Origin of the sequence: Nonomuraea sp. KM88, assembly GCF_052245635.1 — a bacterium.
Taxonomy (GTDB): Bacteria; Actinomycetota; Actinomycetes; order Streptosporangiales; family Streptosporangiaceae; genus Nonomuraea.
In genome coordinates, this window is sequence record NZ_JBQQCC010000008.1 from 1 (window position 1) to 429390 (window position 429390).

General features: G+C 70.6%; 390 protein-coding genes, 2 tRNA genes, 1 pseudogene and 2 riboswitches. Of the genes and pseudogenes, 196 read left to right on the top strand and 197 right to left on the bottom strand.

What is annotated here, in order from left to right; genetic code table 11:
• A partial coding sequence (locus tag ACTWPV_RS23640) for an RNA-guided endonuclease InsQ/TnpB family protein (protein ID WP_443153444.1) occupies positions 1-1157 on the top strand: 1157 nt, incomplete at its 5' end.
• Between the two features lie 152 nt (positions 1158-1309).
• Positions 1310-2272 (top strand): helix-turn-helix transcriptional regulator, encoded by a 963-nt coding sequence (locus ACTWPV_RS23645; RefSeq protein WP_347649404.1) that lies wholly within the window; start codon positions 1310-1312, stop codon positions 2270-2272.
• Positions 2273-2344: 72 nt separating this feature from the next.
• On the opposite strand, the gene ACTWPV_RS23650 is transcribed toward ACTWPV_RS23645, so the two are convergent.
• A complete protein-coding gene (locus ACTWPV_RS23650) occupies positions 2345-5251 on the bottom strand; it encodes a BTAD domain-containing putative transcriptional regulator (RefSeq protein WP_443153445.1) in 2907 nt (968 codons plus the stop codon).
• Positions 5252-5350: 99 nt separating this feature from the next.
• Here ACTWPV_RS23650 and ACTWPV_RS23655 point away from each other — a divergent pair, with 99 nt between their 5' ends.
• The 5 genes from ACTWPV_RS23655 (at position 5351) to ACTWPV_RS23675 (ending at position 9374) form a co-directional block, all read left to right on the top strand.
• Complete coding sequence (locus ACTWPV_RS23655) at positions 5351-5932, top strand: dihydrofolate reductase family protein (protein WP_443153446.1); 582 nt, start codon at positions 5351-5353, stop codon at positions 5930-5932.
• A 72-nt stretch (positions 5933-6004) separates the two neighbouring features.
• Positions 6005-6301: a DUF3817 domain-containing protein gene (locus ACTWPV_RS23660; protein ID WP_347649407.1), complete on the top strand. Its 297-nt coding sequence runs from the start codon at positions 6005-6007 to the stop codon at positions 6299-6301.
• 188 nt (positions 6302-6489) lie between these two features.
• Positions 6490-6828: a histone-like nucleoid-structuring protein Lsr2 gene (locus ACTWPV_RS23665; RefSeq protein ID WP_347619729.1), complete on the top strand. Its 339-nt coding sequence runs from the start codon at positions 6490-6492 to the stop codon at positions 6826-6828.
• A gap of 405 nt (positions 6829-7233) precedes the next feature.
• Positions 7234-8181, top strand: a complete 948-nt coding sequence (locus tag ACTWPV_RS23670) for a sulfotransferase (protein ID WP_347649408.1) — start codon at positions 7234-7236, stop codon at positions 8179-8181.
• A 134-nt stretch (positions 8182-8315) separates the two neighbouring features.
• The gene (locus ACTWPV_RS23675) at positions 8316-9374 is read left to right on the top strand and encodes an LLM class flavin-dependent oxidoreductase (protein WP_443153447.1); all 1059 of its coding nucleotides are present in this window, start codon (positions 8316-8318) and stop codon (positions 9372-9374) included.
• Positions 9375-9389: 15 nt separating this feature from the next.
• Here the strand turns inward: ACTWPV_RS23675 and ACTWPV_RS23680 are convergent, their stop codons facing one another.
• The 9 genes from ACTWPV_RS23680 to ACTWPV_RS23720 form a co-directional block, all read right to left on the bottom strand.
• Positions 9390-10196, bottom strand: coding sequence for a carbon-nitrogen hydrolase family protein (locus ACTWPV_RS23680; protein WP_443153448.1), 807 nt, complete (start codon positions 10194-10196; stop codon positions 9390-9392).
• Positions 10197-10219: 23 nt separating this feature from the next.
• Positions 10220-10867 carry an RraA family protein gene (locus ACTWPV_RS23685; RefSeq protein WP_347649411.1) on the bottom strand — a complete coding sequence of 216 codons (648 nt, stop codon included), beginning with the start codon at positions 10865-10867 and terminating at the stop codon, positions 10220-10222.
• A gap of 34 nt (positions 10868-10901) precedes the next feature.
• Positions 10902-11693, bottom strand: coding sequence for an ABC transporter permease (locus ACTWPV_RS23690; protein WP_443153449.1), 792 nt, complete (start codon positions 11691-11693; stop codon positions 10902-10904).
• 9 nt (positions 11694-11702) lie between these two features.
• Entirely contained in the window at positions 11703-12563 is an 861-nt protein-coding gene (locus ACTWPV_RS23695) for an ABC transporter permease (RefSeq protein WP_347649413.1), read from the bottom strand.
• On the bottom strand, positions 12560-13615 hold the full coding sequence (locus ACTWPV_RS23700) for an ABC transporter ATP-binding protein (RefSeq protein WP_347649414.1): 1056 nt from the start codon (positions 13613-13615) through the stop codon (positions 12560-12562). The genes ACTWPV_RS23695 and ACTWPV_RS23700 overlap by 4 nt, the downstream gene beginning before the upstream one ends.
• A 9-nt stretch (positions 13616-13624) precedes the next feature.
• A complete protein-coding gene (locus ACTWPV_RS23705; RefSeq protein WP_443153450.1) occupies positions 13625-14695 on the bottom strand; it encodes an ABC transporter substrate-binding protein in 1071 nt (356 codons plus the stop codon).
• Positions 14692-15381, bottom strand: a complete 690-nt coding sequence (locus tag ACTWPV_RS23710) for a GntR family transcriptional regulator (protein ID WP_443153451.1) — start codon at positions 15379-15381, stop codon at positions 14692-14694. Before ACTWPV_RS23710 ends, ACTWPV_RS23705 begins: the two co-directional genes overlap by 4 nt.
• A 109-nt stretch (positions 15382-15490) precedes the next feature.
• Positions 15491-16135 carry a response regulator gene (locus ACTWPV_RS23715; RefSeq protein ID WP_443153452.1) on the bottom strand — a complete coding sequence of 215 codons (645 nt, stop codon included), beginning with the start codon at positions 16133-16135 and terminating at the stop codon, positions 15491-15493.
• On the bottom strand, positions 16132-17235 hold the full coding sequence (locus ACTWPV_RS23720) for a sensor histidine kinase (RefSeq protein ID WP_443153453.1): 1104 nt from the start codon (positions 17233-17235) through the stop codon (positions 16132-16134). Before ACTWPV_RS23720 ends, ACTWPV_RS23715 begins: the two co-directional genes overlap by 4 nt.
• Before the next feature lie 111 nt (positions 17236-17346).
• Between ACTWPV_RS23720 and ACTWPV_RS23725 the strand changes: the two genes are divergently transcribed.
• The 3 genes from ACTWPV_RS23725 (at position 17347) to ACTWPV_RS23735 (ending at position 20560) form a co-directional block, all read left to right on the top strand.
• The gene (locus tag ACTWPV_RS23725; protein ID WP_443153454.1) at positions 17347-18084 is read left to right on the top strand and encodes an ABC transporter ATP-binding protein; all 738 of its coding nucleotides are present in this window, start codon (positions 17347-17349) and stop codon (positions 18082-18084) included.
• Positions 18081-18842, top strand: coding sequence for an ABC transporter permease (locus ACTWPV_RS23730; RefSeq protein ID WP_347647718.1), 762 nt, complete (start codon positions 18081-18083; stop codon positions 18840-18842). The genes ACTWPV_RS23725 and ACTWPV_RS23730 overlap by 4 nt, the downstream gene beginning before the upstream one ends.
• Before the next feature lie 71 nt (positions 18843-18913).
• Positions 18914-20560, top strand: coding sequence for a PucR family transcriptional regulator (locus tag ACTWPV_RS23735; RefSeq protein WP_443153455.1), 1647 nt, complete (start codon positions 18914-18916; stop codon positions 20558-20560).
• A 7-nt stretch (positions 20561-20567) separates the two neighbouring features.
• Here the strand turns inward: ACTWPV_RS23735 and ACTWPV_RS23740 are convergent, their stop codons facing one another.
• The 3 genes from ACTWPV_RS23740 to ACTWPV_RS23750 are packed head-to-tail and all read right to left on the bottom strand — an operon-like array spanning position 20568 to position 25712.
• Positions 20568-22298, bottom strand: coding sequence for an ABC transporter family substrate-binding protein (locus ACTWPV_RS23740; protein ID WP_443153456.1), 1731 nt, complete (start codon positions 22296-22298; stop codon positions 20568-20570).
• Between the two features lie 25 nt (positions 22299-22323).
• Positions 22324-24093, bottom strand: coding sequence for a serine hydrolase (locus tag ACTWPV_RS23745; protein WP_443153457.1), 1770 nt, complete (start codon positions 24091-24093; stop codon positions 22324-22326).
• Positions 24094-24110: 17 nt separating this feature from the next.
• Positions 24111-25712 (bottom strand): N-acyl-D-amino-acid deacylase family protein, encoded by a 1602-nt coding sequence (locus ACTWPV_RS23750; protein ID WP_347647722.1) that lies wholly within the window; start codon positions 25710-25712, stop codon positions 24111-24113.
• A 153-nt stretch (positions 25713-25865) separates the two neighbouring features.
• Here ACTWPV_RS23750 and ACTWPV_RS23755 point away from each other — a divergent pair, with 153 nt between their 5' ends.
• The 4 genes and pseudogenes from ACTWPV_RS23755 (at position 25866) to ACTWPV_RS23770 (ending at position 31012) form a co-directional block, all read left to right on the top strand.
• On the top strand, positions 25866-27059 hold the full coding sequence (locus tag ACTWPV_RS23755; RefSeq protein WP_443153458.1) for a serine hydrolase domain-containing protein: 1194 nt from the start codon (positions 25866-25868) through the stop codon (positions 27057-27059).
• A gap of 6 nt (positions 27060-27065) precedes the next feature.
• Entirely contained in the window at positions 27066-28046 is a 981-nt protein-coding gene (locus ACTWPV_RS23760; RefSeq protein WP_347647724.1) for an ABC transporter permease, read from the top strand.
• Positions 28039-28953 (top strand): ABC transporter permease, encoded by a 915-nt coding sequence (locus ACTWPV_RS23765; protein WP_443153459.1) that lies wholly within the window; start codon positions 28039-28041, stop codon positions 28951-28953. Before ACTWPV_RS23760 ends, ACTWPV_RS23765 begins: the two co-directional genes overlap by 8 nt.
• Positions 28950-31012 (top strand): annotated as a pseudogene (locus ACTWPV_RS23770) (ABC transporter ATP-binding protein). The gene ACTWPV_RS23765 and the pseudogene ACTWPV_RS23770 overlap by 4 nt, the downstream one beginning before the upstream one ends.
• Positions 31013-31024: 12 nt before the next feature.
• On the opposite strand, the gene ACTWPV_RS23775 reads toward ACTWPV_RS23770, so the two are convergent.
• A complete protein-coding gene (locus tag ACTWPV_RS23775) occupies positions 31025-32065 on the bottom strand; it encodes an NAD(P)-dependent alcohol dehydrogenase (RefSeq protein WP_347647726.1) in 1041 nt (346 codons plus the stop codon).
• A 95-nt stretch (positions 32066-32160) separates the two neighbouring features.
• Here ACTWPV_RS23775 and ACTWPV_RS23780 point away from each other — a divergent pair, with 95 nt between their 5' ends.
• The 3 genes from ACTWPV_RS23780 (at position 32161) to ACTWPV_RS23790 (ending at position 34501) form a co-directional block, all read left to right on the top strand.
• A complete protein-coding gene (locus tag ACTWPV_RS23780) occupies positions 32161-32745 on the top strand; it encodes a TetR family transcriptional regulator (RefSeq protein ID WP_347647727.1) in 585 nt (194 codons plus the stop codon).
• On the top strand, positions 32742-33395 hold the full coding sequence (locus ACTWPV_RS23785; protein WP_347647728.1) for a TetR/AcrR family transcriptional regulator: 654 nt from the start codon (positions 32742-32744) through the stop codon (positions 33393-33395). Before ACTWPV_RS23780 ends, ACTWPV_RS23785 begins: the two co-directional genes overlap by 4 nt.
• A gap of 200 nt (positions 33396-33595) precedes the next feature.
• Entirely contained in the window at positions 33596-34501 is a 906-nt protein-coding gene (locus ACTWPV_RS23790) for a class I SAM-dependent methyltransferase (protein WP_443153460.1), read from the top strand.
• A gap of 183 nt (positions 34502-34684) precedes the next feature.
• Here the strand turns inward: ACTWPV_RS23790 and ACTWPV_RS23795 are convergent, their stop codons facing one another.
• Both ACTWPV_RS23795 and ACTWPV_RS23800 read right to left on the bottom strand, forming a co-directional pair.
• Positions 34685-36175: a serine/threonine-protein kinase gene (locus ACTWPV_RS23795; RefSeq protein WP_347647730.1), complete on the bottom strand. Its 1491-nt coding sequence runs from the start codon at positions 36173-36175 to the stop codon at positions 34685-34687.
• On the bottom strand, positions 36165-37514 hold the full coding sequence (locus ACTWPV_RS23800) for a DUF4407 domain-containing protein (protein ID WP_443153461.1): 1350 nt from the start codon (positions 37512-37514) through the stop codon (positions 36165-36167). The genes ACTWPV_RS23795 and ACTWPV_RS23800 overlap by 11 nt, the downstream gene beginning before the upstream one ends.
• 248 nt (positions 37515-37762) lie before the next feature.
• Here ACTWPV_RS23800 and ACTWPV_RS23805 point away from each other — a divergent pair, with 248 nt between their 5' ends.
• From ACTWPV_RS23805 to ACTWPV_RS23815, 3 genes are read left to right on the top strand one after another with little or no spacing between them, the layout of a single operon-like run.
• Positions 37763-39196: a hypothetical protein gene (locus ACTWPV_RS23805; RefSeq protein WP_347647732.1), complete on the top strand. Its 1434-nt coding sequence runs from the start codon at positions 37763-37765 to the stop codon at positions 39194-39196.
• On the top strand, positions 39183-40181 hold the full coding sequence (locus ACTWPV_RS23810; RefSeq protein ID WP_347647733.1) for a hypothetical protein: 999 nt from the start codon (positions 39183-39185) through the stop codon (positions 40179-40181). The genes ACTWPV_RS23805 and ACTWPV_RS23810 overlap by 14 nt, the downstream gene beginning before the upstream one ends.
• Positions 40169-42094 carry a hypothetical protein gene (locus tag ACTWPV_RS23815; RefSeq protein ID WP_443153462.1) on the top strand — a complete coding sequence of 642 codons (1926 nt, stop codon included), beginning with the start codon at positions 40169-40171 and terminating at the stop codon, positions 42092-42094. The genes ACTWPV_RS23810 and ACTWPV_RS23815 overlap by 13 nt, the downstream gene beginning before the upstream one ends.
• A 15-nt stretch (positions 42095-42109) precedes the next feature.
• On the opposite strand, the gene ACTWPV_RS23820 is transcribed toward ACTWPV_RS23815, so the two are convergent.
• From ACTWPV_RS23820 to ACTWPV_RS23855, 8 genes are all read right to left on the bottom strand, one after another.
• On the bottom strand, positions 42110-43720 hold the full coding sequence (locus ACTWPV_RS23820; protein WP_347647903.1) for an ABC-F family ATP-binding cassette domain-containing protein: 1611 nt from the start codon (positions 43718-43720) through the stop codon (positions 42110-42112).
• A gap of 253 nt (positions 43721-43973) precedes the next feature.
• Entirely contained in the window at positions 43974-44573 is a 600-nt protein-coding gene (locus ACTWPV_RS23825) for a DinB family protein (protein ID WP_443153463.1), read from the bottom strand.
• Between the two features lie 42 nt (positions 44574-44615).
• Positions 44616-46022, bottom strand: coding sequence for an alanine/glycine:cation symporter family protein (locus ACTWPV_RS23830; RefSeq protein ID WP_443153464.1), 1407 nt, complete (start codon positions 46020-46022; stop codon positions 44616-44618).
• 144 nt (positions 46023-46166) lie between these two features.
• On the bottom strand, positions 46167-46856 hold the full coding sequence (locus tag ACTWPV_RS23835) for a response regulator (protein WP_443153465.1): 690 nt from the start codon (positions 46854-46856) through the stop codon (positions 46167-46169).
• Entirely contained in the window at positions 46814-47944 is a 1131-nt protein-coding gene (locus tag ACTWPV_RS23840; protein WP_443153466.1) for a hypothetical protein, read from the bottom strand. The genes ACTWPV_RS23835 and ACTWPV_RS23840 overlap by 43 nt, the downstream gene beginning before the upstream one ends.
• Positions 47937-49061, bottom strand: coding sequence for a sensor histidine kinase (locus ACTWPV_RS23845; protein WP_443153467.1), 1125 nt, complete (start codon positions 49059-49061; stop codon positions 47937-47939). Before ACTWPV_RS23845 ends, ACTWPV_RS23840 begins: the two co-directional genes overlap by 8 nt.
• Before the next feature lie 131 nt (positions 49062-49192).
• The gene (locus ACTWPV_RS23850) at positions 49193-49975 is read right to left on the bottom strand and encodes an SDR family oxidoreductase (protein WP_443153468.1); all 783 of its coding nucleotides are present in this window, start codon (positions 49973-49975) and stop codon (positions 49193-49195) included.
• On the bottom strand, positions 49972-50424 hold the full coding sequence (locus ACTWPV_RS23855) for a MarR family winged helix-turn-helix transcriptional regulator (RefSeq protein ID WP_347647741.1): 453 nt from the start codon (positions 50422-50424) through the stop codon (positions 49972-49974). The genes ACTWPV_RS23850 and ACTWPV_RS23855 overlap by 4 nt, the downstream gene beginning before the upstream one ends.
• A 20-nt stretch (positions 50425-50444) precedes the next feature.
• Between ACTWPV_RS23855 and ACTWPV_RS23860 the strand changes: the two genes are divergently transcribed.
• Positions 50445-51482 (top strand): hypothetical protein, encoded by a 1038-nt coding sequence (locus ACTWPV_RS23860; RefSeq protein ID WP_443153469.1) that lies wholly within the window; start codon positions 50445-50447, stop codon positions 51480-51482.
• A 4-nt stretch (positions 51483-51486) separates the two neighbouring features.
• On the opposite strand, the gene ACTWPV_RS23865 is transcribed toward ACTWPV_RS23860, so the two are convergent.
• On the bottom strand, positions 51487-52521 hold the full coding sequence (locus ACTWPV_RS23865; protein ID WP_443153470.1) for a Glu/Leu/Phe/Val family dehydrogenase: 1035 nt from the start codon (positions 52519-52521) through the stop codon (positions 51487-51489).
• A 277-nt stretch (positions 52522-52798) separates the two neighbouring features.
• Between ACTWPV_RS23865 and ACTWPV_RS23870 the strand changes: the two genes are divergently transcribed.
• The 24 genes from ACTWPV_RS23870 to ACTWPV_RS23985 all read left to right on the top strand — a co-directional run bounded on the left by ACTWPV_RS23870 (position 52799) and on the right by ACTWPV_RS23985 (position 88263).
• Positions 52799-53290, top strand: coding sequence for a hypothetical protein (locus ACTWPV_RS23870; protein WP_443153471.1), 492 nt, complete (start codon positions 52799-52801; stop codon positions 53288-53290).
• 145 nt (positions 53291-53435) lie between these two features.
• Complete coding sequence (locus ACTWPV_RS23875) at positions 53436-53960, top strand: hypothetical protein (protein WP_347647745.1); 525 nt, start codon at positions 53436-53438, stop codon at positions 53958-53960.
• Positions 53957-54406, top strand: coding sequence for a hypothetical protein (locus ACTWPV_RS23880; protein WP_443153472.1), 450 nt, complete (start codon positions 53957-53959; stop codon positions 54404-54406). The genes ACTWPV_RS23875 and ACTWPV_RS23880 overlap by 4 nt, the downstream gene beginning before the upstream one ends.
• 10 nt (positions 54407-54416) lie before the next feature.
• Positions 54417-55610 (top strand): sensor histidine kinase, encoded by a 1194-nt coding sequence (locus tag ACTWPV_RS23885; protein ID WP_443153473.1) that lies wholly within the window; start codon positions 54417-54419, stop codon positions 55608-55610.
• Complete coding sequence (locus ACTWPV_RS23890; RefSeq protein WP_443153474.1) at positions 55607-56296, top strand: response regulator; 690 nt, start codon at positions 55607-55609, stop codon at positions 56294-56296. Before ACTWPV_RS23885 ends, ACTWPV_RS23890 begins: the two co-directional genes overlap by 4 nt.
• 39 nt (positions 56297-56335) lie before the next feature.
• Entirely contained in the window at positions 56336-57100 is a 765-nt protein-coding gene (locus ACTWPV_RS23895; RefSeq protein WP_443153475.1) for a GntR family transcriptional regulator, read from the top strand.
• Positions 57101-57174: 74 nt separating this feature from the next.
• Positions 57175-58638 (top strand): aldehyde dehydrogenase family protein, encoded by a 1464-nt coding sequence (locus tag ACTWPV_RS23900; protein ID WP_443153476.1) that lies wholly within the window; start codon positions 57175-57177, stop codon positions 58636-58638.
• Between the two features lie 127 nt (positions 58639-58765).
• The gene (locus ACTWPV_RS23905) at positions 58766-62413 is read left to right on the top strand and encodes a nitrate reductase subunit alpha (protein ID WP_443153477.1); all 3648 of its coding nucleotides are present in this window, start codon (positions 58766-58768) and stop codon (positions 62411-62413) included.
• Positions 62413-64059, top strand: coding sequence for a nitrate reductase subunit beta (gene narH, locus ACTWPV_RS23910; protein ID WP_347647752.1), 1647 nt, complete (start codon positions 62413-62415; stop codon positions 64057-64059). Before ACTWPV_RS23905 ends, narH begins: the two co-directional genes overlap by 1 nt.
• Positions 64056-64673 carry a nitrate reductase molybdenum cofactor assembly chaperone gene (gene narJ / locus ACTWPV_RS23915; protein WP_443153478.1) on the top strand — a complete coding sequence of 206 codons (618 nt, stop codon included), beginning with the start codon at positions 64056-64058 and terminating at the stop codon, positions 64671-64673. The genes narH and narJ overlap by 4 nt, the downstream gene beginning before the upstream one ends.
• Positions 64670-65383, top strand: a complete 714-nt coding sequence (narI, locus tag ACTWPV_RS23920) for a respiratory nitrate reductase subunit gamma (RefSeq protein WP_443153479.1) — start codon at positions 64670-64672, stop codon at positions 65381-65383. The genes narJ and narI overlap by 4 nt, the downstream gene beginning before the upstream one ends.
• A 319-nt stretch (positions 65384-65702) precedes the next feature.
• On the top strand, positions 65703-66887 hold the full coding sequence (locus ACTWPV_RS23925; protein WP_443153480.1) for an RNA-guided endonuclease InsQ/TnpB family protein: 1185 nt from the start codon (positions 65703-65705) through the stop codon (positions 66885-66887).
• A complete protein-coding gene (locus ACTWPV_RS23930; RefSeq protein ID WP_443153481.1) occupies positions 66797-67114 on the top strand; it encodes an FCD domain-containing protein in 318 nt (105 codons plus the stop codon). The genes ACTWPV_RS23925 and ACTWPV_RS23930 overlap by 91 nt, the downstream gene beginning before the upstream one ends.
• An 87-nt stretch (positions 67115-67201) precedes the next feature.
• Entirely contained in the window at positions 67202-68647 is a 1446-nt protein-coding gene (argG, locus tag ACTWPV_RS23935) for an argininosuccinate synthase (protein WP_443153482.1), read from the top strand.
• A gap of 63 nt (positions 68648-68710) precedes the next feature.
• Entirely contained in the window at positions 68711-69892 is a 1182-nt protein-coding gene (locus tag ACTWPV_RS23940; RefSeq protein WP_443153483.1) for a hypothetical protein, read from the top strand.
• A gap of 716 nt (positions 69893-70608) precedes the next feature.
• Positions 70609-71322: a thioesterase II family protein gene (locus ACTWPV_RS23945; protein WP_347647765.1), complete on the top strand. Its 714-nt coding sequence runs from the start codon at positions 70609-70611 to the stop codon at positions 71320-71322.
• Positions 71319-72149 carry an SDR family oxidoreductase gene (locus ACTWPV_RS23950; protein ID WP_443153484.1) on the top strand — a complete coding sequence of 277 codons (831 nt, stop codon included), beginning with the start codon at positions 71319-71321 and terminating at the stop codon, positions 72147-72149. The genes ACTWPV_RS23945 and ACTWPV_RS23950 overlap by 4 nt, the downstream gene beginning before the upstream one ends.
• Before the next feature lie 52 nt (positions 72150-72201).
• Positions 72202-75156 carry an amino acid adenylation domain-containing protein gene (locus tag ACTWPV_RS23955; protein ID WP_443153485.1) on the top strand — a complete coding sequence of 985 codons (2955 nt, stop codon included), beginning with the start codon at positions 72202-72204 and terminating at the stop codon, positions 75154-75156.
• Positions 75149-78919, top strand: a complete 3771-nt coding sequence (locus ACTWPV_RS23960; RefSeq protein WP_443153486.1) for an amino acid adenylation domain-containing protein — start codon at positions 75149-75151, stop codon at positions 78917-78919. The genes ACTWPV_RS23955 and ACTWPV_RS23960 overlap by 8 nt, the downstream gene beginning before the upstream one ends.
• Positions 78920-78936: 17 nt before the next feature.
• Positions 78937-84282 (top strand): amino acid adenylation domain-containing protein, encoded by a 5346-nt coding sequence (locus ACTWPV_RS23965; protein WP_443153487.1) that lies wholly within the window; start codon positions 78937-78939, stop codon positions 84280-84282.
• 2 nt (positions 84283-84284) lie between these two features.
• Positions 84285-85046 (top strand): AzlC family ABC transporter permease, encoded by a 762-nt coding sequence (locus tag ACTWPV_RS23970; protein ID WP_347647770.1) that lies wholly within the window; start codon positions 84285-84287, stop codon positions 85044-85046.
• Positions 85043-85363, top strand: coding sequence for an AzlD domain-containing protein (locus tag ACTWPV_RS23975; protein ID WP_443153488.1), 321 nt, complete (start codon positions 85043-85045; stop codon positions 85361-85363). The genes ACTWPV_RS23970 and ACTWPV_RS23975 overlap by 4 nt, the downstream gene beginning before the upstream one ends.
• Before the next feature lie 187 nt (positions 85364-85550).
• The gene (locus ACTWPV_RS23980) at positions 85551-87098 is read left to right on the top strand and encodes an AbgT family transporter (RefSeq protein WP_347647772.1); all 1548 of its coding nucleotides are present in this window, start codon (positions 85551-85553) and stop codon (positions 87096-87098) included.
• Between the two features lie 25 nt (positions 87099-87123).
• A complete protein-coding gene (locus tag ACTWPV_RS23985) occupies positions 87124-88263 on the top strand; it encodes a M20 family metallopeptidase (protein ID WP_443153489.1) in 1140 nt (379 codons plus the stop codon).
• Positions 88264-88311: 48 nt separating this feature from the next.
• Here the strand turns inward: ACTWPV_RS23985 and ACTWPV_RS23990 are convergent, their stop codons facing one another.
• The 17 genes from ACTWPV_RS23990 to ACTWPV_RS24070 all read right to left on the bottom strand — a co-directional run bounded on the left by ACTWPV_RS23990 (position 88312) and on the right by ACTWPV_RS24070 (position 106676).
• Positions 88312-89130 (bottom strand): hypothetical protein, encoded by an 819-nt coding sequence (locus ACTWPV_RS23990; RefSeq protein ID WP_443153490.1) that lies wholly within the window; start codon positions 89128-89130, stop codon positions 88312-88314.
• 33 nt (positions 89131-89163) lie between these two features.
• The gene (locus tag ACTWPV_RS23995; RefSeq protein WP_443153491.1) at positions 89164-91152 is read right to left on the bottom strand and encodes a protein kinase domain-containing protein; all 1989 of its coding nucleotides are present in this window, start codon (positions 91150-91152) and stop codon (positions 89164-89166) included.
• 45 nt (positions 91153-91197) lie between these two features.
• Positions 91198-93231: a serine/threonine protein kinase gene (locus ACTWPV_RS24000; RefSeq protein ID WP_443153492.1), complete on the bottom strand. Its 2034-nt coding sequence runs from the start codon at positions 93229-93231 to the stop codon at positions 91198-91200.
• Positions 93232-93307: 76 nt separating this feature from the next.
• Positions 93308-94471 (bottom strand): MFS transporter, encoded by a 1164-nt coding sequence (locus ACTWPV_RS24005; RefSeq protein ID WP_347647777.1) that lies wholly within the window; start codon positions 94469-94471, stop codon positions 93308-93310.
• A complete protein-coding gene (locus ACTWPV_RS24010; RefSeq protein WP_443153493.1) occupies positions 94468-95520 on the bottom strand; it encodes a 4-oxalomesaconate tautomerase in 1053 nt (350 codons plus the stop codon). The genes ACTWPV_RS24005 and ACTWPV_RS24010 overlap by 4 nt, the downstream gene beginning before the upstream one ends.
• Positions 95514-96155, bottom strand: a complete 642-nt coding sequence (locus tag ACTWPV_RS24015) for a GntR family transcriptional regulator (RefSeq protein ID WP_443153494.1) — start codon at positions 96153-96155, stop codon at positions 95514-95516. Before ACTWPV_RS24015 ends, ACTWPV_RS24010 begins: the two co-directional genes overlap by 7 nt.
• Positions 96156-96243: 88 nt before the next feature.
• Entirely contained in the window at positions 96244-97341 is a 1098-nt protein-coding gene (locus tag ACTWPV_RS24020) for an ABC transporter substrate-binding protein (RefSeq protein ID WP_443153495.1), read from the bottom strand.
• A gap of 23 nt (positions 97342-97364) precedes the next feature.
• Complete coding sequence (locus ACTWPV_RS24025) at positions 97365-99119, bottom strand: ABC transporter permease (protein WP_443153496.1); 1755 nt, start codon at positions 99117-99119, stop codon at positions 97365-97367.
• Positions 99119-100198, bottom strand: coding sequence for an ABC transporter ATP-binding protein (locus ACTWPV_RS24030; RefSeq protein ID WP_443153497.1), 1080 nt, complete (start codon positions 100196-100198; stop codon positions 99119-99121). The genes ACTWPV_RS24025 and ACTWPV_RS24030 overlap by 1 nt, the downstream gene beginning before the upstream one ends.
• A complete protein-coding gene (locus ACTWPV_RS24035) occupies positions 100195-100833 on the bottom strand; it encodes a 4-carboxy-4-hydroxy-2-oxoadipate aldolase/oxaloacetate decarboxylase (protein ID WP_347647783.1) in 639 nt (212 codons plus the stop codon). The genes ACTWPV_RS24030 and ACTWPV_RS24035 overlap by 4 nt, the downstream gene beginning before the upstream one ends.
• A complete protein-coding gene (locus ACTWPV_RS24040; protein WP_443153498.1) occupies positions 100830-101531 on the bottom strand; it encodes a PIG-L deacetylase family protein in 702 nt (233 codons plus the stop codon). Before ACTWPV_RS24040 ends, ACTWPV_RS24035 begins: the two co-directional genes overlap by 4 nt.
• Positions 101532-101581: 50 nt before the next feature.
• Positions 101582-102343 carry an NAD(P)-dependent oxidoreductase gene (locus tag ACTWPV_RS24045; protein WP_347647785.1) on the bottom strand — a complete coding sequence of 254 codons (762 nt, stop codon included), beginning with the start codon at positions 102341-102343 and terminating at the stop codon, positions 101582-101584.
• Between the two features lie 211 nt (positions 102344-102554).
• On the bottom strand, positions 102555-103340 hold the full coding sequence (locus ACTWPV_RS24050) for an ABC transporter substrate-binding protein (RefSeq protein WP_443153499.1): 786 nt from the start codon (positions 103338-103340) through the stop codon (positions 102555-102557).
• Between the two features lie 8 nt (positions 103341-103348).
• The gene (locus ACTWPV_RS24055; protein ID WP_443153500.1) at positions 103349-104182 is read right to left on the bottom strand and encodes an ABC transporter permease; all 834 of its coding nucleotides are present in this window, start codon (positions 104180-104182) and stop codon (positions 103349-103351) included.
• Complete coding sequence (locus tag ACTWPV_RS24060; protein WP_443153501.1) at positions 104179-104946, bottom strand: ABC transporter ATP-binding protein; 768 nt, start codon at positions 104944-104946, stop codon at positions 104179-104181. Before ACTWPV_RS24060 ends, ACTWPV_RS24055 begins: the two co-directional genes overlap by 4 nt.
• Complete coding sequence (locus ACTWPV_RS24065; protein ID WP_443153502.1) at positions 104943-105866, bottom strand: DUF6282 family protein; 924 nt, start codon at positions 105864-105866, stop codon at positions 104943-104945. The genes ACTWPV_RS24060 and ACTWPV_RS24065 overlap by 4 nt, the downstream gene beginning before the upstream one ends.
• Positions 105867-105950: 84 nt before the next feature.
• Complete coding sequence (locus ACTWPV_RS24070) at positions 105951-106676, bottom strand: GntR family transcriptional regulator (protein WP_443153503.1); 726 nt, start codon at positions 106674-106676, stop codon at positions 105951-105953.
• Positions 106677-107323: 647 nt separating this feature from the next.
• Between ACTWPV_RS24070 and ACTWPV_RS24075 the strand changes: the two genes are divergently transcribed.
• The 3 genes from ACTWPV_RS24075 to ACTWPV_RS24085 all read left to right on the top strand — a co-directional run bounded on the left by ACTWPV_RS24075 (position 107324) and on the right by ACTWPV_RS24085 (position 110773).
• Positions 107324-109459, top strand: coding sequence for a PQQ-dependent sugar dehydrogenase (locus tag ACTWPV_RS24075; protein ID WP_443153504.1), 2136 nt, complete (start codon positions 107324-107326; stop codon positions 109457-109459).
• 9 nt (positions 109460-109468) lie between these two features.
• Positions 109469-110365, top strand: a complete 897-nt coding sequence (locus ACTWPV_RS24080; RefSeq protein ID WP_443153505.1) for a sugar phosphate isomerase/epimerase family protein — start codon at positions 109469-109471, stop codon at positions 110363-110365.
• A gap of 177 nt (positions 110366-110542) precedes the next feature.
• On the top strand, positions 110543-110773 hold the full coding sequence (locus ACTWPV_RS24085; RefSeq protein WP_347647793.1) for a hypothetical protein: 231 nt from the start codon (positions 110543-110545) through the stop codon (positions 110771-110773).
• 50 nt (positions 110774-110823) lie between these two features.
• On the opposite strand, the gene ACTWPV_RS24090 is transcribed toward ACTWPV_RS24085, so the two are convergent.
• The 7 genes from ACTWPV_RS24090 to ACTWPV_RS24120 form a co-directional block, all read right to left on the bottom strand.
• Positions 110824-111681: an SPFH domain-containing protein gene (locus ACTWPV_RS24090; protein ID WP_443153506.1), complete on the bottom strand. Its 858-nt coding sequence runs from the start codon at positions 111679-111681 to the stop codon at positions 110824-110826.
• A 90-nt stretch (positions 111682-111771) separates the two neighbouring features.
• Positions 111772-112704: a succinylglutamate desuccinylase/aspartoacylase family protein gene (locus ACTWPV_RS24095; RefSeq protein WP_443153507.1), complete on the bottom strand. Its 933-nt coding sequence runs from the start codon at positions 112702-112704 to the stop codon at positions 111772-111774.
• Entirely contained in the window at positions 112701-114407 is a 1707-nt protein-coding gene (locus ACTWPV_RS24100; RefSeq protein ID WP_443153508.1) for an ABC transporter permease subunit, read from the bottom strand. The genes ACTWPV_RS24095 and ACTWPV_RS24100 overlap by 4 nt, the downstream gene beginning before the upstream one ends.
• 13 nt (positions 114408-114420) lie before the next feature.
• Positions 114421-115518 carry an ABC transporter substrate-binding protein gene (locus ACTWPV_RS24105; RefSeq protein WP_347647799.1) on the bottom strand — a complete coding sequence of 366 codons (1098 nt, stop codon included), beginning with the start codon at positions 115516-115518 and terminating at the stop codon, positions 114421-114423.
• Between the two features lie 15 nt (positions 115519-115533).
• Positions 115534-116589: an ABC transporter ATP-binding protein gene (locus tag ACTWPV_RS24110; RefSeq protein ID WP_443153509.1), complete on the bottom strand. Its 1056-nt coding sequence runs from the start codon at positions 116587-116589 to the stop codon at positions 115534-115536.
• On the bottom strand, positions 116586-117893 hold the full coding sequence (locus tag ACTWPV_RS24115; RefSeq protein WP_443153510.1) for an aspartate aminotransferase family protein: 1308 nt from the start codon (positions 117891-117893) through the stop codon (positions 116586-116588). Before ACTWPV_RS24115 ends, ACTWPV_RS24110 begins: the two co-directional genes overlap by 4 nt.
• Complete coding sequence (locus ACTWPV_RS24120) at positions 117890-118669, bottom strand: IclR family transcriptional regulator (RefSeq protein WP_443153511.1); 780 nt, start codon at positions 118667-118669, stop codon at positions 117890-117892. The genes ACTWPV_RS24115 and ACTWPV_RS24120 overlap by 4 nt, the downstream gene beginning before the upstream one ends.
• 476 nt (positions 118670-119145) lie before the next feature.
• Here ACTWPV_RS24120 and ACTWPV_RS24125 point away from each other — a divergent pair, with 476 nt between their 5' ends.
• Genes ACTWPV_RS24125 through ACTWPV_RS24140 form a run of 4 tightly spaced genes read left to right on the top strand, consistent with a single transcriptional unit; the run spans position 119146 to position 123010 of the window.
• Positions 119146-121680, top strand: coding sequence for a sensor histidine kinase (locus ACTWPV_RS24125; RefSeq protein ID WP_443153512.1), 2535 nt, complete (start codon positions 119146-119148; stop codon positions 121678-121680).
• Positions 121661-122086 (top strand): roadblock/LC7 domain-containing protein, encoded by a 426-nt coding sequence (locus tag ACTWPV_RS24130; protein ID WP_347647804.1) that lies wholly within the window; start codon positions 121661-121663, stop codon positions 122084-122086. Before ACTWPV_RS24125 ends, ACTWPV_RS24130 begins: the two co-directional genes overlap by 20 nt.
• Positions 122083-122433, top strand: coding sequence for a DUF742 domain-containing protein (locus ACTWPV_RS24135; protein ID WP_201760457.1), 351 nt, complete (start codon positions 122083-122085; stop codon positions 122431-122433). Before ACTWPV_RS24130 ends, ACTWPV_RS24135 begins: the two co-directional genes overlap by 4 nt.
• Positions 122414-123010, top strand: coding sequence for a GTP-binding protein (locus ACTWPV_RS24140; protein WP_443153513.1), 597 nt, complete (start codon positions 122414-122416; stop codon positions 123008-123010). Before ACTWPV_RS24135 ends, ACTWPV_RS24140 begins: the two co-directional genes overlap by 20 nt.
• Positions 123011-123029: 19 nt before the next feature.
• Here ACTWPV_RS24140 and ACTWPV_RS24145 read toward each other — a convergent pair whose 3' ends face one another.
• Positions 123030-123788 (bottom strand): DeoR/GlpR family DNA-binding transcription regulator, encoded by a 759-nt coding sequence (locus ACTWPV_RS24145; RefSeq protein WP_347647806.1) that lies wholly within the window; start codon positions 123786-123788, stop codon positions 123030-123032.
• A 412-nt stretch (positions 123789-124200) separates the two neighbouring features.
• On the opposite strand from ACTWPV_RS24145, the gene ACTWPV_RS24150 reads away from it, so the two are divergent.
• The 8 genes from ACTWPV_RS24150 (at position 124201) to ACTWPV_RS24185 (ending at position 132500) form a co-directional block, all read left to right on the top strand.
• On the top strand, positions 124201-125748 hold the full coding sequence (locus tag ACTWPV_RS24150; protein ID WP_443153514.1) for a sugar ABC transporter ATP-binding protein: 1548 nt from the start codon (positions 124201-124203) through the stop codon (positions 125746-125748).
• The gene (locus ACTWPV_RS24155; RefSeq protein ID WP_443153515.1) at positions 125745-126764 is read left to right on the top strand and encodes an ABC transporter permease; all 1020 of its coding nucleotides are present in this window, start codon (positions 125745-125747) and stop codon (positions 126762-126764) included. Before ACTWPV_RS24150 ends, ACTWPV_RS24155 begins: the two co-directional genes overlap by 4 nt.
• 55 nt (positions 126765-126819) lie before the next feature.
• A complete protein-coding gene (locus ACTWPV_RS24160) occupies positions 126820-127860 on the top strand; it encodes a substrate-binding domain-containing protein (protein ID WP_443153721.1) in 1041 nt (346 codons plus the stop codon).
• Positions 127861-127897: 37 nt separating this feature from the next.
• A complete protein-coding gene (locus ACTWPV_RS24165) occupies positions 127898-128920 on the top strand; it encodes an NAD(P)-dependent alcohol dehydrogenase (RefSeq protein ID WP_443153516.1) in 1023 nt (340 codons plus the stop codon).
• A 43-nt stretch (positions 128921-128963) separates the two neighbouring features.
• Entirely contained in the window at positions 128964-130733 is a 1770-nt protein-coding gene (locus tag ACTWPV_RS24170; protein ID WP_443153517.1) for a dihydroxyacetone kinase family protein, read from the top strand.
• Between the two features lie 29 nt (positions 130734-130762).
• Positions 130763-131347: a ribose-5-phosphate isomerase gene (locus ACTWPV_RS24175; RefSeq protein WP_443153518.1), complete on the top strand. Its 585-nt coding sequence runs from the start codon at positions 130763-130765 to the stop codon at positions 131345-131347.
• Positions 131344-132114: a GolD/DthD family dehydrogenase gene (locus ACTWPV_RS24180; RefSeq protein ID WP_347647813.1), complete on the top strand. Its 771-nt coding sequence runs from the start codon at positions 131344-131346 to the stop codon at positions 132112-132114. The genes ACTWPV_RS24175 and ACTWPV_RS24180 overlap by 4 nt, the downstream gene beginning before the upstream one ends.
• Positions 132115-132230: 116 nt before the next feature.
• Positions 132231-132500, top strand: coding sequence for a GlsB/YeaQ/YmgE family stress response membrane protein (locus ACTWPV_RS24185; protein ID WP_443153519.1), 270 nt, complete (start codon positions 132231-132233; stop codon positions 132498-132500).
• A 56-nt stretch (positions 132501-132556) separates the two neighbouring features.
• Here ACTWPV_RS24185 and ACTWPV_RS24190 read toward each other — a convergent pair whose 3' ends face one another.
• From ACTWPV_RS24190 to ACTWPV_RS24205, 4 genes are all read right to left on the bottom strand, one after another.
• On the bottom strand, positions 132557-133228 hold the full coding sequence (locus tag ACTWPV_RS24190; protein WP_443153520.1) for a DUF4386 family protein: 672 nt from the start codon (positions 133226-133228) through the stop codon (positions 132557-132559).
• Positions 133225-133833, bottom strand: a complete 609-nt coding sequence (wrbA, locus tag ACTWPV_RS24195) for an NAD(P)H:quinone oxidoreductase (protein WP_443153521.1) — start codon at positions 133831-133833, stop codon at positions 133225-133227. Before wrbA ends, ACTWPV_RS24190 begins: the two co-directional genes overlap by 4 nt.
• Positions 133834-133842: 9 nt before the next feature.
• On the bottom strand, positions 133843-135195 hold the full coding sequence (locus ACTWPV_RS24200) for an MFS transporter (RefSeq protein ID WP_443153522.1): 1353 nt from the start codon (positions 135193-135195) through the stop codon (positions 133843-133845).
• 127 nt (positions 135196-135322) lie between these two features.
• Entirely contained in the window at positions 135323-135931 is a 609-nt protein-coding gene (locus ACTWPV_RS24205) for a TetR/AcrR family transcriptional regulator (RefSeq protein WP_347647818.1), read from the bottom strand.
• A gap of 111 nt (positions 135932-136042) precedes the next feature.
• Between ACTWPV_RS24205 and ACTWPV_RS24210 the strand changes: the two genes are divergently transcribed.
• Positions 136043-136882, top strand: coding sequence for an alpha/beta fold hydrolase (locus ACTWPV_RS24210; RefSeq protein WP_443153523.1), 840 nt, complete (start codon positions 136043-136045; stop codon positions 136880-136882).
• 121 nt (positions 136883-137003) lie between these two features.
• Positions 137004-138275 (top strand): sensor histidine kinase, encoded by a 1272-nt coding sequence (locus tag ACTWPV_RS24215; protein WP_443153524.1) that lies wholly within the window; start codon positions 137004-137006, stop codon positions 138273-138275.
• A 23-nt stretch (positions 138276-138298) separates the two neighbouring features.
• Here ACTWPV_RS24215 and ACTWPV_RS24220 read toward each other — a convergent pair whose 3' ends face one another.
• The 4 genes from ACTWPV_RS24220 to ACTWPV_RS24235 all read right to left on the bottom strand — a co-directional run bounded on the left by ACTWPV_RS24220 (position 138299) and on the right by ACTWPV_RS24235 (position 141741).
• Positions 138299-139975 carry a glycosyltransferase gene (locus ACTWPV_RS24220; protein ID WP_443153525.1) on the bottom strand — a complete coding sequence of 559 codons (1677 nt, stop codon included), beginning with the start codon at positions 139973-139975 and terminating at the stop codon, positions 138299-138301.
• A 162-nt stretch (positions 139976-140137) separates the two neighbouring features.
• Positions 140138-140509, bottom strand: a complete 372-nt coding sequence (locus tag ACTWPV_RS24225) for an arsenate reductase family protein (RefSeq protein WP_347647822.1) — start codon at positions 140507-140509, stop codon at positions 140138-140140.
• 33 nt (positions 140510-140542) lie between these two features.
• On the bottom strand, positions 140543-141271 hold the full coding sequence (locus ACTWPV_RS24230) for an FHA domain-containing protein (protein ID WP_347619813.1): 729 nt from the start codon (positions 141269-141271) through the stop codon (positions 140543-140545).
• A 44-nt stretch (positions 141272-141315) separates the two neighbouring features.
• Positions 141316-141741, bottom strand: coding sequence for a hypothetical protein (locus ACTWPV_RS24235; RefSeq protein WP_443153526.1), 426 nt, complete (start codon positions 141739-141741; stop codon positions 141316-141318).
• A gap of 121 nt (positions 141742-141862) precedes the next feature.
• Here ACTWPV_RS24235 and ACTWPV_RS24240 point away from each other — a divergent pair, with 121 nt between their 5' ends.
• Positions 141863-143359, top strand: coding sequence for a serine/threonine-protein kinase (locus ACTWPV_RS24240; RefSeq protein ID WP_443153527.1), 1497 nt, complete (start codon positions 141863-141865; stop codon positions 143357-143359).
• A gap of 96 nt (positions 143360-143455) precedes the next feature.
• Here the strand turns inward: ACTWPV_RS24240 and ACTWPV_RS24245 are convergent, their stop codons facing one another.
• A complete protein-coding gene (locus ACTWPV_RS24245) occupies positions 143456-143794 on the bottom strand; it encodes a DUF3040 domain-containing protein (RefSeq protein WP_443153528.1) in 339 nt (112 codons plus the stop codon).
• 272 nt (positions 143795-144066) lie between these two features.
• On the opposite strand from ACTWPV_RS24245, the gene ACTWPV_RS24250 reads away from it, so the two are divergent.
• The 5 genes from ACTWPV_RS24250 (at position 144067) to ACTWPV_RS24270 (ending at position 148862) form a co-directional block, all read left to right on the top strand.
• Positions 144067-144357 (top strand): hypothetical protein, encoded by a 291-nt coding sequence (locus ACTWPV_RS24250; protein WP_443153529.1) that lies wholly within the window; start codon positions 144067-144069, stop codon positions 144355-144357.
• Positions 144358-144480: 123 nt separating this feature from the next.
• Positions 144481-145554 carry a trypsin-like serine peptidase gene (locus ACTWPV_RS24255; protein WP_443153530.1) on the top strand — a complete coding sequence of 358 codons (1074 nt, stop codon included), beginning with the start codon at positions 144481-144483 and terminating at the stop codon, positions 145552-145554.
• A gap of 127 nt (positions 145555-145681) precedes the next feature.
• The gene (locus ACTWPV_RS24260) at positions 145682-146437 is read left to right on the top strand and encodes a S1 family peptidase (protein ID WP_443153531.1); all 756 of its coding nucleotides are present in this window, start codon (positions 145682-145684) and stop codon (positions 146435-146437) included.
• Positions 146438-146646: 209 nt separating this feature from the next.
• Positions 146647-147450: an SAM-dependent methyltransferase gene (locus ACTWPV_RS24265; RefSeq protein ID WP_443153532.1), complete on the top strand. Its 804-nt coding sequence runs from the start codon at positions 146647-146649 to the stop codon at positions 147448-147450.
• A gap of 212 nt (positions 147451-147662) precedes the next feature.
• Positions 147663-148862 carry a DUF1266 domain-containing protein gene (locus tag ACTWPV_RS24270; RefSeq protein ID WP_443153533.1) on the top strand — a complete coding sequence of 400 codons (1200 nt, stop codon included), beginning with the start codon at positions 147663-147665 and terminating at the stop codon, positions 148860-148862.
• 86 nt (positions 148863-148948) lie between these two features.
• Here the strand turns inward: ACTWPV_RS24270 and ACTWPV_RS24275 are convergent, their stop codons facing one another.
• Positions 148949-149320 (bottom strand): cupin domain-containing protein, encoded by a 372-nt coding sequence (locus ACTWPV_RS24275; protein WP_347647832.1) that lies wholly within the window; start codon positions 149318-149320, stop codon positions 148949-148951.
• 303 nt (positions 149321-149623) lie between these two features.
• Between ACTWPV_RS24275 and ACTWPV_RS24280 the strand changes: the two genes are divergently transcribed.
• Complete coding sequence (locus tag ACTWPV_RS24280; RefSeq protein WP_443153534.1) at positions 149624-152731, top strand: AfsR/SARP family transcriptional regulator; 3108 nt, start codon at positions 149624-149626, stop codon at positions 152729-152731.
• A gap of 88 nt (positions 152732-152819) precedes the next feature.
• Here the strand turns inward: ACTWPV_RS24280 and ACTWPV_RS24285 are convergent, their stop codons facing one another.
• Positions 152820-153830, bottom strand: coding sequence for a helix-turn-helix transcriptional regulator (locus ACTWPV_RS24285; RefSeq protein WP_347647834.1), 1011 nt, complete (start codon positions 153828-153830; stop codon positions 152820-152822).
• Between the two features lie 134 nt (positions 153831-153964).
• Here ACTWPV_RS24285 and ACTWPV_RS24290 point away from each other — a divergent pair, with 134 nt between their 5' ends.
• Positions 153965-155071: a WD40/YVTN/BNR-like repeat-containing protein gene (locus tag ACTWPV_RS24290; RefSeq protein WP_443153535.1), complete on the top strand. Its 1107-nt coding sequence runs from the start codon at positions 153965-153967 to the stop codon at positions 155069-155071.
• A 47-nt stretch (positions 155072-155118) separates the two neighbouring features.
• On the opposite strand, the gene aztA is transcribed toward ACTWPV_RS24290, so the two are convergent.
• Entirely contained in the window at positions 155119-155871 is a 753-nt protein-coding gene (gene aztA, locus ACTWPV_RS24295; RefSeq protein WP_443153536.1) for a zinc ABC transporter ATP-binding protein AztA, read from the bottom strand.
• 51 nt (positions 155872-155922) lie between these two features.
• Here aztA and aztB point away from each other — a divergent pair, with 51 nt between their 5' ends.
• The 5 genes from aztB (at position 155923) to ACTWPV_RS24320 (ending at position 160284) form a co-directional block, all read left to right on the top strand.
• On the top strand, positions 155923-156765 hold the full coding sequence (aztB, locus tag ACTWPV_RS24300; RefSeq protein ID WP_443153537.1) for a zinc ABC transporter permease AztB: 843 nt from the start codon (positions 155923-155925) through the stop codon (positions 156763-156765).
• On the top strand, positions 156762-157919 hold the full coding sequence (locus ACTWPV_RS24305) for an ABC transporter (RefSeq protein ID WP_443153538.1): 1158 nt from the start codon (positions 156762-156764) through the stop codon (positions 157917-157919). The genes aztB and ACTWPV_RS24305 overlap by 4 nt, the downstream gene beginning before the upstream one ends.
• Positions 157916-158830 (top strand): zinc ABC transporter substrate-binding protein AztC, encoded by a 915-nt coding sequence (gene aztC / locus ACTWPV_RS24310; protein ID WP_443153539.1) that lies wholly within the window; start codon positions 157916-157918, stop codon positions 158828-158830. Before ACTWPV_RS24305 ends, aztC begins: the two co-directional genes overlap by 4 nt.
• Before the next feature lie 22 nt (positions 158831-158852).
• Complete coding sequence (gene aztD / locus ACTWPV_RS24315) at positions 158853-160022, top strand: zinc metallochaperone AztD (RefSeq protein WP_443153540.1); 1170 nt, start codon at positions 158853-158855, stop codon at positions 160020-160022.
• A gap of 112 nt (positions 160023-160134) precedes the next feature.
• The gene (locus tag ACTWPV_RS24320) at positions 160135-160284 is read left to right on the top strand and encodes a hypothetical protein (protein WP_443153541.1); all 150 of its coding nucleotides are present in this window, start codon (positions 160135-160137) and stop codon (positions 160282-160284) included.
• 70 nt (positions 160285-160354) lie between these two features.
• On the opposite strand, the gene ACTWPV_RS24325 is transcribed toward ACTWPV_RS24320, so the two are convergent.
• Entirely contained in the window at positions 160355-161692 is a 1338-nt protein-coding gene (locus ACTWPV_RS24325; protein WP_443153542.1) for an acyltransferase family protein, read from the bottom strand.
• Between the two features lie 250 nt (positions 161693-161942).
• Between ACTWPV_RS24325 and ACTWPV_RS24330 the strand changes: the two genes are divergently transcribed.
• From ACTWPV_RS24330 to ACTWPV_RS24340, 3 genes are all read left to right on the top strand, one after another.
• Positions 161943-162815: a sulfotransferase family protein gene (locus ACTWPV_RS24330; RefSeq protein WP_347647843.1), complete on the top strand. Its 873-nt coding sequence runs from the start codon at positions 161943-161945 to the stop codon at positions 162813-162815.
• Positions 162812-163975 (top strand): glycosyltransferase family 4 protein, encoded by a 1164-nt coding sequence (locus tag ACTWPV_RS24335; protein WP_443153543.1) that lies wholly within the window; start codon positions 162812-162814, stop codon positions 163973-163975. The genes ACTWPV_RS24330 and ACTWPV_RS24335 overlap by 4 nt, the downstream gene beginning before the upstream one ends.
• Positions 163976-164105: 130 nt before the next feature.
• Positions 164106-164927: an SAM-dependent methyltransferase gene (locus tag ACTWPV_RS24340; protein WP_347647845.1), complete on the top strand. Its 822-nt coding sequence runs from the start codon at positions 164106-164108 to the stop codon at positions 164925-164927.
• 1 nt (position 164928) lies between these two features.
• Here ACTWPV_RS24340 and ACTWPV_RS24345 read toward each other — a convergent pair whose 3' ends face one another.
• Positions 164929-165834 carry a helix-turn-helix domain-containing protein gene (locus ACTWPV_RS24345; RefSeq protein WP_347647846.1) on the bottom strand — a complete coding sequence of 302 codons (906 nt, stop codon included), beginning with the start codon at positions 165832-165834 and terminating at the stop codon, positions 164929-164931.
• Between the two features lie 644 nt (positions 165835-166478).
• The gene (locus ACTWPV_RS24350) at positions 166479-167621 is read right to left on the bottom strand and encodes an RNA-guided endonuclease InsQ/TnpB family protein (protein ID WP_443153544.1); all 1143 of its coding nucleotides are present in this window, start codon (positions 167619-167621) and stop codon (positions 166479-166481) included.
• A 207-nt stretch (positions 167622-167828) separates the two neighbouring features.
• Here ACTWPV_RS24350 and ACTWPV_RS24355 point away from each other — a divergent pair, with 207 nt between their 5' ends.
• The 3 genes from ACTWPV_RS24355 (at position 167829) to pdxR (ending at position 171018) form a co-directional block, all read left to right on the top strand.
• Positions 167829-168299: a hypothetical protein gene (locus ACTWPV_RS24355; RefSeq protein ID WP_443153545.1), complete on the top strand. Its 471-nt coding sequence runs from the start codon at positions 167829-167831 to the stop codon at positions 168297-168299.
• A complete protein-coding gene (locus tag ACTWPV_RS24360; RefSeq protein WP_443153546.1) occupies positions 168296-169462 on the top strand; it encodes a zinc-dependent alcohol dehydrogenase in 1167 nt (388 codons plus the stop codon). Before ACTWPV_RS24355 ends, ACTWPV_RS24360 begins: the two co-directional genes overlap by 4 nt.
• Positions 169463-169590: 128 nt before the next feature.
• Positions 169591-171018, top strand: coding sequence for a MocR-like pyridoxine biosynthesis transcription factor PdxR (gene pdxR, locus ACTWPV_RS24365; RefSeq protein WP_443153547.1), 1428 nt, complete (start codon positions 169591-169593; stop codon positions 171016-171018).
• A gap of 26 nt (positions 171019-171044) precedes the next feature.
• Here pdxR and ACTWPV_RS24370 read toward each other — a convergent pair whose 3' ends face one another.
• The 4 genes from ACTWPV_RS24370 to ACTWPV_RS24385 form a co-directional block, all read right to left on the bottom strand.
• Positions 171045-171905: an NAD-dependent epimerase/dehydratase family protein gene (locus ACTWPV_RS24370; RefSeq protein ID WP_443153548.1), complete on the bottom strand. Its 861-nt coding sequence runs from the start codon at positions 171903-171905 to the stop codon at positions 171045-171047.
• Positions 171902-172312: a cupin domain-containing protein gene (locus tag ACTWPV_RS24375; protein ID WP_443153549.1), complete on the bottom strand. Its 411-nt coding sequence runs from the start codon at positions 172310-172312 to the stop codon at positions 171902-171904. Before ACTWPV_RS24375 ends, ACTWPV_RS24370 begins: the two co-directional genes overlap by 4 nt.
• 67 nt (positions 172313-172379) lie before the next feature.
• A complete protein-coding gene (locus ACTWPV_RS24380; protein WP_443153550.1) occupies positions 172380-172898 on the bottom strand; it encodes a hypothetical protein in 519 nt (172 codons plus the stop codon).
• 100 nt (positions 172899-172998) lie between these two features.
• Entirely contained in the window at positions 172999-173229 is a 231-nt protein-coding gene (locus ACTWPV_RS24385; protein ID WP_443153551.1) for a hypothetical protein, read from the bottom strand.
• A gap of 139 nt (positions 173230-173368) precedes the next feature.
• Between ACTWPV_RS24385 and ACTWPV_RS24390 the strand changes: the two genes are divergently transcribed.
• The 3 genes from ACTWPV_RS24390 (at position 173369) to ACTWPV_RS24400 (ending at position 176533) form a co-directional block, all read left to right on the top strand.
• A complete protein-coding gene (locus ACTWPV_RS24390; RefSeq protein ID WP_443153552.1) occupies positions 173369-174640 on the top strand; it encodes a sensor histidine kinase in 1272 nt (423 codons plus the stop codon).
• On the top strand, positions 174628-175290 hold the full coding sequence (locus ACTWPV_RS24395) for a response regulator (RefSeq protein ID WP_443153553.1): 663 nt from the start codon (positions 174628-174630) through the stop codon (positions 175288-175290). Before ACTWPV_RS24390 ends, ACTWPV_RS24395 begins: the two co-directional genes overlap by 13 nt.
• Before the next feature lie 106 nt (positions 175291-175396).
• Positions 175397-176533: a serine hydrolase domain-containing protein gene (locus ACTWPV_RS24400; RefSeq protein WP_443153554.1), complete on the top strand. Its 1137-nt coding sequence runs from the start codon at positions 175397-175399 to the stop codon at positions 176531-176533.
• A gap of 71 nt (positions 176534-176604) precedes the next feature.
• Here ACTWPV_RS24400 and ACTWPV_RS24405 read toward each other — a convergent pair whose 3' ends face one another.
• Entirely contained in the window at positions 176605-176853 is a 249-nt protein-coding gene (locus tag ACTWPV_RS24405) for a hypothetical protein (protein WP_443153555.1), read from the bottom strand.
• Positions 176854-177091: 238 nt separating this feature from the next.
• On the opposite strand from ACTWPV_RS24405, the gene ACTWPV_RS24410 reads away from it, so the two are divergent.
• The gene (locus ACTWPV_RS24410; RefSeq protein ID WP_443153556.1) at positions 177092-178426 is read left to right on the top strand and encodes a hypothetical protein; all 1335 of its coding nucleotides are present in this window, start codon (positions 177092-177094) and stop codon (positions 178424-178426) included.
• Between the two features lie 53 nt (positions 178427-178479).
• Here ACTWPV_RS24410 and ACTWPV_RS24415 read toward each other — a convergent pair whose 3' ends face one another.
• From ACTWPV_RS24415 to ACTWPV_RS24425, 3 genes are all read right to left on the bottom strand, one after another.
• Entirely contained in the window at positions 178480-179874 is a 1395-nt protein-coding gene (locus tag ACTWPV_RS24415; protein WP_443153557.1) for a hypothetical protein, read from the bottom strand.
• A 136-nt stretch (positions 179875-180010) separates the two neighbouring features.
• Entirely contained in the window at positions 180011-180544 is a 534-nt protein-coding gene (cpt, locus tag ACTWPV_RS24420; protein WP_443153558.1) for a chloramphenicol phosphotransferase CPT, read from the bottom strand.
• 75 nt (positions 180545-180619) lie between these two features.
• Positions 180620-181540, bottom strand: a complete 921-nt coding sequence (locus tag ACTWPV_RS24425) for an extracellular solute-binding protein (RefSeq protein ID WP_443153559.1) — start codon at positions 181538-181540, stop codon at positions 180620-180622.
• A gap of 52 nt (positions 181541-181592) precedes the next feature.
• Here ACTWPV_RS24425 and ACTWPV_RS24430 point away from each other — a divergent pair, with 52 nt between their 5' ends.
• Positions 181593-181937 (top strand): winged helix-turn-helix domain-containing protein, encoded by a 345-nt coding sequence (locus tag ACTWPV_RS24430; RefSeq protein ID WP_443153560.1) that lies wholly within the window; start codon positions 181593-181595, stop codon positions 181935-181937.
• 36 nt (positions 181938-181973) lie between these two features.
• Entirely contained in the window at positions 181974-182285 is a 312-nt protein-coding gene (locus ACTWPV_RS24435) for an NAD(P)H-dependent oxidoreductase (protein ID WP_443153722.1), read from the top strand.
• Between the two features lie 41 nt (positions 182286-182326).
• Here the strand turns inward: ACTWPV_RS24435 and ACTWPV_RS24440 are convergent, their stop codons facing one another.
• Positions 182327-183523 (bottom strand): cytochrome P450, encoded by a 1197-nt coding sequence (locus ACTWPV_RS24440; protein ID WP_443153561.1) that lies wholly within the window; start codon positions 183521-183523, stop codon positions 182327-182329.
• 247 nt (positions 183524-183770) lie between these two features.
• Between ACTWPV_RS24440 and ACTWPV_RS24445 the strand changes: the two genes are divergently transcribed.
• On the top strand, positions 183771-184412 hold the full coding sequence (locus ACTWPV_RS24445) for a maleylpyruvate isomerase family mycothiol-dependent enzyme (RefSeq protein ID WP_443153562.1): 642 nt from the start codon (positions 183771-183773) through the stop codon (positions 184410-184412).
• Positions 184413-184429: 17 nt separating this feature from the next.
• Here ACTWPV_RS24445 and ACTWPV_RS24450 read toward each other — a convergent pair whose 3' ends face one another.
• Positions 184430-185353, bottom strand: a complete 924-nt coding sequence (locus ACTWPV_RS24450; RefSeq protein WP_443153563.1) for an AEC family transporter — start codon at positions 185351-185353, stop codon at positions 184430-184432.
• Positions 185354-185443: 90 nt separating this feature from the next.
• On the opposite strand from ACTWPV_RS24450, the gene ACTWPV_RS24455 reads away from it, so the two are divergent.
• Positions 185444-186403 carry an NAD-dependent epimerase/dehydratase family protein gene (locus ACTWPV_RS24455; RefSeq protein WP_443153564.1) on the top strand — a complete coding sequence of 320 codons (960 nt, stop codon included), beginning with the start codon at positions 185444-185446 and terminating at the stop codon, positions 186401-186403.
• A 4-nt stretch (positions 186404-186407) separates the two neighbouring features.
• Here ACTWPV_RS24455 and ACTWPV_RS24460 read toward each other — a convergent pair whose 3' ends face one another.
• From ACTWPV_RS24460 to ACTWPV_RS24480, 5 genes are read right to left on the bottom strand one after another with little or no spacing between them, the layout of a single operon-like run.
• On the bottom strand, positions 186408-187679 hold the full coding sequence (locus tag ACTWPV_RS24460) for an ABC transporter substrate-binding protein (RefSeq protein WP_443153565.1): 1272 nt from the start codon (positions 187677-187679) through the stop codon (positions 186408-186410).
• Positions 187680-187684: 5 nt separating this feature from the next.
• Positions 187685-188704, bottom strand: coding sequence for a branched-chain amino acid ABC transporter permease (locus ACTWPV_RS24465; RefSeq protein WP_443153566.1), 1020 nt, complete (start codon positions 188702-188704; stop codon positions 187685-187687).
• Positions 188701-189582: a branched-chain amino acid ABC transporter permease gene (locus ACTWPV_RS24470; protein WP_443153567.1), complete on the bottom strand. Its 882-nt coding sequence runs from the start codon at positions 189580-189582 to the stop codon at positions 188701-188703. The genes ACTWPV_RS24465 and ACTWPV_RS24470 overlap by 4 nt, the downstream gene beginning before the upstream one ends.
• Positions 189583-189585: 3 nt before the next feature.
• On the bottom strand, positions 189586-190302 hold the full coding sequence (locus ACTWPV_RS24475; protein WP_443153568.1) for an ABC transporter ATP-binding protein: 717 nt from the start codon (positions 190300-190302) through the stop codon (positions 189586-189588).
• On the bottom strand, positions 190299-191057 hold the full coding sequence (locus tag ACTWPV_RS24480; RefSeq protein WP_347647876.1) for an ABC transporter ATP-binding protein: 759 nt from the start codon (positions 191055-191057) through the stop codon (positions 190299-190301). The genes ACTWPV_RS24475 and ACTWPV_RS24480 overlap by 4 nt, the downstream gene beginning before the upstream one ends.
• A gap of 178 nt (positions 191058-191235) precedes the next feature.
• Here ACTWPV_RS24480 and ACTWPV_RS24485 point away from each other — a divergent pair, with 178 nt between their 5' ends.
• On the top strand, positions 191236-192606 hold the full coding sequence (locus ACTWPV_RS24485; protein WP_443153569.1) for a PucR family transcriptional regulator: 1371 nt from the start codon (positions 191236-191238) through the stop codon (positions 192604-192606).
• On the top strand, positions 192593-194074 hold the full coding sequence (locus ACTWPV_RS24490; protein WP_443153570.1) for a long-chain-fatty-acid--CoA ligase: 1482 nt from the start codon (positions 192593-192595) through the stop codon (positions 194072-194074). The genes ACTWPV_RS24485 and ACTWPV_RS24490 overlap by 14 nt, the downstream gene beginning before the upstream one ends.
• On the opposite strand, the gene ACTWPV_RS24495 is transcribed toward ACTWPV_RS24490, so the two are convergent.
• Complete coding sequence (locus tag ACTWPV_RS24495) at positions 194063-196423, bottom strand: glycoside hydrolase family 2 protein (protein WP_443153571.1); 2361 nt, start codon at positions 196421-196423, stop codon at positions 194063-194065. The genes ACTWPV_RS24490 and ACTWPV_RS24495 overlap by 12 nt on opposite strands.
• Positions 196424-196599: 176 nt before the next feature.
• Between ACTWPV_RS24495 and ACTWPV_RS24500 the strand changes: the two genes are divergently transcribed.
• Entirely contained in the window at positions 196600-197634 is a 1035-nt protein-coding gene (locus tag ACTWPV_RS24500; RefSeq protein ID WP_443153572.1) for a LacI family DNA-binding transcriptional regulator, read from the top strand.
• Positions 197635-197724: 90 nt separating this feature from the next.
• Positions 197725-198741, top strand: a complete 1017-nt coding sequence (locus ACTWPV_RS24505; protein ID WP_443153573.1) for a LacI family DNA-binding transcriptional regulator — start codon at positions 197725-197727, stop codon at positions 198739-198741.
• A gap of 13 nt (positions 198742-198754) precedes the next feature.
• On the opposite strand, the gene ACTWPV_RS24510 is transcribed toward ACTWPV_RS24505, so the two are convergent.
• Together ACTWPV_RS24510 and ACTWPV_RS24515 are read right to left on the bottom strand one after the other, a co-directional pair.
• A complete protein-coding gene (locus ACTWPV_RS24510) occupies positions 198755-199471 on the bottom strand; it encodes a hypothetical protein (protein ID WP_443153574.1) in 717 nt (238 codons plus the stop codon).
• A gap of 122 nt (positions 199472-199593) precedes the next feature.
• Positions 199594-200172 carry a TetR/AcrR family transcriptional regulator gene (locus ACTWPV_RS24515; RefSeq protein ID WP_347647883.1) on the bottom strand — a complete coding sequence of 193 codons (579 nt, stop codon included), beginning with the start codon at positions 200170-200172 and terminating at the stop codon, positions 199594-199596.
• Positions 200173-200352: 180 nt separating this feature from the next.
• On the opposite strand from ACTWPV_RS24515, the gene ACTWPV_RS24520 reads away from it, so the two are divergent.
• Entirely contained in the window at positions 200353-201537 is a 1185-nt protein-coding gene (locus ACTWPV_RS24520; RefSeq protein WP_443153575.1) for an RNA-guided endonuclease InsQ/TnpB family protein, read from the top strand.
• Between the two features lie 129 nt (positions 201538-201666).
• Positions 201667-203235, top strand: a complete 1569-nt coding sequence (locus ACTWPV_RS24525) for an MDR family MFS transporter (protein ID WP_443153576.1) — start codon at positions 201667-201669, stop codon at positions 203233-203235.
• Between the two features lie 18 nt (positions 203236-203253).
• On the opposite strand, the gene ACTWPV_RS24530 is transcribed toward ACTWPV_RS24525, so the two are convergent.
• Positions 203254-204093, bottom strand: a complete 840-nt coding sequence (locus ACTWPV_RS24530) for an SAM-dependent methyltransferase (RefSeq protein ID WP_443153577.1) — start codon at positions 204091-204093, stop codon at positions 203254-203256.
• 328 nt (positions 204094-204421) lie between these two features.
• On the opposite strand from ACTWPV_RS24530, the gene ACTWPV_RS24535 reads away from it, so the two are divergent.
• Positions 204422-204607, top strand: coding sequence for a hypothetical protein (locus ACTWPV_RS24535; RefSeq protein ID WP_347647886.1), 186 nt, complete (start codon positions 204422-204424; stop codon positions 204605-204607).
• A gap of 238 nt (positions 204608-204845) precedes the next feature.
• Here ACTWPV_RS24535 and ACTWPV_RS24540 read toward each other — a convergent pair whose 3' ends face one another.
• Complete coding sequence (locus ACTWPV_RS24540) at positions 204846-205649, bottom strand: N-acetylmuramoyl-L-alanine amidase (RefSeq protein ID WP_443153578.1); 804 nt, start codon at positions 205647-205649, stop codon at positions 204846-204848.
• Positions 205650-205802: 153 nt separating this feature from the next.
• Between ACTWPV_RS24540 and ACTWPV_RS24545 the strand changes: the two genes are divergently transcribed.
• Positions 205803-206399 (top strand): GNAT family N-acetyltransferase, encoded by a 597-nt coding sequence (locus ACTWPV_RS24545; protein ID WP_443153579.1) that lies wholly within the window; start codon positions 205803-205805, stop codon positions 206397-206399.
• Between the two features lie 55 nt (positions 206400-206454).
• On the opposite strand, the gene ACTWPV_RS24550 is transcribed toward ACTWPV_RS24545, so the two are convergent.
• Positions 206455-206931: a hypothetical protein gene (locus ACTWPV_RS24550; RefSeq protein ID WP_347647889.1), complete on the bottom strand. Its 477-nt coding sequence runs from the start codon at positions 206929-206931 to the stop codon at positions 206455-206457.
• Positions 206932-207497: 566 nt separating this feature from the next.
• Here ACTWPV_RS24550 and ACTWPV_RS24555 point away from each other — a divergent pair.
• On the top strand, positions 207498-207722 hold the full coding sequence (locus ACTWPV_RS24555; RefSeq protein WP_443153580.1) for a hypothetical protein: 225 nt from the start codon (positions 207498-207500) through the stop codon (positions 207720-207722).
• A 44-nt stretch (positions 207723-207766) separates the two neighbouring features.
• Here the strand turns inward: ACTWPV_RS24555 and ACTWPV_RS24560 are convergent, their stop codons facing one another.
• A complete protein-coding gene (locus tag ACTWPV_RS24560; RefSeq protein WP_347647891.1) occupies positions 207767-208189 on the bottom strand; it encodes a Dabb family protein in 423 nt (140 codons plus the stop codon).
• 131 nt (positions 208190-208320) lie between these two features.
• Between ACTWPV_RS24560 and ACTWPV_RS24565 the strand changes: the two genes are divergently transcribed.
• From ACTWPV_RS24565 to ACTWPV_RS24610, 10 genes are all read left to right on the top strand, one after another.
• Positions 208321-208965, top strand: coding sequence for a TetR/AcrR family transcriptional regulator (locus ACTWPV_RS24565; RefSeq protein WP_443153581.1), 645 nt, complete (start codon positions 208321-208323; stop codon positions 208963-208965).
• Between the two features lie 128 nt (positions 208966-209093).
• On the top strand, positions 209094-211631 hold the full coding sequence (locus ACTWPV_RS24570; protein ID WP_443153582.1) for a glycoside hydrolase family 9 protein: 2538 nt from the start codon (positions 209094-209096) through the stop codon (positions 211629-211631).
• A gap of 48 nt (positions 211632-211679) precedes the next feature.
• On the top strand, positions 211680-212003 hold the full coding sequence (locus ACTWPV_RS24575; RefSeq protein WP_132511346.1) for a PadR family transcriptional regulator: 324 nt from the start codon (positions 211680-211682) through the stop codon (positions 212001-212003).
• Complete coding sequence (locus ACTWPV_RS24580) at positions 212000-212911, top strand: hypothetical protein (RefSeq protein ID WP_443153583.1); 912 nt, start codon at positions 212000-212002, stop codon at positions 212909-212911. Before ACTWPV_RS24575 ends, ACTWPV_RS24580 begins: the two co-directional genes overlap by 4 nt.
• Before the next feature lie 33 nt (positions 212912-212944).
• Complete coding sequence (locus ACTWPV_RS24585) at positions 212945-213814, top strand: hypothetical protein (RefSeq protein ID WP_443153584.1); 870 nt, start codon at positions 212945-212947, stop codon at positions 213812-213814.
• A gap of 12 nt (positions 213815-213826) precedes the next feature.
• Positions 213827-215602, top strand: a complete 1776-nt coding sequence (locus ACTWPV_RS24590; protein ID WP_443153585.1) for a peptidoglycan-binding protein — start codon at positions 213827-213829, stop codon at positions 215600-215602.
• The gene (locus ACTWPV_RS24595; RefSeq protein ID WP_443153586.1) at positions 215595-216296 is read left to right on the top strand and encodes an ABC transporter ATP-binding protein; all 702 of its coding nucleotides are present in this window, start codon (positions 215595-215597) and stop codon (positions 216294-216296) included. The genes ACTWPV_RS24590 and ACTWPV_RS24595 overlap by 8 nt, the downstream gene beginning before the upstream one ends.
• Positions 216296-217474 carry an ABC transporter permease gene (locus ACTWPV_RS24600; RefSeq protein WP_443153587.1) on the top strand — a complete coding sequence of 393 codons (1179 nt, stop codon included), beginning with the start codon at positions 216296-216298 and terminating at the stop codon, positions 217472-217474. Before ACTWPV_RS24595 ends, ACTWPV_RS24600 begins: the two co-directional genes overlap by 1 nt.
• A gap of 77 nt (positions 217475-217551) precedes the next feature.
• On the top strand, positions 217552-218181 hold the full coding sequence (locus ACTWPV_RS24605; RefSeq protein WP_443153588.1) for a TetR/AcrR family transcriptional regulator: 630 nt from the start codon (positions 217552-217554) through the stop codon (positions 218179-218181).
• Between the two features lie 23 nt (positions 218182-218204).
• Positions 218205-219626 (top strand): pyridoxal phosphate-dependent decarboxylase family protein, encoded by a 1422-nt coding sequence (locus ACTWPV_RS24610; RefSeq protein WP_443153589.1) that lies wholly within the window; start codon positions 218205-218207, stop codon positions 219624-219626.
• A gap of 210 nt (positions 219627-219836) precedes the next feature.
• Here ACTWPV_RS24610 and ACTWPV_RS24615 read toward each other — a convergent pair whose 3' ends face one another.
• Positions 219837-220232, bottom strand: a complete 396-nt coding sequence (locus tag ACTWPV_RS24615) for an ATP-binding protein (protein WP_443153590.1) — start codon at positions 220230-220232, stop codon at positions 219837-219839.
• Between the two features lie 276 nt (positions 220233-220508).
• Here ACTWPV_RS24615 and ACTWPV_RS24620 point away from each other — a divergent pair, with 276 nt between their 5' ends.
• From ACTWPV_RS24620 to ACTWPV_RS24630, 3 genes are read left to right on the top strand one after another with little or no spacing between them, the layout of a single operon-like run.
• Entirely contained in the window at positions 220509-220745 is a 237-nt protein-coding gene (locus ACTWPV_RS24620) for a helix-turn-helix domain-containing protein (protein ID WP_443153591.1), read from the top strand.
• Between the two features lie 33 nt (positions 220746-220778).
• Positions 220779-221279: a DUF5753 domain-containing protein gene (locus ACTWPV_RS24625; RefSeq protein ID WP_443153592.1), complete on the top strand. Its 501-nt coding sequence runs from the start codon at positions 220779-220781 to the stop codon at positions 221277-221279.
• On the top strand, positions 221266-221490 hold the full coding sequence (locus tag ACTWPV_RS24630) for a DUF397 domain-containing protein (RefSeq protein ID WP_443153593.1): 225 nt from the start codon (positions 221266-221268) through the stop codon (positions 221488-221490). Before ACTWPV_RS24625 ends, ACTWPV_RS24630 begins: the two co-directional genes overlap by 14 nt.
• A 138-nt stretch (positions 221491-221628) precedes the next feature.
• Here the strand turns inward: ACTWPV_RS24630 and ACTWPV_RS24635 are convergent, their stop codons facing one another.
• A complete protein-coding gene (locus tag ACTWPV_RS24635; protein WP_443153594.1) occupies positions 221629-221952 on the bottom strand; it encodes a helix-turn-helix domain-containing protein in 324 nt (107 codons plus the stop codon).
• On the opposite strand from ACTWPV_RS24635, the gene ACTWPV_RS24640 reads away from it, so the two are divergent.
• The gene (locus tag ACTWPV_RS24640; protein WP_443153595.1) at positions 221951-222310 is read left to right on the top strand and encodes a helix-turn-helix domain-containing protein; all 360 of its coding nucleotides are present in this window, start codon (positions 221951-221953) and stop codon (positions 222308-222310) included. The genes ACTWPV_RS24635 and ACTWPV_RS24640 overlap by 2 nt on opposite strands.
• Before the next feature lie 47 nt (positions 222311-222357).
• Here ACTWPV_RS24640 and ACTWPV_RS24645 read toward each other — a convergent pair whose 3' ends face one another.
• Both ACTWPV_RS24645 and ACTWPV_RS24650 read right to left on the bottom strand, forming a co-directional pair.
• Positions 222358-223521 (bottom strand): methyltransferase domain-containing protein, encoded by a 1164-nt coding sequence (locus ACTWPV_RS24645; RefSeq protein ID WP_443153596.1) that lies wholly within the window; start codon positions 223519-223521, stop codon positions 222358-222360.
• The gene (locus tag ACTWPV_RS24650; protein ID WP_443153597.1) at positions 223521-223655 is read right to left on the bottom strand and encodes a hypothetical protein; all 135 of its coding nucleotides are present in this window, start codon (positions 223653-223655) and stop codon (positions 223521-223523) included. The genes ACTWPV_RS24645 and ACTWPV_RS24650 overlap by 1 nt, the downstream gene beginning before the upstream one ends.
• A gap of 126 nt (positions 223656-223781) precedes the next feature.
• Between ACTWPV_RS24650 and ACTWPV_RS24655 the strand changes: the two genes are divergently transcribed.
• Positions 223782-224744, top strand: coding sequence for an ABC transporter substrate-binding protein (locus ACTWPV_RS24655; RefSeq protein ID WP_443153598.1), 963 nt, complete (start codon positions 223782-223784; stop codon positions 224742-224744).
• A gap of 144 nt (positions 224745-224888) precedes the next feature.
• Here the strand turns inward: ACTWPV_RS24655 and ACTWPV_RS24660 are convergent, their stop codons facing one another.
• Entirely contained in the window at positions 224889-226400 is a 1512-nt protein-coding gene (locus ACTWPV_RS24660) for a golvesin C-terminal-like domain-containing protein (RefSeq protein ID WP_443153599.1), read from the bottom strand.
• A 184-nt stretch (positions 226401-226584) separates the two neighbouring features.
• Here ACTWPV_RS24660 and ACTWPV_RS24665 point away from each other — a divergent pair, with 184 nt between their 5' ends.
• A complete protein-coding gene (locus ACTWPV_RS24665; RefSeq protein ID WP_443153600.1) occupies positions 226585-228552 on the top strand; it encodes a family 10 glycosylhydrolase in 1968 nt (655 codons plus the stop codon).
• 54 nt (positions 228553-228606) lie between these two features.
• Positions 228607-229731: a sensor histidine kinase gene (locus tag ACTWPV_RS24670; protein ID WP_443153601.1), complete on the top strand. Its 1125-nt coding sequence runs from the start codon at positions 228607-228609 to the stop codon at positions 229729-229731.
• A gap of 42 nt (positions 229732-229773) precedes the next feature.
• Here the strand turns inward: ACTWPV_RS24670 and ACTWPV_RS24675 are convergent, their stop codons facing one another.
• Both ACTWPV_RS24675 and ACTWPV_RS24680 read right to left on the bottom strand, forming a co-directional pair.
• A complete protein-coding gene (locus tag ACTWPV_RS24675) occupies positions 229774-230163 on the bottom strand; it encodes a YbaB/EbfC family nucleoid-associated protein (protein ID WP_347647917.1) in 390 nt (129 codons plus the stop codon).
• Positions 230160-230552, bottom strand: coding sequence for a YbaB/EbfC family nucleoid-associated protein (locus ACTWPV_RS24680; protein WP_347647918.1), 393 nt, complete (start codon positions 230550-230552; stop codon positions 230160-230162). The genes ACTWPV_RS24675 and ACTWPV_RS24680 overlap by 4 nt, the downstream gene beginning before the upstream one ends.
• A gap of 129 nt (positions 230553-230681) precedes the next feature.
• Here ACTWPV_RS24680 and ACTWPV_RS24685 point away from each other — a divergent pair, with 129 nt between their 5' ends.
• The 6 genes from ACTWPV_RS24685 (at position 230682) to ACTWPV_RS24710 (ending at position 235647) form a co-directional block, all read left to right on the top strand.
• Positions 230682-231002: a hypothetical protein gene (locus ACTWPV_RS24685; RefSeq protein WP_347647919.1), complete on the top strand. Its 321-nt coding sequence runs from the start codon at positions 230682-230684 to the stop codon at positions 231000-231002.
• Positions 230993-231919: a DUF4258 domain-containing protein gene (locus ACTWPV_RS24690; protein WP_443153602.1), complete on the top strand. Its 927-nt coding sequence runs from the start codon at positions 230993-230995 to the stop codon at positions 231917-231919. Before ACTWPV_RS24685 ends, ACTWPV_RS24690 begins: the two co-directional genes overlap by 10 nt.
• Before the next feature lie 5 nt (positions 231920-231924).
• A complete protein-coding gene (locus ACTWPV_RS24695; RefSeq protein WP_443153603.1) occupies positions 231925-232167 on the top strand; it encodes a DUF2283 domain-containing protein in 243 nt (80 codons plus the stop codon).
• Positions 232168-232234: 67 nt separating this feature from the next.
• Positions 232235-233743: a sugar ABC transporter ATP-binding protein gene (locus tag ACTWPV_RS24700; RefSeq protein WP_443153604.1), complete on the top strand. Its 1509-nt coding sequence runs from the start codon at positions 232235-232237 to the stop codon at positions 233741-233743.
• Positions 233733-234695: an ABC transporter permease gene (locus ACTWPV_RS24705; protein WP_347647926.1), complete on the top strand. Its 963-nt coding sequence runs from the start codon at positions 233733-233735 to the stop codon at positions 234693-234695. The genes ACTWPV_RS24700 and ACTWPV_RS24705 overlap by 11 nt, the downstream gene beginning before the upstream one ends.
• Before the next feature lie 13 nt (positions 234696-234708).
• On the top strand, positions 234709-235647 hold the full coding sequence (locus ACTWPV_RS24710) for a D-ribose ABC transporter substrate-binding protein (RefSeq protein WP_443153605.1): 939 nt from the start codon (positions 234709-234711) through the stop codon (positions 235645-235647).
• Between the two features lie 5 nt (positions 235648-235652).
• Here ACTWPV_RS24710 and ACTWPV_RS24715 read toward each other — a convergent pair whose 3' ends face one another.
• A complete protein-coding gene (locus tag ACTWPV_RS24715; protein WP_443153606.1) occupies positions 235653-236414 on the bottom strand; it encodes an SDR family NAD(P)-dependent oxidoreductase in 762 nt (253 codons plus the stop codon).
• Between the two features lie 19 nt (positions 236415-236433).
• The gene (locus tag ACTWPV_RS24720; protein ID WP_443153607.1) at positions 236434-237015 is read right to left on the bottom strand and encodes a TetR/AcrR family transcriptional regulator; all 582 of its coding nucleotides are present in this window, start codon (positions 237013-237015) and stop codon (positions 236434-236436) included.
• Between the two features lie 178 nt (positions 237016-237193).
• On the opposite strand from ACTWPV_RS24720, the gene ACTWPV_RS24725 reads away from it, so the two are divergent.
• Both ACTWPV_RS24725 and ACTWPV_RS24730 read left to right on the top strand, forming a co-directional pair.
• Positions 237194-238855, top strand: coding sequence for an IucA/IucC family protein (locus ACTWPV_RS24725; protein WP_443153608.1), 1662 nt, complete (start codon positions 237194-237196; stop codon positions 238853-238855).
• Between the two features lie 55 nt (positions 238856-238910).
• A complete protein-coding gene (locus ACTWPV_RS24730) occupies positions 238911-239765 on the top strand; it encodes an alpha/beta fold hydrolase (protein WP_443153609.1) in 855 nt (284 codons plus the stop codon).
• On the opposite strand, the gene ACTWPV_RS24735 is transcribed toward ACTWPV_RS24730, so the two are convergent.
• Both ACTWPV_RS24735 and rfaE2 read right to left on the bottom strand, forming a co-directional pair.
• Entirely contained in the window at positions 239756-240271 is a 516-nt protein-coding gene (locus tag ACTWPV_RS24735; protein WP_443153610.1) for a hypothetical protein, read from the bottom strand. The two genes, ACTWPV_RS24730 and ACTWPV_RS24735, sit on opposite strands and share 10 nt — an antisense overlap.
• Before the next feature lie 36 nt (positions 240272-240307).
• On the bottom strand, positions 240308-241723 hold the full coding sequence (gene rfaE2, locus ACTWPV_RS24740) for a D-glycero-beta-D-manno-heptose 1-phosphate adenylyltransferase (protein WP_443153611.1): 1416 nt from the start codon (positions 241721-241723) through the stop codon (positions 240308-240310).
• Positions 241724-241868: 145 nt separating this feature from the next.
• On the opposite strand from rfaE2, the gene ACTWPV_RS24745 reads away from it, so the two are divergent.
• From ACTWPV_RS24745 to ACTWPV_RS24755, 3 genes are read left to right on the top strand one after another with little or no spacing between them, the layout of a single operon-like run.
• A complete protein-coding gene (locus tag ACTWPV_RS24745) occupies positions 241869-242939 on the top strand; it encodes a glycosyltransferase family 9 protein (protein WP_443153612.1) in 1071 nt (356 codons plus the stop codon).
• The gene (locus ACTWPV_RS24750; RefSeq protein WP_443153613.1) at positions 242932-243204 is read left to right on the top strand and encodes a hypothetical protein; all 273 of its coding nucleotides are present in this window, start codon (positions 242932-242934) and stop codon (positions 243202-243204) included. The genes ACTWPV_RS24745 and ACTWPV_RS24750 overlap by 8 nt, the downstream gene beginning before the upstream one ends.
• Positions 243205-243232: 28 nt before the next feature.
• A complete protein-coding gene (locus tag ACTWPV_RS24755; protein ID WP_443153614.1) occupies positions 243233-244831 on the top strand; it encodes an IucA/IucC family protein in 1599 nt (532 codons plus the stop codon).
• A 146-nt stretch (positions 244832-244977) separates the two neighbouring features.
• On the opposite strand, the gene ACTWPV_RS24760 is transcribed toward ACTWPV_RS24755, so the two are convergent.
• A complete protein-coding gene (locus tag ACTWPV_RS24760; RefSeq protein WP_443153615.1) occupies positions 244978-245676 on the bottom strand; it encodes a class F sortase in 699 nt (232 codons plus the stop codon).
• A 189-nt stretch (positions 245677-245865) separates the two neighbouring features.
• Here ACTWPV_RS24760 and ACTWPV_RS24765 point away from each other — a divergent pair, with 189 nt between their 5' ends.
• Positions 245866-247272, top strand: a complete 1407-nt coding sequence (locus ACTWPV_RS24765) for a dihydrolipoyl dehydrogenase family protein (protein WP_347647938.1) — start codon at positions 245866-245868, stop codon at positions 247270-247272.
• Positions 247273-247314: 42 nt separating this feature from the next.
• On the opposite strand, the gene ACTWPV_RS24770 is transcribed toward ACTWPV_RS24765, so the two are convergent.
• The 3 genes from ACTWPV_RS24770 to ACTWPV_RS24780 form a co-directional block, all read right to left on the bottom strand.
• Positions 247315-247752, bottom strand: a complete 438-nt coding sequence (locus ACTWPV_RS24770) for an STAS domain-containing protein (protein WP_443153616.1) — start codon at positions 247750-247752, stop codon at positions 247315-247317.
• Positions 247753-247814: 62 nt separating this feature from the next.
• Positions 247815-248822, bottom strand: coding sequence for a hypothetical protein (locus ACTWPV_RS24775; RefSeq protein WP_443153617.1), 1008 nt, complete (start codon positions 248820-248822; stop codon positions 247815-247817).
• Entirely contained in the window at positions 248819-250030 is a 1212-nt protein-coding gene (locus tag ACTWPV_RS24780) for a hypothetical protein (protein ID WP_443153618.1), read from the bottom strand. The genes ACTWPV_RS24775 and ACTWPV_RS24780 overlap by 4 nt, the downstream gene beginning before the upstream one ends.
• 319 nt (positions 250031-250349) lie before the next feature.
• Between ACTWPV_RS24780 and ACTWPV_RS24785 the strand changes: the two genes are divergently transcribed.
• From ACTWPV_RS24785 to ACTWPV_RS24805, 5 genes are all read left to right on the top strand, one after another.
• Positions 250350-252497 (top strand): transglycosylase domain-containing protein, encoded by a 2148-nt coding sequence (locus tag ACTWPV_RS24785; protein WP_443153619.1) that lies wholly within the window; start codon positions 250350-250352, stop codon positions 252495-252497.
• A gap of 203 nt (positions 252498-252700) precedes the next feature.
• On the top strand, positions 252701-253672 hold the full coding sequence (locus ACTWPV_RS24790) for a LacI family DNA-binding transcriptional regulator (protein WP_347647943.1): 972 nt from the start codon (positions 252701-252703) through the stop codon (positions 253670-253672).
• 10 nt (positions 253673-253682) lie between these two features.
• Complete coding sequence (locus ACTWPV_RS24795) at positions 253683-254903, top strand: serine/threonine-protein kinase (RefSeq protein ID WP_443153620.1); 1221 nt, start codon at positions 253683-253685, stop codon at positions 254901-254903.
• Between the two features lie 332 nt (positions 254904-255235).
• Positions 255236-256303, top strand: a complete 1068-nt coding sequence (locus ACTWPV_RS24800; RefSeq protein WP_443153621.1) for a lytic polysaccharide monooxygenase auxiliary activity family 9 protein — start codon at positions 255236-255238, stop codon at positions 256301-256303.
• Positions 256300-256821, top strand: coding sequence for a hypothetical protein (locus ACTWPV_RS24805; protein ID WP_443153622.1), 522 nt, complete (start codon positions 256300-256302; stop codon positions 256819-256821). Before ACTWPV_RS24800 ends, ACTWPV_RS24805 begins: the two co-directional genes overlap by 4 nt.
• Positions 256822-256968: 147 nt before the next feature.
• Here the strand turns inward: ACTWPV_RS24805 and ACTWPV_RS24810 are convergent, their stop codons facing one another.
• On the bottom strand, positions 256969-259527 hold the full coding sequence (locus ACTWPV_RS24810; protein WP_443153723.1) for a glycoside hydrolase family 9 protein: 2559 nt from the start codon (positions 259525-259527) through the stop codon (positions 256969-256971).
• Entirely contained in the window at positions 259470-262367 is a 2898-nt protein-coding gene (locus ACTWPV_RS24815; RefSeq protein ID WP_443153623.1) for a glycoside hydrolase family 48 protein, read from the bottom strand. The genes ACTWPV_RS24810 and ACTWPV_RS24815 overlap by 58 nt, the downstream gene beginning before the upstream one ends.
• Before the next feature lie 318 nt (positions 262368-262685).
• Here ACTWPV_RS24815 and ACTWPV_RS24820 point away from each other — a divergent pair, with 318 nt between their 5' ends.
• The gene (locus tag ACTWPV_RS24820) at positions 262686-265040 is read left to right on the top strand and encodes a glycoside hydrolase family 6 protein (RefSeq protein WP_443153624.1); all 2355 of its coding nucleotides are present in this window, start codon (positions 262686-262688) and stop codon (positions 265038-265040) included.
• Positions 265041-265141: 101 nt separating this feature from the next.
• Here ACTWPV_RS24820 and ACTWPV_RS24825 read toward each other — a convergent pair whose 3' ends face one another.
• From ACTWPV_RS24825 to ACTWPV_RS24840, 4 genes are all read right to left on the bottom strand, one after another.
• The gene (locus ACTWPV_RS24825) at positions 265142-265549 is read right to left on the bottom strand and encodes a DnaJ family domain-containing protein (protein ID WP_347647948.1); all 408 of its coding nucleotides are present in this window, start codon (positions 265547-265549) and stop codon (positions 265142-265144) included.
• A 12-nt stretch (positions 265550-265561) separates the two neighbouring features.
• A complete protein-coding gene (gene folP, locus ACTWPV_RS24830; protein ID WP_443153625.1) occupies positions 265562-266461 on the bottom strand; it encodes a dihydropteroate synthase in 900 nt (299 codons plus the stop codon).
• Between the two features lie 74 nt (positions 266462-266535).
• The gene (locus ACTWPV_RS24835) at positions 266536-266997 is read right to left on the bottom strand and encodes an ATP-binding protein (RefSeq protein ID WP_443153626.1); all 462 of its coding nucleotides are present in this window, start codon (positions 266995-266997) and stop codon (positions 266536-266538) included.
• 101 nt (positions 266998-267098) lie between these two features.
• A complete protein-coding gene (locus ACTWPV_RS24840; RefSeq protein WP_443153627.1) occupies positions 267099-268148 on the bottom strand; it encodes an NAD-dependent epimerase/dehydratase family protein in 1050 nt (349 codons plus the stop codon).
• A 235-nt stretch (positions 268149-268383) separates the two neighbouring features.
• Here ACTWPV_RS24840 and ACTWPV_RS24845 point away from each other — a divergent pair, with 235 nt between their 5' ends.
• The 5 genes from ACTWPV_RS24845 to ACTWPV_RS24865 are packed head-to-tail and all read left to right on the top strand — an operon-like array spanning position 268384 to position 275408.
• Positions 268384-269433: a polyprenyl synthetase family protein gene (locus ACTWPV_RS24845; RefSeq protein ID WP_347647952.1), complete on the top strand. Its 1050-nt coding sequence runs from the start codon at positions 268384-268386 to the stop codon at positions 269431-269433.
• A 20-nt stretch (positions 269434-269453) separates the two neighbouring features.
• Positions 269454-270392 (top strand): 4-hydroxy-3-methylbut-2-enyl diphosphate reductase, encoded by a 939-nt coding sequence (locus tag ACTWPV_RS24850; protein WP_443153628.1) that lies wholly within the window; start codon positions 269454-269456, stop codon positions 270390-270392.
• An 18-nt stretch (positions 270393-270410) separates the two neighbouring features.
• Positions 270411-271820 carry a family 2B encapsulin nanocompartment shell protein gene (locus tag ACTWPV_RS24855; protein WP_347647954.1) on the top strand — a complete coding sequence of 470 codons (1410 nt, stop codon included), beginning with the start codon at positions 270411-270413 and terminating at the stop codon, positions 271818-271820.
• A gap of 35 nt (positions 271821-271855) precedes the next feature.
• Positions 271856-273217, top strand: coding sequence for a family 2B encapsulin nanocompartment shell protein (locus ACTWPV_RS24860; RefSeq protein ID WP_443153724.1), 1362 nt, complete (start codon positions 271856-271858; stop codon positions 273215-273217).
• Between the two features lie 13 nt (positions 273218-273230).
• Positions 273231-275408, top strand: a complete 2178-nt coding sequence (locus tag ACTWPV_RS24865; RefSeq protein ID WP_443153629.1) for a terpene synthase family protein — start codon at positions 273231-273233, stop codon at positions 275406-275408.
• On the opposite strand, the gene ACTWPV_RS24870 is transcribed toward ACTWPV_RS24865, so the two are convergent.
• Positions 275405-275746, bottom strand: coding sequence for an STAS domain-containing protein (locus tag ACTWPV_RS24870; RefSeq protein WP_347647956.1), 342 nt, complete (start codon positions 275744-275746; stop codon positions 275405-275407). The genes ACTWPV_RS24865 and ACTWPV_RS24870 overlap by 4 nt on opposite strands.
• Positions 275747-276121: 375 nt before the next feature.
• Positions 276122-276385, bottom strand: a complete 264-nt coding sequence (locus ACTWPV_RS24875; protein WP_443153630.1) for a hypothetical protein — start codon at positions 276383-276385, stop codon at positions 276122-276124.
• Positions 276386-276862: 477 nt separating this feature from the next.
• Here ACTWPV_RS24875 and ACTWPV_RS24880 point away from each other — a divergent pair, with 477 nt between their 5' ends.
• On the top strand, positions 276863-277336 hold the full coding sequence (locus tag ACTWPV_RS24880; protein ID WP_443153631.1) for a C40 family peptidase: 474 nt from the start codon (positions 276863-276865) through the stop codon (positions 277334-277336).
• Between the two features lie 221 nt (positions 277337-277557).
• Here ACTWPV_RS24880 and ACTWPV_RS24885 read toward each other — a convergent pair whose 3' ends face one another.
• Entirely contained in the window at positions 277558-277821 is a 264-nt protein-coding gene (locus ACTWPV_RS24885; protein WP_347647959.1) for a hypothetical protein, read from the bottom strand.
• Positions 277822-278232: 411 nt separating this feature from the next.
• Here ACTWPV_RS24885 and ACTWPV_RS24890 point away from each other — a divergent pair, with 411 nt between their 5' ends.
• Positions 278233-278718, top strand: a complete 486-nt coding sequence (locus ACTWPV_RS24890; RefSeq protein ID WP_443153632.1) for a hypothetical protein — start codon at positions 278233-278235, stop codon at positions 278716-278718.
• Positions 278719-278801: 83 nt separating this feature from the next.
• Here the strand turns inward: ACTWPV_RS24890 and ACTWPV_RS24895 are convergent, their stop codons facing one another.
• A complete protein-coding gene (locus ACTWPV_RS24895) occupies positions 278802-279248 on the bottom strand; it encodes a MarR family winged helix-turn-helix transcriptional regulator (RefSeq protein WP_443153633.1) in 447 nt (148 codons plus the stop codon).
• On the bottom strand, positions 279245-279859 hold the full coding sequence (locus ACTWPV_RS24900; RefSeq protein WP_443153634.1) for a type 1 glutamine amidotransferase family protein: 615 nt from the start codon (positions 279857-279859) through the stop codon (positions 279245-279247). The genes ACTWPV_RS24895 and ACTWPV_RS24900 overlap by 4 nt, the downstream gene beginning before the upstream one ends.
• Positions 279860-279920: 61 nt before the next feature.
• On the opposite strand from ACTWPV_RS24900, the gene mads6 reads away from it, so the two are divergent.
• Complete coding sequence (gene mads6, locus ACTWPV_RS24905) at positions 279921-281267, top strand: methylation-associated defense system protein kinase MAD6 (RefSeq protein WP_443153635.1); 1347 nt, start codon at positions 279921-279923, stop codon at positions 281265-281267.
• A complete protein-coding gene (locus tag ACTWPV_RS24910; protein WP_443153636.1) occupies positions 281264-281776 on the top strand; it encodes a GNAT family N-acetyltransferase in 513 nt (170 codons plus the stop codon). Before mads6 ends, ACTWPV_RS24910 begins: the two co-directional genes overlap by 4 nt.
• A 115-nt stretch (positions 281777-281891) precedes the next feature.
• Here ACTWPV_RS24910 and ACTWPV_RS24915 read toward each other — a convergent pair whose 3' ends face one another.
• Positions 281892-284591, bottom strand: a complete 2700-nt coding sequence (locus ACTWPV_RS24915) for a BTAD domain-containing putative transcriptional regulator (protein ID WP_443153637.1) — start codon at positions 284589-284591, stop codon at positions 281892-281894.
• A 111-nt stretch (positions 284592-284702) separates the two neighbouring features.
• On the opposite strand from ACTWPV_RS24915, the gene ACTWPV_RS24920 reads away from it, so the two are divergent.
• On the top strand, positions 284703-285611 hold the full coding sequence (locus tag ACTWPV_RS24920; RefSeq protein WP_347647966.1) for a M23 family metallopeptidase: 909 nt from the start codon (positions 284703-284705) through the stop codon (positions 285609-285611).
• A gap of 43 nt (positions 285612-285654) precedes the next feature.
• On the opposite strand, the gene ACTWPV_RS24925 is transcribed toward ACTWPV_RS24920, so the two are convergent.
• Entirely contained in the window at positions 285655-286458 is an 804-nt protein-coding gene (locus tag ACTWPV_RS24925; RefSeq protein WP_443153638.1) for an FKBP-type peptidyl-prolyl cis-trans isomerase, read from the bottom strand.
• Positions 286459-286564: 106 nt separating this feature from the next.
• Between ACTWPV_RS24925 and ACTWPV_RS24930 the strand changes: the two genes are divergently transcribed.
• Entirely contained in the window at positions 286565-287632 is a 1068-nt protein-coding gene (locus tag ACTWPV_RS24930; protein ID WP_443153639.1) for a DUF2293 domain-containing protein, read from the top strand.
• Entirely contained in the window at positions 287629-288003 is a 375-nt protein-coding gene (locus tag ACTWPV_RS24935; RefSeq protein ID WP_347647969.1) for an MmcQ/YjbR family DNA-binding protein, read from the top strand. Before ACTWPV_RS24930 ends, ACTWPV_RS24935 begins: the two co-directional genes overlap by 4 nt.
• Here the strand turns inward: ACTWPV_RS24935 and kynU are convergent.
• The 3 genes from kynU to ACTWPV_RS24950 all read right to left on the bottom strand — a co-directional run bounded on the left by kynU (position 287996) and on the right by ACTWPV_RS24950 (position 291478).
• A complete protein-coding gene (gene kynU / locus ACTWPV_RS24940; protein WP_443153725.1) occupies positions 287996-289207 on the bottom strand; it encodes a kynureninase in 1212 nt (403 codons plus the stop codon). The genes ACTWPV_RS24935 and kynU overlap by 8 nt on opposite strands.
• Positions 289208-289278: 71 nt before the next feature.
• The gene (locus tag ACTWPV_RS24945; protein WP_443153640.1) at positions 289279-290076 is read right to left on the bottom strand and encodes a 2-keto-4-pentenoate hydratase; all 798 of its coding nucleotides are present in this window, start codon (positions 290074-290076) and stop codon (positions 289279-289281) included.
• Positions 290069-291478 (bottom strand): aldehyde dehydrogenase family protein, encoded by a 1410-nt coding sequence (locus ACTWPV_RS24950; protein ID WP_443153641.1) that lies wholly within the window; start codon positions 291476-291478, stop codon positions 290069-290071. The genes ACTWPV_RS24945 and ACTWPV_RS24950 overlap by 8 nt, the downstream gene beginning before the upstream one ends.
• A 179-nt stretch (positions 291479-291657) precedes the next feature.
• Here ACTWPV_RS24950 and ACTWPV_RS24955 point away from each other — a divergent pair, with 179 nt between their 5' ends.
• From ACTWPV_RS24955 to ACTWPV_RS24965, 3 genes are all read left to right on the top strand, one after another.
• Positions 291658-292122 carry a VanZ family protein gene (locus ACTWPV_RS24955; protein ID WP_443153642.1) on the top strand — a complete coding sequence of 155 codons (465 nt, stop codon included), beginning with the start codon at positions 291658-291660 and terminating at the stop codon, positions 292120-292122.
• Positions 292123-292274: 152 nt separating this feature from the next.
• A complete protein-coding gene (locus ACTWPV_RS24960) occupies positions 292275-293027 on the top strand; it encodes a GntR family transcriptional regulator (RefSeq protein WP_443153643.1) in 753 nt (250 codons plus the stop codon).
• Positions 293028-293150: 123 nt separating this feature from the next.
• Positions 293151-293393: a hypothetical protein gene (locus ACTWPV_RS24965; RefSeq protein ID WP_347647975.1), complete on the top strand. Its 243-nt coding sequence runs from the start codon at positions 293151-293153 to the stop codon at positions 293391-293393.
• A 178-nt stretch (positions 293394-293571) separates the two neighbouring features.
• On the opposite strand, the gene ACTWPV_RS24970 is transcribed toward ACTWPV_RS24965, so the two are convergent.
• Entirely contained in the window at positions 293572-294615 is a 1044-nt protein-coding gene (locus ACTWPV_RS24970; protein WP_443153644.1) for a hypothetical protein, read from the bottom strand.
• Between the two features lie 147 nt (positions 294616-294762).
• On the opposite strand from ACTWPV_RS24970, the gene ACTWPV_RS24975 reads away from it, so the two are divergent.
• On the top strand, positions 294763-295284 hold the full coding sequence (locus ACTWPV_RS24975) for a gamma carbonic anhydrase family protein (RefSeq protein ID WP_347619937.1): 522 nt from the start codon (positions 294763-294765) through the stop codon (positions 295282-295284).
• Here ACTWPV_RS24975 and ACTWPV_RS24980 read toward each other — a convergent pair.
• Positions 295256-296137, bottom strand: coding sequence for a hypothetical protein (locus ACTWPV_RS24980; protein WP_347647978.1), 882 nt, complete (start codon positions 296135-296137; stop codon positions 295256-295258). The two genes, ACTWPV_RS24975 and ACTWPV_RS24980, sit on opposite strands and share 29 nt — an antisense overlap.
• Before the next feature lie 75 nt (positions 296138-296212).
• On the opposite strand from ACTWPV_RS24980, the gene ACTWPV_RS24985 reads away from it, so the two are divergent.
• Both ACTWPV_RS24985 and ACTWPV_RS24990 read left to right on the top strand, forming a co-directional pair.
• Entirely contained in the window at positions 296213-297574 is a 1362-nt protein-coding gene (locus tag ACTWPV_RS24985) for a hypothetical protein (RefSeq protein ID WP_443153645.1), read from the top strand.
• A 112-nt stretch (positions 297575-297686) separates the two neighbouring features.
• Positions 297687-297923 carry a hypothetical protein gene (locus ACTWPV_RS24990; RefSeq protein ID WP_347647980.1) on the top strand — a complete coding sequence of 79 codons (237 nt, stop codon included), beginning with the start codon at positions 297687-297689 and terminating at the stop codon, positions 297921-297923.
• A gap of 159 nt (positions 297924-298082) precedes the next feature.
• Here the strand turns inward: ACTWPV_RS24990 and ACTWPV_RS24995 are convergent, their stop codons facing one another.
• The 7 genes from ACTWPV_RS24995 to ACTWPV_RS25025 all read right to left on the bottom strand — a co-directional run bounded on the left by ACTWPV_RS24995 (position 298083) and on the right by ACTWPV_RS25025 (position 304860).
• Entirely contained in the window at positions 298083-298364 is a 282-nt protein-coding gene (locus tag ACTWPV_RS24995) for a metal-sensitive transcriptional regulator (RefSeq protein ID WP_132334374.1), read from the bottom strand.
• Between the two features lie 48 nt (positions 298365-298412).
• Positions 298413-299480, bottom strand: a complete 1068-nt coding sequence (locus ACTWPV_RS25000) for a glycosyltransferase (RefSeq protein WP_347647981.1) — start codon at positions 299478-299480, stop codon at positions 298413-298415.
• Positions 299477-300286 (bottom strand): hypothetical protein, encoded by an 810-nt coding sequence (locus tag ACTWPV_RS25005; protein WP_443153646.1) that lies wholly within the window; start codon positions 300284-300286, stop codon positions 299477-299479. Before ACTWPV_RS25005 ends, ACTWPV_RS25000 begins: the two co-directional genes overlap by 4 nt.
• A 148-nt stretch (positions 300287-300434) precedes the next feature.
• Positions 300435-302537 carry a (Fe-S)-binding protein gene (locus tag ACTWPV_RS25010; protein ID WP_443153647.1) on the bottom strand — a complete coding sequence of 701 codons (2103 nt, stop codon included), beginning with the start codon at positions 302535-302537 and terminating at the stop codon, positions 300435-300437.
• A gap of 138 nt (positions 302538-302675) precedes the next feature.
• Complete coding sequence (locus tag ACTWPV_RS25015; RefSeq protein ID WP_347647984.1) at positions 302676-303284, bottom strand: TetR/AcrR family transcriptional regulator; 609 nt, start codon at positions 303282-303284, stop codon at positions 302676-302678.
• Positions 303281-304054 carry a class I SAM-dependent methyltransferase gene (locus ACTWPV_RS25020; protein WP_347647985.1) on the bottom strand — a complete coding sequence of 258 codons (774 nt, stop codon included), beginning with the start codon at positions 304052-304054 and terminating at the stop codon, positions 303281-303283. The genes ACTWPV_RS25015 and ACTWPV_RS25020 overlap by 4 nt, the downstream gene beginning before the upstream one ends.
• Positions 304051-304860, bottom strand: a complete 810-nt coding sequence (locus ACTWPV_RS25025; protein ID WP_347647986.1) for a sugar phosphate isomerase/epimerase family protein — start codon at positions 304858-304860, stop codon at positions 304051-304053. Before ACTWPV_RS25025 ends, ACTWPV_RS25020 begins: the two co-directional genes overlap by 4 nt.
• A 205-nt stretch (positions 304861-305065) precedes the next feature.
• On the opposite strand from ACTWPV_RS25025, the gene ACTWPV_RS25030 reads away from it, so the two are divergent.
• The 6 genes from ACTWPV_RS25030 (at position 305066) to disA (ending at position 310417) form a co-directional block, all read left to right on the top strand.
• Entirely contained in the window at positions 305066-305764 is a 699-nt protein-coding gene (locus ACTWPV_RS25030; protein WP_347619945.1) for a class I SAM-dependent methyltransferase, read from the top strand.
• 154 nt (positions 305765-305918) lie between these two features.
• Positions 305919-307055: a serine hydrolase domain-containing protein gene (locus ACTWPV_RS25035; protein WP_443153648.1), complete on the top strand. Its 1137-nt coding sequence runs from the start codon at positions 305919-305921 to the stop codon at positions 307053-307055.
• 71 nt (positions 307056-307126) lie between these two features.
• Positions 307127-307495, top strand: coding sequence for a MerR family transcriptional regulator (locus ACTWPV_RS25040; protein ID WP_347647988.1), 369 nt, complete (start codon positions 307127-307129; stop codon positions 307493-307495).
• A gap of 2 nt (positions 307496-307497) precedes the next feature.
• Entirely contained in the window at positions 307498-307803 is a 306-nt protein-coding gene (gene trxA / locus ACTWPV_RS25045) for a thioredoxin (protein ID WP_347619948.1), read from the top strand.
• Positions 307804-307899: 96 nt separating this feature from the next.
• The gene (radA, locus tag ACTWPV_RS25050; RefSeq protein ID WP_347647989.1) at positions 307900-309303 is read left to right on the top strand and encodes a DNA repair protein RadA; all 1404 of its coding nucleotides are present in this window, start codon (positions 307900-307902) and stop codon (positions 309301-309303) included.
• Positions 309304-309343: 40 nt separating this feature from the next.
• Entirely contained in the window at positions 309344-310417 is a 1074-nt protein-coding gene (gene disA / locus ACTWPV_RS25055; protein WP_347647990.1) for a DNA integrity scanning diadenylate cyclase DisA, read from the top strand.
• A 48-nt stretch (positions 310418-310465) separates the two neighbouring features.
• On the opposite strand, the gene ACTWPV_RS25060 is transcribed toward disA, so the two are convergent.
• Positions 310466-311128: a hypothetical protein gene (locus ACTWPV_RS25060; RefSeq protein WP_347647991.1), complete on the bottom strand. Its 663-nt coding sequence runs from the start codon at positions 311126-311128 to the stop codon at positions 310466-310468.
• Positions 311129-311475: 347 nt separating this feature from the next.
• Between ACTWPV_RS25060 and ACTWPV_RS25065 the strand changes: the two genes are divergently transcribed.
• On the top strand, positions 311476-312351 hold the full coding sequence (locus tag ACTWPV_RS25065; protein WP_443153649.1) for an A/G-specific adenine glycosylase: 876 nt from the start codon (positions 311476-311478) through the stop codon (positions 312349-312351).
• Positions 312352-312495: 144 nt separating this feature from the next.
• Here ACTWPV_RS25065 and ACTWPV_RS25070 read toward each other — a convergent pair whose 3' ends face one another.
• Positions 312496-312912, bottom strand: a complete 417-nt coding sequence (locus tag ACTWPV_RS25070) for a cupin domain-containing protein (protein ID WP_443153650.1) — start codon at positions 312910-312912, stop codon at positions 312496-312498.
• Between the two features lie 14 nt (positions 312913-312926).
• On the bottom strand, positions 312927-313304 hold the full coding sequence (locus ACTWPV_RS25075; RefSeq protein WP_443153651.1) for a cupin domain-containing protein: 378 nt from the start codon (positions 313302-313304) through the stop codon (positions 312927-312929).
• A 60-nt stretch (positions 313305-313364) separates the two neighbouring features.
• On the opposite strand from ACTWPV_RS25075, the gene ACTWPV_RS25080 reads away from it, so the two are divergent.
• Complete coding sequence (locus tag ACTWPV_RS25080) at positions 313365-313835, top strand: MarR family winged helix-turn-helix transcriptional regulator (RefSeq protein ID WP_443153652.1); 471 nt, start codon at positions 313365-313367, stop codon at positions 313833-313835.
• A gap of 64 nt (positions 313836-313899) precedes the next feature.
• Here the strand turns inward: ACTWPV_RS25080 and ACTWPV_RS25085 are convergent, their stop codons facing one another.
• From ACTWPV_RS25085 to ACTWPV_RS25110, 6 genes are all read right to left on the bottom strand, one after another.
• Complete coding sequence (locus ACTWPV_RS25085; RefSeq protein WP_347647996.1) at positions 313900-314841, bottom strand: TIM barrel protein; 942 nt, start codon at positions 314839-314841, stop codon at positions 313900-313902.
• Positions 314842-315338: 497 nt separating this feature from the next.
• On the bottom strand, positions 315339-317840 hold the full coding sequence (locus ACTWPV_RS25090; RefSeq protein WP_443153653.1) for an ATP-dependent Clp protease ATP-binding subunit: 2502 nt from the start codon (positions 317838-317840) through the stop codon (positions 315339-315341).
• A 1191-nt stretch (positions 317841-319031) separates the two neighbouring features.
• On the bottom strand, positions 319032-319364 hold the full coding sequence (locus ACTWPV_RS25095) for a histone-like nucleoid-structuring protein Lsr2 (protein ID WP_132332025.1): 333 nt from the start codon (positions 319362-319364) through the stop codon (positions 319032-319034).
• Positions 319365-319880: 516 nt separating this feature from the next.
• Entirely contained in the window at positions 319881-320369 is a 489-nt protein-coding gene (locus tag ACTWPV_RS25100; protein WP_443153654.1) for an RDD family protein, read from the bottom strand.
• Between the two features lie 109 nt (positions 320370-320478).
• On the bottom strand, positions 320479-321945 hold the full coding sequence (locus tag ACTWPV_RS25105) for an RDD family protein (RefSeq protein WP_443153655.1): 1467 nt from the start codon (positions 321943-321945) through the stop codon (positions 320479-320481).
• Between the two features lie 85 nt (positions 321946-322030).
• Positions 322031-322600 (bottom strand): amino-acid N-acetyltransferase, encoded by a 570-nt coding sequence (locus ACTWPV_RS25110; RefSeq protein ID WP_347648000.1) that lies wholly within the window; start codon positions 322598-322600, stop codon positions 322031-322033.
• Positions 322601-322870: 270 nt separating this feature from the next.
• Positions 322871-323012, top strand: a riboswitch (cyclic di-AMP (ydaO/yuaA leader).
• A 93-nt stretch (positions 323013-323105) separates the two neighbouring features.
• Here ACTWPV_RS25110 and ACTWPV_RS25115 point away from each other — a divergent pair.
• The gene (locus ACTWPV_RS25115) at positions 323106-324062 is read left to right on the top strand and encodes a C40 family peptidase (RefSeq protein WP_443153656.1); all 957 of its coding nucleotides are present in this window, start codon (positions 323106-323108) and stop codon (positions 324060-324062) included.
• A 48-nt stretch (positions 324063-324110) separates the two neighbouring features.
• On the opposite strand, the gene ACTWPV_RS25120 is transcribed toward ACTWPV_RS25115, so the two are convergent.
• The 7 genes from ACTWPV_RS25120 to ACTWPV_RS25150 form a co-directional block, all read right to left on the bottom strand.
• A complete protein-coding gene (locus ACTWPV_RS25120) occupies positions 324111-324323 on the bottom strand; it encodes a LuxR C-terminal-related transcriptional regulator (protein ID WP_347619962.1) in 213 nt (70 codons plus the stop codon).
• 604 nt (positions 324324-324927) lie between these two features.
• Positions 324928-326409, bottom strand: a complete 1482-nt coding sequence (gene lysX, locus ACTWPV_RS25125; protein ID WP_443153657.1) for a bifunctional lysylphosphatidylglycerol synthetase/lysine--tRNA ligase LysX — start codon at positions 326407-326409, stop codon at positions 324928-324930.
• 49 nt (positions 326410-326458) lie between these two features.
• Positions 326459-327241: a type III pantothenate kinase gene (locus tag ACTWPV_RS25130; protein WP_347648003.1), complete on the bottom strand. Its 783-nt coding sequence runs from the start codon at positions 327239-327241 to the stop codon at positions 326459-326461.
• A gap of 3 nt (positions 327242-327244) precedes the next feature.
• A complete protein-coding gene (locus ACTWPV_RS25135; protein WP_443153658.1) occupies positions 327245-329788 on the bottom strand; it encodes an L-aspartate oxidase in 2544 nt (847 codons plus the stop codon).
• An 83-nt stretch (positions 329789-329871) separates the two neighbouring features.
• Positions 329872-330708 (bottom strand): pantoate--beta-alanine ligase, encoded by an 837-nt coding sequence (gene panC / locus ACTWPV_RS25140; RefSeq protein ID WP_443153726.1) that lies wholly within the window; start codon positions 330706-330708, stop codon positions 329872-329874.
• 50 nt (positions 330709-330758) lie between these two features.
• Positions 330759-331649: a Rossmann-like and DUF2520 domain-containing protein gene (locus ACTWPV_RS25145; RefSeq protein WP_347648005.1), complete on the bottom strand. Its 891-nt coding sequence runs from the start codon at positions 331647-331649 to the stop codon at positions 330759-330761.
• A 387-nt stretch (positions 331650-332036) separates the two neighbouring features.
• A complete protein-coding gene (locus ACTWPV_RS25150) occupies positions 332037-332264 on the bottom strand; it encodes a chaplin family protein (protein WP_132510477.1) in 228 nt (75 codons plus the stop codon).
• A gap of 171 nt (positions 332265-332435) precedes the next feature.
• Between ACTWPV_RS25150 and ACTWPV_RS25155 the strand changes: the two genes are divergently transcribed.
• Positions 332436-333398, top strand: a complete 963-nt coding sequence (locus ACTWPV_RS25155) for an SAM-dependent methyltransferase (RefSeq protein WP_443153659.1) — start codon at positions 332436-332438, stop codon at positions 333396-333398.
• Here ACTWPV_RS25155 and ACTWPV_RS25160 read toward each other — a convergent pair.
• On the bottom strand, positions 333382-334575 hold the full coding sequence (locus tag ACTWPV_RS25160; protein ID WP_443153660.1) for a cytochrome P450: 1194 nt from the start codon (positions 334573-334575) through the stop codon (positions 333382-333384). The genes ACTWPV_RS25155 and ACTWPV_RS25160 overlap by 17 nt on opposite strands.
• Positions 334576-334579: 4 nt before the next feature.
• A complete protein-coding gene (locus tag ACTWPV_RS25165; RefSeq protein WP_443153661.1) occupies positions 334580-335347 on the bottom strand; it encodes a TerC family protein in 768 nt (255 codons plus the stop codon).
• A 126-nt stretch (positions 335348-335473) separates the two neighbouring features.
• A riboswitch (SAM riboswitch) is annotated at positions 335474-335589 on the top strand.
• A 44-nt stretch (positions 335590-335633) separates the two neighbouring features.
• Here ACTWPV_RS25165 and ACTWPV_RS25170 point away from each other — a divergent pair.
• Positions 335634-336923, top strand: coding sequence for an aminotransferase class V-fold PLP-dependent enzyme (locus ACTWPV_RS25170; protein WP_443153662.1), 1290 nt, complete (start codon positions 335634-335636; stop codon positions 336921-336923).
• 1 nt (position 336924) lies between these two features.
• On the opposite strand, the gene ACTWPV_RS25175 is transcribed toward ACTWPV_RS25170, so the two are convergent.
• The gene (locus ACTWPV_RS25175; protein WP_347648009.1) at positions 336925-337593 is read right to left on the bottom strand and encodes a DoxX family protein; all 669 of its coding nucleotides are present in this window, start codon (positions 337591-337593) and stop codon (positions 336925-336927) included.
• Positions 337594-337717: 124 nt separating this feature from the next.
• Between ACTWPV_RS25175 and ACTWPV_RS25180 the strand changes: the two genes are divergently transcribed.
• From ACTWPV_RS25180 to ACTWPV_RS25190, 3 genes are read left to right on the top strand one after another with little or no spacing between them, the layout of a single operon-like run.
• On the top strand, positions 337718-338863 hold the full coding sequence (locus ACTWPV_RS25180) for an NADH-quinone oxidoreductase subunit D (protein WP_347648010.1): 1146 nt from the start codon (positions 337718-337720) through the stop codon (positions 338861-338863).
• On the top strand, positions 338860-339990 hold the full coding sequence (locus ACTWPV_RS25185; RefSeq protein WP_443153663.1) for an acyltransferase family protein: 1131 nt from the start codon (positions 338860-338862) through the stop codon (positions 339988-339990). Before ACTWPV_RS25180 ends, ACTWPV_RS25185 begins: the two co-directional genes overlap by 4 nt.
• On the top strand, positions 339983-340168 hold the full coding sequence (locus ACTWPV_RS25190; protein WP_443153664.1) for a hypothetical protein: 186 nt from the start codon (positions 339983-339985) through the stop codon (positions 340166-340168). Before ACTWPV_RS25185 ends, ACTWPV_RS25190 begins: the two co-directional genes overlap by 8 nt.
• Here the strand turns inward: ACTWPV_RS25190 and ACTWPV_RS25195 are convergent.
• The 11 genes from ACTWPV_RS25195 to dacB all read right to left on the bottom strand — a co-directional run bounded on the left by ACTWPV_RS25195 (position 340165) and on the right by dacB (position 349890).
• Positions 340165-340620, bottom strand: coding sequence for a DUF3180 domain-containing protein (locus ACTWPV_RS25195; protein WP_347773786.1), 456 nt, complete (start codon positions 340618-340620; stop codon positions 340165-340167). The two genes, ACTWPV_RS25190 and ACTWPV_RS25195, sit on opposite strands and share 4 nt — an antisense overlap.
• Positions 340617-341120 (bottom strand): 2-amino-4-hydroxy-6-hydroxymethyldihydropteridine diphosphokinase, encoded by a 504-nt coding sequence (folK, locus tag ACTWPV_RS25200; RefSeq protein ID WP_347648014.1) that lies wholly within the window; start codon positions 341118-341120, stop codon positions 340617-340619. The genes ACTWPV_RS25195 and folK overlap by 4 nt, the downstream gene beginning before the upstream one ends.
• Positions 341120-341482: a dihydroneopterin aldolase gene (gene folB / locus ACTWPV_RS25205; RefSeq protein ID WP_347648015.1), complete on the bottom strand. Its 363-nt coding sequence runs from the start codon at positions 341480-341482 to the stop codon at positions 341120-341122. The genes folK and folB overlap by 1 nt, the downstream gene beginning before the upstream one ends.
• A complete protein-coding gene (locus ACTWPV_RS25210; protein ID WP_132332063.1) occupies positions 341472-341918 on the bottom strand; it encodes a nuclear transport factor 2 family protein in 447 nt (148 codons plus the stop codon). Before ACTWPV_RS25210 ends, folB begins: the two co-directional genes overlap by 11 nt.
• On the bottom strand, positions 341915-342772 hold the full coding sequence (gene folP / locus ACTWPV_RS25215; protein ID WP_443153665.1) for a dihydropteroate synthase: 858 nt from the start codon (positions 342770-342772) through the stop codon (positions 341915-341917). The genes ACTWPV_RS25210 and folP (ACTWPV_RS25215) overlap by 4 nt, the downstream gene beginning before the upstream one ends.
• Positions 342773-342830: 58 nt before the next feature.
• A complete protein-coding gene (folE, locus tag ACTWPV_RS25220; RefSeq protein WP_132597767.1) occupies positions 342831-343409 on the bottom strand; it encodes a GTP cyclohydrolase I FolE in 579 nt (192 codons plus the stop codon).
• Positions 343406-345400, bottom strand: coding sequence for an ATP-dependent zinc metalloprotease FtsH (gene ftsH / locus ACTWPV_RS25225; RefSeq protein WP_347623964.1), 1995 nt, complete (start codon positions 345398-345400; stop codon positions 343406-343408). Before ftsH ends, folE begins: the two co-directional genes overlap by 4 nt.
• Before the next feature lie 246 nt (positions 345401-345646).
• Positions 345647-346198, bottom strand: a complete 552-nt coding sequence (gene hpt / locus ACTWPV_RS25230; RefSeq protein ID WP_347623965.1) for a hypoxanthine phosphoribosyltransferase — start codon at positions 346196-346198, stop codon at positions 345647-345649.
• A gap of 10 nt (positions 346199-346208) precedes the next feature.
• On the bottom strand, positions 346209-347201 hold the full coding sequence (gene tilS / locus ACTWPV_RS25235; protein ID WP_443153666.1) for a tRNA lysidine(34) synthetase TilS: 993 nt from the start codon (positions 347199-347201) through the stop codon (positions 346209-346211).
• A 240-nt stretch (positions 347202-347441) separates the two neighbouring features.
• On the bottom strand, positions 347442-348518 hold the full coding sequence (locus ACTWPV_RS25240; protein WP_347648018.1) for a zinc-dependent metalloprotease: 1077 nt from the start codon (positions 348516-348518) through the stop codon (positions 347442-347444).
• A 196-nt stretch (positions 348519-348714) separates the two neighbouring features.
• A complete protein-coding gene (dacB, locus tag ACTWPV_RS25245) occupies positions 348715-349890 on the bottom strand; it encodes a D-alanyl-D-alanine carboxypeptidase/D-alanyl-D-alanine endopeptidase (protein ID WP_443153667.1) in 1176 nt (391 codons plus the stop codon).
• Between the two features lie 414 nt (positions 349891-350304).
• Here dacB and ACTWPV_RS25250 point away from each other — a divergent pair, with 414 nt between their 5' ends.
• Complete coding sequence (locus ACTWPV_RS25250; protein WP_347648020.1) at positions 350305-350802, top strand: inorganic diphosphatase; 498 nt, start codon at positions 350305-350307, stop codon at positions 350800-350802.
• Positions 350803-350805: 3 nt separating this feature from the next.
• Here the strand turns inward: ACTWPV_RS25250 and ACTWPV_RS25255 are convergent, their stop codons facing one another.
• From ACTWPV_RS25255 to ACTWPV_RS25275, 5 genes are all read right to left on the bottom strand, one after another.
• Positions 350806-351915, bottom strand: a complete 1110-nt coding sequence (locus ACTWPV_RS25255; RefSeq protein ID WP_443153668.1) for an NlpC/P60 family protein — start codon at positions 351913-351915, stop codon at positions 350806-350808.
• A 78-nt stretch (positions 351916-351993) separates the two neighbouring features.
• The gene (locus tag ACTWPV_RS25260; protein ID WP_443153669.1) at positions 351994-353478 is read right to left on the bottom strand and encodes an RNA polymerase sigma factor; all 1485 of its coding nucleotides are present in this window, start codon (positions 353476-353478) and stop codon (positions 351994-351996) included.
• A 204-nt stretch (positions 353479-353682) separates the two neighbouring features.
• Complete coding sequence (locus ACTWPV_RS25265; RefSeq protein WP_443153670.1) at positions 353683-354543, bottom strand: hypothetical protein; 861 nt, start codon at positions 354541-354543, stop codon at positions 353683-353685.
• A 4-nt stretch (positions 354544-354547) separates the two neighbouring features.
• Positions 354548-356158 carry an ABC-F family ATP-binding cassette domain-containing protein gene (locus ACTWPV_RS25270; protein ID WP_443153671.1) on the bottom strand — a complete coding sequence of 537 codons (1611 nt, stop codon included), beginning with the start codon at positions 356156-356158 and terminating at the stop codon, positions 354548-354550.
• A gap of 52 nt (positions 356159-356210) precedes the next feature.
• Positions 356211-357170 carry a phage baseplate protein gene (locus ACTWPV_RS25275; protein ID WP_443153672.1) on the bottom strand — a complete coding sequence of 320 codons (960 nt, stop codon included), beginning with the start codon at positions 357168-357170 and terminating at the stop codon, positions 356211-356213.
• A gap of 144 nt (positions 357171-357314) precedes the next feature.
• Between ACTWPV_RS25275 and ACTWPV_RS25280 the strand changes: the two genes are divergently transcribed.
• The 5 genes from ACTWPV_RS25280 to ACTWPV_RS25300 all read left to right on the top strand — a co-directional run bounded on the left by ACTWPV_RS25280 (position 357315) and on the right by ACTWPV_RS25300 (position 361821).
• Complete coding sequence (locus ACTWPV_RS25280; RefSeq protein WP_443153673.1) at positions 357315-358481, top strand: DUF4185 domain-containing protein; 1167 nt, start codon at positions 357315-357317, stop codon at positions 358479-358481.
• Complete coding sequence (locus tag ACTWPV_RS25285; RefSeq protein WP_443153674.1) at positions 358478-359488, top strand: DUF4432 family protein; 1011 nt, start codon at positions 358478-358480, stop codon at positions 359486-359488. The genes ACTWPV_RS25280 and ACTWPV_RS25285 overlap by 4 nt, the downstream gene beginning before the upstream one ends.
• The gene (locus tag ACTWPV_RS25290) at positions 359485-360255 is read left to right on the top strand and encodes an SDR family NAD(P)-dependent oxidoreductase (RefSeq protein ID WP_443153675.1); all 771 of its coding nucleotides are present in this window, start codon (positions 359485-359487) and stop codon (positions 360253-360255) included. The genes ACTWPV_RS25285 and ACTWPV_RS25290 overlap by 4 nt, the downstream gene beginning before the upstream one ends.
• A 232-nt stretch (positions 360256-360487) precedes the next feature.
• Complete coding sequence (locus ACTWPV_RS25295) at positions 360488-360907, top strand: peptidase inhibitor family I36 protein (protein WP_443153676.1); 420 nt, start codon at positions 360488-360490, stop codon at positions 360905-360907.
• Entirely contained in the window at positions 360898-361821 is a 924-nt protein-coding gene (locus ACTWPV_RS25300; RefSeq protein ID WP_443153677.1) for a hypothetical protein, read from the top strand. The genes ACTWPV_RS25295 and ACTWPV_RS25300 overlap by 10 nt, the downstream gene beginning before the upstream one ends.
• Here the strand turns inward: ACTWPV_RS25300 and ACTWPV_RS25305 are convergent.
• The 10 genes from ACTWPV_RS25305 to ACTWPV_RS25350 all read right to left on the bottom strand — a co-directional run bounded on the left by ACTWPV_RS25305 (position 361780) and on the right by ACTWPV_RS25350 (position 373496).
• The gene (locus ACTWPV_RS25305) at positions 361780-363216 is read right to left on the bottom strand and encodes a S10 family peptidase (protein WP_443153678.1); all 1437 of its coding nucleotides are present in this window, start codon (positions 363214-363216) and stop codon (positions 361780-361782) included. The two genes, ACTWPV_RS25300 and ACTWPV_RS25305, sit on opposite strands and share 42 nt — an antisense overlap.
• A 17-nt stretch (positions 363217-363233) precedes the next feature.
• Positions 363234-364460, bottom strand: a complete 1227-nt coding sequence (locus ACTWPV_RS25310) for an enolase C-terminal domain-like protein (protein WP_347648032.1) — start codon at positions 364458-364460, stop codon at positions 363234-363236.
• On the bottom strand, positions 364457-367441 hold the full coding sequence (locus ACTWPV_RS25315; RefSeq protein WP_443153679.1) for a glycoside hydrolase family 38 N-terminal domain-containing protein: 2985 nt from the start codon (positions 367439-367441) through the stop codon (positions 364457-364459). The genes ACTWPV_RS25310 and ACTWPV_RS25315 overlap by 4 nt, the downstream gene beginning before the upstream one ends.
• A complete protein-coding gene (locus ACTWPV_RS25320; RefSeq protein ID WP_443153680.1) occupies positions 367441-368250 on the bottom strand; it encodes a carbohydrate ABC transporter permease in 810 nt (269 codons plus the stop codon). The genes ACTWPV_RS25315 and ACTWPV_RS25320 overlap by 1 nt, the downstream gene beginning before the upstream one ends.
• A complete protein-coding gene (locus tag ACTWPV_RS25325; RefSeq protein ID WP_347648035.1) occupies positions 368247-369098 on the bottom strand; it encodes a carbohydrate ABC transporter permease in 852 nt (283 codons plus the stop codon). Before ACTWPV_RS25325 ends, ACTWPV_RS25320 begins: the two co-directional genes overlap by 4 nt.
• Positions 369099-369144: 46 nt before the next feature.
• Entirely contained in the window at positions 369145-370398 is a 1254-nt protein-coding gene (locus ACTWPV_RS25330; RefSeq protein WP_443153681.1) for an ABC transporter substrate-binding protein, read from the bottom strand.
• 42 nt (positions 370399-370440) lie between these two features.
• Positions 370441-371139 (bottom strand): FadR/GntR family transcriptional regulator, encoded by a 699-nt coding sequence (locus tag ACTWPV_RS25335; RefSeq protein ID WP_347648037.1) that lies wholly within the window; start codon positions 371137-371139, stop codon positions 370441-370443.
• Between the two features lie 73 nt (positions 371140-371212).
• Entirely contained in the window at positions 371213-371467 is a 255-nt protein-coding gene (locus ACTWPV_RS25340; RefSeq protein ID WP_443153682.1) for a DUF305 domain-containing protein, read from the bottom strand.
• A 281-nt stretch (positions 371468-371748) separates the two neighbouring features.
• The gene (locus ACTWPV_RS25345; RefSeq protein WP_443153683.1) at positions 371749-372309 is read right to left on the bottom strand and encodes a dihydrofolate reductase family protein; all 561 of its coding nucleotides are present in this window, start codon (positions 372307-372309) and stop codon (positions 371749-371751) included.
• 35 nt (positions 372310-372344) lie between these two features.
• Positions 372345-373496, bottom strand: a complete 1152-nt coding sequence (locus tag ACTWPV_RS25350; protein ID WP_443153684.1) for a LacI family DNA-binding transcriptional regulator — start codon at positions 373494-373496, stop codon at positions 372345-372347.
• Positions 373497-373705: 209 nt separating this feature from the next.
• Here ACTWPV_RS25350 and ACTWPV_RS25355 point away from each other — a divergent pair, with 209 nt between their 5' ends.
• The 12 genes from ACTWPV_RS25355 to ACTWPV_RS25410 all read left to right on the top strand — a co-directional run bounded on the left by ACTWPV_RS25355 (position 373706) and on the right by ACTWPV_RS25410 (position 387155).
• A complete protein-coding gene (locus ACTWPV_RS25355; protein ID WP_443153685.1) occupies positions 373706-374866 on the top strand; it encodes an ABC transporter substrate-binding protein in 1161 nt (386 codons plus the stop codon).
• A gap of 39 nt (positions 374867-374905) precedes the next feature.
• A complete protein-coding gene (locus ACTWPV_RS25360; protein WP_347648043.1) occupies positions 374906-375781 on the top strand; it encodes a branched-chain amino acid ABC transporter permease in 876 nt (291 codons plus the stop codon).
• Between the two features lie 44 nt (positions 375782-375825).
• On the top strand, positions 375826-376836 hold the full coding sequence (locus ACTWPV_RS25365; protein ID WP_347648044.1) for a branched-chain amino acid ABC transporter permease: 1011 nt from the start codon (positions 375826-375828) through the stop codon (positions 376834-376836).
• Positions 376836-377615 (top strand): ABC transporter ATP-binding protein, encoded by a 780-nt coding sequence (locus ACTWPV_RS25370; protein ID WP_443153727.1) that lies wholly within the window; start codon positions 376836-376838, stop codon positions 377613-377615. The genes ACTWPV_RS25365 and ACTWPV_RS25370 overlap by 1 nt, the downstream gene beginning before the upstream one ends.
• Entirely contained in the window at positions 377605-378387 is a 783-nt protein-coding gene (locus ACTWPV_RS25375) for a branched-chain amino acid ABC transporter ATP-binding protein (protein WP_443153686.1), read from the top strand. The genes ACTWPV_RS25370 and ACTWPV_RS25375 overlap by 11 nt, the downstream gene beginning before the upstream one ends.
• Positions 378368-379402, top strand: coding sequence for a M14 family metallopeptidase (locus tag ACTWPV_RS25380; protein WP_347648046.1), 1035 nt, complete (start codon positions 378368-378370; stop codon positions 379400-379402). Before ACTWPV_RS25375 ends, ACTWPV_RS25380 begins: the two co-directional genes overlap by 20 nt.
• Complete coding sequence (locus tag ACTWPV_RS25385; RefSeq protein ID WP_347648047.1) at positions 379399-380004, top strand: urea carboxylase-associated family protein; 606 nt, start codon at positions 379399-379401, stop codon at positions 380002-380004. Before ACTWPV_RS25380 ends, ACTWPV_RS25385 begins: the two co-directional genes overlap by 4 nt.
• A gap of 78 nt (positions 380005-380082) precedes the next feature.
• Complete coding sequence (locus ACTWPV_RS25390) at positions 380083-381381, top strand: amidase (RefSeq protein ID WP_443153687.1); 1299 nt, start codon at positions 380083-380085, stop codon at positions 381379-381381.
• Entirely contained in the window at positions 381378-383711 is a 2334-nt protein-coding gene (locus ACTWPV_RS25395) for a molybdopterin-dependent oxidoreductase (RefSeq protein WP_443153688.1), read from the top strand. The genes ACTWPV_RS25390 and ACTWPV_RS25395 overlap by 4 nt, the downstream gene beginning before the upstream one ends.
• Positions 383701-385344 (top strand): rhodanese-like domain-containing protein, encoded by a 1644-nt coding sequence (locus ACTWPV_RS25400; protein WP_443153689.1) that lies wholly within the window; start codon positions 383701-383703, stop codon positions 385342-385344. The genes ACTWPV_RS25395 and ACTWPV_RS25400 overlap by 11 nt, the downstream gene beginning before the upstream one ends.
• Positions 385345-385380: 36 nt before the next feature.
• Positions 385381-386607 carry a MalY/PatB family protein gene (locus ACTWPV_RS25405; protein WP_443153690.1) on the top strand — a complete coding sequence of 409 codons (1227 nt, stop codon included), beginning with the start codon at positions 385381-385383 and terminating at the stop codon, positions 386605-386607.
• Positions 386604-387155 (top strand): hypothetical protein, encoded by a 552-nt coding sequence (locus tag ACTWPV_RS25410; protein ID WP_443153691.1) that lies wholly within the window; start codon positions 386604-386606, stop codon positions 387153-387155. The genes ACTWPV_RS25405 and ACTWPV_RS25410 overlap by 4 nt, the downstream gene beginning before the upstream one ends.
• Positions 387156-387225: 70 nt before the next feature.
• Here ACTWPV_RS25410 and ACTWPV_RS25415 read toward each other — a convergent pair whose 3' ends face one another.
• Positions 387226-388815 (bottom strand): sulfatase family protein, encoded by a 1590-nt coding sequence (locus ACTWPV_RS25415; RefSeq protein WP_443153692.1) that lies wholly within the window; start codon positions 388813-388815, stop codon positions 387226-387228.
• Positions 388816-389191: 376 nt separating this feature from the next.
• On the opposite strand from ACTWPV_RS25415, the gene ACTWPV_RS25420 reads away from it, so the two are divergent.
• The 3 genes from ACTWPV_RS25420 to ACTWPV_RS25430 all read left to right on the top strand — a co-directional run bounded on the left by ACTWPV_RS25420 (position 389192) and on the right by ACTWPV_RS25430 (position 393754).
• On the top strand, positions 389192-391465 hold the full coding sequence (locus ACTWPV_RS25420) for an ATP-binding protein (RefSeq protein WP_443153693.1): 2274 nt from the start codon (positions 389192-389194) through the stop codon (positions 391463-391465).
• A gap of 84 nt (positions 391466-391549) precedes the next feature.
• The gene (locus tag ACTWPV_RS25425) at positions 391550-392821 is read left to right on the top strand and encodes an MATE family efflux transporter (RefSeq protein WP_443153694.1); all 1272 of its coding nucleotides are present in this window, start codon (positions 391550-391552) and stop codon (positions 392819-392821) included.
• A 33-nt stretch (positions 392822-392854) separates the two neighbouring features.
• Positions 392855-393754, top strand: a complete 900-nt coding sequence (locus tag ACTWPV_RS25430; protein WP_443153695.1) for an LLM class flavin-dependent oxidoreductase — start codon at positions 392855-392857, stop codon at positions 393752-393754.
• Here ACTWPV_RS25430 and ACTWPV_RS25435 read toward each other — a convergent pair.
• Complete coding sequence (locus tag ACTWPV_RS25435; RefSeq protein ID WP_347648057.1) at positions 393744-394559, bottom strand: helix-turn-helix domain-containing protein; 816 nt, start codon at positions 394557-394559, stop codon at positions 393744-393746. The genes ACTWPV_RS25430 and ACTWPV_RS25435 overlap by 11 nt on opposite strands.
• Positions 394560-394672: 113 nt before the next feature.
• Between ACTWPV_RS25435 and ACTWPV_RS25440 the strand changes: the two genes are divergently transcribed.
• Entirely contained in the window at positions 394673-395074 is a 402-nt protein-coding gene (locus ACTWPV_RS25440; protein WP_443153696.1) for a hypothetical protein, read from the top strand.
• Between the two features lie 13 nt (positions 395075-395087).
• Here the strand turns inward: ACTWPV_RS25440 and ACTWPV_RS25445 are convergent, their stop codons facing one another.
• The 3 genes from ACTWPV_RS25445 to ACTWPV_RS25455 form a co-directional block, all read right to left on the bottom strand.
• Positions 395088-395729: an HAD family hydrolase gene (locus ACTWPV_RS25445; protein WP_443153697.1), complete on the bottom strand. Its 642-nt coding sequence runs from the start codon at positions 395727-395729 to the stop codon at positions 395088-395090.
• Positions 395730-395868: 139 nt separating this feature from the next.
• A complete protein-coding gene (locus ACTWPV_RS25450; protein WP_443153698.1) occupies positions 395869-396378 on the bottom strand; it encodes an SMI1/KNR4 family protein in 510 nt (169 codons plus the stop codon).
• Positions 396379-396450: 72 nt separating this feature from the next.
• Positions 396451-397044, bottom strand: coding sequence for a hypothetical protein (locus tag ACTWPV_RS25455; protein WP_443153699.1), 594 nt, complete (start codon positions 397042-397044; stop codon positions 396451-396453).
• A gap of 167 nt (positions 397045-397211) precedes the next feature.
• Between ACTWPV_RS25455 and ACTWPV_RS25460 the strand changes: the two genes are divergently transcribed.
• Both ACTWPV_RS25460 and ACTWPV_RS25465 read left to right on the top strand, forming a co-directional pair.
• Complete coding sequence (locus ACTWPV_RS25460) at positions 397212-398051, top strand: helix-turn-helix domain-containing protein (protein ID WP_443153700.1); 840 nt, start codon at positions 397212-397214, stop codon at positions 398049-398051.
• A 66-nt stretch (positions 398052-398117) separates the two neighbouring features.
• Positions 398118-398699, top strand: coding sequence for a dihydrofolate reductase family protein (locus ACTWPV_RS25465; RefSeq protein ID WP_443153701.1), 582 nt, complete (start codon positions 398118-398120; stop codon positions 398697-398699).
• 36 nt (positions 398700-398735) lie between these two features.
• Here ACTWPV_RS25465 and ACTWPV_RS25470 read toward each other — a convergent pair whose 3' ends face one another.
• Positions 398736-398972, bottom strand: a complete 237-nt coding sequence (locus ACTWPV_RS25470; protein WP_443153702.1) for a hypothetical protein — start codon at positions 398970-398972, stop codon at positions 398736-398738.
• 514 nt (positions 398973-399486) lie between these two features.
• The gene (locus tag ACTWPV_RS25475; RefSeq protein WP_443153703.1) at positions 399487-401562 is read right to left on the bottom strand and encodes an alpha/beta fold hydrolase; all 2076 of its coding nucleotides are present in this window, start codon (positions 401560-401562) and stop codon (positions 399487-399489) included.
• A 162-nt stretch (positions 401563-401724) separates the two neighbouring features.
• On the opposite strand from ACTWPV_RS25475, the gene ACTWPV_RS25480 reads away from it, so the two are divergent.
• Positions 401725-402168, top strand: coding sequence for a hypothetical protein (locus ACTWPV_RS25480; protein ID WP_443153704.1), 444 nt, complete (start codon positions 401725-401727; stop codon positions 402166-402168).
• A gap of 18 nt (positions 402169-402186) precedes the next feature.
• The gene (locus ACTWPV_RS25485) at positions 402187-402609 is read left to right on the top strand and encodes a hypothetical protein (RefSeq protein WP_443153705.1); all 423 of its coding nucleotides are present in this window, start codon (positions 402187-402189) and stop codon (positions 402607-402609) included.
• 584 nt (positions 402610-403193) lie between these two features.
• Here ACTWPV_RS25485 and ACTWPV_RS25490 read toward each other — a convergent pair.
• Together ACTWPV_RS25490 and ACTWPV_RS25495 are read right to left on the bottom strand one after the other, a co-directional pair.
• Entirely contained in the window at positions 403194-403601 is a 408-nt protein-coding gene (locus ACTWPV_RS25490) for an NUDIX domain-containing protein (protein WP_443153706.1), read from the bottom strand.
• Positions 403602-403901: 300 nt separating this feature from the next.
• A complete protein-coding gene (locus ACTWPV_RS25495) occupies positions 403902-404735 on the bottom strand; it encodes an SDR family NAD(P)-dependent oxidoreductase (RefSeq protein ID WP_347648066.1) in 834 nt (277 codons plus the stop codon).
• A gap of 1059 nt (positions 404736-405794) precedes the next feature.
• Here ACTWPV_RS25495 and ACTWPV_RS25500 point away from each other — a divergent pair.
• Positions 405795-406394 (top strand): hypothetical protein, encoded by a 600-nt coding sequence (locus ACTWPV_RS25500; RefSeq protein WP_443153707.1) that lies wholly within the window; start codon positions 405795-405797, stop codon positions 406392-406394.
• Between the two features lie 244 nt (positions 406395-406638).
• On the opposite strand, the gene ACTWPV_RS25505 is transcribed toward ACTWPV_RS25500, so the two are convergent.
• Together ACTWPV_RS25505 and ACTWPV_RS25510 are read right to left on the bottom strand one after the other, a co-directional pair.
• Positions 406639-406875 (bottom strand): GntR family transcriptional regulator, encoded by a 237-nt coding sequence (locus ACTWPV_RS25505; RefSeq protein WP_443153708.1) that lies wholly within the window; start codon positions 406873-406875, stop codon positions 406639-406641.
• 2270 nt (positions 406876-409145) lie between these two features.
• Positions 409146-409376 (bottom strand): SUMF1/EgtB/PvdO family nonheme iron enzyme, encoded by a 231-nt coding sequence (locus tag ACTWPV_RS25510; RefSeq protein ID WP_443153709.1) that lies wholly within the window; start codon positions 409374-409376, stop codon positions 409146-409148.
• A gap of 59 nt (positions 409377-409435) precedes the next feature.
• On the opposite strand from ACTWPV_RS25510, the gene ACTWPV_RS25515 reads away from it, so the two are divergent.
• On the top strand, positions 409436-410425 hold the full coding sequence (locus tag ACTWPV_RS25515) for a site-specific integrase (protein WP_443153710.1): 990 nt from the start codon (positions 409436-409438) through the stop codon (positions 410423-410425).
• A 29-nt stretch (positions 410426-410454) separates the two neighbouring features.
• Here ACTWPV_RS25515 and ACTWPV_RS25520 read toward each other — a convergent pair whose 3' ends face one another.
• The 10 genes from ACTWPV_RS25520 to topA form a co-directional block, all read right to left on the bottom strand.
• Complete coding sequence (locus ACTWPV_RS25520) at positions 410455-411441, bottom strand: hypothetical protein (protein WP_443153711.1); 987 nt, start codon at positions 411439-411441, stop codon at positions 410455-410457.
• 176 nt (positions 411442-411617) lie between these two features.
• Positions 411618-411694, bottom strand: a tRNA-Thr gene (locus ACTWPV_RS25525).
• A gap of 53 nt (positions 411695-411747) precedes the next feature.
• Positions 411748-412575, bottom strand: a complete 828-nt coding sequence (locus tag ACTWPV_RS25530) for a PSP1 domain-containing protein (RefSeq protein ID WP_347648093.1) — start codon at positions 412573-412575, stop codon at positions 411748-411750.
• 88 nt (positions 412576-412663) lie between these two features.
• The gene (locus ACTWPV_RS25535; RefSeq protein ID WP_443153712.1) at positions 412664-413701 is read right to left on the bottom strand and encodes a permease-like cell division protein FtsX; all 1038 of its coding nucleotides are present in this window, start codon (positions 413699-413701) and stop codon (positions 412664-412666) included.
• Entirely contained in the window at positions 413698-414267 is a 570-nt protein-coding gene (locus tag ACTWPV_RS25540; protein WP_443153713.1) for a SigE family RNA polymerase sigma factor, read from the bottom strand. Before ACTWPV_RS25540 ends, ACTWPV_RS25535 begins: the two co-directional genes overlap by 4 nt.
• 9 nt (positions 414268-414276) lie before the next feature.
• A complete protein-coding gene (locus tag ACTWPV_RS25545; RefSeq protein WP_443153714.1) occupies positions 414277-415449 on the bottom strand; it encodes a DNA polymerase III subunit delta' in 1173 nt (390 codons plus the stop codon).
• Between the two features lie 9 nt (positions 415450-415458).
• Positions 415459-417501, bottom strand: coding sequence for a dTMP kinase (gene tmk, locus ACTWPV_RS25550; RefSeq protein WP_443153715.1), 2043 nt, complete (start codon positions 417499-417501; stop codon positions 415459-415461).
• A 141-nt stretch (positions 417502-417642) separates the two neighbouring features.
• Positions 417643-418200, bottom strand: a complete 558-nt coding sequence (locus ACTWPV_RS25555; RefSeq protein WP_347648076.1) for a helix-turn-helix transcriptional regulator — start codon at positions 418198-418200, stop codon at positions 417643-417645.
• A gap of 75 nt (positions 418201-418275) precedes the next feature.
• Positions 418276-419508: a metallophosphoesterase gene (locus ACTWPV_RS25560; RefSeq protein ID WP_443153716.1), complete on the bottom strand. Its 1233-nt coding sequence runs from the start codon at positions 419506-419508 to the stop codon at positions 418276-418278.
• Between the two features lie 13 nt (positions 419509-419521).
• A complete protein-coding gene (gene topA, locus ACTWPV_RS25565) occupies positions 419522-422200 on the bottom strand; it encodes a type I DNA topoisomerase (RefSeq protein WP_443153717.1) in 2679 nt (892 codons plus the stop codon).
• 189 nt (positions 422201-422389) lie between these two features.
• Here topA and ACTWPV_RS25570 point away from each other — a divergent pair, with 189 nt between their 5' ends.
• Positions 422390-422575, top strand: coding sequence for a DUF5703 family protein (locus tag ACTWPV_RS25570; protein WP_132517675.1), 186 nt, complete (start codon positions 422390-422392; stop codon positions 422573-422575).
• 180 nt (positions 422576-422755) lie between these two features.
• Here ACTWPV_RS25570 and ACTWPV_RS25575 read toward each other — a convergent pair whose 3' ends face one another.
• Both ACTWPV_RS25575 and ACTWPV_RS25580 read right to left on the bottom strand, forming a co-directional pair.
• Positions 422756-424606, bottom strand: a complete 1851-nt coding sequence (locus ACTWPV_RS25575; protein WP_347648079.1) for a chaplin family protein — start codon at positions 424604-424606, stop codon at positions 422756-422758.
• 240 nt (positions 424607-424846) lie between these two features.
• A complete protein-coding gene (locus tag ACTWPV_RS25580; protein ID WP_347648080.1) occupies positions 424847-425548 on the bottom strand; it encodes a hypothetical protein in 702 nt (233 codons plus the stop codon).
• 354 nt (positions 425549-425902) lie between these two features.
• Between ACTWPV_RS25580 and ACTWPV_RS25585 the strand changes: the two genes are divergently transcribed.
• Positions 425903-425991, top strand: a tRNA-Leu gene (locus tag ACTWPV_RS25585).
• A 1037-nt stretch (positions 425992-427028) separates the two neighbouring features.
• Here ACTWPV_RS25585 and ACTWPV_RS25590 read toward each other — a convergent pair.
• Together ACTWPV_RS25590 and ACTWPV_RS25595 are read right to left on the bottom strand one after the other, a co-directional pair.
• Complete coding sequence (locus tag ACTWPV_RS25590; RefSeq protein WP_443153718.1) at positions 427029-427373, bottom strand: hypothetical protein; 345 nt, start codon at positions 427371-427373, stop codon at positions 427029-427031.
• A 171-nt stretch (positions 427374-427544) separates the two neighbouring features.
• Positions 427545-428600, bottom strand: a complete 1056-nt coding sequence (locus ACTWPV_RS25595) for a cupin domain-containing protein (protein WP_443153719.1) — start codon at positions 428598-428600, stop codon at positions 427545-427547.
• A 356-nt stretch (positions 428601-428956) separates the two neighbouring features.
• On the opposite strand from ACTWPV_RS25595, the gene ACTWPV_RS25600 reads away from it, so the two are divergent.
• Entirely contained in the window at positions 428957-429115 is a 159-nt protein-coding gene (locus ACTWPV_RS25600) for a hypothetical protein (RefSeq protein ID WP_443153720.1), read from the top strand.
• The last annotated feature ends 275 nt before the right edge of the window (positions 429116-429390 follow it).

Genomic DNA, 429390 nt, shown 5'->3' on the forward strand with positions numbered 1-429390 from the left:
GCCCCACCGCCCGGCAGGCGGCGGCGCTCGCGGCGTGCCTGGAAGACCACCGCACGCTGTACAACGCCGCCTTGGAGCACCGCCGCACCGCCTACGCCAAGGCGGGCGTGAGCGTCCGGTACGGCGATCAGTCGGCCGAGCTGAAACACATCCGCGCCGATGACCCGGACGGGCAGGGGCGTTGGTCGTTCTCGTCCCAGCAGGCCACCCTGCGACGGCTCGACAAGGCGTTTCGCGCGTTCTTCGACCGCGTCAGGGCCGGACGCGCGCCGGGGTTCCCGCGTTTCAAGGGGCGCGGCCGGTTCGGCACGGTCGAGTGGCCGAAGGACGGCGACGGCTGCCGGTGGGACTCCCAGCCCGGCCACCCCACCGTCACCTACGTGCGCCTGCAGGGCGTCGGGCACGTCCGCGTCCACCGGCACCGCGCGGTCAAGGGCCGGGTGAAGACGATCGCGGTGAAGCGGGAAGGCAGCCGGTGGTTCGTGGTGCTGTCGTGCGACGACGTGCCCGCCGAACCGCTGCCCGCCACCAGCGCGGTCGCGGGGATCGACATGGGGGTGGCCTCGCTCGTCACCACCTCCGACGGCGGCCGGGCGGCCAACCCCCGCCACCAGGCCGCCACCGCCGGCCGTCTGGCCGACGCCCAGCGAGACCTCGCCCGCAGGAAACGGGGCTCCAAGCGGCGGCGCAAGGCGGTGACCCGCGTGGCCGCGCTGCACGCCAAGGTCCGCCGCCAGCGGCTCGACCACGCCCACAAGGCCGCGCTCGCCCTGGTGACCGCCTATGACGTGATCGTGCACGAGGACCTGCGGATCGCGAACATGACCCGCTCGGCGTCCGGCACGACCGAAGCCCCCGGCCGCAACGTCGCCGCCAAGTCCGGCCTCAACCGGTCGATCCTGGACGCGGGCTGGGGGGTGTTCCTGACGATCCTCGCGCACAAGGCTGAAAGCGCCGGTCGAGAGCTGATCGCGGTGAACCCTGCCGGCACCTCCCGCACGTGCGCCCGCTGCGGGCACTGCGCACGGGAGAATCGCGTCACCCAGGCCGCGTTCGCCTGCACGGCGTGCGGACATGCCGCGCACGCCGACGTGAACGCGGCGGTCAACATCTTGAGGGCAGGGCTTGCCCTTCGCCAGGCTGCGCAAGCGGCTTAGCGAGAAGCCGCTTCCTTCAGGGAGCGGAGGAGTCACGTCAGTCCTCTTTCTCCAGTAGACGGACAGATAACGTTCGCTGCAGCGACCTCACGATAGGACCGATTCCGGACGATGTACTTCCGGTTCTTGCCGTGGCCGCCTAGTCTGCTCGTGTGCCGGCCGACCTCAGCCCAACCGCGCGCGCCCTGCGCACGCTCGAAACCCTCCAGGCCCGGCCCGGCGTGACGGCCGGCGAGCTCGCCGCCACCCTGGGAGTCACGGAACGGGCCGCGCGCCGGTACGTCGGGATCCTCAGGGAGGCGGGCATCCCCGTCGATTCGGCCAGAGGCCCCTACGGCGGTTACCGGCTCGGGCGCGGGACGCGACTGCCTCCGGTCGCCTTCACCGAAGCCGAGGCCCTGGGCCTCGTCATGGCGGTGCTCGACGGCCAGCCCTCCGCCTCCGGCACCGACGACCTCGTCGGCGCCGCCCTGAGCAAGGTCATCCGCGCGCTGCCCGAGAGCGTCGGCCGGCAGGCGGCGGCGCTGCGCGCGCACGCCTCGGCCGCGCCCGACCCGCGCTCCGCCCGCCCTGACCCGGCTACCACCGGCACGCTCGTCGCCGCCGCCGCGGGCCGGCGCGGCCTCGTGATCACCTACCGGAGCGAGTCCGGCAACGAATGGGAGGCCGACGTCGATCCCTGGGCGGTCGTCGTCCGCCACGGGCGCTGGTATCTCCTGTGCCACTCCCACCGCGCGGACGCGATCCGCACCTACCGGGTCGACCGCATCCACGCCGTCCGGCAGACGGCCCGCACGTTCGAACCGCCCGGCGACCTCGACCCGGTCGCGGCGCTGGAGGAGAACCTGGGCACGGGATGGAAGTTCCCCACCCGCGTGGTGTTCGACGCCCCGCCCGCTGAGGTCGCGCCCTGGATCCGGCCGCCCATGGGACGCCTCGAACCGTCGGGCGACGGGTGCGTGCTCACCGGGAGCACCAGCAATCCGGCGATGTACGCGCAGGAGTGGCTGGCCTGCGTGCCGCTCGCCTTCCGGGTGGAGGGCGGGCCGGAGCTCCGGGCCGCGGTCGCGGCACTCGCCTCGCGTTTCGCCGCCGCCGTGGCGGACCGCCCCTGACCCCGGCCCTCGCGCTCCGTCCCGCCGAGGCGGCGACCTCGGGGAGGGCACCGTCGGGAAGGTGTCATCAGCTCAGGCGCCGCCGGGGAAGGCGCCATCAGGACACGCGTCCACAGGGAAGGCGCCATCGGGACGGGTGCCATCGAGACGGGTGCCATCGGGACGGGTGCCATCGGGACGGGTGGCGGAGAAGGTGGCGGCGGCAAGTCCGTCAAGGGCAGCCAGTTGGGCGCGGATCTGGTCGGTGGTCGAGGGGTCGAGGTCGCCGAGGAGAAGGTGGGCGTGACGCCAGTGCTCGCGGGCTGCCGCGTGGTCGCCCGCGAGACGGTGGCAGGCGCCCAGGTGGGCGAGGGTGCTGGCCTCGGCGTACGGGTCGCCGAGCGCCCGGAACAGGGCGAGTGCCCGGTGGTGGCAGTCGACCGCGGCGGCGGTGTCGCCCAGCCGGAGGTGGGCGTCGGCGAGACACGACCACGCGTGAGCCTGGTAGGGCCGGTTGCCGAGCTCCTGGTGCAGGGCCAGGGCCTGCTCGCACAGGTCGCGCGCCTGCCCGTGGTCCCCCAGGCGGCCGTGGTGGAGACCGAGGTCGGTGAGCGCGATGGCCTGGCCTGAGCGGTCGCCCAGCCGGGCGAAGAGGTCGTGGGCGCGGCGGGCGGCGTCGAGGGCTTCGGCGTCGCGGCCCTGGAGAGCGTGGACGTGGCCGCGATAGTGGTGCGTCCACGCCTGGTGGGCCGGGTCGTCACCTGATCGTTCCAGCGCGGCGTCGAGGTGGTGGTGGGCGTCGTCGAAGCGCCCCAGGTCGGCCAGCGCGGCGGCCAGGTTGCGGCGTACGCGGATCTCTTCCGCCCGGTCGCCCAGCCGCCGGGCGGCGGCCACGGCGACCCGCTGGGTCTCGGCCCGGTCGTGCCAGCGCCCGCGCCGGTGCAGGTGGACGAACAACGCCCGGGCCAGATCGCAGACGTGCCGGTCGAGCCCCAGATCGGCGGCGAGCTTCAGGACGGCGAGCAGGGCGGGGCGCTCGGCCGTGAGCCAGTCCATCGCCTCGTCAGATCCTTCGAAGCCGGTGACGGAGACACCGGGCAGGGGCGCCGCGGGAGCCTCGATCTCCACGGGCCCGTGGAGGTGCAGCGCGGCGGCGTACGCGGTGTGCGCGTAGTGGTCGGCGAGGCGCCGCAGCGCGGCGTCCCTGTCGTCGTCGCGGGCCAGGCAGAGTTCGGAGGCGTAGGCGCGCAGCAGGTCGTGGCAGGAGTAGCGGCCAGGGGCGTGCTCGGCGAGCAGGCTGGCACGGGCCAGCTCGGCCAGCGGCGCCCGTACGCGCGAGACCGGGACGCCCGCCAGGCTGGCGGCGGCGTCGACCGTGCAGCCAGGGCCGGGATGCAGCCCGGCGACCAGCCGGAACAACCGCGCCGCCGCCTCGCCGCCGAGCGTCTCGTACGACCATGAGAAGATCGCTCGTACGCCGGCGGCACGGTCGAGCGCGCCGAGGGTGTCCCGGAGCTCGCCGGCCAGCTCGCCGAGCGGGTGCGCGGGCTGGATCGCGGCACGGGCGGCGACGATGGCCAGCGCCAGCGGCAGCCCGGCGCAGCGGCGGACGATGGTGCCGGTGGCGTCGGGGTCGGCGGCGATGCGGTCATGGCCGAGCCGGCGGGCCAGCAACCGGCGGGCCTCGTCCGGAGGCAGCAGGTCGAGGGTGAGCGGGCGCGCGCCGTACGTCATGACCAGCCCGGCGAGGTGGTCACGGCTCGTGACCAGCACCAGGCATCCCGGCGCGCCGGGCAGCAGCGGAGCCACCTGGCCGGCGTCGCGGGCGTTGTCCAGCACCACGAGCATGCGCCGCCCGGCCAGCAGGCTGCGGTAGAGCCCGGCCTGCGCGGCCGGTCCGTCCGGTATCCGGTGCGGCGGCACCTCCAGCGCGCCGAGGAACTCGCGGACGGCCGTCTCCGGTCGTACGGCCTCGCATGACGGGTCGTATCCGCGCAGGTCGGCGTAGAGCTGGCCGTCCGGGAACGAGCCGGCGACCCGGTGCGCCCAGTGCACGGCGAGCGTGGTCTTCCCGACGCCGGCCGTGCCGGCGATCACGGCGATCCGCGCCGACCCGGGCCTCGGCTCGTCGGGCGGGCCGAGCAGCGCGTCGAGCGCCACCAGCTCGGGCTCCCGCGCGGCGAACCCGTCGAGGGCGGCGGGCAGCTGCCTGGGCACCACGCGTCCGCGGGGAGCGGCTCCGCCCGCGAGCAGGTCGGCGTGGACCTGCCGCAGCTCGGGGCTGGGATCGGCGCCGAGCTCCGCGGCGAGCCGGCGCCGGATCGTCTCGTAGCGCTCCAGCGCCTCCGCGGGGCGGCCGGCCGCCTCCAGGGCGCGGAGCAGCCGCGCCCAGAGGGATTCGCGCAGCGGGTGCCGCTCGGCCAGGTCTGCGGGCTCGGTCAGGTCGGGGCACGATCCGCCGGCGAGGTCCAGGTCGATCCGCCGCTCCCACGCCGTCAGGTACCGCTCCTGCAGCGCCGGCGCCACGGACTGCTCCAGCCAGTCCGAGCGGATCCCGTCGAAGGGGGTGCCGCGCCACAGGTCGAGCGCGGCGGCCACCCGGGACCGCTCGGTCACCCGGTCGCGCGCCGCCGCGGCCTCGTCGAGCAGGCGGCCGAAGCGGAGCGCGTCGACACGGTCAGGCTCGGTGGACAGCAGGTAGCCGCCCGGTCTGGCCACGATCAGCTGGTCCGCTGGAGCGCCCAGGACGCGGCGCAACCGCTTGACGTTCGTGCGGACGTTGGCCCGCGGGTCGCCGCGCCGGTCGGCGCCCCACACCGCGCTCGCCAGCCGGTCCACCGGGACGACCCGGCCCGCTGACAGCGCCAGCACGGCCAGCAGCGCCCGCAGCCGCCCGGCGGGCAGCTCGACCGGCCGTCCGGCCACCGAGACGCGCAGCTGTCCGAGCAGCTCGACGGTCAACACGCGGATCGTTCCCTTCCTGGTGGCGGCGAGTTTCACGCGACTGACACAACACTGCCACCGCGCTCCGCCAGGCTGGCGAGCGTCCCGTCCGAGGTGCGTACCGAGGGCCGAACTCCACCAGGGAAGGAACTGTCAATGAGCAAGGTCATTTCAGGAATCTCGATGTCGTTGGACGGGTTCGTCACCGGGCCGGACGTCACCCGCGAGCAGCAGCTGGGAGACGGCGGCGACGTCCTGCACAGGTGGCTGCACGAGCCGGACCCGCGCGACACCGAGCTGTTGGACGGGATGCGCGAAGGTGCCGGCGCGCTGCTGATGGGCCGGCTCTCCTACGACCTGGCCGAGGGCGACGGAGGGTGGGGGGACGGCGGCCCGGCCGGCCCGGTGCCGTGTTTCGTGCTCACCCACAACCCGCCGGCCCCGGAGACGGTCCGGGCACCGTCGGTCTTCACCTTCGTCACCGACGGCGTCCGCAGCGCCGTGGAGCGGGCGAAGGCGGTGGCCGGGGGCAAGGTGGTCGCCGTGCACGGCGCGAGTGTCGCCCAGCAGTGCCTGGCCGCGGGCCTCATGGACGAGATCCAGATCCATCTGGCTCCGGTGCTGCTCGGCGGCGGCACGCGGCTGTTCGAACATCTGGGCGGCCGGTTCCTGCTGGAGCGCGTCGCGGTGATCGACAGTCCGAACGCCACCCACCTGCGCTACAGGGTGGTCCGCTAGCGCTCCGGAGGGGACGGGTTCGTGCTCTACAGCCTGTAGAGTACGAATTCCGTTCGGGCGAAAGGTGAAAGCATGCTGCGTTGGTTCCGGGTCGTGGCGGTGGCCGAGGCGTGCTCGTGGGCGGGCCTGCTGGTCGGGATGTTCTTCAAGCACGTGACCGCCACCGGCGAGCTCGGCGTGAAGGTGTTCGGGCCGATCCACGGGGCGATGTTCGTGTTGTACGCGCTCGGCGTGGTGCTTTCCGCGCGGGAGGCGGGCTGGAGCCGGGGCGCCGTGGTGCTGGGCCTGGCGTGCGCGGTGCCGCCGTTCACCTCGTTGTGGTTCGAACGCCGGATGGCGGCGCGCGCGGCGGTCGGCCAGGCGACCTGACCGGGCCGGTCGCCGGCGGCGCCGGTTCCCCCACGAATAGGGCTGTCTTGAATATTTTTTCAACTTCGCCGATCTCGGCACCCCCGCGACAGGTCATGTGAAACGCGGCTCACACGACCCCGGACGATGCATATGGTGCTGAAGGCGGCTACAGTACGCTGCAACCATAGCGTCCTTGGAGCACCATCATGGCGAAGCGCATCGTTGAATCTTTTATCGACGACATCGACGGAAGTGAAGCCGAGGGAACCACCGCGTTCGCCCTCGACGGCACTAACTACGAGATCGACCTGTCCGGCGACAACAGGGAGAAGTTGGAGAAGGCTCTCGCGCCCTTCATCACCAAGGCGCGCGCGGTCCGCGCCGAGCGGACCCGCGGGCGGCGCGGAGCCGGCGGCGCGTCCCGGTCCATCAGCCGTGAGAAGTCCACCGAGATCAGGCGGTGGGCCAAGGCCCAGGGCCTTCCGGTGAGCGAGCGCGGCCGCATCGCCGCCACCATCGTCCAGCAGTACGAAGCGGCCCACTGACCGGGCGCGCCCGGACCCGGCTCCGCCCTATTGGAAACGGGGCCGCCGGCACGATCGAGCCGCGCGGGCGAGCACATCTCCATAAGTCGCGGGAATTGCGGCCGGAGCCGAGTTCATGGAGACCGGCCCGCGGCCGCCGGTGCAGAACAAAGGGAACTAGCGGTAACTGGCGCCGCTTTGAATAAAGGTTAATCTCGACCGTGCCGGCGGCTCTTCGCGTGGGCGAGGGCCGGGCTCCTCGCCGACCCATGATGTCGGCGACGCCGAGCCTCGACCTCACTGTGATGGGCCCCCAGTTCGCCGAAGCGGTTTCGGCCGGAGGGGGTTGGACCCTACGTTGGGGTGGATGAACCCGAGCACGATCGCTTCCCCATTCGTAGCCCGCCTCTTCCCACGCTCTCAGGTATGACCATGGCACCGACTCCCCCGCATCAGCCGATCCGCATCCTGTTCGTCGGTGGCCACGGCAGGTCGGGCAGCACCCTGGTCTCCCGCGCGCTGGGCGCGGCCGAGGGCGCGGCCTGCGTCGGCGAACTGCGCTACCTCTGGACGCAGGGCGTGACCAAGAACCAGCTCTGCGGCTGCAGCAGGAGATTTCGCCGGTGCACGTTCTGGCAGGAGGTCGGCCAGGCCGCCTTCGGCGGCTGGCGGAACGTCGACGCCGCCGAGATGGCCAGGCTGCACCGCTCCGTCATGCGCATCAGGCACGTGCCGCGCTACGTCCTGCCCGGCGCCACGGGCGCCTTCGCCCGGCGCGTCCACCGGTACGCCGAGACCATGGCCGCCGTCTACCGGGGGATCGCCGAGGTCAGCGGGAGCTCGGTGATCGTCGACTCCTCCAAGTTCCCCACCTCGGCGCTGCTGCTGCGCCGCGTCTCCGGCATCGACCTGCGCATCGTCCAGCTCGTACGAGGCCCGCACGGCGTCGTCCACTCCTGGTCCCGCAAGGTCCAGCGCGCCGACAAGAACGGGCGGCTGATGGCCACCCACTCCCCGGCGCAGACCGCCGCCGAATGGCTGGCCTTCAACGCCGCCATCGAGTCGTTCCGCCTGACCAGCACCCCGTGGACGCTCCTGCGCTACGAGGACTTCGTGGCCCGGCCGCACCGTGAGCTGTCCAGGGTGCTGGAGTTCGCCGGGCTGCCGTCGGCCGGCACGCCGTTCCTCGGGGACGGCACGATCGACCTGCCCGCCGATCACAGTGTGGCGGGCAACCCGATGCGCATCCGTACGGGCGTGGTGCCGCTCCAGGCGGACGAGGAGTGGAGGTCGGCGATGCGCCCGGCCCGCCGCCGCCTGATCACGGCCTTCACCGCCCCGGGGATGTTGCGTTACGGTTACCCGCTGCGCTGACCCCGCGTAACGGACCCGGTCCGGCGACGCCCTCCTTCCTGCACGCGCGCCCCTGGGCCGAGCACCGGCTCCGGCCGCTCATTATTTAGGCTATACCTACATGGAAGGTAGGTTTTGCGACAGGAAGGCCGCTGATGAACCTCCAGTTCCTCTGGTACATCCCGAATCAGGTAGAGCCCGGGCACCGCGGCGACGACACCGTGGAGAACCACAACAGCCTGGAGACCCTGACCGAGCACGCCAGGACCCTTGAGGCGCACGGGTGGGGCGGGGCGCTCATCGGCACGGGCTGGGGACGGCCCGACACGTTCACGGCCGCCACCGCGCTGGCCGCGCGGACGTCCACGTTCCAGCCGCTCATCGCGATCCGGCCCGGCTACTGGCACCCGGCCAACTTCGCCTCCGCGGCCGCGACCCTCGACCACCTCAGCGGAGGGCGCGTGCTGGTCAACATCGTGTCGGGCAAGGACAACCTGGCGGCGTACGGCGACAGCGAAGGCGACCAGGCCGACCGCTACGCCCGGACGAAGGAGTTCATGCGGATCGTGCGGAAGTTGTGGACCGAGGAGGACGTCACCTACAAGGGCGAGCACTTCAGCGTCACCGGCTCCACCGTGACGCCGCGGATCGTCGTCAGGGGCGAGCGCACGCACCCCCGGCTCTACTTCGGCGGCGCTTCCGAGGCCGCCGAGCGGGTGGCGGCCACCGAGGCGGACGTCCAGCTCTTCTGGGGGGAGCCGCTCGACGGCGTGCGCGCGCGGATCGAGCGGCTCAGGAGCCTCGGCGAGGAGCTCGGACGGGAGCACCCTCCGCTGGAGTTCGGGCTGCGGATCACCACGCTGGTGCGTGACACCACCGAACAGGCCTGGGCCGACGCCGAGGCCAAGGTCGCGGAGATGGCGAAGGGCAACGGCTGGCGCGGCCCCAACTGGAGCGCCGCCGTGGGCCAGCGGCGGCTGCTCGACCTGGCCGCGCGGGGAGAGGTGCTCGACGACAACCTCTACACCGCGCCCGGCAGGTACGGCGCCGGCGGCGCGGGCACCACCTGGCTGGTGGGCTCGGCCGAGGACGTGGCCAGGTCGCTGCGCAAGTACCAGGCCCTCGGCGTCACCCACTTCGTCCTGTCCGACACCCCCTACCTGCCGGAGATCAAGCGCCAGGGGGACCGGTTGTTGCCGCTGCTCCGCGGGTGAGCGCCAGGTCGCACGTCACGCGGAGGGGAGGGCGGCGATCGTGAAGCGGCGGTTGGCCAGGCTGGGGTTCTTGGCCCGCACCTGGTCGATCCGCTCGGCCGACAGGGCGCCCGACGCGAGGCCCTCCGACTCGCCGGCCGACGCGACGATCGTGCCCATCGGGTCGATGATCATGCTCTGCCCGGTGCAGTTGGGGCCGGACTGACCCGACATGACCAGGTAGGAGGTGTTCTCGATCGCGCGGGCGCGGGCCAGCGTGGTCCAGTGGTCCTCCTTGGCGGGGCCGACCACCCAGGCGGCGGGCACGATGACCGCGTTCGCGCCGGCGTCCACGAGCAGCCGGGCGATCTCGGGGAAGCGCAGGTCGTAGCAGGTCATCACCCCGAACGTGAGCCCGCCCATGCGGAAGGTCAGCGGCGTGAACTCCGCGGGCTGGATGCGGTCGGACTCCTTGTAGCCGAAGGCGTCGTAGAGGTGCACCTTGCGGTAGACGCCGATGCGAGCGCCGTCGGCGTCGAAGGCGACCACGGTGTTGGAGGAGCGGGGGTTGTCCGGCAGCTTCTCCGTCATGCCCGCGACGACCGCGATGCCGTGGCGCTTGGCGGCCTCGCCGACGGCCGCAACGAACGTGCCGTCCAGCGACTCCACGGCACCGCTGATGTCGGCGGTGACGTCGGGATTGGAGTACATCGCGTTCTCGGGAAGCACGACCAGGCCGGCCCCGTCGCCGGCGGCGCGCTCGATCAGCCCGCGCACCTTCTCGAGGTTCGACTCCTTGTCGGTGGTGGCGCCGAACTGCGCCACCGCGATCTTGATGCTCATCTGATCTCCTTGGATAACGGCGGTCATGCGAAGTACTTGGCCGCGCCTGAGTAGTCGGAAATGCGGCCGCCCGCCGCGATCGCCTCACGGGCGGGGATCTCGGCGTCCTCCTTCTTCTTCAGCACCGCCGCGATCTCCAGCGCCTCGGCCGGGTCGAGGATCGCCACCCCGTCGGAGTCGGCGAACACCACGTCACCCGGCGTGACCACGACGCCGCCGATCGACACCGGCACGTTGATGGACCCTTCGATGCCGGAGATCCGCGTGGTGTGGGCGGCGACGCCCCGCGAGTACGCGGGGAAACCGTATCCGGCCATCTCCTCGATGTCGTTGATCTGCCCGTCGATGACGGCGCCCACGGCTCCCCTGGTCTTGGCCGTGAACGACACCAGCCCGCCGAAGCACGACCGCTGCTCGTCGCCGCTCTGCTCGACGACGAGGACGTCGCCGGGCCGCAGGTCGTCGACCGCGACGTGCACGGCGGTCGAGTCGAGATGCGGCAGGCGCACGGTGACCGCGGTGCCGACGAACTTCAGCGGCCGCGCGTTGGGCGTCAGCCCTCGGGGGAAACCGTGATCACGCAGGTGGCCGAGGGTCGAGGTGCAGACCTGGCTCAGGGCCTCGGCGATGCGGGGATCGATCGAGGGGGCGGACGGATGGCGGACGAACATGAAACAACTCCCGTAACTGATATCTGCTGAGGTCCTAGCGGAGGACCTTCTTCAGGCCGGCCGCCCGTTCGATGACCACCATGAACAGCACGCTGATGGCGATCAGCACGACCGACAGCGCCGCGATCTGCGGATCGGTCCTGCTCTCCACGTAGTGGAAGATCTCGACGGGCAGGGTGGTGGCCTGCGGGCCGACGACGAAGAGGGAGATGACCGCCTCGTCGAAGGAGATGAGGAAGGCGATCACGCCGCCGGCCAGCACCCCGGGGGCGATGAGCGGCAGGGTCACGCGGGTGAACGTGCGCCAGGGGGACGCTCCGAGGGTGCGGGAGGCCTCCTCGCAGGACCGGTTCATAGTCATCAGGCTCATGGAGGTGGTCCTGACGACGTAGGGCACCGTGATGGCCAGGTGGGCCACGATGAGCCCGCCGTACGTTCCGGTGATCTTGAGGGGGGCGAGGACCAGCAGGAGCGCGAGCCCGAGGACGATCGCCGGCACCATCAGCGGTGACAGGAAAAATCCGGACAGGGCCTCGCGGAACCGGAACTCGTGCCTGGTCAGGGCCACCGCGACGGGCACCCCGATCAGCAGCGCCAGCAGCGCCACCCCCACGCCCACCACGGCGCTCACCTGGAACCCGTGGATGAACTCCGCGTTCTGGGCCAGGCGCTCGTACCACTGGAAGGTGAAGCCCTGCGGCGGGAACGACATCGTCGACTGCGTGTCGAACGAGATGACCACCACCATGAGGATGGGCGCCAGGAGGAACAGGTACAGCAGGGTCACGACCACCCTGGTCGGCCAGCCCTTGAGCTTGGATGTCACGCCGCCCCCCTACTGGGCCTCGATGCGCCGCAGCGCCCGCTGGTAGATGACGATGACGACGGCGAAGAGCGCGAGCAGGATGAACGCGATGGCCGCGGCGAACGGCCAGTTGAGCGTCGCCGTCGCCTGGTCGTAGATCTCGGTCGCCAGATAGAAGACCTTCCCGCCGCCCACCAGCCGCGGCGTGACGAACGAGCTGATCGTCAGCACGAACACCAGCAGCGCCCCGGTCAGCACGCCCGGCATGCTGAGCGGCCACACGATCCGCCAGAAGGTGCGCCAGCGGTTGGCTCCGAGGCTCTGCGCCGCGTGCTCGAGCTCGGGGTTGAACCGGCCGAACCCCGCGAGCAGGCAGAGGATCATGTACGGCATCATGATCTCGACGAGCGCGATGTAGACGCCGAGCCGGTTGTTGATCAGCGCGAGCGGCTGGTCCACCAGGCCCGCGCCCAGCAGCGCCTGGTTCACCACACCCTGGTTGCCGAGCAGCACGAGCCAGCCGTACGTACGGACGACCGAGCTCGTCAGCAACGGCGCCACGGCCAGCGCCACCAGGATGCCCTTGAACTTCGACTCGGTCCGCACCAGGAACAACGCGATCGGGTACGACACCAGGATCGTCAGCACCGTGACGCCGAGGCCCAGCAGCGTGGTCTCCCACGCCATGTCCCAGTAGTAGGAGTCCCCGACGAACTGCGCGTACGAGTCGAGGGTGAACGTCTCCTCGATGAACCCGGTGGAGTCCCCCCGGTTGAAGCTCATCCGCAGGAGCCAGGCCAGCGGCAGGACGAAGGAGACGGCCAGGCCGATCAGCCCCGGCACCGTCAGGCCCAGCACGGTCAGCCGGGCGGAGCGGGTCTTCGCAGTCATGTCAGTACCAGGGCGTCCTCGGCCTGCCAGGACAGCCGGACGGTCGCGCCGCGCTCCAGGCGCTCCGCCGCGCCGGCCACGGACTGGACGGACACGGTGTCGTCCCCGACCCGCACGCCGTACTCGATGGAGTCGCCCACGTAGACGACCGTCTCGACCGTGCCGTGGGCGTCGTCGGCGGCGGCCTTGCTCAGTTGCAGGCGGTGCGGGCGGACCAGCACCGTCGCGGGCCCCTTCGCGCCGTGGTCGTCGACGGCCCGCAGCTGCCCCAGCCCGGCCACGTCGAGCTCCGCGACGCCGTTCGCGGTGTGCGTGATCTCGGCGTCGAAGAGGTTGGCGCGGCCGATGAAGTTGGCGACGAACCGGTTGGCGGGGTGCTCGTAGATCTGCTCGGGCGTGCCGACCTGCTCGATGACGCCCTCCGACATGACGACGATGCGGTCGGACACGGCCAGCGCCTCGTCCTGGTCGTGGGTGACGAAGACGGTGGTGATGCCCAGCTTGCGCTGGATCGACCGGATCTCCTCGCGCATGGTGTCGCGCAGCTTGGCGTCCAGGTTGGACAGGGGCTCGTCGAGCAGCAGCACCGACGGCTCGATGACCAGGGCGCGGGCGAGCGCGACCCGCTGCTGCTGGCCGCCGGAGAGCTGCTTGATGCGGCGGCCGCTCAGGTGACCCAGTCTGACCAGGTCGAGCGCCTCCTCGACCCGCCGTCTGGCCTCCGCCTTGGAGGTGCGGCGCATCTCCAGGCCGAAGGCGACGTTGCGGGCGACGTTCAGATGGGGGAAGAGCGCGTAGTTCTGGAAGACCAGGCCCATGCCGCGCTGGTGGACGGGGGTCCTGGTCAGCTCCTTGCCGTCCAGGTGGATGCGGCCCGAGGTCGCCTCGATGAGACCGGCGATCATGCGCAGGGTCGTCGTCTTACCGCACCCGGAAGGGCCCAGCAGGGAGACGAACTCGCCCTGGTCGATGCCGAGGGTGAAGTCCGCGACGCTGGGGCGCTCCGTCCCCGGATATTTCTTGACGATCCCGTCGAGCTGGAGGAAGGACATCGTGCCGCCTCAGCTCGCCAGGATCTCTCGGCGCCACAACTGCGTCCACTTCTCGCGGTTGGCGGCCACCTGTGTCCAGTCGACCTGCAGGATCTCGGCGGACTTCGCCGGGTCGAGCGAGGTGCGCTTCAGCGCCTTCTCGCTCGGCTTCGCCTTGGTGTTGGTGGGCGCGTAGAACATGGCCTCGGTGAAGGCCTCCTGCGACTCGGGGCTCAGCGTGTAGTTGATGAACGTCTGCGCGGCGGCCGGGGACGGCGAGTCCTTCACCAGGTTGATGGTGTTGATCTGGAAGATGGTCTGCTCGTCCACGATGGCCACTTTGAGCTTGCCCTTGCTCTCGTCGGCGTAGTACTGGCCGCGCGCGTTCCAGCCGACGGCCAGCGCCGCGGTCCCCGACTGCACGAGCGTGTACGAGTCGGGCTGCGGCGCCCAGGTCTGCACGTTCGGCGCCAGCTGCTTGAGCCGGGCGATGCCCTGGTCGACGGACTTGGTGTAGTCGCCGCCCGCCTTGGCGTTCTCGATGAGCATGAGGCCGGCGCCCTGGATGTCGGGCTGGGCCGGCACCACGACCTTGCCCTTGTACTTGGGGTCCCACAGGGCGTCCCACGACGTGGGGGCCGGGGTGACGGAGTCGTTGTAGAGCAGGACGAGGCTGTCGAACGTCAGCGCCGGGCCGAAGTTGCCCTCGACCTTGCCCCGGGGGTCGATGTCCTTCATGTTCGGCACCTTGGCCGGGTCGAGCGGCTGGAACACCTCGGACTTGTTGCCGGTGCCGGAGGTGGAGATGTCCATGATGGAGATGTCGGTGTCCGGACTGTTCTTCGCGGCGCGCAGTGACGCCAGGTTCTCGGCGGAGTTGGCCGAGCCTACGAAGTTGACCTTGATTTTCGGGTATTTCTTCTGGAACGGCTCGATGACGGACTTCTTGAAGACGTCCTCGAAGATTCCCGAATATCCCTTGACGGTGATGGTTCCTGCGTCGGGCGCGTCGTTGGTGGGGGTGCTGGAACTACCGGAACAGCCCGCCACCGTGGCCAGCGCAATGGCGAGCAGCCCGCCGGCCAACGGCTTCAACTTCATGGTGGTTCTCCTTGTGACGACCGGGCCGGCGGCGGGGGGATCATGGGGTCGAGCTGCTGCAGCGCCATCTGCCGTGCGTACGACTTGTCGATGTGCTGCCGCACCAGCGTCTCTGACCTGTCCGGATCCTTGTCCTTGAGCGCGGCGGCGATCGCCCGGTGGTCCTCGTTGGTGTTCTCCATGCCGAGCGTGCTGTGGGCCAGGTACCAGATCCGCAGAGATCCGCAGTTGAGCCGGTTCACCGCTTCGGCCAGGAACGGATTGTCGGTCGACTTGGCGATCTCGAGGTGGAACTGGTGGTCGTACTCGATGGCCCCGTACGGCTGGCCGGCCGCGATCTCGTCGTCGATGCGATCGCAGATCCGTTCCAGCTCGTCGAGATGCGCTGGGGTGGCGCGTCTGGCCGCCAGCCGCGCCACCGGCTCCTCCAGGAGGTGGCGCGACTCGTACAGCCTGGACAGATCCCTGACCCGGATCCCGCGCACGTAAGGGGTGCGGTGCGGCGGGTAGTTGATGAACTGCTCGTCGGCCAGCTTCTTGAGCGCCTCCCTGATGGGGGTGCGCCCGAACCCGTAGCGGGTCGAGAGCATCGCGTCGTCCAGGGGCAGGTCCTCGACGAGGTCGCCCGTGACGATCGCCCTTCGCAGAACGTGGTACGCCTGCTCAGTCTTTGTCCGTCCGGTCAAGGTCATCCGTATACCCTCGATATATTTGAAGTACAAGGAAAGTACGAGACGGTGCATGCCGAGGTCAAGACCCTGAGCTCATTCACCGTGATCGGTCAACGACCGACCGTCAGCGCAGGATGCCTTCGTGCAGGGCGCGCAGCACGGCGTTGGTGCGATCGCGAGCGTCGAGCTTGAGCAGGATCGTGGACACGTAGTTCTTCACCGTGCCCTCGGCCAGGAACAACGCCCTGGCGATCTCCCGGTTGGCGTAGCCCTCGGCCACGAGCCGCAACACCTCGAGTTCGCGCTCGGTGAGCTCCTGCACCGGTGCCGCGTCGCCGCCGGCCGGTGGAGGGCCGGAGCGGATCGCGCGCAGCAGCCGGTCGGTGATCGACGGCGCGACGAGCGTGCCGCCGTCGGCCAGGGTGCGCACCGCCCTGGTCAGCTGCTCCAAGGTCACGTCCTTGAGCAGGTAGCCGCGCGCGCCCGCCCGGAGCGCCTGCAGCACGAGCGTGTCGTCGTTGAAGGTCGTCAGCACGAGGACCGGCGTCTCGATGCCGCGCTCGCGCAGGCGTTCGAGCGTCCAGATCCCATCGTAACGCGGCATTCTCAGATCCAGCAGCACCACGTCCGGCCCGGTCGCCGCGATGACCTCGATCGCCGCCCGCCCGTCGTCGGCCTCACCGGCCACCTCGACGTCGGCGACCTCCAGCAGGCTGCGGATCCCCTGACGGACGAGCGTCTGGTCGTCGACCACCACGACCCGGGTCACGACGCCGGCACCTGAGCCGTGACCCGGAACCCGCTCCTGCCGTCGACACTGACCTCGCCGCCGAGCGCCTCGAACCGCTCGGCCAGCCCGCGCAACCCGTTGCCGAGCACCGGATCGGCCGCGCCACGGCCGTCGTCCACCGCGGTCAGCCGCACCGCGTCGCCGTCGGACGCGACCTCGATCCACAGCTCGCGGGCGCCGGCATGCCTGATCGTGTTGGTGACGATCTCCTGCACGGCTCGTACGAGCGCCGCGACCTGCTCCTCGCCTGCCCGCACCTCGGGTGCGACCTCGATCGACACCTCGAGGCCGGGCAGATCGCGCACGACCTGCCGCAGGGCCTCCGTGAGGTCGGACGACTCGGTGCGCAGCCGGCCGACGGTGGCGCGCACGTCACCCAGCAGGTCGCGCGCCACCCGGTTGGCCCGCTCGACGTGCTCCCTGGCCCGCTCCCCGTCGCGGTGACGCGCCGCCTCCAGCTCCAGGGTGAGCACGGTGAGCTGGTGGCCGATGAGGTCGTGCAGATCGCGGGAGATCCGGAGCCGCTCGGCGGTGCGCGCCGACTCCGACAACAACACGCTCGCCGCCTGGAGCCCGACGTGCGCCTCGGTCAGCTCGCGCCGCATGCGCTGCTCCCGCATGGTCACCAGCGAGCTCAGCAGCGTCGCCGCCTGGATGAGCACGTAGAAGCCGATGCCGAGGGCCGTGTCGGCGGCGTCCATGCCGCGCGATGCCGCGGACAGGGCGAGCACCACGGTGTTGAGGCCCACCACGACGAAGCCCGCCCACGGGGGCACGACGTGGACGCTGATCGCGGCGACGATCACCAGCAGGATCGGCAGGAGGCTCCACTGCTCCGCGGACACCACCACGGCCCACGACGCCACGACCGCCGCCGCGAACGCCGCGTGGCGGACCCACCGCGGACGGCCCGGGCCGCCGGCGACGAGAACGGCCGCGATGAACACCACGAACAACGTGATCCACAGGGCCCGGGGAATGACCGCGCCGGCCGCGCCGGCCAGGACCGGACCGCCGGCCACGACCGACACGACGAACATCGCCAGCCCTGACCACTCCTCCGGCCCGAGTCGACGCATGGCCTCACCCTAACGCCGGCCCGTCGCCGTCCTCGGGTGCCGAAAGTCATGCGCGCATGCCCTGACCTTCGGCACGGGCGCGCGCCCGCCTGGCCCGCCTACCGTCGCCGCATGGAAGAGACGGAAACGGCGGTGGAGGCCGCGAACCTCCGCAAACGCTACGGCGACACGGTGGCGGTCGACGATGTGAGCCTGCGCGTCGGGACGGGCGAGATCCTCGGCATCCTCGGCGGCAACGGGGCCGGCAAGACCACCACGGTGGAGATGATCGCCGGGCTGCGGAAGCCCGACAGCGGGCGTGTCCGCGTGCTCGGCCTCGATCCGGGGCGCGACCGCGCGAGGCTCCGCCAGGTGCTGGGGGTCCAGCTCCAGGAGGCCCAGCTCCACCACGCGCTGACGGTCGCCGAGCTCATCGGCATGTTCCACAGTTTCTACCCGCATCCGAGACCCGTCGAGGAGGTCCTGGAGCTCGTCGAGCTGACCGACCGGCGTACGACCCGCTTCGAGAAGCTCTCCGGCGGCCAGCAGCAGCGGCTCTCCATCGCCGTGGCCCTCGTCGGGCGGCCCCGCGTCGTGATCCTCGACGAGCTCACGACCGGGCTGGACCCGCGTACGCGCCGGCGGATGTGGGCCGCGGTCGAGCGGCTGCGCGACGAGCGGGTCACGGTGCTGCTCGTGAGCCACGCGATGGAGGAGGTGGAGCGGCTCTGCGATCGGGTGGCCCTCCTCGACGCCGGCCGCCTCGTGGCGCTCGACACGCCCGCCGGGCTGGTCGCCAGGACGGGAGCCGCGAACCTCGACGACGCGTTCGTCGCCCTTTCCGGATCGCGGCCGGAGGAGATCTCATGAACGCCGACGCCCGCCGTCCCGGCCTCGGGTCGTGGCTGACGCTCATCCGGTGCGAGGCCAGGATGGTCGTCCGCGACACGGCCGGGCTCGTCGTGCCCATCGGGCTGCCCCTGCTGGTCCTCGTGATGAACGCCTCGTCGGCCGGCGGCGAGGTGGTGGTCAACGGCCGCACGGTGCTGGACCTCTACGTGCTGCCCCTGGTGCTGGCCATCATCATCGCCACCATCGGCGTCGTCAACATGCCGAGCTTCCTGGCGTACTACCGGCGTGCCGGGATCCTGCGCCGCCTGTCGGTCACGCCGGCCTCGCCGGCCATGGTGCTGATCGCCCAGGCGGCGGTGAGCGCGCTGCAGACGATCATCGGCATCGGGGCGGCGCTCGCCGTGGCCGTGCTCGTCTTCGACGCCAACCTCCCCTTGCGTCCCGTCACGGCGCTCGGCCTCCTGCTGCTCGCGACCGCGGCGATGTACGCGGTCGGCATGATCGTGGCCGCCGTCGCCCCGACGCCGAACTCGGCCGTGGCGATCGGGCTCGTCGCCTTCTTCGCCCTCGGCGCCCTCGGCGGGCTGTTCGGCAGCCGGGAGAGCCTTCCCGAGACGCTGGCCATGGTGGGCGAGTGGCTGCCGTTCGGCGCCACCGTCGAGGTCCTGTCGAACGCCTGGGCGGGCACCCCGATCGAGCCCCTCCATCTGGTGAGCCTGTCCGTGACGGTCCTCGTCGGCGGCGCCGTCTCGGCCGCGTTCTTCCGATGGGACTGACGGCGTCGCGTAGAGGACAGAAGCCCGAGAGCTGGCCTTATGTCCGATGTGGGGCTTAGGATCTGTCACCGATGGTTGCACCAAGAGCGCGGCTCTCGCGGTTGCTCGACGACCTCGGACGCATGTTGCTCGACCTCATCGCGTCTCCCGGGGATCTGGACGGCGAACTGACGGGTGTGGCGATCCACGGCCCGGGCGACGAACTCACCGTCGAACCGGGCGAGCTCGTGCTCGGCGTGGGCCTGCACGACAACGACGCGATCGCCGGGCTCCTGCTTCGCCTCGGCGAACGCCGTGCGGTGGGGCTCGTCGTCAAGCACCCGGTGACCGCGGACGCCTCCGTCGTCGCGGCGGTGCGGGACAGCGGCGTGGCACTGTTCGGGCTCAACCGCGCCGCCTCGTGGTCGCACGTGGCCGCCATGCTCAGGGCGCTGCCGCTGGCCACGACCGACCTCACCGGCGGGGCGGACCTGCTCGCCGGCGCGCCTGCCGGTGACCTGTTCGCCCTCGCGAACGCGGTGGGGGCGCTGCTCGACGCGCCGGTGACGATCGAGGACCGCGCGTCACGCGTGCTGGCCTTCTCCGGGCACCAACACTGCGCCGACCAGGGCCGGGTCGAGACCATCCTCGGCCGGCAGGTCCCCGACCGCTACACGCAGCTGCTCGAACAGCGGGGTGCGTTCCGCGAGCTCTCCAAGGGCACGCCGGTCTACGTCGAGCCCCTCGCCGAGGACATGCTGCCGCGGGTCGCCATCGTCGTCAGGGCCGGGGACGAGGTGCTCGGCTCGATGTGGGCCGTGGTCAGGGAGCCGCTGTCCGAGGCACGTGCGGCGGCCTTCGCCGACTCGGCCAAGATCGTGGCGCTGCACATGTTGCGGGCCAGGGCGGGCGCCGACGTCGGGCGCCGGCTCAGCGCCGACCTGGTGGCCATGGTGCTGGAGGGCGGCCCCGGAGCTCCCGAGGCGGCCAACCGCCTCGGGCTCACCGACGGCCGGCTCTGCGTGATGGCCGCGCAGGTCGTCACGGGCGACGCCGCGGACACCGAGGCGGCCATGCAACGGCTGCGCGACGCCCTCGCCCTGCACTTCTCGGCGGTGCACCCGCGCTCGGCCGCGGCGCTGCTCGGCGGGACCACCTACGTCGTGCTGCCCGTCGGCGCGAGCGGCGACCGCGACGGCACGGCGTCCGTGGTCCGGCTGGCGGTGGACTTCCTCGCCCGGGTGGGGGCGCGTACGGACGCCGTCATCGGGGTCGGGCGGGCCACCATGTCACTCGCCGAGGTGACCCACTCCCGCCGCGAGGCCGACCGGGCGCTGCGGGTGTTGCAGACCGACCGCCGCTGCAGGCGGATCGCCCGCTACAGCGACGTCCAGGTGGAGTCGCTGCTGCTGCGCCTGGCCGATCTCGTCGCCGAGGACGGCGAGCTGCACCTCGGCTCGCTCGGAGCGCTGGTGGACTACGACGCCGAGCACGAGAGCGGCTTCGTCGACACCCTGTCGGCCTACCTCGACGCCTTCGGCAACGTCGCGGAGGCGGCCGCCGCGATGCACCTGCACCCCAACTCGTTCCGGTACAGGCTGCGCCGCGTCTGCGAGATCACCGGCCTCGACCTCGCCGACGCCGACGCGCGGCTCGCCGCGACGTTGCAGCTGCGGCTCTACCGCGTCGCCAGGGACCGGGGCGTGGTCAAGGAGACGGGATCCGCCCGGTCCCGGTGATGACCCGTCATGACTCGCCCAGCAGGCCCCACTGCTCGGTGTTGTAGGTGGGGAATCCCAGGCTGTTGTCGCGGACGTTGCCGAGCTTGGCGCTGTAGGCGAGGAACGACCTGTTCTGGTAGAGCGGCAGGATCGCGTAGTCCGACGAGACGATCCTGTCGGCCTCCTGCAGCTTCTCCGTCGCCGCCTGCGCGCTCGATGCCGAGAGTGCCTCGTTCAGCAGCCGGTCGACCTTGGGGTTGCCGTAGTTGTTGAGGTTGAACCGGCAGAAGGTCTGGTCCTCGGGGCAGCTCAGGTAGTAGGGGATGTTGCTGGTCGTCGCGAACGGCGACTGCGACACGGTGGCGACCGTCATCGCCCAGTTCCCTTCCTGCACGGCCTCGATCGTGTTGGCGACGGTGGCGACCTGCACGTCCACGCCGAGCGGCGCGAGGGCCGCCTTGACCAGCTGGGCCTCGCTGGCGCGCAGCTGGTCGCCCGCCTGGACCACGATGCGCAGCGGGGGCACGGCCTTGCCGTCCGGGTCGGCGAGCTTCGCCCCGACGCCGGTGTACCCCGCGTCGGTCAGGGTCTTCTTCGCCTTCTCGACGTCGCCGATGCCGTACCCGAGCTCGCTGACCACGTCGGAGTAGCCGGGCGCGCCGCCGATGAACAGGTGGCTCAGCAGGGGTTCCGCGGTGTCGTCGAACTGCCCGATCGTCTTGTCGATCACGTCCTGGACGCGGATCGCCTGGAAGATCGACTTGCGCAGGGCGACGTCCTGCAGCGCGCGGGCGTTGAGGTTCAGCCACAGCTTGTGGACCGATGCGCCCGGCGTCACCTGGTAGCGGACCCCGGGCAGCTCCTCGACCTGCTGGACGATGTCGACCTGCGGGTTCGGGTAGATGACGTCGACCTCCCCGTTCGCCAGCGAGGTCGGCTGCTGCGCGACGTCCGTGATGAGCCTGAAGACCAGCTTGTCCAGGTTCGGCGGCGGGCCGAACCACTTCTCGTTGCGGACCATCACCACGGAACCGTCGGAGGTGTACTCCTGGATCCGGAACGGGCCCGCCGAGAACTTCGGGACGGACTTGGCGAAGCCCTCGTTGAAGCTTTTCGCCAGGCCCGCGGCGGTGTCGGTCGGCCCGTACGTCTCGGCGACGTGGGCCGGCAGGAACGGCGAGAACAGCGCCTGCCAGTCGACGTACGGCTTGTCGAACACGACGGTGACGGTCCGCCCCTCGTCGGAGCCCTTCACCGACTTGATCCGGTCGTACCCGGCCGTGTTGGACGCCTGGCACTTGGGGCACTCACGCGGGTCGAGAACGCGCCAGGTGTAGACGAAGTCGTCCGCCGAGATCGGCCGGCCGTCGGACCAGACCGCCTCGGGGTCGATCGTGTACTTGATCGTCTGCGGTGAGTCGCCGACCTTCTCCGCGCTCGTCACGAGGGTCTCGTTGCGGACCGGCGTACCGTCCGGCTTGATCATGAAGGCGCCGGGCATCAGCACGCTCGAGATGTCGAGCACCGAGTAGGTCGCGCCGGCGGAGTTCAGCACGTTCCAGTTCGAGATCGGATAGGTGATGGTGTAGGTCGCCGTCCCGCCCTTGGCGACCTTCGCGGTGTTCATGGTGTTCACGTCACCCGTGACGCGCCCGTCGCCGGACGCCGTGCCGCCGCCTCCGCCCGCGCAGGCAGCGAGCAGCAGTGCCACGGCGCTCGTCGTCAGGGCCAGGGAGTGCTTCCCGCGGTAAGCCATGGTCTGCTCCAGATGCAGAGAAGGGTCAGGGACGCTCGTCGCGCAGCTGCGCGACGGCGTTGGCCGCCGCCCAGCCGATCAGCGCGTCGAGATGGGGAGCGTTGGGTGAGGGGTCGTCGGCACGGGTGAAGACGCCCACGGCGTACCTGCCGCCGTCGGCGAACTCGACCACGCCGACCTCGTTGCGGACCAGCGGGAGGGTGCCCGTCTTGCCGCTCACCACGATGTCGTCTCCGGGGAACCCGCTGGTCAGCCGGTGCGGCCAGATCTGGTCGCCCATCCAGCCGCGGACCAGCGCGCAGGCCTCGGGCGCGGCCGCCTCGTCGCGCCAGATCCCGGCCAGCAGCCGGGTGATCTCCTCTGGCGTCGTCCGGCAGGTCTCATCGGGCACCAGAGCCCGCAGCGCCTGGAGGCGTTCCAGCGGCACCTCGGCCAGGTCCCGCTCGTCGTCGCGGTAGCTGATGCCGAGGTCCTCCTCCAGCGAGGCCAGGATCTCCGCGCAGTTCTGCGGCACGGCCGTCGCGGTGAGCCCGAGCTCGGCGAGCAGCGCCGCCACCCGGTCCTTGCCGACCCGGTCGATGACGAGGTCGGTGGCCACGTTGTCGCTGATCACGATCATCAGCTGGGCGAGGTCCCGGTACGAGATGACGGTGTCGTCGCGCTGCACCGACAGGCCGTACGGCGACGGCACCCCGCCCGGCGGCACGGTGACCCGCTCGGAGAGGTCGATCTCGCCGGCCACCGACTGGCGGGCCAGTTCGAGGGCGACCGGCACCTTGAGCACCGAGGCGGTGACGACCGGGGTGCTCTCCCCGACGCCCACCGACCTCCCGCCGGCCAGGTCGCGCGCGTGCAGCCAGATGTCGGCGCCGAGCTCGCGCGCGTGGTCGCGGATCTGGCCGGGGGTCGCCGCCCTGGCGGTGCCGCGCGGCCTCCGGCGGGTCTCGACGCCGCGCAGGTGGTCGACGGCCAGCCTGGCCACCGTGCCGACGCAGGCGTCCGCGGCGGGGATGCGGTACTCGTAGGAGTCGGACCGTACGAAGACGGCGACGGCGTACCTGCGGCCGCCGGTCTCGACGACGCCGACCTCGTTGCGCCAGAAGCGCAGGGTGCCCGTCTTGGCGCTCACCCGCGCGTCCGGCTCGGTGAACCCGGAGCGCAGTCGGTGCGGCCAGGCCTGCAGGCTGAGGATGCGGCGCATCTCGGCGCACTGCTCGGGAGGCGCCGCCTCGTCGTTCCAGATGGCGGCGAGCAGCCGGGTGATCTCGCGGGGGGTGCCCGCCTGCAGGGACCGCTCAGGGTCCACCGCGCGGGCGGCGCGCCAGACCTCGGGGCCGGCCTTCTCGTCCGGCACGTCCTCGTAGATGCTCTGGTAGATGTCGTCGCAGGTGCCGTCGACCCGGGTCGCGGTCAGGCCGAGCTCGCGCAGGGTGGCGTTGATCGCCTCGGTGCCGAGCAGGTCGACGAGCAGGTCCGTGGCGGCGTTGTCGCTGACGCTCATCATCCAGTACGCGAGGTCGCGCAGCGAGAGCTCGATCGGGTCGGCCATCACGGACAGCCCGGTCGGTCCCGCCGAGCGCCCCTCGACGGGGACGTCGATCCGTTCCGCGGGGTCGAGCCGCCGGTCGCCGAACCGCCGGAACAACTCCACCAGCACCGGGATCTTGAAGACGCTCGCGAGCACCACGAGCCCGTCCTCGCCGTACCCGATCTCCTCGCCGCTGTCGAGATCGACGGCGTGCGCCCAGGCCCGCGCGCCGACCGCGCCAAGGACCTGCTCCACCTGCTCTTTCACGCGTTTCTCCTGTCGTCTCAGCGCCGGCGGCGCAGGGCCCGGCCGGACAGGCGCCCGGTGGGTACGCCGTCGGCCAGCGCGGTCTCTCCGTTGACCACCACGTGCCGGACACCGGTCGCGTACTGGTGGGGGTCCTCATATGTCGCGCGGTCGCCGACCGTGTCCGGGTCGAACACGACGATGTCGGCGAAGTTGCCCGGGGCGAGCACGCCGCGGTCGCGCAGGCCGAGGTTGCCCGCGGGCAGGCTCGACATCCGGCGCACGGCCTCGCCGAGGGTGAGCAGCGACTGCTCGCGGACGTACGTGCCGAGAATCCGGGCGAAGCTGCCGTAGGCGCGCGGATGGGTGGGCACGCCGGAGTCGGGCGGTTCGGCGGCGAACGTGGGGGCGTCGGAGCAGACCGAGACCCACGGCTTGCGCAGGGCGGTGCGCAGCGCCTCCTCGTCCATCATGAAGTACATGGCGTGCAGCGCGGGCTCCTGCTCGACCAGTTGGAGCAGCATCTCCACGGGGTCGGTGCCGGCCGCGTCCGCCGCCTGCGCGAGGCTGAGGCCGCGGTGTTTCGCCACCGGCCCGTTCGGGTCTGGGAGCAGCATGACGCCACTCGCGCCGCTCGCGGCGAGGTAGAGGTTCTCCCAGCGCTCCGACGGGGTGACGACGGCCGCACGGATGCGGGCCCGCTCGCCCGGGTCGGCGAGCCTGGCCGCGAGCGCCTCGTGGCCGCCGTCGTGGAACTCCGGCGGGATCGAGGCGGCGAGCTGGGTCTGCCCGGCGAGGTAGGGGTAGACGTCGGCGGTCACCGGCCGGCCCGCGGCCCTGGCGGCCTCGATGCGCTCGATGGCCCGCGCCATCTTCGGCCAGTTCCGCCGTCCCGCGGTCTTGAGGTGGTAGATCTCCGCGTGCAGCTCGGCCCGGCGGCCGATCTCGATCAGCTCGTCGACGGCGTCGAGGAAGTGGTCGCCCTCGCTGCGCATGTGCGAGATGTACATGCCGCCGTGCCGCGCGACCACCTCGCACAGCGCCACCAGCTCGTCGGTCGAGGCGAAGCACCCCGGCGGGTAGATGAGCGCCGATCCCAGCCCCAGGGCGCCGTCGGCCATCTCCTCGTCGAGGATGCCGCGGACGCGGTCGAGCTCGGCCGCGGTCATCGGCCGGTCGTCCGCACCCGCGCCGATCATCCGCATGTTGTGCGCGCCGACGAAGCTCGCCACGTTCTGTGCCACCCCCTTGGTCTCGAGGTGGGAGAGGAACTCCGACAGGCGGTCCCAGGTCAGCGGCGGGTCGTCGGGCCCCATGCCGGGTTCGAGCTCGGCCCTGATCTCGGCGGTGAGCGGGCCGATCGAGATCCCCTCGCCGAAGACCTGGGTGGTGACGCCCTGGTAGAGGTCGGACAGGCCGCGGCCGTCCCGTTCCAGCGTGAAGTACGCGTGGCTGAGCACGTTCACGAAGCCGGGCGCGACCACCAGGCCCGTGGCGTCGAGCACGGGCGCGTCGGGATCGCCCCCGCCCGGGCCGACGGCGAGGATCCGGTCTCCCTCGACGAGGACGTCGGCCACGCGGCCGGGCCCGCCGCTGCCGTCATGGACTGTGCCACCGCGAATCACCAGGGTCGTCGACATGCGAGCATCCTGCGACGCCGGGACCACGCAGGAGTTCATCCGATCGCACGAAGTCGGCGGCCACTTTACGTCCCTCTCCACGAAGAGCCTGCCCGGCCGGTGGACTGCACTGGGCTCCTAGGCGTGTGCGGTACGACGACACGGAGGTCGAGCATGGAGAGCACAGCCACGAGGCGGACGCTGTTGAAGGCGTCTCTCGCCGGTGCGGGCGGGGCGGTGATGAGCGCCGGCGCCGTCCCGGGTGCGCGGGCCGCCTCGTCCGGCCGGCATCGCCCGGACTGGCACCGTCGCATCGACGAGATCGTCGCCGCCATCGAGCCGGAGGGCGCCGGCATCACCGTGGCCGTGAGCAAGAAGGGCCGTACGGTGTTCGCGAAGGGTTACGGCCTGCGCGACCGCGGCCTGCCCGACCGCTTCACCGGCGAGGACTTCTTCCGGGTCGAGCAGCTCGACGAGGTGCTCGACCTGCGGCGGGGCCGGCGCCGGGCCACCTTCGACACCGTCTACAACCTCGGCTCCATCAGCAAGGGTTTCACGGCGGCCGCGGTCCTGCTGCTCCACGAGCGGCGCAGGTTGTCGGTCCACGACCGGCTCGGCACGTTTCTCCCCGGTTACCGGCGGGCCGCCGACGTCACCTTGCTCCAGCTGATGCACCAGGTGACCGGCATTCCCGACTACAACCAATTTCCGCTGTTCCAGTCGGCGTACGACGCCTTCGTCGCCTCCGGGGAGACCGACCACTCGGCCGTCGTCACGAAACTGGAGTCGCTGCCGCTCCAGTTCGAGCCCGGATCGAAGTACGCCTACAGCAACAGCAACTTCCTGCTCCTCGCGCTGGTGGTGCAGAAGGTGGCCGGGATGCCCCTCGGCCGTTTCCTGCACCGCCACTTCTTCGGCCCTCTGCGGATGCGCGACACGACCCAGGGATATCCGGCGCGCGGCAGCCGGGACGTCGCCCTCGGCTACTACGCCGAGACCGACGGGGTGCACCGCGCGTACCAGTGGAGCCTGCCGTGGATGGCGGGCGCCGGCGGGCTGACCGGCAGCGCGCGCGACCTCGCCGTGTGGAACGCGGCGCTGTCGCGGCCCGGCCTGTTCCGCCGGGAGACGCTGCGGATGATGTTCACCCCGGAGCTCGACAACTACGCGTGCGGCTGGGTCGTCCAGAAACACGACGGCAAGCCGTACGTCTGGCACAACGGCGGCATGGGCGGGTTCCGTACCATGAACGCCCTGTTCCCGGACCAGGACATCTCCGTCATCCTGCTGAGCAACGACCAGACCACCTATCCCGCGATCGACCGCAGCGCGCCCAAGGTCTTCGACGCCGTGCGAGAGATCTGGTAGCGACCCGTGCTCACGTACACACTCCGCCGGCTCCTCATCGCCGTCCCGGTGATCGTGGCGTCGACCTTCACCGTCTTCCTGCTCGTGACCATGGCGGGCGACCCGCTCGCGGGCCTCAAGGGCCGCAACCCGCCGCCGTCGCCGCAGGTGATCGCGGTCGAGGAGCAGCGCCTGCACCTGGACGAGCCGCCGCTGCAGCGGTACTGGACCTGGATCACCGGCGTCGTGCAGGGCGACTTCGGCCCCTCCGTGCGCACCAACGTGGACATCGGCCACGAGATCGCCGCCAGGTTCGGGGTCACCCTGCGGCTGATAGCCGTCGCGGTGCTCCTCGCCCTCGTGCTCGCCGTCGTGGTGGGCGTGATCAGCGCGGTCAAGCAGTATTCGGGCATCGACTACGGGTTCACGTTCGCCGCGTTCCTGTTCCTGTCGATGCCGTCGTTCTGGTTCGCCGTGCTGCTCAAGCAGGGCGGCATCTCCCTCAACAACCTCATCGGCGACCAGGTCGTGTACACGATCGGGGAGAGATCCGTCATCGTCGAGGGCGGCGCCTGGGCCCAGCTGGCCGACGCCGCCGGCCACATGGTGCTGCCGACGATCTCGCTGGCGCTGCTGTCCTTCGGCGCGTGGAGCCGGTTCCAGCGGGCGTCCATGCTCGACGTGCTCAACAGCGACTACGTCCTGTTCGCCCGCGCCAAAGGGCTGTCCAGGCGGCGCGTCGTCGTACGCCACGCCCTGCGCACGGCGCTCATCCCCATGACCACCGTCACCGCGCTCGACTTCGCGACGCTGATCTCCGGGGCCGTGATCACCGAGACGGTCTTCCAGTGGCGCGGGCTCGGCGAGTTCCTCGTCACCTCCGTCAACCAGCGCGACGCCTACGCGGTGCTCGCCTGGCTGCTGGTGGTGGCGGTCGCGGTCATCGTCTTCAACCTGATCGCCGACCTGCTGTACGCCCTCCTCGACCCCCGGATTCGCCATGAGTGACCACATCGAGGCGGCACCCCGCCCCCCATCGAGCGCGCAGGCGGCCGGCGCGGTGCGCCAGCGCAGCCAGGGCGAGCTGGTGCTCCGCCGCTTCCTGCGGCACAAGGCCGCCGTGATCAGCCTGGCGCTGTTCACCGCCGTCGTCCTGCTGGCCTTCGTCGGCGGCGCGCTCTGGCGCTACGACTACGCCGACATCACCTCGGCGGTGTCCGTACCGCCCTCGCTCGACCACCCGTTCGGCACCGACAACCTCGGCCACGACACGTTCGCCCAGGTGCTGCGCGGCACCCAACGCTCGATCGAGATCGCCCTGCTCATCGCGTTCCTGGCCGGGCTGGTGGGCACCCTGTGGGGGGCGTTCTCCGGCTACTACCGCGGCATCACCGACAGCGTGATGATGCGGATCGCCGACCTCGTCCTCACGCTGCCGCTGCTGGCGGTCGCCGCCGTGCTGACCCGCGCCACCTCCGGCTCCTGGTGGTTCGTCGCGCTCGTCATCGCCGCCCTCCAGTGGGCGTACGTCTCCCGCGTGGTGCGCGGCGTGGTGCTGTCGCTGCGGGAGAAGGAGTACGTCGAGGCGAGCCGCGCGCTCGGCGCCACCGACCGCTGGATCATCTTCCGGCACCTGATCCCCAACGCGCTCGGGCCCATCATCGTCAACGTCACCATCCTCGTGGCCGCCGCCATCCTCGTGGAGACGGCGCTGTCGTTCCTCGGCCTGGGCGTGCAGCCTCCCGACACCTCCCTCGGCCTCCTCGTCAGCGAGGCCGACACCGCGGTCAGCACCCGGCCCTGGCTGTTCTACTTCCCCGGCGCGTTCATCGTGGTGATCGCCCTGTCCATCAACTTCATCGGCGACGGGCTGCGCGACGCCTTCGACCCGACCCAGCGGAAGGTGCGCGCATGAGCGAACGTGAGGCGGTGCTCGAGGTCGAGGGCCTCACCGTGTCGTTCCCCACCGAGGACGGCCTGGTCCGCGCCGTCCGCGGGGTCAGCTACGAGCTGCGGCGCGGCGAGGTGCTCGGCATCGTCGGCGAGTCCGGCTCGGGCAAGTCGGTCACCTCGATGGCGGTGATGGGCCTGCTGCCGGCCTCGGCGCGGATCGGCGGCTCGGTCCGGTTCCGCGGCCAGGAACTGATCGGCGCGCCGGACAGGCGCATGCGGGCCCTGCGCGGCGGCCGGATCGCGATGGTCTTCCAGGATCCGATGACCTCGCTCAACCCGGTCTACGCGGTGGGCGACCAGATCGCCGAGGCGGTCAGGGCGCACAACGACGTCACCGCCGCGCAGGCCCGCGAACGCGCCGTCGAACTCCTTGCGATGATGCAGATCCCGCGGCCCCGCGAACGCGCCCGCGACTATCCGCACCAGTTCTCCGGCGGCATGCGCCAGCGCGTCGTCATCGCCACCGCCATGGCCAACTCCCCCGACGTCATCATCGCCGACGAGCCGACCACCGCGCTCGACGTCACCGTGCAGGCCCAGGTGCTCAGGGCTCTGGAGACCGCGCGGGCCGCGACCGACGCCGCCATGGTGCTGATCACCCACGACCTCGGCGTCGTCGCCGGGGCCGCCGACCGGGTGCTCGTCATGTACGCCGGCCGCCCGGTCGAGCTGGGCGGCGTCGACGACATCTACTACACGCCGCGGATGCCGTACACGCTCGGTCTGATCGGCAGCCTTCCCCGGCTCGACGGCGCCCGCGGGGGCGAGCGGTTGACGCCGATCGCGGGATCGCCTCCGTCGCTGCTCGACCTGCCGCCGGGATGCCCGTTCGCGCCGCGCTGCCCGATGCGCCAGGACACCTGCGAGACCGCCGAGCCGGAGCTGGCCGCCTCCTCCGGCCCTGACCACCTGGCCGCCTGCCACTTCTCCGCCGACCTGGAAGGGCGGCGGCCCGAGGACGTCTTCACCGTGACGTCAGCCGACGATGCCGCTGGAGGTGCGTCATGACCGGGCAGCCGCTGTTGTCCGTGCGCGACCTGGTCAAACACTATCCGGTGCGCGGCAAGGGCCTCCTGCGGCGGACGACCGGCAACGTGCACGCCGTGTGCGGGGTGTCGTTCGACCTGCACCGCGGCGAAACCCTCGGCCTGGTCGGGGAGTCGGGCTGCGGCAAGTCCACCACCGGGCGGGCCGTGCTCAACCTGCAGCCGCCGACCTCCGGCCAGGTGCTGCTCGACGGCCAGGACCTCGGCGCCGTCACGGCCGCCGGCATGCGCCGCCTGCGCCGGCGCATGCAGATCGTGTTCCAGGACCCGTACGCGTCCCTCGACCCCCGCATGACGGTCAACGACGCGATCGCGGAGCCGCTGCGCATCCACGGCACCTACCGTCAGGACGGGCCCGACCGGGTGCGGGAGCTGCTCGGCAACGTCGGGCTCAACCCCGAACACGGCAACCGGTACCCGCACGAGTTCTCCGGCGGCCAGCGGCAGCGCGTCGGCATCGCCCGCGCGCTGGCGATGCGGCCCGAGCTGATCGTCCTCGACGAACCCGTGTCGGCGCTCGACGTGTCGATCCAGGCGGGCGTGGTCAACCTGCTGGAGGACCTCCAGCAGCAGCTGGGCCTCGCCTTCCTCTTCGTCGCCCACGACCTGTCCGTGGTGCGGCACATCGCCCACCGGGTCGCGGTGATGTACCTGGGCCGCATCGTCGAGATCGGCGACAGGGACGAGCTGTTCGACCGGCCCGCCCACCCGTACACCCGGGCGCTGATCTCGGCCATCCCGGTGCCCGACCCGCGGCGTGAACGGATCAGGGCGCGCGAGCGGATCGTCCTCGAAGGGGACATGCCGAACCCGGTCAGCCCGCCGAGCGGGTGCCGGTTCCGTACGCGCTGCCCGAAGTTCGCGCAGCTCACGACGGACGAGCAGAGGGCCTGCGTCGAGCAGGCGCCCGAGCTGGTCGACCGCGGCCACGGCCACCCGGCCGCCTGCCACTACGCGGAGGTTCCCGCCGTGTGATCGCCCCGGCGTTCAGGACAGGTCGGACAGGTCGAGGACGAAGCGGTAGCGCACGTCGTTGCGTTCGAGACGGTCGAGTGCCTCGTTCACGCGCGCCGACGGGAGCACCTCCACGTCGGCGGCGACGCCGTGCTGGGCGCAGAAGTCCAGCAGGGCGGCGGTCCCGAGCCGGCCGCCGCTGCCCGCGGAGCTGAGCTTCTTACGCCCGACGAGCAGGTCCATGGCCTGCAGGGTGACCTCCCCGAGGTGCCCGACGAGGCTGAGGGTCCCGTCCATGGCCACGAGCCGCAGGTAGGGGCCGAGGTCGTGCGGGGCGGGGACGGTGTCGATGACGACGTCGAACCGGTCCCGCGCCGCGGCCATCCGGTCCTGGTCCGTGAGGACGACGACGTCGTGGGCGCCGAGCCGGCGGGCGTCGCCGGCCTTGCCCGCCGACCGGCTGACGACCGTGGTCTCGGCGCCGAGCGCCACGGCGAGCTTGACCGCGAGGTGGCCGAGGCCGCCCAGCCCCACCACGGCGACGCGGGTGCCCGGCCCCACGCCGAGCGCGCTCAGCGGCTCCCAGACGGTGACCCCGGCGCAGAGCAGCGGAGCCGCGGCGGCGGGGTCGAGGCCGGCGGGGAGCCGGTAGGCGAAGCGGTCGCGGACGACGTACTCGCGGGAGTAGGCCCCCAGGGTGGTCGATCCGTCGTGGCGGTCGGTGCCGCCGTAGGTCAGGGTCGGGAACGCGTGGCAGAAGTTCTCCTGGCCGGCGCGGCACATGGCGCACTCCCCGCACGCGTCGACGATGTTGCCGACCGCGACGGGGTCGCCGGGCGCGAACCGGGTGGCCTCGGGCCCGGTCTCGGTCACGACTCCCGTGAACTCGTGGCCGGGCACGACGGACGCGCCCGGCTCGCGGGGGGCGCGGACGGCGTGCAGGTCGGTGTGGCAGACGCCGCAGTGGTCCACGCGTACCGCGATGTCGTCGGGGCGCAGGTCGCGCCGTTCCAGGGACGCCCGCCGCAGCGTCGTCACGGGGCCGTCCGCGCGCCATCCCAGTGTGGTTCTCATCTGGACTCCTATAAACAGACTGTTCGGTTTATTTCACGATGGCACAGGGTATGCCCGCAGAGCAAACCGACTGTTCTGTTTGGTAAGCTCGCGCCATGGCCGACCCGCCCCTGACCTCGCGCGGCGCCGCGACCCGCGGCCGCATCCTCGACGCGGCGACCAGGGAGTTCGCCGAGCACGGCATCGCCGGGGCGCGCATCGAGCGGATCGTCGCGGCAGCTCGCACCAACAAGGCGCAGCTCTACGCCTATTTCGGCAGCAAGGAAGGATTGTTCGACGCCATCTTCTACGGTTCCCTCGAGCGGATCACCAACGTCGTCCCGATCGACGCCACCGACCTCGCCGACTGGGCCGTGCGCCTCTACGACGAATATCTCCGCCGCCCCGACCTCATCCGGCTGGCCACCTGGGCGCGCCTGGAGCGGCGCCCCGCCGGCCACCTCGTCGACGACACCGACCGCCTCGACGAGCGCAAGCTGAGCGCCATCGCCGAGGCTCAGGCCGCGGGGGCCGTGCGACCCGGCGACCCGTTCGACGTGATGGCCCTGGTCATCGCGATGTCCATGGCCTGGTCGCCGGTCAGCAACGTCTACGCCGCGACCGCCGACGAACCCCCCGACGCGCACGAGCAGCGTCGCGCCCTGTTGCGCGAGAGCGTCAAGCGCGCCGTGATGACGTGAGCGCGCGCACCGGCGCGGCGCCGGCCCCCGGCCGCCGCGAACGCAAGAAGCAGGCCACCAGGACCGCGCTCCGCGACGCCGCCCTGCGCCTGGCCCTGCGCCACGGCGTCGACAACGTCACGGTCGAGCAGATCGCCGACGAGGCCGACATCGCGCTGCGGACCTTCTTCAACTACTTCTCCAGCAAGGAAGAGGCCATGGTGGCGCCCGTGTCGGCCGCCGCGGAGCAGCTCATCACCCAGTTCAGGGCCCGGCCGCGCACGGAGTCGGTGTTGCGGGCGTTCCGCGAGGCGGTGCTCATCGTCCTCAACGAGAGCGACGCCGTCAGCCACGACCACATCGAAGCGCTGCGGCTCATCCGGCGCGAACCGTCACTGATGCCGCAGCAACTGGCCGTGCTCGCCGCCCAAGAGGAGACCTTCGCCGAGGCCATCGCCGAACGCGTCGAACCCCCGGGCCGCGACGGCTACTATCCGGCCGTGTGCGCGGCCGCCGTGCTTGCGGCGCTCCACGTCGTCCTGGACCGGTGGCTCGACCAGGCCGCGGGCCTGGACCACGCGTCCGCCACGGCCCTGCTGGGTCAGCAGTGCGACGCCGCCATCGCCGAACTCGCCGCCGGCCTGGACCGCCCCGGCTCCACCACCACGTAGGCCTCGCGACCACGCCGGCCACCACCACCCACGTCCCGGCTCCGCGACCACGTCGGGCTTCCCGCCGCCTGGACGGGGGAGCGTGCACCCCTCCCGACTTCCGCTCTACGGAAATCCCACTAAATCATGATTTATCACACGTGATACGTTAAACGGGTCGTTTGTCCCTGTAGTGACACAGCCACCCAGAGAGGCAGAGTGTGCGAGCCGACGATCAGATCACTGACCGGAAGCTAGAAAAGGCCGACTTCAACGACATCTACGATCGTCCAGACCCCCGGGCGTACTACGACCGCCTCGGCAGCCTGGACTACGCCGTCCCCCACCACGGGCAGCGCGTCTTCCGCAAGGTGCTCGACGCGCTCGACGTGGACTCCCCGACCGTCGTGGACCTGTGCTGCTCGTACGGCGTGAACGCGGCGCTGATGAAATGCGACCTCACGCTCGACCACCTCTACGACCACTACGCCGCCGACCAGGTGGCCCACCTCGCCCCAGAAGCGCTCGCCGACGAAGACCGCAGCTTCTACCGGAGCCGCCGACGGGAGGCGGCTCCACGGGTGATCGGGCTGGACACCGCCTCCTCAGCCGTCGACTACGCCGTACACGTGGGCCTGCTGGACGCGGGGGCGTCCGACAACCTGGAGCAGAACGACCCATCGCCCGAGCTGGCGCAAATCGTCGGCGAGGCGGACCTCATCACGGTCACCGGCGGCATCGGCTACATCACCGACCGGTCGATCGACCGCCTGCTCGACTGCACGTCCCCCGACCGCCGCCCCTGGTTCGCCGCTCTCTGCCTGCGGACGGTCGACTTCACCCCCGTGGCCGACACGCTCGCCCGTCACGGGCTGATCACGGAGCAACTGGACAACGCCACCTTCCCGCAGCGGCGCTTCGCCGACGACCTGGAGCGGGAGTTCGCCCTGCGGTCGCTGGCCGAGCAGGGCCTCGACCCCACGGGCAAGGAAGCGGACGGCGAGTATCACGTCAACGTCTTCCTCTCCCGCCCCAGCGAGGACGTCGCCGTCGCGCCCATCGACGCGATCCTGGAGGACCTGGCCCCGCCTGACACCGCCTCCGCGACGAACCACCTGCTCGGCTGAGCCCGCCGGCCGGAGGCCGCTGCCCACCATGGCCTCGGCCTCCGGTCACACCCTCACCCCAGCCGAAGCACCGTCATCCCCGGCCGGGCAGCCCCCACCCCGGCCGGGCCGGCTCTCGCGTCCGGCCCAACCTCGCCTCGCCGAACAGCCCCCCGCCTCCGGCCGGGCGGCTCCTCGACCGCCTCAACCAGCGAGCCGGCGCGCCACGTCCTCGCGGATCCCCGACGGCAACAAGGGCACCAGGCCGGCGCGGCAGGACGGCGGGGTCTGCGCCAGCAACCCGGCGATCGTGGCGGGCGGAAGGCGGCTCAGCGCCTGAGCCGCCGGGTCCTTCTGCATCGCGGCGACGGCGAGGCCGCTCTGCCGGGTGTCGATGTCGGCCATCGCCTCGATGGCCGCCGCCGAATGCCGGTCGTGCATCTGGCCCAGCACGAGCCCGCGGTGGTGGGCGTTCATCGCGAGGACCACCCTGGCCACCAGGCGCGGGTCGCGCACCTGGTCGAGCAGCCAGCCCGCGCGGGACGGAAGCAGCATCTGGAGGATCGTCGCGCTCTTCGCCGCCTGGCGGCACATCTCCTCGACCGCGGCGGTCGTGAACAACGTGTACCGCTCGGCGAGCAGCACCGCCGCCTCGTCGGGGGGCAGGGCGAGGACCATCGAACCCCGCTCCGCTTCGCCGGCGTCCGCCAGCGTCCGGCGTACGCGTCGCGCCGCCGCCCCGGCGCCTGCTCCCCCGCCTGCGGAGACGCCCCTGCCGCCGGGAACGCCGCCGTTCGCCCGTACGGCCCCGTCCTCCCCGGGCGGCCGGGAAGATCGGGCAGGATGGGGCGGCGTTGCCGTGGAAGCGCGCGACGGCCGCCGCGGCCCGGAGCCGGGATCGCCCCTGGCGGCCCCTTCCAGGTGCCGCGCCAGCTCACCGGCGGTCATCCGGTTGGCCGGGCTCTTGGCGAGCAACCGGTCGAGGGCCGGCTTGAGCCGGACCGCCCTGGTCATCGGGTCCGGGGGCGAGGTGAGGATCGCGAACCTGGTGGCCTCCTCGGTGCGCTTGTGGAACGGCGGGCGTCCTTCCAGGGCCGTGTAGAGGGTGGCCCCGAGCGACCACAGGTCGGCCGCCGGGCCCACCGGCGTGCCGCGTATGCGCTCGGGGGCGATGAAGTCGGGGGTGCCGACCACGTGGCCGAGCATGGTGATGCGCTCGTGGCCCTCGATGGTGGCGATCCCGAAGTCGACCAGGACGACCGAGCTGGAGGCGGTGATCAGGATGTTGTCCGGCTTAACGTCGCGGTGGAGCACCCCTACCGCGTGCGCGGCGGCGAGCGCGTGGAGCGCCTGGGCGCCGATGCGCACCACGGCGGGCTCGGACAGCGGCGCTCGTTTGATGAGCTCGCCGAGCACGGTGCCCTGGACGTAGTCCATCACGATCCACGGGCCGTCGGGGGCGTCGAGCACGTCGTGAACGCGGACGATGCCGGGGTGGTCGATCCTGGCCAGCGCCTGCGCCTCGCGTTCGGCCCGCGCCCTCAGCTCCGGCAGGCGCCCGACGTCGGCGCGCACCTGCTTGAGCGCCACCACCCGGTCGAGCTTGCTGTCACGCCCACGCCAGACCCATCCCATGCCGCCGCTGCCCAGGGGCGCCTCGATGACGAACCGGCCGGCGACGCGCCTACCAATCATCGTTCAGCCCGGCGTACCCGGCCCGCCCGCCGGTCGCGGCCGTCCGTGCGGCGCGGTCGTCGCGGAGCTCGCGCAGGGCCTCGTCCTCGAAACTCCTGGTCACGTTGTCCTCCTGCCGCGGCGGCGGGTAGGAGGTGCCGGCGTCGCGGAAGGTGTCGTGGGAGGTGCCCGTATGCGGATCCTCCGCGGTGTACGGCCGGGTCGGGCCGTCCCGCCCGGCGCCGCGCGCGAGCCGCCTGTCGGCCTCGTTGATCTGGTCGATGGCGTCGTTGACCTCCTGCTTCTCCAGCGCCGCCACGATCGTGTCGTAGCTGCCAGGCCGCTGCATGAGCTTGACGAGGATCGGCAGGCACTCGATGAGCAGGATGAACAGGAACAGCAGGAGCCTCGCCGTGCTGAGGGTGGCGTTGTCCCGCGAGACCCTGCTGAGCGCCTCCAGCCGCAACATCAGGCCGTCGGACCCCGTGATCTCCTGGGCGAAGCCGTTCCGGAGCCCGGCCTGCTGCTCGGTCAGTTTGTCCAGCTCGGCCTGCACGGCGCGCAGGTCCTGCTCCGCCTGGGTCAGCCTGCTCGCCTTTCCCGCTTTCTGGGTGTCGCTGAGCTGCTGCCTGCGCTGCTCGATCTGCCCGTCGAGGTCCTTCGCCCGGTCGCGGGCCGTGATGTACGCCTCCTCCGCCGCCTTCGCGAGCGGACCTCGGCCCTTCTTCGCGCACTTGGGCGGTCCGATGTACAGCTGGCACTGCCATTCCTGGTAGGCCTTGTCACGCTGCTTGACGGCCTGGGCCCGCGACTTGGTCAGCTCCTGGACGCGGGGGTCGGCGGCGGGGTCGAGCGGGCTCTCACCGCGTGAGACGATCACGGCTTCCAGTGCCGTGGCCGACTTCTCCAGCTCGGCGATGCGCCGGCCGGTCTCCCCCGCCTGCTGCGCGCGGGTGAACGCGTCTGTCCGTTCCTGCTGGATGTCGACGATCTCGGCGTCGATCTCAGGCTTGAAGATCTGCAGGACCAGCGGCGTGGAGATGACGGCCCCGAGCAGCAGCGCGAGGAGCACCCGGGGCAGGGCGAGCCAGAAGCGACGTCCGCCCTGGGCCGGGAGGGACGTGACGAGCCACCGGTCGAGGCTCAGGATCGCCACGCCCCAGACGAGGCCGATGAGGACGGCGAGCGGCGTGAACACCTTGAGCGCCGAGGCGAGGGCGAACGTCATGGAGATGGCGGCGACGCAGGCCGTGGTCAGGATGGCGCCACCCATGCCGTGGAATCTGGCGCGCTCTCCCCTGCACCTGTCCAGCACTTCGGGACGCGCACCCGACAGGACGATCAACCATCTACCGACCACACGCCACCCCGGGGGAAAGGGACAGGATGCCGCACAACCTATCCCGTGAGTAATCCCATGACTACCATAAACAACCGGCAATCATGACTTATAACAAGAGGATAAATGTCGGCTCACTCAGGAGCCTGATCCACCAGCTCGTCTCAAACTATCAGAAAACGGACAAACGATGATCAACTACATATTTCACCCTTGGTGCTGAACAGGGTTAGTCGCCGAACAGGGTCTTGAAACGGGCGGGGAGATTCTTGCACCATTTCGCAGAGGGCGGGTTGCGTGGCGAGCTCGCCGATCTGATCGTCTCATTCAGGGAACGGCTGGCCGTCGTGGAGATCGACGCCGCCGGCATACGTGTCTTCGAGGTCCGCGCCGACGAGGTCGGCACGGCCCACCACACGCGCAGAGCCTCCGCCAAGTGGTCCACCCTGACCGCCTCGGGCGACGAGGTCTTCGACGCGGTGCTCCGGGTCGCCCGCGATCTCGTCTCCGCCGACGAGGCCGATCCCGTGGTGATCGCGCGCTCCGCCGGCGGGCACGAGCAGGAGGCCGCGGTGCGCGCGCTGCTGCGGTGGCGCCCCTCGGCCCGGCTCATCGAGGCGCCGGGGGTGAAGGTCGGCGAACTGCTCGGCGAGCTGACCGCCGGGGCACCCCTGCGCCAGACGTACGACCTGATCGTGGCCAGGGAACGCGCTGAGGACGGCAGGCTCGAACTCGTGGGCCGGCGGCTCTTCGGCGCCGGCGCGCAGCCCGGCGACGAGGCCCACGTGACCGTCACGTGCACCGACGCGGGCGGCATGGTGCTCGCCGTCTCCGCCTGGTCGGGCCCGCTCCGGCCGTCGGGGCTGGTGTCGGCCGACCACGCGCCGCTCCCGCCGGGGCGGCACCCGCTGCGGGCGGTGCTGGAACGCCCCGGCCTGGTCCGCTTCCCCGAGGTCCCCGGGCTCCGGCCGGACACGCGCCCGTGGGAGGAGATCGTGGCCACGCTGCCGGAGCGGCTCCAGCGCCCGCCCCGGCCCGCGCACCTGGTGTGCGCCATCGAGACGGCGGGCACGAGGGAGGAGTTCGAGGCCCGCTGCCACTGGGCCGGCTACGTCATCGACCTCCTCGCCGACCGCTGCCCCGACCTGCGGCAGCTCAAGGTGTCCGTCATGGGGTACGGCACCCACGTGTACGACACGAGGCGCGCAGACCGCAGCAGGCCGGCCGTCGCCGCCTGGTCGGCGTCCACGGCGCAGGCCCGCGCCGCCCTCGAGTTCCTGCGGCCCACCGCGCCGACCTACCCGAACGCCGCCCAGGTCGAGGACGTGCTCGCGGAGGTGCGCACCCGGCTGATCCAGCAGACGGAGGGCACGCGCACGGCGCTGCTCACCATCGGGGCGCGGCCCCCGCACCCTCCTCGGTCCGGCCTCGACCGGGTGCCCGCCTGTCCCGCGCGGCACGACTGGCTGGCGCTGCTGCGCGAGATGGAGCAGCGCCACGGCCTCCGGAGCGCGGTCATCTGCGACAGCCCGCCGGCCACCTCCACGTCGCCCTGGCACCGGCTCGGCGCGACCGCGTTGTTCCAGGTGGACGCGGTCAACGCGGAAGAGCTCGCGGTCCGGCTCGGCCTGGTGACCGAGCCGGCGAGGGTGCTCTCCCTTCCCTTCGTCTCCCAGAGTGAGGACAGCGGTGGCCGACACTGACTCCGTCCCTGACGACCCCGAGCGCGGCCGGGAGCCCGACATCGCGATGTGGGGAGCCTCGGGCAGCGGCAAGACCGCCTTCCTGGCGGCGCTGAGCATCGCGCTGAACAAGTCCCGTGACGCCGGCTGGAGGCTCATCGGCGAGAACGCGGTGTCGCGGACAGAGCTGGCGAAACTGCGCAACACGCTGCTGCAGGCGCGCACGTTCCCCGCCCCCACCGAGGCCCTCACCCACTACAGCTGGATGATCATCGGCCCGGCGGAGACACGCCGGCGATGGTGGTGGCCGTGGACGGCGCGCGCGGCGAGGGCGCCGAAGATCAAGCTCGACTTCCTCGACCTCCGAGGCGACCTGTTCGCCGAGTCGGAGTCGAACATCGACAAGAAGGCCCTGGTCGACAGCCTCGTCAAGAGCCGCGGGCTGATCTACATGTTCGACCCCGACCGTGAGGCCCGGGTGGGCGACGCGTTCAAGCACCTGGACGCCGCGCTGCACGAGGTCGCCGGCCGGATGCTCGTCGGCGACGAGTACGAGGACGGCAAGCTGCCCCACCACATCGCGGTCTGCATCACCAAGTACGACGACCCCCGGGTGCTGCGGATCGCGATGGAGGGAGGGTTCACGGAGCGGGACCCCACCGACGAACTGCGCATCCCCCACGTGCCCCCTGACCGCGTCCGCGACTTCTTCCGGCTGCTGTGCCACGAGGCCCACGACCACAACACGGAGATGATCCTCGACCTGATCGAGGCGTTCTTCCACAAGGACCGCATCAGATACTTCGTGACGTCGTCGGTAGGGCTGTTCATCGACGAGGATCTCGGCCGCTTCGACCCGGACGACTACCTGAACGTCATCGACAACGCCGGCGGCGGGCTGACGATCAGGGGCGCCATCCGCCCCATGAACGTCATGGAGCCCGTGCTCTGGCTCGGCCGGATGCTCCGGCCCGGCGCGATCGGGAGCAGGCGATGGGACGGCTGACCGCCCACTGGGCGATCCTCGGCAAGACGCCGGAGAGCCTCGACGACTACGGCGTGATCCGCTGCAGCGCGGGGGCGATCTCCAACGCGGAGTTCGGCATGTGGCTCAAGGCGTTCACCTCCGGCACCATGGAGCCCAAGGCCCTGCCCCGCGTGGCGACCAGCTACTTCGCCGCGGGCGGCGAGCCGTGGCTGGGGTTGTCCCTGCAGAGGGAGCCCGACTCCCAGGACGGCTTCCACCGCCCGTACGCGATGACGTACTACGTCTGCGTGCGCTGGGCGGACGTGATCGCGGGCCCGAGCGCGGCGTCGTACCGCGCCCTGTACGAAGCGCTGGCCGGGGAGGACTTCTCCGGCGACGCGCCCTTCCGGCTCTCCCTCGCCGCCTACGACGAGCGGCACCTCGCCGCCCAGGTGAACGGCACGGCGCGGCGGGCGGCTGCGCTCCTGCTCACCGGACGGCCCGTCTGCGTGGTGCGGGCCGGCCACCTCCCGCCGGAAGGGCGGCTGGACTTCCTCGACGCCGTGGCCGCGCTCCTCCCGTACGGGTTCCGCCACACGCTGGCGGTCTCGACCTGGACCAACAGCGCCTCCCGGCACCGGATCCGGCTCTCCTTCGCCGAGGTGCCGCCCACCCACGGCGCGTGGGAGCTGCCCTGGGAGGCGGATGACCGCTCGGCGTCGTTCCCGCCCCAGGCGCTGCTCTACGAGAAGGAGCTCGAGCGGTATCAGGGTGACGACCTCCGCGACCTGGTGGGGTGGCTCGGAACCCTGGTGGAGCCGCGCGACTTCGACGACGTGTCCGACCGCGCGGCGGCGTCCAGGCTGCTCCGCGGCCATGCCTCTGAGGGGGTCGCGGCGTACGGAGGGCAGTCCGTCGTACGCCCGCCGAGGCCCTCGGTGGAGCAGCTGCTGCACCAGTGCCGCGAGAGCATCGCGCACGCCGAGGAGCAACGGCTCGGCGCGCTCAACGTGCAGCTGGCGGAGCGGGCGCGCGACCGGGTGACGGACCAGGACCGCAAGACGTACCGGGTGTTCATCAGGGCGAACCCGATCCGCCCGCCGGAGAGGCTGAGCGGTTCGGCCGCCGTCCGCGACTTCTTCGAGATCCTGCTGCGGCTGCTGTACGCGGCGCCGATGCACGCGGCGGACGTGGAGGAGATGCTGGTCGATCTGGGCGGCCAGCACCGACTGGAGCACGGACTCTCCCCGGCGCTGCTCGCCGCGATGAGCAAGCTCCTGCCCGCGAGCGCTCCGTCGGGCAGGTTGCTCATCGCCTGCCTCCAGGGCTCCGAGCACCTGCACAAGGTGCTCGCCGTCATGTCGGAGGACGAGCTGTGCCACGTCGCCGTCCGGTCCCGCAACCGCAAGGTGCTGGAGATAGTGATCACCGAGGCGGACCGCCGCGCGCTGCCCACCGATCCGCGGGGCATGGAGGCCGTCAGGTACGCGCTGGCGCGCCACCGCTACCTCATCGAGGCGATCAGCTCCATCTGCGCGGCCGAGGAGAGCGTGCTCCGCTACCAGGACGTGCTCTGGGTGGGCCATCGCCGCTATCTGACATCGGCCGACATCAAGGAGATCCTGGCGGACCTGGACAGCCCGCCCCGGACGTTCCTGCTCGCGATCATGACGCTCGGTGCGCCGGGAACGGCCCCGGCCCTGCTCCACACCATGGCCGGCGGCACGATGCGCGAGCTGAGCATGACCGGGACCCCCGTCGCCGACACCGTCAAGGCCGGCCTCGACCGGATGCTCTCGCGGGACGGCGGCGGCGACGGCCGGACGGCGCGCCACGGCCGGCGCACCGGCCTGGGCCGGCTGGCGCCGGTCTCCACGCTCGGCAAGGCCCTCGCCGGGACCTCGATCGTCCTCGTCGCCGCCGCCGCGCTCGCCCTGTGGTTGTGGCTCTGAACCGCCCGCGGGCTCTCAGATCCGCAGCCGCGGCCAGGTGTCGGTGTCGCGCAGCAGCCTGCGGTCGTGGGTGGCCAGGACCACCGCGGCGGCCGTCACGGACAGCGCCTCGGTCAGCTCTTCGACCAGCGCCATGGACAGGTGGTTGGTCGGCTCGTCGAGCAGGACGACCTGGGGCCGCGCGGCCAGCAGGACGGCCAGGTCGAGCCGGCGTTGCTGGCCGACCGACAGCTCGTGCACCGGCCGGTGCGCGGCTTCGGAGGGCAGCAGCCCCAGCTGCGTGAGCCCGACCTGGTCACCCTCGCGCAGCACGCCGGAGCTGACGAGCCGGCCGACCGCGGCCTCGTACACCTCGAAGGCCCGCCTCCGCGACGGCGGCGGTGACTCCTGGGCGAGCAGGCCGACGCGGGCGCCCCGCTTGCGCTGCACGGTCCCGGAGCCGGGCGCCAGCGTCTGGGCGAGCACGGCGAGCAGCGTCGACTTTCCCGCGCCGTTGGGCCCGGTCACCACGAGACGGTCACCGGCGCGCAGATGCACCGACAGGGGCGCCCGCAGCCTTCCGGCCACCGTGACGTCGTCGGCCCGCAGCAGCGTGGCTCCCGGCGTCGCCTCCAGGCGCGGCATCTGGAAGCGCAGCGGCGGCTTCGGCACGTCAAGCACGTGCGACTCCAGCGCCTCCCGCCGCCGGTGTACGGCCCGCACCAGTGCGGGCGCCCGGGTGGCGCGCGTGTGCTTGCCGGTCCCCTTGTCGGGCCGCCATCCGGTGGACAGGCGGTTCTGGGCGGCGGACAGATCCTGCGCGAGCCTCTGGCGCTCGTTCTCCTGGTCGCGGTAGGCGAGCTCCCAGCGTTCGCGTTCCGCGCGGTGGCCCTCGCGGTAGCCGTCGTAGCCGCCACCGTACGTACGGGGCAGCCCGTCGCTGGTCGGGTCGAGGTCGAGCACCGCGGTGACGACGTCGGCCAGCAGCGCGCGGTCGTGGCTGACCAGCACGACCCCGCCCGGATGGGCGCGCAGCCGGGCGGTCAGGTGGTCGAGGCCGCTCGCGTCGAGATGGTTGGTCGGCTCGTCCAGGAGCAGCAGGTCGTGCCCGGCGCCCAGCAGGCCGGAGAGCCTGATCCGGTAACGCTGCCCGACGGACAGGCCCGCCAGCGGCCGGTCCCGGTCGCTGACGGCGCCGAGAGCGGCGAGCGAGACGTCGACGCGGCGGTCGGCGTCCCACGCGCCGAGGGACTCCGCGGCGGCGAGCGCGTCGGCGTAGTCCTGCTCGGCGCCAGGACGTTCCTCCTCCAGGGCGCGCGTCGCCGCGTCGAACGCGCGGAGCACGGCCCGCACCTGCGCGAGCTCGACGTCGATCAGGTCGCCGACCGTGCGGTCGTCGCCGATGGGCAGTTCCTGGTCGGCGACGCCGACGGTGCCGACCCGGCTGACCGAGCCGGAGTCGGGGGTCAGGGCGCCGGCGAGGACGTGCAGCAGGGTGGTCTTGCCGCGGCCGTTCTCGCCGACCACGCCCAGGCGGTCACCGGGAGAGACGGTGAGGTTGACGCCGGTCAGGACCGGCCTGCCACCGCGCGCGAGACGCACGTCGGTGGCGCTGAGATGGGCCCGCGCACGAGCCGGTAGGGACATGGCGGTGGACACGCTTCCTCCAAGGACCGGGCTCGCGCGCAGGCGGGCGCCCGGTGAGAGACGAGAGCTGACGACGGAGGGATCCGGCCGCGCCCGGGCCCGTCGATCAGGGCAGAACCGGGTCGGCAACGGCGGCCGGCGTCGTCGTCCTCAGAGGAAGAACAGATATTGCACGTGTCCACTATAACGGCCGTCGGCCCGGCGGGCGCAGCGGTGTGTGAGCCGCCGGTTCAGCGGGCGCCGCCGCCTCACCTCACCCGGCGGACCGCTGGCCCGCCTCCCGCGCGACCTGCTCCAGCCGGCCGCGGTAGGCCTCCCACCACGCCCGGTCGCCCTGCGGCAGGTTGTCGTTGCCCTGCTGCATCCCGGCGGCACCGTCGATCAGCTCGCGGACGATGTCGGCGTGGCCGGCGTGCCGGTTGGTCTCGACGATCATGTGCGTGATGATCCGGTGCAGCGTCACCTGGCGACGCCCCTCCGCCCACCACGGCACCTCTCCGGCCGCGTCGAGCGCCAGCGCGTCGATCGTCGCGTCGGAGTGGGCCCACACCCGGTGATAGAGGCCCACGATGTCCTCGCGCGGCTCGTCAGCGCTCGCCCACATGTCGGCGTTGGGCTCGGCGTCCTCCGCCATCCACGGCAGCGGCTCGGGGAACGGCCGGCCGAAGACGTCGCCGAGATAGCCCGCCTCCGTGCCGGCGACGTGCTTGACCAGCCCCAGCAGGTTGGTGCCGGTGGGCGTCAGCGGGCGGCGGACGTCGTAGTCGGACAGGCCGTCGAGCTTCCACAGCAGGGCCTCGCGGGCGCGCTGCAGGTAGAAGCTCAGGTCCGACTTCAGTTCGAGATCAGTCATGCGTGCATCCTGGCAGCCGGCACCGGCAGCGCGCACACGTGTTCACCGCGGCTCGACGGCTGGCACCTTGTCCCAGTCGGGACGGTTGAAGTACGCGCGGGTCTCCCGGACGACGAGCCCGGAGAGCAGGAGCAGGCCGATGAGGTTGGGCAGCGCCATGAGACCGTTCATGATGTCGGAGAACGTCCACACGGTCTGCAGTTCCAGCACCGTGCCGACGAAGATCAGCATGATGAACACCAACCGGTACGGCACCACCGCTCCCCTGCCGAAGAGCCGGTCCATGCAGCGCTCGCCGTAATAGGCCCAGCCGAGCAGCGTGGAGAACGCGAAGAAGATCAGGCCGATCGTCACGACGATGCCTCCCCACTGGCCGGGCAACCCGTGGCTGAAGGCCGAGGTGGTGAGCGGCGCGCCGGTCTCGCCGCTGCGCCAGACGCCGGTGACGACGATGGCCAGGCCGGTCATGCTGACCACGATCAGCGTGTCGATGAACGTCTGGGTCATCGACACGAGCGCCTGCCGCACGGGCTCGTTCGTCTTGGCCGCCGCCGCGGCGATGCCGCCGGTGCCGAGGCCCGACTCGTTCGAGAAGATGCCGCGGGCGACGCCGTACCGGATGGCCAGCAGGACGCCCGCGCCGGCGAACCCGCCGCCGGCCGCGGTGCCGGTGAACGCGTCGGCGAAGACGAGGGCCAGCGCCTCGGGCAGGTTGCCGAGGTTGGCGATGATGATCCACAGGGCGCCGAGGATGTAGAATACGATCATCACGGGGACGAAGGCGCTGGTCACCGCGCCGATGCTCTTGATCCCGCCCAGGATGACGACCGCGGCGAGCACCGTGATGATCGCGCCGGTCAGCCACATGGGAACACCCCACTGCGAGTTGATCGCGTCGGCCACGCTGTTGGACTGCACCATGTTGCCGATGCCGAACGCCGCGAGCGCGCCGAAGACGGCGAACAGCACGCCCAGGATCGCGCCGAACTTCCCGCCCACCCCGTAGGTCAGGTAGAACATCGGGCCGCCGCTCTGCTCTCCCTTCGCGTCGGCACGGCGGAAGCGCACGCCGAGGAACGCCTCGGAGTATTTCGTCGCCATGCCGACCAGCCCTGTCACCCACATCCAGAACAGGGCGCCGGGGCCGCCGAGGTGGATGGCCGTGGCGACGCCCGCGATGTTGCCGACGCCCACGGTGGCCGCCAGGGCCGTCGACAGGGCCTGGTAATGGGAGATGTCGCCCACGCCCTCGGCTTCCTTGCGCCGGATGAGAGCGAGCCACAGGGCGTAGAAGAGCTTGTGGAACTGCAGGCCGCGCAGCACGATCGTGAGGTAGAGGCCCGTCAGCAGGAGCAGGGGGATCAGCAGGAACGGCCCCCAGACGAAGTCCGAGATCGCGGACAGTAGGTCTTGCACCCCAAGCTCCTCACGCTCGCATGTGAAGGGCATCCCATTCCCTGTCACGGGAACAGCAACCTTCCCACCATGTTCACGCAGGTCAAGGGCTCGCAACTCGCTGGACACGCCGGGCGGAGAGCCTGCGTGCCCTGGCGGTGGCCAGTGGCCGGCGAGGCGCCGGCGTCCGTGGAGGCCCTACAGGGAGGTCGCCGTCTCGTTGAGCTCGGCGAGCGTGATGAGCCCGTCGTCGAGGGCGCGGCCGACGAGCTCGCTCTTGGTGCGGGCGGCCCGCCCCACGTTGGCGTACTTCACCCGTACGCGTGCGATGTAGGTGTCGACGGTCTTGACGGTGATGTTGAGCTTCGCGGCGACGAGTTCCTTGGACGAGGCCACGAACCACGCCCGCAGCACCTCGGTCTCGCGCTGGGACAGGCGCGGCCGGCCGGGAGCGTCGTCGGCGATGAGCGCCCCGGACAGCGACGGCGCGGTGTAGGGCTCGCCCTTCGCGGCCGCCCGGATGGCGGGCAACAGGTGGTCGGGGCCCTCGCGCTTGGTCAGGTAGGCGAGCGCGCCGAGGTCGACGCACTTGATCGCGATCGCGTCGTCGACGTGCTGGGAGTACACGATCACGCGGCGGCCGTTGTCGACGAGCCTGCGCAGCTCGCCGAAGTCCGGCCTGCGCGGCACCAGCTCCAGATCGAAGATCACGACGTCGGCGTCGGCTCCGGGGCCGGTCCACACGTCGGCGAGCCGGTCGCCGGCGTCGACGAGCTCGATCGGCGGCACGGCCTGGGAACACCAGAAGCGCACGCCCGCGGCGATGGCCACGTGATCGTCGACGATCACCACGGTGATCGGCTCGCCGGCTGCGGGCTCGGCTGCCATCGGACCTCCATCCATACCGTGTTGTCGGCGTTCAACGTCTCTACGTGCACTCCCGGCGTCACCGGGTCCGGCAGATCCACCTCGCCGCTGTCCGCGACGACGCTCACCGACACCAGGTCCGCGCCGCCGACGACCGCGATCCTGGCCCGGGAGGAGGCGGTGGCGAGCACGCTCAGCACCGGCTCGGTGAGGTCACGCCGGACGGCCACGGGCGGCGTCGGCCACTGCCCCCGCGCGTCCAGCTCCACCACGACGCCCTTGCGGTCCGCGACGTCAGCGCAGTGCCGCAGCTCGTGCAGCAGGGGGTTGGCCACGGTGTCGGTCTCGGCGAACAGCCTGCGCATCCGGCCGGCCTCGATCGCGCAGCGCCGCTGGATCGCCGGGGCCTCGGGGCTGAGCGAGCCGTCGGCGAGCCCTTCCAGCAGCGGGACCGTGGTCGCCGACAGCTCGGCGAGCCGCTGCTGCCTGCGGCGGTGGGATTCCGCCGCGACCGCCTCGGCGACGCGTACCCGCTCGATCTCCCGCTGGGAGGCCGCCGAGGCCGCGCTCAGCGAGGCGAATACGGCCGCCACCACGGCCACGCACAGGGGGAGGCCGACCACGGTCACCGAGCCGGTGGCGAAGCGGGCCAGGTCTCCCCGGTTGGGGTCGACCGCGAGCAGGTGCACCAGGGCGGTCAGGTCGTGGGCGAGCAGGAACGCGACGGCGACCCGCAGCGGACGGTCGAGCAGCACGACGAGGCCCACCCAGGCGGCGGCGCCGAACATCCAGTCGGTGCCGGTGGAGGTTCGCCCTTCCGGGAGGGTCACGTACGACAGGACGGACGCGGCGAGCACGGCGGCGATGGCGGCCCGGCGCAGCCGTCCCCACGGTCGCCTCCGGACGAGCAGGACGCCCTCGCCGGCGAGCACGGCGGCGAGCACCGCGAAAGCGGCCAGCTGCGCGAGCGGCGAGGTGTAGTCGTCCAGGTGGCGCAGGAGGTTGGCCAGCCCCTGCCCGCACACCGTCACCAGGACGACGAGCAACGTCGCGACCCGCAGGCCGCGCCGTAGCTGCGTCCGCGTCATCTCCTCGGCGGCGTCACCCATCGGCACGCCATTCCAGCCGGACGAGGGTGCCCTCCCCCTCGGCGGAGGTGATCGTGGCCGTGCCGCCGATGCGGCTCATCCTGCCTCGTACGGACTCGCGCAGGCCGCGCCGGGTGGCGGGCACCTCCGAGGGCGAGAATCCCGTGCCCTGGTCGGCGATGTCGAGCCGCAGCGACCGCGCGTCCCCGCTCAGCCGGACGGCCGCCCTGGTCGTGCCCGCGTGGCGGCGTACGTTGGTGAGTGACTCCCTGGCCGCGTCGGCGATCGCCCTGGCCACCTCGAACGGCAGCCGTAGCTCCGCCGGGGTGTCGAGGTCCACGGTCAGCTGCACGGAATCGAGGTCGGCGCTCAGCAGCTCGACGAGGTCGGCGTGCAGGGGGGCGCGCCCGTTGTCGGAGCGGAGCCTGTCGAGGTCGCGGCTCGCCTGCGGGGCCAGCCACTCCGCGTCCGAGCGCACCTGCCCGATGCCGACCATCAGCAGGGTCGTGGCCGCCGTGTCGTGCAGCGAGTTGCCGAGCTCGCGTTCCTCGGCCCTGACCGCCTCGGCCACCTGAGACTCGGCGCGTGCCCGTTCGGCCTCTGCGGCCATCCGGTCCGCGCGTTCCGCGGCGCGGTGGACGAGCACCCAGGCCGCTCTGGACAGCCCGGCGGCCGGTAGCGCCCACACCGTCCCCGTGACCAGCGTGTTGTCCACCTGGGCCGCTCCCGCCACCGTGAGGAAGGCCACCGCCCCGCCCGCTGTCGCCACCGCCGCGAGGCCTCCCACGAGCGGCGGGGGGTGCCACTGGCACGTCACGCAGGCGAACGTGATCAGCAGCCGCAGCCACCCGGTGTTACGGTCCTCGACGGCGTCGGTCAGGAAGATGCTCGTGTACAGGCCCAGCAGGACGACCACGTCGAGGGCGACCGCCGCGTGCCCGCGTCCCGCGCGTAACCACCATGCGTAGCCGCAGGTCCACGCCGCCGCGGCGGCGGCCGCCACCGCGGTGGCCGCGACGTTCTCGGGCGGGGCGCGGAACAGGGCGATGGCGACGATCGGCGCGATCGTGGCCAGGCGCACCGCGGCCGCGTAGCGGCGGCCGAAGTGCTCCAGCAGCCGCGCCGCCTCGCCAGCCAACCGTCACCTCGCATCGATCCTTCGCCGCCTGCCGGTGCCCGCCGGTGATCCGATGGGCGACGTGCGACCCACGCAGCCTAACGAGTCAGGCCCTCCGCCGTTACTTGATCAACGCTGGTGTCCGGAACCCGTCACTTCCGGGGATACCGCCTGGCGAAGGGCGCCCTGGCGAACCGGTAGGCGATCTTGGCGGTCGTCAGCCGGCGGACGTGGGCGCCGTTCTTCGCCCGGCTGACGACGCGCCGTGCCAGCCACGGCGCCACGGTGTCGACCGGATCGGCCAGGATCGCGAAGATCTCAGAGGCGCGCCCCCGCGCCGCCTCCGAGTCGCCGCCAGAATCGCCGCCCGAGTAGCCGTACGTCAGCAGGTCGGTGACCACCATGCCCGGGCTGAGCAGGCCCGCCGTCACCCCGTCGGGAGCCTCCTTGGCCAGGGCCCTGGTCAGGTAGGTGACTGCGCGCTTGGAGGCGCCGTAGACGCCGAGGCCGGGCACGATGCGGCCGTCGCTGCCCAGGCCCTCCATGTTCCAGATGTGGCCGCCGCCCCGCGCCGCCATCCCCGCCGCCGCGACGGCGCACCCGTTCAGCACGCCGAGCAGGTTGACCTCCACCACCGTGCGCGCCTCGGGCTCGGGCAGCCGCCACAGCGGGAGGCGATGGTGGGGCACCCCGGCGTTGTTGACCCAGATGTCGACGCGGCCGAAGCGGCGTACGGCCTCGTCCCAGAGCGCCTGGACCTGGGGGCGGTCGGTGACGTCCGCCACGAGGGCGGGCACGCCGAGCTCGGCGGTGACCGCGGCGACGCCGGCCTGGGTGGTGCCGCACACCACCACCTGGTGGCCCTGCTCCAGCAGCGCGCGGGCCAGGCCGCGCCCGAGGCCGCGGGTGCCCCCGGTGATCACGATCTTCTTCATGCCCCGTGGTCCCCCCGGGCCGCCACGGTGGCCTCGATGCCGCGGGTGAGGAACCTGCCGATGGTCTCCCGCTCCTCCGGGCCGAACTCCTCGACCACGGCGGTGAGGTGGCGCCCCAGCGGGGCGAAGAACGTGCGCGCCAGCTCGACCGCGCGCTCGGTGATGACGACCTCGACCTTGCGGCCGTCGGTGGCGCTGCGCCGGCGTCCGGCATGGCCGGCCTGCTCCAGCCGGTCGATGAGGGCCGTGGTGGCGGGCGCGCTGAGGTTGAGCTTCGCGCCCAGCTCGCCGGGCGAGAGCGCATGACCGGCGTGGTGCGCGTCATGGATCTCCACCAGGGCGTTCAGGTCGGTGCGGTGCAGCCGGTGGGCCACGGCGAAGCCCTCGACGAATCGGTCGCTCTCCACGTTGAGCCGGCGAATCAGCACCATCACCTCGTAAGGGCTCACAACCCTCCCTATATATTTCGATGGTGGAAATACCTTACGGCACGAAGCACGCGCTGAGCACGGTGCGGCCGGGCACGGCGCTGGCGGCCGGGGTGGCGGCCAGCGCCGTGCTGACCGGCCTGATCTGGCTGTTCGGCCAGCGACTGCACGGCATCACGCTCCTGCCCGACCAGGGCGCCTCCTGGTACTACTGGAAACTGCCCGAGCCCACCGTGTGGACCAGGCTGTCGGCCTGGACGGGATACGCCGCCCACCAGATCGCGTTCTGGTGGATGATCTTCTACGCGCAGACCAGGGTGCGCCGCCACGCAGCCGGGCTGCACCCGGTCAACGTCGTCGCCCTGGCCGTCAACACCGGCTTCGTCGCCCTGCACACGCTGCAGACCCACCTCTTCTACGACGGCCTGGCCCAGGACGTGTCGATCTACAGCTCCCAGGGCTCCGTGGTGCTCCTCCTGGTCGTCGTCCTGCTCATGGAGAACCGCCGCCGCGGCCTGTTCCTCGGCAGGCCCGCGCCCCTCGGCCGGGAGGTCGTCGACTTCGCCCGCCGCTATCACGGCTACCTGTTCAGCTGGGCGGCGGTGTACACCTTCTGGTACCACCCGGCGGAGGCCACCAGCGGCCACCTGATCGGCTTCTTCTACATGTTCCTCCTGCTGCTGCAGGGCAGCCTGTTCCTCACCCGCGCCCACACCAACCGCTGGTGGACGCTGACGCTGGAGCTGACGGTCGTGGTGCACGGCACCCTCGTGGCCGTCATGACCTCAGGCCCCGACGGGATGTGGCCGATGTTCCTGTTCGGCTTCCTCGGCGTCTTCCTGATCACCCAGATGCACGGGCTGGGGCTCTCGCGCGCCGCGCGCCTGCTGCTGGCCGCCTGCTACGCGGTCTCCCTCATGGTCGTGTACGCCCTGCGCGGCGACCTCCTCGGCGGCGCCGGCGAGGCGATCAGGATCCCGGCCATCGAGTACGTGCTGGTCGGCGTGCTGGCCCTGCTGCTCTGGGCGGGACTGCGCGTCGCCCGGCTCATCCGCGGCCCGGCGTCCCCGCGTCCGTAACACCTCAGGCGGAGGCCAGGCGGAGGCGGGCCAGCTCAGTCGCGGCCTGGGCGGGGGTCACCCGCTGGAGTGCGGCCGTGTGCAGGAGGTCGGCGACGGTGTGCTCGATCGCCTCGACCCGCTTATGAGCCTCGTCGGCGCTCTCGTGGTGCAGCTCCACGGCGAGCGTGTTGATCACGCCGCCCGCGCTGACGACGTGGTCGGGCACCCACGCGATGCCGCGCCGGTGCAGCAGATCCGCCACGTGCTCCGTGGCGAGCTGGTTGTTGGCCGGTCCCGCGACGGCGGCGCAGCGCAGATCGGGTACGACGTCCGCGGTGAGCACGCCGCCGAGCGCCGCGGGGACGACGATGTCGACCTCCGCGGTGAGCGCCTCCTCGGGCGAGACCCAGGTGGCGCCGAGCGCGTCGCTCTCCTGCCGCCTGGCCGGGTCGATGTCGGCGACCACGAGCTCGGCCCCCTCGGCGGCGAGCAGGCGGGCCAGCCGCATGCCGACGCTGCCCAGTCCCACGACCGCCAGCCGCGCGCCCGTGAACGCCGCCGTGCCGTGCAGCCGCCGGCGCACGGCGCGCAGGGCCGCCAGCGTGCCGAGCGCGGTGGCCTCCGAGGAGCCGCCGCTGCCGCCGTGCCGTTCGGGTTTGCAGAACACGTACGGGGTCCGTTCCCCGATGACGGCCATGTCCTCGGGGGTCGTCCCGACGTCGGGGCCGGTCGCGTACGTGCCGGACAGGGACGTGATCGCGTCCGCGACGTCGTGCAGCACCATCCGGCGCGTCGCCGCGTCCAGGTCGGCGTCCGCGGGCAGGGCGACGACGGTCTTGCCGCCGCCGTTCGCCAGCCCGGCCACGGCGCACTTGGCGGTCATCGCGGCCGACAGGCGCAGCGCGTCGGCGAGCCCGTCACGCCAGTCGGCGTAGCGCCAGACGCGGCATCCGCCGACCGCTTGGCCGAGTTTCGTCGAGTGCACCGCGATGATCACCGGCAGGCCGGACCGGCTGCCGGAGCGGACCACGACGTGTTCGTGCTGGAAATCCGGCATGTGCTGCCCCTTCCGAATGGTTGGTCACAGTGATCAAGAATCGACCCTTTGTCACAGGACCGCCATATAGACCGAACGATCGGCTGGAGATCTGCCGATTCTCCGGCCAAGCGCGAGATTCCCGGCCGCGTGGGCCGCCGGCGCCGACCGAATGGTCGTACGCGCCGACGTGCCACGCCGATCCATCACCGTCCGGATTCGGATCGTCTCGGAGGGTTATCTTCTCCATGGGGAAAGACCGCCTGCCCGATGAGCCCACGACCTGACTAGGAGCGTCATGCCGATCCTCGCCCGGCCCGCCGCCACCGCCTTCCTGCTGATCGTGGTCAGCGGCTGCGCCGCCACGCCCACCACGCCGGCGGCGCGCCTCCCCGCCTCACCCAGCGCACCCGCCGCGAGCCCGGAGGAGACGCCCGCCGGACTCCAGGCCGCCGACGGGCGCGAGCTGTCGTCGTGCGAGGACGCCGACTGCGAGGTCGAGATCCGGGCCGGCGACGAGCTCACCATCGACGGGCGGTTCGGGGTGCGGCAGCTGACCATCGGCGCCCTGCAGCCGGACGGAGCGCGGATCACGCTCAGGGGCTCGACGGGGAAGCTGAGCGTCCAGGGCATGCAGGCCAGCATCAGCAGCAACTGCGTCAACGGCCGCTGCCGCGACGAGGGCGACCTGGTGCTCTCCCCCGGCGAGACGGGCCGCGTCAACGACCTGCGGCTCGACCTCGCCCACCTTTCCGGCGACCGCGCCGTCCTGCGCCTCACCCCCGGGTGACGGGGCCCCGCCGCCTGGGCTGATACGTCGAAACGCGTACGTCGGGAGGGCTTGGAGGCGGACGACGGGCGGGAGGCCCGGTTCGTAACCTGACCGGGTCCTGGACCTGACCAGGTCCGCGCCTCCGACCACCGAAGTGAGCCCGATGCGACAACGCCTCACCCCCGCCGTCCTCACCGTGTACGTCTGGATCGCCATGGTGGCGTTCGGCGGCATCGCCGTGGAGACGGTCGTCATCTATCCGAACGTCTTCCACGACGTGCCCGCCTCGCTCGCGGAGTCGATGGAGTTCTTCGTGGTGACCGGCCCCGCGGACTTCTTCCCGCCGATGGGCGCGGTGACCGTGGTCGCCTCGGTGGCCGCCCTGGCGCTGGCCTGGCCGGTGCGCGACACCCGGCTGTGGGCCGGCGGGAGCCTGCTGTCACTGCTGCTGGGCGAGTTCCTGTTCTCGGCGCTCTACTTCTGGCCGCGTAACGACATCATGTTCGAGGAGGGCGCCGCGGTCCATTCCGCGGAGGTGTTGCGGCAGACGGCGCTGGAGTTCGAGACCGGCCACTGGGGGCGGCTGGCGATGAGCGCGGTGACCGCCACCCTGGCCTTCACCGGCCTGTGGCGTCTGCACCGCGGCCGTGCCCTGGCCGCCGCCGCGCCCGCGGGAGGCTCGTCGTGACGGCCCGGCTCGGCATCACGGTCTGGGCCGTGTGGGGGCTCGCGCTGCTCGGCGTGCCACGCGTGGTCGCCCACGACCTGAAGCTCGTCGGCCCGGTGGGCAACGCGCTGCTGGTGTTCGTCCCGATCGCCGTCTGGGCGGCGGTGGTGCTCTGGAAGCGGGTGCCCAACCCATTCGTGACGCTGCTCGCCGTGGGGGCCGCCTACGGTGTCCTGCTAGGTCTGGCCCATCAGCTATTTTGGGCACGAGCCTTCGGCGGCGAGCCTCCCCACCTGGGCGGCAACCTCGCCGGCGCGCTCTCCCCCGCCGCGGAAGGGCTGGTGCTCCGGGCCTTCTCGCTGGGCAGCAGCCTGGTGACCGGGCTCGCGGTCGGCGCGGCCGTCGGCGCGGCGGCCTGGCTGATCAGCAGGATCGTGCCGGGCTTCCGGCCCCGCCCACGACGATGACGGAGGAAGCGTGCGGGTCGAATCACCAGCCCGCCACGAGCCGGGCGTGCGGGTCGAATCACCGGCCCGCCGCGAGCCGGCGGTCGACCTCGGCCTGGCCATGCTGGTGCTCGTCGTGGTCGGCACCGCCATCACGGCCGACGTCGGCAGCGCGTCGGCCGGCCCTGGCCCGGCCGCGTACGCGTTCGGCGCGTCGTTCGCCGTCCTCATGTTCGCCCGCCGGCGCTGGCCGGTGGCGACGCTCCTGCTCACGGCCGCGGCGCTGATCGTCTACTACATGCTGTCCTACCCGCCGATCGGGCTGGCCGCGCCGCTCGCCGCGGCGCTGTACTCCGCGGCGGAGCAGGGCAGGCCGCGCTGGTCCATCGGTACGGCCGTCGCCCTGCTCGTCGTCTCGACCGCACAGCGCATCCTGGAGGGCGACGACCTGGCCTACCTCCTCGGCTTCGAGACCACCACCTCCGCGGGCCTCATGGCCGCCGCGATCGCGCTGGGCGACGGCGTGCGGGCCCGGCGTGCCTGGCGCGCGGAACTGGCCCGGCAGGAGCACGCCGCCCGCCTGGAACGCGAGCGGGAGGCGGCACGGCGGGTGGAGCAGGAGCGTCTGCGCATCGCCAGGGATCTGCACGACCTGATGGCGCACACGGTGTCGGTGATCTCGCTGCACACGGACGTGGCGCGCGAGTCGCTGCGCGACGACCCCGACGTGGCCGAGCGCTCGCTGGCCGCGGCCAGGTCGGCGTGCAGCGACGTGGGCCGCGAGCTGCGGCTGACCCTGGGAGCGTTGCGCGCGGGCGATCCCGACGACGGCCCGGCACCGGGGCTGGACGCGCTCGACGCACTCGTGGCGACGGCCACCACGGCGGGGCTCGACGTCGGCGTGCGGACCTCGGGCCGGCCCGAGCGGCTACCCGCGATCTCGGACGCGACGGCCTACCGGGTGGTGCAGGAGTCGTTGAGCAACGTCCTGCGGCACGCCGGCGCCCGTACGGTCCGCATCGACCTGGACTACGGGACGGACGCCCTGCTGCTGCGCGTGAGCGACGACGGCCGCGGAGCCGCGGGCGCCGCGGGGCCGCCGGGGTGGGGGCTGACCGGGATGCGCGAGCGGCTGGCGCTGCTCGGCGGCGGCCTTCGGACGTCGTCGCCCGCCGAGGGAGGATTCGTGGTGGAGGCGAGTGTCCCGCTGGAGGACCGCACATGATCCGGGTCGTGATCGTCGATGACCAGCACCTCGTCAGGGAAGGGCTGCGGCTGCTGCTCGAACGCGCCGACGACATCGTCGTGGCCGGCGACGCGAGCGGCGCCGACGCGGGTGTCGAGCTGGTGGCCAGGCTCCGCCCTGACGTGGTGCTCATGGACATCCGCATGCCCGGCCCCGACGGGCTGGACGCCACCCGGCGGATCATGGCCGACCCGGCGCTCCGCGACGTCCACGTGATCGTGCTCACCACTTTCGACACCGACGAGAACATCCAGGAGGCGATCCGGGCCGGGGCCGCGGGCTTCCTGCTCAAGGACACCAGCCCCGAGCGGATGCGGGAGGCGGTGCGGATCGTGGCCAGTGGCGACGCGCTGCTGTCGCCCGCCGTCACCCGGCGCGTCATGCGGGCCGCCGCGACCAGTCCTCGCCCGTCGTCGCCTGAGCGGCTCGACCGCCTGACGGAACGCGAACGGGAGGTGCTGGCGGAGGTCGGCACGGGCCGGAGCAATGCCGAGATCGGCGAGCGGCTGTTCATCAGCCCGGCGACCGCCCGCACTCACGTGGGCCGGCTGCTGACCAAGCTGGGCGCCCGTGACCGTTCCCAGCTCGTCGTCCTCGCGTACGAGACGGGTCTGCTCACTCCCGGCTCCGGGACGCCGCCTCCCGCCGATCCGCACGTCCGGTGAGGCCCGCGGGCCGTGCATGGGTAATAACCTAGGACGACGATGACCGGACCAGCGGCCGAATCCCACCCCGCCCCCCACCTCACCAAGGCGGACCACGCCTACCTGCGGGTCAAGGAGCTCATTCTCTCCGGCGAGCTGCCGCCCGCCTCCGTCATCGCGCAGGCACGGCTGGCCGGCGACATCGGCATCAGCACCACTCCCCTGCGCGAGGCCCTGCGCCGCCTCAAGAGTGAAGGGCTGGTCGAGCTGGACGCCCACCGCGACGCCCGCGTCGCCCCGCTCGCCGCGGAAGAGGCACGCGACCTGCTGGAGCTGCGGCGTTCCCTCGACCCTCTCGCGGTCGCGCTGGCCGCGGAGCGCCGTACCAGGGCCGACATCGCCGCGATGCGCGCCGCCGGGCAAGGGCTCGAGCCGCTGCCCGGCAATCCCGCCTACGAGCACCTCGCCGCCCACCGCGCGTTCCACCGGGCCCTCTACTCGGCCTCGCACAACGACCTGCTCATCCAGACGCTCGACGGCCTGTGGGACAAATCAGACCGCTACCGCCGGCTGGCGCTGGAGGCCGGGCGCGACCAGGAGGCCCGCGACCGCTCGGCCGCCGAGCACGAGGCGCTGGTCGAGCTGGTGATCGCGGGTGACGGGGAGGGCGCCGCCGCCGTCATGCGCCGGCACGTCGACACCAGCCTCGGCGCCCAGGCCGCCTGGCGGTTGCTCGGCGGCGATCGCCTACGTCGTCTGTCGCGGTCGACCTTGCCGGATCGCACCGGACGGAACGGGTCGGATGACCACGAGGACCCCCGGTGAAGCCGCTGTAGCATGACGCCAAACCCGACGGGTCCGGTGATACGGGGCCTGGGACGACGCTGAGGTGACAGTCGATGACGCCGCTGGACCAGCTACCCGAGATCCGCACCGAGCTCTACATCGACGGCGAGAGCCACGGCGCGGGCGACTCGCTGCAGGTGATCGACCCGGCCGACGGCACGTCGGTCGTCGGCTACGCGGCCGCCGCCGACGCCAAGCAGGCCACGTCGGCGGTCGCCGCCGCCCACCGGGCGTTTGCCGCCTGGTCGGCCCGCACTCCGGAGGAGCGCGCGGCGGCGCTGATCGCCGCGCTGGCTCCGCTGGAGGCGGAACGCGCGGCGACGGCCGAGATCCTCACCCGCGAGAACGGCAAGATCCGGCTGGAGTCCCACATCGACTCCGTCGTCTTCGAGCACCGTTTCCGGCTGGCCGCGGGGCTGGCCGGCGAGGTCGGGCAGGTGACCACGCTTCCGGCGCCGCCGTACCGCACGGAGGTCTCCTACGTGCCGCTGGGCGTGGTGACGATCATCGTGCCGTTCAACTGGCCGCTGGCGATCCTGGCCGCCTCGCTGCCGCAGGCGCTGATCGCCGGCAACACCGTCGTGGTGAAGCCGCCGCCCACGACCCCGCTGGCGACCGTGCGCACGGTGGAGGTGGTGGCGCGCGCGCTGCCGCCCGGCGTGCTCAACGTCGTCACCGGCGCGGACGCGCAGATCGGCGCGGCGCTGATCCAGGACGACCGGGTCAGGAAGGTCTGCTTCACCGGCAGCCCGGCCGGCGGCAAGCGCATCATGTCCATGGCCGCCGACTCGCTGACCCGGGTGGCGCTGGAGCTGGGCGGCAACGACCCGGCGATCGTGCTGGACGACGCCGATCTCGGCCCTGACGCGATGCACCGCCTGTTCGCGGGCACGTTCGACTCGACCGGGCAGATCTGCATGGCGATCAAGCGCCTTTACGTGCACCGGTCGCGCTACGACGAGGTCGTGGAGGGCCTGTCCGGGCTGCTCGCCGCGACCCGGCTGGGCCACGGCCTGGACGAGCGGGTGACCATGGGGCCCCTGCACAGCGGGCGGCAGCTGGCGTACGTGCGGGAGCTCCTCGGCCAGGCCCGCTCGTCGGGGGCCGAGGTGCGCGAGTTCGGCGCGCCCGCCGAGGGCGCCGACCTGTCCAGGGGCAACTTCCTGCGCCCGTCGCTGGTGCTCGACCCCGCCGACGACACGCGGGTGGTGACCGAGGAGCAGTTCGGCCCGACCTTGCCGATCCTGCCGTTCGACGACGAGGACGACGCCGTGGCCCGCGCGAACGACACCTGGTCGGGGTTGTGCTCCTCGGTGTGGACGGACGATCCCGGCCGTGCCGCCGCCCTGGCCGCGCGGCTGCGGACCGGTTACACGTTCGTCAACGCGCACGGGGCCGGGAGCCTGGACGAGCGGGCGCCGTTCGGCGGCTTCAACCACAGCGGCATGGGCCGGGAGATGGGCATCGAGGGGATCCGCGAATTCATGGACACCCATTCCATCGGTTTCCCCACCTGACCTAACTTCACCGAAGTTTTAATCAGGAAAGCCGCCTTGTCGGCCGTTCCACGTTTTCCTACTCCCTCCTGGGCTACGACAGCAGTGCCTGGCATGTCGGCTTCGTGACGGCAGGAAGACGAGTGATATGACGGCGATGGACGGGCCTGTCAGCGACGCGTTGCTGAAGATGGGGCGGCATCTCCGGTCCGGGACGGTCTCGCCGGATCTGCGCACCCTGCACCAGGTGGGCGGGCGCCAGGGTGACGCGTTCTACCGCGACCGCTGGAGCCACGACAAGGTGGTGCGCTCGACCCACGGCGTGAACTGCACGGGTTCGTGCTCGTGGAAGGTCTACGTCAAGGACGGGATCATCACCTGGGAGGCGCAGGAGACCGACTACCCGAGCGTCGGCGGCGACCGGCCCGAGTACGAGCCGCGCGGTTGCCCGCGCGGCGCCGCCTTCTCCTGGTACACCTACTCGCCCACCCGGGTGCGATACCCCTACGCGCGCGGCGTCCTGGTGGAGATGTACCGCGAGGCGCGGGCCAGGCTCGGCGACCCGGTCGAGGCGTGGGCGGAGATCACCACGGATCCCGCCAGGCGGGAGCGCTACCAGTCGGCGCGCGGCAAGGGCGGGCTGGTCAGGATCGGCTGGGACGAGGCCGTCGAGATCGTCGCCGCGGCCCACGTGCACACGATCAGGGAGTACGGCCCCGACCGCGTCGCGGGTTTCTCCCCGATCCCCGCCATGTCGATGGCCTCGCACGCGGCCGGCGCCCGGTTCGTCTCGCTGATCGGCGGCGCGATGTTGTCGTTCTACGACTGGTACGCCGACCTGCCGGTGGCCTCGCCCCAGGTGTTCGGCGACCAGACCGACGTGCCCGAGTCGGCCGACTGGTGGGACGCCTCCTACCTGCTGGTGTGGGGCTCCAACGTGCCCGTCACCCGCACCCCCGACGCGCACTACATGACCGAGGCACGTTACCGGGGCCAGAAGGTCGTCATCGTCAGTCCCGACTTCAGCGACGCCGCCAAGTTCGGCGACGAGTGGCTGGCCCCTCACCCCGGCACCGACGGGGCGCTGGCCATGGCGATGGGCCACGTGATCCTCAAGGAGTTCTTCGCCGACCGCGAGACCCCTGCCTTCACCGGCTACGCCAAACGCTTCACCGACCTGCCGTTCCTGGTGCGGCTGCGCGAGCACGACAGCGGCGGGTACGTGCCCGACAAGTTCCTCACCGACGCCGACCTGCGCGAGGGCGAGGGCGACGCGTTCAAGACGGTGCTCATCGACGCGCGCACGAGCGAGCCGGTGGTGCCCAACGGCTCGCTCGGCTTCCGCTACCGCCCCGACGGCGAGGGCCGGTGGAACCTGGACCTCGGCGCGGTCGACCCGGCGCTCACGCTGCTCGGCGGGCAGGCGGTGAAGGTCGCCCTGCCCCGCTTCGACCTGCCGGGCGGCGTGCTGCACCGGGGCGTGCCGGTCATGGAGGTGGGCGGGCACCTGGTCACGACCGTGTTCGACCTGCTCATGGCGCAGTACGGGGTGCCGCGCGACCTTCCGGGCGAGTGGCCGCGAGGCTACGACGACGCGGCGCAGCCGTACACGCCGGCCTGGCAGGAGGGCATCACCGGCGTGCCCGCGGCGAGGGCGGCCCGGATCGCCCGCGAGTTCGCCACGAACGCGGAGGAGTCCGGCGGCCGGTCGATGATCATCATGGGGGCGGGGGCGAACCACTGGTTCCATGCCGACCAGATCTACCGCTCCTTCCTCACGCTGACCACTCTGACCGGCTGCCAGGGCGTCAACGGCGGCGGCTGGGCCCACTACGTCGGCCAGGAGAAGGCCCGTCCGATCACCGGGTGGGCGCATCTCGCGTCGGCCCTGGACTGGTCGCGCCCGCCCCGGCACATGATCAGTACGGCGTACTGGTATCTGCACACCGACCAGTGGCGCTACGACACCTACAGCGCCGACACCGTCGCGTCGCCGCTGGGCCGGGGCGCGTTCGCCGGGAGGTCCACCGCCGACCTGATGTCGGCCTCGGCCCGCATGGGGTGGATGCCGTCGTATCCGACGTTCGACCGCAACCCGCTCGACCTGGCCGACGAGGTGGCGGCGTCGGGGCAGGAGCCGGGCGCGTACGTCGCGGGCCGGGCCGCCTCCGGCGAGCTGGGCTTCGCCTGCGAGGACCCGGACGCGCCCGCCAACTGGCCGCGCGTGCTGACCGTGTGGCGGGCCAACCTGCTGGGCTCGTCGGCCAAGGGCGACGAGTATTTCCTGCGGCACCTGCTGGGCGCCGACGCGTCGCTGCGGGCCGTCGAGGCCGCGCCCGAGCAGCGACCCGACGAGGTGACCTGGCGGCCGGAGGCGCCGCGCGGCAAGCTCGACCTGCTGCTGTCGCTGGACTTCCGGATGACGTCCACGACGTTGTTCTCCGACATCGTGCTCCCCGCCGCCACCTGGTACGAGAAGCACGACCTGTCCTCGACCGACATGCACCCGTTCGTGCACGCCTTCAGCCCGGCCATCGACCCGCCCTGGCAGACGCGTACCGACTTCGCCGCCTTCCACGCCATCGCCAAGGCGTTCAGCACCCTGGCCGCCACCCACCTCGGGGTGCGCCGCGACCTGGTGGCGGCGCCGCTGCTGCACGACACCCCCGACGAGTACGCCACCCCGCACGGCCGCGTGGACGACTGGCGGCGCGCCGGGACCACCCCTGAACCGGGCAGGAACTTCCCGAAGATCACGATCGTGGAGCGCGACTACGCGGCCGTCGCCGACAAGATGGCCGCGCTCGGCCCGCTGCTGGACACCCTCGGCGCCACCACCAAAGGGCTGACGTTCCAGGTGGGCGAGGAGGTGGAGCGGCTGCGCCGCAGGAACGGCGCCGTACGCGACGGCGTGGCGGCCGGGCGGCCGTCGCTGGCCCGCGACATCGACCTGTGCGAGGCGATCCTGGGGTTGTCGGGCACCACGAACGGGCGCCTGGCCGCGCAGGGCTTCGCCACGCTGGCCCGCCGCACGGGCACGTCCTTCGACGGGCTGGCCGACGAGCACAAGCAGATCACGTTCGCCGACACGCAGGCCAGGCCGGTGGCGGTGACGACGTCGCCGGAGTGGTCGGGCATCGAGACCGGCGGCCGCCGCTACTCGGCCTTCACCATCAACGTCGAGCACCGCAAACCCTGGCACACACTCACCGGCCGCCAGCACTTCTACCTCGACCACGACTGGATCCACGAGGCCGGCGAAGCCCTGCCGGCCTACCGGCCGCCGCTCGACATGACCGCGATGTTCGGCGAGCCCGGCGTGGGGGAGAGCGGCGAGAACGGCATCGCCGTGCGCTATCTCACGCCGCACTCCAAGTGGTCGATCCACTCCGAATACCAGGACAACCTGCTCATGCTGACGCTGTCGCGGGGCGGGCCGAACATCTGGATGAGCCCGGCCGACGCGGCGAAGGCGGGCATCGCCGACAACGACTGGGTGGAGGCGGTCAACCGCAACGGCGTCGTCGTGGCCCGCGCGGTCGTCTCGCACCGGATGCCCGAAGGGACGGTGTACATGTACCACGCCCAGGAGCGCGTGGTGGACGTGCCCAAGAGCCAGACGTCCGGCCGGCGCGGCGGCATCCACAACTCCCTGACCCGGCTCCTCATCAAACCCACCCACCTGATCGGCGGCTACGCGCAGCTGAGCTTCGCCTTCAACTACCTGGGGCCGACCGGCAACCAGCGCGACGAGGTCACCGTGATCCGCCGCCGCAGCCAGGAGGTCGATTACTGATGCGCGTCATGGCGCAGCTGGCCATGGTGATGAACCTGGACAAGTGCATCGGCTGCCACACCTGCTCGGTCACCTGCAAGCAGGCCTGGACCAACCGCTCGGGCACCGAGTACGTCTGGTTCAACAACGTCGAGACCCGCCCCGGCCAGGGCTACCCCCGCACCTACCAGGACCAGGACCGGTGGAAGGGCGGCTGGGAACTCAACCGGCGCGGCCGGCTGAAACTCAAGGCGGGCGGCCGGCTCAGGAAGCTCCTCTCCATCTTCGCCAACCCGCTGATGCCCTCCATCCAGGACTACTACGAGCCCTGGACCTACGACTACGACCAGCTGTTCTCCGCGCCCATGCAGGACGACACCCCGGTGGCGCGGCCCCGCTCGCTCATCACCGGCCGGCCCACCAAGATCAGCTGGAGCGCGAACTGGGACGACGACCTGGCCGGCGGCCCCGAGCTGGCGCCCGCCGACCCGGTGCTGCGCAAGGTGTCGGACCAGGTGAAGCTGGACTTCGAGCGGGCGTTCATGTTCTACCTGCCGCGCATCTGCGAGCACTGCCTCAACCCCTCCTGCGTGGCGTCCTGCCCGTCGGGGGCGATGTACAAGCGCTCAGAAGACGGCATCGTGCTGGTCGACCAGGACCGCTGCCGGGGGTGGCGGATGTGCGTGACCGGCTGCCCGTACAAGAAGGTGTACTTCAACCACCGCACCGGCAAGGCCGAGAAGTGCACGTTCTGCTTCCCGCGCGTCGAAGTGGGCATCCCCACGGTCTGCTCGGAGACGTGCGTCGGGCGGCTGCGCTACATCGGGCTCGTCCTGTACGACGTCGACCGGGTGGCCGCGGCGGCCTCCGTTCCGGACGAGAAGGACCTGTACCAGGCGCAGAAAGGTGTCCTGCTCGACCCCCACGACCCCGAGGTGATCGAGGCGGCCCGCAGGTCGGGCATCCCCGATGACTGGCTGGACGCCGCCCGCACGTCCCCGATCCACAAGCTGATCTTCGACTACGGGGTGGCGCTGCCGCTGCATCCCGAATACCGCACAATGCCGATGGTCTGGTACATCCCGCCGCTGTCGCCCGTCGTGGACGTGCTCTCCGAGTCCGGGCACGACGGCGAGGACGCCGGCAACCTGTTCGGCGCCATCGAGGCGCTGCGCATCCCGATCGGCTACCTGGCCGAGCTGTTCACCGCCGGCGACCCAGAACCGGTGCGCGCGGTGCTGCGCCGCCTGGCCGCGATGCGCTCGTACATGCGCCGGCTCAACCTGGGCCAGGACCCCGACGAGTCGATCGCCGCGGCCGTCGGCATGGACGGCCCGCGCATCGAGGACATGCACCGGCTGCTGGCCCTGGCCCCCTACGACGAGCGGTACGTCATCCCGAAGGCGCACGCCGAGCAGGGCGCCCGGCTGGAGGAGACGGCCACCGGCTGCAGCCTCGACTACGAGGGCGGCCCCGGCATGGCCGGCCCGTTCGGCGAGGCGTCGGGGCGGCCGTCGCCGATCGCGGTGGAGAGCTTCCACGCCCTGCGCGAGCGGCAGGCAGGCGACGAACTCGACGAGGCCGACGAGCTGCGCGGCCGGGTCAACCTGCTCAACTGGGACGGCAAAGGCACGCCCGACGGGCTGTTCCCCAGGAGGAAGAAGTGAACGACGGCGACCTGCGCAGTGCCCACATGGTGGCCTCGGTGCTGCTGGGCTACCCCGACGAGCGGCTCTACGGTTCCCGGCAGGTGCTGGTCGAGGCGGTGGCCGCGCTGCCCTCGGGGGAGGTCCGCGACCGCCTGTCGGCCTTCCTCGGACACGCCGCCGGCACTTCTGAGGCGGACCTGGCCGCCCACTACGTGGCGACCTTCGACCTGAAACGGCGCTGCTGCCCGTACCTCACCTACTACGCCTACGGCGACACCCGCAAACGCGGCGCCGCACTGCTGCGCTTCAAGCACGCGCTGCACACCGCGGGCTTCGAGCTCGCCGACGGCGAGCTGCCCGACCACCTGGCCGTGGTGTGCGAGCTGTCGGCACGCGGCGCCGTCCGCCCAGCCCGGCGGCTGATGACCGAGCACCGCGCCGGCATGGAAGTGCTGCGCGCGGCGCTGGAGGACGAGCGCTCACCGTACGCCGGCGTCGTCGCCGCCGTCCTGGCCACCCTGCCCCCGGCCCGCGCCCGCGAACGGGAAGCCGCGCTGCGGCTGGCGGAAGAGGGGCCACCCGCCGAGGCCGTCGGCCTGGAACCCTACGCGACCATGGAGGCCGGCCGATGAGCATCCTGCTCTGGGTGGTCCTGCCGTACGTGGCGCTCACCGTGTTCGTGCTCGGCCACGTGTGGCGCTACCGCTACGACAAGTTCGGCTGGACCACCCGCTCCTCCCAGATGTACGAGTCACGGCTGCTGCGCGTCGGCAGCCCGCTGTTCCACTTCGGCATCCTCGTCGTCGCGCTGGGCCACATCGGCGGCCTCGTCATCCCCAAGAGCTGGACCGAAGCGGTGGGCATCAGCGAAGGGCTCTACCACCTGCTCGCCGTCGTCCTCGGCACGATCGCGGGCGTGGCGACGGTGGGCGGCATGGCGATCCTGATCTACCGGCGCCGTACCGTGGGCCCGGTCTTCATGGCCACCACCCGCAACGACAAGCTGATGTACGCCGTCCTCGCCCTCACGATCGCCCTCGGCCTGGCCGCGACGGTCGTGGCCAACGTCGTCGGCGGCGGCTACGACTACCGCACCACCGTCTCTCCCTGGTTCCGGTCGATCTTTTACTTCCGTCCGGAACCGGCGCTGATGGCGAGCGCGCCCCCGCTGTTCCAGCTGCACGCGCTCAGCGCGCTCGTGTTGTTCGCCATCTGGCCCTTCACCCGGCTGGTGCACATGCTGACCGCTCCCGTCGGCTACCTCACCAGGCCCTACATCGTCTACCGCAGCAGGGACGAGGCGCGGCCGGCCACCCGGCGCGGCTGGGAACCCTCCCGCTAGGTCACGGGATCAGGTCACCGGCAGGGCGGTGGCCAGCAGGATGAGTCGAGGATCTGCTCGCCGGTCATGAACGCGACGTCCTTGTGGGCCCTGATGTGCTGCAGCGCCTGCTCGAAATACCGCAGCCGGTGCGGGACGCCATCAGAGTCTCCCGAGGGGATCGCCTTGAGGCGACGGGGGAATCGGGAGCGAGAGGGCTGTCAAGGCCCGAGCGTGCCCTGACCTGTCAGGTCCGCGCATCACGAATGTCCTTCCTGATTTTGTCGGCCCCAGCCGATATTGTGGTGGTGTCATTACCGAGCGTGATGGGAGGTGGGGTGTGCGCAGGTCGTTCCGATTCCTGCTGCGCCCCACCGCCCGGCAGGCGGCGGCGCTCGCGGCGTGCCTGGAAGACCACCGCCAGCTCTACAACGCCGCTTTGGAGCACCGCCGCACCGCCTACGCCAGGGCGGGCGTGAGCGTCCGGTACGGTGATCAGTCGGCCGAGCTGAAACACATCCGCGCCGACGACCCGGACGGGCAGGCGCGTTGGTCGTTCTCCTCCCAGCAGGCCACCCTGCGACGGCTCGACAAGGCGTTCCGCGCGTTCTTCGACCGGGTCAAGGCCGGACGCACGCCGGGCTTCCCGCGTTTCAAGGGGCGCGGCCGGTTCGACACCGTCGAATGGCCCAAGGACGGCGACGGCTGCCGGTGGGACTCCCAACCCGGCCACCCGACCGCCACCTACGTGCGGCTGCAGGGTGTCGGGCATGTGCGCGTCCACCGGCACCGGCCCGTGCGCGGCCAGGTGAAGACGGTCAGCGTCAAGCGCGAGGGCTCGCGCTGGTTCGTGGTGCTGTCGTGCGACGACGTGCCCGCCGAACCGCTGCCCGCCACCGGCGTGGCGACCGGGATCGACATGGGGGTGGCCTCGCTCGTCACCACCTCCGACGGTGGCCGGGTGGCCAATGCGCGCCACCTGGCCGCCACCGCCGGCCGTCTGGCGGACGCCCAGCGAGACCTCGCCCGCAAGAAACGGGGTTCCAAGCGGCGGCGCAAGGCGGTGGCCCGCGTGGCCGCGCTGCACGCCAGGGTGCGCAGGCAACGTCTGGACGGCGCGCACAAAGCCGCGCTCGCCCTGGTCCGTGCCTATGACGTGATCGTGCACGAGGACCTGCGGATCGCGAACATGACCCGCTCGGCGGCGGGCACGAGCGAAGCTCCCGGCCGGAATGTCGCCGCCAAGTCCGGCTTGAACCGGTCGATCCTGGACGCGGGCTGGGGGGTGTTCCTGACGATCCTCGCGCACAAGGCTGAAAGCGCCGGTCGCAAGCTGATCGCGGTGAACCCTGCCGGCACCTCCCGCACCTGCGCCCGCTGCGGGCACTGTGCGAAGGAGAACCGCGTCACCCAGGCCGGGTTCGCCTGCACGGCGTGCGGGCATGCCGCGCACGCCGACGTGAACGCGGCGGTCAACATCTTGAGGGCAGGGCTTGCCCTTCGCCAGGCTGCGCAAGCGGCTTAGCGAGAAGCCGCTCCCTTCAGGAAGCGGAGGAGTCACGATGTACGGGTGCACGAGACCAGGGGGAAGTCACCGAGCAGCACCGGGCCATCGTCGCCGGGATCCGCGCCGGGGATCCGGAGGCGGCGGAGAGGGCGGCCAAGGCGCACATCGAGGCCGCGGGGCGGGCGTACAAACCGGCTTCGGAGAACGAACCCCGAGCGGCCGCGGCCACGCAGCCCACCCGCTGAGCCGTTCTCCGGGAGATCGCGACACGGCGGAGGGCCTTCGCATGATGATGTTGCATGATCATGCATGACTATGTATATACTTCACGCGTGTCCAAGGTTCTCACTTCTCTGCCTGTCGGCGAACGTGTCGGCATCGCCTTCTCCGGCGGCCTCGACACCTCGGTAGCGGTCGCGTGGATGCGCGAGAAGGGCGCGGTGCCGTGCGCGTACACCGCAGACATCGGCCAGTACGACGAGCCCGACATCGCCTCGGTGCCCGGGCGCGCGACGGCCTACGGCGCTGAGGTCGCCCGGCTGGTCGACTGCCGGGCCGCCCTCGTGGAGGAGGGCCTCGCCGCTCTGGCCTGCGGGGCGTTCCACATCCGCTCCGGCGGCCGGGGCTACTTCAACACGACCCCGCTGGGGCGGGCGGTCACGGGCACCCTGCTGGTGCGCGCGATGCTCGAGGACGGCGTGCAGATCTGGGGCGACGGCTCCACCTTCAAGGGCAACGACATCGAGCGGTTCTACCGCTACGGCCTGCTGGCCAACCCGTCGCTGCGCATCTACAAGCCGTGGCTCGACGCCGGTTTCGTCAGCGAGCTCGGCGGCCGCACCGAGATGTCCGAGTGGCTGCTGGAGCACGGCCTGCCCTACCGCGACAGCACGGAGAAGGCCTACTCCACCGACGCCAACATCTGGGGAGCGACCCACGAGGCCAAGGCGCTGGAGCACCTCGACGCCGGCATCGAGACCGTCGAGCCGATCATGGGCGTGCGGTTCTGGGACCAGAACGTCGAGATCGCACCTGAAGACGTCACCATCGGCTTCGAGCGCGGCCGCCCCGTGACGATCAACGGCAAGGAGTTCGCCTCCGCCGTCGACCTGGTGCTGGAGGCCAACGCCATCGGCGGGCGGCACGGCCTGGGCATGTCCGACCAGATCGAGAACCGCGTCATCGAGGCCAAGAGCCGGGGCATCTACGAGGCGCCGGGCATGGCGCTGCTGCACGCGGCCTACGAGCGGCTGGTCAACGCGGTCCACAACGAGGACACCCTCGCCGTCTACCACAGCGAGGGGCGCCGGCTCGGCCGCCTGCTGTACGAAGGCCGCTGGCTCGACCCGCAGGCGCTGATGTTGCGCGAGTCGCTGCAGCGCTGGGTCGGCATGGCGATCACCGGCGAGGTGACGCTGCGGCTGCGGCGCGGCGAGGACTATTCGATCCTCGACACGTCGGGGCCGGCGTTCAGCTACCACCCGGACAAGCTCTCCATGGAGCGCACGGAAGACTCCGCCTTCGGGCCGGTCGACCGCATCGGCCAGCTGACCATGCGCAACCTCGACATCGCCGACACCCGCGCCAAGCTGGAGCAGTACGCCGGGCTCGGCATGGTCGGCGCCGACCACTCGGCGTTGATCGCCGCCGCGCAGGCGCCCTCGACCAGGCTGATCGGCGCGATGCCGGAGGGCGGGGCCGAGGCGATCGCCTCCCGTGGCGAGGCCCCCGAGGACGAACTCCTCGACCACGCCGCGATGGAGTCCGGCACCGACTGACTCCGCTCCAGCAGACCTGGGCCCCGTACGCCGCAATCGTCGGAGAACGCGGCGAGGAGGCGTATGGACGAGGGCATGTCGCTGACGCAGCTTGCCCATCGGCTGGAAGAGGTGGTGGGCGAGCTCCGCGGCATCCCCGTCGACGTCGAGCGGCTCGAAGACAGCGAGCTGGTACGGCAGCAGATCGCGCAGTTCGCCGGTTCCGCCCGCGAGCTGCGCGCCATGCATCCGGTGGGCATGCCCGCGCGGGGCCGCGAGGAGCAGAAGAGCCGGCGCAGCGTGCTCGACGCCCTGCGGCGCGGCATGACGATGCGCACGATCATCCACTCCGGTGTGCTGGACGACCCGTACAAAGCGGCCCGCATCAGGGAGCTGCACGCAGCCGGCGACCTGCACCGGGTCGTCAACGAGCAGATCCAGCAGCTGCTCGTCTTCGACCGCGCGGTGGCGTTCCTGCGCATCACCCCCGTCGCCTACGCGCCCGGAGCCCTGGTGATCAGGCAGCAGAGCCTGATCACCACCCTCATCGACCTGTTCGAGCAGACGTGGGCGAGGGCCAGAGAGGTCACCGAGCCGGCGCACCGGCTGACCCCGCGCGAGCGCGAGGTGCTGGCGCTGATCGCCGAGGGCCGCTCCAACAGCCAGGCCCACCGCGTTCTCGGCCCAGCCCCCACGTGGGCGCGAGCCGGCATGCGCTTTACTAACGGCGTGCAACGTATGACTGGATTATTGGTCGGTGCGGTCTTCGGCGCGGTCTTCGTCGTCGTCAACGCGCAGAGCCCGCTGAACACCGTGACCGTGAATGTGCTGCGGGTGGCCGCCTGTCTGGCCGCCGCGGGGGTGCTCGCCATGTGGTTCGCCACCGCCAGGAGAGAACGGCAAGGGGCGGAGGCGCGGCGCGGCATGTTCGGCCGTGGCTATCTGCTCATCGTCGCCGCCGAGGTGATCCTGCTGTTCGGCGGGCTCAGGGTGCTGTCCGCCTGGGGGCTCCCCGAGCAGGCCAACGTGGCCTGGGTGGCGCTGGTGGTCGGCGTGCACTTCGTCGCGTTGGCGCCCGTCTGGAAGGACTGGAGCATCGCCGTGCCCGGCGTGGTGCTCACCCTGCTCGGCGTCGCCGGGCTCGTCACGACGCCGACGGCGGCCGTGGCGTGGGTGCCGGTCGTCAGCGGCGTGCTGTCGGGCGTCGTGCTCCTGGCCGGCGCCGTCACCCTGGGCTGGCGCGCCGTCCTGCGCCCGGCGGCCTGACGGTCTGCGCCGACGAGCTCCGTCGACTCGTTGGACAACCCTTCCTCCTCAGAGAACGCGCTCGTCAGCCCCGCGCGTCCAGCGGGGGCCGAAGCCGGGCGAACAGGCCGCGCTCGCCCCGGTTCGCAAGCCTCGAACCCGCATGCACCCGAGAGATGCGATCAACCCGCCGTCTCACATTCTGACACAGGTGATTTACATACGGCTACCCCAAACTTTAGATTCAGGTCATACGCTCTCGGGCGCATGTTTCCTGGCAAAGAATCAGGGAGACATGCGGGCGCCCGATGGAACGATGCAAGATCCGCCGGACCCACACCGGAGACGGCTGTATAGCAGCAGGTCGGAACAGCAATGGCAGGCCCTCGAAGCAGGGTCCGGCCTGTGACGCCGGAGGGCACCGACCCGCCACCGTCTGTCACAGGATCTTCATGTTCGGCTTGACCTAAAGGACCGAAACTCCGTAGTTTTGGCCGTCGTTCGGCATGCTTGGGGCCGCAACGAGCGATGCGCGACGCCCGCCCCGGGCCCGGCCCGGCTTGAGGTCGCGAATGGACGGGGGAGGCGATAGAGGCCAGCGGTCCGACCAGGAGCATCACCCAAAGTCACCGGGTTGGACCACTACGTAATCGGCTGAGGAGATACTCACCCGAACGGTGACGTCCCCGCAGGCCAGGATTCCGCCTCTGGACGATCGATCGGAGAAAGTCCGCTTCATGGAACCCACGTACCTTGTCTGCCTGCCCTTCGCCGGCGCTGGAGCGTCGTTCTTCCGTGGATGGCAGCGGCAGGCCCCCGACGAACTGAACATCCTGCCGGTGCAGCTGCCCGGCCGCGAAGAACGCTTCAACGAAGCCCCCTACACCGACGTCACCCGCGCTGCCGAGGCGGCCTGCACCCAGGTCCTGGCCAGGATCGACGGCGCGACCCCGCCCGTGGCGCTCTTCGGCCACAGTCTCGGCGCCGTGCTCGCGTACGAGCTGGCGAACCACCTCGCGAACGTCAGAGGCGTGCGGCCGGAACGGCTGTTCGTGAGCGGGTCGCCCAGCCCGCACGACGGGCGCGAGACCAAGGCCAGCGGCCTCAGCGACGACGAGTTCCTGGCCAGGGTCAGGGAGTTCTCCGGTTACACGCACCCGGCCCTCGAAGACCCGGAGATGCGTTCGCTGCTGCTGCCCGTGATCCGGGCCGACGTCGAGATGCACGAGACGTACGAGCCCGCCACGGACAAGCCGCTGCCGATCCCGGTCACCGCGCTGCGCGGCCGCGACGACGAGCTGGTCGACACAGCGCAGCTCGCGCAGTGGGGGCGAGTCACCAGCACGGAGTTCAGCACCGCCGAGCTCGACGGCGGCCACATGTACCTGGCCGACGACCCCACCCCCCTGCTCCAGCTGATCACGGACGAGCTCTCCAGGGCAGGCACGTGACGCTGCGCCTGGCCGGGAAGACGGCCGTCATCACCGGCGCGGCCCGCGGTCTCGGACGCGCCACCGCCCAGGCATTCGCCCACGAGGGAGCCGACCTGGTGCTGATCGACATCGCGCGCGACCTGCCGGGCGTCCCCTACCCGCTGGGCTCCGCCGGCCAGCTCCGGCACACCGAGGAGCTCTGCCGCCAGGCCGGCGTCGCCGTGCTGGTCAAGGAGGCCGACGTACGCGACCTGAGCGAGGTCGAGGACGCGGTGAGCATCGCGGTCGACCGGTTCGGAGGCGTCGACGTGCTCGTCAACAACGCGGGCATCGCCGCCCCGTCAGGCAAGGTGACGCACGAGATCGACGAGCACGAGTGGCAGCTGATGCTCGACGTCGACCTCTCGGGCGCCTGGCGGGCCATCCGCGCGGTCGGCAAGCTCATGTCCGAGCGCGGCTCGGGCAGCATCGTCAACGTCGCGTCCACCGCCGGGCTGGTGGGCTACCGGAATTTCGCCGGCTACGTCGCCGCCAAACACGGTCTCATCGGCCTGACCAAGGCGGCGGCGCTCGACTACGCCCCGCGCCAGGTGCGGGTCAACGCGGTGTGCCCCGGCTCGGTCAGGGACGACCCGCAGGTCGAGGGCCGGATGCTGGCGGAGATCGCCCGCTCGCTCGACGTGCCCGTCGGCACGCACGAGGAGACGTTCCTGCAGGCCCAGCCGGCCAACGCGCTCATCGAGCCCGACGCCGTGGCCTCCGCCGCCGTGTGGCTGGCCTCCGATGAGTCCCGCCAGGTCACCGGCAGCGTGCTCACCGTCGACGGAGGCTTCACCACGCGCTGACGCCCCGCCGACCCGGCCGTGCCGCCCTCCCGAACCCACAGGAGATCACTCTGTGTACCGCACCGTTGACGCCTGGCCGCTGATCCCCGCGGCCGGCCCGCCGTCCGGGCACTGCCATGCCCGGCGGACCCGGCTGCCCGCAGGCGCCGACGCCGCCCGGATGGCGCGGATCCTCGACCAGGCCGCCCGCCTCTGGTGGGGCGGGCCCGCCCGCCTGTGGACGGAACGGGTGCCCGCCGCCGCCGGCTCGGCGGAGGCCGGGAGGAGGCTCGACGCCGAGCTGTTCAGGCCGGTGCACCCGGAAGGAACCGGGCTGCGGGCCGTCCTGCTGGAGTACGCCGACGGGCCCGCCGACCTGGTGCTCGTCGCGCACCGGGCGCGGTTCGACGCGACGTCGCTGCGGATGGTGGCCGAGGTGCTCACCGAGCGGGTTCCCCGCGAGCGCTTCCACGCCGGTCATACGCCGGCGCCCGCCCCCGACGCCGAGCTGGTCAAGCGGTGGCAGGAGGCCGACTACTCGGGAGCCACCGTCGAGTGGGCGGCCGGGGACGCCGCGGCGGGCGACCGTACCGGGGTCGTGAGCGTGCCGGTCCGCGAGTCGGCGCACCTGGCCGCCCGGATCGCGGTGGCGGCCGCGCTGGTCCTCGGACGGTACGAGGGCCGGCGCTGTCCCGTGATCGGCGCGCTGGCCGGGCTGCCCTCGCGCCCGGAGGGAGCGCTGGGAGCGTACGACGCAGGGACGCTGCTGGCGGTGGATCTGTCCGGCGCCGCCACGACGGGTGAGCTGGTGGCCGGGAGCGCCCGGATCCTCGACGGCGAGGGCGGATGGTGCGACTCCCGCCAGTACGCGCGGCTGTGCGCGGAGACGGGCGGCCGGGTCCTGGCCGGGCTCCTGGCCACTCCCTCCGGCGAGGACCTGCCCCGCCGGACAGCCGGCGAGAGCGTCGTCCCCGGCCGGACGTCCGACGAGGACGTCGTCCCCTGCCAGACCGCTCCCTTCCCGCTCACCCTCGTACCCGGCCGGGACCCTGACGGCTCCCCCCGGCTCGACGTACGCCACCGGCTGGAGGACGTGGACGAGGAGTCCGCACGGCGGTTCGCCCGCCACGTCGCCCGCGTCCACGAACTGCTGGCCGACGACGACCTGGCCCCCGCCGACGTCGACCTGCTGGACGAACCCGAGCGCCGCCACGTGATCCGCCTCGGCCGCCCGGCCAGACCCCTGGAACGGCGGCCGGAGCGGATCGACGAGATCTTCGCCGCCCGGGTCGCGGAACGGCCGCAAGCCGTCGCCCTCACCGGCGAGGACCGCACGCTCACCTACGCCGAACTGGACGAGCGCGCCGGCCGCTGCGCCGCCTCCCTGCACGGCATGGGCGTACGGCCGGGCGACCGGGTGGGCCTCTGCCTGGAACGCACGCCCGACCTGGTGATCACCATGCTCGCCGTGCTGAAGGCCGGAGCCGTCTACGTGCCGATGGACCCCGCCTATCCGGCGGACCGGCTGGCGTACACGGCCGGCGACGCGGCGCTGCGCGTGATCGTCACCCATCGCGACTTCCCGCCCGGGAAGCACCTGACCGTCGTATCCCCCGAACAGCTGGCGGCCGGCGGCGACAGCTCCCTTGACGGCGGGGGCGCGCCGGAGCGGGGCGGCCCCGACGACGCCGCGTACGTCATCTACACCTCCGGTTCGACCGGCCGCCCCAAGGGCGTCGTGGTGCCGCACAGGAACGTCGTCGCCCTCCTGGCGGCCACCGAGGACGACTTCGGGCTCGGCCCGGGCGACACCTGGTCGAACTTCCACTCCAGCGCCTTCGACTTCTCCGTCTGGGAGATCTGGGGCGCGCTGCTCACCGGGGGGCGGCTGGTCCTGGTCCCGTACTGGCTCTCCAGGTCGCCTGAGGAGTTCCACGAGCTGCTGGTGCGCGAGCGGGTCACCGTACTCAGCCAGACCCCGTCCGCCTTCGCCCAGCTCATGGAGGCCGACCGGCTCCGGGACGAGCGGCTCGCCGTCCGGCTGGCGGTCTTCGGCGGCGAACCGCTCGACGCGCGCCCGCTGCTGGGCTGGCTCGACCGGTATCCGGACTGCCGCCTGGTCAACATGTACGGCATCACCGAGACCACGGTCCACGTGACCGCGCAGACCCTCACCCGTGGCGACGCCATCGCCGGGTCCAAGTCGGTGGGGCACCCGCTGCCCGGCTGGCACGTGTACGTCCTGGACGAGCGGGGCCGGCCCGTCCCCACCGGCGCGCCCGGCGAGATCCACGTCGGCGGGGCGGGAGTCGCCGCCGAATACCTGGGCCGCCCGGAACTGACCGCTGAGCGCTTCGTCCCCGACCCGTTCGCCGGCGGCCGCATGTACCGCAGCGGCGACCGCGGCCGCCTGCGCCCCGACGGGCGGCTCGAGCACCTGGGCCGGCTGGACACCCAGGTCAAGATACGTGGCTTCCGCATCGAGCTGGACGAGATCCGCAGCGTCCTGCTCGACGACCCCTCGGTGACCTCGGCCGCCGTGGTCCTCCGTGACGGCCGCCCGGGCGACCCGCCGGGCGACCCGCGCGGGGCGGCGGCCGATCACGCCCTGGCGCGGCTCGACGCGTACGTGACGCCGGCGGACGCCGATCCGGCCGCGCTGCGGCGTCGGGCGGCGAAGGTGCTGCCCGAGCACATGATGCCCGCCACCATCACGGCGCTGCCCGCGCTCCCGCTGACCCCGAACGGCAAGCTGGACGTCCGCGCCCTGCCGGAACCGGCCTCGACCCCGACTCCCCCGCCCGCCCCTGCGGAGGATTTCACCCGGACGCTCGCCGCGGTCTGGGAGTCGGTGCTCGACGCGCCGGTGGGGCCCGACGACAACTTCTTCGAGCTCGGCGGCAACTCGCTCCTGGCGATCCGGCTGGGGGCGGCCATGCGGGAACGGGGCCTGCCCGCGCTGCCGCTGCGCGAGCTGTATCTCCATCCGACGGTACGCGGTCTCGCGCGGGTGCTCGGCCATGAGTGAGGACGCGGGACTGCTGGACTGGCTCACCAGCGCACAACCCGCCGGCACCGATCCCCCGAGCCCGGAACGCAGGGACGCGGCGCTCGCAGGCGCGCAGGTCGCGGGCGCGGGGCTCTCGGGCGCGGAGCCGGTCGGCGCGGAGTGCGTGGGCGGCGGGGGCGGCGAAGGCGCGTCAGGGTTCCCCGTCGCGTGCCCGCCCGGTGCCGGGGCGCCGGAGGTGCTGGCGGCCTGGGGCGCGCTTCTCCACCACCACACGGGCCGCCACGACGTGGCCTTCCGCGTCGCCGGCGACGGGGCGGACGGCGTGGTCCGTTTCACGATCGACCCCGCCGGTACGCTCGCCGGCCTGGCGGCGTCGGTGACGCGCGCGCTGCCCGCCGCCGAACCGCACACGCCGGGTACCGGGCCGATGCCCGTACTGGTACGCGGGAACGGGCGGGAGCCGGGCGCGCTCGGGCGGGAGCCGGGCGCGCTGGTGCTCGGGCTGGACGGTGACGGGGCATGGCTGCGGTACGGCCCTGCCGGCGACGCCCTGAGCGCGGACATGGTCGCCCGCCACGCGGCCCACCTGGCCACCGTGCTGGCCATGCCGGCGGACCGCACGATCCGCGAGCTCGACCCGCTGTCCCCCGCCGAACACGCGAGCCTCGAGCGCTGGAACGACACCGCCACCGGCCACCAGCGGGATGCACGCATCGAGCAGCTGTTCGCCGAGCAGGCCGAGCGGGCCCCCGCCCATCCGGCCGTGGTGCACGGGAGCACCACCCTCACCTATGCCGAGCTGCACCGCCGCAGCTCGTCGCTGGCGGGCTCGCTGCTCCGGGAGGGGCTGCGTCCAGGCGAGCCGGTCGCGCTGCTGTTGCCGCGCACCGTCGAGCTGGTCGTCTCGGCGCTGGCCGTGGTGAAGGCGGGCGGGTGTTACCTGCCCATCGACCCCACGACCGTCCGGGACCGCGTCGCGTTCACGCTGGAGGACAGCGGCGCGAGATTGCTGATCACATCGGGACGGCCCCCCGCGACGCCCGCCGGGTCGCGGGTCGTCGACCTCGATGACCACGACTGGACGGCCGAGCCAGAGCTGGAGGGGCCGGCGGTGGGCGATGCGGGCGCGCCCGCGTACCTGATGTACACCTCGGGCACGACGGGACGTCCCAAGGGCGTCATGATTCCCCACCGCGGCGTCGTGCGGCTGGTGCGCGGCGTCGGATACGTGCGCCTGGACGCCACCACCAGGATGGCGCAGGTGGGGGCGACCGGGTTCGACGCCTCGGTCTGGGAGATCTGGGGCGCGCTGCTCAACGGCGGCACGCTGCACCTCCTCGACAGGGAGACGTTCCTCGACGCCGAGGAGCTGCGGCGGTCGCTGGCCGATGCCGGCGTCACCACGGCGCTGTTCACGTCCGCGCTGTTCGCCAGGCTGGCGGACGAGGACCCGGCGGTGTTCCGGCCGCTGCGGGACCTGCTCGTCGGAGGCGACGTGCTCTCCCCCGGGCACGCGCGGGCCGTGCTGCGCGCCAACCCCGGTCTGCGGCTGGTGAACGCGTACGGGCCGACGGAGAACGCGGTCATCTCCACCGTCCACACCGTCGCCGGGCCGATCGGCGCGCGGGTGCCCATCGGCCGTCCCGTCCCCGACACGGCCGCGTACGTGCTCAACCACGACCGCCTCCCGCTGCCCGTCGGCGTCCCAGGAGACCTGTACGTGAGCGGCGACGGCATGGCGACCGGCTACCACGAGCGGCCAGAACTCACCGGGCGGGCCTTCGTCCGCCATGAAGGGCGGCTGCTCTACCGGACGGGCGACCGGGCCCGCCGGCTGCCCGACGGCTCGATCGACTTCCTCGGCCGGGAGGACCGCCAGGTCAAGGTGCGCGGTTTCCGCGTCGAGCCGGGCGAGGTCGAAACGGCCCTGCTGGGCGTGGCGGGGGTGAGCGGCGCGGTGGTGGTGCTGCGCCGCACGCCCGAGCCGCACCTGTGCGCGTACGTCGAGGGCCGCGTCGACGCGGAGCACGTGCGCGCGGAGATCGGGCGGCGGCTGCCCGCCCCCATGGTGCCCGCGCATGTGGTGGTGCTTCCCGAGCTGCCGCTGACCCCCAACGGCAAGGTCGACCTGGGCGGGCTGCCCGCCCCCGAGGTCGCGAGCGGCGGCAGGGCGGCCGTCGACGAGGTGGAGCGCACCCTGGCCGGGCTCTGGGAGGACGTGCTCGGCGTGCGCGGGATCGGCGCCGACGACCCGCTCGACCGGCTCGGCGGCAGTTCGCTGACCGCGACCCGCGTGTCCGCGCTCGTACGCCGCCGCTTCGGGGTGTCCTGCCCGGTGTCGGCCGTGTTGTCCGCCCGCACGGTCGCCGAACTGGCCGAGTTCGTACGGGCGGCGGACCGTACGCAGGTCACCGGGCCGCGTCCCGGCCTGGCCACCGAACGGACCCCGCTGTCGCCCCAGCAGCACGGCGTCCACGTCGAACAGGTCAAGGACCCCGCCGACACCCAGTACAACCTGCCGATCTTCGTGGACCTGCCCGGCCCGGTGGATCACGAGCGCCTGACGGCCGCGCTCGCCACGCTCGTGGAGCGACACGAGATCCTGCGCACCGAGTTCCCCGTGGACGGCGACGGCCACCCCTACCAGCGGGTCCGCGAACCGCTGGACGTCACGATCGGCGTGGTGGACCTGGCGCCGGGCGAGGACCCCGACGCGTGGGCGGAGCGCTGGATCCGCCCGTTCGACCTCGCCAGGGCACCTCTGTGGCGGGCGGCGCTGGTCCGGCACGGCGACGGCGCCCGGCTGGTGCTCGACATCCACCACCTGCTCACCGACGGCCACGCCCTGACCCTGCTCATGGGCGAATGGGCGGCGTTGGTCAGGGGCGAGCGGCCGCCCGGGGCCGAGCTGAGCTACCGGGACTACGCCCAGTGGGCGGCCGGGTCCGAGCGCCGGGCGCTGTCGGAGAGCCAGCGGCCCTTCTGGGAGGAGACGTTCGACCGGCCGGTCCCGCCGCCCGACCTGCCCACCGACCGGCCCACCGACCGGCCCACCGGCGGGCCGGGCTCTTCGGTGCGTACCACGGAGGGCGGCCATCTCGCGTTCCGGTTCGGCCCGCAGCGGGCCCTGGCGGTCAGGGAGCTGGCCCGCGCCGAATCCGTGACCCCCTTCCACGTGCTGCTGGCCGCGTACACGGCCTTCCTCGGGCAGGTGAGCGGCAGCGCGGACGTGACGGTCGGTACGGCGGCGTCGGGGCGGCACCTGCCGGGCGTGGACCGGGTGCAGGGCATGTTCGTCAACACGCTCTGCCTGCGGGCGCGCCCCTCGGCCGAGCTGCCGTTCCTCCAGCACCTGCGGACCGTGGCCGCGCACGCCGTGGCCGCCGTCGACCACCAGGACCACACCCTCGACACCGCCCGGTACGCGCGTCCGTCCGGCCACGGCAGGCACCCCCTTTTCGACACGTTCTTCGCGGTCCAGGACACCGGGCTGCGGAGGGTGGACTTCCTCGGTGGCCGCCCGTGCTGGCGGCCCGACGTCACCGGGCGCACGATCTTCGACCTCGACCTGCAGATCGAGGTCGAGCCCGACGACTACGCCGCCAGCTGGGCGTACGCCACCACGCTGTTCCTGCGACCGACCGTGGAACTGTTCCGCGACGAGCTGCTGGCGCTGCTCGACGCCGCGATCGCCGACCCGGGCACGCCGCTCGGCGAGCTCCGGCGCGTCGCCGTGACCCCCCATGACCTGTCCGAGCTCGCGTTCGACTTCGACTTCTGATCTGGGTGAGGGAGCACATGCAATCCATCGAGAGCCTGGGCAGGCTCAAGGTCGCCGCCGCGCAACGTCCCCGCGAGGGCGCGTTCTGGCGTGCGGAGCTGGCGGCCCTGCCCGAACGCGCCGGCTTCCCCGCCGACCGCGGCTCGCCTGACGCCGGGTCCTCCGGCGGTCAGGACTCGTCCGACGCCGGTTCCGCCGGCGGTCGGGGCTCGGCCGGTGTCGCCGTCGCCGCCCGCGAGCTCGACCCGTCCCTGGCGGGCCGGCTGCTCAAGCTGGCCAGGGGCCGGGACGCCGCCCTGCACGCCCTGCTGGTCGCCGCGGCCGGCGCGCTGCTCCAGCGGCACACGGGTGAGGACGAGGTCGTCCTCGCCGTGCCCGCCCTCCCGGTCGCGGGCGGCCCCCCGCCGCTGGCCGCCACGCTGCCGCTGCGCCTGCCGATCGGGCGCGACCGTACGCTGCGCAGCCTGCTCGGCGAGGTGGCGAGCCGGTTGCGGGCGGCGGCCGAGCACCAGGACTACCCGATCGAGCTGCTCGCCCGCTCGTCCGGCGCCGTGCCGCACGGCGGCGACGACCCCTTCGCCGAGGTGCTCGTCGACGCGGTGCACGACTCGACGAACGGCACGACAACCGCGACAGGCGATCCGGCGAACGCCCCCATGAACGGCTCGGCGGACGGCCCCGCGGACGGACCGGCGGACGGCGGGGGGTTCTCCGGGTTTCCTGTGGTGTTCTCCTTCGCTCGCCGGGCCGAGGGCCTGACCTTGCGGTTGCGGTACCGGCCCGCCACCCACGCCCCCGGCACCGCGCGGCGCCTGCTCACCCACTGCATGCTCCTGCTCGATCAGGCCAGCGCCCACCCGGACGCCGAGCTGGGCGCCCTGGACCTGCGTTCCGTCGCCGACCGCGCGCTGAGCGCCGGTGCGAACGCCACGCGAACGTCCTTCGACGGCCCGGCCCGGCTGGACGAGTTGTTCGACCGGCGGGTGGCGGCGACCCCGGACGCCGTCGCCCTGGTGGGGGACGGTTTCCGCCTCACCTACGCCGAGCTGGGCTCCCGGGTCAACCGCCTGGCGCACACGCTGCGCGCCCGCGGCGTCGGCCGGGACGACCTGGTGGCGGTGCTGGCCGACCGGTCGCCGGAGATGTTCACGGCCATCCATGCCGTGGTGCGGGCGGGCGGCGCCTACCTTCCGATCGACCCGGGCAACCCGCAGGAACGCATCGCGTACCTGCTGCGGGACAGCGGCGCGCGCCTGGTGCTGACCCAGCCCCACCTCGCCGGGACAGTGGCGGGCGCGGGGGCGGTGACCCTGGACATCACGGACGAGGCCGCGTACGCGCCGGACACGAGCCCGCCGCCCGTTCTCGGGGACGCCGGCGACCTGGCGTACGTCATCTACACGTCGGGGTCGACCGGCGAGCCGAAGGGCGTGCAGATCGAGCACCGCGCGGCCGTCAACCGGATCGCCTGGATGCAGCGGGCGTACCCGGTCGACGCCGCCGACGTGATCATGCAGAAGACGCCCACGTCGTTCGACGTCTCGGTGTGGGAGCTGTTCTGGGGCGTGCTCGCGGGCGCCGCCGTGTGCCTGCCGGCGCCCGGCGCGGAACGCGACCCCGAGGCGCTGGTCGCGGCCGTCCGGCGGCACCGCGTCACCACGATGCACTTCGTGCCGCCGATGCTCGGCGCGTTCCTCGACTTCGTGTCCGGCGCGCAGGAGGGCCCCGACCCGCTGCGCCAGGTGTTCGCCAGCGGCGAGGCGCTGGCGCCGCACCACGTGCGGCGCTTCCGCGAGGTGATCCCGTCGGCCCGGCTGGTGAACCTTTACGGCCCCACCGAGGCCACCGTGGACGTCACCCACTACGCGTGCCGGGGCGACGAGACCCGGGTGCCGATCGGCTGGCCGGTCGCCAACACCCGCGTCCACGTGCTGGACGCCGGGCTGCGCCCGCAGCCGGTCGGCGTGCCGGGCGAGCTGTGCGTCGCCGGGGTGCAGCTGGCCCGGGGTTATCTCGGCAGGCCCGAGCTGACCGCCGAGCGGTTCACCGCCGCGCCGCACGCGGGCGAGGAGCGCGTCTACCGTACGGGGGACCGGGCGGTGCGGCTGCCCGACGGCTCCATCGAGTTCCTGGGCCGGATGGACCACCAGCTCAAGGTGCGCGGGCACCGCGTCGAGCCGGGCGAGATCGAGGAGCGGCTGCGGCGGCACCCGTCGGTGCGGGACGCCGTCGTCGTGGCGCGCGAGCCCGACGGCCTGCGCGGTTACGTGCTGTCGGCCGAGCCGATCCCGGAGGACGAGCTCAAGGAGCATCTGCGGCGGGCGCTGCCCGCGTACATGGTGCCCGCCCGGCTGGTCACGCTGGAGCGCTGGCCGCTCACGCCGAACGGCAAGCTGGACCGCCGCGCGCTGCCCGAGCCCGCGGAGAGCGCCGCGTACGAGGCGCCGCGCACGCCGAGGGAGGCCGGTCTGGCCCGCGTCTGGGCGGAGGTGCTGGGCATCGAGCGGGTCGGCGTGCACGACAACTTCTTCGCGCTCGGCGGCGACTCGATCCGCTTCGTCACCGTGCTGGCCAGGGCCCGCGCCATCGGCCTTGACTTCACGTTCCGGCAGCTCTTCGAGAACCCGACGGTGGCCCGCCTCGCCGAGGTCGCCGGTGAGGACGGCACGGGCGACGACGGCGGGGCGCCGCAGCCGTTCGAGCTGCTCAAGCCGGAGGACCGGGCCAAGATCCCGGGCGGGGTCGTGGACGCGTACCCGATGACGCAGCTCCAGGCCGGGCTCGTCTTCCAGAGCGAGCTGTCGCACGGCACCGTCGAATATCACGACATCATCAGCTACACGATCCAGAGCGCGTTCGACGCCGAGCGGTTCGAGCAGGCGGTGCGCGTCCTCGCCGCCCGCCATCCGATCTTCCGCACCAGCTACCAGCTCACCGGGTACACCGAGTACCTGCAGCTCGTGCACGAGGACGCGCCGAGCCCGCTGTCGATCGCCGACCTGCGCGGCATGACCGAGCGGGAGCAGGAGGCGTGGTACCGCGACTGGGTGGAGCGGGAGAAGGCGCACCGCTTCGTGTGGGCCGAGCCCGGCCTTGTGCGGCTGCACGTGCACGTGCTGGCCGACGACCTGTTCAGGTACACGCTCAGCCAGCACAACTCGGCGCTCGACGGCTGGAGCATCACGCTGGTGCACACCACGCTGTTCGAGGTGTACCACCGGCTCGCGGAGGGCCTGCCCCTGCCCGGCGCCCCGGCCGGCAACCACGTGCGCGACTACGTGGCGCTGGAACGGCGCTCGCTCGCGGACCCGGAGCACCGCGCGCACTGGGCGGAGGTGCTGGCCGGCGGCGCTTTCACCGAACTGCCGAGGACGAGGGAGCCGGCCGCGCCCGACGTGTTCCCCGTGGTGTTCCACGAGGTGGAACTGCCGGCCGGGTTGTCGGACCGGATCGTGGCGCTGGCCGCGAAGTTGTCGGTGCCGGTCAAGAACGTCGCGCTGGCCGCGCACGTGAAGGTGCTCTCGCTGATCAGCGGCGAGCGCGACGTCATCACGGGGTACGAGCACAGCGGCCGCCCGGAGACGGAGGGCGCCACCGAGGCGATCGGGTTGTTCCTCAACACCGTGCCGTTCCGCGCCCGCATGGAGACCGGCTCCTGGGCCGACCTGGTCCGCCAGGTCTACCGGTCGGAGGTGGAGCTGCTGCCGGCCCGGCGCTATCCGATGGCGCAGATGAAGCACGACCTGGAGACCCAGGACCCGCTGTTCGAGACGGCCTTCAACTTCACCCACTTCTACCTGCTCAGGCAGCTGGCGGAGCGCGACGGGTTCGCGCTGCTCGACGTGCGGGCCAACTCGGAGACCGAGTTCGTGCTGCGGGCCGAGTTCTCCCGGCACTTCGTCACCGACGAGGTACGCCTGAGCCTGCACTACCACGCCCACCTCTTCGAGCCCTGGCAGGTGGCCAGGATGGGCGCGTACTACCGGGCGGCCTTCGAGGCGATGACGGCCGATCCCGACGCCCCGCATCACCTCGCCGACCTGCTGCCCGCCGAGGAGAGCGCGGCCCTGGCCAGGGCCGAGGAGTCGGAGGACCTGCCCCCGGAGGTGGCAGGGCTCCTCCCCCGCCCGGCCCGCCTGCGGATCGCCGACGCGCACGGCCTGCGGGTGCCGTTCGCCACCCCGGGCAGGGCCGTGCTCGTCGCGGCCGGCGACGAGGGAGTCATGGTGGACACCGGGCTGCACGGCCGCCGCCTGCACGGCCGCGTGGAGCTCGTGCCCGAGCCGGAGCGCAGGACCTTCCGCCGCTCCGCCGGCCGCGGCTCCGCGCGCCCGGGCGTCCGCCCCGAAGGCGCCGTGCAGCAGCGCATCGCGAAGGCGTGGGCCACGGTGCTCGACGTGCCGGCGGAGTCCATCACGCTCGACAGCAACTTCTTCGAGCTGGGCGGCGGCTCGCTGTCGGCGATGCGGGTGGTCATGGAGATGGGCGGCCTGGTGACGCTCACCGACCTGATGCGCAACTCCACGCTCGGGCCGCTGTGCGCGGTGGCCCAGGCCAACCTCGACGCGGAGGCCGGGCTCGACGCGGAGCCCCGCCCCCGGCGCCTGCTCAGGCCCCTGACGGACGACCCGGACCGGGCCGCGTGCGCGCTGGTCTGCTTCCCGTACGCAGGTGGCGACGCCGCCAACTTCGAGCCGCTGGCCGCCGCGCTCGCGGAGAAGGACGGCCGCATCGCCGTCTACGGCGTCGACCTGCCGGGCCACGACGCGGGACGGCCCGGCGAGCCGTTCGTGCCCGTACGGGAGGCGGCCCGGCTGGTGGCGGACGAGATCCGCGCCGCCGTCGGCGTTCCCGTGCTGCTGTGGGGCCACTGCGTCGGCTCGGCGATCGCGGTCGAGACGGCACGCCTGATGGAGGCGGCCGGCGTCCCGCCGCGGCACGTCGTCGTGGCCGGCAAGCTGCTGCACGACGCCGGCACCACCCGCGAGTCCATCCGGCAGGCGGAGGCGATGGGCGACGACGAGGTCGTGGCCTGGCTGGCCGGCGTCACGGGGCTCACCGGGCTCGACGCGCTCGACCCCGGCCAGGCTGCCTTCGTGGCGGGCGTGTTCCGGCACGACTCCAGCGCCGCCAACACGTACCTGCTCGAACAGGAGGGGCCCCCGCTCGGCGTGCCGCTGACCGCGGTGTACGCCGCCGACGACCCGCTCACCCCCGGGTACGCCCGTCGCCACACGGAGTGGTCGCGCTTCGCGACCACGACCCGGCTGGCCGAGATCGGCCCGGCCGGCCACTACTTCTGCCGCACCGCCCCCGACGCCGTGGCCGCCCTCGTGCGCACGCTATGGAAGGAAGAGCGCTGAGCATGTCCGCCACCGACCCACCCGAGGCGCCGCCCACCCCGCGCCAGGTGTTCCTGGCCGGGGCCAGGAGCACGATGCCCTTCCTCGCCTCCGCCATCCCGATGGGGATCGCGGGAGGTGTGCTGGGGTTGTCGAGCGGGCTGTCGGAGTTCGCCACCCTGGGGCTGGCCATGGCGGTGAACTCCGGCACCGCGCAGTTCGTCGGGTTCGCCCTGATCGCCGACGGCGCGAGCTGGCCGGCGATCATCCTGACCACGCTCATCCTGGGCCTGCGGATGTTGTTGTACAGCACCATCCTCATCCCGTACGTCAAGGAGGTCCCCCAGCGCTGGCGGATCGTGCTCGGCTTCGGGCTGATCGACGAGGTGTTCTTCGTGGCCATCGACCGCCTGCGCAACGGGCGGCTCACCCACCACAAGCACCTGTTCTTCCTCGGGGCGTCGGGGCTGCTGTACGTCACCTGGATGACGTGCACGGTGATCGGCATGTCGCTCGGGTCGGCCGTGCCCGACGTGGAGAAGCTCGGCCTCGACTTCCCGGTGACCGCCATGTTCATCGCCATGCTCGCGATCGGGCTGACGAACTGGCGGGTCGCGGCGGCCATCGGCTCGGCCGGCGTGACGGTGATGCTGGCGCAGGGCCTGCCGTACAACCTCGGGGTGGTGCTGGCCGCGATCGTCGGCGCCGGGGTCGGCGCGGGGTGCGAGCTGGCGACGCGGAAGAACCAGCCGAAGGCGAGCGAGCAGAAGGAGAACGTGGCATGAGCATGCTGCTACTGATCATCGGCATGGGGTTGTGCAGCTTCCTGCCCCGCTATCTGCCGCTGGCGATCCTGGCCGGCCGGGAGCTGCCCGCGGTGGTGGAGACCCTCCTGAAGTACACGCCGCCGGCGGTGCTTGCCGCGCTGGTGTTCCCGGCCGTTCTGACGCCGTCAGGAAAGGGCTTCGAGCTGACCCTGGCCAATCCCTATCTGGTCGGCGGCGCGGTCACCTTCGTGGCGGGCATGGTCTCGAAAAGATTCCTGCTCTCGACGTCGATCGGGATTGCTGCTTTCTATTTGAGTAGGTGGCTGATCGGTTGAAAGATGAACTGCCTTTACTGGATAATCTTGCATTCCATTTTTTGGAACGTTACATAACGCCTTCGACATGGCACGATGCCGTTGACGTTCACTGCGACTAATTGTCTCTGATAGAGTCAAGAAGGCACTTCGGTACGGACGCTTACCGCTTGCGCATCCGTTACCTGTGCGGTTAATATCTGACTTCATGTCCACCCCCCTGACCGTGGAAAAAGAGTCGCGCATGATGAGCGCGACCCTGCGCGTTCTGAATGGAATTGAGCGCGCCGGAAACAAGCTCCCCCATCCGTTCTGGCTGTTCATCTTCCTGAGTGCCTTCCTCATGGCGCTCAGCTGGTTGCTGGCGACCTTGAACGTCTCGGCGGTCAACCCCGCCGACAACAAGACGGTCGTCGCCCAGAACCTGCTGTCCGCCGAGGGCGTCGCGGTGATGCTCGGCGACGCCATCGACAACTTCGCCACCTTCCCCGCGCTGGGCACGGTGCTCGCCGTCATGCTCGGCGTCGCCGTGGCCGACAAGTCGGGGCTGCTGGCGGCGGTGCTCAGGCGAGGCATCTCCCGCGTGCCCGCGCGGTGGGTCACTTTCGCCCTCGCCTTCACCGGCATGATCTCGCACGCGGCCGCCGACTCGGCGTACATCGTGCTGATCCCGCTGGGCGGCCTGGCCTTCTACGCGGTTGGCCGCAACCCGATCATCGGCGTGATCGTGGCGTACGTCTCGGTCGCGGCCGGCTTCGACGCCAGCCCTGTGGTCACCCCGACCGACGTCATCCTGGGCGGCATCACCACCGAGGCCGCGCACACCATCGACCCGAGCGTCACCGTCACGCCTCTCGCCAACTACTTCTTCTCGCTCGCCTCGTCGTTCGTGCTCGCCGCCATCATCACGCTGGTGACGGAGACCCTGCTCACCAAGCGGGCCAAGAGCATGCCGATCGACGACGACGCCGACGTCGGCGACCTGGGCGACCTCAAGCTGTCCGACGTGGAGCGGCGCGGCCTGCGCTGGTCCGGCATCTCGCTGCTGGTGATCGTCGCGCTGGTCGCGCTGGCCATCATCCCGTCCGGCTCGCCGCTGCGCGACGAGAACGGCGACCTCGACTTCGGCCCGCTGCTCGGTGCGATCGCCCTGCTGATCGGCGTCGCCTTCTGCGTCGTCGGCATCGTCTACGGGCGCATCGTCGGCACCATCAAGACGAGCAGCGACGTGCCCGAGTTCATGGCGCACGGCATGAAGGAGATGGCCCCGGTCATCGTGCTGTTCTTCGCCATCTCGCAGTTCCTGGCCTACTTCAAGTGGACCAACATCGGCACGATCGTGGCGATCAAGGGCGCCGACCTGCTCAAGGCAGCCGGCATCACCGGGCCCGTGGTGTTCATCGGCATCCTGCTCATCGTCACGATCATCAACCTGCTGATCACCAGCGGCTCCGCCCAGTGGGCGCTGGTCGGCCCGGTGTTCGTGCCGATGTTGATGCTCCTCGACATCCCGGCGGAGACCACCCAGGCGCTCTACCGGATCGCCGACTCCTGCACCAACGCGCTGTCGCCGATGAGCCCCTACTTCGTGCTGGTGCTCGGGTTCGTCCAGCGCTACCGCAAGTCGGCCGGCATCGGCACCCTGATGGCCCTCGTGCTGCCCCTGTGCCTGGTCATGCTCGTCACCTGGACGCTGCTGTTCCTGGCGTGGTGGGCCCTCGGCATCCCCCTCGGACCGGGCGTTCCCGTCCGGTAACTCCCTCTAGATTAAGGATCCTTCAGTGACACCGGCTCCCATGTGGACCCACCAGGCCCTTCCCGACATGCTCGGCGACCTGCGCAGGCTCGTCGAGCTGGAGAGCCCGAGCGACGACAAGGCACTGCTCGACCGGGCTCTCGACGAGATCGGCGACTGGGCCGCCGACCGCATCGGGAAGCCGGACCTGCTCCAGCGTCACAACGGCGGGCGCCACGGTGACGTGCTGGAGCTGACCTACCACGGCACGGCCCCCGGCTTCGTCCTGCTGGTCGGCCACTACGACACCGTCTGGCCGGCCGGCACCCTCGCCGGCTGGCCCTGGCGGGTCAGCGACGGCGTCATCAGCGCGCCCGGCGTCTTCGACATGAAAACCGGCCTGGTCCAGGCGGTGTGGGCGGTGCGAGGGCTGCGCGAGCTCGGCCTCCCCCACCCCTCGGTCCGGCTGCTGTTCAACGGCGACGAGGAGATCGGCAGCCCGGCCTCCCGCGAGCGGATCGAGGGGGCCAGCGAGGGCGCGCTGGCCACCCTGGTCTTCGAGGGCGCGATCGACGGGGCGGTGAAGACCTCCCGCAAGGGGGTGGGCATCTTCCAGGTGACCGCCACCGGCATCGAGGCGCACGCCGGGCTCGACCCCACGGCCGGCGCCAGCGCCGTGCACGCGCTGGCCGCGCTGATCCTCGAAATCGCCGCACTGGGCGCGCCCGAGCGCGGCACCACGGTCAACGTCGGCGTCGTCAACGGCGGCACCGGCACCAATGTCACCGCCGGGCGCGCCACGTGCGGGATCGACGTGCGCGTCTCCCGTACCGACGAGATGGACCGCGTGGACGCCGCGCTCGCCGCGCTGCGCTCGCCCGACCCGCGCGTGTCCATCGCGTTGACCGGCGGCTGGAACCGCCCCCCGATGACCCCCAACCCGGCCTCGGAAGACCTGTTCGCCAGGGCCTGCAAAGCCGCCATCGAGCAGGGCCTCGACCTGCGCGAGGCGGGGGTCGGCGGCGCCAGCGACGCCAACTTCGTCTCCGCGCTCGGCCGTCCCGTGCTCGACGGGCTCGGCCCTGTGGGAGCGGGCTCCCACTCCCGCGGCGAGCACGCCATCGTCGAGCACATCCCGGAGCGCACCGCCCTCACCATGGGCATCATCACCGGCTACGCCGGCTAGGCGGGCGCAGCCGGACCGGCCGGGCGGGCGCGGTGAGCGCCCGCCCGGCTACGCGGGCGGAGCTCCCGTCGTGTCCGGCCCGTCGAGCAGGACGAGGTCGGACGGGCCGATCGTGGACGTGGCCAGCAGCTCCGTGATCAGGTTGTGGTTGAGCGTGTTGCCCAGCGGCGGCGGGATCTCCTCCTCCATGAGCCCCGGAACCTTGGTGCTGAGCCGCCTGCGCGTCTGGGTGACGATGTGGGCGGCGCGCTTGGCCGTCCAGCCCTGACCGGGGCGGATGCGGTTGAGCTCGTCGGCGACCTGAGCCCAGGTCAGCGGCTGCGGCCAGGGCTCGGGCCGCAGATAGCGCTGGCCGAGGCAGACCAGCACCAGGCGCTCGACCGAGCTCAGCTTCCACCCCGGCGGGTTGCGGGTCTCGGCGTCATGGCGGTTGTCCCGGCCCGAGCCCTCCCTGCCCATCACGATCCGGACCTCGAGCAGGTGTTCCTGCTCGGGGGCGACGATGAACAGCGGCGTGTGCGCCACCGGCAACCTCGTCCGGTGGCCGGTGAGCACCAGCCGCGCGCCCGGCAGGCGGATGGGCAGCCTGCCGAGGTTGTACAACATCCAGGCGGAGTCCTCGCGCGTGATGTATCCGTGCCGCCGGCTGACGTGCGGATCGTTCGGGCCGACGCAGACGTGGACGTCCGGCTCGCAACGCCCGAACACCACGTCGAACTCGGCATCCGGCGCGACGCGCATCCCTCCGTTGCTGCCCCGGACGAACAACGTGCCCGGCTGCGCCGGGGGAAGCCCTTCGGCGAAATTCCCGAGCTCCTTCGGCAGGATGTCCACCTTGCTCTGCGGCCTGCGCACTGTCCACGCCATGCCGTCGATCCTCTCTCCATGCACCTGATGACGCTAGCCGCCGCCCTCCGGGAGGGGTCCCCGGGTCCTGGACGGGTTGACCGTGTAGTGGACGATCACGCCGGCCCCGTCGGGCACCTCCATGAGCCTGTCCACGAGCTTGCCGCCGAAGTCCACCACCCTGAGCTCGATCATGCTCGCGTTGTCCCGCTCCCAGCAGTAGAGATGCCTCTCGTCGTACCAGCCGATCACCGTGTCGCAGTCGGAGGAGAACGCGCGGACCTGCTTGCCGGTGGCGGACTCCCAGAGGCAGTGGTCGCCGTCGTGGCCGCTCGGGCAGTCGGTCACGAACGTCGCGCCCGAGGGGGAGAAGATCTGCGCGTCGTCGAACGGCGGCTCACCGACGTCCCGCACGTCGCGCGTGAGCTTGCCGGAAGGGTCGTAGACGCGTAACCCCTCGCCGTCGCCGTAGGCGCTGACCACGCTCTGCTCGCCGGGGCCCCAGACGAACTCGTGGTCTGCGATCGCCTTGTCGGCCACCTCTACCACGCTGACCGCGCTCCTCGCGAGGTCGGTGTGGTCCACCGTGAGAATGGCGAAGCCCACGGTGAGCCACTCCTCCCCGGCCTTCCTGGTGACGTTGAGCAGGATCTTCGTGCCGTCCTTCGACCAGGCCTGGATGGAGCCGCTCATCGGCTTGCGCACGGTCTTGACCCGGAAACTGGCCCCCGTGTCCCTGTTGGTGAGCAGGACCGAGCTGTAGTCGTCGTCGGTGTAGAGCTTGGGCCTCTCCGCGAGATACCGGCCGTTGGGGGAGACCAGCGACTTGTCGTTGTCGGGATATTTCTCGAACGTGCCCTCCAGCGACTGCCTGGCGTAGTCGACGTAGGTGTCGGACTTCTTGTCCTTGAGCTCGTACGCCGTCAGCCTGATCGGGTCGGCCGGGCTCTCGTAGAGGGTGATCCGGCCGCCTGGCGGCTTGGTCTCGACGGGTTCCGGCGTGCTCGCGTCCTGTGGCGTCGGCGATGTGACGGCCGCGGTCCGGGTGGTGAGCGGGTCGGGCTCGTAGACGGCCTTGCCCACGGCCACCCCGGCCGCCCCCGACACCAGGACGAGCGCGGTGACGGCGGCGGCCACGCCGGCGACGGGGCGGCGCGTGCGTTCCTGGCTCGCGGGCGGGCCGGCCTCCCCCGGCGGTTCCCAGGTCACCTCCCTGAGCGGGTCGCCGACGGCCGGCGGTTTCCGCAGCAGCTGCATGATCACCTGCTGGGCCGTCGGGCGCTCCGCCGGATCCTTGGCCAGGCAGCGCTCGACCACCTCGCGCAGCGGCCCGTCCAGCACGCCGAGGTCGGGCGGGGCCTTGAGCACCCGGTCCGTCACCGCGTGCGGCCCGTCATGGCCGAACGGCGCCCGCCCGCAGGACGCGAAGACCATCGTGGCGCCCCAGGAGAACATGTCGGCCGCCGGCCCCACCGGCCGGCCCAGGATCTGCTCGGGACTCATGTACGCGGGAGTGCCGATCTGGGTGCTGCTGGTCATCTGCACCGGGTCCAGCGTGCGCGCGATGCCGAAGTCGATCACGCGCGGCCCGTCGCCGGCCATGATGACGTTGCCCGGCTTGAAGTCGCGGTGCACCACCTTGCCCTCGTGGATGGCGACCAGCGCGGCGGCGGTGCCGATGGCCAGCCGGTCCAGCGCGGCGCCGGCGCGGGGGCCCTCGTCCAGCACGATCCGCTCCAGGGAGGGACCCTCGACGTACTGGCTGACGATGTAGGGCCGGCCGTGCTCGACGCCCGTGCTGAGCACGACGGCGGTGCAGAAGGGCGCCACCTGCTGGGCGACCTGCGCCTCGCGCAGGAACCGCTGGACGCTCTCCTCGTCGTCCGCCTGGTCGCCGCGCAGCCATTTGACGGCCACGTGCGCACCCATGGGTGTTCTGGCGAGGTAGACGACGCCCTGCCCGCCCTCACCCAGCCTGCCGAGGAGCTCCAGGCCACCCAGGTCGGGGGGATCGCCGGGCACGAGCGATGTGAAGGATGGCATGGCGTCATTGTGTCGTGACGCTGGGGATCGCGGGCAAGCTCGCTGTCATGAGGAGGTGTTCGCCGCGTACCGGGGGGAGAGATCCACGTCCTTGGGGACGTCCAGCAGCCTGCGCACCAGCTTGCCGTCCAGGGTCACGACCTGGATCTCGTCGTTGGCGCCGTTGTCCTGCTCCCAGCAGAAGAGATGGTTCTCGTCGAACCAGCCGAGCACCTTGTCGCAGTCGGAGGAGAACGTACGGGCCTGCCTGCCGGTCGCGGTGTCCCAGAGGCAGTGATCGCCGTCGGCCTCTCCGTCGCGGCAGTCGGTCACGAAGGTCTTGCCCGACGGCGAGAACTGGAGCTCGGCTCCGGCCTCGAGCGCGCCCACGCCGGGCAGGTCGCGCGCGGGCCGGCCGGAGGCGTCGTAGAAGCGCAGCCCCTTGATCTTCTCGTGGAAGTAGATCACGCCCTCTCCCCGGGCGTCCCAGCCGAACTCGTCGTCGCCGAGCGTGGCGTCGTGCACGTCGACCACGTTCGCCTTGCTCCGGGCCAGGTCGGCCCGGTCCACGTCGATGATGGCGAAGCCGGTGGTGGCCCGGCCTTCCTTGCCCTGCGCGTCCTTGGTCGGCTTGCTCACGTTGAGCAGGATCTTCGAGCTGTCCGTCGACCAGGCCGTGATGGTGCTCTCCAGCGGATCGTGCACGGTCTTGACCCGGAAGCTGGCCCCTGCCTCGCCGTTGGTGATGAGCACGGAGTCGTAGCCGTCGGAGGTGTAGTCGGTCTGCCTGATCGCGTGGTAGCGGCCGTCAGGTGAGACCAGCGAGTCGAGGATGCCGGTGTACTTCTCGAACGTGCCCTGCCGCACCTTCCTGGCGTAATAGACGTCCTCGTCGGTCTTCTCGTTCTCGATGCTGTACGACATCAGCCTGATCGGGTCGCCGGGCCGCTCGAAGAGCTCGGCCCCGCCGGGCAGATCGGTGTCGACGGGCGCGGCCGTGGGGCTCGGCGCCGGGGTCGCCGCCTTCGACGGCGCGGGCGACGACGGCGAGGACGCGGTGGGCTGGGCCACGCTGCCGTTCGGCGTCATCAGCCCGGTCGCCGCGACCCCCGCCACCGTGAGGAGCAGAGCCGTCGCCACGGCCGCGCCGACGACGACGGTCTTGCGCCGCAGCGCCCGCGCGGGCCGCTGGGGGACGGACGGCGGGGCGGCCGCCAGCGGGGTGGGCGGGGTGGCGGGCGCCGGCCCGCCGCTCTCGTCGACGTGCCCGGCGCTCGGCTGGGCCCCGGGCTCCGACCTGCGCAGCAGCCGCATCATGACGTGCTTGGCCGTCGGCCGCCGCGCCGGGTCCTTGGCCAGGCACTGCTCGGCCACCTCGCGCAGCGGCCCCTCCAGCGCGCCCAGGTCGGGCTGCTCGTAGAGCACCCGCTGCATCACCGTGTGCGTGCCGTCGGCGCCGAACGGCGCCCGCCCGCAGGACGCGAAGACCATCGTGGCGGCCCAGGAGAACATGTCGGCCGCCGGTCCGACCGCGCTGCCCCTGATCTGCTCGGGGCTCATGTACGCGGGAGTGCCGATCTGGGTGCTGCTGGTCATCTGCACCGGGTCCAGCGTGCGCGCGATGCCGAAGTCGATCACGCGCGGCCCGTCGCCGGCCATGATGACGTTGCCCGGCTTGAAGTCGCGGTGCACGACCTGGCCCTCGTGGATGGCGGCCAGCGCCGTGGCGGTGCCGATGGCCAGCCGGTCGAGAGCGGGGCCCACGCGGGGGCCATCCTGGCGGACGACCCGGTCCAGCGAGGGCCCCTCGACGTATTCGCTCATGATGTACGGCCGGCCGTGCTCGACGCCCGTGCTGAGCACGTCGGCGGTGCAGAACGACGCCACCCGCTGGGCGACCTGCGCCTCGCGCAGGAACCGTTCGACGCTCTCCTCGTCGCCCGACTGGTCCGGGCGCAGCCATTTGACGGCCACGTACGCATCCATCGGCGTCCTGGCCAGGTAGACGACACCTTGTCCGCCCTCGCCCAGCCTGCCGAGAAGGTCGAGGCCTCCCAGACGCTCCGGGTCGCCGGGAATCAGCGGCATGAAGGATGGCATGCAGTGATTGTGACCCTACGCAGGGGATCAGCAGAACCGTACTCGGGAGGACGTTATTGAATCGCCTTCCCCGATCTCAGTCGTCGGGGACCGCCGTGGCCGACCACGCCGCGACCCCCAGGGCCGCCCCGGTCAGCACCAGCACACCCGCGACGCCGCTCACCGCGGCGGCCGCCCCGGACACCGCCGGGATCAGGGTCTGGGCCAGCCGGTTGCCCGCGATCCGCAGGGACAGCACCGTCCCCTGGGTGCCGGACGGCGTCAGCCGGGTCACCCAGACCATCGTCATCGGCTGGCCGAGACCCGAGGCGAAGCCGTACACGGCGGTGAGGCCGATGAGGACGCCGACGGGCACGGGAAGGGGCAGGCCGCACAGCGCGAGGGCCGACACCGCGCAGGCCGCCACGGTGAGCTTCCTGCGCCCGAGCATCCGCACGAGGGAACCCAGGTTGATGCGCGAGGCCATCGTCATGAGGGAGCGGGCGGCGAGCATCGCGGTCACCCAGCCGGGGGCGATGCCCCTGCTGTGCGCGAGGGCGGGCAGGTACGCCAGCGTCACGTCGATCGACGCCAGGATCAGCCCGCTGACCAGCAACGCCCGGTACATGCCCGGGATGGCGAGCAGCCGCCGCGCCGGCCAGCGGCCCCCGGAGGCGGGCTTCGGCGCGGCGCGGTGATGGCTGCCGAACCCGAACGAGGCCGCCAGGGTCACCAGGCTCGCCACCCCGCACGCGGCGGCGATCGGCTCCAGCGGCGGCGAGAGGCTGCCCGGCGCCGGCGGCATCAGCAGGAGCAGCGGCCCCACGCCCTGCCCCAGGGACGTGATGAACGTGTAGACCCCGAAGACGGTGTCCATGCCGCGCCGCCGCGCCTGGCCGGTCACCGCCGACTGCTCGGCGACCATCGAGAAGATGATGCCGATGCCGAGCAGGGCGGTGGCGGCGATCAGCAGCGCGAGGTGCTCGGAAGCGACGAGGGCGATCGCCGACGCGCCGGTCAGCGCGGCCCCGCCGATCACCATGCTCGGCCGCTCCCCCACCCGGTCGACGAGGCGGCCCGTGGCCACCGCCAGGATCAGCGGCGGGAGCGCGAACATCATCGCGAGCACGGCCAGCCAGACCGACCCGTACCCGAGCTCGATCACCGCGTACGACAACGACGGCCGCAGCCCGTAGCTGACGACCTGGACCAGGATCGCGTGGACCACGAGCAGCGGCCAGAAGGCCCGGCCCGCGGTCACCGCGGGTAGGCGATGCCGTCGATGAGCTTTCGCGCGGTGCGCACCACTCCGGTCCTGGTCACGTCGTGCCCGTCCAACTCGACCTCGACGTCGAGGTAGCCCGTCGGGTGTTCCACCCGCACCCGCGGGCCGCCGGATAGCTCGGCGATGCCGTCGACCGCGCTGCCCGGCAGCCGCAGCGCCGCCGCCACGCTCGCCGCGCCCAGCACGCCGATCGAGGTGTGGCACCGGTGCGGGATGAAGGTCCTGGTGCCGCACGCGCCGCCGGCCCGCGGCGGGGAGACCATGGTCAGTTTGGGCACCGTGGTGTCGCTGACGTCGCCGAGCCCCATCCGGCGGCCCGCCTCCAGGCGGAGCGCCTCCAGGCGGCGGCGCAGCGACGCGTCGTTCTCCAGTTCCTCGGGGCTCTCCACGCCGGTGACGCCCAGCTGGGCCGCGGGCATCACCACGACCGGCATGCCGTTGTCCACGCAGGTGACGCCGACGCCGTCGATGACCTCGCTGACCTGTCCTGTGGGCAGCAGCGAGCCGCACGTCGAGCCGGCCGTGCCCTGGAAGTCGAGGACGACGGGCGCGGCCGTGCCGGGCACCCCGGCGATCTCGACGTCGCCGTCGTAGGTGACCTCGCCGCCGGGCGTGCGCACCGTCGCGGTCACGGCGCCGCCGGTGTTCGCCATCGCGATGCGTACGGACGTGGTGTCCTGCCCCGCCGCGACGAGGCCGCGCTCGATGGCGAACGGCCCCACGCCCGCGAGGATGTTGCCGCAGTTCTGCTGGTCCGACACCAGCGCCTGGTCGACGAAGACCTGGAGGAACAGGTAGTCGACCGACCCGTCGTCCCCGGGGGACACCACGGCCACCTTGCTGGTGAGCGGGTGGGCGCCGCCGAGGCCGTCGATCTGCCGGTCGTCCGGCGAGCCCATGATCCGCAGCAGCAGCTCGTCGCGCTCCCCTGGGTCGCCCGGCAGGTCGTCCGCGAGGAAGTACAGCCCTTTCGACGTGCCCCCGCGCATGATCATGCAGGGGATGCCGGAATGTCCGGTCACCATGGGTCTCCGTTCTCCGTGGCGGGCCGGGTCTTCTCCAGGGCCTCGATGACGCTGCGCAGGTGAGCGCGCATGGCGGCCTCCGCCCGGCCTTCGTCGCGGGCGCAGATGGCCTCGATGATCTCCAGGTGCTGCGGCAGCGACACGGCCGCGCGGCCCGACTGGAGCGCGAGCCGCACCTGGTAGCGGGTCAGGTTGCCGCGGATGCGCTCGATGATGTCGCCGGCCGCCGACTGGTCGCTGATCGTCCTGATGAACGCGTGCAGTTCCTTGTTGCAGTTGGAGTATTCGATGAGGTCGCCGGACGCCTCGTACTGCCGCATCCGCTCCCCGATGGAGCGCAGCTGGGCGGCCTGGCCGTCGCTGACCCTGGCGGCCGCCTTGGCCGCGCAGAGCCCCTCGACGACCATGCGGATCTCGGTGAACTCGATGGCCTCCGCGAGGGTGATCGCCCGGACCCGCGCGCCCCGGTTCGGGATCCGCTCCACCAGGCCCTCGCTCACCAGGTCGGCCAGCGCGTTGCGCACGTGCGACCTGGATGCGCCGAGCTGGGCGCAGAGATCCACCTCGATGAGCCGCTGATTCGGCGCCAGGTCCCCCGCGAAGATGGCTTCACGAATCCGGTCCACTACTTTCATTGGTCGGACGTCCCCGATCCTGACTCACTTGATCATTTCGCCCGGCGGGACCGCCCGCCGGGACTGCCAGAGGATGGCCACCGGTTCGTCAGCCGGTGTAGCCGAAGATCTGCCGCCACCGCTTCGCGTCCTCCTCGACGTGCTTCAGCGAGGTCTCGGCGTCCGTCCGGTAGAGCCAGCCGGAGTCGGCGGCGGGGAAGGTCTGGTCGCCGACCTTCGGGGTGCCGACGTCCGCGCGCACCGGATAGTCGCCCTGCTGCACAGCGATCTTCTGGGCGTCCTTGGACAGCAGCCAGGCGGAGAAGACCTTGGCGGCGTTCGGCGACGGCGCCTGCGCGCCCACGCCCGCGTAGAACGGATAGCCGGCCGCGCCCTCCTCCGGGACGGCGATCGTGAGCGGCGCCCCGTCGGCGATTGCCCCGACCCCCGTCGCCACCGGCATCGTCGACACGGACACCTCGCCGCGCGTCAGCGCGTCGGTCTGCCCCGCGGACGAGTCGAAGATCCGCGGCTTGTTGGCGGCGTACTTCTTCAGGAAGTCGTCGCCGATCTCGTCGATCTGGAACCGGGTGAGCGCGGCGGTGCTGCCGCCGGCTCCGACCTGGACGATCCCGAGCTTGCCCCGCCACTTCGGGTCCAGCAGGTCCGCCCAGTTCTTCGGCTCCTGGCCCTTGGGGACGACGGCGTTGTTGAACGCGAACGAGTAGACCCGGTCGAAGCTGGAGAAGTAGAGCCCGTCGTCCTTGATCGCGTCACCCGCCGCAGTCTTCACCGCGGCCTGCAGCGGGGTCTTCTGGAACGTTCCGGCCTTGGCGAGGGAGACGATGATGTCCTCCCCCGAGATGCGGATCACGTCGGCGCCGAGTTTCTTGGCTCCGACCTCCGAGAGCACGCGCTCGGCGAGCTTGTTCGGGGCCAGCCGGATGGTCTCGACCTCGATCCCGGTCGCCTCCGTGAAGGCGTCGGTGACGGCCTTCTCCGAGTGCTCGCTGCCGCCGGTGTAGAAGACCAGGGAGCCTTCCTCCTTGGCGGCCGAGAACAGCTGCTCGTCGGCGATCAGCTCGCCGCCGACCTCCAGCTTCGAGGCCTCGCCGGCGCTGCCGGCGGACCCGCCGCATCCGGCCAGCGCCAGGACCGCGGCGACGGCTGTCGCAAGGGCTCTGCGACCCGTACGGCCAGCTTTCATGACGTCTCCCTACGAAAGTTGAGCTATCTCTGCTCGCTGGCGCCGAAACGCCTGGACAAGATGGACAGGACGAGGATCACCAGGCAGTAGAGCAGGCTGGTGGCGGCCGCCCGCTGCAGGATCCCGTTGTCGAAGTCGTCGAAGATCACGATCGACAACAACCGCGTGTCCGACGTGAAGAGGAACAACGGCACCGTCAGCTCGCGCATCGACAACATGAGCAACAGCAGGAAGGTCGAGGTGAGACCGACCCGCAGCAGCGGCGCCGTGATGGTGGCGATCGCCCGGGTGCGGGAGGCGCCGTGCATCACGGCCGAGTCCTCCAGGTCGCGGTCGACCTGGCCGATCGACGAGGCGACCCCGCGGAACCCCTGCGGCATCTGCGCCGCGACGAACGCGATCACCATGACGGCGAGCGTCCCGTACACCGGGATCGGCATGATCAGCCACGTCCACAGCAGGCCCAGGCCGAGCACGATCGCCGGGATCGCCAGGGGCAACATGGACACGTACTCCAGCGGCTGGCGGCCCGGCAGCTTGGTGCGCTGCACCACGTACGCCACCGCGAACGCCAGGAGGGTGCCGAGCAGCGCCGCCGCGACCGACACCACGACGCTGTTGACCGTGGCCCGCTGGGCGATGCTGGAGTCGAGCACGTCGGTGAAGGCCTCGACGGTGAACGCGTCCGGCTTGCCGAACGCCCCGAGCACCGTGCCGATGTACGGCGAGTCGTGCAGCGCCACGAACAGCAGCGCGAGCACGGGAAGCACGGTCGACAGGACGAAGTAGCCGAGACCGGCCAGCAGCGCGGGCAGCCGCCAGCCGCCGAGGTCGATCCGGCGCGGCTTCATGCCCTTGCCCGAGACGGTGGTGAAGGTGCGCCTGGCCAGCATCCGCCGCTGCAGCGCGGTGACGACCAGCACGACGACGACCAGGGCGATCGCCACCGCGGCCGCCTCGTTGCCGCGCGACGGCGTCGAGTTCATCAGCCGGTAGATGTACGTGGGCAGCGTCTCCACGCCGGCGGCCCCGCCGATGATCTGCGACACCGGGAAGTTCTCGATGGTGAGCACGAAGATCAGCACGGCCGCGCCGAGGAACGCCGGGGTGACCAGCGGCAGGGTGACCCGGCGCAACACCTGGCCGAACGGCGCGCCGTGCACGTTGGCGGCCTCCTCCAGGTCGGGGTTCATCAGGCTCAGCGCCCCGTGGATCAGCAGGAACGCGTACGGCGCGTAGTAGAGCGCGAGCACCACCATCAGGCCGGCGATGTTGTTGATGTCGACGAACCCGGGCAGCCCGAGATCCCGCAGCGTGATGTTGGCCAGCCCGGCGTTCTCGCTGCCCAGCACCGACCACGCCAGCGCGCCCACGTAGGACGGCAGCAACATCGGCAGCAGGCCCACCAGGTAGAGGAATCCGCGCGCGTACACGTTGGTGCGGGCGGTGACGAAGGCCAGGAAGCCGCCGATGAGCAGGGCCAGCGCGGAGGCTCCGAGGCCCACGGCGAGCGAGTTGAGCGCCGCCTTGAAGGAGCCCGCGCTCGCCACGTTGACGAAGTTGTCGAGGGTCAGCCCGCTCAGGTCGAAGTTGCCGGGCCGTGGGGTGTCCGACGCGAACGCCGACAACACGATCAGCCCCACGGGCGCGAGGATCAGCAGGGCGAGCAGCGCGAACAGCACCGTGGGCAGCGACAGCTCCCGCAGCAGGCGGCGGGCGCGTCCCGGCAGCCCCGCCGGCAGGTTCCGTACGGGCCTCTCGGCGGTCTGTGACGTCATCACGCGGCCACTTCCGCGGGCAGCACCCGCATCGCGCGGGCCGGCAGCGACACGGTGACGGCGTCGTTCATGCCGAACGGCGGCCCGGCGGACTTCATCTGGACGGCGTCCAGCTCCAGCCCGTCGCCGACCCGGACGCGGTAGGCGACGGTGGAGCCCTGGAACGCGAAGCTGACGATCGTGCCCGGCAGCGCGTTGACGTCACCGGCGCCGCCCGCGGCGAGCAGGACGTCCTCGGCCCGGACGCAGAGCCGCAGGGTTCCGGCCGCCTCGTACGGCTCGACCTTCAGCTTCTGCCCGGTCGCCGTCAGCTGGACGCAGGTGGCGTCCTGCGGGGTGACGGGGATGACGTTGTCGACCCCGAGGAACTCCGCGATGGAGGCGCTCTTCGGGTTGGCGTAGATCTCGTGCGGCTCGCCGATCTGCACGATCTTGCCCGACTGCATGAGGGCGATCCGGTCGGCCAGGGCCAGCGCCTCGTCCTGGTCGTGCGTGACGTACAACGAGGTCAGTCTGAGCCGCAACTGCAGCTCGCGCAGCTCCATCCGGAGCCGGTGGCGCAGCCGGGCGTCCAGGTTGGACAGCGGCTCGTCGAGCAGCAGCACCGACGGCTGCATGGCGAGGCTGCGGGCCAGGGCGACCCGCTGCATCTGGCCGCCGGACAGCAGGCTGGCCCCGCGCTCGGCGAGGTGGTCGAGGCCGACGAGTTCGAGCGTCTCGTGGACGGCCTGGTCGATCTCCGCCTTCTTCCTGCCCTTCATCTTGAGCGGGAAGGCCACGTTCTCGAAGACGGTCATGTGCGGCCAGATGGCGTACGACTGGAACACCATGCCGACGTTGCGCTTGTTCGGCGCGCGGTTGATGCCCCTGCCGCTGTCGAAGACCGTCTGGTCGCCGATGGTGATGACGGCCGACGCCGGCGTCTCCAGGCCCGCGATGCAGCGCATGGTGCTGGTCTTCCCGCAGCCCGACTGGCCGAGGAGGACAAGGGACTCCCCCTCTTTCACCGTCAGGTCGAGGTCGGACACCGCGACCGCGTCGCCGTACTTCAGGGTGAGCCCGTGGACGTCGACCTTCATGGGGAGCCCTTCTCGTCGGCCGCGCGGAAGCCGTGCAGGTCGTAGGAGAGCCCGCCCGCGAGGTACTGCTCGCGCGCCTTGGCCTCCTTCGCCTCGCGGGCCTGGCCGGCCGCCACCACGTCGTCGATCCGCTCGGCGGCGACGACGGCCACGCCGTCGCCGTCCATGAGCACGGCGTCTCCCGGGCGGATCAGCGTGCCGCCGACGACGGCGGGCCGGTCGATCGCGCCGCGGTGCGCCTTGGCCGCGCCGCGCACCCGGATCCACCGGGCCCAGATCGGCAGGCCGAGCTCGCGCAGCGTGTCCGCGTCGCGCACCGAGGCGTTGATCAGCAGGCCCGCCGCACCCTGGGCCTTGAACTGGGTCGCGAGCAGGTCGCCGACCACCGCCACGGGCACCGGGTTGTCCATCGTGAGCACGACGACGTCGCCGGGACGGGTGCGGGCGGCGGCCTCGTGCACGGCGCGGTTGTCGGCCGGGCCGCACACCGCGATCCGCGCGGGGCCCGCGACGGCGGTGCCGGGAATCAGCTGGACGAAGTCCTCGTCGACCAGGCCCTGGCGGCCGGACGCCTCGTACACGGTCGCCACGCCGAGGCGGGCCAGCTCGTCGAACCTGTCGTCGCGCCCGCTCACAGCGCCCCCACCACGTTCGGGACGATCCGCTGGAACGCCTCCGCGTGCCGGATCGCCTTGTCGCCGGTGACCTTGCGGGCGTGGTTGGCCCGGTGCCCGGCGCGTTCGGTGTAGTACTGCTTCAGGTACGCCTGCGCGCTCATCGCGTCCATGGCCTTGGCCTTCGCCTCGAACACCTCGGTGATGTCCACGAACACCGTGGGGACGAACCCGCACAGGTCCGGCTGGTGCGGCTCGAACACCAGGAACTCCGACGGCGGCGCGGTGCGGAACCCCGCCTCGACGACCGCGCCGGAGGTGAGCAGCCGGGCCTGCGAGACCACCTGGTAGGCCACGGGGTGGTCGGGGTTGAACGGGTCCTTCTCCGGGTGGGTGAGGACGACGTGGGGGGCGTAGTCGCGCATCAGCTCGGCGAGCCTGTCGATGGCCTCGCCGCCCGCGCGCAGCGGGTAGTCGCCCAGGTCGAAGCACTCGTAGCTCGCATCGACGGCCTGCGCCGCCTCGGTGGCCTCGGCGTGCCGGATCCGCTTGACGTTCTCGACGGTCTGGCCGGGCTCCTTCCACAACTCGCCGGACTCGCCGCGCTCCCCGTACGAGAGCGTCACCACGCGGGCTTCGCCGCCGGCCAGGGTGTGCTTGGCGATGGCGCCCGCGGCGCGCCAGACGAAGTCCGCGCTGTGCGCTCCGACGACCAGCATTCTTCGTACGGTCATGTCTTGGACAGCCCTTTCGTGGTGGAGGGGGACGGTCAGTCCAGCAGTGAGGCGAGCCAGCTGCGGGAGGCTTCCATGACCCAGGAGGGCCGGCCGAGCTCCGCGAGGTAGCCTGCGGCGTCCTCGACCTCGTGCACCCGCCGGGCGGCGTGCACCTTGCTGCCCTCGACCAGCCGGTCGATCAGCTGGTCGACGTCGCCGGAGAGCTCGGCCACGATCTGTGCCCGCAGCCACTCCTGCTCGCCCGCGGCGACGGCGGCCGTCTCGCACTCCAGCATCAGCGCGGCCATGCCCTTCATGAAGACGCTGCGCAGCAGCTTCCTGGCGGCGGCCGCGCCCGCTCCGCCGGGGATGTTCTCCACGGGCACGGCGGCGGGCCGCACGAGGTCGGCGAACGTCCCGGCGCCGGTCCCGCTGGCCATCAGCGGGGTGCGCGCGCCCTGCCGGGGCACGGGCGCCAGCACCGCGACGTCGGCGAACCGGACGTCCTCGGCCGCGGCGAGCTCCGCCAGCGTGCGCTTCAGTGCCGGAGAACCGGTGTTGAGGTCGGCGTAGATAGCATGTTTCGGACAACCAGGAAGAGCCTGCCGGGCGACCGATTCCGCGGCGCGGGCGCCCACGAGGCTGAGGACTAGGTCGGCGCCGGCCACGGCCTCCTCCACGGAGGACACCTGCTCCACGTCGTCGCCGGCCTGCGCGTACGGATCGAAGCCCCGCACGTCGAAACCGGCCGCACGCAGGTCACGTGCGTAAATCCGACCGGCCTCGCCCAGTCCCAACATCGCGATCTTTGTCACGCCGGCTCCCGACCATCCTGTCGATGAAACAGTAGCCAGAATTGTTGACAATCTGATGGCCAATGTCAACCCTATTTCGGTCGAATGACCGGCGGATTTCCGGACCTGGTCGCGGGCATTCCCCCGAGCCGGGCCCCGGCTCATGGGCCCCGGCGTCTGCCGGCCGCCCCACCGGCCGCGACCCGCGATCTTGAAGTCCTGACGGCGGGCGTCAGGACCCGGCGATCCTCAGGCTCTCCGGGACGTTCTCCTCGTACGACGGGAACCGGTCGATCAGGCCGGTCTCGCGGTGGAACTCGACGGCGGTGTCGTAGGAGGCCCGGGCGAAACCGATCTCCTTCGGGATCTCCTCCTTGATGATCGCGGAGAGCGCCGCGAGCGCATCGGGATCGATGCCCTTGAGATATCCGGCCAGCAGCGGCTCGACCTGCGCGGGCTGCTCATGGATCAGGCGCTGCGCCCGGCCGACGGCCCGCTGGAAGGCCGCGACCTCCTCCGTCTTCTCCTCCAGGGCCGCCTGCGTGGTGAACACGACGCCATGGGCCACGTTCGACAACCGCGGCACGTCACCGCGGGCCGGCGAGATGTAGTTCCTGCCGATCCCCGCCGCCTGCGCCTGCTGGGCGATGGGCTGGAAGAAGGCAAGCGCGTCCACCCGGCCCGACTTGAGCGCGCCGAGCGCGGCCGAGGTGACGCCGCCCAGGTTGACGAGCTCCGCGTCGGTGTCCGTCCGCAGGCCGACGCGGGCGAACAGGTACGTGACCAGCGCCTCGGTGCCCAGCCGCGGGCGCTCGCCGAGGGTGACGCCCTCCTCTTCGAAGTAGCCCTTCCTCTCCGCGACGAAGAGCGGGAAGAACGCGACGGAGTTGCTGATCTGGCCGACGTTCAGCACGTTCGCCGGGGCGGTGGAGCCGCGCTCGGCGCAGCCGGTCACCGCCATCACGACGGCGACCAGCGCCGCCGTCAGCGGACGGCGCGAGCGAGTACGTCCTGCCATGAACGGGGTCATGTGCGGGCCTCCAACGGCTTCCATCTGCCGACCCACCGGTCGAACAGCCCCACGACGAGGTTGAGCAGCGCGGCGATCACGCTCAGCACGACGAGGGTGGCGAACACCCCGGCCGTGTCGAAGTTCGCCGCCGCGTCATTGATCAGGTAGCCGAGCCCTCGGTTGGAGGCCACCAGTTCCCCGATCACGGCGCCGATCAGCGCGTACGGCACCGCGACTTTCAGCCCGGTGAGCATGCCGGTCATGGACGACGGCAGGATCACCTTCGTCGCGATGTCGCGCTTGGTGCCGCCCATCAGGCGCACGGCGTCGATCAGCCCTCGGTCGACCTCGCGGACGCCCGCCGCCGTGTTCAGAAACACCAGGAAGAACACCGTGGCCGCGGCCAGCAGCACCTTCATGTTCGTGCCGATGCCGAACCAGACGATGAACAGCGGGGCGAGCGCGACCTTCGGGATCGAGTACAGCGCCATGACGAAGGGGTCGAGCACGCGGTACACCCGGGGCGCGGAGGCGAGCAGGAACCCCGCGAGCGCGCCCGCGGCCGAGCCCAGCACGAAGCCGAGCACGATCTCCTCCAGCGTCACCCAGGTGTTCGCCCACAGGACGCCGTCCTGGTGCCATTCGAGCAGCCGGGCCCCGATCGCGCTCGGCTTGCTGGTGAAGGTGATGTCGAACCACCGCTCGGCCGACCACTCCCAGACCGCCAGCAGCACCACGACCAGCGCCAGGCGGGTGAGCGCCACGGTGACTGTGCCGCCGCGCCGCTCCCACCAGCCGCGCTCGATCGGCACGGTCTCGGCCGCGGTGTTCGACAATGCGCTGCTCATGACCGGGCCCCCTCTGCCAGTGCGGCCGTCATCTCCTTGTGCAGGGCGACGAACGCGGGATCGACGCGCATCTCGTCGGCGGCGCGCGGCCGGGGAATGCCGATCTTCCGGTCGAGGACCACGCGGCCGAGCCGTCCCAGCACCACGACCCGGTCGCCCAGCAGCAGGGCCTCCTCGATGTCGTGCGTCACGAAGACCACCGTCTGCCCGCTGCCCTCCCACAACCGCAGCAGCTCCGCCTGCAGATCGGTGCGCAGCTGCGCGTCGAGCGCGCCGAACGGCTCGTCGAGCAGCAGCGTCTCCGGATCTCCCACCAGCATTCTGGCCAGGCTGACCCGGCGCCGCATGCCGCCGGACAACTCGCGCGGGTAGTGCCGCTCGAACCCCTGGAGCCCGACCCGTTTGATGAGCTCGGCGGCACGTTCGCGGCGGCGCGGCGCGGGCACCCCCTTGATCTCCATGACCATCTCGATGTTGCGCCGCACGTCCCGCCACGGCATGAGCGTGTCGCTCTGGGTGAGGTAGCCGATCTCGGGACGCGGCCGCAGGATCGGCTCGCCCCGGTAGGTGACCGTCCCCGAGGAGGGCGGGATGAGACCGGCGAGGAGGTTGAGCATCGTCGACTTGCCGCATCCGCTGCGGCCCAGGACGGTGACGAAGCCCGCCTCCTCGATCTCCAGCGTGAGGTCGCGCAGCGCCACGATGCCCAGGTCGTCCTTGACGAACTGCTTGGACAGCGACTCCAGCCGCAGGATCGCGCTCATGTGCCGCTCCCGGCCAGCCATCGGGAGTTGTCCACCGCCATGACGCGCACGTCCTCTTCGGTGAAGCCGTCCGCGAGCAGCCGGTCGGCGAGCAGCGCCAGGCCGTCCTCCACCGGGGGGTTGAACGGCTGGCCGAGGTCGCTGGAGAGCACCGAACGGCGAGGGCCGGCCGCGGCGATGGCGGCCAGCCACGCCTCCCAGGTGACCTTGCCGGTGTAGGGGGTGGTGAAGCAGCGTTCGAGCAGCGCGCCCTTGCCGGCCAGCCGCCGCTGCGCGTCGAGGGCCACCCGCTGCGAGGTGAACTCCGGGTGCGTGATGACGATGCGGCGTACGCCCTCCGCGACGGCCGCGTCCACCACCGTCTCGATCTCCGCCGCGTTGAGATGGCCGGTGGCCAGGGTCATGTCGTGCTTGGCGATCACCCGTAACACCTGGCGGGCCCGGTCGAGCACGGCGCCGTCCGCCGCCACGACGTCGACCGGGTCGGCCGCCATGCCCTCGGCTCTCAGCTCTTCCTGCAGCCGCGCCCACATCGGGGGCCTGGCGCCCTCGGGGTCGGCGGCGGTGCATGCGCGCTGGTTGGCGCTGTCCACGGTGGGCAACCAGACGACCTGGGCGCCGCCGCGCGCGGCCACCTCGACCGCGATCGGGTTCAGGCCGCCGACCGATCCGTTCATGGTGATCGCCCCGACCGCGCCGAACCCGGGGAAGGCGGCACGCACCACCGCGGCGCGCTCGGTCGTGGGGACGTAGTGGGATTTCAGGACATAACCGGCAAGGCCCACCTCGGCGAACCGTGGAGCGAGGGCCAGGTCGTCGATGCGCCGCGGCATCACGTCGGGCGCCACGTGGATGTGGATGTCGTACGCGCCGGCGACGATCTCGCGGGCGCGGCGGGAAGGTGTCGGGTGCTCGGCCACAACCGCCTCTTACTGTCGACCCGATGCTGCCGTGATTGTTAACAATCTGTGCGACAACCGTCAAGAGGCGGGCGGGCCGGGCGATTACCGCAACGATGTTCCCGCCGGTCGGGGATTCGTCGCCTTCAGGGCCTCGATCACGCTGGTGAGGTGGCGGCGGACCGCCCGCTCGGCCGCCCGGGCGTCACCGGCGCAGATCGCCTCGATGATCGCCAGATGCTCCGGCAGCGAGACGGCGGGGCGGCCGGGCTGGAGCGCCAGGCGGAACTGGTGGCGCACGCCCTGCGCGCGCAGCCGCTCCAGGACCCGCTCCGCGGCGCCCTGGCCGCTGAGGTCGCGGATCCGCCGGTGCAGCAGCTGGTTGGCCTCGGAGTAGCCGAGCACGTCGCCCATGGCCACGGCCGCCTCCATCCGGGCGCCGATCCCGCGCAGCTCCGCCGCGTCGGCGGCGGTCGCCCGCCCGGCCGCCTTGGCCGCGCACAGGCCCTCGACCACCATCCGCACCTCGGAGATCTCGATCGCCTCCTCCAGGGAGACGGTCCGCACCCGCGCGCCACGGTTCTGCACGCGCTCCACCAGCCCTTCGTTGGCCAGCTGGAGCAGCGCCGCGCGGACGGCGCTGCGGCCGGCGCCGAAGCGCGCGCTCAGGTCGGCCTCCACCAGGCGCTGGTCGGGCACGTATTCGCCCCTGACGATGGCATCGCGGATCTCGCCGAGCACGGCGTCCGCGTCGCTCTCCCCCCGCCGGGCGGGCACGGGCCCAGCCGGAGCCGCGGCACCGGCCCCGGACGCACCCAGGTCAGCCGACAAGTCCAGCTCCCCCCGTACCATCGCTCATCCGCTGAGATGTCAGCGATATTGTCACCAATCGTGCCCAGCAGCGTAACGGCTGACCGGGCAAGGGAAGCATCACCTTTCCGGTGGACGGGAGGGCGCGGCCGGCGCCCGCGCGTGCTCAGGCCGAGCGCCGGCGCCGTGCTCGGAGGTGCCCGCAGGCCGCGGCAAGCACTTAGTCCGATCGGAGGCGAAAGTGCTCCAGCCAACGAAATTGGGGCCTCCTTGGTCGGCGGAAGCCGGGTTACATTCACGGTGCTTCGCTCTCTCTTGACCCCCCGAGCAGACCGAAGGGAGAGGCGTGACTCCTCCGCTTCCTGAAGGGAGCGGCTTCTTGCTGAGCCGCTTCCGCAGCCTGGCGAAGGGCGAGCCCTGCCCTCGAGATGTTGACCGCCGCGTTCGCGTCGGCGTGCGCGGCCTGCCCGCACGCCGTACAGGCGAACCCGGCCCACCTCTCATCACGCTCGGTAACGACAACGTCACGATATCGGCTGGCGCCGACAAACAGGAAGGGCATCCGTGATGCGCGGACCCGACAGGTCAGGGCATGCTCGGGCCTTGGCGGCCCTCCCGCTCCCCATTCCCCCGTCGCCTCAGGGCGACGGCCCCCTCAGGAGGATCTGATGGGAACGAGAACCGTGATCGCGGCCATCGCTGCTGCGGCGATCCTCCTGCCGGCCGCCACCACCAACGCCGCCGCGACCGCCACCGTGCCGGCCGCTGCGCCGGCCTCCGGGACGTCCGGAGGCGCGGCCCCACCGCCCGACGACCAGTTCCAGAAGGTGACGCTGAACGACCATCCGGGCGAGCCCATGGACCTGGCGGTGTTACCGGACTCGCGGGTGCTGCACACCACCAGGAAGGGCGAGGTCTGGCTGCACGACCCCGAGACCGGCCTCAACACCCTGGCCGCGCGGCTCGACGTCTACCAGCACGACGAGGAGGGGCTGCAGAGCATCGCCCTCAGCCCTGGCTTCGGCCAGGGATCGAAGAAGGACGACTGGGTCTACCTCTACTACTCCCCGCCGCTCGACACCCCCGTCGACGACCCGGCCACCCCCGACGTCAACGAGGGCGACGCCCCGCTCACCGGCACGCCGGACGACTTCGCGCCCTTCAAGGGGCTGATCCGGCTGTCCCGATTCCGCCTCACCGGCGACACGATCGACCTGCGCACCGAGCAGCGCGTGCTGGACGTGCCGGTGGACCGCGGCATCTGCTGCCATGTCGGCGGCGACATCGTGTTCGACGCCCAGGGCAACCTCTACCTGTCGACCGGCGACGACACCAACCCGTTCTCCTCCGCCGGCTTCACCCCGATCGACGAGCGGCCCGACCGCAACCCCGCCTTCGACGCCCAGCGCAGCTCCGGCAACACCGACGACCTGCGGGGCAAGATCCTGCGCGTCAAGGTCCGCGCGGACGGCTCGTACACGATCCCGCGCGGCAACCTCTTCAAGCCCGGCACGCCGCGCACCCGGCCGGAGATCTACGCGATGGGCCTGCGCAACCCCTTCAGGATCGAGCTCAACCGCTCCACCGGGGACCTGTACGTGGGCGACTACTCCCCCGACGAGCAGGAGGCCGACCCCCAGCGCGGCCCGGCGGGCACGGGCAAGTGGACGACGATCCGCAAGGCCGGCAACTACGGCTGGCCGTACTGCGCGACGGCGCGGCTCCCGTACGTCGACTACGACTTCGCGACCGGCGCGTCCGGCGCGGCGTTCGACTGCGCCGCGCCCGTCAACGAGTCGCCGCACAACACCGGCAGGCGCGAGCTGCCGCCGGTCGTGCAGCCGCAGGTGTGGTACTCGTACGGCCCCTCGGCGGAGTTCCCGCAGCTGGGCACCGGCGGCATCGGCCCGATGGCGGGCCCGGCCTACGACTACGACCGGCGTGACACGCACGGACGCACGGCGGTGGGCTGGCCGAAGCACTACGACGGCGTCCCGCTGTTCTACGAGTGGACCCGCGACTACGTGAAGGCGTTCCACCGTGACGGGCGCATCGAGGACGTGCTGCCGTCGCTCGTCTTCGACAACCCGATGGACATGGAGTTCGGCCCCGACGGCGCCCTCTACGTGCTGGAGTACGGCGACGGCTACTTCCAGGAGAACGAGGACGCCCAGCTGGCGCGCTACGACTACATCGGCAACACCGGCAACCACACTCCCGTCCCCGCGGCCACGGCGTCGGTGACGGCCGGCCACGCGCCGCTCGCCGTCGCCTTCACCGCCGACGGCACCACCGACGCCGACGGCGACCGGCTCAGCTACGCGTGGGACTTCGACGCCGACGGGCGGGTCGACTCCCGCCGCGCAGAGGGGTCGTTCACGTACGAGGAGAACGGCCTGTACGAGGCCACGCTGAAGGTCACCGACCGGCACGGCAGGTCGGCGGCGACGTCGGTGCGGATCGTGGTGGGCAACGCCACGCCGGTCGTGGAGCTGGTCAGGCCCGTGGACGGCGACCCGTTCACGTTCGGCGACGTGGTCGAGTTCGAGGTGCGGGTCACCGATGACCAGGAGGTCGACTGCGCCGACGTGACCGTGGACTACATCCTCGGCCACGACGACCACGGCCATCCGCAGACGACGGCCCGCGGCTGCACCGGCTCCATCCAGACCACCGAGCCGAGCGGGCACGACCCGGAGACCGACGAACTGACCGGCGTCTTCGTCGCCACCTACACCGACCCCGGCGGCGATCTGCCGCCGCTGACCGGCACCGACAGGGTCGTGCTCCAGCCCACGCGATAGGAGATCCCCATGTGTTACGGCTACGGCCCCAGCAGGCGCTCGCTGCTGGCGGCGGGACTCGGGCTCGGGACGGCGGCCATCGCCGGCGCCGCCTCGCCCGCCGCCGCCACGCCGCCCCACCACCACCGCAAGCACCGCATCCCGCCGGGCCAGATCAGCATGCAGCTCTGGACGGTGCGCGACGACCTCGCCCAGGACTACGACGCCACGCTCACCTACCTGGCTGAGATCGGCTACCCCAAGGTCGAGCTGGCGCTGGGCTATTTCGGCCGTACGGCCAAGCAGCTGCGTGAGTTCCTCGACGGGATCGGCATCCGCTCCACCTCCAGCCACGACGACATCAGCGCCGACGACGCCGGGCTGGAAACCAAGATCGAGAACGCGCTGACGCTCGGCCAGTCGTTCATGGTCGTGCCCTACCTGAACTCCGACAGCGAGGACCAGTGGAAGGCCTGGGCCGAGCGCATGAACGTGGAGGCGGCCGCCGCGCGCAAGGCCGGGCTGCGCTACGGCTACCACAACCACGCCCACGAGTTCACCATCGACCTCGGGGGCGGCAGGACGCCCTGGGACGTGCTCACCTCAGAGCTCGATCCGCGCCTGGTCCACCTGGAGATCGACCTCTACTGGGCGGTCACCGGCGGCGTCGGGCGCGGCGAGCGCGATCCGGTGCGTTTCACGCTCGACGTGATCCGCCGGGCGCCGCAGCGGGTCCTGCAGTTCCACGTCAAGGACCGGCATCTCGACGGCGACATGGCCGACCTCGGCACCGGGACGATCGACTTCCGGCGGATCTTCGACAAGCACCGGGTGATCGAGTACATCGTCGAGAACGACACCCCCGACGTGACGCCCCGGCGTACGGCGGAGGTCGGGTACCGCTACCTGCGGAAGGTGCGGTTCTAGGGCGTCCGGGCCTTTCACCGGGCCGGCTGGGGGGCCGCCCGGCGGCGGCCCGGCGTCGGTCCTGCGTCGGCCCGGTGACGGCCACCGCGTGGCCGAGCCGCCGCTCGCCACCGCCTGCACGAGGGCCTTTCCGGCCAAGACCGAGATATATCCGCCTGAACAGCGCATACTGTATTAATGACGTCAAACCGATCCGCACCTCGGCGACGCCTTCCCGGGAGCCCGTTCAACGTCCCCGAAGTCGCCCCGCCCCCGCTCGAGAGCTTCGTCCTGCAGGACATGGTGAGCCATGACACCTACGGCCTCGGTTCGGTCGTCGGGGTCGAGGAAGGCGTCGCCGTCCTCGTCGACTTCGGCGCCCAGACCCGCCGCATCGCCGCGCCGTACCCCAAGCTCTTCAAGCTCTGAGGCACAGGCTCGCCTGACCTGGCGGGCGGGCGCGGACCGGGGGTGGCCGCTCAGTTCGCCTTCCGCCCCTGGTTCGGCGTGACGTTGATCTGGCCGCTGTCGGAGACGATGATCTGGATGCGCCCGTCCTTGACGGCCTGCCACATGACCGCGCCCTGCGCGCCGAGCACGTCCTTCAGCGCCTTGATGGCCTCCAGTTCGGTGCGCGCCTTCTCGTTCTTCGCCTTCTGCGCCGTGTTCTCCTCCTGAGCCTGCTGGACGGCGGCCATCGCCTCGCGCACCTTCAGCGGCGGCTGCGGCTGCTGCAGCGTGACCGAGAACTTGTCGAAGAAGGCGGTGCCGCCCTGCTCGCGCAGGAACTGCCCCATGTACTCGGCGACCTTCGCCTCCCACTGCTGCTTGGCCTGCGGGTCGCGGTAGGTCAGCTCGCGCCAGGCGAACTCCTTGCTGGCCGCGTCGAGGGCCCGGTCGAGCGGCTGCCCGATGTAGACGCTGAGCAGTTTGTCCCAGCCCTCGTCGGTGTCGGCGTCGTACTTCAGCCCGATCTGCTCGTGAAACTGCCGCAACGTCTTGCAGTCGCTGGTGAGCGAGAACGTGACGACGCCGGACACCCGCATCTCCAGCGGGTCCTTGGTCCACATCGTCAGCGGCCCGGACTCGGCCCCCGGCTTCGTCTTCTCCCCTTCCGGATCATTGGGGTCGGCGGCGAACTCGAACGTGCGCTGGCCGGCCGGATAGACGTAACCCTGGTCTCCCGGGCCGGACACGTCGCGCACGCCCGGCTCGACGCAGTTCTGGAACGTGGTGTCGGAGAAGATGCCCGCGTCGTAGACGATGCCTTTCTGGTCGGGCTCGGGGGTGGTGATCGAGCAACCGGCGACCAGAAAGGCGGCGGCTAACGATGTCATGACGATGGTGTGCCTCATACCCGATGACGGTAGTACGCATCACGGCGACGCTGCGTGACGCTTCGGCATCCCTCCACGCGTCCCGGTCGCTCAGCCCGGGTCGGCCGGCTTGGCGGTGGCCCCGTCGGCGACCATGAAGCCGTAGTCGCCGGGCGCGACGTTGGTCAGGTGCTCGCGGCCGAGGACCAGGATGCTCGGCTCGTACGGCGCGGTGATCACTTCGAGCTCCTCGGACGTGTACGGGCTGACGACCTTGGCCAGCACCGTGCCCTTGGGGACGCGCTCGCCCAGGCGTGCGGCGCCGAAGTCCGACAGCACGGTGCCGCCGACGGTGGGCCTGAGCGTGGTCAGCGTGTCCACGACCACCTGGTCCTCCGGCGGCGCCACCGGGTCGCCCGGCAGCATGCCGATGGCGCGCAGGACGTTCAGCGTGCCGTCGACGCCCCGCCTCAGGTAGTGCTCGATGCGCTGGCCGCCGCCGCCGAGCTCGCTGACCATGCAGCGCACGCCCTTCTCCAGCGCCCAGCCGGTGGCCGACCCGCCGTAGGGGTGGCCGCGGTAGAGCACGGACGTGCCGTACGCGCGCGACATCTCGGCGCCGGCGTCGTGCAGGTAGGCGTACTCGACGGTGGCGAAGTTGCCGCCCGAGTGGAAGTCGATGAAGTAGTCGGCGCCCTCCAGGATCCCGGAGAGCACGGCGGCCAGCTGCTCGGTGACGCTGCCGCCCCTGTCGCCGGGGAAGATGCGGTTGAGGTTGACGCCGTCGAGCGGCGTGTTGCGGGTCAGCGCCTGGTGGGCGTACGGGTTGGCCACGGGGACCGCGACGACGGTGCCGCTGAGATGGGCGGGGTCGATGGCATCCAGGAGGCGGCGGACCGTCTCCGATCCCATCGGCTCGTCGCCGTGGATGCCGCCGAACATCACCATGCGCGGGCCGTCGGAGGCGCCTCGCAGGGTGTGCACGGTCAGCTCCAGGCGGTGGCCACTGGCCAGGGTGGTCACCGGGATCTGTTCGACGGTCATGCGGAGGTTCCTTCCTTCACTTTCTCTACGGGTTCTTCTGGGGAGGTGGTCAGCGAGGAGAACACGCCGGAGCGGGCCAGCAGCACCGCGACGGTCGCGGCGACGGCCAGGGCGGCGACGATGAGCAGGGTGGAGAGCGCGGCCAGCGTCGGGTCCTGAAATTTCTGCATGTAGACGAACATCCAGACCGGCAGCGTGTTCTGGTCGGGCGAGAGCAGGAAGACCGTCATGTCGACCTCGTCGAAGCTCACCACGAACGCGAACAGCGCGGCCGCGATCAGCGCGGGCCTGACCTGCGGCAGCGTGGCCAGCCGGAAGGCCCGCAGCGGCGCGGCCCCCAGGTCCTTGGCGGCCGCGTCGAGGGTGGCGTCGGCCCGCATCAGCGCCGCCGTCACCACGATGACGACGAACGGCAGCACGATCACGGTGTGCGTCACGACCAGGCCGGCCACCCCGCCGAACAGGCCCAGCCGGTGCAGGTAGATGAACCCGGCGAAGCCGAAGGCCACCTTGGGCACGACGGTGGGCGAGAGCACGAACGACTGCAGCGGCCCGCGCCCCGGCATGCGGTGCCGGACCAGCGCCACCGCGACGGCCGTGCCGATGACCATGGCGAGGACGGTGGCCGCGATCGCCACCTCCAGGCTCAGCAGGGTCGCCGCGCCCAGCCCTTCCTGCTCGAAGAGGTTGGCGTACCACTTGGCCGACAGCCCCGGCGGCGGCCACGTGCCGTACGAGACGGACGAGAACGAGTTGATGACGATGATGACCAGCGGCAGCAGCACGTAGGTGTAGACGATCGCGAGCCACACGCTCCAGCCGCGCGCTCCGGTGGAGGCCGCGCCCGCCGCCGTCACCCCGCCCTGCTCGGCCCGCCCGCTGCGCCGCTGCAGCCAGCCGAAGACGCCCAGCGCGACGACGGCCAGCGCGAGCAGCGCGTACGACGACACCGCCGCGAGCGGCCAGTCGACGTTGTTGACGTTGTCGTAGATCTCGGTGGCCAGCACGTTCACCCGCCCGCCGCCGAGCAGGCTGGGCGTGGCGAACGAGCTGATCGACAGCGCGAACACCAGCTGTGCCCCGCCGATCAGGCCGGGCATGGTCAGCGGCAGCGTGACCTTGACGAAGCGCAGGAACGCGCCCGCGCCGAGGTCGCCCGCCGCCTCCCCGAACGCCGGGTCGAGCTGCCCGAGCGACTGGGTGATCGGGAAGACCATGAACGGCAGCAGGATGTGCACCAGCGCGATCACCACGGACGAGCGCTCGTAGAGCAGCTCCACGGGGCCGAGCCCCGCCGGTTCGAGCAGGCTGTTGAGCACCCCGCTGTCGCCCAGGATCAGCTCCCAGCCGTAGGTGCGGGACACCACGCTGGTCAGCAGCGGGGCGAAGATGATGAACAGGCCCACGTAACGCCACCGCGACCGCCGCACCCGGTGCAGGGCGTAGGCCGTGGGATAGCCGACCACCGCGGCGGCGACCGTGGTGATCAGGCCGAGCACCACGGTCTCCCTGACGATCTGCCAGTGGTAGCCGCCCGTCAGGAACGTCTGCCAGGTGGCCGTGGTGTGCGCGATGTCGGTGCCGTCGGGCAGATACTGGTGGAAGCTGTATTCGAGCAGGGTGAGCATGGCCCCTGCGAACACACCGGCCAGCAGGACGACGCTGGGCGCCGCCAGCAGGTAGGCCGTGCGATGTCTGCGCATGTCCCCGGGCCTCTCAGATGCGCGAGGCGACGTCGGTTTCCCAGCGTTTCTGCCACTCGGCGTTGTTGCGTCCCACGATGCCGTAGTCGATCTGCTGGAACCCGTCGCTGGTCGCCTTGCTGAAAGCGGGCAGCCCGGCCAGGTTCTCGGGCAGCTCGGCCTTGGTGTTGGCGGGCACCTCGACGCTCGTCTCCGCCCAGCGGGCACACCACTTGGGCGAGAGCATCTCGTTGATGATGTCGTGGATGGCCTCGAGCTGGCTCTGCGACTGGCCCGCGACGGCCTGGAGGTTGACCGGCAGCGGGATCGCGCCCTCCTTGGGCACGACGTACGCCAGCGGGGCGCCGGAGTTGATCCACTGCTGCCCGGTGCCGGCGAAGTAGGCGGTCAGCGGCGCGGTGCCGTTGCTGAGCACGTTGAGGTACTGCGGGTTCGACTCGACCAGCAGCCGGATCTGCCCGGCCTCGCGCTTCCACAACTCCCAGCCGGGCTCCATGTTCTCCAGGCCGCCGCCGTTGAGCTTGGCGGCCATGTAGACGGCGTACCAGGGGAAGGAGAAGAACGCGACCTTTCCCTGGTGGGCGTGGTTCCACAGGTCGGCCCACGAGCCGGGGGCCCGCGCGATCTCCTGCTTGTTGTAGAGCAGGCCGAGCTGGTCGATGCCGATGCCGATCCCGATGCCGTCGTCGTAGCGGAACCGCTCGTCGATGTCGGCGGCGTTGCTCATCGCCGCGTAGTCGAGCTTGGTGAACATCTTGTCGTCGGCGCCCTGGACGGAGGTCTGGGCGTTGAAGAAGCCGAAGTTGACCAGCGGCCGGTCGGGGGCGGCCTTCTTCTGGGCCAGCATCTTGGTGTAGCCGACGGAGTTCGACTGCTCGTAGATCTTGAGCTCGACGTTCTTGTGGGAGGCCATGTACTCCTTGGCGAACTCCTTGGGCATCTTGCCGAGGTCGCCGCCCAGGAAGGCGAACATGGTCAGGGTGAGCTTGCCGCCCTTCGACGCGGACGGCGCGGCGGACTGGGGGGACACGCTGCCGCAGGCCGTGGCGAGCGCCAGGCCCGCCGTTCCGGCCGCGGTACCGAGAAACCGGCGTCGCGAGATATCCGTCATTTCGATCTAACTCCCTCAGTGGTCGAGGACGACACCGGCGTCCACGTCCCAGCCGGTCTCGACCTCGTCGCCGACCGTCAGGGTGGATCCGGCTTCTTCGCGCCGTTCGGAGATCACCAGGACCCCGGAGGCCAGGCGTACGTGGTAACGCGTGCTCGCACCCTGGAAGATCACGTCATCCAGGCGGCCGTGATAGCGGTTGGCGCAGGTCAAGCCCTTGCCGACGGCGACGTGCTCGGGCCGTACGGACACCGCGCGGCCGGGCCTGGCCACCTTGACGCCGATGCCCTCCGACTCCAGCAGGCCGCCCTCGTACACGCCCTCGAACAAGTTCGTGTCGCCGAGGAAGGTGGCGGTGAACGTGGTGGCCGGCGACCGGTAGAGCTCGGCCGGCGGGCCGATCTGCTCGATGCGGCCCTCGTTCATCACCGCCATGCGGTCCGACATCGTCAGCGCCTCCACCTGGTCGTGGGTGACGTAGACGAACGTGGTGCCCGAGTCGTGCTGGATCCTTTTGAGCGCCTGCTGCATCTGCACCCGCAGCCGCAGGTCGAGCGCGCCCAGCGGCTCGTCGAGCAGCAGCACGGCCGGCTCGTTGGCCAGCGCGCGGGCGATGGCCACCCGCTGCTGCTGGCCGCCCGACAGCTGGGCCGGGTAGCGCTTGCCGTACCCGGCCAGGTCCACCAGGTCCAGCATCGAGCCGACGATCTCGGCCACCTGCCTGGCCGGCCTGCGCCGCAGTTTCGGCCCGAACGCGATGTTGTCGGCCACGGTCAGGTGCGGGAACAGGGCCAGGCGCTGGAAGACCATGTTCGTGGGGCGCCGGTGCGCGGGACGGCCCCGCATCGGCTCGCCCCGGATCAGCACCTCGCCCGAGGTGGGCTCCTCCAGCCCCGCCAGGATGCGCAACGTCGTGCTCTTGCCGCAGCCCGAGGGGCCCAGCATGGAGAAGAACTCCCCTTTGGCCACGGTGAAGTCGACCTGCTCGACGCCTCTGGCGCCGTTGTCGTAGACCTTGCGGATGCCGCGGAGCTCGGCATCGGGCCCGCTGCTGGTCGCGGCACCGGTCATGTCGTCCTCCTCCTCATCTCCGCGAACGCCTCCTCGGCCGCCTTCAGCAGGGCGGCGACGTCGGCCTCCGTGTGCGCGGTGGACAGCGCCGCGTGCAGCAGCGGCTTGGCCGGGAGCAGGACGCGGTGCTCGCGCGCGACGCGGTGCAGGATCGCGTAGCGGGCCGGGTCGCTGACCATGGCCGTGCGGTAGCCGGTGACCGGCTCCGACAGGAAGTACGGCTGGAAGTGGCCGCCCCCGCCCGCGACCACGGCCGGGATGCCGTACGTGCGCGACAACTCGGCGAAGCCGTCCCGCACCAGGCCGCCGAGCCGGTCGAGGCGGGCCTGGGCCGAGCCGTCGGCCAGCAGCGGCAGGGTCGCCGCGGCCGCGGCCACCGCCGAGCCGTGCCCGTTGTAGGTGCCGACCCAGCCGACCGGGCCGCCGCTCGACGGGTCGGTGGCGGCCAGCAGGTCCACGCGGCCCTCGACCGCCGCCAGCGGGTAACCGTTGGAGATGGCCTTGCCGTACGTGGTCAGGTCGGGGGTGATGCCGTAGACCTGGCGGGCGCCGCCCGGCGCCAGGCGGAAGCCCGTGAGCAGCTCGTCGAAGATGAGCACGATGCCCAGCTCGGCGGTGAGGTCGCGGAGCAGCCGCAGGTATTCGCCGGTCGCCGGGATGAAACCGATGTCGATGAGCACGGGCTCCACGACCACGGCGGCCAGGTCGGAGGCGTGCTCGCGCAGCAGCCGCTCGGTGGCGGCCGCGTCGTTCCACGGAAGCACCACGGTGCCCTGCGCCGAGCGCGACAGGCCGGCGGAGCTGGGGGGCGCGGCCGGCCGGTCGGCGGGCCCGACCTGGTCGGGGGCGGGCCAGGTCGACACCCAGAGCGGGTCGAACCAGCCGTGGTAGGCGCCTTCGGCCTTGGCCACCCGCTCCCTGCCGGTGTGGTGGCGGGCGATCGTGAGCGCGTGCATCAGCGCCTCGGTGCCGGTGTTGGCGAACCTGACCCGACCGAAATCCGGGATCATCCCGGCGAGCAGCTCCACCGCGGTCACCGCGGCCTCGGTCTCCACGCCGGTGGTCAGCCCGCGGCTCACCGCGCCGGCGACGGCGGCGTCCACCTCGGGGCGGGCGTGGCCGAGCATCACCGAGGCGTTGCCCATGGTGCAGTCGAGGTAACGCTCGCCCTCGACGTCCCACAGGTACGCGCCCTCGGCACGGTGGAAATAGACGGGATGCGGCGCCTGGAAGCGGGTGTTGGAATGCACCCCGCCGGGGACGTACCGGCTCGCGCGCTCGTAGAGGGTCTGCGACGTGCTCAATTGTTTCTCCTGATCTCCAGGGACAGCCGTTTGACCTCGGCCAGCAGCGCGGGCACGCAGGCGTTGGCGTTCTCGCGCGTGAAGCGCGCCGCGGGCCCGGCGATCGAGATGCCGCCCACCGCGTGCCCCGACCGGTCGAGAATCGCGGCGGCGCGACAGCGCAGGCCGACCGCGTAGCTCTCCTCATCGACGGCGAACCCCTCCCGGCGGGCGGTGGCGAGTTCGGCCTCCGTCTCGCGCAGCGCCTGCTCGGCCCGGTCGCCGACGGCGGTGCGGAGGACCTCCAGCCGCCGCTGCGCCGGCAACATCGCCAGGACGGCCTTGCCCATGGCCGAGGTGTGCGGGTTGAGCACGTCACCGACGCGCGCCACGGCCCGCAGCGAGTGCGCGGGCTCTTTCCGCGCCACCAGCACGATCTCGTCGCCCACCAGCAGCCCCGCGCTCGCGCTCTCGCCGGTCTGCTCGGCCAGGGCCTCCACGGAGGCCTTCAGCCGGTCGGCGGCGTGCATCTGGTCGAGCGTGCGCACCGACAGGTGCAGCAGCCTGGGCCCCGCGGCGTAGCCGGACCTGTCCAGCTGCACCAGGAATCCGCGCTCGACGAGCAGCGCGACCAGCCTCGACGCGGTCGATGGCGGTACGCCCGCCGCCGCGGCGATCTCGCCCAGTTGCAGGGGGGCGCGGTCGTGGGTGACCGCGACGTCCAGGACGTCGAGCAACCGGGCGAGGTAGCTGGTGCGGGATTCGCTTCCACTCAGTGGAACTGTCTTTGCGTTCATTGGGAGGCCAACTTAGGAACGTCCCTATCCGGACGTCAAGAGCAGACCAAAAACCGTTGCCTGACCGTTTTGCCCGGTTCCTACCGCATCGTCCCTTGAATCGGGGCAGAACGGAACCCCGCCGTCGTGCAGGCAGCGAGCACCCGGACATCGCCGGCGCGACTCGGCCGAACCGTGGCGGAGGGGGCGAACATGGTGACCGTGAAGCCTTACGGATAAGGCCATCCGGTAAGGAAACGCGGACCCGGAATCACCGTCCGTGATCCTCACCCAGGGTTACCTTCACGAATCGTGTGCTGACAAAGAGTCAACACACCATTCGGGACGAATGTTCACATCTGTTGCTTGAAGTACATCTGCCCCATCGGCATAGTGGACGGACCACAGGCGTACCAGTCGTGACGGGATTCTCGGGGGCCGGTACCAGGTTGCGACTGCCAGCGGCGCATCATCACGCGCGGAATTGGACAAGATGCATGAGCTCGCCCCCACCTCTCCGCACCAAGCTGCTCAGGATCCTCCTGCTCCCGCTCGTGTCCATGGTCGCCCTCTGGGGGTTCATCGCCTACTCCAGCGTGGAGGAGATCGTCGAGGTCTCCCAGACCCAGGACCGCTGGGAAGCCATCGGCTCGCCCCTGTTACAACTGATCGTCGAGCTGCAGCGGGAACGCCAGCTCTCGGCTGAGGCGCCGAAGAGCACGGCGACGTACGCGCCCCTGGCCGAGCAGCGGCACGTCACCGACGAGAAGGTCGAACGCCTACGCGAGGTCATCGGCGCCGTCGACGTCGAGTCCGCGGGCGCCGAGACCCCGGCCCAGGTGCAGGCGCTCGTGCAGGCGCTCGACGGGCTCCAGTCGCTGCGGGCCTCCGCCGACGGCGGCGTGCTCGCCCCACCGCTGACGATCATCCAGGCGTACGACAACCTGATCAGCGTCGCCAACGGGCAGTTCGACGACCGCGACGCGCTGAGCAGCGTCTCCTCCTACCGCGCGGTGCGCGGCATGGCCGCCTACAACACCACCGCGGAATACCTGGGCCGCGAGCACGCGGTGCTCACCAGCACGATCGTGCAGCGCAAGATGACCGCCACCGACCGTGCCGCCTTCGTCGCCGCGATGACCAGCCGCCGGCTCGTCTTCGCCAACGCCGAACGCGACGCCGGCCCCGACCTGCGGGCCGACTACGACAAGCTGGTCGCGAGCGCTGCTTACAAGCGGCTGGTCGAGGTCGAGGACGAGCTGTTCAGCTGGGACACCAACGGGGCGCCGCCGGTCGAGCCGGCCCAGTGGAAGAGCGACGCCGACGCCGTGTTCAACACGATCAACCGCGACACGCAGGAGGAGCTGGCCCGCGCCGCCGCCGAGGCCGAGGGGCAGAAGACCGGCGCCTACTGGCGGATCGGGCTCGTCCTGCTGCTGGGCCTGGCGGCCATGGTCGCGTCGCTGGCCCTGTCGTACCGGTTCGGCCAGTCCCTGATCGACGAGCTCAAGCGGCTGCAGGCCTCGGCGGTCGAGCTGGCCGAGCAGCGGCTGCCCCGGCTGGTCGCGCGGCTGCGCCGCGGCGAGGACGTCGACCCGGCCACCGAGGCGCCCGGCCTCGCCCCCGCCGACACGGCCGAGGTCGACCGCGTGGTCAACGCGTTCTCCGCCGTACGCCGCACCGCGGTCGAGGCCGCGGTGGGCCAGGCGACCCTGCGCAAGGGCGTCAGCCAGGTCTTCCTCAACCTGGCCTGGCGCAACCAGGCGCTGCTGCACCGCCAGCTCTCGCTGCTCGACACCATGGAGCGCCGCGTCGAGGAGCCGGAGGTCCTGGAGGACCTGTTCAAGCTCGACCACCTCACCACCCGCATGCGCCGGCACGCCGAGAACCTGATCATCCTGGCCGACTCCGCCCCCGCCCGCCGCTGGCGCGACCCGGTGCCGCTGTTCGACGTCGTGCGCGCGGCCGTGCTGGAGGTCGAGGACTACACCCGCGTCTCCGTCGCCCCCATGCCGGACGCCCCGCTGCTCGTCGGCGCGGCCGTCACCGACGTGATCCACCTGGTCGCCGAGCTGGTCGAGAACGCCACCGTCTTCTCCCCGCCCGACACGACCGTGCAGATCCGCAGCATGACCGCGGCCAACGGCTTCGCCCTGGAGGTGGAGGACCGAGGGCTGGGGATGCCCGAGGCCGTGATCCAGGAGTACAACTCCCGGCTGGCCGAGCCGCCCGAGTTCGACCTGGCCGACAGCGACAGGCTCGGCCTCTTCGTGGTGGCCAGGCTCGCGGCCCGGCACGGGATCAAGGTCTCGCTGCGCCCCTCGCCGTACGACGGGACCACCGCGATCGTGCTGCTGCCCACCGTCCTGCTCGCCGAGGCCGGCAACCCCTCCGTCTCCGCGGGAGACCGCGCGGGCAAGCCGACGCGGGCGCTCGGCACGGCGCCCGCCGGCCCTCCCTCCGGCATACTTTCCGGCGCCCTTTCTGGCACCGTGTCCGCGGCTCCCGAGCGGCTGGACGCGGTGAACGGCGCGAGCGTCCCCGGCGAGCACGCCGATCCGGCCGGTCCCTCTCCCGAGCCCGCACGACCCACCTGGTTCGAGGCCGTGCCCGCGCCGAGACGCGGCGACCCGGCCCGGCCGGCGGACGAGCCGCTGACCGGCCCTGTCTCCAGGCGGATCTCCGGGCCGATCCCGGGACCGATCTCCGGGCCGGTCCCGTGGCAGGCTCCCCCCTCCGCCACCCAACCGCCAGGACCGCCCGTCGACTGGAGCGTCACGGTGCCGGCTCAGGACGCGGACGAAGACCTCGACGGGCTGCCGATGCGGATACCGCAGGCAAGCATGGCTCCCCAGCTGCGTTCCACCGGAGGCCCTGCGCGGCGACCGGTATCGGCGCGCTCGCCTGAGGAACTCGCACAACTCATGTCGTCCATGCAGCAGGGCTGGCGGCAAGGACGCCGCCACGTCGAGCACGGAGCCGACATGTGGAACCGAAAGGACGACCATCCCGATGCCCGACCCCAGAAGTGAACTGAGCTGGCTCCTCGACGACCTCACCCAGCGTGTGCCCGGCATCCGGCACGCCATCGTGCTGTCCTCCGACGGACTGGCCATGGGAGGTTCCCGGGAGCTGACCCGGGAGGACGCCGAGCACCTGTCCGCCATCTCCGCCGGCAGCCACAGCCTCGCCATGGGCGCGGGACGGCACTTCGACCTGGGCGGCGTGCGGCAGACCATCATCGAGATGGAGGGTGGTTTCCTGTTCGTCACCGCCGCCGGTCAGGGCGCGCGGCTGGCCGTGCTCGCCGCGAGTGACGCCGAGCTGGGCATGGTCACGTACGAGATGGCGCTCATGGTCAAGAGGGTCGGCGAGCACCTCTCCGCGCAGCCGAGAGGAGCGGCACCGGCACCCGCCTGGAACGGCTCGCGGCCGTGACAGGCCAGGATCCCGGGCCGCTGATCCGGCTGTACGGCCTGACCGGGGGAAGAGCGCGCCCGCAGGGCGAGACGTTCGACCTGGTGGCCATCGTCACGACGGTCGGCGGCCCGCACACTCTCGCGGACCTGATCCCGGAGTATCGGGCCGTGTTGTCGGTGTGCCGCAGACCGACGCCGGTGGCGGACGTCGCGGCGCACCTCCGGCTGCCGCTCAACGTCACCCGGGTGATCCTGGGTGACCTCCGGCGCGAGGGTTTCGTCACCATCGAGCGCCCGCGCCCGGTCGCGCAGACGATCGACGAACACATCTACAGGGAAGTGCTGGATGGACTACGCAGCCTATGAGCCGGGGGCGACCGCGGTCACCTCGGCGCTGGCCATCAAGATCCTCATCGCGGGCGGGTTCGGTGTCGGCAAGACGACCATGGTGGGCACGATCAGCGAGATCCGGCCGCTGCACACCGAGGAACTGCTGAGCGAGCGCGGCGTCGGGGTGGACGACGTCTCGGGCGTGGAGTCCAAGAGCACCACCACCGTGGCACTGGACTTCGGCCGCATCACCATTCGCGAGGGGCTCTGGCTGTACCTGTTCGGCACCCCTGGGCAGGACCGGTTCTGGTTCATGTGGGACGAGCTCGCGCTCGGCGCGCTCGGCGCGGTCGTGCTCGCCGACACCCGCCGCCTGGAGGACTCGTTCCCCGCGGTGGACTACTTCGAGCAGCGCGGCATCCCGTTCGTGGTCGGCGTGAACTGCTTCGACGGCGCCCGCCGCCACGACCCGGCCAAGGTACGGCGGGCGCTCGGGCTGACCGCGCACGTCCCGATCGTGCTCTGCGACGTGCGCGACCGCACGTCGGTCAGGGACGTGCTCACCACGCTGGTCACGTACGCGGTGGAAGGCGCAGGACGCGGGATGCCGTAGCGGCGGCGCAGGGGCGAGGTCAGAGCAGCTCGACGTGGTCGCGGTAGGGGTCGAGCCGGTCGTCGGAGACATCGAGCTCGGTGACCATCAGGTCGATCCCGTCCCAGGGCAGGCAGCGGGCGGCGGCTCCCGTGCCGAGTTTCTGCGAGTCGACCGCCATGACGACGTGCTCGGACAGCTCGGCCATGAGCCGCTTGATCTCGCATTCCTCCGCGCTGAACTCGCTGGTGCCGAAGTGCGGGTCGATGGCGGCGGCGGACAGGAACGCCCGCGCGAACGAGAACTGCTTCAGTGTCAGTGAGGTCAGGGGACCGACGAGGCTGCCCGCGTTGGGGTCCTTCTGGCCTCCGGTCAGGTAGGCGTGTACGCGTGGGTTCCTGGTCAGGGTCAGGAAGGTCTCGATCCCGTCGGTGACGACGGAGAGGTTGTCGGCGGGAGGCATCGAGCCGGCGAGCACGGCCAGCGTCGACGAGGCGTCCATGCAGATGCCCACCCCGCCCGAGGGCACCAGGCTGGTCAGTTTCCGCGCGATCTCCTCCTTGGCCCTCCATGCCCGGCTCTTACGGGCCTCGAAGGGCTGCGCCGAGCTGACGGCGCCGCCGCGCACCCGGCGGACCAGGCCCTCGTCCTCCAGCGCCTGCAGATCCCGGCGGATGGTCATGGTGCTGACCTCGAAGCGGGCGGCCAGGTCTTCTATGCGCAGACTGCCGCTGGACGACAGCAGGTCGGCCAGAGCCTGACGCCTGCTCTCCAGGTCCACGCTGCTCCTGACGCCCATGCCGTCTTCGTTCTCCCTTGTTGTTCAGTCTTGTCAACTGTCACACACGCAGTCTCATCCGGAGACGCCATGGACCTGCTGGCGAGTGAACGATAGATGATGCGGCCGGCTTGTTCAAGGCTGGGTAATGCCGCCTTCTGCTGGTCAGGCGGGCGCAGGGGCGAGGACGTGCAGGATGTATCGAATGGGTAACGCACTCTTGACACTGGGATGTTGTCTCGTGTGATGTTCACACAAGCAAACAAAAGGGATTTCGCTCGGAGCCCGTCGGGCGAGCGCCGGCCATCCTGACCTGGACCGGCTTCTCGCACCGGCACCTTCCGCACGTGTCCGGACCCGTTCCGGACCGCCACCGTCCCCGGGTGGACCCCGACCAAACACCGAGCCGCCAGGCCGGGTCTGGAGATCATTCGTGGAAGATGTCGCGTTGGAGTGCCGAGATCTGGCCAAGGCATTCGGCGGCGTGCCCGTACTGAAAGGCGTCTCTCTGGCCCTCGACGCCGGTTCTGTCACCGCCCTCGCCGGAGAGAACGGCGCGGGCAAGTCGACGCTGATGAAGATCGCGTCTGGCCAGGTCAAGCCGGACGGAGGCCAGGTCCTGGTCGGCGGCGAGCCCCTGCCCCACGCCGACCCGCAGGCGGCACACCGGCACGGAGTGGCGATCATCCCCCAGGAGCTCGCGCCGATCATGGACATGACGGTGTACGAGAACCTGTTCATCGGCCGGGAGTTGCGCACGCGGGCAGGGCTGCTCGACCGGCGGGCGATGGCGCGCAGGGCCCGCGAGCTCCTGGACGTCTTCGGCGTGGAGATCGACCCGCAGGCGACGATGCGGCGGCTGCCGGTCGGCCTGCGGCAGCTCGTGGAGATCGTCAAGAGCACGAGCGGCGGCGCCCGTATCCTGCTGCTGGACGAGCCCAGCTCGGCCATCTCCGAACGCGAGGTCGAACGGCTCTACGCCGTCATCGGCAGGCTGCGGGAGCAGGGCGTCGCCATGCTCTACACCACTCACAAGATGGAGGAGATCCGCGCCCTGGCGGACAGGGTGGTCGTGCTGCGCGACGGAGGGCTGGTCCTCGACCGGCCGATCGGCGACATCACCGACGACGAGATCGTCCACGCGATGATCGGGCGCGAACTGCAAGGGTTCTTCCCCGACCTGCACCCCCCGGGTGACGAGGTCGCCCTTCAAGTCAGCGGGCTGCACGTCAGCGGCTATCCGCGGCCGGTGGACCTCACCGTCCGCCGCGGCGAGATCCTCGGGCTGGCCGGGCTCGTGGGGGCCGGCCGTACCGAACTTCTCGAAGCGATCTTCGGCGTGCGCAGAAGCGCAGCGGGGACTGTCACCGTCGCCGGCAAGCCCGTCAAGCGCAACGCTCCCGCTGCCGCCATCACCAGCGGCATGGCCCTCGTCCCTGAGGACCGCAAGGGAGCCGGGGCCGTGCTGACCATGAACGTGCTGGACAACGGCTCCCTGCCCCGCCTGTCCCGCTTCACCGTCGCCGGCTGGTTGCGGCAGCGCAGTCGCGGCAAGCAGGTCGGCGCGGCGATGGAGTCGGTCAAGCTGCGCAGCCGCGGGCTGTCACAGCAGGTCGGCACGCTCTCCGGCGGCAACCAGCAGAAAGTGGTCCTGGCGCGCTGGCTGACCGGCAGCGTCAACGTCCTGCTGCTCGACGAGCCCACCCGCGGCGTCGACGTCGGCGCGCGCAGCGAGATCTACCGCATCATCACCGAGCTCGCAGCCTCCGGGATGGCCGTGGTCATGGCCTCCTCCGACATGCCCGAGATCCTCAGCCTGGCCCACCGGGCGCTCGTCATGCGCGGAGGAGCGGTCGCGGGCGAGCTCACCCGCGAGGAGCTGTCCTCACCCCACGTCCAGGACCTGATCTTCAGGTACGCCGCCGGACTGAACGCGAAGAGCGGCCTCGCGCCCCAACACACCGAGAAGGAGGGCCGATGATTACGCAGGAGTCAGCCCAGGAGCCTACGAAGCCCGGCGGAGCGGCCGCTCGGCTCCTGACCTGGCGCTTGTCCGGACCATGGGTCCGGGACCAGCTGATCCGCCACTCGATGGTGGTGGTGATGCTCCTGATCATCGCCTATTTCAGCTATCGGAGCGCCCGGTTCGGCACGCCGGACAACCTCCAGACGATCGCCATCGCGGCGGCGCCCTTCGCGCTCATCGCGCTGGGACAGACGCTGGTCATCCTCACCGGCGGGATCGACCTGTCGGTGGGCAGCATCATCGCGCTCAGCGCGATGACCGCGGCCTACACCGTGAAGGGCCATCCCGAACGGCTCTGGCTGGCCCTTCTGGTCGCCATGCTGGTCGGGCTCGCAGCAGGGGCGGTCAACGGCTTCCTCGTCTCGAAAGTGAACGTGCCGCCTTTCATCGCCACGCTCGGCATGCTGACCACGGCGTCCGGCCTGGCGTACGTCGTGGGCCAGGGCGCGCCGATCAACGGCCTGCCGCAGAACTTCGGCGAGATCGCCAACAACAAGATCTTCGGCCTGCAGATCCCCGTCGTGGTCATGATCGTCGGCATCGCCGCGCTCGCCCTCATCATGAAGCGGACCTCGTACGGGATGCGCGTCTACGCCGTGGGCGGCAACCCCGTCGCGGCGCAGATCGCCGGCGTCAAGACCACCCGGATCCTGTTCAGCGTCTACGCGCTCAGCGGTCTGCTCGCCGGGCTGTCGGGCGTGATGCTCGCATCCAGGGTCATCTCCGGCCCGCCCAACCTCGGCGAGGGCTACGAGCTCGACGCCATCGCCGCCGTCGTCATCGGCGGCGCGAGCCTGCTCGGCGGCCGGGGCAGCATCCTCGGCACGGCGCTCGGCCTGTTCCTGATCCAGACGCTGAACAACGGCCTCGACATCCTCGTCGTCCCCGCCTACTGGCAGAGCGTGATCAAGGGAGCGCTCATCGTCGCCGCCGTCACCGTGGACGTCTGGTCCGCCAAACGCAGGGGCTGACGCCCCACCTCCCCAACAGACCTGCACGAAACGCACCAATGGAGCATCCATGCGCATGAAAAGCTTGCGTGCCTTCGCCCTCGCCGCCGCGAGCGCGACCCTGCTGACCACCTCCGCCTGCGGCGCGGGCGACCCCAACGCCGGCGCGTCCGGCGAGGGAAAGCTCCGCGTCGGCATCAGCGTCTACGACATGTCGTCCTTCATCACCGCGGGGAAGGCCGGCATCGACGCCTACGCCAAGGCCAACGACATCGAGGTCCTCTGGAACTCGGCCAACCTGGACGTCAGCACCCAGGCCAGCCAGGTGGACCAGTACGTCAACGCCGGCGTGGACGCCATCATGGTCGTCCCCGTCCAGGCCGACTCGCTCGGCCCGCAGGTCGCCGCGGCCAAGGCGAAGAACATCCCGTTCCTCGCCGTCAACGCCGGGCTCGACAGCAAGGACCTGGCCGGCACCGTCCTGCCCGACGACGTCAAGGCCGGGGAGCAGGAGATGCAGATGATGGCGGACGAGCTCGACGGCAAGGGCAACATCGTCGTCCTCCAGGGCCCGCTGGGCCAGTCGGGGGAGATCGACCGTACCAAGGGCATCCAGAACGTCCTGGCCAAGTACCCCGACATCAAGATCCTCGCCAAGGACACGGCCAACTGGAAGCGCGACGAGGCCGTCAACAAGATGAAGAACTGGCTCTCCAGCTTCGGCGACAAGATCGACGGCGTCGTCGCGGAGAACGACGACATGGGGCTCGGCGCCCTGCAGGCCACCCGCGAGGCCGGCGTCAAGATCCCGATCGTCGGCGTCGACGGCATCGAGGACGGGCTCAACGCCGTCAAGAGCGGCGACTTCATCGGCACCAACCTGCAGCACGGCACCGTCGAGCTGGCCACCGGCCTGGCCGTGGCCGCCAAGATCGCCAAGGGTGAGGAGGTCGACAAGAACCCCGTCTACCTCATGCCGAAGGTCACCCAGGACAACGTCGACACCTACATGGAGCACGTGGTCACCAAGAAGGACCAGTTCCTCCAGCAGTTGCCCGCGCTGATCGAGGCGAACCTCAAGACCGGCGACATCGCCAACGAGGAGACGGCCAAGTAGGCCGCCCCATCCGGCCCGAGCAACGAGGAGGTCCTCCATGACGACGATGCGGGCAGCGGTCCTGCGTGGCATCCAGCAGCTGGCGATCGAGGAGCGTCCCGTCCCCGAGCCCGGACCCGGCGAGGTGCTGGTGCGGGTCGATGCGGTGGGCGTGTGCGGCTCGGACGTCCACTACTACCAGCACGGCCGTATCGGCGACTTCGTGGTGGAGCGGCCCATGGTGCTCGGCCACGAGTCCGGGGGCCTCGTCACCGCCGTGGGGCCCGGTGTGGACACCTCCCGGATCGGGCAGCGTGTGTCCGTCGAGCCGGGCGTGCCCGACCTGACCTGCAGGGAGTGCCTCGCCGGCCGCTACAACCTCTGCCCCGGCATGCGGTTCTTCGCGACGCCGCCGATCGACGGCTCGCTCGCCGGGTTCGTCACCGTACACGCGGCCTTCGCCCATCCGGTGCCCGACTCGATCTCGGACGACGCGGCCGCGCTGCTGGAGCCGCTGTCGGTCGGGGTCTGGGCCTGCCGCAAGGGCCGCGTGGGCGCGGGAAGCCGCGTACTGATCACCGGCGCCGGACCGATCGGGCTGGTGGCGACGCAGTGCGCCCGCGCCTTCGGCGCCACCGAGATCGTGGTCGCCGACCTCAACCCGCACCGGCTCGGACTCGCCCAGAACCTGGGCGCGACCGCCACGGTCAACGTCGAGGACACGCCCCTCGGCGAGGCCGGCCTCGAGCCCACCGTGCTGCTGGAATGCTCCGGCCACCCGGGCGCCACGACCGACGCGCTGCGCATCCTCGGCAGGGCGGGCCGCGCGGTGCTGGTCGGGATGGGCGACGACGGGCTGCCGCTGCCGCTCACCTTCGTCCAGAGCCGCGAGATCGAGATCACGGGCACGTTCCGCTACGCCAACACCTGGCCCGCGGCCATCGCGCTCGCCGCCTCTGGACGGGTCGACGTCGACAGCCTCGTCACCGGCCACTTCCCCCTCGCGGAGTCGGAAGCGGCGCTGCTCGCCGCCGAACGCGACCCGCTCGCCGTCAAGTCCGTGATCAACCCCCAGCGATGACACGCCGGCGCGCTCGCCCGTCGCGACTGAAGGGACAATCCCGATGACCCGTCTGTACGACGACCCCAGCACCTTCACCGACGACATGCTCGCCGGTTTCCTGGACGTGCACCGCGACACCGTGACCGGCGTGCCGGGCGGTGTCGTACGCGCCGCCGAGACGCCGCCGGGCAAGGTCGCGGTCGTCGTCGGCGGCGGCTCCGGGCACTACCCCGCCTTCTGCGGCGTGGTCGGGCACGGGTTCGCCGACGGCGCCGTCGTCGGCAACATCTTCACCTCGCCGTCGGCGCAGGACGCGTACTCGGTGGGCAGAGCCGCCGCCGGCACCGCCGGCCTGCTCTTCTCCACCGGCAACTACGCCGGCGACGTCATGAACTTCACCCTCGCCCAGCAGCGGCTGAGCCAAGAGGGCATCGACACCCGCGTGGTGTTCGTCACCGATGACATCGCCAGCGCGCCGGAGTCGGAGCTCGGCGCACGCCGGGGGATCGCCGGGGACTTCGTCGTGTTCAAGGTCGCGGGAGCCGCCGCCGAGGAGGGCTACGATCTGGACGCGGTCGAACGGGTCGCCCGCCACGCCAACGACAGGACCCGCACGCTCGGGGTGGCCTTCGCCGGGTGCACTCTGCCCGGCGGGACCGCGCCCCTGTTCACCGTCCCTCCCGCACGTATGGGCGTGGGTCTCGGCATCCACGGCGAGCCCGGCGTGGGAGAGGACGCGCTGCCGCCCGCCGCGGAGCTGGCCAGGCGGCTGGTGTCCGGCGTGCTCGCGGAGAAGCCCGCCGATTCCGGCAATCGGGTGACCGCGATATTGAACGGCCTCGGCACCACGAAATACGAGGAGCTCTTCGTCGTCTGGCGTACCGTGGCCCGGCTGCTCTCCGAACAGGGGCTCGAGGTCGTCGCGCCGGAGGTGGGCGAGCTCGTCACCAGCCTGGACATGGCCGGCTGTTCCCTGACCCTGGTATTCCTCGACGACGAGCTGGAACGGCTGTGGTGCGCGCCCGCAGACACCCCGGCCTTCCGCAGGGGCCGGGTGGAAGCGCGTACGACGACCCGCCGCACGGCGGCGCCCGGTGATGCCGGGTCGGGTGACCGCCGCCACGGGCGCCCGGACGACCCGGCGGAGCCGTCCGTGGCCGCGCCTCCGCCCGGCTCGCCCGCCTCCCGGGCCAGTGCCCAGGTCGCCGTCTCCGCGCTGGAGGCGATGGCCGCCGCCATGGCAGCGGCCGAGGCCGAGCTGGGGCGCATCGACGCCGTGGCCGGCGATGGAGATCACGGGCGCGGGATGGTCAAGGGCTCGTCCGCCGCGCTCGCCGCCGGCCGGGAGGCCGCAGGAGCGGGCGCTGGGGTGCAGTCGGTCCTGCTCGCGGCGGGCGAGGCGTGGGCCGCGAAAGCCGGCGGCACGTCGGGCGTGCTCTGGGGCGCCGTGCTGTGCGCTGTCGGGCGGGAGCTGGGCGACGACCGGGAGAAGATCACCGGCCGCGATGTCGCGGAGGCCGTCGCGGCAGGGCTGAAGGCGCTGCTCGACCTCGGGAAGGCGCAGCCCGGTGACAAGACGATGGTCGATGCGTTCGTCCCGTTCTGCGAGGCGCTGACCGGCCGCGTCGGATCCGGGTCGGAGCTGCCCGCCGCCTGGCGGGAATCCGCGCGGGTGTGCAAGTCCGCGGCCGAGGCGACCGCCGGCCTGCGGCCCCGGGTGGGCCGGGCACGTCCCCTCGCCGAACGCAGCGTGGGGACCCCGGACGCGGGCGCGACGTCGCTCGCCCTGTGCGCCCTCGCCGTCGCGGACGTGCTGGAGCGCGCCCGCTGAGCCGTACGAAGAGGAAGGGATGGGGGGCCATGCCTCACCAATGGCGGATCATCGTCGGTTCCGACGATGCCGGCCTGGAGTACAAGAACGTCCTGAAGGCCGACCTGGAGGGCGACGCCAGAGTGGCCGAGGTCGTCGACATCGGGGTCGGGGCCGACGACACGACACCGTATCCGCACATCGCCGTCATGGCGGCCCGCATGGTCGCCGCCGGCGAGGCCGACCGCGCGCTGCTGGTGTGCGGCACCGGGCTGGGCGTCGCGATCAGCGCCAACAAGGTGCCCGGCATCCGCGCGGTGACGGCGCACGACAGCTTCTCGGTCGAACGGTCCGTGCTGAGCAACAACGCCCAGATCCTCTGCTTCGGGCAGCGGGTCGTCGGCCTGGAACTGGCCCGCCGCCTGGCGAGCGAGTGGCTCGGCTACCGCTTCGACGCCAGCTCCAGCTCGGCGGCCAAGGTCAGGACCCTCCTCAACTACGAGTCGGGACACGACCTGGCCGACCAGGCCGAGACGTTGCGCTTGGGCGAGGAACTGGTGCACTCGTCCCTCGTCACCGGCGACGAACAGGACAAGCAGGCCGTACAGACCAACAGCGAGGAGCAGTGCTCATGACGGCGGCGGAGAAGGACCTCGATCTCACGTTCGGGCTGCAGGGCAAGGTGGCGCTGGTGACCGGCGGCGCGTCGGGCATCGGCGCCGCCATCGCCGCCACGTACGCGGCCAAGGGAGCCAGGGTCGCCGTGGTCGACATCGACCACGAGGCCGCTGGGTCGAAGGCGAAGGAGCTCGGAGCGGGCCACGCCGGGTTCGCGTGCGACGTAGCCGATCCCGACGCGGTCAGGTCGGCGACCGGCGCGGTCGTGGACGCCTTCGGCCGCATCGACATCCTGGTGAACAGCGCCGGTGTCGCGATCCTGGCCCCGGCCGAGGAGCTCGACGTCAACGCGTTCGACCGGACGATCGACATCAACCTCAAGGGCACGTTCCTGATGTGCCGGGACGTCGGCAGGCACATGCTGGCCGCCGGCAGCGGCAAGATCATCAACATGGCGTCACAGGCCGCCACCGTGGCGCTGGACCAGCACGCCGCGTACTGCGCCTCCAAGTTCGGCGTGGTCGGCCTGTCGAAGGTGCTCGCCTCCGAGTGGGCGGGGCGCGGGGTGACGGTCAATACCATCTCCCCCACCGTGGTGCTCACCGACCTGGGCCGCAAAGCGTGGGAGGGGCCCAAAGGCGACGCGTTGAAGGCGCAGATCCCCGCAGGCCGCTTCGCCCGTCCCGAGGAGATCGCCGCCACGGCGCTGTTCCTCGCCTCGGACGGCGCCGACATGATCAACGGCGCGGACATCCTCGTGGACGGCGGCTACACGATCCGCTGACCGGTGCGGGGATCCGGAGCGGAAGGGCCCTGTGTCCGGCCGGCGGCTGGAGGAACCACCGTCACCGCGCGATCGTTGAAGAGACAGGCGGACCCACCGAGTTTCGGGAGTTCAGCGTGGAGATCACCGGCATCATTTCCGGCCTCATCATCGGCATCGTGATCGGCGCACTGGGGCGGCTGGTCATTCCGGGGCGGCAGCGCATCCCCGTCTGGCTGACCATCGTGATCGGCGTGGTCGCCGCGCTGATCGGCACGGCCATCGCGGCGGCTCTGGGGGTCGCCGACACCGGCGGCGTCGACTGGATCGAGCTGGGCATCCAGGTCGCCCTGGCCGCGCTCGGCGTCTCGCTGTCGGTCGGCATGTACGGCAGGCGCCGCAAGTGACGCGCAAGGGCGACGGACGGGCGCCTGCGGGCGCCCGTCCTCGTCACGCGAGGGCCTCAGAGTGCCGGCGTCCTGATCAGGGCGATCCCACCCCACACGCGGAAGACGACGGCGAGCAGCAGCGAGGGCATGGCCACGGCCCCCGCCACTCCGGACAGAACGGTGTCCGGCGCGAAGACGGTCAGCACGGTGGCGGAGCCCGTGACCAGGCCGAGCCAACCCAGTGACGCCGGCAGCGCCCGCCCGGCGATCGCGGCCCAGCCCGCCGTGACCATCGAAAGCCCAAGGAACAGGCTGCCCGCTCCGCTCGGCGCGTCATGGCCGACGACGGCATAGGCCGTCCAGGCGGTCTGCGCCGCCTCAGGCTCCCGCGTGGCGGCGGCGAGGAAGGCGGGCACGCCGTACCAATGGTTCAGGGGCACGAGCACGTGGGTGATGATGCCGATCATGCCGAACCAGAGTGTCGCCGACGCGAGTGTGGGCGTGCCGTCCTTGAGCCGGGCGGCCAGTCCCGCCACGAACACCACGAGGAACACCAGGTTGACGAACCCCGAGAGCATCGCCAGGCGCAGCACTCCGCCTTCCGCGCGCAGGAACTCAAGGGCAGCGGCCGGATCTGCGAACGTCGCGGGGCTCCAGCCGCTGGCCGTCCACAGAGCGGCCTCCACCGCCAGACCGGCGCCGGCCAGAACGCCGGACCACCCGGCGATCCGGCGGTCAGGGGTCAACTGCGGCCCGCCTTGAGCTTCGCCGCCGTTTCGACCGCGCGCCGCGCCTGGTAGCGGCCGCTCTCCAGGGCGGGCTCGCCGGGCTCGCCGTCACCGCCGACGTGGGTCGTGCCGTACGGCGTGCCGACCTGGAACTGGATGGAGTGGGTGTATCCGGGCGGGACGATGATGCCGCCCCAGTGGTAGAAGATCGTGTACAGCGAGAGCAGGGTGCTTTCGTGGCCGCCGTGCCGGGTGCCGGCCGAGCCGAAGGCGCCGTAGACCTTGTCGGCCAGCAGCCCCTTCTGCCAGGCCGGGCCGGTCGTGTCGATGAACTGCTTGAGCTGGCTGGCCATCGCCCCGTACCTGGTGGGCGTGCCGAGCAGCACCACGTCGGCCCAGAGCAGGTCGTCCACGCCGGCCTCGGCGACGTCGCGGGTGCTCTCGACGTGCTGGGCCCACTGCGGGTTGCTCGCGATGGCCTGGGGCGGGGCCAGCTCGGTCACCTTGCGCAGGTGTACGTCGGAGCCGGCCTTCTCCGCTCCCTCGGCGAGAGCGGTGGCGAGCTTGTGCACGTTGCCGGTGGAGCTGTAGTAGATCACGGCGGTCTTGACGGGTTCGGACATGGTCTTCCTTCACTGTGTGGTGCGGATCAGCGGCCGGCGGGCCGGCCAGGTCAGTGCCAGCACGCTGGCGCAGGCCAGCGCCGTGGCGAGCGCGAGGGCCAGGCGAATTCCCTGCGGGTCGTAGCCGGAGAAGGCCCAGACGCCGGTGGCCAGTGCCGGGCCGAGAGCCACGCCCAGCTGGCGGGCCAGGCTCGTCGTGGCGGCGGTGGTGCCGAGCAGGTGCCGTGGCGTGCCGGCCATGGCCATGGCCTGGTCGGGGCCGGCGAACAGGCCGGCGCCCGCGCCCGCGACGACCAGCCGCCAGGCCAGGTCGGCCGGGCCCCAGTCGGAGCCGAGCGGGATGAGCAGCGCGAGCCCGGCGGTCACGACCACCGTCCCGAGCCGGGCCACCCGCACGGGTTTCCAGCGGTCGGCGAGCGCGCCGCCGACCGGCCCGGTGAGCAACATCGCCACGGGGAAGGCCAGCATCGTCAGCCCGATCTGGGCCGGCGGGACCGCCGCGACCCGTTGCAGGTGGAACGGGATCAGGAACTGCACGGCCATCACGGCCGCCATCTCGGCGAGCAGCGCCAGGTGCGGGGCGGCCACCCCGGGTGAGCGCAGCAGGTCCACGACCGGGCGGCTGCCCGGCAAGCGGAGCCACACCAGCACGAACGGCACCGCGACCGCCGCGAGCGCGACCCAGCCGGCGCCCGATCCGCCGGCGAGCGAGAGGGCGAGCAGCAGCGCCACGGCGGCGGCGCCGAGCAGCCCTGCCTCGACGGCCCAGACCCGGTCGGGCAGGCGTGGCCGGCCGCCCGGGGGCAGCTGTGTCATCCCGATCGCGATCACGAGAACGCTCGCGGGCACGTTGAGGTAGAAGATCCAGGGCCAGCCCAGCGTCTCGATCAGCAGGCCGCCGAGCACCGGGCCGCTCATCCCGCCCAGCGCGCCCAGGAGCAGCACCAGGGACATCGCCCTGCCTCGGGCCTGCTCGCGTACCGCGATCGTGGCCAGGAGGGAGATCAGCGCGAGCAGCACGGCGCCGAACGCGCCCTGCACGGCCCGTGCGGCGACCAGCCACGCGATGTTCGGAGCGAGCCCGACCAGGGCACTCGCGGCGCCGAAGCCGGAGACGGACAGCACCAGGGCGGTACGCGGCCCGACGCCGTCCAGCCAGCGCCCGCTCGGCACGGTCAGGGCGATGAGGGGCAGCGTGTACGCCAGCACCACCCACTGGGCGAGGCTGGGCCCGATGTCCATCCGCTCCTGGATGGTGGGGATGGCGACGGTGACGACCGTGGCGTCGAGCTGGGTCATGAACACGGCGATCCCGCTCGCGGCCACGAGCCACCACCGGTCCCGCGAGGTCTCCCCGTCCATCCGCCCGATCCCCCGAACTTCTCATGCTGTGCAGTTCGGAAACTACACAGCACGGGAAGTTGTGTGCAAGAGAAACCAGAGAAGACGTCCTAGAACGAGGGATTCCCGGCCGCAGGCCAGGTGCGGCTCAGCGGACGAACGCCGACTCGTAGACCGCGAGCAGATGCTCCAGGACCCGCTCCTCCGGCCAGCCGCGATCGACCATGATGCGGTTGAACAGGTCGGTCGAGATCAGGCTCCAGAGCATGTCGGCGGCCGTGTCGGCGGTCCAGGGAGACGCGAGCCGGCCCTCGTCGGCGAGCCGGGCCGCGATGCGGCGGCAGTTGTCCATCTGGGCGGTCGCGACCGTCCTCCTGTGCCGGGCGGCGTCGGGGTCCTGGGGATCGACACGGTCCAGCGCGTGGTTCATGGCGGCCAGCCGCGGGTGATAGCGGACCAGGTGGCGCACCCACGCCCGCAGCGCCTCGGTCGCGTCGGCGGCCTCCCAGACCTCGGCCAGCGACCCGGCCAGCCCTTCCTGGCCGGCCACATAGCCGAACAGCGCGGTGACCAGGTCGGTGCGCGAGCGGAAGTGCAGGTAGACCGCGCGCCGGGAGACGCCGGCGCGTTCGGCGACCTCAGCCATGGTCAGGGCGTCGAAACCATCGCTCTCCAGGATCTCCCTGGTGGCTGCGAGCAGGGCGTCGCGGGTGCGCCGGCTGCGCGCGTTGTGCGGGTCGTCGATCGCCGGTGGCATGGCCCCCCTTCCTAGTAACTGCGCATCATGTGCACTTTACTCCTGAAGTGCGGCTCCGGACGGCGGAAAAGCCGTTGCCCCGGCCGGAACGGCGCTGACAGGATCCGGATCATGCCTTCCCTGACCTCGCATGACGGCGCCGTGCTCGCTTACCACGTGTACGGTGACGGGTCGCCGCTGATCTGCCTGCCTGGCGGCCCGATGTTGCCCTCGGCCCGCCTCGGCGAGCTCGGCGGCCTGTCCGGGCGCAAGCGCCTGGTCATGCTGGATCCCCGGGGCGCCGGCGGGTCCGAGACGCCCGCGGACACCTCCGCCTACCGCTGCGACCGCCTCGTCGACGACGTCGAGGCCCTCCGCCTGCACCTCGGGCTCGACCGGATCGACCTGCTCGGCCACTCCGCGGGCGCGAACCTCGCGGTGCGGTACGCGGCCCGGCATCCCGAGCACACCGGCAGGCTCGTGCTGATCACGCCGAGCACGCGGGCGGTCGGCATCGAGATCGCCGGCGAGTGGCGGCACGACACCGCGCGGCTGCGGGCGGGCGAGCCCTGGTTCGCGCGGGCGTACGCCGGCCTGGAGGCGGCCACGGCGGGCACGGCCACGGCCGACGACTGGGAGGCCATCACTCCGTTCACCTACGGCCGGTGGGACGCGGCGGCCCAGGCTCACCACGCGGCCGACGAGGAGCGGCGCAACGACGAGGCGGCGGCCGCGTTCGGCGCCGAAGGGGCCTTCGACCCCGCCGCCACCCGCGCGGCGCTCGCCGCATTCGAGGGCCCGGTCCTGCTGCTCGCCGGGGAGGTGGACGTCGCCGCCCCCCTCCCCGCCATGACCGGGTACGCCGGCCTGTTCAAGAACGCCACGCTCACCGTCCAGCCCGGCGCCGGCCACTTCCCGTGGCTCGACGACGCCGGCTACTTCGTGAGCGCCGTGGCCACGTTCCTCGGCTGATGAACGCCTGACATGCCCTGACATAGCCATCAACAGGGCGATAAGCACAGGTGTAGCCTGCTGTGGTCCCTGGCAGTGATCTCCCGCGGCCTGGGCCTGTCGTCTGGTTGAGGAGATGCGGATGCCGACCCGCGATGCCGGGAACCGCAGGAGGCCTGCCGCTCGACGGGGCGTGTTCGCCCGTGGCCGGGCCACCCTGGACGCGCTCGAACGCCTCATCGGCGGGCTCGGCACGGGGGTCCTGGCGCTGTTGACGCTCATGATGCTGGTCGCCGCCGCGCTCACGTCCGTGATCGGCGTGGGGTTGCTGCTGGTGCCCGCCGCGCTGCACGGGCTGCGCGCGGTCGCGAATCGGGAGCGCTCCCGGCTCGCCGACTGGGGCCAGGAGCTCATCACCCCCGAGCCGTTACCCGACGGCCTGCGCGCCGCGCTGGCCGACCGGACCGTGCGCAGGGAACTCGCCTGGGTGGTCGCCCACGCCTCGCTCGGGCTGTTCCTCGGCTCGGTCGGCCTCACCCTGCCCATCAAAGCCCTGCAGGACGCCACGTTCTGGGCGTGGTGGTGGCTGCTGCCGCCGGGCGAGGCCTCCGACGGCGGCCTGGGGCTCTGGACCGTGGACGACGTGCCCAGCGCCCTGTCCATCGTCCTGGTGGCTCCGGTGTGGATCGCGCTCACCATGATTTTCTCGCCGGCCATGGCGTGGCTGCAGGCCTGGCCGGGACGCCGGCTCCTCGCCCCCGATCCCGACGCCGACCTCGGCGTGCGCGTGGCGCAGCTGACCGCGACCCGTGCCGCCGCGCTGGACGCGCACGCCACAGAGCTGCGGCGGATCGAACGGTCGCTGCACGACGGCACGCAGAACCGGCTCGTCGCCGTCAACGTGCTGGTCGGCGCGGCCCGCCGCGCCGTGGCGCGCAACCCGGCCGCCGCCGAGGACATCCTCGACCAGGCCCAGGGCGCCGCCGAGCAGGCGCTCACCGAGCTGCGCGGGGTCGTGCGGAGCATCCTGCCGCCGCTGCTGGCCGAACGGTCGCTGGCCGACGCGCTCGACGGCCTGGCCACGACCTTCCCGCTGCCGTGCACGATCGATGCCGACATTCCCGTCAGGTGCGCCATGTCCGTCGAGGCCACAGCCTACTTCGTGGTGGCCGAGGCACTCACCAACGTCGCCAAGCACAGCGGGGCCCGGCGGGCGCACATCCGGGTGCGCCGCCACGATGACCTGCTGCACGTCGAGGTCGTCGACGACGGGAAGGGCGGGGCCGACGAGAACGGCGGGTCGGGGATCAGCGGCATCCGGCGCCGTACGGAGGCGCACGACGGGACGTTCGCGTTCGACAGCCCTCAGGGCGGACCGACCACCCTCAGAGTCAGCCTCCCCTGCGGGTCCTGAGCCGGAGCCGGGGACCCGCCTGGTCAGCCGCGCAGCCGCTTGCCCAGGGCCCGTTTCACGGTGCCGGCCAGGGTGGTGCGCATGCCGCGCTGGGCCTTCTGGGCCGCGTGGAGCTCGCGGCGCAGCGTGCCGACCTCGCGGCGCAACTCCACGGTGCTCCTGCGCCAGCGCGCGGCCTCGTCCCGCCACTTGGTGACCTGCGCGCGCAGCCGCTCCGACTCCCTGGCCAGCCGAGCCGCCTCTGCCTTGGCCTGGAGCCTGGCCTTGTACGCGCTGCGCCGCCCGGGCAGCTCGCCGGGCTCGCGGGTGAAGCCGTGCTTGTCGCCCTCGACCCGCTGTACGCCCGACACGGCCTGCACGGCGGCGTCGAGCGGCTCTCCCTCCCGGGCGACGAGCCGGGCGCGGGCGAACGCGGACACGCGCTCCAGCCTGGCCGGCACCGCGTCGCCGGCCGGCTCGTCGAGCATCACCTCGATCAGGCCGAGCCCTTCGACGCGGGCCAGGTCGAGCAGCACGGCCACGCTGTCCTCGCCGGGCGCCCAGCCCGCCGGCAGGCGCAGCACGAACGGGACGCGCGGGTCGACCTCTTCCGCGGTCGCCAGGCGCACCCGGCTCTCGTGCTCGTAGTGGCCGTGAACCAGCACCAGGTCGAGGTTGGGGTCGTTGAGCGGGGCGCGGCGGTCGCGGTCGAGCGTGTCCCACGGGCCGACCACGACGACGGACAGGTCCACGACGGTCGACGCGAGCAGCGCGTCCACGCTGGCGCGGACGGCTTCGTACCCGGCCGTGCCGTCGACGACGGTGGTCACGTAGGGCACCTGCCACTCCCGCGCGGGGTGCGTGCGCAGCCACTGGTAGGCCGGGATGCGGTCGGCGACGAACGCGTGGCTGACCCGGTCGATGCTCTTCTGCTGCCGCATCCGCATGGTCGGCCCGAGGTGGTAGGCGCGGGCCCGCGGCTCGGGGACGAACACCGCTCCCGCCTGGTGGAGGCGGAAGCCCATCTCGGTGTCCTGGCCGACGATCAGGTCGTCGTCCATGGGCCCGGCCGCCTGGACGAGGCCGGCGTTGACCGAGGTGGCGCCGCCGACGTGGAGGCTGAACGGGCGCGGCGAGTTGGTGGTCAGCCCGTCGGTGCGCTCCACCAGGCCGACGAGCCAGGCGTGCGGCGCGGCCGGCTCGAACGCCGCCTCCAGGTCGTCGGGCAGCACCTCGGGCAGCGGGGCCTCGGTGAACCTGATGTAGCTGGTCACCGAGAGGTAGGGAGCGGTGTGGTGCCAGCGCATGTGAGCCTCGATCGCGCCCGGCGTCAGCACCACGTCGGAGTCGAGCCAGAAGATCACGTCGCCGGTGGCCTCGGCGAGCCCCGCGTTGCGGGCGCAGGCCCGGCCCGGCTTGTCGCAGACGGTCAGGCGGGCCGCCGTGCCCCCGGGCAGGCGCAGCGGGGGCGAGGTGCCGTTGTCGACGACGATGATCTCCGTCAGCGCGGCCGGGTACGTCTGCCGCGACAGGCCCTGTAACACCAGGTCGAGCTTGTCCTGGGCGCCGTAGGCCGGGATGATCACGCTGACCCGCAGCTCGGGGGTGAATTGCTCCTGCGGCTGCAGAACGCGGTAGTCGTTGCCGCGCACGCGCCGCACACCGCCGTCCGGCACCAGATCTTCCGGGGGGTGCGGGAGGCCGGGACGATTGTCGGACATGCGCGTGGTGCTCCTCTGACAGTCGGCTCGGGGTGGCGGACGGCGCATTACATTACGCCACCTTCCTGGCGAAACCCATCAGTCAGGATACTTTTCCACCGCATCGCCCCAGGTCGTTCCTGCCAGCAAGCTCACAGGAACCCCGCTCCCGGCGGAGCGCCGTCAGGCTTCGTCGCTTCGCCGTGTCACGGACCTCACGGCCTCTTCGGTACGCCCGATCACGGCGCTCCCGTCGTCGGCCGTGATGATCGGGCGCTGGATCAGGACAGGGTTCGCGGCCAGCGCGCCGATCCAGCGGTCACGGTCGCCGGGCTCGCGCGGCCACGAGGCCATGCCGAGCCGGTCGGCGACGGGCTCGCCCGTGCGGGTGATGTCCCACGGTTCGAGGCCGAGCCTGGCCAGCACCTCGCGGATCTCGCTCTCCGTCGGAGGATCGTCGAGATAGCGGCGCACGGTGTACGAGGCGGCCTCGGCGTCCAGGATCGACAGCGCCGAACGGCACTTGGAACAGGCGGGATTGATCCAGATCTCCATGGATCCGATGATCCCCCATCAGCCGCCCTTCGTTCAGCGGCGGGGCACAGGAAGCAGGGCGAGATGCTCGCTGGTCACCAGGTCGAACCTCAGGGCCAGCGAGACCAGCGCGTGGCGCTGCCAGTCGGCCTTCCCGTCGCCGCCCTGCGGGCTCTTGACGTGCAGTTTCTTCTCCGCCAGATAGCCGATGTGAAAGCCGATGGCGGTGCGGCTCAGACCCAGGTCGGGGAGCCGTTCGGCGATCTCGGGGATGGTCGGGATGCGCGAGGTCGACGGGTCGCGCAGGCGCGGCTCGCACAACGCCACGAGGATGCGGAAGTATTTGGCGTTCTGGTCGAGGGGGTAGGCCACCTGCGTGGCCGCGCCGCCGTCGGCGCCTCCCGGCGGCACGTGCACGTGCTGCGGCGCGAAGACCAGGAACGACACCGTGCCGTCGACCGCGGGCAGGCTCACCCGGGAGAACTCGAACGAGATCGGCGCCCCCACGCGTCCCGGCTGCACCTTCACGAACTCCCCGCCACCCTCGGGGTTCTCCACGACGTACGTCTTCGACGTGCTGAGGTTGGACAGCAGCCAGTAGTCCCCCACCGCGACGATCTTGCCGGCGCGGCGGGAGACCGCGGGATCGTCCAGCACGATGTCCACCGGCGAGCCCGGTGTGCCGCGCCCGAAGAACGCCTGCTCGCCCGGCCCGAGCTCCAGAGAGTACGGCCGGTCGTCGGTCGGCGTGGCCGCCATCTGGATCAGGATCGTGCTGTGCATCGGGGGGACCTTACTCGGGATCGGATGGGGGTGTCGAGGTCACGTCACTCAGGCAACGGCTTGCCGCCGGGGCCGCGGCAGGTGCGCAGGCCCGCGTCGGGCTCGTCGTTTCCGCCCCCGCGGAAATAGACCTCGTTCACGTAGCCCCACCGGTTGTTGTCGGCCATGGTGGCCGCCCACCAGTAGTTGTGGTAGCGGCCGAGCTCGTAGCGGGCGCCGACCTTCTCGCACAGATACCAGTCGTTGCCCGCCGGATTGATGTACCCGACGACCGTGCCCTTCTTCGCCGACTTGTAGACCGGGATGCTCCCGCTCGGCGACCAGTCAGGGCAGTTCTGGACCTTGTAGGTGCCGTGCTTGTACGCCTTGCCGCACGGGCTGCCGTCCCCAGCGGCCTGCGCGGCGGGTGCGACGGCGGCCAGGAGGCCCAGGGTGAAGACCCCCGCGATCGCGGCCCGTCGAACAATCATGGTGCATTCCTCCCCGTTTCGGTGTTGCAACCCGATCCTGGACGCCACCTCAGATCGGGTAAACCTGTCAGCTGCGAGGTGACGTGGACGAACCCCGTGCCCATCGGCCATGATGAGCCGAATGACGGCGCCATCCCACGCAGGTCGCTACCGGATCGAGCAGCTCATCGGCGTCGGGGGTTTCGCCTCCGTGCATCTGGCGCACGACGACGAGTTGCGCTCGCCCGTGGCGGTCAAGATCCTGGCGGACAACTGGGCCCGCAAGACCGACGTGCGCGAGCGCTTCCTGCAGGAGGCGCGCCTGCTGCGCAGGGCCGACTCCCACCTGCTGGTGCAGGTCTTCGACATCGGCGAACTCGACGACGGCCGGCCCTACTTCGTGATGACGTACGCCGACCGCGGCACCCTGGCGGAGCGCCTGGCCAGCCGCCCGCTCCCCGTCGACGAGGCGCTCGGCGTGATGCGGGACATCTGCCAGGGCGTGGCCGTGCTCCACAGCATCGGGGTCGTCCACCGCGATCTGAAGCCGTCGAACGTGCTGTTCTGCTCCCGTCCCGAGGGCGGTGAGCGGGTGATGGTAGCCGATCTCGGCATCGCGCGGTCGACCGACCATCTGAGCGGGCTGACACTGCCCGCGGGATCGCCCGGCTACCAGGCCCCCGAGCAGCTCTACTTCGACGGGGCTCCGGACGCGCGCGCCGACGTGCACGGGCTGGGCGCGCTGGCGTACCACATGCTCACCGGGAAGGTGCCCGCCAAGCCGGAGCACCGGGTGCCGCCCGGCGCGCTGAACTCCGAGGTGTCGGAGGTGGTCGACGTCGCGGTGATGCGGGCCCTGGATCCCGACCGGGAGGTCCGCTGGCCCGACGCCGCCGCGTTCGGCGCGGCCCTGAGGTCGTCCACCGTTCCCGAGCCCCTCCCCGTGCCCGCTCCGGCTGACGACGGCGAACCGCCCGAGGAGAAGGCGCACGAGGGCCCGCGGCGGCCGGGGCGGCGTACGGCGATCGTCGCCGGCACCGGAGTCGTCGTGGCCGCCGCGACCGTGACGGCCGTGGCGCTGACCGCGTCGCCGCCCGTCGATCCGCCACCCGAGCCGAGCACGACGGCCGGCTCGCCGGCCACGTCGTCCACCGCTTCGTCGACCGGCGACACGACCGGCGGCCACCTGCGCACCGGCTCCGACATCCCCGACGAATACCGCGGGCTGATCGTGCAGGCCGGCACCTACTGCGAGTTGCCCGGCCTGAGCCCGGCGCTCATCGCCGCGATGCTCAAGGCGGAGTCCGGTTTCGACCCCGACCTGTCCGACAAGGCCAACGACGAGTACGGCATCGCCCGGTGGACCCCCGCGGTGTTGTGGCACTGGCAGCCTGGAGGTCTCCAGCGTCCCGAGCCGTCACCGCCGTTCAGCCCCGAGCTGTCGATCGTCTCCATGGGGCGGTTCATGTGCCGGCTCGGCCCTCAGGTCACGAAGATCCCCGGCGATCCCGCGCTGAAGCTCGCCGCCCTCTACCGCAGCGGCGTCGCCCCGCTGAAGCAGGCGAACGGCGTGCCGCCGAAGTGGCGCGACTACACCACCAAGGTGGCCCGCTACATGCGCGACTACCAGCCCGCCTGACGCTCCACCCGCATGCGCCCGCCGGACGCTCCACCCGGCCTGCGCGGCCACGCCCGGCCTGGCGCCCGCCTGGCCGGGGCGCGCACCCGCTCACGGTCAGGGCGGGGCGGCGGGCTGCGGCGTTCCCGCGCGGGCGCCCGGCGGTGCGACCGGCTGGCCGGTGGCCATGCCGGGCCCGCCGATCCGGGACGGCGGCGGGGCCTGGCGAGTGCCCGCGGTGAGGATGACCAGCACGCACAGCCCGACAAGCACGACCACGGTGAGGAACACGCACACGACCTCGCACGCGGACACCTGGCAGGCGAACCGCTGCGGGCTCAGGCGGCACGGCGACGCGTTGAGCGCGTCGATGCGGTGCGCGAATGGAGGGTCCTCCCGGCGGAGCTCCTGCTCCATCTCGGCCAGGGCCCTTCGCTCCCAGTCCGACAGGCTCATGGTCGGCTATGGGGCCGGCGGCTGGTCGCCGGGCGTGAAGCTGGTCACATCGTTCTCCCTCGTCCTGCCAGGGGGGAACGGTCCTTCGCGCCGCCCCTGCCGGGGCGATGCTGGTCAGCCGCCGCGCTCCTACCCGGGGCGTTCGCCGCGAATCGCCCGTTACCGTTACCAGCCAGATCTCTTGCCATGTTTACGCCCGAGGGGCCAGGGCATGCCCGTGTTCGCCCAGCCCTGAGATCGCTGCCGGCTTCGTCCCGGCGGAAAGGAGTGGCGTGACTGTCCCGCACCGGCCACGCGAGGAATATCGCGGGCATACCGCCTGCACGCCTCCGCCCACCGGCCAGCTCTTCGAGATCGTCGTCCTGGACACCACGGGAGACGACGGCCACGCGCAATGGAACACGGTCGGCTGGGGGGTCGGCCGGGCCGACGCGGACGCGATCGCCAGGACTTACGTGACGCGGCAGCTCTGCCCGTACGAGGCGGTCCAGATCCGGCACAACGGGCGGCTGCTCGCCGAGCACCGGCGCTCACTCCAGGAGGCGGCGCACCGCGAGCGGTGACGCACGGTCTCGTGGCCGTTCCGTGCTGTAGCGCCGCCATATCAATCTGCGCATGCCTTGAGCGACATGGATGTCGCCATGCGTACCTCCAATCGGCAGATTCCGGTTTTCGGGAGGTACGTAATGCACCGCAGAGTCGCCCTGCTCTCCGCCGCCGCGGTCGTGACCGGCGTCCTGGCGCCCGCGGGAGCCGCGCAGGCCGGCGCCCTGAGCGGCCCTGACCGCGACGGGCCCGTCAGGTGGTCGGCCACGGACTCGTGGTCGGAACGCAGGACCGTCTCGCAGTACTGGACCCGGCAGCGCATGCTCGCGGCACAGCCGCTGTCGTCGCCCGCGCCGCGGCACACCGCCCGGTCGGAGCAGCCCTCCCGGGGCAACCCCTGGTCGGCCCGCGGCACCTCGGCCACCCGCGACAACCGCGGTTCGTGGACCACGCCCGGCTCCTCCACCACCCCGTCCCGTGACACGGGCGCCACCTCGGCCGTCAGGCGGCAGGCCGCGGTGCCCAACAGCCCCGGCCTGCGGTGGACCGACGCGGGCGCGGTGGTGCGCACCACCGGCCGGGTCTTCTTCACCACCGCCGACGGCCAGAACTCCTCCTGCTCCGGCACGGCCGTGACCAGCGCGAACGAGAGCGTGGTGATGACCGCGGGGCACTGCGTGAAGCTGAACGGCCAGTTCCACCGCAACTGGGCGTTCGTCCCGGCCTTCGATGAGGGGCAGCGGCCGTTCGGCACCTGGGTGGCCAGCAGGTTGCTGACCACCCAGCAGTGGAACGCGCGCGAGGACATCAATTTCGACGTCGGCGCCGCCGTGGTCGCGCCGCTGCAGGACCGGACGCTGACCGACGTCGTGGGCGGGCAGGGGGTGGCGTTCAACCAGCCGCGGATCCGGCAGATGTTCTCGTTCGGGTATCCGGCCGCGGAGCCGTTCGACGGCTCCGAGCTGATCTACTGCAGCGGGCGGTCGTTCAACGACACCGTCCAGACGCGCGACCTGGGGCTGCGCTGCAACATGACCGGGGGTGCCAGCGGCGGCCCGTGGTTCCAGGGGTTCGACGAGTCCACGGGGCTGGGCTGGCTGAACTCCGTCAACAGCTTCAAGTACAACTTCGCCCCGGACTTCATGTTCGGCCCGTTCTTCGGCGACGAGGCGATGGCCGTCTACCGCGCCGCCCAGAACACCAACGCGCTCTGAAGGGCGTTCCCGGCCTGGATCCGCTCCGGATCCGGGCCGGAAACGGCATGAGTAGATCTTTTTCCCTCATCTTCATGGAGAGGACAGGGGTGTTTATACTCATTTAATGCGTTTCGTCCTTTTTATCATGATTTTTGCTGTCCTGATGATGAGCCCTTCAGCGCCGGCAGCAGCCATCACCAACGGCGTCGCCGACGGAAACGCACACCCCGAAGTCGGCGCTCTCATCGCGAAGAAGGCGCACCCCGACGGCTCATGGGCCTACTGCACCGGTACGCTCATCGCGCCCACCGTCTTCCTCACCGCCGCCCACTGCGGGGAGCGCGGGCAGAAGACCGCCAGGGTCACCTTCGCCGACCGCTACCAGCCCGGGACCGCGTACTACACCGGGCGTTACGTGCCGGATCCCCGCTTCAAGGACGAATCAGCCCTGCACGACATGGCCGTGGTCCTCTTCGACAAGCCCATCCCGGGCATCAAGCCCGCCCAGCTCCCCCGCGAGGGGATGCTCGACGAGCTCGAAGTCGAGGGCAAGCTGCAGAAGTCGGCCTTCACCCCCGTCGGCTACGGCTCGCTGAACCCCACCAGGAAGAAGAAGGACGCCCCGCAGTTCCACTACCCGGACACCCGCAACCAGGCCACCATCTCCTTCAAGAACCTCTCGCGCCGGTGGCTCGACCTGTCACTGAAGGCCGAAGGCGACGGCAGCACGTGCTTCGGTGACTCCGGCGGCCCGAACTTCCTCGGCGGTCCCGAGTCGCACCTCCTCGTCGCCACCTCGATCAGCGGCGCCGACGACGCCTGCCGTGGCACCAACTACGACTACCGCCTGGACACCCCCACGGCCCGGAGCTTCCTCGACGAGTACGTCACCCTCCCGTAGCGCCACCCCAGCCCTGCCAGGACCCTGCACCGGTACGACACGACCGCCACACGGGGCGCCGTGGCCGCGGCGCCCCGTGACCGTCGGCGAACGATCGCACCATCCGGGGTCTTTGGCGGGTTCGGTGTCGAATGACGCCTTCTTTACACCCCGACCTGCTCTACTGCGCTAACTTGAGTAAGAAATGATCTACCGTGGAGGTCGGGGAAATGGTGGAGCAGAGGCCTAACGCACCGACGAGCATCGACGTCACCAGGCCGAGCGTCGCCCGGATGTATGACTACTACCTCGGAGGAAAGGACAACTTCGAGATCGACCGGGAGGCCGTGCGGCAGGTCGAGAAGGCGATGCCCGAGATCCGCCAGCTCGCCCAGGAGAACCGCGCTTTCCTGCGCCGCGCCGTGCGCTACATGGCCCGCAACGGCATCCGGCAGTTCATCGACATCGGCTCCGGCCTGCCGACCGTGGGCAACACCCACCAGATCGCCCAGGAGATCGCCCCCGACTCCCGCGTGGTCTACGTCGACAACGACCCGGTGGTGCTGCAGCACGGCCGCGCGCTCCTGGCCACCGACGACAACACCAGCGTGGCCGCCGCCGACATGCGCCGCCCCGCCGACGTGTTCGGCCACCCCGAGACGGTCAAGCTCATCGACTTCAACGAGCCGGTCGGCGTCCTCATGATCGCCATGGTGCACTTCCTCACCCTGGACGAACGCGGCCCTATCATGCGCCAGCTGCACGACGCCCTGCCGGCCGGCAGCCACCTCACGGCCACCCACGTCACCACCGAGGCCCACTCGCCGGAGGCGGTCGCCCAGATCGAGGCCGTCTACGCCAGGACGCCGACGCCGATCTTCTTCCGCGGGCACGGGGAGATCGCCCGCTTCTTCGACGGCTTCGACCTGGTCGAGCCCGGGCTGGTGACCATCGACAACTGGCACCCGGACCCCTCCGACCCTGCCCCGCAGGCCACGAAGTGGCTCTACGGCGGCGTCGGCCGAAAGGCCTGACGCCCTCCGGGCCCCCGCGGCGACCCGGAGGGGCGCCACCGCCGTCTATGACCTGAGCAGCGGAGACGTGGCCGAGCTGATGCGCTCGGCACGCCGGATCCTCACCGACGTGATCGCCGGGCAGGACGAGCTGCCGGCCGAGCTCCGGAACACCGAGAGGGACCTGTGATTTCGCCCCTTTACGTGGAGTTTGTTCACTAAGGTCAGCCTCCATGGAAATGCCGATCAACAACCCGCAGGGCCAGGGGCCGCCCTGGGTGCCGCCGACCGACGTCGAGCGAGCACTGTTCGAAGCCAAGTCGCGCGGTGACTGGGACGCGTACGTGAGTGTCCTGCTGGGCGTCGACACGTTCTCCTACAAGCCTAAAGACCGCGTCGACAGCCGCAAGCTGGTCGTCAACTGGCTGACGGAGCAGGGGCCCGAGGGCAAGGACTGCCTGGTCGTCTACACCCGGGGCGAGCTGCCCCCGAGACGGCACGACGCCGTCGCCTGCGAGGTCGGCCTGCCCTTCCCTCCCGAGGAGTGGTGGGGCGGCGAGCTGCAGGGGCTGCTGGTCAACCCGGGGAGCCCGTCGGGTGCGTACTTCAACGACGCCAAGCGCCAACGCCGGCACTGGAAGTCGCTCAAGAAGAGCGTCCCGAAGCGCGGGCACGACGCCGACCAGCTGCTCACCAGGTACACCGGCCCCCTGCACGGGCCGCTGGCCCACGGGCTGGCCTGCGGCGGGCACCTCGCGGTGCACAACGGGGTCATCTGGAACGAGATCGGCGACGTCTACACCCACTACGAGGGCGACGTCGAGACCCTGCGCGAGTCCTGGGGCGTCACCGACCGCGGCGGCTGGCACACGCAGGTCACCGCCCTGCTGGAGGGACGCAACAGCCCGGTCGAGCCGGAGTTCCTGCTCCAGGTGAGAAGCGATCTGGCCCGGCAGTACCCGGGCTCGCACCGCGACCCGTCGATGTGGCAGCAGGCGGCGGCCGGCGTGCTCGCCCAGAAGGGCATGGGCCCGCCCGGCATCGACGCCATGATGCAGCTGATCGGGCGGATCGCCCGCTACGAGGACCGGTTCCGCGCCGACGGCATCCTGCCGCCCGACGGGTACGTGACCTCGGCACTCGGCTACGACTTCGGCCGGGCGGTGAACTTCGCGCGCTGGGGGCTGAGTGCCCGCTTCGCCGAGCCGTTCGAGGTGGAGCAGGTCGTGACCAAGGCCGGCGAGCTGACCCGGCAGGTGTACGAGACGTGGGAGTCGTTCTCCGCCGGCTACGTCCTGGGTCGGGTGCTGCGCTTCGACGACGAGGCGTTCGGCCACATGTACGGCTCCGCGCTCACCCCGCACCGCATCCTCACCCAGGATCCCGGCAGCCCCTGGCGGAACATCCCGTTCGCTCTCGACGCCCCCCGGTAGGCCCCCTCCGCCGACCCGACAGGGCAACGAGCCCATCCCATGAACGCCGGACGCTCGCGGGTGGCAGCCCGGGAGGGGCGGCGGGGTCAGGCGGCGTGCTCGGCCCGGTCGGCCTCCTCCTTGGTCCTGTGCACGGCCCCGTCGGCGTGTTCCGGCGGGCCGTACACGGTGTAGAGGACCAGCGGGTTCACGCCGGTGTTGACGAAGTTGTGCCGGGTCCCGGCGGGGACGGCGACCAGGTCGCCCTGCCGTACCTCCCTGGTCTCGCCGCCCACCCGGGCCTCGCCCACGCCGGAGACGAACGTCAGGATCTGGTCGATGCCCTCGTGGACCTCGTCGCCGATCTCGCCGCCCGGCGGGATGGTCATGATCACCAGCTGGCTCTTCTCCCCCGTCCACAACACGCGGCGGAAGTCGGCGCTCTCCTCGGCAACGGTCGCGATGGTGAAATGGTGCACGGTCAGCTCCTGCTCCAGGGTTCGTACGGGCTTTCCTCCTGCCTGATCGCAGGGCCAGGTAAACCTCCTCGCCCGGAATCGCCCTCTCACCTGAGCGCGTCCAACCGGCACGGTCACCGGTGACCGCCACCCGGGCCTCCTCGGGATCCGGCCTTGTTCATGCCTCCCTGTTACGTAACTGGTACGCCATGTCAGGCCGAGGTGCGAGGCTAAGGGCCCGGGCTTTAGGGGTGATTTCGAACCGATTCATGATGGCCCGGCCGCTAGGGGGAGACGGCAATCGAACGGTCGACGGGGGATGACATGACAACACAGATGGAATTCCGGATCCTCGGGCCTCTGGAGGCGAGCTGCCTGGGGCGTCCGGTCAAGCTGGGCGGCCCGCGGCCGCGCTCGCTGCTCGCCGCCCTGCTGCTGGACGCCGGGCGGATCGTGCCGCTCGACCGGCTGGTGACGGCGATCTGGGGGGATCGCCTGCCCGGCTCGGCGCGCAACCAGGTCGCGATCCACGTACACACGCTGCGCAAGGCGGTCAGGGCCGCCGGCCGGGACGCGGAGCTGATCGCCACCGAGCGGGTCGGCTACCGCCTGCTCACCGACGACGTATGGCTGGACGCGCACGAGGCGCGGCAGCAGGCCGCCGCCGCCCGGCGGGCGAGCCGGCCGGAGGAGGCGTCGGCCACGCTGGCACGGGCGCTCGACCTGTGGCGCGGCCCGGTGCTGGCCGAGATCGACACCACCGAGATCGCCGCCGCCGCCCGCGGCCTGGAGAACGCCCGGCTCGACATCGCCGAGGAGTGGGCCGACGCGGAGCTGGCCTGCGGCCGTCCCCGCGAGGCCGTGGCCCGGCTGGCCGGGCTGGTGGAGGAGCACCCGCTGCGCGAAGGGCTGCGCGAGCGGCTGATGCTGGCGCTGTGGCGTTCGGGACGGCAGGCCGACGCGCTGGAAAGCTACCAGCAGGGGCGCCGGCACCTGCTGGACGAGCTCGGTCTGGAGCCGGGACAGGCTCTGCGGGACCTCCAGCAGGCGATCCTGGCAGGACCGCCCCCTGCCGGCACAGCGCACGAGGACCCACCCGCGCCGCCGCCCAGCACGCCCGCCGTCCCAACCGGCACGCCATCCGTACCGACGTCCACCACTCCGTCCGGTCCACCGGGCCGGTCCATCGCACCACCCGGAGGGTCGACCGCGCAGCCCGGCACATCCACCGCGCCACCCGGCGCGTCCACCGCGCAGCCGGGCGCGTCCGGTGCTCAGGTGGACCAGCCCGTTGCGTTGGTGGGGGTACGTCCGGCCCAGTTGCCGCCGGCTGTGTCGGCGTTCGTGGGCCGTACGCCGCAGATCCGGATGCTCGACGGGTTGACGCGGCCGCAGCGGGACGGCCTGCCGGTGGCCGTGATCAGCGGCGCCCCTGGGGTGGGCAAGACCTCGCTCGCCCTGCGGTGGGCCCATGAGGTGGCCGGGCGGTTCCCCGACGGTCAGTTGTTCACGAACCTGCACGGCTACGACCGGGACAGGAGGTCGGCGGAGCCGTCGGCCGTCCTGGAGCGTTTCCTGCGCGCGCTCGGGGTGCCGGGGACGGCGGTTCCACCCGCGCTGGAGGAGCGGACCGCGCTGTTCCGCAGCACCCTGGACGGCAAGCGGGTGCTGGTCCTGCTGGACAACGCCGAGTCGGCCGCGCAGGTGCGCCCGCTGCTGCCCGGCACGCCGGACTGCTGCGTGATCATCACCGGGCGGCGCCGGTTGGAGGGGTTGGCCGTGAGCCACGGCGCGCTGCAGGTGCCGTTGGACGTCCTGAGCGAGCAGGAGTCGGTCGAGTTGCTCGAACGCGTGGTGGGAGCCGAGCGGGTGTCGGCCGAGCACGAGGCGGCGACCCGGCTGGCGACACTGTGCGACAGGTCACCGCTGCCGCTGCGCATCGCGGCGGCGAAGCTGACGGCGAGGCCGCGGTGGTCGCTCTCCGAGATGGCCGAGCGGCTGGCCGACGAGCACCACCGGCTGGACCAGCTCAGCCGGGGCGACTTCGAGGTCAGGGCGAGCATCGAGCTGTCCTGCCGCGAGCTGTCGGAGCGCGCCGCCCTGGCCTTCCGCTGGCTCGCGATGGTGGAAACCCCGGGCGGGTTCGCGCCCTGGCTGGCGGCGGCGCTGCTGGACACGTCGGTCCAGGACGCGGAACTGCTGCTCGAACAGCTGGTCGACACCCAGTTGCTGCAACCGCTCGGTAGTGACGGGGCCGGTCAGCCGCGTTACCGCTTCCACGATCTGATCCGCCTGTTCGCCCGCGAGCAGGCCTCGGCTGGGCCGCCGGGCGCAGCATCGGCCGCGCTGTGCCGGGCTTTCGGCGGGCTGCTCGGTCTGGCGGAGAAGGCGCGCGACCTGCGTTACGGCCACCAGTACAGCAGGGTTCCGCGCGGCGACGCGCCGCGCTGGCTGCCCGGCGAGGCGGCTCAGGCGGTGTTGCTGAGCGACCCGCTGGCGTGGCTGGAGAGCGAGCGGCTGACGCTCGTCGCCGCGGTGTCGCAGTGCGCCGAGCTGGGGCTCGCCGACCTGAGCCGCGACCTGGTGGCCAGCTACGTGCACCTGTTCGAGTGTCGCGCCTATTTCACCGACTGGCAGGCGGTGGCGACCAGGGCCTTCGAGGCCTGCCGTGCCGCCTCCCACCTGCCGGGCCAGGCCGCCATGCTCTACTCCATCGGCTCGCTCAACCTCGTCCTGCGGCGGCTGCCGCAGGCCACCGGGTTCCTGCGCGCGGCGCTCGGCCTGTTCGAGCGGCTCGCGGACGTGCCCGGCCAGGCCATCGTGCTCCGTCACCTCGGCACCGTCCATCTCTTCCAGGGCGACCTGGGTAGGAGCAGGGCGGAGCTCGAACGCGCGCTGGAGCTGTTCGAGCAGGTCGGCGACGCCATGTCGCTGGCGCACGGGCTGGGTTTCCTCTCGCACATCCACATGCTCGAAGGCCGGCTGGAGGAGGCCGCGCGGCTGCTGGATCGTGCGCTGGTCATCAACACGAACCGGGCCCTGTCGCAGGCGCAGCTGCTCAAGCGCAGAGCGGAGGTCCGCCGCCGCCAGGGCCTGCACGCCGAGGCCGTCAGGGACGGCGAGCAGGCCCTGGCCATCACCATCGACCTGAACGACCTGGTGGGCCAGGCGTACGCGCTGCACGCGCTGGGCGAGGCGCGGCTCGACCGTGGGGAGCTGGTCGCGGCCACCGCCGACCTGCACAGAGCGTTGGGGATCGCCCGCCAGGTGGGTGACAGGCTGATCGAGGGCCGCGTTCTCCTCGCGCTCGGCCAGCTCGAAGGCGAGGAGAGCATCGGCTGCTTCCGGCAGGCCGCAGACATCTTCGCCGGCATCGGCGCCACGGGCTGGCACGAGCAGGCCGTCAAGGCGGCGCTCGCCGTGACCGCCTGAGCGCAGAAGGGGACGGCGGCGGGCCCAGCCGGGTCGCGGGCGGCTGGAGCCATGCCATGGACGAACTGCCGGGCCTCGGGCGGTGGCCCTAGCCGGGTCGGGGCCCGTCCTCGCCCCACCAGCCGCGGCGGGCGGCGAGCAGCCCGGCCTGGAAGCGGGTGCGCGCGCCGAGCCGCTCCATCATCTCGCTGACCCGCCGGTGCACCGTACGCAGGCTCACGCCGAGCTGGCGCGCCACGGCCTCGTCCTTGAGCCCGGCCGCCAGCAGCGTGAACAGCTCGGGGTCGGGAAGGTCGGCCGGGCCGCCGGACGGCGCGTCGAGCGGTCTGGCCGGCAGCGGCAGCGCCGACCTCCACAACACCTCGAACAGGGCGACCAGCGCGTCGAGCAGCGTCGAGGAGTGCACGATGACCGCGCTGTCGGCATGGGCGGACTCGTCGGTGCTCAGCGGCAGGATCGCGATCCGCCGGTCGGCGATGGCCAGCTTCATCGGCACCTCGGGGCTGACCCTGGCCTGCTCGCCCGCGGCCACCGACTCCTGGGCGAGGCGCAGCTTGCCGGGGATCTCCAGGGCGGAGGCGTCGTAGATGCCGCGCACCTGCAGGCCGTACGCGAGGCGCTCCATCTCGGCGACGTTCTGCTCGCTGGGATCCTGCGCGTACGGTGGCCGGTCCAGCACCAGGATCTCCCCGGTCGCTGCCTGCTGGAGCTGCGTGAACCGCTGGACCACGGCCGCCCGGCCCTGGACGACCTCGACGAGTTCCTCGGGCGAGTGGTTCTCCGTGCGCGGGGTCTCGGCGAGCATCGCCAGCGCCGCCAGCCGCGCCTGCGCCAGCCCTTCCTCCCTGCGCGAGATGAGGGCGGAGACCGCCACGTCCGGCCGGGTCGCCAGGAACCGGACCGGTCGCCCCGCCATGCGGCTGACCAGACCCAGCGCCTCCAGCCGGGCGAACGCGCGGCGCAGGGCCACCGTGGTGCGCCCGGTGTGCGCGGCCAGCTCGTGCAGCGTCGCGCGCGGCCGGCGCAGCAGATCACGGTATATTTGCTCGTCCTCGGCGTCGACGCCGACCGCCGCGAGTGCGTTGTCATGCGGGTCCACGATCCACAAGCATGTCATATTCATGAAATGTCGCAAAGCTGCCAACCGCTGAGCTGGCCTCGGCGATCCGCTTCCCGGTAGGACGGACATGGACCTGTTGATGTTTCGCACCCATGCCTGCCAGGGAGGCAGCTTTGAAGAAGGCTTTCGCCATCGGGTTGACGGCCGCGCTCGCGGTCGTGTCGGCCCCGACGCCCGCGTCCGCTGACGGTTTCGGCCGCTGGCACCAGCCCTCCTGCGAGACGGTCACCGGCGACGGCACGGTGACGTACACGCGGGACGAAGGCAAGACCATCACACCGACCAGCAAGACGTTGGAGCCGGTCGTCTACACCAACGGCCTGGTCACCCTCGACCGCCCTGACACGTTGCTCTCCTTGGCCAACAACCAGTTGTCGCGCTCCTCGGACGCCGGCTGCACGTGGGAACCCGTGGGCGAGGTGGCGGGCTCGAACCTCGAGCTGACCGCGGCCCGCGGCGACCGGGCCTACGCGTGGGACCGCGAGGGCCACCTCTCGCTCGCCACGACCGACGGGGTCACGCCGCTGACCTCGCCGGCCGACAGGCTGGCCGGGCTCGGCACCCACCGCCGCCACGGCGACCAGCTGCGGGTGGCCGACGGCGACGGGCAGTTGCACGAGTCGCGCGACGGCGGGCGCACGTGGCAGCCCATCGGCGTGCCCGCCTGGGAGAAGGACGAGCTGCGCAGCGTCTACACGGCGGTGTTCGACCCGCACAACCTCAACCACGTCGTGCTGGGCGCGTCGAACACCGGGGTGCGCGTCACCACCAACGGCGGGCGCACCTGGACGACGGCGAAAGGGCTGAGCGCGTCCGGCGGGAAGGTCAACGTGTTCAGCGCCGCGATCTCGCCCACCTCGCCGAACGTCGTGTACGTGATGGGGCTCGACCTCGACGAGCTGCACGCGGGCGCGCCGTCCGGCGGCCGGCACATCTACCGCTCGATGGACGGAGGCCGCCGCTTCGTCCCCGTCGTGGACCAGGGCAACGGCATCACGATCCCCAACGGGCCGCTGCTCGCCGCCCACCCGAAGGACCCGGGCGTGCTCTATTTCGTGTGGGGCACCGGCTGGTCCTCCCTCGGCACCGACATCTACCGGTACGACTTCTGGCGCGACAACGTCACCATCCGGCACAACGCCTACGACCGGGTCACCTCGATCGCCTTCAACCCCGCCGACTCCAGCGTGATGTACCTGGGGGTGGCCGAAGAGGTCTGACCGCCCCGCGAGAGAGACCGGCGCACCTTTCCGCCGCGCGCCTCCCGTCACCCTTCCGGTTCCAGGGTGGCGGGAGGCGCTGTCACGGCGCCCACAGGCTGTGGATGAGAGCCGCCGAACACCTCCCGCAGCGCCTCCGGCGTCAGGACCTCGCCGGGAGGGCCCTGCGCCACCAGCCGGCCACCGTCGAGGAGGAGGCAGTGGCCGGCTCTCATGGCCGCGGCCAGGTCATGGGTGACGTGGACCACCGTGACACCGCCCGCGCTCTCCTCGTCGACGACGCCGCCGATGAGACGGCCGGCCTCCACGTCGAGCCCCGTCGCCGGCTCGTCGAGCAGGAGCAGCCCCGGCTCCTGGGCCAGCCCTTGGGCGACCAGCGCCCGCTGGCGCTGCCCTCCCGACAGCGCGCCCAGCTGCCGCCCGGCCAGGTCGAGGATGCCCAGGCGAGACATGCAGGCGTCGACCACCGCCCAGTCGGCCGCCGTCAGCCGCCTCCACGGCCCGCGTAGCGCCCAGCGACCCATCGCCACCGCGTCGCGGACCGTGAGCGGCAGGGCGTCCGGCACCGCGCTGCGCTGAACCACGTATCCCGGGCGCCGCCGGTCGCGCTCGATCCGCCCGCGTGCCGGTCTGATGACGCCGGCGAGCACGCCGAGCAGCGTGGACTTACCCGAGCCGTTCGGGCCGACGACGGCCGTCACCGCCGAGGCGGGCAGTCCGGCCGAGATCCCGCGCAGCACCGTCCTGCGGCCGAATCCGGCCACGACGTCATGGATGGCGACCGCATCGCCGAGCTTCATGGCCAACCTCCACTTGAAAACGACAACGGTTTTCATTGTAGTGTGGCTGTCATGGATTGGCTGCTTGATCCCTTCCAGGTGTCATTTGTCCGGCAGGCGCTCTGGGCGGGCGTCCTCGTCTCCCTCATCTGCGCGATCGCCGGGACCTGGGTCGTGCTGCGCGGCATGGCCTTCCTCGGCGACGCGATGTCCCACGGGATGCTCCTGGGCGTGGCGCTCGCGTCCCTGACGGGGGTGAACGTGCTCGTCGGCGGGCTGCTCAGCGCCGCCGGGATGGCGTTGGGCGTGAGCGTGCTCGGCAGGTCGCCGCGGCTGTCCCAGGACACCGGCATCGGCCTGCTCTTCGCCGGGATGCTGGCGCTGGGCGTGATCGTCGTCTCCCACTCCCGGTCGTTCGCCGTCGACCTGACCGCGTTCCTGTTCGGTGACGTGCTCGCGGTCCGCGGGGACGACCTCGCGGGCCTGGGCGTCGCGCTCGCGGTCACCGTCGTGGTGGCGGCGCTCGGCCACCGGGCGTTCGTCGCGCTCGCGTTCGACCCCCGCAAGGCCCACACGCTCGGCCTGCGCCCGCGGGCGGCTCAGGTGCTGCTGGTCGGGTTGGTCACGGTCGCCATCGTCGCCTCGTTCCACATCGTCGGCACCCTGCTGGTCTTCGGGCTGCTCATCGCGCCGGCCGCCGCCGCCGCGCTGTGGGCGCGGGCCATCCCGAAGATCATGCTCGGGGCGGCGCTGCTCGGGATCGTCTCGACCGTGGCCGGGCTCGTCGTCTCCTGGCATGCGGCGACGGCGGCGGGCGCCACCATCGCCGCCGTCGCCGTGGCGCTGTTCTTCGTCTCCGCGGCGGCCGGCCTGCTGAGACACCGCCTCGCGGCCCGTACGGGAGCGCCGTCATGAGGGCCGCCGTCGCCGCGTCGCTCGCCGGGCTGCTCCTGCTGGCCGGGTGCGGGCGGCAACCGCAGCAGAGCACGGCCGCCCGCGCCCCGCACGGGTACGTCGCGGGCGCCGAGGAGATGCCGGAGCCCCAGTCGCGGCTGCTGCTGGCCGGTGACCGGGCGGGCGCCGTGCGCGTGCTCGACCTGCTCACCGGCAAGGTGTCACCGGTCGCCGACGTCGAGCAGGTCGAGAGCGTGACCGGCGACGGCCGCTTCGCCTACCTCACCACCGCCACGGGCGGGCTCCGGGTGATCGACACCGGCGCGTGGACCGTCGACCACGGCGACCACGTGCACTACTACCGGGCGGCGCCCCGCGACCTCGGCACGCTGCGCGGGCGGCCCCCGTACACCATCGCCGGCGACGCCGCCGTGACCGCCGTGCGCTCCTCCGACGGCACGGTCATGCTGCTCGACCGCGCCCGCATGGAGAAGGGCACGCTGGCGGAGACCGCCAGATTCACGGCCGCCGCCGCGGTGCCGTACGCGGAGCACGTGATCGTGGCCGATGGCGGCGAGGTGCGGCTCGTGACGCGGGCCGGCGAGCCGGGCCAGGCCATCGGCGCCTGCGCGGACGCGGCGGGAACGGCGGTGACCAGGCGCGGCGTCATCATCGGCTGCGCCGGCGGCGCCGTGCTCGTCACCGAGGACGACGGCGCGTTCGAGATCGTGCGGATCCCCTACCCGCGCGTGCCGTCCGCCGGCCGGCGGGCCACGGAGTTCCGGCACCGGCCTGGCAGCACGATCCTGGCGGCCAGGGCCGGCGACGCGGGCGTGTGGGTGCTCGACGTCACCGCCAGGACGTGGCGGCGGATCAGGACCGGGCCCGCCGTGGCGGTCAACGCCGCGGGGGACGGGATGCCGGTCCTGGTCCTGACAGGTGACGGCACGCTGCGCGCGTACGACCCGGGCTCCGGGAAGGAACAGGCCGGCACGATGGTGCTCCGCACGCCGCTGACCGGCGCGCCGTCCATCGAGGTCGACGCCGCCCGCGCGTACGTCAACGACCCGGCGGGCCGGGCCGTGCACGAGATCGACTACAACGACGGCCTCAGGCACGCCCGCACGTTCGAGCCCGGCTTCGCGCCCGCGCACATGACGGAGACCGGGCGATGAGGGCGCGCAGGGCCGCCTGCGCCGCGGCGGCCGTCGTGCTGGCGGCGCTGGCCGGATGCGCCGGCCAGGACGCGCGGGGGCCCCAGGTGGTCGTCACCACCAACATCCTCGGCGACGTCACCCGCGCCGTCGCCGGCGGCGAGGCCGAGGTGACCGTGCTGATGAAGCCCGACTCCGACCCGCACTCGTTCGGCGTCTCGGCCCAGGAGGCCGCGCTGATCGAACGCGCGGACCTCGTGGTCCACAACGGGCTCGGCCTGGAGGAGGGCGTCCTGCGGAACGTACGGGCCGCCGCGGACGCCGGCCTGCCCACGCTGGCCGTCGCCGAGGGCGTCGAACCCCTCCGCTTCGCCGGCGACGAGAGCGCCGGGCAGCTCGACCCCCACTTCTGGACCGACCCGCGGCGCATGGCCAGGGCCGTCGACCTGATCGCCGAGCAGGTCATCGCGCACGTGGACGGCGCCGATCCGGCCGCCGTGCGGGCCGCCGCCGACGCTTACCGCGAGCGGGTCGAGCGGCTGGACGCCTGGGTGGCGGAGCAGGTCGCGACCGTCCCTCCCGCCGCGCGCAAGCTGGTCACCAACCACCATGTCTTCGGCTATTTCGCGCAGCGCTACGGCTTCGAGGTCGTCGGCGCGGTGATCCCCAGCGGCACCACCCTGGCCTCCCCGAGCGCCTCGGACCTGCAGTCGCTGAAGGTCGCCGTCCAGCGCACGAAGGTGAACGCGATCTTCGCGGACTCCTCCCAGCCCGACCGGCTCGCCCAGGTGCTCGCCTCCGAGGCCGGCGTGCGGGTAAAGGTCGTCCCCCTGTTCTCGGAGTCGCTGAGCAGCACGGCGGGCGCCACCACCTACCTCGACATGGTCCGCACCAACACGAAAGCCATCGTCGACGGCCTCAACGGCCGCTGAACCCCCAGAGAAAGGCACACTCATGACCGTCAGGACATCCGTTCCCGTTCTGGTCGCAGCCGCGGCCCTGCTGGCCGCGTGCGGAACCGCGCCGCCCGCCCCTGCGCCCGGCGCCGCGCCGCCCGCCGCCTCCTCCCCTCAGCCGCCCGTGACGGATCCGATCGTGGTGACGTACGACGGCGGGCTCTACGTGCTCGACGGCCAGAGCCTGCGGCTGGCCAAGGACATCCCGCTGGCCGGGTTCAACCGGGTCAACCCCGCGGGTGACGAGCGGCACGTGATGGTCTCCACCGCGACCGGTTTCCGCGTGCTCGACGCGGTCACCCCGGCGCTGAAGGACGACGAGTTCAAGGGCAGCAAGCCGGGCCACGTCGTCAGGCACGGCGGCACCACCGTGCTGTTTTCGGACGGCACCGGCGAGGTGACCGTGTTCGACCCCGCCGACCTGGCCGGGGGCCTGCCGGAAGGCGAGGTCTACACCGCGGCCGCGCCCCACCACGGTGTGGCGCTCCAGCTGGAGAACGGCGAGCTGGTCGTCTCCCTCGGCACCGAGGAGAAGCGGACGGGCCTGCTCGTCCTCGACAGGTCGCGCAAGGAGATCGCGCGCAGCGAGGACTGCCCGGGCGTCCACGGGGAGGCCACCGCGCGGAACGAGGCCGTCGTGGTCGGCTGCGAGGACGGCGTGCTCATCTACAAGGACGGCGAGTTCACCAAGGTCGACAGCCCCGACGAGTACGGCCGCATCGGCAACCAGGCGGGCTCCGACGTCTCCCCCATCGTTCTCGGCGACTACAAGAAGGATCCCGACGCCGAGCTGGAGCGCCCGACGCAGGTCTCGCTCATCGACACCGCCGCCGGCACGATGCGGCTGCTTGACCTCGGGACGAGCTACACCTTCCGCTCGCTGGCCCGCGGGCCGCAGGGGGAGGCCCTCGTGCTCGGCACCGACGGCCGCGTCCACGTCATCGACCCCGCCGAGGCGAAGGTCGTCAGGTCGATCGAGGTCATGGGCGAGTGGAAGGAGCCGATCGACTGGCAGCAGCCGCGGCCGGCCATCTTCGTCCGCGGCCGGAGCGTCTACGTGAGCGACCCGGCGACCAGGAAGGTGCACGCGATCGACCTCGCGTCCGGGAAGGTCGTCAGGAGCACCACCCTGCCGCGCAGCCCCAACGAGCTCAGCGGCGCCGGCTGAACGCCGCAATGTCCGGTGAATGTCCGGCTCGCGGCCTGGTCCTGGCCCGCGCGCCCCGCCGAGACTCGATGACGTGAACGGGGAGCGGCTCCCCTCACGAGAGGAGTGACTGGTGAAGAGCTCACGTATCGCGGCGGGCATCACCCTCGGCGCGCTTTCCGCCGCGCTGTTCGCGACGCCGGCGATGGCCGACCGCGACTTCGGCGGCGGCACGCTCGACCGCGAGTACGGCGTCGGCACGGACGGCACCCGCGTGACCTGAGCGCGTGGCCGTACTCGGCCCGCGTAACCTCCTCGGACGGAGGTCGGGGGACGCGGGCCGGCCTCGAACGTCAGGGGTCCGGCCGGGAGCGGCCGGGGAAGCCGCTCCTCAAGATCCGCAGGAGCGCGGCCCCGGCGAAATAGCCGATCAGAGCCGCCGTGGGGAAGCCGGCGGGACCGTGGTTGCCGGGCCCTGCCAGGGCGACGGCGAGGAGGCCGCCCACGACGGCGGCCATCCCGGCGAAGCTCAGAGCAGCGGCGCCGCGTCCCGGGGGCGCGTTGGGGCCGCTGCGCCGTTCCACGGACCCGAACACCGCGACGAGCAGGCCGAGGATGATCGCGAGCGCGGCCAGCCAGGGGATGCGCAACAACAACCACGGAAGGGATCCGGGGGCGGCCTGGGGCAGCAGCCCGGTGGGGTAGAGCGCCAGGACGCCGAGCACGGCGGCGGTCATGTGCCACAGGAACAGGGTCATGATCACCGAGTTGACCGCCACGACCGCCGTCCACTGCCGTACTCCCTGCAACCACCGGTTGGCGGGCTCGTGGAGGAGCAGCGCGACGCCGGTCTGGGCGGTGGCCAGCGCCAGCAGGGCCAGGGTGGGCGGGGACGTGTTCTGGATATCCTGCCCCGCCACGCCGACCATGCTGACCGGATAGGGGCCGAACACGGTGAGCCCCACCAGGGCGGCCAGCCCGGTCAGCGCCAGGGGCAGCGCGACGGCCGGGCGGGCCGGCAGCCGCCCGTCCTGCCAGGCGAAGCCGAGCTGGTGCACCGCGAGCCAGGCGAACAGGTAGTTGCCCGCCCCGCCGTAAGGGATCCACGGCACGAACCGCCCCGCGTCGCCCGCCGCGACGAGGACGACCAGCACGATGGGCACGGCCAGCCCGTACCTGCGGTGCAGCGCGTGCATCACCGGCGTCAGGACCACCGCCGACAGGTACGCCACCAGGAACCACAGCGGGATGCCCGCCAGCCAGACCCCCATGCCGACCAGCTCGGGGCCGACCCCCGCGACGCCGGCGGCCAGGCCGGCGGCCGTGAGCACCGCCAGCAACATCGTGGTGGGCCGCACCAGCCGGTCGGTACGGCGCAGCGTCCACCCGGCGGCGCCGCCGCCCTCGCGGCGGTGGGCGGCGAGCGAGGCGGCGTTGGCGTACCCGCCGACCAGGAAGAAGATCGGCATGACCTGGAACAACCAGGTCAGCGGCCGGGTCCACGGCACGACGTCCAGGACGTTGACCCCGTGCAGGCCGCCGTTGTAGCTGACCGAGAGCACCAGCCAGTGCCCGGTCACCACGGCCGCGATCGCGACGGCACGCAGGAGGTCGACGTGGCGGTCGCGGTGGGCAGGGGTCTGCTCGGCCTTGCGCCGCAGCTCTCTCGCGGCCCGCTCGATGGCTCCCATGGCGCCCTCAGTGCACCGTGTGCTCTTTCATGCTGGAGCATCTACCCAACCCGGCAGGTACCCGCTGGAACGACGGGAAAATGGGCACGGGTAATAGCCGTGATGTTTCCTCGACATACGGTTTGCATCGCGTGTTCTTGGCGTGACACATGGTCATTTCTTGCCGTGAGATGGCGTGTTCTTGAGCCACGATCGAGTTCGGCGATGATTTTCAGGTAATCCACAGAAAGGGCAGGTAACCTCGCCCACCATGATGTGGCAGCGTACGTTCAACAGCGCGCTGGCCAAGTACGCAGGATTCCGGATCGAACGGGTAGGAAAAGCGGAGAACGCGAAGAAGGTCGTCGAGCGGCCCAGAAAGGCCGCCCCCGACACTTCTTTCCGGCCGCCGTCCGACCCCCGCGATCGCCTGCTCGAGGCCCCGGTGTTCGTGATCTCCCCCGTCCGGTCCGGCTCGACGTTGTTGCGGTCGATGCTCAACGCGCACCCGGACCTGCACGCCCCCCACGAGCTGCACGTACGCCGGTTGAGCGTTGACTTCGGCACGACCCTGGCCGAGAAGGCGATGGAGGCGCTCGGGCACAACCGCGCCGACATCGAGCACCTGCTGTGGGACCGGGTGCTCCACCGCGAGCTGGTACGCAGCGGGAAGCGGTACATCGTGGACAAGACGCCGGCCAACGCCTTCGCCTACGAACGGCTCGCCGCGTGCTGGCCGGATGCCCGGTTCGTGTTCCTGCTGCGCCACCCCGCCTCGATCGCGACGTCCTGGTACGAAGCCAGCCCCGGCAAACGCACGCCGGACGAAGCGGCGGCCGACGCGTTGCGGTACATGAAGGCGGTGGAGCGTGCCAGGAAGGCGCTGCCCGGCCTGACCGTGCGCTACGAGGAGCTGACCGCCGACCCGGAGAAGATCAGCCGCCTGATCTGCGATTTCCTCGGCATCGGCTGGGCGCCCGAGCTGCTCTCCTACGGCACGCCCGACGTGGTGACCAAGGGGCTCGGCGACTGGAAGGACAAGATCCGTTCGGGCACCGTGCAGAAGGGCCGCGACCTGCCCGAGCCGGCGGAGATTCCCGAGGTGTTGCACGCCATGTGCCGGACGTGGGAGTACCTACCGTGAAGATCCGATACATGCTGCTGCACGCGTACGGCATGGGCGGGACCATCAGGACGGTGGTCAACCAGGCCAACGCGATGGCCGAGGCGGGTCACGACGTCGAGATCGTCAGCGTCGTACGCCGGCGGAGCAGTCCGCAGTTCGCCATCGACGAGCGCGTGCGGGTGTGGGCCTTGGTGGACCAGCGCGACGGCGTCGCCGCCGACTCGCTGGCCCGCAAGGTGTGGCGGCGTGCCCGCGGCAAGATCGTGCCGTACGGCGAGTTCGCCGCCGAATACTTCACGGAGCGGGTGGAGGGCGCGGTCATCGACTACGTGTCCGGCCTTGAGGGCGGCATCCTGGTCACCACCCGGCCGGCGCTCAACCTCATCTCCGCGCGCCGCGGCTCGCGCAAGGTGATCAGGGTCGCGCAGGAGCACATGAACCTGGGCTCCTACCACCCGGCGGTACGCGAGGACATCGCCAAGCACTACGGCCGTTTCGACGCGGTGACGGTGCTGACGGAGACCAGCGTCAACGAATACCGGCCGCTGCTGCCCGGAACCCCGGTCGTGCGCATCCCGAACGCGGTCGACATGGAGGGGCGCAAGCACTCCGACCTGACCCGTCCGGTGGTGATCGCCGTCGGCCGGCTGGTGCCCCAGAAGGGCTTCGACATGCTCATCAAGGCCTACGCCGCGATCGCGCCCGAGTTCCCCGACTGGCGGTTGCGCATCTTCGGCACGGGCCCGTCGAAGGACCGGCTGCAGCAGCGGCTCGACGAGTTCGACCTGGGCGAAGCCATCCGGCTGATGGGCCGCAGCGACCGCATCCACGAGGAGCTGTCGCAGTCGTCGGTCTACGCGCTGAGCTCGCGGATCGAGGGCCTGCCGATGGCGATGATCGAGGCGATGGGTCACGCCCTGCCGATCGTCGCCTTCGACTGCCCGACGGGCCCCGGTGACGTGCTGACGCATGACGTGGACGGCGTGCTGGTGCCGCCGCGCGACATCGAGGCGCTGTCGGCGGCGCTCAGGCGGGTGATGAGCGACCCCGCGCTGCGCCGGCGGCTGGGCGCCGCCGCTGCCGAGGTCGCCCACGCGTACACGCCGCAGGTCGTGATGCCGCAGTGGGAGCGCCTGTTCACCAGCCTGAGCAACGGCGAACCGGTCGCCGCCGGCTGAGCGGCGGCGAGAGATCGTGCGGCGCCGGCCGTCTCCGGCGCCGCGGCTCTGTGCGTGATCTCCTTTCGGAGCGGGCGGGACGCTAGGTTGAGATTCCCGCAGGCCCTTTCGGAAGGAGCCCAGCACTCTCATGGCAGGTGAACCCCCTCCCACCGGTCACGTGGCCGCGTCCGGCATCGACGCGTCCGTGCCGCACGCCGCGCGGATGTGGAACTACTGGCTCGGCGGCAAGGACTATTACGACGTCGACCGCGTGGCCGGCGACCAGTTCAGCCAGGCGTTCCCCGACATCGTGCACATCGCCCGCCTGTCCCGGCACCTGCTCGCCCGCATCGTGCGCCATCTGGTCAACGAGGCGGGCGTGCGCCAGTTCCTCGACATCGGCACCGGGCTGCCCACGGTGGACAACACGCACGAGGTCGCCCAGCGGGCCGATCCGTCGTGCCGCGTCGTCTACGTCGACAACGATCCCCTGGTGCTCGCGCACGCCCGCGCCCTGCTGGTCGGCACGCCGGAAGGCGCCACCGACTACGTCCACGCCGACCTGCGCGACCCCGGCGCGATCGTCTCCGCCGCCGCCAGGACACTCGACCTCGACCGGCCCGTCGCGCTCATGCTGATGGGCATCGTCGGCTACGTCACCGACGAGGAGGGCGCCCACGACATCGTGCGAGGGCTGGTCGACGCCCTGCCGCCCGGCAGCCACCTCGCCCTGTGGGACGGCGTCAACCTGGTCACCGGCGAGGCGCTCGACCAGGCCCAGGACGACTACAACTCGGGCGGCGGCGTCCCCTACAACCTGCGCACCCCCGAGCGGTTCGCCGCGTTCTTCGACGGCATGGACCTCGTGGAGCCCGGGGTGGTGTCCCTGCCGCTGTGGCGCCCCGACCCCGACCCGCTCGCCCCGATGGAAGAGGTCGACGCGCTGTGCGGGGTCGCCCGCAAGCGGTGACCTACATCGTGGCCATGATCTGACGCAGGATCTCCGGGGTCTCCGACGGCGGCGGCGCCTGCACGCTGAGCTCGTTCATCAGGTGCTGGTAGGGGCGGACCTCGGAGTCCTTGGTGAGATACTGCGCGCCGGCGAGGTGTTCGAGGTAGACCACGTCGTCCAGCTCCGCCTGGGCGAAGCGCAGGATGGTGACGGGGCCGGCGCCGCCGGCCGCGCCCTCGATGCTGAACGGGATCACCTGCAGGGTGATGTGCGGCAGCTCGGCCTGCTCGACGAGGTGGCGGAGCTGGTCGCGCATGATCGTCTCGCCGCCGACGCGGCGGCGCAGCGCGGCCTCGTCCAGGACCGCCCACAGCTTGTGCGACGCGGGCTCGGACAGGATGCGCCGGCGGCGCATCCGCAGCTCGACGCGGTGCTCGATCAGCTCGGCGGGTTCGTCCTTGTGGCCCTGCACGAAGACCGCGCGGGCGTAGTCCTCGGTCTGCAGCAGCCCGGGGACGAACTGGATCTCGTGCGTACGGATCAGCGCCGCGTCCTGCTCCAGCCCGAGGTAGGGCTCGAACCAGTCGGGGATCACGTCGCGGTAGTCCTGCCACCAGCCCGGCGCGTTGGCCTGCTCGGCGAGGACGAGCAGGGCCTGGCGTTCGGCGTCGTCGGCCACGCCGTACAGGGTGAGCAGGTCGGCCACGTCGCGCAGCTTGAAACTGCTGCGCCCGCCCTCCATCCGGCTGATCTTCGAATGGGAGCCGCGGATGGTATATCCCGCCTTTTCGCGGCTGATCTCCCGTGACTCCCGCAGCCGGCGCAACTGTGTCCCCACCAATATGCGCAGCGCCGTGGGTCCAGGCTGCAGAGAATCCCTGTCAGGTATATCGGTCGGATCGCTCATCTCACGAGCAGTCGACATAAATGCTCCTAATTCAGCACATCACCCCGGGCCGCCCACCGGCAATCCTGCCACGCAGGCGCCCCTCAAACACCATATTTCGGAGCGAGCGGGCGACACACCGCCATTGCCCGGATACGGGACATGCGTTTCGCTCTCTTCGCCGACCCGGGGCCATAAGAGATCATCCAGGGCACGAAATGATCACCACCTCGGCGAGCTCCTCGGGCTGCGCCCGCCCTGAACCCGTCGCCGGTTTGAAGGGGCCAACCCCTTTGCTGTACCGTGACGTCCCGCTATGAATTCGACAACATTTCAAAATAGTTCGAAATATCTCAGTAAAGGCGTACGAACACTTGCCGCCGTGCTCGGCTCCGCCGTTGTATTGAGCGGCTGCGGCGTGATCGAGCTCGGCTCCCGGCGCGGGGCGGAGCGGCCGGGCGACGACCCCCCGGCGCAGAGCCGGGAGGAGAGCCCGAGCGAGGAGCCCCTCCAGCCGAAGAACGACCCACTCGCCGGGGACGGCCCCCTGTTCGCGCACTTCAAGCGGGTGCGGGCGGCCGACCCGTGCGAGCTCGTGCCGCACTCCATGGTCAGCTTCTCGGCCGATGAACGACCGAGCTTGCAGCTCCTCGCCGTGCATGGGGTGCACGGTGTGGTCCGCGTTAGGCAGCGTGACTCACTGCCCAGCCCGTTTCACCGCGTGAGGCGATGTTGCGGGCTGCGTTGACGTCGGCGTGCTCAGCGAAGCCGCACGACGTGCAGGAGAAGGTGGCCTGGTCGGGCCGGTTGCGCCGGTCCACGTGCCCGCACTGCGAGCACTGCTGTGAGGTGTAGGACGGATCGACGTAGATGACGGCAACACCGGCCCGGGCCGCCTTATAGTCGACGAAGCCGCCCAGCTGGTGGAAACTCCACCCATGCAGCGTGACCCGCTGGGGCTTGCGAAGCCGTACCCGCTCGCGGATGCCCTGGAGGTCTTCCAGAGCGATCCCGCGCCCGGTGCGTTCCGCCTCGGTCACGATCTGCTTGGCGATCACATGATTGGTGTCGGCCGCGAACCGCGCCTCGGCCCGGCGCCGCTTTTTCAGCAGCCGTTTGGCGGACTTGGTGGCTTTGGCCTGCAACCGGCGGCGCAATGCACGATGCCGGTGCCGCACCGCGTTCAGCCCTTTACCGCTGCGCCGGACGCCGTCGCTGGTGGTGGCGATGTTGGCGATGCCCAGGTCCACACCCAAGAACCCCTCCGGCGCGGCGGCCGGGACGTCGGGGACCTCGATGGTGGCGTGCAGGAACCACATCCCGTCCCGGCACACCAGATCCGACTCGCCACGGCGGTGGGCGGCCAGTAGGGCCAGGTGCTCCTCTGAGCCGGTGAAGGCCACCCCTTTCAGCCGGCCGCCGGTCGTCCAGATCGACACCGTCCGCGCCTCGTGCTGCCAGGACAGGCACCGGTCGTCATACGGCTGAGCCGCCAGCGGCCGGAAGGAGACCGGCTTGGCTTCGGCCTTGAGACGGCGCGGGGATCCGGGCTTGCCCAGATTCCCCCCGGCCAGGTTGGCGTGCAGCGTGCGATAGGCGTCGGCGACCTTCTTGATCACATGCTGGGCGGCCTGGGCCGCCAGCCCGAACTCCGCCTTGATCTGATCGTAGGCGTGCCTGCGCAGATCGAAGTTACGGAAACAGTGGCGCTGGAACGCCAATGCCGCGACGAGATTCGCCGCCCGGTTGACGGCGTCCAGGGTGGCTTCCAGCGCCGCCGCCTGCTGCGGCGTCGGCAGGAGCTTCACCTGCACCACCAGTTTCACAATCGAACAAACTATCATCAGGTCCACGGCACCGCCGGTTATCAGGGCGGGGAACCCAACCCGAGTCCGGCAGGGCCGTAGCGTGGTCCGCAGCCTGCATGCGCATTCGGTCTTCACGCCCAAAGACCGGCGCAAGGTGTTCACCGACGAGATCAGGTCCCTCCGCCGGGCCGGTTTGCCGGGGGCGGCCACGGGCAGCCGCGGAGCATGAAAGCGTCCAGCACAAAGCGGGCCGCCCGGGCCCACGCGAAACTGCCCGCCCGCGGCCCCCGGCGGCGTAAGGGCCGCACGGCCGTGCTCCTCGCCGGAGCGGCGACGGTGGCCGGGATGGCGATCGTGCGCGCGGCACGCTCAGCGCCGCCCAACCCGAACGGATGGTTCACCGTCACGGTCGAGACGGACCCAGCCCGGCTGACCGGCCCCGATCGGCCCGACGAACTGGCCCGGATCGCCGAACGGCACGAGATCCGCGTCAGGCCCGCACCCGGCGGCCGGGGCAGCGAGATCGCGGTACGCGAGGCCGACGGGGAGACGCGCGACCGCGTACGGAAGCTGAAGCAGCTGCTCGAAACCGGGGAGGTGCTCCTGGTCGACGGGCAACCCGAGGGCCACCGCACCGCGCTCGGCCGCGCCGGCACGCCGGCGTTCCGGCATCTCACGAGGAAGGGCGCACGATGAGGGCGCTGTGCTGGACCGGCGTGAACGAGGTGGCGGTCGAAGACGTCCCCGACCCCGGGCTGCTCAACCGGCAGGACGCCGTCGTCAAGGTCACCGCGAGCTCCACGTGCGGCTCCGACCTGCACCTGCTGGACGGCTACGTGCCCACGATGATGGCCGGTGACGTGCTCGGGCACGAGTTCGTCGGCGAGGTGGTCGAGACCGGCCCCGACGTGCGCCGGCGGCGCGTCGGCGAACGGGTGACGGTGTGCTCGATCATCGGCTGCGGGCGCTGCCACTACTGCAAGGAGGGGTTGTGGTCGCTGTGCGACAACTCCAACCCCAACCCCGGCTTCCTGGAGACGGCGAACGGGCACGCCTCGGCGGGCATCTTCGGCTACTCCCACGCGCTGGGCGGCTTCGCGGGCAGCCACGCCGAATACGTACGGGTGCCGTACGCGGACGTCAACGCCTTCCCCGTGCCGGACGACGTGCCGGACGCGAGCGCCGTGTTCGCCTCGGACGCCGTACCCACAGGGTGGATGGGCGCCGACCTCGGCGAGGTGGGGCCCGGTGACGTGGTCGCGGTGTGGGGCTGCGGCGGCGTCGGCCAGATGGCGGCCCTGGCGTCCCTGCGCATGGGCGCCGACCGGGTGATCGTCATCGACCGGTTCCCCGAACGGCTGGCCATGGCCGCCGAGATGGGCGCGGAGATCCTGGACTACGGCGAGTCCGACGTGCTGGAGGCGCTCAAGGAGCTGACCGGCGGGCGCGGGCCCGACGTGTGCATCGAGGCCGTCGGCATGGAGAGCCACGGCACCGGCGCCCAGTACGCCTACGACCGGGTCAAGCACGCCCTGCGCCTGCAGACCGACCGCGGGATCTCGCTGCGCCAGGCCATCCACGCCTGCCGCAAGGGCGGCGTCGTCTCCGTGCTCGGCGTCTACCTCGGCGTGGTCGACAAGTTCCCGATGGGCGCGGTCATGAACAAGGGCCTGACGCTCCGCGGCGGCCAGCAGCACGGCCACCGCTACATCCCGATGATCCTCGACCGGATGAGCAAGGGCGAGATCGACGCCTCGCCCCTGCTCACCCACCCCATGCGCCTGGAGGACGGGCCCAGGGGCTACGAGCTGTTCAAGACGAAGCGGGAAGGCTGCGTCAGGGCCGTGTTCCGCCCGTGACGGGCCGGGTCGGGAGGACGCGAGCCGCGGCCGCCCCGGACCACGAGGCCCGCTCCTGAGCGCCGGGGCGTGCACGCGTACCATCCTTCACGTCGTTCACGTGGCGTGGCAGGGGGCATGGAGGCGGCGTGGCGGAGCAGCCGGGTGGGCTCGACCTGCATCTCGACGTGCGTCTTGACGGGCCTCGCGACGGGCGTCGCGGGCCGGGAGCGCTGGGGCGGTCGCTGGAGTCGGCGCTGCGCGACGGGGTGCGCTCCGGCCGGCTGCCGCCCGGCAGCCGGTTGCCGGGCAGCCGGAGCCTCGCGGCCGACCTGGGCATCTCACGGGGCACCGTCGTCCAGGCCTACACCCAGCTGATCGCCGAAGGCTGGCTGACCGGCGCACCGGGATCGGGCACCTCGGTCGCGACGCCGCCCACGCCGACCGCGGAACCCGGCGAAGACGCGCTCGCCGGAAGGTCCCACGAGGCGGAGACCTGGTCGGTGGACCTGCGTCCCGGCCGGCCCGACGTCGGCTCGTTCCCGCGTACGGCGTGGGCGTCGGCCGTGCGCCGGGCCCTGGCCACAGCCCCTTCCCGTGACCTGGACTACGGCGACCCGGCCGGGCTGCCGGTGCTGCGGCAGGCGATCGCCGGCTACGCCGGGCGGGCCCGCGGTGTGCGGGCCCACGCCGGCTCCGTGATCGTGGTCGGCGGGTTCTCCTCCGGGCTGGCGCTGCTCGCCAGGGCCCTGCGCGGCCTCGGTGGCACGCGGATCGCCACCGAGGACCCCGGCCTCCCGCGCCACCGCGAGCTCGTACGCGCCGCGGGGCTGGAGACGGCGCCGCTCGCCGTCGACGCGGGCGGCGCCGACCCGGCAGGACTGCCCGTACGCTGCGCGGCCGCGCTGCTCACCCCCGCGCACCAGCACCCGCTGGGCGTGGTGCTGGCACCGGAGCGGCGGGTGGCGTTCGCCGGCTGGGCGCGGCACACGGGCGGCTACCTGATCGAGGACGACTACGACGGGGAGTTCCGCTACGACCACCACCCGGTCGGGGCCCTGCAGGCGCTGGCACCCGACCGCGTGGTATACGCGGGCAGCGCCAGCAAGGCACTGGCACCGGGGATGCGGCTCGGCTGGCTGATCGTCCCCCGCTCGCTGCGCGAGCCGGTGATCAGGGCCGTCGAGGACACCGGGGCGTCGGTTCCGTCCGTGACCCAACTGGCCTTCGCCGACCTGATCGAGCGGGGCGAGTACGACCGGCACATCCGCCGCTCGCGCCTGGTCTACCGGCGGCGCCGCACGGAGCTGGCCCGACGGCTCTCGTCGCCGCTGCCGGGAGTGGCCGCAGGGCTGCACGCCCTGCTGCCCCTCCCCTCGGCCGAGCGGGAACGGCGGCTGATCGAGGCGGGGCGGCGCGCAGGCGTCCGTCTCCAGGGCCTGCACGCGGCCGGCTACTGGCACGAGCCGTCCGGCGACCGGCCCGCCGCGCTGCTCATCGGCTACGCCGCCCCGCCCCGGCACGACTGGCGCCGCGCCCTGGAGGCCCTCTGCGCGCTCACCACCTCGTCAACGTAAAAGCCGACCGCCGCACCGCGCCGGGGTCAGCCCGTTCGGGAGATCACCTCGGCGAAGCCGTCGCGCCATGAGGGGTAGGCGGGCTCCCATCCCAGGTGATTGCGGGCGTGGTGGTTGTCCGCGCCCCGCGCCTGCGGGCTCCTCGGAGCGTCCGAGCGGGGCGGCGGCGGGGCCCCGACGGCCCGGCAGAAGGCGGGCACCCAGTCGGCGGCGGGCGCGGGCTCGTCGTCGCAGATGTTCACCGCCCCGGTCGGCCAGCCGAGTGCCTGTACGGCGGCCGTCGCGGCGTCCCCGGTCTCGACGAAACTGCTGACGTCGCGGCCCGCCACGAGCGCGCCCTGCCGGGCCTGCCCGGCCATCGGGCCGCCGGGCTCGTAGAAGGTGCCGGGGCCGTACAGCAGTCCGTATCTCAGGACCACCCATTCGGGCAGCTCGCGAACCGTGTCCTCCAGTGCCACCACACCGTCGACGCTGACCCTCCGCAGGCCCTCGGCGTCGACGTCGAGCGGGGTCCGCTCGACCGCGGGGACGTCACCGGGTTCGTACATCCAGGCGATGCTCTGTGCCACGATGCGGCGCACGCCGGCGGCCAGCGCGGCGTCGACCATGGCGCGGGTGCCGGCTTTGCGGAGCTCGGCGTTCGCGGCGGGGTCGCCGCCGCTCAGGTCGGTCAGCTGGTGCATGATCACGTCGGGGGCGGCCTCGCGGACCGCCAGGGCGAGGCCGTGCGCGTCGCGGACGTCGCCGCGCACGGCGGCGGCGCCGTCAGGCACCGGCCGCCGGCCCCTGGTCAGCGCCGTGACCTGGTGGCCCGCGGCGAGCAGCCGCGGCACGATGTGGTGGCCGAGCACGCCGGTGGCGCCCGCGAGGAAGACGCGCATGGTCATGCCTGCGCGGGCCTGGGCGCGCGGCGGTCGAGACGGGCGGCGAGCTCGCCTTCGTCCACGAGGGTGAGCATCGGCTCACCCGGCACACCGGCCATCACCACCACGAACCGGCTCCAGTCGTCCTTGAGGTTGTTGGCCGCCTGGTAGTGGATCACGTCTCCGCCCGGCTCCCAGAACGCCTCACCCGCTCTGATCACCCGTTCGGGCTCCCCCTCCAGCTCGAAGATCATTTCGCCTTCGAGCATGTAGCCGAAGACCGGCCCGGAGTGCCGGTGCGGCGGCGTGCCCGGGTCACCCGGCGGCAACTCGACCTTCGCCGTCATCATCTCCGCCCCCTGCGGGATGAACGGCGGGACCTGGTGGTCCAGGGTCGTCAGAACCGTCCGCGACCGTCTCGTCATCGTCATACGGCCGAGGCTAGACGGCCGTCGGACCACGCACATAGACCGGTTCGGGAGTGATTAAGTGAACCAGTCAGCCCTTGACCTTAAGGCTGCTCTTCGACGGTCTGAACACCGGCACCGTGCCCTGGCAGTCGTTGACCGGCGCGCCCAGGAACTCCCACATCCAGAACATGGTGTCGCGGCGCCCCTTGTCGTGGACGGTGAAGGAGACCTTCTTGCCGGTCACGTCCATGGCCGGCTTGTCGCCGATGGTGACGTGACCCTTGGTGATGACCCCGGTGGCGACCGCGATGCCGTCGGCCGCGACCAGGCAGCTGATCCTGCCCTGGAATTCGCCCACGGCCGGCTCGCCGGGCTTGCCCGCGTGGAACACGTCGAAGGTGCCCCGCGTCTTCGCCCCGTCACTCCTGGCGTCGATGGCGAAGCGCACCTTGTCCCCCGCCCACTGGCCGAACGACTCGGGCAGCGTCCCCGAGGCGCTGCCGCGCAACGAGTACATGGGCGCCTCGGGGGCCGTGACAGCCCCTGCAGGGCCGGCCAGCAGGGCGAGGGCGGCGATCGGGGTGGCGAGTGCGATGGTTCGTTTCATGCCCGCCAGCCTGTCGGCGACGGGCCGCCGGAGGTTCCCTCTACCGGGGGAACCTCCTCCCCCGGTGGAGCCAGCCGGCACCACGGGGGCGGGTGCTCCGTCACCGGCGGCGGCGCTCCTTGCGGTACTGGGCGATCAACCCGGCTCCCAGCGCCAGCGTGAGCAGGCCGAAGCCGATCCCGATGAGCGGATTGATGCCGATCGTGGACGTCACCATGTTGCACACGGCGCTGACGCCCAGCAGCACCCAGAGAACGGGCCTGGTCATCCTGCCGCGGGCGGCGATGCCGGAGTCGGTCATGGTGTGCTCCTCACTCGTCGTGGTCGTCATGCCGTCGAAGCTACGGAGCGTCGCCGGCATCGGCGATCCCGCCATCGGGACACCGGCGGTACAGCAGGCTGTACTCTTCCCCGGCGATCTCCACCGGTCCTCCGACGATGTCCTATCGTCGTGCACGGGAGGTGCGGGAATGCCGGTCAACGACCCTGCGAGGGGTGAGCAGCCGGTCCGCCCATGGGACCCGATCGTTCGCGCCCGCGCCACCCTCGACGGGCTCGAATATCTGGCCGGCGGGTTCGGCACGGCGGTCCTGACGCTGATCGCCCTGCTCGGGGTGATCGTCAGCGCGCTGGCCTGCCTGGTCGGCGCCGGCCTCCTCGTGTTGCCCACCGCGCTGCGGGTGCTGCGGGCCATCGCCGACCGCGAGCGGGCGCGGCTGTCCCGCTGGGGCCCGGAGATCATCGTCCCCGATCCGCTGCCGTCCGGGCTGCGGGCCGCTCTCAAACAGCCGGTGACCCGGCGCGAGCTGGCCTGGGCGCTCACGCACGGGAGCTTCGGGCTGGTGCTCGGCCTGGCCGGCATCACCCTTCCGCTCTACGCCGCGCGTGACCTCACCTATCCCCTGTGGTGGCGGCTCCTGCCGCCGGGCGAGACCGGCGGCCCCGGCATGGGCCTGCTGGAGGTCGACGAGCTCACCGACACCTTCATGATCGTCCTGATGGGTCTGGGGTGGATCGCCCTCACCCTCCTTCTGGTCCCGGTCATCCCGCGGTTACAGGCGTGGCCGGGCCGCCGGCTGCTGGCCCCCGTCCCTGGGGCGGACCTGGCGCTGCGGGTCGCCCAGCTCACCGCGACCCGCGCGGCGGCGGTCGACGCGCACGCCGCCGAACTGCGGCGGATCGAACGGCTGCTGCACGACGGCACCCAGAACCGGATCGTCGCCGTCACCGTCATGCTCGGCGCCGCCCGCCGCGCGGTGGCCCGCGACCCGGCGACCGCGGAGGCCATGCTCGAGGACGCGCAGGGCGCCGCCGAGCAGGCGCTCGCCGAACTGCGCGGCGTCGTGCGCAGCATCCTGCCTCCGGTGCTCGAAGACCGGAGCCTGTCCGACGCGCTGACGGGCCTCGCGGCGGCCAGTCCGGTGCCCTGCGGGATCGACGCCGACCTCCCCCGCCGGTGCGCCGTGTCCGTCGAGGCCACGGCCTATTTCGTGGTGGCCGAGGCGCTGAACAACGTCGCCCGGCACAGCGGGGCGGGGCGCGCCACCGTCACCGTCCGCCAGCGGGACGACCGGCTCTGGCTGACGATCGTCGACGACGGCCGCGGCGGAGCCGGGGAACGATCCGGGTCCGGCCTCGCCGGGATCCGTCACCGTACGGAAGCGCACGACGGAACGTTTGCGCTGACCAGCCCCCCAGGTGGGCCGACCACCCTGAATGTGAGTTTGCCATGCGGATTGTGATCGCCGAGGACGACCCGTTGCTGCGCGAGGGTCTCGCGCTGCTGTTGCGCGCCGAGGCGCTCGACGTCGTGGCCACCACGGCGGACCCCGACGGATTCCTGGAGGCGGTGGACGCCCACAGGCCCGACACGGCCATCGTCGACGTGCGGATGCCGCCCACCCACACGGACGAGGGCATCAGGGCCGCCGTCGAGGCCAGGCGCCGGCAGCCGGGCCTGGCGGTGCTCGTGTTGTCGGCGTACGTCGAGCAGGCCTTCGCCACCGAGCTGCTCGCCCACGGCAGCTCCCGGCTGGGCTACATGCTGAAGGAGCGGGTGGGGCGGGTGCAGGAGTTCCTGAGCGCGCTGCACCGGGTGGCGGACGGCGGCACGGCGATCGATCCGGAGGTCGTCGCGCAGCTCCTCACCCGCACCCGCCCCGGCAACCGGCTGGAACGGCTCAGCCCGCGCGAGCGCGACGTGCTGGCGCTGATGGCCGAAGGCCTGGGCAACACGGCCATCGCCGAGCGGCTCTTCGTCACCGACGGCGCCGTGCACAAGCACATCCGCAACATCTTCGCCAAGCTCGACCTGGCGCCCACGGATCGCACGGACCGCCGGGTGGCCGCCGTTCTGCACTACCTCGAGAGCGGTGCGCGGCACTCGGCGTAGTGCTGGCTGTACCGCCGGACTCCAGCACGTGGGATCGCTCGAGGGACCGGCTCGCCGACATGCTTGGAGGCATCACAGACAGCCGCGAGCAGGAGGCGTTCCCCCCATGATCGATCCGCGTGTCACCACCCGGCGTACGCTGGCAGGACTGACCGGGCTGGCGCTGGCCGGCACGCTGGCGGCCGCCCCGGCGAGCGCGGCCGAGCCGTCGTCGTCCCTGCAGCGCAGGCTCGACGCGCTGGTCACCGACGGCGGGTTCCCCGCCGCCCTGGCGGCGGTGCGCGGGCGCGACGGGCGCACCCGGCACTACACCGCGGGCGTGGCCGACCTGAAGACCGGGGCCGAGGTGCCCGTGGACGGCCGGGTGCGCATCGCCAGCAACACCAAGATGTTCACCGCCGTGGTCGTTCTGCAGCTGGTCGGCGAGGGCAAGATCAAGCTGGACGGAAAGGTCGAGCAGTACCTGCCCGGAATGTTGCGCGGCAGGGCCGGCGACGGCAGGAAGATCACGGTACGCCGGTTGCTCCAGCACACCGCCGGCCTGCCCGACTACGACGGCGTGCTGCTCAAGGACTACTTCGACATCCAGCACCGCCACTACGAGCCGTACGAGCTGGTCGAGGCGGCCAGGACGCAGAAGGGCACGCCCGTCGGCCGCTGGAGCTACAGCAACACCGGCTACGTGCTCGCCGGGCTCATCATCCAGAAGGTCACCGGCCGGCCGGTCGGCGAGGAGATCACCCGGCGCGTCATCAAGCCGCTGGGCCTGGAGAAGACGTACTGGCCGAGCCTGGGCGAGCAGAGGATCCGCGGGCCGCACCCCAGGGGCTACTGGCGGACGAAGCCCGACGAGCCGTACACCGACGTGTCCACGATGGACCCGTCCATGGCCTGGGCCGCCGGCCAGCTGGTCTCCACGCCGAGCGACCTCAACCGGTTCATGGTCGGGCTGCTGGACGGCAGGCTGCTCAGGCCCGCGCAGCTCGCGCAGATGAAGAAGACCGTCGCCGCCCCGCAGTTCGACACCTCGGGCAAGGCCCGCTACGGGCTCGGCATCGCCACCTTCAAGCTGAGCTGCGGCGGCGTCGCCTGGTCGCACGGCGGCTCCGCCCCCGGCTACGCCACGAGCAACGCCGCGACCGAGGACGGGCGGGCGGCCACCATCGCCACCACCGCGCTCCCCGCCGACATGAAGACCGTCAAGAACGTCGAGACCGCGCTGGACCGCGCCCTCTGCGAATGACCCGACGCGGGCCGCGCCCGCCGTTCTCCGGAGCCCGGCCGCTTCCGTGGGAGCGGCCGGGCTCGCCGGCGTCAGGCGCCCAGGTCTCTGACGATGTTGTCCAGCCGGGTCGCGACGGCCTCCAGCGTCTCGTCGGTCGGGCCGTCGTCGGGGAACTGGGCCACCACCTCGTCGCGGCTGGCGATGACCAGGCCCCGGTGGGCGTCGTCCACCTCGGCGGCCGGCAGCACGACACAGTCGCCGCGGACGTAGACCAGCGTGGCGTCCTGGTGGCGCGAGTCCAGCAGTTGACGGACGCATTCCGGATCGATGAGTGACATCGCGGCTCCTCGCCGACAGAACGTGCCGGCAGTGCCTGCCGACAGTGCTTGGCGGCCGTCGCCGCACGGGTGCCCGGCTTGGCCTCAGCACTGCGCTTACCCCACTGGAGGCGGTGAAACCAGGGGACCTGCGGACAAGTAGCGCCACTACCTTATGTGCTCGATATATCGCTAAGAGTGACCGTAAGGTGGGGCCAGTGGCCCAGCGGGCTTCGCTTTGAGCGAGAGGATCGAGCACATGTCCCAGGAACCGAGAATCGACGTCGAGGCCAAGGCAGAGGGTATCGAGGGCACTCTCTCCGCCGACCAGGTCCAGCGCATCGCGGACGCGCTCGGGCGTCAGGGGGTCTGGTTCGCCACGCCGCCCGAGCGCGACGGCCAGGCGCCCAGGGCCGACCTCGTCTGGGACCTGGTGGGCGACGAGCCGTACCAGGGCCACACGGCCACCGGCCGGGCCGCCGTGCACCTGGCGGAGGGGCACACGGCGCTGTCGCGGCCGCTGATCATCGCCGACGGCTTCAACCACGGGCCGAGCGATCTCGACGCACTCTGGCTGCACCTCAACGCCCCCTACCAGAAGAACGTCCCCGGGTTCCTCGACCAGCTCAGGATGATGGGCATCGACGTGGTGCTGCTCGGCTTCGACGAGCGGCACACCTACATCCAGGCCAACGCCGCCGTCGCCGTCACCTGCGTCCTGCGCGCCATCGAGGAGCGTCGTGGCGACGATCCGCTGGTCGTCGGCGGCGTCAGCATGGGCGGCATGATCACCAGGTACGCGCTGGCCCGCATGGAGAGCGAGCGCCTCGACCACCAGACGGACAAGTACTTCTCCTACGACACGCCGCACCTCGGCGCGTGGATCCCGCTGGTGCTCCAGCAGCTGGCCTACCTGCACGAGTCGATCCAGCCAGCCTCCGACGGGCCGGGCCAGGCCGACCTGATCCGCAGCCCGGCCGCGCAACAACTGCTGTGGGCCTGGGTCGAGAACGAGAACTACTCGGGCCCGGTCACCACCGCCAGCACCCTGCGCACCGGCTTCCTCGACGACCTGCGCCGGGTCGGCTGGTTCCCGATGCGCCCGTACAAGCTGGGGATGGCCAACGGGATCGGCAACGGCACGGGCCCCGTCCTGCCGCCGGGCACCCCGGTCTTCGACCTGCGCCACGACTCCCTGCAGCTCACCGCCAGGATCCAGCCGGACCTGGGCGAGCTGCAGAACGTCGGCACCGTACGGTTCGGCGGGCCTGTGTGGACGAGCGCCACCAGCCACGTGGCCGCGTTCGACGGCGCTCCGGGCGGCACGCTCGACTCGTGGGGCAGGCTCGCCGACGCGATGGGCCTGCCGATCGACAACGCCCTGCGCGCCGGCTGCTTCGTCCCCGTGGTCAGCGCGGTCGCCCTGGCCAGGGACCCCTTCCAGTGGCAGGCCGAGCTCTACCGCGACCTCAGCGACCTGCCCAAGGACGAGACGTTCCTGGACGCGTTCTGCTGCGACCTCGGCAACTCGGCGCACAGCAGCGTGTCCCCGACCCTGGTCGAGTGGTTCCTGGAGCAGCTCGCGGGGTGGTGACCCGCGCACCGGGTGCCGGCTCGGGCCGGCACCCGGTGTTTCTGCGGGGCGTTTCAGCGGCGGCCCCTGTGCACGCACATGAGCTGGTCGCGGGTGGCGTTCTTGTCGCGGTAGGCGATGACGGCCGGGCCCTCGCCGCTGTGGTGGCCGGGCAGCCGCTGGTCGATGCTCCAGCCGGAGCCGTTGAAAGCGGTCCACCACAGGCTCTGGTCGGCGTCGCCGCGGTGCACGCAGTAGAGGCGGTCCTTGTAGACGGTCAGCGCCGGGCCCTCCGCGGCGTGGTGGCGGGGGAGCTTCTGGTCGGGGCTCCACTCGGCGCCGTCCCAGCGCGTCCACCACAACGACGAGTCCTCGCCGGCGCCGCGGTGCACGCAGTAGAGGTGGCCCTGGTAGACGGCCAGCGCCGGGTTCGACCGGCTGGAGTGGCCGGGCAGCCGCCGGTCGGGGCTCCACTCGGCGCCGTCCCACCGCGTCCACCACAACGCTTCGTCGCCCGCGCCCCGGTGCACGCAGTGGAGCTGCCCGTCGTACGCGGCCAGCGCGGGGGCGGCGGAGCCGGCGTGGCCGGGCAGCTTCTGGTCGGGGGTCCAGCAGGTGCCGTCCCAGCGCGTCCACCACAGCGCGTCGTCGCCCGCGCCCCGGTGCACGCAGTGGAGCTGCCCGTCGTACGCGGCCAGCGCCGGCCCCGAGTCGCTGAAGTGCTCGGGGAACCGCTGGTCCTCGCTCCAGCCCTCCTCGGCGTCGTAGACCGCCCACCACAGGCTGGAGTCGCCGTCGCCGCCGCGGTGCGCCAGGTAGAGGCGGTCCTGGAACTCCGCGAGGGTCGGCCCCGAGACGCTGAAGTGGTCGACGAACGGCTGGTCGTCGCTCCACCCCTCGTCCGGCTCGTGCATCGCCCAGTAGAGCTGGGCGTCGCCGCCGGGCCTGTCGTCGTCGCGGGCGGGGACGAGCATGGCGGGCGCGGTCCACGGCGAGACCAGCCGGACCCCGTACGGCCGGGCGGCCGAAGTGATCCAGGCGGCCTTGTCCCGTACCGAGCGCTCCACGATCCGGGCGAGCCAGGAGCCCAGCACGGTGCCCGAGAGCTCTCCTGCCGGTTGGGCGATCTCGGAGGCCAGCAGCGCCGCGCTCTCGTTGAGGTGGATCTCGAAACCCCACCACCTGGCCACCGGCCAGACCTCCGCGCCCATGGCGCCCAGGTCGCGCTGGAGCCCGCGTACGCGCTCCCGATCGTGCGCGGCGAGTGCGGCGATCTGGCTCTCGCTCTCCCGCCTGGCCTCGGCCGCGGTGCGGGCGGAGGCGTCTTCCAGCAGCTCTGACGCCACCGCCTCGTCGATCGCCGCCGAGGCCGCAGGGTCGTCCTGGGAGTGCAGCAGCGTGGCCTCGGCCCCCACCGCCGTCTCCTCAGCGTCGATCTCTATCTTCTCGGCCCGGGTGTCATCGGTCATTTCAGCCCCCTGGAGTGATCTGCGGCTGCACGCTGCATACGTGCACCAACCCGACCCATAGTAACTATGAGTAACAGTTTGATCACTCTGAGGTCATATGTGTCTTCCCAAGACCGCCCTCGCGGGGGATCCCCGCTCAGCCGACCCGGGCGGCGATGACCCGCGCGCAGTCCAGGGACTCGGTGCGGGTGGTGTCGACCTCCAGGTCATAGGTCACGCCCTGGTGGACCACCTCCGCCTGCAGAGCGGCCATGCCCCGGGTCCGGTCGCCCCTCGCGATCTCGCGGCCGGCCGCGACCGCGCTCTCGCACCTGACGCCGACCCACAACACGTCCAGCCCGGCGAGAGCCTTCCGCCACCGCTCCTGGGATCCCGCTCCCCCGAGGAAGACGTCGTCGATGACGATCCGGGCACCCGCACGGGCCATGGCGGCGACCCCCTCGGTCCACGCCGCGTCCAGAGCCATGAACTCCGGTCCGACGTTCACCGCACCGTCCGGAGCGATCTCGATCCCGGACTCCGACGCCCGCATGGAGGCGGGCATCGCGTCGACCATGGTGTCGACGCTGAGAGCCAGCCATGGGTCCGGCAGGACCGCCTGGAGGCACCGGGCGATGCCGGACTTCCCCGAGCTGGACCCACCGTTCAGCAAGATCACGTTAGTGGTCACGACGCCACACTAGAGCGTCCGACAGCGGACCGGAAAGTACATTTCGGGCAGTACGGTGGACAACGCCCTGGTCAGCTAGCCGATCCGCTTCTTGTACGCGGCCTGGGCCTCGGTCAGTCTGGCCGCGAACTGGTCAAGGAATTCCTTGGCGCCGAGCCGGCCGAGCAGCACCTTCTGGAACAGCGGCTCCGCCCACGTCTTGGTGATCTCGTTGAACTCCGGCAGGTGGTACGGCATCTGCACGACCTTGGTCTCCGGGTCGTTCATCACCCGCTGCGCCTCGGCGATGTGCTCCGCCTCCGACAACCACGGCTCGCCGGCGACGTCCTTGTTGGCCGGGATGACGCCGGTCTTCTCGGCGATGTAGCTGTCGGCCTGCTTGGAGGCGAAGGACTCCGCGAGCTCGAACGCGGCCTCCTTCTGCTTGCCGGCCGAGAACACCGCCACGCCGCTGACCGGGCTGGACAACACCGACTGGGTGCCGGAGTCGGACCTGGGCACGGAGAACGAGCCCACCTTGTCCGGTCCGAGCGCCTTCATGTGGTCCTGGTAGGAGCCCAGGTTGTGCTGCATGACCGCGATGTTGCCCGCCGTGTCGAACTGGGCGACCATCTTCACGTAGTCGTTCTGCAGGTCCCCCTCGGGCGTGTTCTTCTTGTAGAGGACGGCGTACTTCTCCAGTGCCGTCACGTTGCGCGGGTCGTTGAGGGTGGCCTTGCCTGTGGGGTCGAAGAACGCGGTGAGACCCGACTGGCCGTAGACGACCTCCAGCATCTGGGCGATGGATCCGGAGCCGCCGCGGATGGTGAACCCGTACCGGTTCTCCTCCGGTTCGGTGAGCTTGTCCACGGTGGTGAAGAACTCGCTCCACGTCTTGGGCGGCCCCAGCCCGGCCTCCTTGAACCAGTCCTTGCGGTACCAGAAGGCGCCCGCGTTGGTGGAGGTCGGGATGATGTACGCCTTGCGGTCCGGCACGACGTTCTTCACGGTGGCCATGAGCGAAACCGTCATCATCAAAAACTCATGCACGGACGCCATCATCACGAGCATGCACACGACCATCCCGACCCTGCGGTCCGAGGCCGTACGCCTGCCCGCGCTCGTGGTCGGCGACCTCACGCTCGACCAGAGAACCCGCGAGGCACGACGGGCGGGCGTGGAGATCAAGCTGTCGCCCACCGAGTTCGAGCTGCTCCGGCTCCTCATGCACCATCCCGGGCGGGTGCTCAGCAAGGCGCTGATCCTCCACCGGGTGTGGGCCTACGACTTCGCGGGCCAGGGCAACGTCGTCGAGCTGTACATCTCGTACCTGCGCCGCAAGATCGACGCCCGGCGCCCCCCGATGATCCACACCGTGCGCGGGGTCGGCTACACCATCAGGCCCGCCGGCTGACACCCGGACGGGATTCCGCAGGACCCCCCGCGCGCTATCCGGCACAGGCGACGCCGGCCATGTGCCGCAGCCGTCGGCGCCGCGGACGCGTTCGTCGTCACCCCCGAGTACAACCGCGGCTTCCCCGCCCCGCTCAAGCAGGCGATCGACTTCGCCTATGACGAGTGGCGGGCCGCCGTGGCTGCCGATCGCCCTGGAGATCTCGGCATGCAGCAGCGCGGCAGGGTGCTCCCTGCCGATCAGCTCGTGCGACGTGACGTCCTGGACATGACGCTTGCACGGTATCCGGCCGGGCCGACACTTTCCCACGTCGGAGAAGGATCGATGTCCGGTTGTCGGAGCCGGTGAAGGGGCCGCTGTCCCGTTCTCCCGGACCGGTGAAGGAGCGCTTACCAGGCGACCTCCAGCGCGGTCATGCCGTACACGACGCTGAAGGAGCGGAAGTTGGTGCCCGAGTCGGCGACGCGCAGCTCGGGGAAGCGCTGGAGCAGGGCGGGGAACGCGATGCGCATCTCCATGCGGGCCAGCGGGGCGCCGAGGCAGTGGTGCACGCCGTGACCGAAGGCGAGGTGGCCGGGCGCGCCCCGGGTGATGTCGAACGTGTCGGCGCCGGACATGAGCTCGGGGTCGCGGTTGGCGGAGGGCAGCGAGCAGATCACCAGCTGGTCCGGCCCGATGGTCTGGCCGCCGATCTCGACCTCGGACGTCGTGATCTTGGTGGTGCCGGAGTGCACGATGCTGAGCCAGCGCAGCAGCTCCTCGACGGTGGCGTGGATGCGCTCGGGCTCCTTGCGCAGCAGTTCGAGCTGTTCGGGGTGGCGCAGCAGGGCGAGCGTGCCGAGAGAGAGCATGTTGGAGGTGGTCTCGTGCCCGGCGAACAGCAGCAGGCCGCCGATGCCGACGAGCTCGTCGGTCGTCAGGTCGTCGGGGTGCTCGCGGACCAGCATGCCGAGCAGCTCGTCGCCTGGGTCGGCCTGGATGCGGGCGACCAGCTGCTCCATGTAGGCGCGCTGCTCGAACTGCATGCGCAGCCGCTCCTCCCCCGGCACCGTCATGTCCAGCATCCTGCTGGTGCGGTGCTGGAAGGTCTCGCGATCCTCGTACGGGACGCCGAGCAGCTCGCAGATCACCAGTGACGGGATCGGCAGCGCGAACGACGACACCAGGTCGGCGGGCGAGCCGGCGGCCTCCATGGCGTCGAGGTGGTCGTCCACGATGCGCTTGATCCGCGGTTCGAGCCGGCGCATGCGGCGGATGGTGAACTCGGCGGTGAGCATCCTGCGCAGCCGGGTGTGCTCGGGCGGGTCGACGCCGAGCAGGTTGCCCGCGCGTACCTTGGCCCGCTGCTCCTCGGTCATCTCCGGGGATCCGGGCAACCGCGCGATGCCCTGCGGCGCGATCTTGAACCGCTCGGAGTCGCCCAGCACCTCGCGTACGTCCGCGTAGCGGGTCACGAGCCAGGCTTCGTCGCCGAACGCCGTCGTGATGCGCTTGACCCGCTCGCCGTCGCGCGCGGCCGTCAGCTCCGGCGCGGGATCGAACCCCACCCGCCGCATGTGCAGCGGGACGGTCGAGGACTCGCCCATGAAACCCCCTGGATAGTCGCGGTATCGCGAGAACCGTAACAACCGGGGCGGGCGCCCTCTAGGGCGATCATACGCGTATACGTAAATGTTCTCCCTGCGTCGCGCGGCGAAATATACGTTTCACATCTAAGATCCCTTTTGCCCCCAAATGGCGATGATGCGATGGCAGGGGGAAGCGATGACTTTGTCCGCGTCCGGGAGTCTTCTCTCCGTACGAGTCAGGACCCACAGCAGGAGAGCACCCAGCATGACGAAGCACGGCGAAGACGTCTGGCCGCTGATCCACGCGGAGCGGGCGGCGCTCGCGGCGGATCTGGCGGATCTGACCGACGATCAGTGGGCGACGCCGTCGTTGTGCGCCGGGCTGACCGTGCGCGAGGTGCTCGCCCACCTCACGTCCTCGGCGAACCTCACTGCCCTGAGGTGGTTGGCGGGCGTGATCCGCTGCAGGTTCGACTTCGACAAGCAGGTGGCGATGCGGCTGGCCGAGCACCTGGGCGCGACCCCGAAGGACACGCTGGAGGGCTTCCGGCGCGCCGTCACGAGCACGACCTCGCCGCCGCTCCCCGCCATCGCGATACTCGGCGAGACGGTCGTGCACGGGGAGGACATCAGGCGGCCGCTGGGCATCCGCCGCGACCACCCGATCGGCACGCTCACCCGCCTGGCGCGCTACTACCAGGGTTCCGATCTCGTCGTCCTCGCCAAGGGGCGGATCGGCGGCCTGCGGCTGGAGGCGACCGACGGTCCTTTCGCGACCGGCTCGGGGGCGCTCGTCTCCGGCACCACGCTGGCGCTCGTGATGGCGATGACCGGGCGCACCGCCCACTGCGACGAGCTCGACGGCGACGGCGTCGCGACCCTGCGCGAGCGCTGCGGCCGGGGGTGAGCCGGCGACCGCGGGGGTCAGCCCAGGGCCGCGCCGATCGCTGTCATGATCGGGATGGCCAGCCCCGTGGTCAGCAGCACGGCGCTGCGGGCGAGCCGCCGCCCGGTGTCGTACGTGACCGCGTACACGTAGATGTTCTGCGCCGTGGGCAGCGCGGCGAACAGGGTGGCCGCCAGCAGGTCGCCGCCCTCCAGCCCGAGGGCGAGGCGGGCGGTCAGGTAGGCGATGCCCGGCTGCACGAACGATTTGAGCGCGATCACCAGGAAGACCTCCTTCCCGACGCCGCCGTCCTCGGGGGTCGCCGGCGCGCGCCGGGAGCCGTACAGGCTGAGGCCGTAGGCCAGCAGCGCGACGGGCACGGCCGCGCCGCCGAGCAGCTCGATCGGGCGCATGAACGTGACCGGCAGCGAGGTCCCGGTCAGCGCGAACGCCAGCCCGAGCAGCGAGGCGACGGTGAGGGGGTTGCGCAGCGGGAGCAGCAGCACCGCCCGGACCGACCTGGCCCCCTTGTCGAGGACGAGGAAGGAGGCCGGGGTGAGCACGACAAGCTGGAAGAGCAGGATGGGCGCGACGAGCGCGCCGTCGCCGAGCACGTAGATCGAGATGGGGATGCCCAGGTTTCCCGCGTTGACGTAGGACGCGGCGAGCGCGCCGATCGTCGCCTCGCGCCGGTCCCTGCGCCAGACCGCCCGCGCCACCAGCACGTACGCGAGCTGCACGCACGCCACGGCGACGATCTGGGTCAGCAACACCGGCGAGAACAGCGAGCCCAGGTCCGCACGCGACACGGTGGCGAACATCAGCGCGGGCGTGGCCACGAAGAACGCCAGCCGCGACAGGACCAGTTCGTCGCTGGCCCGCAGGAGCCCGCTCCAGCCGACGAGGTAACCGAGCACGGCAACGGACACCAGAGCGACGAACGCCGCGACAACCCCCGACAAGCCCTAACCTCCGAAACTGGACATCAGGAGCGTATCTGGGCCGCCCAAGGCGACGGTGACCGGCTCGCCACGGAGGTCTACGCTGTGCGCATGCGCGTAGTGGTGATCGGCGGCAGCGGGCACATCGGCACCTATCTCATTCCCAGGCTCGTCGACGCGGGCCACGACGTGGTCGCCGTGAGCCGGGGCGAGCGGCAGCCCTACACGCCGCACCCCGCCTGGCGGCGGGTCGAGCTGGTCACCGCCGACCGGACGGCGGAGGAGGCCGACGGCTCGTTCGGGCGGCGCGTCGCGGAGCTCGGCGGCGAGGTCGTCATCGACCTGATCTGCTTCACGGAGGCCAGCGCCAGGCACCTCGCGCAGGCGCTGGACGGGCGGGTGCGGCAGTTCCTGCACTGCGGGACGATCTGGGTGCACGGCCCCAGCACGCGGGTGCCGACGACCGAGGACCGGCCGCGCCGGCCGATCGCCGAGTACGGCCGGCAGAAGGCCGCCATCGAGGCCTACCTGCTCGACCGGGCGCACCGTCACGGTTTCCCCGCCACGATCATCCACCCCGGCCACATCACCGGGCCGGGATGGGTGCCGGTCAACCCGGCCGGCAACGTCAACCCGGCCGTCTTCCAGACGCTGGCCGACGGCGGCGAGCTGGCGCTGCCCAACCTGGGCATGGAGACCGTCCAGCACGTGCACGCCGACGACGTGGCAAAACTGTTCATGGACGCCATCGCGAGCCCGGCCGCCGCCAGGGGCGAGAGCTTCCACTCCGTGGCCACCACCGCCGTGACATTGCGCGGCTACGCCGAGGCGGTGGCGGGCTGGTTCGGGCGGGAGGCGCGGCTGGCCTACCTGCCGTGGGAGCAGTGGCGCGACACGGTGACGGAGGACGACGCCCGGGTGACGTACGACCACATCGCGCACAGCCCGCACTGCAGCATGGAGAAGGCCGCGCGGCTGCTGGGCCACCGGCCCCGCCACACCGCGCTCGAGGCCATCTCTGAGGCGGTCGACCGGCTGGTCGCGACGGGCACGATCGTCGCCGCGACCTGACAGGTCAGTTGGTCAGGGGCCCGAACTCCTTGCGCGTGTCGATCACCTCGCCGAACAGCTCCCACCGCTCGCCCTTGAACTCCATGAGCTGCATCGACTCGATCGGGAACCCGTCGCCCTGCGCGGTGTCCATCGTCACGCCGGGCAGCAGCATGTCGACCGCGATCCCCTTCATGTTGCGCACCGAGTCACGCAGCCCCTCGCGGGTCGGGCAGGCGGCCGCCTCCATGGCCTTGTGGAAACTGCTGGCCACGGCCCAGCCGAAGGTGTGGTACGGCACGTTGGGGTCCGCGCCCGGCGCGTACTGCTCCATCTTCTGCTTGTAGAGCTTCATCTCCGCGTCGTCCTGCCACGTCGGGTCGTTCGGGTCCTTGTAGTACGTGCTGGACACGACGCCCTGGACGTTCTCGAAGCCGACGGGCTTGAGCACGGTGATCGAGGCGGCGACGTTGTTGACGATGTGCAGCGGGTTCCACTTGGTGTTCTTGGCGTCGGCGGCCAGCGCCTGCGAGCCGAACTTGGGCGTGGTGACGTTGAGGAACACGTCGGCCTTCGACTGGGCGAGGTTGCGCATCTGCGGGTCGACGCTCGGGTCGCTCACCTCGTAGCTCTGCTCGGCCACGACCTTGACCTCGGTGCCCTCGATGGCCCGTTTGAAGCCGCCGAGCAGGTCCTCGCCGAAGTCGTCGTTCTGGTAGAGGACGGCGACCTTGGCGTCCGGTCTCTCCTGCTTGAGGTACTGGGCGTAGACGCGGGCCTCGGAGATGTAGTTGGGCTGCCAGCCGATGGTCCACGGGTGCTGGGTGTCGGCGCCCCACTTCGACGCGCCCGTGGCGACGAAGATCTGCGGCACCTTGCGCTGGTTGGTGTAGTCCCAGGTCGCCGTGGTCGACGGCGTGCCGAGCGTCTGGAACAGGGCGAACACCTGCTCCTGCTCGACCAGCCTGCGCGCCTCCTCGACGGCCTTCGGCGGCTGGTAGCCGTCGTCGCGGACGACGAACTCGACCTTGCGCCCGCCGATGCCGTTCTTCTCCGCGTTGACGTAGTCGAAGTACGCCTTGATGCCCTTGGGGATGTCCCCGTAGGCGGAGGCGGGGCCGGACAGCGGGTAGATGCCGCCCAGCTTGATGCTCGTGTCGGTGATGCCGGTCGTCTGCTGCCCCTGGCACTGGCCGCCCGACGTGGCCGTGCCGGTGGCGGCGCCCTGGTCCCGTCCCCCGCATGCGGCGACGGCGAGCACGAGCAGCGCCGTACAGCCGATCGCAGATACTCGCATCCCTCTTACTCCTTCCGGGGAATCTTCCTGATCAAGCGCCCGGCCAGCCCCGTCGGGGCCACGTACATCACCGCGATGATCAGCAGGCCGAAGATGACGCCGGGCGCGGCGTCGTTGATGTCCTGCGCGAGGCTGGGCACGAACATCACGAACAAGCCCCCGAGCACGGGCCCCGACAGCGAGCCGAGCCCGCCGACGACCAGGCCGGCCAGCAGCGTGATCGACAGGTTGACGGTGAACGAGTCGGGCGAGACGAACCCGATCACCCACGTGTAGACGCAGCCGGCCGTCCCCGCGAACATGGCGCTCCAGGCGAAGGCGAGCGTCTTGTGGACCGACAGCCGCACGCCCATGACCTCGGCCGCGCCCTCGTTGTCCCTGATGGCGTGCAGCGCCCGGCCGACGCGCGAGCGCAGCAGGCCGGCGCAGAGCAGGAACGCGGCGACGGCGACGGCCAGGGTGAGGAAGTACAGCCACTGGTCCTCGGCCAGGCCGCTCCACGCGGGCGGCGCGGGCTTGGCCAGCGTCAGCCCCATCGAGCCGCCGGTCAGCTCCTCGAACCTCTTGAGCAGCGGGACGAGGAAGATCGCGATGGCGAGCGTCACGAGCGCCAGGTAGAGGCCGCGCAGCCGCATGGCCGGCACCCCGAACGCCAGGCCGAGCAGGAACGCCGCCCCGGCCGCGACGGGCAGGGTCAGCGGGTACGGCACAGACCAGTGTTCGAGCAGGATGGCGGCCGTGTAGGCGCCGACGGCGAAGAACGCGCCGTGGCCGAGCGAGATCTGCCCGGCGTGCCCGACCAGCAGGTTGAGCCCGAGCAGCGCGACCGCGTAGATCAACACCATCGTGAGCTGGAAGACGTGGAACGGCACCAGCTGGAACGGCGCGTAGCAGGCGGCCGCAGCGAGCAGCGCGGACGCGCCCCAGCGCCAGCGCGCCGACCGCCACCATTCAGCGGGCCGCGGCGCGGAGGGCGGGGGCGGCGTGACGGTCCGCGCCCGGGCGGCGTTCGTGGCCTCGCTCATGCCCGCTCCACCACCGCTCGCCCGAACAGGCCCTGGGGCCGCAGCAGCAGGACACCGAGGATGATCACCAGCGGCACGCCCACCTTGAGGTCGGATCCGATGAACCCGACGTACGCCCCGGCGAGCGTCTCCGCGACGCCGACGATCAGGCCGCCGGCGACCGCGCCCAGCGGGCTGTCGAACCCGCCGAGCGTCGCCGCCGCGAACGCGTAGATGAGGACGCCGCCCATCATGTTGGGCTCGAGGAACAGCAGCGGCGCCACGAGCACCCCCGACACCGCGCCCACGGTCGAGGCGAGCCCCCACCCGAGCGCGAGCGTCCAGCCCACCCGGATGCCGACCAGCCGCGCGGACTCGGCGTTGGTGGCCACCGCCCGCATCCCCAGCCCGATCTTGGTGTGCCGGAAGAGCAGGTACAGCAGCCCCATGACGGCGCCCACGACGGCCAGCACGCCGAGCGTGGAGAAGCTCACGCTGATCCCGCCCGCCTCCAGCGCGCCGGCGGGGAACGGGTTCGGGAAGTCCTTGATGAGGAACGTCCAGATCCACCCGGCGGCGGCGTTGACGAAGATGAACAGCCCCACGGTGACGATCACCAGGGTCAGCTCGGGCGCGCCCTCGACGGGGCGGATGATCACCCGTTCGATGAGCATCCCGCCGGCGAACGACACCGCCAGCGTGACCACCAGCGCCAGCCAGAACGGCAGCCCGGCGGCCGTGAGCTGCCAGGCGACGTAGGTGGAGAACATGGCCAGCTCGCCCTGGGCGAAGTTCACGATGCCGGTGAACTGGTAGATCAGCACGAGGGCCAGGGCCAGGCTGGCGTAGATGGCGCCCGCGCCGAGCCCCTGGACGACCTGCTGCAGGAATCCGGCCATCGGCTACACCCGGTATCCGAGGTAGGACCGGGCGACCTGCTCGTCGGCCCTGATCTCCTCGGCCGTGCCCGACAGGACGATCCGCCCGGTCTCCAGGACGTGCGCCTGCTGGGCGATGCCGAGGGCGAGATGGGCGTTCTGCTCGACGACGACCACGGTGGTTCGCTCCTCTGCGTTGATGGCCTGGACGATGCGGAACAGCTCCCGGGTGACCAGCGGAGCCAGGCCGAGCGACGGCTCGTCGAGCAGCAGCAGCCGGGGGCGCGACATCAGGGCCCGGCCGATGGCCAGCATCTGCTGCTCGCCCCCGCTGAGGCTGCCCGCGGCCTGCTTGAGCCGCGTCTTCAGCACCGGGAAATAGCCGTGGATGCGGTCGAGGTCGGCCTCCACGCCGGCCCCGCGCCTGCGGACGTAGGCCCCGAGCCGCAGGTTCTCCTCGACGGTGAGCGGCATGAACGTGCCACGCCCCTCGGGGACGTGGGCGATGCCCTGCCGGGCGAGCGTGTCGGGCGAGCGGCCGGTCAGGTCGGCGCCGCCCAGGGTGGCGGTGCCGCGCGCCCTGATCATGCCGGACAGCGCCCTGAGCAGCGTGGTCTTGCCCGCCCCGTTGGGCCCGAGTATCGCGCAGATCTCCCCTTGGCCGACGGTCAGGCTCACGCCGTGCAGCACGCGGGCGTCGCCGTATCCGGCCGTCAGCTCCTCCACCACCAGATCCGTCATGGCGCCGTCCCCAGGTAGGCCTCGATGACGCCGGGATCGCGCTGCACCTCGGCGGGCGGGCCCTCGGCGATCTTGCGGCCGAAGTCCAGGCAGACGATGCGCTCGCAGATCCCCATCACGAACCCCATGTGGTGCTCGACGACGATGACGGTCAGGTCGTGTTCGGAGCGCAGCGCGTTCAGCGTGGTCGCGAACTCCTCGACCTCGGCCGCGTTGAGGCCGTTCACGGGCTCGTCGAGCAGCAGCAGCCGGGGCCGGCCGACGAGAGCGCGGGCCAGCTCGACCCGCTTGAGCGTGCCGAACGGCAGCCCGGTCGCCGGATGCCCGGCCACCCCGGTCAGGCCGAGCCGCTCCAGCACCCCGTCCGCGTCGGCGCCCAACGCGCGCTCCTCGCGGCGCACGCCCGGCAGGCGCAACCCGGCCGACAGGAAGCCGGCCCGGCCCCGGTGGTGCGCGCCGACGAGCACGTTGTCGCGTACGGACAGGCGCGGGAACAGGCCGAGGTTCTGGAACGTCCTGGCGATGCCGAGCCCGGCGATGGCGTGCGGGGCCACGGCCGTCAGGTCGCCGCCCTCGTACACGATCGTCCCCGACCCGGGCTCGTACCGCCGGGTCAGGCAGTTGAACAGGGTGGTCTTGCCGGCGCCGTTCGGCCCGATGAGCCCCACCATCTCGCCGCGCCCCACGTCGAAGCCGACGCCGTCCAGCGCCGTGATGCCCCCGAAGCGAACGGTAAGATCGTGTACCTCCAGCATCCGGCCTCCTGGAGAACAATGTTCTGAAGTTGGGCTCAGCGTAGGATCCGGCCGCGAAGCGCCGCATTGGGCACGGTGACCCAAGATGTCTCAGGCGAGTTGTCCTCTGAGCACAGCGTGGGTCTCATACCGGTTACGACCCGTTGACCGCCCGCCCATGGCCATGGATCATCCCGGCATGTCCAGTGGTTCCAGCACGGAAACGCTCACTGGTGCGGAGGCGGTCCGCGCGCAACGCGCGCGCATCCTCTCCGAACTCCTCGACGACCTCCCGTCCCTGGCCGCCGCCGCGCTCGCCACCATGCGGGAGGAGATCCCCGCCTACGCGGCGCAGGGCCCCGACTTCCACGCGGACGTGCGCGACCAGGTGGTCAAGCACTACCGCGCCAAGCTGGCCGTGCTGCTGGAGGAGCGCACGGTCACGTTCGAGGACATCGCCTTCACCCGGCGGGCGGCGATGCGCCGGGCCAGGGCGGGGGTGGCGCTGGCCGACTACATCAACGCGTTCAGGGTCGGGCAGCAGGTGTTCTGGCAGTCGGTGGTCGACCGGGCCGGGCACACGCCGGCCGGCCGCGAGGCGGCGCTGTCGCTGGCGTCCCCCCTGATGCGCTACTGCGACTTCGCCAGCACGCACGCGGCCAACGCGTACATGGAGTTCCAGCAGTACGCCGCCGCCGAGGCGGTCCGCGAGAGCCGTGACCTGCTGGAGACGCTGCTGGTGGGCGGCGTGCCGACGCGCGGCAGGGAACTGGCCGCGGCGCAGGCGCACGGCCTGGCGTCCCGCACGCCGCTGCTCGTCGTGACCGCGGTGCTGGTCGGCTCGCCTTCGGCGGTGACGACGGGCCCTGACCGGGGCGCCGACGCCCGCCACGCGGCCTGTGCCGCGATCGCCAGGACCGGCGGCAACGGCACCCGTACGCTGTCGGTCGTGCGCCAGTCGGAGATCGTGGCGATCCCCGTGCTCGGCCCCGGCGCCGACCCGGGAGGGCTCTGCGACCGGCTGCAGGAGGTGCTGGAGAGCCTGGCGGGCGAGGGCATCAGGCTGGCCATGGGCATCAGCACCGTGGCGGCGGGCCCGGCGCAGATCCCGCAGGCCTACCAGGAGGCCAGGGCGGTGCTGGACTTCGTGCCCGAGGAGGGCGGCGTCGCCGCGCTGCCGCGGATCACGCCGTTCCAGTATCTGGCGCTGAAGGCCGACGACACCGCCCGTCACCTGGTCGATCCGCGCATCACGGCGCTGCTGTCGGAGGACCGCGCGCGTGGCGGCGTGCTCACGGCCACGATCAGGGCGTTCGCCGCCGCCGACCTCAACCTGCGGGCCGCGGCAGAACGGTTGCAGATCCATCCCAACACCGCCCAGTACCGCATGCGCCGGATCCAGGAGCGCACGGGCCGGAGCCTGCGCTCCATCAACGATCTCGTCGACCTGCTCGTCGCGATCGCTCTCCAGGACGCGTCGCCGACCAATTCCGGCCGGGAAAGACTGGCCACCGCGACCAATGAGGGGCGTGGGAGAGCGGACGTACGGTCTTTCCATGAACCTCGCTGACCGGCTCCTCACCACCGCCGAGCGGCTCGGCGGCAGAGCGGTTCTCACGCTGGACGAGGCGGAGCTCACGTACGGAGCTCTGTCGGAGCTGAGCGCTCGGCTCGCGGGGCTGTTGCGCTGCCGCGGCATCGGCCCCGGCGACCGGGTCGCGATCATGTTGCCGAACGTGCCCGAGTTCGGCGTGGTCTACTACGGGGTGCTGCGGATCGGGGCCGTGGTGGTGCCGCTCGATCCGCTGCTGAAGCGGCGGGAGATCGCGGCCTACCTGGGTGACTGCGGGGCGCGGCTGCTGATCGCCTGGCACGCGTTCGCGGAGACGGCGGAGGCGGGGTCGGCGGGTACGAAGGCCGACTGCTTCTTCGTCGTCCCCGAGGAGTTCCGCAGGCTGCTGCGCCAGGTGGCGCCCGACCGCGACGTCGCCGGCACGCGCGACGACGACACCGCGGTCATCCACTACACCTCCGGCACCACCGGGCGCCCGAAAGGCATCGAGCTCTCCCACGCGAACCTGGCCGGCAACGCCGCGACCGTGGCCCGCATGCACGCGCTCGGCGTGGACGACGTGGTGCTGGGGGCGCTGCCGCTCTACCACACGTTCGGCCAGACCTGCTCGCTCAACGCGACCGTGCAGGCGGGCGCGCGGCTGACGCTGCTGCGGCGCTTCGAGGCTGGACGCGCGCTCGAGGTCATCAGGCGGGACGGCGTGACGGTCTTCCAGGGCGTGCCGACCATGTTCATCGCGCTGCTCGACCACCCCGGCGCCTCCGACCTGTCGATGTTGCGGGTCTGCGCGTCCGGCGGGGCGGCGCTGCCGCTGGACGTGCTGCGGGCCTACGAGGCGCGGTTCGGCTGCGAGATCATCGAGGGGTACGGCCTCAGCGAGACCTCCCCGGTGGCCGCGACCAACCGCGGCGGCCCCCACCGCAGGCCCGGCTCGATCGGCTGGCCCATCAGGGACGTCGAGATGAAGATCGTCGACGAGGACGGCGCCGAGGCCCCGCCCGGCGAGATCGGCGAGGTCGTCGTCCGCGGCCCCAACGTGATGAAGGGCTACTGGAACGACCCCGCCGGCACGGCCGAGGCCATCCGCGACGGCTGGTTCCACACCGGCGACCTCGGCCGGGTCGACGAGGACGGCTACTTCTTCCTGGTCGACCGCCGCCGCGACGTGATCATCCGGGGCGGCTACACGGTCTACCCGCGCGAGGTCGAAGAGGTCCTGTACGAGCACCCGGCCGTGCGCCAGGCGGCCGTGTACGGCGTGCCGCACCCGGAGCTCGGCGAGGAGATCGAGGCGGCGGTCACCCTGCGCGCCCCGGTGACCCGCGAGGACCTGCGCGACTTCGTCAAGGAACGCGTGGCCGCCTACAAATACCCCCGGCGGTTGTCGTTCGTGGACGAGCTGCCGATGAGCCCCACGGGCAAGATCCTCAAGCGCGCGCTCGCCCGCACCCCGCTAGGCGGATGACGGCCGCGGCTCGTTGACGCAGCGCAGCACCGGATAGGAGGTCAGCGCCGCCGGGTCCAGGTCGCGTCCGGTGGTGACGTGGAAGGTGACGCTCTCCCCCGGCAGGAGCGTGACCAGCTGGTCGTCCACGGCCGCCGCCGGGTCGAGCCGGTCGGGGAAGAGCGCCAGCTCGCGCAGGATGGTCGCGGCGGTGACGGTGACCGCGACGCCGCCCGGCTCCGGCTCGACCGCGGCGGTGAACTCGGCCGGCGGATAGCCGGCGGCCGGGTCCTCGGCGAACACGAACAGGGCGCGCTCGCCGCCGAGCTCCGCGGTGAGCAGCCCGGCCGCCGGGTCATCCGGTGGGGTGACGCGCAGCGTGGCACGGGCGGGCACGGCGACAGGCTGTCCGTGCGCCGCGAGCGCCCTTCCTCCCAGGTCGCGCGGGGCCAGCTCCAGCGTGCCCGCCCACTCCTCGTCGGTGTCGTTGACCAGCACGATCTCGCCGTCCTGCCAGGTGATGAGCCGGTCGGCGTAGGCGCGGCGCAGGGCGTACCAGAGGGGTTTCCTGCGGCCCGCGCCGTCGACGGCGGCCCAGGACGTCACCGGCCAGCAGTCGTTGAGCTGCCACACCACCGTGCCCATGCAGTGGGGCATGAGCGAGCGGAACCGCTCGATCCCGAACGCCATCGCGCGGGCCTGGTTGAGCTGCGTGTAGTAGTGCCAGTCGTCGAACGTGGCGGGCCGCGGCAGGTGGTCGCCGAGCCCGGACAGCAGCTTGGCGTTGCCGTCGACCGCCTTCTGGTGGTGCGTGACGCCGGCCGAGCCGGGAGCGAGCGGCTCGTCGGAGACGGCGGCCCGCAGCGTGGCGTAGGCGGGCGGGCCCTGGTAGCCGAACTCGGCCACGAACCGCGGCTCGTAGTCGGCGTAGTGCGTGTAGTCGCGGCCCTGCCCCCACACGGTCCAGATGTGCACGGTGCCGGTCGAGGGGTCGCGCACGTCGCGGTCGGGCGCACCCGAGTAGGGGCTGCCCGGCCAGTAGGGTCGCGTCGGGTCGAGCTCGGCCACGACGCCGGGCAGCAGGTCGTAGTAGAACCCGGCGCCCCAGCTCCGGCCGGCCAGCCGCTCGCGCCAGTCCCAGTGCTGGTGACCCTCGATGTTCTCGTTGTTGCCGCACCACAACACCAGGCTGGGATGGGCGGCCAGCCTGGCGACGTTCTCCCGCGCCTCGGCCTCCACCTCCGAGCGGAACGGCTCCTCCTCGGGGTAGGCCGAGCAGGCGAACGTGAAGTCCTGCCAGACGAGCAGGCCCATGCGGTCGGCCAGGGTGTAGAAGTCCTCCGACTCGTAGACGCCGCCGCCCCACACCCGCAGCGTGTTGGCGCCGGTGGCGGCGGCCTGGTCGAAGCGCTCCTCCAGGTCCTGCCTGGTCGTCCTGGCGGGGAAGCAGTCGTCGGGAATCCAGTTGAAGCCTCGCACGAACACCGGCCGGCCGTTGACGATCAGGCGGAAGGCGTCCGTGTCGAGCTCGACCGTGCGGAACCCGATCTCGCGCCGCCACCGGTCGGAGCCGGCGCGCACGGTGAGCGGATAGAGGGGCTGGGCGCCGTGGCCGCGCGGCCACCACCGCTCGGCCCTCGGCACGTCGAGGCGGAGCACGGCCTCGCTCTCGCCGTGGGCCAGTTTGGCCTCGGCGCGCACTCCCGCCACGTCGGCGGTGACGGTGACCGGCGCGTCGCCGGTGCGGTCGACGCGTACGTGCACGTCCACGCCGTCGCCGCGGACGAGCGGGCGGACCTCGGCCAGGCGCGCGCCGGACCAGGAGTGCAGGCCGATGGGCCGCCAGATGCCGCTGGTCACCAGCGTGGGCCCCCAGTCCCAGCCGAAGTTGCAGGCCATCTTCCTGATGAACGCGTACGGCTCGTCGTAGGCCCCGGGGCGCTCGCCGTGCCGCGCGCGCTGCTCCTCGGCGTAGGCGTAGGGGGCGCGGAAGGACACCTGGAGCGTGTTGGCGCCCTCGCGCAGCAGGTCGCGCGCGGCGAACCGGTAGGACCGGTGCATGTTGGCGGTGGCGCCGACCTCGTGGCCGTTGAGGCGTACGGTGGCGACCGTGTCGAGCCCCTCGCACACCAGGTCGGCCCGCTCGTGACCGTCGTCACTCCACTCGAAGGACGTCTCGTAGACCCAGTCCGTACGCCCGATCCAGCCCAGCCGCGTCTCGTTGTCGTCGAGGTAGGGGTCGTCGATCAGGCCGGCGGTGAGCAGGTCGGTGTGCACGCTGCCCGGAACGGCGGCCGGTATGACCGCAGGGCCCACCGGGGTGTCGCCGTCAGGGCGGAGGGTCCAGCCGTCGTGCAGCGGACGGTACACGTGGTCTCCTGACGCTGGGAGCTAAACCGAGTAAGCGAGCCAGACTCTACGTGGGCCCCTGATGACCGTCAACGTCCATCAGCAGCACGAGGGCCGCTGCCGGCTCGACACCCGCGACAGCAGCCCGCCCGGCCCGTACGATCGGTGAACCGTGAAAGTCACCCGGGAGGCCAGCCGTGAAGCGACCGACCATCGCGGACATCGCCAAGGAGGCGGGCGTGTCCAAGGGGGCCGTCTCCTACGCGCTGAACGGGCAGCCGGGCGTCTCGCCGCAGACCCGGCAGCGCATCCTGGCCATCGCCGACCGGCTCGGGTTCCGCGCCAACAGCGCCGCCCGCGCTCTCGCCGGCGCCCCCGCGAAGGTCGTGGGCCTGGCCCTGCCGCGCCCACCGGCCACGCTCGGGGTCGAGCCGTTCTTCATGGAGCTGATCAGCGGCCTGGAGGCGGAGCTGTCCACCCGCTCCTACGCGCTGCTGCTGCAGATGGTGGCGCACCAGGACGAGGAGATCGGCTTCTACCGCCGCTGGTGGAGCGAGAGCCGGGTCGGCGGCGTGCTCGTCTGCGACCTGCGGGTGCACGACGCGCGGGTGAGCGCGCTGCGCGAGCTGGGCCTGCCCGCCGTGGTCATCGGCCCGCCGTCGGCCGCGGGCGGGCTTGCCAGCATCTGGTCCGACGACGGGGTGTCCATGGTGGAGGCGGTGGAATACCTGGCGGCGCTCGGCCACCGCAGGATCGCGCGGATCAGCGGCATCTCCGAACTGGCGCACACCGCGATCCGCACCGAGGTGTTCACCGGCGTCTGCGCGCGGCTCGGGGTGAGCGCGGTGACCGTGCCGACCGACTACAGCGCCGAGCACGGCGCCGAGGCCACCAGGCGGCTCCTCTGCGCGGACGACCGGCCCACCGCGCTGATCTACGACAACGACATCATGGCCATCGCGGGCCTGACCGTCGCCCAGGAGCTGAACCTGTCGGTGCCCGCCGACCTGTCCATCGTGGCCTGGGACGACTCTCCCATCTGCCACCTGCTGCACCCGCCGCTGACCGCGCTCACCCGCGACATCGGCGCCTACGGCGTGCACGCGGCCCGGCTGCTGCTGGCAGCCATGGACAGCGGGTCCGGCAACGGGGGCGATGACAGGCCCGGTGACGTGCACGACGAGCCGGCCCACCTCACGCCCCGGGGCAGCACCGCGCCGCCGTCCCGCTGACCGCGGGGCCTTCCTGGGCGGCACCGCGCCACCGTCCCGCCGGCGGCGGGCCACCCTTAGCATGTCCGTAGGCCGGCGGGTGGAGGTGCGATGGGGCGGCAGGCGACCATGAGCGACATCGCCCGCCGCGCCGGAGTCTCCCGCGTGGCGGTCTCCTACGCCATCAACGGCCGTCCCGGGGTGTCCGACGCCGTGCGCGAGCGCATCCTGCGCATCGCCACCGAGCTCGGCTTCCTCCCCAGCGTCCCCGCGCAGGCCCTGCACGGCGCGGCGGCGCACGCCATCGGGCTGGCGGTGTCGCGCCCGTCGCCCGGCCTGTCCGTCGAGACCTTCCACCGCCGCCTCATCAGCGGCATCCAGGCCGAGCTGGCGGGCCGCGGGTTCGGGCTCGTGCTGCAGTTCGTCACCGGCCACGACGACGGGCTGGACGTCTACCGCCGCTGGCACGGTGAGCGCCGCGTCGACGGCGTCATCGTCTCCGACCTCGCGCTCGACGACCCGCGCCCGCGCGCCCTGGCGTCCATGGGCCTGCCCGCCGTGATCCTCGGCGAGCCGAGCGGGCCCCACGGGCTGACGCACCTCTGGTCCGATCCGGCCGTCGGCGCCGGCCTGGTCGCCGGCCATCTCGCCGCGCTCGGCCACCGGCGGGTGGCGCGGGTGTGCGGGCCCGCCGGCCTGCTGCCGGCCGCGCGCCGGGCCGGGCTCTTCGCCGCCGCCTGCGAGCGGGCGGGCATGGCCTGCACCCTCATCCCCACCGACCGCACCGGCGAGGCGGGCGCGCAGGTGACCAGGCGCGTGCTCAGCTCGACGCCGCGGCCGACGGCCATCGTCTACGACAACGACGTGATGGCGGTCGCCGGGCTGAGCGTGGCCGGCGAGATGGGCCTGGCCGTGCCGGGCGAGCTGTCCCTCGTGGCGGGCGACGACTTCCCGCTCTGCCAGGCCGTACGCCCGGCGCTGACCGTGCTGAGCCGCGACGTGGACGCGCTCGGCGCGCAGGCCGTACGCCTGCTGTTCGAGCTGCTCGACGGCGGCGAGCCGCGCCACGTGCCGGCCCCGGCGGCCGAGCTCGTGACGCGCGCCAGCACCGGCCCTGCCCCGCGCTGACCCTGACGGGCGCTCAGCCGTACATCCCAAGGACGTACGCGACCGGCACCAGCACGACGGTGAGGGCGATGGCCTGCCATCGGGGCGCGGGCCCGTCCTTCAGCACGCCGACGCCGAAAGGCACCAGGGCGACGGCGAGCCCGGCCAGGGCGGCCAGCGAGATCGGATCAGCGGCGCCCTTCAGCACGCCCAGCGGCAGCGCGTGCCCGAGCGCCAGCGCGACGCACCTGACCACGCCGTACGCGCCGGAGCCGAACGCCCTGGCCCGGTAGGCGCCGATGGCGAGCACGATCCAGCCGGCCACGATGCAGACGCTGACCGCCTTGAAGACGTGGAACGCGCCGTACGTGTCCGCGACCGCCCGCTGCGCCGCCTCCAGCCCGAGCTCGTCCACCATCTGGAAGGCCAGGTGGCTCACCCCGGCGTGGAAGACCCGCCCGAACAGCCCGAGAACCACCAGCGTGGCCCCCCACCGGGCCCAGCCCGGGTGCGTGGCGGCGATCCGCCGGGCCAGCGCGGTGGCCGCCGGCCACAGCAGCACCACGCCGGCGGTGAACAGGGCGTAGGACACGGCCATCCGCCCCGGATCGGCGGCGTAGGCGGCGAGCTGGCCGGGGAAGAAGTCGTCCTCGCCGATCCGGGTGAGCACCCCCGCGATGAGCAGCGGCGGCCCGAGCACCGCGCCCGTGCCCTCCACCCAGCGGCCGGGAACCATCCGTGTGATCGTCATGCCGACCAGTGAATCGGCGGCGCGGCCCGTGCACACGGGCGCGCGGGCGAGACCCTGTGGTGGAGCCCGCACTAGTGCCGGTCCCCGCCGGAGCGCGGGCCGGCTGCCGCTCCCCCTGGCGATCAGGTGAAGGGCCGGGCGATCTGGTCGAGGGTTTCGTTCATCACGTCGATGAGCATGCGGGACTCCTGCTCGTCGCTCCAGACGTTCGCGGCGATGCGCAGCCCCACCAGAAAGGCCGCCGCCATCACGCGGGGCGGTATGCCGCTCGCCCGTTCGGCGAGCGCCTCCGACAGGTCGCGTTCGAGTGCGGCGTGGTTGGCGAGCTGGCGGGCCAGCAGCGACGGGTGTTGCCGGGCCAGCCGGGTGCGCTGCGCCCACTCCCGCTCGGGCTCGCCCATCTCCTGGTAGAGCTCCTCGGTCGCGCCGCGCAGCGCCGGCCAGGCCCTGAGGGCGGGCGGCTGGGCGCGGACCTTCCGTACGAGGGTGCGGAAACGCTGCTCCTCCCCGTAGAGCACCGCGTCTTCCTTGCCCGCGAAGTAGTTGGAGAAGGTGCGGCGCGAGATGTTGGCCGCGTCGGCGATCGACTCGACGGTGACGTGGTCGAGCCCGTGCTCGACCACGAGCCGCAGCGCGGCCTCGTGCACGGCCTGCCGCGTCGCGGCCTTCTTGCGCTCGCGCAGCCCCACCGTGGTCTCCATCAGATCCTCCCGAGGGGACCGTCGCCTTGAGGCGACGGGTGAATCGGTAGCGGGAGGGCCGTCAAGGCCTGAACGTGCCCTGACCTGTCGGGTCCGCGCGTCACAGATGCCCTTCCTGGTTTTGTCGGCGCCAGCCGATATCGTGGCGTTGTCGTTACCGAACGTGACGGGAGGTGGGGTGTGCGCAGGTCGTTCCGATTCCTGCTGCGCCCCACCGCCCGGCAGGCGGCGGCGCTCGCGGCGTGCCTGGAAGACCACCGCACGCTGTACAACGCCGCCTTGGAGCACCGCCGCACCGCCTACGCCAAGGCGGGCGTGAGCGTCCGGTACGGCGATCAGTCGGCCGAGCTGAAACACATCCGCGCCGATGACCCGGACGGGCAGGGGCGTTGGTCGTTCTCGTCCCAGCAGGCCACCCTGCGACGGCTCGACAAGGCGTTTCGCGCGTTCTTCGACCGCGTCAGGGCCGGACGCGCGCCGGGGTTCCCGCGTTTCAAGGGGCGCGGCCGGTTCGGCACGGTCGAGTGGCCGAAGGACGGCGACGGCTGCCGGTGGGACTCCCAGCCCGGCCACCCCACCGTCACCTACGTGCGCCTGCAGGGCGTCGGGCACGTCCGCGTCCACCGGCACCGCGCGGTCAAGGGCCGGGTGAAGACGATCGCGGTGAAGCGGGAAGGCAGCCGGTGGTTCGTGGTGCTGTCGTGCGACGACGTGCCCGCCGAACCGCTGCCCGCCACCAGCGCGGTCGCGGGGATCGACATGGGGGTGGCCTCGCTCGTCACCACCTCCGACGGCGGCCGGGCGGCCAACCCCCGCCACCAGGCCGCCACCGCCGGCCGTCTGGCCGACGCCCAGCGAGACCTCGCCCGCAGGAAACGGGGCTCCAAGCGGCGGCGCAAGGCGGTGACCCGCGTGGCCGCGCTGCACGCCAAGGTCCGCCGCCAGCGGCTCGACCACGCCCACAAGGCCGCGCTCGCCCTGGTGACCGCCTATGACGTGATCGTGCACGAGGACCTGCGGATCGCGAACATGACCCGCTCGGCGTCCGGCACGACCGAAGCCCCCGGCCGCAACGTCGCCGCCAAGTCCGGCCTCAACCGGTCGATCCTGGACGCGGGCTGGGGGGTGTTCCTGACGATCCTCGCGCACAAGGCTGAAAGCGCCGGTCGAGAGCTGATCGCGGTGAACCCTGCCGGCACCTCCCGCACCTGTGCCCGCTGCGGGCACAACGCACGGGAGAATCGCGTCACCCAGGCCGCGTTCGCCTGTACGGCGTGCGGACATGCCGCGCACGCCGACGTGAACGCGGCGGTCAACATCTTGAGGGCAGGGCTTGCCCTTCGCCAGGCTGCGCAAGCGGCTTAGCGAGAAGCCGCTTCCTTTCAAAAGCGGAGGAGTCACGATGCGCTCACTCTACCGTCGGGGAATATATGCTCAATGAGAAAAGTTGCTCACTCGGCATCTATTTACCCGAGACCTTAGGGGAGGTCGCGCGTGAGCGCACCCACGGCTCCGGCATCGGAACCGATGACGCACCGGCAGATCATGGAGGCCCTCAGCGGGCTGCTGCTCGTGCTGTTCGTCGCCATGATCAGCGCAACGATCGTGTCAGTGGCGCTGCCGCAGATCGTCGGCGCGCTCAAGGGCACCCAGTCGCAGTACACGTGGGTCGTGACCGCGTCGCTGCTCGCCTCCACGGCGTCCACGCCTATCTGGGGCAAGCTCGCCGACCTGTTCAGCAAGAAGCTGCTGCTCCAGGCCTCCATCGTGATCTTCATGGTCAGCTCGCTGGCCTGCGGATTCGCCCAGGACACCGCGCAGCTGATCGCCTTCCGCGCGCTCCAGGGCCTCGGCATGGGCGCCCTCCAGGTGCTGGTGCAGGTCGTGATCGCGGCGATGATCAGCCCGAAGGACCGCGGCAAGTACAACGGCTACCTCGGCGGCGTCATGGCCGTCGCCACCGTGGCCGGGCCGCTGCTCGGCGGCCTGATGGCCGACACCTCCTGGCTGGGCTGGCGGTGGTGCTTCTTCATCGCGGTGCCGTTCACCGTGATCGCCTTCTTCATGCTGCACAAGACGCTGCACGTGGTCTCCGTACGCCGCCCCGACGTCAAGATCGACTACGTGGGCGCCACCCTGATCGCCGCCGGCGTCAGCGTCCTGCTCATCTGGGTCACCTTCGTGGACAACTCGTTCGCGTGGCTCTCCTGGCAGACCGCCGCGATGGCCGGCGGCGGCGCGCTCCTGCTGGTCGCCGCCACCTGGGTCGAGTCGGTCGTCAAGGAGCCGGTCGTGCCCCTGCACGTCGTACGCCGGCGCACCCCCGCGCTGGCCATCGTCGCCAGCCTCGCGGTCGGCATGGCCATGTTCGGCGGCTCGGTCTTCCTCGGCCAGTATTTCCAGACCGGCCGCGGATACAGCCCGACCGAGGCGGGCCTGCTCACCATCCCGATGATGCTCGGCGTGCTGGTCTCCTCGACGATCAGCGGGCGCATGGTGTCGAGGAGCGGCAACGTCAAGCCGTACATCGTGGTCGGCTCGATCGTGCTCACCGGCGGATTCCTCGTGCTGTCCACAATCGACCACCAGACCCCTCTGCTCCTCATCGCCGCCGCGATGGTGCTGGTCGGCGCCGGGGTCGGCATGTCGATGCAGAACCTCGTGCTGGCGATCCAGAACACCGTCCCCCTCAGCGAGCTGGGGGCGGCCAGCGGCGCGATCACGTTCTTCCGCTCGCTCGGCGGCACCATCGGCGTGTCCGTGCTCGGCGCCGTCCTGGCCAACCGGGTCATGGTCGGCATCAACGAAGGGCTGGTCAAGGCGGGCATCGACCCGGCCAAGGCGGCCGGCGGGACCGGCACGCTCGACATCCAGGCGCTGCCCGAGCCGTTCAGAACCATCGTGAGCACCGCCTACGGCGACGCCACCGGCCACATCTTCCTGTTCTCGGCGGCCATCGCCGTGGTCGGCGTGATCGCCGCCCTCTTCCTCAAGCCGGTCAAGCTCCGCGACAGCCTCGACCTGCCCGCCCCCGAGCAGCCGAAGGAGCCCGTCGCCCGGTAGCGGCGGCCCGCCTCGACGTCACGGACCGTGCGGGGGCGAGCCCGCGCTGAGCCGGCCGACCCCGCCGTCGATGCGTAGTTGCGGCGTGCGGTCGAGCAGCGGGATCGCGGCGTCGTCGGCGTCGATGTGCCAGTCCTGCACCGGCACGAGGCCGGGCCCGACCAGGTCGAACCCGTCGAACAACGTGAGCACCTCGTGGTGGGCGCGGAACCTGGCCTGCGCGGGCGAGCCGGCCGTGGCCATCGTGAGCTGGGCGACCGCCTCGGGGTCGCTCTCCGCCATGGCGTGGGAAAGCACGAGATGGCTGCCCGGCGCCATGCGTTTCCTGAAGGCGGCCACGATGCCGGCCGGGTCTTCCTCGTCCATGACGAAGTGCAGCACGCCGACCATCAGCACGCACACCGGCTGGTCGAAGTCGATCAGCCCGATGATGTAGGGGTCGGCCAGGACCTCTTCTGGGCGGCGCAGGTCGGCCTGGATGCCCTCGACGCCGGGCGAGTCGGCGAGCAGCACCTGGGCGTGCATCCGCACCACGGGGTCGTAGTCGACGTAGATCACCCGGCAGGCGGGGTGCACCTCGCGGACGGCCTCGTGGATGCTGGGCGAGGTGGGGATGCCGGTGCCGAGGTCGATGAACTGCCGGATGCCCTGCCTTGCCAGGTGGCCCACCGCCGCCACCTGGAAGCGGCGGTTGGCCCTGGCCACGAGACGGGAGTCGGGCGCGACCGCGAGGAGCTTCTCCGCCACGGCCCGGTCGATGGCGAGGTGGTCCTTGCCACCGAGCAGATAGTCGTACACCCGCGCAGAACTCGGAACATTCGGGTCAACCCCGGGCGGAACACGTTCTAGCTCGGTCACTAGGGGCCTTCCTCCCTGCCTCGTAGGACTTGGTCGTCATACTACGCGGGCACACCGTCCCAGCAGAGGGCATCGCACCGGACCGGCAGGAACGTGCGGGCAGAACAGGTTCTCGCCCGCAGCCCCGTCAGGTCCCGCGGCGCCGGCTCCCGGCCTGTTCCGACCGCATCCGCGAGGCTTCTTCGTGAGCCGCTGAGGCACCGCCCTTCCCTGGTGGATCCGGAAATACAACCGCATGACCGATGCGCTTACGGCACAAGCCTGTGCATGCTGGTGGTGACGGATCCGGCGTGAGGCCTGTTCCGCACCTGAGAGGAGTCACAAGGGTATGGAGAACGCGGCAGGCCGCCCGACCGTGATCTTGGACAACGGAGTCGTCGGCAGGGTCATGCTGGCTCACCGGTCACGGCGCGACCTGGTGGTCGTACAGGGCATGGACGGCACCCTGCTCAGCTGCCAGCTCGACGACATCGCCTGCGTCGTCGGCGGCAAGCCGCTCTGCCGTGACGGCTGACCTCCCGGAGGTCGGCCACGCCCGCGACCACGTCCACGATCCGCACGCCGTCCCGGTGGACGGCCACCTGGAGCCCGCGCTCCTCGCCTGACTCGACGAGCCTGTCGGCCGCCTCCCGCACTGCCGGCCTGGCGGCTCCTTGGCGCCATCCTGCGTCCCGAACTGCTGCGGGTGGTGATCCGACGCCGAACGTCTCCCCGACCTCGACCGCACCTCGTATGGATCCCGCTGGGCCCCGCTAGCGCAGATACTGCCTGAGCCCGGCCGCCAGCGAGGTGGCGATGCGCTCGCGGAAGGCGGGCTTCGACATCCTGGCGGCGTCGCGGCTGTTGCGCATGTTGCCGCACTCGACGAACACCGCCGGCCGCTTCGACAGGTTGAGCCCGCCCAGGTCGGTACGGGTCTGCAGGCCGTCGCGCCCGGCATAGGTGGCGTACGGCATGCGCGTCCCCACCCGGTACGCCTTGCGGATCGCCAGCCCCAGCCGCCGCGACGGCCTGATGATGGCGTCGTTGTGCCCGGCGATCAGCCCCGGCATGATCACATGGAAGCCGTGCCCGCTCGCGGCGGCGCCGTCACCGTGGATGGACACGACCGCGTCCGCCCTGGCCTCGTTGCCGATGGCGGCCCGTTCGGTGATGCAGGGGCCGACGCCCTTGTCGTCGGGCCTGGTGAGCACGACCTTGGCCCCCATCTCCTCCAGCAAGGGCTTGAGCCGGCTGGCGACGTCCCAGGTGAAGGCGTGCTCGGGGTAGCCGGCCCGGGTCTGGGTGCCGATCGTGTTGCAGGGTTTGCGACCGGTGATGACGTCGACCAGGCGGTCGATCTCCTCTCGGTGCGCGGCGTTGCCGCCGTTGTGGCCGGGGTCGATCACCACGACCTTCCCGGCCAGCGGCCCTCCGCGACCGGTGGGCGACGGATCTGCCGCCGCCGACGCTGCCGGCGCCTTCGCCTCGCGTACGGCGGGCACGGCCCCCGCGCAAGCGACCGACAGCGCGGCCAGCGTGGCCAGCACCGCGGATCCCGTGAGGAAGGCGCCCATGGGACCGACCGTACCCGGCGTCGGACATCAAGCCCAATACCGGCTATGACCTGGGATTTCGTGTCGTCTTCCCACGCGGGCGAACGGAGGTCTACCCTCAGGAGGGGCGCGGGGCCGCCCAGGACACCGCACGCGACGAGAGGAGCCTGGGCCGTGGGAAAGACGTTCACGATGAGACCGGCCGTCCGCCACGCGGGCGCCGACGACGCCGGGCAGGTCGCGGAGCTCATCGCTACCGCGTTCGCCGAGCTCAGGGTCGTGAGATATCTGGTGCCGGAACGCCGCGAGCGGCACAAGGTCATCGCCGCCCACCACCGCATCCTCGTCGACCACGCGATCGAGCACGGCGAGGTGCACCTCATCGACGACGGCCCCGCGGCGGCGGTCTGGTTCCCGCACGTCTCGCCGCCGTCCCCGCCGTCAGCGTACGACCGCCGCCTGGCCGAGGCGACCGGCGAGTGGGCCGACCGGTTCCGGGTGCTCGACGGGCTGTTCGAAGAGCACCGTCCGGCGGAGCCCTGCGACTACCTGGCCTTCCTCGCGGTCCACCCCGACTGCCAGGGGCAGGGGCTCGGCACCGCGCTGCTCCGGTACCAGCACGCCCGGCTGGACGGCGCGCCCGCGTACCTGGAGGCCAACGACCCGCGCAACCGCGACCTGTACGCCAGGAACGGCTATCAAGGACGCGGCACGTTCGCGCTGCCCGACGGCACGGTGTTCTGGCCGATGTGGCGGCCCGCCGCGCCCTGACCCGGCGCGCGGCGCGGGCCCCGCCGTGGTCCGGCGGGGCCCGCGTAAGGTACGGCTACAGCCCGGTCAGCTTGAGCTTGACGGTGTACGAGTACGCCGTCTCGTCCGTCCCGGAGATGATGTCCGTGTCGATGTGGGTCTGGCCGACGCTGAGCCCGGTGCAGGTGGCGGCCTCGGCGACCGCCGAACCGAGACTGTCGCCCTGCCCGAGGGCCGGCCGCGTGACCTCGCGCAGGTTGAAGGCCACGTTCACGCCGTTGTTGATGGCCCCGGTCGGGTAGCCGAAGTCGCTCGGGTTCGCGTCGTCCCCGCTTCTCATGTTGTGGGCGCCGTTGTTGGGGAACAGGTTGCCCTGCACCAGGAAGCGGAGCTCGTCCCGCCCGTCCTGTTCCGCCACGTTGCTGGCGTCGATGTCGTAGAGCTCCACCAGACACGACGTGGCCATGGCGGTGGCCGGGCTCGCCACCAGCACCGCGGGTGCCGCCATGCCCAGGGCCAGGGCGAACGCGGCGATCAGTTTGTGAGAGCGCATGCTGCCTTCTCCTTGATGTGCTGACGTCTCGCGACCTTCGCGGAACGCGCCGTCAGAGTGCGGAAGGCGGCGTGAGCGCATCGTGAGCGCCCAGGTCAGTAGTGCAGATCACACGCCATCCGTAGCGTTTGGCACAGTCAGGGGAACGGATCGCGCCTAGCCTGCCCGCTATGGGGGACTCGCTGACGCTCCTGCTGCTCGGCACGCCTGAAATGGCCATCGGAGGGGAGCCCGTGGGCATCCGCTCCGCCAAGTCCAGAGCCCTGCTCTGCTACCTCGCCGCCACGCCCGGGCCGCGCTCGCGGGCCGAGCTGCCGGGCTGCTGTGGGGCGAGCGCCCCGACGCCAACGCCAGGGGCAGCCTGCGCCTCGCGCTCACCGAGCTGCGCAGGGAGGTGGGCCGCTGGCTCGACATCACCCGGGACCACGTGTGCCTGCGCGAGAACGACGGCTGCTTCGTGGACCACCGCCGGCTCGTCCAGGCGCAGGCGGTGGCCGAGGCGCTGCGGTTGTGGCGCGGCGAGTTCCTCGACGGCGTCTCCTTCTGCGACGCGCCCGCCTTCGGCCGTGCACCGGCTCCACGCCCACCTGGCCGGTTACCTGTCACGCACGCCGGGCGCGGCGGCCAGGATCGGCTGGGCCCGAGCGCTCGTGCTGGCCGCCGCCGGCAGGGAGCGCGCGGCCAGGAAGGCGGCGATCGAGGCAGGGGCGGCCGCCGAGCGCCTGGCCGTGCCCTACGACCGCCACCAGGCGACGGAGCTGATCCGGCGCCTCGGCCCCACGCGCCGCTGACGGGACGTCACTCCTGTAGGGGGGCACGGCCGGCGTCCGCCTGCTCACGCGGGCTCGGGGCCTCCGTCGTCGACTCCGCTGCCTTCGTAGGAGCCGAGGTTCTCGACCAGGTGGCGCAGCTCGGGGTGATCGCTGAAGCGGTCGGCGTGCACCTGGGCGATCTTGGCGCCGATGTCGGGGTCGGGGTCGTCGGTGAGGTCCGAGGAGACCATGTCGGCCACCAGCGGCAGGCCGAGCGCGTCGATCCGGCGGTGCAGCGGGTCGTACATGTAGGTGCGGTAGGCGTCGATGTCCTTGAGCGCGTACAGGGCGCCGTAGTCGAACTCACCGCCGAAGTCGCACCCGACCAGGTGGAACTCGACGGCGTCGAGCTTCTCGCCGAGCTCGCGCATCAGGTCGAGCGCGTGCCGCACCTGATCGGCGGGGGCGTCGGGCTTCATGGCCATACGGACCTGGTGGTAGATCACGGCGTTCTCCTCACGCGAACCTTGATGCAACCGGCTGTTGCGTTTGTAGACCATAGATCGTCGCCCTCGCTAGCGCAACCCATTGGTGCATTAACTTGTCCCTATGGCGGCCAGCGCCCTAACCTGTCCCCGTGGCAGGAGATCCGCTCGAAGACGTCCAGCACCTGCACGCCGACGCGGCGACCGTCCGGCCCGGAGGCCGCACGGCACGCGTCGGCGAAGCGGTCATCGACGCCACCCTGGCCGAACTGGCCGAGGTCGGCTACGGCGCGCTACGCATCGACGCCGTGGCCGAACGCGCGGGCGTCAACAAGACCACGATCTACCGTCGCTGGGGCAACAAGGTCGGCCTCGTGTCCACCGCCCTCATCGAGCGCCGCGGCGAGCTCCTCCCCCCGGCCGACACCGGCACCCTGCGCGGCGACCTCCTCGAACTGCTCAAGGAGATCCGGCTCGGGCTGCAGACCCCCTGGATCGCCGCGCTCCTGCGCGAAACCGGGCCGCGCACCGCCGAGAACTCCGACCTGTACCAACTCCTCGACGCCTTCTGGCCGGCACGTTTCCGGGCGTCGGGTGCGATGCTCGTACGCGCCGTCGAACGCGGCGAGCTGCCGCCCGGCACCGATCCCGACTTCCTGCTGGAGGCGATCTCCGGACCGCTCTACTTCCGCCTGCTCATGCTCGGCCGTCCACTCGACGACGCGTTCCTCGAGAAGACGGCCGACTTCGTCCTCAAGGGCGCCGGCGCCCGGACGGCGGGCATCAGCCAGGCCTGAAAGTTTCATGGCCTTCCGGGGGCGATGGCGCCGGGCGTCGCCGGAGCGTTGACGGGGTGGCGGACGGGAAAGCAGTATCAGGGCGCGCACCATTTGGGAGCGCTCCCACCCTCCATCGAAGGACCTCCATGACCCGATGCCGGGCCGCCTTGCTGGCCCTCCTCACCATGGTCGCCCTGTCCCCGGCCGCGTACCCGGGCACGGCGGCGCACGCCGACGAGGGACCCGAGCAGATCGTGAACGGCGCCTTCGACGCCGGCACCGCTCCCTGGTGGGGCACCGCCAACCTCACCCTCGCCGTGGACGAGGGCCGGCTGTGCGCCGACATCCCCGGCGGCACCGCCAACCCGTGGGACGTGATCATCGGCCAGGACGGCATCCCGCTGGTGGAGGGCGAGACGTACGCGTACCGCTTCGCCGCCTCGGCGACCCCCGCCAAGGTCGGCCGCGCGCTGATCCAGCTCCCGGTCGACCCGTGGACGCAGTATCTGTCGGCCGCCCCCGAGCTCAGCGTCTCGGGTGACGACTACTCCTACACGTTCACCGCACCCGTGTCGCTGCCCGACGCCCAGGTCGTCTTCCAACTGGGCGGCAGCGCCGAGCCATGGAGGTTCTGCATGGACGACGTCTCGCTGAAGGGCGGTGCCGAGCCGGAGGAGTACGAACCGGACACCGGACCGCGCGTGCGCGTGAACATGGTCGGCTACCTCCCGGCGGGCCCCAAGAAGGCCACCGTGGTCACCACCGAAACCACGGCACTGGAGTGGGAGCTCAAGGACACCGACAAGAAGACCGTCGCCAGGGGCAGGACCACGCCGAGAGGCGTGGACGCCAGCTCTGGCGAGAACGTGCACACCCTCGACTTCAGCTCCTACCGCAAGCCGGGCAAGGGCTACACGGTGACGGCGGACGGCGAGGCCAGCCGGCCGTTCGACATCGATGCCGGCCTCTACGACGAGCTGCCGGCCGACGCGCTGAAGTTCTACTACACGCAGCGCAGCGGCATCGAGATCCTCGACGCCCTCCGGCCCGGCTACGGCAGGCCGGCCGGCCACGCCGGAGTCGCGCCGAACCAGGGCGACGTCGAGGTGCCGTGCCAGCCGGGCGTCTGCGACTACACGCTGAACGTCAAGGGCGGCTGGTACGACGCCGGCGACCACGGCAAGTACGTCGTCAACGGCGGCATCTCGGTCCACCAGCTCATGTCGGCGTACGAGCGGAACAAGGCGGCGTTCGAGGACGGGCAGCTCGACATCCCGGAGAGCGGCAACGGCGTCCCCGACGTGCTGGACGAGGCCCGCTGGGAGCAGGAGTTCCTGCTGAGCATGCAGGTGCCGGACGGCGAGCGGGACGCGGGGATGGCCCACCACAAGATCCACGACCAGAACTGGACGGGGCTGCCGCTGCTGCCGCACCTGGACCCGCAGCCGCGTGAGCTTCACCCGCCGTCGACCGCCGCCACTCTCAACCTGGCCGCGACGGCGGCGCAGGCGGCGCGGCTGTTCGCGCCGTACGACGCCGCGTTCGCCGCCAGGAACCTGGAGGCGGCCCGCAGGGCGTGGGCGGCGGCGAAGGCGAACCCGGAGCGGTACGCCGACCCGGCCGACGGCGTGGGCGGCGGCGCCTACAACGACGCCGACGTGAGCGACGAGTTCTACTGGGCGGCGGCGGAGCTGTTCATCACCACGGGCGAGAAGGAGTTCCAGGAGTTCGTGCTGGGATCGCCGCACCACACCGGCGACGTCTGGCGCGATCGCGGGTTCGACTGGGGCAACACCGCGCAGCTGGGCCGGCTGGAGCTGGCGACCGTGCCGAACGCCATCCCCGACCGTGGCCGGGTGCGCAAGTCGGTGATCGAGGGGGCGGACAAGTATCTCGCCGTCCAGAAGGCGCACCCGTACGGGCTGCCGTACAACCCGCCGGACTTCGACTGGGGCTCCAACAACCTGGTGCTGAACAACCTGGTCGTCGTGGCCACGGCCTACGACCTGACGGGGCGGGAGAGGTACCTGGCTGCCGTACGCGAGGGCATGGACTACCTCCTGGGCCGTAACGCGCTCAACCAGTCGTACGTGACCGGCTACGGCGAGGTGGCCTCGAAGAACCAGCACAGCCGCTGGTACGCCCGCCAGCTCGACCCCGCCCTGCCGAACCCTCCGCGCGGGACGCTGGCCGGCGGCCCCAACTCCGCCATCCAGGACCCGGTCGCGCAACGCCTGTTGCAGGGCTGCAAGCCGCAGTTCTGCTACATCGACGACATCGAGTCGTGGGCGACGAACGAGCTGACCATCAACTGGAACGCCCCGCTGGCGTGGGTGGCGGCGTTCCTGGCGGACGGCGGCGGGCGCTCCGACTGCCGGGTGCGCTACTCGGGGCACGGCTCGTGGCCTGGCGGGTTCATCGCCCAGGTGGTGATCGAGAACACCGGCAAGCAGAGCGTGGACGGCTGGAGCCTGCGCTGGTCGTGGCTCGGCGGCCAGCGCGTGAAGGAGGGCTGGGGCGTGAAGCTGGCGCAGTCGGGTTCGGTGGTGACGGCCACGGGGCTGGGCTGGAACGACCGGATCAAGCCGGGCAGGTCGGTGACGTTCGGGTTCGCCGGCACCCGCGGCGCGGGCCCGGATCCTGCCCCCGAGGTCTTCCACCTGAACGGCGAGCGCTGCGCGTGACGGGCGGAGCCGTTGCACACGCTCCGTTGAACGGAATACTGTCGCCCCATGCCGAGGGGAACATCTGAAGTCAGCGAGCCGATGTACTTCGTGCTCACCGCCCTGCGCGCGGGCCCGCTGCACGGACACGCGATCAGCAAGTCGATCAAGGAGCTGTCCGCGGGCAGGGTGCAGCCTTCGGTCGGCACCCTCTACGGCATCCTGGAGCGGCTGAACGAGCGCGGAGTGATCACCGTCGACCGCGAGGAGACGGTGAACGGCCGCAACCGCCGCTACTTCAGGATCACCGACGAGGGCCAGGCACTCGTGGAGGCGGAGGCGAGGCGGATGCAGGAGGCCGCCTCGCTCGTGTTGCGGCCGTCCAGCACATGACCGCCGCCCCGCCCGCGGCCGCCATGAGTGCTCTGGAGCGCCGCTACCGCAGGTTGTTGCGGGCCTATCCGCGCGCCTACCGCGCGGCGCACGGTGACGAGCTGCTCGACGTGTTACTGGAGTCGGCCGGCCCCGGCAGGACCGTGCCGGTGCCGAGGGAGGCGTGGGGGTTGCTGGCGGGCGGCGTGCGCAGCCGCATCGTGCACCTGGCGACGGGCAACCCATGGAAGGACGGCCTGCACCTGGGCGTGACGGCCCTGGCGGCGTTGCAGGCGGCGGCGCTGCTGCCGTACGCGGGGGCGATGCCGCTGTGGACGGCGGCGTCGGCGCTCGCCCTGGTCGCCGTCCTGCGCGGGTGGGCGTGGGCGGCGATCCCGCTCACGCTGGTCGTCGGCATGAAGGCGGTCGCGATCGCGGGCGGCCGGCAGATCTTCGACCTCACGCTGCTGCCCGTCTACCCGTCGCCGCTCGGCGATCAGGCGTTGTTCGCCGACAGCGACCCCTACGTGGTGGCGGGCGGCTACGCGGTCACTCTGGCCGGCCTGGGGGTGCTGGCCGCGCGCGGGCGGCCGCTGCGGGCCAGGTCGTGGTGGTGGTGCGCGGCGGCCGTGGCGGCCGCGTGGTCGGGCCCGCAGTGGATGGCGGAGGAGAGCACGTTCTCCCTCTCCCTGAGCAGGATGGCCGTGGAGGCGGCGGCGTTCGGGCTGGCGGCGGGGGGCGGCTACCTGGCGCGCGACTACCGGTGGGCGCTGGGGGCGGGGATCTATCTGGCGGTGGCGTCGGGTGACCTGGCCGCCCATTCCGCCGAGCTGACCAGGCAGCACCTGGCCTATTGGGGCGTGCTCGCGGTGCTGGCGCTCTGGGCCGCCGGCGCGCCCTTACGGCAACGGCGGCACATCCTGGATTGACCATGCTTCGTGGAACGGAGTATGGTCTCCGCCATGTTGAAGAGATCACGCCTGGTTCTCGCCATGTCGTTCTCGGCGGCCTTGCTCTGCGGCTGCGGGGGCACCGCAGAGAGCGCCCGGCCCTCGCCGACGGCCAGTGCCGCCGGCGCAAAGGACAGGAAGCACCAGTTCGAAGCCGCCAAGGCCGACTGCATGAAGCAGAAGGGCTTCAAGTACGTGCCTTACGTGAAGCCGGAGGAGGAGCCGTCCGAGGAGGAGCGCAAGCGCAACTCCGGCGATTACCAGGCGATGCGCCAATATCGCAAGAAATACGGGTTCGGCGTCTTCTCCGAGTTCGTCTACCCGAAGGAGATCGGACTCTCGGCCGCGATGGCGGAGGCCGAGGAGTACCCGGATCCCAACGCCAAGGTGGTGGCCTCGCTCTCCCAAGCCCAGATGAGGGCCTACCGCAAGGCCCAGGACGCCTGCGTCTCCCAGGCGGCCAAGCAGGCCCTCGGCCTGGAGATCGAGTCGAACATCGACTACTTCAACCAGTCCGGCCTCACCAAGAAGCGGCTGCTGGCGCGAGATCTGGACGGTGACCCCGGGCTGACGGAGCTGGCGACGTCCATGGCCACCTGCCTGAAGAGCAAGGGCTACACGATCAGCGACACCAAGCCGACGGCGCTGGACAGCCGCGGCAAGCGCACCTTCCAGGAACAGGCGACAGCGCTCGCTCGTAAGCAGAAGGGCGACAAGGGCTCCCCACGGCCCGACCTGACTCCCCAGCAGGCCAAGCCGTACCTGACCAAGGAGATCAAGGCCGCGCTCGACGACCTCGAGTGCGGCAAGGACTTCTATCCTGCCTACGTACCACGCCAGACCACGCTCAAGCAGCAGGTGGACGACCAGTTCGCCCTCTGACGCACGTGCGCCATGAAATCCTCACGCAGGTTTCTCGCCGGCGTCGTCGCCGGCGTCGTCGTCATCGCCGCCGTGGGCTGGACGCTGAGCACCCGGCTCCGCTCTCCCGCCGACGAGGCGGCCCGCAGGGCCGCGCCCAGGCCCTCGCTCGTCACCGCCGCCGTCGAGCGCCGCAAGCTCGTCAGCACCGTCACGACCAGCGGCACCCTGGAGTACGGCTCGCCCCTGCCCATCAGCCTGGCCGGCGCGGTCGGCGGCCCAGTGGCGGACCCGGTCGGCGGCGCGTCAGGGCTGCAACGGGCGACCCGGGCTCCGCGCAAGGGCCGGATCAAGGAGGGCGCGGTGCTGATGGAGGTCAACGGCCGCCCGGTGTTCGCGCTGCGCGGCTCCGTGCCGATGCACCGCACGATCGCGCCCGGCAGCGAGGGCGACGACGTCAGGCAACTGCAGCGGGCGCTGCGCCGGCTGGGCTTCGGCGGCCCGCTGACGGGCGTGTTCGACCGCGCCACGATCGCCGCGCTCACCAGGATGTACGCGAAGAAGGGGTACGAGGCCCAGGAGCCGACGCTGGCCGACCGGCAGGCGTACGACACCCTGCGCAAGGCCGTGCAGACGGCGCGGGAGACCCTCGCGACCGAGGAGAAGGCGCTGGACCAGGGCCGCGACGTGCTGCCGCTGAAGGTCAAGCTCGACAACGCCGAGGCGGACATGACGTCCGCGAAACGGGCGCTGAAGAAGGCCGAGGAACAGCGGCTGACGCCCGAGGACGAGACCGAGCTGGCGGCGGCCGACGCGGCCGTGCGCGCGGCGGAGGAGAAGCTGGCGGCGGCCGAGCAGGCGCTGGAGGCGGCCAGGACACCGCCGACCCCCGGGCCCACGGCGACCCCCGGCCCCACGGCCACGCCCACGTCCGGGACGCCCGTCGTCGCGGCGACCCGGCCACCGGCCGACACGAGCGTGCCGCGGATGAGGGTGGAGAACGCCAGGGCCGACCTCGCCGCCGCCCACGAGGCGCGCGGCCGGGTCCTGGACAAGGCGCGGCAGGCCAGGGAGAAGCGGCTGGAGGAGCTGCGCAAGGCCGTGCGCACCGCCAAGGAGGCGCTGGTCACGGCCCGGCAGGCGCTGCGGCAGGCCCGGCAGCTCTCCCCCACCAGGCTCAAGGTGGCGGGCGCCAGGAAGGACGTGGCGGCGGCCAGGGCGATGCTGGCCGAGTACGCCCGCGCGTACGGCACCTCCGTCCCGCCCGGTGAGGTGGTGTTCCTGACGAACTTGCCCGCCCGGGTGCAGAAGGTGTCGGTCAAGGCCGGGCAGCGGATCGAGGACGAGGTCGCCACGGTGACCAGCTCGTCGTTCATGGTGACCGCGAGCGTCGAGGCGGCGGAGTCCGAGCTGCTGCGCGCGGGCATGGAGGCGAGCATCGAGCTCGACACGGGGAAGACGTACCGGGCCACGCTCACCGCGGTCGGCGACCAGGCCAAGGTGCCGGGCGGCGAGGAGCCCCCGGACGGCGCCGTATCGATCCTGCTCACTCCCGCCAAGGGCAAGGGGCTCAAGGCGGGGACCGCGGTGACGGCGCGGGTCACCGTGGGGGCGACCGAGGAGCCCGTGCTGGTGGTCCCGGTGGCCGCGGTGATCACTTCGGCGGACGGGAGGGCCCGCGTACGCCTCGAGTACGCGCCCGACAGGACCAAGGACGTCGAGGTGCGCACGGGCCTGACCGCGGACGGGAACGTCGAGATCACCGGCGAGCTCGAGGAGGGCGACCGGGTGGTGGTCAGCGGTGGCTGAACCGGTCATCGAGCTGACGGAGGTGTGCAGGGATTTCCCCGCCCTGCCGCCGGTCCGCGCCCTCGACCGCGTCACGCTCAGGGTGGGCAGGGGCGACTACGTGGCCGTCACCGGCCCGTCGGGCTCCGGGAAGTCCACCCTGCTCAACGTGCTCGGGCTGCTGGACCGGCCCAGTTCGGGCAGCTACCGGCTGGACGGCGCCGAGACCACCGCCCTGCGCGACGGCGCCAGGACCCGGTTGCGCGGCGACCGGATCGGCTTCGTCTTCCAGTCGTTCCACCTGCTGTCCCACCGCAGCGTCGTGGAGAACGTCATGCTCGCCGAGATCTACCGCTCCCGCACGGCTGTCAGCACGATCAGGAAGGGGCGCGGCGGCAGGCGCGAACGGGCGATGGCCGCGCTGGAGCGGGTCGGCGTCGCCCACCGCGCCGGCTTCCTGCCCGGCCTGCTGTCAGGCGGCGAACGCCAGCGGGCGGCCATCGCCAGAGCCCTCATGGGCGAGCCGTCGCTGCTGCTGTGCGACGAGCCGACCGGCAACCTCGACAGCCGCAACACCGAGGCGGTGCTCGGCCTGTTCGACGAGCTGCGCGGGCAGGGGCTGACGATCGTGGTCATCACGCACGAGCAGGAGGTCGGCGCGCGGGCCGGGCGACGGGTGCGCATCACCGACGGTGTGCTGGTCGAGGAGGGCTGATGCGCGTACGCGACCTGATCGGCGAGGCCGTCGCCGGCATGCTCGCCCGGCCGGTGCGCTCGGCCCTCACCACGCTCGGCACCGTGCTCGGCATCACCACGCTCGTCGTCACGCTCGGCGTGGCCGCGACGGCGGGCAACCAGATCGTCGGCCGTTTCGACGCGCTGGTGGCCACGGCCATCACCGTGGAGGTGCCCGAGTCGGAGTTCGAGCCGCTGGTGGAGTGGGACGCGATCGACCGGCTGACCCGGCTGCGCGGCGTGGAGTCGGCCGCTGCGGTGTCCGAGAGCAAGGACAGCACGAACCTGTCCGTACGCTCCAACGACATCGTGGACCCGACCAGGGTCACCACGCAGTCCTTGACCGTGTTGTCCGCGACGACCGGGTTGCCGGAGGCGGCGCGCGGCCGGATGGTGCAGGGCCGCTTCTACGACACGGGACACATCCGGCGGGGCGACCGCGTGGCGGTGATCGGCGACCAGGCGGCTCGGGCACTCGGCGTCACCCGGCTCGACCGGTCACCGGCGATCTTCATCGGAAAGCACGCGTACACGGTCATCGGCGTCATGGGCGACCTGCGCCGCGAGCGGAACCTGAGCACCGCGGTGATCGTGCCGCCCACCGCGGGACGGCAGTTGGGGCTGCGCGACGTCACCCGGGTGCTGGTCAACACCACCCTGGGCGCCGCCGGGCTGATCGCCGGGCAGGCGCCGGCCGCGCTCAGCCCGGGGAACGGCGACATGCTCCAGGTGGTCGCCCCGCCCAGCCCCACCAGGGCCCGCGACCAGGCGCAGGACGACGTCAACGCGCTCTTCCTCATCCTCGGCCTGGTCTCTCTTGTCGTGGGGGCCGTCGGCATCGCGAACGTCACCCTGGTCACCGTCATGGAACGCGTACCGGAGATCGGCCTGCGCCGCGCGCTCGGCGCCGCCCGCCGGCACGTCGCCGCCCAGTTCCTGCTGGAGTCGACGCTGATCGGGCTGACCGGAGGCGTGATCGGCGCCAGCCTGGGCGTGGTCACCGTGGTCGCCGTCTCGGCCGCCAAGCAGTGGACGCCGCTCCTGGACGTGCGCCTGGCGATCGCCGCGCCCGTCGCGGGCGCCGTGGTGGGGCTGCTGGCCGGCCTCTACCCGGCGCTGCGCGCGGCCAGAATGGAGCCGGTGGACGCTCTCAGGTGACGCACAGGACGGCGGCCGAGGTAGATTCTCCATCAAGTGATTGACTGAAACGTGGCGGCCGAACTACGTTCGGTAGCATGCCACCTGCTGAGACCGCACAGGTCGCGCAGATCCTCAAGGTCGCGACGCAGCTGTTCGCCGCGCTGGGCTACGACGGCACCTCGACGCGCCAGATCGCCGACGCGGCCGGGCTCAACATCGCCACCGTCAACTACCACGTCGGCGGCAAGCGCGAGCTCTACCTCGCCGTCATGGAACGCGCGCACCTGGCGGAGAAGGCGGCCCTGGAGCAGGCGCTCGACCGGTTGCCCGGCGACGACCCCGCCGCCGGGATCCACCGGCTGGTCGACGACTACCTCGACTTCTGCGTGGACAACCCCGAGGTGCCCGCCCTGTGGATGCACCGATGGCTCTCCGACGCGGGCGACATCACCGAGCTGGAGCGCCGCTACGTGCAGCCGCTCTTCGCCGCGGTCGCCGCCACCATGCGTCCCATCGCCGAGTCAGGGCTGATCGACGCGAGAGTGGACCTCGAATACGCGATGTGGACGGTCGTCTGGTCCGTGCACGGCTTCGCCAAGGGCGGAGTGCTCGACGACCAGGGCCGCCGCAGAGGAGCCGGCGACCGGGCCGTGCTGCGCCGTTTCCGCGCCCACCTGCACCTGACCCTGCACCGCATGCTCGGCCTGCCCGGCGACCCCCGGTGAGCTTCGCCCCCGAAGGAGCCCGCGTGAACCTCCCCCTGACCGGACGGACGGCCGAGGACCTGCTGAGCGAGATCGCCAGGCTCAAGGGGAACGACTTACCGGTGCGCGGCGGCCAGGTGACCGCGTACGTCTACGACACCGGACGGCCCGAGATCGGCGAGGCGGCGGCGCGGGCGTACGCCGAGATGCTGGAGGTCAACTGCCTCGACCCGACCGCGTTCCCCAGCGTGGTCGAGATGGAGCGGCAGGTCGTCGGCGCGGTCGCGGACCTGCTCGGCGGCGGCCACGGCATCTTCACCAGCGGCGGCACCGAGTCGATCATGCTGGCGGTCAAGGCCGCCCGCGACGCCGCCCGGAGCTCCCGCCCCAACCTCGTGCTGCCGGTCACCGCCCACCCGGCCTTCCACAAGGCGGCGCACTACCTCGGGATCGAGGTCGTGCCGGTGCCCGTGGACCTGGCGACGTACAAGGTGCGGGCCCGCGACGTCGAGGCCGCGATCGACGCCGACACGATCATGGTGGTCGCGTCCGCGCCCTCCTACCCCCAAGGGGTGGTCGACCCGATCGAGGAGGTCGCCGCCGTGGCCGCGGGCGCGGGCGTTCCCTGCCACGTGGACGCGTGCGTCGGCGGGTGGCTGCTCCCGTGGTTACGGGAGGCGGGCGCGGCGGTCCCGCCGTTCGACCTGTCCGTGCCCGGGGTCACGTCCCTCTCCTGCGACCTGCACAAGTTCGGGTACGCCCCCAAGGGCGCCTCCGTGGTGCTGTTCGCCGACCCGGCGATGCGGCGCAGGGCGTACTTCGCCTCGGCCGCCTGGCCCGGCTACACGATCATCAACGCGACCGTGCAGAGCTCCAGGTCGGCGGGCCCGCTCGGCGGCGCGTGGGCCACGCTGCAGGCGCTCGGCAGGCAGGGGTACGTCGAGCTCGGCCGGGCCACGCTGGAGGCGACGGCCAGGCTGCGCGAAGGAATCACCGCGATCCCCGGGCTGCGCGTGCTGGGCGAGCCCGAGTCGTCGCTGGTGGCGTTCGCCGGGGACGGGATCGACGTGTTCGTGCTGGCGGACGAGGCCCGGGCGCGGGGCTGGTTCCTGCAACCGCAGCTCTCCTACGCCGGCATCCCGGCCAACCTGCACATCACGGTCACGGGGGTGACGATGGCAGGGGTGGAGGCCATGCTGAAGGTCATCGCCGAGTCGGCCGAGTCCGCCCGGCTGCGCGGCCCGATCATGCTGCCCGACGGGCTGGTGGAGCTGGTGGCGGGGCTCGACCTGGACGCCCTCGACGACGCCGCGTTCGCGGAGCTGGCCGCGTCGGTGGGCGTGGACCTGCGGCCGGGGGCGGGGCAGCCGGAGATGGCGACGGTCAACGCCGTCCTGGACGCGCTCCCCGCTCCGGCCAGGGAGGCGGTGCTGGTGCGCTTCCTGTCGGTCATCTACGGCTCGTAGGCGGGGAGGCCTTGCCGCCGAACTGCCTTCGGCTCGCGCGCATCGCCTGCGGGCAGCGTTCCTGTTCCAGGTGCTCGTACAGTTCGGCCAGGGTCGCACCGCACCGTACGTTGGAAAGCCCACGGTCCAGGGGCACGAGGACAGCGCGGAAGGCGATGTAGCCGCCCCCGGACCCCTCCATGATCGTCCACCCGGGGAACGCCCTCTCCATCAGGTCTCCGGCACGGCACCGGCCGTCGCCAGCTCGGCCCAGACGACGCGGCGACCACGTTCGGCGACGTACGCGCCGCATCGGGCACTGAGCCCCGCCACGATGCCCAGCCCACGGCCGGCCTCCTCCATGGACACCGGCCGGAGGGGCACGAAACACGGCGCCGACGTCAGGGTGCCCGGGTCGACCACCTCCAGACGTACGAACCCGGCACCGAACCCCAGCCGCAGCTTGACCCAGTCGCGCCCCGACCCGCCCGGCACGTGCTGGATGACGTTGGCCACCAGCTCGGCGACGATCTGGAGCGCGTCGGCCCGCACGACGGCGGGGGCGTCGGCAAGCCACAACCCGATCGCCTGGCGGGCCTGCCACGAGGTACGCCCCGCGCACCGCAACGTCGTCTCCCTCCAGAGGGATACGTCCGGTCTTTCCCGTGTGTAGCTTTTCGACCCGTCGGGGTTTTGAGCATGAGCCTGAACACCTTTCTCGCGTCCTTGAACCCCTTCCCAGAGTGACCTTCCATCGCTAATTTGTAATCAGCACATGACTGTCCGTGCTGGAACAGACCTGTGCCGCCATTGTCTGTGCGCTTGCTCCGCAGAGGATCCCCGGCATGACCTTGGACGAGCAGTTCCAACCCCCCGCCCCCTGAAACACCCACCTACGGCGTTGTGCTGAAAAATGCACGCACTGCCGCCGGCCTCTCCCAAGTGGCCCTGGGAAACATCGTCTCGTGCAGCGAAAGCCTCATCGGGCTGGTCGAACGCGGCCAGCGAAAGCCGACAAAGAGCTTCACCATCGCGGTCGAGTCCGCCCTCGGCCTGAACGGCGACCTCTTCCGGCTCCTGCCCAACACCCGGGTCATGTCCGTGCCGAAGTGGTTCAGCGAGTGGCCGGCCGTGGAATAAAGCGCCCACACGATCCGCACGTGGTAGCCCCTCGTGGTTCCCGGCCTTCTCCAGACTGCGCGTTATGCACGAGCCATCCTCGCCGCCGAACCGGGAGCCACCGAGCAGTGGATCGAGGAAGCCGTCGAGACCCGGCTACGGCGCCAGTCCGTGTTCGAGCGCAACGATCCGCCTATGTATTGGGCGGTGCTCGACGAATGCGTTCTCCTCCGGCCCGTCGACGGGAAAGAAGTCATGCGGGAGCAGTTGGAGCACCTGCTGGCGATGGCCGAGCGCCCTAACATCTCGATCCAAGTGGTGCCACTGGACGTAGGCTCAACCGCAGGCTTGCTGGGAGGCTTCTCCCTCGCCCGAAGCGAAGGCATACCGGACCACATCTCACTCGAAGACGCCGCGCACGGCTCCGTAACCGCTCACGAGGAAGCCGTGCGGCGCGTTAGTGTCAGATACGACGCTATTCACAAATGGGCGCATCCCATACACATGAGTCAGCGACTGATACGTGAGGTGGCGGCACGGTATGAACATCAGTGACGAACTCGGCGCCGAGCTTGAAGCCGCGCAGTGGACCAAATCAACCCTCTCCGGCTCCAGCGGCGGCGACTGTCTATACGCGGCCAAGCTGAGCGGCGACCGATACGCCATCCGCGACTCCGAACAACCTGACGTTCCACCCATGGTCCTGCGCGGCGACGTCTTCCGCGCCTTCATCGGCGGCGCCAAACTCGGCGAATTCGACTTTTAGCCCTGTCCCGATCAACAAAGTGCCCAGCACAAGCTGTGTGACGATCAGCACGCCTGCAACAAGCTCCTGCGAGGTCGCCCGCCGAGCAAGGCGGCCCGCAGGCTCCAACTTCCGCACCCGCCGCTCATCGCTCAGGGTTCAGGCGATGGCAGCGATGTCGCCGTCGTCGAAGTAGATCGACTGATGGAGCCGACCGCCGAGCGCAGTGGCATACCGGGCAAGAACGTCCTGCCCCGAAATCTTTCCTTGCTCGATCTGCGATACGCGCCCTTTGGTAACCCCCATGCGCTGGGCGATGTCCTGCTGGGTCAGCCCGCGTGCGAGCGGGATAGCCTGCCTGTACCAGGCGTTCCACTGCCCTGACTTAGCACCCGGGACCAGCAGGATGCTAAATCGCCACGGATCGAAGGCGAAGAGGATGCGCACGGTCCCAGGTCGGAGTTCTTTCAGAGAGGAGCGCATGATGGGTCACAGCCGTTGGGAAACCTACAAGGCCAAGCGTCTGCGCGAGATGGAAGCGGATGTGCAGCCTCATCCCGAATACGAGCAGGCGGGCCGTGACCTGGAGCTCGGATACCAGCTACGTGAGATCCGTAAGCGCCGAGGCCTGTCGCAGAAGGTCGTGGCGGAGCGCTCTGGGATGTCCCAACCCGCCCTGTCTCGCATCGAGGGCGGTGGCGGCATCCCGGACATAGCGACACTGCTGCGCCTCGGTGCGGCAATGGGGGTTCGGTTCCGCGTCGAACTCGTCGTCGACAACGACGACACCGCTGAAGTCGAGCCTCTAACGGTGCATCACCGACAGCTCGCGAACGTATGAGTCGCAGGCGGCCACGTCGAGATGTTTCTGATTGACGGTAGCGTGCGCTAGCCAGGACGCTGTGCGACCACGTGGTCCGGGGAGTCGAGCCAGAGGTGGTGTTCCTCCGGTGTGACCGTCATGCCGAACCGGTCGCGCCCCGGTTCCCCCCAGCTCACCCATCGGAAATAGGCGTCCACGACCTCGTCCCACAGAGCCCGCTCACCCACCTGGAACACCTTGTACCGCACGGTGTCCGGACGCCAGTCCACCGCCGCCCACGAGTACGGCTCGGCGGGGTCGGACACCCACAGCCGGTACAGGTCGCCGTCCTCGTCCGGTTCGCCGCTGCCGTTGGAGGTCAGGCCGGTCAGTGCCGCGATGGCCAGATCGGCACCAGCTGGGGCGTGGGCGATCGTGCGCGGGTCGATGCGAGTGGTCAGATGGTGTTTGTCCTCAGGGCCGCGCGGCGGACGGTCATGGATGCCGCGTTGCGAGCGCATCAGCATGTACGAGGCGAAGCCGGGGAAGCGGCCGATCGCCATACCATCGGGCATGGTCACCAGTCGCAATGCGTGGTTGGTGCCGAACCCCGGGCAGTACGGCAGCACGATCACCGCGCCCGGCCGCGACTGCTCGACCCAGGCGTACGGAACGGTCCGGACCCCGCACGTGACGTGGATCCGGTCGAACGGCGCCCGCTGCGGGCACCCGGCAGCGCCATCACCGACGACCAGGTGCGGCTGGGCGCCGGCGGCGGCGAGGTTCTTGGCCGCCTGTCCGGCGACGGCTGAGTCCACCTCGACCGTGCTCACCTCCCCGTGGGCACCGACCAGATGGGACAGCAGGGCAGCGGTCCAGCCGGTGCCGGTGCCGATCTCGAGCACCCGGTGACCGGGGCGGGGGTCCAGCAGGTTCAGCAGGTCGGCGACCGTGCTCGGAGCGGACGCCGAGGACGTGTAGTCACCTTCCATCTCACGCAGGTCTGTGCGTCCGTCGTCGAGCTGGGTGACGATGCTGGTGTCGGAGTAGACGATGTCCCACCAGGTTCTGGGATCGGCGTCGCGGTCGATCAGGACCGCGGTGCCGGTTTTGCGGGGTGAAATCAGACCGACGTCGGGGATGAACAGGTGACGGGGCACCGCGCGGACCGCTTGTTTGACGACGTCCCTGATGTCCCCGAGGGGGTCGAGGTCGGCGATCAACGCCTCCATCCGCACGGTCAGGTCCACTACTTCTTGCCGCCTTCACCCTCACCGTGCTGGCCGGAACCCGTCCGGTTCTCGTCGTCGTTGCTGCCCTGACCTCCCTGCTTGGGGTTGAGCGGCGTGTCCTTGGGGCTGTCAGGGTCTTCGTGTCGGCCCACGGATGTTTCCCTTCACTCGCACCAACTGCTCCCTGTCATCGTATGGTCACGTAATGAATGGAGGGAGAGGCATTTCCGCTGGCTACCTGTCACTTCACGGGGACCCTCGGGTTACATGATGGGGAGATGACGTCGCAGGTCGTAGGGGTTCCGCTCTCGCTGACCGGGAGGTTCGCCCGGTTCGGGGAGCAGGCCGGGCTGGGCCTGGAGGTGTGGCGGGCGGCCTCAGGCGGTGTGGAGCTGGTCGTCGAGGACGATCGGAGCGATCCCGACGTGCTGGAGCGGGTGCTTCGAGGGCTGGCGGGCCGGTGTGATCTGCTGCTGGGGCCTTACTCCACGCTTCTCATGCGCAGGGCGGGGCGGGTCGCGGCGGAGCTGGACCGGCTGGTGTGGAATCACGGCGGGGCGGGTGATGACGTGCAGGGCGCGCATCCCGGTCATGTCGTGTCGGTCCTGGCGCCGGCCGGTGCGTACGCGGAACCGTTCGTGCAGCGGCTGGCCGAGGAGGGCGAGCGCGACCGGTTGTGGGTCGTGCCGGGCAAGGGGAGTTTCGGGCGGCAGGTGGCGGCGGGCGCCGGGCGGACGGCGAACGAATGGGGCATTCCGGTGACCGTGGCCGGGCCTGGGGACGCACTGCCCGTCGGCGGATCGTGGAACCTGCTGTGCTGCGGGTCCTTCGAGGAGGATGTCGCGGTGATCGGGAGAGCCGTCGGTCCGCGGAAGGTCTGCGCCGTGGCGGCCGGGGTGCGGGCGTTCGGGGAGGTGGTCGGCGATCCGTACGGGATCTACGGGGTCGGGCAGTGGTTTCCCGGCGGCGCGGGCGAGGCGGCCGTCGGGGTGTCGGAGCGGGAGTTCGTGACCGCCTACCGGGAGCGGACCGGGGTGGTGCCCGACTATCCGGCCGTGCAGGCGGTGGCCGCCGCCGTGGTCGCGACCCACTGTGCCGCTCTGGCCGGGAGCGCCGGGCGTGCGGCTCTGTGGGGCGTTGCCACCGCTCTGGAGACGACGACGCTGTTGGGGGACTTTCGCGTCGATCCGGGCAGCGGGGCCCAGATCGGGCATCGGGCGGCACTCACCCGCTGGTCGTAGCGGGCCGAACGAATGCCCCGGCCGTGGCGGGTGACCGGTCCTGGCGGGTGAAGGGGGTCGTGAGGGCCGGCCCGCCGTCGTTACGGCGGGCCGGCCCCCGTACGGCTCGCGCCCCCGCCAGAGTGGGCACGAACCGCACGGCTCTCAGCGGCTGATCCGTACCGCGTCGGCGATGACGTAGCCGGTGCCCGAGGTCCACCGGCTCACGCCCACGACGTTGTAGGTGCCGGCGTTGAGCGAGAAGGATCCGATGCTGCGCCAGGATCCGCCGCCGGATCTCTGGTCGACGTAGACGGTCCGGTTGCCGCTCGATGTCGCCACGATGTACGGCGCCGAGCTGTTGTATCCGGCGTCGGACGGATACCAGACCTCCACGTGGTACGTGCCCGCGCTGGGGATGGTGGCCGAGTACCAGGCCGGGTCGCTGGAGGAGACCGGGTCGGCGAAGCGGTAGTCGGCGCCGTGGCGCTGGCTGGAGTAGGTGGAGGTGCCCCAGTTGGCGCTGGCGGAGAACTGGCCGGAGGTGGCGTTGTCGACGGTCGTCGTCCACGACGGCGGGTCGTCACCACCGGTCACGTAGTTCATGTACGTGGTCCAGTTCCAGTGCCTGCCCGGGTCGGTGTGGGTGGCGCCGGGCACCTCGTTGTGCCCGATGATGCCGGTCCGGGTCTTGGGGATGCCGTACTTGTCGCAGAGGTGGCGCGTCAAGGCGGCGGAGGCCCGGTACATGGCGTCGGTGAACCAGGAGGCGTCGTCGACCCAGCCTTCGTGCTCGATGCCGATCGAGCGGGTGTTGTAGGACCAGTTGCCCGCGTGCCAGGCGACGTCCTTGTCGCGCACCATCTGGGTGATGGCGCCGTTGGACGACTTGACCACGTAGTGGGCGGAGACGTTGGCACTGGGGTTCTGGAACCAGGAGATGGTGCCGGCGTACGAGCCCTGGGTGACGTGGATGACCACCCGGTCGATGTTGTAGCTCGATTCCCGGCTGGAGGCGGTGTAGTTGCCGGAGTTGGCCGCGACCCAGGCGGCCGGCGGGTAGTCGGTGCTGGCCACGGCGCGCGCGTTGAGGTCGCGGGCGTTGGCGAGGTCGCCGCGGTCGGCGGTGACCTCCTGCGGCTTGACCTGCACGCCACGGATGTCGATGCCGAGGCCCAGCCCTTCGTAGACGGCGTCGGCGTACAGGCGGGCGAGCTCGGGTGAGGTTGCGTTGCCGTACTTGGCCACGGCCTGGTACCAGCGGCCGATGTCCTTCCTGGCCGTCTCGTCGAGGCCGAGCTTGTCGGCGTGGGCTCGCAGGACGGCGGCGCCGCCGAGGATGTTGGCCTCGTCGTCGGCGCGCAGCTTGTCGACCGGGAGCTTGGTGAGCTCTGCGGCCTGTTCGAGCGAGTGGTTGGTGGGGTTGCTGACCAGGTGCATCACGCCGTAGCCATTGCTGGCGCTGGGCTCGCCGCCGTGCCCGTCGAGGTGGGTCTCGGCGTAGGCGAGGGCGACGAGGAGGTCGCGGGGCACGTCGTGTTCGGCGGCGGCGCGGTCGAACGCGGCGGCGAGCGGGTTCTCCTCGGCCGTGGCGACGGCGGGCTGACCTGCGACGATGAGCAGGACGGCGAGGAGGGAGGTGGCGAGGGCGGCTAATCGCGTGCGGGCGAGAGTCATGGGTGCTCCTCGTTGAGGGTAACGGGGGCACGGTACGACACCTTCCTGACTAATGTCGATAATTGACATTACTTCCCGGTTAAGTGAAACTTTTCGCCCCACCTTTCCGGGAGGCGAGAGGCTCGTGAGATTGGGCCCCTGAAAACTATTGCGCTTTCAACAAGTGGCGCTGAAACTTCCTTTCGTGACCGCGCTCCTGCGTACCGTCCTGGCGGCGCTCACCGCCGCACTTGTCAGCATCGTGGCCCCCGTCCCAGCGCCTGAAGCCAGGGCAGCCACCGCGTCAGCCGACTGCGCGACCGACCCCGCGACCCCGAAGCGCCAGCTCAGGGCCATGTGGATCTCCTCGGTCGCGAACATCGACTGGCCGAGCCGCACCGGGCTGAGCGTGTCGGCGCAGCAGGCGGAGTTCCGGGCCTGGCTCGACCTGGCCGTACGCAAGCGCATGAACGCCGTGATCGTGCAGATCAGGCCGACGGCCGACGCCTTCTGGCCGTCGCCCCACGAGCCGTGGTCGCAGTGGCTGACCGGCACCCAGGGCCGCGACCCCGGCTACGACCCGCTGGCGTTCATGGTGAACGAGGCACACGCCCGCAACCTGGAGTTCCACGCCTGGTTCAACCCGTACCGGATCGCCAACCACGACGACCCGAACAGGCTGGTCTCCACGCACCCCGCGCGCACGAACCCCGGCTGGCGCTTCGCCTACGGCGGCAAGCTCTACTACAACCCGGGCATCCCGGAGGTCCGCGCCTTCATCGAGAACGCGATCATGGACGCCGTCTCCCGCTACGACGTGGACGGCGTGCACCTCGACGACTACTTCTACCCCTATCCGGTGAGCGGCCAGACCATCCCCGACGCCGCCACGTACGACAGGTACGGCGCCGGGTTCGCCACCATCGGCGACTGGCGGCGCAACAACGTCAACCTCCTCGTACGCGAGCTCGACCAGCGAATCCACGCCGCCAAGCCGCACGTCTCGTTCGGCATCAGCCCGTTCGGCATCTGGCGCAACGCCGGCACCGACCCGCTCGGCTCGCGCACCTCGGGCCTGCAGTCCTACGACGCGATCTACGCCGACAGCCGCGAATGGGTCAAGCAGGGCTGGGTCGACTACATCTCGCCGCAGATCTACTGGCACATCGGGTTCTCCACCGCCGCGTACGAGGTGCTCACCGCCTGGTGGTCGGACGTCGTACGCGGCACCGGCGTGCAGCTCGTCGTCGGCCAGGCCGCCTACCGGGCGGGCGCGTCCGGGGAGGCCGCCGCCTGGCAGGACCCGGCCGAGCTGAGCGACCACCTGCACGACAACAGGAAACACCCCGAAGTGGTCGGCGACGTGTTCTTCAGCGCCAAGGACGTCAGAGCCGACAGGATCGGCGCGTTCACCCGGGTCGTCGACGCCCACTACACCAGGCCCGCGCTCCTGCCCGCGCGCGGCTCGGGCAGCGCGCCGGGCGCGCCGTCGATCACCTCGGCCGCGCGCGCCTCGGACGGCGTCCGGCTGGCCTGGACGGGCTCGGGCACCGCGTACGCGGTGTACCGGGTGGACGGGGCGCGGTCCGCGGCCGACCCGTGCTTCTTCGCCGACGCCCGCAACCTCGTCACGACGACCCGGCAGACCACGTTCACGGACACGACCGCCGACGGCTCGGCCTACACCTACTACGTGAGCGCGCTCAACCGCACCCACCAGGAAAGCACGCCGAGCGCGGGCCGGGTCGTGGAGGCGGGCGGCGGCACGTTCAGCGTCGTCGTCGACAACGCCGGCACCGGCTTCACCGCCAGCACGAACTGGGGCACCTCCTCCTTCTCCGGGCAGCTGCACGGCACCGACTACCGCTTCGCCCAGCCGGTGTCGGCCAGCGACCCCGCCTGGTTCCGTGCGGCCATCCCCAGCGCGGGAACCTACCGGGTCGAGGTGTGGTATCCGTCCGATCCCGGCTACAACAGCGCGACCCCGTACATCGTGGCGGCCTCAGGCGGCAACCGAACGGTCTCCGTCGACCAGCGCTCGGGGGGCGGGCAATGGCGGGTGCTCGGGACGTACACGCTGGCGGCCGGCACCTACGACGTGGTCGGCGTGAGCCGCTGGACACCCGCCACGGGATACGTGATCGCCGACGCGGTCCGCATCACCAGGGCGTGACCGGTCGTGCGCTGAGGGGTGGGCACGCCAGTCCCGCGAACGTACGATGAGCCGGTGGACGGAGCCCGCCCGCGGCCGATCGACGCGATCGCGGTCATCGTCGCAGCAGGCCTGACCGCGGCGACCGGCTACCAGGGTCTGGTGCTGGCGCTTCTGATGGCGCCGGCGCTGTCGCTGCTCTGGATGCGCAGGGTCCCGCTCACGGTCGCGTGGATCAGCGCGGGCACGGCGCTCGCCCTGCCGGTGCTCCTCGTGTTCGCGGCGCCCGCCGCGGTCCCGCCCGTGGGCGCGCCGTTCTGGCCGCCCACGGCCGCGTTCGCCGCGTACGGCGCGATGGCGTTCGCCGGAAACCGGCCCAGTGATCGGCCCGGCGACCGGCTTACTGATCGGCACCCCGGGGCCGCGCAGTGGTTGCCGGTGATCGTCCTGGCCCTCGCCGTGCTGGCGCTGCCCCACCAGATGCCCCTCGTCCTGCGTACCGAGACGGTGATCGCACTCGCGGTCATGTACGGGATGTACACCGCCGCCCGGGCCCGGATCCGGCGCGGGCAGGCCGAACGGGCCGAGCGGATCGAGCGCGAACGGCTGGCGGGCGAGATGCACGACGTGGTCACCTATCGCGTGAGCCGGATGGTGTTGCAGGCCGGGATGCTGGCCATGAGCGCGCCCGACGAGCGGGTGCGGACGGCGGCCGAGGAGCTGCGGGCGACGGGCTGCGAGGCGCTGGACGAGCTGCGCCACATGGTGGCGCTGCTGCGGCGCACGTCGGGAGAGGGCTTCGACCTGGGGTTGCCGCTGCCCGACCTGCGACCGCTGATCACCGAATCGGCCTGCGCGGGGGTGCCCGTCGAGCTGGCGGTGACCGGCACGCCCGCGCCGGTGCCGGGCGTGGTGGGGCGGGCGGCGTACCTGCTGGTGCGGGAGGCCCTGACGAACGTGCGCAAGCACGCGCCCGGCGCGGACGCGCGGGTGCAGGTGAGCTACCGGCCGGGAGCCGTACGGCTGAGCGTGCGCAACACTCCCGGCAGGCCGGACGCCTGGGTCGCCGTCAGCGACCCCGGCATGGGCCTGCTCGACCTGTGCCGGCACGTGGAGCTGGCCGGCGGCACCATGGAGATCGGCCAGGACGCCGACGGCGGCTTCCGCGTCGACGCGTCCTTCCCCACGTCACGACCGTGACCGTCAGGCCCGGTCGTCCCGTGCGCCACCGGCCGTGACCCGTCAGTCCCAGCCGGCCAGGGCCTGTTCGAGCTCGGCCCGGACGGCCACGGGGTCGTAGCCGGGGATGGCCTCGCGCAGCACCTCGTCGGTCTGCCGCTCGGCGTCGGCGCACGCCGCACCGATCGCCGCGAGCACCTCGTCGGCCAGGTCTCTGCTGCCCAGCCGCATGGCGCGGGGGTCGAACGTGACGTCGAGGACGCGGCCCTCCTGGTCGACCGACGCCGTCACGTGTCGCGACGGCCCCTTTCCGGTGCCGACGATCTTGTCGAGGTCGTTCTGCGCGGCCTCCATCCTGGCCATGAGCTGGTCGCCCTGCCGCACGGGCGCGTCGACGTCCTCCTCGTCGCCGAAGGGCTGGTCGAAGCCGTACACGTTCCGCCTCCCGTTCACGAAAGAAGGTCGCGGGCCGCCTGCTCGACCCGGTCGCGGACGAACGTCTCGTCGAGCGGCTTGGGCAGCGCGTCGGCGCGTTCCGATGCCTCGTCCGCTATCTCCCGCGCCTGGCGCGCGGCCTCCTCCTGCGCGGCGCGCAGCACCGCCGTCACCTGGCCGCCGAGCGCCCGCTCGCCCTGCCGCAGCGCCCGCGGGTCGATGCGCAGGCGCGTCACCCTTCCGTGCCCGTCGGCGGCCGCATCGATCAGCCCGTCCCTGCTCTCCGCCCGGCCCTGTACCTGACCGATCGCGGCCTGAGCGGCTTTGATGCCGCGGATGACCTCCCGGCTCTTCTCGACGTACCGGGCCACGAACTCCGCGTCGTCCTCCGGTGCTGGTGGGCGCATGTCTCACTCCGATGGTCATGAGCGAACCAGCGGCCCAGTCTAGCGACAGATGGTTCGATCCTTACCAATGTGCCAAATGTCATGACAAGTCACGCAATATCGCTAATGAGTCACAGTACAATTACTGATATGACGGGAATGGAGATGGACCTGGGAGGAACGGGGCAAGATGCCTCCCTGGTCAGGACCCACGCGGAGGAACACCACGCCGCTCTCAACCCCCTCGCTCACCGCGGGGACGGCGTCTCCTCCTTCGGGGATGATGGCACGTTCGGCATGTTCATCGGCGCGTACGCCGAGAGCCGGCAGGTGTCGATGGCCGTGCACCAGGGGCTTTCCACGGTGATGCAGGACACTGGCGACGGCATGCACCTTGCGGTCAGGAACGCCGCGGACACCGAGGCCGCGAACGCCGAGGCGTTGAGAGACGCCGGTGCCGCATGGGCATAACCGTGCCTCCAGAGGTCAGCGGCATCATGCCGATGGTCAGCAACTGGTACACCATCGACGAGGACGACATGCGGACGGAGAGCGCCGCCGCCCGCGCCACGTCCACACAGGGGGTCTCCGCCGCCGCGCAGGGGGAGAGCGCGGTACGCGGCGCCGGGCAGCACTACGGCGGCGAGTCCGGCACCGCCTTGCAAGCTCACTGGGACAAGACGGGGCTCAGCGGCGGCCACCTCGACCAGGCCGCCAACGCGGCGAGGCTGGCGCCCGTGGGTCTCGAAGGCGCGGCCAACGTGGTGTCCGGGGTGAAGGTCGCGACCATCATGCAGGCGGCGCACGCCTCGGTCGACGTCGCGCGGCTGCTGGCTCTGGGCGCCGTGGCCGGCGGCACGGCGTTCGCCGTCAGGCGCATCCTCCTGGCCAGGGCCCGCAACCGGGTGATCAGGAAACAGGGCGTGCAGGGCACCGGCGACGTGCTCGGCCAGCTGCTGCGCCGCCGGGTCACCGAGCCGGGACGCCGCATCCTCGACGATCTCAACCGCCTCAACGGCCCCCGCGGAACGCCCGCGCTGGCGGGCACGGGCGGCCGCAGCCTCCCGATGCGCCCGGCAGGACTGCGCTCGCAGTCCGGCCCTCGCTCCGTCCAGGACGGCATGGCCCAGATGGGCCGCAGGAGCGGCAGGGGCAGGGGCAACTCGGGTGGCGACAACAACGGAGGTTTCTTCTCCCGCCACGCGAGGCAGCGCCAGGAAGAGCGCGACGTCTCCGAGCAGCAGATCAATGAGACCCTGTCGCAGGGAACCAAGAAGCCCGGCAAGAACCCCGGCACGTCCGAGTACGAGGGGGACGACGGCCTGGTGGTGATCCGGAACGACAGCAACTTCAAGGTCATCACGACCTTCTGGAGAAGAAGGGGGTAGCAGGCTTGCGGATCGAATACAACGACGAGAACGACGTCGCCTACGTCTACCTCGTTGACACCATCAACGCCGGCGAGTCGGCGACCCAGATCCCGGTGGAGGCCGACGAGATACCGGGATACGTCATCCTCGACCTGGACAAGGAGGGCGCTCTGCTGGGGATCGAGATCGTCGGCGCCTCCCGCATCCTGCGCCCCGCGACCCTCTCGGCGGCGCAGAACGACGGGACGGGCCAGGACCTGATCTGAGGTCGCGGGCCGAGGCCCGCCCCGCCTTCCTGGGTTCGTCGCTCTCCTGAGCGGAAAGGGCTCCTGTGTGAGCCACGAGATTCTCAGGGCCGAAGGGCTGCGGAAGACGTTCCCCGGCGTGGTCGCGCTCGACGGCGTCGACCTGAGCCTGCGCACCGGTGAGGTGCACGTCCTGCTGGGCGAGAACGGCGCGGGCAAGAGCACGCTGATCAAGATCCTGTCCGGGGCGTACCATCCGGACGGCGGCCGGGTGCTCATGGACGGCAGGCAGGTGCACATCCGCTCGGCGGGCGACGCGCAGCGGCTCGGCATCGCGACCATCTACCAGGAGTTCAACCTCGTCCCACAGCTCACGGTGGCGGAGAACCTGGCGCTCGGCCGCCCGCCCCGCAGGTTCGGGTTCGTCGACATCAAGCGTATGGAGCAGCAGGCCCGCAAGCTGCTCGAACGGGTCGGCGTGGACGTGGACCCGCGCACGCCGACCGCCAGGCTCGGCATCGCGCGCATGCAGATGGTGGAGATCGCCAAGGCGCTGGCGCTGGACGCGCGCGTCCTGATCATGGACGAGCCGACCGCGGTGCTCACCACGAGCGAGGTGGCCAGGCTGTTCGCGATCGTCAGGCAGCTGCGCGACGAGGGCGTGGCCGTCGTGTTCATCACCCACCACCTGGAGGAGATCGCCGACATCGGCGACCGGGTGACCGTGCTGCGTGACGGCAGGTCCGTGGCCGAGGTGCCGGCGAACACCCGGCGGGACGAGCTGGTCGGCCTGATGGTCGGGCGGCCCATCGACCAGCAGTACCCGCGCGCTGCTCCGGATCGGCCGGCCGAGCGGGGGGAGCCGCTGCTGGAGGTGCGCGGGCTGACCCGGCGGGGCGTGTTCGACGACGTGTCGTTCGAGGTGCGGGCCGGCGAGGTGGTCGGCATGGCAGGGCTCGTGGGAGCGGGCCGCACGGAGGTGGCGCGGGCGGTGTTCGGCGCCGACCGTTACGACGCGGGCCAGGTGTCCGTACGCGGCCGGCGGCTGCCGCCCGGCGACGTGCACGCCGCCATGGAGGCCGGGCTCGGCCTGGTCCCCGAGGACCGCAAGGCCCAGGGCCTGGTGCTTGGCGCGGACGTCGCCGAGAACCTGGGCCTGGTCACCATGCGCGACGCCACGCGGGCCGGGTTCGTGGACCGGCCGGGCCTGCGCAGGACCGCCGCCAGGGTGGCCGAGCAGCTCGGCATCCGGATGACCGGGCTGAGCCAGGAGGTGCGCACGCTCTCCGGCGGCAACCAGCAGAAGGTGGTCATCGGCAAGTGGCTGGCGGCGAACGCGAAGGTGCTCATCCTCGACGAGCCGACGCGCGGCGTCGACGTCGGGGCCAAGGTCGAGATCTACCAGCTGGTCAACGCGCTCACCGCCGCCGGCGACGCGGTGCTCATGATCTCCAGTGACCTGCCGGAGGTGCTCGGGATGAGCGACCGGATCCTCGTCATGGCGCGTGGGCGGCTCGTGGGCGAGCTGCGCGCCACCGAGGCGACGCAGGACGACGTGATGGCGCTCGCGACCATGGAGGCCTCCCATGTCCGCTGACGTGCTCCCCCGCCGCTCGCCGGCCGCCGCGTGGCTGGCCGAGAACGGTGCCGTGGTCGCGCTCGTGGTGCTGGTCGTGGCGCTGTCGCTGCTGTCGGCCGACTTCCTGAGCCTGACGAACCTGCTCAACGTCGGCGTCCAGGCCGCCGTCACGGCGATCCTGGCGTTCGGGTCGACGTTCGTGATCGTGACGGGCGGCATCGACCTGTCCGTCGGGTCCGTCGCGGCGCTGTCGGCGATCTCCCTCGCCTGGACCGCCACGTCGGCCGGGCTGCCGTGGCCGCTGGCCACTCTGCTGTCGCTCGCGGTCGGCGTCGCGTGCGGGCTGGTCAGCGCGGCTCTCATCGCGTACGGCAAGCTGCCGCCGTTCATCGCCACGCTGGCCATGCTCGGCATCGCCCGCGGCCTGGCCCTGGTCGTCTCGGAGGGCAGCCCGATCGCGATGCCCGACGCCGTGTCGGAGCTGGGCGGCACGATCGGGACCTACCTGCCGATCCCCCTGATCGTGATGGTGGTCATGGGCGTGATCGCGGCGGTGATCCTCAACAGGACCTATTCGGGCCGCGCCATGTACGCCATCGGCGGCAACGAGGAGGCCGCGCGGCTGTCGGGGATCAAGGTGGGCCGGCAGCTGCTCATCACGTACGCGCTGTCCGGGGGTTTCGCCGCGGTGGCCGGGATCGTGCTGGCCAGCCGCCTGGCCTCGGCGCAGCCGCAGGCGGCGGCGGGCTACGAGCTCGACGCGATCGCGGCCGTGGTGATCGGCGGCGCGAGCCTGTCCGGCGGGAAGGGCAGGGCGCTCGGCACGCTCGTCGGGGCGCTCATCCTGGCCGTGTTGCGCAACGGACTGAACCTGCTGTCGGTTTCGGCGTTCTGGCAGCAGGTCGTGATCGGCGTGGTGATCGCGCTCGCGGTCCTCGTCGACACCCTGCGGCGCAGGGGAACCAACTAGGAGGGGATACATCATGCGCAGTCCCGCGATCATCATGGCCGCGGCCGTGCTCGGGCTGGCCGCGTGCGGCTCGGGCGGCGGTGGCGGGGGCGGCGGCGCTCAGGAGGGCGAGCTGAAGCTCGGCATGTCGGTGTCGACGCTGAACAACCCGTACTTCGTCCAGCTGCGCGACGGCGCGCAGGCCGAGGCGAAGAGGCTCGGGGCCACGCTCACCGTCACCGACGCCCAGAACGACGCGTCGCAGCAGGTGAACCAGGTCCAGAACTTCACCAGCCAGAACATGAAGGCGATCATCATCAACCCGGTCGACTCCGACGCGGCCGCCCCGGCGGTGAAGGCGGCGGAGCGGGTCGACATCCCGGTCGTCGCGGCCGACCGCGGGGTCAACGGCGCCGAGGTGGCGCAGACGGTGGCGTCCGACAACGTGGCGGGCGGCAAGATGGCCGCGCAGGAGCTGGCCAAGCAGCTCGGAGAGAAGGGCGAGGTGGCCGTGCTCCAGGGCACGCCGGGCACGTCCGCCTCGCGCGACCGCGGCCAGGGGTTCACGCAGGGCATCGCGGCGTACCCGAACATCAAGGTCGTCGCCAAGCAGCCGGCCGACTTCGACAGGACCAAAGGGCTGGACGTCATGACCAACCTGATCCAGTCGCATCCCGGCGTCACCGGCGTGTTCGCGGAGAACGACGAGATGGCGCTGGGCGCGATCAAGGCGCTGGGGGCCAAGGCCGGGCAGCAGGTCAAGGTGGTCGGCTTCGACGGCACGCCGGACGCGCTGAAGGCCGTGCAGGCCGGCACCATGGCCGCCACCGTCGCGCAACAGCCCAAGCTGCTCGGCCGGCAGGCGGTGGAGGCCGCCGTGCAGGTCGCCAAGGGCGAGACGGTGCAGAAGACGGTGGCGGTGCCGGTGAAGGTGGTGACGAAGGAGAACGTCGCGGACTTCCAGGCCTCCTGAGCAGGTCAGGCGGTGGCGCCGCCGTCGATCACGTGGTCGTGGCCCACGACGAACGACGACTCGGGCGACGACAACCACAGCGCCGCGGCGGCGATCTCCTCGGGGGCCGCGACCCGGCCGATCGGCAGCGCGTCCTTCATGCGGATGTCCCGCTCCTCGGGGGTCTCGCCGGGCCGCGCGGACATGGGCGAGTCGATCGGGCCGGGGCTGAGGGCGTTGATGCGTACGCCCTCCGCGATGTATTCGAGTGCCGCCGTACGGGTCAGGTGGCTCACGGCCGCCTTCGACGCGACATAAGCGCCGGCCCCGGGCAGCCGCCAGTGGGCGCCGAGGTTGGAGGCGACGTTGACGATGACGCCGCCGCCGTGCGCGCGCATGTGAGCGATCTCGTGCTTCATCGACAGGAACACGCCCTTGAGATTGACCGCCAGCACGTCGTCCCAGACGTCCTCGTCATAGCCGGCCACCGGCGCCAGCGTGCCGAAGATCCCGGCCGCGTTGAACGCCACGTCGAGCCGCCCGAACCGCGTGACGGCCGCCTCCACCATGGCGGCGACCTCGGCGGACCCGGTGATGTCGAGCGCGAACGCCCCGGCCCGCCCCCCATCCGCCTCGATCTGCCGCACGACCTCGGCCAGCCGCCCGGGGTCGCGGCCCGCGAGCAGCACGGCCGCGCCCTCCCTCGCGTACGCCAGCGCGGCCGCACGGCCGACGACCCCGCTGGCGCCCGTGACGAGCGCGACCTTGCCTGCGAAACGTTCTGCCATTATTCCATACCAATCGTTCTTAAATGTTGATGACGTTCATCGCCTGATCGACCGCGTCACGCAGCCGCCGGTGCGGATCGGGGTCGGCCCTGCCGAGCACCCTGACGCCCTGCAGCAGCACGAGCAGGAACCTGGCCAGCGCGTGCGGGTCCTTCTCCGCGGGGATCTCGCCCTGGGCCCGCGCCCTGACGAGGGCGGCGGCGATCGCGGTCTCCAGCTCCGCCCAGCTCGCGACGACCTTCGCCGACATGGCCGCGTCGCGCGCGGCGAACTCCACGGCGGTGTTCACCACCATGCAGCCTCTTCGCAGCTCGTCGGCCAGGCATTCGGCGACGTAGGCGTCGAGGAACGCCCGGATCGCGGGCAGCGCGGGCCCCGGCTGGGCCAGCGGCCCGACGACGTCGCGCTGCGCCAGGTAGCGCTCCAGCGCCCGCAGGTAGAGCTCCCGCTTGCCGCCGAACGTGGCATAGACGCTCGCCCGCGCGACGCCCAGGTGCCCGACGAGGTCGGCCATCGACGTCGCCTCGTAGCCGCGTTCCCAGAAAAGGTCCAGCGCCTTCTGCAACGCGATGTCCGGGTCGAACTCCTTGTTCCTCGCCATGCCGCCAAGCTAACACATTCAAGAACGATCGGTCCAGATAGAGGCACGAGGCCACCGGCCGCAGAACGGACGGGAAACCGGTCGTGAGACCCCGCCGCCGGGGCAGGTGCCTGGGACCGGGCCACGGGTCCCAGGGACCCACCGGGGGATGCTGGATGAACGGTAGGAGAAGCTCGCCATGGCAATCACTGACGCCCTCCTCCCGCCGGCCGGGCACGGCGAGGCAGGGGCGGACGCCGACGACCTCACGGCGACGGCGCTGCTCAACTGCCTCCTACGCGAGGTGGCCGGGCCGTACGGCCCCGAACCCGGGGCGTACCTGCTGCCCGCGACCGGCCGCGTCCTGCGGGTCCGGAACGCGCGCCACCCCGGCAGGCCCGCCCTCCGCACGCCCGGCGGCTGGCGCGAGCTGACGCTGGCCGAGCTGGTCACGCTGGCCTCCGCCGAGCTGCGCGCCGGCACGGGGGTCGGCAACGACGCGCTGCCCGCCGAGATCCTGCACAGCCGGGACGTCACGGCGGCGCTGCTGGCCGCCAGGCGGACCGCCGCGCCGCCCGCGGACCCGTACCTGCGCTCGGAGCAGGCTCTGGTGGCGGGCCACCGCTACCATCCCGCGCCCAAGGCGCGCGGCGGGTCGGGGCCGGAGGTGTGGCTGCGGTACTCGCCGGAGGCGCACGCGAGCTTTCCCCTGCCGCTGCTCGGCGTCCCCGCCGAGGACCTGGTGGAGGAGGGTGACACCACCGGCCTCGACCTTCTCGGACGCGCGGCAGGACCCGACCTGCCCGGCGCGTTCGCGGCCGGGCCCGACGGGCACGGAGGGTTCGCGGCGGCGCGGGACCGGCCCGGCGGGTTCGACGCCGGCGGCCTGGTGGCGCTGCCCGCTCACCCCTGGCAGGTGGAGTTGCTGGGCGGCCTGCGCGGCGGGCGGCTGCGCCACCTCGGGGTCACGGCGGCCGTGGCCGTGCCGACCGCGTCGATCCGCACGGTGTACCTGCCGGAGGCGGACCTGTTCTGCAAGTTCAGCCTGGACGTGCGGATCACGAACGACGTCCGCCGGCTGTGGCTGCGCGATCTGCGCCGCCTGCCCGTGGTCGCCGACGCGCTGGACCTGGCCTTCGACGACCTGCCTTGTCACCTGCCGCGCCCGGCCGTGCTGCGCGACCGGGGCTACCGCAGCGCCCGGCTGGGCTCGGACGGCGGCGAGGGGCTCGCCGCGATCGTCCGCGACGGGCTGCGCGAGCACGTTCGTCCCGGACTGACGCCGCTGCTGTCGGCGGCGATCACCGAGGGGTTCGCCGGCAACCCGCTCGACGGGCTGGGCGAGGAGCAGGCGCTGGCCTGGTGGGGCGCCTATCTCGACCACGTGGTGCCCCCGCTCCTGCACGCCTACCTGCGCCACGGCGTGGTGCTCGAATGCCACCTGCAGAACGTGCTGATCGCGGTGGACGGGCAGGGCATGCCCGCGCAGGCCGTCTTCCGCGATCACGAGGGCGTCAAGCTGGTCGCGGACCGGCATCCCGCGCTCGGGGACGCGCCGCTGGTGAGCCGTTCCTACGCCTGGGAGCGGCTGGTGTACTGCCTGGTGACCAACCACCTACGAGAGATCGCCGGCTCGGTCGCGGCCCGCCATCCGGGGCTGCGCGCGGAGTTGTGGGCGCGGGCCAGGGGCGTGTTCGCCGCCGCGGGCAAGGACCACGACGACCCCGTGGAGCTGCGCGACCTGCTGTCGGCTTCGCACGTGCCGGCCAAGGCCAATCTCACGCTGCGCTGGCTGGGCGCCGACGGCGGCGACATGCGGTGCGTGCCCGTGCCCAACCCGTTGAGACTCTTTACGCCATAAGCTATTCTCGCCGGGACAATAGTTTACGGCGTATCGAATCAGCGAGGAGCCCGCCATGGCCAAGGCGACGTTGCACGACGGAAGCACCATCGACGTGGAGGTGCACGGCTCGGGCCCGGCCCTGCTGCTGCCCGTCGACCCGCGCCCCGTCGAGGGCGAGCAGGCCGACGAGATGCGGAAGTGGGGCGCCGACCCGGCCCTCGGGCGCTCGCTCATCGACGGCCTCGGCGACGCCTTCCAGGTCATCGCCTTCGACTACCAGGGCCACGTCATGGCCACGCCCAAACCCGCCACGCTCACGCCCGCCGCCATCGCGGCCGACCTGGTGGCCGTGGCCGACGCGGCGGGAGCCGAGCGGTTCGCGTACTACGGCTACTCGTGGCTGGCGGTGAGCGGGTTGCAGCTGGCGATCAGGACCGACCGGCTCTCGGCGCTCGTCATGGGCGGCTTCCCGGCGTACGGGGCGCCGTACGCGGAGATGTTGCGGGTGACGAACGCGACGTACGAGATGGCCACCGGGCAGGCGCCCCAGCCTGAGAAGACCGACAAGACCGAAACGGGCGACGCGTACGACTGGTCGTCGGCCGAGGTGGCCACCACCGAGGAGCAGACCCGGCAGTTCGTCACCCTCTACGAGGAGTTGCAGGGGTTCGACGACCGGGCCGTCCGGCTCTCCTGCCCGCGGCTCTGCTTCGCCGGATCGGCCGACGAGATCCACTACGACGAGCGGTGGGGCGGCACGCACGTCAGCATCGGCGGCACCCTGGCCCGCCACCGGGCCGACCTCGAAACTCTCGGCTGGGACGTCCAGGTGCTCGACGGGCTCGACCACATGTCCGCCATGCACTCGGCGACCGTGCTGCCGATCCTGCGCCCGTGGCTGGCCGGGGCGCTCTCGGCTCACCTCTGAGGCGTGTCCTGGTACGGCCACGGCGAGGCGCCCACCACCGTCCCGTACAACAGGTGGTCGGCCAGCAGCGCGATCCGCTCCACGGCGGTGCCCTTCCTGCGCGGCAGGCCGAGGGCGGGCGCGATGGCCGTCTCGAACGCGGCCCAGACCAGCAGCCCGTAGACGGGGCCCGCCCACTTCCGGCGGCGCACGGCGCCCGGCAACAGCCCGAAGACCGCCCCGCCGACCGCCCCGTACGTCCAGTGCACCGCCTCCACCAGGGCCGGCCGGCGCCCGACCGGGATCTTGTGGAACATCCGGGGAGCGGTCCGCTCGATCACCGACTCCGGCGGCGTCCTCTCGACCAGCCCGAGCGCGGTGGTGAACTGTCTGCTGCCCGACATCGCCATGGACGCGATCGCGCCGCGGGCGGCGGCCCGCCTGACCGGCCTGCGCCGTGGCTCCGGCTTCCGCCGGGGCTCGGCTTCCGCAGGCAGATCAGGGCGGGCCGGAAGGGTCTGTGTCATGAGCTGCCGTCTACCGAACGGCGAGCCCGCCAAACCTCAGGGCATCGCCCGCATGCGGCCGATGATGGCGGTGGACGACCGGTCGCGGACGTAACCGAGCACGCGCACCTCGCCGCCCTGCGAGCGCACCAGCGGGGCCTCCGCGAGCATCTCGGGGGTGTAGTCGCCGCCCTTGACGTAGATCTCGGGCCGGATCATCCTGAGCAGCCGCTCCGGCGTGTCCTCGTCGAACTCGGTCACGTAGTCGACGTCGTTCAGCGCCGCCAGCACCGACATGCGGTCCTCGCACGGGTTGACCGGGCGTCCCGGGCCCTTCAGCCGGGCCACGCCCGCGTCGCTGTTGACGGCCACCACGAGCACGTCGCCGAGCCGCCCCGCCTCCGCCAGGTAGCTCACGTGCCCCCGGTGCAGCACGTCGAAGCAGCCGTTGGTGAACACCACCCGCTCGCCCCTGCGCCGGTGCTCGTCCAGCAGCTGGGCGAGGCTCTCCGCCGTCTGGACCGTCCCCTCGTGGCGGCGCAGCGCGCGCATCAGCTCGTGGCGGGTGCAGACGGCCGTCCCCTGGCGCCGTACGACGACGCCGGCCGCCGCCTGGCCCGCCTCCGCGGCCTCCTCGGGCGAGGCCCCGCCCGCCAGCCAGAGAGCGAACGCGGCGGTGTAGGTGTCGCCCGCGCCCGTCGCCATGTGCTGCGGCGCGGGCCTGGCGTAGGTCCGGTACGGCGGCAGGCCGCGCCTGTGCAGCAGGGTGCCCTCCCCGTCCAGCGTGGTGACCACGACCCCGGCCCTGGTCAGCTCCAGCAGCCGTTCCGACCGGGCCGCCAGGTACGCCGGCCGGTCGGCGGGCTCCACACCGTCGTCGAGCAGGCGTACGACCTCGGCGAAGTTCGGGAGCACCGCGGCCGGCGCGCACTCCCGCCACGCCGCCACCGCGTGCGCGTCCACCACCAGCAGGGGCGCCCCGGCGAGCGCCCGGCGCACGGCCGGGGTGCACACGCCGCCTCCGTAGTCGCACGCGACGACCACGTCGGCCCCCGCCATGGCGCCGGCCAGCCGCCCGAGCAGCCGCCGCTCCGCATGGCCGGGGATGCCGTCGAGGTCCTCCTCGTCGTAGCGCGCGGTGAGCTGGCCGCTGGTGACCAGCCGCCGCTTGTGCGCGGTACGCCGCCCCGGCACCGTCTGCAGGTCCGTCCCGACGCCGCGCAGCTGGAGCGAGCGCACCAGGGTCTCGCCGCACTCGTCGTCGCCCACGACGCCGACGAGCCGGACGCGGGCGCCCAGCGCCACCAGGTTGGCGGCGGTGTTGGCGGCGCCGCCCGGCGCGACCACGGTGGTCTCCAGGCTCATCACGGGCACCGGCGCCTCCTGCGCCAGGCGCTTGGCCGAGCCGTACAGCCACGAGTCGAGCATGACGTCGCCGACCACCGCGGCGCTGATGACCCGCTCTGTGCCCATGAGAGGCGCATACCAGCAAAAGGCCAGGTCAAACCCACGATGGAGTATTTAGGCGGGTGTTACGGGCATGACGTCTCGGGGTAGCCAGGCGGCTATGCACCACCCTTCACACCACGCGCCCGGCAGCCTCCGTACGGGAGGCGCCATGACGGCGCTGGTCGGCGGGGTGGAACGGATCGCGGTGCTGCGGGCCAACGCCCTCGGCGACTTCCTGCTGGCCGTGCCGGCGCTGGAGGCGCTCAAGCGGGCCTACCCCGGCGCGCACCTGACGCTGCTGGGCATGCCGTGGCACGCCGCGTTCCTGGCGGGACGGCCGGGGCCCGTGGACGACGTGGTGGCGCTGCCGCCGATCTCGGGCGTGTCCACGGTCGAGCCCGGGCACGCCGCGCCCGACAAGCTGTGCGAGCGGCTGCGCAGGCGCCGGTTCGACCTGGCGGTGCAGATCCACGGCGGTGGCCGCTACTCCAACCCGTTCATCCGCCGGCTGGACGCCAGGGTGAGCGCGGGGATGCGCGCCCCCGGCGCCGAGCGGCTGGACCGCTGGGTGCCGTACACCGACTACCACCACGAGACGCTGCGCTTCCTGCAGGTCGCCGCGCTGGTCGGCGGGGTCGCGGACGGGCTGGACCCGCGGCTGGCGCTCACCGCGGCCGACCGCGCCGAGGCGACGGAACTGCTGGGCGAGCCGCCGCCCGGGCTGGTGGCCGTGCATCCGGGCGCGCGCGACCCGCGGCGGCGCTGGCCTGTGGAACGGTTCGCCGAGGTCGCCGACCGGCTGGGCAGGCCGGTCGTGGTGACGGGCACCCGCGAGGAGGAGGACCTGGTGCTGGGCGTGGTCGAGGCGATCCGGCGGCCCGCCGTCGCCGTCGTCGGCGCGCTCGGCATCGGCGGGCTGGCCGCGCTGTACGAGCGCTGCGACCTGCTGGTGTCCAACGACACGGGCCCGCGCCACCTGGCCGCCGCCGTCGGCACGCCCACCGTCGGCGTCTACTGGTGCGGCAACCTCATCAACGCCGGGCCGCTGAGCAGGACCCGGCACCGCCCGCTGATCTCCTGGACCACGGCCTGCCCGCAATGCGGCGCGAGCGGCGTGGACCCGGCCGCGGAGCGCTGCCCGCACGACCGGTCGTGGGTGTGCGACGTCTCGGTCGAGATGGTGATGGAACAGGCGGAGGATCTGCTCGCCGGACCTACAGGAGATGACACCGATGACTGACCACGCCGTGCTCGACGAACTGCAGCAGGCCATCGACGAGGCGTTCCGCGGCCGGGACCGGGTGGCGATGCGGGAGGTGTACTCGGCGGTGTCCGAGCACGTGAACCTGCCCGCCGACCTGCTCACCCACCTCAACGAGCTGCCCGAGGGCGACTACAGCAGGCAGGGGCTCGCCCGGGCCATCAACGAGGTCATCACGCGCAGGGGCGAGCAGGACAGCCTCGGGCTCCTCGACGTGCCCACCGGGGCGGAACCTGGCACGTGAACGGAAACCCCGGGGTAGCCAGGAGGACATGACGCGAAACGCGCTGAAGGCGGAGGCCGCGTTCGAGGCGGAGCTGGCTCTCGTGCGTCCGGAGCTCTCCGCGGGCTACGCCGCCGCCCTGCCGGGCGCCCGAGCCGCCGTGCTGGGCCGCCTGTGGCGCAGCCTGCTGTACGAACCCCTGCCCGGCCTCGCACGGCCTGCGGGCTTCGCGGACGGGCGTCAGGGCGGGCAGGTGTGCGTGGCGCTGGCGGACGGGCGGCGGTTGCGGGGGCGGGCGCGGCTGCCGTACGACCTCGAAGGCGAGCCGGCCCTCTGGCTGGACGGCCGGCCGTACACGCACCCCGCCGAGCTCCTGGCCGCGCTCGCCCTGCCCGGCACCACCCGGCTGGTGCACGACCTGGACAACAGCGTCGCCTCGCTGGCCCTGTCCCGCGCCGCCGCCACCGCCCGGGCCGGCCCCGACGGCCCGAACACGCCGGAGGACTACGAGCAGAGCGTGGTCGACGGGCACCCCTACCATCCGGGTTGCCGCAACCGCCCCGGCGTCTCCGTGGCCGAGCAGCTCGCGTACATGCCGGAGCACCGCACCACCGTCGCCCTCGACCTGGTCGCGCTGCCCGCCGCCGCGTGCCTGGTGACGGGGTCGTGGCCGGCCGCGCTCGTGGACGGCGACCTGCTGCTGCTCCCCCTGCACCCCTGGCAGACCCGCCATGTCCTGCCCGGCCTGGGTCTGCGCCCGTACGCCACGGGGGCGATCCCGGCCCGGCCGCTGACGTCCGTACGCACCCTCGCCCCCGTGGACGGCGGCCCGCACGTGAAGACGGCGTTCAGCACCCGGATGACCTCCAGCGTCAGGGACATCTCCCCCGGTTCCGTCCGGGACTGCGTCCCGCTGTCGCGCCTGCTCGCCGCCCTGTCGGGACGGCGGGGCGGGCGTCCCGCCGTCGCCGGCTACCTGGCGGGGGCCGCCGCGAGGGTCGACGGCGAGCACAGCGCCGACGTGTCGGCCATGCTGCGGGAGTCCACACCGCGCGCCGGCGCGGAGACGGTGCTGCCGGTGGCGGCGATCACCCGCGAGATGGTCCGCGACCCCGTCGCGTGGCTGGCGACGTTCGCCCGCCTGGCGTCGGAGGACCTGCTCGGCATGCTCGCCCTGGGCGTGGCGCTGGAGGCGCACGGCCAGAACCTGCTGGTCGCGCTCGACCGTGACGGCCTGCCGTACCGGCTGATCTACCGGGACCTGGCCGACGTCAGGATCAGTCCCGCCCGGCTCGCCCGCAACGGGATCGAGACCCCGCCCGTCAGCCCCAGGCTGCTCACCGACGACCCGGACGTGCTGCACGGCAAGCTGCTCGGCTCGCTCGTCGGCACCACGTTCGGCAGCCTGGTCGCGCTGCTCGGACGGCGCGACCGCGCCACGGAGGCGACGTTGTGGGACGTCGTGGCCGCGGCCGCGCGCAGGGCGTTCGATGAGCTGCCCGGCACGCCGGACGCGCACGCCGACCGCGACGCCGTTTTCGGCGCGCACCTCACGGTGAAGGCCCACCTGCTCGCCCAGCTCGACGACGCGCCGCCCGGCGACCGGTGGGCCATCCTGCCCAACCCGCTGGCAGGGGGCCCGTCATAGAACGTCGTAGGTCAGGTGGTCGCCCGGCCGAGCCGCGCCGCCCCTCCGCGGCTCCGACCTCCGACGTACGCGAAGGCGAATGCGGGCCAGGACAACCTGTGTGCCGCCGGGAAACCGGCTCCCCTGCGGCACACCGGCGACGCCCGTCAGCGGGCGAACACGATCACGTTGTCCCGGTAGCTGCGGCGGGCGCGGTCGAACGTACCGCCGCACGTGATCAGGCGCAGTTCGGCGCCCGCACCTCCGTGATAGACCTCCTTGTCCGGTACCCGGCTCTTCGGATAGCGGGTCACGCGGCCGACCACGAACGTGACCGTGCTGCCGTCTGCCCGGTCCACGTGCACCCGGTCGCCCTTGCGCAGGTGGCGCAGGCGGTAGAACACGGCGGGACCGGTGGTGGAGTCGACGTGCCCGGCGACGACGGCCACGCCCCGCTCGCCCGGCTCCGGCCCTGCCTCGTTCCAGCCCACCCTGTCGAAGGCCTTGGGGGCGACCAGGCGGCGCTCGGCGTCCAGCCGCAACGGGATCATCTTGGTGGAGAGCTTGATGGCGGGGACGCGCAACCGTACGGGCGCGGCCGACTCAGCGGTCCCGCCCATCCCGGTGTCGACCCCGCCACGCGGAGCGGCACCGTCATCATCGTCGTCGTCACGGGCCAGCCCGCCAAGACCCGTGTCCACGCCCCCACGGGGTGCGCCGTCGTCATCGTCATCGTCGTCGGCCGAGGACATCGTGAGGGTGGTGGGGACGGCCGCCTGGGCGGGGGCGGTCACGAAGATCGTGCCGGCGCCCAGCCCGAGCGTGAGCGAGATCGCGAGCAGGGCCCGCCGTAACTCCTGAGCCATGAGAAAGCCTCCTGACGTGCTCCCGCGGTTCCTCCGCGGCTGCCTTCAGGCTCTCGGCCGGCGGTTGGACCACCATGAGTGCGAGATGAAAGGCCTCTCACCCCGGCGACGGGCCGGGAGGTTCCCGGTAATAGGCGCACGGACGTGAAAGAGTTTCCCCACGTCCGAATCGAGTGCTTGGGAGGCAAGGTGGCTGACGAGTTCGACGTCGTCGTGATCGGCGCCGGTCCCGCCGGTGAGAACGTCGTGGACCGGGCCGTGCGCGGCGGCCTCACGGCCGCGATCGTCGAGGAGCGGCTGGCGGGCGGGGAGTGCTCCTACTGGGCGTGCGTGCCGAGCAAGGCGCTGCTGCGGCCGGTCGATCTGGCGGGCGAGGTGGCGCGGGTGCCCGGCATGGAGCTCGGGCCCATCGACGCGGCGGCGGTGCTGGCCCGTCGTGACGAGACCGTCGGCCATTTCGACGACTCCGGCCAGGTGGGGTGGATCGAGGGCGTGCCGGCCGAGTTCGTCCGCGGGCGCGGCAGGCTCGACGGTCCGAGGCGGGTGCGCGTCGCCCTGGCGGACGGCGGCGAGCGGCTGCTGACGGCCCACCAGGCCGTCGTGGTGGCGACGGGCAGTACGCCCGCCGTGCCTCCCGTGCCCGGGCTGGCCGAGGCGAATGCGTGGACCAGCCACGAGGTGACGGCGACCAGCGTGATCCCCGAGCGGCTCGTGGTGCTCGGCGGCGGGGTCGTGGCCTGCGAGATGGCGCAGGCGATGCACGGCCTGGGCGCCCGGCAGACCACCCTGCTGGTACGCGGCGACGGGCTGCTGGGCAGGATGGAGCCGTTCGCCGGTGAGCTGCTCGCCCGGTCGTTCGCGGACGCGGGGATCACCGTGCGCACCGGCACCCAGGTCAGCCGGGTCGAGCGGCCGGAGCCGGGCGGGAAGGTGACGGTGCACCTGCCCGAGGGGCCCGTGCTGGAGGCGGACGAGCTGCTGGTGGCCACGGGACGCCGGCCCGCCGTCCGCGACGTGGGGCTCGGCACGGTGGGCCTGCCCGACAACGTCCCGATCGAGGTCGACGACAGCATGCGCGCGACCGGGGTCTCCGATGGCTGGCTGTACGCCGTGGGCGACGTCAACGGGCGCGCGCTGCTCACGCACATGGGCAAGTACCAGGCCAGGGTCTGCGGTGACGTGATCGCCGCGCGGGCCCGCGGTGAGGAGTTGCCCGCGATGCGCGACCTGGCGGGCGGTTACGGCGCGCCGCAGGTGGTGTTCACCGATCCGCAGATCTGCGCGGTCGGCCGTACCGAGGCCGTGGCCCGCGCGGACGGCTTCCGGGTGCGCGTCGTCGACTACGACATGGGCTCGGTCACCGGTGCCTATCTCCTGGGCGACGGCTACCGCGGCCAGGCCAGGGCCGTCGTCGACGAGGACAGGAAGGTGCTGCTCGGCGTCACGTTCGCCGGGCCGGGGGCGGCCGAGTTGCTGCATGCCGCCACGATCGCCGTCACCGCGGAGGTGCCGCTCGACCGCCTCTGGCACGCGGTGCCGTCCTTCCCGACGGTCAGCGAGGTGTGGCTGCGGCTCCTGGAGGCGTACGGGCTCTGAACGTGACGCACGTGGCGGGCTCCGCCGTCCGCGCGAAGCCGCTCAGCGGCGATCGTCTCGCCCGGCGTCCCTGGTGATCACGCGTGGTGAGGCCCGCCCTGGCGACCCGTCCTGCGCCTGCACCATCAGCTCCGCCACGACCTGATCGACGCTGTCGGCCAGTTCCACGTGCGACAGCAGGTCCGTCAGCCGCAGCACCGACAGCAGGTGCTGGTCCGGCTGGACGAGGATGATCCGGCCGCCGCTGCGCTCCTCCTCCATCCGCTGCATGGCCATCGCGAGCACCCCGATGACCGACGAGTCGTAGAAGTCCAGGTCGTGCAGGTCGAGCACGAGCACGGGCCCCTGCGACCAGTCCCACACGGACGTGATGCAGGCGCTGAACCTGACCCTGCCCTCGTGGTCGAGCTCACCGCCGGCGCGTATGACCGTGCAGTGCACGTATCGTGTGGCTTCGATTCGCAATCCACGCTCGGTCATCCATACAGACTGCCCTCAGCACGGCGTTTTCACGGAAGATCTGACATTTTCCATTGATCCGGTCAGTGCGAGACGCCTGACTCCAGGGTCGTCAGCACGCCGCGTCCGGAGGCGACGAAGACCAGCAGCGGCGAGGTCGTCGGGCTGGCCAGCTCCAGCTCCGTCACGTTGCCGCAGGGCCGCTGCTCGAACTCGACCGCCTCGCCGTCCCTGACGCTGAGCACCCGATCCACCCTGGGCGCCGCCGAGCCGAGCAGCTTCTTGGTGGCGTGCCGCAGCCAGCGCAGCTCGCTGTTCACCCGCCGCCACGACGCGGGGATGAGGCTGGCCGGCTCGGCCTTGGTGCCGAGCCTCAGGGTGATGCGGCCGGTCCCGCCGAAGGTGTCCTTCAGCACGGGGTTGACGACGAACATGCCCGACCGCAGCACGCGTACGCCCTGGCGGTTGAGGTTGGCCAGCCCGCCGGCGCTGATCAGCGTCGACAGCTCGCAGCGGAAGCCGTCGAGCGTGTCCGGGTCGAAGTCCACCTCCGGCGGCTCGTCCAGCACGACCTTGTCGAGGCGCACGCCGGCCACCCCGTCGGGGGCGACGCGCCCGGACACGATGCGGCGCACCTCCTCGCCGATGCCGTCGCCCTCCATGATGTCGAGCGCCTCGATGCAGACGAGGCCGTCGTCGGGGATCTCCTCGGCCGCGAGGTCGAAGGCCACCTTGGCGTGCGACCGCCGGCCTTTCAGCAGGAGGCACTGGCGCAGCCGCCCCTGGGAGCGGATCTGCACGAGCCGCGTGAGCGGGCCGCCTGGCACGGGTTTTCCTGTGTGCCAGCCGCTCACCGACCGGTCGTCGGCCGACAGCGTCAGCAGTACCCGCAGCGGGCGTCCCTGCGCGGCCACCTTGAAACCGGCCAACCCCGAGGTCTCGAATCTGCCGACGATGTGGCTGCCCCTGTGCAGCCGGTCGGTCACCTGAAGCGAGGGGACCTGCCCGCTGAGCAGGTGCACGGGTGGTATCGCAGGCAGGATCACCTGGTCGAGGTCGGTGTCGGTGTCGGATCCTGTGCTGCTGGTCATCGGATGCTCCTCTCGGGGGTGATGGTGGTGGCCAGCGCTGCCGGGTCGTGGAAGTCGAATCGGGTGAGCACGGGCTCGCGCCGATCCCACATGCGGGCGACGGCACGGTAGAGGGGGTCGCCGTCGCGCTCGACGTACCGGAGGTTGACGGCGAGGGCTCGGGCGTAGTCCTCAGTGCCGTGCTCCCAGTGCGGCAGGAGCTGGGTGGGGACGTCGGAGCCGCAGCGGCGCAGCCAGAGCCACAGGCGGGCGCGCTCGCGCTGCTCGGGGCCGAGGAACGACTCGCCCTTGGCGTGCCTGCCGATGGCCTCCTCCAGCAGGCCGCGATGGTCCGCGGGCGAGCGGGCCAGATAGGTGGCGCCGCAGGCGCTGCCCTCCGACCAGCCTGCCTGGATGACGGGGATGCCGAAGGCGGGCAGGTCGCTGTCCCTGAAGGTGACGCCCACGTCCGTCACGCTCCACAGCATGTTGGTGGACAGGGCGCCGGTCACACATTTCATCCGGGAATGGCCGTTCGCGACGGGGTCGAGGAACAGCCAGTTCGCGGACTCGTCGGACGCGGCGAACTCCGCCGTCGCGTCGTACAGCTCGGTGTCCTGTCCCGGGGTGTGGCCGAACACGGCGATCGTCGGCCGGTCGGCGTCGATGCCCAGGCGGGAGCAGCCGTAGTAGCGGAGCTGGCGGCGCTCGGTGTCCGTACGGAGCTGGTATCCGCTCTTCGCCCGCCACGCGACCCGCTCGGCCCCGGGCCTGATCGTCTTCCTGTGCGGCCACACGTGCCGCTCGAAGAACGCGCCGACCCTGGCGGGCAGCTCGTCGAAGAAGGAGCACGGGCCCTGGTCGGGGAACAACGTGTACGCCTTCAGCGAGCCGGTGCCGTGGACGTGCACGACCGGGATCTCCCTGGTCACCGAGCGGTCGGCGCGGCTGGTGACGAGCGCGAGGGGTGGCAGCTCCGGCTGGACGTCGCCGGCGGCGCCGAACGCCTCCGCGAGGCGCCGCCACTCGGGGCCGGTCAGCACGACCAGCCGCGCCGGGATCAGGTCGCACACGGCCCTCGCGACCAGCAGCGTGCGCGTCACGACCCGGATGTCGTCGTCGTACGCCTCCGCCACGACGCAGCCGTCGCCGCCGGGAGTGTCGCCCCAATATGACCTGGCGGCCGAGAGCAGACGGTCGAAGTCCGCGCTATGTCCGACACCACGCATAAGACTCCTCCACCAAGGCCAGCAGGAAACGCCCTGGCCGACGTTGCCAGACGGGTGGCACGGGACCCGCCAGACAACACGCTTCTTTGCCCTCGGCTGGGGGAAATCGGCCGATCGCGAGGAGAAAGATCGCCACAGCCCGCACAGGGGCCCCATGCAGCACGAACGTCAGATATACCTACAAACACGGGAAAACCGGCCGCGCCGCCCGAACAAACTCCCGTCTCACAGGGTCCAAGTTTTTACAGAGAACACGTCATGGCTGGGTTTAGGATGCACCCGAATGCCAAGAGGGGGAGGTATTACCAGCATGTCCCGTATGTCGAGTATCGCGCGCCTGACCGGTGCGGCGGTGGCTGCAGGTGTGGTGACCGCGGCCATCGCGCTGCCGGCGGTCGGAGGCACGGGAGCGATGTTCGTCTCGGCATCGGAGGAGCTCGGCATCAAGCCCGAGGAGCTCAAGGAGCCCCCGCTCGCGGAGAAGACGACGGTGCTCGACGCCAAGGGCAACCAGATCGCGCAGTTCTACGAGGAATATCGCGAGAACGTCAAGCTCGCCGACGTAGCCGAGATCATGAAGACGGCCATCATCTCGATCGAGGACTTCCGCTTCTACGAGCACGGCGCGATCGACATCGAGGGCACCCTGCGCGCCCTGGCCAAGAACCTCAGCTCCGGCGGCATCGCCCAGGGCGGCTCGTCCATCACCCAGCAGTACGTCAAGCAGGTGCTGCTCAACTCGGCGACCACCGAGAAGGAGAAGAACGCGGCGCTCGAGGCCAGCTACGCGCGCAAGCTCAGGGAGCTGCGCTACGCGATGGCGGTCGAGGAGAAGTACACCAAGGACCAGATCCTCGAGAAATATCTCAACATCGCCTACTTCGGGGCCGGCGCCTACGGAGTCGAGGCGGCGGCCAAGCGCTTCTTCGGAGTCGACGCGACCAGCCTGAACCTGGTGCAGTCCGCCACCCTGGCCGGCGCGGTGCAGGACCCCAACGCGACCGACCCCAACCTCGGCAGGGAACAGCGCGAGCGGCTGCTGCACCGGCGCAACGTGGTGCTCGACAGGATGGCCGAGCTGGGCAAGATCACGCCCGCGCAGGCCAAGGAGGCCAAGGCCGAGAAGCTCGGCTTCGACAAGGGCCAGCCGCTGCCCGGCGGCTGCGGGGCCAGCGCCTACCCCTACTTCTGCATGTACGTGCGCAACGAGATCCTCAGCAACAAGATCTTCGGTGCGACGAAGAAGGCCAGGACCCAGTTCCTCAACCGGGGCGGCCTGACGATCCAGACGACGCTCGACCCGAAGATGCAGAAGGCCGCCGACCGGGCCATCAGGAAGCACGTGCACGCGTCGGACAAGGCGGTCGCCTCCGAAGCCCTGGTGGAGCCGGGCACGGGCGCGATCAAGGCGATGGCCGCAAGCCGCAAGTACGGCGACAACAAGCGCAAGAACGAGATGTCGTACAACGTGGTCGCCGACGCGGTGCACGGCGGCGGCACCGGCTTCCAGGCGGGCTCGACGTTCAAGGTCTTCACGCTGCTCACCGCCCTCAAGGAGGGCATGAAGATCCACGACGGGGTCTCCACCGGCAGCGGTTACCGCGCGCCCTACTACTCCTCGTTCAAGAACTGCAAGGGCGAGAACATCGGCGACCCCTCCCACACCGTCACCAACGCCGAGGGGGGCGGCGGCGGCTTCAAGTCGCTGGCCACCGGCACCTGGGGCTCGGTGAACACCTTCTTCGTGGCGCTGGAGCAGAAGGTCGGGCTGTGCGACACGGTCAAGACGGCCAAGTCGCTGGGCATCAAGCGCTCCGACGGGCTGCCGCTGACGGAGTTCGAGACGTTCACGCTCGGCACCAACGAGATGGACCCGGTGACCGTGGCCACCGCCTACGCGGCGATCGGCGCCCGGGGCAAATACTGCAAGCCCATGGCCATCAGCAAGATCACCGACCGGTACGGCAAGACGAAGACGTACAAGCCCGAGTGCAAGCAGGCGTTGGATCCAGAGGTCGCGGACGCCGCGTCGTACATCCTGGAGGGGGTCTTCACCAAGGGCACGATGCGCGGCGTCGGCGGCATCGGCCGCCCGGCGGGCGGTAAGACCGGCACCACGGACGACCAGGCCGCCGCCTGGTTCGCCGGGTTCACCCCCGATCTGGCGGGGGCGGTCAGCATCGGTGACACGCGGGGCGCGCAGAAGCACAAGCTCAACGGCGTCACCATCGGCGGCCGCTACTACAGCTCGGTCTTCGGGGCCTCGATCCCCGGGCCGATCTGGAAGGACACCATGCTCCTGGCGCTGAAGGGCGTGCCGGAGACCGAGTTCCAGCCGATGAACACCTCGCGTTTCGGCGGTTGCGGCTCGAGCTGCCAGCCCTCGCGGTCCGACCGGTCGGAGCCGGACTCCGGCGACGATGTCACCGATCCGGAGCTGGACGACGCGGACGTCGGCCTCGGGTGACCCCATAGGGAGGGGCCGTAAATGCCTGAACGGGCCGTCGGAAATCCGGCGGCCCGGGAGGCTTCCACGGCTACCGGCATGCCTGGCCGATCAATCCGGAGCGCGTCCGTACAGCAGGACGCACTCCTTGCAAAGGCCCTATTAACAGCGGCGAAACATTGGTAACGTGGGAGCGCTCCCAGGATCTTTCCGCGAGGTGCTCCATGACCGAGCAGCCCACACTGGCACAGGTGGCGGCCGCTGCAGGGGTTTCCCCCGCGACCGCATCACGAGTCCTCACCGGCTCGGTGCGGGTCAGCACTTCGACCCGCCGCCAAGTCTACGACGCCGTCTCCCGAATGGGCTACGTACGGCAACGCGCACCACGGGGAACGGCCGCCAAAACCATGGCCGACGGTGTCACAGCGGTGATCTGTGACCACCTTCCCCGGCTTTTCTCCGAACCCTACTACGCCAGGCTCCTGTCCGCGGCCGGCAGCGTGATCGCCGAACACGGCACCCATCTCATGGTGACCACCGTCACCCCCACGTCGTCCACGCTGCCCGCCCTGTCCGGCGCGGTGCTCATCGTGGGCGCGAGAGAGCGCCACCCCCTGGCGATCAAGTTGTCCACCGCGGGCATCCCGGTGCGCAACATCGGCCGCCCGCCCCACGACCTCAAACTCCCTTACGTCGACGTCGACAACATCGACGGCGGCCGCCAGGCGGCGGAGCACTTCCTGCTGACCGGCCGCCGCAACGTCGCCGCCATCGGCGGGCCGCCCTCATTACCTGCCGCGCGCGACCGATTAGACGGCCTGGTGCGTACCCTGCAGGCGGCGGGCGCACCCGACGTGCCCGTGGCCTACGGCGACTTCACCGCCGCCTCCGGCACCCACGCCATGCAGTGGTTGTTACGCCACGCCCCGGGCCTCGACGCCGTCTTCGTGGCCTCCGACCTGATGGCGGCGGGCGCGATCCAGGCGCTGCGCAGGGCCGGGCGCAAGGTGCCGACCGACGTGGCGGTGATCGGATTCGACGACGCCCCTGTCGCCAGGCACACCGTCCCCACGCTGACCACCGTCCGCCAGCCCGTCGAGGAGCTCGCCACGGTCGCCACCCGGCTGCTCCTGACGGGCGCCGCGGGCATCGACCCCGTTCTCCCCACGGAACTGGTCGTCCGTGAGTCGGCTTGAGCCTGGGGATGTGCTGGCCCGCCGGTATCTGCTGCTGGATCCGCTGGCCCGCGGGGGCATGTCGGTCATCTGGCGCGCCTTCGACCAGTCCCTGCACCGGATGGTCGCGGTCAAGGTGCTCACCTCGTCGCTCCACGCCGACCACGGCGAGCGCGTCAGCGTACGGAGCGAGGCACGCGCCGCGGCCAGGTTCATCCACCCCGACTCCATCGAGATCTACGACTACGGCGAGACCGTCACCACAGGCGGGGGCGTCGCGGCGTTCGTGGTGATGCCGCTGCTCGACGGCACGCCGCTGGCCGAGCGCGTCGAGCAGGGCCCGCTGCCGTGGACCGAGGCCGCCGCGATCGCGCTGCGGCTGGCCAGGGTGCTGATGGCCGGGCACGCCCGCGGCCTGGTCCACAGGGACGTCACGGCCGAGAACGTGCTGCTCACCGCCGACGGCCCGAAGCTGCTCGACTTCGGCATCGCGGCCTGGGCGGGCGACCCCGACGACGACCGCGGCACCCCTCCCTACGTCGCCCCCGAGCGGCTGCGCGGAGCGCCCACCCATCCCGCGGTCGACGTGTACGCCCTGGGCGTGCTGCTGCACACCATGCTCACCGGGCGCACCCCGTACCCGGAGACGACGTGGGAGGAGATCGAGGCGGCCAGGAGGACGGCGCCGCCTCCCCGGGTGCCCGGCGTGCCCTACGCCGTCGCCACGCTGTGCCAGCGCTGCCTCGCGCACCGGCCGGAGGAGCGGCCGGGCGCGGCGGAGATCGTCTCCGCGCTGACCGGCGCGCTGGGCGCGGCCACCCTGGGCCGGCACGTCAGGCGCGCGCTCACGGTCGCGGGCTCCGCGACGATCGCGCTGTCGATCCTGCTCTGGTTCCAGCAGTCGGAGCTCCACATGCCCGAACAGGCCGCGCAGCCGCGGCCGTCCCCCGCGTCGCCGCTGGTCGAGAGCTCGCCGTCCGCGGCGATCACCGTCGAGCAGGCGGTGGCCGGCTTCAGGACCACGCTCGAGGACAGGACGCCGTGCGGCGCGACGGACGCCGACGTCGTGCTCGACCTCAACCAGGTGCTGAACGGCCTCGTCGCGCCGCACGGCCCCGCGGCGTCGAGCGGGACCGAGCGCCTGCGCGGCAAGCTCTCCGACCGCCTGCGGGAGGGCCGGCTGGCGCCGGCCTGCCTGAGCGAGCTGGAGGCCAGGCTCGACGACATCGAGGCCGCACTCGGCCCGAACTGACGGCGTTGATGAGGGGTACGGCAGCACCAGCCGTACCCCTCCAACGCGCGGCCGCACCCCTCGCAAAGCACGGCCGCGCGAGCCTGATGGCATGTGCCCCCGTCCTGTCTGGTGACGAAGTGTACTGGGAGCGCTCCCAATATGGCAGCCTCCCGGCGGCACCGATGTGCGGCAAGCACCCGGGCGGCGGCGAGCAGCGGAACCATGACCAAGATCGGTTGAAAGTTTCACGGCGCGTTGTCGGATCGGCCGGACCCGTGATTCAATGCGCTGGCCGGGCGGGCTGGTCATGGGCAGGTCTTCCTCTGTCGTCAGCGCAAGGGAATTCCCCCATGAAGTTCTTCAAGTCGGCGGCGATCACCGCCGTCATGGTCCTGATCACGAGTGTCCTGATGGTGCCCTCACCGGCACAGGCCCACGGCGTGACGATGTTCCCCGGCAGCCGCACGTTCCTGTGCTGGCAGGACGGCCTCCGGGACAACGGCCAGATTCAGCCCTACAACCCCGCCTGCGCCGACGCGGTCGCGCAGAGCGGCACGACCCCTCTGTACAACTGGTTCGCCGTGCTGCGCTCCGACGGCGCGGGCCGGACCTCCGGATTCATCCCCGACGGGCAGATCTGCAGCGGAGGCACCGGCGGGCCCTACGACTTCTCGGCCTACAACGCGGTCCGCGACGACTGGCCGCTCACCCACTTGACCGCGGGCGCCAACATCCAGATGCGGCACAGCAACTGGGCCGAGCACCCGGGCGACTTCGACTACTACATCACCAAGAACGGCTGGAACCCCAACGGCCCGCTCAAGTGGTCCGACCTCGAGCCGTTCGGCACCGTCACCAACCCGCCCAAGAACGGCGGCCCCGGCGGGCTCGGCTACTACTACTGGAACGCCCAGCTCCCGTCCGGCAAGAGCGGGCGGCACATCATCTTCACCCACTGGATCCGCTCGGACAGCAACGAGAACTTCTACAGCTGCTCCGACGTCGTCTTCGACGGCGGCAACGGCGAAGTGACCGGAGTCGGCCCCGGCGGCGGCACGGACCCCGACCCCGACCCCACGGTCACGCCGACCGACCCGCCGCCCGGCGACAGCGGCTGCACCGCGACGTGGAAGGCCACCGACAACGGCTGGGCCGGCCACTTCCAGGGTGAGGTGACCGTGCGCAACACGGGCGACAGCGCGCTGAACGGCTGGACGGTCTCCTGGACCTACAGCGGCGGCCAGGCCTTCGACGGCTCGCCGTGGAACGGCGTCCTGTCCGGGCAACCGCCCAACGTGACCGTCAAGAACGCCTCCTACAACGGCCAGCTCGCGCCGAACGCGACCACCTCGTTCGGCTTCAACGCGACCGGCTCCATCCCCAACCCAGCACCCACCCTGAGCTGCACCAGCTCGTGATCAGAACGCGTCGCGGGCTTGTCGCGGCGAGCGTCACCCTGGCCGGCCTGACCCTGGCCGGGGTGATGTTCTTCGCGGGCAGGCAGCCCTCCGCCCAGCTGAACGAGGAGCTCGCCGCCCAGGTGACCATGATCCTGGAACGGGCGTCGACCGGCGAGCACCATGCACACGGCCACAACTTCGAGTCGGACGTCGTGTGCGCCGTGGAGCCATTCGGAACCGAACCGGCCGGCGCGTCCTCCCTCGTCGAGGTGAAGTGGGTCTACGCCCGTCACCTGTGTGCCATCACCGGCGAGAGCAGCGAATGGCCGGTCTCCGTGCGCGCCTCGGGGCCCATCGCCGTACGCCTCGGCATCCCGCCCCTCGTCAAGGTGCCGGAGGCGGGCGCGGGTTATCCGGAGCGGGTCAGGCGGCTCATCCCCCCGCGCTACCACGAGGAGGCGTTCGCGGACTTCTCGGACGACTCCGCCATCGAGGCGGCCAAGCAGCGCTTCGCGCAGGCCACCACAGCCAGATGAACCGGTGAAGGACACGAACGGACGCGGCGCCGACTGGAGGTATCGGGCCGCGTCCGTCCCATCCGGGCGGGATGTGTCACAAGGCAGGAGTGTTGCTTCGCCTCACCTCCTCATACGCAGCCGGGGGCCGACGGGTTCGACCCGGGGTCAGGTGGCGGTGCAGGTGATCGGGTCGGGCGTGGCCGGCGTGCCGTTCGCGATGAAGCCGAACGTGGTGGTGGCGCCGGGGGCGAGCGAGCCGTTCCACGCCTCGTTCGCGACCGTGACGGCGGAGCCGGAGACCGTGTGCCTGCCGCCCCAGAGCTGCGTGATCGAGCTCTGCGACGTCCAGGCGACCGTCCAGCCGCCGATCGCCTCCGTGCCGCCGTTGCGCACCGTCACCTCTGCCTGGTACGCGCCGCCCCACGCGTTCGTCACCTCGAACTCCGCCGCGCACCCGTCAGTGGGCGCGGGCGTGTCGGAGGTGGTGAACGCCGTGGCGTCCGACGGCGGCGAGGTGTTGCCCGCCGCGTCCCTGGCCACCACGTGGGCGGTGTATTCGGTGGAAGGGGTGAGCCCGGTCAGGTCGTAGGACGTGGTCGTGGCCGTGCCTACCTTGGTGGACCCCAGGTAGACGTCATAGCCGGCCACTCCCACGTTGTCCGTGGAGGACGTCCAGCCGAGCCTGGCGCTCGAACCCGTGATCGCGGAGACCGCGGGCGTGCCGGGCTTGCTGGGCGCAGTGTCGTCCTCCACGTCCGGACCCGGGGGCTCACCCCAGATCTTGGAGTCGCCGCTGTAGAGGGCGATGCGTTCGGTTCTCTCCGGCGTCGTGCCGGGCGTGGTGGGGATGCCCTGGTACGACCAGTCGTTGGCCGAATCCCACGTGCCCGCGCTGGAGATCCTGAACTGCACCTCCCTGCGGTGCTGCGACTGTCCTGCCGGGGCGATGTCCTCGCCCGAGCAGTCGATGCGCACGTAGTACGTGGTGCCGCCCGTGGGGTGAAGCGTGGGCGCCGCGCACTGCGTGTAGGCCGACGACACGCTGATCTGCGAGGCCGTCGTCGAGCCGTCGAGGGTGAAGTAGTAGCGGAACGAGCCGTCGGACAGCACCCTGGCGGGCCAGGCCGACTGGTTACGGACGATGGCCTTGATCTCCGTGAAGGTCGAGCCCGACGCGTTCACGCCGGCCTCGACGAAGATCTCGGGCCCGTCCGGGGTCTCCTCCTGCGGGAAGTTCGCCGCGGGAGCGCCCCCGTACTCCTGGTAGAGCCGGGCCAGCGCGCTGGTGAAGCCGGCGTTGTAGTCGGTGGCGACCTCGTTCATGACGTAGTCGTCCCGCTCGTCGGTGTAGGCGTCGTTCGGGTCGGGCGGGCCGCCGACGAGCGCCCCGTACAGCGTGTGGCGGGTCTGCTCGGGGTTGGTGATCTGGTCGGTCCACGAGCCGTGCGCCGTGCGGTGGTGCGGGTTCCGCGGGGGGTTGTCTCCGAAGCCGATCACGTACGAGGAGTCCCGCGGGTTGTCGCCGAGGGCGTAGTCGATCTGGCTGACCGCGAAGTCGTGGTAGCGGGCCTTGCGGGTCGCGTCCGTGATCGAGTCGCTGTGCACGAGCGCCGCGAACGCCGTGTTGGCCGCGTACCTCAGCGAGCCCCACCGGTCGAGCACGGCCTGGCCGCCGGGCGAGTAGGCCACCTTCGACCCGTGGACGCCGACCGTCCACCAGTCGAGCCAGCGGTTGGCGTCGTCGAGGTAGCGCTGCTTGCCGGTGAGCTTGTGCAGCAGCACGTACGCGCCGTAGGACTTGTCGTCCCAGGCAATCGTCCACTTGTACGACTTGGTGCTGGTCTGCGGCTCGTTGCCGAGGTTGTCGTAGCCGGCCTCGGCCTTGGCCAGGTAGGAGGCGTCGTCCGTGGCCCGGTAGAGCCAGATCGCGCCCCACACCAGCTCGTCGTTGTAGCCGCTCCAGGAGTTGTAGTAGCTGGAGGCGTCGGTGATGCACTCGGTGTACTTCTTCCTGACCGTGTCGGCGAAGGAGTACAGCTGTTCGGCGTGCGTCACCAGCGTGTCGGCATATTCCGGATTTGTCGGGCGGAAGACGATGGAGGAGGCCGCCATCGCCGCCGCCGTCTCCCCCGCCAGATCCGACCCGCCGCACGAAGCATCGATCTTGTACGCCGGCCGCTCCATCCCCATCGCCTCGGCCGGACCCCACCACGCGTGGTCCGTGCCGCCGTTGCCGACCTGCCCGTAGAGCACGTTCGGCGACGGGTGGGCCTTGATGAAGTAGTCGTTGACGAACTTGAGGTTGTTCAGCAGGTGGGAGAGCTGGCCGGAGTCCGCGTAGGCGTCGCGGTACTCGACCGCGCCCCAGGCCAGCATGGTGGCGGAGAACGCCATCGGGAAGCCGAACTTGACGTGGTCACCCGCGTCGTACCAGCCGCCCGTGAGATCCGTCCCCACGTCGTCACCGTCGTCCACGGCCGAGTCACCGCGCCAGGAGACGCGGTTCCAGTCGGGCAGCTCGCCCGACTGCTGGGCCTCGTAGAACCACAGGGACTTCTGCAGCGCCTCGCCGTAGGCGAAGGCGGGCTCGGCGGCACGGGCCGCCGGCCCCACCCCTGTCACCAGGGGCAGGACCAGCGACACCGCCGCTATCAGAGTCGTCCTCCTCACGGGAAGAGCCGCCCGTACTCGGCGAGCGCGACGGCGACGTCCACCTGCGCCCAGAACCGGTGGTAGTTGAAGACCGGCGCCTCCCCGCCGTTCAGGAAGGCCTCGACCTTCGGCCAGTCGGGGTCGTCCTCGTAGAAGGACCTGATCGACAGGAACGTGGAGTCCTCGTTGATCGGGTCGCCGTTGGGCATCTCGCCGCTCCAGCCCGGCGGCACGTACACCGGGTCGGTGACGCGGCGGTAGTCGGCCTTGGTCTCCGGAACGGACACGCCCGCCTCGTCGCGGTTCGCCCAGACGCCGTCGAGCAGCGCCTTGGCCGTGTCACGCGCCTCGGCGTGGTTCGCCCTGGCCGCGTAGTACATCAGCACCTTGGCGTACGAACCGGCGACGCCCACGTCCTGCGTGTGGTCCAGGACGGTCACGTGCAGGTCCGGGTTGGCCGGCGGCATGCCGGACGTGGCGGAGAAGTCACCCGCGGGCGCGCCGCTCCACCGCAGCGTCGACGGGATCTCGTAGCTGCCGTCGGCGCTGACCGTGGTGTTGTCGAGCGCCCACTCCACCCACTTGTCGAGCAGCTCCTTGGCGTCGGCGTTGCCGGTGACGTTGTAGAGCTCGGCCACCCGCTCCATCGTCCACGCCTGGAAGCCGAACCACTGGTTCGACGGCGGGTCGTGGTAGACCGGCTGCCAGTCGTAGGTCATGCCGTGGAACTTCGGCAGGTCGCTCGGCCGGGTGCCGTAGTGGCCCTCCCAGCTGTTGGTCGCGCCGCCGGCGATCGCGCCCTCGTCCGACTGCAGCCAGGTGTAGAACTGCAGCTGGCGGGTCAGGCTGGTGCTCCAGTCCGAGGAGCCGGTCGCGCTCTTCGGCTTGAGCTCGGCCACGTTGGCCAGCGCCCAGGCCGCGAACGGGTTCTGGTAGCCGGCGTGGTTGTGGCTGGAGCCGATGCGCCAGGCCCATCCCGCGCTGGAGTCGGTCGCGCCGCCCCAGGCGTAATACCAGTTCAGCAGGTACGCGGCGGAGTTCTTGCCGGAGCCCGCCGGGCACGAGGGACTGCCGCAGCCGGGCTGCTTGAAGTACTTGTCGTACATCGCGTAGCGCAGGTAGTCGCCCATCTTGGCGGCCTTGGCCACCGTCGCGGAGATCTCCGACTCCTTGTCCTGCTCCTTGGCCCAGGTCAGCGCCCAGTACGCCGCCTGCACGGCCCGCGCGTCGGCGTCGGGGGCGTTGGTGTACTTCCACTGCTTGGCGTAGGCGCTGTCCTCGATGAACAGGTCCAGGTAGCCGTTCGGCCCGCCGTGCTCGAACGTGTCGCAGGACGGCTGCGGGATCGTCTCGAAGACCGACTCCTCCGGGCCGCGCTGGTAGGTGTTGATATAGGCGGGCCTGGTCGTGCCGTCGCCGCAGCGGCCGAAGCCGTAGGTGTTGTCGACGTCGAGCAGCCAGTGCATGCCGTAGATGTCGCGGGTGCCGTACGCGCTCTGCAGCTCGTTGGCCAGCGGGTCGGTGCCCACGGTGACGCCGGTCTCCATCGCGGTCGGGTAGTTGCTGATCTCCAGGTGCTCGGCCGCGTACGTGGCCGGCTTGGACGGGTCGTAGAAGGAGTTCGTCGGCTGGTCCTCCGTGGACGGGATGATGTACGTCTCCAGCGAGGTCCACGCGTCGTTGAACTTCGACCAGTCGCCGGTGACCTGCCCGTAGACCGCCTCGAGCCACAGGTAGTAGCTGTAGGCCTCGGACGTGGTCTCGTGCCCGTGGTCCGGCGCCTCGACCATGAACGTCTCGATCGAGTGGTACGGCACCCCTTCGGGAGAGAAGTAGCCGTTGTCCGGGTCGTGGAGCTCGTTGTAGAGCTCGACGAAGCGCTGGACGTACTCGTTGCCGCCGCCGACGTCGTCGTCCGCCTCGTTGGCGGTGACGTCGACGGGGTCGTAGCCGGTGGCGCTGACCCGGAAGACCGCTGAGCCGCTCGTCGTGTCGGAGTCGTCGGCCGCGGCCAGCGTGACGTTCTGCTCGGTGTTCCAGTTGGACGGCGTGAACGTCCTGGTGGCGCCGCTGGAGACGGTGAGGTCGGCGTCGCCGCTCGCGCGGGCGACGGAGACGCTCACGTTGGACGAGGGCGCCTGCGACAGTTTCACGCCGAAGCTCGCGGTGCCGCCCTCGGGCACGGACAGGCTGGTGGGGCTGACGACGAGGGCGGGCCCGGTGTTCTGCGAGACCGTGATCCCGACGGGCGACGAGGTCGTGGTCGCACCGCCGTTGTCGGTGGCCCTGGCGGTGATCGAATAGCTGCCGGCCGCCACGCCGGTCCAGTTGTAGGCGTACGGCGCCGAGGTGTCGGTGCCGAGCAGGGTGGAGCCCTGGTAGAAGTCGACCTTCGAGATCGTGCCGTCGGAGTCGGCCGCGTTGGCCGCGATGGCCACGCTCGCCGGGGCGGTGTAGGTCTGGCCGGCCGAGGGGGAGGTCAGCGACACGGTGGGAGCCGCGTTGGAGCCCTCGCCGCCGCAGGTGGTGCCGTTGACGGTGAACGACGTCGGGTCGGGGTTGCTGCCCGTCCAGGTGCCGTTGAAGCCGACGGAGACGGAGGCGCCGCCGGCCAGGTTGCCGTTGTAGGACATGTTGGTGCCGGTGACGCGGGTGCCGGACTGGCTCCATTGGGCGCCCCACCCGCTCGGGGTGTACTTCTGGCCCGTGGTCGGATAGTCGAACGCCAGCGTCCACGAGCTGAGCGCGTCGCCGGTGTTCTTCAACGTGATGTTCGCGGTGAAACCGCCCTGGCCAGGGCTGCTCGTCCACTGGTTGGCCGTGTAGGTGACGTCACAGGCCACGGCCGCCTGGGCGGGTGCGGCGGCCACGGCCGCGGTCGCGCTCGCCACGAGGACGAGGGTCGTGGCCACGGCCAGTCGCCTCGATAAGCGCGTCAGGATGAGAGGAGGTCTGTACTTCACGGGGTCTCCATGGGAGTAGGGGTGTGGGAGCGCTCCCACGATGGATTGTGGATGCACCCCCGCGTATGTCAACGGAATGGCTTCCGGGTAACCCCCGTGTTTCCTCTCACCAGGCTGCCCGGGATGAAAGTTTCATCCTCATTCCATGGTATTCGGCGAGCATGCGGGGCGGCAATGAGGCTGGCGGAAGCGGCCCTCTGTACACGGCTGCGAGTCCGGCTCACCATGGGAGCGCTCCCAGCCACCTAGCACTGGAGATGATCGCTCGTGAGACTCCAACGCGGCCTCCGCAAATGGGCCGTGACCATGACCGCCGTGAGCGTCGCGGCGTTAGGACTCGCCGTCGGCCAGAGCACGGCCGCGAACGCCGCGGTCGCCTGCGACGTGACCTACTCTGCCAATTCGTGGACGAGCAGCCCTGGTCAGGGCGGTTTCACCGCGAACATCACGCTGAAGAACACCGGCGACGCGCTCAGTTCGTGGACGCTGGCGTTCGACTATCCGACCACGGGCCAGAAGTACACCCCGAGCGGGTGGGGCGCCAGCTGGAGCCAGTCCGGCACCCGCGTCACCGGCACCAACATGTCCTACAACGGCAGCCTGGCCGGTGGCGCGTCCATCTCCGTCGGCTACAACGGCACCTGGTCGGGCAGCAACCCCGACCCGACGTCGTTCAGCGTCAACGGCACCACCTGCGGCGACACGACCCCGGCCAACCCGTCGGTGGTCACCTCGTCCAGCGCGGTCGCCGTGGACGAGGGCGGCACGGCCACGTTCACGGCCCGGCTCTCCGCGGCCCCCAGCTCCAACGTGACCGTCACCACCACCCGCACCAACGGTGACGCCGACCTGAGCGTGAGCTCGGGCGGCTCGCTGACCTTCACCCCGTCCAACTGGGACACGCCGCAGACCGTGACCCTGGCCGCGGCCCAGGACAGCGACACCACGGCGGGCACGGCGTCCTTCAGCGTCACCGGCACCGGCGTCACCGGCGCCACGGTCGCCGCGACCGAGGTCGACGACGACGCCACCACGGAGCAGTCGATCATCGTCTCGCCGACGTCGGTGACCGTACCCGAGGGCTCCACCGGCACGTACACGGTGCGCCTGGCCGAGCAACCCTCGTCGAGCGTGACCGTCACCTCGACGGCGGGCAGCGGCGACGCCGACCTGACCGTCTCCTCCGGCGCCAGCCGCACGTTCACCACCTCGAACTGGAACACCCCGCAGACCGTGACCCTGGCCGGGGCCCAGGACTCCGACACCGCCAACGGCACCCGCACCTTCACCGTCGCCTCCACCGGCCTGACCTCGAGGACGGTCACCGCCACCGAGGCCGACGACGACGGCGGCAACGAGCCCGGCCCGCACGTCGAGAACCCGTACACCGGCGCCACCGGCTACGTGAACCCCAACTGGTCGGCCAAGGCCGCGGCCGAGCCCGGCGGATCCGCGGTGGCCGACATCTCGACCGCCGTGTGGATGGACAGGATCGCCGCCATCGGCGGCTCCGCCGACGCCATGAGCCTGCGCGAGCATCTCGACGAGGCCGTCAGCCAGGACGCCGCCAACGGCTCCGCGCCGCTGACCATCCAGGTCGTCATCTACAACCTGCCCAACCGCGACTGCTCGGCGCTGGCCTCCAACGGCGAGCTGCGCATCTCGGAGGACGGGTTCAACCGCTACAAGAACGAGTACATCAACCCGATCGCCGACATCCTCGACGACCCGCAGTACGCCGGCCTGCGCATCGTCACGATCATCGAGCCCGACTCGCTGCCGAACCTGGTCACCAACATCGACAGCTTCGAGGACTGCCGCGAGGCGAACGGCCCCGGCGGCTACCGCGACGGCGTCCGCTACGCGCTCGACCAGCTGCACGCCATCTCCAACGTCTACACCTACGTCGACGCCGCCCACCACGCCTGGCTGGGCTGGGACTCGAACTTCCAGCCCGCGGTCGACCTGTTCCACGAGACCGTCGCGGGCACCGAGGCCGGCGTGGACAGCGTGGACGGCTTCATCGTCAACACCGCCAACTACTCGATCACCACGGAACCCCACTTCACCATCAACACGACCGTGAACGGCACCTCCGTCCGCCAGTCGGACTGGGTGGACTGGAACTACTACATCGACGAGCTCACCTTCGCCCGTGACCTGCGCGACCGCCTGATCGCCAAGGGGTTCAGGAGCGGCCTCGGCATGCTGATCGACACCTCGCGCAACGGCTGGGGCGGCTCCGACCGCCCGAGCGGCCCGAGCTCCTCGACCGACGTCAACCAGTTCGTCGAGGAGTCGCGGGCCGACCGGCGCATCCACGCCGGCAACTGGTGCAACCAGAGCGGCGCCGGCATGGGCGCGCGGCCGACCGCCAGCCCGGCGAGCGGCCTGGACGCCTACGTCTGGATCAAGCCTCCTGGCGAGTCCGACGGCTCCAGCGAAGAGATCGACAACGACCAGGGCAAGAAGTTCGACCCGATGTGCGACCCGGCCTACCCCGGCAACGACCTCAACGGCAACAACATGTCGGGCGCGCTGCCGGACGCGCCGATCTCGGGTCAGTGGTTCTCGGCGCAGTTCCGCGAACTGCTGGCCAACGCCTACCCGCCGATCAACTGATGCCTGGCAGGCCGGTGGGACCCGCCTGACCCGGATCCCTCCGCCCGCCTGACGGGGCCCGGGCGCACGCGAGTGCGCCCGGGCCCTTGATCGTCACCCGTTCAGGTCACACCGCGTGCCCTGCGCCACTCGGACACGATCTCGTCGACGTCGTAGGGCATCAGGTTGAGCGGTGGGCCCGACAGCCCCGTCCTGATCGCCTCGCGGATGCGGCCGTTGACGTCCTCGACGATGCTCCTGGCCTCGGCCTCGGTGCGCGCTCCTCGTGCCTCGGCCAGCGCCTGCTCGGCGTCCTTGCGCAGCGCCAGCGTCGGCGGCAGGGGCATCGACAGGCCCTCGCTCTCCACCTTCTGCTTGATCCACCACATGTCGCCGGGATCCCGGTCGAGGCCGGGCAGCGGCTTGCCCTTGCCGGGCAGGTCGTCGAACTCGCCGCGCGCCTCCGCCTCACGGATCTGCCGGTCGATCCAGCTCTCGTAAGGCATCCCCGGCGGCTTGCGCTCGGTCACGTACGAGTCTCCTCACGTCAGGTTGTGGGCGGGGGCGATCGGGCCGCGCCAGCCGAGCACGGCCTCGGTCATGCGTACGGACGCGACCGTCGCGGCCACGTCGTGCACGCGCAAGATGCGGGCTCCCTTGAGGATCGCGACGACGTTGGCCGCGATCGTGCCCTCGGTGCGCTCGCCCTGCGGGCGGTCGAGGGTCTCGCCGATGAAGTCCTTGTTGGACAGCGCCACCAGCGTGGGGTAGCCCATCGAGGTGATCTCGCCGAGCCTGCGCGTGAGCTCCAGCGAGTGGTAGGTGTTCTTGTTCAGGTCGTGACCGGGATCGATGATGATCCGGTCGGCCGGAATGCCCGCTTTCAGCGCGAACTCGACCCGCTCGCGCAGGAAATCGGCCACCTCCGTGACGACGTCGGCGTAGCTGGGCCGGACGATCCGCCGGCCGGGCCCGCCGAGGCTGTGGGTGACCACCACGCTGGCGCCGGTCGCCGCCGCGGTCTCCGCGATGCCCGGCTCGCGCAGGCCGTTGGTGTCGTTGATGACGTCGGCGCCGGCCTTGATGGCCGCCCGCGCCACCTGCGCCCTGTGCGTGTCGACGGATATCACGGCGTCGGTGACGGCCCTGACCTGGGCGATCACGGGGACGACCCGCTCGATCTCCTCCTCGGCCGGGATCTGCTCCTGGTCGGCGCTGAAGGCGAACCCGCCGACGTCGACCCAGTCGGCCCCGTCCGCGACGGCCTTGCGCGCCGCCGCGACGGCGCGGTCGAGCGCGTAGGTGCGGCCCCGGTCGTGAAAGGAGTTGGGTGTCCTGTTGACGATGGCCATGATGGCGACCTGGCGCTCGAAGTCGAACTCCCGCCGCCCGATGCGCCGGACCGGGGAGATGATCCCGAGCTTGGGTGTGTCGGCGCTCACGTGGTGGTCCCTTTCCGTCTCCCCGAGCCTACCCGGCCCTCCGCCAGGTCAGACGGCCCGGGATCACCACGTGGTCAGGCGCTGGAGCGGCCGGACCACGACCGGTCGGAGACCGTGATCCGGATCCGCTCCATGGCTCCGCGAACCCGCGGCCTTAACCGCATCGTGAGCAGGACGGTGGTGCCGCGCGGGCCGGTACGGAAGTCGGCCGCGTCGCACAGCTCGCGGATCAGGAAGATCCCCCTGCCCGTGGCGGAGAAGTCCGCCGGCAGGCGGTGGCCGTCGACGTAGCGGTCGGGGATGCCCGTACCCCTGTCGGTGGTTTCCGCGCGGATGAACCCGTCGACCGTCCACAGCCTGAGGTGCCCGTGCCCGCCCGCGTGCTCGACGGCGTTGACCACGCTCTCATGCACGGCCAGCACGAAGTCCGCCAGCCGGGAGCCGCTCAGCCCCGAGTGCTCCGCGCAGCGGGCCACCGACCGGCGCAGCTCGGGCACGTCGTCGAGCGTGAAGGGCTGGGTCAACAGGGTGCGCATGGCAGGCCTCCCACCTCGCCTGGTCGCCGACGCGCAAAGTGACGGGGGGCACGACGTTTCGCTGACGGTCTGTTGTGACGTGGTCCGTACGGGTCATCGTTTCAGCTGCGTCCTCCTACGCCGGTGGCGAGCTCGCGCATCCGGCGAGCCGGCCCGCGATCGGGGGCGAGCGGTCCTGTGTCCATGCCGGCGCCCTCACGCAGCCCGCGGAACAGCTCCCGCATGGCCTCCTGCGATGAGTACTCCGGCGTCCAGCCCAGCACTTCCCTGGCGCGCCGCACGTTCATGACCGGGATGCGGAGGGCGAGCTCCAGCAGCCCCGGGGCCGCGGGCACGAGCCGCAGCCGCCAGCCGGCCGCGACGACCGCCCTCGCCACCTGGGGCGCCACCCGCACGGTGCGGGTGCCGAGCATCTCGGCGAGGTCGTGCGGGTCGAGCACGGGCTCGGCGGCGAGGTTGAACGGGCCGCGCACCTCCTTGGTGACGGCCAGCCGGTAGGCCTCCGCCGCGTCGCGCGCGTGCAGCACCTGCAGCCGCAGCCCGGGGATGTCCGGCACGAACGGGATGAGCCCCGGCCTGATCAGCCGCCGGGGCACGAACGGCCCGCCGAACAACCTGCGCTGCTCGGTCGCGGCGGCCCGCTGGAAGATGAAGCCGGGCCGCATCCGCACCACGCGGATGCCGGGATGGTCGTGCTCGAAGACGTCGAGCACCCGCTCGACGTAGGCCTTCTCCCGCCCGTACGCCGCGTCCGGCCAGCCGTGCGTGGGCCAGCTCTCGTCCACCGGCCGGTCCTTCGGCCCTGGTGAGTACGCCCCCACGGAGGAGGCGTGGACCAGCGCGGGCACCCCCGCCTCCGCCACCGCCCTGAACACCCGCATGCTGCCCAGCACGTTGGCCCGCCAGGTCGTCGCCGGGTCCCTGGTCGGCTGGAACAACCAGGCGAGGTGCACCACCGCGTCGGCGCCGTCGAAGATCCGCACCAGGTCGTCGCTCGCCACGTCGGCCTGCCGCCAGTCGGTGCGGTCGATCCGCCATCCGGGCAGCCGGCGGGCGACCCCGACGATCGAGGTCACGCCGCTGTCCGCGACGAGCGCGCGAACCACGCTGGTGCCGACGTTTCCTGTGGCTCCCACCACCACGACTCTCATGCGACCTCGCTGCCCCACGCCGGCAGCGCGAAACCCGCCCGAACCACCACCCGCCGGAGGACCGGCCCCGCCGGGCGGGCCGCTCACCTGGGGCCCCTGCGGGGTGGGCTGCGCCTCAGCGACCGGTAGGGACAAGGTCGATCGCAACGCCAGTACCAAAAGACACTTTACACTCTCTGTATTGGGTGACTAACTATTGGTAGCGACTCGGTCGGAGCGATAAGGAGCCGTTCGCATGCCGGTGAGCTTCACCCAGCACCACCTCGCGACACGCATTGATCAGAGGTTGGCCGCCTTCCTCGACGACTGGCGGGCTCCCGTCTCCGACCCGGGGGTGGAGGCGGCCTACGGGCTGCTGACCGACTTCATCCTGAGCGGCGGCAAGCGCATCAGGCCGCAGCTGTGTTACTGGGGCTGGCGCGGCGCGGGCGGCGACGACTGCGACGAGATCATCAGCGCCGGCGCCGCCCTGGAGTTGTGCCACGCGGGCCTGCTCATCCACGACGACATCATGGACGGCAGCCAGTTGCGCCGGGGCCGGGCGACCGTGCACAGAAACCTGGCGGAGCTGCACAGAGGTCCGGGCGCGGAGGCGTTCGGACAGGCGGGCGGCATCCTGCTGGGCACGCTCAGCCTGGCGTGGTCCGACGCGCTGCTGTCGTCGTGCGGGGCCGAGCCGCCGCGGTTGCGCGCCGCGCACCACCTGTTCGACGCCATGCGCACCGAGGTGATCAGCGGCCAATATCTCGACATCCTCGGCCAGCTCCGCTCGGGGGCGAGCGTGGACGAGGCGCTCACCATGATCCGCTACAAGACCGCCAAATACACCGTCGAGCGGCCGCTGCAGATCGGCGGCGCCCTGGCCGGCGCCTCGCTGGAGCTGCTCGACTCCTACTCCGCCTTCGGGCTGCCGCTGGGCGAGGCGTTCCAGCTGCGCGACGACATGCTGGGCACGTTCGGCACGTCGTCGGAGACGGGCAAGTCGGCGCTCGACGACCTGCGCGAGGGCAAGCACACGGTGATGTACGCGCACGCCGTGCAGCACGCCTCACCGGCGCAGCTCGCCCATCTCAGACGCTGGCACGGCGACCCGGAGCTGTCCGAGGAGCGCGCGGCGGAGCTACGCCAGATCCTGGCCGACACGGGGGCGCCGGCCAAGGTCGAGTCGATGATCGAGGAACGCGTGGGCCTGGCCATGGCGGCGCTGACGGCGGCGCAGATCAAGCCGGAGGCGGCGCAGGCGCTGACCGTCCTGGCGGACCAGCTCGCGCACCGTACCAAGTGACGATTTGAAGGGGCATCCCGATGGGACGGGTACTTCTTGCCGCCCCGCGCGGCTTCTGCGCGGGCGTCGAACGCGCGATCACCACCGTCGAAGAGGCGCTTGATCGTTTCGGACCACCTGTTTACGTGCGCAAGCAGATCGTGCACAACACGTCCGTGATCCGCGACCTGACCGGGCGCGGCGCGGTCTTCGTCGACGAGCTCGACGAGGTCCCCGACGGCGCTCTCGTCGTCTTCTCCGCCCACGGCGTCGCGCCCGCGGTCAAGCAGGAGGCGCGGCTGCGCGGGTTGGCGACGATCGACGCGACGTGCCCCCTGGTCACGAAGGTGCACAAGGAGGCCGTGCGCATGGCCGAGGCGGGCTACGAGATCGTGCTCATCGGCCACGCCGAGCACGAGGAGGTCGAGGGCACGGTCGGCGAGGCGCCCGGCCGCATCCACGTCGTCGACCCGGCCCGCACCGACGACGTGACAGCCGACGGCTCGGCGCCGGTGGGCTGGCTGTCGCAGACCACGCTGGCCGTCGACGAGACCATGCGGGCCGTCGCCGAGCTGCGCGAGCGTTTCCCGGGCCTGGCCGACCCGCCCAGCGACGACATCTGCTACGCCAGCCAGAACCGCCAGGAGGCCGTCACCAGCATCGCCTCCAGGTGCGACCTGGTCATCGTCGTCGGCTCGGCCAACTCCTCCAACTCCCGCCGGCTGGTGGAGGTCGCGCTCAACGCGGGCGCCGGCGCGGCCCACCTGGTCGACCGGGCCTGCGACGCCGACGAGCGGTGGCTGGCGGGCGTGCGGACCGTCGGGGTCAGCTCCGGCGCGTCCGTGCCGGAAGGGCTGGTCGAGGAGTTACTCGGCTGGCTCGCCGCCCGCGGATACGCCGACGTCGAGCAGGTGACCTTGACGGAGGAGACCCTCACGTTCTCGCTTCCGCCCGAGCTCAGATCCGCCCGCGAACCCTAACGAGATTGGTGGTGCACGATGACAGAAACGACCCAGTCCCACGCCCCGGAGGACGGCGCCGGGCAGCTCAGCCTCAGCACCGACGCCGCACGGCAGCTCTCCACCACGACCAAGACGCCTCCGCAGATGCAGGAGATCACCTCGCGGTGGCTGCTGCGGCTGCTGCCATGGGTGCAGTGCTCCGGGGGCGTGTTCCGGGTCAACCGGCGGCTGACCTACACCCTCGGAGACGGCCGCATCACCTTCAGCACGACCGGATCCAACGTCCGGGTCATCCCGGCCGAGCTCACCGAATTGCCCGTGCTACGCGGTTTCGACGACATGGAGGTGCTCCAAGCGCTGGCCGATCGCTTCGCGCAACAGGAGGTCGAGGCCGGCGAGAAGATCGTGACCGAGGGCGCCCAGATCGACCGGCTCGTGCTGATCGCCCACGGCCGGGTGGGCAAGGTCAGCCGCGGCGCCTACGGCGACGAGCAGAACCTCGGCGTCCTGGCCGACGGCGACCACCTCGGCGAGCAGGCCCTGACGGGCGGCGGCGAGTTCGGGTTCACCGCCAGGGCCAAGACCGCCACCACCGTGCTGACGCTTTCCCTCCAGGACTTCGAGCAGGTCCTCGAACGCTCGCCCGAGCTGCGTGCCCACGTGGAGAGCCGGCGCACCAGCGTCGACCGGGCCCAGAACGACTACGGCGAGGCCGCGATCGACATGTCGGCCGGCCACACCGGTGAGGCCGTCCTGCCCGGCACCTTCGTCGACTACGAGCAGAGCCCGCGCGAATACGAGCTGAGCGTGGCGCAGACCGTCCTGCGGGTGCACAGCCGGGTCTCCGACCTGTACAACCAGCCGATGAGCCAGCTCGACCAGCAGCTCCGCCTGACGATCGAGGCGCTGCGCGAGCGCCAGGAGCACGAGCTGGTCAACAACCGCGACTTCGGCCTGCTCCACAACGCCGACTTCGGCCAGCGCATCCGCACCCGCTCGGGCCCGCCCACCCCCGACGACCTCGACGACCTGCTGTCCGTCGTGTGGAAGGAGCCCGCGTTCTTCCTGGCCCACCCGCAGGCCATCGCCGCCTTCGGCAGGGAGTGCAGCAAGCGCGGCGTCTACCCGCAGGCGAGCGAGGTCAACGGGCACCGGGTGCCGGCCTGGCGAGGCGTGCCGATCTTCCCGTGCAACAAGATCCCCGTCACCGGCGCCCGCACCACGTCGATCATGCTCATGCGCACCGGCCAGGAGAACCAGGGCGTCGTCGGCCTGCACCAGACCGGCATCCCCGACGAATACCAGCCCAGCCTGTCGGTGCGCTTCATGAACATCAACGAGAAGGCCGTCATCTCCTACCTGGTCAGCGTCTACTACTCGGCCGCCGTGCTGGTGCCGGACGCGCTCGGGCTCCTGGAGGACGTCGAGCTCGGCAGGAACGGCTGACCCGCTCCGGGTCCCAGTGATTGGTGGTGATCGTGTTGACGGAGACCGACCAGCGGCTGAGCCTCGACACGGCGGCGGCCCGCACGCTCGCGACGACGACCAAGACGCCTCCGCAGACGCGGGAGATCTCTCCGCGCTGGCTGCTGCGGGTGCTCCCGTGGGTGGACGTCGCGGCCGGCGTCTATCGGGTGAACCGGCGGCTGACGTACGCGGTCGGCGGCGGCCGGGTCGGCTTCGTCACCACGGGCACCCGCTTCCGCGTCGTCCCGCCGAGCCTGGCCGAGCTGCCGCTCCTGCGCGGGCTCGCCGGCGACCCCGCGCTCGACGAGCTCGCGGGCCGCTTCGAGCAGCGGGAATACGCGCAGGGCGAGACGATCGTACGCGCCGGGCGACCGGCCGACGAGCTGCTGCTGATCGCGTACGGAAAGGCGGCGAAGGTCGGCACGGGCCCGTACGGCGACCCGGTCGCGCTCGGCACGCTGGCGGGTGGCGAGCACGCCGGGAGCGAAGGCGGGCCGTGGGGGTTCACGCTGGAGGCGGCGACGGCGTGCACGGTGCTCGCCCTGCCCTGGAGCGAGCTGCGCGCGCTGGCCGACCGGTCGCCGGCGGTGAGCGCGCAACTCGCCCGCCACCGGATCAGCCAGGCCAGACCGCAGAACAAGTGGGGCGAGGCCGAGATCGCCGTCGCCGCCGGCCACCGGGGCGAGGCCGCGCTGCCCGGCACGTTCGCCGACTACGACCCTGGCCCGCGCGAATACGAGCTCAGCGTGTCGCAGACCGTGCTGCGCGTGCACACCCGGGTCGCCGACCTGTTCAACCAGCCGATGGACCAGACCGAGGAACAACTGCGGCTGACGGTCGAGGCCGTACGCGAGTCGCAGGAGCACCAGCTGGTCAACAACCGCGACTTCGGCCTGCTCCACAACGCCGATCCGGGCCAGCGCATCCACACCCGCACCGGCCCTCCGGGGCCCGACGACCTGGATGAGCTGCTCTGCCGCAGGAAGAAGTCCCGCTATTTCCTCGCCCACCCGAGGGCCATCGCCGCCTTCCACCGCGAATGCACCGCCGCAGGCCTCTACCCCGGCAGCACCGAGCTGGAGGGCGTCCGGCTGACCGTGTGGCGCGGCGTGCCCATCCTGCCGTGCGACAAGATCCCGATCAGCCCGGCGGGCACCACCTCGATCCTCGTCATGCGCACGGGCGAGGAGGACCAGGGAGTCGTCGGCCTGCGCCCGAGCAGCGTCCCCGACGAGCGCGAGCCGGGCCTCAGCGTGCGGTGCACCGGCATCGACGCGCGGGCCGTCGCCTCCTACCTGGTCAGCGCCTACTACTCGGCGGCGGTCCTGGTGCCCGACGCGCTCGGGGTGCTGGAGAACGTCGAGGTAGCCCGCTGATGAAGGAGTGACCATGAGCCAGCCGTTCGAACTGCCGGACTTCTACATGCCGTATCCCGCCCGGCTCAACCAGCATCTTGAGCAGGCGCGCGACCACTCCACTCGGTGGGCGCGCGACATGGGCATGCTCGAAGGCTCGGGCGTCTGGGAGGAGGCCGACCTCGACGCCCACGACTATCCGCTGATGTGCGCCTATACCCACCCTGACTGCGACGGCGCCGAGCTCTGCCTGATCACCGACTGGTACGTGTGGGTCTTCTTCTTCGACGACCACTTCCTCGAGGTGTTCAAACGCAGCGGCGACCTGGCGGGCGGACGGGCCTATCTCGACCGGCTGCCGCTCTTCATGCCGATGGGCGCCGACCTGTCCATGCCCGAGCCGGCCAACCCGGTCGAGGCAGGGCTGGCCGACCTGTGGGTCCGTACGGTGCCCGGCATGTCCGCCGACTGGCGGTCCCGTTTCGCCGAGAGCACGCGCAACCTGCTCAACGAGTCGCTGTGGGAGCTGGCCAACATCAACAAGGGCCGGGTGGCCAACCCGGTCGAGTACATCGAGATGCGGCGCAAGGTCGGCGGCGCGCCCTGGTCGGCGGGGCTGGTCGAGCACGCGGTCGGGGCCGAGGTGCCGGCGCGGATCGCCGCGTCACGGCCGATGCGGGTGCTGCGCGACGCCTTCTCCGACGCCGTCCACCTGCGCAACGACCTGTTCTCGTACGAGCGGGAGGTCAGGGACGAAGGCGAGCTGAGCAACGGGGTGCTGGTGCTGGAGAAGTTCCTCGGCTGCACCACGCAGGAGGCCGCCGACGCGGTCAACGACCTGCTGACCTCGCGGCTGCACCAGTTCGAGCACACCACGTGCACCGAGCTCGGGCCGCTGTTCGTGGAGAACGCCATCGACCCGCTGAGCGCGGCCGGCGTGCTGGCGTACGTCAAAGGGCTGCAGGACTGGCAGTCGGGCGGGCACGAGTGGCACATGCGCTCCAGCAGGTACATGAACAAGCGGGCGACGGCGAGCCGGCCGCTGGGCATGTCGTCGCTCGTCGACCTGCTGGGCGCCAAGCGGCTGCGGAACTTCGCGCACGTGCCGCACCAGAAGGTGGGGCCGTCGATCGTGCCCGAGCTCTACGTGCCGTTCGAGCTCCGGTTGTCGCCGCACCTCGACGCCTCCCGGCGCAACATCGTGACGTGGTGCGCGGAGATGGGCATCCTGGAGGCCCAGCCTGGCGTGGTGGGCTCGGCGGTGTGGGACGAGAAGAAGCTGTTCGACTACGACCTGCCGCTCTGCGCGGCGGGCCTGCATCCCGACGCCACGCCCGAGGAGCTGGACCTGGCCTCGTTCTGGCTGGCCTGGGGCACGTACGGCGACGACTACTTCCCCGCCGTCTTCGGCAGGTCGCGCAATCTCGCGGCAGCCAGGGTGGCGGTGGCCAGGTTCGGGGCGTTCATGCCGCTCGACGGCGCGCCGGCGACGCCGCCCGCGAGCGCGCTGGAGCGCTCGCTGGCCGACCTGTGGGCCCGTACGGCGGCGCCGATGCCGCTCGGTGACCGGCGCAAGCTGCGTACGGCGATCGAGCTCATGTGCGACGGCTGGTTGTGGGAGCTGGCCAACGAGCTGGCCCACCACATCCCCGACCCGGTCGACTACATCGAGATGCGCAGGCTGACCTTCGGCTCCGACCTGACGATGAGCCTGTGCCGGCTGCGGCACACCAAGGGCATCCCGGAGGAGGTCTGTGGCAGCGGCCCGATGGTGGCGCTGGAGAACGCCATGATGGACGCGGGGTGCCTGGTCAACGACATCTTCTCCTACCAGAAGGAGATCGAGTTCGAGGGCGAGGTGCACAACTGCGTCCTGGTGGTCCAGAACTTCTTCGGCTGCGACTACCCGGCGGCGGTGGCCATCGTCAGCGACCTGATGGCGTCGCGGGTGCGGCAGTTCGAGCACATCGTGGAGCACGAGCTGCCGATCGTCTGCGATGACTTCGGCCTGGACGCGGAGGCCAGGCGGGATCTCGACGGGTTCGTGGCCGAGCTGCGCGACTGGCTGGCCGCCATTCTCAACTGGCATCGCGGGTGTTTCCGCTATGACGAGAAGTCCCTGCGCCGGCACAAGGCGCCGCCGCGGTGGCGGCTCGGCGGTCCCACGGGCCTGGGCACCTCGGCGGCCGTCGTCACCGCCGCCCGGGGCTAGGTGGGGGCGTGGATGCGGGGCTGGTAGTACCAGCCCATCATGCGCATCAGCCGCTGCTGGTACGGCGTGACGTTGTGCAGGCGGATCCACCGTTGCGAGGGCGGCACGGTGGGCATGAGGAGCACGCGCAGGCCTGAGACGTCGATGAAGGTGAGCTCGCCGGTGTCGACGACGACGTAGGGGCCGCGGCGGCACCGGGTCAGGGCGCTGGCCAGGGCGGCACTGTTGGTGGCGTCGATCTCGCCGACCAGCGAGACGTCCGGCGCTCCTGGCGCCGCACGCACCACGATGCTCAGCTGCTCGTCCTGATAGAGCAGCAGCTCTTCGACGCCGCTCACGCTCCCCGCACCCCCCAACACGAACTCCGGGGGTTGTATGCCGAAATGCTCCCTGCGAGGTATGACCGCCAGGGCGTCTGGCGGTTAACCAGATCCAAGGCTACACGAGGTTTGTGGGGCTATGTAAATTTCGCTGTAAAAATACCGAATCACGGGGAAATTATGACGGCTAACGCTTTCCGGACAGGACGGGCGTGCCCGCGCCGGCTGCGGACATGACGGACCGGCCTGTCCGGAGGCGCTGAGGCGCGTGGGGCCCTCTCTCGCGCCGTGACCGACCAGGGGCCTGCCCGGTAAGGTGCCGCCACGGCTTCGTGGCTACCGGCCTGGCCTCATGTCAGGCGTGCGCGGGGAGCCGGCACCGCCTCGGACGGCTCAGTTGTCGTCGCCGACGCGCTCCTGGTTGCTGAGGATGGTGAGGTCGATGTCCTGCAGGTTACCCGCGGAGCCGACGTTGATGTACTTCACGGAGTCGTTGCCGACGTCGTTGAGCGCGGTGAGGTCGTCGGCGACGCTCAGCTGGCTCAGGATCTGCTTGCCCTTGTTGTAGGGGTTGGGAACGTCGGCCGAGGCGCTCGTGGCCGAGAAGCCCAGCATGAAGCCCGCGATGGCTGCACCGACAAGAATGCGACGCATCATTTCTCTACTTCTCCTTGATCGAAATCGGCGCGGAATGCGCGTCTTCGGATTCGCTCGCACAGGGTCGCGAGATTTTCGTGGATAACAATCTCGTGCCCACCGGTAGGCCGCAACCGGGCTTAGCTAAGTCGAAGTCAAATGCGCGCCCCATTTCCTTGGCCGCCCTTCGCGGCCGGTTCGGACAGATACCGACTTGTCCCGATTTATACGGAGTGAGACGCGCGCGATTTTTCATCTTATCGCCATACGCGCGCCCCGCATGTCCCAAAGGTGTTTCATCTCCACAGGAGTGGCGGAATGCTCCCGACGGAACATCCTGCTGTGCCACCGACGAGTCACGGGAGCGCTGAATATGCCATGAAAAGAACACAGCCGCCGCTGGCGACCGCACTGGCCCTGACCATTCTGGGCGCCATGAATTCCACGCCCGCGCTGGCCGCCCACAGATGCGGCGCACACTCGCCGGGCCATTGCAGGATGGCGGCAGAAAATGCCCTCGACGCGGCGCGTTCACCGGCCGGCGCCATCGCCGTTCGGGCGGCGATCGAAATGATCGGCATCCCGTACTCGTGGGGCGGCGGCGGTGTGAACGGGCCGGGCTACGGAGTCGGGAGAGGGGCCAGGATCAGGGGATTCGACTGCTCGGGCCTCACCGAGTACGCGTGGGCGCGGGCCGGCGTGCTGATCGGCACGACGACGCACGAGCAGTGGCGGTCGGGCGTGCGGATCGCCAGGGAAGACGTGCAACCCGGCGACCTGGTCTTCTACGACAGCGACAGGAGCAACTCCGGGCCCGAGCACGTGGCCGTGGCGGTGGACGCGACGCGGATGGTGCACGCTCCGTACACCGGCGCTCTCGTACGGATCGATCCGCTCGACCGGCGCACCTTCCTCGGGATCGTGCGGCCGAGCGAGAGCGCGGCCGACGTCGCCGGCGGCGAACGCGTGTAGGCGCTGGCGCGCGGCCCCGGTCGTCCTGCAGTGATCGACCAGGGTCGCGCGGCGCTGAAAGCCCGGCGGCCACCAAGCCCGTGCCGTGGACTCGCGAATATCCACGACCCGTTCTCCGGTTCACCTCAAGGCACGAGGAAGACGACCTTGGCCAGGGCGGGCTCCCCTTATGCGGAACGGGAGTCGCCGATCGGCTTCCTGCCTGCGCACGTGAGGAGCCGTCAGTTGTCGTCGCCGACGTTCTTCTGGTTGCTCAGAACGCTGGCGTCGATGTCGTTGAGGTTGAGTGCGGACAGGATGTTGTTGTACTTGACCGAGTCGTTGAGCACGTCGTTCAGCGCGGTCAGGTCGTCGACGGCGCTCAGCTGGCTGAGAATGTTCTGCCCCTCATTGTGCGGGTTGGGGACGTCGGCGGAAGCTCCGGCGGCGGAGAAGCCGAGCGCGGCGGCCGCGATTGCTGCCCCTGCCAGAATGCGACGGATCATGTTTTGTTTCCTCCATGGACAGGCGCGGAAATTCCGGCGCCATAGTCGTTTTCGCAGGGCTGTGAGGTGCCGCCCATAACAATCGTGGCAGGCAGCGGAAACCGCAACTCGGAATGCCCTCCCGGAGGTCAAGGGGAAACCTCGGTTTCTTGGCGTCGGATTTTCCCGCTCTTCGCCGACGCGCCACATATATGCGCCGCCGGCAGACCGGGCATGGATATTCGTTTTGGTTGCCCGCGTGGCCGATGGCCCTCCCGTTCACTTCCTTTTAGGTAACGATCACCCGAAACTTGGGAATCGCGGTACGCCGCTCGGCGTACCGCGATCGCCCTCTCCTGACGGACGTGCGGCGCGCGCCGAGGCGGCGACGATGGTCATCGAGTTACCGAATCCCCGAGGCAGGTGAGATCGATGCGGCCACCTATCCGCAAGACGGTCCTGGTCATCCACATCATCGTGTCGGTCGCGCTGCTCGGTGAGGTGTGGGGCCTGGTGGTGCTGAACACCGCGGCGACGCTGACAAATGATCCGGGGCTCGCGCACGCCGCCTACCGGTTGATGCCGAACCTGGTGTTCGCGGGCGGCATACCGCTCAGCCTCACCGCCTTGGTCACCGGCATCACGCTGGGTCTGACCAGCCATTGGGGGCTGTTTCGCTATTACTGGGTGGCGGTCAAGCTCGGGCTGCTGGTGGCCGTGATCTGCGTGGGCATGTTCCTCTTCGATCCGGAGGGAATGGCGGCCGCCACCGAAGGGGGCACGGCGGCCGTCGCCTCGGACCAGTGGAGCCAGACGGCCGCGCTGGGCGCGCAGATCGTCATGCTCATCGCGTCGACGGCGTTGTCGGTGTTCAAACCGCGCTGGAAGCTGCGGGTGACGCCGGCTCCGGCGGCGTGACGGGGGCGACAGCCCTCCGCCCGAACGACCCGTCGCGACCGCTCTTCGGGCCGGTGAGCCGACCCGCGAGGCCGCACGCCGCGTCAGGGGTGTTCGTTGAGGTGGTGGAGGGCGGAGGAGAGCCGGCGCACGGCCGCCAGGCATTCGTGGGCGGTTTCCACGCCCAGTTCGGCCACGAGGCGGTCGGCGAGCTCCTGGTGCGCGGGGGTGATCCTGGCGATGGACGCGCGGCCCGCCGCCGTCGGCTGGAGCAGCTTCGCCCGGCGATGCGCGGGGTTGGGCCGGTATTCGGCCAGCCCCCGCTCCACCAGCAGGTCGGCGACGCGCTGCACGCCCTGCCTGCTCATCCCCATGACCCGGGCGATCCCGGCGACGGGCAGCGGCTCGCGCAGCACGGCTCCCAGCACCTGCCACCACGCCGCCGTTATCCCCGCCGGCCGGGCGAGCCCTTCGGCCACCTGGAGGAACTGGCCGTTGAGCCGGAACGCCTCCAGCGCCAGGCCCGAAAGCAGGTCGGACGACTCGGTCATGCCGCCATCAGCACCTCGAAGGCCGAAGCGTCACTCCTGGCGAACAACCGGAACCACGCGTCGAGCACCTCGGGCCGGTAGATGTCGAGCCGCCGGAAGATCTCCCTGGCGAACGCCACCGGCTCCGTCGGGCCGGCTGTGATGAGGTCGCCGTCGAGCACCGCGTCACGGTCGAGGTAGTGGTCGGCGCCCGCGTAGCCCTGCTGGGCCTGCAAATAGTGCACGACGGCGCTGGTGTGGTCGCGGTCGTCCAGCAGCCCTTCGCGGGCGAGCCCGGCCGTGGCGCCGCAGATGGCGGCGACCGGCACGCCCGCGTCGAGGAACTCCCTGGCCTTCCGCGCGAACGGCGCCAGCACGTCGCCGGAGTCCCACAGATCCGCGCCGGGCAGGATGAGCAGCGCGCTGTCCTCGGGGGCCAGCCGGTCGAGCGCGAGGTCGGGCGCGACGCGCAGCCCGCCCATGCTGACCACGGGGTCGGCGGACGGGCCCACCGTGACGATCTCGTAACCGCCGGGCTCGCGGTGGAACCGCCCGCTGCGCAGGTGGGCGGTGGCGTGCCCGGTCTCCCAGTCGGCGAAGGTGTCGTACACGGCGTGGTGGATCAGCTTCATGACAACATACTGTCATTAGGGCAACATGCTGTCAATAAGTTCCCATGGGAGTATGGTCCGCATGGCAGAGATCGTCGGCGGGGGACGTCCAGTCAACGACGCCGAACGGCGGGTGATCACCTACCTGCGAGATCACGCGCCAGCCGACTGGTTGCTGCTGCACAACGTCGAGCTTCCGCGCGGCCACGACGTCTTCGAGGTCGACCTGATCGTGCTGACCGGCCACTCGCTCGTGGTCGTCGACGTCAAGGGCACCCGGGGACGCATCGAGGTGTCCGGCACCCGCTGGTTCCCGCCGCGCAGGGAGGCGTTCGGCTCCCCCGTGGCCAAGCTGCGCGGCACCGCGAAGGCGCTGAAAGGGCTGCTGGTGGCGCAGGCCACGCAGCTTGAGCGGGTCTACGTCGACTCCCTGGTCGTGCTCACCTCTCCCGACGCCGAGCTGGTCGATCCCGCGGGGCGCGACGCGGTCAACGTCACCGACCTGCCGGGACTGCTGGCCACGTTGAGCGACGTCTCACGGGTCAGGCGCGGATGCAGCCCCGACGTGAGGCCGTACATGACGGCGATCCTCGACGCGCTCAACCAGACAGTGCGCCGCAGCACCGCACCGCCCAGGTTTGGCAACTGGGAGGTCGAGGAGCAACTCGGCGGCGACGCCAAGGTCACCGAATATCGGGCGTTCAACGTGACACTGCCCGGCAGCGAGACCGTGCTGCTCCGGGTCTACCAGGCCGATCCGCTGGCCGACCACGAGGCGCGGGCGGCCGAGCGGCAGCGCATCGCCAACGCCTACCAGACCCTGGCCCGCATCCCGCCCCACCCATGCGTGGTCCGCCCGCGCGACTTCTTCGCCATCGACGACGAGAGCCGGTTCGTGCTGGTGCTCGACGACGTGCACGGCGAGTCCCTGCACCTGGCGCTGGGCCGGGGCGCCCGGCTGAGTGTGATCAAGGATCTGCTGAGCGGGCTGGCGCACGCGCACGCCAACGGCGTCGTCCACCGGGCGCTGACGCCCGCGTCCGTGCTGGTCACCGACGACGGGCACGCGGTGCTGACCGGGTTCGACTACGCCAAGCCCGGGCCGCGCGACTACACCGTGGCCCACGAGCTGGGCAACGTGCTCGACGCCCACTACGCGGCGCCGGAGTGCCAGGAGCGCCCCGACCGGATGACGACCGCCTCCGACGTCTACGCCGCGGGAGCCATCGCCTACCAGCTCCTCACCGGCCAGCTCCCGACGAGCGCCGACGCCCACGGGCCCGACGTGCCCGAGGTGGTGCGCAGGATGCTCGACCACTCCCCCGCCAAGCGGCCGTCCGCCGCCGAGGCGCTCGACGCCCTGACGGCGTCTCCGCTCCAGGAGTCGCGGCTCAGACGTCTCGTACGTCGCCTGGTGTCCCGTTCATGACCACCGGCCTGCGTCCCGTCGAAGAGCACGACCTGCCTTTCCTGCGTCGGCTCATGAGCGACCCCGACAGCACGGGCGAATTCCAGTGGTACGGCTTCCAGAACCCCCACCACCTGCGCCGGCGCTGGGAGGAACACGGGATGCTCGGCGACGACGGCGGCATCCTGATCATCGCGGACGGAGACGACCGGGCCGGGTTCGTGTCGTGGAACAAGCAGGTGGCCGACCGTGCGAGCTTCTACTGGTCGATGGGGCTGATCGTGGCGCCGGAGTTCCGGGGCAGGGGGTACGGCACGCAGGCGCAGCGGCTGATCGCCCGCTACCTGTTCGACCACTCGACGGTCAACCGGATCGAGGCGACCACCGAGATCACCAACGTTGCGGAGCAGCGGGCGCTGGAGAAGGCGGGGTTCACGCGCGAGGGCGTCCTGCGGGGCGTCGGCTTCCGCGCGGGGCGGTGGCATGACGGCGTGCTCTACAGCATGCTCCGCGCCGACCTCGAGTCCTGACCCGCGCGGGCGCGCAGGCTCGCAACAGGCGGCTGTGGCGGAGCGATCCGGCTCGTGCAGGCTGCCGGCAGGAGCGACCGGCTCAGGTGGGGAGGTCGCGGCTGAGCGATCCGGCTCAGGCGGGCAGGTTGCGGCGGAGCGCCCTGGCGTGCCGGAGGTAGTCGAGCGCCAGCCCGGTACGCCCGGCCGAACGGTGCAGCTCCCCGAGCAGCTCGGTGGTCGAGGCCTCCCCGCTGCGGTCGCCGAGCTCCTGGAAGATCTCCAGCGAGCGTTCGAGCCCGGTGGAGGCCCGCGCCAGGTCCCCGCGTTCGGCCTGGAGCCCGGCCAGGCTCTGCAGCGCGTACGCCCCGCAGTGCCGGTCCCCCAGCGACTCGAAGATCTCCAGCGCGTGCCGGTGGAACGACATCGCGTGGTGCAGGTGCCCCATCTGGACGCACACGCAGCCTTCCCGGTGGGCGTCCCCGAGTTCCTGGGCCAGCCGCATGGCCTGAACCAGGGATTGCGACGCCTGCGCCAGGTCCCCGGACTTGAGGCAGACCCGGCCGATGGCCTGGCGGGCGTACGCTTCGCCCTGTTTGTCGCCGGTGGCCAGGAAGATGGCCAGGGCGTGCCGGAAGTGTCCGAGGGAGCGGGCGTATCTGCCGCGGAACTGGCTCACCGCGCCGAGGCCACAGATGGAGGTGGCTTCCGCCCGGCTGTCGCCTAAGTCATGAAATATGTGGAGAGATCGGGTGAAGCCCTCCGCGGATTCCTCGTACCGGTCCTGGTAGAGGCTGACCTGGGCCAGCCCTCTCAGCATGGCGGCCTCACCGTACGTGTCGCCGGCGGCGCGGGCGGCGGCCAGCGCCGAGGCGTGGGTACGCCGCCAGGTGCCGAGGTCGCAGCGCAGGTCGAGGCAGGGCACCATGGCCGCGGCCAGCCCCCACGCCGACTCGGCCAGCCCCAGCCCGGCCGCCACGTCCACCGCGCCCGCCAGCGCCTCGTGCTCGGCCTCGAACCAGGTGACCGGGTCGGCGGTCAGCCGTTCGAGCGTGCGCTCGGGCAGCCGCCAGCGCGGCGCCCTGGCAGCGGTGAGGCTGAACACGGTGGTCGGCAGCCGCGCCATGGCGTGCTCGGTGGTCGCCGTCCACGCGGCCAGCACCCTGGCCACGGCGTCGAGCCCGTCCCGTTCTCCCGCCCCGCCGGACAGTGCGGGGCCGCGTTCGAGCGCGTGCCGGCCGATGAGGTCGGGCACCCGGTAGCGCGGCTGGCCCACCGGATCGGTGCCGACCACGTCGAGCAGGTTGACGTCCACCAGCAGGTCGGTGACGTCGTGCGCGCCGTGCCTGCCGAGCGCGGCGTCGATCACCCACCCCGGCTGGGCGGACGCGCCGAGCCTGCCGAGCGTGCCGAGGATGCGGGCGGCCTCGTCGGGCAGGCGCGCGTAGCCGTGGTCCAGGGTGGCCCGCACGTCTCCCAGCTCCCCGAGGCAGTCGTCCTCCAGGCGCTGCCTGAGCACCGCCAGCGACCAGCCGGGCCGGCCGGCCAGCCGCGCGCCGGCGTTCCTGACCGCCAGTGGCAGCCGCCCGCACGCGGCCACGATCGCCTGCGCGGCCTCCCGCTCGCGGGCCACGCGGTCCTCCCCCACGATGCTGCCGAGCAGGGACAGCGCCTCCCGCGGGCCGAGCCGGCCGAGCTGGATCCGTAACGCGCCCGGCAGCTCGGTGATCCGGCGCCTGCTGGTGACGATGACCGCGCTGCCGTTGCCGGGCAGCAGCGGCCGCACCTGGCCGGCGTCGCGGGCGTCGTCCAGTACCACCAGCATCGGCCGCTCGGCCAGCAGCGACCTGTACAGCGCCGAGCGCTCGCGCACCGTGGGCGGCGCCGCCTCCACTCCGAGCGCTCTGAGCGCCTCGGCCAGCAGGTCGCCCGGCTCCCTGCCGTCCAGTTCCAGGTAGAGCTGCCCGTCGGGGAAGGACGCGCACAGCGCGTGCGCGGCGTGCACGGCCAGCGCCGACTTGCCCGCGCCGGGCGGCCCCGAGATCACCGCGACGGAGAACGGCTCCGCGAGCTCGGCCAGGGCGCCGACCCTGCCGGTGAAGTCGGGCAGATCAGGCGGAAGCTGCCGGGGGACGGCGGGCAGCGCGTCGTCCGCCAGGATCAGTTCGTACGCCCCGCGCAGCTCCGCACCCGGCTCGACGCCGAGCTCGTCCACGAGCCTGCCCCTGACCGTGGCGTAGGCGCGCAGGGCCTCGGCCTTCCTGCCGCCCCTGTGGAGGGTCAGCACCAGGCGCCCCCACAGGTCCTCCCGGTAGGGGTGCTCGGCCAGCAGCCCGCGCAGCCCGGAGATCGCGCCGTCGTGGTCGCCCTGCTCAAGCCGCCGCTCGATCAGGGCTTCCGCGGCGTGCAGGCGCCCCTGATGGAGGAGTTCGAGACGGCGGTCCCAGACCGGGCTGCCCGGCAGGTCGCACAGCGGCGCGCCGCGCCAGAGCGCGAGAGCCTCCGCGTACTCGCCCCGGTCCACCAGGTCCTCGAAGAGCAGCAGGTCGAGCGCGCCGTCGGCCACGTCGATCGCGTAGCCGGAGCCGTCGGCGCGCAAGTGCCCCTGGCCCAGCTCCGACCTGAGAACGCTCACATACGTGCGCACGTTGGCCTGCGCGGAACGCGGCGGGCGATGCGGCCAGAGCACCTCGACGAGCTGGTCGGCGCCGACCATCTGGCCCGCGTCCAGCAACAGCGTGGCCAGCAGCAGCCGGGGTTTCCTGCCGGAGATCCGTACGGGACGTCCGGCGGACCGGACTTCGAGCGGCCCGAGCACGTGGAAAGTGATCGACATCCGCATCAGCTCCTCTACAGAGGCCTGACAGCTTTTGTATTTGTTCTGGACGTTTTATGTGCGGCTTATGCAGACCCTTGTCTCAGAGATCCCACGGGAAAGGATCACCCCATGAAGCTCAGCGGAGCAATGGTCGCGGGCGTCGCACTCTTATTCAGCCTCGGAACGACGACGACCGCCGCGGCCGACCCGGCGCCGGAGTCGGAGCAGGCGCAGATCCTCGCGACCAACTTCCAGCTGCCGTTCCCCTGCGGCCAGTCCTGGACGGGCAACTCCAGCGCCAGCAGCGCGCACAGGTCGTACGAGATCGACTTCAACCGCGGCAGCACCGCGAACGCCGACCTCGGCGACACCGTGGTGGCCGCCGCGGCCGGCACCGTGGTGATCTCGGCACACCAGGGCTCGACGAACGGCTTCGGCAACCTGGTCAAGATCGACCACGGGTCGGGCTGGTCCACGTACTACGCCCACCTGAACGTGCGCTCGGTCAGCCAGGGACAGTCCGTCTCGCAGGGCCAGAAGATCGGCACGGTGGGCAACACCAGCAAGCCGGGCAACAACATCAGCCCTCACCTCCACTACGAGGTACGTCAGGGAAGCAGCTATCCGTCCAACATCCAGCGGGCCGTTTTCAACGGGACGACCTTCGGCTACCCCCAGCAGACGCTGACCTCCAGGAACTGCGGCGGCTCCAGCAACCCGTACAGCCCGCAGGAGGTCTGCGGCACGGGCTTCAACGTGATCGACTCGGCCGCGCTCGGGAGCAACGGCACCGTCTACCTGCTCTACAACAGCGGCAACCGCAGCAACTGCGTCGTCACGCTGAAGGCGAAGTCGCTCGGCACCGCCACCGCGACCAGCGCCTACCTGGAGGTGCAGGGCAGCGCGAGGAAGACCGACTCGGGCAACTTCTCCTACTACGCGGGACCGGTGACCGCGTCCGCGCCCAGCACCTGCGTCAAGTGGGGCGGCTCGGCCGGCGGCACCTCGTACGACAGCCCCTGGGAGCACTGCGACTAGAGCGGCGACCAGGACCGGGCCGGGTGGTGGCGCGCCGCCCGGCCTACGCCTGCGCGATCGTGTCGAGGACGTCGACGACGTAGAGCATGGGCGCGGGCCCCGGGGAGGGCACGGCCACCCGGCTGCCGACGCGCAGGCCGTCCAGGGCGGCCGTCCAGCCCGCGGGCACGGAGCCCTCCTTCAGCGTGAACGCGCTGGGCCCGCCCCTCCGGTAGGACGAGTCCACGACCGTGCGTGACGGCCAGGCGGCGGCCACGTACTGGACCACGATCTTCGAGCCGGGCACGACCTGCGGCCCCGAGCCGTCGATGAGGACGCGCGGCTGCGCGGCCGGCGTCAGGTCGGCGGGAATGACCGGCAGGGGACGCCCGACGAGCCGGGCGTCGGGCGGATAGCCGCCCAGGATGTCGAAGACCAGCACCAGCGTGTCCGCCGGGGCCAGGCCGGTCAGCGGCACCTGAGGGCCGAGAGCGTCCGCCGCCGGGCTGATCAGCATGACCCTGCTGCCCGCCGGACGGCCGATGAGCGACTGCCGCCACGTCTCCGACACCTGCCTGCCGTCGAAGACCACCGTCGTGGGCTGGTGCCCGTCGTGGGTGCTGAGGTAGGGCTGGTTGCCGGACCAGCGCCGGATGTCGACGTCGGCGAGCACCACGTCACCGGGGACCGTACGACGGCCGCTGCCCACGGACAGCACCGCGATGCGCGGCGTGTGGCCCGGGTTTCCCTTGGGGATGGCGACGACCGGTTTGCTGCCGAACGCGCCCGAGACGACGGGCTGCGTGCCCTCCTCAGCCGCGCCGCACGAGGCGGCCAGCATGAACAGGGCGGGCCAGATCAGACGCACGATTCTCCTCCAGGGCCAGGTCCGAAGGAGTTACTTGCCGCTATGGCGAAAAGGAATGCCGCTGCTCTCGCCATCTCACGACAAAGGGCGCGGGACACTGGGGTGCGTGAGTCGAACCGATGGGACGAGCAGGCCGAAGCTGGCGCGCAGGGTCGCCGACGCGGCCGAGATCGCGCTGACCGCCAGGAAATACGTGACGTTCATCGACGTGGTGACGGGCCTGCGCTGGTTGCACACCAGGCACGTCGACGTCTGGCGGCAGGGCAGGGCGGCCACGCTGGCCGAGCTGTCCGACGTCGGCGAGGACCGCCTGCTCAGCGCGGCCGCCCTGCTGCGGGAGTGGGCCCTGGCCAAGGGGTTGCGGCCGGTCGACACGCCCTACGTGGCCGGCACCCGCGACCGCCGCGAGCTGCGCTTCACGTCGGGCGGCGGGCAGGAGGCGTTCCGCGTGCACTGGCTCTCGCCCGATCTCAGCGAGGCACGGGTGCGGCGGCTCACCGAGGCGCAGAGCAAGCCGCCCGACCTGGTGGCGGTGGCCCCGCTCGACGCCTGGACGTGCGCGGCCTGCGGCGACACCGGCCCCTACCTGATCATGGAGGACGACCGGCCGCACTGCCTGACCTGCGCGGACCTCGACCACCTGACATTCCTGCCGGCGGGCGACGCGGCGCTCAGCCGGCGGGCCAAGAAGGAGAGCGGCTTGTCCGCGGTGGTCGTCCGGTACAACCGGCGGCGCAAGGTCTACCAGCGCATGGGCCTGCTGGTGGAGGAGGCCGCGCTGGCCGCCGCCGAGGAGCGCTGCCTGGCCGACGAGGAGGTGCGGCTGCGCCGCAGGGAGCGCGACCGCGTACGCAGGGCGGAGCAGGACGTCGAGTTCCAGACCAGGATGGCGGCCGAGATCGCCCGGTTGTTCCCCGGCTGCCCCGAGCCGCGGGCGCGGGAGATCGCCGAGCACGCGGGCCAGCGCGGCAGCGGCCGGGTGGGCAGGTCGGCGGCGGCCAGGGCGCTCGACGAGAACGCCATCACGCTCGCCGTGATCGCCTCCGTCCGGCATCTCGACACCGACTACGACAGCCTGCTGATGTCGGGCGTGCCGCGGATGGAGGCCCGCGACCTGATCCGCGAGCGAATCGAACACAAGCTCGACGAGTTCCGGGGTAACGTGCGGGCATGAGCGACTGGCACGACGTACGCGAGGAGCTGCGCGCCTTCGCCCTCGGGCTGCCCGAGAGCCACGAAGCCCACCCGTGGGGCGAGACGGTGGTCAAGGTGAACAAGAAGGTGTTCCTCTTCCTCGGCCTGGAGGAGCAGACCGAGAAGTGGGACCCGACGTTCGGCGTGAAGCTGCTGTCGGAGGCGCACGGCCACGCGCTGACCGTCGAGGGGGCGCGGCCCAGCGGCTACGGGCTCGGCAAGGCGGGGTGGGTGACCGTGCCGTTCCTGTCGGAGCTGCCCGAGACCGAGGTGCTGCTCGACTGGGTGGAGGAGAGCTACCGCGCGATCGCCCCCAAACGCGCGGTCAAGCTGCTGGACGAGACTAGGTGACGGCCAACCGCCTGGCATACCTCTCGTCCCGCCACAGCTCCTTGTCCAGCACCTCCAGCAGGGTGGCGGCGGCGGCGTGGACGTCGGCGTAGCCGACGTAGAGCGGCGCGAAGCCGAACCTGAGGATGTCGGGCGCGCGGAAGTCGCCGTGCACGCCGCGGTCGATCAGCGCCCGCATCACCGGATAGCCGTCGGGGTGGCGGAAGCTCACCTGGCTGCCGCGCGCGGCGGCGTCCGCCGGCGAGGCGAGCTCCAGCGCGTCACCGACGAGGTCGACGAAGAGCGAGGTCAGCGCCATGCTCTTGGCCCGCACCTGCGCCATCGGCACCTCCTCCCACATGTCGAGCGCGGCGTCGAGCGCGGCGAACGACAACACGTGCGGGGTGCCCACCGCGAACCGCCTGACGCCCTCGGCCGGCCGGTAGCCGGGCTCGAACGCGAACGGCTCGGCGTGGCCGTTCCAGCCGGACAACACGTTCTCGGCGGCGGCGTGGTGGCGCGGGTTGACGTAGAGGAAGGCGGGCGCGCCGGGCCCGGCGTTCAGATACTTGTACGTGCACCCGAGCGCGAAGTCGGCCGCCGAGACGTCCACCTCCATGGCGCCCACGCTGTGGCACACGTCCCAGACCATGAGCGCTCCCGCCGCCTGCACCTCGGCGGTGATCGCGGGCACGTCGTGGCGGGCGCCGGTGGCGTAGTCGACCTCCGCCATCAGCACCACGGCGGCGTCGTCGAAGCGCCCCTCCGCGACGTCGCGCACCTCGTAGCCGCCGAGCAGGCCGGCCAGCCCTTGCACCATGTAGTGGTCGGTGGGGAAGTTCCGTACGTCGGAGACGATCACCCGGCGGCCGGGGCGCAACCGCAGCGCGGCAGCCACCGCCTGGAAGACCGCGATGGAGGTGGTGTTGCCCACCACGACCTGCCCGGGGCCGGCGCCGATCAGCGGGGCCAGCCGGTCGCCGGCCGCCAGCGGCTGCCCGAACCACCCGGCGTGGTTCCAGCCGCCGACGAGTTGCCCGCCCCACTCGTCCTCGACCGCCCGGCGCACCCGCTCGACGGCACGCCGGGGCAGCGCGCCCAGCGAGTTGCCGACGAGGTAGACGACGTCCTCCGGCAGCACGAACTCGTCCTTGAAGCGCCGCAGCGGGTCGTCCGCGTCGAGGGCGAGGCACCGCTCGCGGGTGACGGCGAGGCCGCGCGCCACCGCCGGATCGGGCGGAACGACGGGACCGCGCGAGACGGCGCGCTCATGGGGGACGCCCTGGTCGCGCGCGCTCACGCCGGGAACACCGCGCGTACGGAGCCGAGCCCGTCGATGCGGGCCTCGAACTCGTCGCCCGCCTCGACGGGCACCACGGGGCCGAGCGCGCCGGTCAGCACGACGTCGCCGGCGCGCAGCGCGTGTTCGGTGCGGCCCAGCCGGGTGGCCAGCCAGACGGCGGCGTTGAGCGGGTGGCCCAGGCACTCGGCGCCGGAGCCGGTCGAGACCTCCTCGCCGCCCCGGGTCATCGTCATCGCGGCCGAGCGCAGGTCGAGCCCTGTCAGCGGCACGGGCGTGCCGCCCAGCACGTACGCCCCCGCGGAGGCGTTGTCGGCGACCGTGTCGGCCAGCGTGATGTCCCAGTCGGCGATGCGTGAGTCGGCGATCTCGATCGCGGGCAGCACGAAATCCACCGCCCTGATCACGTCGGCCACCGTGAACGGCCCGCCGCTCAGGTCACGGCCGAGCACCAGCGCGACCTCGGCCTCGGCACGCGGCTGCAGAAACCTGTCCACGGGGATGGGCTGCCCGTCGCCGTAGGACGTGTCCGCGAAGAGCATGCCGAAGTCGGGCTGGTCGATGCCGAGGCGCTGCTGCAGCGCCCTGTTGGTGACGCCGACCTTCCTGCCGGTCGGCCGCCGCCCCTCGCCGATCGCCCGCCGGGTGTTGATCTCCTGTACGGCGTAGCCGTCCGCGGGTGTGCTGACCAGGTCCCTGACGGGCGGGCACGGCTTGCCTGTACGCGCGGCTTCCAGCAGCCGGTCGGCGGCCTGGGTTCGCGCGTCCACGGCCTGGGACCATTCGTCATGCATCGGGTTGCTCCAGTTTGATGGTGACAGTGGTGGGTTCAGAGTAGAAGTCCAGCGACTGTAGGCCGCCCTCCCTGCCGATGCCCGACAGCTTCATGCCGCCGAACGGGGTCCGCAGGTCGCGCAGATACCAGGTGTTGACCCAGACGAGCCCGGCCTCCAGGCGCTGCGCCACCCGGTGGGCCCGGTCGAGCCCGGTGGTCCAGAGCGTGGCCGCCAGGCCGTAGTCGCTGTTGTTGGCCAGGTCGATCGCCTCTGTCTCGCTGTCGAAGGGCGCGACGTGGCAGACCGGCCCGAAGATCTCTTCCCTATTGAACCTCGACCATTCCGATAAGCCTGTCACCACCGTTGGCTCCACGAAATATCCGGAATCGCGGTGGTCGTTGAAGGCGGGGACGCCGCCCCCGGTGAGCACCTTGGCCCCCTCCGAGCGGGCCAGGGCGTAGTAGGAGAGCACCTTCTCGCGGTGCTCCAGCGAGATCATCGGCTGCGGCTCGACCTCCTGGGCCCGGCTCGCCAGCCGGGCACAGAACTCCTCGAAGATCGAGCGCTGCACGTAGAGCCGCTCGGTGCACAGGCAGACCTGGCCGCCGTTGGTGAAGACCGACTGCACGGCGCCGTCGACCGCCCGGTCGAGATCGCAGTCGTCGAAGACGAGCCCGGCGTTCTTGCCCCCCAGCTCGAACGAGATCGGCTTGACCCGGTCGGCCACCGTTCTCATGATCGTGCTGGCCGTCCTCGTCGAGCCGGTGAACGTCACGCCGTCGACGTCGGGGTGCTCGACCAGGAGCTGGCCCGAGGCGCCGTACCCGAAGATGATGTTGACCACCCCCGGGGGCAGCCCGGCTTCCGCGCAGATCTCGGCGAACACCGCGGCCGAACCCGGCGTGCTCTCCGAGGGCTTGACCACCACCGTGTTGCCCGCGACGAGCGCCGGGGCCAGCTTCCAGGTCATCAGCAGGAACGGCAGGTTCCACGGAACGATCACCGCGACGACCCCGAGCGGCCTGCGCACGGTGTAGCTGAGCACGCCGGGCAGGTGGTAGGCGTCGTCGGGGCGCTGGGCGGCGATCTCGGCGAAGGCGCGGAAGTGCGCGATGCCGCGCGGGATGTCGAGCGTGCGGGTCTGGTCGAACGGCTTGCCCGTGTCGGCGATCTCGGCCGCCACCAGGTCGTCGAAGCGTGACTCGATGCCCTCGGCCAGGCGGCGCATCCACCCGGCGCGCTCGCCGACGGGCATCGCCGCCCAGTCGCGCGCCGCCTCCCTGGCCGCCCGGACCGCCCGGTCGACCACCTCGGGGTCGGCCTCGTGCGCCTGCCGCACCACGGCGCCCGTCACCGGATCATGGACGGGGAACGGATGGCCCGCGGCCACCGGCAGGCCACCGATGAAATGGGTCAGCACAACACTCTCCTCTATCTCCCTGTATAGATCGCGGTCTGGTGGCTGACCCTGTCCGGATGGACATCTTCTGGTAACCCTTGATCACTCGCCATCATGGTCGGATGGCGCGGACGTGGGAATTGTGGGGACCAGTCATTATTGCTGGTACGTTTGCGCTCCCCCTGGCCTTGCTAGCAATCTTGCTCCTGTCCCGGCACCGCACCCGCGCCGGGCGTCCCGCGGCCCTGCGCACCTCGATCGCCGACGTCGGCATCGTGGTCGGGACCACGCCGTGGATCTGGATGATCCTCACCCCGTCCACCGGCCGGACAGGTGTCGGTCTCGTTCCGTTCACCGACCTCGCCGACCTGGCCGCAGCGCCGTGGGAGGCGGTGTTGGTCCAGGTCGGGGGCAACCTCCTGGTGTTCGCGGCGCTCGGCGCGCTGCTGCCGGTGCGCAGCCGGGCGATGTCCTCGACCGTCCGCGTTGCGGCCGTCGCGGCGGCCTTTTCGGTCCTGGTCGAGGTGCTCCAGTACGCCCTGCGGCTGGGCCGTTTCTCCTCTGTGGACGACGTGATTCTCAACACGGCGGGCGCTGTGATCTTCGCTTTGGTTACTCGCCGCTGGTGGGCCGATCGGATACCGGGCGTGACCGTACCGCGGTAACGGTCCGCTAAAACAGCGCGGAATTCACCACACAGGCACGATCCGCTCAAAAGAAGCCCGCGACCATCCTTTGCATCTGTGCGATCGTGGACAAGACGGGGCAAGTTCTCTGGAGACGCCACTACCTGGTTGGTGACAGAGGGTGATCATACGTGTCTGAATCCCCGGTACCCCACGAGCCCCCTATCTATCGCCGCATCGCCGACGGCATCCGCGCCCGGATCCTGTCCGGCGAACTGCGCGACGGGGACCGCCTACCGGGCGAGAACGCGCTGATGGCCGAACACGCAATCGCACGGGCAACCGCCAGGCAAGCGCTTGCCGTACTGATCAATGAAGGGTTGGCAGTGCCCAAACGAGGTTCGGGGGTTTACGTGCGGCTGTTCAAACCGATCCGCAGGCACGGCTCACGCCGCCTGTCACGCGAGCAGTGGGGTCAGGGGCGGGCCATCTGGGACGCCGACGCGCGCGGCCGTCCATTCGAGGTCGACCGGGTGGAGGTGGTGCTGGAACGGGCGTCCGACGAGGTCGCGGGGGTTCTCGACAGCCGGGAGGTCTGGGTGCGCAGGCGGCGCTACTCCGTCGACGCCAGACCCGTGCAGCTGTCCACCTCCTTCTTCCCCGCCCACCTGGTGGAGGACAGCGCGATCACCCTCCCCGACACCGGTCCCGGCGGGGCCTACGCCAGGCTGGGCGACCTCGGCGTGCCACCGGCCCACTTCACCGAGGAGGTGCGCGCCCGCATGCCGGCACCGCGCGAGAGCGCCCTGCTGGAGCTGCCCGGAGGCACGCCCGTGATCGTGATCGCGCGGACCGCGTACACGTCGGGAGGGCTGCCCGTCGAGGTCAACGAGATGGTGCTGGACTCCGCCGCGTATGTACTCCAGTACGACTTCGACGCCTAGGTCAAGGCGATCTGTCAAGCGGGAAGGTTGACCTGACCGTCGCGATCATAGAATTCTCTAGAGAGGTGGCGCATCTTCTAAGGAGATGGAACCTCGCCTGGGGGCCCGGGAAGGTGGACGGAGATGTCCTTTGATCGGCATCTTGCGGAAATAGCCCGGGAGTTCCCTCACTGGACCATCTGGCGGAGCGATGCGGGCCGCTGGTGGGCCACGAGACACCATCCGATCAGCGCGGCGCAGCGCGAGGCCGGATGCGCGATGACCATCGACGCGGACGACCCGGACGGCCTGCGCGACCAGCTCCGGGACCAGGAGAGAAGGGCCGGCGAGCGGCACTCGTGGCGGGCCGGCCCCGCACCTCCCTGACGCCGGCCGGCAGCGGCCGGCGGCACACGAGCAGCCCGGTGCCGGGTCCAGCGTCTCGGCGGCCCCGGCACCGGGCCACCACGCATGGAGGGGCCACGAGCGCGGAAGCCTCCGACCCTATCGGGGGCGGGGGCTTCCGCTCCGCACCGTCGTCCTCCCGTCCCGGCAGGGGAAGGACCTACTTGTTCGCCTCGGAGAGGCGGATGACGTGGACCTCGGTGTCGTCGGAGACCTTGACCTTCCGGGTCTTGTCCGAGTCGTCCTCGTCGACGATGACCCGCACGTCCTCCTGCGGCGCGGCAGGCGCGGGCGTCTCGCCCTGCGGCGGCGCGGTGGCCTCGCCCTGCGGCGGCGCGGGCGTCTCAGCCTGCGGCGGCGCCGACGGCGCGGGCTGCATGGCGGCGTCGGGGATCAGCGGCCCGGCGCCCGACTCGCTGCGCATGAGGTCGCCGAGCACGGTGCTGACCTCGGTCAGCCGCCGCACGACCTCGGTGTGCGTGTTGGTCAGATATTCGACCCGGCGGCCCGCCTGCTCGTCCAGCGTGGCGGTGCGCTGTCTGGCCGACTCCAGCATCGACTCGGCCTCGTCGCGCGCGCTCGTCACCAGCTGCTCGGCCTTCGCGTTGGCCTTCTGCAGCTTCTGCTCCGACTGCGCCTGGGCCGCCGCGAGCACCCGCTCCGACTCGGCCTTGGCCTCCTTGAGCGCCTCTTCCGCCTCGGTGCGGGCCGCCGTGAGCTGTTCCTCCGCGTCGGCGCCCGCCTGGGCCAGCATCCGCTCCGCCGACTGCGTGGCCTCGTTCACCCGGCGCTCGGCCTCCGCCTGGGCTGAGGAGAGGATCTTGTCCGCCGTCTCGCGGGACGTCGTCACCAGGCGCTCGGCCTCCGTCTTGGCCGTGTCTCGCACGCTGGCGGCCTCGGCCTCGGCGTCTTCACGCTTCGCCGCGGCCTCCTCCTCGCCGAGCCGCAGGATCTGCGCAAGGCGAGGACTGAGGTCCTCATAACTCTGCGGCGTCTCGACCATGCGCCGCCTGGCCTCCGCCAGCTCGATGCGGCCCTGCTCGGCCTGATCGATCGCTCGTGCCAGCCGCTCTTCAAGATCACGTATCTGGTTGCGGACGCGGATCATGTAGTCGTGGACCTGACGGCGGTTGTAACCGCGCATCACGACTTCGAAGGTGTCCTCTTGCATCAGATCGGGGAGGCTCTCGTGCTGATTTGTCATGGGGGTTACCTAAGGGTGGTTTGCGTGAGGCGGGGGAAAACTGCGGGTTGTGAGGGTCTGACGAGACGTCAGGAAACGACTTTCCTGCCATCTGCCCACGTCCGCAACCGGAACGCCATACCCGGAGCAGGAATTACGATGTGACGGATGTACATAGCAGCGTTGGACAACGGGGCAGCTCCGGACATTCATCCCGAGGCGTACATCGCGCCTGGCGCCGTGGTGGTCGGCAGCGTACGGGTGGGCCGGGCGTCCAGCATCTGGTACGGCTCCGTTCTCCGAGGGGACGACGAGCGGATCGAGATCGGCGAAAAGTGCAACGTACAGGATCTGTGCTGCCTGCACGCCGACCCGGGTGAGCCGGCGATCCTCGAAGACCGGGTCAGCCTGGGCCACAAGGCCATGGTCCACGGCGCCCACATCGAGTCGGGCGCGCTGATCGGCATCGGCGCGATCGTGCTGGGCGGCGCCCGCGTCGGGGCGGGCACCCTGGTGGCCGCGGGAGCGCTCGTCGGGCCCGGCAAGAAGATCCCGTCGGGCGTGCTGGTCGCCGGCGTGCCCGGGAAGATCGTGCGCGAGCTCACCGACGGCGACCGCGACTCCTTCGCCCGCACGCCGGACAACTACGCGGCCAAGGCACTCAGGCACCGGCGGGCGTCATCGCTTTGATCAGCACCTCGTCCGTCACCGACGCGTTGTTGAGCGGGTCGGCGTAGTCGGGCAGCTCCGGCCGCAGGAAACGCACATAGTCGACGGTCAGCTTGAGGTCGGGCTGGCCCGCGATCTGCTTGGCGTTGCCCTTGTCGGCGTCCTTCTTCAGCGTGCTGTAGCTGTCCCAGTCGGTGTAGCCGGTGATGCCCCACTGCAGCACGTCGGGGAGGGTGGACGGCCAGCGCTGCCCCACCTTCCACGTGCCCTTCTCCTCCTTGTAGAGAGCGACGAAGACGCGGCCCACCCGGGCCAGCACGAGCTCCACCCAGCCGTCCTTGACAGCCAGCTCCTGCGGCTTGGAGCTGCCGTCCTTGGTGTACTTCACCTCGACCTGGCCGGGCTTCTCGATGGTCCCGGTGGTGATCGAGACCCAGTTGGGCTTGGCGTACGAGCCGGGCTGGCGGGCCATCAGGCCGCCGAGCGAGAACTTCCGCTTCGGCTGGTCGTCGTCCTTGCCCTCGACCTTGACCCGGGCGTGCATGACGATGTCGCCGGCCAGCTCCTGATAGACGAAGGGGCCGCGGAAGCCGTCGAACCAGGCCGAGGTCTTGGGCTCCATGTAGAGTGCGCCCTTGGCGGTCTTGTCGACGTCGAGCTTGGCGATCCGGTCGATGTCCTTCTCGGTCTCGCTCAGCTTGGTCCACATCGACAGGTCGGCGGCGTCGCCGAACTCCGTCGTGGCCTCGCCCACCTCGCCGCCCTTCGCCGGCGGCGTGGCGTTCTCCAGTGTGAGCACGCCGGGCCCGGTCGGCGACGGTGGCGCCGCCGTGCCCGTGCCGCAGCCGGAGAGCACGCTTACGACCACCAGCACGCCTGCTACCTTCGCCCTCATAGTGGAACATTCTGCCGTGAAAAGCCGATGGATGATCCGGGTACGGCAAGTACGATGACGGCCGTGCGACCTTGGGATGTGTTCACCTCCGCGGAGGCGGAGATCCGGGCCATGGTCGCAGACCCGCGCTGGCAGGCCCTTTCTCCACCCGACCGCGCCCACGTCCTGGCCACCAGGATCCTCGTGACCCCCGACGGCGACAGGTGGCTCTTCGGCGCCCACGCCCGCTGGCACCTGCACGACCCCGCCGACGGCCGCTGGCTCCTGGCGCCGCCGCCGCGGGGCACGTGGGCGCGCCAGGTGCACCATCCCGCGGCGGTGCTGCCCGACGAGGTGATCCCCAGGGGCTCCGACTTCCACGCCGAGCCGGGCTCGACCCAGGCGTTCATCGGCCCCGACGTGGCCGAGAGCCTCACGGAACGGGTGAGGGTGCTGCTGCGGGCGAGCGGGCTCAAGTCGGAGCTCGACTACCCGCTGACGGCCTTCGACGACATCTTCGCCTCCGACGTGCCGAGCACCGTCGCCGCCGTCTGGGGCACCATCATGTGGTGCGCGTACGCGCCGGCGTTCGACGGCAACGAGCGGCTGATCACGGTGTTCGGCGAATATCTGCGCCGTCCGCTGCCCGGTGACGAGTGGGTGCGCTGGCTGCCCGCGCCGCCGCTGCTCGACCTCGCCACGCTCGTGGCCGAGCGGCTGCGGGCGGGAAAGCCGAGGGCGGCGCTCAGGCTGGCGGCCGTGATGGCCGACACGGCCCAGATCCTGCTCTCCGACACCCGGTTCAGGCCCAGGGCGCTCGCCCTGCTCACGATGGTCGAGCCCATGCTGCGCCATTCAGGGATCGACGACGCCCACGTGGACGAGGAGACCCTGCGCCAGGCATGGCTGCGGCGCTGCCCGGCGCGGCTGTGCCGGGCGACGTTCGCGGAGAGCGACCCGGCGGCGCACTTCTCGCACGCGGTCTACGACCTCGTGGACGCGCTGCGCTTCGCGCCCAAGCCGCCGGCGGCCGCGGCCGTGCTCCTCGCCGATCTGTCCGACTCCAGGGGCGTGCTGCCCGCGCTGCTGGACCACCGGCTCAGAAGGGCGTACGAGGGGCTGCGGCAGGCCGGGCTCACCGGCACCTCGGCCAGGGAGCGGACCGAGCCCGACGGCTTCCCCGTGCAGGGGCGGCCCGGCGGGGTGTCGACCGCGCCCGCGCCGGTGCTGGAGATCGCGCCACCCGACCGCGGGAGCACGGCGGCGGTGCTCGGGGCCGCGTACGCCGTGGGGCTGGCGTGGGGCGGGTTGACGGGGGCCAGGGTGCCGGAGCGGGGGCTGGCGGGGCAGGCGGCACTCGTGCGTAAGATCATTCACGAACGCGACGATCGCCACACAGGTCACACGCAAAGCACTAATACCGATATTTCACCCTAACTCCGCCTATATCGTTCTGACACTTGAGCGAACAGGAAATTCGCTGAATTGTGATCTCTGCTTGGGGAAATGATCCTCCTGGGGGCCCGCGACACGGAAAGGAATGACCCCGATGGGCCATGTCGCCTCAAGGGTCTTCGCCGTAACCTCGAAGAGGGTGTGGGCTGCGGAAGGAAAGGACGACGCGGTGGGGCACAACGACCTGGACTCTCGGGTCCACGACCGTGTCGCGTTGGACGAGATTGCGCTCTACGCCGAGGTTCTCACCGCCGTGGCAGTCAGTGAACGGCGGCTGACCTTGGACGAACTCGACGACGCGCTCGGATTGCGGACTTCAGCGAGTCACTAGTAAAGATCAGTAAATTTCTGGCCCCGGGAACCGGGCTCCTGACTCCCAAGAGATCGGGGACGAAGGTTTCCGGGGTTTCACATAACTAGTCATCCCGCCACCCCGGCTCCTACGTACGGACGATGTCCCATTACGTACGGACTAGCCTCTGTCCGTCCCCTACGAACGGACCAGGCGGGCGATCGCCGCCGAGGCCTCCTTCACCTTCGCCTCGGCCTCGGGGCCGCCGTTGTTGATCGCGTCGGCCACGCAGTGCGAGATGTGCTCCTCCAGCAGCCCCAGCGCCACCGCCTGCAGCGCCCGCGTGGCCGCGGAGACCTGCGTGAGCACGTCGATGCAGTAGGCATCGTCGTCCACCATGCGCTGCAGGCCCCGGATCTGCCCCTCGATCCGCCTGAGTCGCGTCAGATAGGCCTGCTTGTCTCCGCTGTACCCATGCATGCTTCTACGGTACCCGTAACCCGTATCGGCGGGCCCGTACAGAAGGCTTCACCGGAGGCCGGCGATCAGTTTCTCCCACTGGTCGGCGACCTCGTCGGCCGCATGGCGCAGCGCGGTGTCGAGCGCGCCCGCGGCGAGGGAGCGCCGCCTGCGCTCGTCGTCGATGAGCGCCAGCAGCGCCACCGCGAACGGCTGCGGGTCGGCCTCGACGTCGGGCACCAGCACCCCGTTGTAGCCCGTCGCGACGAACTCCTTCGCCCCCCTGGCCCCTTCGAGCGCCACCACGGGCACCCCGCAGCCCATGGCCTCCAGCACCGTCATGCCGAGGTCGTCGCCCCGCGAGGCGCTGGCCACGATCGACGCCTTGGCGAACTCGCCGGCCAGATCGGGCGTCGTGCCCATGAAGTAGACGTGGTTGTGCAGGCCGAGCTCGCTGACGAGCGAGCGCAGCCGCCGCTCCTCGGGGCCGCCGCCGTAGAGCCGCAGCGCCCAGTCGGGCCGCTTGTCCACGATGACGGCGAAGGCCCTGATCAGGCGGTCGTACGCCTTGACCGCCACCAGGCGCCCGCCGGCCGCGACGATCCTGTTGTCCATCCGCGAGCGCGGCCACGGCCCCGCGGGCAGCGCGTCCAGCAGGGCGTGCACGGGAGGCCCGCCGGGCAGGAGCTTGGCCCATTCCTCCTGGGCGGAGTCCGTGGCCGTCACGACGGCGTTCAGGCGCGGGTAGAAGCGTTTGACGGGACCCGGCACGGCCGGACGGCCCCACTCTCTGGCGATCTTGAGGATCTCGCGCGGCGCGTGCCTGGCCGCCTGGACGCTGAGACCCGGCCTGGTGGTGATCAGGACGTCGGTCTTGAGGTTGCGCAGCGCCCGCCAGAGCGCCACCTCGGTGCGCACCTGCCCGCGCGGCAGCAGGTGCCTGACCCCCGGCCTGGCGTCGATCACGCTGCGCATGGAGACGCCGGGACCGACAGGGAAGAACGGTTTCTCCTTGTGCCTCCTGACGCTGATCACCTCGACGTCGTGGCGCTCGGCGAGGGCGGTGGCGAGGCTGAGCGTGGCGCGCACGTCGCCGCGCATGCCGTAGGCGGACGTGAGGACCAGGCTGACCTTCATCCCCCCACCTCGATGCGCAACTCGTCGTCGGAGGTGTAGCAGGGTCTGATCGGCACGCCGTCGACCGTGGCCGACGGATAGTGCAGCCGACGTCGTTTGCCGTCGACGTCGTCGAGCCGCGCGCCCAGCTTCATCGGTGTGGCCACGCCCTCCACCTGGAGCGCCGGCTCCCAGGTGCCGTTCGCGTGGCTCGCACCGTCGTCGTGGTCGGCCGCCAGGACGTCGACGAGCGAGACGGCCGCGTGGAAGCGCACGCCCTGCACGGTGGCCGTGGCCGACACCCGGGCGCTCGTATGCCGGCGATCGAGGGTCAGCGTGGCCTCGTGGCGGCAGTCGTCGTCCTCCAGCCCGGTGTAGGCCAGCAGGCCCATCACCTCGAAGCGGCCCTCCCTGAACCAGATGGCCCGCACCTCGGCCACGGGCTCCGCTTCGGAGATCTTCAGCGCCAGGTAGCCGTTGCGGGTGCGGTAGGAACGGTAGGCGAGGGAACGCCTGCACAGCGCGTACGCGTCGAGATGGTCGAGCGAGAAGCCGGGATCGACGCTGCGGAGCCTGACCCGCTTGCCGTCACGGCGCAGATAGGCGTCCCAGCGTCCGGCGCTGAGCTCCAGCGGCGCGAGCGAGACCGCGAGCGTGGCCTCGCGTGCCCGCGCGCCTGGCGTGCCGAGCAGCACGTCGCGTTCGACCCCCGTGGTGCGGTGCCTCAACACCAGCTCGGTGCCGTCTTCCAGTGGTTCGTCGATGGCGAGCCGGAGGGAGAGAACGTCGGCCAGAGTGACTTCGGCGTCCGTCACCACGACGCCCATCGCGAGCCCCCTCCCCGTCGAATAGAGCCATGCGACGTTGAGGTTACCGTGATTTTCCCGTTATGTGGATGCCGGATTTGCTGCCCTCACCCCTATTGACGTGCGGAACTCCTCCACAAGGCCTGTGGAGGAGTCCGACTTGGGGTGGTCAGGAAGCGCCTTTGACCGATTTGATCAACAGCTGTGCCACGTCCACGACTTCGAGCGACTCCTTGGCTTCACCACTGTTCTTCTTCTCGCTGATGGCGTCGCCGAGCATCACCATGCAGAACGGGCAGGCCGTCGAGACGGTGTCGGGATCGGTGGTCAGAGCCTCGTCGACGCGCTCGGTGTTGATGCGCTTGCCGATGCGCTCCTCCATCCACATGCGGGCCCCGCCCGCGCCGCAGCAGAACCCGCGGTCCTTGTGGCGGTGCATCTCCTGGGTCTTGACGCCCGGCACCTTCGCCATGATGTCGCGGGGCTGGGAATAGACCTTGTTGTGGCGGCCGAGGAAGCAGGGGTCGTGATAGGTGATCTTCTCCTCGATCGGCGTGACCGGAGTGAGCAGGCCCTCGTCCACCAGCTTCGCCAGCAGCTGCGTGTGGTGCACGACTTCGTACGTGCCGCCCAGTTGCGGATATTCGTTGGCCAGGGTGTTGAAGCAGTGGGGACAGGTCGCCACGATCTTCTTCACGCCCGCGTCGTTGAGCGTCTCGATGTTCTGCTGGGCGAGCATGTTGAACAGATATTCCATGCCGAGGCGCCGGGCGGGGTCGCCGGTGCACGCCTCCATCGGGCCGAGCACCGCGAACTTCACGCCCGCGATGTGCAGCAGCTCCGCCACGGCCCTGGTGGTCTTCTTGGCCCGGTCTTCGAGCGCGCCCGCGCAGCCCACCCAGAACAGATATTCGGCGTCGGCGGGCATCTTGTCCTCGACCACCTCGACCTCGAAATCGAGCTCCTCGATCCAGTCGGCCCGCTTCATCTCGGACATGCCCCACGGGTTGCCCTTGTTCTCCAGGTTTTTCACCATCACCCCCGCCTCGGACGGGAATGACGACTCCACCATCACCTGGTAGCGGCGCATGTCGAGGATGTGGTCGATGTGCTCGATGTCCACGGGGCACTGCTCGACGCAGGCGCCGCAGTTGGTGCACGACCAGAGCACGTCGGGGTGGATCACGCCCTCCTCGCCCACCAGCGGCTTTTCCAGCAGCGCGAGCACGTCGGTGTCCTTGTGCTGCTCGGCCTCCGCCGCCATCAGGTAGGGGGCCACCGCGAAGGCGTGGTCGCGCTGGTCGAGGATGAGCATCTTCGGCGACAGCGGCTTGTCGGTGTTCCAGGCCGGGCACTGCGACTGGCAGCGGCCGCACTCCGTACAGGAGTAGAAGTCGAGGAAACCCTTCCACGTGGTGTCGGCGATCTTGCCGCGGCCGAGCCGCTCGGGATCGAGGTCCTCGTCCTCGAAGTCGACCGGCTTGCCGTCGACGCGCATCTCGACCGCCGCCCCCATGCCGTCGGGGCGGCGGGAGAAGAGCACGTTGAGCGGCGCGGTGAAGATGTGCAGGTGCTTGGAGTTCACCACGATGACCAGGAACACCAGCATGAAGCCGATGTGCAGGAGCAGCGCGATCTCCTCCAGCAGGGTGCTCGCCGGCAGCACGTCGCCGAGCGCGAGCGAGACGAACGCCCCCGAGGAGTAGGGGAAGTTTCCGTTGGCGGCGGCCGCGCCGCGGGCCAGGAAGAGCGTCCAGATGATGTTGAAGATCATGAACAGGACGAGCCACGCACCGCCGAGGTGGGAGCCGGAGAAGCGGGAGTCGCGGCCGAGTGCCTTGGGAGAGTTCCTGACCCTGATGACCGCGAAGGCGACCAGGCCGAGCAGGCAGGCCACCGCGATGAAGTCCTGTACGAAGCCGAGCACGCCCCAGGTGCCGATGAGCGGGATGTGGAAGTCGGGCGTTCCGGTGATCGCCCCCTGGATGATCGCGCCGTACGCCTCGACGTAGACGGTCAGCAGGATGAAGAACGCCCACATGACGAAGAAGTGCGCGACGCCCGACGCGGTCCACTTGAGCAGTTTCTTCTGCCCGAACACCTCGACGAGCTGCGCCTTGACCTCGTCGGCCACGTGTGTCCTGGCGTATTCGACACGCTCGGGCGCAGGCGGCCCCACGGTCGCGAGCTTGTACAGGAACAGCACCCGGCGGCCGGCGACGGCCACCGCCAGGACGGTCATGACAAGCCCGATGATGGCTACCCAGAGCACGGGGTCCTCCCACAGACGACGTTGGCTGTCAGCGTACGGTCACCCGCTGCGCAACCCTCCACTGCGATCTTACCCGCGGGTAACTTTGCCAGGGTACGCGACATACCCTATGGTCACCGCCACCAACAGAACAATGCTCTATTCTGTGAAGTACCTCTGGATCGTCGGCGCGAGCAGCTCGACGAGCTCGTCATGGCTCGCGCTCGCCAGCGGCTCCAGCCCGATCACATAGCGCCCCATGATCACGCCGAACATCTGGGCGAACGCCGCCTCGATCCGCAGATGCGGCACCCGCAGCCGGTCGGCCACCTGGTAGAGCAGCGCGTTCGAGATGAACTCACGGAACATCACGACCGCACGCTCGTTGGTCATGGCCGAGCGCATGAGCGCCACCATCGGCTCGCGCGTCTCCGGCTCGGCGGTCACCTCCAGGAGCATCCTGACGAGCCGCTCGCCGAGCTCCTCGCGCGGGCCGGCGAGCAGCAGGGGGACGACCACCTCCGGCGTGATCGGCAACTGCATGGCCGCCGCGAACATGCCCTCCTTGGTGTCGAAATAGTGGTGCACCAGAGCGGGGTCGACGTTCGCCTCCCTGGCGATGCCGCGCACGGTCGCCTTGTCGAACCCCTTCTCCGCGAACACCTTCCGCGCCGCCGCCAGGATCTCGCCCCGCGTGTCGGCCGAGCCCGGCCTGCGTCCGGGACGGCGCCTGGCCGTCGACTCCTCCGAGGCCTTCCCTCGCGTCACCGGCCCACCGCCAGGTAGACCCGCATCGGCACCGACAGCACACCCTCGGGGGACACCTCGCGCAACTCGGCCCGCTGCCTTTCGACCAGCTCGTCGGCCCGCCGCGGCGACAGCGCCGCCATGTAGGAGTGGGAGCGCAGGCCGAGCAGGAAATCCTCGACGCCGACCAGCCTCGTCCACGGGATCCACCGCTCCTCGATCACCTCGAAGGCCGAGGCGATGGGCGGTGCCGACCACCGCTCGACCGCCGGCCCCCAATAGGCGGGCACCTCCTCCGCCAGCCGGGCTTCGTACGCGGCCAGCCACTCGGCCTGCGCGGCGTGGGCGAAGTTCCAGCAGCCCGCGATCGTGCCCCCGGGCCGCAGCACCCGCCTCGCCTCGGCGATGGACGCCACCGGGTCGAGCCAGTGCCACGACTGGGCGAACGTGACCAGGTCGGCCACGCCGTCGGCCAGCGGCAGGCGGTTGCCGTCGGCCAGCAGGGCCGTGACGGGAGCGCCCTCCTCGCCGCTCGTCCGCGACAGCAGCCTGGCCAGCATCGCGGCGCCCGGGTCGACCGCGATGACCTGCGCGCCGCGCGCCCTGAGCGCACGCGTCATGATGCCGGTGCCCGCGCCCACGTCGACCGTGGTGGCGCCGTCGAGCTCGACGCCGGACACCTCGGTGAGCGCGCGGTAGAGCTCGTCGGGATAGCACGGCCTGCCCGCGTCGTACGCGTCGGCCACCCGGTCGAACACCCTGCCCAGGGACTTGATCGGCCCGGTGTTCACGTGGAAGCCGCCAGGTGCAGCCGGGCGAAGGCCAGCGCCTCCGCGAGATCGTCGATGCGCTCGGTGCGGCTGGCCGCCTTGCGCGTGTTGATCTCGAGCACGACCAGCCCCGAGTAGCCGTTGCCCGCCAGGCGCTCGAGGACCTGCGCGCACGGCTGGTTGCCCCTGCCCGGCACCAGGTGCTCGTCCTTGTTGGTCATCCCGACGCCGTCGGCCAGGTGCAGGTGGGCGAGCCGGTCGCCGAGCTTGACGGCCATCTCCATGGCGTCGGAACCCGATACGGCCGTGTGCGACAGGTCGAGCGTGACCTGAGGGAAGGCGTAGTCGATCGGATTCCAGTCGGGAGAGTAGGGGACCACGTCGTTGCCCCTGGCGCGCAACGGGAACATGTTCTCCACCGCGAAGGTGACGTCGGTCTCCTCGCGCATCCTGGCCAGGCCGTTCTCGAAGTCGCGCGCGTATTCGCGCTGCCATCGGAACGGCGGATGGACCACCACCGTCGAGGCGCCCAGGCGTTCGGCCGCCTTCTGTGCCTTGACCAGCTTGGCCCAGGGGTCGCGCCCCCACACCCGCTGCGTGACCAGCAGGCAGGGGGCGTGGATGGCGAGGACGGGCACCTCGTAGTGCTCGGAGAGCCGCTCGATCACGTCGATGTCCTGGCTCACGGGATCGGCGCCGACCATGACCTCTACGCCGTCGTAACCCAGGCGCGCGGCCAGCTCGAACGCGTCTGGAGTGCGTTCCGGATATACCGAAGCAGTGGACAATGCGATCTTCGCATTGGGCACGCGGATGACATCAGCCACGTTGCCAGCCTAAGCCGGTCACGCCGATCTGGCGCGCGCACCGACGGGACGAGCCCGTGTCGAGCCGCGTCCAGCGGTCGCGAAGCCCTCTCCGGCGAGCCGGACCAGCGGGCCTGGCGGGCGGGTCCGGCGGTTCGAAGGCCCCTCCGGCGGGCCGCGTCCGGCGGCACGCGTCGCAGGTTGCGCGTGCGCCTAGCGTTGGACCATGCCACGGATAGCGAAAGGCGCGATCCCGAGCCCGAACATCTGGAACGCGCCGCAGGTCTACGAGCTGGAGAACCGCGCGGTCGACCCCGAGGGCGCGGCCGACGCGGCGATGCGCGAGCTGCGCCCCTGGGACGGCGCGACCGTGCTCGACATCGGCTGCGGCACCGGCTACCACCTGCCGGTCCTGGCCGCGTCGGCGTCCGGCGTCATCGGCGTCGAGCCGCACGGAGACCTGGCCGCGCTGGCCCGCCGCCGCTGCGCCGGCCTCCCCAACGTGACCGTGCACGCCGCCGCGGCCCAGGACCTGCCGCTGCCCGACGCGAGCGTGGACGTGGCGATGGCGCGCTGGGCGTACTTCTTCGGTCCCGGCTGCGAGCCTGGGCTGCGCGAGCTGTCCAGGGTGGTACGCCGCGGCGGTGCGGCCTTCGTGCTCGACCTCGACGCGACGCGGGGGTCGTTCGGCCGCTGGTTCTCGCACACCGTACCCACCTACTCGCCCCGCGACGTCGAGGCGTTCTGGGTCCGGCACGGCTGGCAACGGCGGCCGCTCGACCTCAGGATGGCCTTCGAGCGTCGGGCGGACCTGGAGGCGGTGCTGCGCATCGAGTTCGCGCCCGGCGTGGCCGAGCAGGCCATCGCCGAGACCCCCGGCCTGGAGATCCCCTATCCGAACGTGCTGCGCTGGCGCCACTTCTAGAACCGACCGGGTTCTCCCTGCCACGACCTCGCGAGCGGGACGACGAGCTGGCGAGCCGGTCCGATCCGGGTGGAAACAACCAGGAAACCGGTCAAGGCGTAGTCATGGTCGGCGTAGGCCCTGGCTCAGCACGCAATGTAGAGAGGACTTCCCCATGAATCGTGCGAGAAAGGCCGGACTGGCCGGCCTGGCATGCGTGATGCTGGCCCTCGGCACGCCGGCACACGCCGCGGCAGCCGACGCGGCCAAGCCCGAGCTGGGTGAGGTGCAGAAGGCCCTCTCGGAACTGGCCAGAAGCCCCGAGGTCCTGGGCACGATCGGAGCACTCTACGTCGACGGCGAGAAGGTCGGCTCGGGAACGGCCGGCACCCGCCTGCTCAACGGCAAGGGCGGCAGGATTCCTGCCGATGCCCGCTTCCGGGCCGGATCCCAGACCAAGCCCATGATCCAGATTGTCATCATGCAACTGGTCGGAGAGGGCAAGTTGGCCCTGGACGACAAGCTCAGCGACCTGCTGCCCGTCGTGGTCGAAAAGGACCTGGTGGACCGGGCCGACGAGATCACCGTGGGGCAGATGATCCATCACACCTCCGGCATCCCCAACTATTTCGATCCGGAGGTGCTCGACCCCTTCGACTTCACCACGAACTACTCTCCGCTGGAGATCATCGCGTTGACCCGGACGATGCCCCGCACCGGAGAGCCGGGTCAGAGCTACTCCTACTCCAACACCAACTACTTCCTCCTCGGACTCATCGTCGAGGAGCTCACGGAGCGCAGCCTGGCCGCCGAACTCGAGCGGCGCATATTCGACCCCGCCGGCATGGACCACACCTACTTGCCGGTCACGTTTCCCGGGCGCGTCAAAGGCCCGCACGGGCATGGTTACCACCCCGGCAAGCGGGGGAAGCTGGTCGACGTCGACCGTCTCAACTCGAGCTACCTCTGGGCCGCCGGTGGCGTCATCTCCACCACGGACGACCTGAGCTCCTTCGCCCGGGCGCGTGCGGGCGAGAAGCTTCTGTCGAAAGAACTGAAAGAGGCGATGAACGCCGGCCGGCCGCCCCGCGACCCCGGCCAGCCGGCTCCCGAGCCGCCCGTCTGCGAGCGCGAGGACGGATACGGTGTCATGACGGGCGGCTCCGTCGGCTTCAGATCCATGACCTACAGCTCGCGCGACAGCCGCGTGCAGCTCGTCCTGTCGAACACGTTGAGCGCCGACCACAGCGATCCCGCGATCGACCCGCTGATCAAGAAGGCCGCCGAAGCCGTCCTGTGCCCCGCCAGGTGACGCCCCGGTGAGCCGGACCTGCGCCTCCAGGGCTTGACCTTGACGTCGGTGTCAATGTTTACCGTGGTCGTATGCGCATCGGAGAGCTGGCGGAACGCACAGGGGTGAGCCCGCGCTCGCTCCGCTACTACGAGCAGCACGGCCTGCTCAGCGCCCGTCGCGCGGCCAACGGCTACCGCGACTACGGCGAGGAGGACGTCAGGCTGGTCGCCGAGATCAGGGCGCTGCTCAGCGTGGGCTTCACGCTGGAGGACACCCGGCCGTTCCTCGACTGCCTGCGTCAGGGGCACACCTCGGGCGGCTCGTGCGCCGAGTCGGTCGAGGTCTACGAGCGCAAGCTCAAGGAGATCGACGAGGAGATCCGCGCCCTGCTCGCCCGCCGCGCCGAGGTGGCCGCCCAGCTCGCGCAGTCATGTCCGGGTTGCTTCGTGAAGGGTTGAACATGATCACATTGACCACCGACAACTACGAGGAGCAGGTGCTCAAGAACGACAAGCCGGTCCTGGTGGAGTTCTGGGCCGAATGGTGCGGGCCGTGCCGGATGGTGGGCCCCGTACTGGAGCAGATCGAGGCCGAACACGGGCTGACGATCGGCAAGCTCGACACCGACGCGCACCCCGAGATCATGGCCCGTTACGGCGTGATGGCGGTGCCGACGATGCTGTTGTTCGAGAACGGCGAGCCGGTCAAGCAGATCGTGGGCGCCAAGCCGAAGCGCATGCTGGTCGCGGAGCTCGGCCTGGCGTGAACCGTCCGGCGTCCTGACCTCTTCGTGGTGGGCGCGTGGCAGGACGACGCCGCCGGGGCTCGAAGAATGTCGGCCCCTGCCGCTAGCCTGCTCCGCATGGCCAAGACTGCCTCGAAACCCGGATATCGCTGTGCCGAGTGCGGCTGGCGCACCACGAAGTGGGTCGGCCGGTGCGGCGAGTGCCAGGCGTGGGGCACGGTCGACGAAGAGGGCGCCCGCGGCGTCAGCGTCGTCCAGGCCGGCGCCACCACCGCGCCCGCCCTGCCTATCGGCCAGGTGAAGGCGGAGGTGGCGGCGGCCCGCACGACCGGCGTCGCCGAGCTCGACCGGGTGCTCGGCGGCGGCCTGGTGCCGGGCGCGGTCGTGCTGCTGGCCGGCGAGCCGGGCATCGGCAAGTCCACGCTTTTGCTGGAGGCCGCCGCCCGCATCGCCGAGCGCGAGACGGTCCTCTACGTGACGGGCGAGGAGTCGGCCGCCCAGGTGCGCCTGCGTGCCGACCGCATCGGCGCCATCCAGGACCGCCTCTACCTCGCGGCGGAGACGGAGCTGTCGGCCCTGGTCGCCCACGTGGAGAAGGTCCAGCCCACCATGCTGGTGGTCGACTCCGTGCAGACCGTCGGCTCCGCGCAGGCCACGGGCGTGCCCGGCGGGGTCACGCAGGTCCGCGAGGTGGCGGCCAATCTCGTGCGCCTGGCCAAGGAGCGCAACATGGCCACGGTGCTCGTCGGCCACGTCACCAAGGAGGGCTCGATCGCCGGCCCGCGCACGCTGGAGCACCTGGTCGACGTCGTGCTCAGCTTCGAGGGCGACCGCCACTCCAGGCTCCGCATGGTTCGCGCGATCAAAAACCGGTTCGGCCCCACCGACGAGGTCGGCTGCTTCGACCTGCACGAGCGGGGCATCGAGGGCATCACCGACCCGAGCGGCCTGTTCGTCTCCAGGCGCAGCGAGCCGGTGCCCGGCACCTGCGTCACCGTCACGGTCGAGGGCACCCGCCCGCTCCCCGCCGAGGTCCAGGCCCTGGTCGCCCGCACCGACGCCCAGCAGCCCAGGCGCACGTCGTCGGGGCTCGACACCTACCGCGTGCAGATGATCCTCGCCGTGCTGGAGCGCCGGCTCAACGCCCGGCTGGGCGGGTGCGACGTGTTCACCGCCACCGTGGGCGGCATCAAGCTGGCCGATCCCGCCATCGACCTGTCGGTCATGCTGGCCGTCGCCAGCGCGGCGGGAGACAAGCCGCTGCCCGCCGGTCTGGTGGCGCTCGGCGAGGTGGGCCTCGCGGGCGAGCTGCGTCCGGTCAAGGACGTCCGCAGGCGGCTGTCCGAGGCGGCCAGGATGGGCTTCAAGCGCGCCCTCGTGCCCGCCGGCTCCCTCGAAGAGGGCGGCCGCCGGCGTAACGGGCAGCGTGCTCTGGTGCCCGTGGGGCCGGTGGCGTTCGCACCCGGTTTCGAGGTCGTCCAGGCGGAGAACGTCTGGGACGCACTCACACACGTCACATAGCGCGGCTAAGCTGGGCGTGACCGATCGACACGGGGGTCAGGTGGATAGGAGTCTTGACGACCGTCGTCGCGAAGCCCTGGCAGCTGTGGCCCCAGGCACTCCGCTGCGCGACGGCCTGGAGCGGATCCTGCGCGGGCAGACCGGCGGGCTGATCGTGCTCGGCTACAACCGGGTCGTCGAGGAGGTCTGCAGCGGCGGGTTCGAGCTCGACGTCGACTTCTCGGCCACCAGGCTGCGCGAGCTGGCCAAGATGGACGGCGCCATCGTCGTGAGCGACCACAAGATCGTGCGTGCCGCCGTCCACCTCGTGCCCGACCCCGCCATCCCCACCGACGAGTCCGGCACCCGCCACCGCACCGCCCAGCGCGTCGCCCGGCAGACCGGCCTGCCCATCATCGCCATCAGCAAGTCGATGCGCATCATCGCCCTCTACCTCGACGGCATCCGCTACGTCCTGGAGGAGTCGGCGGCCATCCTGTCCAAGGCCAACCAGGCCCTGGCCACCCTCGAACGTTACAAACACCGCCTCGACGAGGTCTCCGGCACCCTGTCGGCCCTGGAGATCGAAGATCTGGTCACGGTCCGCGACGTCGCCGCCGTCGCCCAGCGGCTCGAGATGGTCCGGCGCATCTCCGACGAGATCAAGGGCTACGTCGTCGAGCTGGGCACCGACGGCCGGCTGCTGTCCCTGCAGCTCGACGAGCTCGTGGCCGGTGTCGACTCCGAGCGGGAGCTGGTCATCCGCGACTATCTCCCGGCACCCGCCGGCCGCCGCCAGCGCCGCCTGATCGAGGCCCTCCACGACCTCGACAAGCTGTCGGGCAACGAGCTGCTCGACCTCGCGGTGGTCGCCCAGGTGCTCGGCCACAACGGCACCGACATGCTCGAAACCCCGGTGAGCCCCAGAGGTTTCCGCCTGCTCGCCAAGGTGCCCCGCCTGCCGGCCACCGTGGTCGACCGCCTGGTCAACCACTTCGGCGGGTTGCAGAAGCTCCTCGCCGCCAGCATCGACGACCTGCAGGCGGTGGGCGGTGTCGGGGAGTCGAGGGCGCGCAGCGTACGCGAGGGCCTGTCCCGCCTCGCCGAGTCCTCCATCCTCGAACGCTACGTCTGACGGCAGGCCAGGCGGGCGCGGGCCGGAAAGGCCCGGCGACGCATGCTCCTAGCGGAGGTGGAAGACCCCCTTGCCGCTGCGGAGCCCGCCCATGCGCACGGTGGCCACGTACGTGCCCGGCAGCGCGGCCGCCGGTGTGGCCGGGCAGTCGGCGTTGGAGCGGCGGCGGTCCCACTCCAGCGACCGCACGTAAGGCACCCCCCGCTGCAACTGCTCGACGTCCGTGCCCTGCCCGTTGACGCAGTCGGCGTTCGACCAGATCCGGTCCGCCCCCGAGGTGATGCGGATCTCCATGGCCCGCGGCCCCACGTCGGCCGTGCACATCACGGGCCCGGTGTTGACCAGCGTGACCAGGAACGTGGGCCGGGCGTCGCCCGCGTAGATCTGCTCCTTGCCGCTCTGGAGGCTCAGCACCAGATCTTCCTCGACGCAGGGCTGGCCGGGCCTCCTCTCCCCGGCGGTGGGGGTCGGCGTGGGCGTGGCCGTCGGGGTCGGCGACGGGCTGGCCGTGCCCAGAGCCAGCGTACGCAGCCCGGCGAGCAGCGGATCCACGCTGGGCGTGGGGCTCGGTGACGACTGCGCGCTGGACTTGTGTCCCGGTCCGCTGCCACCGCTCGAGCACGCCCACGCCACCACGGCCACCACGACGAGAACCGCCACCAGCACGCTCATCCGACGCCGCCAGTAGACGTCACCGCCGTCGCCGCGCATCGAATCCGGGTCCATCGGGTTCGCGCGGTGCTCCCCACCTGCTTCAGCAGGTGGAGGACCCCGCGCTCCCTCCCTTCCGATCTGGTCGGTTCCTGTGGTCGTTGCCTTGCTGGTCGTGAGAGTCCGGAGACGGGTGTGCGCAGGTCGGTCGCTCACTTCCCCGTTGCGCCCCACCGGCGAGCGGGCCGCGCGCTCGAGCGGTGTGTGAGGGCTCGCCCTTCGCCAGGCCGCGCAAGCGGCCTCTCCCTTCAGGGAGCAGAGGAGCCACAACGCTCAGCATGGTAATTGTCCAGCCACGAAGAGTGACGACACGCCGAAGGCTGCGAACTCGGCATACGCTTGACCGCGTGGTTGAGCCGAACCTCCTGCACGCCCCCGTTCTCGACTGGTACGCCGACAACGCCCGAGACCTCCCCTGGCGCGCGGTCGACGCGACGCCGTGGGGCGTGCTCGTCAGCGAGATCATGCTCCAGCAGACCCCGGTCGCCCGCGTCCTGCCCGTCTGGCGCGAGTGGATGGCCCGCTGGCCCACGCCGAAGGCACTGGCCGCCGAGCAGCCCGGCGAAGCCGTACGCCATTGGGGCCGGCTCGGCTATCCGCGCAGGGCGCTGCGGCTCCACGCGTGCGCCAGAGCCGTCTCCGAGGAACACGGCGGCGAGGTGCCGTCCGACCACGCGACGCTGCTGTCCCTGCCCGGCATCGGCGAATACACCGCCGCCGCGGTCGCCAGCTTCGCGTACGGCGGCCGCCACGCCGTCCTCGACACCAACGTGCGCAGGGTGTTCGCGCGTGCGGTGCGCGCCGAGGAATACCCGCCCACGGCCACCTCCGCGGCGGAGCGGCGCCTTGCGGAGGCACTCCTGCCCGAGCTGGACGCGCCCCGCTGGGGCGTGGCGGTGATGGAGCTCGGCGCGCTGGTCTGCACGGCCCGCGCCCCACGCTGCGCCGACTGCCCGATCACCCGCCTGTGCGCCTGGCGGCTGGCCGGCAAGCCGCCGCACGCAGGCCCCGCCCGTAAGGGCCAGACGTACGCGGGCACCGACCGCCAGTGCCGCGGCCGCCTTCTCGACGTGCTCAGGTCCGCCCACGGGCCGGTGCCCAAGGCGGCCCTCGACGCCGTGTGGGACGACGCGGTGCAGCGCGAACGTGCCCTGGACGGCCTGGTCGCCGACGGCCTCGCCGAACCCCTCGACGACGGCACCTACCGCCTCCCCCACTCCTGACCGCCCCGCCCGGCACACCCTCGTACCGGGCGGCGGCGGCGCTGACGGCACCGCGGACCATGCGACGGCACACCGGCCGTGTGGTGGCGGCGGACCGGACGGCGGCGGCGCGGTCGCTGGACGTAGCGCCGCCGGGAGGCGCTGTTACCGGACCCAGGGTGGGACGGTGCGCTCCGTGCCCTTGGGGGCCAGGTCGCAGGCGTCCGGCGCCGACATGCCGTCGGGGTTGTAGACGTGGGCGCAGGAAGGAGCGGCGACGATCGAGACGAATCCGCGCTCGGCGTCGGCGAACATCTGCCTGCTCACGTCGGCGGGCAGCACCATGGTGTCCCCCACGCCGACCTCGAACCGCTCGTCTCCGAGCTGGACGACGGCGGCGCCGTCGAGCCACGTCCACACCAGTTCGGCGTCGAACGCGTGCACCGGCCCCACCATGCCGGGCCGGGCGTCCACCCGCCACACGGCCTGCTCGGCCCCTCCCTGGGAGGGCGAGGCGAGTGTGGTCATGACGCCGTTGGGCGTCTCGACCCTGCGGGATTCAGCGGACAGGACCATGGCCATGGGAACCACCCTCCTCAGACGATCCACGGCGGGACGCCGTAGTCGGCGCCGTTCTCGGCAAGTGCCCTGGCTCCGGCCGGGGCCGTCACGACGGCGGTGTAGCCGCTGCCGGGGTCGGCGAGCACGCGTCTCACCGTGTGCGCGGGGATGACGACGGTGTCGCCCGCCGCGACCTCGAACCGCTCACCGCCCAGTTCGACGACGGCCGCTCCGGCGGTCCAGCTCCACACCTGCTCGCGGTCGAAGTCATGCACGGGCCCGCGCGCGCCGGGTTCGGCGTCCACCCGCCACAGGGCTCGCGAGGCCCCTCCCTGCGTCGGCGAGGCGAACGTCGTCATGACCCCGCCAGGGGTCTCCGACCGCCGCGCTTCGGCGTCACGAATGACAGTCACGTCCTGAAGCTCCTAATATAGGCAACTACGTTGTCCATATAGTCAATCAGGTTGTCTATCATGTCAAGCAACGCCCCCGGCTTCGAACTACCGCTCCGCCTGCTGCTCGCCTTCAGGATGCTGATCGACGAGCTGCACACCGAGCTGGCCCGCCAAGGTCACCCGGACCTGCGGCCCATGCACGGGTTCGTCATGCAGGCGGTCGGCCCGCGCGGCACCACCGCCGTCGAGCTGGGCCGCATGCTCGGCGTCTCCAAACAGGCCGCGGGCAAGACCATCGACACCCTCGAACGCCTCGGCTACGTCGAACGCACCACGGATTCCCACGACACCCGGCGCAAGATCACCCGGCTCACGCCGTACGGGATGGACGCGCTGAACCGCTCGGCCCGCATCTTCGACGACCTGCGCGCCCGCTGGGCGCACGAACTCGGCGAGGACCGGCTGCACGCCCTCGAAGCCGACCTGCGGAAGGTCACCCCGGACGGCCTCTGGCGCCTGGACACCCCCGGCTGGTTCGGCTCCCTCTGACCGACCGCCCCGCCAGACGATACGAGCACGCCCGGACCGCGACGGCCCGGGCGCTCGCGGCTCCCTAGGCGGCCAGTTGCAGGCCCAGGCTGGTGAGGTTCGTACGGGCCCAGGCCAGCTCGTCGGCGAGCAGCGACACCAGCGCCCCAGGCCCCTTGGCCCGCCCAGGCACCATCAGGTTGTGCGTCTCCACCTCGATGTGCGCGCTCCCGCTGACCGCCCCCGACAACATCGCCGTCAGCGTGTCGTGCAGCACGGCGCCCGTGCTGCTCGGCGTCTCCCCCGTGTGGCTGTGCACGTGCCCCAGCTTGACCACAGGCGCACCGGCCTCGGCCAGCCCCTTGAGCGCCACGCCGGCCTCCTCGGCCCCGCCGGCCAGGTGGCAGGCGTCCAGGCACACGCCCAGGTGTTCGGAGTCGATGCCGCACACCCGCGCCAGCGCCTGCTCGGTCGTCTCCAGCACGCACCCGGGCCACGGCTCGAACCCGACCCTGATCGTCTTGCCGGTCACGCTGTAGATGCCGCGGAGCTCGCGCGCCAGCCGTTCGAGCCGGCGGGTGGCGATGGAGTGCAGGTCGGCGGGCCAGTCGCGGCGCCACCCGATCGGTATCGTCGAGATGCTGCCGAACCGTACGTCGTCGGGGAGCAGGAACGCCAGGATCTTGGCCAGCGCCATCGTGTAGCGGTAACGCTCGGGCTTGGCCCAGTCGGGCCCGGGCACCTCCTGGTTGCGTCCGCCGGTGCCGTTGAGGCTCACGACCTCCAGGCCGCGCTCCTCCAGGGAGCGGCGCAGGCGTACGAGCTCGATGCGGTCGGCCGTGAGGTGGTCGGCGACGGCCGGCGACAACCACAACCCGATGCCCATCCGCTCGACCCCCAGCCGCTTGCGCACGGGCACGGCGTAACGGGTCAGATGGGCGATCAGGTTCTCCAGATCCTCAGCGGGGTGGACGCCTGCGTTGTAGGCGAGGTGAACGAGCGTTCCGTCATCGTGACGCAGGCGCATCGGTTTCCTCCAGGCTTGCGTTGTGTCTTCCGTCGCCCGCCTTGGACGTGCGAACCCTGTGAGCATGCCTGCCGACGGGTGGCGAGCGCGTCCGCCCTGAGTTGACTTCGTCCTACTCCCGGGGGAGCAGTCACCATCAAGGCGAAGCTCTACACAGTGTAGTACTACTTCGCGTGGCGAAACACCCGAACACATGAACGATCGGGGCAGCGGCCGCATCCAGCCGAGCTCACGGAGTCTCACGGGGGTACGTCATGCTAGATCCGCGGTCTGTCACGCCGGGCCGGATTGACGATCTCGAGACCATTCGCAGGGCAGGCCGGGCCACCCCGGACGGTTCATCATGCCGCTGAGCGGCGACCTCGCGGACCACGGCGGCAATGGCCGGGACCACCCCGGCAGGCCCTCAGACAGCGCCTCAGCGCCGAGGGCGAGCGCGCACGCCAAAGCCCCCGCGTGGATGACGCTCCACGCGGGGGCTTTCGGAGAACCGGACGTCAGCGCTGGATCGGCGCTGCGATCGCGGCGGCCGAGTCGGGCACCTTGGAGGCGGACTCGCCCTTGAAGACGAACTTGGCGTCGTCGCCCTCGCCTTCGATGGTCACCTTGACGACCTGCCCCGGGCGGAGCTCGCCGTAAAGGATCTTCTCCGACAGGGAGTCCTCCAGCTCGCGCTGGATCGTACGCCGCAGCGGACGGGCGCCCATGACCGGGTCGTAGCCGCGGTCGGCCAGCAGCTGCTTGGCCTCGGGCGAGACGTCGAGCCCCATGTCGCGGTCCTTCAGCCTGGCGTCGACCTGGTTGAGCATCAGATCCACGATCTTGATGATCTCGTTGGGCGTCAGCTGGTGGAAGACCACGATGTCGTCGACGCGGTTGAGGAACTCGGGCCGGAAGTGCTGCTTGAGCTCTTCCTGGACCTTGGACTTCATCCGGTCGTAGTTGGAGTCGGCGTCGTTGGACTTCGCGAACCCGACCCCGATGCCCTTGGAGATGTCACGGGTGCCGAGGTTGGTGGTCATGATGATGACCGTGTTCTTGAAGTCGACCACGCGGCCCTGGGCGTCGGTCAGACGACCGTCTTCCAGGATCTGCAGCAGCGAGTTGAAGATGTCGGGGTGGGCCTTTTCGATCTCGTCGAAGAGGACCACGGAGAACGGCTTGCGCCGCACCTTCTCGGTGAGCTGGCCGCCCTCTTCGTAGCCGACGTAGCCGGGAGGCGAGCCGAAGAGCCTGGAGACGGTGTGCTTCTCCATGAACTCGGACATGTCCAGGCTGATGAGAGCGTCTTCGTCGCCGAAGAGGAACTCCGCCAGAGCCTTGGACAGCTCGGTCTTACCGACGCCCGAGGGGCCGGCGAAGATGAACGAGCCGCCAGGGCGCCGCGGGTCCTTCAGGCCGGCGCGGGTGCGCCGGATGGAGCGCGACAGGCCCTTGATGGCGTCGTCCTGGCCGATGATCCGCTTGTGGAGCTCGTCCTCCATGCGGAGCAGGCGCTGGGACTCCTCCTCGGTCAGCTTGAAGACCGGGATGCCGGTGGCGGTCGCCAGGACCTCGGCGATGAGCTCCTGGGTGACCTCGGCCACGACATCCATGTCGCCGGCCTTCCACTCCTTCTCCCGCCGCTCGCGCTTGAGCTGGAGCTGCTTCTCCTGGTCGCGGAGGGCAGCGGCCTTCTCGAAGTCCTGCGCGTCGATCGCGGACTCCTTGTCGCGACGGACGTTGGCGATCTTCTCGTCGTATTCGCGGAGGTCCGGCGGCGCGGTCATCCTGCGGATGCGCATCCTGGAGCCGGCCTCGTCGATGAGGTCGATCGCCTTGTCGGGAAGGTAGCGGTCGCTGATGTAGCGGTCGGCCAGCTGCGCGGCGGCCACCAGCGCGTCGTCGGTGATGGACACGCGGTGGTGCGCCTCGTAGCGGTCGCGCAGACCCTTCAGGATCTCGATCGTGTGGCTGAGCGAGGGCTCGGCCACCTGGATCGGCTGGAACCGGCGCTCCAGCGCTGCATCCTTCTCGAGGTATTTGCGGTATTCGTCGAGCGTCGTCGCGCCGATCGTCTGCAGCTCGCCGCGGGCCAGCATCGGCTTGAGGATGCTGGCGGCGTCGATCGCGCCCTCGGCGGCGCCCGCACCCACGAGCGTGTGCAGCTCGTCGATGAACAGGATGATGTCGCCGCGGGTGCGGATCTCCTTGAGCACCTTCTTCAGGCGCTCTTCGAAGTCACCGCGGTAGCGGGAGCCGGCGACCAGGGCGCCGAGGTCAAGCGTGTAGAGCTGCTTGTCCTTCAGCGTCTCGGGCACCTCGCCCCTGACGATCTTCTGCGACAGGCCTTCGACGACGGCGGTCTTGCCGACGCCGGGCTCGCCGATGAGAACGGGGTTGTTCTTGGTCCTCCTGGAGAGGACCTGCATGACCCGCTCGATCTCCTTCTCGCGGCCGATGACCGGATCCAGCTTGCCCTCGCGGGCCGCCTGGGTCAGGTTGCGGCCGAACTGGTCGAGCACCAGGGACGTCGACGGGGCCGACTCCTGCGGGCCACCCGCGGCGGCCGGCTCCTTGCCCTGGTAGCCGTGGAGCAACTGGATGACCTGCTGCCTGACACGGTTGAGATCAGCTCCAAGCTTGACCAGCACCTGGGCGGCCACACCCTCACCCTCGCGGATGAGCCCGAGCAGGATGTGCTCGGTGCCGATGTAGTTGTGACCCAGTTGCAAAGCCTCACGGAGCGACAGCTCGAGGACCTTCTTGGCCCGCGGGGTGAACGGAATGTGCCCCGACGGAGCCGACTGGCCCTGGCCGATGATCTCCTCGACCTGCTGGCGCACACCCTCAAGGCTGATGCCGAGGCTCTCCAGAGCCTTGGCGGCTACGCCCTCACCTTCATGGATCAAACCAAGAAGAATGTGCTCAGTGCCGATGTAGTTGTGGTTGAGCATCCTGGCCTCTTCTTGGGCCAGGACGACAACACGCCTCGCTCGGTCGGTGAACCTCTCGAACATCTCGTCGCTCCTCACAGAGCGGTCAGTCAGGCCGGTAAATCCGGTCCCGTCATCCCGCATGCTAGCCCTGGCTCGGCGAACCGTGCCCACTGCCGCTGACGCGCTCTATAGCAGACACGTTCCCCGGGAGCAGGGCGTTCACCCTCCATCCAACTACCGTTCGGGCGTGACGTGTTCCCGATACGCCGCAAGCGAACGATGTTTGGGACGCCTCGCGGAAGCGGCTGGAATTTGCCGCCGCACCGTATCCGGATCACCACGATCGGCCATCGAACGTCAGGGGCGAAGCCGACCGGGGCGCCACTTCACCTGCGCATCTCAGATGCCGCGCACGTATCTGTTACGCAATCATCCTATGTCCCGACGCAATCCTTGGCCAACCGCCCGCGCTACGCCCTGAGCACAACGGGGCACGCGCCCGCGCCGCACACAGAGTAATACGTCATCCGGTCAGCTCGGTTACCGATCTCATCTCGCATCATGAGACACTGCACCGCGGCGCGCATGCCATTCGCGCTCATCCTCCCCGTCGCGGACCGGCGGCATTCCGCGCGCCCACCACACTTCGTGATGGCCCGGCATTGTGCGCACATGCTCGCGGAAGCGGATTGTGCGAGGCGCGCTCATGTCACGGGTTATCCCGCCGTGCATGAGCACTCCGTACATCTCCAGGAAGCGGCATATGGCCGGCGGCCACGCAACGTGCCCGGCGGCGTTTTGCGCGGATGCCCACACCTCCGTGCCATACGGGGTTTCCGGCGCCGAGCGCGAGTCGAGATCGCGGTTAAGGCTACAGCGCGTGAAGATCGCCGCCGGCCTTTAGGCGCCCGGATTTCCGTCATGGCGCGTTCCATGAGCGCGACGCTTGTCCGTGACGGTGGGCGAATGACGGGGCCCCGCGGGCAATCCGGGCGCCTCGCGGCGAGAAGCGTGCGTTCAATGAGGTATGGCCACGCGGCGCATTCGGACACGCCGGGCGCGGCGCCATCTCATATGCGGGCGTCTCATCGCGGAAACGGGGCCGGGAGCCGGACCGAACCCGCGACCAAAACGCCCGCATATGGACGCGTCGGCCGATCATCATCCGGGCCGTCCCGCCATTCGAAACGGCCCGGACACGATCATGCGCTTATGGCGGTCGCCGGGGTCCTAGGCGAACGGCATAAGCGCATGGTCGAGCAGCGGGCTCTCCTAGTGAGCCTGCTCGTACTTCTCGACGACGGTGGAGGCGATGCGGCCTCGCTCGCTGACGGGCAGGCCGTGGGCCTTGGCCCACTGCCGGATCTCCGAGCTCTTCTCGCGACTCATCGCGCGGTTGCCGCCGCGGCCACGCCGACGCGTGGTGACGGCACCGGCCCTGCGCGCGTGCTGCACGAAAGGCGTGAGCGCGTCCCTCAGCTTCTTCGCGTTAAGGTCGCTGAGGTCAATCTCATAGGAGGAGCCGTCAATAGCGAAGCTGACCGTCTCATTGGCCTCGCCCCCATCGAGGTCATCGATGAGAATCTCCTGGATCTGCTTGGCCATCTACGCAATCCTTTCGCGGAGCATTGTTTCATTCGCCAGCCCAAACATATACCCGGAAAGGCGTGGAGACAATTCAGCGCTACGGGGATTCGGCTGACTAGCCGATCAGTTCTGGCCCTCGGCCTGATCCTCACGGTTTCGCCGGTCGCCAAGGGCCTCCGACCGGACCAACTTCACGACGCCAAAGATGAAGGCGCCGCCCACCACCACCGGGGGGATGAGCGCTGACAATACGTCTGTAAGGGCTTCCATTCGTCCTCGCCTCCACGGCTGACGGGGTTTCGGGGCGCTTTAAGCGCGCGGAGCGCCTCCAGGAGGGAGCGCTGCGGGCCCCTCATGGTGCGCAAGGCGACAACCGCCCGCACCCGACCATAGCGGCACACAGATGCCCTACGTGTCGCAGGGACACCAACATCCAGCAACCCGGACGCCCCATAGCCTAATGCCAGTCTCTCCAGGCTCCTTACCGGATCATGGGAAAATTTTGCGAAAGACATCCGTGCAGGTGCGGATGGCTCAGCGAAGATCTTTAACCACGCGCGTTCCGGCCAGTCTGTCATGCGGCCCACGCTCCAGCGGCTTGTCGATCAGGATGAGCATACCGACACCGAACAGCAGCATTCCGGCCACCAGATTGGCCACCGGAATGCCCATGAGCATGACAGGTCCCGGATAGACCAGGGAGCGTTTGAGCAGAGCACGGGCCGGAACATCCCGCGGCACCAGGCGGATCCGCATGATCGCCTGGCCGAACGTGCGGCCGTGCCGCCAATGCGCCCACCAGTCGTAGCCCGTATAACCCAGCCCCGCGACCGCCCACGCGAGCACTCCGGGCAGCCGGCCGTCGAACACCTCCATCATGCCGACAGTCCGGAAGACAGCCCATAGCGCAATGAACAGAATGTAATAGGCGACGCCGAAGACGAGCGCTTCAATGAGCCGAGCAGCCAGCCGTTCCCACCATTCCGCGGGCACCGCGTCCGCCCACGGCGACGTCCCGGCCATAACCCTCACCTCGCGACATCGACGGCGGAGAGCCCTACATTCCGCACCTACCCTCACATACAAAACAGAGGCCGACGGGAAGCCGGCCCCTGTTTCGCGGTTCTGCCGATTACTTGATCTTGACCACCACGGTGTTCGCGAACTTGTCCGCGAACGTCTGCTGCAGCGGCTTGTCCCAGAGCATCGAAGCGCCGTTCAGGGCGCAGACGAGGCCCGCCAGCATGGTGCCGAACGGCAGGAAGTAGAGGATGTAGGCGCCCCAGGTCACGCCGGCCCGCTTGATGGCGGCGTCGCCGGGCAGGCCGCCGGGGGGCATCATCTGACCCACCGGCACGACCTTGATCCCCATGATCATCTTGCCGACCGTCTGACCCTTCATCTTGTGCATGAGGAAGTCGTAGCCGACGTAGACGGCGGTGAGGACGATGGCCAGCACGATGTTGAGCGCGAACGAGCTGAACATCCCCGACGTGGCGCCGCTGGTCGAGTCGTAGCTGACCAGGAACAGCGTCGTGAGCAGGAGCGACACCACGAACATCACGACGCCGAACAGGACGCCGTCGACGAGTCGCGCCACCAGACGCTGCCACCACTCCGCCAGCGGGGCGGGAGCCCCCGGCGGCTGCACGCCGACCGGGCCGTAGCCCGGCTGGCCGTAGGGAGCCTGGCCGTAGCCGGCCTGCTGCGGCTGCCCGTAGCCCTGCTGGCCGTACTGCTGGTCGCCGTACTGCTGGCCGTAACCGGGCTGGGCGTAACCGGGCTGGGACTGCTGCGGCTGCCCGTAGCCCTGCTGGCCGTAGCCGGGCTGGGACTGCGGCTGCTGACCGTACTGCTGGTCGTACTGCTGACCCGACTGGGGCTGCTGACCGTACTGCTGGTCGTACTGCTGACCCGACTGGGGCTGCTGACCGTACTGCTGGTCGTACTGCTGACCCGACTGGGGCTGCTGACCGTACTGCTGGTCATACTGCTGACCCGACTGGGGCTGCTGGCCGTAGCCCTGCTGCTGGCCGTACTGCTGGTCGTAGCCGGGCTGTTGCTGCTGCCCGTAACCCTGCTGCTGGCCGTAACCGGGCTGGGACTGCGGCTGCTGGCCGTAGCCCTGCTGCTGACCGTACTGCTGGTCGTAGCCGGGCTGTTGCTGCTGCCCGTAACCCTGCTGCTGGCCGTAACCGGGCTGGGACTGCGGCTGCTGACCGTACTGCTGGTCGTACTGCTGACCCTGCTGGGGTTGCTGGCCGTAGCCCTGCTGCTGGCCGTACTGCTGCTGGCCGTAGTCGGGCTGGGACTGGGGCTGCTGGCCGTACTGGGGTTGCTGGCCGTAGCCCTGCTGCTGGCCGTACTGGGGTTGCTGGCCGTAGCCCTGCTGCTGACCGTACTGGGGTTGCTGGCCATAGCCCTGCTGCTGACCATAGGGGGGCTGTTGCCCGTAGGCGTCGTCCGCCCGGTAGCCGACCACAGTGACGTCGGGGTCGGGCTCGCCGGGGTGGCGGCCCGGAGCCTGCTGGCCGTAGTGGGGAGGCGCAGCGTTCTCGCCGGATTCGTCTTGTGGGTACGGCGGCTGTCCGGTGCTCACCGTGTCACCTCGCTTCGAGTGCGCGCGTGGCACGTGTCAGGACACATGCCTGTGCTGCCCAACGTATCGACATAGGTATCAACAATCACCTTTCCATGTGGTCAAGGTCCGCGTCACCCGACGACAGATGGAGCAGCATGCGGGTGTTGCCCAGGGTGTTCGGCTTGACGTGTTCCAGGTCGAGGAACTCCGCTACACCCTCGTCATACGAGGCCAGCAGCTCGGCGTAGACCTCGGGGGAGACCGGCGTGCCCTGGATGCGGCGAAAACCATGCCTCGCGAAGAAGTCGACCTCAAAAGTAAGACAGAATACACGTTGCAGACCAAGATCTTTGGCCTGCTGGATGAGCGCTGAGACGATCCGGTGACCGACGCCCGCGCCGCGGCATTCGGGATCGACGGCCACCGTGCGGACCTCTGCGAGGTCCTCCCAGAGCACGTGGAGCGCGCCACAGCCGACGATCTGCCCGCCACGCTCGGCCACCCAGAACTCCTGCACGTCTTCGTACAGCGTCACCGTGGCCTTCTTCAGGAGCCGCGAGCCCGCGCCCGCATAGGTGTCGACCAGGCGCCTGACCCCCCGCACGTCCGGCGTGCGCGCACGCCGGACCACCACCGCGGTCTCGGGCACAGTCAGTTCGGCCACCTGCTCCATGGCTCTCCAGAGTACAGATGTCATTACGGCTCGGACCTAACTCACATCTCTCCGCCCATCCTGTTACATCTCGTGGCCGAGCGAGCACGGCGTCGCGCCGGGCGATCGTTCGGGAGTAAGCGCCACATACGGTCACTCCTGCCCGACTGGCACCGAGACCACCTCGTGACCCTTCGGTTGCGAAACCTCTACGGAGTTGGCAGTTCTGGTTGAGCAGGAACCCGGAGTGCATTAGTGTCCAGCGACGATGATCCCCGCGTGTCGCGCGCGGGGGGAAGCACGCTCAATTCCCTCAGGGAAGCCGGGGACCCGCCGGTGGCGACCGCCACCACGGGGTGAATCCGAGTTTTTCGGTAGGGCTGCTCCGGCCCGAACCCGTCAGCTAACCCGGTAGGCGTCTATGAGAGGAGCCTGGTTGGTGAAGCGCACGTTCAACCGTGGGAGGAAGTCGGCGGGCAAGCACGCCCGCCCCCCGGAACGCGCCCTGTCGCGTCACCGCCTCGGTGTGGCGAGTTTCACAGTCGCCGCGCTGCTGTTCTCGGTTCCCACCGTCCCGGCGTCCGCCGACCCCAAGCCCTCGCTCAAAGACCTCGCCACGCGGGTCGAGAAAATGCACGTCGAGATCGAGACGCTGACCGAGCAGTACAACGGGCAGCGGGAGAAGCTGAAGACGGCCAAGAAGGCCGCCGAGGCCGCGCAGAAGACGCTGACGGCCAGCGAGACAGACCTGGCGGCCAAGCGCGCCAAGGCCGTCCTGCTCGCCCAGAACGCCTACATCACGGGCGGTCTGAGCCGTGCGCTGGCGTTCACCTCCTCCGAGGACCCCGGCAACTTCCTCGACCGCGCCGCGACCACGTTCGCGATCGAGCAGCGGCAGGGCGAGGAGCTCAACCAGCTCACCAAGGCCAGGAAGGCCGCCGAGCGCGCCAGGGCGAGCGCCAAGTCGCGCATCAGCGAGGTCGAGAAGATCGTCAAGGACCTCGACGCCAAGCGCGGCAAGATCAGCAAGCTGGTCGCCAAGGTCGAGAGCAACCTGTTCAGGCGGGCGCTGGGCGAGGCCGGTCGTCCCGGCACCCGCGCCACCCGCGTCAACCTGCCGATCGCGGGCACCGGAAAGGCCGCGCAGGCGGCACGGTGGGCGCTCACGCAGCAGCTCAAGCCGTACGTCTGGGGAGCAGAGGGTCCCGGCTCCTACGACTGCTCCGGCCTGGTGATGGCGGCCTACCAGCGGGTGGGCATCTCGCTGCCGCACTACACAGGCAACCAGTGGACGGCCGGGCGGCACATCTCACGCGACGAGATGCGTCCAGGCGACCTGGTGTTCTTCTACAGCGACCTGCACCACGTGGGCATCTATCTGGGCGGCGGCATGATGGTGCACGCCCCTCGGACGGGTGATGTGGTGCGGATCGCGTCGATCGAACGGCGGCCGTTCGCGGGCGCGGTGCGTATCGCCGACTGAGTTCTGCACGTGGAGGCCCAATGAGTGGGCACCAGTGCGCGGGTGCCGCTAGATCAGCTGGCGGCGTGCCGCCCACGCCACGGCCTCGATCGCGGTGGCGACGCCGATGCGGTCGCAGATGCCGCGCAACCTCCGGCGTACGGTGCGGCCGCTGATGTCCAGTCGCCTGCCCACCCGATCGACCGTGACTCCTCTGGCGAGTTCCGCCAGTAACGCCAGATCCGCATGGCTCAGCTCAACGCCTTCTGTGAGCACTTCCATCGGGAGCCCTCCCCCCCAACAGCAGGCCTGGACCCTCTTAGCCAGGCCACAGCCGCTCCTCGCAGACGGTAAACGCATCATGGAAAGGTCGTCAAGCATGACGATCGCCGCTCTTGACCAGCACCGTTGACATGATCCGCCACGGGTTGCCGGGGCTCGTCCGCCGGCAGACCTCGCCGCCCGACGTACGGTCCGCGCGCCCTCTCGGTCAGGCCCGGCCCGGCGCCGATCGGTCCTGCCGGCGTCCCGGTTTTTGATCCATCCGCGCGCGATTTACTGCATGATCCATACGTACGGGCGGGAACGCTCAGCCGCTCTTCACCACGGGCGGCGGCACGCGGCAAGCCAGGAGTAACCTTATTTCCGGACCTGAGCGTGCATCACCGTCATGATGGACCCAGCGCTGCCGGACGTCCCTCGCAGAACTCGCACACTCGCGCGCCACTCGCCCGCGGTCTTGACCCGATGCTGACAAGCCCGGCCCCGATCCCGGGGCAGGACGGCCGATCGTCCGTCACCGCTTCCCCGGCACGACGGAGTGCCCGCCCGGCTCGCCGCGCGCGGGCACCCCGCCGCAACCGGTGCGGCGGGATGCCACGTGGCCTCAGTGAGTGGGCTTGACCAGGGGGAACAGGATGGTCTCGCGGATGTTCTTACCGGTGAATGCCATGATCATCCGGTCGATCCCGGCGCCCATGCCGCCCGTCGGCGGCATCGCGTATTCGAGCGACTGCAGGAAGTCCTCGTCGAGCTGCATGGCCTCCGGGTCGCCGCCCGCGGCCAGCAAGGACTGCTCGACCAGGCGGCGGCGCTGCTCGATGGGGTCGTTGAGCTCGGAGTAGCCGGTGCCCAGCTCGGTGCCGAACCCGATGAGGTCCCACTTCTCCGTGACCAGGGGGTCGTCGCGGTGCTGCCGGGCCAGCGGCGAGGTCTCCAGCGGATAGTCCATGACGAACGTGGGCTGGATGATCGTGTGCTCGACGAGCGCCTCGAAGAGCTCCTGCACGAGCTTGCCCGCGCCCCACTTCGGATCCCAGGGGATCTCGCGCCGGTCGGCGATCTTGCGCAGCTCTTCGAGCGAGGTCGAGGTCGTGATCTGCTCGCCGACGGCCTCGGACACCGCGCCGTAGAGGGTGACGCGCGGCCACTCGGGGATGCCCAGGTCGACCTCGACACCGTCGTGCACGACCACCGAGGTGTCCAGAGCGGCCACGACGGCCTTCTGGTACATCCGCTGAGTCAGGTCGGCGATGCCGTTGTAGTCGAGGTAGGTGCCGTAGGCCTCGACCATGGTGAACTCGGGGTTGTGCGTCGAGTCGGCGCCCTCGTTGCGGAAGTTGCGGTTGATCTCGAAGACCTTCTCGATGCCGCCGACCACGAGCCGCTTGAGGTAGAGCTCGATCGCGATGCGGAGATAGAGCTCCATGTCGTAGGCGTTGATGTGGGTCTTGAACGGCCGGGCCGTGGCGCCGCCGTGGATCGGCTGCAACATCGGCGTCTCGACCTCGAGGTAGCCCTCCTCGTGCCAGAAGTCGCGCACCGCGCGCACGGTGGCGCTGCGGACCCTGGCCATCTTCCTCGACTCGTCGTTGACGATCAGGTCGACGTAGCGCTGGCGGACCCGGGCCTCCGGATCGGTGAGCCCGACGTGCTTCTCCGGCAGCGGGCGCAGGCACTTGCTGGTGATCTGCCAGCTGTCGGCCAGCACGGACAGCTCGCCCCTGCGCGAGGTGATGACCTCGCCGGTCACGCCCACGTGGTCGCCCAGGTCGACGTCGTGCTTCCAGCGGGCCAGCGAATCCTCGCCCACCTTGTCGAGCGAGATCATGACCTGCAGGTCGGCGCCGCCGTCGCGGAGCGTGGCGAAGCAGAGCTTGCCGCCCACGCGGTTGAGCATGACGCGGCCCGCGACCGAGACCGTGTCACCGGTGGCGGTGTCGGGCTCCAGGCCCTGGTATTTCTCCCTGACCTCGGCGTTGGTGGCCGTGCGTGGGAAAAGCACCGGGTAAGGGTCGACGCCCTCGCTGCGAAGGCGGTCGAGCTTCTCCCTCCGGATGCGCATCTGCTCGGGAAGTTCGTCGCTCACAACAACAAAGGGTAGGGGATCCGGCGAACCGCAGTGACTCGTCCAGGTCTCACGCCACGTTGCGGTGGTAGATCAGCCGCAGCCCGATGAGGGTCAGCCACGGCTCGTGCACGTCAATCAAGCGCGACTCGCCCACCACCAGCCCCGCGTGCCCGCCGGTGGCCACGACCGTCACCTCGTCGGGGTCGTCGGCCAGCTCCGCGGCGATGCGCTCCACGATGCCGTCGACCTGGCCGGCGAAGCCGTAGATGATGCCGGCCTGCAGGGCCTCGACGGTGTTCTTCGCGATCACCGAGCGGGGGCGTACGAGCTCGACCTTGTGCAGTTGTGCCCCGGCGGCGGCCAGCGCGTCGACCGAGATCTCGATGCCGGGCGCGGTGACCGCGCCGACGTATTCGCCCTTGGCCGACACCGCGTCGAACGAGGTCGCGGTGCCGAAGTCGACGATGACGCACGGGCCGCCGTACTGGTCGATGGCCGCCAGCGCGTTGACGATGCGGTCGCTGCCGACCTCCTTGGGGTTGTCCATGCGTACGGGGACGCCGGTGCGGATGCCCGGCTCCACGATCACCGCGGTCACGTCGCCGTAGTAGCGGCGGCACATCTCGCGCATCTCGTTGAGCACGCTCGGCACGGTGGAGCAGATGGCGATGCCGTCGATGTCGGCCCCTTTGAGCAGCGGCGACTGCGTCAGCAGACCCTGCAGCACGACCGCGATCTCGTCGGCGGTGCGGCGGGCGTCGGTGGCCAGCCGCCAGTGCTCGATGACGTCCTCGCCCTCGAACAGCCCCAGCACCGTGTGCGTGTTGCCGACGTCGATCGTGAGCAGCATCAATTACCCCCGCAGATCAAGTGCGATGTCCAGGGCCGGCGCCGAGTGCGTAAGCGCTCCCACCGCAAGGTAGTCCACGCCAGTGTCAGCCACATCACGAGCCGATTCCAAGGTCAATCCCCCGCTTGCTTCAAGGGCAACCCTGTTTCCCACCTGCTTTTTCACGATTTGTACGGCACGCGCGGTGTCCTCGATCGTGAAGTTGTCCAGCAGGATCTCCTCGGCACCCTCGTCCAGCACGGCCTCCAGCTGGTCCAGCCGGTCGACCTCCACCTCGATCGGCAGGTCGGGGTAGCGCTCCCGCACCGCCCTGAACGCCTCGGCCACGCCCCCCGCCGCCACCACGTGGTTGTCCTTGATCAGGGCGGCGTCCGACAACGACATCCGGTGGTTCACGCCGCCGCCGCAGCGCACGGCGTACTTCTCCAGCGCCCGCAGCCCCGGCAGCGTCTTGCGGCTGTCGCGCACGCGCGCCGCCGTACCGCTGATCGCCTCGACCCACCTGCCGGTCAGCGTGGCCACCCCGGACAGGTGCGTGAGCAGGTTGAGCGCGGTGCGCTCGGCCGTCAGCAGCGCCCTGACCGGCCCTTCGACGGTCATCAGCACGTCGCCCGCCCGCACCCGGTCACCGTCCTTGGCCCCGCGCTCCGAGCGGTCCGCCCCCAGCCGGACGAACACCGCCTCGGCCACGGCCAGCCCGGCGACGATGCCGTCCTTGCGGGCCACCACGTCGGCGACCGCGTGCCGGTCGGCCGGGACGGTGGCCAGGCTCGTCACGTCGCCCTTCTGCCGCAGGTCCTCCTCCAGCGCCCGGTCGATCAGCGCGTCCACGGCTACCGGATCGAGCCCGGCCGCGGTCAGCTCCCGCGCCGCGGCCTCGCGGTCACCGATCCGCCGCGAACTCGCGTCCTCATGAGGTGTGTACGTCATGCGCGGGCCCTCCTCCGTCAGGGTCACGTCCAGGTGACCCAGCCATTCGTCGTCGTCGCGGGTGCCGTGGTCCTCGCGCCAGTGCGAGCCACGGGTCTCGAGCCTGGCCGTCGCCGCGCCGGTGAGCACGGTGGCGACGGTGAGCAGGTTGGTGGCCTCCCACGACTCGGTGCACGCGGGCACCGCGACGGGTGTCCAGCGGGCGTCCCGCAGCGCCTTCGCCGTGAGGAGCAGCGACTCGCGGCTGCGCAGGACGCTCGCCCCCATGCTCATGTGGCCCTGAATTCTGGGGCGCGTCCGCGGGTCCACCAGCCCGGGCGCCGCCTCCCCGTCCACCGGCTCTCCCGGCTCGGGGCGTACGCGGTGGATGTCCTCGGCGATGCGCTCGGCGAAGACGAGGCCTTCGAGCAGGGAGTTGGAGGCGAGCCGGTTCGCGCCGTGCACGCCCGTGCAGGCCACCTCGCCGCACGCGTACAAACCTTCGATGGAGGTGCGCCCGCGCAGGTCCGTACGGACACCGCCGCTGGCGTAGTGGGCGGCCGGAGCGACGGGGATCAGCTCGGCGGCCGGGTCGATGCCGTGCTCGCGGCAGACGGCGTAGATCGTGGGGAAGCGGGCCTGCCACGTGTCGCGGCCGAAGTGGCGGCCGTCGAGGTAGACGTGTTCGTGCCCGGTCTCGCGAATCCTCCGCATGATCGCCTTGGCCACGACGTCGCGCGGCGCCAGGTCGGCCAGGTCATGCTCGCCGCGCATGAACCGTTCGCCCTCGTGGTCGACCAGGAACGCGCCCTCGCCCCTGACCGCCTCGGAGATCAGCGGCTGCTGCCCGGTCGATGCGGGGCCGAGCCACAGGACGGTCGGGTGGAACTGCACGAACTCGAGGTCGCGCACCACGGCCCCGGCCCGCAGCGCCAGCGCCACCCCGTCGCCGGTGGATACGGCGGGGTTGGTCGTGGCGGCGTAGACCTGGCCCATGCCGCCGGTGGCCAGCACCACGGCTCTGGCGCGCACCGCGCCCACCCCGTCACGCGCGCCCTCGCCCATGACGTGCAGCGTCACGCCCCTGGCCCGGCCCTCGGCGTCCTTGAGCAGGTCGAGCACCAGGGCGTGCTCGATCACCTCGATCGATCCCGCGCGGACCGCCTCGACGAGCGCCCGCTGCACCTCCGCGCCGGTGGCGTCGCCGCCCGCGTGCACGATCCGGCGCCGGCGGTGGCCGCCCTCCCTGGTGAGCTGGAGCTCGCCGCCGGAGGTCCGGTCGAACCGCGCGCCGCGGGCCATGAGCCGCCGCAACGCGCCCGGCCCCTCCGTCACCAGCGTGCGCACGGCCGCCACGTCGCACAACCCCACCCCGGCGAGCAACGTGTCGCTCAGGTGCTGGTCGGGGGTGTCCTGCGGGTGGAGCACGGCCGCGATGCCGCCCTGGGCCCACCGGGTCGAGCCGGCCGACAGCACGTCCTTGGTCACGACCAGGACCTTGGCCGCCGGCTCCAGCTCGGCGTAGCGCAGGGCCGCGGTCAGGCCCGCGATGCCCGACCCCACGACGACCACGTCGGCCTCGACGGTCCAGCCTGGCGCGGGGGCGGTCAGACGCAGGGGAATCGCCGGTGCACTCATGGGGGTCTCCTCGCTTGGGCGATCTCGTCATTATGACGATAACCCCTCGCTCGTGATGGCCTCGCCCCGGGGTGCCCGCAGGCTCAGGCGCGGGTCAACGTCACGCTGACGTTGTCGATCAGGCGCGTCGCCCCGACCCTGGCGGCCACCGCGAGCACGGCCATGCCTTCGTACGAGTCGTCCGCCTCGGCGAAGGTGGCCGGGTCGACGAGGACCAGGTAGTCGACGTCAAGGCCGGGCCCCGCCGTGTCGAGCACCTCCCGCGCCGCCGCGCGGATCCTGGACGGCGTGAGCTCGGCCGCGCCGGCCCGCAGCGCTCGCGAGAGCGCCAGCGCCACCCGCCGGTCGTCGTCGGACAGGAACCGGTTGCGGCTGGACAGGGCCAGGCCGTCGGGCTCGCGCACGGTGGGCACGTCGAGGATCTCGATCGGCAGGTCGAGATCGGCGACCATGCGGCGGATGAGGGCGAGTTGCTGGGCGTCCTTCTGCCCGAACACCGCCCGGTCGGGCTGGACCACGTTGAACAGCTTGAGCACCACGGTGAGCACCCCGTCGAAGTGACCGGGCCGCGCCGCGCCCTCGACGAGCTCGCCCATCCGGCCGGCGGAGACGCTCACCTGGCGGTCGGGCGCGTACATGTCCTCGACGGCCGGATGGAAGACGACGTCGACCCCCTCGGCCCGGCACGCGTCGAGATCCGCCTCGAATGTACGGGGATAACGCGAAAAATCCTCATTAGGGGCAAATTGCAGAGGATTGACGAAGATGCTGACCACGACATGATCGGCACGAGCGCGCGCCTGCCTGATCAGCGCCTTGTGCCCCTCGTGCAACGCGCCCATGGTCGGCACCAGGGCCACCTCGCCACCACCACGCGCCTTGACCAGGTCTTCCCGGTTTCTGGCGACGATCAGCTCCATCATGCCCCTTCGTGCCACTCCTCCAGGCGACGGCGCTCCTTCGTGGCGCGTCAAGTCCATATATTGCCCCCCAGCGCGTCGAGGAGCCGCTCCGCCTCCTCGGGTTTGAGCAGGCCCGCGGCGAGCGCCCGGTCGGCCGTGAGCCTGGCCAGCGCGATGTAGGCGTCGGCCGCCTCGGGAGCGGCCAGGATCAGCGCGTCGACGTGCTTGCGCACGGTGCCGGCGTCGCCGCGCACCACAGGGCCGGTGAGCCCGGCGATGCCGAGCCGCAGCACGTTGTCGAGCGCGGCGCCGAGCAGCGGCCCCAGCATCCGGCCGGGGTGGTCGACGCCGATGCGTACGAGCAGGTCGGACGACTCGGCGATGAGCGTGACCATGTGGTTGGCCGCTCCCGCCAGCGCCGCGTGGTAGAGCGGGCGATCGGCGTCGGCGATCCAGACCGGCTCTCCGCCCATCTCGATCACCAGGGCCTCGGCGATGGGACGCAGCACGTCGGGCGCGGTCACGCCGTAGGAGATGCCGGTGAGCTTGTTGAGGTCGTCGTCGCGGCCGGTGAAGGTCATCACCGGGTGCAGCGCGAGCGGCAGGGCGCCGGCCTCGGCCGCCGGGTCGAGTACCGACAGCCCGTACGCCCCGCTGGTGTGCGCCAGCAGCTTGCCGTGCAGGTCGGCCCCCGTGGACGCCAGCCCGTTGACCAGGTCGGGCAGCGCGTCGTCCGGCACGGTGAGCAGGATCAGCTGGGCCGCGGCCACCACCTCGTCGGGCCGGACCGGCGTGACGCCGAGCCGGTCGGCGGCCCACCGTTGCGAATTGTCGGACACCCCGCTGGCGGCCACCACCCGGTGACCCGCCTGCGCCAGCGCGGCGCCGAGGGCAGAGCCGACCTTGCCCGCTCCGAGCACGCCGACGGTCAGCCGTGCCGGGCGATCACCCGCGTCCATGACCTCACCCCTGTCGACTGCGAACGAGAAAGCCGCTGCGCACTGCCGCTCACGGGTCTCGACCAGGGACGGCAGCTCGCTGATGCGGGCCTCTTCTTCGGTGATGGCGTTGCCGACCAGGGTAACGGCCTCCTGGAGCCGAGCATGTGACCGTGCCTTTGCCGCGCGTTGAGTTAACGACAAAAGCGACAAGGGCATACAAAAAACGCACCCCCTGTCGGAAGAGATGAGGAGAGGGGTTCATCGCATGGCAGCGGGCGCCGAGTCACCTGGACCCGACGCCCGCGAAAGATGGGAATCCCTTGGAGGTGCACCGGGCCGGCCGACCGCCGACTGACCGACCCGGACGGACCCGGGCCGGCCTGCGCCGGCCCGGGCTCGCCTCACTCAGTGGTGGCTGGGCACGTGGGCGAAGGCGCCGCCCTTGCAGCCGGCGAGGGCCCCGCCGATCACGGCCACCGCGTTGCCGCAGACGTTGACCGGGATGGCGATGGGCAGGTGCAGCTGGTTGCCCGAGGCGATGCCGCCTGCGCCACTGGTGATGTCGGCGTGCGCGGGGGCGGCGAGGGACAACATCGCGACGGCTCCGGCGACGACCATGGCCTTCTTCAGCATGAGGGCTCCTCTCGATTGCGCGGCCGCCTTGAGGGCCGCAGGACATGCTCGACCAAGGGAACGGAAAGTGGCCCCTCGGTGACATTGTGTCAACAGTACCTCAAGCCAAGGACACTCAGTAGTCTTTCCATAACGCACTGTGCCCGGCGAAAGTCATGAGATAGTCCAGACATGTGGCTCACCTGGCGCGCCGCGACGGAGCGCGCGCTTTACGGCGAGGGGGGCTTCTACCTCCGCGAACGCCCTTCGGGCCACTTCCGCACCTCGGTCAGCGCCTCGCCCGCGTTCGCCGACGCGGTGCTGGCGCTGCTCACCGAGGTGGACGCCGAGCTCGGCTCCCCCGGCGTGCTCGATCTGGTCGACATCGGCGCGGGCGAGGGCACCCTGGTCACCCAGGTCCTGGCCGCCGCCGAGCCAGGCCTGCGCGACCGGCTGCGCATCACCGCCGTCGACCTCTGCCCCCGGCCAGAGGGCGTGCCCGAACGGATCCGCTGGCGCCCCGACCTGCCCGCCGCCGTCACCGGGCTGGCCATCGCCAACGAATGGCTCGACAACATCCCGCTCGACGTGGTGGAGCAGACCCCCCAGGGCCTGCGGCTGCTCATGGTCGACGTCCGCACCGGCGAGGAACGGCTCGGCGGCCCGCCCGCGCCGGCCGACCGCGAATGGCTCGAACGATGGTGGCCGTTGCTCCGGGTGGGGGCTCGCGCGGAGATCGGCTGCCCCCGCGACAGAGCCTGGGCGTCGGTCCTGGATCGCCTCGTCAAAGGCAGAGCGATCGCCATCGATTATGCACATCCTGTGGATAACCGTCCCCCCTGTGGGACCCTGACCGGATACCGCGACGGCGCGGTCGTGACCCCCGTCCCCGACGGCACCTGCGACATCACGGCGCATGTCGCGCTCGACGCGTGCGCGGAGGCCGGCCGCGGAGCCGGTGCGATATCCACAACCTTGTCCACACAGCGTGACGCCCTCAAGGCCCTCGGCATCACCGGCGCCAGGCCGCCCGCCGACCTGGCCCACGCCGATCCGCGCGGCTACCTGCGCGCCCTGGCCAGAGCCTCCGAGGAGGGCGAGCTGATCGACCCGTCGGGTCTCGGCGGCTTTGGCTGGCTCAGCCAGTCGCGGTGAGCTCCAGGGACCGCAGGCCGCGGATGACGTAGCCCGGCTTCCACTCCGGCTCCCGCCGCAGCTCCAGCGTGGCCGCGCGGTCCAGGAGCGCCCCGAACGACTCCATGAGCTCGATCCTGGCCAGCGGCGCTCCCAGGCAGAAGTGGATCCCGGCGCCGAAGGAGATGTGCGGGTTGTCGGCACGGCCGACGTCGAGCCTGTCAGGGTCGTCGAACACCGTCTGGTCCCGATTGGCCGACCCGAACAGCAACGCCACCTCCGCGCCACGCGGGATCTCCACGCCGTGCACCTCGATGTCCTCCAGCACCCAGCGCTCGAACATCTGCAGCGGCGTGTCCCAGCGCATCAGCTCCTCCACGGCCGTGGGCAGCAGCGACGGGTCCTCGCGCAGCCGTACGAGCTCGGCGGGGTTTCTGAACAGCGACCACCAGCCGTTGCCCGTCACGTTCACGGTGGCCTCGTGACCGGCGTTGAGCAGCAGGACGCACGTGCCGACCAGCTCGTCCTCGGTCAGCTCGGCGATCTGGGTGAGCGCGCTGATCAGATCGTCGCCGGGGCGCGGCCGGCGCTCGGCGGCCAGGGCCCTGAGGTAGCCGGCGAACTCCTCCGCCGCTCGGACCGCGGCGTGCTGGGCATCGGGGGCGGGGTTGAGCTCGTACATGCCGCAGATGCCGGCCGACCACGGGCGCAGCAGGTGGCGGTCCTGGTCGGGGATGCCGAGCATCTCGGCGATCACGGTGACCGGCAGCGGCTCGGCGACCTCGGCGATCAGGTCGCCGCCGCCCTTGGCGACGTACGTGTCCACCAGCTCCCGGGCGATGGCGCGCACGCGGGGGCGCAGCGACTCGACCATGCGCGGCGTGAACGCCTTGGAGACCAGCCGGCGCAGCCTCGTGTGCACCGGCGGCTCCACGTCGAGCATGCCTGCCCTGATCACCCGCCAGAACGGCTCCTGGAACTCCGGCTCCGGCGGCCTGCCGAACTCCTCGTGCGTGGCCACGTGCAGGTAGGACCGGCCCAGGCGGCGGTCTCTGAGCAGCACGTTGACGTCCGCGTGGCGCGAGATCAGCCACTGGTTCGTCGGTTCGAAGTAGCTGATCGGAGCCTCGCGCCGCAACTCTTCGTAGACGCCGTACGGGTGAGCCACGAAATCCGGATTCCAGGGATCAAAGCGCATCATTTCATCTTAGAAGCGGGATCCTCCGTCGCGGGAGTGCCGTTTCCGTCTCCTCCTCCAACGCCCGCTGCCTGGCGTGCCTGCCGCGCATGCGGATGTTCAGCAGCTCCACGATCACCGAGAACGCCATCGCGAAGTAGATGTAGCCCTTGGGGATGTGCTGGCCGAGCCCCTCGGCGACGAGCATCACCCCGATCAGCACGAGGAACGCCAGCGCCAGCATCTTGATGGTCGGATGCCGGTCGACGAACCTGCTGATCGGCCCGGAGGCGAACAACATCACCAGCACCGCCACCACGACCGCCGCGACCATCACGCCGAGCTCGTCGACCATGCCGACGGCCGTGATCACGGAGTCGAGCGAGAAGACGACGTCGAGCACCATGATCTGCACGATGACGGACGTGAAGGAGGCCGCCGCGGCCTTCCTGCCGTCCTTGCCGTGCGGCCCCTCCATGCTGTGGCCGATCTCCGTGACGCTCTTGGCCAGCAGGAACAGGCCGCCCAGGAGCAAGATCAGATCGCGTCCCGAGATGTCGTGGCCGAAGACCGCGAACAGCGGATCGGTCAGGCGTACCACCCACGACAGCCCGAGCAGCAGGAGCAGGCGGCTGATCAGCGCCGCGGCCAGGCCGAGCACGCGGGCCCGGTCACGCTGCTCCGGGGGCAGCTTGCCCGCCAGGATGGAGATGAAAATGATGTTGTCGATCCCCAGCACGATCTCCAGGGCGACGAGGGTGAGAAAACCGATCCAGATTTGCGGGTCAGCCACCCATTCCAGCATTTACGCACCTCCAAGGCATGTGACGGCGGGTCTCCCGGTAGCAACGACTCAGCTGTCCCATAAGTTCGCCCGCTTGCGATCCATGCCCTGGTACGGGTTATAGTCCTTGACGTAGGTCATGAGTGCCAGCGACAAGCCCCGGCTAGCTGGCCGGCAACCCTCGCGTCCGCGGCGGGGTGCCCCGGGTGAAGACCTGGTCCGTCACGAGGTGTGGCGGGCAAGCGCGGGCTCCGCTGGCTGCTCCAGGGGTCCGACGACCCCGAGGAGGATTGCCGTGTCCACGCTGACGATCTTCAAGTCCGCTCACGTCCGGGCGGACGAGGCTCCCGCCACCACCGAGGAACCGCGCGTCCCCGCCGTGCTCGGCGCCGACCTCAAGGTCCCGGTCAAGGGCGGCAGGCTGGTGAGCTACGCCAACCTCGACTACGCCGCCAGCGCCCCTTGTCTCGCGCCGGTCAGCGCGGCCGTCGCCGCCGCGCTCCCGGCCTACTCCAGCGTCCACCGCGGCGCGGGCTACGCCTCCCAGCTCACCACCGCCCGCTACGAGCAGGCCCGTCACACGGTCAGCGCGTTCGCCGGCGCCCGGCCGGACGACGCCGTGATCTTCACCCGCAACACCACCGACGCCACCAACCTGCTCGCCCGCTGCCTGCCCGAGGGCACGACCACCGTGGTCTTCGACACCGAACACCACGCCTCCCTCCTCCCCTGGCCCCGGTCCGTACGGCTGGCGCCGCCCGCCCTCCCCGGCCAGGCCGTGCGCGCCGCCGACGACGCGCTGGCCGCGATCGACGGGCCCAAGCTGCTCGTGGTCACCGCCGCCTCCAACGTCACCGGCGAGCTGTGGCCCATCGCCGCGCTGGCCCACATCGCGCACCGGCACGGCGCCAGGATCCTGGTGGACGCCGCGCAGCTCGTACCGCACCGGCGGCTCAACCTCACCGCGCTCGATCTCGACTACGTGGCCTTCTCCGGGCACAAGCTCTATGCGCCCTTCGGGGCCGGCGTGCTGATCGGGCGGCGTGACTGGCTTGCCGAGGCGGAGCCGTACCTGAGGGGCGGGGGCGCGGTCCGGTCGGTGGCCGGCGCCGTCGAGTGGCACGACGACCCGGAGCCGCGGCACGAGGCGGGCACGCCGAACGTGCTCGGCGCCATCGCGCTGGCCGCGGCCTGCGACGCGCTCACCGCCACCGGGTGGACCCCGCTGGTGCGGGAGGAGGAGCGGCTGGTCGCCCGGCTGCGTGCCGGTCTCGCCTCGATCGAGGGCGTACGCGAGCTGTCCCTGTGGGGGGAGGACCACCCGCGCGTGGGCATCGTGTCGTTCACCGTCGACGGACGCCCGGCCCGCGAGGTGGCGGAGGTGCTGTCCGGCGAATATGGCATCGGGGTGCGCGACGGCAAGTTCTGCGCGCACCCGTTCGTCCGTCACCTGGTGGACGTGCACTCGGGCGGCGGCTGCGAGGACGGCACGGCATCAGCGGTGCGCGCCTCGATCGGCATCGGCACCACGCAGGAGCACGTGGACCGGCTGATCGAGGCGCTGCGCGACCTCACCTCCCGCTGAGTCAGCCTTTCGGCGGTTCGCCGCGGCGCGGGGGCGGCTCGTCGCCGACCAGGGCGTCGATGTCCCGCATGTCCTTGTCGCTGAGCGTGCTGTCCTTCGGCGCGCTCGGCTGCCGGGGCACCTGGGGAGGCTCCTGCTGCGCCGGCTCGGGCGTCGTCGGCCCCCCGGCCGCACCGGTCGTCGTCGTGCCGGTCGTGGCCGTGCCGGGCCTGGCGGGCGCGCGGGCGGCGAGCTCCACCTCGGCCGCACGGCGTTCGGCACGCCTGCGCGACATCGTGCGGACGATGCCGTCCAGGCCGAACCTGCCGCCGCCCAGCACGAGGAACAGCAGGCTCAGCGTGCCCAGTGCGCCAGGCAGCTCCCAGCCGTTGTCGGAAGACAACGGGGTGAGCCCCCAGTGCACGAAGAAGATGGCGCCCAGCATGTTGATCAGCAGCAGCAACGCCACCGGCCTGACCAGCAGGCCAAGGATGAGGAAGATGCCGCCGACGGTCTCCACGACGGTCGCGTAGGAGGCGGCCAGCTCGGGCAGCGGGATCCCCGACTCCCTGAAGCCCTGTGCGGTGGCGCCGAGGCCGCCCTGCCACTTCTGCCATCCATGAGCAAGGAAGATCACGCCTGTCACCACGCGCGCGATCAGGGCCGCGACGTCGAACAATACCCTTTTCATGGTTATTTCTCCCCCCATTCCAGGTATCCCTCCCCATGTCCGACTTCGGGATGCATGGTCATACCAAGCTTTGACCGTCCACCCCGCGCTGGATCGACACCCACGACGGTGGCAGCATGGCCGTATGACGGAACGCGTGGTCGGACTCGGTGCGGGCGCGAAAGAACTGGCCACCGAGGACATGATCCTCAACATCGGCCCCCAGCACCCGTCGACCCACGGGGTGCTCAGGCTCCGGCTGACGCTCGACGGCGAGCGCATCGCCACCGCCGAGCCGATCATCGGCTACATGCACCGCGGCGCGGAGAAGTTGTTCGAGGTCCGCGACTACCGCCAGATCATCATGCTCGCCAACCGGCACGACTGGCTGTCGGGGTTCGCCAACGAGCTGGGCGTGGTGCTCGCCGCCGAACGCCTGCTCGGCATGGAGCCGCCCGTCCGGGCCGTGTGGGCGCGTACGCTGCTCGCCGAGCTCAACCGGGTGCTCAACCACCTGATGTTCCTCGGCTCCTACCCCCTGGAACTAGGCGCGATCACCCCGCTGTTCTACGCCTTCGACGAGCGCGAGCGCATCCAGGCCGTCATGGAGGAGATCTCCGGCGGGCGCATGCACTACATGTTCAACCGGGTCGGCGGGCTCAAGGAGGACCTGCCACTCGGCTGGCTCGACCGCGTGTCGGCGGCCGTCGAGCAGACCCGCCGCCGCGTGCCCGACATCGAGAACCTCATCCTGCACAACGACATCTTCCTGGCCCGCACCACGGGCGTCGGCGTGCTGACCCACGACCAGATCATGCAGTACGGCGTCAGCGGCCCCATCGCCCGCGCCTCCGGCGTCGACTTCGACCTGCGCCGCGACGACCCCTACCTCGCCTACCCCGAACTGCCCGTCAAGGTGGTCACCAGGAGCGCCGGCGACTGCCACGCCCGCTTCGAGGTCCTGCTCGAACAGCTCAAGGTCTCGCTCGACCTGGCCGACGCCTGCGCCGAACGGCTGCGCGCGCTTCCCCCCGGGCCGATCAACCAGCGGCTGCCCAAGGTGCTCAAGGTGCCGGAGGGCCACACGTACGCGTGGACCGAGAACCCGCTCGGCATCAACGGCTACTACCTCGTCTCCAAGGGCGACAAGACGCCGTGGCGGCTCAAGCTGCGCTCCGCCTCCTACAACAACGTCCAGGTCCTGCGCGAGATGTTGCCCGGCCACCTGGTGGCCGACATGGTCGCCATCCTCGGCTCGATGTTCTTCGTCGTGGGTGACATCGACAAGTGACGACGCAAGAACGCGACAAGTACGTCGACTGGCTGCGCGCCCTGAGCCTGATCGTCGTGGTGGTGTGGCACTGGGCGTTCACCATTCTCGAATGGAAGCCGCACGGCCCCGAGCCCACCAGCCCGCTGGGCTTCACCTCCGGCCTGTGGATCCTCACCTGGCTGCTGCAAGTGCTGCCGCTGTTCTTCTACGTCGGCGGTCACGTCCACCTGCTGTCCTGGAACCGGGCCAGAGCCCGGGGCGTCGGCATCGGCTCGTTCGTCCTGCGGCGCATCCGCGCACTGGCCTTACCCGCACTGTTCCTGTCCGGCGTGTGGGTCCTCATCGGAGCCACCGTCACGTGGGCGTTCGACGTCGACTGGATGTGGCGGGTGGTGCTGCTGGTGCTCAGCCCGCTGTGGTTCCTCGGCGTCTACCTGGTGCTGATCGCGCTGCTGCCGGTGGCGCTCTGGCTGCACAACCGCTACGACGTGCTCGCCCTGATCTGGCTCGGCGGCGCGGCCCTGGTGATCGACGTGGTGCGCTTCAGCTACGGCGTCGACCCGGCGGGCTGGCTCAACATGCTCATCGTCTGGGGGCTCGCCCACCAGGCCGGCTTCTTCTACGACCGGGTCGTGGCGCTGCCCCGGCGCTACGACAAGGGGCTGCTGTGGACCGGGCTGTTCGCCCTGTTCGGGCTGGTCTACTCGGGCATCTATCCCGGGTCGATGGTAGGCGTGCCCGGCGACAAGTGGTCCAACATGGCGCCGCCCACGTTCGTGATCGTGGCCCTCCTGCTCTTCCAGATCGGCCTCGTCGAGGTGCTGCGGCCGTCCATGGAGCGCGTACTCGTGCGGCCGGGCTGGCGCCGGGTGAACGACTTCATCAACCGCTACTCGCTGCCGCTGTTCCTCTTCCACACCACGGGAATGGCCATCGCGCTGGGGTTGTCGTGGTGGTGGTTCGGCACCATGGGCACGCGGATCCCGCCCGACCTGAAATGGTGGCTGGAGCGCCCCATCGCCGTCATCGGCCCGCTGGTCTGCACCGCCCCGGTCATCTACCTCTTCGGCCGACGCCGCCGCACGCCTGTACGTCAAAAGCAGGGCGAGGACGTCGGCCGCTCCCTAGGCTCGGAACATGGCTGACATCGGCTTTCACGCCACCGCCGAGGACGAGCGGATCATCCGTGCCGCGCTGCGGGAAGGTGAGCGGCCGAGCGACGTGATCCGCCGCGCGCTCCGTGTCCTGCACCGGGAGATGTGGCACGACCGGGTCCGCAGAGGCGCCCGGCGCAGCACCGAAGACCTTCCCGGCGAGCACTAGTCGCGCTTCTGCTCCTCGGGCTCCTTGGGGATGCGGCAGGCGTGCTCCAGGTAGAGGGCGGCGCAGACGAGCACGACGCACGACACCAACGACCCCGTGGCGACGAGGAACTCGCCCCTCGGCGTCTCCCTGTCGAGCAGTTGCACGGTGTGCAGCCCGAACCCGGCGAAGATCCCCCCGAACACCGCCCCCGCATACGCCGACGCCTTCGCCAGCGCGGCCAGCCGGGCCACCGCCATCGGCTCCACCGGCTTCGTGCCGGGTTTCCGCTCGATCCGGGCCTTGGTCAGCCACGCGGTGTAGCCCTCACCGATGGCCAGCAACGTCACCGTGGGGATCGCGGTCCACGGCATGAGCGGCAGGTCGGAGTAGACGGGCCGGATCACCACCCAGGTGAGCAGCGCGACGACGACGAGGATGCCGACCAGATGGCCGGGGCGGGTGGGCCTCAATCCGGCCTCTGCAGTTTGAGATCCTCGCGCAGGCGTACGCCCTGCCGGTCGAGCCCCTCCAGCAGGTCGGCCACCCGGCCGCGCCCGGGCAGCACCGCCTCGGGGTCGGCCTTCGACCACGGCACCAGCACGAACGCGCGCTCGTGAGCGAGCGGATGCGGCAGCGTCAGCTCGGGATCGTCGCTGACGGACTCGCCCACCACGATCAGGTCGACGTCGAGCGTGCGCGGCCCCCACCGCTCCTCGCGGACCCTGCCGAAGGCGTCCTCGACGTTGAGCGCCCGCTCCAGCAGCCGGGCCGGCTCCAGCGTGGTCTCGGCGATCACGATCGCGTTGAGGTAGGGGCGCTGCCCGGACGGGCCGCCGACCGGGTCGGTCTCGTAGACGGGGGACGCCTGGACGAACTCCAGCCCAGGGGCGTCGAACAGGGTGTCGACGGCGCCCTGCAACGTCTGGAAGCGAGGACCCAGGTTGCTGCCCAGGGCGATGACGGCCTTCATCAGCGGCTCCGCTCGATCGTCACGACCACATCGTCGAACGGCAGCGGGATGGGCGCCGCCGGCTTGTGCACGCTCACCTCGGCCTTGCGCACCAGCTCGCTGGACAGGCACACGTCGGCCAGCCGCTGCGCGAGCGTCTCGATCAGCTCGACCGGCTCCCCCTCCACAACCCTGACCAGGGCCTCGGCCAGCTCGCCATAGTGGACGGTCTTGGCGAGGTCGTCGCCCGCCGCAGCCGGGGCGGTGTCGAGGAACAGCGTCGCGTCGATCACGAACTCCTGCCCGAGCTCCCGCTCGGCAGCGAGCACGCCGTGTCTCCCCCAGGCCCGCAGACCCTTGAGAGCGATGCGGTCAGCGCTCAAGCTCGCCGTCCTCCTCCTCGTCGTCGTCGCTCTGGAGCACCGGCGAGCCGTGGTGCATCCACAACCGCCATCCCTGCGGGGTGCGGAGGTAGACGTTGCTGGCCACCACCTTGCCCGCGGCGAAGCTGGACTCACCCTCCTCACCCGCGGTGAGGATGTTCTCGACGCAGGTGAGCACGGCCACGTCACCCAGCACGGTCGTGTTGACGTCGGTCAGCACGAACTGGATGTAGGTGGTGTTGGCCATGATCAACGCCCAGGACCGCAGCACCTCGGAGCGGCCCGTCAGCAGGGTCCAGCCCGGGTGCACGCAGCTCACCTGCTCGTCACCGGAGTCCTCCGCCCAGATCTCGGTCATCTTGTCGAGATCGGCGTTCTCGATCGCGGTGTAGAACTCCTGGTTCACCGTCTCGATAGCGGCGGTGTCGACGCTCATGTGTTGGCTCCGGCTCTCTTCCATGCGGCGGCCACGCGCACGGCATCGGCATTGGGACCTACCTCGTGCACGCGCACGCACCAGGCGCCCGCGTGGGCGGCCAGCGCGGTCACCGCCAGCGTGGCGTCGTCGCTGCGGCTGAACGGCCGGGGTGTGCCGTCGGGGTCGGCCAGCAGCCGGCCGAGGAACCGTTTGCGCGACGCCCCCACCAACAGCGGGAAACCCATCTCGGCGAGTTTCGGGATGCCTGCCAGCAGCGCCCAGTTGTGGTCGGCGTTCTTCGCGAAACCGAGCCCCGGGTCGATCACGATCTGCTCCTCCGTGACGCCCTCCGCCAGCACCAGGTCGACCCGCTTGCTCAGCTCCTCGCGCACCTCGGTGACCACGTCGGCGTAGACGGCACGGCTGTCCATGTCGTGGCTGTGGCCGCGCCAGTGCATCACGACGTAGGGGACGCCGGTCGCGGCGACCGCGCGGGGCATGTCGGGGTCGGCCAGCCCGCCGCTCACGTCGTTGACGAGCCGTGCGCCCGCCTCGACCGCGGCCCTCGCGACCTCCGCTCGCATCGTGTCGACGCTGACCCGCACCCCCTCCGCGTCGAGCGCCCTGATCACCGGGACGACCCGGGCCAGCTCTTCCTGCAGCGACACCCTGGCGGCGCCGGGACGGGTGGACTCGCCGCCCACGTCGACGATGTCGGCGCCCTCACGGACCAGGTCGAGGCCGTGCCGGATCGCGACGTCCTCGTCGAACCACCGGCCGCCGTCGGAGAACGAATCAGGCGTCACATTGACCACGCCCATGACAAGGCACCGATCCGCACCTCCCGGCACGTTCATGGGCACGCTAGTCATGGACCAAGCCTAGGCGCTTGCGGACACCTGATGACATCGTGGGTACCCCGTTCAGTCGTCAGCGGCCCAGGATCAGCGCCATCGCCTCGGATCGGGTCTTGTCGCTGGTGCGGAAGTCACCGCGAACCGCCGAGGTCACGGTCTTGGCGCCGGGCTTGCGCACCCCCCGCATCGTCATGCACAGATGCTCGGCCTCCACCACCACGATGACGCCGCGCGGCTCCAGCACCCGCATGAGCGCGTCGGCGATCTGCGAGGTCATGCGCTCCTGCACCTGGGGGCGACGGGCGAACACGTCGACCAGGCGGGCCAGCTTGGACAGGCCCGTCACCTCGCCGCGCTGGTTGGGGATGTAGCCCACGTGGGCCACCCCGTGGAACGGGACCAGGTGGTGCTCGCAGGTCGAGTAGACCTCGATGTCCCTGACGAGCACCATCTCGTCGTGGTCGACGTCGAAGACCTTGGTCAGCACGTCTTCAGGCGTCTGGCCGAGCCCGGAATACTGCTCGGCCATGGCGCGAGCGACCCGGGCGGGCGTGTCGAGGAGGCCGTCGCGGTCGGGATCCTCGCCGATGGCGTAGAGGATCTCGCGAACGGCCTTCTCGATCCGCCCTTGGTCGATGTCGTGCTGAGTCACGCACTGTCTCCGGACGGGAGGGCGTCCTGGTGGCCCGCGCCGAGCGAGCCGTTGGCCGACTGCTCCTTCGGGGTCAGGATCGGCGGGCGGTCGGAGGGCAGCCGCTTGCCGTAGCCCGCGTAGGACGGGCGGTGCTCCCTGATGACCACCGGGCTGAAGATCTGGAGCACCTGCTCGCGGGAGAGGGTCTCCTTCTCCATGAGCTCGAGCACGAGGTTGTCGAGCACGTCGCGGTATTCGACCAGGATGTCCCAGGCCTGGTCGTGCGCCGTCTCGATCATCCGGCGGACCTCCTCGTCGATCGTGGAGGCGATCTTCTCGGAGTAGTCGCGCTCGTGACCCATCTCGCGCCCGAGGAAGACCTCGGCCTGGCCGCTGCCGAACTTGCGGGCGCCGAGCTGCTCGCTCATGCCGTATTCGGTCACCATGCGGCGGGCGACGGCCGTGGCCTTCTCGATGTCGTTGGAGGCGCCGGTGGTCGGCTCGTGGAAGACGAGCTCCTCCGCCGCGCGGCCGCCGAGCAACATCGCTAGCTGGTCCATCATCTCCGACCTGGTGGCCAGGAACTTGTCCTCCATCGGCAGCGTCATCGTGTAGCCGAGCGCGCGGCCGCGGGACAAGATCGTGATCTTGTGCACCGGGTCGGAATTGGGCAACGCGTGCGCCACCAGCGCGTGACCGCCCTCGTGGTAGGCGATCATCTTCTTTTCCTTGTCGGACATGACCCGCGTCTTGCGCTCGGGGCCCGCCATGACGCGGTCGATCGACTCCTCGAGGAGCTCCATCGTGATCAGCTTCTGGTCGGCCCGCGCGGTGAGCAGGGCCGCCTCGTTGATCACGTTGGCCAGGTCGGCGCCGGTGAACCCGGGGGTGCGGCGCGCGATGACGTCGAGGTCGACGTCGGGGGAGAACGGCTTGCCCCGCCCGTGCACCTTGAGGATGCCTTTGCGGCCCTCGAGGTCGGGCCGGTCGACGGTGACCTGCCGGTCGAAACGGCCGGGACGCAGCAGCGCCGGGTCGAGGATGTCGGGCCGGTTGGTGGCCGCGATGAGGATCACGCCGCCCTTGACGTCGAAGCCGTCCATCTCGACGAGCAGCTGGTTGAGCGTCTGCTCGCGCTCGTCGTGACCGCCGCCCAGGCCGGCGCCGCGGTGGCGGCCGACCGCGTCGATCTCGTCGATGAAGATGATCGCCGGGGCGTTGGCCTTCGCCTGCTCGAACAGGTCACGCACACGCGAGGCGCCGACACCGACGAACATCTCGACGAAGTCGGAACCGGAGATGGAGTAGAACGGCACGCCCGCCTCGCCCGCGACCGCGCGGGCCAGCAGCGTCTTGCCGGTGCCGGGCGGGCCGTAGAGCAGCACGCCTTTGGGGATCTTGGCGCCGATCGCCTGGAACTTGGCCGGGGCCTGCAGGAACTCCTTGATCTCCTGGAGCTCCTCGATGGCCTCGTCAGCGCCTGCGACGTCGGAGAAGGTCGTCTTGGGGGTGTCTTTGGTGATCAGCTTGGCCTTCGACTTGCCGAAGTTCATCACCCGGGAGCCGCCGCCCTGCATCTGGTTCATGATGAACAGGAAGATCAGCACGATGATGACGATCGGCAGGAAGCTCACCAGAAGGCTCACCAGGAAGTTTTCCTGCGGCACCTCGGTGGCGAAGCTCTTGGTCTTGCCCGCGTCGACCTGAGCCTGAAGCTCGTCGGTCAGCTTGCTGCCGTAACCGGTGACCCAGTCCGACTGGATCAGCTTCGTCGGGGCGTCGCCGGCCTTCACCACGACGGGGTTGGTCAGCGTCACCTCGATCCGGTTGTCCTTATCGATGATCTTGGCGTTGCTGACGTTTCCGGCGCGAATCTGCTGGAGAACCAGGGACGTGTCGGCCGGCTTGTAATTGCCGCCACCGCTCCAGAGCTGGGTGACGAGCAGGAGCAGCACGACGATGCCCAGGATCCACAGCAGTGGCCCACGTGTAAATCGCTTGAGATCCATCCGATGCGGAACCCCTTGCGGGCCCGTCCCTTCCTGACCATGGCCTTGAACCCGGGTCGCCCCGGGGCCGCGGCATCCGACACCGCGACTTCTGACTACCCGAAGGGGACACGGGGTCACCCTCCAGAAGTCCGAAGGTACACCGGCACAGCGCACGGAGGGACCCGCCCGCTACACCGGTCTTGCCCTATCAACGTACGTCACGTTGCGCAGTGTTCCCGGTCCGCCGGGAACACTGCCGGATTGCTAGGTGTAAACGTGCGGAGCGAGCGTGCCGATGAACGGCAGATTGCGGTATCGCTCCGCGTAGTCGAGCCCGTAACCGATGACGAACTCGCTGGGAATGTCGAAACCAACGTATTTCACCTCGATAGGCACCTTCACCGCGTCAGGTTTGCGCAGCGCGGCGCAGATCTCCAGCGAGGCCGGATTGCGCGATTTCAGGTTTTCCAGCAGCCAGTGCAAGGTCAGGCCGGAGTCGATGATGTCCTCGACGATCAGCACATGACGGTCGAGGATGTCGGTGTCGAGGTCTTTCAGCACGCGTACGACGCCGGACGACCTGGTGCCGGCACCGTAGGACGACACCGCCATCCAGTCCATCTGCACGGGCACGTGCAGAGCCCTCGCCAGGTCGGCCATCACCATGACCGCGCCCTTGAGCACGCCCACGAGCAGGACTTCCTTGCCCGCATAGTCGTCGTCGATCCGGCCGGCGAGCTCTTTGATCCTGGCCTGGAGGTCGTCCTCGGAGATGAGGACCTTCTCCAGGTCATTGCCCATGTCGGCAGCGTCCACCTGTGGTTCCTTACGGGATGGGACTGATGGCGAGTATCAGGGTGCCATACCGCCGCACGGCGGACAGACCCCCGGGCAGGTCCACCGCCTTCTGCCCGCGCCACCGCGTGACCAGCCGGTCAACGGCCAGCACGTGGGCGGCCGACAGGGCTCCCGGCGGTGCTCCCGCCGCGATGGCCGCACGGCGCAGCACCCTCCGCCTGACGGCGTCGGGCAGCTTCTCCAACTCCGCCGTGGACAGCGCGACCGACTCTCCCATATCGCTAAGAGCGCAATTTCGGTACGCCGACTCCGCCCACCGGTCCAGGGCGTCAGCGTCCTCGCGCGCCATCCCCGCGGTTCTCGCGAGCGCCTCCGCGACCCCCGGGCCGAGCTCCCTCTCCAACACCGGCAGCACGTGCCTCCTGACGCGGACCCTCGTGTAGCGGGGATCCACGTTGTGCGGGTCGTCCCACGGAGACAGGCGCAGCGCCTGGCAGGCGGCGACCGTGGTCGCCCGCGGGAGGTGGAGGAACGGGCGGAGCCAGCGGCCGCTCCTGGCCGCCATGCCGGACAACGAACGCAGTCCGCTCCCCCTCGCCAGGCCGAGCAGGACCGTCTCCGCCTGGTCGTCCCTCGTGTGGCCGAGCAGGACCGCCGGCGCCTGGAGCCGGTCGGCCGCCTCGGCCAGCGCGGCGTAACGCGCCTCCCTGGCCGCCGCCTCGGGGCCGCCCGCCGTGCCCACCGTCACCGCGAGCACCTCCACCGGATCGAGCCCCATTCCCCGGGCCAGCCCCGCCACCGTCTCGGCGCGCTCGGCCGAGCCCGGCTGGAGCCGGTGGTCCACGGACAACACGCCCGCCCGCAGGCCCATCCTGGGGGCCACGAACGCCAGGGCGGCCGACAGGGCGAGGGAGTCGGCTCCGCCGCTGCACGCCGCGAGGACCAGCGCGCCCTCCTCGGCGTCGGCCAGCGCTTCGCGCACGGCCCTGCGCACGTCGGCTACTGCTGGATGTGGCCCCACGAGGCCATTCTCCCGGTTCCCGCCGCCACTTCCGGCAACCCGCCGCCGCCACGGCAACCCACCCGTCGTCACACAGTCTCTACGGCGACCCGCCGGTCACCCGGCAACCACGGGCAACCGGTCGAAGCGCGACCGCCCCCCGGACACCCCGCCGGAGTCCGACCGTCCCCAGGACACCCCGCCCCAGGACACCCCGCGCGGCTTCCGGCCGCCACCGGCGATCCGGGCGGGTGACGCGGGTCAGGCCGGGAGGGCCGGAGTGCCTATGACGCGGGCGACCCAGGCGTCGGGGTCGGAGATCTCCGGTGTCGTCGGCAGCGTCTCGGGCGAGGTCCAGATCTTGTTGAAGCCGTCCATGCCGGCCCGGTCGACCACGGTGCGGACGAAGGCCGAGCCCTCCGCGTACTGCTTCATCTTGACCTCGATCCCCAGCAGGCGCCGGACCGTGCGGTCGAGGCGGGAGCCGCCCTCGCGGCGCTGGGCGAACTTGGCGCGGATGTCGGCGACCGACGGCACCACGGAAGGGCCGACAGCGTCCATCACGTAGTCGCCGTGCCCTTCGACCAGGGTCATCACGGCCGTCAGGCGGTCGAGGATCTCCTTCTGGCCGGGCGACTGGATGGCGTCGATGAGGTTGCCCTCGCCGCCGCGCACCACGTCGGCCACCGTGTCGGCGGCGTTGCGCAGGCGTTCGAGCAGGGTGGGCAGGTCGAGATCGGACGCGAGCAGGAACTCGGTCATCTGCGACCGTACGTATTCGCGCAACCACGGCACGCCCGTGAACTGGACGCGGTGGGTCTCCTCGTGGAGGCAGACCCAGAGGCGGAAGTCGTGCGGATCGACGCCCATCTCGCGCTCGGCGTGGACGATGTTGGGCGCGACGAGGGTCAGGCGGCCCGTCGGCTCCTCGCCGGTCGGGTCGGGCGGGAGGAAGAGCTCGTACTGGCCCAGCACGCGCGAGGCCAGGAACGCCAGGACGGCGCCGACCTCGACGCCCGTGATGCGGGAGCCCACGGCCGTGACGATGGCGGGTGGCGGATTGTCGCCGCCGCTCATGCGCTGGGTCAAGGGTTCGAGCACCACGCGGAAGCCCTCGACGTTGGCCTTGATCCAGCCCGGCCGGTCGACGATGGTCGCGGGCTGCGGCGCGGTGTCGGTGTGAATTTTCGTGAACTCGCGCACGTGGCCCTCGGCCTCACGTGACAGGGTGCGGAGCTCGGCGACGGCCTGCCTGGCCTCCTCCCGGCTCACCTGAGGACCGGGGCGCACCAGGCGCGTGCCGGTCGTGACGGCCAGATCCCAGTCGATCACCTGCATAACGTCCACCGTACGTGCTTCTCGTCGTACCCGCGAAGGTCCCCGGCCGAGCCGCGATCCGCAGGATCGCCACCAACCCGCGAGGGAGCGCCGGTGTCTGGACTGAGGAGAGAGGGAGCGCAGCGACCGAACGACGATGGAAGACACCGGACCCAAGCGACCGAGCCCGCGATCCGCAGGATCGCCATGGATACAGTCAACTGCGGGCGACGATGGCGGCGAGGCGGTCGAGTACGGGCTCGGCGGTGACGGGGACGTGGTCGGCCATGAAGGCGAACGTGACCAGTCGCCCATCTTTCGTGGTGGCCAGTCCTGCCAGGGTGTTGACGTTGTTGAGGGTGCCGGTCTTGGCGCGTACGAGGCCGACCTGGCCCTTGCTGTCGGCGGCGGTGAAGCGGCGGCCGTTGCCGAGGGTGCCGGAGAATCCGGCGATCGGCATGCCGGAGGCGATGGCGTGCAGGTCGGGGTGGTTCGCGGAGCCGGCCATGGCGATGATCTTGGCCAGGGCGTGGGGGCTTATGCGGTTGCGGATGGACAGGCCGCTGCCGTCGGAGAGCGCGGCGACGCCCTGGGCGGCCCCGAGCCGCTGGAGTACGGCGATCACGCCCTTGGCGCCTCCTTCGAACGACGCCTGTTGTCCTTCCTTGAGTGCGACGTGCCTCATCAGCGCCTCGGCCATGTCGTTGTCGCTCTCGGTCAGGGTGTGCTCCACGAGGGCGTAGACGGGGGCGGAGTCGACCCGGCCGAGTTCGGTGGCGCCGGCGGGGGCTTTGGCCTGGCGCACGGATTTCGACACCGCGATGCCCTCCTTCTTGAGGAGTCTGGCGAAGGCGGCGGCGGCGTATCGGGGCGGGTCGTCGACTCTGGGGGCGTTGTAGCGGGGGTGCCGGCGGCCTTCGTCGATGGCGAGGGCGTGGACGGTGGCGACGTTGCCGTCGGGGATGTAGCTCGGCTTCCAGCCGTCGGCCTTGGTCGGGCCGACGAAGAGGGACGTGTCGTACGAGAGGGTGACTTTCTTGATATTTCGCGACTTGAGGGTGGCGGCGGTGCGGGCGGCCAGCGTCCGGAGCGAGGCCTGCTTCGGGTAGCCGGGCTTGGCGGAAGGGCCGGCGAGCAGCGGGTCACCGCCGCCCACGAGGACGGCGGTGCCGGGTTTGGCGCCCTGGACGACCTTGGTGGACAGGCGGGTGTCGGGCCCCAGAGAGGCGAGCGCGGCGGCGCAGACGGCGATCTTCGTCGTGGAGGCGGGCACGAAGGCGGCGTCGGCGTTGGAGGCGAAGATCTGCTGGCCGGTGACCGCGTCGAGCACGACGGCGCCGACCCTGTCGCCCAGGGCCGCGTCACCCAGCGCGCGGGTGAGCTGCCGCGTCAAAGTACTCTTGGTCGGGAGAGGTCCGTCTCCGGGCTTCGCCGGAAGCTGGGCCAGCACAGGTCCCGCGGTGACCACGGGGGCGGGGGGAGACTCTTCCTGCGGTGACTCCGTCGGCCCGGCCGGTGGAGACTGCCCCGTCAACGCGCTGAGGCTCAAGCCGGTGGTCATCGCGTAAACGCCGATGACGATGGTCAGAGCCTGGAGCACGACGAGGGTGGTCAGCATCACCCACCTGTCGTGCCGCGCCACGTCGCCCGCCCTCTCTCCAGTGTTCGCCTACGAGACATTAACGCCCAGCCGGGGGTGCCCGGGGGCTGAGCGGGGGAGAGAAGCCCGGACCGGGCCCCGGGGAGGCGGGTGATCGCGTTCCCGGACGCCTGGCGAGGTGCTCTCGACCCATGAGAGAGGACCGCGGTGGAGTTCGACGTTGTCGTAGAGATTCCCAAGGGGCAACGGAACAAGTACGAGGTGGACCACGAAACCGGGAAGATCAGGCTCGACCGGCTCCTGTTCACCTCCACGCAGTACCCCGCCGACTACGGCTTCATCGAGAACACCCTCGGTGAGGACGGCGACCCGCTGGACGCGCTGGTGTTGCTGCAGGAGCCGACGTTCCCCGGCTGCTACATCACGTGCCGGGCGGTGGGCATGTTCAGGATGACCGACGAGAAGGGCGGCGACGACAAGGTCCTCTGCGTCCCCTCGACCGATCCCCGCATGCACCACATCCAGGACATCCATCACGTGTCGGAGTTCGACCGGCTGGAGATCCAGCACTTCTTCGAGGTCTACAAGGACCTCGAGCCGGGCAAGTCGGTCGAGGGCGCCAACTGGGTGGGCCGCATCGAGGCGGAGGCCGAGATCGAGCGCTCCTTCCGCCGGGCCAAGGACGAGGGAAACCACGGTCACTGACCGTCAGCGGGGCCTGGTGGCGCCCACCAGGTCCCCGCGGTAGATCGAGGCGACCCGTACGACGTCGCCGGTCTGCGGCGCGTGCACCATCTGGCCCCGGCCGACGTAGATCCCCACGTGGTGGATGGTGCCGGGGTCGTCGCTGATGTGGCCGAAGAACACCAGGTCGCCGCGGTGCAGCTGGTCGAGCGGCACGTGCGGGCCCGACGTCCACTGGGTGCCGGTCCAGTGGTCGAGCCGCACGCCGACCTTCTCCCAGGCGCGCATGGTGAGCCCCGAGCAGTCGTAGGTTTCGGGGCCGTCGGCCGCCCACACGTACGGCTTGCCGAGCTGGGTGAGCGCCCAGTTGGCCGCGACGTCCCCCAGCGCCGAGCCGCGGGAGGTGAGCCCGGCGACCGACGCGGCCGCGGCCTTGCGGCGGGCCAGCCGCTGGGCGCGGGTGCGGGCCGCGTCGACCTTGCGCTGGAGGTGCTCCTCGCGGGCCCGCAGCGCCTTCGTTTCACGCAGTTGCCTCGCCACGGCCTCCTTGGCGGCGATCTTGGCGAGTCTGGCGCGTTCGGTGGCAGCCTTGTGGGCGGCGTAGGCGTTGGCGGCCTCGATGCGCAGGATGTTCGCGACCTCCTGGGCGTCGCGCATCCTGGCGAGGATCGCGGCCCGCTCGCTGCTCATGTGTTCGAGCACGCCCGCCCGGTGCAGCAGGCCGCTTGTCTCGCCCTGGTCGATGAGGATGCCGAGGAACGGCTCCCGCATCGCCACGCCGCCGTAGGTCTCCGCCGCCAGCAGCGCCACGTCGTGCCGGGCCAGCTCGACCTCGGCGTCGGCCGCCGCGAGTCGCGCCTTGGCCTGCTCGTTGGCCTGCTCAGCGCGCCGGAGCTGGACGAGCTCCCCGTTGTACGCCTCCACCAGCCGCTCGACCTCGGCGGCCAGCCGGTCGAGCCGTGACTGGGCGGTCGCCAGCTTGGCGCTGGTCTCCCCTAGCCGCTTCGACCGCTCGCGTACGGTCTGGCGGGCCTTCTTGACGTCACGCGAGGAGGGGACGGGCTCCGCCATGACCGGCGGGCACATGCCGACCAGCAGGCAGCCCACGAGCAGCCCAGCCCGGAATGCGCGCATAGGTCCCCCTGGAAGCAGATGGTCACTCTATGCACACAGTCCCCGACAGTTGACGTGCGTAACAGGGGTTTACGCAGGTCAGCCGCTTTCCGTAGGCGTTGCCGAAGGTTCCTCGGTGTGCGGCGGGGTAGCCGTTTGCGTCGGCTTGGGGGTGGTCGGGGTGGGCGTCACCGTGACGGTGGGGATCGGCGTCATGGTCGGGGTGGGGATGCGGGTCGGGGTGCGGGTCGGGGCGAAGGTCCGGGGCGGCCCACCGGGGGGCCTGAACGTGTGCCGCGGCCGCGAGGGTCTGACCGGAGGGGGCTCCGCAAGGGACGGCTCCACCGGCCGTACGTGCGTCGGAGGGAGGCCCGGCGGCCGGCCCTGCCCGGTGGGCCGCGGGCCGGGCGACGGCGGCGGGCCGGGCGACGGCGGCGGGCCGCCGGTCGGCGAGGGCATCAGGGGCGAGGGCGAGGGGATGACCAGGGGCGGCGGGAAATCGGGCGACTCCGTGACGCCGAGCGGGCGCATGGTCGTGGCGTCGACGATGGGCATCACGGTCACCGGCTGGTTCTTCGGCTCGCCCTGCCAGGGCAGCCTGATGCCGGGCGGCTCGCCCGTCGGGGGGAACGCCGCCGTGGCGACGCCCGACAGGCCGCCGTTGTCCCTGCCGATCTGCTGGAAGATCACCGCTATCGCCACCACGGCCGCGACCGCCGCCAGCGCGCCTGCCAGCGCCTGAGGCCACCTTCCAGCGCCCTTGTCCGCGGGAACGGGAAACCCGGCGGCTCCCAGGCCGCTCGTCCGCCTGGCGACGTAGCGCCGGTAGGGCAGCAGCTCCGGGTCGCCGAAGCAGCTCAGCACCCTGACCCGCAGCGCCTCCGGCAGCGCCACGGCCGGCAGCAGCGCGTAGACCTTGGCGGCCGACACCTCGCGGGTGCGGTGGGGCGCGCAGGTCTCGCAGTGCGACAGGTGCCTGATCAGGTGCTCGCGCATCTCCTGGGTCAACCGGCCGGAGAAGCCGGCGAGGATGCGGGCGCGCGCCGGGCAGTCGTACGGGCCCTTCCCGGCCAGGATCTCGGCCGTGAGCGCGCCGCCCAGGCGCTCGCGGGCCTCCCCCATGACCTGCTCCACCTGGCGCGGCGGGAGGGCGAGGACCTGGGCGAGCTCGGTGGCGGGCAGTTCGTGCCGGTAGGCCAGCTCCAGCACCTCGCGGTCGGCCACGGGCAGGCCGTGGACCGCGTTCCACGCCATGATCCGCAGGTCGGCGTCGGCCGGGTCGTCCAGCGGCGGCGCCTCGGCCAGCGCCTGCGCGGAGCCGGGCGGGGCGCAGGCCCTGCGGCGCAGGCACTCGGCGCGGGCCAGCGCGTACAGCCAGGTGCGCAGCCTCCCCGGGTCGGCCAGCGCGTCCGCGTGCGCCTCGGCCGCGATCAGCGTGTCGCGGAGAGCCACCTGCGCGCTGTCGCCACTCATCAGGAGGGACCAGCAGTAGCGGTAAATGCTCTCCGCATAGGCGTCGTAGAGCGCGGCCACGGCGTCGGTGTCGCGGGCGCGAAGGGCTTCGACCAGAACGCGGTCATCCATGTGACCGAAGGTAATGGATCGGTAACTAGTAGTTCCACCATTTCCGCGCCGTTGGCTCGGCTTGTCGGGCCGCATGTTCGGGTACCTGATGAATATTCACGATGGCCCCCTGCGCCCTTTTTGTAGCCCCTATGCGGCACTGTGCCGCACTATGCGGCCCTGTGTCGCCCTGTGGCCCGTTTTATCGAACTTTAGAGCAGAAAATCATTGCTTGTACTTGGAGACGATCTCAGTGCTCCGGTCCACCGCGAACGGCTCGGTCGTCGGCTTGACCGTGTGCACCGGCAGGGCGCCGCCGAGCGCCAGATCCTCGTAAGGACGGCCGGTCGACCCCCAGGTCCGCGCCACGATCTCGGTCTTGGCGACCTTGGCGCGCGCGGGAACTCCCGACACCGTGAGGATGAAGCGCGGCGGGCGGCCCGCTTTCACGTCATCCACGAACGTGCTGCCGCCGGCCAGAAGTTTGCCTGATTTGTCGCGCAGCAGCGCGTTGACGACGAGGCTGCTCGCCGCCGTTCTATAAGGATTATCGACATACCCGGTAATAAGGTATGAGCCGTTCTTCTGGCGCAATGTCTGGGTCCGGGTGATGGGAAACTCCCGGAACGCCGACGGGATGCGCGCCGCCAGCCGCCACTGCGCGGGGCGGTACTGGATCGTCACCTTGGCCGGCTTCTCGGTGGCGGTGGCCTGGCCGGTGAAGGCCAGCGACCCGCCCGGCGGCACGGCGTCGAGCGGCTGGTCCATCCTGACCACCTCGGCGCCCTTCGTGTCGTGCCCGACGATCGTGGCCACCACGTGCTCGCCGAAATGCCACGGGTTGGTGTTGCTGAGCACGCCGGCCCAGTTGACGGCATATCCGTCGGCGGATTTGACGATATTGGAGACCTGCTCCTTGAGAGCGAGCGGCTTGAGCTCTTGTACGGGCTGTTCCTCGCTCGCGCACCCGGTGAGGCAGATCGCCCCGAGTGCGAGGAGGCTGACGGTTCGGCTACGCGGGATCACTTTGCCGTGATAACCCGTGCATGGGCACGGATGGCAGAGGACACGCGCCTGCCGTACCAAGTCTTTAACGCGGACGCACGACCCTGGACTCGTCCCAGACCGGCTCGGGCGACTCGTAGACCGTGCCGTCGGAGCCGAAGACCAGGAAGCGGTCGAAGTCGGCGGCGAACCAGCGGTCGTGGGTCACCGCCAGCACCGTGCCGTCGAACGCCTCCAGCCCCGCCTGCAGCGCCTCGGCGCTGGCCAGGTCGAGGTTGTCGGTCGGCTCGTCCAGCAGCAGCAGCGTGGACCCCGACAGCTCCAGCAGCAGGATCTGCAGGCGCGCCTGCTGCCCGCCCGAGAGCGATTCGAAGCGCTGCTCCGCGACCCTGCCCGCCAGCTCGTAGCGGGCCAGCGCCTTCATGGCTTCGTTCTTCAGCCTGGCGTGCTCGGTCATGACGATGTCGACAGGGGTGCGGCCGAGCAGCTCGGGCCGGGCATGCGTCTGGGCGAAGTGGCCCGGCACGACGCGGGCGCCCAGCCTGGCCACGCCCTCGTGGCGGACCTGCTCGCCCGCCAGCAGGCGCAGGAAGTGGGACTTGCCCGAGCCGTTGGAGCCGAGCACCGCGACGCGCTCGGCGTACCAGACCTCCAGGTCGAAGGGGCGCATCAGCCCGCTGAGCTCCAGCCCTTCGCAGATGACCGCGCGCTTGCCCGTGCGGCCGCCCCGCAGGCGCATCTTGATGTTCTGCTCGCCCGGCGCCACCTCCGGCGGCCCCGCCTCCTCGAACTTGCGCAGCCGCGTCTGGGCGGCGTGGTAGGCGGGGGCCATGCCGTCGTTGTAGCGCGCTTTGTTCTTCAACATGGTGACCAGGGCCTTGAGCTTGGCGTGCTCTTCGTCCCAGCGCCTGCGCAGCTCGTCGAGCCGCTCGTTGCGAGCCTTGCGCGCCTCGGCGTAGGTGGCGAACCCGCCGCCGTGGATCCAGATGCCGCCCGACTCGACGGTGACGATCCGGTCGGCCGCGTTCGCCAGCAGCTGGCGGTCGTGGCTGACCAGCAGCACCGTCTTCGGCGTCTCCTTGAGCTGCTGCTCCAGCCATTCCTTGCCGGGCACGTCGAGGTAGTTGTCGGGCTCGTCGAGCAGCAGGGTCTGGTCGGGGCCGCGCAGCAGCGCCTCCAGGACCAGCCGCTTCTGCTCGCCGCCCGACAGGGTGGCCACGTCGCGATATTTCACCCGTTCGTACGGCACTCCGAGCGCGGCCACCGTACAGGTGTCCCAGAGCACCTCGATGTCGTAACCGCCGGCGTCGGTGTAGTCGCTGATGGCCTGCGCGTAACGCATCTGCGTCTTCTCGTCGTCGCGCTCCATCATCGCCAGCTCGGCCTCGTCGAGCCGCTCGGCCGCCTGCCGCACGGCGGGCGGCGCGACGCCCAGCAGCAGGGCGCGCACGTCGCTGCCGTCGCGCACGCTGCCGATGAACTGGCGCATCACGCCCAGCCCGCCGGAGCCGGCCACGGAGCCCTCGACCGGCTGGAGGTCGCCGGCGATCAGCCGCATGAGCGTGGTCTTGCCCGCGCCGTTGGGCCCGACCAGCGCCGCCTTCACTCCTTCGCCGATCCGGAAGGACACGTCGTTGAGCAGGGGCCGCCCGTCGGGCAGCACGTATGTCAGATGTCCTACTTCGACGTGACCCATGCGCGCAGGCTACCGGGCCGGTTCGTGACGGAGCATCACCTTTTCCGGCCGCTCAGATGAGCTCGGTCTTGTAGAAGATGCTGGCCTTGCGGGCCTTCGGAACGCCAGAGGCGAGACCCAGGCACAGGCGGGGGCCGCCGGAGGTGAGCTGGATGGCCATGCCCTCCGGCTCGCGGAAGTCGAGCGACCTGCCCGCCTCGGTGCGCGCCCGCTGCACGCGGCTGCCCGTGCGCAGGTCGAGGCACGTGATGAACGAGTTGCCAGGCGGCGGGTTGGCGTCACTGTAGGCGTTGCCGGTCAGGATGTAGACGAAGTCGCCGTAGGCGGCGTACCCCTGGAAGGTGCCCAGTCCCGACGTCTGGGGCACGTCGTGGATCGGGTCGGCCGAGCCGGACTTGAGCTCCGCCAGCGAGAACACCGCGAACCGGAAGGAAGCGCCGTCGTGGTAGCGCATGACCAGCCGGTCGGTCGAAGGGTCAATCGCGCAGGTGGTGTTGACCGCTCCGGAGACGGGGCTGAACTTGGTGAGCGCCGACGACGACCTCGTCAGCGTCTGGCCGTTGACGAACTTGAACCGCGCCAGCCTGCTGCCCCTGGCGGAGCTGCCGTCGCTCACCGCGTCGGTCTCGGTCCAGAGGTACGCCGAGCTCCCCGACGGCTCGACCCCGATCTGCACGCCGTGGCCGAAGCCCATGAGGTACATGTGGCCGAGGACCGAGCCGGTCAGGCTCAGCTTGGTCAGGCACAGGTCACCGGCGGCGTTCGAGCCTGCGCCGTTCTTCACCTGGACGGTGTAGATGTGCCCGTTGTCGTTGTCGAAGGCGAACGACTGCAGCACGGTCTCGTCGCGCAGCGCCTTCTTCCAGATCAGAGGGTGGGAGGGCGCGGTCAGCTGGAAGCGGTCTCCAGCTGAGGCGGCGGAGGCGGTGCCGGCGCCCGCCACGGCTGTGGCGGCGACGCCCGCGCCGATCTTGAGCAGGCCTCTGCGGGTGAGCGGCACGCGTGGTGACATCTTCACCATCCGTTCGGCTGGGGGGTTGTACGCAGCGTCACTCTAGTGGCGTGAGGCCCGGGTTCCGGTGAATCCCGGAGGACTCTGGACAGCAAGTGATCTAATGACTAGAACTGTAGGGAGCCTCCTCCCCTAGGACCTGTGATGACGCGATTCCGCTCCGCCCTCGCACCCCTCGCCATCGCGTTGGCCGGCCTGACGGCCATGCCGCAGCCGGTCTGGGCCGCGCCGCCCAAACCCGCGCCCTCCGCCGCACCGCAGGAGCAGCCGGCCACCGCCGCCTCCGAGTGCGCCCCGACCGTCGCGGGCGCCACCACGAACGCCCGCCTGACCACGTTGTTCACCTCCTACGGCAACGACAACAGCCGCCTGGACGACTGGACGGGCGCCGACGGCACCTATTCGCTCGAACTGCCCGGCGGGAAGGACCTGTGGATCTTCTCCGACACCTTCCTCGGCCAGGTCAACCCCGACGGCTCGCGACCGCCTGTGGTCGAGGAGGGCGGCACGACCGTCTTCCTGAACAACACGTTCGCCGTCGAGCGCGACGGCAGGCTGTCCACGATCCACGACGGCACCGCCGAGAAGCCGACCGCGGTGATGCCGCCGCGCGACGAGGACCACTGGTTCTGGGCCGGCGACGCGACGCTGGCCGGCGGCGTCGTCGAGGTCACCTACCAGGAGTACGAGCGCTTCGGTGACGGCGCGTGGGACTGGCGCTGGCATCGCAACGTGGTGGCCAGGTTCGCCCCCGGGCGGCTCGACGAGCCGATCAGCGTGCACGACCTGCCCTCGGGGCACGGCGTCTCGTGGGCCTCGGCGACCCTGAAGGACGGCGGATACACCTACGTCTACGGCGTGGAGGATCTCGGGTCGCCGAAGTACATGCACGTCGCCAGGGTCAAGGGGCAGAGCCTGCTGGGCCGCTGGGAATATCTCAAGGCCGACGGCACCTGGTCGCCCGACGAGGCCGACTCCGCGCGGGTGATGAGCGGGGTGGCGAACGAGTACAGCGTCAGCAAGGTCGGATCCGGATATGTCCTGATCACTCATGACACCACCGAGGCGCTCAACCCGAACATCGTCGCCTACTCCTCCTGCTCCCCGGCCGGGCCGTTCACCGGCAAGCAGCACGTCTACACGACCCCCGAGACCAAGGGCGACGTCTTCACCTACAACGCCCACGCGCATCCCGACGTCGACGGCGACGGGCTCGTGATCTCGTACAACGTCAACAGCTTCGTGAACACCGACCACTACCGTGACGTGTCGATCTACCGGCCCCGATTCCTGGATGTGACGTTCGAGTGAGGCGTAACTGGGCGGCCCGCCTGCGGCACGTCACGATCGACGGGCTGCGGGCGGTCGTGCTGGAGAACGAACGGCTGCGCGTGACCGTCGTGCCGGACAAGGGCGGCGACGTGGTCGAGTTCCTGCACAAGCCCACCGACACCGACTTCGTCTGGCTCTCCCCGCAGGGCCTGCGCGACCCGCGCGACCACCTCCAGGGCGCGGCCGACGACGTCGCCCAGTTCGTCGACCACTACGAGGGCGGCTGGCAGGAGGTCTTCCCCAGCGGCGGCGCGCCGAGCGAGTACCGGGGCGCGCGGCTGGCCCAGCACGGCGAGGTCTCGGGGTTGCCGTGGGAGTGCGAGGTCGTGTCCGACTCCGAGGAGGAGGTCGCGGTGCGGCTGCGCGTGCGCACGCGGCGGCTGCCGTACGCGGTGGAGAAGGTCTTCCGGCTGCGGTCGGGCACGATGGCGCTGGAGATCGAGGGGCGGGCCAGCAACGAGTCCGGCCTGCCGCTGCACGCCATGTGGGGCCAGCACATCGTGTACGGCCTGCCGTTCCTGCGGCCGGGCGCCAGGATCAGGCTTCCCGAGGGCGTGACCGTGATCCCGCACGAGAGCACGATCGGCCCCGGCGGGCGGCGGGTCCAGGCGGGCGGGCCCTGGCAGTGGCCGGTCGTGCCTGCGGACGGGGGCGGTGAGACGGATCTGAGCGTGGTGCCGGAGCGGGGTGCGCCGAGCGACATCGTGTATCTGACCGGCTTCGACGAGGGATGGTACGAAATTTCTGGGGATATCGGTATGCGGGTGGAGTGGGATGCGACGCTCCTGCCGTACCTGTGGATGTGGCAGGAGCTCGGCGCGTCCACCGGCTACCCCTGGTGGGGACGGGTCTACACGGTCGGCCTCGAGCCCTTCTCCAGCATGCCCACGGACGGCCTGGCCGCCGCCGTGGCCAACGGCACGGCCCTCACCCTGAACCCCCACGAGACGAAAGAACTGCGGTTGCGCGCGGAGGTGCTGGTATGAGCGAGTTCGGCGGGAAAGTCGCGCTGGTCACGGGCGGGTCGATGGGCATCGGCCGGGCGGTGGTCGACCGGCTGGCCGACGGCGGGGCGTCCGTGGTCTTCTGCGGCGCCGACCAGAGCGCCGAGCTCGACAGCGAGCATGTCGTCGGCAGGGTCGCCGACGTCCGCAGCGCCGGCGCCATGCGCGACCTCGTGGACCTGGCCGTGGCCAGGTTCGGCGGGCTCGACATCGTGGTGACGTGCGCGGGCGTGCAGCGCTACGGCACGGTCGAGGACACGCCGGAAGAGGTCTGGGACGAGGTGCTCGACATCAACCTCAAGGGTGTCTATCTCGCGTGCAAAGCCGCGGTGCCGAGGCTGCGGGCCCGCGGCGGCGGCTCGATCGTGATCATGTCGTCGGTCCAGGCGTTCTCCTCGCAGGCCCAGGTGGCCGCCTACACCGCGAGCAAGGCCGCGCTCAACGGCCTGACCAGGGCCATGGCGCTCGACCACGCGGCCGACGGGATCAGGGTGAACGTCGTCTGCCCCGGCTCGGTGGACACGCCGATGTTGCGCTGGGCGGCCGACCTGTGGCGCGGCGAACTGTCGCAGGAGGAGCAGGTGGCGCAGTGGGGCCGCTCCCACCCGCTGGGCCGCGTGGCCAAGCCCGATGAGGTCGCCGAGATGGTGGCGTTCCTGGCGAGCCCGCGCGCGTCGTTCATCACCGGGGCCGAGCACCGCGTGGACGGCGGGCTGCTGGCCCAGAACCCGGCGGCGCTTCCGGAGTAGGTCGAGCGGAGACCACAGGTTCCTCCACCGGCGCACCAGAGCCGGCAACAGTTCCGTCAACGCGACGAAAGGCCACGTCACAGGACTGATACGAGTGAGTCGGCGGGCCGGGGCACGCGACCTCGCGCGGGCGCGCAGCCCTTACGGGATCGGCGAGTCACCACGACTCGCGTTCGATTCGGCACGCTAAGTTACCGAGGTCGAAAACGACTCACCGATCGAGGAGAGACCTGTGAGGCTATCCAAGAAGGCCGCCGGCATCGTCGCCGTGGCCGCGATGTTCACCGTGGCCGCCCCCGCGGCCACCGCGGTGGCGAGCCCCCGCTCGACCTGCTACGGCGGTCGTGTCTGCCTGTACGCGGGCTTCGACTACAACCGCGGCCAGATCGACCACTGGCGTGACTTCGTCAAGGACGACTCCAACCTTGCCGACAACAACTGGCTGAACTGGGACTTCAGCAACACCTGGCACAGCATGGACAACGAGGCCAGCTCGGTCAGGAACCGGGTCGGCTGCAGCGCCACCCTGTGGCAGCACCCCGGCTACACCGGCGCGCACAGCACGTTCACGCACAACTCGAACGACGGCTACCTGTCGAACAACGCCATCGGCAACAACCGCACCAGCGCGATCGACATCTGGTGCCGCTGAGAAATGACGGGAGTGCCGGTTTCCGGGCTTGGCCGCCGGAAACCGGTCGCCGGGGGCTCCTCGCGAGCACGCTGCTGCTGGTCGCGTCGGCCGCGGCCTGTGCCGCCGACGAGCCCGCCGCGCCCGCGACGTCCGGTCCGGACGCCGCCGCGATGACGCAGCTGGTGCTGCCGTTCGACGCCTACAAGACCACTCCCAAGCAGCGGGCCGTTCTGGGCAATGCCCACAACCAACTCGTCGTCCAGTGCATGCGCGAGCGGGGCGACACCGTCACCCCTCCCGCCGAGGACGCCGACACGATCGCCGCGGTGGATCCCGGCAACTCCCGCCGCTACGGTGTCTCGGACATCGGGGCGGCCAAGCAGTACGGCTACCACCTGGCCAGGCCGCCCTCTCCCGACACGACCGGCGCGTGGGCCGCCAAGCTGCCCAAGCCGGTCCGCCACCGCCTGTACGGCACCGCCGCCGACCGCGGCTGCCTGGACCGCGCGACGCAGGCCCTGGACAAGGGGGCACGCAAGGCGGACTGGCCGTGGTTGTCGCTGCAGGACTCGCTGACGCTGGAGCAGGCGGCCAAGGACCCCGCGGTGAAGGAGGCGGTCAGGCGCTGGCAGTCGTGCATGAGCCAGGCCGGCCACTCCTACCCGTCGCCGGAGGCGGCCATCGCCGACAAGCGCTGGAACCTGGACGATCCGGAGGTCACCGAGGAGGAGAAGCAGACGGCGACCGCCGACACCCGGTGCAAGTGGTCGTCGGGCCTCGTGCTGGCCTGGTACGGAGCCGACTCCGAACTGCAGGAGGACGTCATCGCCGACAATCCCCAGCGGTTCGCCGCGCTCCGCGCCAACCTCAAGCAGCGGCTGAAACGGGCGTCAAGCCTGCTGGCCCAGCACAAAAGCGGCGAGGTCGGCTGACTGGCGCAGCCTGCTGGGCTCGTGGACGTACATCATGTGGCCGGCCTCGTAGTACTTGAACTCGACGTTGGCAGCCAGTTCCGCGGGCACCGGCAGGTGGGCGAGGGCGTGCTCGGCGGCGTAGTAGGGGGTCGCGCCGTCGTGGTAGCCGCTGGCCACGTGCACGCGCAGGTGCGGGTTGGCGCGCATGGCGGCGGCCAGCTTGTCGGTGACGCTGACGTGCGCGCCCTCGAACTCCTTGAACGACCACGGGTAGACCCGCGAGGTGAGCACCTCGTACGGCAGGTCGTTGGCGTAGCCGAGCTCCGTGCGCAGGTAGTGGTTGAGCCCGGCGCTGTACGGCCCCATGATCGCGTTGATGCTGGGGTCGGCGAAGAAGCGCTCGCGCCCCGCGTCGGGGTCCCAGCCGGTGAAGCGCCCGTCGAGGCGGCCGACGACCTGGCGGCGCGGGCGCAGCAGCTCGGTGAAGAACCGGATGTGCTCGATCCGCAGGTTCACCCGGTCGACGTAGTCCTCGCTGAGCCCGGTCAGCGCGGCGATCCTGGCCACGGCGGACGCGCGCTCGCCGGCGGTGAGCCGGTTGCCGCGGGCCAGCGCCCACGGGTAGTCACGCTCGGCGAACTCCTCGGCCTCGCGCAGCACGTCGGCCAGCGGCCGGTCGCCGTGCAGCCCGTGGTAGTGGGCGATGGCCGCGTAGGTCGGCAGGTAGAGGGCGTGGGCCAGGTCGTTGCCCTCGTTGAACTCGCCGGTGATGAAGTCGAGCACCGAGGAGATCAGCATCACGCCGTTGACGTACATGCCGTATCGCGACTGCAGGTGCTCGGCCAGCCCGGCGGCCCTGACCGTGCCGTACGACTCGCCCGCCAGGAACTTCGGCGACATCCACCGCGCGTTCCTGGTGGTCCACACCCTGATGAGCTCGCCGACCGACTCCAGGTCGCCGGTGAAGCCGTGGTACGGCTCCGCCTTCTCCCCCTCGGCCGCCCGCGAGTAGCCGGTGGAGACCGGGTCGATGAAGACCAGGTCGCTCACCGCCAGCAGGCTCTCCTCGTTGTCGGCCAGGCCGTACGGGGGCGGCAGGAGCGCGCCCGCGTCCCCCATGACGACCCGGCGCGGCCCGAGCACGCCCAGGTGCAGCCAGACGCTCGACGAGCCGGGACCGCCGTTGAAGGCGAACGTCACCGGACGGGTCAGCGGGTCGGCGCCGTCCAGCGTGTACGCGGTGACGAACATCTCGGCCTTGGGGCGCAGGCCGTCGAAGGCGCCGTCGGTGTAGACCTCCTCGCGCAGCACGATCGTGCCCGCGGTGGCGGTGTACCGCTCCCCCGACGGCAGGGCGTGGGAGGTGGTGACCAGGTTGTCGGCGGGCGGAGCGGGCCGCGAGGGTTCAGACATACCGCATCATTATGGTGCTAGTCCACGGACGCGACGGTGGGGTCGGCGAAGCGCGCGTTGGGCACGGTGGCGTACCAGCCGGGCCGGCCCGGGTCGCGGTCGTACGGGTAGCCGCCCATCTCGCGGTAGAGCTCGGCGTATTCCGCCACCCGCTCCCTGTCGAGCCGCACGCCCAGCCCCGGACCCTCGGGCACGGCGATGGCGCCCTCCGAGTACGCCATCTTGCCGCCCTCGATCACGTCGTCGCGCAGCTGGTGGTAGTGCGCGTCGGCGGAGTAGGTGAGGTTCGGCAGCACCGCGCCGAGGTGGAGCATGGTCGCGAGCTGGATGCCGAGCTCGCCCGACGAGTGCACGGCCACCCCGATCTGGAACGTCTCGCACACCCCCGCCGCCTTCACGCACGGCCGGATGCCGCCCCAGAAGGTCGTGTCGAGCAGCACCACGTCGGCGGCCCTGCGCAGCACGTTGGAGGCGAGCTGCTCGAAGTTGACCACGACCGTGTTCGTCGCGAGCGGCACCCTGACCTGCTCGCGCACGGCCCTGAGCCCTTCGAGCCCCCAGACCGGGTCCTCCAGGTAGTCGTTGTTCAGCCCTTCGATGGCCCGGCCGAAGCGCAGGCCCTCCGCCACCGACAACACGGCGTTCGGGTCGTACCTGAGCCGGTCGCCGGGGAACGCCTCGGCCAGCGCCCGGTAACACTCCAGCTCGTAGTCCGGCGGGAACACGCCGCCCTTGAGCTTGTGCACGGTGAACCCGTGCGCCGCCTTGAGCTCCGCGGTGTGCGCGACGAGCTGGTCGGGCGTGCGGATCTCGGCGTGGCCCTCGGCGGCGTACCGGAAGAACAGGTAGGAGGCGAACGGGACGGCGTCGCGGACGCGCCCGCCCAGCAGGTCGCTGGCGGGCACGCCGAGGTGCTGCCCGATGAGGTCGACGCAGGCGAACTCGATGGCGGCCAGCAGCTGGGTCCTGTTGTTGTAGAGCGAGGCCGTCGGGTTGGCGATCTTGAAGCGGAGCGCCTCCAGCTGGAAGGGATCATGATCCTTCAGGTACGGCACGAGCGCGCGGAAGGCCGACTCCGCGCTCTCGCCCCCGCCGCCCATCTCCCCCAGGCCGATCAGCCCGTTGTCGGCCTCGACCTCGACGATCGTGCGGACGAACCGGCCCCAGTGCGCGCCGTTGCTGTGCCGCAGCGGCGCCTCGAGCGGGACCGCGACCGTCGTGGCCCGGATGTCAACGATCTTCACGCGCACGTCCCCCAGACGACGGCGACCCCGCAGGCGGGCAGCCGTACCTTGACCGACTCGTCCACGACGTCCAGCCCGCGGGCCGAGCGCAGGCCCGGCAGCGTGACCGTCGCCTCGACCGGCTCGGCGGCCAGCGACTGGAGCCGCACCACGCGCTCGTCACCCGACCGCCCGAGCGACGTGACCAGCACGTCGGGGTGGTCGACGGAGACGTACGTCTCGGTGACGGCCGGGCCGTCGTCGATCAGCGCGCCGACGAACGGCTCTGTCAGTCCCGAGGCCACCGCCGCCCCGAGCCGCCTGCCCTCTGTTCCGCTCTCGCTGGTGACCGCGTAGCGGAACGTGGTCTCGCCCTGCTGCTGGGCCGGGAAGTTCGTGTCCCAGATGTTATTGAGCGCCCACGAGTAGACCGTGCCGTCCTCCTGGTCGAGGGTCGGCGGGAACGGCGCGTACGGCATGTGGATGGTGCCGAGCTGCACCAGCGGCGCCTCCAGCGTGGCCCAGGCGATGGTCAGCTCGGAGTCCTCGAACGCGATCCAGTGCCGGATCGGCAACATGTACTCGGCCGAGCCGGGCACCCGCGGCACGTCGGGGCCGCCGACGCCGCCGGTCAGCTCCCAGGCCGTGGCCTGGCCCGCGGCGAACGGGAAGGCCAGGAACACCGCCTCCTTCGAGGGGGTGCCCTGCTTGGCGAGCTGGTAGGTCAGGTCGACCCTGGGCACGCCGTCGTGCAGCTCGATCATGGTGCGCAGCCAGTCGACGCCCTTGGCCCGCAGCTCCACGACGAGCTTCTCGCCCACGGCGGTGCGCTGGACCTTGGTGATGACGGCGTTCCTGCCGATGGCGCGGTCGCCGAGGAGGGTGCGGTCATGCGCCCCCACGTGTCCCGACATGTGGTTGAAGTGCGGGGCGGTGGCGTACTGGTCGTAGACGTACTGGCCGAAACCGGCCGCGGCCTCGCCGTTGACCAGCTCGCGGCCCGCCCGCTTGTCGAAGATCGAGCTGACGTAGCCCTCGCGCACGTCGTACGCCACGCGGTAGAACTCGTTCTCGATCACCCCGTCCAGGCCCAGCTCGACCGGCTCGGGGGCCTGGGTCTGGCCGGGCACGACGTCGAGGCGGGCGTAGCCGTACCCCGGGATGTCCTCGACGACCGCGTGCACGTGCCGCCCGATCGGCCGGGTCGGCCAGTCCACCGGGTCGACCAGCTCCTCGTGGTGCGGCAGCGTCCGCCCGGTCCGTGCGTCCACCAGCGCGATCGGCACGTCCACGCCCACGACGTCCCTGGGCAGGAACGCGCGCACGACGTCGGTGCGCGCCCGCGTGCCGGGGTTGAAGACGGCGAACGCGGCCAGCGTGCCGCCGGTTCCCCTCTCGTCACCGCCGCCCGTCAGCGCGGCGGCGAACCTGCGGGTCGCGGCGTGCAGCAGGTCGGACGCGTCGTCCTGGGCCTGGTAGGCGCCCGACGACTTGCGCGTCCACTGCAGGCCGCCCGAGTCGCCCGCCTCCTCGGCGTCCTCCCACGGGTTGGCCGCGCCCCACGTGTGCTCGTTGAACAGCGCCACCTTGTCGTAGGCCGCGTCGATCTGCTCGGTGGCGTCCTCGCCGGCCAGCGTGTGCAGCGTCTCGGCCACCCGCAGCGCCGACTGGGCCCTGCGCACGTAGCCGAGCGGGCGCGCGCCCGAGCCGAGCCCGTCGGCCCACCAGTCGGTCCAGTCGCCCTCGTGCACGGAGAGCCGGTCGAGGTAGCGCTCCTCGACGTGCTCGAAGAAGTCCTTGTTGGCGGCCGAGCGCAGGCGCGGGTAGGCCCACTTCTCGTTCCACCTGCGGGCGATCGACGCCGGCACGATCGACGGGCCCGCGTTGTCGGCGTGCGCCCCCTGCACCCGCAGGTGCAGCACGTCCAGCTCGTACGGCTCCTTGGGCGCGTCCGGCCCCTGCCACCCGAACGTGCCCGGCCCGTACGGGTAGCCCCGCGTGGCCAGCGCCGACAGGTAGCGCGGCAGCAGGTCGTCGGCCAGCTCGAAGGAGTCGGTCAGCCCGACCGTGTTGCCCTCCATGTACGCCATGCCGTGCGGCGTGTCCGTGAACCACACGATGACCTCGTTGCCGCTCGGCGCCCGCCACCGGAACGGCCTGGTCAGCTTGTCGCCGCCGTGCAGGTAGGGCACCGACCGGCCGGCCCAGTTGTGGGCCGCCGCCAGGTAGCGCACGCCGTGCGCGCTGAGCGCGTCGACCAGGCCGACGACCGCGCCGGGCACGTCGGTGTGCATCGCGGACGTGGTGGCGAAGCCGTACCGGTCCTTGAGCTGGGAGGTGAAGCGGAGCTGGCGGTACAGCTCCTCGGTCGAGCAGGCTTCGGTGTGCAGCTGGAACGGCAGCGCGGTCACCTCGATGACGCCCTCGCGGGCCCGCGCGGCGAACGCGTCGACCATCTCGGGCGGCCGCGCGTCCAGCCACTTCAGCGCCGGCATCGACGACTCGACGCTCCACCGGAACTTGGCGTCGTCCGGCCAGGACGAGGTCTCCTCGGCCAGCCGCAGCGCCGCGTCCAGGTAGTCGAGGTGGTGGCGGAGCACCGTGCCCTGCGGGTCGGTGTAGCCGATGTCCAGGTGCGAGTGGTGCACGACGAACACGCTCCACTTGCGCTGCGGCGTCACCGTGACCTGCGCCGAGCCGACCACGCCCGCGTCGTCGCGGCACTCCAGCGTCAGCTCGCGCGGCGCGTCGACCTCCGGCACCAGCAGCGTCACGTCGCTGCCCGACGCGCTGTCCGCGTCCACCAGCGTGTGGGTCAGCGGCTGGGTGCTGGACACCCTGACCGCCTGGCGGCCGTCGTGGGTGAACAGGGGCAACACCGAGACGCGCACCTCCAGCCCGCGCACGCTGATCACCGGGGTCGAGGTGTCGTCGCGCAGCGCCTGCCTGATCCCGTCATAGTCGGGACTGCCCAGGCTCCGCTGGAGCAACCGGCTCGTCATCAAACACTCCCTAGAGACAGGCCCCTGGCGAAGAGGCGCTGGGTGGCGAGGAACAACACGACCGTCGGCAACGAGACCACGAGGCCCGCCGCCAGGCCGACGGGCACCGGGGTTCCGGCGTACACGTCGGTCATGAGGCCGGCGATGGCGGTCATCACGGGCCGCACCTCCTCGGTCTGCGTCAGGGTCAGGCCGAAGATGAGGTCGTTCCAGATGAAGGTGAACTCGAGGATGAACACGGCGGCCAGCGCGCTGGCCGAGATCGGCAGGTAGATGCGCCAGAAGATCCGCCACGTGGACGCGCCGTCCATGCGCGCGGCCTCGAAGATCGAGAAGGCCACGCCGGAGTAGAAGTTGCGCAGCACGAACGCGGCCAGCGGCACGTTGATCGCCGTGTAGATGAGGATCATGCCGAGCCTGGAGTCGTACAGGCCGGCGTCGCTGTAGCCGACGAAGAGCGGCACGAGCAACATCTGCGAGGGGAAGATGGTGCCGCCGAAGATCAGCAGGAACCACCAGAACCCGTACTTCAACCGCAGCACCACGATCGTGTAGCCGGCCAGCGCGCCCACGAGCACGCCGAGCAGCGGCGAGACGACGCTGTAGAGCGCGGTGCTGGCCAGGCTCCGGGTCAGGTCGGCGCTGTCGAGCGCCCGCGCGAAGTTCTCGAACAGCGCGAAGTCGCCGGACGGCACCCACGCGCTGCCCGGATCGTACGAGCCGGCCGGGCGCGCGGCGTTGACCAGCAGCAGGTACGTCGGCCCGAGCCAGACCAGCCCGAGCACGACGAGCACGGCACGCCTGATCATGTCGCGGTCACCTGCCTCTTGAGATAGAGGTAGGACGCCAGGCCCGTGACCACGGTCAGCATCACCGCGACCGCCGACCCGTAGCCGTAGTCGCTGGCCACGAACGTCTCCTTGTACATCGTCACCGCGAGGGTCTCGGAATTGCGGCCTGGCCCGCCCTGCGTCAGCACCCACACGATGTCGAACGTCTTCAGCCCAGCCACCAGAGCGAGCCCCACCACGACGGCCGTCAGCGGCCTCATCAGCGGCCAGATGACGTGCCGGAACAACCGCCACCCCGAGGCGCCGTCGAGCCGGGCGGCCTCGATGGGCTCCTTGGGGATCGACTGCAGGCCCACCACGAACAGCAGCGTGTTGACGCCGAGCTGCTGCCAGGTCCAGACCAGCAGCATGGCGACCGTGTTGGCGGGCGCGTCCTGCAAGAAGGCGGTGTCCACGCCGAGCATCAGGTTGGCGATCCCGCCGTGCGACAGGATCGGGCTCCACACCATGGCCAGGCCGGCGCCGCTCAGCGCGTACGGCAACATGAACGGCAGGCGGTACCACGCGCCGCCCCTGAGGTCGTACGACAGCACCGCCACCAGCAGCCCGAGTCCGACCGGCAACACCATCGTGCCGACCACCCAGATGAGCGTGTTGCGGGTCGAGGTGAGCAGCGCCGGGTCGTCGAACAACTTGGCGAAGTTGCGCAGCCCGATCCACGCCGGCGGCTCAAGGCCGTCGTAGCGGGTCAGGCTCAGGTAGGCCGTCCACACGAACGGCGCGTAGAGCAGCCCCGCGACCAGGAGAGCGGCCGGGGCGACGTAGCCGTGCTTGAAGCGGCCGAGCAAGGGAGCGCGCGTGCTCATGGCCTCACTCCGTGAGGCGGGCTCGGTCGCCCGGATGCTCCCTCGCTCACTGATGCGTGCTCCAGTACTCGTCGGCGGCCTGCTGGATGGTCTCCAGGACCTCCTTGTACGAGCCCGGCTGGGTGACGAACTTGCTGAACCCGTCGAGCGCGGCCGTCAGCACGGGCGGCGGCGTGGCCTCGAAGTAGCGGTTGACCAGGCGGTACTTCCCGCCGCCCGCGTCCTTGGTGACGGCGCCGAGCGCCTTGTCGTCGATCTCCACCTTCGGGTTGGCGCTCACGTCACCCCGGCTCGTCGCCCACTTCTCCTGGGCCTCGGCGGTCGTCCACCACTTGAGGTATTTGGTGCTGGCGTCGGGGTCGGCCGCCTTCGTCAACGAGCACAGCGGGCCGCTCTCGAATATCATCGAGGTCTTGGGCAGAGCGGGGTTGACGTTGGGGATGACGAAGAAGTCGTAGTCCTCGCCGGCCTTGAGGTTGCGCTGGGTCATGCTGGTGTTGAACCAGGTGCCGAACGACACCATCGCGGCCTTGCCGTTCTTCAGCACGTCGCCGGGGTCGGTCTTGTCACCCGGGTTGATGAAATATCCGGCGTCGATCAGCTGCTTCCACTTCTCCATCACCTGCACCACGCCCGGGTCGGTGTACTTCGCCTCGCCGGTGGACAGGCGGTCGTACAGGTCGGGGTCGGTGCCGGCCAGGAGCTGCTCGAACCAGACGAACGAGAACAGCACGCTGGTGTGGTAGAAGGCCTTCACGCCGTTCTGCTTCAGCGTGTCGGCGACCTTGATGAGGTCGTCCCAGGTCTCCGGGGGCTTCAGGCCGTGCTTGTCGAAGATCTTCTTGTTGTAGAACATGCCCCAGTAGGCGACGTTCATCGGCACGCAGTACTGCTTGCCGCCGATCGTGTAGTAGGGCATGAGGTCTTTCGACAGGTCGCCGTTCTTGATCGCCTCCTGCCAGATGGCCGAGGTGTCGGCCACCTGCTTCTGCTTGACGATCTGCTCCAGCATTCCCCCGGTCTGCCAGGTGAACAGGTCAGGCTTGACGTCGGTGCGGAACGACGCCTTGATGAACGCCTGGTACTGGGCCGAGTCGGTGTATCCCGTCGGCTTGATGCTCAGGCCGACGCTCTGCTTGGACAGAGCACTCATCTCGTCGAAGTACTTCGTCCAGGCGCCCTTGTCGTTGTACAGCGTCAGCTCGGTCTTCTTCTCCCGCGGCGCGTCGGCGCCGTTGCCACCGCAGGCGGTCAGGACGAGCGCCGCCACGCCGAGCGTGACCACACGTGACCGGAACATGGGCCGGCCTCCTTGTTTCCATCGGGGGTTCAACCGGGGGGTTCAACCCGGGGGGTGCAACCTGTGCTCTATGACCGTCCTGACCTCGACCAGATGGGCCCGCATGCGCTCCTCGGCCTGAGCCGCGTCGCGCGCCTCGATGGCCTCCAGGATCGCCAGGTGCTCTTCGTAGTCACGCCGCCGGTCGTCGAAGATCTGCAGGATCTCCCGCTGCTCCGGCCCGTGGACGAGGAGCAGCGAATCGACGACCTCGTGGAGCACGCTGTTGCCCGCCATCCGCGCGGTCGCCCGGTGGAAGGACATGTTCGCCTCGTGCAGCTCGGCGTCGTCGCCGCGCAGGTGCTTGCCCGCCCGGTCGAGCACGCCTTTGAGCGCGGCCAGTTCCTCGCCCTCCGCGTTCTGCGCGGCCATCGCCGCCAGCGGCGGCTCGATGACGATCCGCGCCCCGAGCAGCTCGACGAGCTGGGCGGCGTGCACCTCGCGCATGTTGGGGTTGGGCAGGACCAGCCGCTCGATGGCGGCGCCCACGTAGATGCCGGAGCCGTGCCGCAGCTCGATGGCGCCGGTGGCCTCGAGCCTGCGCAGCGCCTCGCGCAACGTCGGGGTGGTGACGGCGAAGCGCTGGGAGAGCTCCCTGGTCGAGGGCAGCCTGTCGCCTGGCCGGTGCCCGCCCTTGCGGATGAGCTCCAGCATGCGCTCGGTGAGAGCGTCGGAAAGCGTGGGCCGCGTTACCTCGGACATATCAAGTGATCTAATCACTTATCGCCATCGGCGTCTATGCGCCGAGCAAAACTCACGGCAAAGGATGCGGCCGTCACCCGGAGAGCAGGTCCCGCATCATGTCGATCTGCGCCGTACGCGAGGCCCGCACCTGGGCGGCCCACTTCTGGACGGCCGGGTTGGCCCCGTCCGACATCTCCGTGGCCGCCATCCGGGCAGCGTCGCCCTGGTGCTCGATGAGCCGGCCGAGCAGGTCGCGCTCGAAGTGAGCCGACCGCCTGAGCGCCTGGATCCGCCTGACGTCGGTCTCCGGCATGCCGCCGGCGTTCAGGGGCGGAACCTCGGACACCGTCGCCTCCTGCGGATAGAATGGTGCTTGTGCTTTCGGGCATCGGTCAGGGCTTGGCCGTCGTCTCCCGCGTAAGCGAGGCGAGAAGCCGCTTCCTATAGGGAGCGGAGGAGTCACCATCTGGACGAACATCACGTCCGCGGCGTTGACCGGGACGTCCGGGGCCTCCTCGCCGCAGGCGACCGCGAGCAGGAGGACCAGCGCCGCCAGGATCTGCCTCACCGGCTGCTCCCAATCCCTTAGGAAACCTTCCTAAGGGATTGGGAGCCGGCGCGCAAGGGTCACGTCACCTGGTGGCGGAGGTAGGCGACGCCGGAGTCGAACGTCCTGCTCTCGACCAGGCGTGTCTTGACCGAGGCGGCAAGCTCAGGGAAGAACCGCCTGCCCTGGCCCAGCACGACCGGGTGCACGAGCAGCCGGAACTCGTCGACCAGGCCGAGCCGCACCAGGCTGTGCGCCAGCGTCGCCCCGCCCACCTCCAGGTCGCCGCCGTCCTGCCGCTTCAGCCTCGTGACCTCCTCCTCGAGGTCGCCGGTCATGAGCGTGCTGTTCCAGCCCACCTCGGTGAGCGTCCTCGAGAAGACGTATTTCGGCATGGCCCGCCAGACCCGCGCGAATTCCGTGACGACCGGCGGGGCGTCCGGATGCTGGTCGGCCGTGGGCCAGAAGGCCGACATGTTCTCGTACAGGCGCCTGCCGTAGAGGGCGCCCCCCATGCCGCGCGCCATGTCGTTGCAGAACGCGTGCACCTCTTCGTCGGGGGCGGTCCAGCCGATGTCGCCGCCGGGCGCCTCAACGTAGCCGTCGAGCGACACCATCATGCAGTAGATGACTTTTCGCATGCCTGTAGAGACCTCCGGGGCCGGCGGAACTCATCTCATTTCAGCGGGGCGGCCGCCCAGCCGTCTTTCTCGCCGGGCTCGCCGCGAGTCCCCGGCGCCGTGACAGGGGCCGTGACAGGGGCCGTGACAGGGGCCGTGACAGGGACGACCGAGGAGCTCGAGTCACGCACCACCAGCCGGGGCTGGAGTGCGACCGACCCGCTCGTCCGCCCCTCAAGCAGGTCGATCAGCGATCGTGCCGCCGTCTCCCCCATCTCCCGCAGGGGCGTGTGGACGCTCGACAGCGGGATCGGAAGATCCTGCGCGATCGCGATGTCGTTGTAGCCGACCAGCGCCATGTCGCGTCCCACGACCAGCCCGTCATCCCTGAGTGCCCCCATCGCCCCTATGGCCGCGGAGTCATTGACCGCGAAGATCGCCGTTGGGCGTCGCGGCAACGTGAGCAGCTCCTGCGCAGCTCGCCGTCCCCCCTGGGGGTCGAAATCCGTGTGGACGATCTGCGCTCGGCCGACGGTGACGCCGGCTCGCTCGTACGCCTCCACGCATCCTCGGACCCGATCCAGAGCAGTGGGGTAACGCGGCCCGGCGATGATGCCGATCTCGCGATGACCCGCAGCCAGGAGATGCTCGCCCACCAACCGCCCTCCCAGCGCATCGTTTCCGGTCACCGACACGTGCCCTTCGGCACGGTGGTTGACCAGGACATGCGGAGTCCGGGAACGGGACAACTCTTCGTAGATCTTCTCGTCGAGGGTGGGGTCGCCGATCACCAGCCCGTCGACCCTGCGGCTGAGCAGCATCTCGACCCGCTCCCGGCGCCGTTCCGGCGCGCCCAGGGTGTTGGTGACGATGGTCTGGTAGCCGAGGCCGAAGGCAGCGGTGTCGATACCGCTGAGAATCGTGGCCAGCACGACGTCGTGGAGCTTCGGCAGCAGGACTCCCAGCACCATGCTGCGTCGGGTTCGAAGGCTCGCCGCGGTGAGATCGGGGCGATAGCCCAGCCGTTTGGCGACCTCCCGCACCCGCTCTTCGGTCTCGGCGAAATCCGCCCTGCGGGGTCCGGGTGCCCGTCGGAGAATCCTCGACACCGTCGAAGGATGCACTCCGGCCACCTCCGCGATCAGCTTGTGCGTCGGCGGCTTCGATCCACGGCCTGACGGCTCGTTCATCGACTGTTGCCTCCCCATGTGAAGGTGCGGAGTCGCGGGAATTCGTCCCGATGAAGCACTTGACAGGCAGCGTACATGCAGTCGATTGTAGCTACATGCAGTCGACTGTAGGTAGATGTTGGAGCATCAACCTCGGGCCGGCTACTCCAAGCCAGACCGGGCATCACCCAGCCAGGTCATGAAACGGACGCGGAGCGCACAGCGTCTGATCAGCTAAGAGGCACAAGATGCGTACCAGAACACTCGCAACAGCCGTTGCCCTCGCCCTCACGGCCGTAGGTTGTGCAAACTCGGCCGACGATCCGGGTTCAGGCTCCGGCCCCATCAAAATCGGCCTCTCAACCCCCCTGTCAGGATCAGCCGCCGCGCTCGGGGAGAACGAACGCAACGGCGTGCAACTGGCCATCGATCAGGTCAACAAAGACGGCGGTCTCCTGGGGAGCAGGAAACTCGCACTCGCCGCCCAGGACAACGCCTGCAACCCGACCGATGGCGTTGGATCCGTCACCAAACTCATCACCCAACAGCAGGTGTCCGCAGTGATCGGCGCTCTCTGCAGCGGGGTCACCCTTGCCGCGATGCCGCTGGCCAAGCGATATCAGGTGCCACTGGTGGTCTCCACGTCCACGTCGCCTGACATCACCACGGCAGCAGGCAAGGGAGGTAACGACTTCACCTTCCGGATCAATCCCTCTGACGCGACGCTCGCCGTCGCCTTGTCCTCCTACCTGCAGGCAGCGGGCGATGTACGCGAAGTCGCCATCCTTGCCGAAGACAGCACGTACGGCCGTACAGGTGCCGCGGCCCTGGAAAAGGCGCTCGCCGACAAGGGCATCAAGGCGACGGCGGTCGACTTCGTGGCCCAGGGGACCTCCGACTTCTCAACGCAGATCAGCAAATATCGCAACAACGGCACTCAGTCGGTCGCCCTCTACATCACAGGCGCCGATCATCTTTCGTACCTGCGCCAAGCCGCCAGCGCCAGGCTGGGGCTGCCAGTGACAGGCCGCGTCGAACTCGAGGGCCAGAACCTCGAGATCCTCAAGGACAAGCAGTTCGCCGGATCGTCCAGTGTCTATCCCTACAGCTCCCTGATCCAGACGCCGGCGAACGTGAAGTTCGCGAAAGCCTATGAGAGCGCTTACAAAACCCAGCCCACCTATGAATCATTCGAGGGTTACAGCGCCGTCATGGTGATCGCGGACGCCATTCGCCGGGCGAACAGCGCCGAACCGAAGGCCATTCAGAAAGCCCTGGTGAGCACCGACCTCGCCTCTCTCACCGGGGGCACGCTGAAATTCGATGCCCACCACCAGGCCCATGACAAGGCATTCATCATGCAGATCAAAAATGGCAAGACCGTCATCGTGTCGGATGTCGTCACCTGATCCGTCCCCGTCGACAGACTGACGACTGGAGGTCATCGCGTGGACGCGACGTACACCGGGGAACTCATCGCCAACGGCGTGGTGCTGGGGTCCAGCTATGCGCTGCTCGCCGCAGGCTTGGCCGTCATATTCGGAGTTCTCAACGTTGTGAACTTCGCCCATGGGGCGTTGTACATGCTGGGGGCGTTCGCCGCCTACTTCTTCATCCCGCTCGCCGGCTACTGGCTGGGCATCCTGCTCACCGCGGCAACCATGGCGATCATCGGCATCGTCATGCAGGAAGGCTTGCTTCGTCGCCTTCCCCCTGACGGAGCATTCTCCAGGACCATGCTGCTGACCCTGGGCCTGGCCATGATCATCCAGAACGGCGCGATCCTGCTCTGGGGCGCCGGGCCACGGCAGTTGCCCGAGGACAGCAGGCCGCAAGGTCACCTCGTGCTGGGAGACGTGATCATCCCGATCGGACGCGCCTTCATCGTCGTCGTGGCAGTCGTCACGCTCGGGGCGCTCTACCTGCTGCTCAGCCGGACGCAGGTGGGCCGGGCCATGCGCGGCGTCTCGCAGAACCCCACGGCAGCGATGGTCGTGGGAATCTCTCCGGAGCGGATCGGCCGGCTGGCGATGGCGCTGGGTGTCGGCCTGGCGGGCATCGCCGGCGCGACCTTGACGCCCGTCTTCACGGTCAGCCCGCAAATGGGCATCACGATCGTCTTCAAGGTCTTCGCCATCGTCGTCATCGGTGGCCTGGGCAGCGTGCCCGGAGCAGTGATCGTTTCCTATCTCGTCGGCATGCTCGAAAGCTTCGCCGGAGGTTACGGATCCGCCATGACCCAGAGTGTCAGCGTCTTCCTGTTCATGATCGCAATTATGTTGGTGAGGCCGCAGGGCCTGTTCTCGACAGAGGTACGAGTATGACGGCGGACCTGAAAGTGCATGATCCGGCCGGAACAGGTGACGCGATGTCGGGCAAGCCCTCGTCTCATCTGACGAAATGGCTGGGAGGCCGGCACCTCAATCCGCTGCTTCCCACAGCCGCCGCCATCGCGCTGGCACCCGCCGTGGTGACCGACGACTATTTCCTCGACGTCGCCAACCTCGCACTGACCTTCATGGTGCTGGGAACGGCCTTCAACCTTCTGTACGGCTACGTGGGAATGCTCTCCTTCGCCCAGGTCGCCTTCGTCGGCATCGGTGGTTACGCCACCAGCTGGCTGGTGACCCACACCGACCTGTGGCAACCCGCGGCCTTTCTCGCCGGCGGCGGAGTGGCCGCCCTGGTCGCCGCGGCGGTCGGAGCCGTCACCGTGCGCCTGTCGGAAGGCGCATTCGCCATCATCACGCTGAGCTTCACCTTGCTCTGCGCGATCGTCGCGGCAGAGTGGACCAGCGTGACCGGCGGAAGGCAGGGCATGTTCGGACTGCCTGCCCCGTCATTGTCCCTGGGCTCGGTCGAGCTGACCGCGGACACGCCACGAAGCTACTACTACCTGCTGGCCGGCTTCACCGTGCTCGCCTTGTGGGCCATGCAACGCCTGGTCAGATCCGCCGCGGGCAGCGTGATGATCGCCATCCGCGACAACGAGCCGCTGGCCAAGTCACAGGGCTACGCGACGAACACGTACAAGCTCGCCGTCTTCACCTTCTGCGCGTTCGTCACCGGGCTGGCAGGAGCGCTCCACGCATTCCGGCTGACCACCATCGACCCGTCCATCTTCGACTTCTACCTCATGCAGGTGATGCTCATCATCGTGATCCTCGGAGGTGCCGGAACCTTCTGGCCGGTCGCCTACAGTGCCGTGCTCTTCGCCGTCCTTCCCGAGGTGCTGCGCATGGCGGACGAGGCCCGTCTCATCGTTTACGGCGCGCTGCTGGTGCTCGGACTGCTCTTCGTCCCGCAGGGTGTCGGTGGATTCCTCCGTGCACGAGCGATGAACAGACAACTGCGTGGCATGAGAGGTGGTCCCTCGTGATGACCGCCCCCGGGGGCACTGCCCCTCCAGCCCTGCGGGTCACCGGCCTGGGAAAGTCGTTCATGGGCGTCGCGGCACTGTCAGATGTCGATTTCGCACTCAACGCGGGAACGGTGCTGGGCCTCATCGGCCCGAACGGATCGGGTAAGTCGACGGCCCTTGACTGCGTGACCGGCTTCGTCCAACCCGACAGCGGACAGATCCTGCTGGACGGGGAGTCCATCTTCGGCAAGGCGCCGCACGTCATCGCCAGGGCCGGCCTGGTGCGGACGTTCCAGACCGTGAAACTGTACGACCAGCTCACCTTGGACGATCACCTGAGTCTTTCGCTGCGCGGGTTGGACAGGACAGGGCGTTCAGGAAGCGCTCGCAGGCGCTCGTCGGACATGAGCCGAGCGACGTCCTGGCTGGTCAAATTCGGGCTGGAGCAGCTTCGTTCAGCGCCTGCCGGCATCCTGTCCTACGGCCAGAAGAAACTGCTCGCCCTGGCCGCGGCGCTCGTGACCCGGCCCCGGATCGCGCTGCTCGACGAACCCCTGGCGGGAGTGAATCCGCGGATCATCGACTTGATCCGTGAGGCCATTCTGCAGGCCAACAGCGAGGGCCAGACGTTTCTCATCATCGAGCACAACGTCGAGTTCATCACCTCCTGCTGCTCCGAAGTCGTGGTGCTGGACGCGGGCAAGAAGCTCGCCGCGGGACCGCCCTCGGTCATCTGGGACGACCCGGCCGTGTACGAAGCCTTCCTCGGAAGAAAGGGGGACGGTCATGCCGGCTGATCGGCATCTGAGCGTCTCGGCGTTCTCCGCCGGATACCTGTCCGGTGTGCCCATCGTGAACGATCTGACCTATGGATTCGCCAGCGGATGCCTCACGACGATCGTGGGCCCCAACGGCGCAGGAAAGTCTTCCCTGCTCAAAGGCATCTACGGGTTGACCAAGTGGTGCAAGGGGTCCATCCGCATCGGCGATCGCGACATCACCACGTTGCCCGCCTGGAGCCGCATGCAGGCCGGCATCAGCCTGGTTCCTCAGGGACGCTGCAACTTCCCGCGCATGACGGTGCAGGAAAACCTGCAGCTGGGCGTCTACACGCTGCCACGCGGCAGCCGTGCGGTCGCGGTCGACGAATCGCTGGACCATTTCCCCGCCCTCGCCGCCCAGCGGACGCGGCCGGCCGGAAATCTCAGTGGCGGGCAGCAGCAGCTCCTGGAGATCGCCATGGCGATGATGGCGCGTCCACGCGTGCTGCTCATCGACGAGCCGTCGCTCGGGCTCTCCCCCAAGGCGCGGTGCCAGATCTTCGACGAGCTGAAGGAGATCGCCGCCCTTGGCGTGTCCGTCGTCATGGTGGAGCAGAACGTGATCGAAGGTCTCTCCGCCTCGGACGTCGCCGTCGTCATGGTTGACGGTCGTATCCACCGGCACGGCCCGGCCGAGGAAGTCCTCAGCGATCCGGAGATGAAGCACGTCTTTCTCGGAGGCCGGCCTGACGCCCCCGCCCCCGGACCCGAACCCGACAGGAGACGTCATGACGACGACGGTAACTGACCACCTGAGCCGTACGATCGTCGGCGACACCGGCCGAGGCCTGGTCGAGGCTGGCCGATTGGCCAGCGGCAACACGATCGGCATTCCCTACATGATCGCCCGCGGTAAGGGCGACGGCCCTTGCCTGTGGGTCAATGCGGCAGTCCATGGTGACGAGTCGCAGGCGGCGATCGTCGCGACGGAGTTCTTCCGTTCCATCTCATCGCTTCCCCTGTACGGCAACGTCATCGTGACGCCCGTCGCCAACCCCCTGGCCTTCGACTACCGGCGCAAGCATTCCCCCTTCGACGGAGTGGATCTCGATCAGAGCTTTCCCGGAAGGGCTGACTTCCTCGGCACGCAGCGGCTCGCCCATCGCCTCTTCGAGGAGTTCGCACCGCTGGCCGACGTGGTGGTCAACATCCACACCATGGGCCCCTTTCTCGATGCCTGCAACTACGCCGTCTACAAGTTGCATCCCCGAGAAGCCCACGAGCACGACCTTCTGTCCATGATCTCCTTGCTCGATCCACGGGTGGCCTGCCGCATGGACGTCTCGGGTCCAGGCGAACTGCCCGGTCACATCGCCGGGGCGCTGGACTACCAGATGATGGAGCTGGGCAAGCGGGCCTTCATGCTGGAGGCGGGCGCGGGAGGCCGGCTCGACCGTGAGGCCGTGGACAGAGCCGTCGCCGGTCTCGTCCGCCTCGCCACGGCGATCGGCACCGCGAAGGGAAACCCCTTCGCCTGGCCGTCCTCCATATGCCGGGCCACTCGGCGTACACACGTCACCACCACTGACGGGGGCTTCTTTCACGCGCTCGTCGCTCCCGGCGAGGTGGCCGCGGCGGGACAACCTCTCGGCGAGGTCCGCAACGCCTTCGGTGACGTCGTGGCATCGATCGGTATGCCGTCGCCGGCGCTCGTGATCGGCATCCGGCGTGACCCCGTCGTGCACTCCGGTGATCGCGTGGCATTCGTCGCCACCGAGTGGAGCGACGTCGATCTGACCTCGGCATCCCGGAAGTCGCCATGAGCAGGCAGAGTCAGCAGGTCGAAGCAGCCGAGATCGGGACTTTTCGCGTCGCTGCGGGAGAGACACTGCGTGTGATCAACTCGCTCGGCGGGCAGGTCGTCGACGCGTGGTTCTTCGCCGCGGACGACTGGACCGAGCACGTCTGCATGAGCCACTCCCGCGCGGCGCTGCGAACGATCCGGCCAGGAGTAGGGAGCGCCTTCGTCACCTGCCGGCGCGTTCCGCTGATCACGATGGTCGCCGACACGTCGCCCGGCATCCACGACATGACCATGCCCCCATGCGACCGATGGCGCTATCAGCAACTCAACGCTCCGGGGCATCGCAACTGCGCCGACAACCTCAGGTCGGCCCTGCGCGCGGCCGGCCATGCACCTGCTGCGCTGCTGCCTGATCCGCTCAATCTCTTTCAGAACTCTCCGGTCGACCCCGACGGGCACATAACGTTCCGGGAATCCTCCGCGCCGGCCGGCTCCTACGTCGACCTGCGGGCGGACAGAGATCTCGTCGCGTTCCTGTCCGTGTGCCCGATGGACATCATGCCGATCAATGGTGGCAGCCCGCGAGGGATCGCGGCCGCCGTCCTCGACGAGGTGACGTAGATGGCAACGTCACCGGCCGATCTGACCCTGGAAGAGACCTGGGCCGCCCTCCACCGGAGAGAGTTGTCGCCCCACGAGGTGGCCGCCGGCTACGTGGAAGCGATCAACCGCTGGGAACCGGCGCTGGGCGCCTTCGTGTCAGTCAGCGAGGACCGGGTGCACAACGTCGCCCGACTCGTCACGGACGAGTTCCGGAGGGGCGTGTTCAGGCCGTTGGCAGGCATCGGCGTGAGCGTCAAGGACAACATCGACGTCGCAGGACTGCAGACCACGGCCGGATCATCGTGGCTGAACGAGCGAGCCACCGACAACGCCGAATGCTGGCGGCGCGTGGAGCTGTCCGGAGCCGTGCACATCGGGAAGACCAACATGCACGAATTCGCCTACGGCGCCACCAACGTCAATCACAAGGCCCAGACCACGCGCAATCCCTGGGACCGCCGCCACATCTGTGGCGGATCGAGCGGCGGAAGCGCCGTGTCCGTGGCCATCGGTTCCTGCGGCGCGTCACTCGGCACCGACACCGGAGGATCCGTACGCATACCGGCGGCCCTCACCGGCGTCACGGGCTTCAAGCCGACCCTGGGCCGGATACCCACCGCCAAGGTTTTCCCGCTCAGTCCCTCCTGCGACACCGTCGGCGTGCTCAGCCGCACGGCCGACGGCTGCGCCCGCATCTTCCAGAGCCTGATCCTGCACAGCGCTCCCGAACACGACGACCCTGGGCGCCTGTCGTTGCGCGGAGCCCACCTGGGCGTCGTGATGTCGCATGTCTCCCGGTCCTCGCCGGCTGTCAGCGATGCCTTCCGCCGCGCGCTCGACGCCGTCGAAGCGTTGGGTGCGACGGTGGAACCCTTCGAGCTCGCCTGCGAGGAGGACGCCAGGCTCAGCACGGGCACCATCGTCGCGTTCGAAGCAGCTCAGGTGCATCGTCGCTGGCTGCGGGACCGTGGCGACGACTACGGGGACGATGTCAGGGCACGTCTGGAGACCGGGCTCACGGTGTCCGGCCGGCGATACCGCGCGGCCAAGGACGATCGCAGAGAACTCGCGGCGAGGATGCTGGAGAGCCAGACCCGGTTCGACGCCGTCATCGGTCCGACGGTCCCCGTCACCGCTCCCCCAGTCGATGAGTGCCACCTCGCGCGGGCAGCCGAGATGCAGGCCGCGCTGCTGGCGAACACCTATTGCTACAACGTCACCGGCCAGCCGGCGATCTCCGTTCCCTGCGGAATGGCGGGCGACGGCCTGCCGGTCGGACTCCAGATCGCGGCAGCCCCGGGCCGGGATCTGGACGTCCTCAGGATCGCCATGGCCCTGCAGAGAACGACCGGGTGGCATCGTCATCGCCCGTCGTTGGAAGGGCTGAGGACATGACCGCCGGCGCTGGCCGGCAGAGCAGCTCCCACTGGGGCGCCTTCCGGGCACGGATCAGCGGCGACGACCTCGCCGTCACCTCGCACGAGCTGGATGCGCAGCCCTCCCCCCTCCTGGGCAACCTGAGCGGGGCGTACAACCATCCCGCGAGGGTCCTGCAGCCGATGGTGCGACGAGGGTGGTTGGCGGACGGACCGGGACCCAGCAGCGCACGGGGACAAGACGAGTTCGTTCGCGTGGACTGGCCGGACCTCACCGCGATCCTGGCGACCGAGCTCGAACGCGTCATCACGGAGTACGGCAACGCCGCCATCTTCGGCGGTTCCTACGGATGGGGAAGTGCGGGCCGTTTCCATCATCCGCAGAGCCAGGTGCACCGCTTCCTCAACACCATCGGCGGTTTCACCAGGTCGGTCAACACCTACAGCACCGGCGCCTCAAGCGTGATCCTGCCTCACGTGCTCGGCCGGGACGTGAACGCGGTCCACGGCCTGACCAGCTGGTCGGTCCTCGCCGAGCACACCACCATGATCCTCGCCTTCGGCGGGTTGCCGGTCAAGAACATGCAGGTCGCCCCCGGGGGGATCACCAGGCATCGGAGCGAAGCCGCTCTCCGGCAGCTCATCGACAACGGCACCTCGATCGTCGTGGTGAGTCCGGTGAGGACGGACTGCCCCGACGGGCGTGGCGTTCGCTGGTGCCCGATCAATCCCGGCACGGATGTCGCGATGATGCTGGCACTCGCCTGGGTGCTGATCACCGGCCATCTGCACGACACCGAGTTCCTCAACACCCGCTGCACCGGATACGGGCAGCTCCAGGCCTACATCCTCGGGCACACGGACGGTGTGAGGAAAGATCCCGCCTGGGCCGAGGGCATCACCGGGGTCGCCGCCGGCGACATCTGCTCGCTGGCCACGCAGATGGCGGCGAACCGCACCTTCGTCTCCGTCACCTGGTCACTGCAGCGCGCCGAGCATGGGGAACAACCGCCCTGGGCGGCCATCGCGCTGGCGGCCGTCCTCGGCCAGATCGGCACCCCGGGAGGCGGCTTCGGACACGGCTACGGATCCATGGGCGACGTGGGTCTTCCGAAGGTTTCGGGCCAACTCCCCACCCTTCCGCAGGGGGACAACCCCGTCGACGCCTTCATCCCCGTCGCGCGGATCTCCGACATGCTCCTCAACCCCGGTGCGCCCTTCTCATACAACGGCGGCACCTACCGATACCCGCATACACGGCTCGTCTACTGGTGCGGAGGCAACCCGTTCCATCACCATCAGGACATCGGCCGGCTGCGCCGGGCCATGGCCGCGCCGAACACGGTGGTGGTTCACGAACCGTACTGGACGGCGACCGCCAGGCACGCCGACATCGTCGTTCCCTCGGCCACGTTCCTGGAGCGGTCCGACCTCGGCGCCTCACGCGGCGACCCCTGTCTCATCGCCATGCGTCAGGTGTGTGATCCTCCCGGCGACGTGAGAACCGACTACGAGACGTTCAGCGAACTGGCGGACGCGCTTGATGTCGGCTCCTTCTTCAGCGAGGGCGACTCCGAGCACGCCTGGCTGCGCCGGCTGTACGAAACCTGGCGGAGCCGGTCCTCGTCCGACGGCGTCGATCTCCCGTCGTTCGACGGCTTCTGGTCCGCCGGGCACGTCGAGTTGCCGAGCGCCCCGAACGATCAGGTCATGCTGTACGACTTCGTACAGGATCCGGAGAACGCGCCGCTCAGGACGCCCAGCGGGCGCATCGAGCTCACCTCGGCCACCGTCAGCTCGTTCGGTTATGACGACTGTCCAGGTCATCCCAGCTGGCTGCCGCCGGCCGCCGGGCCCACCGACGCCCATCCGCTCACACTCCTCGCGTCCCAGCCGGCGCACCGGCTCCACAGCCAGCTGGACATGGGCGCCACCAGCCAGAGCAGCAAAATCCATGGACGGGAACCGCTGCTGATGCACCCGGACGACGCGGTCGCACGCGGGATCACGCCGGGCCGCGTCGTGCTCATCACGAGTGAGCAGGGAAGTTGCCTCGCGGGCGCCGTCCTCAGCTCCGACATCAAACCGGGCTGTGTGCAGCTCGCCACGGGCGCGTGGTACGACCCGCTGGACCCGCGCGACGTCGATTCCCCATGTCGCCACGGGAACGTGAACACCCTGACCAGGGACCGCGGCACATCCCGGCTCGCACAGGGGTGCACCGGGCAGCTGGTGAGCGTCGAAGTACGCCTCTACCAGGAACGCGTCCCGGCCGTGCACGCCCATCGTCCTCCCCCTGGGGCGCACGCCCCCCTTCCCTGTGAAAGACAGGTGCCTCATGACTTCTGAATCCTTCATCACGTACGACGAGATCAAGCGGTGGCGTGACGCGGGAAAGGCTCACGCGCTGCTGGACGTACGCGAACGAGGCGAATATGCGCTCGGTCAGATACCGGGCAGTTGCCCTCTCCCTCGCGGTCTCATCGAGATCTGCCTGCGCCGGCTGGTGCCCTGGAAGAACGTTCCGCTGGTTCTCTACTCGAACGATGACCATCGAAGCCGCCTGGCGGCGCAGACCTGCCGGGAGCTGGGACACGACGACGTCAGGGTCCTGGAGGGCGGGTTGAACCGCTGGTCCAAGGAGGGAAACGCGCCGGTCTACGGTGTCAACGTCATAGGCAAGACGTTCGGCGAGAGGCTGTCGATCACCGACCAGGTGCAGCAGCTCGATCCCGACGGGATCGCCGCTCTCGCCGACCGCACGGAAACGTTCGTCTTCGACGCCCGCACGGCCGGCGAGTACGCCAAGGGGCACATCCCAGGGGCGTTCCACGTTCCGGGCGGTGAGCTCGTCCCCACTCTCTGCCGGGCCGGCATCGAGGGGCTGGGCAAGGAGCACCCCATCGTCGTCCACTGCGCTGGACGAACCCGGAGCATCGTCGGCGCCTACCTGCTGAAGCAGGCCGGATTCAGCAATGTCTATGCGCTGCGCAACGGAACGATGGCCTGGGTGATGTCAGGTCGTGAGCTCTCCGTCGAGGCGAGGCCCTGGACCGCGCCCGCGGCCGCCGAGGACGGTCAGGAACGGGCGGCCGCGTTCGCGGAGGACTTCGTCCACGGCACCCGGGCCCTTCCCCTTCAGGTGTCGGAGGCCATGGAGCTCATCGAGCGCGACGACGTCTGCTACATGATCGACGTACGCCTGGTCGACGAGTACGTCGCCGGCCATGTCCCCGACGCTCTTTCCTGCCCGGCAGGCCAGCTTGCCAACGCGGTGGACGAGCACATCGGTGTCCGTGACGCCCTCCTCGTGTGCTACTCGAACGACGAGACCCGCGCGAGGATCGGGGCAGGACTGCTGTCGCGGATCGGATACCGCCGGGTCGCGTGGCTCACCGGCGGCCTCAAGGAGTGGTCCCGCGGCGGAGGCGCGGTCGTCGCCGGCAGTCCCCATGCCTACCTCGATGACCTCTCACTTCCCGGACCGGACATCCGCACGATCGCTGCGGATCGGCTGCAGGCCGATCTGACGGCAGGCAGCAGGGTGCTGGTGGATGTGAGGCGGAGCAGCGAGTACGCCCTGAGCCACATCCCCGGCTCCGTATGGGTTCCCCGGGGGGATCTGGAACGCCGCATCGAGACGTACGCGTCTCCCGGCACGTCCCTGGCCGTCGCCTCCGACCGGGAGCTCCGTTCCACGCTCGCGGCCAGGACGCTGCTGAACATGGGCTACGAAGACGTCGTCGTCCTCGGCGGTGGCATCAACCGATGGATCGCCTCCGGCCATCCGGTCGAAGAAGGGCTCGATGGAGCTGACGTGTCCTTGGCCGAGGCCAAGGAAGACGCGGAACTCGTCGCCCGGCGACCCAAGATGCTCGAGCGCAACCGCGAGGACATGGTGCGCTACCTCGACTGGGAGGAACGCCTCGGTGAGGAGCTCCTGTCCGACGCCGAATCCTCGACAGGAAAGCACTCATCGTGAACGTGACGGGCGGGCACCGCAGGGTGAGGGAGGGTCATGGCTGAGGAACTGGCCCTCCCGGAGGTCGAACTCCGCGCCCGCATCAGCAAGAAGTGGCACGCCTATCCTCCGGACGTGTTGCCGATGTGGCTGGCCGACATGGATTTCCGGCCCGCGGAGGCCGTCAGATCCGCTGTGCTGGAGGCAGCGGAAGCAGGACAGTTCACCTACCCACTTGATGCCGAGCACCGCGGGGTCGCGCAGGCATTCGCGGCCCGTATGCGCGACCGCTTCGGCTGGGAGGCCGGCGCCGACCGGGTGGCGGTGCTCGCCGACCTGGTGCAGGGCCTGACGACCTCGGTGATGGCCTTCAGCGAACCAGGGGACGGGGTTGTCATCTTCAGCCCCATCTATCCCCCGTTCATGCGAAGCATCGAGGTGAGCGGCCGGAAAGTGGTAGATGTGCCGCTGGCGGAGGAGGCTGACGGGTTCGTCATCGACTTCGATCTGCTCGAACAGCAAGCCGCCCGCCCCGACGTCACCCTCATGCTGCTCTGCCATCCTCACAATCCGACGGGCCGCGTCTTCACCGACGCCGAACTTCGCCGGGTGTCCGGCATCGCGGCCGAGCACGGGATCGTCGTGGTGTCCGACGAGGTGCACGCCGACCTGGTGTACGCCCCTCATCGCCACACGGTGTTCGCGACCGTTTCCGAAGCTCCCACCGTGACGCTGCAGTCGGCGACCAAGGCCTTCAACATCGGCGGTCTCCGATGCGGTCTCATGCACTTCGGGTCCGAGCCTCTGCACCGGCGCTTTCTCGAGGTGTTTCCCGACAGGTCTCTGGGCCGGGTGTCAGGACTCGCCGCGGCGGCGACGGTGGCCGCCTGGAGCGGAGGGGACGCCTGGCTGGGCGACGTGCTGGAGACGCTCGAGGCCAACCGCCGGCAGGTCTTCCAGTGGGTGTCGAATCATCCGAGCGTCCGTGCGCACATGCCTGAAGGCACGTACTTCGCCTGGCTGCACTTCGCCCGGTTGCCGGCGGACGTGACTTCGGCGCAGGAGTTCCTGCTGCGTTCCGCCCATGTCGCCCTCCACGCAGGGCAGGAGTTCGGCGCTCCCTACACCTCGTGGGCGCGGCTGAACTTCGCCACGTCACCTCGCATCCTGCGAAAAGCGCTCAACCGCATGACCGCGGCGATGCCGGCCCCTCTCATCGGTCATCCGGCACGACCGTGCCCTCCCGACAACAACGGAACACCACTACGCGAGACGAGGACATGATGGAGCCTCTGCACCAGTTCATCCATGATCTGCGGGACCTCACCACCGCGAAGGACCGGCTGCCCGACGACGCCCTGGCCACCACGGTGGGCACGCTGCTGGAGGAGCTCGTCACCCGGCCCAACCCCATCCCCGCCGAGTTCACCGTGAGGTCGGCGCTGCACGGAGGACGTGGCCGTTACATCCTGCATCGTTCACCCACGTTCACGATCAGTTCGATCGTGTGGGCTCCCGGTGAGGTCGCTCCTCCTCATACGCATGAAACGTGGGGGGCCATCGGGCTGATCTCCAACCGGATCGAGGAACGGCGCTACGAGCTGAACGGCGACGACACCGTACGTCCCGTCGAACACCACCGGCACGACCGCGGCGCCGTCTCCGTCCTGATTCCCGACGACGACATCCATTCGATGCACAACCTGACCAACACCGACACCGTCGAGATCCACGTGTACGGCAAGGACCTGACCGGATTGGTCCGCAGGCGCTGGACAGTGGAAGGGCAGGACATGCGGGAATTCTCGAGCGGGAAGTACATGAACTGCTGAGAAGCCACACCCACGCCCCTCGTCCGAGAGCCGGACACACGTGCGGGCCCGAGCTTCCAGGCCGGCCGCTTCAGCTCAGATGAGCGGCCGTCCAGCAGTCAACCGAGCCGGGCTTGCCGCAGCCCTCCAGGCCGTCGAGGGCCTTGCCGAGTCGGGCAGTCCTGGCGTTGTCCGGGTCGTTGCTCTCCTGGTGGGGGTCGGTGACGGTGTTGTAGTACTCGGGCTTCGGCTCGCCCACGTACTCGACGTACAGATCGCCCGCGGTGCGCACGGCCGTGTAGGTGGGGGGCTGGGAGTTGCCGGCCTTGAGGCTGTCGGCGTCGGGGTCCGGCTCGCCGGGCGCCTTCGGGTCCGGTTTGACGTGCTCGATCAGCGCCGCGTCACGCCAGCCCTTGACCTTGTGGCCCTGGATGAGGGGCACAAGGCTGCGGCCGTCGCGGCTGTCGCGCACCTCCGGGTCGGCACCCGCCAGGTCGAGGAAGGTCGCGAACAGGTCCACGTTCTGGGCGATGGCGCCGGTCACGAGGTCACCGTGCCGCCCGGCCGCCGGCCGCCTGACCAGCAGCGGCACCCGCACGTCATGGTCGTAGGCGGTGGACTTGCCGCGCACCAGGCGGTGCTGGCCAAGGTGGAAGCCGTTGTCACTGGTGAAGATGACATACGTGTTGCGCTTCTCCTCGTCCGTCAGGGTGGACATGACGCGCTCCACCATGTCGTCAACCGACTGCACCATGCGGATCCGATCGCGGAAGTCCGTACGCAGCTCCTTGACGAGTTTCGGGCCGATCTTCCCGCGCCGCACCCAGGACGGCTTGTCGGCGGTGTCCTCGTCGAAGGCGGGCAGCGCGGTCACGTCGATGCCGTTGCAGTCAGGCCCGCCGCAGTCGCCGTGCGGAAACTGCCCCGCGGGCCACTTGGTCTTCGGCCGGTCACGACGCGCCGGCGGGAAGCGGGGTTCCTTGTCGCCCGGCTTGGAGCCGACCCTGGAATGCGGCGAGAACGGCGAGACCTGGAGGAAGAACGGCTCGCCTGGCGCGTGCTCGCGGGAACGCTCGATGAAGTCGGCCGCCCGCTGCCCGAGCACGTCCACCAGGTATCTGCCACCGGAGGGGTCGAGCGGCTTCTCGTCCGCCGTCTCCTCCTTGATGTAGCGGGTGAGCTCGTACCTGAACTCGTTGTAGCCGCCGCCCGCGGCCACGTGCCATTCGTCCCACCCGGCCGGCACCTTGTAGTCGGGGCCCACCGGGTACTCGTTGATGTACTTGCCCAGGTAGCCCGTCCGGTAGCCGGCCTGATCCAGCGAGACGGCGTACGTGCGACTCTCGTGCTTCTCGAACGCCTGATAGCCGCCGCCGTCGGACCCCTTGTTCGTCTCCACGCCGGTGTTGTGCGGGAACTGGCCGGTGAACGTGGAGGCCCGCGACGGGCAGCAGAGCGAGTTGGACACGTAGTAGTCGGTGAACGTCGTGCCCTGCTTGGCCAGGTTGCTGACGGTGTCCATGTACTGGAGCAGATCGGCTGACATGTCGTCCACGAGGAAGAAGATGATGTTCGGCTGTTTGGGCTTGGCCACCGCGCCGGCGCCCGCCTGGGACACCATGGTGAGCCCGAGGGCAACGACCAGCGCCAGTGCCCTCCGGATACCAGCGGTCACGGACATGACTGCCTCTTTTACCAGTTTGAGAAGATCGACGTTGCGACGAAGGTAATGTGCGACTCAGCAACTGATCAATAGGTATGGCGTGTTGACCATGGCCGTGCCGGCGATCGCCATGGGAGCGGCGGACGGCGCGCAGGCCGTCATCGCGTTCGGAAGCTCGCGGGTGTTTAGCATCCGTGCAGCGGTGTATTTACCCGATGTAACACCAGGTCGGACGGCCCCGTAGCGTGGGTGTAGCGGTCCTGCCGTGGTGACTGCTGGGGATCGAGGCCAGCGCGAGGCTCGCATGAACACAGGCACAACTGAAGGTGTCAGGCGGCGAAGGCCAGATCGGCTGCCGGCTCAGGTGACCAGTTTCGTCGGACGACGGCCGGAGGTGAACGAAGCCAAGCGGATGTTCGGCACGGCGCCTGTGGTGACCCTCACCGGCGTCGGCGGCGTCGGCAAGACCCGGCTCGCGATCCATGTGGCCGCCGAGGTCCAACGAGCCTTTCGTGACGGTGTGTGGATGGTTGAGCTCGCGACGCTGGAGGATCCGAAGCTGCTCGCCCAGACCCTGCTCAGCGCTCTGCATGTGCAGAACCGCTCCTCCCGGCCACCGGTGGAGGTGCTCGTCGACCACGTGCGGGACAAGCAGATGCTGGTGGTCCTGGACAACTGCGAGCACCTGCTGGAGGAGTGCGCGGTGCTGACCACGACGCTGGTGCGTTCCGCGCCGGAGCTTCGGATCCTGGCCACCAGCAGGGAGGCGCTGGGCATCGCCGGCGAACGCGTGCTGGCCGTGCCGACGTTGTCCTTGCCGGATTCCGAAGATCCGCAGCCGCAGGCCTGGACCCGAGGGGAGGCGGTGCAGCTGTTCGCCGAGCGGGCCTCGGCCGTGCTGCCCGGCTTCGAGGTCACCGAGACCAACAGGACCATGGTGGAGGGGATCTGCCGCCGGCTGGACGGCCTTCCCCTCGCCATCGAGCTGGCGGCCGTACGGCTGAGGGCGCTGTCGCCCGAACAACTGCTGGACCGGCTGGAGAACCGCTTCCAGCTGCTCACCACCGGGCCGCGGGCGACGCTGCCCCGGCAGCGGACGTTGCGTGCGCTCGTCGACTGGAGCCACGGCCTGTGCACGGAGCCGGAGCAGCTGCTCTGGGCCCGCGCGTCGGTGTTCACCGGCGGACTGGACCTGGAAGCGGCCGAGGCGGTGTGCTCCGGGGACGGCATCGCCCGCGAACAGGTCCTCGACCTGGTGACCGGGCTGGTGGACAAATCCCTGCTGGTCAGGGAGGACAGCCCCACCGGGATGCGCTACCGGATGCTGGAGACGATCCGGGAGTACGGCCGCGAGCAACTGCTCGCCTCCGGCCAGGAGGCCACGCTGCGGCGCAGGCACCGCGACCACTACCGCGACCTGGCGGCACAGGCGCGCGCCGAAGCGTTCGGCCCGGATCAGCTGGAATGGTTCGCCAGGTTGCGGATCGAGCACGCCAATCTCCGTCAGGCCCTGGATTACTGCTTCGCCGCGCCGGAGGAGGCAGAAACCGGTCTGAGCATGGCCACGGACCTCGTCCAGCACTGGAAGACCGGCGACTACCTGCGCGAAGGACGCGACCGCCTGGACCAGGGGCTGGCCGCGATCACCGAGCCGAGCGAGCTTCGAGGCCGGGCCCTGGTGGTCAACGCCTGGCTGGCCAACACCCAGGCCGACGTCGTCACCGCCGAGTCGATGGTCCGGCAGGCCCGGGAGGTCGGCGAGCAGCTCGGGCTGGAGGCGGTGCTGGCCTACGCCGCGCTCTACTCCGGGACGATCGCCATGTACCGCGGGGACAGCGAGTCGGCGGTCGCCCTCTACGAGGAGGCGGTCTCCCGCCACCGCACCACCGGCGACCCGATGGGCCTGACTCGTGCGCTGGTCCGGCTCTGCCTGGCACGCGCCCTGCTGGGCGATGTCTCCTCCGCAGTCGCCGCCGGCGAGGAATGCGTGGCCATCTGCGAGGCGCACGGCGACAGATGGGTCAGGGCGTACGCGATGACCGTGCTCGGCGTTCCGCTCTGGCTCCAGGGCGACGCGGAGCACGCGACCGCGCTGGAGCGGGAGAGCCTGCGGTTCCAGCACTCGATCGACGACGTGCTCGGCAGCAGGTTCAACATCGCGGTGCTGGCCTGGATCGCCGCCGGCCAGGGTCAGCACCGGCGAGCGGCCACGCTGCTGGGAATCGTACGGAGCCTGGAGCGGACGGTGCACATAGTGCCGTTCAGGTACAGGCAGTTCCTTCGCCGACACGAAGAATGCGAGTCGTGTGTCCGTGAGGCTCTCGGCAAGCCGGCCTTCGAAGCGGCTGTCAAGCGAGGTGCCGGGCTGTCCTACGACGAGAAGATCTTCTTCGCCTTGGGCGAGTCCGACTCCGCGAACGAGCCGGCCGGCGAGGAAACGTCGTGGTCACCGCTGACGCGCAGGGAGGCGGAGATAGCGCGCCTGGTCGCTCAGGGGATGAGCAACAAGGAGATCGCGGTTGCCCTGGTGATCGCCCAGCGCACCGCCGAGGGACACGTCGAGCACATCCTGAACAAGCTCGGCTACAACTCCCGCACCCAGATCGCCCTCTGGGCCAAAGAACGGGACACGCCCGGACATGACGAGGGACCCACAGGTCAGCGCTAGCGACGGACAGCCACGGCAAAGCAGGCATTCCTGGTAAACTACGGCATCCTCCCGGGCCGTTCCGCGTCCCGGGATTCTGCTTGCATGCCCCTCCTCCAGCACCGGGCCATCGCCGCGGCGGCGGTCCCGCTCTTCTTGTCCATGACCGTCAACCAGGTGGCCGGCCTGGTCACCACGGCGGTGCTCGGGCGGCGCGCGACCGCCGCGCTGGCCGCGTACGCGGTGACGGCGGCCGTGCTCAACCCCGCCTTCACCGCCATCACCGGTGCGCTGCGCGGCATGGCGCCGTTCATCGCTCCCCACCGCGAGCACCCGCCTGGCGCGATCCCCGTCCTGCGGGACGCGCGGTGGCTGGCGCTCAGCGTCGCCGCGCTCGCCGCCGGAGCCGTGGCCTGCGTCCCCGTCGTCGCCTCGCTCGGCGGCGCGCCGCCTGAGGTGCTGGCGGAGCTCGGGATCTTCCCCTACCTGCTGGTCGTGCACGTGCTGCTGTACGGCCTGGGCGGCGGCGCCAACGCGGCGCTGATCGCGCTCGGCCACAGCCGCCAGGTGATCTGGGCGAGCCTCGCCGGCGCCGCCGTGTCGATCGTGCTGGTCGTCCTCCTCGTCCCCCTGATCGGCCTGCCGGGGCTGGGATGCTCGATGATCGCCGCGGGCGCCACCGCCTTCGCGGTGTCCAACCTGCGCCTGCGCCGGCTGCTCGGCGGCAGCGTGGGCAGGGGACGGCCGCGGCCCGCGGAGATCATGAAGCTGGCGCGGGTGGGCATTCCCCTGTCGGGAACGCTGCTGATCAAGTTCGCGGTGCTCGGGGTCGTCACGTACGCGGCGGTCCGCACGGGCACGCGGGAGGCCGCCGCGCACGCCGTCCTCCACACCCTGATGGGCCCGCTGATGTTCGTGTCCCTGTCGGTGGCGCAGGCGTCCGTTCCCGAGGTCGCCCGCGCTCAAGGGGTGCGCGAGGTCAGGAGCGTCACCAGGGCGGCGCTCGCGCTGGCCGTCATCGGGGTGACCGCGGGCGGAGCTCTCCTGCTCGCCTTCCGCGATCCGCTCGTCACGGTGTTCACCTCGGACGACGGCGTCAGGACTACCGTGCTGGGGCTGGCCTGGCTCATGGTCGTCATGGCGGCGGTGGACGGCTCGCAGGCCGTCATGGCCTTCGGGCTGGCGGGGCTCAAACGGTCGTCGTGGAGCCTGGGCTCGGTGGCGGCCGGCTACGGGATGCTCACGGTGGCCGCCGTGCCGGTGGCCGCGACATGGGGGCTGGCCGGGCTGTGGTGGGCGCTGATCGCCAACTCGGCCCTGCTGATCGTCCTCCAGGGGAGCGGCTTCCTCCGCCACAGCGCCCGCGCGCCCAGTTGACCCCAACCTTGCTTTAGGTTGCACGCTTGGGCGATGAACACGTTCGAGATCGGCATCATCCTGCCCGGCGTGGCAGTGCAGCGGCGGGACGGCATCGACCTGCGGGAGGCGGCCCGGCACGCCGAGGCCGCCGGCCTGGACGGCGTCTGGCACGGCGACCACCTCGCCATCGGCGGGCCGACCCTGGACGCCCCGATCGCCCTGGCCACCGCCGCCGCCGTCACTACCCGCGTCCGGATCGGCACCAGCGTCCTCGTCCCCGCCATCCGTCCCATCGCCTGGGCCGCCAAACAGGTCGCGACCCTCCAGCACGTCTCCGGCGACCGCCTCGTGCTGGGGGTCGGTTCGGGCGGCGGGCCCGGCCAGTGGGCCGCCGCCGGGGTCCCGTACGCCGAGCGCGGTCCCCGTACCGACACCGCGCTGGAACTCCTCCCCCGCCTGCTGTCGGGCCAGAAGACCGAACTCCACGACGAACCCGGCAACCCGCCCGTCGAGCTGGCGCCGCCCGCGACGACGCCCCCGATCTGGGTCGGCAACGCGTCCGGGGTGGCGATCCGGCGGGCCGCCCGCCTGGGTGACGGCTGGTTCCCCTCCCTGATCTCCCCCCGCCAGGTCGCCGAGGGCGCCGAGCTCCTCGCCGCCCTGGCCGCGGAGCACGGCAGGCCGGCCCCGGTGATCGCCATCGGCGCCACCGGCGCACTGGCCGGCGGGCCGTCCCGCGAGGAGATCGCGTCGGGCATCAGCTCCGCGTACGGCCGCCCGATCGGTGAGGTCATCGACCTCCCGCTCGCCGGCCACCCGGAAGAGGCCGCCGAGAGGCTGGCCGCCTACCGGGAAGCCGGGGCGCGGCACGCGATCGTCGGCGTCGCCGGCGACGACTGGCGGGCCGAGGTGGACCGGCTGGCGGAGGTACGCGGCCTGGTCAACCGGTAGCCGGGCCCGCCGCGGGCCCGGCGAGCAGGCGGAGTGCCTGGGCCGTGAACTCGTCGAGCGGATAGAACAGCTCGATGGCCAGCTCCGACAGCGTCACATCGGCCGGCGCGCCGAACGTGGCCATGGTGCTGAACATCGACAACTCGCCGAACGGGCTGCGGATCCTCAGCGGCACCTGGATCGGGCTCGGCGGATGTTCCGCGCCGTCCGGCTCCGACGTCACCGGATAGCGGGACACCTCCTCGTAGAGTGCCCGGAGCGTCTCGTCACCGGTGGCGTCGACCTGGCGGAGCAGCCGCCGCAGCGTGAGCGTGCGGACCTCGCCCAGGTTCGCCAGCCGGGAGGCCAGCCCGTCGGGGTGCAGGGTCAGCCGGAAGACGTTCGGCCGCGGCTCCAGCAGGTGCCCGGGCACGCCGTCCATGAGGACGGACATGGCGCGGTTGCCCGCCAGCACATCCCAGAGCCGGTCGACCACGACCGCGGGGTACGGCTCGTGCGCCGCCAGCATGGCGTCGATCGCCGACCGGACCGAGGCCAGGTAGGCGTCGTCGAGGCTGCTCTCCCGGTAGGCCGGCGCGTAGCCGGCGGCCAGCAGCAGGGTGTTGCGCTCGCGCAACGGGATGTCCAGGGCCTGCGACAGGTGGAGCACCATCGACCGGCTCGGCCGCGCGCGCCCCGTCTCGACGTACGACAGGTGCCGCGCGCTGACGTCCGCCAGGTTGGAGAGGTCGAGCTGGCTGAGCCTGCGGCGCCGCCGCCAGGCACGCAGCTGCGAACCGATCCGGGGCGGCTGCTCCACTTCCATGCCCCGGAGCCTAACGACCGTGACGAGCGGCCATGACCCCGGAGGTTATTGAGTCGACGACCCCGGCGCTGGCACCGTTCCTGTGACCAGATTTTCACCGGGAGGAGATCGACATGACGACGACCAGGACGGACGCTTCTGGACGGCTGCGGCTGATCCTTCGCGTCGACGGTTGGAGCACCGCCGTCTTCGGCGTGATCATGTTGGCCGGCGCTCAGGCGCTCAGCGGCCCGCTCGGCCTGCCGACCTCGTGGTCCATCCCGTTCGGGGTCGCCATGCTGGGCGGCGCCGCGGCCCTCGGCCTCATCGCCGGATATCCCCAGATTCCGCCGCGCCACGCGGCGTTCGTCGTCGGGGGGAACACGCTGTCGTGCGTGGCACTCCTCGTGCTCGCGTTCTCCGGCCTCATCCCGCTCACCGGGCTGGGCGTGGCGTTCCTGCTGACCGGAGCCCTGGTGGTGGCCGTCTACGCGGCGCTCGAACTCATGGGCCTGCGCCGGCTCACCGCCGCCTGAGCCCGCCGCGCTCCTACACGAACTCGCGAACGGCGGCCACCAGCTCCGGCATGGTCCTGACGACGCTCCGCGGCTGCCACTGATCGGAGCGCACGGGGTTGGCCTCGGTGTCGTCGCTCAGGAAAACGATCGTGCGCATCCCCAGCGCACGAGCCGGAACAAGATTGACCGGACGGTCGTCGACGAACACCACCTCATCAGGGGAGAGGCCCAGCGCCTCGATCACCGTCGTGTAGGCGGCTCTGTCGGGTTTGCGGGCCCGCAGATCGGAGCTGACGAACCACCGCCGCACGGGGCCCTCCAGGCCGAAACGCCGGCGTACGAGCTCGGACCAGACAGCCGTGTCATTGCTCAGGCAGGCGAGGCGCAGGCCATCGCCCCCCAGCTCCGCGAGCGCCTCCTGCACGCCTTCGTTGAGCTGGTGCCGCCCGCAGTAATCCGCGTCACGCCCTTCCCGCGACAGCCCGACGACCGACCAGAACCGGTCGGTCGTCATGCTCCCCAGCGTGGCCGAACGGTAGGCGGCGCGGATGTCCTGCTCGGTTCGCCGGCATCCGTGATCGCGCAGGTAGGGGATCAGGACACGACCCTGCACATTGCCGTACCGGTACAGGACACCCATCGCATCGAAGAGGACCACCTTCGGCCGAGGCATGACCAGAGAGTACGCCGCAGCGACCGGCGGTCCAAGCGCGCGACGCCGGCGGATCAACCAGGACAACGGCCGCTTCGAGACCCTCGGCCGGTCCAGGTCCTGCTCGGGCCCTCCATGAGGCGGGCGCCCGCCGCGTCCGTCACCGGCACATGGCGCCGATGAGCCCCGGAAAGCCCGGAAACTCCTCCCGCCCCCCCGCCACGATCTCCGCCGGCGAACGCCGCCTCCCCGGCGCGTGGCGCTCCGCGATCGCCTCGAACGCCGCATCCGGCTGCGTCTCACGGCCCGGGTCGGAGAACGCCTCCGCCGGGCCCAGGCCGTTCGCGAACACCCACAGTAGATCGCCGAGATCGCGGGCTATCACGCCGCATCCGCCCTCGGAACCGAGGTAGACGACAGGCTGCTCAATGATCGCCGCACCAGGCCGAACCAGCCAGAAGCCCACGTAGTCGCCTCCCCCGGTGGTGCCGAAGAAGCGGAATTCGCCGCCGTCGACCTCGTCGTTGCCGGTCCACAGACGAAACCACCACGCCGTCTTCTCCGGCGCCTCGAACCAGTCGTACAGCTCGAAGTCACAACCGCGGGCCTCGTCGGTCTCGTCGTCCCACTCCCACGTGAAGTCCACCTCGGCCACCTCGGCCAGAGCCACGGGCAGAACCAGCTGATCAGGGCTCTTCGTCATCCTGAGAGACTAGATCACCCCAGCGTCGTCTCACCCCGTTCAGGGCCCCTCCTGATCCTCCGCCAGGAACTCCGCGACCAGTTCCGCCGGGTTGGCGGCTCTGGTCAGGGCGAACATCTCGTCAGGGTTGAACATGTCGTAAAGGACCACCGGCAGCGCTCTCCCGAAGGTCCCGACGATCCGGCCATCCGCGTGGAGCCGCCGCGCCAGATCGACGCAGAGTCCGTGGAACTGCTGGTCAAGCCGCTCGCCGCGCTCGTCCCGCTCGTGTTCGGAGAGCTCGTCCTCGTCGTCGTACCAGAGGCCCTGCGCCACCGCCTCCCGCCGGTGCAACTCGGCGCCGGCCGGATCCCGCTCGGGATCGTGGCCGACGACACGGCGCCCCTCCAGCCCCGACGGCGGGAAATACGCGTAACTCCAGCGAGCCTCCCATGCCTCCGGCGGGCTCGGCTCCGCCAGCAGCCGGGCCACCTCGGCTTCGGTGTTGTAGCCGATCGCCACGTACGGGAACCGGGGGTCCTGGTCGACGCTGTCGATCCGGAACGTGACGACGTAAATGCCGGACCCGGCCTCCCTGGGAAACTCCGCCAGGGCGCGCACCGCCACCCGCTCCAGGTGCTGCCGAAATGTCATCGAAAACGCTCCTCAGCGGGCAGCGGCGCGGGAACCCGCTCCTGGCTCGATCTCGGCGACGGACCACCAGAGACGATCATTGATCACAGCATAGGCGAGCCGGAACGCTGCGCATCTCCCCCCACACCGCCTGGTGGCCCGCCTGCGCATCGGCGATGCTGTGACGCGTGGAGTACGTGTCCAGAGTGCCCCGACCGCCCCTGGCCGGGCTGATCGACGACCTCTACTACCTGGAGGGCACGCCGCCGTACCCCCGGCTGATGTTGCCGCCGATGCCCTCGGCGCTGCTCGTCCTCAACCTCGGGGAGCCGTTCCGCATCCGCGCCGTCACCGGCATCGAGACGGCCGCGTACGCCGACGGCTGCGTGATCACCACACCCACACGCGCCTTCGATTTCGGCTACCCGCCGGGCACCCGGTCGGTCGGCGTGCACTTCAAGCCATGGGGCCTGGCGCCGTTCCTGCCGATGCCCGCGGCCGAGCTGTGCGACCGGCCGGTGACGGTGGAGCAGGTCTGGGGCCGCCCTGCCGTCACCGGGCTGCGGGACCGGCTGGCCACGGCGGCCGGTCCGTACGAGATGCTGACGCTGCTCGAGGACGAGCTGATGCGACGGCTCCGCGAAACGGCCGGCCTGGGGCTGGTCCGCCACACGAGCAGCGCCATCGAGGCGGCCGCGGGAGCGCTGGCGATCGGCGACCTGAGCGCGGCGGCCGGCGTCAGCAGCACCCATCTGGCACAGCGGTTCAAACAGCTCATCGGCGTCACGCCGAAGCGGCTCGCCCGCACCTACCGCTTCGCCACCACCGTGTTCGCGATCGACCCCACAGGACCGGTCGACTGGGCCGGCCTCGCCGATCGCGCGGGCTATTTCGACCAGGCCCACTTCGGCCACGAGTTCCGGACGTTCACGGGACTCACACCCACCCGGTACGTCGACGTCCGGCTGCGCTTCCTGCGCGAACACCCCGGCCACGCCCTCGACGTGGGGCCACTGCCGGCCGATTGATTTCTTACAAGAGCCGGCGACCCCCGACCCGCCACCATGGGTACTTCCCGAGCAGAGGAGAGATCCATGGGCAAAGTGGTCATGTACAGCACGGTGTCGGTGGACGGCTTCATCTCGGACAAGAACGACCAGGTCGGGCCGCTGTTCGACTGGATGTCCAGCGGTGACGTCCCGCTGGACGAGACCGGGGACGTGAAGGTGTCGCAGGCGTCCTACGACTACACCCGGCCGTACTGGGACCAGATCGGGGTGACCGTCGTCGGCCGCCACGTCTTCGACCTGACGGACGGCTGGGGCGGCAGGCCGCCGGGCGGGATCGACCACGTGGTGGTGGTGTCGCACCGGCCGATGCCCGAAGGCTGGGATCCCAAGGCGCCGTTCCACTTCGTCGACGGCATCGAGGCCGCCATGGCCAGGGCGCAGGAACTGGCGGGCGAGCGCACGGTCGAGGTCGCCGCCGGGGCCGTCGGCGGCCAGGTGCTGGCAGCGGGCCTCGTGGACGAGGTCGCCATGGACGTCGCTCCCGTCGTGTTCGGATCCGGCAAGCGCTATTTCGGCTCGGTCGACGTGCAGCACCTCCTCGAGGACCCCGACGTGGTGATCCAGGGCACCCGGGTGCTCCACCTGCGCTACCGGGTGCGCAGATAACCGGTCCGAGCGAGTACGGACCTGATCCGCCCAGGGTCAGGTCGGCTTCCGATCAGCCTTCTCCACAGCCCGGGAAGATGGTGACTGCCGACGGTGCGCCAGCCCTGCAAACGAGCCATGACTCGCCCGCGCCAACACCGCAAGAGCACGCAAGATTTCCGGCCGTTCGCCCGGCTCGGCACCCCGGAGCGCGACGATCGCCACGATCGTCATCGCCACGGCAGGAACCGCGACGGCCACAACGATCGCGATCGCGAACACCGACAACTGCATGACCCGCACCCTCCGCCTGCTCAGGTCGAGCAGGCCGGGGCTCAGCTCGACCAGTAATAGCGCACACTGGCAAGCTGAGTTCCCCTCACCTGGCGGGTCTCAGACGGGACTTCGACATCCCATTCGGTTGTCCCGGGGAACGTCTGCAGTCACGAACGATCAACAGGTTGGGGCGCGTTCCATCACCCCGAGGTCTCTCCCGCCCGCCTACGCGGACCGACAACTCCGGGAGTAGCACGCAGGGTTTCCAGGGCCCCCCTGTGTGTACTGTGCCGTGATGACGAAGCTGCCGCCAAGGGATACTCCCCTCACTTGGAGGATGCCTCCCGCACGCCGATCCGTCAACGGCCGAGGGCGAATGCGCGGACCTGCCGATGAGCCTGGCTTCCGGAGCGGCGTCACGCGCGAAGCACGGCGGAGATCGTCATCGGCCCATTCTGACCCATGCGGACCCCGCCAGGAGGCGAAGCGATGGCCGGTGAGGCGGTCGAGGGCTGCGCACGCGCCGATGCGGTCAGCCGCCAACGGTGAACATCGTCCAGTCGTCACCGCAGCCGTCGAACCGGTGGCTACCCTTCTCCTGAAAGTTCAACGACGAACCGATGACCAGGTCCTTCACCGTGCGCGAGACCAGGATCTGCCCCTCCCCGGCGAGGCGCGCGACCTGGTGCGCGAGCTCATATGCCTGACCGACGAGCCGGCCGTCGCGAAACTCCACCTCACCTACGTGCACGCCCGCTCGGAAATCATGAGCGGCCGTTGCGGCACGCATCGCCAGCGCGCACCGGATCGCGCGTGCCGCGCCGTCGAAGGTTGCGACCACTCCTTGTACGTTGGTCTCGACCAAGCTGCCTCGGCTCCGCCCGATGGCCGAGGGAGCGGCTGCATGGTGAGCCGACGCAGCGGCCTCTGACACGGTGGTGATCAGGATCGTGGCGAGCATGCGATTCGTCTCCAGGGGCTGACTCGCCGCTTCTTGAACGAACTGCTCGACGATGTCGGCAAGTTCGCCGACATCGCCGACACCGAGCAGGTGGTCGCCCGACTGCTCCAGATACCGGGCACCCGGCAGGTGTTCGGCAAGGTAGCGTCCGAGATCGGGCCGGCTGATCCGGTCGTTGCGCCGCTGCACGACCAGCACCGGCGCGCTGACAGCCGGCAGGATCTTCCGCACGTCGATATCACGGACCAGGCGAAGCATCCGCAGGAAGGCGCCTGGGCTGACGGACATGCGTTCGCGGCGTGCCAATCCCCGGCGCGCGCTATCCGTGCTCGCGAGGCTCGGCGCGTACCACTCAATGGTGTTGCCCTGTCCCCAGCCGCGCTGGGCGATCTGTTCGAGCGCGGCCAGCATGCCTTCGGAGTCCCCTCCACACGGGTAGTCAGGCGCCCAGGTCCAGCGTGCTGCTGCGCCGAACAGCACCAGACCGGTGACCCGCTCTGGAAAGGTGGCGGCGAACAGGACGCTCATCGGGCCGCCCTCGGAGTAGCCAATCAGCACGGCACGCTTGCTGCCGCACGCGTCCATGACCGCGCGGACGTCGTCCATCCGCTGCTCGAGCGTGTCTTCGCCGGTGGCGGGGTCCGACAGCCCGGTGTCCCGCTTGTCGAAAATGATCAGGCGGCCGGTTGCGGCGAGCCGGCGCATGAAGCCGGCCGTGTTCGGGTCTTCCCACCACAGATCGAGGTGGCTGTAGATGCCTGGCACGAACACGATGTCCGGTTCGCCATCGCCGATCACCTGATAGGCGATGTGACCCGTGCCGTTCCAGACGTACTGCGGGGTCGGCGCGATCCAGCCGTCCTTGTCCGTTCCGATGGCTCGCGGTGCCGGATCGGCGCGGGAGCCAAGGTCCTGCGCGAGTACGCGCCGTTCCAGATCCCGCAGCTCCCGGCTGGGGGACAGGCCGAGCTCGTCAGCCAGCAGTCGGCGAACCTCGCGGTAGACGGCCAGCGCCTCGCCCTGCCGGCCGGCGCCGTAGAGAGCCCGGATGCGCAGCGACCACAGCCGCTCGCGCAGCGGGTGCTCGGCCGTCAGAGCAGCGAGCTCGCCAAGCACCTCGCAGTACCGTCCGCTCATCAGATCCGCCTCGAGACGCACCTCGACGGCGGTCAGCCGAAGCTCTTCGAGTCTCGACCCCTCCGAAGCGACGAAGGGCAAGTCACCCAGGTCCGCCAGCACCGGCCCGCGCCACAGAGCCAGCGCTTCGACCGCCCGCAGACGGGCGGTCATGGCGTCGTTGACATCGAGCGCGGAGACCGCCTGTTCGAGCAGCCTCTCGAATCGGACCGAGTCGAGCTCGTGGCCACCCAGCTCCAGCTGGTAGCCGGGCGGCCTGGTCACGAGGCCCTCCGCCATGCCCGCTATCCGGAGTCTGCGACGCAACTCGCTGACTCTCACATGCAGATTGGCGATCGCCCGGTCCACCTCGAGGCGTGGCCACAGTTCTTCGGCGAACCGGTCAGCGGGCACGACCTGCCCAGCATTCACCAGCAACAGGCCCAGCACCGCCCGCGTTCTCATCCCGCCGAGCTCCAGCCACGCGTTCTCGGCGCCCACCTCGATCGGGCCGAGAATGTTGAACTTCATGCGGCGCCCCCCGCGAGCAATACGTTCAGTATGCGCATGGTAACCGAGTAGTAAGCGGATAGTCAGCCCCATGCGTCACTCTGTTGGTCCAGCCGGCTGGACGGGTCAATCCCCAACAGCAACCGGCGTACGTTCGGCGCATTTCTTACCACCGGAGGCCTCATGAAGATCAAGCCATTCGCCGACATGAGAAGAAAACACCTGACCGCGGTGAGCGTTGCCGCGATCACGACCTCGCTGAGTTTTGCGCTCTCCGGATCGGCACACGCCATCACGGCCCCCGCCACTTCGGCCACCGCCATGATCCGCTGCTCCGTCGGCGGCATGACCGACACCCACGACAGCTCTCCGAAAAAGGTCTACGCCGGCGCGTGGATCAATTGCAAGGCTCCGAGTTTCACACCCCTGAAGCTGCGCATTCAGCTCTTCCGCTCAGGCACACTCGTCGACACCGGCATCTGCGAAGCGTCGAATTACAGCCGATATTGCGATGCCTCCGTCACGGTAACCGACCGCACGTCGGGCAAACAGCGATGGTACGGCAGAGTCAGAGCCTCGTGGGACAGCGGCAGCAAGAGCTTCACCACCAACTCCATCAAGCATTAGATCCAAAAAGAGGTTCCCATGAGCCGGCAGATGACCGCACTCAAGATCACCGTAGCGGCTGGACTCGCGCTCGCGCCGATGAGTCCCGCCAACGCCACGGCAGCCAAATCGACCACAACCGCGAGCGCCGCCAAAGCGACGACAGCGTCCTTCTGCACCGCCTGGGCCCTAGCGGATAGAGTTGACCAGTCCGGAAAAATGTATGGCGCCGGTGGAGTCCGCTGCAAGGGCCGGACAGCCGGACGGTTGACCGTGACCCTTTACCGCAACAACAGCAAGGTCAGATCCGCCAATGAAGCCTGCCCTCGGAATCGCTATTGCAGCGCAAGCACCGGGACCAAACAGAACTCCAGCGGCAGCCAGGAATGGTGCGCGAGGGCGCAATTCCACGACGTCATCGGAGGCGATTACTATATCAAATGGGAGTGCATGATAGCCTGAAAACTCGATGCGGCTGTTTCCGTAGATCCCTTCACGCAGCTCTTCAGCACCGCCGACAGCTCGACGACGGTTGTCAGGCGAGAGGCGCGCCGCCGCGAGCCTGGAAGCCCGGCCGATATATTCCGCCGGCTGCGGGCGACCCCGCACGTGTCGCACCGCGTCAGAACGAACCAAAGGCTCTTCCCGATCATCGCGAAGGGCCTTTGAGCTGGGAGCCGCCTTGGGGATTCGAACCCCAGACCCTTCACTACGAGCAAAATCGAACGAGTGTTCCCAGCCGATCAATAGTCCTCGCTGCCCTGCTCGACTATCCGTTGACGTCCGTCAATGTCCGCGATCGCCTGCCGCCGTTGTCACTGAAAACGTCACAGAAGACTGGCTCCGTTCGCGACTTTCGGCGCCACGTTGCCGGCGCCGCGTGCCGAGATGTTCGTGGGAACCGGCATCACTTGTGGATCTTGCCCGCCGGTGGCGCCGGCGGTAGCTCCGGAGCCCCGTGCACCCTCCGTGCAATCGATCATGAACGAGCCGGGTGCCAGTGTGCGGATCTGCCGATGAGCGCACCCCTGACTTTCGGTGCGACGTCACGTAACGAGCACGGCGGTGAGCATCGAGAGATACGACTCGTGGGCGAGTCGCAGGCCGTCAAGGTCGGACGTCTCGAACCACGCCACAGCGTCATGCTCGTCCGGCGCGGCGTTGACCGGTGTTCCGGTCCACCTGTCGACCAACCAGATCTGCATGTCGAACGTCGCGGTCCGGATCTCATGCATCGGCGGGCCGAGCGGCTCCGATGCCGCGATTCCCAACTCCTCCCGAAGCTCGCGGACAAGGCTCTCTTTCGGATCCTCCCCCTCCTCCACATGACCGCCCGGCAGGTCCCACACGTCGGGATACCAACGGCGTCCGGCGCTTCGATGGCACAGCAACACCCGATCGCCGTCGCGAAGAACGGCCGTCACGATCCGGACCGGCGTCACCTCCGTCAGCATCGGCCCAGAGTACCCTCGACCACTCCACGGCAACCTGGAGGGCTTCGCGCTTACACTCCCCAAGCAGCAGGCAGCCCGGCTGGAGGAAATCTCCCGTGCACAGGAACTCGCCCCGAACAACGGCACGACGAGCACCCGCGCCGCCTGAGCTTCATGGATCCCGGTAGCCAACAGTGGGTCATCTTTCATGACTCTTAGCAGTCATCCATGCCAGGTAAGTAAGTGTCCTACCAGAATCCTTGATCCCGTCTGCGCTGTGACGCCCGCACCGGACACGGCGGCGCAGGAAGGCCGTGGACGTCAGGCGCCGAGCGGGCCGTGCGCCTGCGCCGACAGGTCGTGCCAGTCGGTCCAGGTCTTGAGCCGGTCCGCGTACGTCTGCTGGATCATGGGGTAGAAGTCCTGGCCGAACAGCACGCGCAGAGGCGGGTCGTCGGTGTCCGCGAGGGTGAGCAGCGCCTGGGCAGCGGCGGCCGGGTCACCCGTGGGCTGCTGCGCGTTGGCCGCGAGTTGCCGGCGCAGCTCGTCGTAGGCCGGGTCCATCTGCGCCATGTGGCCGTAGTCGAGAGGGTTGTTAGCGTCCCGGGTGGCGAAGGCGTCCGGCTCGATGATGGTCACCTTGACGCCGAACGCGGCGACCTCGCCGGCGAGGGCCTCGTTGAGGCCTTCCAGGGCCCACTTGGAGGCGTGATAGGCGCCGACGAGCGGCATGGCGACGATCCCGGCCACCGAGGAGAGCTGGATGATGTGCCCGGAGCGCTGCTCGCGCAGGTGGGGCAGGGCGGCCTGGATCACCCACACCGCGCCGAACAGGTTGGTCTCCATCTGGTCGCGCAGCTCCTGCTCGCTCAGCTCCTCGACCGCGCCGACCTGGGTGAAGCCGGCGTTGTTCACGACGACGTCCAGGCGGCCGAAGTGCTCCTTGGCCTGCACCACGCTGTCGAAGACGGCCGGCTTGTCGGTCACGTCCAGCTCCAGCGGCAGCAGCGCGTCGCCGTAGGCGGTGACCAGGTCGTCCAGACTCGCCGTGGTGCGGGCGGTCGCGGCGACCCGGTCGCCCCGAGACAGGGCGGCCTCGACGAAGTTACGGCCGAGCCCGCGCGACGAGCCGGTGATGAACCAGACCTTGTTCATGATGTCCTTCCGTCCCCGTCCAGGCCGCGGTAGTCGTGCGGCGGTCACCGCGCGCCAGGCCGGGGCGATCACTCATGGAGATGTGCGCCGCGCGGAAAGTTCGCGCGGCTCCTGACCAAACATGAGGCGCCGGCGCCCCCTTCCCCGTGACAGCGCCGCCGTGTGACATGCGCCACCGTCACGGATGTCACACGGCGGTGCAGCGCGGCGGCTTGCGCGCGAAATCGAGAGCGGACAGGCAGGACCCGGCCCGCAGGGTTCCACCGCCGCGCCGCACGCAGGCGATGCATGCAGGACCATGAACGGTTATCCGAGCATCACGAGGCCATGGTCCTGTGGGCCATGATCATCCCCATGGGGCGACGACTCGCACGATCCGCGTCTCCCACATCGACCTGACGATCAGCTTGTACACGGGCACTTAGACACTCAGAAGCCCTCCGGATAATCCCGGAGGGCTTCTGACCTGGAGCCGCCTTCGGGATTCGAACCCGAGACCCCTTCATTACGAGCAAAATCGAACGCACGTTCCTATACGGCGGAAAGCCCCGGCTGGCCTGTTCGGCTGTCCGCTGGCGTCCGTCAACGTCCGAGATCGCTTGCCCTCGTTGTCACTCAGAACGTCACCCAGTACGCGAAGCAGATCGGCGCTTCGCGCGCCATTCCGGAGCCGTGCTTCGCACGGAGAACCGCTGCAACATGGTGCAGCCTGCTTCTACCGCGCGCAGCGCTATGAGGCGCGCGAAGCGCCGTTCAGATCTTGAAGCTGTTCAGGGACAGCAGGGACACCCGCCGTAGAGCGTGTCCCTCATGAACATAAACGTTTGCGCTGGTCAGACGGCGAGCAGGGACAGCGGGGACGCCAGGGACACACATCGTGGTCGCGGCTTCGCGAATCGCTGCTGGGGTAGAGGGCTGGCGAGGATGTCTTGCGAAGCGTGGCGCGGACAGACCCGGAATAAAGCGGGCTCGATCCCCACATCCGCCTATTTATCCCCGAAGGCCCCATAAGCGCCTCTCTATAACACGCATCGGAGTATGGCGTATTACGTTACTGTGATGGACAGAGATGACTCTAGAGACGCCGTTCTAGCCCGCACCGACCATGTATGGCTAGAGGTCTACAATGCGCTCACCAACGGCATCAAGACTGCTATCTACCTGCACGAAGTCGCGGAGTGGGATTTCCGGGACGACAAACACTTATACCAGCATATGATCCGCCGAAAAGCGATCGAGGCATTCAAATCTCTCGCGCCAGAGGGTGACACTGCATTGGACCAGAGCGACGCTACCGACCTGCCGATGAGCGGGCTCATCCTCGCACTCGAACAAGACATAGTCCGGATATGGCACATCGCGACTGCCGACATCCCCAAACCGACAACACCTGCCAAGCTTGAGTTCGTGGACCAGCCAGCCAGCGGCCAAGCCAGCTTGTTCGACCCCCACGAGTTCCTTGGACGCCTACGGCGGCGCAAACCAGAGCTCAACCACCTGATCTTACGCTGGACGGTCAAAGATCACGAGATCGAGCGGTACGAACTGATTCGGCCAGCAGGGACCTGGAAGGGAAGGGTGGCCATCGACTGGAGAAAGGACCTGCTCTCACGCTTCAGACAGCCACCAGGCAAGCCGGAACGCGGTAGCCAGGGTTGAGTGTGAAGCCGAGTCCGGGCAGGTCACTGTCCTTCCAGAACGGCGGGGACGGCCTTACCCGCGAACTGTTCCGCGCTGGTTGGGCGCTCTTGCAGGTCAAGTCCCCCTTCAGGGACAGAGGGGGACATCAGAGACACTCACCTGAGACGCGGGTGTGCATGCGCGCACCCGTCCGATGGTCTTAACGCGGTTCAAGCCGTCGTAGGGGCTACTACCGATTCCGGCTGCCCCTGAAACAAGTGCGTCAGGGTGTGTTGCCGTCCACTGGGTGGCCGTCCTCGGGAGGCTTCGGACCGGCGAACGAGCCCAGGCCTGGGACCGTGTAGATCACGCCTTCCTCGCGAAGGTGCGCGATCACCTTTCGCGCCGTTCCGCGCGCGATGCCGAACTCCTGGACCATCGATTGCTCGGAGTCCACCAGGTCGCCCGGCGACATGGCCGCGATCCGCCGGCACATCTCGTCGGCCACCTGTCGCCACACGGGACGATCCTTCCGGAACTCCATCACAGCTCGACCGTAAGCAGGCGTGGACGTGCTCGGAAATGCAGCTACGTTCATGAACGGGCATGTACGTGTATGAACGTGTGGCGGTAGAGTCAGCGCATGGCCAAGTTGGAGCTTCCCGACTTCGACGCGTGGCAGGAGGAGTCCGGCATGTACAGAGCGAGACACAAGAGGACGAAGCAGGAGATCGAAGCCGACACATGGCGTCGACTCGAACTGCTCGCGTGCGCGTACAGATCGGGGTCATGCTAAGTGAGTCCGCCGGTGTCCGCGATTCCTGATCAACCGCTGGACATCGACTGGAGCGCCTACGACGCACGAGGGACACGCTCCCGCGTCCGGGAGTTCGTGACACGCGGCGCGATCGAGTACGAACTATGCCTTGAGGGTGGGCAGTACGTCATCCGGCGAACCGACCGGCGGCGCGCGAACCATCCCACGGTCGTCGAAGCTGGCCGAAACCAATGCCGTCAGGCCATGCTTGAGCTTTGGCGGCTCATCGTCGAGGGATACGCCGACTAGGTTCGGTCACCTCACCCACGCTGCATGACCTGCGCAAACGATGGCCGTGCAGGCAAGGATCTTCCGGAGAGTTCGGCGCAAGTTCAGCGTGGGGGCGGCACAGGGTCATGCCGCCGGACCGGCAACGGAACCCACCCTGGGATATGGAGATCACCCACCCGATTAACTGGAGGTTGAGACATGGTTCTTCCTCTCCGAGGTACCGCCTTCCTTGACCAATACGACGCTGCCAGCACCGACGCGCGGAGAGGTCTGGGGGCGGCGATCTCACTTGCAGGGCCATGTCATCCCTGGCCTGCTGGGCACGTGGCCCAGCTCCAGCGGGCCGTACGCGCACGAGTCGGCGAGGCCTGCTCCCATCTGACGGCGCCGACGGTGATACACGCGGCCGTATGGGCGCCGGGCCGGCTCGTCTGCGCAGCCTGCACCGCCCACCTTGTTGCCGCCTCACCTGCATGTGATCACTGCGGCAAGGTCACGGACCGCGTCCGCACAGGTCTATGTGTCGTCGGCCCCATCCAGCTCGCCTTTCGGCTGTGCCCTGCCTGTACGGCCGGCATGGGAAGCCCGTGAGCCGCATCTCGCCGCAGCTGGCATATGACTGGGAGGTGTTCCACAGCGCCGACGACACGTCCGAGGTCGGCTCGGCCGGCACCTGCCGCAGTGAACTCGGCGCCACGGTGGCGCTAAGTGTCGCTATGACACAACCCGGAGCATGCTGGGGGCGAGTCGTGAGGCGTGACGTGCAACTTGATCAGGCCGAAGACGCATGGCGAAGCGCCGTCATCCGCTTCGCCGAACGCAGCTCCACAGGAGCAGTCCAGTGGACGCCACGGCTCGATACGTGATCGCTCACGCCGTTGCACTCGAATAGCGCCTGCCTTAATCTGATCATTAATGAAAAATTCGCCCGATGAAACTCTCCAACTAGACGTTGTCGACTGCGAGGGCAGAACCACGGCGGCAACACTCAGGCTCTATAACTCAGTTCCAGCCCGGCTCACACTTACCTGCCAGAATGTCCTACTGGATGTGGACGGCGATGACCTATACATTTGCCTTTTCCATCTCCGCCGCCGGTTAGAAGCCGAAGGCTTAAACCTCTGCTGTCAAGGAGCACGAGCGAATGTCGGCCCATCAGGCCTACTTCGACAATTCACCAACGGTCGCATGGGATACGTCTTGGCGTCCACACGTCCATTCGAGGAAGTCGACTTGTTCGCACCCGCCCAGCCCCACGAGATCGCTTCGCTCGAGCAACAACGTGAAACCATCTTCCGTTTTTATGGGTGGCTTCAAGATCCAGGCATAGCCGGGCAGAAGAAGCCCAGCTCAGAGCCATGATCGCGGTCGAGGCCTTCGGTGATCAGTTGTTGACACCACGGGGGACAACCCTCAGTCCGGTCGAGCGGTCTTCTACACTGGCATTCCCGTACCCGAAACCCCTGATCTGCCGAGGAGTCCGGCCTGGATGTCTGATCGATCAGGCCCCGACCCTGAAGCCGAGTGGTGGACGACGTCCGACGTCGCCGCCTTCCTTGGTGTGCGGGTAGCGACCATCAGCACGTATCGGCGTCGCGGGCAGATGCCCGAACCGGATCTCACGGTGGGCCGCACTCACGTATGGAAGCCGAGTCGCATCGTCAGCTGGCATGAGTCGAGGCCACGGCCCGGAGTCGGTGGGCGTCCTGTCCCCTCAGCCGGTTCGGAGGGCCAGGACTGAGTCACCTCTCCAGCTGGGCGCGCAACTCTTCGGCTGATATCGCACAGCGGAATCCGGTGTCGTCGTCCATCATGAGCGGCGAGGCGTCGTTGAATTTCGATGGCGTCGCCCGGAAGAACGGACTCGTGAAGGCGCTCCCCTTGAGTTCGTACCTCACCGGGTCTTCCTGACTGCGAGTCGAGCACCATTCCCAGGTATTGCCACACATGTCGTAGACGCCGTACACGCTCACACCGCTGTGGTACGTGTCGCGGCAAGACCAAGACCGAAGCCAAGGAGAAGCTCAAGGAGGTGCTCAGGGACTACGAGGACGGCCTGACCCTCGCGAAGGGAGACGCCACGGTAGAGCAGGCGGTCAACGACTGGCTCAAGTACGAACTGAGCCGGCGGGACAAGGCCACCTATGAAGCAGGGCAGATTATGTGCCGAGTCCACGTCATCCCGGCCCTGGGCAAGCGGAAGCTCCGCGAACTCAGTGCACAGGATGTGGATAAGTGGCTGGCGGACAAGGCCGAGACGCTGAGCACGAGCACACTTCGGCTGATCAGGTCCTACCTCAACCGATCGGTCAAGCGTGCGATGACCCGAGACCTGGTGAAACGCAACGTGGTGGACCTCTGCTCAGTTCCGCGCGGTCAGGAAGGTCGCCCGTCCAAGGCGCTCACGCTCGCACAGGCAGAAGGCTTGCTCAAGGCCGCAGAAGAGACCCGGATGCTTGGGTACCTTGTCATGGCCCTGCTCACCGGCGCACGTACTGAAGAACTCCGAGCGCTGACATGGGACCACGTGGACTTGACAGGCGATCCCGACGCTGACCCGGCCGTACCGCCGTACGTGGCTGTGTGGCGGTCCGTCCGTTCCGGTGGGGACACCAAGACCCGCAAGTCTCGGCGCACTCTGGCGCTGCCACAACGCTGCGTAGAAGCGCTCAAAGCGCATAGGACTCAGCAGGAGGAGGACAAGAAGACAGCAGGCGAGCGATGGACGGAACACGGGCTCGTGTTCGCCTCGACCGTGGGCACACCCCTCGATGCCCACAACGTGCGGCGCGCGTTCCGCGCGGTGATCGCCAAGACCGACCTCGACCCCGACGAGTGGGCACCCCGAGAGCTGCGACACAGCTTCGTGTCCCTACTCTCAGACCAGGGCATCCCGCTGGAGGAAATCTCCCGACTGGTCGGTCACAGCAGCACGTCGGTAACAGAACTCGTCTACAGAAAACAGATCCGTCCTGTTCTCCAAGCGGGCGCGGTGGCGATGGACGAAATTTTCCGCCGTTAACAGTACCGGGCCTGGCCAGTCACCGCACTTTAGTCAAGCCTCTCAAAGCTCGGTCGAGGCGCGATAACAGAGGTGCGCTTCTCATTGATATGGAGCCACGGAGGCGCCTCGACCGAGACGAGCTTATGCTCCACTCCAACGAGGTCTTGCTGTGCCGCTTCGTTCAGGGCACCCTCGATGTCAATCACCTTGGCTGTAGGGTACTTTTCCAATTGTTCCTGAAGACGCTGCCCCTTGGCAGTTGGCTTCAAGAAGTACGGTGGCCGCTCATGCTTCCCCATGGTGTAGACAGCAGCAGCCACGGACGCATACGCATCATTGAAGAGTCCCATGAAACCGTTAGGGTCCGGGAATGCCACGACCCACATGTTCTTCCTCTTGTCATAGCGCACGCCCGGAGCCAGATTTGGGGCCTCAGGAACGATTCCGATACGGAGACCACGGCCGGGCTCAAGCAATTCCCAGTTGCTCTTAATGGTTGTTGCCGCGAACCGAAGCGATGCCTCATTGCTCAGGAAGAGGTCAGTCTTCCATACCTGCTTCACCCTATCGGGCAAGATAGGTTTCGCTAGTTTTCCTTGCGCAGCAACCGTGACCCAGGGGCCGAATGCGAAGGGCCTTCCACTTCCATCAGGAAGAAGGACCGCCTCATTTCCTGCATTCTCAACAACCGCGTCCAGGAACCCCAGGTATTTGGCGCGCTCATAGCCGAATAGCAGCGAGGTTGGCTCGGATGCGCCCTTGAAAAGACGCGGCGAGGCCTTAGCCAGGGCAGTTGCAACCAATTCCGTTGTGGTCGGCTCCTTACCCAGGATGGCTTCATGGACGGCCCACTCGAACCCGTCCCCCCTCATCCCCTTGTCCCGCTCAAGCCGGGCTACCTTCGAGAGCTGCCGCATCGTTACGTCGAAACGGTCGCAGTTGAGGTCTGTCAGGTCGTCGCCCGTCAGCTGATCTAGCTGCGCGCGGATGATGGAGCGAGCTACCGCATAGAGAGCGCGCCCGTACTCGTCCACGGGCTGACGCTGAGACAAGAAGGTTACATCCCCCACAGGGCACGACTTTACTCTCTTGGCCCCACCGGCGCCCGTTGTTCAGCACCCAACCGGGGCGTAGCGAGCTCTGCTCGGCGAGGTAGTCACCCACTTAGACGCCCAGAAGCCCCTCAAGATCCCTTGAGGGGCTTCTGACCTGGAGCCGCCTTGGGGATTCGAACCCCAGACCCCTTCATTACGAGTGAAGTGCTCTGGCCGACTGAGCTAAGGCGGCGTGCCGTACGGCGTGACAGAGTCTACAGGAGCCCGAAGGGTTCTCGCTCCCACCTATTGCCCCGGCTCCCCGTACGTCGAGTCGTACGCCTTCCGCGGTCCGCACACGCTCGCCTTCGAGCAGGCGCACCGTCGCCCCCCGTCGTTGAGCCGCACCACCACCGAGTCGGACGGTACGTTGTGCCCCACCACGGTCCCGGGGCCTTCCGGGGTTTCCACGTTCGTCCCCACTCGGGGCGCCGAGGCGCGGAACTCCTGGTAGAGGGGGTGTTCGTACTTGAGGCAGCACATGAGCCGCCCGCAGGCCCCCGCGATCCGCAGCGGGTTGACCGGGAGGTCCTGGTCTTTGGCCATGCGGACGGACACCGGCTCGAAGTCCTTGAGGAACGTCGCGCAGCACAGGTCGCGCCCGCAGGGGCCGATGCCGCCCTGGAGGCGCGCCTCGTCCCTGGGGCCGATCTGCCGGAGTTCGACCCTGGCCCGCAGGTTGCGGGCCAGGTCGCGGACGAGGGCGCGGAAGTCGACCCGGTGGGGCGCAGAGAAGTAGACGGTGAAGACGTTGTCCTCGTCGAGGTAGTCGACGCCGACGACCTTCATGGGCAGGGTGTGCCGTTTGATGAGGCGTTTGGCCACGCTGCGGGCTTCGGCCCTGCGGCGTTTGTTGGTTTCGTCGCGGGCGAGGTGTTCCTCCTCCGCCGGCCCGGCGCACACCGGCAGTCCGTCGATGTCCTCGCTGCTCCATTGGGGCGCCCACACGCACTCCGCCACCTCTGGACCCGAGTCGGTGGGCACGAGCACCTTGTCGCCCACCTTGGGGCTGTGCCCGCCCGGGTCGAGGTAGTAGAGCCTTCCGTAGCGGGTGAAGCTCACGGCCATGATCATTCCCATGGGCTCGAGCTCGCCTCCTTGACCGGCATCGGGGATCTTGCGGCCTTCCCTTGCCACATTACGTGTCCGTCCGCGCCGAAGGTTAGGGCCCCTTGGAGCACGCTTCGGCCGCCGGCAGGTCCAGGCCGTACCTCTCCAACGCGATCTGCTCGCGGGTGCACGCGTGGTCGACGACCTGGGCCACCCCTGGTTGCCGCTTGAGATCGCTGACCACGCGGGACCGGTCGGCTGTGGCGCGCATCGTCAGCCTGAAGGACTCGGGCATGTCCTCCACCTCGGTGGCTTCGACGAGGGTTCTGTTGCTCTTGTACGAGCTGAGGAAGTTCCTGTACGCCGCCTCCTGGTCCTCGAAGAAGAACGACTCGACCTCGGGCATCTGCGCGATCATCTGCTCGACGGCCTCTTTCTGTGCCTTCGTCGCCGCCTTGCCCTCCTTGGTGACGCTTCCGGAGGTGCGCTGCGCCCCGCACGCGGGCATGGCCGAGCCGTCAACGCAGATGAAGACGGAGATGCGCTGCGTTTTCTCGTTCATGGCCGGAAGGTCATAGAGCCTCGCCGGCTCGGAGAGCTTCGCCACACCGGGCAGTGCGTGCAGTGGCCCGACCGTCTGCCGCAGATCGGTTCCCTCATGAACCTTCACCCTGAAGGACGGCAGAATGTCGGTGGGCTTGACGGCGGCCAGCAGCGCCTTGTTCTCCGCGTACTCCTGCCGGAACCTGCCGTAGGCGGCCTCATCGCTTTCGAAGGTCATCACCTCGACGTCCGGCGACCGCCGTATCGTCTCCTCGATCGTTCTGGTCTGCTCGGGGTCGGCTGCTCGCCCCTGGCACGGATCTTTCTGCACCGACTCCGTACACAGGAAGATTGCGAGGTCTGTCTCCTCGGGGGGGAGGGATTCCGGGTTCGTGGCCACCGCGTAGTCCACCTCGCCCGGCCCGCCCAGCCCCACTGCGGTCGCCGTCCCCGCGAGCACGACCGCCGCGACCGCGATGAGCAGCCGGTGGTTCAGCCGGAAGCGCCGCTCCGGCGCACGCAGCGGCCTGAGCGTGCTGGGGTCGAGCGTGGCGCCCGCCTCCGTGAGCGCCTCGCGCAGCCGGTCTTCGGTCGGGCTGTGGTTCATGATTCCTCCCCGAGTGCCCGGCCGAGTGCGGCGAGCCCCCGCGCGATGGTGGATCGGGCCGTGCCGGCGCTGATCCGCATGGTGTCGGCGACCTCCTGGTCGGTGAGGTCGAAGTAGTAGCGCAGGGTGAGGGCCTCGCGCTGCCGGCGCGGCAGCTCGCGCAGCGCCAGCAGCACCTCGCGCCGTTCCTCCCCGAGCATCGCGGCGCTCTCCGCCGACCAGACAGGCGGTTCGTACGGCACCGCGCGCCGGAACGCGGTCGCCCGCCTGCGCAGCACCGACCGGCACCCGTTGAGCACCGCGGAACGTACGTAGGCCAGCGCCTTGTCGGCGTCGCGCAGCCTGCCCCGGCCGGCGTGGGTGCGGGCGAACGCCTCCTGCACGACGTCCTCGGCGCTGGCCTGGTCACCGAGCATGATCAGGGCCAGCCGTACGAGGCCGATGTGGTGCTCGGCGAAGATCGACGCCACGTCCACGCGCTGCCGGGCGAGGGCTTCCTGTTGGGTGAGCAGTTCGACTTCCACGTAACAGAGACGCCTGGCGGCCTCGTCTGCTGCTTCTGTCACCCGGTCATCTCATGGGCGGAGCGCCAGCATCATGGCCTCGATCGCGATCTGGGGGTTGACGTTGGCGGCCAGGCGTTCCCGGCACTGCATGATCGCGTCTATCCGCCGCAGCGTCTCCTCGGGGGTGGACGCCTTGGCCAGCTGGTCGAGGTCGAAGCGGATGTCGTCGTTGGCCAGCTCGATGGCGGCGCCGAACTGCATGGCCAGCACGTCGCGGTAGTAGGACACCAGCTCCAGCAGCGCCGAGTCCAGCGAATCGCGTTTGATGCGGGTGGCCCGGGACTTCTGCCGGTCCTCCAGCTCCTTCAGCGCGCCCGCGCCGCCGCGTACGAGCCCCCGGTTGAGCCCTTTGCCCGTGGAGCCCTCGCCGTAGATCTTGCGCAGCTCGGCGGTCTCGTTGTCGTTGAGGGCGGCCGTGGCGGCGGCGGCCTCTTCCTCGGCCGTCTTCACCAGCCGCTCGGCCGCGGCCACGCACTCGCCGACCCCCGTCAGCGCGCGTGGAATGCTCAGCACCGCCTCGCGGCGTGCCCTGGCTCCCTCGTCGAGGGCCAGTGCCCGCGCCCTGCTGACGTGCCCCTGGGCGGCTCTGGCGGCGAACCTGGCGATGTCGTGCGGCACGCTGTCACGGGTGGCCAGCACGTGGGCGACGGCACCCGTGGCGGGTGTGGTGAGGGTGACCAGCCGGCAGCGGGACCTGATGGTGATCATCAGGTCGTCGGGCGCGGGGGAGCACAACAGCCACACCGTGCGAGGCGGCGGCTCCTCGATGGCCTTGAGCAGGGCGTTGGCGGCCGACTCCGTGGCCCGGTCGGCGTCTTCGAACAGGATGACCCGCCACCGGCCCTGCGTGGGCGCCCCGGCCGCGCGCAGGATGAGCTCGCGGGTCTGCTTGACGCTGTAGGACAGGCCTTCCGGGCGTACGGACTCCAGGTCGGGATGCGAGCCGATCAGCACCTGGTGGCACTGGTCGCAGTGGCCGCAGCCGGCGGCGGGGCACAGCAGCGCCGCGGCGAAGGCGCGGGCGGCCTCTTCCCTGCCCGATCCGGGCGGGCCGGTGAACAGCCAGGCGTGCGTCATGCCCGCGCCGCGCCCGCCCCCGATGACCTCGCCGGCCGCCGCCGCGGCCCGCGAGAGCACGGCGGTGGCTTGGTCTTGACCGACCAGGTCAGCGAAAACCGTCACGAGGCAAGGCTAGTCGCGGATGGCGGGCATCGTGCCGGTGGCGTCTTCTGACTCCCTCGGCACCGGGTCGGGCAGGATCTCGTGGATACGGTCCTGGATCTGGCGGGTGAGCACCTCGGCCGGCAGGGTGCCGTCGACCACGAGGTAGCGCTCGGGCGCCGCGGCGGCCAGCTTGCGGAACTCCTTGCGCACCCGCTCGTGGAACTCCAGCGGCTCCGCCTCGATGCGGTCGGCCGCACCGCCCAGCCGGGTGAGCCCCACCTGGGGCGGCGTGTCGATGAGCACGGTCAGGTGCGGCACCAGCCCGCCGGTCGCCCAAGCGTTGATCTTGGACACGTCCTCGGGGTCGAGCGCCCGGCCGGCGCCCTGGTAGGCCAGCGACGAGTCGACGTAGCGATCGGTGACCACGAGCGAGCCGCGGTAGAGGGCGGGCCTGATCACCTTCTCCACGTGCTCGGCCCGGTCGGCGGCGTAGAGCAGGGCCTCGGCACGGGCCGACAGGCCGCGCTCGGCCGCGTCGAGCAGGATGGCGCGCAGCCGCATGCCGACCTTGGTGGAGCCGGGCTCGCGCGTCTGCACGACGTCGTAGCCCTGGTCGCGCAGCCAGATGGCGATCAGCCGCGACTGGGTGGTCTTGCCCGACCCTTCGCCGCCCTCGAACGCCACGAACAGGCCCGGCACGTGCTCGGCCCGCTCGGTGCCCAGCCGCTCGCCCCGCACCGCGGCGATCAGGTCGGCGGTGAGGGGCACGCCCTTCCTGTCGTCCATGTGGCGCAGCGCGAGGAGGCCGACGGCGGTCGCGAGCACGCCGCCGATCAGCAGCACCAGGTTGGACCCGTCGAACTGGTAGGCGAACTCGCCCAGGTCGAGCACGTGCACGCCGAAAATCGCCGCCGCCGGGTTGGCCACGGCGACCACGAGCAGGAGCGTCACGCGCGCGGTGGACTGCAGGAACGCGAACGTACGGCCGCGCAGCCCGTCTTCGACCTCGAGCCCGATCAGCGTGTAGCCGATGATCCAGGCGATGCCCGCGCACGCGCCGAGCACGACGGTCAGCATGACCACGATCGGCAGGTTGTGCACCAGCGCGATCGTGACGAGCACCAGCCCCGCCACGGTGATGGCCAGGCCGAACAGCCGCCTGCGCGACAACTGGCGCAGCAGCCTGGGCCCGAAGAACATGCCCAGCGCCATGCCGACGAAGACCGCGCCGAACACGACGCCGTAGGCCGCGTCGCCGCCGCCGAGCGCACCGACGTAGATTTTGGCGACGCCGACCACGGCCCCGCCGGCGGCGAACGCGCCCAGCATGCCGATGATGAGGCCGCGCACCATCCGGTGGCCGCCGACGAACCGCCAGCCCTCGATGACCTGCTTGAGCACGGACGGCGTGGAGATGGCGCCGTCACGCTTGGGAATGCCGCGCAGCGTGAAGATCAGGAAGGCCGACACGAGGTAGGCGCAGGCGTTGACGATGAGCGCCAGCCCTGTGGCGTCGCGGCCGGACAGGAACGGCACCGTGCTCGTGACCACGTCGCCCACCACGGACAGCGCGGCGAAGAGCATGGCGGCGATCGGCGCGGTGCCGTAGGTGACCAGCAGGTTGAGCTGGTTGGCCGACTCGAGCTGCTCCTTGGGCACCAGGTTGGGGACGGTGGCGTCCTTGGCCGGGACCCAGAACAGGTTGATGCACTCGACCAGGAGGGTCGCGATGATCACCCACTGGTAGCTGTGCACGAACGGGATCGACAACACGATGGCGAACCGGGCGAGGTCGGCCGCGAACATCGTCAGCCGCCGGTCGAACCTGTCGGCGAACACCCCCGCGAGCGGCCCGAGCAGGATGGCGGGCAACATCTTGGCCACGAACACGCCGCCGATGGCCAGCGACTGCACGCGGTAGTCGTCCTGCATCAGGTTTCCGGCCAGTGCGGTCAGCGCCAGGATGTTGAGCCAGTCGCCGAGACTGCACACCGACATGGCGGTCCACAGCCGCCGGAATGGCGCATTGGCCAGCACGTGAGCCGGGCGGCGTCGGCCAGGGGCAGTCATGATTTCAGCGTATCCAGGTGTTGACCGGAAGCGGGCAGTCGGGAGAGAAGCCGGAAATGCCCGGCTGCTCGTGGCTGAGGGTATTACGTCCGCGGGCTGGTGCGCAGGTTTCGCACCTCGAAAGGGGCCCCAAATCCATCATCAATTGACAGCTCCGGCCTCATGTCGCGCCGCCTCCACCAATGGCCGCCATTCGGCGCGGATGTCGGGCGGCAGCTCCAGCTCGTCGAACAGCTCGACCAGCAGCACGCCGTCGACGTGGTCGAGCAGCTCCTGCGGCCCGCCCTCGCACAACAGCGTGGTGTAGGCGACCCGCCGCTGGTCGCGGTCGGCCAGGTCGTGGGCGTGACCGCGCAGCCGCACGACGCCCAGCGCCGCCGCGACCGGCAACCGCCGCAGCCGGCTCGGCACGTGGAACGTGCGCCCGTCGCCGCGCACGCGCGCGGCGAACTCGACCTTCGCCTCCAGCACCAGCCGGAACCCGGCGGCGTCGAGAATGCGCCCGGCCGTCTCCAGCGTCGGCGACTTCCTGCCGTGCTCGTAGGCCGACAGCGTCGTGCGCGAGGTGCCGCTCACGCTTGCCAGGGCTTTCTGGTTGAGGCTCGCGGCATGCCTGGCCTGCTTGAACAGCAGGCCGCCGCGCTCGGCCCAGAGCGCGACCTCCTGCCGCAGCACACGCTCCACCGGCGACGAACCCACGGCGCACCTCCGACTCGTATCCGGTCGGATACTGTACGCCATCATGGCCCTAGGTGACCAGCGGATTGCGGAAAGTCAGACGCGCAACTCGAGCATCGTGATCTCGGGCGGAGCCCCCACGCGCACCGGCGGCCCCCAGAAGCCGGCGCCCCTGGTCACATAGACCGGCACGCCGTCGACCGTGGCCAGCCCCGACACCACCGGCTGCTGCAGCCCCACCACCAGGTTGAACGGCGCGAGCTGGCCGCCGTGCGTGTGCCCCGACAGCTGCAGGTCGACGCCGTGACGGGCGGCCTCGGCGACCTGGATGGGCTGGTGGGCGAGCAGCACGGTGCTCCTGCCCGCCGCGCGCCCGCCGAGAGCCCTGTCGAAGTCCGGAGGGTCGCCCGCGTCCGCCCCGCCGACGTCGTTGACGCCGGCCAGGTCGAGCACGGCGCCCTGGTGCCGGATCTCCACGCGTTCGTTGCGCAGAGAACGTACGCCAAGCTCCGCGAGCTCCTCGATCCACTCGCCGGGGCCTCCGGACACGTAGTACTCGTGGTTACCGGTCACGAAATAGGCCCCGTAGCGGGACTCCAGGCTCTTGAGCGGCCGGGCCAGCGGCCCCAGCTCGGCGACCGGCCCATCCACCAGGTCGCCCACGATCGCCACCACGTCGGCCTCCAGGCCGTTGATCATGCGGACGATGCGCTCGGTGTGCCGCAGCCCCGTAAGCGGCCCCAGGTGTACGTCGCTCACCACGGCGAACCGCAGGCCGCTGAGCCGGGGATCCAGCTTCGGCAGCGTGACCGCGACCCGTTCGGTCACGGGGTCGCCCAGAGCGGTCGTCACGCCGTACCCGACCGTGCCCAGCGCACCCACGCCGGCGACCGCGGCGGTGGCCCGCCCCAGGAAGAGCCGCCTGCTCATCGGAGCCGCCTCCACCGCGGGAGGCGCGACCGGCTCCTCCTCGGCGGGGCCGCCGGCCCCGGCGAGCACCGGCACCGGCTCGGGCTCGGGCGACGCGCTCCGCGGAGCGGCCCGGCGCGACAGCAGCGCCACCACGGCCCGCGGGATCTCCAGCACGACCAGGAAGACGACCAGGTAGAACATCACGGCCACCCAGAGGTAGCCCGGCCAGGCGAGCCAGTGCCCCCACTCCACCCGCGAGCCCGCGAAAGCCGCGGCCACGAGCAGCACCATGCCCACCAGGCCCCAGGTCAGCGCCTTGCGCAACCGCCCGGGGCCCGTCGTCGAACGCACCATCCGATGCCACAGATAGAAATGCGCGAGCGCGACGACGCCCAGAAACATCAGGACGAACAACACATACTGATGTTACTTACGACTTGGTCGCCTGCTTCTTCGCGGTGGCCTTTTTCGCCGGAGCCTTCCTCGACGACTTCTTCGGCGCGGGAGCCCGCTCACGACGCTCGGCCAGCAGCTCCGCCGCCCGCTCGATCGTGATGTCCTCGACCGTGTCGCCCTTGCGCAGCGACGCGTTCGTCTCGCCGTCGGTGACGTAGGGGCCGAACCTGCCCTCCTTCACCACGACCGGCTTCTTGGAGTTGGGGTCGTCGCCCAGCTCCCGCAGCGGCGCCGCGGCCGCGGCCCGCCGGCCGCGCTGCTTCGGCTGCGCGAACAACTCCTTGGCCTTCTCGATGGTGACCGTCAGCAGGTCTTCCTCGGAGGCCAGCGAACGGGAGTCGGTGCCCTTCTTCAGGTAGGGGCCGAACTTGCCGTTGTAGGCCACGACCTCCTCGCCGTCGAGCTCGCCCACAGGCCTGGGGATGGACAGCAGCTTGAGCGCGTCCTCGAGCGTGATCGTGTCGAGCGACATCGACTTGAACAACGAACTCGTACGCGGCTTCGGTGCATCCGCCTTCTTGCGCTTCTTGGGAGCTTCGTCCTCGGCCGGCTCCGGCAGGACCTCCGTCACATAAGGCCCGTAACGGCCGTCCTTCGCCACGACCGTGTGGCCGGTCGCCGGGTCCTTCCCCAGCTCCCTGTCACCCGTCGGCCGCGAGAACAGCTCCTCCGCCTTCTCCGCCGTCAGCTCGTCGGGCGTCATGTCCTCGGGCACGTTGACCCGCGAGCCGTCACGGTCGAGATAGGGGCCGTAACGTCCGACCCGCAGCACGATGTCGGTGCCCTTCACCGGGAACGAGCTGATCTCCTTGGCGTCGATGTCGCCGAGGTCGGTGACCATCTCCTTCAGGCCCTCGTCGCCGTCGACACCGTAATAGAAGCGCTGCAGCTCCGGCACCCGCTCCGCCCGGTCGTTGGCGATGTCGTCGAGCACCTTCTCCATCTCGGCCGTGAAGTCGTAGTCGACCAGGTTGCCGAAATGTTGCTCGAGCAGGTTGACCACCGCGAACGCCAGGAACGACGGCACCAGGGCCGTGCCCTTCTTGAACACGTAGCCGCGGTCGAGGATCGTGCCGATGATCGAGGCGTACGTCGACGGCCGCCCGATCTCGCGATCCTCCAGCTCCTTGACCAGCGACGCCTCGGTGTAACGGGCGGGCGGCTTGGTCGAGTGGCCGGCCACGTCGAGCCGGGTGACGGTGAGCGCGTCGCCCTCGGCCAGGTTGGGCAGCCGCTTCTCCGAGTCGTCGCGGTCGGTCGACGGATCATCTGACCCCTCGACGTACGCCTTGAGGAACCCGTAGAACGTGATCGTCCGCCCCGAGGCGCTGAACTCGACGTCCTCGCCCCCCGACGACCGGCCGGCCACCTTCACCGTGATCGACTCGCCGACCGCGTCCTTCATCTGCGAGGACACCGTACGCTGCCAGATCAGCTCGTACAGCCGGAACATGTCGCCCGACAACCCGGTCTCGCCCGGCGTGCGGAACTCCTCGCCCGACGGCCTGATCGCCTCGTGCGCCTCCTGCGCGCTCTTCACCTTGCTGGCGTAGACGCGGGGCTTGTCGGGGACGTACGCGGCGCCGTACAGCTTGATCGCCTGTGAGCGCGCGGCCGCCACCGCCGTCTCCGACAGCGTGATGCTGTCGGTACGCATGTAGGTGATGAAGCCGTTCTCGTAGAGCCGCTGCGCCACCTGCATGGTGTATTTCGCGGAGAACCCCAGCTTCCTGCTGGCCTCCTGCTGCAGCGTGGTCGTCCTGAACGGCGCGTAGGGCTTGCGGGTGTACGGCTTGCGCTCGACCGACTTGACCCCGAATGACGAACCCCGCAGCCGGCCCGCCAGCTCGCCCGCGGCGGCCTCGGACAGGTGGAGCACGTCGGCGTTCTTCAGCCGGCCCGTGCTGGTGAAATCGCGCCCCTGCGCCACCCGCTTGCCGTCGACCACGGTCAGCGTCGCGGTGAAGTCGCGCGGCCGCTCCTCCGCCTTGCCGGTGTCGAACAGCGCCTGCAGATCCCAGTAGTGGGCGGACGTGAACGCCATACGGTCGCGCTCGCGCTCCACCACCAGCCGGGTCGCCACCGACTGCACGCGGCCCGCCGACAGGCGCGGCTTGACCTTCTTCCACAGGACGGGGCTGACTTCGTAGCCGTAGAGCCGGTCGAGGATGCGCCGGGTCTCCTGGGCGTCGACAAGGCGCAGGTTGAGGTCGCGCGGGTTGGCCACGGCGTCCTGGATCGCCTGCTGGGTGATCTCGTGGAAGACCATGCGGTGCACCGGGACCTTGGGCTTGAGCACCTCGCGCAGGTGCCAGGCGATCGCCTCGCCCTCGCGGTCCTCGTCAGTGGCCAGATAGAGCTCGTCGGCATCCTTCAGCAGCTGCCGCAGCTTGTTGACCTGCGATCGCTTGTCTGGGTTGACGACGTACAGCGGCTCGAACTCGTGCTCGACATTCACCCCGAGGCGGGCCCAAGGCGCACCCTTGAACTTCTCGGGAATGTCGTCGGCCTTCTCCGGCAGATCGCGGATGTGGCCGATGCTCGATTCGACGATGTAGCCGCGCCCGAGGTAGCCCGCGATGGTCTTCGCCTTGGCGGGCGACTCGACTATCACCAGGCGTGTTCCGCCGGCGCTGCCGTTCTTGGCTGGCACGCTGCTTCCTACCTCGCTGTTCGCTAGCTATCCCCCTGCCGGGAGTCGGCACAGACTGAAAGGTAACCCGACTCGCGGAAATTTCCTTCCCCCCGGGCTACCCACTGGCTTCCGGGTCCACCCACAAGCACGCAGAATAAGGCTCATCGAGCGGCATGGCGCCCTGACTCACTCTGGAGACTAATCGTTGTGCTCGACTACTCCTACATGGATATCTTCATTCCGCGCGACCTCACTCGCGAAGCCGCACGTCAACTGCTGACCGAACACGCAGAGTACGGTCAGTGGGAGCTCGCGCGCGTACGCGTGCACCCCGACGGCAGCCGACACGTACGCCTGCGCCGGAAGGTCATGCGAGTCCGGCGCACGTTTTGAAGGGTGACATGTTGCACGCGGACATGTTGCACGCGGACATGGCTTTGCCCGCCCCGGGCCGCGCCCCCGGAACGGGCAAAGCATCTCTCGCTGACCGCTCGCCGGACGCGAGCGTCAGCCGATCTGGTCAGGCGCTGTTACGCACCTGCTGTGCCCTGCGCAGCGCCTGCGGCGTCCTGCTCAGTGCCTGCGGCCCGGACGGAACCGGCGGGCAGTCGCGAACAGGGTGGCCGAGGCGGCGAACAGCCCACCGAGCATGAGGGCGAGCAGCGAGCTGGAGTTCATCCCCGTCACACCGGCCGGCTGCTCGGCGCTCATCAGGCCCAGGTTTCCGACAGGCAGGTTACGGGTGGCGGAGGTCACCACGCCGCCGGCCGGGGTCGAGGCCACCAGCGACGTCGCCGGAGCGAGCGGGGAGGCGGCGGCGCCGGAAGGCCGGGCGTGACCGGACCTGTCCGCCGGGGCCGCGGTCCGCTTCTTCGGCTTGGCCGGCGTCACGACGGTCCGCTTGGGCGCGGCCGGGGTCTTCGCCTGGGCGGGCAGCCCGGGCAGGCCGGGCACACTCGGTAGGCCGAGTGTGCGGGAGGCGTCATCGAGGAGGGGCAGCGAGGTCAGGCCGCCGCCCTGCAGCTTGGCGACGTCGCCGACGCCGCCGAAGTCCGGCGTCCCGCCCAGGGCCGGCATGCCCGGGATCACGGGCAGCACGCCGCCCTTGGCCGCCGCGGTCTTGGCGGTGGTGCGGGCGAAGCGCTGGTGGCCGCTGAGTCCTCCGTGCCCCGGCTTGCCGACGTGCGCCCCGCCCAGGCATCCGGCCGCGGCATCGCCCAGGACGGCCACCGCGTTGCCGCAGACGTTGATCGGCGCGGTGATCGGGGCGATGACCTGGTTGCCGCCGAGGATGCTCGCGTTGCCCGAGGTGCGGTTGCCGCCCGTGCCCCTGCCGGGCTCCTTCACGTGGGCGCCGCCCTTGCAGCCGGCGAACGCGCGGCCGACCAGCGCCACGGCGTTGCCGCAGACGTTGACCGGCGCGGTGATCGGCGCGATGACCTGGTTGCCGCCGAGGATGCTCGCGTTGCCCGAGGTGCGGTTGCCGCCCGTGCCCCTGCCGGAGTTGTGTACGGTCGCCCCTCCCGCGCATCCGGCCGTGGCATTGCCCACGGCGTTGCCGCAGACGTTGATGGGCAGGGTGATCGGCGCCACCACCTGGTTGCCGCTGCCGACCCCGAACCGGCCGTCGGTGTCGTTGCCCCGCGAGCCCACGTGACGGCCCTTGTGGTGGTAGCCGCGCTTGGGGTCGCCGTTGGTGACCGACGACCCGCCCTTGCAGCCCGAGAACGCCCGCCCGACGACCGCCACCGAGTTGCCGCAGATGTTGATCGGGGCGCTGATCGGCGCGACGACCTGGTTGCCGCCGAGAATGCTCGCCCGCCCCGAGGTGCGGTTGCCGCCCGGGCCGCCCTTGCCGGAGTTCTTCACCGTGGCGCCGCCCTTGCAGCCCGCCGTCGCGTCGCCGAAGATCGCGACCGCGTTTCCGCAGGCGTTGATCGGGGCGCTGATGGGCGCGGTGACCTGGTTGCCGCCGAGGATGCTCGCATCGCCCGACGTACGGTTGCCGCCCGTACCGCCCCGGCCCTGGTTGCGCACCTCAGCGCCACCCTTGCAGCCCGCGTCGGACCTGCCGATCAGCGAGACGGCGTTGCCGCAGGCGTTGATCGGGGCGCTGATCGGCGCGTCGACCTGGTTGCCGCCGAGAATGCTCGCGTTACCCGACGTGCGGTTGGGGATGCCGCCACCGCCGCGGTTGTTCACGACCTCGGCGCCGCCCTGCGAAGAGGCCTGCGACGAGCCGACCGCCGCGACGGAGTTGCCGCTGATGTCGATGGGCAGCGAGATCGGCAGGTCGACCTGGTTGCCGCCGCCGATGGACGCGTCGCCCGAGGTGTCGGCCAGCGCGGTGCCGCTGCCGCCGAACGACATGACGGCCACCGCGAGAAGGGCCGCAGGGGTCGATGCCTTCGCCCACGTACGCATATCGATGCTCCTTGTGGTTCTTGGGGGGATTACCTGAACAGCTCGCGGACAGCCCGAGGCCGTGCGAGGTTTCGCGCACAGCGGAGACCTCGGATTCGCGAACCAGCTGAACTGACGTGTTCACCCGCCGGCGGAGGGGATCAGAGCCGCGCTCCGCCGCGATTACTTGGAGAAGGGCCCGGCGTCGCCTTGCCCGCGACGTCTTCCGTCGCGCGTGACCGACCGGTGCCCGGGCGGGGATCAGTCAGGTGAGAAAGAAGGGTCGTCCGCCGCTGTGCGGACGACGGGGGGAAGCACGTACGCCAGAGGTGCACGCCGCGCCTCGAGCCGCGGGTCGAACCCTGACCTCGCGTCATCCCCGGTGGCGGACCCGAAAGGGCCGCTGCCACCGCCGTTGGGCACCAAGCCGTTGGTGTCCAGGATCTGGCCGGCGGTGGACGGTGTCGGCAGGCCAGGATCCTGCTGGCTGTTGAGGCCGTCGACCGTGCGCCCCGCCATGGCTTCGGCGTTGTCGGACGCCGAGACGTGGTCAGGGTCGAGGGAGGCGGCCGACGCGCCGACTTCTGTGACCGCGGAGGGGACCGCGGCCGTTTCGGTCACGGGAAGCCCCGCGGCCGATGTCGCAGACGCGGAAAGATCCGCGGCCGCCGTTGCAGACGCGGGAAGCCCCACGGCTGTTGTTGCGGACGCTCCCGTCGCCGCGGTGGAGTCCGCGGCCGCCGGAGCGGCGGTGAGCATGCCGAACAGAACAGCGAGCAACCACCCGGCGGCTACCAGGAAGCCGACCGCGGTTGCCCGCATGACGAGCCGACGGGCACCGGCCGCGAACCGCGCCATCCGGTCGACCCGATCGGTGGCCGTGTCCTGCCCCTGGGAGGTCACGGGCAGGCGACGCACAACGAGGGACTTCTCCCTCGGCTGATGCATCGCCGCGCGCGCCACGTGACCTCCCGCTATCCAGAACCGGCCCAGTGTGGATGGAGCCGGTCCGTGGACTCTCACCCCTCAACGGTCCGTAACCGTAGCAGTACCCAAGGTTGTCGCAAGGCCTTTTCACCGCGACCCCAGAAATTCACCAACGCCACACAGCCCAAACCATCCCCAACTGGGCCAATGCGCTCTGGCGTACGTCATGAGCGGCCCATCAGCGACCCCGCGACGGGCCATCACCCGGCATTCCCGCGCCCCCAGAGCCACCTTTCGGCAGGAGGCCGGATTCTCGGTATGACGCACCCCTCAGAGTTTGCTAGCCTTACTGAGCCGACGCGGGATGACGGTCCCGCGTGCAGGCACCAAGTCCGGGTGGCGGAATAGGCAGACGCGCTAGCTTGAGGTGCTAGTGCCCAGTGATGGGCATGGGGGTTCAAGTCCCCCCTCGGACACCAACTTCATAACAAGCGCCAGGTCTCTGACCTGGCGCTTTTGCTTTCTCTTGGCTATGAGGGTTCACGTCGGGGAACCCTTAGCCCCAGGCCAGGCGCATGGGGGTTCATCTCCCTCTCCGACATAAGGGGTAAGCCCATGGCCCTCCATCCAGGTACTCGACCACCTGCTCGGACCCACTTCGGCCGGGCCGTGACGGCGTCTCGGAGGTCTGGCGCTGGTGTAACCATTCTGGTGCCGGCATCCAGGACGCCCACTCGCCGTTCGTGGCGGCGTAGGCAGCATCGGCAACGATCGCGCGAGGGGTCTGCGGCGACGGCAGCCTCGTGATGGGCGGCCCCGGCATTTGGGACGCAGAGCGACCACAGCGAACAGGCCGCGATCGACGCTGTCATCGGGCGCGAATAACATTTCCAGACGCACGGATCAAGGCTCGGGCCCCGCCAGGGCATGCCGAGCAGGTTCTTCGGCGGTACCGACTGCCGTGCCTTGGGCCGCGAGGGGCTGATGCGGGTTGAAGGCCGCCCCACGGGCACAGCCGTCGGAGTTGGCGGCATAGACGTCTCCAAGGTTGAGCCAACAGGTCCCGTCGTCCGCCGGACCCGCGAGCCTTCGCGAAGGTGGCGCGCAGGGTGTCCACATACGCCCAGATCGTGGGCTCCTGGCCGTACTGGCCGTCGCAGTAGTGCCGTAGTCCCCAGTACGGCGGGCTGGTGACGATGCAGTCCACCGAGCCCGCAGGCATCTCCGAGAGCACCTGCCTCGCGTCGCCCTGGTAGAGGCGGCCACCAGCGGGACCACCCGCTGCCAGCACTGCCCGCTGTGCCAGGCGCGGTCATGCAGAGGCCTTCTCCTGAGGACGGCGGACCGTACGCTGGACCGGGAGGGTCGCCTCGATCATCACATGGGCCGCGGAATCAGCGTGTCGAGAGCTTCCGCGGTCGCATCACCCCTCAGCGGGCTGAGGACCACGCGAGCTCCGGACCCGCTCTCGGGCCCGGACGGGAAGGCGTGGATCAGACGTGGGTGACGAGGAGACTCACGCCTGCCTCACCACCGCAGTCGACGAACACCGGGCCGACGCCGTTGCCGGTCCTCGGTGAGAGGGTCGCCTTGGCCACGAACCCTTCGGGTTGTCGTCGATGATGCGGACGTACTCCAGCAGCGGGAGCTTCCTGTCGATTCCGGCGATCACGCCCTTGAGCCCCTTGCCGCCGCCGCAGTGGCCAGTGATCGTCACCTCCTGGCCGCGCTTGGCGGTCGGGTTGGGGCTGACGTAAACCACCGCCCTGGCGCCCTTCGGCGGCTTCGGCGCCGCCACCGTCGCGGCGCCCGTGCCCTCCTGGGCGCCGCCCGTACCCGGGCCCAGCAGCCCGGCCGTCAAGCCAGCCCGGCGATCGCGGCCGGCATCCTCTTGCTCATGATGATCTCTGCGGTGCTCTCGCGCGGTTGGATCGACGCAAACGCTGGGCCGGGCCGCGGCGGCAGCGCGTCGTCCGCCCGCCGCTACATGAACGTGCACCGTTCGCGGTACGCGCTGCACCGAACGGAGCAGTTACGGACGGGCCTCGTGGGATGCGGTGCACAGGAGTCGTGCCGCGACGAGCTGGTCGAGCAGTTCCTGGCCGAGGTCCGCCAGGTCATCACGGCGAATCGGCGTCGACGCCCCGGCCAGAAGCTTCTCGCAGCGCCCCACATGTTCCGGCGGCACCGGCACCAGCGTGTCGGCAGTGGTGATGAGAGCGCCTGTCGAGTCGGCCGTCCAGTGAAGGATTCCTTCCGGATGAACGTGGAAGGTCTCGCACCGCCTTCCTTCGACAGCCTCCGCGACCGGTGGCGCCGGCAGCGGATCGAAGCGCCGGCGGCGAGCACCGATGATGCGACCGGCCACTTCGCCAGTGTCCAGAGCGGACATCAACTGAATGATCTCGGTAATCGCCGAGGAGACCTCGGCAATGGCGCGGCCGTCGTCGGCAAGGGCGTTAGGGGGCAGTTCGCGGGCCGGCTCGGCGCTGTCGGTCAGAGTGGAAACCATCGACCGGAGGACGTCTTCCGTCGTTGTCGCCCATACGGTCAGGGTGATATGCAAACTTGGCGCTTCCGTGCTGGATCCGGAATGCAACCAGCCGCGCGGGATCCAGAGGACGTCTCCCTTGCCGAGAGTTACCTCCAGATCTGGCGGGTCTGCTGCGGGATCGGCGCCGGGCGCCCAGAGCCGCCATTCTTTGCGCCCTTCGGTCTGTACGAGCCATGCGTGATACGGATCGTGGTGGGCGCCAAATCCGCGGGCGGTCGGCGGCGTGAGATACGCGTTGGCGAAAACGGGATGGCCGATTTCGGCCGACAGTTTCCGGCACAGGTCGCCGAGCGGTGCCCAGAAGCGGTTGAGGCCCTGCAGGATCAGAGTCGCGCCGCCGCCCAGGGCGGAGATGACTTGCGCCGGGTCCATGAGTCCTTTGAGGCCCAGTGATGTCGATCGCTCCGGCCGGCAGAGGGATTCCTGTGGAATCAGCCGATTGTCACGAACCATCCGGAATGCCGGCGCCTGAATGGCCTGCCCATTGAGCAGACTGTCAATATCTTCCCAGGTCAGAAGTGATGAAAAGGTCATCGAGCTGTCCGAGCTCCGGTAGGGAGTGGCAGGCCAGGCGGAGTCGAACAGAGCCGGATCCCCAAGGGATGGGAGAACGCGCGGGTGTGAGGGCGAGTCCATCGAGATTACCTTTGCGGCGCATGAGGAACGACAGGGCATCGTAACCCTCGTGGAGCTTCGGGATGGCGAGAAAGTGATCGTAGCAGTCGTAACATACATGATGAAGAGCCGTCAATATGGAAGTCCAAAAATAGTTAATATGGCCAGGTTCTTCCGCGTTGACCTCCGCGCGAAGCTCTCTTTACTTGCCTCGTGGCGACACGTATGTTCGCCAGGTGAAGGTCGGAGATTCCGATCTCGAAGGGAGATGCCTTATGGCCATCAAGGACACCCTGCGTGCCATGGACGAGTCGGGCGCCCCGAAATTCCGGGCGACCGACGAGGAGAAGGCCCTTACGGGCGGGGACCGCGAAATGGACTCGATGTTCGAGTACCAGCGCTCGTTCGTCGTGACGAACATTAACGAGGCGTAACCCGGCCCGACCGGCGGCCCTTCTGCCAAAAGAAGGTGGCAGGGCCGCATCTCTCTGTCGATCCGGCCTGTTGAAGGGTGATTGGAAATCACGGTATGGGCAAAACGCACCCGCTAGTCGCTCTGCTCGACGACATCGGCCTTTTCAGTGACGTGATCTCAGCGAATTGCCGGCAGGTAGTCGTGCTCGAAATGGGTGAGGACAAGTGCCGCGCGGGCGATGTCGCCGATTCGGCTGGGGCTGACGGTGATGTGCTGGAGGACCCGCCAGCGGCC

Bases quoted from the DNA above. Each gene is read 5' to 3' on its own strand.
- ACTWPV_RS23655 (WP_443153446.1), top strand. From the start codon at position 5,351: ATGAGCAAGGTCATTTCAGGAATCTCGATGTCGTTGGACGGGTTCGTC.
- ACTWPV_RS23660 (WP_347649407.1), top strand. From the start codon at position 6,005: ATGCTGCGTTGGTTCCGGGTCGTGGCGGTGGCCGAGGCGTGCTCGTGG.
- ACTWPV_RS23665 (WP_347619729.1), top strand. From the start codon at position 6,490: ATGGCGAAGCGCATCGTTGAATCTTTTATCGACGACATCGACGGAAGT.
- ACTWPV_RS23670 (WP_347649408.1), top strand. From the start codon at position 7,234: ATGACCATGGCACCGACTCCCCCGCATCAGCCGATCCGCATCCTGTTC.
- ACTWPV_RS23675 (WP_443153447.1), top strand. From the start codon at position 8,316: ATGAACCTCCAGTTCCTCTGGTACATCCCGAATCAGGTAGAGCCCGGG.
- ACTWPV_RS23680 (WP_443153448.1), bottom strand. From the start codon at position 10,196: ATGAGCATCAAGATCGCGGTGGCGCAGTTCGGCGCCACCACCGACAAG.
- ACTWPV_RS23685 (WP_347649411.1), bottom strand. From the start codon at position 10,867: ATGTTCGTCCGCCATCCGTCCGCCCCCTCGATCGATCCCCGCATCGCC.
- ACTWPV_RS23695 (WP_347649413.1), bottom strand. From the start codon at position 12,563: ATGACTGCGAAGACCCGCTCCGCCCGGCTGACCGTGCTGGGCCTGACG.
- ACTWPV_RS23700 (WP_347649414.1), bottom strand. From the start codon at position 13,615: ATGTCCTTCCTCCAGCTCGACGGGATCGTCAAGAAATATCCGGGGACG.
- ACTWPV_RS23705 (WP_443153450.1), bottom strand. From the start codon at position 14,695: ATGAAGTTGAAGCCGTTGGCCGGCGGGCTGCTCGCCATTGCGCTGGCC.
- ACTWPV_RS23720 (WP_443153453.1), bottom strand. From the start codon at position 17,235: ATGCGTCGACTCGGGCCGGAGGAGTGGTCAGGGCTGGCGATGTTCGTC.
- ACTWPV_RS23725 (WP_443153454.1), top strand. From the start codon at position 17,347: ATGGAAGAGACGGAAACGGCGGTGGAGGCCGCGAACCTCCGCAAACGC.
- ACTWPV_RS23730 (WP_347647718.1), top strand. From the start codon at position 18,081: ATGAACGCCGACGCCCGCCGTCCCGGCCTCGGGTCGTGGCTGACGCTC.
- ACTWPV_RS23735 (WP_443153455.1), top strand. From the start codon at position 18,914: ATGGTTGCACCAAGAGCGCGGCTCTCGCGGTTGCTCGACGACCTCGGA.
- ACTWPV_RS23740 (WP_443153456.1), bottom strand. From the start codon at position 22,298: ATGGCTTACCGCGGGAAGCACTCCCTGGCCCTGACGACGAGCGCCGTG.
- ACTWPV_RS23750 (WP_347647722.1), bottom strand. From the start codon at position 25,712: ATGTCGACGACCCTGGTGATTCGCGGTGGCACAGTCCATGACGGCAGC.
- ACTWPV_RS23755 (WP_443153458.1), top strand. From the start codon at position 25,866: ATGGAGAGCACAGCCACGAGGCGGACGCTGTTGAAGGCGTCTCTCGCC.
- ACTWPV_RS23765 (WP_443153459.1), top strand. From the start codon at position 28,039: ATGAGTGACCACATCGAGGCGGCACCCCGCCCCCCATCGAGCGCGCAG.
- ACTWPV_RS23775 (WP_347647726.1), bottom strand. From the start codon at position 32,065: ATGAGAACCACACTGGGATGGCGCGCGGACGGCCCCGTGACGACGCTG.
- ACTWPV_RS23780 (WP_347647727.1), top strand. From the start codon at position 32,161: ATGGCCGACCCGCCCCTGACCTCGCGCGGCGCCGCGACCCGCGGCCGC.
- ACTWPV_RS23795 (WP_347647730.1), bottom strand. From the start codon at position 36,175: ATGATTGGTAGGCGCGTCGCCGGCCGGTTCGTCATCGAGGCGCCCCTG.
- ACTWPV_RS23815 (WP_443153462.1), top strand. From the start codon at position 40,169: ATGGGACGGCTGACCGCCCACTGGGCGATCCTCGGCAAGACGCCGGAG.
- ACTWPV_RS23820 (WP_347647903.1), bottom strand. From the start codon at position 43,720: ATGTCCCTACCGGCTCGTGCGCGGGCCCATCTCAGCGCCACCGACGTG.
- ACTWPV_RS23825 (WP_443153463.1), bottom strand. From the start codon at position 44,573: ATGACTGATCTCGAACTGAAGTCGGACCTGAGCTTCTACCTGCAGCGC.
- ACTWPV_RS23830 (WP_443153464.1), bottom strand. From the start codon at position 46,022: ATGCCCTTCACATGCGAGCGTGAGGAGCTTGGGGTGCAAGACCTACTG.
- ACTWPV_RS23835 (WP_443153465.1), bottom strand. From the start codon at position 46,856: ATGGCAGCCGAGCCCGCAGCCGGCGAGCCGATCACCGTGGTGATCGTC.
- ACTWPV_RS23840 (WP_443153466.1), bottom strand. From the start codon at position 47,944: ATGGGTGACGCCGCCGAGGAGATGACGCGGACGCAGCTACGGCGCGGC.
- ACTWPV_RS23850 (WP_443153468.1), bottom strand. From the start codon at position 49,975: ATGAAGAAGATCGTGATCACCGGGGGCACCCGCGGCCTCGGGCGCGGC.
- ACTWPV_RS23860 (WP_443153469.1), top strand. From the start codon at position 50,445: ATGGTGGAAATACCTTACGGCACGAAGCACGCGCTGAGCACGGTGCGG.
- ACTWPV_RS23865 (WP_443153470.1), bottom strand. From the start codon at position 52,521: ATGCCGGATTTCCAGCACGAACACGTCGTGGTCCGCTCCGGCAGCCGG.
- ACTWPV_RS23870 (WP_443153471.1), top strand. From the start codon at position 52,799: ATGCCGATCCTCGCCCGGCCCGCCGCCACCGCCTTCCTGCTGATCGTG.
- ACTWPV_RS23875 (WP_347647745.1), top strand. From the start codon at position 53,436: ATGCGACAACGCCTCACCCCCGCCGTCCTCACCGTGTACGTCTGGATC.
- ACTWPV_RS23890 (WP_443153474.1), top strand. From the start codon at position 55,607: ATGATCCGGGTCGTGATCGTCGATGACCAGCACCTCGTCAGGGAAGGG.
- ACTWPV_RS23895 (WP_443153475.1), top strand. From the start codon at position 56,336: ATGACCGGACCAGCGGCCGAATCCCACCCCGCCCCCCACCTCACCAAG.
- ACTWPV_RS23900 (WP_443153476.1), top strand. From the start codon at position 57,175: ATGACGCCGCTGGACCAGCTACCCGAGATCCGCACCGAGCTCTACATC.
- ACTWPV_RS23905 (WP_443153477.1), top strand. From the start codon at position 58,766: ATGACGGCGATGGACGGGCCTGTCAGCGACGCGTTGCTGAAGATGGGG.
- narH (WP_347647752.1), top strand. From the start codon at position 62,413: ATGCGCGTCATGGCGCAGCTGGCCATGGTGATGAACCTGGACAAGTGC.
- narI (WP_443153479.1), top strand. From the start codon at position 64,670: ATGAGCATCCTGCTCTGGGTGGTCCTGCCGTACGTGGCGCTCACCGTG.
- ACTWPV_RS23940 (WP_443153483.1), top strand. From the start codon at position 68,711: ATGGACGAGGGCATGTCGCTGACGCAGCTTGCCCATCGGCTGGAAGAG.
- ACTWPV_RS23945 (WP_347647765.1), top strand. From the start codon at position 70,609: ATGGAACCCACGTACCTTGTCTGCCTGCCCTTCGCCGGCGCTGGAGCG.
- ACTWPV_RS23960 (WP_443153486.1), top strand. From the start codon at position 75,149: ATGAGTGAGGACGCGGGACTGCTGGACTGGCTCACCAGCGCACAACCC.
- ACTWPV_RS23965 (WP_443153487.1), top strand. From the start codon at position 78,937: ATGCAATCCATCGAGAGCCTGGGCAGGCTCAAGGTCGCCGCCGCGCAA.
- ACTWPV_RS23970 (WP_347647770.1), top strand. From the start codon at position 84,285: ATGTCCGCCACCGACCCACCCGAGGCGCCGCCCACCCCGCGCCAGGTG.
- ACTWPV_RS23975 (WP_443153488.1), top strand. From the start codon at position 85,043: ATGAGCATGCTGCTACTGATCATCGGCATGGGGTTGTGCAGCTTCCTG.
- ACTWPV_RS23980 (WP_347647772.1), top strand. From the start codon at position 85,551: ATGTCCACCCCCCTGACCGTGGAAAAAGAGTCGCGCATGATGAGCGCG.
- ACTWPV_RS23990 (WP_443153490.1), bottom strand. From the start codon at position 89,130: ATGGCGTGGACAGTGCGCAGGCCGCAGAGCAAGGTGGACATCCTGCCG.
- ACTWPV_RS23995 (WP_443153491.1), bottom strand. From the start codon at position 91,152: ATGCCATCCTTCACATCGCTCGTGCCCGGCGATCCCCCCGACCTGGGT.
- ACTWPV_RS24000 (WP_443153492.1), bottom strand. From the start codon at position 93,231: ATGCCATCCTTCATGCCGCTGATTCCCGGCGACCCGGAGCGTCTGGGA.
- ACTWPV_RS24010 (WP_443153493.1), bottom strand. From the start codon at position 95,520: ATGGTGACCGGACATTCCGGCATCCCCTGCATGATCATGCGCGGGGGC.
- ACTWPV_RS24015 (WP_443153494.1), bottom strand. From the start codon at position 96,155: ATGAAAGTAGTGGACCGGATTCGTGAAGCCATCTTCGCGGGGGACCTG.
- ACTWPV_RS24020 (WP_443153495.1), bottom strand. From the start codon at position 97,341: ATGAAAGCTGGCCGTACGGGTCGCAGAGCCCTTGCGACAGCCGTCGCC.
- ACTWPV_RS24025 (WP_443153496.1), bottom strand. From the start codon at position 99,119: ATGACGTCACAGACCGCCGAGAGGCCCGTACGGAACCTGCCGGCGGGG.
- ACTWPV_RS24030 (WP_443153497.1), bottom strand. From the start codon at position 100,198: ATGAAGGTCGACGTCCACGGGCTCACCCTGAAGTACGGCGACGCGGTC.
- ACTWPV_RS24040 (WP_443153498.1), bottom strand. From the start codon at position 101,531: ATGCTGGTCGTCGGAGCGCACAGCGCGGACTTCGTCTGGCGCGCCGCG.
- ACTWPV_RS24050 (WP_443153499.1), bottom strand. From the start codon at position 103,340: ATGGCAGGACGTACTCGCTCGCGCCGTCCGCTGACGGCGGCGCTGGTC.
- ACTWPV_RS24055 (WP_443153500.1), bottom strand. From the start codon at position 104,182: ATGAGCAGCGCATTGTCGAACACCGCGGCCGAGACCGTGCCGATCGAG.
- ACTWPV_RS24060 (WP_443153501.1), bottom strand. From the start codon at position 104,946: ATGAGCGCGATCCTGCGGCTGGAGTCGCTGTCCAAGCAGTTCGTCAAG.
- ACTWPV_RS24075 (WP_443153504.1), top strand. From the start codon at position 107,324: ATGGGAACGAGAACCGTGATCGCGGCCATCGCTGCTGCGGCGATCCTC.
- ACTWPV_RS24080 (WP_443153505.1), top strand. From the start codon at position 109,469: ATGTGTTACGGCTACGGCCCCAGCAGGCGCTCGCTGCTGGCGGCGGGA.
- ACTWPV_RS24085 (WP_347647793.1), top strand. From the start codon at position 110,543: ATGACGTCAAACCGATCCGCACCTCGGCGACGCCTTCCCGGGAGCCCG.
- ACTWPV_RS24090 (WP_443153506.1), bottom strand. From the start codon at position 111,681: ATGACATCGTTAGCCGCCGCCTTTCTGGTCGCCGGTTGCTCGATCACC.
- ACTWPV_RS24095 (WP_443153507.1), bottom strand. From the start codon at position 112,704: ATGACCGTCGAACAGATCCCGGTGACCACCCTGGCCAGTGGCCACCGC.
- ACTWPV_RS24100 (WP_443153508.1), bottom strand. From the start codon at position 114,407: ATGCGCAGACATCGCACGGCCTACCTGCTGGCGGCGCCCAGCGTCGTC.
- ACTWPV_RS24105 (WP_347647799.1), bottom strand. From the start codon at position 115,518: ATGACGGATATCTCGCGACGCCGGTTTCTCGGTACCGCGGCCGGAACG.
- ACTWPV_RS24110 (WP_443153509.1), bottom strand. From the start codon at position 116,589: ATGACCGGTGCCGCGACCAGCAGCGGGCCCGATGCCGAGCTCCGCGGC.
- ACTWPV_RS24120 (WP_443153511.1), bottom strand. From the start codon at position 118,669: ATGAACGCAAAGACAGTTCCACTGAGTGGAAGCGAATCCCGCACCAGC.
- ACTWPV_RS24125 (WP_443153512.1), top strand. From the start codon at position 119,146: ATGAGCTCGCCCCCACCTCTCCGCACCAAGCTGCTCAGGATCCTCCTG.
- ACTWPV_RS24130 (WP_347647804.1), top strand. From the start codon at position 121,661: ATGCCCGACCCCAGAAGTGAACTGAGCTGGCTCCTCGACGACCTCACC.
- ACTWPV_RS24140 (WP_443153513.1), top strand. From the start codon at position 122,414: ATGGACTACGCAGCCTATGAGCCGGGGGCGACCGCGGTCACCTCGGCG.
- ACTWPV_RS24145 (WP_347647806.1), bottom strand. From the start codon at position 123,788: ATGGGCGTCAGGAGCAGCGTGGACCTGGAGAGCAGGCGTCAGGCTCTG.
- ACTWPV_RS24155 (WP_443153515.1), top strand. From the start codon at position 125,745: ATGATTACGCAGGAGTCAGCCCAGGAGCCTACGAAGCCCGGCGGAGCG.
- ACTWPV_RS24160 (WP_443153721.1), top strand. From the start codon at position 126,820: ATGAAAAGCTTGCGTGCCTTCGCCCTCGCCGCCGCGAGCGCGACCCTG.
- ACTWPV_RS24165 (WP_443153516.1), top strand. From the start codon at position 127,898: ATGACGACGATGCGGGCAGCGGTCCTGCGTGGCATCCAGCAGCTGGCG.
- ACTWPV_RS24170 (WP_443153517.1), top strand. From the start codon at position 128,964: ATGACCCGTCTGTACGACGACCCCAGCACCTTCACCGACGACATGCTC.
- ACTWPV_RS24175 (WP_443153518.1), top strand. From the start codon at position 130,763: ATGCCTCACCAATGGCGGATCATCGTCGGTTCCGACGATGCCGGCCTG.
- ACTWPV_RS24180 (WP_347647813.1), top strand. From the start codon at position 131,344: ATGACGGCGGCGGAGAAGGACCTCGATCTCACGTTCGGGCTGCAGGGC.
- wrbA (WP_443153521.1), bottom strand. From the start codon at position 133,833: ATGTCCGAACCCGTCAAGACCGCCGTGATCTACTACAGCTCCACCGGC.
- ACTWPV_RS24200 (WP_443153522.1), bottom strand. From the start codon at position 135,195: ATGGACGGGGAGACCTCGCGGGACCGGTGGTGGCTCGTGGCCGCGAGC.
- ACTWPV_RS24205 (WP_347647818.1), bottom strand. From the start codon at position 135,931: ATGCCACCGGCGATCGACGACCCGCACAACGCGCGCAGCCGGCGCACC.
- ACTWPV_RS24210 (WP_443153523.1), top strand. From the start codon at position 136,043: ATGCCTTCCCTGACCTCGCATGACGGCGCCGTGCTCGCTTACCACGTG.
- ACTWPV_RS24215 (WP_443153524.1), top strand. From the start codon at position 137,004: ATGCCGACCCGCGATGCCGGGAACCGCAGGAGGCCTGCCGCTCGACGG.
- ACTWPV_RS24220 (WP_443153525.1), bottom strand. From the start codon at position 139,975: ATGTCCGACAATCGTCCCGGCCTCCCGCACCCCCCGGAAGATCTGGTG.
- ACTWPV_RS24225 (WP_347647822.1), bottom strand. From the start codon at position 140,509: ATGGAGATCTGGATCAATCCCGCCTGTTCCAAGTGCCGTTCGGCGCTG.
- ACTWPV_RS24230 (WP_347619813.1), bottom strand. From the start codon at position 141,271: ATGCACAGCACGATCCTGATCCAGATGGCGGCCACGCCGACCGACGAC.
- ACTWPV_RS24235 (WP_443153526.1), bottom strand. From the start codon at position 141,741: ATGATTGTTCGACGGGCCGCGATCGCGGGGGTCTTCACCCTGGGCCTC.
- ACTWPV_RS24240 (WP_443153527.1), top strand. From the start codon at position 141,863: ATGACGGCGCCATCCCACGCAGGTCGCTACCGGATCGAGCAGCTCATC.
- ACTWPV_RS24245 (WP_443153528.1), bottom strand. From the start codon at position 143,794: ATGAGCCTGTCGGACTGGGAGCGAAGGGCCCTGGCCGAGATGGAGCAG.
- ACTWPV_RS24255 (WP_443153530.1), top strand. From the start codon at position 144,481: ATGCACCGCAGAGTCGCCCTGCTCTCCGCCGCCGCGGTCGTGACCGGC.
- ACTWPV_RS24260 (WP_443153531.1), top strand. From the start codon at position 145,682: ATGATTTTTGCTGTCCTGATGATGAGCCCTTCAGCGCCGGCAGCAGCC.
- ACTWPV_RS24265 (WP_443153532.1), top strand. From the start codon at position 146,647: ATGGTGGAGCAGAGGCCTAACGCACCGACGAGCATCGACGTCACCAGG.
- ACTWPV_RS24270 (WP_443153533.1), top strand. From the start codon at position 147,663: ATGGAAATGCCGATCAACAACCCGCAGGGCCAGGGGCCGCCCTGGGTG.
- ACTWPV_RS24280 (WP_443153534.1), top strand. From the start codon at position 149,624: ATGACAACACAGATGGAATTCCGGATCCTCGGGCCTCTGGAGGCGAGC.
- aztA (WP_443153536.1), bottom strand. From the start codon at position 155,871: ATGAAGCTCGGCGATGCGGTCGCCATCCATGACGTCGTGGCCGGATTC.
- aztB (WP_443153537.1), top strand. From the start codon at position 155,923: ATGGATTGGCTGCTTGATCCCTTCCAGGTGTCATTTGTCCGGCAGGCG.
- ACTWPV_RS24305 (WP_443153538.1), top strand. From the start codon at position 156,762: ATGAGGGCCGCCGTCGCCGCGTCGCTCGCCGGGCTGCTCCTGCTGGCC.
- aztC (WP_443153539.1), top strand. From the start codon at position 157,916: ATGAGGGCGCGCAGGGCCGCCTGCGCCGCGGCGGCCGTCGTGCTGGCG.
- aztD (WP_443153540.1), top strand. From the start codon at position 158,853: ATGACCGTCAGGACATCCGTTCCCGTTCTGGTCGCAGCCGCGGCCCTG.
- ACTWPV_RS24325 (WP_443153542.1), bottom strand. From the start codon at position 161,692: ATGGGAGCCATCGAGCGGGCCGCGAGAGAGCTGCGGCGCAAGGCCGAG.
- ACTWPV_RS24330 (WP_347647843.1), top strand. From the start codon at position 161,943: ATGATGTGGCAGCGTACGTTCAACAGCGCGCTGGCCAAGTACGCAGGA.
- ACTWPV_RS24340 (WP_347647845.1), top strand. From the start codon at position 164,106: ATGGCAGGTGAACCCCCTCCCACCGGTCACGTGGCCGCGTCCGGCATC.
- ACTWPV_RS24345 (WP_347647846.1), bottom strand. From the start codon at position 165,834: ATGTCGACTGCTCGTGAGATGAGCGATCCGACCGATATACCTGACAGG.
- ACTWPV_RS24355 (WP_443153545.1), top strand. From the start codon at position 167,829: ATGAAAGCGTCCAGCACAAAGCGGGCCGCCCGGGCCCACGCGAAACTG.
- ACTWPV_RS24360 (WP_443153546.1), top strand. From the start codon at position 168,296: ATGAGGGCGCTGTGCTGGACCGGCGTGAACGAGGTGGCGGTCGAAGAC.
- ACTWPV_RS24370 (WP_443153548.1), bottom strand. From the start codon at position 171,905: ATGACCATGCGCGTCTTCCTCGCGGGCGCCACCGGCGTGCTCGGCCAC.
- ACTWPV_RS24375 (WP_443153549.1), bottom strand. From the start codon at position 172,312: ATGACGATGACGAGACGGTCGCGGACGGTTCTGACGACCCTGGACCAC.
- ACTWPV_RS24380 (WP_443153550.1), bottom strand. From the start codon at position 172,898: ATGAAACGAACCATCGCACTCGCCACCCCGATCGCCGCCCTCGCCCTG.
- ACTWPV_RS24385 (WP_443153551.1), bottom strand. From the start codon at position 173,229: ATGACGACCACGACGAGTGAGGAGCACACCATGACCGACTCCGGCATC.
- ACTWPV_RS24390 (WP_443153552.1), top strand. From the start codon at position 173,369: ATGCCGGTCAACGACCCTGCGAGGGGTGAGCAGCCGGTCCGCCCATGG.
- ACTWPV_RS24395 (WP_443153553.1), top strand. From the start codon at position 174,628: ATGCGGATTGTGATCGCCGAGGACGACCCGTTGCTGCGCGAGGGTCTC.
- ACTWPV_RS24400 (WP_443153554.1), top strand. From the start codon at position 175,397: ATGATCGATCCGCGTGTCACCACCCGGCGTACGCTGGCAGGACTGACC.
- ACTWPV_RS24405 (WP_443153555.1), bottom strand. From the start codon at position 176,853: ATGTCACTCATCGATCCGGAATGCGTCCGTCAACTGCTGGACTCGCGC.
- ACTWPV_RS24410 (WP_443153556.1), top strand. From the start codon at position 177,092: ATGTCCCAGGAACCGAGAATCGACGTCGAGGCCAAGGCAGAGGGTATC.
- ACTWPV_RS24415 (WP_443153557.1), bottom strand. From the start codon at position 179,874: ATGACCGATGACACCCGGGCCGAGAAGATAGAGATCGACGCTGAGGAG.
- ACTWPV_RS24425 (WP_443153559.1), bottom strand. From the start codon at position 181,540: ATGGCCACCGTGAAGAACGTCGTGCCGGACCGCAAGGCGTACATCATC.
- ACTWPV_RS24430 (WP_443153560.1), top strand. From the start codon at position 181,593: ATGCACACGACCATCCCGACCCTGCGGTCCGAGGCCGTACGCCTGCCC.
- ACTWPV_RS24440 (WP_443153561.1), bottom strand. From the start codon at position 183,523: ATGGGCGAGTCCTCGACCGTCCCGCTGCACATGCGGCGGGTGGGGTTC.
- ACTWPV_RS24445 (WP_443153562.1), top strand. From the start codon at position 183,771: ATGACGAAGCACGGCGAAGACGTCTGGCCGCTGATCCACGCGGAGCGG.
- ACTWPV_RS24455 (WP_443153564.1), top strand. From the start codon at position 185,444: ATGCGCGTAGTGGTGATCGGCGGCAGCGGGCACATCGGCACCTATCTC.
- ACTWPV_RS24460 (WP_443153565.1), bottom strand. From the start codon at position 187,679: ATGCGAGTATCTGCGATCGGCTGTACGGCGCTGCTCGTGCTCGCCGTC.
- ACTWPV_RS24465 (WP_443153566.1), bottom strand. From the start codon at position 188,704: ATGAGCGAGGCCACGAACGCCGCCCGGGCGCGGACCGTCACGCCGCCC.
- ACTWPV_RS24470 (WP_443153567.1), bottom strand. From the start codon at position 189,582: ATGGCCGGATTCCTGCAGCAGGTCGTCCAGGGGCTCGGCGCGGGCGCC.
- ACTWPV_RS24475 (WP_443153568.1), bottom strand. From the start codon at position 190,302: ATGACGGATCTGGTGGTGGAGGAGCTGACGGCCGGATACGGCGACGCC.
- ACTWPV_RS24480 (WP_347647876.1), bottom strand. From the start codon at position 191,057: ATGCTGGAGGTACACGATCTTACCGTTCGCTTCGGGGGCATCACGGCG.
- ACTWPV_RS24485 (WP_443153569.1), top strand. From the start codon at position 191,236: ATGTCCAGTGGTTCCAGCACGGAAACGCTCACTGGTGCGGAGGCGGTC.
- ACTWPV_RS24490 (WP_443153570.1), top strand. From the start codon at position 192,593: ATGAACCTCGCTGACCGGCTCCTCACCACCGCCGAGCGGCTCGGCGGC.
- ACTWPV_RS24505 (WP_443153573.1), top strand. From the start codon at position 197,725: ATGGGGCGGCAGGCGACCATGAGCGACATCGCCCGCCGCGCCGGAGTC.
- ACTWPV_RS24510 (WP_443153574.1), bottom strand. From the start codon at position 199,471: ATGACGATCACACGGATGGTTCCCGGCCGCTGGGTGGAGGGCACGGGC.
- ACTWPV_RS24515 (WP_347647883.1), bottom strand. From the start codon at position 200,172: ATGGAGACCACGGTGGGGCTGCGCGAGCGCAAGAAGGCCGCGACGCGG.
- ACTWPV_RS24535 (WP_347647886.1), top strand. From the start codon at position 204,422: ATGGAGAACGCGGCAGGCCGCCCGACCGTGATCTTGGACAACGGAGTC.
- ACTWPV_RS24540 (WP_443153578.1), bottom strand. From the start codon at position 205,649: ATGGGCGCCTTCCTCACGGGATCCGCGGTGCTGGCCACGCTGGCCGCG.
- ACTWPV_RS24550 (WP_347647889.1), bottom strand. From the start codon at position 206,931: ATGCGCTCTCACAAACTGATCGCCGCGTTCGCCCTGGCCCTGGGCATG.
- ACTWPV_RS24570 (WP_443153582.1), top strand. From the start codon at position 209,094: ATGACCCGATGCCGGGCCGCCTTGCTGGCCCTCCTCACCATGGTCGCC.
- ACTWPV_RS24575 (WP_132511346.1), top strand. From the start codon at position 211,680: ATGCCGAGGGGAACATCTGAAGTCAGCGAGCCGATGTACTTCGTGCTC.
- ACTWPV_RS24580 (WP_443153583.1), top strand. From the start codon at position 212,000: ATGACCGCCGCCCCGCCCGCGGCCGCCATGAGTGCTCTGGAGCGCCGC.
- ACTWPV_RS24585 (WP_443153584.1), top strand. From the start codon at position 212,945: ATGTTGAAGAGATCACGCCTGGTTCTCGCCATGTCGTTCTCGGCGGCC.
- ACTWPV_RS24590 (WP_443153585.1), top strand. From the start codon at position 213,827: ATGAAATCCTCACGCAGGTTTCTCGCCGGCGTCGTCGCCGGCGTCGTC.
- ACTWPV_RS24600 (WP_443153587.1), top strand. From the start codon at position 216,296: ATGCGCGTACGCGACCTGATCGGCGAGGCCGTCGCCGGCATGCTCGCC.
- ACTWPV_RS24605 (WP_443153588.1), top strand. From the start codon at position 217,552: ATGCCACCTGCTGAGACCGCACAGGTCGCGCAGATCCTCAAGGTCGCG.
- ACTWPV_RS24630 (WP_443153593.1), top strand. From the start codon at position 221,266: ATGAACATCAGTGACGAACTCGGCGCCGAGCTTGAAGCCGCGCAGTGG.
- ACTWPV_RS24640 (WP_443153595.1), top strand. From the start codon at position 221,951: ATGATGGGTCACAGCCGTTGGGAAACCTACAAGGCCAAGCGTCTGCGC.
- ACTWPV_RS24635 (WP_443153594.1), bottom strand. From the start codon at position 221,952: ATGCGCTCCTCTCTGAAAGAACTCCGACCTGGGACCGTGCGCATCCTC.
- ACTWPV_RS24655 (WP_443153598.1), top strand. From the start codon at position 223,782: ATGACGTCGCAGGTCGTAGGGGTTCCGCTCTCGCTGACCGGGAGGTTC.
- ACTWPV_RS24660 (WP_443153599.1), bottom strand. From the start codon at position 226,400: ATGACTCTCGCCCGCACGCGATTAGCCGCCCTCGCCACCTCCCTCCTC.
- ACTWPV_RS24680 (WP_347647918.1), bottom strand. From the start codon at position 230,552: ATGCGCCCACCAGCACCGGAGGACGACGCGGAGTTCGTGGCCCGGTAC.
- ACTWPV_RS24685 (WP_347647919.1), top strand. From the start codon at position 230,682: ATGACGGGAATGGAGATGGACCTGGGAGGAACGGGGCAAGATGCCTCC.
- ACTWPV_RS24690 (WP_443153602.1), top strand. From the start codon at position 230,993: ATGGGCATAACCGTGCCTCCAGAGGTCAGCGGCATCATGCCGATGGTC.
- ACTWPV_RS24705 (WP_347647926.1), top strand. From the start codon at position 233,733: ATGTCCGCTGACGTGCTCCCCCGCCGCTCGCCGGCCGCCGCGTGGCTG.
- ACTWPV_RS24710 (WP_443153605.1), top strand. From the start codon at position 234,709: ATGCGCAGTCCCGCGATCATCATGGCCGCGGCCGTGCTCGGGCTGGCC.
- ACTWPV_RS24715 (WP_443153606.1), bottom strand. From the start codon at position 236,414: ATGGCAGAACGTTTCGCAGGCAAGGTCGCGCTCGTCACGGGCGCCAGC.
- ACTWPV_RS24720 (WP_443153607.1), bottom strand. From the start codon at position 237,015: ATGGCGAGGAACAAGGAGTTCGACCCGGACATCGCGTTGCAGAAGGCG.
- ACTWPV_RS24725 (WP_443153608.1), top strand. From the start codon at position 237,194: ATGGCAATCACTGACGCCCTCCTCCCGCCGGCCGGGCACGGCGAGGCA.
- ACTWPV_RS24730 (WP_443153609.1), top strand. From the start codon at position 238,911: ATGGCCAAGGCGACGTTGCACGACGGAAGCACCATCGACGTGGAGGTG.
- ACTWPV_RS24735 (WP_443153610.1), bottom strand. From the start codon at position 240,271: ATGACACAGACCCTTCCGGCCCGCCCTGATCTGCCTGCGGAAGCCGAG.
- rfaE2 (WP_443153611.1), bottom strand. From the start codon at position 241,723: ATGGGCACAGAGCGGGTCATCAGCGCCGCGGTGGTCGGCGACGTCATG.
- ACTWPV_RS24745 (WP_443153612.1), top strand. From the start codon at position 241,869: ATGACGGCGCTGGTCGGCGGGGTGGAACGGATCGCGGTGCTGCGGGCC.
- ACTWPV_RS24750 (WP_443153613.1), top strand. From the start codon at position 242,932: ATGACTGACCACGCCGTGCTCGACGAACTGCAGCAGGCCATCGACGAG.
- ACTWPV_RS24755 (WP_443153614.1), top strand. From the start codon at position 243,233: ATGACGCGAAACGCGCTGAAGGCGGAGGCCGCGTTCGAGGCGGAGCTG.
- ACTWPV_RS24760 (WP_443153615.1), bottom strand. From the start codon at position 245,676: ATGGCTCAGGAGTTACGGCGGGCCCTGCTCGCGATCTCGCTCACGCTC.
- ACTWPV_RS24770 (WP_443153616.1), bottom strand. From the start codon at position 247,752: ATGACCGAGCGTGGATTGCGAATCGAAGCCACACGATACGTGCACTGC.
- ACTWPV_RS24775 (WP_443153617.1), bottom strand. From the start codon at position 248,822: ATGACCAGCAGCACAGGATCCGACACCGACACCGACCTCGACCAGGTG.
- ACTWPV_RS24780 (WP_443153618.1), bottom strand. From the start codon at position 250,030: ATGCGTGGTGTCGGACATAGCGCGGACTTCGACCGTCTGCTCTCGGCC.
- ACTWPV_RS24785 (WP_443153619.1), top strand. From the start codon at position 250,350: ATGTCGAGTATCGCGCGCCTGACCGGTGCGGCGGTGGCTGCAGGTGTG.
- ACTWPV_RS24790 (WP_347647943.1), top strand. From the start codon at position 252,701: ATGACCGAGCAGCCCACACTGGCACAGGTGGCGGCCGCTGCAGGGGTT.
- ACTWPV_RS24800 (WP_443153621.1), top strand. From the start codon at position 255,236: ATGAAGTTCTTCAAGTCGGCGGCGATCACCGCCGTCATGGTCCTGATC.
- ACTWPV_RS24835 (WP_443153626.1), bottom strand. From the start codon at position 266,997: ATGCGCACCCTGTTGACCCAGCCCTTCACGCTCGACGACGTGCCCGAG.
- ACTWPV_RS24840 (WP_443153627.1), bottom strand. From the start codon at position 268,148: ATGAGAGTCGTGGTGGTGGGAGCCACAGGAAACGTCGGCACCAGCGTG.
- ACTWPV_RS24845 (WP_347647952.1), top strand. From the start codon at position 268,384: ATGCCGGTGAGCTTCACCCAGCACCACCTCGCGACACGCATTGATCAG.
- ACTWPV_RS24850 (WP_443153628.1), top strand. From the start codon at position 269,454: ATGGGACGGGTACTTCTTGCCGCCCCGCGCGGCTTCTGCGCGGGCGTC.
- ACTWPV_RS24855 (WP_347647954.1), top strand. From the start codon at position 270,411: ATGACAGAAACGACCCAGTCCCACGCCCCGGAGGACGGCGCCGGGCAG.
- ACTWPV_RS24865 (WP_443153629.1), top strand. From the start codon at position 273,231: ATGAGCCAGCCGTTCGAACTGCCGGACTTCTACATGCCGTATCCCGCC.
- ACTWPV_RS24875 (WP_443153630.1), bottom strand. From the start codon at position 276,385: ATGATGCGTCGCATTCTTGTCGGTGCAGCCATCGCGGGCTTCATGCTG.
- ACTWPV_RS24880 (WP_443153631.1), top strand. From the start codon at position 276,863: ATGGCGGCAGAAAATGCCCTCGACGCGGCGCGTTCACCGGCCGGCGCC.
- ACTWPV_RS24885 (WP_347647959.1), bottom strand. From the start codon at position 277,821: ATGATCCGTCGCATTCTGGCAGGGGCAGCAATCGCGGCCGCCGCGCTC.
- ACTWPV_RS24890 (WP_443153632.1), top strand. From the start codon at position 278,233: ATGCGGCCACCTATCCGCAAGACGGTCCTGGTCATCCACATCATCGTG.
- ACTWPV_RS24895 (WP_443153633.1), bottom strand. From the start codon at position 279,248: ATGACCGAGTCGTCCGACCTGCTTTCGGGCCTGGCGCTGGAGGCGTTC.
- ACTWPV_RS24900 (WP_443153634.1), bottom strand. From the start codon at position 279,859: ATGAAGCTGATCCACCACGCCGTGTACGACACCTTCGCCGACTGGGAG.
- mads6 (WP_443153635.1), top strand. From the start codon at position 279,921: ATGGCAGAGATCGTCGGCGGGGGACGTCCAGTCAACGACGCCGAACGG.
- ACTWPV_RS24910 (WP_443153636.1), top strand. From the start codon at position 281,264: ATGACCACCGGCCTGCGTCCCGTCGAAGAGCACGACCTGCCTTTCCTG.
- ACTWPV_RS24915 (WP_443153637.1), bottom strand. From the start codon at position 284,591: ATGTCGATCACTTTCCACGTGCTCGGGCCGCTCGAAGTCCGGTCCGCC.
- ACTWPV_RS24920 (WP_347647966.1), top strand. From the start codon at position 284,703: ATGAAGCTCAGCGGAGCAATGGTCGCGGGCGTCGCACTCTTATTCAGC.
- ACTWPV_RS24935 (WP_347647969.1), top strand. From the start codon at position 287,629: ATGAGCGACTGGCACGACGTACGCGAGGAGCTGCGCGCCTTCGCCCTC.
- ACTWPV_RS24945 (WP_443153640.1), bottom strand. From the start codon at position 290,076: ATGCATGACGAATGGTCCCAGGCCGTGGACGCGCGAACCCAGGCCGCC.
- ACTWPV_RS24965 (WP_347647975.1), top strand. From the start codon at position 293,151: ATGTCCTTTGATCGGCATCTTGCGGAAATAGCCCGGGAGTTCCCTCAC.
- ACTWPV_RS24970 (WP_443153644.1), bottom strand. From the start codon at position 294,615: ATGACAAATCAGCACGAGAGCCTCCCCGATCTGATGCAAGAGGACACC.
- ACTWPV_RS24975 (WP_347619937.1), top strand. From the start codon at position 294,763: ATGTACATAGCAGCGTTGGACAACGGGGCAGCTCCGGACATTCATCCC.
- ACTWPV_RS24985 (WP_443153645.1), top strand. From the start codon at position 296,213: ATGACGGCCGTGCGACCTTGGGATGTGTTCACCTCCGCGGAGGCGGAG.
- ACTWPV_RS24990 (WP_347647980.1), top strand. From the start codon at position 297,687: ATGGGCCATGTCGCCTCAAGGGTCTTCGCCGTAACCTCGAAGAGGGTG.
- ACTWPV_RS24995 (WP_132334374.1), bottom strand. From the start codon at position 298,364: ATGCATGGGTACAGCGGAGACAAGCAGGCCTATCTGACGCGACTCAGG.
- ACTWPV_RS25000 (WP_347647981.1), bottom strand. From the start codon at position 299,480: ATGAAGGTCAGCCTGGTCCTCACGTCCGCCTACGGCATGCGCGGCGAC.
- ACTWPV_RS25005 (WP_443153646.1), bottom strand. From the start codon at position 300,286: ATGGGCGTCGTGGTGACGGACGCCGAAGTCACTCTGGCCGACGTTCTC.
- ACTWPV_RS25030 (WP_347619945.1), top strand. From the start codon at position 305,066: ATGCCACGGATAGCGAAAGGCGCGATCCCGAGCCCGAACATCTGGAAC.
- ACTWPV_RS25035 (WP_443153648.1), top strand. From the start codon at position 305,919: ATGAATCGTGCGAGAAAGGCCGGACTGGCCGGCCTGGCATGCGTGATG.
- ACTWPV_RS25040 (WP_347647988.1), top strand. From the start codon at position 307,127: ATGCGCATCGGAGAGCTGGCGGAACGCACAGGGGTGAGCCCGCGCTCG.
- trxA (WP_347619948.1), top strand. From the start codon at position 307,498: ATGATCACATTGACCACCGACAACTACGAGGAGCAGGTGCTCAAGAAC.
- radA (WP_347647989.1), top strand. From the start codon at position 307,900: ATGGCCAAGACTGCCTCGAAACCCGGATATCGCTGTGCCGAGTGCGGC.
- ACTWPV_RS25060 (WP_347647991.1), bottom strand. From the start codon at position 311,128: ATGCGCGGCGACGGCGGTGACGTCTACTGGCGGCGTCGGATGAGCGTG.
- ACTWPV_RS25070 (WP_443153650.1), bottom strand. From the start codon at position 312,912: ATGGCCATGGTCCTGTCCGCTGAATCCCGCAGGGTCGAGACGCCCAAC.
- ACTWPV_RS25080 (WP_443153652.1), top strand. From the start codon at position 313,365: ATGTCAAGCAACGCCCCCGGCTTCGAACTACCGCTCCGCCTGCTGCTC.
- ACTWPV_RS25085 (WP_347647996.1), bottom strand. From the start codon at position 314,841: ATGCGCCTGCGTCACGATGACGGAACGCTCGTTCACCTCGCCTACAAC.
- ACTWPV_RS25090 (WP_443153653.1), bottom strand. From the start codon at position 317,840: ATGTTCGAGAGGTTCACCGACCGAGCGAGGCGTGTTGTCGTCCTGGCC.
- ACTWPV_RS25095 (WP_132332025.1), bottom strand. From the start codon at position 319,364: ATGGCCAAGCAGATCCAGGAGATTCTCATCGATGACCTCGATGGGGGC.
- ACTWPV_RS25100 (WP_443153654.1), bottom strand. From the start codon at position 320,369: ATGGCCGGGACGTCGCCGTGGGCGGACGCGGTGCCCGCGGAATGGTGG.
- ACTWPV_RS25110 (WP_347648000.1), bottom strand. From the start codon at position 322,600: ATGGAGCAGGTGGCCGAACTGACTGTGCCCGAGACCGCGGTGGTGGTC.
- ACTWPV_RS25120 (WP_347619962.1), bottom strand. From the start codon at position 324,323: ATGGAAGTGCTCACAGAAGGCGTTGAGCTGAGCCATGCGGATCTGGCG.
- ACTWPV_RS25130 (WP_347648003.1), bottom strand. From the start codon at position 327,241: ATGCTGCTCACGATCGACGTCGGCAACACGCACACGGTGCTGGGGCTG.
- ACTWPV_RS25135 (WP_443153658.1), bottom strand. From the start codon at position 329,788: ATGAGTGCACCGGCGATTCCCCTGCGTCTGACCGCCCCCGCGCCAGGC.
- panC (WP_443153726.1), bottom strand. From the start codon at position 330,708: ATGGAGCTGATCGTCGCCAGAAACCGGGAAGACCTGGTCAAGGCGCGT.
- ACTWPV_RS25145 (WP_347648005.1), bottom strand. From the start codon at position 331,649: ATGGACGCGGGTGATCGCCCGGCACGGCTGACCGTCGGCGTGCTCGGA.
- ACTWPV_RS25150 (WP_132510477.1), bottom strand. From the start codon at position 332,264: ATGCTGAAGAAGGCCATGGTCGTCGCCGGAGCCGTCGCGATGTTGTCC.
- ACTWPV_RS25155 (WP_443153659.1), top strand. From the start codon at position 332,436: ATGTGGCTCACCTGGCGCGCCGCGACGGAGCGCGCGCTTTACGGCGAG.
- ACTWPV_RS25160 (WP_443153660.1), bottom strand. From the start codon at position 334,575: ATGCGCTTTGATCCCTGGAATCCGGATTTCGTGGCTCACCCGTACGGC.
- ACTWPV_RS25175 (WP_347648009.1), bottom strand. From the start codon at position 337,593: ATGAAAAGGGTATTGTTCGACGTCGCGGCCCTGATCGCGCGCGTGGTG.
- ACTWPV_RS25180 (WP_347648010.1), top strand. From the start codon at position 337,718: ATGACGGAACGCGTGGTCGGACTCGGTGCGGGCGCGAAAGAACTGGCC.
- ACTWPV_RS25190 (WP_443153664.1), top strand. From the start codon at position 339,983: ATGGCTGACATCGGCTTTCACGCCACCGCCGAGGACGAGCGGATCATC.
- folK (WP_347648014.1), bottom strand. From the start codon at position 341,120: ATGAAGGCCGTCATCGCCCTGGGCAGCAACCTGGGTCCTCGCTTCCAG.
- ACTWPV_RS25210 (WP_132332063.1), bottom strand. From the start codon at position 341,918: ATGAGCGTCGACACCGCCGCTATCGAGACGGTGAACCAGGAGTTCTAC.
- folP (WP_443153665.1), bottom strand. From the start codon at position 342,772: ATGACTAGCGTGCCCATGAACGTGCCGGGAGGTGCGGATCGGTGCCTT.
- ftsH (WP_347623964.1), bottom strand. From the start codon at position 345,400: ATGGATCTCAAGCGATTTACACGTGGGCCACTGCTGTGGATCCTGGGC.
- ACTWPV_RS25240 (WP_347648018.1), bottom strand. From the start codon at position 348,518: ATGCAGGTGATCGACTGGGATCTGGCCGTCACGACCGGCACGCGCCTG.
- ACTWPV_RS25255 (WP_443153668.1), bottom strand. From the start codon at position 351,915: ATGCGCGCATTCCGGGCTGGGCTGCTCGTGGGCTGCCTGCTGGTCGGC.
- ACTWPV_RS25260 (WP_443153669.1), bottom strand. From the start codon at position 353,478: ATGGATGACCGCGTTCTGGTCGAAGCCCTTCGCGCCCGCGACACCGAC.
- ACTWPV_RS25270 (WP_443153671.1), bottom strand. From the start codon at position 356,158: ATGGGTCACGTCGAAGTAGGACATCTGACATACGTGCTGCCCGACGGG.
- ACTWPV_RS25275 (WP_443153672.1), bottom strand. From the start codon at position 357,170: ATGTCACCACGCGTGCCGCTCACCCGCAGAGGCCTGCTCAAGATCGGC.
- ACTWPV_RS25280 (WP_443153673.1), top strand. From the start codon at position 357,315: ATGACGCGATTCCGCTCCGCCCTCGCACCCCTCGCCATCGCGTTGGCC.
- ACTWPV_RS25290 (WP_443153675.1), top strand. From the start codon at position 359,485: ATGAGCGAGTTCGGCGGGAAAGTCGCGCTGGTCACGGGCGGGTCGATG.
- ACTWPV_RS25305 (WP_443153678.1), bottom strand. From the start codon at position 363,216: ATGTCTGAACCCTCGCGGCCCGCTCCGCCCGCCGACAACCTGGTCACC.
- ACTWPV_RS25315 (WP_443153679.1), bottom strand. From the start codon at position 367,441: ATGACGAGCCGGTTGCTCCAGCGGAGCCTGGGCAGTCCCGACTATGAC.
- ACTWPV_RS25320 (WP_443153680.1), bottom strand. From the start codon at position 368,250: ATGATCAGGCGTGCCGTGCTCGTCGTGCTCGGGCTGGTCTGGCTCGGG.
- ACTWPV_RS25325 (WP_347648035.1), bottom strand. From the start codon at position 369,098: ATGAGCACGCGCGCTCCCTTGCTCGGCCGCTTCAAGCACGGCTACGTC.
- ACTWPV_RS25330 (WP_443153681.1), bottom strand. From the start codon at position 370,398: ATGTTCCGGTCACGTGTGGTCACGCTCGGCGTGGCGGCGCTCGTCCTG.
- ACTWPV_RS25335 (WP_347648037.1), bottom strand. From the start codon at position 371,139: ATGTCCGAGGTAACGCGGCCCACGCTTTCCGACGCTCTCACCGAGCGC.
- ACTWPV_RS25345 (WP_443153683.1), bottom strand. From the start codon at position 372,309: ATGCGAAAAGTCATCTACTGCATGATGGTGTCGCTCGACGGCTACGTT.
- ACTWPV_RS25350 (WP_443153684.1), bottom strand. From the start codon at position 373,496: ATGGGGAGGCAACAGTCGATGAACGAGCCGTCAGGCCGTGGATCGAAG.
- ACTWPV_RS25355 (WP_443153685.1), top strand. From the start codon at position 373,706: ATGCGTACCAGAACACTCGCAACAGCCGTTGCCCTCGCCCTCACGGCC.
- ACTWPV_RS25365 (WP_347648044.1), top strand. From the start codon at position 375,826: ATGTCGGGCAAGCCCTCGTCTCATCTGACGAAATGGCTGGGAGGCCGG.
- ACTWPV_RS25370 (WP_443153727.1), top strand. From the start codon at position 376,836: ATGACCGCCCCCGGGGGCACTGCCCCTCCAGCCCTGCGGGTCACCGGC.
- ACTWPV_RS25375 (WP_443153686.1), top strand. From the start codon at position 377,605: ATGCCGGCTGATCGGCATCTGAGCGTCTCGGCGTTCTCCGCCGGATAC.
- ACTWPV_RS25380 (WP_347648046.1), top strand. From the start codon at position 378,368: ATGACGACGACGGTAACTGACCACCTGAGCCGTACGATCGTCGGCGAC.
- ACTWPV_RS25385 (WP_347648047.1), top strand. From the start codon at position 379,399: ATGAGCAGGCAGAGTCAGCAGGTCGAAGCAGCCGAGATCGGGACTTTT.
- ACTWPV_RS25395 (WP_443153688.1), top strand. From the start codon at position 381,378: ATGACCGCCGGCGCTGGCCGGCAGAGCAGCTCCCACTGGGGCGCCTTC.
- ACTWPV_RS25400 (WP_443153689.1), top strand. From the start codon at position 383,701: ATGACTTCTGAATCCTTCATCACGTACGACGAGATCAAGCGGTGGCGT.
- ACTWPV_RS25405 (WP_443153690.1), top strand. From the start codon at position 385,381: ATGGCTGAGGAACTGGCCCTCCCGGAGGTCGAACTCCGCGCCCGCATC.
- ACTWPV_RS25410 (WP_443153691.1), top strand. From the start codon at position 386,604: ATGATGGAGCCTCTGCACCAGTTCATCCATGATCTGCGGGACCTCACC.
- ACTWPV_RS25415 (WP_443153692.1), bottom strand. From the start codon at position 388,815: ATGTCCGTGACCGCTGGTATCCGGAGGGCACTGGCGCTGGTCGTTGCC.
- ACTWPV_RS25425 (WP_443153694.1), top strand. From the start codon at position 391,550: ATGCCCCTCCTCCAGCACCGGGCCATCGCCGCGGCGGCGGTCCCGCTC.
- ACTWPV_RS25430 (WP_443153695.1), top strand. From the start codon at position 392,855: ATGAACACGTTCGAGATCGGCATCATCCTGCCCGGCGTGGCAGTGCAG.
- ACTWPV_RS25435 (WP_347648057.1), bottom strand. From the start codon at position 394,559: ATGGAAGTGGAGCAGCCGCCCCGGATCGGTTCGCAGCTGCGTGCCTGG.
- ACTWPV_RS25440 (WP_443153696.1), top strand. From the start codon at position 394,673: ATGACGACGACCAGGACGGACGCTTCTGGACGGCTGCGGCTGATCCTT.
- ACTWPV_RS25445 (WP_443153697.1), bottom strand. From the start codon at position 395,729: ATGCCTCGGCCGAAGGTGGTCCTCTTCGATGCGATGGGTGTCCTGTAC.
- ACTWPV_RS25455 (WP_443153699.1), bottom strand. From the start codon at position 397,044: ATGACATTTCGGCAGCACCTGGAGCGGGTGGCGGTGCGCGCCCTGGCG.
- ACTWPV_RS25465 (WP_443153701.1), top strand. From the start codon at position 398,118: ATGGGCAAAGTGGTCATGTACAGCACGGTGTCGGTGGACGGCTTCATC.
- ACTWPV_RS25470 (WP_443153702.1), bottom strand. From the start codon at position 398,972: ATGCAGTTGTCGGTGTTCGCGATCGCGATCGTTGTGGCCGTCGCGGTT.
- ACTWPV_RS25475 (WP_443153703.1), bottom strand. From the start codon at position 401,562: ATGAAGTTCAACATTCTCGGCCCGATCGAGGTGGGCGCCGAGAACGCG.
- ACTWPV_RS25480 (WP_443153704.1), top strand. From the start codon at position 401,725: ATGAAGATCAAGCCATTCGCCGACATGAGAAGAAAACACCTGACCGCG.
- ACTWPV_RS25485 (WP_443153705.1), top strand. From the start codon at position 402,187: ATGAGCCGGCAGATGACCGCACTCAAGATCACCGTAGCGGCTGGACTC.
- ACTWPV_RS25490 (WP_443153706.1), bottom strand. From the start codon at position 403,601: ATGCTGACGGAGGTGACGCCGGTCCGGATCGTGACGGCCGTTCTTCGC.
- ACTWPV_RS25495 (WP_347648066.1), bottom strand. From the start codon at position 404,735: ATGAACAAGGTCTGGTTCATCACCGGCTCGTCGCGCGGGCTCGGCCGT.
- ACTWPV_RS25500 (WP_443153707.1), top strand. From the start codon at position 405,795: ATGGACAGAGATGACTCTAGAGACGCCGTTCTAGCCCGCACCGACCAT.
- ACTWPV_RS25530 (WP_347648093.1), bottom strand. From the start codon at position 412,575: ATGATCATGGCCGTGAGCTTCACCCGCTACGGAAGGCTCTACTACCTC.
- ACTWPV_RS25535 (WP_443153712.1), bottom strand. From the start codon at position 413,701: ATGAACCACAGCCCGACCGAAGACCGGCTGCGCGAGGCGCTCACGGAG.
- tmk (WP_443153715.1), bottom strand. From the start codon at position 417,501: ATGACTGCCCCTGGCCGACGCCGCCCGGCTCACGTGCTGGCCAATGCG.
- ACTWPV_RS25575 (WP_347648079.1), bottom strand. From the start codon at position 424,606: ATGCGTACGTGGGCGAAGGCATCGACCCCTGCGGCCCTTCTCGCGGTG.
- ACTWPV_RS25595 (WP_443153719.1), bottom strand. From the start codon at position 428,600: ATGACCTTTTCATCACTTCTGACCTGGGAAGATATTGACAGTCTGCTC.
- ACTWPV_RS25600 (WP_443153720.1), top strand. From the start codon at position 428,957: ATGGCCATCAAGGACACCCTGCGTGCCATGGACGAGTCGGGCGCCCCG.